The 459,182-nt window shown below is 69.5% G+C and carries 417 protein-coding genes, 7 tRNA genes and 3 pseudogenes (2 of these 427 running past the window's edge); 215 read left to right on the top strand and 212 right to left on the bottom strand.

Features of this window, described 5'->3' with window-relative positions; all coding sequences use genetic code 11:
• Positions 1–1,804, bottom strand: partial view of an ExeM/NucH family extracellular endonuclease gene (locus tag BLT19_RS02595; RefSeq protein ID WP_231917756.1) — the 5' portion only. It extends 866 nt beyond the left edge of the window; 1,804 of the gene's 2,670 nt are visible here — the first part of the coding sequence; it begins with the start codon at positions 1,802–1,804; its stop codon lies off the left edge, out of view.
• A gap of 145 nt (positions 1,805–1,949) precedes the next feature.
• On the opposite strand from BLT19_RS02595, the gene purB reads away from it, so the two are divergent.
• Entirely contained in the window at positions 1,950–3,350 is a 1,401-nt protein-coding gene (gene purB, locus BLT19_RS02590; RefSeq protein ID WP_091485781.1) for an adenylosuccinate lyase, read from the top strand.
• 94 nt (positions 3,351–3,444) lie between these two features.
• Positions 3,445–4,416: an IS481 family transposase gene (locus tag BLT19_RS02585; protein ID WP_091485777.1), complete on the top strand. Its 972-nt coding sequence runs from the start codon at positions 3,445–3,447 to the stop codon at positions 4,414–4,416.
• 446 nt (positions 4,417–4,862) lie between these two features.
• Here BLT19_RS02585 and BLT19_RS02580 read toward each other — a convergent pair whose 3' ends face one another.
• From BLT19_RS02580 to BLT19_RS02560, 5 genes are all read right to left on the bottom strand, one after another.
• Positions 4,863–5,237, bottom strand: coding sequence for an amino acid transporter (locus tag BLT19_RS02580; protein WP_231917754.1), 375 nt, complete (start codon positions 5,235–5,237; stop codon positions 4,863–4,865).
• Entirely contained in the window at positions 5,234–5,959 is a 726-nt protein-coding gene (locus BLT19_RS02575; protein ID WP_091485774.1) for an acyl-CoA synthetase, read from the bottom strand. Before BLT19_RS02575 ends, BLT19_RS02580 begins: the two co-directional genes overlap by 4 nt.
• Before the next feature lie 53 nt (positions 5,960–6,012).
• A complete protein-coding gene (locus BLT19_RS02570) occupies positions 6,013–6,240 on the bottom strand; it encodes a putative acetyltransferase (RefSeq protein ID WP_231917753.1) in 228 nt (75 codons plus the stop codon).
• Positions 6,234–7,715 carry an SDR family NAD(P)-dependent oxidoreductase gene (locus tag BLT19_RS02565; protein ID WP_091485770.1) on the bottom strand — a complete coding sequence of 494 codons (1,482 nt, stop codon included), beginning with the start codon at positions 7,713–7,715 and terminating at the stop codon, positions 6,234–6,236. The genes BLT19_RS02570 and BLT19_RS02565 overlap by 7 nt, the downstream gene beginning before the upstream one ends.
• Before the next feature lie 85 nt (positions 7,716–7,800).
• Positions 7,801–8,196, bottom strand: a complete 396-nt coding sequence (locus BLT19_RS02560) for a TIGR03618 family F420-dependent PPOX class oxidoreductase (RefSeq protein ID WP_091485767.1) — start codon at positions 8,194–8,196, stop codon at positions 7,801–7,803.
• 102 nt (positions 8,197–8,298) lie between these two features.
• Here BLT19_RS02560 and BLT19_RS02555 point away from each other — a divergent pair, with 102 nt between their 5' ends.
• The 5 genes from BLT19_RS02555 (at position 8,299) to BLT19_RS02540 (ending at position 10,972) form a co-directional block, all read left to right on the top strand.
• Positions 8,299–9,378, top strand: a complete 1,080-nt coding sequence (locus tag BLT19_RS02555; RefSeq protein ID WP_172825579.1) for a DNA polymerase IV — start codon at positions 8,299–8,301, stop codon at positions 9,376–9,378.
• A gap of 157 nt (positions 9,379–9,535) precedes the next feature.
• Positions 9,536–9,967 (top strand): hypothetical protein, encoded by a 432-nt coding sequence (locus BLT19_RS02550; protein WP_091485764.1) that lies wholly within the window; start codon positions 9,536–9,538, stop codon positions 9,965–9,967.
• A 77-nt stretch (positions 9,968–10,044) separates the two neighbouring features.
• Positions 10,045–10,203 carry a hypothetical protein gene (locus tag BLT19_RS17745; RefSeq protein WP_172825578.1) on the top strand — a complete coding sequence of 53 codons (159 nt, stop codon included), beginning with the start codon at positions 10,045–10,047 and terminating at the stop codon, positions 10,201–10,203.
• 62 nt (positions 10,204–10,265) lie between these two features.
• A complete protein-coding gene (locus BLT19_RS02545) occupies positions 10,266–10,472 on the top strand; it encodes a hypothetical protein (RefSeq protein ID WP_157681734.1) in 207 nt (68 codons plus the stop codon).
• Between the two features lie 74 nt (positions 10,473–10,546).
• Positions 10,547–10,972, top strand: a complete 426-nt coding sequence (locus BLT19_RS02540) for a DUF1579 family protein (RefSeq protein WP_091485754.1) — start codon at positions 10,547–10,549, stop codon at positions 10,970–10,972.
• A 9-nt stretch (positions 10,973–10,981) separates the two neighbouring features.
• Here BLT19_RS02540 and BLT19_RS02535 read toward each other — a convergent pair whose 3' ends face one another.
• From BLT19_RS02535 to BLT19_RS02520, 4 genes are all read right to left on the bottom strand, one after another.
• On the bottom strand, positions 10,982–11,272 hold the full coding sequence (locus BLT19_RS02535) for a DUF3253 domain-containing protein (protein ID WP_091485751.1): 291 nt from the start codon (positions 11,270–11,272) through the stop codon (positions 10,982–10,984).
• Positions 11,273–11,339: 67 nt separating this feature from the next.
• Complete coding sequence (locus tag BLT19_RS02530) at positions 11,340–12,272, bottom strand: hypothetical protein (RefSeq protein ID WP_091485747.1); 933 nt, start codon at positions 12,270–12,272, stop codon at positions 11,340–11,342.
• Between the two features lie 28 nt (positions 12,273–12,300).
• Entirely contained in the window at positions 12,301–13,659 is a 1,359-nt protein-coding gene (locus tag BLT19_RS02525) for a pyridoxal phosphate-dependent decarboxylase family protein (protein ID WP_091493147.1), read from the bottom strand.
• A 17-nt stretch (positions 13,660–13,676) separates the two neighbouring features.
• Positions 13,677–14,318 carry a TetR/AcrR family transcriptional regulator gene (locus BLT19_RS02520; RefSeq protein ID WP_091485742.1) on the bottom strand — a complete coding sequence of 214 codons (642 nt, stop codon included), beginning with the start codon at positions 14,316–14,318 and terminating at the stop codon, positions 13,677–13,679.
• A 95-nt stretch (positions 14,319–14,413) separates the two neighbouring features.
• Between BLT19_RS02520 and BLT19_RS02515 the strand changes: the two genes are divergently transcribed.
• From BLT19_RS02515 to BLT19_RS18170, 3 genes are read left to right on the top strand one after another with little or no spacing between them, the layout of a single operon-like run.
• Positions 14,414–15,448 carry an agmatine deiminase family protein gene (locus tag BLT19_RS02515; protein WP_091485737.1) on the top strand — a complete coding sequence of 345 codons (1,035 nt, stop codon included), beginning with the start codon at positions 14,414–14,416 and terminating at the stop codon, positions 15,446–15,448.
• Positions 15,445–17,115 carry an amidase gene (locus tag BLT19_RS02510; RefSeq protein WP_091485733.1) on the top strand — a complete coding sequence of 557 codons (1,671 nt, stop codon included), beginning with the start codon at positions 15,445–15,447 and terminating at the stop codon, positions 17,113–17,115. Before BLT19_RS02515 ends, BLT19_RS02510 begins: the two co-directional genes overlap by 4 nt.
• Before the next feature lie 21 nt (positions 17,116–17,136).
• On the top strand, positions 17,137–17,370 hold the full coding sequence (locus tag BLT19_RS18170; RefSeq protein ID WP_331710715.1) for a GNAT family N-acetyltransferase: 234 nt from the start codon (positions 17,137–17,139) through the stop codon (positions 17,368–17,370).
• Here the strand turns inward: BLT19_RS18170 and dnaB are convergent.
• Positions 17,325–18,707 (bottom strand): replicative DNA helicase, encoded by a 1,383-nt coding sequence (gene dnaB / locus BLT19_RS02505; protein WP_091485729.1) that lies wholly within the window; start codon positions 18,705–18,707, stop codon positions 17,325–17,327. The genes BLT19_RS18170 and dnaB overlap by 46 nt on opposite strands.
• 595 nt (positions 18,708–19,302) lie before the next feature.
• Between dnaB and BLT19_RS02500 the strand changes: the two genes are divergently transcribed.
• Together BLT19_RS02500 and BLT19_RS02495 are read left to right on the top strand one after the other, a co-directional pair.
• Positions 19,303–20,301, top strand: a complete 999-nt coding sequence (locus BLT19_RS02500) for a hypothetical protein (protein WP_157681733.1) — start codon at positions 19,303–19,305, stop codon at positions 20,299–20,301.
• Positions 20,302–20,390: 89 nt separating this feature from the next.
• Positions 20,391–21,695: a chaplin family protein gene (locus BLT19_RS02495; RefSeq protein ID WP_091485721.1), complete on the top strand. Its 1,305-nt coding sequence runs from the start codon at positions 20,391–20,393 to the stop codon at positions 21,693–21,695.
• A 149-nt stretch (positions 21,696–21,844) separates the two neighbouring features.
• Here the strand turns inward: BLT19_RS02495 and rplI are convergent, their stop codons facing one another.
• From rplI to BLT19_RS02460, 7 genes are all read right to left on the bottom strand, one after another.
• Complete coding sequence (rplI, locus tag BLT19_RS02490) at positions 21,845–22,297, bottom strand: 50S ribosomal protein L9 (protein ID WP_091485716.1); 453 nt, start codon at positions 22,295–22,297, stop codon at positions 21,845–21,847.
• Positions 22,298–22,305: 8 nt separating this feature from the next.
• Positions 22,306–22,560, bottom strand: coding sequence for a 30S ribosomal protein S18 (rpsR, locus tag BLT19_RS02485; RefSeq protein ID WP_091485712.1), 255 nt, complete (start codon positions 22,558–22,560; stop codon positions 22,306–22,308).
• Positions 22,561–22,586: 26 nt separating this feature from the next.
• A complete protein-coding gene (locus BLT19_RS02480; protein WP_091485707.1) occupies positions 22,587–23,093 on the bottom strand; it encodes a single-stranded DNA-binding protein in 507 nt (168 codons plus the stop codon).
• Between the two features lie 5 nt (positions 23,094–23,098).
• Positions 23,099–23,482: a 30S ribosomal protein S6 gene (gene rpsF / locus BLT19_RS02475; protein WP_091485703.1), complete on the bottom strand. Its 384-nt coding sequence runs from the start codon at positions 23,480–23,482 to the stop codon at positions 23,099–23,101.
• 210 nt (positions 23,483–23,692) lie between these two features.
• Positions 23,693–25,099, bottom strand: a complete 1,407-nt coding sequence (locus BLT19_RS02470) for an MFS transporter (protein ID WP_157681732.1) — start codon at positions 25,097–25,099, stop codon at positions 23,693–23,695.
• A complete protein-coding gene (locus BLT19_RS02465) occupies positions 25,096–28,071 on the bottom strand; it encodes an alpha-mannosidase (protein ID WP_091485696.1) in 2,976 nt (991 codons plus the stop codon). The genes BLT19_RS02470 and BLT19_RS02465 overlap by 4 nt, the downstream gene beginning before the upstream one ends.
• Before the next feature lie 239 nt (positions 28,072–28,310).
• Positions 28,311–29,513 (bottom strand): acyl-CoA dehydrogenase family protein, encoded by a 1,203-nt coding sequence (locus BLT19_RS02460; RefSeq protein WP_091485692.1) that lies wholly within the window; start codon positions 29,511–29,513, stop codon positions 28,311–28,313.
• 73 nt (positions 29,514–29,586) lie between these two features.
• Here BLT19_RS02460 and BLT19_RS02455 point away from each other — a divergent pair, with 73 nt between their 5' ends.
• Entirely contained in the window at positions 29,587–30,822 is a 1,236-nt protein-coding gene (locus tag BLT19_RS02455) for a phage holin family protein (RefSeq protein ID WP_091493145.1), read from the top strand.
• A 322-nt stretch (positions 30,823–31,144) separates the two neighbouring features.
• Here the strand turns inward: BLT19_RS02455 and BLT19_RS02450 are convergent, their stop codons facing one another.
• The 6 genes from BLT19_RS02450 to BLT19_RS02425 form a co-directional block, all read right to left on the bottom strand.
• On the bottom strand, positions 31,145–32,815 hold the full coding sequence (locus BLT19_RS02450; protein WP_091485688.1) for an ABC transporter ATP-binding protein: 1,671 nt from the start codon (positions 32,813–32,815) through the stop codon (positions 31,145–31,147).
• On the bottom strand, positions 32,815–33,837 hold the full coding sequence (locus BLT19_RS02445) for an ABC transporter permease (protein WP_091485683.1): 1,023 nt from the start codon (positions 33,835–33,837) through the stop codon (positions 32,815–32,817). Before BLT19_RS02445 ends, BLT19_RS02450 begins: the two co-directional genes overlap by 1 nt.
• A gap of 1 nt (position 33,838) precedes the next feature.
• A complete protein-coding gene (locus tag BLT19_RS02440) occupies positions 33,839–34,927 on the bottom strand; it encodes an ABC transporter permease (protein ID WP_091485678.1) in 1,089 nt (362 codons plus the stop codon).
• A 106-nt stretch (positions 34,928–35,033) separates the two neighbouring features.
• Positions 35,034–36,668, bottom strand: coding sequence for an ABC transporter substrate-binding protein (locus BLT19_RS02435; RefSeq protein ID WP_091485674.1), 1,635 nt, complete (start codon positions 36,666–36,668; stop codon positions 35,034–35,036).
• 163 nt (positions 36,669–36,831) lie between these two features.
• Entirely contained in the window at positions 36,832–37,467 is a 636-nt protein-coding gene (locus BLT19_RS02430) for a TMEM175 family protein (RefSeq protein WP_091485670.1), read from the bottom strand.
• A 120-nt stretch (positions 37,468–37,587) separates the two neighbouring features.
• The gene (locus BLT19_RS02425) at positions 37,588–37,929 is read right to left on the bottom strand and encodes a winged helix-turn-helix transcriptional regulator (protein ID WP_091485667.1); all 342 of its coding nucleotides are present in this window, start codon (positions 37,927–37,929) and stop codon (positions 37,588–37,590) included.
• Between the two features lie 77 nt (positions 37,930–38,006).
• Here BLT19_RS02425 and BLT19_RS02420 point away from each other — a divergent pair, with 77 nt between their 5' ends.
• On the top strand, positions 38,007–38,666 hold the full coding sequence (locus BLT19_RS02420; RefSeq protein WP_091485664.1) for an FMN-dependent NADH-azoreductase: 660 nt from the start codon (positions 38,007–38,009) through the stop codon (positions 38,664–38,666).
• A gap of 16 nt (positions 38,667–38,682) precedes the next feature.
• Here the strand turns inward: BLT19_RS02420 and BLT19_RS02415 are convergent, their stop codons facing one another.
• Together BLT19_RS02415 and BLT19_RS02410 are read right to left on the bottom strand one after the other, a co-directional pair.
• A complete protein-coding gene (locus BLT19_RS02415; protein WP_091485660.1) occupies positions 38,683–40,110 on the bottom strand; it encodes a CCA tRNA nucleotidyltransferase in 1,428 nt (475 codons plus the stop codon).
• Between the two features lie 37 nt (positions 40,111–40,147).
• Positions 40,148–41,644 carry a DUF7059 domain-containing protein gene (locus BLT19_RS02410; protein ID WP_407939839.1) on the bottom strand — a complete coding sequence of 499 codons (1,497 nt, stop codon included), beginning with the start codon at positions 41,642–41,644 and terminating at the stop codon, positions 40,148–40,150.
• Positions 41,645–41,795: 151 nt separating this feature from the next.
• Between BLT19_RS02410 and BLT19_RS02405 the strand changes: the two genes are divergently transcribed.
• The 5 genes from BLT19_RS02405 to BLT19_RS02385 all read left to right on the top strand — a co-directional run bounded on the left by BLT19_RS02405 (position 41,796) and on the right by BLT19_RS02385 (position 47,759).
• Positions 41,796–44,030 carry a DUF6049 family protein gene (locus BLT19_RS02405; RefSeq protein WP_231917751.1) on the top strand — a complete coding sequence of 745 codons (2,235 nt, stop codon included), beginning with the start codon at positions 41,796–41,798 and terminating at the stop codon, positions 44,028–44,030.
• Complete coding sequence (gene murJ / locus BLT19_RS02400; protein ID WP_091485654.1) at positions 44,027–45,640, top strand: murein biosynthesis integral membrane protein MurJ; 1,614 nt, start codon at positions 44,027–44,029, stop codon at positions 45,638–45,640. The genes BLT19_RS02405 and murJ overlap by 4 nt, the downstream gene beginning before the upstream one ends.
• Before the next feature lie 86 nt (positions 45,641–45,726).
• Positions 45,727–46,749: a thioredoxin-disulfide reductase gene (gene trxB / locus BLT19_RS02395; RefSeq protein ID WP_091485651.1), complete on the top strand. Its 1,023-nt coding sequence runs from the start codon at positions 45,727–45,729 to the stop codon at positions 46,747–46,749.
• 69 nt (positions 46,750–46,818) lie between these two features.
• Positions 46,819–47,142: a thioredoxin gene (trxA, locus tag BLT19_RS02390; protein WP_091485648.1), complete on the top strand. Its 324-nt coding sequence runs from the start codon at positions 46,819–46,821 to the stop codon at positions 47,140–47,142.
• Positions 47,143–47,339: 197 nt separating this feature from the next.
• Complete coding sequence (locus tag BLT19_RS02385) at positions 47,340–47,759, top strand: YciI family protein (protein ID WP_091485646.1); 420 nt, start codon at positions 47,340–47,342, stop codon at positions 47,757–47,759.
• A 2-nt stretch (positions 47,760–47,761) separates the two neighbouring features.
• Here the strand turns inward: BLT19_RS02385 and BLT19_RS02380 are convergent, their stop codons facing one another.
• Positions 47,762–48,109, bottom strand: coding sequence for a tryptophan synthase subunit alpha (locus tag BLT19_RS02380; protein ID WP_091485644.1), 348 nt, complete (start codon positions 48,107–48,109; stop codon positions 47,762–47,764).
• Between the two features lie 67 nt (positions 48,110–48,176).
• Between BLT19_RS02380 and BLT19_RS02375 the strand changes: the two genes are divergently transcribed.
• A complete protein-coding gene (locus tag BLT19_RS02375) occupies positions 48,177–49,451 on the top strand; it encodes an RNA polymerase sigma factor (protein ID WP_091493140.1) in 1,275 nt (424 codons plus the stop codon).
• Here BLT19_RS02375 and BLT19_RS02370 read toward each other — a convergent pair.
• The 9 genes from BLT19_RS02370 to rpmH form a co-directional block, all read right to left on the bottom strand.
• Entirely contained in the window at positions 49,439–50,419 is a 981-nt protein-coding gene (locus tag BLT19_RS02370; RefSeq protein WP_091485642.1) for a ParB/RepB/Spo0J family partition protein, read from the bottom strand. The genes BLT19_RS02375 and BLT19_RS02370 overlap by 13 nt on opposite strands.
• Positions 50,419–51,396, bottom strand: coding sequence for a ParA family protein (locus BLT19_RS02365; protein WP_172825577.1), 978 nt, complete (start codon positions 51,394–51,396; stop codon positions 50,419–50,421). The genes BLT19_RS02370 and BLT19_RS02365 overlap by 1 nt, the downstream gene beginning before the upstream one ends.
• Before the next feature lie 652 nt (positions 51,397–52,048).
• Entirely contained in the window at positions 52,049–52,300 is a 252-nt protein-coding gene (locus tag BLT19_RS18220; RefSeq protein WP_197673014.1) for a GIY-YIG nuclease family protein, read from the bottom strand.
• A gap of 299 nt (positions 52,301–52,599) precedes the next feature.
• Positions 52,600–53,232, bottom strand: a complete 633-nt coding sequence (gene rsmG / locus BLT19_RS02355; protein ID WP_091485637.1) for a 16S rRNA (guanine(527)-N(7))-methyltransferase RsmG — start codon at positions 53,230–53,232, stop codon at positions 52,600–52,602.
• Between the two features lie 35 nt (positions 53,233–53,267).
• On the bottom strand, positions 53,268–53,789 hold the full coding sequence (locus BLT19_RS02350) for a Jag family protein (RefSeq protein ID WP_091485634.1): 522 nt from the start codon (positions 53,787–53,789) through the stop codon (positions 53,268–53,270).
• Between the two features lie 46 nt (positions 53,790–53,835).
• Entirely contained in the window at positions 53,836–54,939 is a 1,104-nt protein-coding gene (gene yidC / locus BLT19_RS02345; protein ID WP_091485632.1) for a membrane protein insertase YidC, read from the bottom strand.
• Between the two features lie 3 nt (positions 54,940–54,942).
• Complete coding sequence (gene yidD / locus BLT19_RS02340) at positions 54,943–55,305, bottom strand: membrane protein insertion efficiency factor YidD (protein ID WP_231917750.1); 363 nt, start codon at positions 55,303–55,305, stop codon at positions 54,943–54,945.
• A complete protein-coding gene (gene rnpA / locus BLT19_RS02335; RefSeq protein ID WP_091485627.1) occupies positions 55,302–55,640 on the bottom strand; it encodes a ribonuclease P protein component in 339 nt (112 codons plus the stop codon). Before rnpA ends, yidD begins: the two co-directional genes overlap by 4 nt.
• A 9-nt stretch (positions 55,641–55,649) precedes the next feature.
• Positions 55,650–55,787: a 50S ribosomal protein L34 gene (gene rpmH / locus BLT19_RS02330; RefSeq protein ID WP_045278552.1), complete on the bottom strand. Its 138-nt coding sequence runs from the start codon at positions 55,785–55,787 to the stop codon at positions 55,650–55,652.
• Between the two features lie 338 nt (positions 55,788–56,125).
• Between rpmH and dnaA the strand changes: the two genes are divergently transcribed.
• From dnaA to BLT19_RS02280, 10 genes are all read left to right on the top strand, one after another.
• Positions 56,126–57,571: a chromosomal replication initiator protein DnaA gene (dnaA, locus tag BLT19_RS02325; protein WP_091485624.1), complete on the top strand. Its 1,446-nt coding sequence runs from the start codon at positions 56,126–56,128 to the stop codon at positions 57,569–57,571.
• Between the two features lie 450 nt (positions 57,572–58,021).
• Positions 58,022–59,173 carry a DNA polymerase III subunit beta gene (dnaN, locus tag BLT19_RS02320; RefSeq protein WP_091485621.1) on the top strand — a complete coding sequence of 384 codons (1,152 nt, stop codon included), beginning with the start codon at positions 58,022–58,024 and terminating at the stop codon, positions 59,171–59,173.
• 38 nt (positions 59,174–59,211) lie between these two features.
• Complete coding sequence (recF, locus tag BLT19_RS02315) at positions 59,212–60,369, top strand: DNA replication/repair protein RecF (protein ID WP_091485618.1); 1,158 nt, start codon at positions 59,212–59,214, stop codon at positions 60,367–60,369.
• Positions 60,362–60,871: a DUF721 domain-containing protein gene (locus tag BLT19_RS02310; protein ID WP_091485616.1), complete on the top strand. Its 510-nt coding sequence runs from the start codon at positions 60,362–60,364 to the stop codon at positions 60,869–60,871. The genes recF and BLT19_RS02310 overlap by 8 nt, the downstream gene beginning before the upstream one ends.
• Before the next feature lie 122 nt (positions 60,872–60,993).
• A complete protein-coding gene (gene gyrB / locus BLT19_RS02305) occupies positions 60,994–63,033 on the top strand; it encodes a DNA topoisomerase (ATP-hydrolyzing) subunit B (protein ID WP_091493137.1) in 2,040 nt (679 codons plus the stop codon).
• 52 nt (positions 63,034–63,085) lie between these two features.
• On the top strand, positions 63,086–65,698 hold the full coding sequence (gene gyrA / locus BLT19_RS02300; RefSeq protein WP_091485614.1) for a DNA gyrase subunit A: 2,613 nt from the start codon (positions 63,086–63,088) through the stop codon (positions 65,696–65,698).
• Positions 65,695–66,099, top strand: a complete 405-nt coding sequence (locus tag BLT19_RS02295) for a DUF3566 domain-containing protein (protein ID WP_091485611.1) — start codon at positions 65,695–65,697, stop codon at positions 66,097–66,099. Before gyrA ends, BLT19_RS02295 begins: the two co-directional genes overlap by 4 nt.
• 89 nt (positions 66,100–66,188) lie before the next feature.
• A tRNA-Ile gene (locus BLT19_RS02290) sits at positions 66,189–66,262 on the top strand.
• Between the two features lie 14 nt (positions 66,263–66,276).
• Positions 66,277–66,349, top strand: a tRNA-Ala gene (locus tag BLT19_RS02285).
• 135 nt (positions 66,350–66,484) lie between these two features.
• Positions 66,485–66,910: an NUDIX hydrolase gene (locus tag BLT19_RS02280; protein ID WP_091485608.1), complete on the top strand. Its 426-nt coding sequence runs from the start codon at positions 66,485–66,487 to the stop codon at positions 66,908–66,910.
• 4 nt (positions 66,911–66,914) lie between these two features.
• Here the strand turns inward: BLT19_RS02280 and BLT19_RS02275 are convergent.
• Together BLT19_RS02275 and BLT19_RS02270 are read right to left on the bottom strand one after the other, a co-directional pair.
• A pseudogene (locus tag BLT19_RS02275) lies at positions 66,915–67,390 on the bottom strand (aminoacyl-tRNA deacylase).
• Between the two features lie 2 nt (positions 67,391–67,392).
• A complete protein-coding gene (locus tag BLT19_RS02270; protein ID WP_091485606.1) occupies positions 67,393–67,977 on the bottom strand; it encodes a DNA helicase in 585 nt (194 codons plus the stop codon).
• Positions 67,978–68,072: 95 nt separating this feature from the next.
• Between BLT19_RS02270 and BLT19_RS02265 the strand changes: the two genes are divergently transcribed.
• Positions 68,073–68,645 (top strand): peptidylprolyl isomerase, encoded by a 573-nt coding sequence (locus tag BLT19_RS02265; protein WP_091493135.1) that lies wholly within the window; start codon positions 68,073–68,075, stop codon positions 68,643–68,645.
• A 24-nt stretch (positions 68,646–68,669) separates the two neighbouring features.
• Positions 68,670–69,548, top strand: a complete 879-nt coding sequence (locus tag BLT19_RS02260; RefSeq protein WP_091485603.1) for a rhomboid family intramembrane serine protease — start codon at positions 68,670–68,672, stop codon at positions 69,546–69,548.
• Positions 69,549–69,686: 138 nt separating this feature from the next.
• Here the strand turns inward: BLT19_RS02260 and BLT19_RS02255 are convergent, their stop codons facing one another.
• Positions 69,687–69,926, bottom strand: a complete 240-nt coding sequence (locus BLT19_RS02255; RefSeq protein ID WP_091493132.1) for a cell division protein CrgA — start codon at positions 69,924–69,926, stop codon at positions 69,687–69,689.
• 79 nt (positions 69,927–70,005) lie between these two features.
• On the opposite strand from BLT19_RS02255, the gene BLT19_RS02250 reads away from it, so the two are divergent.
• From BLT19_RS02250 to BLT19_RS02245, 3 genes are read left to right on the top strand one after another with little or no spacing between them, the layout of a single operon-like run.
• Positions 70,006–70,791: a class E sortase gene (locus BLT19_RS02250; protein WP_091485601.1), complete on the top strand. Its 786-nt coding sequence runs from the start codon at positions 70,006–70,008 to the stop codon at positions 70,789–70,791.
• Entirely contained in the window at positions 70,791–70,946 is a 156-nt protein-coding gene (locus BLT19_RS17740) for a hypothetical protein (RefSeq protein ID WP_172825576.1), read from the top strand. The genes BLT19_RS02250 and BLT19_RS17740 overlap by 1 nt, the downstream gene beginning before the upstream one ends.
• A gap of 4 nt (positions 70,947–70,950) precedes the next feature.
• Complete coding sequence (locus tag BLT19_RS02245) at positions 70,951–71,595, top strand: glutamine amidotransferase-related protein (RefSeq protein WP_091485599.1); 645 nt, start codon at positions 70,951–70,953, stop codon at positions 71,593–71,595.
• Between the two features lie 4 nt (positions 71,596–71,599).
• Here the strand turns inward: BLT19_RS02245 and pknB are convergent, their stop codons facing one another.
• The 7 genes from pknB to BLT19_RS02210 all read right to left on the bottom strand — a co-directional run bounded on the left by pknB (position 71,600) and on the right by BLT19_RS02210 (position 80,490).
• Positions 71,600–73,300 (bottom strand): Stk1 family PASTA domain-containing Ser/Thr kinase, encoded by a 1,701-nt coding sequence (pknB, locus tag BLT19_RS02240; protein ID WP_091493129.1) that lies wholly within the window; start codon positions 73,298–73,300, stop codon positions 71,600–71,602.
• Between the two features lie 61 nt (positions 73,301–73,361).
• Positions 73,362–75,086: a serine/threonine-protein kinase gene (locus BLT19_RS02235; protein ID WP_091485596.1), complete on the bottom strand. Its 1,725-nt coding sequence runs from the start codon at positions 75,084–75,086 to the stop codon at positions 73,362–73,364.
• Entirely contained in the window at positions 75,083–76,540 is a 1,458-nt protein-coding gene (locus tag BLT19_RS02230) for a peptidoglycan D,D-transpeptidase FtsI family protein (protein ID WP_091485594.1), read from the bottom strand. Before BLT19_RS02230 ends, BLT19_RS02235 begins: the two co-directional genes overlap by 4 nt.
• 3 nt (positions 76,541–76,543) lie before the next feature.
• A complete protein-coding gene (locus BLT19_RS02225) occupies positions 76,544–77,956 on the bottom strand; it encodes an FtsW/RodA/SpoVE family cell cycle protein (protein ID WP_091485591.1) in 1,413 nt (470 codons plus the stop codon).
• Positions 77,953–79,191, bottom strand: coding sequence for a PP2C family protein-serine/threonine phosphatase (locus tag BLT19_RS02220; protein ID WP_091485589.1), 1,239 nt, complete (start codon positions 79,189–79,191; stop codon positions 77,953–77,955). Before BLT19_RS02220 ends, BLT19_RS02225 begins: the two co-directional genes overlap by 4 nt.
• 13 nt (positions 79,192–79,204) lie before the next feature.
• Complete coding sequence (locus tag BLT19_RS02215; RefSeq protein ID WP_091485586.1) at positions 79,205–79,756, bottom strand: FHA domain-containing protein FhaB/FipA; 552 nt, start codon at positions 79,754–79,756, stop codon at positions 79,205–79,207.
• A complete protein-coding gene (locus tag BLT19_RS02210; RefSeq protein WP_091485584.1) occupies positions 79,753–80,490 on the bottom strand; it encodes an FhaA domain-containing protein in 738 nt (245 codons plus the stop codon). The genes BLT19_RS02215 and BLT19_RS02210 overlap by 4 nt, the downstream gene beginning before the upstream one ends.
• A gap of 177 nt (positions 80,491–80,667) precedes the next feature.
• Between BLT19_RS02210 and BLT19_RS02205 the strand changes: the two genes are divergently transcribed.
• Positions 80,668–80,754: transfer RNA gene (locus tag BLT19_RS02205), tRNA-Leu, on the top strand.
• Positions 80,755–80,808: 54 nt separating this feature from the next.
• Here BLT19_RS02205 and BLT19_RS02200 read toward each other — a convergent pair.
• Positions 80,809–81,294: a GNAT family N-acetyltransferase gene (locus tag BLT19_RS02200; protein WP_091493126.1), complete on the bottom strand. Its 486-nt coding sequence runs from the start codon at positions 81,292–81,294 to the stop codon at positions 80,809–80,811.
• A 4-nt stretch (positions 81,295–81,298) separates the two neighbouring features.
• Positions 81,299–81,937 carry a GntR family transcriptional regulator gene (locus BLT19_RS02195; RefSeq protein ID WP_091485581.1) on the bottom strand — a complete coding sequence of 213 codons (639 nt, stop codon included), beginning with the start codon at positions 81,935–81,937 and terminating at the stop codon, positions 81,299–81,301.
• 298 nt (positions 81,938–82,235) lie between these two features.
• Between BLT19_RS02195 and BLT19_RS02190 the strand changes: the two genes are divergently transcribed.
• A complete protein-coding gene (locus tag BLT19_RS02190) occupies positions 82,236–82,442 on the top strand; it encodes a cold-shock protein (RefSeq protein WP_091485579.1) in 207 nt (68 codons plus the stop codon).
• A 63-nt stretch (positions 82,443–82,505) separates the two neighbouring features.
• Here the strand turns inward: BLT19_RS02190 and BLT19_RS02185 are convergent, their stop codons facing one another.
• From BLT19_RS02185 to BLT19_RS02165, 5 genes are read right to left on the bottom strand one after another with little or no spacing between them, the layout of a single operon-like run.
• Complete coding sequence (locus BLT19_RS02185; protein WP_091485576.1) at positions 82,506–84,578, bottom strand: bifunctional lysylphosphatidylglycerol flippase/synthetase MprF; 2,073 nt, start codon at positions 84,576–84,578, stop codon at positions 82,506–82,508.
• Between the two features lie 50 nt (positions 84,579–84,628).
• A complete protein-coding gene (locus BLT19_RS02180) occupies positions 84,629–85,894 on the bottom strand; it encodes a coiled-coil domain-containing protein (protein ID WP_091485573.1) in 1,266 nt (421 codons plus the stop codon).
• Positions 85,887–86,570 carry an HAD hydrolase-like protein gene (locus BLT19_RS02175; protein ID WP_091485570.1) on the bottom strand — a complete coding sequence of 228 codons (684 nt, stop codon included), beginning with the start codon at positions 86,568–86,570 and terminating at the stop codon, positions 85,887–85,889. Before BLT19_RS02175 ends, BLT19_RS02180 begins: the two co-directional genes overlap by 8 nt.
• A gap of 20 nt (positions 86,571–86,590) precedes the next feature.
• On the bottom strand, positions 86,591–87,286 hold the full coding sequence (gene nucS, locus BLT19_RS02170) for an endonuclease NucS (RefSeq protein WP_091485567.1): 696 nt from the start codon (positions 87,284–87,286) through the stop codon (positions 86,591–86,593).
• A 32-nt stretch (positions 87,287–87,318) separates the two neighbouring features.
• The gene (locus BLT19_RS02165; RefSeq protein WP_091485565.1) at positions 87,319–88,557 is read right to left on the bottom strand and encodes an MFS transporter; all 1,239 of its coding nucleotides are present in this window, start codon (positions 88,555–88,557) and stop codon (positions 87,319–87,321) included.
• A gap of 62 nt (positions 88,558–88,619) precedes the next feature.
• Between BLT19_RS02165 and BLT19_RS02160 the strand changes: the two genes are divergently transcribed.
• From BLT19_RS02160 to mnhG, 7 genes are all read left to right on the top strand, one after another.
• Positions 88,620–89,678: a LacI family DNA-binding transcriptional regulator gene (locus BLT19_RS02160; RefSeq protein WP_091485563.1), complete on the top strand. Its 1,059-nt coding sequence runs from the start codon at positions 88,620–88,622 to the stop codon at positions 89,676–89,678.
• A gap of 100 nt (positions 89,679–89,778) precedes the next feature.
• Positions 89,779–92,736: a Na+/H+ antiporter subunit A gene (locus BLT19_RS02155; protein ID WP_091485560.1), complete on the top strand. Its 2,958-nt coding sequence runs from the start codon at positions 89,779–89,781 to the stop codon at positions 92,734–92,736.
• A complete protein-coding gene (locus BLT19_RS02150) occupies positions 92,733–93,302 on the top strand; it encodes a Na(+)/H(+) antiporter subunit C (protein ID WP_091485557.1) in 570 nt (189 codons plus the stop codon). Before BLT19_RS02155 ends, BLT19_RS02150 begins: the two co-directional genes overlap by 4 nt.
• The gene (locus tag BLT19_RS02145) at positions 93,299–94,861 is read left to right on the top strand and encodes a Na+/H+ antiporter subunit D (protein ID WP_091485555.1); all 1,563 of its coding nucleotides are present in this window, start codon (positions 93,299–93,301) and stop codon (positions 94,859–94,861) included. The genes BLT19_RS02150 and BLT19_RS02145 overlap by 4 nt, the downstream gene beginning before the upstream one ends.
• The gene (locus tag BLT19_RS02140; protein WP_091485552.1) at positions 94,858–95,544 is read left to right on the top strand and encodes a Na+/H+ antiporter subunit E; all 687 of its coding nucleotides are present in this window, start codon (positions 94,858–94,860) and stop codon (positions 95,542–95,544) included. Before BLT19_RS02145 ends, BLT19_RS02140 begins: the two co-directional genes overlap by 4 nt.
• Positions 95,541–95,810: a monovalent cation/H+ antiporter complex subunit F gene (locus BLT19_RS02135; protein ID WP_091485549.1), complete on the top strand. Its 270-nt coding sequence runs from the start codon at positions 95,541–95,543 to the stop codon at positions 95,808–95,810. Before BLT19_RS02140 ends, BLT19_RS02135 begins: the two co-directional genes overlap by 4 nt.
• Positions 95,811–95,812: 2 nt before the next feature.
• On the top strand, positions 95,813–96,169 hold the full coding sequence (mnhG, locus tag BLT19_RS02130) for a monovalent cation/H(+) antiporter subunit G (protein WP_091485546.1): 357 nt from the start codon (positions 95,813–95,815) through the stop codon (positions 96,167–96,169).
• Between the two features lie 10 nt (positions 96,170–96,179).
• Here mnhG and BLT19_RS02125 read toward each other — a convergent pair whose 3' ends face one another.
• From BLT19_RS02125 to BLT19_RS02095, 7 genes are all read right to left on the bottom strand, one after another.
• A complete protein-coding gene (locus tag BLT19_RS02125) occupies positions 96,180–96,968 on the bottom strand; it encodes an aggregation-promoting factor C-terminal-like domain-containing protein (RefSeq protein ID WP_231917749.1) in 789 nt (262 codons plus the stop codon).
• A gap of 195 nt (positions 96,969–97,163) precedes the next feature.
• On the bottom strand, positions 97,164–99,815 hold the full coding sequence (locus tag BLT19_RS02120; RefSeq protein ID WP_172825575.1) for a penicillin acylase family protein: 2,652 nt from the start codon (positions 99,813–99,815) through the stop codon (positions 97,164–97,166).
• Between the two features lie 120 nt (positions 99,816–99,935).
• Complete coding sequence (locus tag BLT19_RS02115; RefSeq protein ID WP_091485543.1) at positions 99,936–101,831, bottom strand: YhgE/Pip domain-containing protein; 1,896 nt, start codon at positions 101,829–101,831, stop codon at positions 99,936–99,938.
• Positions 101,828–102,685, bottom strand: a complete 858-nt coding sequence (locus tag BLT19_RS02110) for a P-loop NTPase family protein (protein WP_197673012.1) — start codon at positions 102,683–102,685, stop codon at positions 101,828–101,830. Before BLT19_RS02110 ends, BLT19_RS02115 begins: the two co-directional genes overlap by 4 nt.
• On the bottom strand, positions 102,682–103,311 hold the full coding sequence (locus tag BLT19_RS02105) for a TetR/AcrR family transcriptional regulator (protein WP_091485540.1): 630 nt from the start codon (positions 103,309–103,311) through the stop codon (positions 102,682–102,684). Before BLT19_RS02105 ends, BLT19_RS02110 begins: the two co-directional genes overlap by 4 nt.
• A gap of 48 nt (positions 103,312–103,359) precedes the next feature.
• Positions 103,360–104,802, bottom strand: coding sequence for an argininosuccinate synthase (argG, locus tag BLT19_RS02100; protein ID WP_091493119.1), 1,443 nt, complete (start codon positions 104,800–104,802; stop codon positions 103,360–103,362).
• Positions 104,803–104,812: 10 nt separating this feature from the next.
• Positions 104,813–105,568, bottom strand: a complete 756-nt coding sequence (locus tag BLT19_RS02095) for a Pr6Pr family membrane protein (protein WP_231917748.1) — start codon at positions 105,566–105,568, stop codon at positions 104,813–104,815.
• Positions 105,569–105,663: 95 nt separating this feature from the next.
• On the opposite strand from BLT19_RS02095, the gene BLT19_RS02090 reads away from it, so the two are divergent.
• Together BLT19_RS02090 and BLT19_RS02085 are read left to right on the top strand one after the other, a co-directional pair.
• The gene (locus BLT19_RS02090) at positions 105,664–106,950 is read left to right on the top strand and encodes an adenylosuccinate synthase (RefSeq protein ID WP_091485537.1); all 1,287 of its coding nucleotides are present in this window, start codon (positions 105,664–105,666) and stop codon (positions 106,948–106,950) included.
• A 13-nt stretch (positions 106,951–106,963) separates the two neighbouring features.
• On the top strand, positions 106,964–108,208 hold the full coding sequence (locus tag BLT19_RS02085) for a lactonase family protein (protein ID WP_091485534.1): 1,245 nt from the start codon (positions 106,964–106,966) through the stop codon (positions 108,206–108,208).
• Here BLT19_RS02085 and BLT19_RS02080 read toward each other — a convergent pair.
• Entirely contained in the window at positions 108,205–109,368 is a 1,164-nt protein-coding gene (locus tag BLT19_RS02080) for an AI-2E family transporter (RefSeq protein WP_091485532.1), read from the bottom strand. The two genes, BLT19_RS02085 and BLT19_RS02080, sit on opposite strands and share 4 nt — an antisense overlap.
• 116 nt (positions 109,369–109,484) lie before the next feature.
• Here BLT19_RS02080 and BLT19_RS02075 point away from each other — a divergent pair, with 116 nt between their 5' ends.
• Both BLT19_RS02075 and BLT19_RS02070 read left to right on the top strand, forming a co-directional pair.
• Positions 109,485–109,808 carry a chorismate mutase gene (locus tag BLT19_RS02075; RefSeq protein WP_091485529.1) on the top strand — a complete coding sequence of 108 codons (324 nt, stop codon included), beginning with the start codon at positions 109,485–109,487 and terminating at the stop codon, positions 109,806–109,808.
• Positions 109,808–110,896, top strand: coding sequence for an ATP-binding protein (locus BLT19_RS02070; RefSeq protein WP_091485527.1), 1,089 nt, complete (start codon positions 109,808–109,810; stop codon positions 110,894–110,896). The genes BLT19_RS02075 and BLT19_RS02070 overlap by 1 nt, the downstream gene beginning before the upstream one ends.
• Positions 110,897–110,916: 20 nt before the next feature.
• Here the strand turns inward: BLT19_RS02070 and BLT19_RS02065 are convergent, their stop codons facing one another.
• The 9 genes from BLT19_RS02065 to BLT19_RS02030 all read right to left on the bottom strand — a co-directional run bounded on the left by BLT19_RS02065 (position 110,917) and on the right by BLT19_RS02030 (position 119,233).
• Positions 110,917–111,651, bottom strand: coding sequence for a hypothetical protein (locus tag BLT19_RS02065; protein WP_091485524.1), 735 nt, complete (start codon positions 111,649–111,651; stop codon positions 110,917–110,919).
• A complete protein-coding gene (locus tag BLT19_RS02060) occupies positions 111,648–112,574 on the bottom strand; it encodes an ABC transporter ATP-binding protein (protein WP_091485522.1) in 927 nt (308 codons plus the stop codon). The genes BLT19_RS02065 and BLT19_RS02060 overlap by 4 nt, the downstream gene beginning before the upstream one ends.
• Positions 112,571–112,957 (bottom strand): GntR family transcriptional regulator, encoded by a 387-nt coding sequence (locus BLT19_RS02055; RefSeq protein ID WP_091485519.1) that lies wholly within the window; start codon positions 112,955–112,957, stop codon positions 112,571–112,573. The genes BLT19_RS02060 and BLT19_RS02055 overlap by 4 nt, the downstream gene beginning before the upstream one ends.
• Before the next feature lie 164 nt (positions 112,958–113,121).
• The gene (locus BLT19_RS02050) at positions 113,122–113,982 is read right to left on the bottom strand and encodes a hypothetical protein (RefSeq protein ID WP_091485516.1); all 861 of its coding nucleotides are present in this window, start codon (positions 113,980–113,982) and stop codon (positions 113,122–113,124) included.
• 61 nt (positions 113,983–114,043) lie between these two features.
• Positions 114,044–114,826, bottom strand: coding sequence for a hypothetical protein (locus BLT19_RS02045; protein ID WP_091485513.1), 783 nt, complete (start codon positions 114,824–114,826; stop codon positions 114,044–114,046).
• A gap of 70 nt (positions 114,827–114,896) precedes the next feature.
• Positions 114,897–115,031 carry a hypothetical protein gene (locus BLT19_RS18080; protein WP_269457419.1) on the bottom strand — a complete coding sequence of 45 codons (135 nt, stop codon included), beginning with the start codon at positions 115,029–115,031 and terminating at the stop codon, positions 114,897–114,899.
• Positions 115,032–115,040: 9 nt separating this feature from the next.
• Positions 115,041–117,395 carry a phosphoribosylformylglycinamidine synthase subunit PurL gene (gene purL, locus BLT19_RS02040; RefSeq protein ID WP_091485510.1) on the bottom strand — a complete coding sequence of 785 codons (2,355 nt, stop codon included), beginning with the start codon at positions 117,393–117,395 and terminating at the stop codon, positions 115,041–115,043.
• A 54-nt stretch (positions 117,396–117,449) separates the two neighbouring features.
• Positions 117,450–117,908, bottom strand: coding sequence for a Fe-S cluster assembly sulfur transfer protein SufU (gene sufU, locus BLT19_RS02035; RefSeq protein ID WP_091485507.1), 459 nt, complete (start codon positions 117,906–117,908; stop codon positions 117,450–117,452).
• Positions 117,905–119,233, bottom strand: coding sequence for an aminotransferase class V-fold PLP-dependent enzyme (locus tag BLT19_RS02030; protein ID WP_407939809.1), 1,329 nt, complete (start codon positions 119,231–119,233; stop codon positions 117,905–117,907). The genes sufU and BLT19_RS02030 overlap by 4 nt, the downstream gene beginning before the upstream one ends.
• Positions 119,234–119,314: 81 nt before the next feature.
• On the opposite strand from BLT19_RS02030, the gene BLT19_RS02025 reads away from it, so the two are divergent.
• The gene (locus BLT19_RS02025) at positions 119,315–120,220 is read left to right on the top strand and encodes a TerC family protein (RefSeq protein ID WP_091485505.1); all 906 of its coding nucleotides are present in this window, start codon (positions 119,315–119,317) and stop codon (positions 120,218–120,220) included.
• A 32-nt stretch (positions 120,221–120,252) separates the two neighbouring features.
• Positions 120,253–120,807, top strand: a complete 555-nt coding sequence (locus tag BLT19_RS02020; RefSeq protein WP_157681731.1) for a hypothetical protein — start codon at positions 120,253–120,255, stop codon at positions 120,805–120,807.
• An 11-nt stretch (positions 120,808–120,818) separates the two neighbouring features.
• Here the strand turns inward: BLT19_RS02020 and BLT19_RS02015 are convergent, their stop codons facing one another.
• The 6 genes from BLT19_RS02015 to BLT19_RS01990 are packed head-to-tail and all read right to left on the bottom strand — an operon-like array spanning position 120,819 to position 125,348.
• On the bottom strand, positions 120,819–121,559 hold the full coding sequence (locus tag BLT19_RS02015; RefSeq protein ID WP_172825574.1) for an urease accessory protein UreD: 741 nt from the start codon (positions 121,557–121,559) through the stop codon (positions 120,819–120,821).
• A complete protein-coding gene (gene ureG, locus BLT19_RS02010; protein ID WP_091485501.1) occupies positions 121,556–122,314 on the bottom strand; it encodes an urease accessory protein UreG in 759 nt (252 codons plus the stop codon). The genes BLT19_RS02015 and ureG overlap by 4 nt, the downstream gene beginning before the upstream one ends.
• A complete protein-coding gene (locus tag BLT19_RS02005) occupies positions 122,307–122,972 on the bottom strand; it encodes an urease accessory protein UreF (RefSeq protein ID WP_091485499.1) in 666 nt (221 codons plus the stop codon). The genes ureG and BLT19_RS02005 overlap by 8 nt, the downstream gene beginning before the upstream one ends.
• Entirely contained in the window at positions 122,972–124,675 is a 1,704-nt protein-coding gene (locus tag BLT19_RS02000) for an urease subunit alpha (RefSeq protein WP_091485496.1), read from the bottom strand. Before BLT19_RS02000 ends, BLT19_RS02005 begins: the two co-directional genes overlap by 1 nt.
• Entirely contained in the window at positions 124,656–125,030 is a 375-nt protein-coding gene (gene ureB, locus BLT19_RS01995; protein ID WP_091485494.1) for an urease subunit beta, read from the bottom strand. The genes BLT19_RS02000 and ureB overlap by 20 nt, the downstream gene beginning before the upstream one ends.
• Positions 125,031–125,045: 15 nt before the next feature.
• Positions 125,046–125,348 carry an urease subunit gamma gene (locus BLT19_RS01990; RefSeq protein WP_091485491.1) on the bottom strand — a complete coding sequence of 101 codons (303 nt, stop codon included), beginning with the start codon at positions 125,346–125,348 and terminating at the stop codon, positions 125,046–125,048.
• Positions 125,349–125,780: 432 nt separating this feature from the next.
• Between BLT19_RS01990 and urtA the strand changes: the two genes are divergently transcribed.
• The 8 genes from urtA (at position 125,781) to BLT19_RS01950 (ending at position 133,600) form a co-directional block, all read left to right on the top strand.
• Positions 125,781–127,088 carry an urea ABC transporter substrate-binding protein gene (gene urtA, locus BLT19_RS01985; protein ID WP_091485489.1) on the top strand — a complete coding sequence of 436 codons (1,308 nt, stop codon included), beginning with the start codon at positions 125,781–125,783 and terminating at the stop codon, positions 127,086–127,088.
• Between the two features lie 98 nt (positions 127,089–127,186).
• A complete protein-coding gene (gene urtB, locus BLT19_RS01980; protein WP_091485487.1) occupies positions 127,187–128,071 on the top strand; it encodes an urea ABC transporter permease subunit UrtB in 885 nt (294 codons plus the stop codon).
• The gene (urtC, locus tag BLT19_RS01975) at positions 128,068–129,189 is read left to right on the top strand and encodes an urea ABC transporter permease subunit UrtC (protein ID WP_091485485.1); all 1,122 of its coding nucleotides are present in this window, start codon (positions 128,068–128,070) and stop codon (positions 129,187–129,189) included. Before urtB ends, urtC begins: the two co-directional genes overlap by 4 nt.
• Positions 129,186–129,950 carry an urea ABC transporter ATP-binding protein UrtD gene (urtD, locus tag BLT19_RS01970; RefSeq protein ID WP_091485482.1) on the top strand — a complete coding sequence of 255 codons (765 nt, stop codon included), beginning with the start codon at positions 129,186–129,188 and terminating at the stop codon, positions 129,948–129,950. The genes urtC and urtD overlap by 4 nt, the downstream gene beginning before the upstream one ends.
• Before the next feature lies 1 nt (position 129,951).
• Complete coding sequence (locus tag BLT19_RS01965) at positions 129,952–130,638, top strand: ATP-binding cassette domain-containing protein (RefSeq protein WP_091485480.1); 687 nt, start codon at positions 129,952–129,954, stop codon at positions 130,636–130,638.
• Between the two features lie 87 nt (positions 130,639–130,725).
• A complete protein-coding gene (locus BLT19_RS01960) occupies positions 130,726–132,435 on the top strand; it encodes a purine-cytosine permease family protein (protein WP_231917747.1) in 1,710 nt (569 codons plus the stop codon).
• The gene (locus BLT19_RS01955; RefSeq protein ID WP_091485477.1) at positions 132,435–133,004 is read left to right on the top strand and encodes a TetR family transcriptional regulator; all 570 of its coding nucleotides are present in this window, start codon (positions 132,435–132,437) and stop codon (positions 133,002–133,004) included. The genes BLT19_RS01960 and BLT19_RS01955 overlap by 1 nt, the downstream gene beginning before the upstream one ends.
• Complete coding sequence (locus BLT19_RS01950) at positions 133,001–133,600, top strand: TetR/AcrR family transcriptional regulator (RefSeq protein ID WP_091485475.1); 600 nt, start codon at positions 133,001–133,003, stop codon at positions 133,598–133,600. The genes BLT19_RS01955 and BLT19_RS01950 overlap by 4 nt, the downstream gene beginning before the upstream one ends.
• 13 nt (positions 133,601–133,613) lie before the next feature.
• On the opposite strand, the gene BLT19_RS01945 is transcribed toward BLT19_RS01950, so the two are convergent.
• The 9 genes from BLT19_RS01945 to BLT19_RS01915 form a co-directional block, all read right to left on the bottom strand.
• Entirely contained in the window at positions 133,614–134,288 is a 675-nt protein-coding gene (locus BLT19_RS01945) for a response regulator (RefSeq protein ID WP_091485473.1), read from the bottom strand.
• On the bottom strand, positions 134,285–136,780 hold the full coding sequence (locus BLT19_RS01940) for a DUF4118 domain-containing protein (protein WP_091485470.1): 2,496 nt from the start codon (positions 136,778–136,780) through the stop codon (positions 134,285–134,287). Before BLT19_RS01940 ends, BLT19_RS01945 begins: the two co-directional genes overlap by 4 nt.
• A 32-nt stretch (positions 136,781–136,812) precedes the next feature.
• Complete coding sequence (kdpC, locus tag BLT19_RS01935) at positions 136,813–137,424, bottom strand: potassium-transporting ATPase subunit KdpC (RefSeq protein ID WP_091485468.1); 612 nt, start codon at positions 137,422–137,424, stop codon at positions 136,813–136,815.
• 36 nt (positions 137,425–137,460) lie between these two features.
• Positions 137,461–139,635: a potassium-transporting ATPase subunit KdpB gene (kdpB, locus tag BLT19_RS01930; protein WP_091485466.1), complete on the bottom strand. Its 2,175-nt coding sequence runs from the start codon at positions 139,633–139,635 to the stop codon at positions 137,461–137,463.
• A gap of 2 nt (positions 139,636–139,637) precedes the next feature.
• Complete coding sequence (kdpA, locus tag BLT19_RS01925) at positions 139,638–141,320, bottom strand: potassium-transporting ATPase subunit KdpA (RefSeq protein WP_091485464.1); 1,683 nt, start codon at positions 141,318–141,320, stop codon at positions 139,638–139,640.
• Entirely contained in the window at positions 141,320–141,406 is an 87-nt protein-coding gene (locus tag BLT19_RS17485; RefSeq protein ID WP_231917920.1) for a potassium-transporting ATPase subunit F, read from the bottom strand. Before BLT19_RS17485 ends, kdpA begins: the two co-directional genes overlap by 1 nt.
• Positions 141,406–141,567, bottom strand: a complete 162-nt coding sequence (locus BLT19_RS17480; protein WP_157681729.1) for a hypothetical protein — start codon at positions 141,565–141,567, stop codon at positions 141,406–141,408. Before BLT19_RS17480 ends, BLT19_RS17485 begins: the two co-directional genes overlap by 1 nt.
• Before the next feature lie 124 nt (positions 141,568–141,691).
• The gene (locus BLT19_RS01920) at positions 141,692–142,552 is read right to left on the bottom strand and encodes an esterase/lipase family protein (RefSeq protein WP_091485462.1); all 861 of its coding nucleotides are present in this window, start codon (positions 142,550–142,552) and stop codon (positions 141,692–141,694) included.
• A gap of 9 nt (positions 142,553–142,561) precedes the next feature.
• Positions 142,562–144,733, bottom strand: a complete 2,172-nt coding sequence (locus BLT19_RS01915; protein ID WP_091485459.1) for an APC family permease — start codon at positions 144,731–144,733, stop codon at positions 142,562–142,564.
• 64 nt (positions 144,734–144,797) lie between these two features.
• On the opposite strand from BLT19_RS01915, the gene BLT19_RS01910 reads away from it, so the two are divergent.
• Both BLT19_RS01910 and BLT19_RS01905 read left to right on the top strand, forming a co-directional pair.
• A complete protein-coding gene (locus BLT19_RS01910; protein WP_091485457.1) occupies positions 144,798–145,871 on the top strand; it encodes a VanZ family protein in 1,074 nt (357 codons plus the stop codon).
• Entirely contained in the window at positions 145,868–146,539 is a 672-nt protein-coding gene (locus BLT19_RS01905) for a hypothetical protein (protein ID WP_197673010.1), read from the top strand. The genes BLT19_RS01910 and BLT19_RS01905 overlap by 4 nt, the downstream gene beginning before the upstream one ends.
• Before the next feature lie 182 nt (positions 146,540–146,721).
• Here BLT19_RS01905 and BLT19_RS01900 read toward each other — a convergent pair whose 3' ends face one another.
• The 3 genes from BLT19_RS01900 to BLT19_RS01890 all read right to left on the bottom strand — a co-directional run bounded on the left by BLT19_RS01900 (position 146,722) and on the right by BLT19_RS01890 (position 150,879).
• On the bottom strand, positions 146,722–147,948 hold the full coding sequence (locus tag BLT19_RS01900) for an amidohydrolase (RefSeq protein ID WP_091485454.1): 1,227 nt from the start codon (positions 147,946–147,948) through the stop codon (positions 146,722–146,724).
• Positions 147,949–148,072: 124 nt separating this feature from the next.
• Positions 148,073–149,869, bottom strand: coding sequence for a glycoside hydrolase family 2 protein (locus tag BLT19_RS01895; protein WP_091485451.1), 1,797 nt, complete (start codon positions 149,867–149,869; stop codon positions 148,073–148,075).
• Entirely contained in the window at positions 149,866–150,879 is a 1,014-nt protein-coding gene (locus BLT19_RS01890; protein ID WP_231917746.1) for a LacI family DNA-binding transcriptional regulator, read from the bottom strand. Before BLT19_RS01890 ends, BLT19_RS01895 begins: the two co-directional genes overlap by 4 nt.
• A 149-nt stretch (positions 150,880–151,028) precedes the next feature.
• Between BLT19_RS01890 and BLT19_RS01885 the strand changes: the two genes are divergently transcribed.
• The 4 genes from BLT19_RS01885 to BLT19_RS01870 are packed head-to-tail and all read left to right on the top strand — an operon-like array spanning position 151,029 to position 155,503.
• Positions 151,029–152,360: an ABC transporter substrate-binding protein gene (locus tag BLT19_RS01885; protein WP_091485449.1), complete on the top strand. Its 1,332-nt coding sequence runs from the start codon at positions 151,029–151,031 to the stop codon at positions 152,358–152,360.
• 58 nt (positions 152,361–152,418) lie between these two features.
• Positions 152,419–153,357 (top strand): carbohydrate ABC transporter permease, encoded by a 939-nt coding sequence (locus tag BLT19_RS01880; protein ID WP_091485447.1) that lies wholly within the window; start codon positions 152,419–152,421, stop codon positions 153,355–153,357.
• A complete protein-coding gene (locus tag BLT19_RS01875) occupies positions 153,357–154,250 on the top strand; it encodes a carbohydrate ABC transporter permease (RefSeq protein ID WP_091493108.1) in 894 nt (297 codons plus the stop codon). The genes BLT19_RS01880 and BLT19_RS01875 overlap by 1 nt, the downstream gene beginning before the upstream one ends.
• A gap of 38 nt (positions 154,251–154,288) precedes the next feature.
• Entirely contained in the window at positions 154,289–155,503 is a 1,215-nt protein-coding gene (locus tag BLT19_RS01870) for a family 1 glycosylhydrolase (protein WP_091485443.1), read from the top strand.
• A 103-nt stretch (positions 155,504–155,606) separates the two neighbouring features.
• Here the strand turns inward: BLT19_RS01870 and BLT19_RS01865 are convergent, their stop codons facing one another.
• Positions 155,607–156,620, bottom strand: coding sequence for a LacI family DNA-binding transcriptional regulator (locus BLT19_RS01865; protein ID WP_091493106.1), 1,014 nt, complete (start codon positions 156,618–156,620; stop codon positions 155,607–155,609).
• A 14-nt stretch (positions 156,621–156,634) separates the two neighbouring features.
• Positions 156,635–158,329: a glycoside hydrolase family 13 protein gene (locus BLT19_RS01860; protein ID WP_091485440.1), complete on the bottom strand. Its 1,695-nt coding sequence runs from the start codon at positions 158,327–158,329 to the stop codon at positions 156,635–156,637.
• A gap of 71 nt (positions 158,330–158,400) precedes the next feature.
• Here BLT19_RS01860 and BLT19_RS01855 point away from each other — a divergent pair, with 71 nt between their 5' ends.
• The 3 genes from BLT19_RS01855 (at position 158,401) to BLT19_RS01845 (ending at position 161,746) form a co-directional block, all read left to right on the top strand.
• On the top strand, positions 158,401–158,919 hold the full coding sequence (locus BLT19_RS01855; RefSeq protein ID WP_091485436.1) for an adenine phosphoribosyltransferase: 519 nt from the start codon (positions 158,401–158,403) through the stop codon (positions 158,917–158,919).
• A 207-nt stretch (positions 158,920–159,126) separates the two neighbouring features.
• Positions 159,127–160,680: a nucleobase:cation symporter-2 family protein gene (locus BLT19_RS01850; RefSeq protein ID WP_091485434.1), complete on the top strand. Its 1,554-nt coding sequence runs from the start codon at positions 159,127–159,129 to the stop codon at positions 160,678–160,680.
• 94 nt (positions 160,681–160,774) lie between these two features.
• Entirely contained in the window at positions 160,775–161,746 is a 972-nt protein-coding gene (locus tag BLT19_RS01845) for an IS481 family transposase (protein WP_091485230.1), read from the top strand.
• On the opposite strand, the gene pucL is transcribed toward BLT19_RS01845, so the two are convergent.
• From pucL to uraD, 3 genes are read right to left on the bottom strand one after another with little or no spacing between them, the layout of a single operon-like run.
• On the bottom strand, positions 161,743–162,660 hold the full coding sequence (gene pucL / locus BLT19_RS01840) for a factor-independent urate hydroxylase (RefSeq protein WP_091485431.1): 918 nt from the start codon (positions 162,658–162,660) through the stop codon (positions 161,743–161,745). The genes BLT19_RS01845 and pucL overlap by 4 nt on opposite strands.
• A gap of 2 nt (positions 162,661–162,662) precedes the next feature.
• Complete coding sequence (gene uraH / locus BLT19_RS01835) at positions 162,663–162,998, bottom strand: hydroxyisourate hydrolase (protein ID WP_091485429.1); 336 nt, start codon at positions 162,996–162,998, stop codon at positions 162,663–162,665.
• Positions 162,995–163,510, bottom strand: a complete 516-nt coding sequence (uraD, locus tag BLT19_RS01830; RefSeq protein ID WP_091485426.1) for a 2-oxo-4-hydroxy-4-carboxy-5-ureidoimidazoline decarboxylase — start codon at positions 163,508–163,510, stop codon at positions 162,995–162,997. Before uraD ends, uraH begins: the two co-directional genes overlap by 4 nt.
• Before the next feature lie 264 nt (positions 163,511–163,774).
• On the opposite strand from uraD, the gene allB reads away from it, so the two are divergent.
• The 10 genes from allB to BLT19_RS01780 all read left to right on the top strand — a co-directional run bounded on the left by allB (position 163,775) and on the right by BLT19_RS01780 (position 175,274).
• Positions 163,775–165,148 (top strand): allantoinase AllB, encoded by a 1,374-nt coding sequence (gene allB / locus BLT19_RS01825; protein WP_231917745.1) that lies wholly within the window; start codon positions 163,775–163,777, stop codon positions 165,146–165,148.
• 84 nt (positions 165,149–165,232) lie between these two features.
• A complete protein-coding gene (locus BLT19_RS01820) occupies positions 165,233–166,330 on the top strand; it encodes an acetamidase/formamidase family protein (RefSeq protein WP_091493104.1) in 1,098 nt (365 codons plus the stop codon).
• A 109-nt stretch (positions 166,331–166,439) separates the two neighbouring features.
• Positions 166,440–168,062: an AtzH-like domain-containing protein gene (locus BLT19_RS01815; protein ID WP_091485420.1), complete on the top strand. Its 1,623-nt coding sequence runs from the start codon at positions 166,440–166,442 to the stop codon at positions 168,060–168,062.
• A 178-nt stretch (positions 168,063–168,240) separates the two neighbouring features.
• Positions 168,241–169,434 (top strand): pyridoxal-phosphate-dependent aminotransferase family protein, encoded by a 1,194-nt coding sequence (locus BLT19_RS01810; protein WP_091493101.1) that lies wholly within the window; start codon positions 168,241–168,243, stop codon positions 169,432–169,434.
• A 5-nt stretch (positions 169,435–169,439) separates the two neighbouring features.
• Complete coding sequence (locus BLT19_RS01805) at positions 169,440–170,735, top strand: allantoate amidohydrolase (protein ID WP_091485417.1); 1,296 nt, start codon at positions 169,440–169,442, stop codon at positions 170,733–170,735.
• A gap of 243 nt (positions 170,736–170,978) precedes the next feature.
• On the top strand, positions 170,979–172,061 hold the full coding sequence (locus BLT19_RS01800) for an ABC transporter substrate-binding protein (RefSeq protein WP_091485415.1): 1,083 nt from the start codon (positions 170,979–170,981) through the stop codon (positions 172,059–172,061).
• Positions 172,062–172,087: 26 nt separating this feature from the next.
• Positions 172,088–172,942 (top strand): ABC transporter ATP-binding protein, encoded by an 855-nt coding sequence (locus tag BLT19_RS01795; RefSeq protein WP_091485412.1) that lies wholly within the window; start codon positions 172,088–172,090, stop codon positions 172,940–172,942.
• Positions 172,932–173,768 (top strand): ABC transporter permease, encoded by an 837-nt coding sequence (locus BLT19_RS01790; RefSeq protein WP_091485410.1) that lies wholly within the window; start codon positions 172,932–172,934, stop codon positions 173,766–173,768. The genes BLT19_RS01795 and BLT19_RS01790 overlap by 11 nt, the downstream gene beginning before the upstream one ends.
• The gene (locus BLT19_RS01785) at positions 173,765–174,652 is read left to right on the top strand and encodes an ABC transporter permease (protein WP_231917744.1); all 888 of its coding nucleotides are present in this window, start codon (positions 173,765–173,767) and stop codon (positions 174,650–174,652) included. Before BLT19_RS01790 ends, BLT19_RS01785 begins: the two co-directional genes overlap by 4 nt.
• Before the next feature lie 7 nt (positions 174,653–174,659).
• The gene (locus BLT19_RS01780; protein ID WP_231917743.1) at positions 174,660–175,274 is read left to right on the top strand and encodes a helix-turn-helix domain-containing protein; all 615 of its coding nucleotides are present in this window, start codon (positions 174,660–174,662) and stop codon (positions 175,272–175,274) included.
• A gap of 246 nt (positions 175,275–175,520) precedes the next feature.
• Here BLT19_RS01780 and BLT19_RS01775 read toward each other — a convergent pair whose 3' ends face one another.
• The 6 genes from BLT19_RS01775 to BLT19_RS01750 are packed head-to-tail and all read right to left on the bottom strand — an operon-like array spanning position 175,521 to position 182,675.
• Positions 175,521–176,117 (bottom strand): nucleoside deaminase, encoded by a 597-nt coding sequence (locus BLT19_RS01775; protein WP_197673008.1) that lies wholly within the window; start codon positions 176,115–176,117, stop codon positions 175,521–175,523.
• Between the two features lie 3 nt (positions 176,118–176,120).
• Positions 176,121–178,919 carry a molybdopterin-dependent oxidoreductase gene (locus BLT19_RS01770; protein WP_091485408.1) on the bottom strand — a complete coding sequence of 933 codons (2,799 nt, stop codon included), beginning with the start codon at positions 178,917–178,919 and terminating at the stop codon, positions 176,121–176,123.
• Positions 178,916–179,740 (bottom strand): FAD binding domain-containing protein, encoded by an 825-nt coding sequence (locus BLT19_RS01765; protein ID WP_091485405.1) that lies wholly within the window; start codon positions 179,738–179,740, stop codon positions 178,916–178,918. The genes BLT19_RS01770 and BLT19_RS01765 overlap by 4 nt, the downstream gene beginning before the upstream one ends.
• Before the next feature lie 15 nt (positions 179,741–179,755).
• Positions 179,756–181,114 carry an 8-oxoguanine deaminase gene (locus BLT19_RS01760; protein WP_091485402.1) on the bottom strand — a complete coding sequence of 453 codons (1,359 nt, stop codon included), beginning with the start codon at positions 181,112–181,114 and terminating at the stop codon, positions 179,756–179,758.
• Positions 181,111–181,593, bottom strand: a complete 483-nt coding sequence (locus BLT19_RS01755; RefSeq protein ID WP_197673006.1) for a nucleoside deaminase — start codon at positions 181,591–181,593, stop codon at positions 181,111–181,113. The genes BLT19_RS01760 and BLT19_RS01755 overlap by 4 nt, the downstream gene beginning before the upstream one ends.
• Positions 181,593–182,675 (bottom strand): XdhC family protein, encoded by a 1,083-nt coding sequence (locus tag BLT19_RS01750; RefSeq protein ID WP_091485396.1) that lies wholly within the window; start codon positions 182,673–182,675, stop codon positions 181,593–181,595. The genes BLT19_RS01755 and BLT19_RS01750 overlap by 1 nt, the downstream gene beginning before the upstream one ends.
• Before the next feature lie 44 nt (positions 182,676–182,719).
• Between BLT19_RS01750 and BLT19_RS01745 the strand changes: the two genes are divergently transcribed.
• Together BLT19_RS01745 and BLT19_RS01735 are read left to right on the top strand one after the other, a co-directional pair.
• Positions 182,720–183,313: a nucleotidyltransferase family protein gene (locus BLT19_RS01745; protein WP_231917742.1), complete on the top strand. Its 594-nt coding sequence runs from the start codon at positions 182,720–182,722 to the stop codon at positions 183,311–183,313.
• A 35-nt stretch (positions 183,314–183,348) separates the two neighbouring features.
• On the top strand, positions 183,349–183,792 hold the full coding sequence (locus BLT19_RS01735) for a hypothetical protein (protein ID WP_231917741.1): 444 nt from the start codon (positions 183,349–183,351) through the stop codon (positions 183,790–183,792).
• A gap of 11 nt (positions 183,793–183,803) precedes the next feature.
• On the opposite strand, the gene BLT19_RS01730 is transcribed toward BLT19_RS01735, so the two are convergent.
• Positions 183,804–184,736 carry a 2-hydroxyacid dehydrogenase gene (locus BLT19_RS01730; protein ID WP_231917740.1) on the bottom strand — a complete coding sequence of 311 codons (933 nt, stop codon included), beginning with the start codon at positions 184,734–184,736 and terminating at the stop codon, positions 183,804–183,806.
• A gap of 87 nt (positions 184,737–184,823) precedes the next feature.
• On the opposite strand from BLT19_RS01730, the gene BLT19_RS01725 reads away from it, so the two are divergent.
• On the top strand, positions 184,824–185,255 hold the full coding sequence (locus BLT19_RS01725) for a DUF1761 domain-containing protein (protein WP_091485392.1): 432 nt from the start codon (positions 184,824–184,826) through the stop codon (positions 185,253–185,255).
• A 19-nt stretch (positions 185,256–185,274) separates the two neighbouring features.
• On the opposite strand, the gene purQ is transcribed toward BLT19_RS01725, so the two are convergent.
• Together purQ and purS are read right to left on the bottom strand one after the other, a co-directional pair.
• Positions 185,275–185,982, bottom strand: coding sequence for a phosphoribosylformylglycinamidine synthase subunit PurQ (gene purQ / locus BLT19_RS01720; protein ID WP_091485389.1), 708 nt, complete (start codon positions 185,980–185,982; stop codon positions 185,275–185,277).
• Positions 185,979–186,227 carry a phosphoribosylformylglycinamidine synthase subunit PurS gene (gene purS, locus BLT19_RS01715; RefSeq protein ID WP_091485386.1) on the bottom strand — a complete coding sequence of 83 codons (249 nt, stop codon included), beginning with the start codon at positions 186,225–186,227 and terminating at the stop codon, positions 185,979–185,981. Before purS ends, purQ begins: the two co-directional genes overlap by 4 nt.
• Before the next feature lie 221 nt (positions 186,228–186,448).
• On the opposite strand from purS, the gene BLT19_RS01710 reads away from it, so the two are divergent.
• The 5 genes from BLT19_RS01710 (at position 186,449) to BLT19_RS01690 (ending at position 192,332) form a co-directional block, all read left to right on the top strand.
• Positions 186,449–187,726, top strand: a complete 1,278-nt coding sequence (locus BLT19_RS01710; protein WP_091485383.1) for an ABC transporter substrate-binding protein — start codon at positions 186,449–186,451, stop codon at positions 187,724–187,726.
• A gap of 201 nt (positions 187,727–187,927) precedes the next feature.
• Positions 187,928–188,884 carry a carbohydrate ABC transporter permease gene (locus BLT19_RS01705; RefSeq protein ID WP_091485381.1) on the top strand — a complete coding sequence of 319 codons (957 nt, stop codon included), beginning with the start codon at positions 187,928–187,930 and terminating at the stop codon, positions 188,882–188,884.
• Complete coding sequence (locus BLT19_RS01700; protein WP_091485378.1) at positions 188,881–189,798, top strand: carbohydrate ABC transporter permease; 918 nt, start codon at positions 188,881–188,883, stop codon at positions 189,796–189,798. Before BLT19_RS01705 ends, BLT19_RS01700 begins: the two co-directional genes overlap by 4 nt.
• 1 nt (position 189,799) lies before the next feature.
• Positions 189,800–191,290 (top strand): GH1 family beta-glucosidase, encoded by a 1,491-nt coding sequence (locus tag BLT19_RS01695; protein WP_091485376.1) that lies wholly within the window; start codon positions 189,800–189,802, stop codon positions 191,288–191,290.
• Between the two features lie 16 nt (positions 191,291–191,306).
• Positions 191,307–192,332: a LacI family DNA-binding transcriptional regulator gene (locus tag BLT19_RS01690; protein ID WP_091485373.1), complete on the top strand. Its 1,026-nt coding sequence runs from the start codon at positions 191,307–191,309 to the stop codon at positions 192,330–192,332.
• On the opposite strand, the gene BLT19_RS01685 is transcribed toward BLT19_RS01690, so the two are convergent.
• Positions 192,329–193,207 (bottom strand): VOC family protein, encoded by an 879-nt coding sequence (locus BLT19_RS01685; protein ID WP_091485371.1) that lies wholly within the window; start codon positions 193,205–193,207, stop codon positions 192,329–192,331. The two genes, BLT19_RS01690 and BLT19_RS01685, sit on opposite strands and share 4 nt — an antisense overlap.
• 107 nt (positions 193,208–193,314) lie before the next feature.
• Between BLT19_RS01685 and BLT19_RS01680 the strand changes: the two genes are divergently transcribed.
• Entirely contained in the window at positions 193,315–194,091 is a 777-nt protein-coding gene (locus tag BLT19_RS01680) for an alpha/beta fold hydrolase (RefSeq protein WP_091485369.1), read from the top strand.
• 16 nt (positions 194,092–194,107) lie between these two features.
• Here the strand turns inward: BLT19_RS01680 and BLT19_RS01675 are convergent, their stop codons facing one another.
• Genes BLT19_RS01675 through BLT19_RS01665 form a run of 3 tightly spaced genes read right to left on the bottom strand, consistent with a single transcriptional unit; the run spans position 194,108 to position 196,739 of the window.
• Positions 194,108–195,427, bottom strand: coding sequence for a uracil-xanthine permease family protein (locus tag BLT19_RS01675; protein WP_091485366.1), 1,320 nt, complete (start codon positions 195,425–195,427; stop codon positions 194,108–194,110).
• Positions 195,428–195,443: 16 nt separating this feature from the next.
• Positions 195,444–196,364 carry a phosphoribosylaminoimidazolesuccinocarboxamide synthase gene (locus BLT19_RS01670; RefSeq protein WP_091485363.1) on the bottom strand — a complete coding sequence of 307 codons (921 nt, stop codon included), beginning with the start codon at positions 196,362–196,364 and terminating at the stop codon, positions 195,444–195,446.
• A 36-nt stretch (positions 196,365–196,400) separates the two neighbouring features.
• Positions 196,401–196,739, bottom strand: a complete 339-nt coding sequence (locus tag BLT19_RS01665) for a TfoX/Sxy family protein (protein ID WP_091485361.1) — start codon at positions 196,737–196,739, stop codon at positions 196,401–196,403.
• A 261-nt stretch (positions 196,740–197,000) separates the two neighbouring features.
• Between BLT19_RS01665 and BLT19_RS01660 the strand changes: the two genes are divergently transcribed.
• From BLT19_RS01660 to BLT19_RS01650, 3 genes are all read left to right on the top strand, one after another.
• On the top strand, positions 197,001–197,618 hold the full coding sequence (locus BLT19_RS01660; protein WP_091485358.1) for a PadR family transcriptional regulator: 618 nt from the start codon (positions 197,001–197,003) through the stop codon (positions 197,616–197,618).
• A gap of 59 nt (positions 197,619–197,677) precedes the next feature.
• On the top strand, positions 197,678–199,159 hold the full coding sequence (locus BLT19_RS01655) for an MFS transporter (RefSeq protein WP_269457433.1): 1,482 nt from the start codon (positions 197,678–197,680) through the stop codon (positions 199,157–199,159).
• Between the two features lie 70 nt (positions 199,160–199,229).
• Entirely contained in the window at positions 199,230–199,745 is a 516-nt protein-coding gene (locus BLT19_RS01650) for a hypothetical protein (RefSeq protein WP_091485356.1), read from the top strand.
• A 10-nt stretch (positions 199,746–199,755) separates the two neighbouring features.
• Here the strand turns inward: BLT19_RS01650 and BLT19_RS01645 are convergent, their stop codons facing one another.
• Entirely contained in the window at positions 199,756–200,748 is a 993-nt protein-coding gene (locus BLT19_RS01645) for an alpha/beta fold hydrolase (RefSeq protein ID WP_091485354.1), read from the bottom strand.
• 61 nt (positions 200,749–200,809) lie between these two features.
• Positions 200,810–202,081 carry a phosphoribosylamine--glycine ligase gene (purD, locus tag BLT19_RS01640; protein WP_091485352.1) on the bottom strand — a complete coding sequence of 424 codons (1,272 nt, stop codon included), beginning with the start codon at positions 202,079–202,081 and terminating at the stop codon, positions 200,810–200,812.
• A gap of 105 nt (positions 202,082–202,186) precedes the next feature.
• Here purD and BLT19_RS01635 point away from each other — a divergent pair, with 105 nt between their 5' ends.
• From BLT19_RS01635 to BLT19_RS01625, 3 genes are all read left to right on the top strand, one after another.
• Positions 202,187–202,672 carry a hypothetical protein gene (locus tag BLT19_RS01635; protein ID WP_091485349.1) on the top strand — a complete coding sequence of 162 codons (486 nt, stop codon included), beginning with the start codon at positions 202,187–202,189 and terminating at the stop codon, positions 202,670–202,672.
• A 9-nt stretch (positions 202,673–202,681) separates the two neighbouring features.
• Positions 202,682–203,050 (top strand): sterol carrier family protein, encoded by a 369-nt coding sequence (locus tag BLT19_RS01630; RefSeq protein WP_091485348.1) that lies wholly within the window; start codon positions 202,682–202,684, stop codon positions 203,048–203,050.
• A gap of 150 nt (positions 203,051–203,200) precedes the next feature.
• Positions 203,201–203,566 carry a potassium transporter Trk gene (locus BLT19_RS01625; RefSeq protein WP_231917739.1) on the top strand — a complete coding sequence of 122 codons (366 nt, stop codon included), beginning with the start codon at positions 203,201–203,203 and terminating at the stop codon, positions 203,564–203,566.
• Between the two features lie 11 nt (positions 203,567–203,577).
• Here BLT19_RS01625 and BLT19_RS01620 read toward each other — a convergent pair whose 3' ends face one another.
• Positions 203,578–204,204, bottom strand: coding sequence for a zinc-binding alcohol dehydrogenase (locus BLT19_RS01620; protein WP_091485346.1), 627 nt, complete (start codon positions 204,202–204,204; stop codon positions 203,578–203,580).
• A 94-nt stretch (positions 204,205–204,298) separates the two neighbouring features.
• Here BLT19_RS01620 and purM point away from each other — a divergent pair, with 94 nt between their 5' ends.
• The 4 genes from purM (at position 204,299) to BLT19_RS01600 (ending at position 209,396) form a co-directional block, all read left to right on the top strand.
• A complete protein-coding gene (gene purM / locus BLT19_RS01615) occupies positions 204,299–205,465 on the top strand; it encodes a phosphoribosylformylglycinamidine cyclo-ligase (RefSeq protein WP_407939808.1) in 1,167 nt (388 codons plus the stop codon).
• Position 205,466: 1 nt separating this feature from the next.
• A complete protein-coding gene (gene purF / locus BLT19_RS01610) occupies positions 205,467–206,927 on the top strand; it encodes an amidophosphoribosyltransferase (protein ID WP_091485341.1) in 1,461 nt (486 codons plus the stop codon).
• Positions 206,924–208,066 carry a GDSL-type esterase/lipase family protein gene (locus BLT19_RS01605; protein WP_197673004.1) on the top strand — a complete coding sequence of 381 codons (1,143 nt, stop codon included), beginning with the start codon at positions 206,924–206,926 and terminating at the stop codon, positions 208,064–208,066. The genes purF and BLT19_RS01605 overlap by 4 nt, the downstream gene beginning before the upstream one ends.
• Positions 208,067–208,166: 100 nt before the next feature.
• Entirely contained in the window at positions 208,167–209,396 is a 1,230-nt protein-coding gene (locus BLT19_RS01600; protein ID WP_091485336.1) for an MFS transporter, read from the top strand.
• Positions 209,397–209,432: 36 nt separating this feature from the next.
• On the opposite strand, the gene BLT19_RS01595 is transcribed toward BLT19_RS01600, so the two are convergent.
• Positions 209,433–209,612, bottom strand: coding sequence for a DUF3073 family protein (locus BLT19_RS01595; RefSeq protein ID WP_091485334.1), 180 nt, complete (start codon positions 209,610–209,612; stop codon positions 209,433–209,435).
• Between the two features lie 197 nt (positions 209,613–209,809).
• On the opposite strand from BLT19_RS01595, the gene BLT19_RS01590 reads away from it, so the two are divergent.
• A complete protein-coding gene (locus tag BLT19_RS01590) occupies positions 209,810–210,346 on the top strand; it encodes a universal stress protein (protein WP_231917917.1) in 537 nt (178 codons plus the stop codon).
• 87 nt (positions 210,347–210,433) lie between these two features.
• Here the strand turns inward: BLT19_RS01590 and BLT19_RS01585 are convergent, their stop codons facing one another.
• Together BLT19_RS01585 and BLT19_RS01580 are read right to left on the bottom strand one after the other, a co-directional pair.
• Entirely contained in the window at positions 210,434–211,042 is a 609-nt protein-coding gene (locus tag BLT19_RS01585) for a PadR family transcriptional regulator (RefSeq protein ID WP_091485330.1), read from the bottom strand.
• Positions 211,042–211,965 carry a DUF4097 family beta strand repeat-containing protein gene (locus BLT19_RS01580; RefSeq protein WP_091485328.1) on the bottom strand — a complete coding sequence of 308 codons (924 nt, stop codon included), beginning with the start codon at positions 211,963–211,965 and terminating at the stop codon, positions 211,042–211,044. The genes BLT19_RS01585 and BLT19_RS01580 overlap by 1 nt, the downstream gene beginning before the upstream one ends.
• Positions 211,966–212,144: 179 nt before the next feature.
• Here BLT19_RS01580 and BLT19_RS01575 point away from each other — a divergent pair, with 179 nt between their 5' ends.
• Positions 212,145–212,918: a MerR family transcriptional regulator gene (locus BLT19_RS01575; RefSeq protein WP_091485325.1), complete on the top strand. Its 774-nt coding sequence runs from the start codon at positions 212,145–212,147 to the stop codon at positions 212,916–212,918.
• Positions 212,919–212,975: 57 nt separating this feature from the next.
• Here the strand turns inward: BLT19_RS01575 and BLT19_RS01570 are convergent, their stop codons facing one another.
• Positions 212,976–214,211 (bottom strand): ROK family protein, encoded by a 1,236-nt coding sequence (locus tag BLT19_RS01570; protein WP_091485323.1) that lies wholly within the window; start codon positions 214,209–214,211, stop codon positions 212,976–212,978.
• Between the two features lie 122 nt (positions 214,212–214,333).
• On the opposite strand from BLT19_RS01570, the gene BLT19_RS01565 reads away from it, so the two are divergent.
• From BLT19_RS01565 to BLT19_RS01550, 4 genes are read left to right on the top strand one after another with little or no spacing between them, the layout of a single operon-like run.
• Positions 214,334–215,602 carry an ABC transporter substrate-binding protein gene (locus BLT19_RS01565; RefSeq protein ID WP_407939807.1) on the top strand — a complete coding sequence of 423 codons (1,269 nt, stop codon included), beginning with the start codon at positions 214,334–214,336 and terminating at the stop codon, positions 215,600–215,602.
• 49 nt (positions 215,603–215,651) lie between these two features.
• On the top strand, positions 215,652–216,587 hold the full coding sequence (locus BLT19_RS01560; RefSeq protein WP_091485319.1) for a carbohydrate ABC transporter permease: 936 nt from the start codon (positions 215,652–215,654) through the stop codon (positions 216,585–216,587).
• On the top strand, positions 216,587–217,504 hold the full coding sequence (locus BLT19_RS01555; RefSeq protein WP_091485316.1) for a carbohydrate ABC transporter permease: 918 nt from the start codon (positions 216,587–216,589) through the stop codon (positions 217,502–217,504). Before BLT19_RS01560 ends, BLT19_RS01555 begins: the two co-directional genes overlap by 1 nt.
• On the top strand, positions 217,504–219,177 hold the full coding sequence (locus BLT19_RS01550) for a glycoside hydrolase family 13 protein (RefSeq protein ID WP_091485314.1): 1,674 nt from the start codon (positions 217,504–217,506) through the stop codon (positions 219,175–219,177). Before BLT19_RS01555 ends, BLT19_RS01550 begins: the two co-directional genes overlap by 1 nt.
• Positions 219,178–219,272: 95 nt before the next feature.
• Here the strand turns inward: BLT19_RS01550 and BLT19_RS17735 are convergent, their stop codons facing one another.
• A complete protein-coding gene (locus BLT19_RS17735; protein ID WP_172825572.1) occupies positions 219,273–219,437 on the bottom strand; it encodes a hypothetical protein in 165 nt (54 codons plus the stop codon).
• 241 nt (positions 219,438–219,678) lie between these two features.
• Between BLT19_RS17735 and BLT19_RS01545 the strand changes: the two genes are divergently transcribed.
• The 4 genes from BLT19_RS01545 to BLT19_RS01530 all read left to right on the top strand — a co-directional run bounded on the left by BLT19_RS01545 (position 219,679) and on the right by BLT19_RS01530 (position 224,964).
• On the top strand, positions 219,679–220,641 hold the full coding sequence (locus tag BLT19_RS01545) for a DNA topoisomerase IB (protein ID WP_091485308.1): 963 nt from the start codon (positions 219,679–219,681) through the stop codon (positions 220,639–220,641).
• Between the two features lie 29 nt (positions 220,642–220,670).
• On the top strand, positions 220,671–221,111 hold the full coding sequence (locus tag BLT19_RS01540) for a fluoride efflux transporter FluC (RefSeq protein ID WP_231917738.1): 441 nt from the start codon (positions 220,671–220,673) through the stop codon (positions 221,109–221,111).
• Complete coding sequence (locus tag BLT19_RS01535; protein ID WP_091485306.1) at positions 221,108–221,500, top strand: fluoride efflux transporter FluC; 393 nt, start codon at positions 221,108–221,110, stop codon at positions 221,498–221,500. The genes BLT19_RS01540 and BLT19_RS01535 overlap by 4 nt, the downstream gene beginning before the upstream one ends.
• 152 nt (positions 221,501–221,652) lie before the next feature.
• Positions 221,653–224,964: an efflux RND transporter permease subunit gene (locus BLT19_RS01530; RefSeq protein WP_091485303.1), complete on the top strand. Its 3,312-nt coding sequence runs from the start codon at positions 221,653–221,655 to the stop codon at positions 224,962–224,964.
• Positions 224,965–224,989: 25 nt separating this feature from the next.
• Here the strand turns inward: BLT19_RS01530 and BLT19_RS01525 are convergent, their stop codons facing one another.
• Positions 224,990–225,328: an antibiotic biosynthesis monooxygenase gene (locus BLT19_RS01525; protein ID WP_231917737.1), complete on the bottom strand. Its 339-nt coding sequence runs from the start codon at positions 225,326–225,328 to the stop codon at positions 224,990–224,992.
• Complete coding sequence (locus BLT19_RS01520; protein WP_091485301.1) at positions 225,315–226,271, bottom strand: DUF998 domain-containing protein; 957 nt, start codon at positions 226,269–226,271, stop codon at positions 225,315–225,317. Before BLT19_RS01520 ends, BLT19_RS01525 begins: the two co-directional genes overlap by 14 nt.
• A 402-nt stretch (positions 226,272–226,673) precedes the next feature.
• On the opposite strand from BLT19_RS01520, the gene BLT19_RS01515 reads away from it, so the two are divergent.
• Positions 226,674–228,767 (top strand): DEAD/DEAH box helicase, encoded by a 2,094-nt coding sequence (locus BLT19_RS01515; RefSeq protein WP_091485298.1) that lies wholly within the window; start codon positions 226,674–226,676, stop codon positions 228,765–228,767.
• A 62-nt stretch (positions 228,768–228,829) separates the two neighbouring features.
• On the opposite strand, the gene BLT19_RS01510 is transcribed toward BLT19_RS01515, so the two are convergent.
• On the bottom strand, positions 228,830–229,648 hold the full coding sequence (locus BLT19_RS01510; RefSeq protein WP_091485296.1) for a VOC family protein: 819 nt from the start codon (positions 229,646–229,648) through the stop codon (positions 228,830–228,832).
• Between the two features lie 158 nt (positions 229,649–229,806).
• On the bottom strand, positions 229,807–231,909 hold the full coding sequence (locus BLT19_RS01505; protein ID WP_091485294.1) for an intein-containing Rv2578c family radical SAM protein: 2,103 nt from the start codon (positions 231,907–231,909) through the stop codon (positions 229,807–229,809).
• 118 nt (positions 231,910–232,027) lie between these two features.
• Between BLT19_RS01505 and BLT19_RS01500 the strand changes: the two genes are divergently transcribed.
• Together BLT19_RS01500 and BLT19_RS01495 are read left to right on the top strand one after the other, a co-directional pair.
• The gene (locus BLT19_RS01500; RefSeq protein WP_157681728.1) at positions 232,028–233,191 is read left to right on the top strand and encodes a M15 family metallopeptidase; all 1,164 of its coding nucleotides are present in this window, start codon (positions 232,028–232,030) and stop codon (positions 233,189–233,191) included.
• Positions 233,192–233,320: 129 nt separating this feature from the next.
• Complete coding sequence (locus BLT19_RS01495; RefSeq protein WP_091485289.1) at positions 233,321–234,484, top strand: acyl-CoA dehydrogenase family protein; 1,164 nt, start codon at positions 233,321–233,323, stop codon at positions 234,482–234,484.
• A 107-nt stretch (positions 234,485–234,591) separates the two neighbouring features.
• Here the strand turns inward: BLT19_RS01495 and BLT19_RS01490 are convergent, their stop codons facing one another.
• The 5 genes from BLT19_RS01490 to BLT19_RS01470 all read right to left on the bottom strand — a co-directional run bounded on the left by BLT19_RS01490 (position 234,592) and on the right by BLT19_RS01470 (position 239,350).
• The gene (locus BLT19_RS01490; protein ID WP_091485287.1) at positions 234,592–235,167 is read right to left on the bottom strand and encodes an ECF transporter S component; all 576 of its coding nucleotides are present in this window, start codon (positions 235,165–235,167) and stop codon (positions 234,592–234,594) included.
• The gene (locus BLT19_RS01485; protein ID WP_091485285.1) at positions 235,164–236,066 is read right to left on the bottom strand and encodes a siderophore-interacting protein; all 903 of its coding nucleotides are present in this window, start codon (positions 236,064–236,066) and stop codon (positions 235,164–235,166) included. The genes BLT19_RS01490 and BLT19_RS01485 overlap by 4 nt, the downstream gene beginning before the upstream one ends.
• 41 nt (positions 236,067–236,107) lie before the next feature.
• Positions 236,108–236,956: an energy-coupling factor transporter transmembrane component T gene (locus BLT19_RS01480; protein ID WP_407939806.1), complete on the bottom strand. Its 849-nt coding sequence runs from the start codon at positions 236,954–236,956 to the stop codon at positions 236,108–236,110.
• Positions 236,953–238,734 carry an ABC transporter ATP-binding protein gene (locus tag BLT19_RS01475; RefSeq protein WP_091485283.1) on the bottom strand — a complete coding sequence of 594 codons (1,782 nt, stop codon included), beginning with the start codon at positions 238,732–238,734 and terminating at the stop codon, positions 236,953–236,955. The genes BLT19_RS01480 and BLT19_RS01475 overlap by 4 nt, the downstream gene beginning before the upstream one ends.
• A gap of 70 nt (positions 238,735–238,804) precedes the next feature.
• Positions 238,805–239,350 carry an ECF transporter S component gene (locus BLT19_RS01470; protein WP_407939805.1) on the bottom strand — a complete coding sequence of 182 codons (546 nt, stop codon included), beginning with the start codon at positions 239,348–239,350 and terminating at the stop codon, positions 238,805–238,807.
• A 150-nt stretch (positions 239,351–239,500) separates the two neighbouring features.
• Between BLT19_RS01470 and BLT19_RS01465 the strand changes: the two genes are divergently transcribed.
• Positions 239,501–243,085, top strand: a complete 3,585-nt coding sequence (locus BLT19_RS01465; protein ID WP_091485278.1) for a S8 family serine peptidase — start codon at positions 239,501–239,503, stop codon at positions 243,083–243,085.
• A 75-nt stretch (positions 243,086–243,160) separates the two neighbouring features.
• Here BLT19_RS01465 and BLT19_RS01460 read toward each other — a convergent pair whose 3' ends face one another.
• A complete protein-coding gene (locus tag BLT19_RS01460) occupies positions 243,161–244,171 on the bottom strand; it encodes a pirin family protein (RefSeq protein ID WP_407939804.1) in 1,011 nt (336 codons plus the stop codon).
• Complete coding sequence (locus tag BLT19_RS01455; protein ID WP_091493072.1) at positions 244,168–244,509, bottom strand: GNAT family N-acetyltransferase; 342 nt, start codon at positions 244,507–244,509, stop codon at positions 244,168–244,170. Before BLT19_RS01455 ends, BLT19_RS01460 begins: the two co-directional genes overlap by 4 nt.
• 72 nt (positions 244,510–244,581) lie before the next feature.
• On the opposite strand from BLT19_RS01455, the gene BLT19_RS01450 reads away from it, so the two are divergent.
• The 3 genes from BLT19_RS01450 (at position 244,582) to BLT19_RS01440 (ending at position 251,092) form a co-directional block, all read left to right on the top strand.
• Entirely contained in the window at positions 244,582–247,200 is a 2,619-nt protein-coding gene (locus BLT19_RS01450; protein ID WP_091485276.1) for a DEAD/DEAH box helicase, read from the top strand.
• A gap of 139 nt (positions 247,201–247,339) precedes the next feature.
• Positions 247,340–249,259, top strand: coding sequence for a DNA helicase RecQ (recQ, locus tag BLT19_RS01445; RefSeq protein ID WP_231917914.1), 1,920 nt, complete (start codon positions 247,340–247,342; stop codon positions 249,257–249,259).
• 48 nt (positions 249,260–249,307) lie between these two features.
• Positions 249,308–251,092, top strand: a complete 1,785-nt coding sequence (locus tag BLT19_RS01440) for a glycoside hydrolase family 3 protein (protein ID WP_091485271.1) — start codon at positions 249,308–249,310, stop codon at positions 251,090–251,092.
• A gap of 2 nt (positions 251,093–251,094) precedes the next feature.
• On the opposite strand, the gene BLT19_RS01435 is transcribed toward BLT19_RS01440, so the two are convergent.
• Entirely contained in the window at positions 251,095–252,363 is a 1,269-nt protein-coding gene (locus BLT19_RS01435) for a GNAT family N-acetyltransferase (protein ID WP_157681727.1), read from the bottom strand.
• 173 nt (positions 252,364–252,536) lie between these two features.
• Here BLT19_RS01435 and BLT19_RS01430 point away from each other — a divergent pair, with 173 nt between their 5' ends.
• Positions 252,537–254,645 (top strand): acyl-CoA dehydrogenase family protein, encoded by a 2,109-nt coding sequence (locus BLT19_RS01430; RefSeq protein ID WP_091485266.1) that lies wholly within the window; start codon positions 252,537–252,539, stop codon positions 254,643–254,645.
• A gap of 184 nt (positions 254,646–254,829) precedes the next feature.
• Positions 254,830–255,402, top strand: a complete 573-nt coding sequence (locus BLT19_RS01425) for a DNA-3-methyladenine glycosylase I (RefSeq protein WP_091485263.1) — start codon at positions 254,830–254,832, stop codon at positions 255,400–255,402.
• Between the two features lie 22 nt (positions 255,403–255,424).
• Here the strand turns inward: BLT19_RS01425 and BLT19_RS01420 are convergent, their stop codons facing one another.
• Positions 255,425–256,630 (bottom strand): serine hydrolase domain-containing protein, encoded by a 1,206-nt coding sequence (locus BLT19_RS01420; protein WP_157681726.1) that lies wholly within the window; start codon positions 256,628–256,630, stop codon positions 255,425–255,427.
• 88 nt (positions 256,631–256,718) lie between these two features.
• Between BLT19_RS01420 and BLT19_RS01415 the strand changes: the two genes are divergently transcribed.
• The 13 genes from BLT19_RS01415 (at position 256,719) to BLT19_RS01355 (ending at position 280,070) form a co-directional block, all read left to right on the top strand.
• Positions 256,719–257,297, top strand: a complete 579-nt coding sequence (locus tag BLT19_RS01415) for a TetR/AcrR family transcriptional regulator (protein WP_091485257.1) — start codon at positions 256,719–256,721, stop codon at positions 257,295–257,297.
• Between the two features lie 10 nt (positions 257,298–257,307).
• The gene (locus tag BLT19_RS01410; protein ID WP_231917736.1) at positions 257,308–259,560 is read left to right on the top strand and encodes an LLM class flavin-dependent oxidoreductase; all 2,253 of its coding nucleotides are present in this window, start codon (positions 257,308–257,310) and stop codon (positions 259,558–259,560) included.
• 43 nt (positions 259,561–259,603) lie between these two features.
• The gene (locus BLT19_RS01405) at positions 259,604–261,964 is read left to right on the top strand and encodes an ATP-binding cassette domain-containing protein (protein ID WP_091485251.1); all 2,361 of its coding nucleotides are present in this window, start codon (positions 259,604–259,606) and stop codon (positions 261,962–261,964) included.
• 128 nt (positions 261,965–262,092) lie between these two features.
• Complete coding sequence (locus BLT19_RS01400; RefSeq protein ID WP_091485249.1) at positions 262,093–268,182, top strand: Ig-like domain-containing protein; 6,090 nt, start codon at positions 262,093–262,095, stop codon at positions 268,180–268,182.
• A 52-nt stretch (positions 268,183–268,234) separates the two neighbouring features.
• Positions 268,235–269,206 carry an AAA family ATPase gene (locus BLT19_RS01395; protein ID WP_091485247.1) on the top strand — a complete coding sequence of 324 codons (972 nt, stop codon included), beginning with the start codon at positions 268,235–268,237 and terminating at the stop codon, positions 269,204–269,206.
• On the top strand, positions 269,206–270,459 hold the full coding sequence (locus tag BLT19_RS01390) for a DUF58 domain-containing protein (RefSeq protein WP_091485244.1): 1,254 nt from the start codon (positions 269,206–269,208) through the stop codon (positions 270,457–270,459). The genes BLT19_RS01395 and BLT19_RS01390 overlap by 1 nt, the downstream gene beginning before the upstream one ends.
• On the top strand, positions 270,456–272,771 hold the full coding sequence (locus BLT19_RS01385) for a transglutaminase-like domain-containing protein (RefSeq protein WP_091485241.1): 2,316 nt from the start codon (positions 270,456–270,458) through the stop codon (positions 272,769–272,771). Before BLT19_RS01390 ends, BLT19_RS01385 begins: the two co-directional genes overlap by 4 nt.
• Positions 272,768–273,115, top strand: a complete 348-nt coding sequence (locus BLT19_RS01380; RefSeq protein ID WP_091485239.1) for an FHA domain-containing protein — start codon at positions 272,768–272,770, stop codon at positions 273,113–273,115. The genes BLT19_RS01385 and BLT19_RS01380 overlap by 4 nt, the downstream gene beginning before the upstream one ends.
• Positions 273,112–273,963, top strand: a complete 852-nt coding sequence (locus tag BLT19_RS01375) for a PP2C family protein-serine/threonine phosphatase (RefSeq protein ID WP_091485237.1) — start codon at positions 273,112–273,114, stop codon at positions 273,961–273,963. Before BLT19_RS01380 ends, BLT19_RS01375 begins: the two co-directional genes overlap by 4 nt.
• A complete protein-coding gene (locus BLT19_RS01370) occupies positions 273,963–275,297 on the top strand; it encodes an FHA domain-containing protein (protein ID WP_091485235.1) in 1,335 nt (444 codons plus the stop codon). Before BLT19_RS01375 ends, BLT19_RS01370 begins: the two co-directional genes overlap by 1 nt.
• Positions 275,298–275,314: 17 nt before the next feature.
• Positions 275,315–276,973 (top strand): serine/threonine-protein kinase, encoded by a 1,659-nt coding sequence (locus tag BLT19_RS01365; protein WP_172825571.1) that lies wholly within the window; start codon positions 275,315–275,317, stop codon positions 276,971–276,973.
• The gene (locus tag BLT19_RS01360) at positions 276,961–277,713 is read left to right on the top strand and encodes an FHA domain-containing protein (protein WP_407939803.1); all 753 of its coding nucleotides are present in this window, start codon (positions 276,961–276,963) and stop codon (positions 277,711–277,713) included. The genes BLT19_RS01365 and BLT19_RS01360 overlap by 13 nt, the downstream gene beginning before the upstream one ends.
• A complete protein-coding gene (locus BLT19_RS01355; RefSeq protein WP_231917735.1) occupies positions 277,710–280,070 on the top strand; it encodes an acyltransferase family protein in 2,361 nt (786 codons plus the stop codon). Before BLT19_RS01360 ends, BLT19_RS01355 begins: the two co-directional genes overlap by 4 nt.
• Here BLT19_RS01355 and BLT19_RS01350 read toward each other — a convergent pair.
• The 4 genes from BLT19_RS01350 to BLT19_RS01335 all read right to left on the bottom strand — a co-directional run bounded on the left by BLT19_RS01350 (position 280,067) and on the right by BLT19_RS01335 (position 284,363).
• Entirely contained in the window at positions 280,067–281,038 is a 972-nt protein-coding gene (locus tag BLT19_RS01350; RefSeq protein WP_091485230.1) for an IS481 family transposase, read from the bottom strand. The genes BLT19_RS01355 and BLT19_RS01350 overlap by 4 nt on opposite strands.
• A gap of 101 nt (positions 281,039–281,139) precedes the next feature.
• Positions 281,140–281,568: a recombinase family protein gene (locus BLT19_RS01345; RefSeq protein ID WP_091485228.1), complete on the bottom strand. Its 429-nt coding sequence runs from the start codon at positions 281,566–281,568 to the stop codon at positions 281,140–281,142.
• A gap of 23 nt (positions 281,569–281,591) precedes the next feature.
• Entirely contained in the window at positions 281,592–283,346 is a 1,755-nt protein-coding gene (locus BLT19_RS01340; RefSeq protein WP_091485225.1) for a cation:proton antiporter, read from the bottom strand.
• A 3-nt stretch (positions 283,347–283,349) separates the two neighbouring features.
• Positions 283,350–284,363: a malate dehydrogenase gene (locus BLT19_RS01335; RefSeq protein ID WP_091485222.1), complete on the bottom strand. Its 1,014-nt coding sequence runs from the start codon at positions 284,361–284,363 to the stop codon at positions 283,350–283,352.
• On the opposite strand from BLT19_RS01335, the gene ypfJ reads away from it, so the two are divergent.
• Together ypfJ and pip are read left to right on the top strand one after the other, a co-directional pair.
• On the top strand, positions 284,362–285,309 hold the full coding sequence (gene ypfJ / locus BLT19_RS01330; protein WP_091485220.1) for a KPN_02809 family neutral zinc metallopeptidase: 948 nt from the start codon (positions 284,362–284,364) through the stop codon (positions 285,307–285,309). The genes BLT19_RS01335 and ypfJ overlap by 2 nt on opposite strands.
• Positions 285,306–286,298, top strand: coding sequence for a prolyl aminopeptidase (pip, locus tag BLT19_RS01325; RefSeq protein WP_269457417.1), 993 nt, complete (start codon positions 285,306–285,308; stop codon positions 286,296–286,298). The genes ypfJ and pip overlap by 4 nt, the downstream gene beginning before the upstream one ends.
• Positions 286,299–286,305: 7 nt before the next feature.
• Here the strand turns inward: pip and BLT19_RS01320 are convergent, their stop codons facing one another.
• The 7 genes from BLT19_RS01320 to BLT19_RS01290 all read right to left on the bottom strand — a co-directional run bounded on the left by BLT19_RS01320 (position 286,306) and on the right by BLT19_RS01290 (position 294,753).
• The gene (locus tag BLT19_RS01320) at positions 286,306–288,006 is read right to left on the bottom strand and encodes a GMC family oxidoreductase (protein ID WP_091485217.1); all 1,701 of its coding nucleotides are present in this window, start codon (positions 288,004–288,006) and stop codon (positions 286,306–286,308) included.
• The gene (locus BLT19_RS01315) at positions 288,003–289,778 is read right to left on the bottom strand and encodes an aldehyde dehydrogenase family protein (protein ID WP_091485215.1); all 1,776 of its coding nucleotides are present in this window, start codon (positions 289,776–289,778) and stop codon (positions 288,003–288,005) included. The genes BLT19_RS01320 and BLT19_RS01315 overlap by 4 nt, the downstream gene beginning before the upstream one ends.
• Positions 289,779–289,844: 66 nt before the next feature.
• Positions 289,845–291,245, bottom strand: a complete 1,401-nt coding sequence (locus tag BLT19_RS01310) for an MFS transporter (RefSeq protein WP_231917912.1) — start codon at positions 291,243–291,245, stop codon at positions 289,845–289,847.
• Positions 291,246–291,361: 116 nt separating this feature from the next.
• Complete coding sequence (locus BLT19_RS01305) at positions 291,362–292,621, bottom strand: kynureninase (RefSeq protein WP_091485211.1); 1,260 nt, start codon at positions 292,619–292,621, stop codon at positions 291,362–291,364.
• Positions 292,611–293,594: an amidohydrolase family protein gene (locus BLT19_RS01300; protein ID WP_091485209.1), complete on the bottom strand. Its 984-nt coding sequence runs from the start codon at positions 293,592–293,594 to the stop codon at positions 292,611–292,613. Before BLT19_RS01300 ends, BLT19_RS01305 begins: the two co-directional genes overlap by 11 nt.
• Positions 293,591–294,451 (bottom strand): tryptophan 2,3-dioxygenase, encoded by an 861-nt coding sequence (gene kynA, locus BLT19_RS01295; RefSeq protein ID WP_091485207.1) that lies wholly within the window; start codon positions 294,449–294,451, stop codon positions 293,591–293,593. Before kynA ends, BLT19_RS01300 begins: the two co-directional genes overlap by 4 nt.
• 32 nt (positions 294,452–294,483) lie before the next feature.
• Positions 294,484–294,753, bottom strand: coding sequence for a glutaredoxin family protein (locus BLT19_RS01290; RefSeq protein WP_091485205.1), 270 nt, complete (start codon positions 294,751–294,753; stop codon positions 294,484–294,486).
• A 59-nt stretch (positions 294,754–294,812) separates the two neighbouring features.
• On the opposite strand from BLT19_RS01290, the gene BLT19_RS01285 reads away from it, so the two are divergent.
• Positions 294,813–295,973 carry a glycosyltransferase gene (locus BLT19_RS01285; RefSeq protein WP_091485202.1) on the top strand — a complete coding sequence of 387 codons (1,161 nt, stop codon included), beginning with the start codon at positions 294,813–294,815 and terminating at the stop codon, positions 295,971–295,973.
• Positions 295,974–295,993: 20 nt separating this feature from the next.
• On the opposite strand, the gene BLT19_RS01280 is transcribed toward BLT19_RS01285, so the two are convergent.
• Together BLT19_RS01280 and BLT19_RS01275 are read right to left on the bottom strand one after the other, a co-directional pair.
• Entirely contained in the window at positions 295,994–297,175 is a 1,182-nt protein-coding gene (locus tag BLT19_RS01280; protein WP_231917733.1) for a polysaccharide deacetylase family protein, read from the bottom strand.
• A gap of 99 nt (positions 297,176–297,274) precedes the next feature.
• Positions 297,275–298,927, bottom strand: a complete 1,653-nt coding sequence (locus BLT19_RS01275; protein ID WP_091485200.1) for a molybdopterin-dependent oxidoreductase — start codon at positions 298,925–298,927, stop codon at positions 297,275–297,277.
• Between the two features lie 126 nt (positions 298,928–299,053).
• Here BLT19_RS01275 and BLT19_RS01270 point away from each other — a divergent pair, with 126 nt between their 5' ends.
• Positions 299,054–299,566: a glycine cleavage system protein R gene (locus BLT19_RS01270; protein ID WP_091493058.1), complete on the top strand. Its 513-nt coding sequence runs from the start codon at positions 299,054–299,056 to the stop codon at positions 299,564–299,566.
• 14 nt (positions 299,567–299,580) lie between these two features.
• Here BLT19_RS01270 and BLT19_RS01265 read toward each other — a convergent pair whose 3' ends face one another.
• Both BLT19_RS01265 and BLT19_RS01260 read right to left on the bottom strand, forming a co-directional pair.
• Positions 299,581–300,303 (bottom strand): DUF1345 domain-containing protein, encoded by a 723-nt coding sequence (locus BLT19_RS01265; protein WP_091485197.1) that lies wholly within the window; start codon positions 300,301–300,303, stop codon positions 299,581–299,583.
• Positions 300,304–300,356: 53 nt separating this feature from the next.
• Positions 300,357–300,974 (bottom strand): TetR/AcrR family transcriptional regulator, encoded by a 618-nt coding sequence (locus tag BLT19_RS01260; RefSeq protein ID WP_091485194.1) that lies wholly within the window; start codon positions 300,972–300,974, stop codon positions 300,357–300,359.
• Between the two features lie 97 nt (positions 300,975–301,071).
• Between BLT19_RS01260 and BLT19_RS01255 the strand changes: the two genes are divergently transcribed.
• Both BLT19_RS01255 and treS read left to right on the top strand, forming a co-directional pair.
• On the top strand, positions 301,072–302,571 hold the full coding sequence (locus BLT19_RS01255; RefSeq protein ID WP_091485192.1) for an MFS transporter: 1,500 nt from the start codon (positions 301,072–301,074) through the stop codon (positions 302,569–302,571).
• Between the two features lie 115 nt (positions 302,572–302,686).
• Positions 302,687–305,044 carry a maltose alpha-D-glucosyltransferase gene (gene treS, locus BLT19_RS01250; RefSeq protein WP_091485189.1) on the top strand — a complete coding sequence of 786 codons (2,358 nt, stop codon included), beginning with the start codon at positions 302,687–302,689 and terminating at the stop codon, positions 305,042–305,044.
• A 55-nt stretch (positions 305,045–305,099) separates the two neighbouring features.
• Here treS and BLT19_RS01245 read toward each other — a convergent pair.
• The 3 genes from BLT19_RS01245 to BLT19_RS01235 all read right to left on the bottom strand — a co-directional run bounded on the left by BLT19_RS01245 (position 305,100) and on the right by BLT19_RS01235 (position 305,435).
• Positions 305,100–305,172 (bottom strand) — tRNA-Phe (locus BLT19_RS01245).
• Positions 305,173–305,259: 87 nt separating this feature from the next.
• Positions 305,260–305,333: transfer RNA gene (locus BLT19_RS01240), tRNA-Asp, on the bottom strand.
• Between the two features lie 29 nt (positions 305,334–305,362).
• Positions 305,363–305,435: transfer RNA gene (locus tag BLT19_RS01235), tRNA-Glu, on the bottom strand.
• Positions 305,436–306,327: 892 nt separating this feature from the next.
• Between BLT19_RS01235 and BLT19_RS01230 the strand changes: the two genes are divergently transcribed.
• Entirely contained in the window at positions 306,328–307,713 is a 1,386-nt protein-coding gene (locus BLT19_RS01230; protein WP_407939802.1) for a M23 family metallopeptidase, read from the top strand.
• Between the two features lie 60 nt (positions 307,714–307,773).
• On the opposite strand, the gene ppa is transcribed toward BLT19_RS01230, so the two are convergent.
• A complete protein-coding gene (gene ppa, locus BLT19_RS01225) occupies positions 307,774–308,304 on the bottom strand; it encodes an inorganic diphosphatase (RefSeq protein WP_091485183.1) in 531 nt (176 codons plus the stop codon).
• Between the two features lie 175 nt (positions 308,305–308,479).
• Here ppa and tilS point away from each other — a divergent pair, with 175 nt between their 5' ends.
• The 13 genes from tilS to lysS all read left to right on the top strand — a co-directional run bounded on the left by tilS (position 308,480) and on the right by lysS (position 320,723).
• On the top strand, positions 308,480–309,496 hold the full coding sequence (gene tilS, locus BLT19_RS01220) for a tRNA lysidine(34) synthetase TilS (protein ID WP_231917732.1): 1,017 nt from the start codon (positions 308,480–308,482) through the stop codon (positions 309,494–309,496).
• Between the two features lie 9 nt (positions 309,497–309,505).
• Complete coding sequence (locus BLT19_RS01215; protein ID WP_091485178.1) at positions 309,506–310,264, top strand: ParA family protein; 759 nt, start codon at positions 309,506–309,508, stop codon at positions 310,262–310,264.
• A gap of 51 nt (positions 310,265–310,315) precedes the next feature.
• Positions 310,316–310,867 (top strand): hypoxanthine phosphoribosyltransferase, encoded by a 552-nt coding sequence (gene hpt / locus BLT19_RS01210; RefSeq protein ID WP_091485175.1) that lies wholly within the window; start codon positions 310,316–310,318, stop codon positions 310,865–310,867.
• Positions 310,868–310,932: 65 nt separating this feature from the next.
• A complete protein-coding gene (ftsH, locus tag BLT19_RS01205) occupies positions 310,933–312,939 on the top strand; it encodes an ATP-dependent zinc metalloprotease FtsH (RefSeq protein WP_091485174.1) in 2,007 nt (668 codons plus the stop codon).
• A 9-nt stretch (positions 312,940–312,948) separates the two neighbouring features.
• Positions 312,949–313,551, top strand: coding sequence for a GTP cyclohydrolase I (folE, locus tag BLT19_RS01200; protein WP_091485173.1), 603 nt, complete (start codon positions 312,949–312,951; stop codon positions 313,549–313,551).
• 3 nt (positions 313,552–313,554) lie between these two features.
• Positions 313,555–314,367 carry a dihydropteroate synthase gene (gene folP, locus BLT19_RS01195; RefSeq protein ID WP_091485171.1) on the top strand — a complete coding sequence of 271 codons (813 nt, stop codon included), beginning with the start codon at positions 313,555–313,557 and terminating at the stop codon, positions 314,365–314,367.
• A gap of 8 nt (positions 314,368–314,375) precedes the next feature.
• Positions 314,376–314,756, top strand: a complete 381-nt coding sequence (gene folB / locus BLT19_RS01190; RefSeq protein WP_091485168.1) for a dihydroneopterin aldolase — start codon at positions 314,376–314,378, stop codon at positions 314,754–314,756.
• The gene (folK, locus tag BLT19_RS01185; protein ID WP_091485165.1) at positions 314,753–315,319 is read left to right on the top strand and encodes a 2-amino-4-hydroxy-6-hydroxymethyldihydropteridine diphosphokinase; all 567 of its coding nucleotides are present in this window, start codon (positions 314,753–314,755) and stop codon (positions 315,317–315,319) included. Before folB ends, folK begins: the two co-directional genes overlap by 4 nt.
• Positions 315,316–315,798 (top strand): DUF3180 domain-containing protein, encoded by a 483-nt coding sequence (locus BLT19_RS01180; protein ID WP_091485163.1) that lies wholly within the window; start codon positions 315,316–315,318, stop codon positions 315,796–315,798. Before folK ends, BLT19_RS01180 begins: the two co-directional genes overlap by 4 nt.
• Entirely contained in the window at positions 315,752–316,354 is a 603-nt protein-coding gene (locus tag BLT19_RS01175; protein WP_091485160.1) for a PH domain-containing protein, read from the top strand. Before BLT19_RS01180 ends, BLT19_RS01175 begins: the two co-directional genes overlap by 47 nt.
• A complete protein-coding gene (locus BLT19_RS01170) occupies positions 316,351–318,009 on the top strand; it encodes a PH domain-containing protein (RefSeq protein ID WP_231917731.1) in 1,659 nt (552 codons plus the stop codon). Before BLT19_RS01175 ends, BLT19_RS01170 begins: the two co-directional genes overlap by 4 nt.
• Positions 318,006–318,731, top strand: a complete 726-nt coding sequence (locus BLT19_RS01165; RefSeq protein ID WP_091485158.1) for a Rossmann-like and DUF2520 domain-containing protein — start codon at positions 318,006–318,008, stop codon at positions 318,729–318,731. The genes BLT19_RS01170 and BLT19_RS01165 overlap by 4 nt, the downstream gene beginning before the upstream one ends.
• Before the next feature lie 345 nt (positions 318,732–319,076).
• Positions 319,077–320,723 carry a lysine--tRNA ligase gene (lysS, locus tag BLT19_RS01160; RefSeq protein ID WP_091485156.1) on the top strand — a complete coding sequence of 549 codons (1,647 nt, stop codon included), beginning with the start codon at positions 319,077–319,079 and terminating at the stop codon, positions 320,721–320,723.
• 42 nt (positions 320,724–320,765) lie between these two features.
• Here lysS and BLT19_RS01155 read toward each other — a convergent pair whose 3' ends face one another.
• Complete coding sequence (locus BLT19_RS01155) at positions 320,766–321,929, bottom strand: DUF4192 family protein (RefSeq protein ID WP_091485153.1); 1,164 nt, start codon at positions 321,927–321,929, stop codon at positions 320,766–320,768.
• A 166-nt stretch (positions 321,930–322,095) separates the two neighbouring features.
• Here BLT19_RS01155 and BLT19_RS01150 point away from each other — a divergent pair, with 166 nt between their 5' ends.
• The 4 genes from BLT19_RS01150 (at position 322,096) to BLT19_RS01135 (ending at position 326,058) form a co-directional block, all read left to right on the top strand.
• Positions 322,096–322,284: a hypothetical protein gene (locus BLT19_RS01150; RefSeq protein WP_091485150.1), complete on the top strand. Its 189-nt coding sequence runs from the start codon at positions 322,096–322,098 to the stop codon at positions 322,282–322,284.
• A gap of 50 nt (positions 322,285–322,334) precedes the next feature.
• Positions 322,335–323,798 carry a cardiolipin synthase gene (cls, locus tag BLT19_RS01145; RefSeq protein WP_091485147.1) on the top strand — a complete coding sequence of 488 codons (1,464 nt, stop codon included), beginning with the start codon at positions 322,335–322,337 and terminating at the stop codon, positions 323,796–323,798.
• Positions 323,799–323,991: 193 nt separating this feature from the next.
• Positions 323,992–324,720: a hypothetical protein gene (locus BLT19_RS01140; RefSeq protein ID WP_091493053.1), complete on the top strand. Its 729-nt coding sequence runs from the start codon at positions 323,992–323,994 to the stop codon at positions 324,718–324,720.
• 210 nt (positions 324,721–324,930) lie between these two features.
• On the top strand, positions 324,931–326,058 hold the full coding sequence (locus BLT19_RS01135) for a hypothetical protein (protein ID WP_157681725.1): 1,128 nt from the start codon (positions 324,931–324,933) through the stop codon (positions 326,056–326,058).
• Between the two features lie 289 nt (positions 326,059–326,347).
• Here BLT19_RS01135 and BLT19_RS01130 read toward each other — a convergent pair whose 3' ends face one another.
• Both BLT19_RS01130 and BLT19_RS01125 read right to left on the bottom strand, forming a co-directional pair.
• Positions 326,348–326,584: a helix-turn-helix domain-containing protein gene (locus BLT19_RS01130; protein ID WP_091485143.1), complete on the bottom strand. Its 237-nt coding sequence runs from the start codon at positions 326,582–326,584 to the stop codon at positions 326,348–326,350.
• Positions 326,581–327,189: a hypothetical protein gene (locus BLT19_RS01125; protein ID WP_091485140.1), complete on the bottom strand. Its 609-nt coding sequence runs from the start codon at positions 327,187–327,189 to the stop codon at positions 326,581–326,583. The genes BLT19_RS01130 and BLT19_RS01125 overlap by 4 nt, the downstream gene beginning before the upstream one ends.
• A gap of 211 nt (positions 327,190–327,400) precedes the next feature.
• Here BLT19_RS01125 and BLT19_RS01120 point away from each other — a divergent pair, with 211 nt between their 5' ends.
• Together BLT19_RS01120 and BLT19_RS01115 are read left to right on the top strand one after the other, a co-directional pair.
• The gene (locus BLT19_RS01120; RefSeq protein ID WP_091493051.1) at positions 327,401–329,926 is read left to right on the top strand and encodes an ATP-dependent Clp protease ATP-binding subunit; all 2,526 of its coding nucleotides are present in this window, start codon (positions 327,401–327,403) and stop codon (positions 329,924–329,926) included.
• Between the two features lie 198 nt (positions 329,927–330,124).
• Positions 330,125–330,628 (top strand): amino-acid N-acetyltransferase, encoded by a 504-nt coding sequence (locus BLT19_RS01115; protein ID WP_091485138.1) that lies wholly within the window; start codon positions 330,125–330,127, stop codon positions 330,626–330,628.
• Positions 330,629–330,719: 91 nt separating this feature from the next.
• Here the strand turns inward: BLT19_RS01115 and BLT19_RS01110 are convergent, their stop codons facing one another.
• The 6 genes from BLT19_RS01110 to paaA form a co-directional block, all read right to left on the bottom strand.
• On the bottom strand, positions 330,720–331,490 hold the full coding sequence (locus BLT19_RS01110; protein WP_091485135.1) for an enoyl-CoA hydratase/isomerase family protein: 771 nt from the start codon (positions 331,488–331,490) through the stop codon (positions 330,720–330,722).
• Positions 331,491–331,499: 9 nt separating this feature from the next.
• Positions 331,500–332,600, bottom strand: a complete 1,101-nt coding sequence (gene paaE / locus BLT19_RS01105) for a 1,2-phenylacetyl-CoA epoxidase subunit PaaE (RefSeq protein WP_091485133.1) — start codon at positions 332,598–332,600, stop codon at positions 331,500–331,502.
• Positions 332,600–333,118, bottom strand: coding sequence for a 1,2-phenylacetyl-CoA epoxidase subunit PaaD (gene paaD / locus BLT19_RS01100; RefSeq protein WP_091493049.1), 519 nt, complete (start codon positions 333,116–333,118; stop codon positions 332,600–332,602). Before paaD ends, paaE begins: the two co-directional genes overlap by 1 nt.
• Positions 333,118–333,945, bottom strand: a complete 828-nt coding sequence (gene paaC, locus BLT19_RS01095) for a 1,2-phenylacetyl-CoA epoxidase subunit PaaC (protein ID WP_231917730.1) — start codon at positions 333,943–333,945, stop codon at positions 333,118–333,120. The genes paaD and paaC overlap by 1 nt, the downstream gene beginning before the upstream one ends.
• A gap of 95 nt (positions 333,946–334,040) precedes the next feature.
• Positions 334,041–334,325: a 1,2-phenylacetyl-CoA epoxidase subunit PaaB gene (gene paaB / locus BLT19_RS01090; RefSeq protein ID WP_091493044.1), complete on the bottom strand. Its 285-nt coding sequence runs from the start codon at positions 334,323–334,325 to the stop codon at positions 334,041–334,043.
• Positions 334,325–335,269, bottom strand: a complete 945-nt coding sequence (paaA, locus tag BLT19_RS01085; RefSeq protein ID WP_197673072.1) for a 1,2-phenylacetyl-CoA epoxidase subunit PaaA — start codon at positions 335,267–335,269, stop codon at positions 334,325–334,327. Before paaA ends, paaB begins: the two co-directional genes overlap by 1 nt.
• Before the next feature lie 148 nt (positions 335,270–335,417).
• On the opposite strand from paaA, the gene BLT19_RS01080 reads away from it, so the two are divergent.
• Positions 335,418–335,744, top strand: a complete 327-nt coding sequence (locus tag BLT19_RS01080; protein ID WP_331710700.1) for a hotdog fold thioesterase — start codon at positions 335,418–335,420, stop codon at positions 335,742–335,744.
• Here the strand turns inward: BLT19_RS01080 and paaZ are convergent.
• Complete coding sequence (paaZ, locus tag BLT19_RS01075) at positions 335,741–337,825, bottom strand: phenylacetic acid degradation bifunctional protein PaaZ (RefSeq protein WP_231917729.1); 2,085 nt, start codon at positions 337,823–337,825, stop codon at positions 335,741–335,743. The two genes, BLT19_RS01080 and paaZ, sit on opposite strands and share 4 nt — an antisense overlap.
• A gap of 76 nt (positions 337,826–337,901) precedes the next feature.
• On the opposite strand from paaZ, the gene BLT19_RS01070 reads away from it, so the two are divergent.
• Entirely contained in the window at positions 337,902–338,516 is a 615-nt protein-coding gene (locus BLT19_RS01070) for a TetR/AcrR family transcriptional regulator (protein ID WP_091485123.1), read from the top strand.
• Positions 338,517–338,590: 74 nt separating this feature from the next.
• Positions 338,591–339,292: a hypothetical protein gene (locus BLT19_RS01065; RefSeq protein WP_091485120.1), complete on the top strand. Its 702-nt coding sequence runs from the start codon at positions 338,591–338,593 to the stop codon at positions 339,290–339,292.
• Positions 339,293–339,356: 64 nt separating this feature from the next.
• On the opposite strand, the gene BLT19_RS01060 is transcribed toward BLT19_RS01065, so the two are convergent.
• Positions 339,357–340,934 (bottom strand): amino acid permease, encoded by a 1,578-nt coding sequence (locus BLT19_RS01060; RefSeq protein WP_091485118.1) that lies wholly within the window; start codon positions 340,932–340,934, stop codon positions 339,357–339,359.
• Between the two features lie 175 nt (positions 340,935–341,109).
• Between BLT19_RS01060 and BLT19_RS01055 the strand changes: the two genes are divergently transcribed.
• The 6 genes from BLT19_RS01055 to BLT19_RS01030 all read left to right on the top strand — a co-directional run bounded on the left by BLT19_RS01055 (position 341,110) and on the right by BLT19_RS01030 (position 346,970).
• On the top strand, positions 341,110–342,465 hold the full coding sequence (locus tag BLT19_RS01055) for a glutamine synthetase family protein (RefSeq protein WP_091485115.1): 1,356 nt from the start codon (positions 341,110–341,112) through the stop codon (positions 342,463–342,465).
• A gap of 58 nt (positions 342,466–342,523) precedes the next feature.
• The gene (locus BLT19_RS01050; protein ID WP_172825664.1) at positions 342,524–343,249 is read left to right on the top strand and encodes a gamma-glutamyl-gamma-aminobutyrate hydrolase family protein; all 726 of its coding nucleotides are present in this window, start codon (positions 342,524–342,526) and stop codon (positions 343,247–343,249) included.
• Entirely contained in the window at positions 343,246–344,607 is a 1,362-nt protein-coding gene (locus BLT19_RS01045) for an aldehyde dehydrogenase family protein (RefSeq protein ID WP_091485110.1), read from the top strand. The genes BLT19_RS01050 and BLT19_RS01045 overlap by 4 nt, the downstream gene beginning before the upstream one ends.
• Positions 344,608–344,809: 202 nt before the next feature.
• On the top strand, positions 344,810–345,583 hold the full coding sequence (locus tag BLT19_RS01040) for a 3-oxoacyl-ACP reductase (RefSeq protein ID WP_091485108.1): 774 nt from the start codon (positions 344,810–344,812) through the stop codon (positions 345,581–345,583).
• A gap of 176 nt (positions 345,584–345,759) precedes the next feature.
• The gene (locus tag BLT19_RS01035; RefSeq protein WP_091485106.1) at positions 345,760–346,476 is read left to right on the top strand and encodes a FadR/GntR family transcriptional regulator; all 717 of its coding nucleotides are present in this window, start codon (positions 345,760–345,762) and stop codon (positions 346,474–346,476) included.
• Positions 346,477–346,544: 68 nt separating this feature from the next.
• Positions 346,545–346,970 carry a dehydrogenase gene (locus BLT19_RS01030; protein ID WP_091485104.1) on the top strand — a complete coding sequence of 142 codons (426 nt, stop codon included), beginning with the start codon at positions 346,545–346,547 and terminating at the stop codon, positions 346,968–346,970.
• A 20-nt stretch (positions 346,971–346,990) separates the two neighbouring features.
• Here BLT19_RS01030 and radA read toward each other — a convergent pair whose 3' ends face one another.
• The 3 genes from radA to BLT19_RS01015 all read right to left on the bottom strand — a co-directional run bounded on the left by radA (position 346,991) and on the right by BLT19_RS01015 (position 350,817).
• Positions 346,991–348,358 (bottom strand): DNA repair protein RadA, encoded by a 1,368-nt coding sequence (gene radA, locus BLT19_RS01025; RefSeq protein WP_091485101.1) that lies wholly within the window; start codon positions 348,356–348,358, stop codon positions 346,991–346,993.
• Positions 348,359–348,434: 76 nt separating this feature from the next.
• Positions 348,435–349,385 carry an L-lactate dehydrogenase gene (locus tag BLT19_RS01020; RefSeq protein WP_091485098.1) on the bottom strand — a complete coding sequence of 317 codons (951 nt, stop codon included), beginning with the start codon at positions 349,383–349,385 and terminating at the stop codon, positions 348,435–348,437.
• Between the two features lie 25 nt (positions 349,386–349,410).
• Positions 349,411–350,817, bottom strand: a complete 1,407-nt coding sequence (locus BLT19_RS01015) for an MFS transporter (protein WP_091485096.1) — start codon at positions 350,815–350,817, stop codon at positions 349,411–349,413.
• Between the two features lie 71 nt (positions 350,818–350,888).
• On the opposite strand from BLT19_RS01015, the gene BLT19_RS01010 reads away from it, so the two are divergent.
• From BLT19_RS01010 to BLT19_RS01000, 3 genes are all read left to right on the top strand, one after another.
• Positions 350,889–351,782, top strand: a complete 894-nt coding sequence (locus BLT19_RS01010; RefSeq protein WP_231917728.1) for an LLM class F420-dependent oxidoreductase — start codon at positions 350,889–350,891, stop codon at positions 351,780–351,782.
• A 97-nt stretch (positions 351,783–351,879) separates the two neighbouring features.
• Entirely contained in the window at positions 351,880–353,562 is a 1,683-nt protein-coding gene (locus BLT19_RS01005) for an FAD-dependent oxidoreductase (protein WP_157681724.1), read from the top strand.
• A gap of 75 nt (positions 353,563–353,637) precedes the next feature.
• A tRNA-Ser gene (locus BLT19_RS01000) sits at positions 353,638–353,728 on the top strand.
• A 116-nt stretch (positions 353,729–353,844) separates the two neighbouring features.
• Here BLT19_RS01000 and BLT19_RS00995 read toward each other — a convergent pair.
• The 9 genes from BLT19_RS00995 to BLT19_RS00955 form a co-directional block, all read right to left on the bottom strand.
• Positions 353,845–355,002, bottom strand: a complete 1,158-nt coding sequence (locus BLT19_RS00995; protein ID WP_091493040.1) for an IS481 family transposase — start codon at positions 355,000–355,002, stop codon at positions 353,845–353,847.
• 248 nt (positions 355,003–355,250) lie between these two features.
• Positions 355,251–356,687, bottom strand: a complete 1,437-nt coding sequence (locus BLT19_RS00990; protein ID WP_157681722.1) for a cryptochrome/photolyase family protein — start codon at positions 356,685–356,687, stop codon at positions 355,251–355,253.
• On the bottom strand, positions 356,684–356,911 hold the full coding sequence (locus BLT19_RS18215; RefSeq protein ID WP_091493037.1) for a DUF2256 domain-containing protein: 228 nt from the start codon (positions 356,909–356,911) through the stop codon (positions 356,684–356,686). Before BLT19_RS18215 ends, BLT19_RS00990 begins: the two co-directional genes overlap by 4 nt.
• 29 nt (positions 356,912–356,940) lie before the next feature.
• Entirely contained in the window at positions 356,941–358,203 is a 1,263-nt protein-coding gene (locus BLT19_RS00980; RefSeq protein WP_091485087.1) for a M23 family metallopeptidase, read from the bottom strand.
• 130 nt (positions 358,204–358,333) lie between these two features.
• Positions 358,334–359,254 (bottom strand): carbohydrate ABC transporter permease, encoded by a 921-nt coding sequence (locus BLT19_RS00975; protein ID WP_231917727.1) that lies wholly within the window; start codon positions 359,252–359,254, stop codon positions 358,334–358,336.
• Positions 359,247–360,203 carry a carbohydrate ABC transporter permease gene (locus tag BLT19_RS00970; protein WP_231917726.1) on the bottom strand — a complete coding sequence of 319 codons (957 nt, stop codon included), beginning with the start codon at positions 360,201–360,203 and terminating at the stop codon, positions 359,247–359,249. Before BLT19_RS00970 ends, BLT19_RS00975 begins: the two co-directional genes overlap by 8 nt.
• The gene (locus BLT19_RS00965; RefSeq protein WP_091485085.1) at positions 360,200–361,474 is read right to left on the bottom strand and encodes an ABC transporter substrate-binding protein; all 1,275 of its coding nucleotides are present in this window, start codon (positions 361,472–361,474) and stop codon (positions 360,200–360,202) included. Before BLT19_RS00965 ends, BLT19_RS00970 begins: the two co-directional genes overlap by 4 nt.
• A gap of 53 nt (positions 361,475–361,527) precedes the next feature.
• Positions 361,528–362,751 (bottom strand): Gfo/Idh/MocA family protein, encoded by a 1,224-nt coding sequence (locus BLT19_RS00960; RefSeq protein WP_091485082.1) that lies wholly within the window; start codon positions 362,749–362,751, stop codon positions 361,528–361,530.
• Between the two features lie 129 nt (positions 362,752–362,880).
• Positions 362,881–363,663: a DeoR/GlpR family DNA-binding transcription regulator gene (locus BLT19_RS00955; protein WP_091485079.1), complete on the bottom strand. Its 783-nt coding sequence runs from the start codon at positions 363,661–363,663 to the stop codon at positions 362,881–362,883.
• 238 nt (positions 363,664–363,901) lie between these two features.
• On the opposite strand from BLT19_RS00955, the gene BLT19_RS00950 reads away from it, so the two are divergent.
• From BLT19_RS00950 to BLT19_RS00925, 6 genes are read left to right on the top strand one after another with little or no spacing between them, the layout of a single operon-like run.
• Entirely contained in the window at positions 363,902–364,702 is an 801-nt protein-coding gene (locus tag BLT19_RS00950; RefSeq protein ID WP_091485076.1) for an SIS domain-containing protein, read from the top strand.
• Between the two features lie 3 nt (positions 364,703–364,705).
• The gene (locus BLT19_RS00945) at positions 364,706–365,620 is read left to right on the top strand and encodes an ROK family protein (RefSeq protein WP_091485073.1); all 915 of its coding nucleotides are present in this window, start codon (positions 364,706–364,708) and stop codon (positions 365,618–365,620) included.
• Positions 365,621–365,640: 20 nt separating this feature from the next.
• A complete protein-coding gene (nagA, locus tag BLT19_RS00940; RefSeq protein ID WP_091485070.1) occupies positions 365,641–366,768 on the top strand; it encodes an N-acetylglucosamine-6-phosphate deacetylase in 1,128 nt (375 codons plus the stop codon).
• Positions 366,769–366,772: 4 nt separating this feature from the next.
• Positions 366,773–367,681 carry a 1-phosphofructokinase family hexose kinase gene (locus BLT19_RS00935; protein ID WP_091485067.1) on the top strand — a complete coding sequence of 303 codons (909 nt, stop codon included), beginning with the start codon at positions 366,773–366,775 and terminating at the stop codon, positions 367,679–367,681.
• Positions 367,678–368,541: a class II fructose-bisphosphate aldolase gene (locus tag BLT19_RS00930; protein ID WP_091485065.1), complete on the top strand. Its 864-nt coding sequence runs from the start codon at positions 367,678–367,680 to the stop codon at positions 368,539–368,541. Before BLT19_RS00935 ends, BLT19_RS00930 begins: the two co-directional genes overlap by 4 nt.
• Positions 368,538–369,689 (top strand): hypothetical protein, encoded by a 1,152-nt coding sequence (locus tag BLT19_RS00925; protein ID WP_091485064.1) that lies wholly within the window; start codon positions 368,538–368,540, stop codon positions 369,687–369,689. Before BLT19_RS00930 ends, BLT19_RS00925 begins: the two co-directional genes overlap by 4 nt.
• Here the strand turns inward: BLT19_RS00925 and BLT19_RS00920 are convergent.
• Positions 369,673–370,926 (bottom strand): MFS transporter, encoded by a 1,254-nt coding sequence (locus BLT19_RS00920; protein WP_091485063.1) that lies wholly within the window; start codon positions 370,924–370,926, stop codon positions 369,673–369,675. The genes BLT19_RS00925 and BLT19_RS00920 overlap by 17 nt on opposite strands.
• A 151-nt stretch (positions 370,927–371,077) precedes the next feature.
• Between BLT19_RS00920 and BLT19_RS00915 the strand changes: the two genes are divergently transcribed.
• The 7 genes from BLT19_RS00915 to BLT19_RS18070 all read left to right on the top strand — a co-directional run bounded on the left by BLT19_RS00915 (position 371,078) and on the right by BLT19_RS18070 (position 378,890).
• A complete protein-coding gene (locus BLT19_RS00915) occupies positions 371,078–372,226 on the top strand; it encodes an L-talarate/galactarate dehydratase (protein WP_231917725.1) in 1,149 nt (382 codons plus the stop codon).
• Entirely contained in the window at positions 372,223–372,903 is a 681-nt protein-coding gene (locus BLT19_RS00910) for a FadR/GntR family transcriptional regulator (RefSeq protein ID WP_172825570.1), read from the top strand. Before BLT19_RS00915 ends, BLT19_RS00910 begins: the two co-directional genes overlap by 4 nt.
• Positions 372,904–373,021: 118 nt before the next feature.
• Positions 373,022–374,074, top strand: coding sequence for a serine hydrolase domain-containing protein (locus tag BLT19_RS00905; RefSeq protein ID WP_157681721.1), 1,053 nt, complete (start codon positions 373,022–373,024; stop codon positions 374,072–374,074).
• A 70-nt stretch (positions 374,075–374,144) separates the two neighbouring features.
• A complete protein-coding gene (locus BLT19_RS00900) occupies positions 374,145–375,359 on the top strand; it encodes a hypothetical protein (RefSeq protein ID WP_157681720.1) in 1,215 nt (404 codons plus the stop codon).
• Between the two features lie 95 nt (positions 375,360–375,454).
• Entirely contained in the window at positions 375,455–375,652 is a 198-nt protein-coding gene (locus tag BLT19_RS00895) for a hypothetical protein (protein ID WP_091485058.1), read from the top strand.
• 86 nt (positions 375,653–375,738) lie between these two features.
• Positions 375,739–378,666, top strand: coding sequence for a helix-turn-helix transcriptional regulator (locus BLT19_RS18075; RefSeq protein ID WP_172825569.1), 2,928 nt, complete (start codon positions 375,739–375,741; stop codon positions 378,664–378,666).
• A 95-nt stretch (positions 378,667–378,761) separates the two neighbouring features.
• The gene (locus BLT19_RS18070) at positions 378,762–378,890 is read left to right on the top strand and encodes a hypothetical protein (RefSeq protein WP_269457416.1); all 129 of its coding nucleotides are present in this window, start codon (positions 378,762–378,764) and stop codon (positions 378,888–378,890) included.
• A 135-nt stretch (positions 378,891–379,025) separates the two neighbouring features.
• On the opposite strand, the gene BLT19_RS00885 is transcribed toward BLT19_RS18070, so the two are convergent.
• Both BLT19_RS00885 and BLT19_RS00880 read right to left on the bottom strand, forming a co-directional pair.
• On the bottom strand, positions 379,026–379,583 hold the full coding sequence (locus BLT19_RS00885) for a VanZ family protein (protein ID WP_091485056.1): 558 nt from the start codon (positions 379,581–379,583) through the stop codon (positions 379,026–379,028).
• Positions 379,580–380,242, bottom strand: a complete 663-nt coding sequence (locus BLT19_RS00880) for a M15 family metallopeptidase (protein ID WP_197672999.1) — start codon at positions 380,240–380,242, stop codon at positions 379,580–379,582. Before BLT19_RS00880 ends, BLT19_RS00885 begins: the two co-directional genes overlap by 4 nt.
• A gap of 86 nt (positions 380,243–380,328) precedes the next feature.
• Between BLT19_RS00880 and BLT19_RS00875 the strand changes: the two genes are divergently transcribed.
• Together BLT19_RS00875 and BLT19_RS00870 are read left to right on the top strand one after the other, a co-directional pair.
• Positions 380,329–381,021: a response regulator transcription factor gene (locus tag BLT19_RS00875; protein ID WP_091485055.1), complete on the top strand. Its 693-nt coding sequence runs from the start codon at positions 380,329–380,331 to the stop codon at positions 381,019–381,021.
• The gene (locus tag BLT19_RS00870; RefSeq protein ID WP_091485054.1) at positions 381,018–382,130 is read left to right on the top strand and encodes a sensor histidine kinase; all 1,113 of its coding nucleotides are present in this window, start codon (positions 381,018–381,020) and stop codon (positions 382,128–382,130) included. Before BLT19_RS00875 ends, BLT19_RS00870 begins: the two co-directional genes overlap by 4 nt.
• Here BLT19_RS00870 and BLT19_RS00865 read toward each other — a convergent pair.
• The 5 genes from BLT19_RS00865 to BLT19_RS00845 form a co-directional block, all read right to left on the bottom strand.
• On the bottom strand, positions 382,076–382,867 hold the full coding sequence (locus BLT19_RS00865; RefSeq protein WP_091485053.1) for a class I SAM-dependent methyltransferase: 792 nt from the start codon (positions 382,865–382,867) through the stop codon (positions 382,076–382,078). The two genes, BLT19_RS00870 and BLT19_RS00865, sit on opposite strands and share 55 nt — an antisense overlap.
• A gap of 10 nt (positions 382,868–382,877) precedes the next feature.
• Positions 382,878–383,486, bottom strand: a complete 609-nt coding sequence (locus BLT19_RS00860) for a dihydrofolate reductase family protein (RefSeq protein ID WP_091485052.1) — start codon at positions 383,484–383,486, stop codon at positions 382,878–382,880.
• Positions 383,487–383,585: 99 nt separating this feature from the next.
• Entirely contained in the window at positions 383,586–384,512 is a 927-nt protein-coding gene (locus tag BLT19_RS00855) for an SDR family oxidoreductase (protein WP_091493028.1), read from the bottom strand.
• A gap of 94 nt (positions 384,513–384,606) precedes the next feature.
• The gene (locus tag BLT19_RS00850) at positions 384,607–385,440 is read right to left on the bottom strand and encodes a helix-turn-helix transcriptional regulator (RefSeq protein ID WP_091485051.1); all 834 of its coding nucleotides are present in this window, start codon (positions 385,438–385,440) and stop codon (positions 384,607–384,609) included.
• Positions 385,441–385,544: 104 nt separating this feature from the next.
• Positions 385,545–386,222 (bottom strand): PhzF family phenazine biosynthesis protein, encoded by a 678-nt coding sequence (locus BLT19_RS00845; RefSeq protein ID WP_091485050.1) that lies wholly within the window; start codon positions 386,220–386,222, stop codon positions 385,545–385,547.
• Between the two features lie 147 nt (positions 386,223–386,369).
• On the opposite strand from BLT19_RS00845, the gene BLT19_RS00840 reads away from it, so the two are divergent.
• Both BLT19_RS00840 and BLT19_RS00835 read left to right on the top strand, forming a co-directional pair.
• Positions 386,370–386,909, top strand: coding sequence for a YaeQ family protein (locus tag BLT19_RS00840; protein WP_091485049.1), 540 nt, complete (start codon positions 386,370–386,372; stop codon positions 386,907–386,909).
• Between the two features lie 72 nt (positions 386,910–386,981).
• On the top strand, positions 386,982–387,968 hold the full coding sequence (locus tag BLT19_RS00835; RefSeq protein ID WP_091485048.1) for an aldo/keto reductase: 987 nt from the start codon (positions 386,982–386,984) through the stop codon (positions 387,966–387,968).
• Between the two features lie 15 nt (positions 387,969–387,983).
• Here BLT19_RS00835 and helR read toward each other — a convergent pair whose 3' ends face one another.
• Positions 387,984–390,140: an RNA polymerase recycling motor ATPase HelR gene (gene helR / locus BLT19_RS00830; protein ID WP_091485047.1), complete on the bottom strand. Its 2,157-nt coding sequence runs from the start codon at positions 390,138–390,140 to the stop codon at positions 387,984–387,986.
• Between helR and BLT19_RS17905 the strand changes: the two are divergent.
• The 4 genes and pseudogenes from BLT19_RS17905 (at position 390,054) to BLT19_RS00810 (ending at position 393,597) form a co-directional block, all read left to right on the top strand.
• Positions 390,054–391,142, top strand: a pseudogene (locus BLT19_RS17905) (alpha/beta hydrolase). The gene helR and the pseudogene BLT19_RS17905 sit on opposite strands and share 87 nt — an antisense overlap.
• A 9-nt stretch (positions 391,143–391,151) precedes the next feature.
• Complete coding sequence (locus BLT19_RS00820; protein ID WP_231917724.1) at positions 391,152–391,931, top strand: siderophore-interacting protein; 780 nt, start codon at positions 391,152–391,154, stop codon at positions 391,929–391,931.
• A 72-nt stretch (positions 391,932–392,003) separates the two neighbouring features.
• Positions 392,004–392,741, top strand: a complete 738-nt coding sequence (locus BLT19_RS00815; protein ID WP_091485046.1) for a histidine phosphatase family protein — start codon at positions 392,004–392,006, stop codon at positions 392,739–392,741.
• Positions 392,725–393,597, top strand: coding sequence for an NAD(P)H-hydrate dehydratase (locus tag BLT19_RS00810; RefSeq protein ID WP_091485045.1), 873 nt, complete (start codon positions 392,725–392,727; stop codon positions 393,595–393,597). The genes BLT19_RS00815 and BLT19_RS00810 overlap by 17 nt, the downstream gene beginning before the upstream one ends.
• Here the strand turns inward: BLT19_RS00810 and BLT19_RS00805 are convergent.
• The 4 genes from BLT19_RS00805 to nhaA all read right to left on the bottom strand — a co-directional run bounded on the left by BLT19_RS00805 (position 393,594) and on the right by nhaA (position 399,149).
• On the bottom strand, positions 393,594–394,574 hold the full coding sequence (locus BLT19_RS00805; RefSeq protein WP_091485044.1) for an LLM class flavin-dependent oxidoreductase: 981 nt from the start codon (positions 394,572–394,574) through the stop codon (positions 393,594–393,596). The two genes, BLT19_RS00810 and BLT19_RS00805, sit on opposite strands and share 4 nt — an antisense overlap.
• A gap of 26 nt (positions 394,575–394,600) precedes the next feature.
• Positions 394,601–395,377 (bottom strand): LLM class flavin-dependent oxidoreductase, encoded by a 777-nt coding sequence (locus tag BLT19_RS00800; protein ID WP_091485043.1) that lies wholly within the window; start codon positions 395,375–395,377, stop codon positions 394,601–394,603.
• Positions 395,378–395,585: 208 nt separating this feature from the next.
• A complete protein-coding gene (locus tag BLT19_RS00795; protein ID WP_091485042.1) occupies positions 395,586–397,220 on the bottom strand; it encodes an FAD-dependent oxidoreductase in 1,635 nt (544 codons plus the stop codon).
• A gap of 9 nt (positions 397,221–397,229) precedes the next feature.
• Entirely contained in the window at positions 397,230–399,149 is a 1,920-nt protein-coding gene (gene nhaA / locus BLT19_RS00790; RefSeq protein ID WP_091485041.1) for a Na+/H+ antiporter NhaA, read from the bottom strand.
• A 158-nt stretch (positions 399,150–399,307) separates the two neighbouring features.
• Between nhaA and msrB the strand changes: the two genes are divergently transcribed.
• Positions 399,308–399,805 (top strand): peptide-methionine (R)-S-oxide reductase MsrB, encoded by a 498-nt coding sequence (gene msrB / locus BLT19_RS00785; RefSeq protein ID WP_091485040.1) that lies wholly within the window; start codon positions 399,308–399,310, stop codon positions 399,803–399,805.
• A complete protein-coding gene (msrA, locus tag BLT19_RS00780; RefSeq protein WP_091485039.1) occupies positions 399,802–400,362 on the top strand; it encodes a peptide-methionine (S)-S-oxide reductase MsrA in 561 nt (186 codons plus the stop codon). The genes msrB and msrA overlap by 4 nt, the downstream gene beginning before the upstream one ends.
• Before the next feature lie 132 nt (positions 400,363–400,494).
• Here the strand turns inward: msrA and BLT19_RS00775 are convergent, their stop codons facing one another.
• From BLT19_RS00775 to BLT19_RS00745, 7 genes are all read right to left on the bottom strand, one after another.
• On the bottom strand, positions 400,495–402,207 hold the full coding sequence (locus BLT19_RS00775) for a long-chain-fatty-acid--CoA ligase (protein ID WP_091485038.1): 1,713 nt from the start codon (positions 402,205–402,207) through the stop codon (positions 400,495–400,497).
• Between the two features lie 89 nt (positions 402,208–402,296).
• Complete coding sequence (locus tag BLT19_RS00770) at positions 402,297–402,860, bottom strand: GIY-YIG nuclease family protein (RefSeq protein ID WP_091485037.1); 564 nt, start codon at positions 402,858–402,860, stop codon at positions 402,297–402,299.
• Positions 402,861–402,955: 95 nt separating this feature from the next.
• Positions 402,956–404,278 (bottom strand): LLM class flavin-dependent oxidoreductase, encoded by a 1,323-nt coding sequence (locus BLT19_RS00765; protein WP_091485036.1) that lies wholly within the window; start codon positions 404,276–404,278, stop codon positions 402,956–402,958.
• Positions 404,275–405,615, bottom strand: a complete 1,341-nt coding sequence (locus BLT19_RS00760) for an O-acetylhomoserine aminocarboxypropyltransferase/cysteine synthase family protein (protein ID WP_091485033.1) — start codon at positions 405,613–405,615, stop codon at positions 404,275–404,277. Before BLT19_RS00760 ends, BLT19_RS00765 begins: the two co-directional genes overlap by 4 nt.
• 130 nt (positions 405,616–405,745) lie before the next feature.
• The gene (locus BLT19_RS00755) at positions 405,746–406,339 is read right to left on the bottom strand and encodes a flavin reductase family protein (RefSeq protein ID WP_091485030.1); all 594 of its coding nucleotides are present in this window, start codon (positions 406,337–406,339) and stop codon (positions 405,746–405,748) included.
• A 72-nt stretch (positions 406,340–406,411) separates the two neighbouring features.
• The gene (locus BLT19_RS00750; protein WP_231917723.1) at positions 406,412–407,401 is read right to left on the bottom strand and encodes a cation diffusion facilitator family transporter; all 990 of its coding nucleotides are present in this window, start codon (positions 407,399–407,401) and stop codon (positions 406,412–406,414) included.
• Positions 407,398–407,874 carry a transporter substrate-binding domain-containing protein gene (locus tag BLT19_RS00745; protein ID WP_091485027.1) on the bottom strand — a complete coding sequence of 159 codons (477 nt, stop codon included), beginning with the start codon at positions 407,872–407,874 and terminating at the stop codon, positions 407,398–407,400. Before BLT19_RS00745 ends, BLT19_RS00750 begins: the two co-directional genes overlap by 4 nt.
• A 107-nt stretch (positions 407,875–407,981) precedes the next feature.
• Between BLT19_RS00745 and BLT19_RS00740 the strand changes: the two genes are divergently transcribed.
• Positions 407,982–408,644, top strand: coding sequence for a M23 family metallopeptidase (locus BLT19_RS00740; protein ID WP_091485025.1), 663 nt, complete (start codon positions 407,982–407,984; stop codon positions 408,642–408,644).
• Between the two features lie 3 nt (positions 408,645–408,647).
• Here BLT19_RS00740 and coaBC read toward each other — a convergent pair whose 3' ends face one another.
• Complete coding sequence (coaBC, locus tag BLT19_RS00735; RefSeq protein WP_091493019.1) at positions 408,648–409,862, bottom strand: bifunctional phosphopantothenoylcysteine decarboxylase/phosphopantothenate--cysteine ligase CoaBC; 1,215 nt, start codon at positions 409,860–409,862, stop codon at positions 408,648–408,650.
• Between the two features lie 35 nt (positions 409,863–409,897).
• Between coaBC and BLT19_RS00730 the strand changes: the two genes are divergently transcribed.
• From BLT19_RS00730 to BLT19_RS00715, 4 genes are all read left to right on the top strand, one after another.
• Entirely contained in the window at positions 409,898–410,632 is a 735-nt protein-coding gene (locus tag BLT19_RS00730) for an NRDE family protein (protein WP_091485023.1), read from the top strand.
• Between the two features lie 113 nt (positions 410,633–410,745).
• Positions 410,746–411,753 carry a PLP-dependent cysteine synthase family protein gene (locus tag BLT19_RS00725; protein ID WP_091485020.1) on the top strand — a complete coding sequence of 336 codons (1,008 nt, stop codon included), beginning with the start codon at positions 410,746–410,748 and terminating at the stop codon, positions 411,751–411,753.
• The gene (locus BLT19_RS00720; RefSeq protein WP_091485018.1) at positions 411,750–412,910 is read left to right on the top strand and encodes a cystathionine gamma-synthase; all 1,161 of its coding nucleotides are present in this window, start codon (positions 411,750–411,752) and stop codon (positions 412,908–412,910) included. The genes BLT19_RS00725 and BLT19_RS00720 overlap by 4 nt, the downstream gene beginning before the upstream one ends.
• 77 nt (positions 412,911–412,987) lie before the next feature.
• Positions 412,988–414,160: an MFS transporter gene (locus BLT19_RS00715; protein ID WP_091485016.1), complete on the top strand. Its 1,173-nt coding sequence runs from the start codon at positions 412,988–412,990 to the stop codon at positions 414,158–414,160.
• Between the two features lie 2 nt (positions 414,161–414,162).
• On the opposite strand, the gene BLT19_RS00710 is transcribed toward BLT19_RS00715, so the two are convergent.
• Positions 414,163–415,230 carry an SDR family NAD(P)-dependent oxidoreductase gene (locus tag BLT19_RS00710; protein ID WP_091485014.1) on the bottom strand — a complete coding sequence of 356 codons (1,068 nt, stop codon included), beginning with the start codon at positions 415,228–415,230 and terminating at the stop codon, positions 414,163–414,165.
• Positions 415,231–415,278: 48 nt separating this feature from the next.
• On the opposite strand from BLT19_RS00710, the gene BLT19_RS00705 reads away from it, so the two are divergent.
• Together BLT19_RS00705 and BLT19_RS00700 are read left to right on the top strand one after the other, a co-directional pair.
• Entirely contained in the window at positions 415,279–415,848 is a 570-nt protein-coding gene (locus BLT19_RS00705) for a TetR/AcrR family transcriptional regulator (RefSeq protein WP_091485012.1), read from the top strand.
• A 55-nt stretch (positions 415,849–415,903) separates the two neighbouring features.
• Positions 415,904–416,236, top strand: a complete 333-nt coding sequence (locus BLT19_RS00700) for a DUF7882 family protein (protein WP_091485009.1) — start codon at positions 415,904–415,906, stop codon at positions 416,234–416,236.
• A 179-nt stretch (positions 416,237–416,415) separates the two neighbouring features.
• Here BLT19_RS00700 and BLT19_RS00695 read toward each other — a convergent pair.
• A pseudogene (locus BLT19_RS00695) lies at positions 416,416–416,703 on the bottom strand (DUF7882 family protein); the annotation flags it as partial.
• An 82-nt stretch (positions 416,704–416,785) separates the two neighbouring features.
• Positions 416,786–417,421: an NADPH-dependent F420 reductase gene (locus tag BLT19_RS00690; protein ID WP_091485007.1), complete on the bottom strand. Its 636-nt coding sequence runs from the start codon at positions 417,419–417,421 to the stop codon at positions 416,786–416,788.
• 147 nt (positions 417,422–417,568) lie between these two features.
• On the opposite strand from BLT19_RS00690, the gene BLT19_RS00685 reads away from it, so the two are divergent.
• Complete coding sequence (locus BLT19_RS00685) at positions 417,569–418,264, top strand: ThuA domain-containing protein (protein ID WP_091493016.1); 696 nt, start codon at positions 417,569–417,571, stop codon at positions 418,262–418,264.
• On the top strand, positions 418,261–419,355 hold the full coding sequence (locus BLT19_RS00680) for a Gfo/Idh/MocA family protein (RefSeq protein ID WP_091485005.1): 1,095 nt from the start codon (positions 418,261–418,263) through the stop codon (positions 419,353–419,355). The genes BLT19_RS00685 and BLT19_RS00680 overlap by 4 nt, the downstream gene beginning before the upstream one ends.
• An 18-nt stretch (positions 419,356–419,373) precedes the next feature.
• On the opposite strand, the gene BLT19_RS00675 is transcribed toward BLT19_RS00680, so the two are convergent.
• From BLT19_RS00675 to BLT19_RS00660, 4 genes are read right to left on the bottom strand one after another with little or no spacing between them, the layout of a single operon-like run.
• Positions 419,374–421,758: a beta-xylosidase/alpha-l-arabinosidase gene (locus BLT19_RS00675; protein ID WP_456237926.1), complete on the bottom strand. Its 2,385-nt coding sequence runs from the start codon at positions 421,756–421,758 to the stop codon at positions 419,374–419,376.
• Between the two features lie 46 nt (positions 421,759–421,804).
• Positions 421,805–422,686 carry a carbohydrate ABC transporter permease gene (locus tag BLT19_RS00670; RefSeq protein ID WP_172825568.1) on the bottom strand — a complete coding sequence of 294 codons (882 nt, stop codon included), beginning with the start codon at positions 422,684–422,686 and terminating at the stop codon, positions 421,805–421,807.
• Positions 422,686–423,699 (bottom strand): carbohydrate ABC transporter permease, encoded by a 1,014-nt coding sequence (locus tag BLT19_RS00665; protein ID WP_091484999.1) that lies wholly within the window; start codon positions 423,697–423,699, stop codon positions 422,686–422,688. The genes BLT19_RS00670 and BLT19_RS00665 overlap by 1 nt, the downstream gene beginning before the upstream one ends.
• A gap of 11 nt (positions 423,700–423,710) precedes the next feature.
• Positions 423,711–424,994, bottom strand: a complete 1,284-nt coding sequence (locus BLT19_RS00660) for an extracellular solute-binding protein (RefSeq protein WP_091484996.1) — start codon at positions 424,992–424,994, stop codon at positions 423,711–423,713.
• A gap of 178 nt (positions 424,995–425,172) precedes the next feature.
• Here BLT19_RS00660 and BLT19_RS00655 point away from each other — a divergent pair, with 178 nt between their 5' ends.
• Positions 425,173–426,171, top strand: a complete 999-nt coding sequence (locus BLT19_RS00655) for a LacI family DNA-binding transcriptional regulator (protein WP_091484993.1) — start codon at positions 425,173–425,175, stop codon at positions 426,169–426,171.
• A 49-nt stretch (positions 426,172–426,220) separates the two neighbouring features.
• Here the strand turns inward: BLT19_RS00655 and BLT19_RS00650 are convergent, their stop codons facing one another.
• Entirely contained in the window at positions 426,221–427,393 is a 1,173-nt protein-coding gene (locus tag BLT19_RS00650; RefSeq protein ID WP_091484991.1) for an ROK family protein, read from the bottom strand.
• A gap of 80 nt (positions 427,394–427,473) precedes the next feature.
• Between BLT19_RS00650 and xylA the strand changes: the two genes are divergently transcribed.
• The 7 genes from xylA to BLT19_RS00615 all read left to right on the top strand — a co-directional run bounded on the left by xylA (position 427,474) and on the right by BLT19_RS00615 (position 434,695).
• Positions 427,474–428,676 carry a xylose isomerase gene (gene xylA, locus BLT19_RS00645; RefSeq protein ID WP_091484989.1) on the top strand — a complete coding sequence of 401 codons (1,203 nt, stop codon included), beginning with the start codon at positions 427,474–427,476 and terminating at the stop codon, positions 428,674–428,676.
• 99 nt (positions 428,677–428,775) lie between these two features.
• The gene (locus tag BLT19_RS00640; RefSeq protein ID WP_091484987.1) at positions 428,776–430,080 is read left to right on the top strand and encodes an FGGY family carbohydrate kinase; all 1,305 of its coding nucleotides are present in this window, start codon (positions 428,776–428,778) and stop codon (positions 430,078–430,080) included.
• 160 nt (positions 430,081–430,240) lie between these two features.
• Complete coding sequence (locus BLT19_RS00635; protein ID WP_231917909.1) at positions 430,241–430,879, top strand: GTP pyrophosphokinase; 639 nt, start codon at positions 430,241–430,243, stop codon at positions 430,877–430,879.
• 36 nt (positions 430,880–430,915) lie between these two features.
• Positions 430,916–431,776 (top strand): transposase, encoded by an 861-nt coding sequence (locus tag BLT19_RS00630; protein ID WP_231917722.1) that lies wholly within the window; start codon positions 430,916–430,918, stop codon positions 431,774–431,776.
• A gap of 7 nt (positions 431,777–431,783) precedes the next feature.
• Complete coding sequence (locus tag BLT19_RS00625) at positions 431,784–432,977, top strand: alpha/beta fold hydrolase (RefSeq protein ID WP_231917721.1); 1,194 nt, start codon at positions 431,784–431,786, stop codon at positions 432,975–432,977.
• A gap of 33 nt (positions 432,978–433,010) precedes the next feature.
• Positions 433,011–434,210, top strand: a complete 1,200-nt coding sequence (locus BLT19_RS00620; protein WP_091484979.1) for a cation:proton antiporter — start codon at positions 433,011–433,013, stop codon at positions 434,208–434,210.
• Positions 434,207–434,695, top strand: a complete 489-nt coding sequence (locus BLT19_RS00615; RefSeq protein WP_091484977.1) for a glutaminase — start codon at positions 434,207–434,209, stop codon at positions 434,693–434,695. Before BLT19_RS00620 ends, BLT19_RS00615 begins: the two co-directional genes overlap by 4 nt.
• Before the next feature lies 1 nt (position 434,696).
• Here BLT19_RS00615 and BLT19_RS00610 read toward each other — a convergent pair whose 3' ends face one another.
• The gene (locus BLT19_RS00610) at positions 434,697–435,461 is read right to left on the bottom strand and encodes a glutamine amidotransferase-related protein (protein ID WP_091484975.1); all 765 of its coding nucleotides are present in this window, start codon (positions 435,459–435,461) and stop codon (positions 434,697–434,699) included.
• A gap of 89 nt (positions 435,462–435,550) precedes the next feature.
• Here BLT19_RS00610 and BLT19_RS00605 point away from each other — a divergent pair, with 89 nt between their 5' ends.
• The 4 genes from BLT19_RS00605 to BLT19_RS00590 all read left to right on the top strand — a co-directional run bounded on the left by BLT19_RS00605 (position 435,551) and on the right by BLT19_RS00590 (position 440,828).
• Positions 435,551–436,168 carry an RNA polymerase sigma factor gene (locus BLT19_RS00605; protein WP_172825567.1) on the top strand — a complete coding sequence of 206 codons (618 nt, stop codon included), beginning with the start codon at positions 435,551–435,553 and terminating at the stop codon, positions 436,166–436,168.
• On the top strand, positions 436,158–436,628 hold the full coding sequence (locus BLT19_RS00600) for a hypothetical protein (protein WP_091484971.1): 471 nt from the start codon (positions 436,158–436,160) through the stop codon (positions 436,626–436,628). The genes BLT19_RS00605 and BLT19_RS00600 overlap by 11 nt, the downstream gene beginning before the upstream one ends.
• A 66-nt stretch (positions 436,629–436,694) precedes the next feature.
• Positions 436,695–438,317, top strand: a complete 1,623-nt coding sequence (locus BLT19_RS00595; RefSeq protein ID WP_091484969.1) for a S8 family peptidase — start codon at positions 436,695–436,697, stop codon at positions 438,315–438,317.
• Between the two features lie 30 nt (positions 438,318–438,347).
• Positions 438,348–440,828: a CHAT domain-containing protein gene (locus BLT19_RS00590; protein WP_231917720.1), complete on the top strand. Its 2,481-nt coding sequence runs from the start codon at positions 438,348–438,350 to the stop codon at positions 440,826–440,828.
• A 196-nt stretch (positions 440,829–441,024) separates the two neighbouring features.
• Here the strand turns inward: BLT19_RS00590 and BLT19_RS17475 are convergent, their stop codons facing one another.
• Complete coding sequence (locus BLT19_RS17475; RefSeq protein WP_157681719.1) at positions 441,025–441,198, bottom strand: hypothetical protein; 174 nt, start codon at positions 441,196–441,198, stop codon at positions 441,025–441,027.
• 74 nt (positions 441,199–441,272) lie between these two features.
• Here BLT19_RS17475 and arr point away from each other — a divergent pair, with 74 nt between their 5' ends.
• Positions 441,273–441,683, top strand: a complete 411-nt coding sequence (gene arr / locus BLT19_RS00585; protein WP_091484966.1) for an NAD(+)--rifampin ADP-ribosyltransferase — start codon at positions 441,273–441,275, stop codon at positions 441,681–441,683.
• A 3-nt stretch (positions 441,684–441,686) separates the two neighbouring features.
• Here the strand turns inward: arr and BLT19_RS00580 are convergent, their stop codons facing one another.
• Complete coding sequence (locus BLT19_RS00580; RefSeq protein WP_231917719.1) at positions 441,687–442,478, bottom strand: LysR family substrate-binding domain-containing protein; 792 nt, start codon at positions 442,476–442,478, stop codon at positions 441,687–441,689.
• Here BLT19_RS00580 and BLT19_RS00575 point away from each other — a divergent pair.
• Complete coding sequence (locus tag BLT19_RS00575) at positions 442,477–442,875, top strand: DUF1304 domain-containing protein (RefSeq protein WP_172825566.1); 399 nt, start codon at positions 442,477–442,479, stop codon at positions 442,873–442,875. The two genes, BLT19_RS00580 and BLT19_RS00575, sit on opposite strands and share 2 nt — an antisense overlap.
• Before the next feature lie 12 nt (positions 442,876–442,887).
• Here BLT19_RS00575 and BLT19_RS00570 read toward each other — a convergent pair whose 3' ends face one another.
• The 7 genes from BLT19_RS00570 to BLT19_RS00540 all read right to left on the bottom strand — a co-directional run bounded on the left by BLT19_RS00570 (position 442,888) and on the right by BLT19_RS00540 (position 452,511).
• A complete protein-coding gene (locus BLT19_RS00570) occupies positions 442,888–443,397 on the bottom strand; it encodes a thermonuclease family protein (protein WP_091484962.1) in 510 nt (169 codons plus the stop codon).
• 111 nt (positions 443,398–443,508) lie between these two features.
• On the bottom strand, positions 443,509–443,916 hold the full coding sequence (locus BLT19_RS00565; RefSeq protein ID WP_091493002.1) for an LbetaH domain-containing protein: 408 nt from the start codon (positions 443,914–443,916) through the stop codon (positions 443,509–443,511).
• A 157-nt stretch (positions 443,917–444,073) separates the two neighbouring features.
• Complete coding sequence (locus BLT19_RS00560) at positions 444,074–444,862, bottom strand: DNA-formamidopyrimidine glycosylase family protein (protein ID WP_091493000.1); 789 nt, start codon at positions 444,860–444,862, stop codon at positions 444,074–444,076.
• Positions 444,855–449,588 carry an ATP-dependent helicase gene (locus tag BLT19_RS00555; RefSeq protein ID WP_091484959.1) on the bottom strand — a complete coding sequence of 1,578 codons (4,734 nt, stop codon included), beginning with the start codon at positions 449,586–449,588 and terminating at the stop codon, positions 444,855–444,857. Before BLT19_RS00555 ends, BLT19_RS00560 begins: the two co-directional genes overlap by 8 nt.
• A gap of 68 nt (positions 449,589–449,656) precedes the next feature.
• Complete coding sequence (locus tag BLT19_RS00550) at positions 449,657–449,839, bottom strand: PspC domain-containing protein (RefSeq protein WP_091484956.1); 183 nt, start codon at positions 449,837–449,839, stop codon at positions 449,657–449,659.
• Between the two features lie 93 nt (positions 449,840–449,932).
• Entirely contained in the window at positions 449,933–451,624 is a 1,692-nt protein-coding gene (locus tag BLT19_RS00545) for an ABC-F family ATP-binding cassette domain-containing protein (RefSeq protein ID WP_091484954.1), read from the bottom strand.
• 200 nt (positions 451,625–451,824) lie between these two features.
• Positions 451,825–452,511 carry an alpha/beta hydrolase gene (locus BLT19_RS00540; protein WP_091484951.1) on the bottom strand — a complete coding sequence of 229 codons (687 nt, stop codon included), beginning with the start codon at positions 452,509–452,511 and terminating at the stop codon, positions 451,825–451,827.
• A gap of 48 nt (positions 452,512–452,559) precedes the next feature.
• Here BLT19_RS00540 and BLT19_RS00535 point away from each other — a divergent pair, with 48 nt between their 5' ends.
• Complete coding sequence (locus BLT19_RS00535; RefSeq protein WP_091484949.1) at positions 452,560–453,225, top strand: NUDIX hydrolase family protein; 666 nt, start codon at positions 452,560–452,562, stop codon at positions 453,223–453,225.
• Between the two features lie 6 nt (positions 453,226–453,231).
• On the opposite strand, the gene BLT19_RS00530 is transcribed toward BLT19_RS00535, so the two are convergent.
• Positions 453,232–454,350, bottom strand: coding sequence for a threonine aldolase family protein (locus BLT19_RS00530; RefSeq protein ID WP_091492997.1), 1,119 nt, complete (start codon positions 454,348–454,350; stop codon positions 453,232–453,234).
• A gap of 152 nt (positions 454,351–454,502) precedes the next feature.
• On the opposite strand from BLT19_RS00530, the gene BLT19_RS00525 reads away from it, so the two are divergent.
• A complete protein-coding gene (locus BLT19_RS00525) occupies positions 454,503–455,885 on the top strand; it encodes an FAD-binding oxidoreductase (protein ID WP_091484947.1) in 1,383 nt (460 codons plus the stop codon).
• A gap of 5 nt (positions 455,886–455,890) precedes the next feature.
• Here BLT19_RS00525 and BLT19_RS00520 read toward each other — a convergent pair whose 3' ends face one another.
• Genes BLT19_RS00520 through BLT19_RS00510 form a run of 3 tightly spaced genes read right to left on the bottom strand, consistent with a single transcriptional unit; the run spans position 455,891 to position 458,968 of the window.
• Positions 455,891–456,700 (bottom strand): alpha/beta fold hydrolase, encoded by an 810-nt coding sequence (locus BLT19_RS00520; protein ID WP_091484944.1) that lies wholly within the window; start codon positions 456,698–456,700, stop codon positions 455,891–455,893.
• Positions 456,701–456,747: 47 nt separating this feature from the next.
• Positions 456,748–457,554 carry an SDR family NAD(P)-dependent oxidoreductase gene (locus BLT19_RS00515; protein WP_091484942.1) on the bottom strand — a complete coding sequence of 269 codons (807 nt, stop codon included), beginning with the start codon at positions 457,552–457,554 and terminating at the stop codon, positions 456,748–456,750.
• Complete coding sequence (locus BLT19_RS00510; RefSeq protein ID WP_172825565.1) at positions 457,547–458,968, bottom strand: DUF6421 family protein; 1,422 nt, start codon at positions 458,966–458,968, stop codon at positions 457,547–457,549. The genes BLT19_RS00515 and BLT19_RS00510 overlap by 8 nt, the downstream gene beginning before the upstream one ends.
• Before the next feature lie 72 nt (positions 458,969–459,040).
• Here BLT19_RS00510 and BLT19_RS00505 point away from each other — a divergent pair, with 72 nt between their 5' ends.
• Positions 459,041–459,182, top strand: the 5' end (the start) of a protein-coding gene (locus BLT19_RS00505) for an Lrp/AsnC family transcriptional regulator (RefSeq protein ID WP_091484940.1). The gene runs 308 nt beyond the window's last position; the window shows 142 of its 450 coding nt (coding positions 1–142); the start codon lies at positions 459,041–459,043; its stop codon lies off the right edge, out of view.

The raw sequence follows: 459,182 nt of genomic DNA, 5'->3' as shown, positions 1-459,182 counted from the left end.
CGGCATCCGTGAAGGACTGCGTCAGACCCGGACGGTTGAAATCGTCCAGCCAGCGGGCGTCCTTGGACTGATCCATCAGCTGGAACGCACCGGCCGGGGTGACCGACGCCGGCTTGTACAGGAGCGCGGTGGTGATCACGTCGGTGCCGATCACACCGGTCTCGACGTAGTCGTACACGTCCGCACCGAGGCGCGTGTTCAGCGCAGTGGTGAGGGCGGCCACCGCGGTGCCGTTGTTCTCGATCTCGATCAGGCCGAAGACGTCGGCGTCGATCTCGGTCAGCGCGGTGACGATCTTCTCCTCCTGGCGCTGGAACTCCTCCGGGTCGTTCGCACCGCGCGCGTCGGGCCCGGTCAGCGTCGTGAAGTAGTTGAGCACGTTGAAGCTGGCGACCTTCAGGTCGCCGTCCACCTCAGGCGCCGGAGTGCGCGGGTTGCCGACCGCGACCTCCGCACCCTGCGTGGGCTGGATCGCCCAGGTGTCGAATCGGTAGTCGAGCACCCCCGTGGTGCCGGTGACCAGGTCGCCGCTGCGGAAGGTGTTCTCCAGCGTGAACGTCGAGCCGTCCGGGTGGATCGCCGGGTCGGGATTCTGGGCGCTGCGCCCGTCGTCGACAGTGATCGTCTCGGCGGCGTTCTTGGCCGCCAGGGCGATCGCTTCGGGCGAGCCGGCGTCGTGAAGACCCGTCGGCTGGTACTGGCGTCCCGCCGTGAGCGTGATCGTGCCGTACCGCGCGAAGTCGAAGGTCTCACCGATGCTCAGCTGCTGCGGCAGCGTCACGTACATGCCCTCGAGCGCCTCGTACTGCTCGGGCGCGATCGGGAGGGTCACCGGTGTGGCCTCGGGGAGTTCGGTTCCGCTCGCGCAGACCTCGACCCCGGTGGGCGTGAGCTGGGTCATGCCGAACGCCTCGCCGACGGTTCCGGCGACACTGACCTGATCGCCGGCGGACACGTCGGTGCCGCCCGGCGCGGAGACGAAGACGGCATCGGATGTCGCGGGGTCGCCGTCGCCGTCATCCTGCACGTAGTAGCCGTCGAAGCCGCCCGTCTGGAAGTCGCCCACGACGGTTCCCTCGACGAGGACCGAGGCGCCAGGCACCGGAGTGGTGGCGCCGGATCCCTGCACGGAGCCGATGGAGACCGGTTCGACATCGCAGTCGGCCTCCGCGGGCGGATCCACCGGCGGGTCGACCGGTGGCTCGAGCGCGCAGACGGCAGCGTGCGCTCCCAGACCGTCGATCGTGTCGACGGCGAACCCGTCCCACTGCGCGGCCACGTCGAACGCGTCGGCGCCGTTCGGGTCGCCGATGCAGACATCGACCTTCCGGCGCACGGTGTTGTCCTGCGTCGAGGTGAGCCCGGTGCCCCACTCGGTTCCGGGGTCCACTCCGAGCTGGCCGAACACGTCGACGGGCGAGCCGGCCTTGGTGAGCACGAGCGTGTCGTCGCCGTTGAACCACGATCCCGCGCTGGTCTGGTCGGCTGCGGCCAGGATCGCCTCGTTGGCGGAGGCCAGCGCGAGCACGTGCACGTCGCCGGCGGCGACCGTGCCGGTGAGGGCGACCGTCGTGCCTGCCGCCGCGTTGCCGTTGAAGTACATCACGACCGAGTACTGGGCGGCGGCGAGGTCGACCGGCGCGGTGGTCGGGTTGTAGATCTCGATCGCCTTGTTGTTCGAGGACCCCTCGATCACCTCGCTGAACAGCAGGTCGCCCTCGGCGGCCGAGGCAGCGGGGGCGGTGAGGCCCGCCAGGAGCAGAGCGGCGGCGGCGAGAGCCGAGACAGCGGTGAGACGGCGCACAGAGGACTCCGATTTCGTGGGGATTCGGACGATCCTGGCCAGGCTATGCGGATCCTGTGACATGGATAACCCCCGCAAGATGAGGGCTTGGTGAGAGACGGGTGAACGGTTCCATCGGGCCGAGAGGGTGCCCCCGGTAGCATTGATGCCCGTGACCTCCGTGCCCCCGCAGCCCTTTCCCGCGCAGCCGCTGAGCCCGCTCGACGGGCGCTACGCCGCCGCCGTCGGCGCGCTCGCCGAGTATCTGTCAGAGGCGGGGCTCAACCGCGCGCGCGTCGAAGTGGAGGTCGAGTGGCTGATCACCCTCACCGACCGGTCGCTGTTCGGCACGTCCCCGCTGTCCGAGGCGGATCAGGAGCGCCTGCGCGCCCTGTACCGCGACTTCGGGCAGGACGAGATCGATTGGCTCTCCGCCAAGGAGGCCGTGACCCGTCATGATGTGAAGGCCGTCGAGTACCTCGTGCGCGATCGCCTCTCGGCGCTCGGACTCGATGCGATCGCCGAGCTCACGCACTTCGCGTGCACGAGCGAGGACATCAATTCCGCCTCGTACGCCCTGACCGTGCAGCGCGCGGTCACCCGCGTGTGGCTGCCCAAGCTGCGAACCGTGATCTCGACGCTGCGCACGATGGCGGATGAGCTCCGGGATGCTGCGATGCTGGCGCGCACCCACGGTCAGCCGGCCACGCCGACGACGATGGGCAAGGAGCTCGCCGTCTTCGCGTACCGCCTGGAGCGCGTGGCGGCCCAGGTCGAGGCATCCGATTTCCTGGCGAAGTTCTCCGGCGCCACCGGCACCTGGTCGGCGCACCTCGCCGCCGATCCGGACGTGGACTGGCCCGCCCTCACGCGCGCGTTCATCGAGGGTCTGGGGATCGGCTTCAATCCGCTGACCACCCAGATCGAGTCGCACGACTGGCAGGTGGAGCTGTACGACCGGATCCGTCACGCCGGCGGCATCCTGCACAACCTCGCCACCGACATCTGGACCTACATCTCGCTCGGCTATTTCTCGCAGATCCCTGTCGCCGGGGCGACCGGGTCATCGACGATGCCGCACAAGATCAATCCCATCCGGTTCGAGAATGCCGAGGCGAACCTCGAGCTGTCCGGCGCACTGCTGGGTTCGCTGTCGCAGACGCTGGTGACCTCGCGCCTGCAGCGCGATCTGACCGACTCCACCACGCAGCGCAACATCGGCGTCGCGCTCGGGCACTCGCTGCTCGCCCTGGACAACCTCACCCGCGGTCTCGGCGAGATCTCGCTGGCGCAGCCGGTGCTCGATGCCGACCTCGACGCGAACTGGGAGGTGCTGGCCGAAGCCATCCAGACCGTCGTGCGCGCCGAGATCGCGGCCGGTCGTTCGCAGATCACCGACCCTTACGCCCTGCTGAAGGATCTCACCCGCGGCCGCCGCGTCGGCGCCCCCGAGCTGGCCGACTTCGTCAACGGCCTGGATATCGGCGATGCCGCGAAGGCGCGCCTGCTGGCCCTGACGCCTGCGACGTACATCGGGCTCGCCGCGCAGCTGGTCGACGAGGCCTAGGTGTACTGACCCGGATCGTTGTTGACGTAGGAGAGACCTCCGGGGTCGAGTTGGAGCTGTCTAGTTCTTCAGCTCGAACGCACGGAGGTCTCTCTTGTCTCACGCTAATGCCCGGCTGACTCCGGCCGGCAGGTTGATCATGGTCCAGCGGATCCAGTCGGGGCGGCCGGTCGCGCATGTCGCCGCGGAGATGGGCGTCTCCCGTACGGCCGCGTGGCGGTGGTGGCGGCGTTTCCGGGACGCCGGCGTGGCCGGGTTGCAGGATCGCTCCAGCGTCGCCCACGCTCATCCGCGGCGGACGGGGTCGTGTCAGGAGACGCGGGTGCGGATCATGCGGGAACTGACCCGCCGCGGCCCGGTCTTCATCGGTGCGCGGCTCGGGATGCACGCGTCCGTGGTCGGGCGGGTGCTGCGCCGCCATCAGGTTCCGCTGCTGCGGGACCTTGACCCGGTCACCGGCACGGTGATCAAAGCCTCACGACGGTCCGCGAACCGGTACGAACATGCTCATCCGGGCTCGCTGATCCATGTTGATGTGAAGAAGCTCGGCCGAATCCCGGACGGCGGTGGATGGCGTGCCCACGGCCGCAGCGAGAAGGTCCGCGGCCGCGGGATCGGCTACGACTACGTGCACGCCGCGATCGATGACCACTCCCGTCTCGCGTACCTCGAGATCCACGCAGACGAACGCGGGACGACGTGCGCGGGCTTCCTGGAACGAGCGATCGCGTTCTACGCCTCGCTCGGCGTCACCGTCGAACGAGTCATCACCGACAACGCGTTCGCGTACCGGAAATCGGTCGCCTTCAGAGACGTGTTCACCGCTCACGGCATCAAACAGAAGTTCATCCGCCCGCACTGCCCCTGGACAAACGGCAAAGTCGAGCGACTGAACCGCACCCTCGCAACCGAATGGGCATACTCCCAACCCTGGAACTCAAACGCCGACCGCGCTGCGGCCTTGCCAGCCTGGCTCGACCACTACAACCTAGACAGAGCCCACCTCGGCATCGGAGGCAAAACGCCCATCGACCGAATCAACAACGGTCGAGGCCAGTACACCTAGGGCGCCGGCTCCTCCGGGGCGGATGCCGCGGCATCCGTACCGTCGCCCCGGCGCAGGACCCTCGCCCCCGCTCCGGCGCGCCAGTTTCCTGCATCCGCGCCTCATTCCTGCATCCGCGCCTCATTCCCGCACCCGCGCCTCATTCCTGCATCCGCGCCTCATTCCCGCACCCGCCGACCCCGCGCGCGCCTGTTTCCTGCATCCGCGCCCGAAGTCTGTGGCGCGGATGCAGGAAACTGCCGCGTGAGTAGGCGGCCGCGTCGGCGGGGCTGCCGCGTGAGTGGGGCTCGCGCGTCAGCGGGGGCTCGCGCGTCAGCGGGGCTACCGCGTGAGTGGGCTCGCGCGTGAGTGGGGCTCGCGCGTCAGTGCAGCTGCCGCGTCAGCAGGGCTCGCGCAGCTCCTGGTCGAGAACCTCTCGCGCGCCGGCTTCGCCAGGTCGCCTGCCGTCAGTGCACAGTGGGGCCGGATGCCGCGGCATCCGGATCATCCGGCTTCGGCGCTGCGATCGATCCGGCCGCGGGCGCCTCCGGCGCAGGCTTCTCCGGAGGCAGAAGCACGGGACGATCGATCTGCTTCTGCACCTGCGCGGGGTCGACCGCGAGCAGCAGCAGCGCCACCACCACCAGCACCACGATGAACGTGACGCCCGCGACGATGAGCGCGAGCGTGAGCGCCTTGGGCTGCTGAGCGGCATCGCGCTGCTGGAAGAAGCCCATCGAGATGAGGGTGACGACACCGGCGAACAGCGCGGCCCCGAAGGCCATGCCCAGCAGCTGGACGGGCTTCATGAGGTCGCGGCGGGTGGGCTTGTCGTCGGTCACGAGGTGCTGCCTTCTTCGTTCACGGCGGTCGTTCCGGCGGCGGCGGTCGCGGTCGCACCGGCGTCCGCGGGCTTGCGCGGCGAGAACCCGGCGATCGCCAGGAAGACGGCGACGATGGCGGCATAGCCGCCGAACACGCCGACGCCGATGATGATGCCGGTCAGCGTGAACGTCTGGTCGACCTGGTCGATGGAGTAGTCCAGGGCCGGGAAGGCCGGGATGAAGATCAGGGCGATGCCGAGGATCACCGTGAGCACCCCGATCACCAGCGCGTCGCGGCTCTCCGACCGCGGCCCCTGCCCGGCGAGCGGGCGCGCGTCGGCGACCCCGGGGACGATCTCGCGGCGCGCGGCCGGGGTGCGGGTTCCCCGCCATCCGACGACCGCTTCGAGCACACCGCTCACCAGCGCCCACGCTCCGACGATCACGAAGAAGCCTGCGACGGTGCGCAGCGGCGCGAGCCCGCCGGCCATTCCCGCCAGGACGCTGATGATGCCGAGGGCCAGCGCGGGCCAGCGCCGGCCGGACGGGTACACGAGCCAGGCCGACACGAGGAAGATCAGGCCGGTCGCGATCGCGAAGCCGCTGAAGACCGAGAGGCCGACCTCGGCCGAATGATCGGACGAGAACGTGATCATGACGGCGGCGAGCGCTGCGAAGGCGGCGCGCGCGAGCTGCACGTGGCGCACCTCGAAGGTGCGGGCTGCGGGGGTTGGAGTCACGACGGTTCCTGAAGCGGAGGGCCTCCCGAGAGCACGGGAAGGATGCCTCCAGTCTACGTCGCGGCCTGACGGGGCCGCGGCGGCGGAGGAGGAGGCACTTCCTTGGCCGCGAGCACGTCGGCGACGGCGATCGTCTCGACCCCGCGTTTGCCGTCGACGACGAGCGTCGCGGAGTCGGCACTGAGGAGCATCCCGAGCGCGTCCGTGGCCTGACCGCTGGGCAGCAGATAGCGCACGACCACCCGCCGACCGGGAGGCGGCAGCGTGATGCGTCTCACCACGAGCCGGCGGCGTAGTCCTTGAGGAACACGCCGTAGACGTCTTCGCCGGCCTCCCCGCGCACGATCGGGTCGTAGACGCGCGCGGCGCCGTCGACGAGGTCGAGGGGCGCGTGGAAGCCCTCCTCGGCGAGGCGCACCTTGGTCGGGTGCGGGCGCTCGTCGGTGATCCAGCCGGTGTCGACGCTCGTCATGAGGATCCCGTCGGTCTCGAACATCTCCTTGGCGCTGGTGCGCGTGAGCATGTTGACCGCCGCCTTGGCCATGTTGGTGTGCGGATGCCCCGGCCCCTTGTATCCGCGACCGAACACGCCCTCCATCGCGCTGACGTTCACCACGTACTTGCGCGGCGCCGAGCTCGCGGCCATCGCGGGGCGCAGCGCCGAGATGAGGATGAACGGAGCGGTCGTGTTGGCCAGCTGCACCTCGAGCATCTCGAGCGGATCGACCTCGCCGACCCGCTGCGTCCAGGAATTCACGTGATCGAGGTCGGGCACGAGGCCGCCGGCGTCGATCGCGGTGCCCGCCGCCAGGCGTTCCAGAGAGCTCGACCCGGCGGCCATCGCCTGCTCGGTGAGCTCGTCGGCGCGCGAGGCCGCGGCGGCGAGGATGGGGTGCGCGGTCACGGAGCGCTCGAGTGCTTGCGGATGCTGGTCGTTGGTGTGCCCGAAGGTGACAAGCTCCGGCATCCGTCCGGTGCCGGGCAGTGGCGCGAGCTCCGCGTCGACGAGCGGCTGGTAGGCACCCGGCGAGCGGCGCACGGTCTGGGTGGCGTTGTTGATCAGGATGTCCAGAGCGCCGGCTGCGGCGACATCCTCGGCCAGGCCGATCACCTGGGCGGGGTCGCGCAGGTCGATGCCGACCACCTTCAGCCGGTCGATCCACTCCGCCGAGTCGGGCAGGCTCGTGAACCGGCGGACCGCGTCGCGGGGGAAGCGCGTGGTGATGGTCGTGTGCGCGCCGTCCCGAAGCAGTCGCAGCGCGATGTACATGCCGATCTTCGCGCGGCCGCCGGTGAGCAGTGCGCGCTTGCCGGACAGGTCGGTGCGGGCATCCCGCTTCCGGTGGCTCATCGCGGCGCAGTCGGGACAGAGTTGATGGTAGAACGCGTCGACCACCGTGTACGGCTGCTTGCAGATGTAGCAGGCGCGGGGCTTCAGCAGCGTCCCCGCCGTGGGCGCAGTGGTGGCGGTGCTGATCGGGATGCCGCGGGTCTCGTCGTCGATGCGATCCGGCGCGCCGGTGGCGGTCGCCGCGACGACGCTCCGGTCGGCTTCGGCGATGGCATCGCGGATCTCGCGGCGGCGGACCTTCTTGACGGCCTTGAACATGGCGGCTGTCGCGCGGCGCACGGCGACGTAGTCGGGGTGATCCTCATCCATCGCCGACATACCGGCGAGGACCCGGAGGGTGACCTCGAGCTCGGTGGGGTCGATGCCGTTCGCGGGTTCGCTGGCGTCGGAGGTCTCGGAGGGCACAGGGAATTCTACGTCTTCGCGCCTGAGCGTTCCGAGACGACGCAGATGGCGGCTGGTAGCGTCCGTGACGGCGATCCGCGTCGTCTCACCGCGCGACGAGGTCGGCCGAGCCCATCACGCGCTCCGGCTCCAGACGGATGACCACGCGCTTCGGGTTCACGCGCGGCGGCCGGTACCGCCGGGCGTACAGCGTCTCGGCGAGCGCGACGGCGTCCGGCTCGCGCTCGATGCTCGCGCGCCCGGCGATGCTGAGCCACTGCGCACCGCCCACCTGCGCGACCGTCGCCCGCGCGTCGCGCTCCACGTTGCGCACCTTCTGGGTGCCGTCGCTCGTGATGATCCGGACCACTCCGTCGTGCAGCGTGAATCCCACGGCCACCGCATGGATCAGTCCCGATCTGGCCATCGTCGACAGCGTCGCGAGGTGGGAGTCGGCCAGGAACCCCAAGCCGGTGTCCGTCACGCGATCGAGCGGGTTCATTCGAGGCCCTTTCCGGATGCCGCGGCACGGCGCGACACTCCGATCACCGTAGCCGCAGAATCCGCCCTGGCCCGAGTCGGTGCTCGGCCGCACACTGGAGGCATGAGCGACGAGTCCCGGCCGTGGGTGCTGCACGTCGACATGGACCAGTTCATCGCCGCCGTCGAGGTGCTGCGGCATCCGGAGCTTGCGGGCGTGCCGCTCATCGTCGGCGGTCGCGGCGATCCGACCGAACGTGCCGTCGTCTCCACGGCTTCCTACGAGGCGCGCGGATTCGGCGTCGGGTCGGGCATGCCGCTGCGCATCGCGGCGCGCAAGGCGCCGACCGCGGTGATCCTGCCGGTCGACGGGCCCGCGTACACCGCCGCGTCCGAGCAGGTCATGGCCACCCTGCGCGACCAGCCGGGAGCGGTCGTGCAGGTGCTGGGCTGGGACGAGGCGTTCGTCGGGGTGTCGACCGATGATCCCGAGGCGTATGCGCGCCGCACCCGGGAGGCGGTGCTCGAGCGCACCGCGCTGCACTGCAGCGTCGGGATCGGCGACACCCTGGTGCGGGCGAAGATCGCCACCGGGTTCGGGAAGCCCAGGGGGATGTTCCGGCTGACCGCGGAGAACTGGTTCGAGGTCATGGGCGAGCGACCCACCGCCGAGCTCTGGGGTGTCGGCAGCAAGATCTCGAAGCGACTGGCCGGTCTCGGCATCCGCACGGTCGCCGAGCTGGCCGTCGCCGACGAGTCGGCCATGGTCGCCGAGTTCGGGCCTCGAATGGGTCTCTGGTACGCCCAGCTCGGCCGCGGCGAGGGCGCCTCGATCGTCGATGACACGCCCTGGGTGGCGCGCGGGCATGCTCGGGAGACGACCTTCCAGCAGGATCTGACCACTCCCGAGCAGATCGACTCCGCCATCCGCGAGCTGGTGTCGCAGGTGCTGAAGGACGTCGCCGCGGAGGGCCGACCGGTCGTGGGTCTGGGACTCAAGGTCCGCTACGCCCCCTTCTTCACCAAGACGTTCACGAAGAAGATCCCCTCGACGTACGACCGCGACATCGTTCTGGGGAAGACGTTCGAGCTCGTGGCGAAGATGGAACCCGATCGCCCGATCCGGCTGCTCGGCGTGCGTGCCGAGATGGCCATGCCCGATGATGCCCGAGGAGGGCACACGCCGACCCGAAGCGGCTGGTGACCGAAGCGACGCACCGGCCGAGCGACGCACGGCCCGAGCGACGCACCGCCCCATCAGCGCATCGATCAGGATCGGAGAAGCGGATGCCTCGCCCCGATGCCTAACCTGGCTTCAACGTCGCCGCAGACGGCGGCCGGAACAGTCGAAGGAGAACATCATGGCCAAGGCCGACGGACTTACCCAGGAGGAGCGCGACGCCGTCAAGGAGCGCGCGAAGGAACTGCGCGAGCAGGAGAAGGCCGGCAAGAATCGTGAGGCCGGCGAGAAGGCGGTCCGTGACGCGATCGCCAAGCTCACCGACGAGGACCAGGTCCTCGCGAACGGCTTCTACGACATCGTCGCCGACGTCGCGCCCGACCTGGTCCCCAAGACCTACTACGGCATGCCCGGCTTCGCCAACGCCGACGGCAAGATCCTCGTGTTCATGCAGCCGGCGTCCAAGTTCAAGACCCGCTACTCCACGATCGGATTCGAGCAGCCTGCGGCGCTGGATGACGGCGACATGTGGGCGACCGCCTTCGCGCTGATCGCGCTGACGCCGCAGACCAAGAAGAAGCTGGCCGACCTGGTCAAGACAGCGGTCTCGTGACGGGTCGGGGCTGACGCGCAGCGGCATCCGGTGTCAAGCGGTGGCATGAGCAGCGCCGACTCGGGCACAGTGGGAGCATGACCGCACTCGCAGTGATCCTGCTCATCATCGGTGTCGTGCTTCTGCTGTTCGGAATCTTCGTCGAGGCGGCGAAGTTCCTCCTGTGGATCGGCATCGTCATCATCGTCATCGCCGTGATCGCCTGGCTGATCCGGTACATCCGCAGGAGTGCATAGACCCCGGAGCTGGACTTCTACAGGCGACTGGCGACCGGGTGGCGCCTGGTGGCACCTTCCTGATGGTCGCCCATCTCCACGAGGCCGCGCCCGGTGCCGGTCACGCGCATCCTGCCGAGGCATCCGTCACCGGCGCCGACATCATCGCCACGTTCGAGGTGACCCAGTGGCGGATCGACACCGCGACCGAGGGCTCGCGCGAGGTGATGACAGCGCACGGGACGCGGGCACTGCGCGACGCCGTGGTGCGCGCGACCCGGTTGCGCTGATCCGGCGGAAGTGCTGCGCGGATCTCCGTCAAGCCGGTTGCCGTCGAGGATCCCCGCTGTCCAGCCTGGGTTTCATGACAGATGAGCAGAAGGCACTCGCGGTGTTCCTCGGTGACTGGTCCGCGGAGGGCACCGCATACGGAAACGACGGTGGGGGCGGGGAGGGATCGCCGTGGCGCAGCATCCACTCGGCACGCTGGCACTCCGGGAACTTCTTCGTCGTGCAGGACGAGCGAGCCAACGGCCCGTTCGACACGTTGAGCTTCCTGGGGTGGGACCCGGATCGAGGCACGTACTTCTCGTGGAGCGTGGAGAACCACGGATTCGCCCGGGAATACCTCGTCGAGCGCGATGGCGACGTCTGGACGTTCACCGGCGATCAGGAGCGCGCGACGATCACGTTCTCCGACCAAGGACGGACCCAGACGCACCACTGGGAGTTCCGCCCTGACGGGCAGTGGGCGCCGCTGTGCGATCGGGTCGCGACCCGAGTCGACTGACGGATGCCGTCACCGACGACGACGGATGCGGATCGGCCCTCGGGCGGTGGAGGGGTCCACGACCTCTCCGCCCTGCGTGATGTCGACTTCCTCGGCGGCGACGAGCCGGCGCGCGGCCCGGCGTGCCGGTTCCATGAGATCGCGCCATTCGTCGCCGCCGATCGCGCGCGCCGCGTCGGACGGGCAGATCGTGGATGCCGCGGCACGACGCCCGAGCAGCTCGAGGATCGTCGCCTCGAGCCGGCGGTCGGTCTCGGTGAGATCGCCGGCCGTCGTCGGCTCATCGGCTCCGGCATCCATGTCTTCAGTCTCCTCCTGGAAACGACCACGATGGTCGTGCGCGCCAACACCTGGCGGCGCGTCGGCGTCAGTGCTGCTCGGCCGGACGCGCCCGCCGCATCGCCCAGCGCGCCGCGCCGACGACGACAGCCACGACGATCGCCACGACCAGCGGCGGCAGCACGAGCTCAGGCATGGTCAAGGCCATGCGGGTGACCTCGAGACCGTACGAGAGCATCGAGGGGAGGTCGTTTGCGAGGACGCGCGAGCCGACGGCGTTGCCCAACCCCGTCGTCACGCCCGGGACGAGCCACAGCAACGCCAGCGCGCCGACGGCGGCGACCGCACGGCCGGCCGAGGCGATGCCCCACCAGCCGATGGCGAATCCGATCAGGACGGCGGGGGCCCATCGCACGACCTCGAGCAGCGGGAGGAGCGGTGAACCTGCCGATCCCAGCGCCGCGCTGAGTCCGGCGAGCCAGAACGAGAAGGCCAGCGCCCCACCTGCCGCGCCGATGATCGCGCCCGCCGGAGGGGTTGCGGCCAGCAGGGCCAGCACCGCGGCCCCGAGCAGAGTGGTCACCACGATCCCGCTCAGCAGCGCCGCGTAGTACAGATCGGCACGCCAGTCTTCCCGCAGCCCGGTCGAGGCGACCGCGGCGGTCTGCCCGATCGCCACGACCTGCACGAACAGCACGCCGCCGAGCGCGAGGAGTATCGGTCGACGGGGCAGCCGCGCGCGCAGGAGGCGGAGCGTGAGACCGGCAGCAGCGGCGCCGGTGACCAGCAGACCGACCACGAGCGAGATCGCATACTGACTGAACGGCAGCAGGGCGATCGGCATCGCCGCCGGCGGCGTGTCCACCCACACGTTCTGCAACGGCAGTCGCGCCCCGGTGATCCACCACGGCAGCATCCCGATCACGGCGCCCGCTGCCCCGATGACGGCGGGCACCCAGAACGGCAGCGCCTTCAGGGTTTCGCGGTCATCGCCGATCGAGCGCTGCGTCGCCTGTGTCACCGCGCCAGCCTACCCAGCGCGGTGATGGTCACCGGAGCGTGTCCAGGATGCCGCTGAGCACGGCGAACGTCGTCAGCGGGTTGATGATCGCGAAACGCAGCACCGGCTCACCCCGGTGCGAACTCGGGACGACGAAGCCGATCTGGTCGTCCAGGAGGCGGTCCGACCACGCCTGGTAGTCGGTCATCGTCCATCCCTCCCGACGGAAGACGACGACCGACAGCTGCGGATCGCGGACGAGCGAGAGGCCGTCGCGCCGCTCGATCTCGTCGGCGATGTCGCGGGCGAGGACGATGCCGTGGTCGATGCTCGCGCGGTACTGGTCGGTCCCGTGGGTCGCGAGCGAGAACCAGAGCGGCAGGCCGCGTGAGCGGCGCGTGAGCTGCACCGCGAGGTCCGATGGATTCCAGTCGGGTCGCTCGGTCAGGGTGTCGAGGTACTCGGCGTGCTGGGTATGCGCCGCGCGCCCCTGCGCCGGGTCGCGGTACAGCAGCGCGCACGCGTCGAACGGCGCGAAGAGCCATTTGTGCGGGTCGACGATCACCGAGTCGGCGAGCTCCACCCCGGCGAAGGTCGGTCGCATCCGCTCCACGAGCATCGCCGCCAGGCCGTATGCGCCGTCCACGTGCAGCCAGACGCCGCGCGATTTCGTGACGGATGCCACGGAGGCGATGTCATCGACGATGCCGAAGTTCGTCGTGCCGCCCGTGACGACGACGGCGAAGACCGCGTCTGCGTGTTCATCGAGGGCGGATGCGACGGCGTCGCCGTGCAGCCGCCCGTCGGCGCCCGTCGGCACGGGCACGACCTCGACGTCCATGACGTTGGCCGCCGAGACGATCGACGAGTGCGCCTCGGAGCTGCAGACGACTTTGAACCGCGGCGGGTCGGCGAGGCCGTTCTCGGCGTTGCGAAGGCGCGCGGCGCTTCGGGCGGCGACGAGCGCCGACAGGTTTCCGATCGTGCCGCCCTGCACGAAGACGCCGCCGGCGCCCTCGGGCAGACCGAACTCGCGGGCGAGCCAGTGCAGCACTTCGTTCTCGGCGAAGACGGCGCCGGCACCCTCCAGCCATGACCCGCCGTAGATCGCCGACGCCGACACGACGAGGTCGAAGGCGATCGCAGCCTTGCTCGGTGCGCTGGGGATGAATGACACGTAGCCGGGATGATCGATCGAGAGGCACGTGGGCGCGAGGACATCGGCGAACAGGGCGGTCGCTCGCTGCGCACCGATACCGTGGGCGGTGATCGAGCCGGCAGCGGTCTCGGCCAGCTGGTCGGGCGTGACGGGCTTGTCGAGCGGGACGTTCTCGTAGAGCGCGCGGGTTCTCGCGTAGGCGAGGACACCGTCGACAGTGTCGCGGGTCTCATCGGTGATCGCATGCATCGCGTCGGCGTGAATCGTCACGGTGTCTCCTTGTTCGACGTTCGGGGATCGAGGGTGCCGCGGCGGATGCCGAGCATCCCCTCGACAGCGCGCAACAGCAGCGCCGAGCGATCGGAGGCGCCGCCCCACCGCACGAGGGACTGCGCGTTGATGCCGTCGATCATGCCGAGCAGCTGCCACGCGGCATCGGCGGGGTCCTCCACGTGGATGTCTCCGGCCGCGACCCCTTCGGCGAGGAGGGTCTGCAGCGCGCGCTGCCAGTCGTCCATCGCGTCGCGGGCCGCGGCGGCGAGCGGCTCGTTGCGCCTGCCGAGCGCGAAGGCTTCGACCCAGACGAGCGTCACGTCATCGCGCGATCCGTCCAGAAGGCTGCCGAGCATCACCGCGAGACGCGCGACGGCGGTGCCCGCGGCGACGAGGCCCACCAGGTCGTCCAGCTCGGCGGCGACGATCTCCGAGAACGTCGTCGCGACGAGGTGGTCCATCGTCGGGACGTAGTGCGCCACGAGCGCGGGAGTCACCCCGGCGCGAGCGGCGACGGCTCGAAGGGTGAGCGCCGAGAGCCCCTCGCTGAGCGCGAGCTCGTGAGCGGCAGCGGAGATCAGGATCCGGCGCTGGGCGGGCGAACGCCGGGGCGCACGCGTCTGGGTCGTTGACATCGGCTGTCCTCCCTCGCTACTCTCCAGTATTGATCACTTGATCAATATCACGTCGGACGATCATCGCACAAGATCGCCGCGACCGAGGAGAACCGATGACCTGGCGAATGCCCGCCGAGACGGCGCCGCACGATCGCACGTGGATGGCGTTCCCGCGACCCGGGATCACGCTCGGCGAGACCGCCGCCGACGCGGCGGAGTGCTACGCCGCCTGGACGGCTGTCGCCCTCGCCGTGGCCGACTTCGAACCCGTCACGATGGTCGTGGATCCGGTCGAGATCGATCGCGCGCGCCGCATGCTCGGCTCTGCCGTCGAGCTGATCGAAGCGCCGCTCGACGAATTCTGGATGCGCGACTTCGGCCCGACGTTCGTCCTCGACGACGACCGGCCGGGCGTGCTCGGCGCAGTCGACTGGATCTTCAACGGCTGGGGAGCACCGGCGTGGTCGGAGTGGCGACGCTCGGCCGAGATCGCCCGGTTCGTGACCGCCGAGGTCGGCGCCGATCTCGTGAGCTCGGTGCTGGTCAACGAGGGCGGCGGCATCCACGTCGACGGGGAGGGGACGGTCCTCGCGACCGAGACGGTCCAGCTCGACTCCCGCCGCAATCCCTACGCCGACAAGGCTCGCGTCGAGGCGGAGTTCCACCGCACGATCGGCGCGACCAAGACCGTCTGGCTGCCGCGCGGGCTCACCCGCGACTACGACGAGTTCGGGACGAACGGACACGTCGACATCGTCGCGACGATCCCCGCGCCGGGTCGTCTTCTCATGCACGCGCAGAACGACCCCGGGCATCCCGATCACGACGTGACGCGCGCATTGCGCGCACACCTGGAGCAGGAGACGGATGCCGCGGGCCGCTCGTTCGAGATCGTCGACCTTCCCGCGCCCGAGACGCTCCGCGACACCGAGGGGTTCGTCGACTGGAGCTACGTCAACCACCTCGTCGTCAACGGCGGAGTGATCGCCTGCGGCTTCGGCGACGAGCGAGCGGATGCCGCGGCCAGGCGGATCCTGGAGGAGACGTATCCCGGCCGACGGGCGGTCACGGTCGATTCGCGGGCGATCTTCGCGCGCGGCGGCGGGATCCACTGCATCACGCAGCAGCAGCCCTCGGTGACGACGTGATCGACGTCGTCGAGGCATCCATCGCCGATCTGCGCGCAGCCCTCGAATCCGGTGACACGACCGCCGTCGACCTCGTGCGCGCCCACCTCGCTCGGATCGACGCGCACGACGGCGAGCTGCACGCCGTGGTCGTGCGCAATCCCGACGCGGTCGCCGAGGCCGAGGCATCCGATTCCCGCCGTGCGCGCGGCGAGACGCTCGGCCCGCTGGACGGCATCCCGTATACGGCGAAGGACTCCTACCTCGTCCGGGGCCTCACCGCCGCGGCGGGCAGCCCTGCCTTCGCGAACCTCGTCGCACAGCGCGATGCGTTCACGATCGAGCGCCTGCGCGGCGGTGGGGCGATCTGCCTCGGATTGACGAACATGCCGCCGATGGCCAACGGCGGCATGCAGCGCGGGGTCTACGGCCGCGCCGAGAGCCCGTACAACCCGGCGTACCTGACGGCTCCGTTCGGATCCGGCTCGTCCAACGGCTCGGGGACCGCGACCGCGGCGAGCTTCGCGGCGTTCGGACTGGGTGAGGAGACCTGGTCGAGTGGGCGGGGTCCGGCATCCCACAATGGGCTGTGCGCCTACACGCCGTCACGCGGGGTGATCTCGACCAGGGGCAACTGGCCGCTCGTGCCGACCATGGATGTCGTCGTGCCGCACACCCGCACGATGGCCGACCTCCTCGAAGTCCTCGACGTCCTCGTCGCCGACGACACCGAGGCCCGCGGCGATTTCTGGCGGGTGCAGCCGTGGGTCGAGATCCCGCGTGCGTCGAGCGTCCGCCCCGCGTCCTACCGCGAGCTCCGTGGAACGCTCGCCGGCGCACGGATCGGCATCCCGCGCATGTACATCAACGCCGACGACGCTCCCGACGGCGTGGGCATCGGAGGCCCGACCGGTCGCCGCATCCAGACCCGCTCTTCGATCATCGCCCTGTGGGAGGCGGCGCGCCGCGATCTCGAGGCCGCCGGCGCGACGGTCGTCGAGGTCGACTTCCCCGTCGTGACGAACTACGAGGGCGACCGCCCCGGCGCGCCGACGATCGCCACGCGCGGTCTGGTGGGGCCGGAGTACCTGCGACGCGAGATCGTCGACCTGTCCGCCTGGGCCTGGGAGGACTTCCTGGCCGCCAACGGCGATCCCGGCCTCACGACCCTCGCCGAGGTCGACGGGGCGACGATCTTCCCGCAGCCTGATGGCGCGCTGCCCGATCGTTATACGGGCTTCGATGATGACATCGCCGAGTATCCCGAATGGGTCCGGGCACACCCCGGTGTGGGTCCGGCCGACATGCCCGAGCTCCCCGGCGGACTCCGCGGCCTGGAAGAGACCCGGCGCGCAGACCTCGAGGCGTGGATGGACGACCTCGGTCTCGACGCGGTCGCCTTCCCGGCCGTCGCCGACATCGGGCCGGCCGACATGGACGTGAACGAGTCCTCCGCCGATCTCGGCTGGCGCAACGGCGTCTGGGTCGCCAACGGCAACCTCGCGATCCGCCACCTCGGCATCCCGACGGTGACCGTGCCGATGGGCACGATGTCGGATATCGGCATGCCGGTCGGCCTCACCCTCGCCGGTCGCGCCTACGACGACACCGCGCTGCTGAGGCTCGCCGAGGCGTTCGAGGCGACGCGCATTCGTCGGGTGCCGCCGCCGCGCACCCCGACGCTCTGAAGCACCGCGGAATCGGGCACGATCTGCGCAGTCCTGTCGTGGGCGGCGTCGCTGGGCTACACGCGAGTGTGGGCGAGTATCCGGGACTGGAACGCGGCATCACGTCGCGTCGCCGCGAAGCTTGGTTTCGTCGAGACGTCGAGAGTGGAGCCGGATGCTGCGCACGGACACCGCCTCTTCTTTGTGAAGGAGCTCGAGCCCGCTGGCAACTACCCGAACTCCCCGGGCGCCATGTCAGTGAACCGCGAGAAGTGACCCTGGAAGGCGACGGTCACCGTCGCGGTCGGGCCGTTGCGGTGCTTGGCGACGATCAGGTCGGCCTCACCCGCGCGCGGGTTCTCCTTCTCATACGCCGCCTCGCGGTGCAGCAGGATCACCATGTCGGCGTCCTGCTCGAGGGAGCCGGACTCGCGGAGGTCGGAGATGGCGGGCTTCTTGTCGGCACGCTGCTCCGGACCACGGTTCAGCTGCGACAGCGCGATGACCGGTACCTGGAGCTCTTTGGCGAGCAGCTTCAGGGCTCGGGAGAACTCGCTGACCTCCTGCTGGCGCGACTCGACGCGCTTTCCGCTGGTCATGAGCTGGAGGTAGTCGATGACGACCATCTTCAGGCCCTCGCGCTGCTTGAGACGCCGGCACTTCGCGCGGATCTCGACGAGCGTCATGTTGGGACTGTCGTCGATATAGAGCGGAGCATCGTTGATGCGGCCGCGGACCGACGCGATCGTCGTCCAGTCGCGGGAATCGAGCGTGCCCTTGCGCATCGCCTGCAGGGGGACGGCGGCTTCGGCGCTCATCAGTCGCATCGCGATCTCGCTGCGCCCCATCTCGAGCGAGAAGAAGATCGTGGGCTGGTTGTTCTTGATCGCCGCCGACCGGGCGAAGTCCAGGGCGAGTGTCGACTTACCGAGCGCGGGTCGCGCGGCGATGATGATCAGCTGTCCGCCGTGGAGGCCGTTGGTGAGCTGATCGAGTTCGGCGAAGCCGGTGGGCACGCCGGTCATCTGGCCGTCGCGACCGCGGGCGGCTTCGATCTCCTCGACGGCGGCATCGACCGCGATCGTCAGCGGCACGTAGTCGTCGGCGCTCTCGTGGCCGGCTACCCCGTAGATCTCGGCCTGCGCGTTGTTGACGAGGTCGAGCGCATCGCCCTGGCCGGAGTAGCCCATCTGCACGATGCGCGTGCCGGCCTCCACCAGGCGTCGCAGCAGTGCGCGCTCGGCGACGATCGACGCGTAGTAGCCGGCGTTGGCTGCGGTGGGAACGATCGAGGTCAGCGAGTGCAGGTAGTCAGCGCCACCGGCCCGCTGCAACTCACCCGTCTTGATCAGCTCGTCGGTGACCGCGACGACATCTGTCGGCTCGCCGTGCGAGTAGAGGCTCAGGCACGCATCGAAGATCAGCTCGTGCTTGGGGACGTAGAAGTCGGCGCCGCGCAGCGTCTCGATGACATCGGCGACCGCATCCTTCGACAGCAGCATGCCGCCCAGCGCGCTCTGCTCGGCGAGCAGGTCATGCGGCGGCGTTCGTTCACTGCCGCGCGGCTCGCGGGGTCCGCCGAGACGCTCGTCGGAGATGTCGGCGATCGACATTCGTATGATCCTCCACGTCGTCGGGTTCAGCGTGAGCGGCCGAGCAGAGAAGGAGATGCGCGCACGACGAACTCCGCTCGAGCGGGACGAGAACGGATGCCGCAGCATCCGCCCCGTTCATGCTCACAGCAGAGCACGAACGTCCGACAACGTCGTCTGCAAACGCGCTGATCGTGGTTCCCCTGGGCCGCACCCCACGCTAGGCACCGGTCTTCACCGCCGCAACACGCGTTGTGGATAACTCTGTGGAGAGTCTGCGCGAAACGCCGGGAAGCCTGTGTACAACGCCTGTGGAGAACCGCGGTACCACAGATGGGAGGCTAGCCGTTTCTTCCCGCTGATCAGGGATTCGACGTTGCACAGTCTGTGGACTGGGATGTGTTTGAAGTACCCGTTGAAGGTTGCGGTGTCGGCGCCGAGTTGTGCACAGTTCCGGGGATAACGCAAACCGGCTCGACCCCGCGGCACGGGCGTTCGATGCATCTGCATGAACGATGGACAGCTGCGCGATTCAGGAGTACTTTGAGGGCTCCAGGCACCCCGACACTCGTTCGCTCGAACAAGTGACGTCATTCGATACGCATCGGAGGTGAACGTGGACTCCTCATACCGGCCCCTCTCTCGGGCCGCGCAGCTCGCCATCGGCGGCGTGATGATCGCGTTCGCCTGGCTCCTGCTGAGCGTGGTCTTCGGACTCGGGGCAGGGCATGCACACGCCGAGGACGCGGATCAAGACGGGGGTGTCCTCTCATCGCTGACCGGCGCCGTCGGCGGGACGGTCGGGACAGTGGTCGATGTCGCAGGCGACACCGCGACCACCGTCGTTCCCGTCGTGCAGCCCGTCGTCGAGACCGTCACCACGGTCGTCCCGCCCGCGGCACCCGTTCTGGAGGCGGTTGCGGACACCACAGCGGCCGTCATCGAACCGGTGCAGGAGGTCGCCTCATCCGGCGTTGTGACGGAGGTCGTCACCCCGGTCGTCGACCTGGTGAGTTCGGTCCCCGTGGTCGGCGGCGTGGTCACCGCGCTCGGCGTCGATGACGCGGCCACCTCCGTGGCCGGCACTGTCGACGACGCGGCCTCAGGCCTGACCGGAACTGTCGGCAGCACCGTCCCTGCGGTGATCGTTCCGGCGTCGTCCAACCCTGGCGGTGGCGGCGGCCACGCACCCGGCACGGTCGACGGTGACGCGGCTCCCGCTGTCGGCGGGAGCGCGAGCGCGGACGCTCCGGTCGCAGGCGGCCTCGTCACGGCGCCGACGACGACGCACGCGCCGCGAGCCGCGTTCGATGCGACCGCGGGCCTGCGCGCACTGCTTCTGACAGGCGCTGCCGCCGCGGCATCGGCGGACGCCGCCGTCGCTGACGCGCTCCTCACAGCGGACAGCGGGGCCGGCGGCCTTCTGCAGCTTCTCCGCTCGGTTCTGCCGGCGGACTCCGTCTTCGCGGGATCCGGTGGTGCGGGTCCCGGCGCATGGGTGCTCGTCGCCCTCGTCCTTGTGGTCGCACACCGTGCCTGGGTGCGACGCAACGGGCTCGAGAACGACGCGCCGCCCGCAGCGCCGACATTCGCCACAGACGTCTCTCCTGACTGATCGGGGTACGGCCGCGCCCAGCGCGGCATGCATACCCGCGCGCCTTCGCGCGCACATCCGATCAACCACGTTCAAGGAGAACGATCATCATGAAGACATTCCTCAAGCGCGCCCTGTGGGGCACGCTCATCGCCGGCGGCGTCACGCTCCTCGGCGCGACAGCCGCCAACGCGGCTGACACGACGGGGGAGGACGGGCTGCTCAGCGGCAATCAGGCCCTCATCAGCCTCGACGCTCCGGTGTCGATCGTCGGCAACGCCGTCTCGCTCATCGGAGACTCGGCGGCTGTCAGCGCACCGGCGCCGGCGACTGCGGCAACCGGCCCGGTCACGGAAACGGCGCCGGCCGCCACGACAAGTGGCGAGGAGGGGATCGGCTCGGGCAATCAAGCGCTCGTCGACGTGAACCTTCCGGTCACGGTCGCGGGCAACGCGGTGTCGGTCATCGGAGACTCGGCGGCTGTCAGTGCACCGGCCCCGGCTCCGGTTCCGGCCGATCAGCCCGCCGAGACATCCGCATGGACGACCGGTGAAGACGGCATCCTGTCGGGCAATCAGGGCATCATCTCGGTGGATGTCCCGGTCGCCGTCACGGGCAACGCGGTGTCGGTCATCGGCGACTCGACCGCGGTCTCGGCGGCAGCTGCTTCGGCGGCGCCCGTCACGACCGGAGGAACCACCGACGCCACCACCAACGGCGAAGACGGCATCCTCAGCGGCAACCAGCTGATCGCCGACATCGTCGCCCCGATCACCATCAGCGGCAACGCCGTCTCCGGTATCGGAGACAGCACCGCCGTCTGGGCAGCCCCGGCATCCCCGGCACCCACCGGAGGAACCACCAACGCCATCACCAGCGGCGAAGACGGCATCCTCAGCGGCAACCAGCTGAACGCCGACATCGTCGCCCCGATCACCATCAGCGGCAACGCGGTCTCCGGTATCGGAGGCAGCACCGCCGTCTGGGCAGCGCCGGCATCCCCGGCACCCACCGGAGGAACCACCGACGCGACCACCACTGGCGAAGACGGCATCCTCAGCGGCAACCAGCTGATCCCGTCGATCTGGCTGCCGATCACGATCGGAGGCAACGCGGTCTCGGTGGTCGGAGACAGCACGGCGGTCACGATTCCGGCGACGCCGGGCACACCCGGTACCCCCGGCACGCCCGGCACCCCCGGCACCCCGGGCACCCCCGGCACGCCTGGCACACCCGGAACACCCGGCACACCCGGCACCCCGGGCAGCAACGGCGTGACCGCCCTCGCGGCATCCGTTAGCGCTGCTCCCATGCTCGCCGCAACAGGGGGGATGAGCGCCTTCGGGCCGCTCCTGGCAGCACTCGTGCTGCTCGGAGCCGGTATGACGCTCGTCTTGCGGCGCCGCGCCGCGTGAGGTGACAGGCGAGCCGTCCATGCCTGGAACGGCTCGCCCGCTCACCCCGCGGTCGGCAGAAAAGCGGATGCCGCGGACCCGCCTCCCTCGGGGGGAGGATGGGTTCGCGGCATCCGTCATGCCCTGCGCAAGCGCGGACCGACGAGCGACTACTTCGCAGCGACCACCTGAAGGGTGATCACAGCGGTGAGGTCATCGCGGAGGCGGATCGTCGCCTCGTGCTCGCCGACCGACTTGATCGGGGAGGTGATGTGGATCTTGCGCTTGTCCAGGTCGCCCAGGCCGGCGGCCTTGACGGCCTCGGCCACGTGCTCGGTCTTGACGGAGCCGAACAGGCGACCCTCGTTGCCGGCCTTGACGGCGAGCTTGACCTTGTTGGACTCGAGCGCGTCCTTGAGCGCCACGGCCTCTTCGTGGTCGTGGATCGCACGCGACTCACGGGCCGCGCGAATCGACGCGACCTGCTTCTCGCCACCGCGCGACCACGCCACGGCGAAGCCCTGGGGGATGAGGTAGTTGCGGGCGTACCCGTCCTTGACCTCGATGACGTCACCGGCGCTACCGAGCCCGGCGACCTCGTTCGTGAGAATCAGCTTCGACATATCGGTTCCTACCTGCCGGCGCCGGCGTAGGGCAGAAGCGCCATCTCGCGCGCGTTCTTGATGGCGCGTGCGATGAGGCGCTGCTCCTGCACGGAGACACCGGTGATACGACGGGCGCGGATCTTCCCGCGCTCCGAGATGAACTTGCGGAGCGTCGCGACGTCCTTGTAATCGATGAGACCGACGCGGGTCGGCTTCGCCGGAGCGGTGGGCTTGCCACCCTTCCGCGGCTTGCGGCGGTCGCCGCTTGACTTTCCAGCCATGTTGAATTCCTTAAGAGTTGTTCTGTCTAAAACGGGGTGTCGTCGCCGTAAGCGCCGGGGGCAGCCCACGAGTCGCCGCCGCCTGCTGCCGGAGCAGCGGGCGTGCCGGGGGTCGACCACGGCTCATCGGCGACCTGGCCGCGGGACTGTCCGCCGCCGCTGCCGCCGCCGGCCGCACGCGTCACCTGAGCGGTGGCGTAGCGCAGCGAGGGGCCGATCTCGTCGACCTCGAGCTCGATGGAAGTGCGCTTCTCGCCTTCCTTCGTCTCGTAGGAGCGCTGCTTCAGGCGCCCGGTCGCAACGACGCGGGAGCCCTTGGTCAGCGATCCGGCGACGTGCTCGGCGAACTCGCGCCAGACGCTCGCGCGGAGGAACAGCGCTTCGCCGTCCTTCCACTCGCTCGTGGCACGGTCGAAGTTGCGCGGCGTCGACGCGATCGTGAAGTTCGCGACGGGGAGTCCGTTCTGCGTGTACCGCAGTTCGGGATCAGCCGTGAGGTTTCCCACGACGGTGATGATCGTCTCGCCGGCCATCGTCGTTACGCGTCCTGCTTGACGGGCTTCGCGGGGCGGGCTGCCTTGCGGGCGGCCTTCTCGTCGGCACGCTGCTTCTCGGAGGCGATCATCGCGATCGCGTCCTCGGCGCGGAGCACCTTGGTGCGCATGACCTGCTCGCTGAGGCCGAGCTGGCGGTCGAGCTCCTGCGTCGCGGCGCTGGTGGCCGTGAACGCGACGACGGCGTAGACGCCCTCGTTCTTCTTCTGGATCTCGTACGCGAGACGGCGACGGCCCCAAATGTCGATGTTGTCGATCGAGCCACCGTCGGTCGTGATGACCTTCAGGAACTTGTCGAGGGTCGCGGGGACCTGTCGCTCATCGATCTCGGGGTTCAGAATGACCATGAGTTCGTACTGGTGCGTCACTAACCCACCTCCTTCGGACTAGAACGGCCGCCGAGCATCTCTCGACAGCAGGAGGGTGTGTGCACGTGTCCCGGACTTCCGCGCACTGGGGCGCTGCCGGACAACCTCGACAGTCTAGCGGATGCCGCCCGCGCAGCCGAACTCGTGATGTCTGCCCTCACCCCTTCATCTCGGCATTCGGGGCGCGTTCTGCCCTCTGGGGCGTGAAAATCACGCCCCAACGGACGAGTTGCGCCCCGAATCGCGGTTCTCGACGCGCCCCGACACCGGACCGCCGAGGCGGTAGAACAGGAACGGCACCGCCGAGAGCACGCAGCTGACCGCCGGGACCAGGGTGATCGCGATGAAGACGGTGTTCTGCATCTCGGGCGTGACCACGACGCCTGCCTCGTAGCCGGCGAGGACGATGAACACGCCGAACACGAGCACTGCCAGGGCGCTCATGACCTTCGAGACGAACGTGAGCGTCGAGAACGAGATGCCGTCGTTGCGCACGCCCGTGCGCTGCTCGATGTCATCGACCGCGTCGGCGATCATCGTCGTCTGGACGACCACGAAGATGCCCAGGGTGAGGCCGGTGAGGAAGATGAAGACCATCATCAGGACGATGCTCTGGAAGCCGACGAGGTACATCAGCACGGAGAAGACCGCGCCCGCCAGCGAGCTCCACAGGATCAGAGACTTCCCGGTCATCACCCGCAGGATCACCGGTGTGAGGAACGACGAGAGCACCATGCCGACGATGATCGCTGCGCCGATCAGCGTGAAGTACGCCTCGTTGCCGTAGGCGATCACCACGAAGACGGCACCGCCCGCCTGCACGATGTACCGGCCGAAGCCGAGCACCGACCCGAGCAGCACCATCAGCAGGGGAGTGTTCTGGAACAGCGTGGTGAACAGCTGCCGGAACGTCAGCCGCTCACGATCACCGCGCGCCTTCTCGCGTGTGTTGAAGAAGGCGAGCAGGAACATGGCCATTCCCAGGACGGATGCCGCGGCCACCGCGAGCGTCCAGCCGGTCGCCGTCGTCTCGGACGAGAAGCTCAGCGCGAGGGCCAGCCACGGCATCCCCAGTGTGGCCAGTCCGAGAGCGATCGCACCGAAGGACCGGACGTGCGAGATCACGCCGGTGCGCTCGCGCGAATCAGGGAACGCCGAGCCGATGAGCCCCCAGAAGGGGACGTCGCAGACCGTGTACGAGAAGCCCCAGAGGAAGTAGCAGACGCCGAAGAACAGCAGCCTGCCGCCTTCGGAGATGTCCGGGATCGCGAAGAGCAGGGTCGACAGGACCGCGACCGGCAATGCCGAGAACAGGATGTACGGCCGCATCTTGCCCCAGCGCGACCGGGTCATGTCGACGATGCTGCCCATGACCGGGTCGCTGATCGCGTCGGCGAGCTTCGCGACCGTGATGATCGCGGTGACGACCACCGTGCCCTCGACGCTGATGTGCGCGTACTGCAGCAAGTACACCAGGATGAACGTCGTCACCGTGGTCAGGACGATGTTCTGGCCGAACCCGGCCACGACGATGGACGTGCGCTGCGCGCGGGGACTCAGGACCCGACCGGTCGGTGTGGTGATCGCGCCGGACTCGATGGTGCCTGGCTGCGTCACGTTCGGATTTCCAGCCTGATCGTCTTGATCTCGAACGGCCCGAATTCCAGGCCGTCGAGATCGAGCGCGCCATCGCCGATCGGCGTTTCGAGAAGATCCGTCTCGATCGCCCTCGCGTACGGCAGCGTCGTGCGCAGGGCGGTCGTCGTCGGCTTGCCGAGGCTCTCGAACAGCCGGAGGATCACCCCGTTCCCGTCCTCGGCGGGCTTGATCGTCTCGACGAGCACGGCGTCGCCGTCCACCGCCACCGCGCTCTCGAATGCCGCGGCTGCGCCGACCAGGAGGGGGTCGTTGAGGCGGTATCCCGCGGCGATCACGCTCGGGAGATCATTCGGTTCGAAGGGCAGGAACGCGTAGGTGAACTCGTGCGTGCCGCGATCGGCGGTCTTGTCTGGGAAGGTCGGCGAGCGCAGCAGATTGAGGCTGATCAGGCCGTTCTTGGCGCGATGCCCGTACTTCCCGTCGTTGAGCAGCGCGAAGCCGCCACTGTCGTCCTGGACGCAGATCCACTTGTGCGCGCACACTTCGAACTGCGCCTTTTCGACCGAGTCTCGCTCCGTCGTCGGGCGGCCGATGTGACCGAACTGGATCTCGCACAGGGCCGCGGGACCGTACCGCGACGGAAGGAATTCGGCCCGCAGCATCCGGTGCTTCTCCCGCCAGTCCACGACCGTCTCGAACCGGACGAGCGCGCTGTCGGCCTCGAGCACGACGCGCTGGTGCACGGTCACCTTCGGAGCGCGGTACACCTGGTAGCGCACGACACGCGGTCCCTCGATCGCGGTGCGCACCTCGCTCGGCACAAGGGTGACCGACGGCAGGTCCCGGTAGTTCCGGTCGATGTCCCACGCGTCGAACGGGAACTGGAACGGATCGCGGAACACGACCAGGCGGCCCAGCCCCTGCCCGGCGTGCTCGCGGCCGTCAGCGTCGATGCACGACGCGATCTCGCCGGTCGGCGCGAACCGCAGCGTGAGCAGCCTGTTGGTCATGCTGTCGGCCGTGTGCGACAGGTCCGGCATGGCCGGCGCGGGGTGGAGGGCGGATGCCGCGTACGGACCGACCTCAACATGCATCCACTCGCCCCCGACCTTCACGAACTCCCGGCGGGCGACGGGTGCGAGATTCAGCGCAGTCATCGACCCGTTGCCGTTCGCCCCCGCGCTCGTCGACGGGTCGCCTCCGCCCGGGAGCCGCCCGAGGAGGTCCGCGATGTGGACATCGAGCTCCGCATCGACCTCGCGGTACGCCTCCACGGCTTCGGCGTTGACGCGCGCGATCGACGAGCCCGGGATGATGTCGTGGAACTGGTTCAGCAGGACCGTCTTCCAATGCGCATCGAGCGCGTGGGCGTCAGCGCCGCCGGTGAGCACGGCGAGCGCCTCGGCGTTGTGGAGCTTGCGCTCCAGCATCCGGTTGTACTTCTTGATCGCTCCCTGGGTCGTGTACGTGCCCTGATGCGTCTCGAGGTACAGCTCGCCGACGTGAGTGTGCGCGATCTCGCGCTGCTCGAGCGCGCGGAAGAAGCTGTCGGCGGTGGCGTACTGCACCTTCGGCAGTCCGCGCAGATCCTGCTCGCGGCGGGTGACCTCGAGGTGCACCTCGCCCGGTCCGCCGCCGCCGTCGCCCGCCCCGTAGACCAGCAGCGCGGTGTCGAGATCGCGCTCTGGATACTGCCGGATGCCGCGGAGCAGACCGTCGGCGGCGCCCCGGCTGTTGTAGTCGCCCTCGGGCGGCATGTGCACGAGGACCGTCGACCCATCGATGCCCTGCCAGTGGAACGTCCGATGCGGGAACACGTTCACCTTGTTCCAGGCGAGCTTGATGGTCTGGAACCAGTCCATGCCGCTCTTGCGCAGGATCTGCGGCAGGTTGCCGTTGTACCCGAAGGTGTCCGGCAGCCAGCACAGGCGCATGTCCTCCCGGGCGATCCCGAACTCCTGCTCGAGAAACCGCCGGCCGTGCAGCGCCTGGCGCACGAGCGACTCGCCGCTCGGGAGGTTGGTGTCCGGCTCGATCCAGAAGGCGCCCTGCAGCTCCATGCGACCGGCGGCCACAGCATCCTTCATCCGCTCGAACAGCGCCGGATGCTCCTGCTTCATCCACTGCATCTGCTGCGGCTGGCTGGTGCCGTACAGGTAGTCGTCGGTGCGGTCGATGGTGTTCAGCGCGCGGGCGTAGGTGCGCGCCGCCTTGCGTCGCGTCTCGCGCAGCGGCCAGAGCCAGGCCATGTCGAGGTGCCCGTGCCCGATCGCGCTGTAGACGAAGGAGTCGGTGCTGGGCAGGGCGAGCGCGGCGGCCAGTGCGTCGCGTGCGATCCGCGGCTCGCCGCGGCGGAACATCGCATACGCCGCGTGCAGGTCGCGGGTGAGCCGGGCCGCCAGCACCGTGTCGTCGGTCGCGTCGGCGAGCACCGCCAGGGTCAGGTAGTCGTAGTAGAGGCCGAAGACGTCCTCGTCGCGGCGGGCGACGTGCGCGCCGTGGAACATCGGCTTCCCCACGTCGTAGAGCAGCCAGCCGTTGTACGCGACGTCGGCGTAGAATTCGACGCGCCCGTTCTCGTCCGGCTCGACCAGGACCTGACGGTATTTCCCCCCGGCGTGCGGCAGGTCGCCCTGGATCCAGACCGTGCTGACCGAGTCGAGCACGTCGCCGGCGGCCGAGTACAGGAGTCCCTCGGAGCGGATGCCGAGCATGACGACCTCATCGGCGGCGAGACGCGGCGCCGGGATGCTGCCGGTGATCCGCAGCCAGGCGCAGTCGAAGGTCTCGCCCCATGCGGTCCCCGGCCCGAGGGGGCGGAACGCGGCGGGATCGATCTCGGCGAAGGGGATCGGCTCGTCGGAGGTGAGGATCTCGGCCCGCAGCTGCGTAAGCGGTGTGTAGATCGCGTCGCGGATGCGCAGGATGCGCCGGTACTCGGCGGGCTGTCGCCCAGCATAGCCGAGCAGTTCCGCGACCAGACCGGGCATGCGGTCATCCCTTCCGCCGGGCACCGCCGTGGTGATATCGGCGCGATCGAGGCTACACGTGAGCCCGGTCGCCGGCGGAACGGGCGCCGGCTGCGGCGTTCGCAGTGCAGAACTCAGGAGAAACGCCGCGACGCCGGGGGCGAGCGCCCCGGACCGTCGGTCTCTCCTGAGTTCTGCGCAGCCGGGCCGATCGTTGAGGGGTAGACCAGCGGGCCAGCGGAACCGAGGCCCCGCCGTCGTCAGCGGAACGCCGGTATCCCGGTCAGGTGCTGGCCCAGGATCAGCGTGTGCACCTCATCGGTCCCCTCGTACGTGCGCACCGACTCGAGGTTCGCGGCGTGCCGGATCGGCGAGTGCTCCAGTAGCACCCCGTTGCCGCCCAGGATCGTGCGCGCTTCCCGGGCGATCGCGATCGCCTCGCGCACATTGCTCAGCTTGCCGAGCGAGATCTGTACGGGGTCGAGGGTTCCGGCATCCTTCCTGCGTCCGAGGTGCAGCGCGAGGAGCGCTCCCTTCTGCAGCTCGACCACCATGTCGACGAGCTTCTGCTGGGTCAGCTGGAACGCGGCGATCGGCCGACCAAACTGCTCGCGAGCGAGCGAGTATCGCAGGGCCGCCTCGTAACTGTCACGGGCGGCGCCCATCACGCCCCAGACGATGCCGTAGCGGGCCTCGGTGAGCGCTGAGAACGGCCCGCGCAGCCCTCGCGCGTCCGGAAGGAGCGCGGATGCCGGCAGCCGAACTGCATCGAAGTGCAGCTCGGTCTGGATCGACGCGCGCATCGAGCCTTTCCGCTCGAGCTGTTTCACGTGGAACCCGGGCGCATCGGTGGGGACGAGGAAGCCGCGCACACCGTCATCGGTCTGCGCCCAGACGACCGTGAGCTGCGCGATCGAGGCGAGGCCGATCCAGCGTTTGCTCCCGGTGAGGATCCAGTCCTCGCCGTTCCGGCGCGCATACGTCCGCATGGCGGACGGATCGGATCCCGCGCCCGGCTCGGTGAGCCCGAAGCTGCCGATCACCTCACCACGAGCCATCCGGGGCAGCCACTCCTGCCTCTGCTCGTCGCTGCCCCAGCGATGGATGGAGCCCATCGCCAGCGAGCCCTGCACGGAGACGAAGGTGCGGATGCCGGAATCGCCGGCCTCCAGCTCGAGCGCGGCCAGCCCGTACTCGACGGACGATCGGCTCGGGCATCCGTAACCGTCGAGGTTCATCCCGAGCACACCGAGGGCGCCGAGCTTCGGCGCAAGCTCTGCCGGGAAATGGCCGCGATCGAACCAGTCGCCGATACCGGGCCGGATCTCTGCATCGACGAACGCACGCACGCGGGTCCGCGTCGCCCGCTCTTCATCGCTCAGCAGCTCATCGATGCCGAGGACATCGGACGCAGCGCGCAGCGCGTCGATGTCATCGGGGTCGCGTCTCGCATCGCTCGTCATGCTGACCTCCTCGTCGCCTTCTCCCATCCTGCCGCGCGCGGGTGGTCGCGTGCTGCCGGGTAGCGTGGCAGCCATGCAGAGCGACGCGCGGCCCGTGTCCTTCGACGCCCGGCCACTGGTGGAGCCGGTCGATCGGACCGCGGTGCGCGAGTTCGCCCGGCGCATGCGGGACTCCGGCGCGGTCAGGTCCGCGTTCAGCGCTGGGTCGAGCATCGTCGCGGTGATCATCGGCGCGGTCGTGTTCGTGATGTTCGGCTCGGTGTTCCTGACGATGGCCGCGTCGCTGTTCTCGGCGTTCCTCTCGATCGGCAGCGACTCCGCCGCAGCGCCGTGGCTCCTCGGCCTCGGCGCGTTCCTGCCCGTCGTGATCGTCGGCGGTGTCCTGGCCCTGATCATCGTCGCGATCGTCCGCGGAACCGCCGGCGCGAACGAGCGCCGCTACCGGCTGGATCGCTTCGCCGCGGCGAACGGGATGACGTACATGCCCAGTCTTCAGGCACCCACACTGCCGGGCATGATCTTCGGCGTCGGCGGTTCACGCGCGTCCAGTGATCTCGTGCGGGGCCGGCAGCCGCGGTTCGTCGAATTCGGGAACTACCGGTACACGACCGGCTCGGGGAAGAACCGCACGACCCATAAATGGGGATACGTCGCGATCAAGCTCGACGTCCCGCTGCCGCACATCGTGCTCGATGCCACGAGCAACAACGGCCTGTTCGGAGCATCCAACCTCCCGGCGAGCTTCGACAAGGATCAGCGGCTGCGTCTCGAAGGCGACTTCGATCAGCACTTCTCGCTGTACTGCCCGGCCGGCTACGAGCGCGATGCGCTGTACCTGTTCACGCCCGACATCATGGCGCGGTTCATCGACAGTGCCGCAGCACTCGATGTCGAGATCGTCGATGACTGGCTCTTCTTCTACGGCAAGCGCGACTTCTCCACGGTGGACCCCGCGACGTGGGCGTGGCTCTTTTCTGCGGTCGCCGCGACGCTGGACAAGCTCGCCCAGTGGTCGAGATGGCGCGATGAGCGTCTGCGGACGGATGCCGCGGCCACGACGCCCTCGCTCGGTTCGGCCGGCGACGACACGACCGCCGCCGGAATCGGCGATCCGATCGGCTCATCACCGGGCGATCCGCTGCCGTTCGCGGCGCCCGCGGGCCTGTTGACTCCGCCGCCCGGCGTCGCGGTTCCGGGCCGGCGCCTCACCCGGCGGTTCTCGTGGGTGACGGTCGTCGTGGTGGTGGGATTCCTGCTGTTCTGGCTGCTGGGCCCGTCCGGGCTGTTCGGCGCGCTGCTGTTCCGCTGACGCGCCCGAGCCGAAGCGGGCCGCCGTCCGGGCCTCAGCGTTTCATGTGCCTCAGATTGCGGTCTCAGCGATGTCGTCCTCGCAACCCGAGGCAACTGAACCCGACGCCACCGCGTTCAGTTGCCTCAGATCGCGGTCTGCCCTACGGAGCGGTCGCAGTCCGAGGCAAGCGAACCTCCGACTCCCACCGGCACCTCTCAGTTGCCGAGATCGGTTCAGTTGCTCAGTTGCCGAGATCGGTTCAGTTGCCCCAGATCGCGGTCTGCCCTACGGAGCGCCCGCAGTCCGAGGCAACCGAACCGGTCGCCACGAGCTGACGCGCTCAGCCCTCGCGCGTCGCGTCCCAGATCGCGCGCCGCGCGGCCTGCTCGACCGGATCCGGCACCGGAAGCGACGCGATCAGGCGCTTGGTGTAGGCATCCTGCGGGTTGCCCAGAACCTCGGCGGTCGTTCCCTCCTCAGCGATCTCGCCCTTGTGCAGCACCACGATGCTGTGCGCGAGCAGGTCGACGACGGCCAGGTCGTGCGTGATGAACAGGGTCGCGAAGCCGAACCGTTCCTGCAGCTCGCGGAACAGCTCCAGCACGCGCGCCTGCACCGACACGTCCAGCGCGCTGGTCGGCTCGTCGGCGATCAGCAGCTTCGGGTCGAGCGCGAGCGCGCGGGCCAGCGAGGCCCGCTGGCGCTGCCCACCCGAGAGCTCGTGCGGATACCGATCGCCGAAGGCCTTCGGCAGCTGCACAGCTTCGAGGAGCTCGTCGACCTTTCCGCGCGCGGCCCCGGCATCCCGCACGCCGGCGTGCACGATGAGCGGCTCGGCGACGTTCTGCGCGATCGTCAGAAGCGGGTTGAAGCTGGTCGCAGGGTCCTGGAAGACGAATCCGAGCTGACTGCGCTTGGGTTTGAACTCGCGCTCCTTGACGCCGCGCATCTCGGTGCCCAGCACCTGGAGCGAGCCTCCGGCGACGGGGGTGAGTCCGGCGATGGCGCGGCCGATCGTCGTCTTGCCCGACCCGCTCTCGCCGACGAGACCGAGCACTTCGCCCGGCGAGATCGAGAAGCTGACGCGGTCGACCGCCCGGAAGGCGGCGCGGCGGAATCGGCCGGCGTATTCGATGACGAGCTCGTCTGCCACGACCACCGGCTGCGCGCCGACGGAGGCCGCGGGCAGCTGACGGTCGGTGATCTCGAGGCGCGGAACGGCCGCCAGGAGCTTCTTGGTGTATTCGTGCTGCGGCCGGGCGAACAGGTCCGGCGCGGTCGCCGTCTCGACGATCGCGCCGTCGAGCATGACCGCGACCCGGTCGGCGAGGTCGGCGACGACACCCATGTTGTGGGTGATGAGCACGATCGCGGTGCCGTCCTCGTCGCGGAGGCGCCGGAGCAGCTCGAGGATCTCGGCCTGCACCGTCACATCCAGCGCGGTCGTCGGCTCGTCGGCGATGATCACCGTCGGATCGAGGGCGAGCGCGGTCGCGATCACGATGCGCTGCTTCTGGCCGCCGGAGAACTGGTGCGGGTAGTCGTCGACGCGCTGCTCCGGCTCGGGGATCCCGACGCGGCGGAGCATGTCGATCGCGTGGGCGCGCGCTTCGGACTTCGTGTACTTCCCATGGGCTCGCAAGCCCTCGGCCAGCTGCCAGCCCACCGTGAAGACCGGGTTCAAGGCCGTCGAGGGCTCCTGGAAGATCATCGCGGCCTTCGTGCCGCGGATCCGGCGCAGCTCCTTCTGGCCGAGCCCCACGACGTTCGTGCCGTCGAGGACGACCGCGCCACCCATCCGTGCCGTCTCCGGAAGGAGTCCGAGGATCGTGCGGGCGGTGACCGTCTTTCCCGAGCCAGACTCGCCGACGATGGCCAGCACCTCGCCCCGGCGCACATCCAGCGTGACGCCGCGCACGGCGTGGACGTCGCCGCCGTCGGTCGCGAAGGAGACGTCGAGATCGCGGATGTCGACCGCGAGCGGATCGGATGCTGCGGGCACGGCGACCATCACTCCACCTCTCCCATGAATTCACGTGTGATCGGCTGACTCGCCGCCACGGCATCCGCGGGGGTCTGCTTGCCGGCACGGCGCCGCGCACGCAGGCGCGGATCGGCGAGATCGTTGAGGCCCTCGCCGATGAGGGTGACGCCGAGGATCGCGAGCACGATCGCGACGCCCGGAGGGATCGCCGTCCACCAGATGCCGGCCGAAACATCGCCGATCGAGTTCTTGAGGTCGAAGCCCCATTCGGCAGCCGCCGTCGGCTCGATGCCGAAGCCGAGGAACCCGAGCGCCGCCAGTGTCGCGATCGCCTCGGATGCGTTCAGCGTCACGATCAGCGGGAGCGACCGGGTCGCATTGCGCAGCACGTGGACGAACATGATGCGCGGCGTCGAGGCGCCGATCACCTTCGCGGACTCGACGAACGCCTCCGCCTTCACACGGATGACCTCCGAGCGGACCACCCGGAAGTACTGGGGGATGAACACGACGGTGATCGAGATCGCGGCAGCCAGGATGCCGGGCCAGAGGCCCGACTGCCCGCCGCTGATGGCGATGGCGGCGACGATTGCCAGCAGCAGGGTCGGGAAGGCGTAGATCGCATCGGCGATGACGACGAGCACGCGGTCGAGCCAGCCGCCGAGGTAGCCCGAGACGAGGCCGAGGAAGATGCCGATGAACACCGACAGCAGCAGAGCGACGACGATCGCGAGCAGCGCGGTCTGCGCGCCCCAGATCGTCCGCGAGAGCACGTCGTAGCCGCCGACGGTCGTGCCGAGCAGATGCTCGGCGCTCGGCGGCTGCTGCGCACCGAACGGGCCATCCGGTCCGCGCAGCTGCGCGAAGCCGTACGGTGCGAGCCAGGGCGCGAAGATCGCGAGGATCAGGAAGATCGCGGCCAGCACGAGTCCGGCGATGAGCATGCCGCGCTGCAGGCCGACGCTCTGACGCAGCTGGTGGACGACGGGCAGACGGTCCAGGATGCCTGGCTTGACCGCCCTGGAACGGGGTGCATTCGAGCGCGCCATGTCAGTACCTCACCCTCGGGTCGAGGAAGGCCGCGATGACATCGACGACGAAGTTCGTGAGGGCCACGAGGATCGCGATCAGCGCCACGATGCCCTGCACCGCCACGAAGTCGCGCGCGGCGAGGTATTTCGTCAGCTGGAAGCCGAGGCCCTGCCATTCGAAGGTCGTCTCGGTGAGCACCGCACCGCCCAAGAGCAGCGCGATCTGCAGGCCGATGACGGTGATGATCGGGATGAGGGCGGGCTTGTAGGCGTGTTTGCGCACCAGCCGGTACTCGCTGATGCCCCTTGACCGAGCAGCATCGACATACGGCATGTTGAAGGTGCTGATCACGTTGGTGCGCACCAGGCGCAGGAAGATCCCGGCCGTCAGCAGGCCGAGGACCATGGCCGGCAGCACTGCGTGCGAAAGCACGTCCTGCACGTAGGCCGGGTTGCCGGAGGCGATCGCGTCGATCAGGTAGAAGCCGGTGTTGCCCTCCCGGCTGAGCGCGATCTCGGTGCGCACGTCGGCGCGCCCGCTCACGGGGAACCAGCCGAGCCAGACCGAGAAGACGAGCTTCGCGAGCAGCCCCGCGAAGAACACCGGGGTCGCATAGAAGAGGATCGCGCTGACGCGGAGTGCCGCGTCAGGCGCGTGGTCTCGCTTGGCCGCCGCGATCATGCCGAGCGGGATGCCGACGATGAAGGCGATCAGCAGGGCGTAGACGACGAGCTCGAGAGTGGCGGTGCCGTAGGTCACGAGCACGTCGGTGACGAGACGGTTGTCCGTGATCGTCGTACCGAAGTTGCCGGTGAAGACCTGACCGAGGTACTCGAAGTACTGCACGATGACCGGCCGGTCGTAGCCGGCCTCGTGGATCCGCTCCTGCAGCTGGTCGGCCGGCAAGCGCCCGCCGAGTGCAGCGGTGATCGGGTCGCCGGTGAGGCGGATCAGGAAGAAGACGAGCGTGACCAGGATCAGCACGGTCGGGATGATCAGCAGCGCCCGCACCAGGAGGTACCGGCCGAGGGTGCCTCCCGATCTCGGTCTGCGCCGTGCCAGGAACGGTGGCGGCTCTTCGACCGCTGCGACCTCGCTCGTCGTCATGGATGGAGCCTATCTGTGGGGATCAGGGTGCCCGAGGGCGGAAGGCGATGGGGCGACCCGGCAGGCGGGCCGCCCCATCGATCCTCGGCGTCGTATCGAGCGAGCGCTACTTGGTGAGCGGCGCGAAGCGGAACTTGAACGACGCGTCGAGGATGACCCCGTCGACGCCGGTTCCGGCCACAGCGACCTGTGCGCCCTGCAGGAGCGGCACCGTGGAGAGCAGCTCGCCGACCCGCGCCTGGATGTCCTCGATCTCCTGGGTACGCGCTGCCGGGTCGGTCTCCACGGCCTGCTGGAGGATGAGGTCCTCCGTCTGCTGGTCGCTGAAGTGGTTGCCCAGGAAGTTGTCCGTCAGGAAGAACGGGGTCAGGTAGTTGTCGGCATCCGAGTAGTCCGGGAACCAGCCGAGCTGGTACGCGGGGTACACGTCCGCGGTGCGGTCCTTCGAGTACTGGACCCACTCGGTCGACTTGAGGTCGACGGTGAACAGGCCGCTCTCCTCGAGCTGCGACTTGACCAGTGCGTACTCGTCACCCGACGAGGGTCCGTAGTGGTCGGGGCTGTACTGCAGGCTCAGCGCGACCGGCGTGGTGACGCCGGCGGCCTCGAGGGTTGCCTTGGCCTTGTCGGCATCCGGGCCGCCGTTGCCATCGCCGTAGAGCTCCTTGAGCACCTGGGTGGCGCCGTTGAACCCGTCCGGAACGAACGAGTACAGCGGCGTGTACGTGCCCTTGTAGACCTGCTCCGAGATCGCGTCGCGGTCGACGAGGTCGGCGACCGCCTGGCGGACGGCCAGCGCTTTGGCCGGGTCGGCCTCCGCGGTGGTGGCGCCGTACGGCTGCGTGTCGAAGTTGAAGACGATGTAGCGGATCTCGCCGCCGGGGCCGTCGATGACCTGCACGTCGTCGTTCGTCGACAGGTCGGCGACGTCGGTCGAGGAGAGGCTCCGGTACGCCACGTCGATGTCGCCCTCCTGCACGGCGAGCTTGAGGTTGGACGACTCGGCGAAGTAGCTGAGGATGACGCCGCTGTTCACGGGCGCGTCCAGGAGACCCTGGTAATTCTCGTTGGGCGTGAACTCGACGGTCTTGTTGAAGTCGTACGAGGTGATCGCGTACGGGCCGCCGAAGGCGTTCGCGTCGACGATGTCCTGGTCGGGCGTGATCGCGTCGGCCGAGAACACCTCGTCGTCGACGATCGCGCCGGGGAAGCTGGTCAGGATGAACGGGAACACCTGGTCGTTCTCCGCCTTCAGCTTGAAGACGACGGTGGTGTCGTCGGGCGCCTCGACGCTGTCGAGGTTGTACAGCAGGCTCGATGCGCCGTTCGGGTCGGCGATGGCGAGGTTGCGGTCGAACGAGAACTTGACGTCGGCCGAGGTCAGGTCGTTGCCGTTGGCCCACTTCAGACCCTCGGGCAGCGTGACCGTGTACTCGGTGGGCGAGGTGAACTCGGCCGTTTCGGCCAGGTCGGGCACGACCTCGGTCTCGTTGTAGTTCGTGTTGACCAGGTAGGGGAAGACCTGGGTCTGGACGGCGAGCGAGCCGTTGTCGTAGGAGCCGGCCGGGTCGAGCGTCGTGACCTTATCGGTCGTTCCGACGATCAGCGGATCGCCGGAAGCGGCGTCGTCCGTGGCTGTGCCGCCGCCGCCACCGGCGCAGCCGGCGAGGAGGAGTGCGGTGGCGCCGAAGGCGCCCAGAGCGAGACCGAGACGGCCGCGCCCGCTGGAGTGCAGTGACATAGTGCTACCTCTGCTGTGAAGGGGTCGGCCGCACCGGGAATGCGCAGCCCTCCCGCTATCTAAGACCTCGGTGTGTCGATCGGCAATCGAGTGAACGATTCGTAACGGAACTGAGACACGCAGGCAACAGGCGCGCCAGCGCGCGATGCGGACTGCGGCGGGCTCACGTGCGGATACCCAGGCGCCGCGCGACAACGGAATCGATCGGGCCGGTCAGCAGCAGCAGGAACATGGCCCAGTAGCCCACGGCGGGCAGGGCGATGGCGATGACGAGCGCCAGCGCGAACAGGACCGACATCGTCACCGCCGCGACCATTCCGTTGCGCTGGGTCTCGATGGGAATCGCGTGCAGCTCGGGATGCCGGCGGAGGTACACCCGCGTTCCCACCGCCACCAGGCTCGTCGCCAGCAGGCTGCCGATGTAGAGCAGCTTCTGAACGGGATCGTCCGTCATCTGCCCGAGCAGGGCGGTCGCCACCGGCAGCCACACGATCGTGAGCATCCACGCGACGGTGAGCCACAGGAGCGCGATCGTGACGTTCTCGACACGATCGAACAGTCGATGGTGGTTGATCCAGAAGTTCGCGATGAGGACGAAGCTCAGCGCGAAGCTGAACAGCTGCGGGCCTTCGCCCACCAGCCACGACCCGGAGTCCAGGCCGCGGCTCGCCGCGTCCTGGATGCTGTCCAGGAGCGGCAGGATCAGCAGGGTCATCGCGATCGCGACGACCGCGTCGGTGAACGCCTTCAGGCGCTCGCCGGCCATCAGTCGGTGCCCGCTCGAAGCCGAATCGCTCATGATGCCATCCTGGCCGAGAGGGGAAGGTCCGGCGGACCGACCGAGCTCGGCGTGTCAGGCGGCGGGTCCGACACGAAGTGGCAGGGGAGGAATGCCGCGGCCGGGCCGCGAGGTCCTCTTTCAGGCGCGGTGCGGGGCGGTGAGGTTCTCACTCGCCCACGCGCCGAGCTCCTGCAGCACCGGGACCAGGCTCGCCCCGCGCGAGGTGAGCGCGTAGCTGACGGAGACCGGCGGACCGGGGTCGACCGCGCGTGCGATCAGCTCGGCTTCGGCCAGCTCGGAGAGACGGTCGCTCAGTACGGCGTCGCTGATTCCGGTGACGGCCCGACGGAGGGCGGCGAAGGTGAGCGGGCCGGCGCCGAGGGTGTCGACGATCATCCCGTTCCACCGCTTGCCCAGGATCGAGAACGCCAGCGTGACCGCGGCGTCGCACGCCGGACGATCGAGCTCTTCAGCGTTCATCCCTTCAGATTAGCGTGCTAGCGTGTGGGGAGTCGCTTTTCTTTTCATAGTGACTATCCAGAATTGAAGGAGTCGAAATGTCCCTGTTCCGCCTGGATGCCAGCATCCTGCCCGCCACGTCGTCCAGCCGTGCACTCGGCGACCTCGTCGAAGCCGAGTGGCTCAGCGCGCACCCCGACTCGACCGTCACCCGTCGGGATCTGGCCGCCGACCCGGTGCCGGCGACCGCCTGGCAGGATGCCGTCACCGCCGGCTTCACGCCGCCCGAGAACCTCACCGAGGGCCAGCTCGCAGCCACCGCACTGGCGCGCACCTTCGCGGACGAGCTCGTCGCCGCGGACGCCCTGCTGTTCACCGTGCCGCTCTACAACTACGGCGTCTCCCAGCACTTCAAGACCTGGTTCGACCTCGTCTACACCGATCCGCGCACCAGCCCCACCGGCACCGCGCTGCAGGGCAAGCCGGCGACGCTGGTGACCGTGCTCGGCGGCAACTACGCGCCCGGAACGCCCAAGGAGGGCTGGGACCACTCGACCGGCTGGCTCACACGTGCACTGCAGGATGTCTGGGGCCTGGACCTGCGGGTCGTCACGCGTCCGTTCACCCTCGTGGGTGTGAACCCCGCGCTGGATGCCTTCACGGACGCGGCCGCCGAGCTCAAGGCGGACGCCGAGGTGGCCGCCGTGCGCTCGGGTCGCGAGCTCGCCGAGCTCCGCGGCGCCGGCACCGCCGCCTGACCTCGCGGACCGGCGCTCAGCCCTGCGCGGCCCACCACTCGCGGAGGCGCCGCTCGGCTTCGGCCTCGTCGAGCATCCCCTCGTCCAGGCGCAGGTCGAGCAGGTGGCGATACGCCTTCCCGACGTCCGGCCCCGGACGGATGCCGAGGATCTCCTGGATCCGGTTGCCGTCCAGGGCCGGCCGCATGGCGTCCAGCTGCTCCTGCTCGGCCAACTCGCCGATGCGCCGCTCGATGTCGTCGTAGGCCCCGGCCAGCCGCGCCGCCTTGCGGCGATTGCGGGTCGTCACATCGGCGCGGGTCAGGATGTGCAGGCGCTCCAGCTCCGCCCCGGCGTCGCGGACGTACCGGCGGACCGCCGAGTCGGTCCACGCCCCTTCCGCGTAGCCGAAGAAGCGCAGGTGCAGCTCGATGAGCTGCGTCACCGAGGTGATCGTGTCCGTGTCGAAGCGCAATGCCTGCAGGCGCTTGCGCGCCAGCCTGGCGCCCTTGATGTCGTGGTGGTGGAACGTCACCCCGCCCCCCGGCTCGAGTCGCCGGGTCGCCGGCTTCCCGATGTCGTGCAGCATCGCCGCCAGGCGCAGCGGCACGTCGGGTGCGGCGTCCGGGTTCCGCGCCTTCTCCAGTTCGATAGCCTGCGTCAACACCGTGAGCGAGTGCTCGTAGACGTCCTTGTGATGGTGGTGCTCGTCGACCTCGAGCCGCAGTGCAGGGATCTCCGGCAGGAAGAGCTCCATCAGGCCGGTCTCGACCAGGAGCCGGATGCCTGGAACCGGGTCATCGGTCTGCAGCAGGCGCACCAGTTCCGACCGGATGCGCTCCGGGCTCACGATCGACAGCGTCTCGCGCAACCCGGTCATCGCGGCGACGGTCGCAGGGTCGACCTCGAACGAGAGCTGCGATGCGAAGCGGGCCGCCCGGAGCATCCGGAGCGGATCATCGCCGAAGCTGACGCGCGGGTCGCCGGGTGTGCGCAACCGCCGCGCGAGGAGGTCCTCCACGCCGCCGGTCGGATCGACCAGCGTCCGCCCGGGCACCCGAAGCGCCATCGCGTTGACGCTGAAATCGCGTCGGGCGAGGTCGCCCTCCAGCGTGTCGCCGAATTCCACCGTCGGCTTGCGGGTCACCCCGTCGTAGCTGTCGGCACGGTAGGTCGTGATCTCCACCTGCTCACCGCGCACGCGCGCCGCGATGGTGCCGAACTCGCGGCCGACGTCCCACTGGGCCGAGCTGATCGGCTTGACCACCCGCAGGATGTCATCGGCGCGGGCGTCGGTCGTGAAGTCCAGGTCATTGGTCCGGGCGCCGATCAGCGCATCGCGCACCGGTCCGCCCACGATCGCCAGCTCGAAACCCGCCGCCTCGAACGCACCGGCAAGGGCCGAGACCACCGGCGATTCGACGAGTGCTCCGAGGCGCGCGACACCGTCGGCCATATTGAGCATCCCTCGATCGTACCGAGCGCCCCTCACCCGAGCCGGGTCAGTCGGCGAAACGCAGGAACCCCGTGAAGACGAGCTCACGCACCGCCGGCAGCAGCCCGGTGCGCAGATCTCCGGCGTCGGCCTCCAGCAGTGACGCGATGGCGTCGATGAGGACGCCGACCGCGAGGTCGCCATCGCACGCCCCCACGAGCGCGGCCGTGGCCGGATCGGCCGGGAGCGTCCGGGCAAGGCCTCCACCCTGACGCAGCTCGATCACGCTCGGCGCCTCCGCGCCGGGCAGATGATGGCGGGCCTCGGTGACATCGGCGGCGACGAGGAGGACCGCAGCCGCGAGGTCGTCGTCGTCCAGACCTGACAGCCGGTCGAAGGCGGCGAGCGCCTCGGCCAGGTGCGCACCGAGCGGGACGGTCGGATCCAGCGGCTGGGCGGCCTGCTCGTAGCGGGCGAGGGTGGGCGCGCCGTCGATCGGCCGACGCAGCAGCACGTACCCGAACCCGATCGCGTCGACGCCGCGCGCGGCGAAGTCGTCGAGCCATGCGCCGATCAGACGCTCATGGTCGGGCGTGCCCGGAAGCGTCGCGCCGTCGCGCACCCACAGTTCGGCGTAGGCCAGCGGGTCGATGGTCTCGCGTTCGATCACCCAGGCATCAAGCGGCACAGGCGAGGCATCGACCCACTCCCGGAAGCGGTCGAGTCCCGGCATCCCGTCCCGGCTCTCCCAGTTGCCCAGGATCTGCGCGGTCCCACCGGGCTGGAGGTGCTCACCGACGCCGGTCACGAACGCCTCGACCAGCGCGTCGCCCACCAGTCCGCCGTCGCGGTACTCGTAGACGGGCACCCCTGGTGTGCGCGGGGTGATCACGAACGGCGGATTCGACACGATCCGGTCGAACTGCTCTCCCCGAACCGGATCGAAGAGGCTCCCGGCACGGGTATCGATGGCATCGATGTCGTTCAGCAGCGCATTCATGCGGGTGAAGCGCAGGGCGCGTTCCGAGATGTCGGTCGCGACCACCGCGTCGGCATAGCGCCGCGCGCGCAGCGCCTGGATCCCGCAGCCCGCACCCAGATCGAGCACCCGCGTCGCCGGTGTCGGCAGCTGGAGTCCGGCGAGGGTGAGCGAGGCTCCGCCGACGCCGAGGACGTGATCCTCCGGGAGCGGGCCGTCAACGGCCGCCTCGTCGAGGTCGCTCGCGACCCACCACTGACCGGCGCCCTCCGGCGACCGGGCGTCATCGACGAACGACTGCGGTCGCACGATGGCCCGCGGGCGGACGAGTCCCGCGCCGTCCTGCGGATCGTGCACGATCAGCCCGAGCCGTTCCAGTCCCGCGAGGCCGGTCCGCGGCACGGCGGCTGCGAGCGCATCGGCGGGTTCCGGCATCCCGAGGACGAACAGCCGACCGAGCACCGCGAGCGGATCGGTGCGCCCGCCCAGCCGCCGCAGCGCCGGGCCGCGCAGACCGCGGCCGATGCCGTCGTCGGCGGCGGCACCCCAGGCCGCGCGCAGCTCGTCCGAGCCGAAGCCCGCCATACCGAGATCAGCGGCCAGCGCGCGGCAGAGGGAGGGATTGGGTTCGGGGAGCACCCGTCCATTCAACCGCCTCAACCGTGCGCATCGCGGGTCGCGGGCTGTCACGCGGGGACCTCGGAGGTGCGGACCGTAGAATCGCACCTGATTCTCCATGACCCTCACCGCCCCGCCACCGGGAACGCGCGTCGCGAGCCGCGGCATCCGAGCGCGTTCCTTCGCATCGGTGGGCGCCTGGCTGCTGGGGGTGCTGCTCGTCGTCGGCCTGTCCCTCACCGCCGGTCCCGCGCAGGCGTTCGCTCCAGCTCCGAGTGCCGCGACGCCCACGCCGGAGACGCCCGAGGCTTCCGACGTGCTCTCCGGAGTCGCCGCGTTCACGTTGTCGCCCGTCGGCCGAGGCACCGTCCGCCCCGGTGAGGGCCTTGCCGCGTCGGTCACCCTGCAGAACGGGACGGATGCCGCGACCCCGGCGCTCTCGGTCACGCTGTCGCTCGGGACGACGGCGCTCCCGGACCGCACGGCGCTCAGCACGTGGCTCGACGGTCAGACCACGGGGGTGGCCGTCTCGCCCGTCGGCGCGACCACCCTCCCCGCGGTGGAATCCGGGGGTGAGCAGACCACGGGCATCGTCGTCGCAGCGGAGGACCCTGCGCTTACCGCACGTGCCCCGGGCGTGTATCCGCTGGTCGCGAGCTACGAGGGTCCGGACGGGGTCGTGCAGTCCACGAGCGTCATGATCGTCCCGAACGACGGCGCACCGGCGGTCGGCATCGGCGTCGTCGTCCCGATCACGGCGGGGCCGATCGCCGAGGCGCTCCTGTCCGCGCCCGAGCTGGCCGTGCTGACGGCTCCCGACGGCTCGCTGACCCGGCAGCTGGATGCGGTCGAGGGAACCGACGCCATCCTCGCGGTCGACCCCGCGATCGTCGCGGCCATCCGCGTGCTCGGCACTGCGGCTCCGGCGGCCGCGACCGCCTGGCTGGAACGGCTCGATGCGCTGGCGAACTCGCGCTTCGCCCTGCAGTTCGGGGATGCCGACGTCCTCACCCAGCTGGAGGCCGGCGCCTCCGGCCCCCTGGCCCCCACGTCGTTCCAGTACGCGATGCGCCCTGCCGACTTCAGACCGGCGAACGGGACGCCCTCGGCTGCGCCGGTGGCCACCGCGACGCCTGATGCCACGCCGATCCCCACCCCGACCCCGACCGAACCCGTCGACCCGACCGTGCCCGTGTATCCGACGACGGCCGAGCTCGTCGAGGTCGAGAGCGCCCGCGCCGGCGTCTTCTGGCCGGCGGGCGGCACGGCGAGCCCTTCCGCGGTCGCCGCGCTCGGCGCGATCACGGCCGACGATCACGCGTCGCTGACGCTGCTCGCCTCCACCTCGACGACGAACGGCGCGGCCGGCGGCACCGTGGCGGCGCACGCGAACGCCGCAGGCGCCGACGCCCTCGTCTACGACGCCGCGGTCTCCAGCCGGCTGCGGGCCGCCTCGCTCACCGACGACTCCTCCCTCCGCGGCGCCTCCCTCACCGCCGCGACCGCCTATCTCGCGTTCGCCGTCGCCCAGACCGGCGGATCACCGGTCCTGGTCACCGTCGATCGTGCCGAGGACCGCTCCACCGTCGCCCTGCGCACCGCGATCGCCTCGGCCCTGCAGGCCCCTGGCTTCTCCCCGCTCGCCCTGGGCGGACTGATCGGCGCCGCTCCGATCGATGTCACGGTGACGGATGCCGCAGGCGACCCCGCGCGCGCGGCCGAGGCATCCGCCCTCTTCGACGATGAAGCGGCGATCGAGCGGTTCGCGACGATCCTCGATGACCCGACCCTGCTGACCGGCCCCGAGCGCGCCGAAGTCCTCCAGCTGCTCGGCGTGGCGTGGCTGCCGGATCCGGTGGCGTGGAACACCGCCGTCGCCTCGCATCGCGCGTCGACTGCGGGCACGTTGGACAGCGTCGGCATCTTGCCGCCCAGCGACGTCAACCTCTTCAGCGCCGATGCGCCGCTGCCGATCTGGGTGCGCAACGACCTGCCGTATCCGGTCACCGTCGTCCTCTACGCCACTCCGGACGACCTGCGCCTGACCGTGCAGGAGGAGACGACGGTCGCCGCGGGTGCGCAGAGCAATACGCGCGTGCAGGTGCCGGTGCAGACACGCGTCGGCAGCGGCGATGTGACCGTGGACCTCCAGCTGCGCAGTCGCACGCTGGAATCGATCGGCGCCGCCCAGACCGTCGCGGTCAGTGTGCGCGCCGAATGGGAGGGCATCGGCATCACCGTGCTGGCGATCCTCGTCGGCGGGTTCCTGATCCTGGGCGTGGTCCGCACCGTGCTGCGCGTGCGCTCACGACGGCGGTCAGCCGCCGATGCGCCGGGGAAGGACGCCCCGTGAGCGGGATCGGGCGGGCGAGCGTCCTCATCGGAGCAGGCACCATCGTCTCCCGGTTGACCGGGTTCCTGCGCACCGTGGTCCTGGTGTGGGCGGTCGGGGCGACCACCGACGCCGGCAACGCCTTCGCCATCGCCAACCAGCTGCCCAACAACATCTACACGATCATCTCGACCGGCCTCCTCAGCGCCGTCGTCGTCCCCCAGATCGTCAAGGCGGCCGCTCACGACGACGGCGGTCGCGCGTTCGTGTCCAAGCTGTTCACCCTCGGGACGGTGGTCCTGCTGGCTGCCACCGCCATCGCGACGGTCGCGGCCCCGTGGCTGGTGCAGCTGTACGCACCCGCGTACAGCGCCGAGCAGCAGGCGCTGGCGACCGCATTCGCCTATTGGTGCCTGCCGCAGATCGTCTTCTACGGCCTGTTCGCCCTCGTCGGCGAGTCGCTGAACGCTCGTCGCGTCTACGGGCCGTACACCTGGGCGCCGATCGTCAACAACGTGGTCTCCATCGTCGGCTTCCTCGCCTTCATCTGGATCTTCGGCGCCGGCGGCGCCGCCACCGAGTGGACCCCCGAGATGATCGCGCTCCTGGCCGGGACGGCGACGCTCGCCATCGTGGTGCAGACCGGCATCCTGTTCCTGTTCTGGCGACGCACCGGCCTGCACGTACACGCGGACTTCCGCTGGCGCGGCGTGGGACTGGGTCAGATCGGCCGTCTCGCGGGCTGGACCTTCCTCATGGTCGTCGCCGGGCAGATCGCCGGAATCGTGCAGTCGCAGGTGCTGTCGGAGATCCCCGAGGGCGACCCGGGCTTCTTCGTGACGCAGAACGCGTGGCTGCTGTTCATGCTCCCCTACTCGATCATCGTGCTCTCGATCGGCACCCCGTACTTCACCCAGCTGAGCGAGCACGCCCGCGCGGGCCGGGACGACGACGTGCGCGCAGACGTCGGGCGCAGCATCCGCACCCTCGGACTCTTCGTCGTGGCCGCGACCGCCGCGCTGGGTGCCGCGGCGATGCCGGCGTCGCGGATCTTCACCGACACCACCGAGGAGGCGGTCGCGGCCGGCATCGTCCTTCTGTGCTTCCTGGTCGGGCTGGTCCCGCTCGCCGTGCTCTTCGTCATCCAGCGCACCTTCTACGCGTACGACAACACCCGTACGCCCTTCTTCTTCACGCTCCTGCAGTGCGCGCTGGTCGCCGTGACGGCCGTCGCGGCGTGGTGGGCGGTCCGCGCCGACTGGCTCGGGTTGTCGCAGCTGGCCGCAGCCGTCGCCCTCGGTCAGTCGATCGCCAGCATCGTGCAGGTCGTGGTGGCGACGTGGCTGCTGCAGCGCAGGCTCGGCGGCCTCAGCATCGGATCGTGGATGCTGGCCCTGGCCCGCTTCGCCCTCGCGGCGATTCCGGCGGCCGGGGCGGGGTGGCTGATGTTCCAGCTGCTGGGCGGTGTCGGAGGGTGGACCGTCTCGGACAAGCTGCTCGGCGCCCTCGGTGCGGCGGTCATCGGCACCGTCTCCCTCGTCGTCTACGCCGCCGTCCTGGCGCTGCTGAGGGCACCCGAACTGGAGGCGGCGATCTCACTCACCCGCCGACTGCTCCCAGGTCGTCGCTGAGCATCGACGCCGTGGTTCGCGGCCGTGGAATGCCCCGCGGCTACCATGTGTTGAAGCATCAGCAACCATTTCAAAGGGGGCGCAGCGTGCGCAACGTCATCATCATCGGCTCGGGTCCTGCCGGTTACACGGCCGCGATCTACGCGGCACGGGCCAACCTCGAGCCGCTCGTGATCGCCAGTTCGGTCGAGGCCGGCGGCGAGCTCATGAACACCACCGATGTGGAGAACTACCCGGGCTTCCCCGAGGGCGTTCAGGGGCCGGACCTGATGACGAAGATGCAGGAGCAGGCCGAGCGCTTCGGCGCCGAGGTGCTCTACGACGACGTCATCGATCTGGATCTCACCGGTTCGACCAAGACCGTGACGCTCGGCAGCGGCAAGGTCCACCAGGCGTCGTCGGTGATCTTCGCGACGGGTTCGGCCTATCGCAAGCTCGGCGTCCCCGGTGAGGAGCGTCTTTCCGGTCACGGTGTCTCGTGGTGTGCGACGTGCGACGGCTTCTTCTTCCGTGAGCGCACGATCGCCGTGGTCGGTGGCGGCGACTCCGCGATGGAGGAGGCGACGTTCCTCACGCGCTTCGCCAGCAAGGTCTACGTCATCCACCGCAAGGACTCGCTGCGCGCGTCCAAGATCATGCAGGAGCGCGCCTTCACCAACGAGAAGATCGAGTTCGTCTGGAACAGCGAAGTCGAGGACATCCTCGGCGGGGATGCCGTCACCGGCGTCCGCCTTCGCAACACCGTCGATGGCTCGACCTCGGAGCTCGCCCTGGACGGCCTGTTCGTGGCGATCGGCAACGACCCGCGCACCCACCTCGTGCACGGCAAGCTCTCCCTCACCCCGGAGGGCACGATCTGGGTCGACGGACGCTCCTCGCGGACCTCTGAGGCGGGCGTGTTCGCTGCCGGTGACGTGATCGATCCGACGTATCGCCAGGCCATCACTGCCGCGGGCAGTGGGACGGTCGCCGCGCTGGATGCCGAGCACTTCCTGGCCGCCCTGGAGCAGGCCGGCGGCGACGCGCAGACAGCCGAGGACATCGAGGTCGCCACCGAGACGCCCGACCCCGAGACCGACGAAGCCGAGACGGTCGCCGCGGTCGCCTGAGACCCCCAGGAACATTCCGCGGTGCCGCCGCGTTGCAACAGACGACAGACCTAAGAAGGAGAAACCGCCATGACTGCCAAGTCGACGACGTCCGCCACATTCGAGCAGGACGTTCTGCAGGCCGAAGGTCCCGTTCTCGTCGATTTCTGGGCGGAGTGGTGCGGCCCCTGTCGCATGGTCGCTCCCGTGCTCGACGAGATCCAGGCCGACAACCCCGACAAGATCACCGTCCTCAAGCTGAACGTGGACGAGAACCCGGATCTTGCGATGAAGTACCAGATCACGTCCATCCCGGCGATGAAGGTCTTCAACAAGGGCCAGGTCGAGACCACGATCATCGGCGCCAAGCCGAAGTACGCGATCGAGAAGGACCTCGCGGCCTACCTCGCATAAGCCGTTCGCGGAAAGCCCCGCCGACCTTTTCCCAGGTCGGCGGGGCTTTCTCGGTGCTGTGCGGCCGTGGCATCCATTCTCCCGGAAAGAATTCTGCGGCAGGATGTCGATCTGGGCAGATGTCGTTCGACGTCGTAGATGAGGCAGGCGATCGAGCCGCTCCGAGCCACCGCTCGTCACACAGAAGGAGCACCCCGATGCGTTACATGATGATCATGCAGGTCCAGCCAGAAGCCGCCGCCCGTTCCGCACAGGAACTGGACATGGAGCAGGTCGTCGCGGTGATGGGCGCGTACAACGAAGAGCTGCAGAAGGCGGGCGTCTTCCTCTCGGCCGAGGGTCTGTCCGATGCGAGCGAGGGCTTCCGCGTCGACTTCACATCCGCCCCGCCGGTCGTCACCGACGGCCCGTACACCGAGGCACGCGAGATCTTCACCGGGTACTGGATCCTCGAGGTCGCCAGCCGTGAAGAGGCCGAACTCTGGGCGACCAAGTGCCCGCTCGGTCCCGGCGTCGCGCTCGAGGTGCGCCGCGTGCAGGAGTTCTCGGACATCGACCTGCCCGAAGACAACGACTGGCTCCAGAAGGCGCAGGAGTGGCGCGCCGGGCAGCAGTGAGCTCAGGTTGCGTCGGCTCGCACCACCGCATCCCAGCGGCGGTGCGAGCCTTCGTCGCCGATCAGGCGCCAGACGGCCTTGGTGAGCGGCGGGTATTCCAGCGCGATCTGGCGCAGGACGCGGTAGTGGCGGGCGGCGTTGGGCCGAGCGCCGCCGTTGTCGGTGATGTTGTCGGCGCGCAGCATGAAGACGACCAGCTCATCGACGCTCGGCAGGTCTTCCATGAAGTCCCAGGGGTCTTCGCCGGCGCGGAGGCGCTCGTCCACCAGCACCGACAGCTCGTCGGCCGCTTCGGCCCGCAGCAGCTCGAGACTCGCTCGGCGACGGAGGGAATCTTCGTGCTTCGCCATTCATCCAGCGTACGACGACCCTGCGGCACTCGTGCCCGGTCACGCTCTCGGCGAATACGCTGAGCCGGTGACCGAAGAGCATGCGCGCCGGGCTGTGGAGGCCGTCTGGCGAAGCGAATCGGGCCGCATCGTGGCCGCACTGACCCGTCAGACCGGTGACTTCGGGTGGGCGGAGGATCTCGCGCAGGACGCGCTGCTGGAGGCGCTGGCCGCCTGGCCGACCGCCGGAATCCCCGACAATCCCGGCGCCTGGCTGATGTCGGTGGCCAAGCGGCGCGCGATCGACGGCTGGCGGCGCCGGGAACGCCTCGCGGCTCGCGAAGCAGTGCTCGGAAGCGATGCGATCCTCTTCGAGCGGGAGGACGCCGTGCCGTCTCTCGGCGACCCCGATCGCATCGACGACGACGTGCTGCGACTGGTCTTCATCGCCTGCCACCCCGTCATCACCGCTCAGGCCCGCCTCGCGCTGACCCTGCGGACGGTCGCCGGCCTCACCACGGAGCAGATCGGGCGGATGCTCCTGATGACCGTTCCCGCGGTCCAGCAGCGCATCGTCCGCGCCAAGCGCACGCTTGCCGAAGCGGACGTGCCGTTCGAGGTCCCCGATCGCGCGGAGCGGCCGGGACGGCTCGCAAGTGTGCTGCAGGTGATCTATCTGCTGTTCACGGAGGGATACGCCGCCGGCGGTGGCGATGCTCCGATCCGGCCGGATGTGGCGCGTGAAGCCGTCCGACTCGCCCGACAGCTCAGCGCGCTCATGCCGGACGAGCCCGAGGTCTTCTCGCTCATCGCGCTGATGGAGTTCCAGTCCTCGCGCTTCGCGGCGCGCATCGACGCCGAGGGCCTGCCGGTGACCCTCGGCGACCAGGATCGACGGCGCTGGGACCGATCTGCCATCACCCGCGGCGAGCAGGCACTGGCAACCGCGACCGGATTCGATCGTGGCCTGGGGTATTACGGCCTGCAGGCCGCGGTCGCGCAGTGCTATGCCACCGCTCCCGCTGCAGCCGACACGGACTGGAGCCTCATCGTGCGGCTCTACGATGCGCTGGACGCCCTGACACCGTCACCGGTGATCCGCCTCAATCGGGCGGTCGCGGTCTCGATGATCGACGGACCGGAGGCAGCGCTGCCTGACGTCGAGTCGCTGCGAAGCGAGCTGGTGGAGTTCCGTCCCTTCCACGCCGTGCTGGGCGAACTCCTGGAGCGGGTTTGCCGGACGGATGCCGCGGTGACGGCATACCGCACCGCGGCCGAACTGCCCGGCAACGACGCCGAAGCCACCGTCCTCCGACGTCGTGCGGCGGCGCTGAACAGCGCCCTTCCGGCTCAGGAGTTGTAGCCGGTGTCGCCAAGCTCCTCCAGGATGCGATTCAGATCCTGAATGCTGGCGAAATCAATGCTGATCTGGCCTTTTCTGGCACCGAGCGCGATCTTCACCCGGGTGTTCAAACGGTCTCCCAGGCGGTCTGCGAGCTCGTCGAGGTGTGCCCGTCGTGCTCCGGCTTGAGGCTTCGAGGGGCGCAGTCGGCCAGCATCCGTCGTCTTGGCCGCTGCTTCCGCTGCGCGGACCGAGAGGTCCTCGTTGACGATCTTGTCCGCCAGGCGCTGCATCGCACCTGCGTCATCCAGAGACAGGATGGCGCGGGCGTGCCCTGCGCTGAGCACACCGGCAGCGACGCGCTGCTGAACCGGCAGCGGCAGCTTGAGGAGACGGATCGTGTTGCTGATCTGCGGCCGTGACCGGCCGATGCGGGTGGCAAGCTCCTCCTGCGTGATGCCGAAGTCGGCGAGGAGCTGCTGGTAGGCCGACGCTTCCTCCAGTGGGTTGAGCTCGGATCGGTGCAGGTTCTCCAGGAGCGCGTCACGCAGCAGGTGCTCGTCGGCGGTGTCGCGGACGACAGCCGGGATCGTCTCGAGCCCGGCCTCACGAGCCGCGCGGGTACGGCGCTCGCCCATGATGAGTTCATAGGTGCCATCCCCCACGTCACGTACGACGACGGGCTGCAGCACCCCGAACTCGCGAACGCTGTGCACCAGCTCGGCGAGGTCGTCCTCGTCGAAGATCGTCCGCGGCTGCCGCGGGTTCGGAACGATCACGTGCGGATCGACGTGGATCAGCCGCGCGCCGGGCACCTCGACGAGGTCTGGTGCCGGCTCGTCGGCGATGACCGCCTCATCGGGCGCGGCCGTGGGGGTTCTCTCGAGGGACGCGCCGGGGAAGAACACATCGACAGGACGCGCTTCGGTCTGCTCGCTCGTTGGGATGAGGGCGCCGATGCCTCGACCCAGGCCTGTTCGCTTGGCCATCAGGAGGCTCCTTCGTTCTCGGGCGCCGATGCGCCGCCGGATGTCTGGGGTGCAGCATCCGCCGCATCGCGTTGGATGATCTCCACGGCCGCCTCGCGGTACGCGACGGCACCTGCGGACGCGCCGTCGTAGGCGATCACCGTCTGACCGAAGCTCGGCGCCTCGGACACTCGTACGGATCGCGGGATCACGGTGCGCAGCACCTCGTTCGGAAAGTGTTCGCGCACCTCCTCGGCGACCTGCTGGGCCAGACGGGTCCGGCCGTCGTACATCGTGAGCAGGATCGTCGACAGGCGGAGACCTGGATTCAGGTGCTTCTGGATCATCCGGACCGTTCCGAGCAGCTGGCTCAGGCCCTCCAGCGCGTAGTACTCGCACTGAATCGGGATCAGCAGCTCGTTCGCGGCGGCGAAGGCGTTGATCGTCAGCAGTCCGAGTGAGGGCGGGCAATCGATCAGCACGAAGTCGAGGCGCTCGGTCAGCGAGCTCAGGTACTCGTCGAGCGCGGTCCGCAGTCGGTGCTCGCGCGCCACTTGGGAGACGAGCTCGATCTCGGCACCGGCGAGGTGGATCGTGCTGGGCGCACACAGCAGATTCGGCGACTCGGGGCTGGTTTGGACGATGTCGGCGATCGGGAAGTCATCGATCAGCACGTCGTAGATGCTCGGGATGTCTGCGGTATGCGGCACACCGAGAGCGGTGGAGGCGTTTCCTTGCGGATCCAGGTCGATCACCAGCACCCGCGCCCCCACCGAGGCGAGGGATGCCGCGATGTTGACGGTCGTCGTGGTCTTCCCGACGCCGCCCTTCTGGTTGGAGACGGTGATGACACGAGTGCGGCCGGAAAGTTCGACAGTCACGGCCTCGAGCGAGCGACGGCGGGCCGTGAGATCGGCGAGTTCGCGTGCGAGTGGGGTGTCGTCAAGCGAGAAGGGTGCCGCGGGTGCGGGGTTCTCGGGCTGTTTCACGTGAAACACACTCCCTTTGGCGCACCGATGGACATCGCTCTCCACTCTACCTGCGACCCTCCCCTCCCCCTTCCGCGCGCCGCCGGCATAGCCGGACCACCGCTGGTCGAGGAGCGCCGGCGCGTACTCGATCGCCGGACGACGCTGGTCGAGTAGCGCGCCAGCGGCGCATCGGCACGTCTATGTTTCACGTGAAACAGTGTCGGATGACCTCGCTACGGCGCTGGCGCGCCTACTCGATCACCGGAAGCGCTGACGAGCGGTAGCCGAACCAGTCCCGCGGTAGCGATTCCGCGTCACCGCTGGTCGACAAGCGCGCCAGCGGCGCATCGAAACGCCCAAGTGTTTCACGTGAAACGGTCCTGATCAGATCTCGATACGGCTCGTGCGCCTACTCGATCACGGAAGCGCTGATCGAGTAGCGCGCCAGGGCGTATCGCGACCAGTGTGTTTCACGTGAAACGGGCACAGCTTGTCGATACAGTGCTATCGCGCCTACTCGAACACCGAAGCGCAGGCGGGCGGTGCCAAACCCAGTGCGGCGGTCAGCAATTCCGAACCCCCGCTGGTCGAGTAGCGCGCTCGCGCGTATCGAGACCACACCCAGCAGCGACGTGGAGCTCACGAGGTTCATCGCGATGCCCCCAGTTCGAACTCTTGCTCAACTCGGGCAGCCGTTCAGGTTGCGCGTGCACGAAAGCGAGTCGCTTCGCGCGACTTCATCCCTGCACATGCTTCTCACGCGCGAACGCCTCGCCAATTCGCGCGTACTCCTCCAAGTACAGCAACCGCACCGGGCGGCGAGTCTCGGTGTACTCGACGCCTTCCCCATGTCGTGCTGCTCGACGCGACCATCGAGGTTCCAGGTGCTGCCGACGTACGTCGAGTGGTTACTGCATTCGAAGATGTACATGAAGGGCGTGCGCTCAGAGTGTCGGCGCCGGCAGACAGGTTGGGTCGTTAGCGGTGACCCGGAGGATGGAAGCCACACCCAGGCCGGCTGTGCAGGAGTCGGTGGGCGGCTCGGGCGAGACGCGAGAAATCGATCGCGGATGTTTCACGTGGAACATCAGCCCGGGCGGATCGCGATACGGCGCTGACGCGCTGAGTCGATCAACGGTGGATCGAGGCGGGCGGATCTCGATACGGCGCTGGCGCACCTACTCGATCGGCGAGGGGTCCGCGCTCGATCGGCGAGGGGGTGGGGCTCGATCAGCGGGGAGCGCGCACCGTCGCACGCACCACGCGCGTGGGTTCGGCCAGATACTCGGCGCCCACGACCTCGACCCGCACGTCACTCAAACGGAACTTGCGAATCTGCTTCTCCGCCTCCTCGATCTCGGCTCCGGCATTCGCACCCTTCATGAGTATGAGTTCGCCGCCGTCGCGCACCAGGGGAGCAGTCAACGGGATCAGCGTGCGCAGCGCACTGACAGCGCGTGCGGTCACCGCATCCAGCGTCGGGCCGCCGCGCCAATCCTCACCGCGGGCGCGAACCACCTCGGTATTCGACAACCCGAGCTCCTGCACCTGCTCGTTCAACCACGCGATGCGGCGCTCCATCGGCTCGATCAGGATCCACTCGACGTCGGGACGCGCGATGGCCAGGACCAGCCCCGGCAGACCCGCACCCGTGCCGATGTCACCCACGCGCCCATTGAACAACGGCGCGATGACGGCGCTGTTGAGAATGTGTCGCGTCCACAGCCGCGGCGGTTCGAGGGGACCGATCAGACCGCGCGCTTCGCCGTGCTGCCCGAGCGCCTCGGCGAACCGCCGTGCCACCGCGATGCGATCGCCGAAGATCGCTGCAGCGACAGCGGGTTCCCGCTCTACGTCGATCATCGATGTTTCACGTGAAACGTGACTGTTCGCCGACGTCAGCCGCGGCTGATGACCGTGTGGCGGTCGGCGCCTTCGCCGTATGACTCCGAAACGAAGCCGCGGTCGGCGACGATGTCGTGAACCAGCTTGCGCTCGTAGCTCGACATCGCAGGAAGCGACGCCTGCGAGGCACCCTCTTCGATGCGGGCGACTGCGCGATCGACCAGGGTCTCCAGTTCACGCTGGCGCGTGTTGCGCGACCCGGCGACGTCGAGGATCAGCCGGGAAAAGCGACCGGTGCGGTTCTGCACCGCGATCCGCGTCAATTCCTGCAGCGCCTGCACGGTCTCGGGCGCAGCGAGAAGGGACAATGAGGTCGATTCCTCCGACTCGAGCGACACGTATGCACGTCCGGATCGGACGTCCAGCGCTAGGTCGCCGTCGATGTCGGTGATGTCCAGCAGCTCTTCGAGGAAATCCGCTGCGACGTCACCCTCCTGCTCGAGCTGCTCGACCGTGGCGTCGGTGCGCTCGGGGTGGACGTCCGTCACGGCAGAGGCGTCAGGCGTAGTGGTCATCGGAGTCCTCGGTATCGATTGGGAGGGGGAGGGGGGACGAGAAGAGTCAGGACGTGCTCGGCGCAGAATCCGCCGAACCGCTCCTCGGCGAGGCGTCCTTCGGTCCTGCCGCGCCTCCGGGCGCACCGGCAGGCTTCTGGCCCTGCTTCTTCGCGCGCTGCTTGCCAACGGGCTGTTGGCGCTTCGGTGTCGCGGCCTTCGCACGCTCCGCCTCTTCGTACAGACGCTGCTGCTCGGCCTGGTACTTCTCGATCGGAATGATCTTGCCGGACGAGTCGATGGCCTTGCCCTTGCGGGCGAGGCGCTCCTCGCGCGTCTTCGCCGCCTCTGAACCGGGCGTGGGCATGTTGCGGATCACCATGAACTGCTGACCCATCGTCCACAGGTTGCTGGTGAACCAGTAGATGACGACGCCGAGTGGGAAGAAGACACCCGAGAAGACGAACGCGAAGGGAAGGACGTAGAGCATGATCTTCTGCATCTGGTACGCCTGGCCGGTCTTGGCCTCGGGCGACAGGTTCTTCGAGATGATCTGGAGCTGCGTCAGGAACTGCGATGCGATCATGAGGACGACCAGCACCAGCAGGATGCCGACGGTCACCTGCCATCCCGGCGCCTGCGCCTCCCACGCGCCGATGAGCGTGTCATGCAGCGACGCGACCCCGAACAGCTTGGCGTTGTAGAACTCCTCGGTCAGCTCCGGACTCATCGGCCCGACGCCGCCGATGCCGGCCTTCGCGTGCTTGCTCACGTCATTGAGCACGCTGAAGAGCGCGAAGAACACCGGCATCTGCACCAGGAGCGGCAAGCAGCCGGAGACCGGCGACGTGCCGTTCTTCTTGTACAGGCCCATCGTCTCGCGGCTCATCGCCTCACGAGAGAGCTGGTCCTTCTTGCCCTTGTACTTCTCCTGGATTTTCCGCAGTTCAGGGGCTATTTCCATCATCTTGCGCTGGCTCTTGATCTGCTTGACGAACAGCGGGATCAGCGCAGAGCGCACGACGAGCACCAGACCCACGATCGCCAGCACCCAGGTGATGCCTGCGGCCGCCGGAAGCCCGACGAAGGTGAAGAGTGCGTGCCACGCCACCAGCACAAGCTCGACGGCCCACTTGAGGGGCCACAGGATGATTCCGATCAGATCCGGCACGGATCAGTCCTTTCCAAGGGGGACGGGTACGACGAAGCCCCGCGGGGTCAGCTCGTACCGGAAGTCTTTGTGCGGAGGCACATCGTCGATGCCACCCCTCGCCCACGGATGGCAGCGGGCGATCCGGGCCGCCGCCAGAGCGGAGCCTTTCACTGCACCGTGCTGCTGCACAGCGCCCACGGCGTAAGCCGAGCACGAGGGGTAGTACTTGCAGACGTCCCCATATGTATGAGAGATCGTCGCACGGTAACCATGGAGCAAGCTCAACGCGGCGTTGCGCGGAACCAGCGGAAGGAAGCGGGCGAGATCGGATGCCGCCAGCCGGCCGTCCCCGGTGGCCGACACCGGGAGTGTCGAGGCGCTCATGCGGCCCTCCGGGCCAGGCATCGGGTGACTTCGGCACGCAGATCCGAGAACGCGGCGTCTGCGGCACCGGGCAGCGCGCGGATCACAACCTCTGTTCCCGGTCGGACGCTCGGCAGCGCCTCAAGGCAGACAGCCTTCAGCCTTCGCCGGATGGTGTTGCGAACCACGGCTGAGCCGACCTGCTTGCTCACGATGAAGCCGAACCTCGTCGCACGATCATCCGCGGATGCCGGCAGCACGTACGTGACGGTGTTCACGCTGGCGCAGCGACTGCCCCTGCGGACGACGGCCTTGTACTCCGCCCCGCGGGTGAGTCGGTTCGGCCTGGCGAGCACCGCGCGAAATCAGGCCGACAGCTCGGTGCGGCCCTTGGCGCGGCGAGCCGCCAGGATGCCGCGACCGGCGCGCGTGCGCATGCGGGCGCGGAAGCCGTGCTTCTTGGCGCGACGGCGGTTGTTGGGCTGGAACGTACGCTTGGTCATGAGATCACTTCCGGATCAGGAGTCACGGTGCTGGTTCGAAATCGAGGTTTCGATATCGACGGATGCTCGACCGAGACGAAAGGGTAGCGGGACTGCCACGAGGGCATAAGTCAACCGATTTAGGCTACGTCCAAACGCCGGAGAACTCAAACCGGCACAGGTCGCCGATCATTATGCCCAACAGATTCCCAGACACGTGGCAATGACACGCGCGGCGGTCCTACAGTGGAGTTTGCTCCCACGACGCCCGCGAACTAGCGTGGCTCGGGCAGTTATCCACAGGCCCGGCGTGTCCACTCCGTGAGAGCCCGCGGCGTACCGATTCTCCCGGGGGGGCCATGTCACCGCACGACAATCCGGATGTTCCCATCTGGGCCTCCGTGCTGGTCGAACTCGGCCACGATGACCGGGTCACACCACAGCTGCAGGGATTTCTGAGTCTCGCGGTACCGCAGGGAGTCATGGGCGGCACGCTCTACCTCGACGTGCCCAACGACCTGACGGCGGCACAGATCAACAAGCGGATGCGTGCCTCGATCATGGAGGCGCTCGCCCGCGTCGGCGACGATGACGTCTCGAGCTTCCGTGTCGTGGTGAACCCCGAACTCATCGAGCACCAGCAGAGCTCCGCGGTGCAGGCGGCCGCGGCATCCGCTCCGGAGATCTCGCAGCCGTTCAATCCGCGCCCGAAACTGGACGAGCAGCCCGACATCACTTCGGCCGCTTCTCGCAACGACACCCGCCTGAACCCGAAGTACACCTTCGACAACTTCGTCATCGGGCAGTCGAACCGATTCGCCCACGCGGCGGCGGTCGCCGTCGCCGAAGCGCCGGCGAAGGCCTACAACCCGCTGTTCATCTACGGCGACTCAGGGCTGGGCAAGACGCACCTGCTTCACGCGATCGGCGACTACGCACTGAGTCTGTACACCGGCATCCGCGTCCGCTACGTCTCCAGCGAAGAGTTCACGAACGACTTCATCAACTCGATCGCCAACAACCGCGGATCCGCCTTCCAGGCTCGATACCGCGACGTCGACATCCTCCTCATCGACGACATCCAGTTCCTGCAGGGTCGTGCCGAGACCCAGGAGGCGTTCTTCCATACGTTCAACACGCTGCACGATCACGACAAGCAGGTCGTCATCACCAGCGATGTGCCGCCGAAGCACCTGACGGGCTTCGAAGACCGCATGCGCAGCCGATTCGAGTGGGGCCTGATCACCGACGTGCAGGCTCCCGACCTGGAGACCCGCATCGCGATCCTCCGCAAGAAGGCGCAGAGCGAGCGGCTGCAGATTCCCGACGAGGTACTCGAGTACATCGCCACCGTCGTCTCCTCGAACATCCGCGAACTCGAGGGCGCGCTGATCCGGGTCTCCGCCTTCGCCAGCCTCAATCGCTCGACGCTCGATATGTCGCTGGCCCAGACGGTGCTGCGCGACATCATCGATCAGGACGACGCCAACGTCATCTCGCCGACCGACATCATCACCGCGACCGCGCAGTACTTCAAGCTGTCGGTCGACGATCTCTACGGATCGAGCCGTTCGCAGGCCGTGGCCACCGCGCGGCAGATCGCGATGTATCTGTGCCGGGAGCGCACGAGTCTCTCGCTGCCGAAGATCGGGCAGCTGTTCGGCAATCGAGACCACACCACGGTCATGTACGCCTACAAGAAGATCTCCGAGTTGATGAAGGAGCGTCGCTCCATCTACAACCAGGTCTCCGAGATCACCACCCAGCTCGGCCGCACGGCGCAGCTCGGCCGCAGCGGCCGCTGACCCCGCGTCGCCGACGATGCGTCCGAACGCATGGACGCCGGACGAAATATGCCGCAAGTCATCCTTGACAGGCACGCGTCGTCGCGCCAATATCACGTTCTGCACAGTGTGGAAAACCTGTGGATAACTCCGCCAGCCTGCGGAAACGGTGTGGGCGATCGGCTCGGCCCTGTGGAGGAAGACGGCGCTCGAATCCGATGCCACGGCCTCAGGCGAATGACACTGCCCAGCCCGTCCACATCTTCCACGCGTGTAGTTCCCATGTCCCCGCACGCATCCCGCCGTTTGTCCACAGTTTCCACAGCGGTTAAGAAGATGACACTTAACTCTCTTGATGAATCCGGTTCGATCACCTCGACGGTGCGGGCCGGTCTGCGACCGCGGCCTTGGGGAGTGCCACGTGCTGGGCACTAGCATGGGAGAGCCCAACAGGATGTCGAGGGAGCGCCAGTGAAGTTCCACGTGAATCGCGATGTATTCAGCGAAGCCGTGTCGTTCGTCGTCAAGCTCCTTCCGCAGCGCAATCCACAGCCGATTCTGGCCGGTGTGCTCATCGAGGCATCCGAGAGCGGCCTCTCGCTCGCGGCCTTCGACTACGAAGCATCCGCTCGCACGACCATCGACGCGACGGTCGACGAGCCGGGCACGATCCTGGTCCATGGACGCCTGCTCTCCGAGATCGCCAGCCGGCTGCCGAATGCCCCGATCCAGATCGAGGTCGACGAGGACGGCGGGATCGTGCTCACCTGCGGTTCGGCGCGGTTCACCCTGTCATCGATGCCGGTGCAGGAGTACCCGGCGATCCCCGAGGTCACCGGGGACACCGGGCTCGTACCTGCCGAGGATTTCGCGACCGCCATCGCGCAGGTCGCCTTCGCCGCCTCGCGCGACGATGTCACTCCGGTGCTCACCGGCGTGCAGCTCGAGGTGTCGGGCACGCAGCTGAGCTTGGTCGCCACCGACCGCTACCGTGTCGCGCTCCGCGAGATCCCGTGGGACGGCGGTGCCGCGGCATCCGATGAGGCCACCACGGCTCTCGTCCCTGCCCGGACGCTCACGGAGGTCGGCAAGACCTTCGCGCACGGATCCGACATCTCGATCGCCTTCTCCGGCTCGGGCGACCGCGAGATCATCGCCTTCACCGCCGGCAACAAGACCGTCACGTCGCTGCTGATCAAGGGCAACTTCCCGCCCGTGCGCCGGCTGTTCCCCGAGACGACCGACCACTATGCGGTCGTCAACACCGCTGAACTGGCCGAGGCCGTACGCCGCGTCTCGCTCGTCTTGGACCGTTCCGCGCCGTTGCGCTTCACCTTCACCACCGACAGCGTGTCGATGGACGCGTCCGGAACCGAACAGGCGCGCGCGTCCGAGTCCGTCGATTCGCACCTGCTCGGCCAGGACGTGACGCTCGGCCTGAACCCGCAGTACCTCCTCGAATCGCTCGGCGCGGTCAAGAGCGAGTTCGTGCGGATCACGTTCACCTCGAGTGACAACGCGAACAAGCTGAGCCCGGTGCTCATCACCCCGCAGACCTCGGTCGATAAGGACGGCGCCGAAACCTTCAAGTACCTGCTGCAGCCGAACCTGCTGCTGAGGTAGCAGCGGCGGGTGTCGAGCGCCCCAAGTAGGGTTGCCCAGTGATCGTGGAGCAGCTGGGCCTCGTCGACTTCCGCAATTATGCGGTCGCCGACGTGTCGCTGGGTCCCGGCCCGAACGTGTTCGTCGGCCGCAACGGTCAGGGCAAGACGAATCTTGCCGAGGCGATCGGGTTCCTCGCCACACTCGGCTCTCATCGGGTCTCCGCCGATGCGCCGATGGTGCGTGACGGCGCGGACGCCGCGATCATCCGCGCGCGACTGGCGCACGGCGAGCGCACGGTGCTCTTGGAAGCGCAGATCAATCGCGCTGGAGCCAATAAGGCGCGCATCAACGGTGCCGCCGTCAAGACGAGTGAGCTGCCGCGGTACGCGCAGGTCGTGCTCTTCGCCCCCGAGGATCTGCAGATCGTGCGGGGGGATCCCTCGTCGCGACGGCGTTTCGCCGATCAGCTGCTCGTCCAGCGTGCGCCGCGGCTGGCAGGTGTGCTCGGCGACTACGACCGGGTCCTGAAGCAGCGCACCGCGCTGTTGAAGTCCGCCCGGGCGCGGGGACTTCGCGGCGAGAGCCTGACGACGCTGGATGTCTGGGACGACAAGCTGGTCGCGCTGGGCTCGGAACTGATCCGGGCCCGCCTGGCGCTCGCGGCAGACCTGCAGGGTCCACTCGCCGAGGCGTACACCGCCATCGCGGGCGCGGACCACCGACCGCAGCTCGAGTGGGCCCTGTCGATCGCGGGAGGTGACCCCGAAGAGGACGCTGCCGGCGGAGCGGGAACCGCACAGGACACGGCGATCGAGGAGCTCTTCCGATCCGCGCTGCAGGATCGGCGGTCGGCCGAGCTGGAGCGCGGTCTCACCCTGGTGGGTCCGCACCGCGATGATCTGGTCCTGCGCGTGCGCGGCCTGCCGGTGAAGGGCTACGCCTCGCACGGCGAATCCTGGTCGGTGGCGCTCGCGCTGCGGCTGGCATCCGCGCAGCTTCTGCGCGCCGAATCCCGCCTGGGGGATCCGGTGCTGATCCTGGACGACGTGTTCGCCGAGCTCGACGCCGATCGCCGTGCGCGGCTGGCGGGGCTCGCCGGAGGCTATGAGCAGGTCATCGTGACCGCTGCCGTCGAAGAGGATGTCCCTGCGGACTTGCGCGCACGGGTCGTCCGGGTCGATGCCGGTCGCATCCTGGAGGCGACGGATGCCTGATCCCGGCGCGCCGCAGACACCAGACGAGATCCTGCCCGAGACGGTCGCGACCTACCTCCGGCTGCGCGGCCTCGAGCCGTCCGCGCGGACCTACCGCAAGCGCCGACGGCGGTATGAGGACGACGAGAACGCACCGTTCACGCCGGGCCGTGATCCGAAAGGCGTCGGGGACGTGCTGGCCGACCTCACGCGCGAGGCGGGCTGGGACTCGCAGCTCGCACGTGAAGACGTGGTGCGGACCTGGGCGGAAGTGGCCGGCGCCGACACCGCCCAGCACACCCAGCCGGTGGCATTCACCGAGGGCACACTGACGGTTCAGGCGGACTCCACGGCGTGGGCGAAACAGCTGCAGCTGATGCGGTCGCAGATCCTCTCCGAGATCGTGCGACGGTACCCGGAAGCCGGTGTCGAAGGCATCCGCTTCATCGGGCCAGACGTCCCCTCCTGGAAATGGGGTCCCAGAGCCATTCCAGGGCGTGGTCCGCGCGATACCTACGGCTGAGATACCTCCCGGCCTATCCGAGGGACATTCAGGCCGCCACAGGGGCGTACATGACGGCACGGAGGCCCGTTCCTTGGTAGACTGAGGTGGCCCCGAATGATGATGTGGAGCGCGCCGAGAACATGACGTCAGAGAACCCCGAAAACCTGCCCGAGCAGACCGATCAGCCAGAACAAGAACGGACTCACGCGGCATACGGGGCCGACGAGATCCAGGTCCTCGAGGGCCTGGAAGCGGTTCGCAAGCGTCCCGGCATGTACATCGGGTCCACCGGTCCCCGCGGCCTGCACCACCTCGTGCAGGAGATCGTCGACAACTCCGTCGACGAGGCCCTCGCCGGGTACTGCGACACGATCCTCGTCACGATCCTTCCCGATGGCGGGGTCCGCTGCGTGGACAACGGTCGCGGCATCCCCGTGGACATCCACAAGGCGGAAGGCAAGTCGACCGTCGAGGTCGTGCTGACCGTGCTGCACGCGGGTGGCAAGTTCGGTGGCGGCGGCTACGCGGTCTCAGGTGGTCTGCACGGCGTCGGCTCCTCGGTGGTGAACGCACTCTCGACACGGCTCGAGGTCGAGGTGCACCGCCAGGGATACGTCTGGCGGCAGTCCTATCGTGACGGCGGGGTTCCGCAGGCCCCGCTGGAGCGTGCCGAGGAGAGCTCGAAGACGGGCACGACCATCACCTTCTGGCCCGACGCATCCATCTTCGAGACCGTCGACTTCGACTACGACACCCTGCGCAACCGCTTCCAGCAGATGGCGTTCCTGAACAAGGGCCTTCGGATCGACCTCGTCGACGAACGGCCTGGAGCGGCCTACGAAGAAGAGGTGCAGCCGGGCGAGGTCGTCCTGCAGCAGCCGAACGACAGCTTCCTCTACGAACGAGGACTCGTCGACTACGTCGAATACCTGAACCGGGTCCGCAAGGCCGACCACGTCAACGAGGAGATCATCGACTTCGAATCCGAGGACACCGATCGCAAGATCGCCCTGGAAGTGGCGATGCAGTGGACGACGAGCTACACCGAGAACGTCTTCACCTACGCCAACACGATCAACACCCACGAGGGCGGAACGCACGAGGAGGGATTCCGTGCGGCGCTGACCACGCTGGTCAACAAGTACGCCCGCGCCAACAACCTGCTCAAGGAGAAGGACGAGAACCTCTCCGGCGACGACGTGCGCGAAGGTCTCACCGCGGTCATCTCCGTCAAGCTCTCCGAGCCGCAGTTCGAGGGTCAGACCAAGACCAAGCTCGGCAACACAGAGGCGAAGGCCTTCGTGCAGAAGGTGGTCGGCGACCGCCTGGGCGACTGGCTGGATCGGAACCCCGCGCAGGCCAAGAACATCATCCGAAAGGCGATCGATGCGGCGACCGCGCGATTGGCCGCCCGCAAAGCGCGTGAGACCGCGCGACGTAAGAGCGTGTTCGAGAGCGCGGCCATGCCCGACAAGCTCAAGGACTGCACGAGCAAAGACCCCTCGATCAGCGAGATCTTCCTCGTCGAGGGTGACTCGGCCGGCGGTTCGGCCGTGCAGGGTCGAGACCCGCACACCCAGGCGATCCTGGCGCTGCGCGGAAAGATCCTGAACGTCGAGCGCGCGCGTCTGGATCGGGCCCTCGGCAACAAGGAAGTGCAGGCGATGATCCAGGCCTTCGGCACCGGGATCGGCGAAGAGTTCGACATCGACAAGGCCAGGTATCACAAGATCGTCCTGATGGCCGACGCCGACGTCGACGGCCAGCACATCACGACGCTCCTGCTCACGCTGCTGTTCCGCTATATGCGAGGACTCATCGAGGCCGGCTTCGTCTACCTCGCCCAGCCGCCGCTGTTCCGGCTCAAGTGGTCCAACGCACCGCACGAGTACGTCTACAGCGACCGGGAGCGCGACGCGCTGCTGGTGGAGGGCGTCGCCCAGGGCAAGCGGATCCCGAAGGACAACGGCATCCAGCGCTACAAGGGTCTGGGCGAGATGAACGACAAGGAACTGTGGGAGACGACGATGGACCCGGAGACGCGGACGCTGCGTCAGGTCACCATCGACGACGCGGCCGCCGCCGATGAGATCTTCACGATCCTGATGGGCGAGGACGTCGAATCGCGTCGCGGCTTCATCCAACGCAACGCCAAGGACGTCCGTTTCCTCGACATCTGATCTTCGGATCGACTGATCACGACCCTTCGACAGGCTCAGGGACCAAAAGACAATGACTGACGACACTCCGACAGGCCCGGCAACCGGCCCGGTCGTGCCCGAGCACAACCACGGCCGCATCGACCAGATCGACCTGCAGGCCGAGATGCAGCGCAGCTACCTCGACTACGCGATGAGCGTGATCATCGGCCGCGCGCTGCCGCGCGTCGAAGACGGGCTCAAGCCGGTGCATCGCCGTGTGATCTACGCGATGTACGACGGCGGATTCCGACCGGACAAGTCGTTCTCCAAGTGCGCACGCGTCGTGGGCGAGGTCATGGGGCACTATCACCCGCACGGTGATGCGCCGATCTACGACGCCCTGGTCCGTCTGGTCCAGCCGTGGTCGCTGCGGTATCCGCTCGCGCAAGGTCAGGGCAACTTCGGCTCCCCGGGCAACCAGGGGGCCGCTGCCCCCCGGTACACCGAGACCAAGATGGCCCAGCTCGCGCTCGAGATGGTGCGCGACATCGAGGAAGACACCGTCGACTTCCAGGACAACTACGACGGTCAGACCCAGGAGCCGGTCGTCCTCCCCGCGCGCTTCCCGAACCTGCTGGTGAACGGCTCGGTGGGCATCGCGGTCGGCATGGCCACCAACATCCCGCCGCACAACCTCCGCGAGGTGTCTGCCGGCGCGCTCTGGGCCCTCGACAACCCGGACGCCACGCGCGAGGAGCTGCTCGAGGCGCTGATGGAGCGAATCCCCGGCCCGGACTTCCCCACCCACGCGCAGATCCTCGGCACGCGCGGCATCAAGGATGCCTACCGAACGGGTCGAGGCTCGATCACGATGCGCGCCGTCGTCAACGTGGAGGAGATCCAGGGCCGCACCTGCCTGGTGATCACCGAGCTGCCGTATCAGGTCAACCCGGACAACGTCGCGGTCAAGATCAGCGACCTCGCCCGCGAAGGCAAGATCACCGGCATCGCCGACATCCGCGACGAATCGTCCGGTCGGACCGGCCAGCGCCTCGTCATCGTGCTCAAGCGCGATGCCGTCGCCAAGGTCGTGCTCAACAACCTCTACAAGCACACGCAGCTGCAGGAGAACTTCGGCGCGAACATGCTCGCCATCGTCGACGGCGTGCCCCGCACGCTTCCGCTCGATGGATTCATCACGCACTGGATCGACCACCAGATCGAGGTGATCATCCGGCGTACGCGGTTCCGGCTCGCGAAGGCCGAGAAGCGCATGCACATCCTGCGCGGCTACCTCAAGGCGCTCGACGCGCTCGACGAGGTCATCGCCCTGATCCGCCGGTCCCCGACCGCGGACGAAGCGCGCGAGGGACTCAAGGCGCTGCTGGACATCGACGACGATCAGGCGATCGCGATCCTGGATCTCCAGCTGCGCCGCCTGGCCGCGCTCGAGCGGCAGAAGATCCTGGAGGAGGCCGACGAGCTCGAAGCGCGGATCGCCGACTTCAAGGAGATCCTGGCCGACCCGACGCGTCAGCGCACCATCATCCGCGATGAGCTGACCTCCATCGTGGAGCGGTTCGGAGACGACCGTCGCACCCAGATCCTCGCCGGCTTCGACGGCGACATGTCGGTGGAAGACCTCATCCCCGAAGAGGAGATGGTGATCACCGTCACCCGTGACGGCTACATCAAGCGCACACGCAGCGACAACTACCGGCAGCAGCACCGCGGCGGAAAGGGCGTCAAAGGCGCCCAATTGCGCGCCGACGACGTCGTCGAGCACTTCTTCGTGACCACGACGCACCACTGGCTGCTCTTCTTCACCACGAAGGGGCGTGTCTACCGGTCCAAGGCGTACGAAGTACCGGAGGCGGGACGGGATGCCAAGGGTCAGCACGTCGCCAATCTCCTGGCGCTGCAGCCCGACGAGGAGATCGCGCAGATCCTGGACATCCGCGACTACTCGGTCGCCACCCACCTGGTGCTGGCCACTCGCGGCGGATTGGTGAAGAAGACCCACCTCACCGAGTACGACACGAACCGCCAGGGCGGCGTCATCGCCATCAAGCTCCGCGGCGCGGACACCGATCAGGGCGACGAGGTCGTCAGCGCCCTCCTCGTCAACGAGGGCGATGACATCCTGCTGGTCAGCCGACGGGGCATGTCGCTGCGCTTCACCGCATCGGATGACTCGCTGCGCCCGATGGGCCGCTCCACCGAGGGTGTGAAGGGGATGTCGTTCCGCGAGGGTGACAGTCTGCTGTCGGCCTCGGTCGCCCACGACGAGGGCTACGTGTTCATCGTCACCGAGAACGGCTACGCCAAGCGCACCGAGATCAGTCAGTATCGCGGCCAGAGCCGCGGTGGTCTCGGCATCAAAGTGGCCCGTCTGAACGACGATCGCGGGGTTCTCGCCGGCGGTCTGATCGTCGCCGAGGACGACGAGGTCTTGGTGGTTCTTGCCAGCGGCAAGGTGGTACGCTCTGCCGTGGCCGAGGTCCCGGCCAAGGGTCGTGACACCATGGGTGTCGTGTTCGCCCGCACCGACGACGATGATCGCATCATCGCGATCGCGCGCAATTCGGAACGGGGCCTTGCCGAGATAATCGAGGCCGTCGACATCGAGTCGGCAGACGTCGAGTCCGTGACCGACACTCCCGAGGCCTCCCCCGAGTCCCCCGAAGAAGGTACTGACGCATGAGTACGGTAGCCGACAAGCTCGCCAAGAAATCCAGCCATAAGACCTCCGCGAAGCAGGTTCGCCTCCGTCTGGTCTACGTCGACTTCTGGTCGGCCGTGAAGCTCTCGTTCCTGGCCGCGGTCGCGGTCGCGATCGTCACGGTCGTGAGCTTCTTCCTGGTGTTCCTGGTTGTGCAGACCACCGGTCTCATCACCAAGGTGGACGAATTCTTCCAGAGCTTCTCCGACGGCGGCGTCTCCATCGAGGCGTTCGTCGGTCTCCCGCAGGTCATGGCCTTCGCCGCGGTCGTGGCGATTCTGAACCTGATCGTGATCACGGTGCTCGGCGCCGTCATGGCCGGCATCTACAACCTGGCCGTCAAGGTCACCGGTGGTCTGCTGGTCGGTTTCACCAGCAACTAGACGGTGGTGCAGCATCCCTCCGTCGATTTCGGGAATGCCCGCGATTCGGGTAAAGTCTTGGAGGTTGACGACGCTCGCGTCGTCGCAGCGGGGCTATAGCTCAGGCGGTTAGAGCGCTTCACTGATAATGAAGAGGTCCCAGGTTCAAGTCCTGGTAGCCCCACATCCCATTCCCCGGGGGCCTTAACTCAGTTGGTAGAGTGCCTGCTTTGCAAGCAGGATGTCAGGAGTTCGATTCTCCTAGGCTCCACATCCCGAATTCCGAGGAATTCGCTGCACTCGTCCGTCTCTCCACAGTGGTCTTCGGTACCACCTGGTGCGGGTCGGCTGTACACCGCCGCTCCGGCGAGCGGGGGCGAACCGTGCGACTGGCTAGAGTCGAGGAATGGATACGCGGGTCGCGGCCTACGCCGTCATCGTCGATGCGGACGACCGCGTGCTGCTCGCCCATTGGAACGAGGGACGCCGCGCTGCCTGGACGCTCCCCGGCGGAGGGCTGGAGGCGGGTGAGGACCCCGAACACGCGGCTCGACGCGAGGTGCACGAGGAAACCGGGTATCGGGTCGTCCTCGAGGGTCTGCTCGGCATCCACTCGAGGGTGATCCCAGCCGGCCGGCGCCTCGCGGTCGATGCGACAGAGCCCCTGCACGCGCTGCGGATCGTCTACCGCGCGCGGGTGACCGGAGGACGACTGCGCAACGAGACGGACGGATCGACCGACCGAGCCGAGTGGTTCCCGCGCTCGAGCCTGCGCACACTGCAGCGCGTGAAGCTCGTCGACATCGCCCTGAAGATGGCCGACGACGCCTGAGGGATCAGCCGGCCGGCTGCGAGATGTCGGCGACCGTCGCACCGTAGGCCTCGATGAGCGCATCGGCATCGACGAAGAGGCTGAAGCCGTGCACGCCGGCGCCCATCGCGATGCGCTGTCAACGATCGACTCGTCGGCGTACACCGGCCAGTCGTGGGTGCTGCCGATCGGCACGATCGTGCCTCGTTCGTATCCCGTCGCGGCGAAAGCCCGTTCGGGATCGGGCAGCTGGAGCTTGTTGACACCCACGATCGCCCGGAGCTTCGGCCACGAGATCGATCGATCACCGGGTATCAGCGCGAACAGATATGTGTCATCGCTGCGTTTGACCACCAGCGTCTTCACTATCCCGGCGGCGGGGATGCCCAGGAGGTCGGCTGCCTCCGCCAGGCTCCCGGCCGCGGGACGCTCGCGGATCTCGACGGGAAGCGCACGCGCCGAGGCCGCCTCGCGGACGCGAGACGTCGGGTCGCCCTCCAGGGTCACTCGTCGGGTGCGCGCAGCGGGTCGTCCGCGACCCAGAGCTCGTCGTCGGCTCGCAGCGTCTGCCATGCGGCATACGCGACGCCGACCGCGGCGACCACGCCCAGGATGATCGCGATGACACCGCCGGCGCCGATGCTCTTCTTCGCGGGCTCCAGCACCGAAAGGCGCGATGCCAGCTGCTTGGTCGCCTGCTTGCCGTACTTGTCGGCCTTCTTGGCGTAGGTGGCCGCGTCCGGCAGCGCGAAGCCGCGACCGGATGCCAGACGCGAACGCGTGTCGTTCGCGGCATCCCACACGGACAACGCGGAACCGACGACAGCACCCGCCGTGGGAACCACCTTGTCGCTCAGCACCTGCTTGGAGAACTGCACGCCCTTGTCGAGGTAGGGCGCGACATAGCTGCCGTAGCCGTCCTTCACGCCGGGTACGACCTGCTCACGGCCGAAGTGGCCGAGCTGACGACCCGCCTCGCGGGCGACGTTCGCGGCCTCGCTGACGAGCACCTGCTGCGACTCCCACAGGCTGTTCGCCTGATCCTGAAGCTTGCGGAGTTCCTTCTTGCGCTTGCGGTTGAGGCTCACGATGCCCTCCCTATCGCTGGGGATGTAGATTCCCCATCTTGCCAGACGCGTCCGACCGCGGAAGCCTTTCACCGAACTCTGAGAGAATGGTTGACATGCCTCAGCACACTTCGGTAGCGACACTGCACACCAACCACGGCGACATCGTCGTCAACCTCTTCGGAGATCACGCGCCGCGGACGGTGCAGAACTTCATCGGCCTCTCGGACGGCAGCGGATCGTGGACCGACCCGGCCACCGGCAAGCCGGGCGATGGACCGCTGTACAAGGACGTCGTGTTCCACCGCATCATCTCGGGCTTCATGATCCAGGGCGGCGACCCGCTCGGTCAGGGCACCGGCGGTCCGGGCTACAACTTCAACGACGAGATCAACGGCGAACTCACCTTCACCGCCCCCTACAAGCTGGCCATGGCGAATGCCGGCCTGCGCCGCAACGCGATCACGGGGCAGGCCGAGGGCACCAACGGCTCGCAGTTCTTCATCACCGTCCCCGGTCAGGGCGGCCGCGGCCCGGAGTGGCTGCAGGGCAAGCACACGATCTTCGGCGAGGTCGCCGATGACGCCTCGAAGGCCGTCGTCGATGCGATCAGCGCCGTGCCGACCGCCGCCGGCGACCGGCCGCTGGAGCCTGTGGTCCTGGAGTCCGTCGACATCGTCACGGTCTGAGACGCCGGACGCCCGCATCGTCCCGTGACCTCGCCCGAGTTCCAGCGCAACAGCGACAACTTCTGCTACCGGCATCCGGACCGGCAGAGCTTCGTGCTGTGTCAGCGCTGCCTGCGGACGATCTGCCCGGAGTGCCAGACGCCGGCCGCCGTCGGCGTCATCTGCCCCGAGTGCCTCGCCGACCAGAAGAAGACGCAGACGCCCGCCCAGAAGAAGGCGCAGCGGCGGTGGTCGCGGCCTCGCGCGGTGGCGATGTCCGACTCGCGCCCGCTGGTGACCTACGCGATCATCGGGATCACCATGCTGGTGTATGTGGTCGGGCTGATTCCGGGTGTCGGGTCCGTCGTTCAGGACAACCTGGCATTCTGGGCGCCGCTGCTGTATCCGGAGGCGACCGGAGCACTGCAGCCGTGGCGCCTCCTGACGGCCGCGGTCGTGCACTCGAGCTTCGTGCACGTCGCCCTGAACATGCTGGCGCTCTGGATGATCGGGCGCAGCCTCGAACCGCTGCTCGGACGATGGCGCTTCCTGGTTCTGTACGTGCTGGGCGCGCTCGGCGGCTCGGTGGCGGTGGCGCTGCTGTCCTTCGCGACACCGGTCGTCGGAGCATCCGGCGCCATCTTCGGACTGTTCGGCGCGCTGATCGTGATCGGGCGTCACATCGGGGCGAACATCACCGGCATCGCCGTCGTCCTGACGATCAACCTGGTGATCGGGTTCGTCCCCGGCTTCAACGTGTCCTGGCAGGCGCACGTCGGCGGTCTGGTGGTCGGCGCACTGGTCGGCTTGATCTACGCGCGGACGCGTTCGGTCCGCCGCCGTGCGCTGCAGATCTGGTTGCTCGTGGCTGTCGCGGTCGGGCTCGGCGCTCTGCTGCTCGTCCCGCCGCTGATCTATCTCTGATCAGGTTATGCACAGGGCTGTCCACAGGTGGGGACAAATGACACCGGTGTAATTCCACACCTGTTAACAACCCTGTTCACAACTTCCGGCAACGACGAAGCCCCGGTCGCGACCGGGGCTTTCGTCGTGAAGAGGAGGCTATCGCCAGCGGGTCGTCATCAGGAACCCGACGAACGCGATGCCGAATCCGATGACGAGGTTCCAGGCGTCGATGCCGGGAATCGGGTACTGCATGCCGCTGAGGTAGAACACCAGCACCCAGACCAGACCCACCAGCATGAGGCCGATCATGATGGGCTTGAACCACACCGGGTTGGGAGCCGCTTCGCCTTCGCTGCGCTCGATCAGCGAGTCATCTTCTTTGCCGGGTCGTGCCATGACCGCCATCTTACCCTTCGCCCTTGCGCCGGCCAGCACTGGCGGCAGCAGCACAGCCGCCGCGAACTAGAATCCAACCGTGACCGACGCGCCGACCGAAGCGGAACCCACGCGCCGCACGCGGACGCCGCGTCGGCCGCGGCGACGGGTGTCCGTGGTCGGCGTCATCGGCGAGATCCTGATCACGGTCGGCGTCGTGACGCTGCTGTACGTCGTCTGGCAGCTGTGGGTCGGCGACATCATCTACGGCGTCGAGCGCAACGCCGTGGCGCAGGAGCTGTCCGAGCAGTGGGAGCAGGAGTACGTCGCCGCCAACCCCGAGATCACCCCAACACCGGAGCCGACCGCGACCGCGGAACCGATCATCCTTCCGGAGGCGGCCGACGCGCAGGTGTTCGGAAACCTGTACATCCCACGGTTCGGCGCCGACTACACACGACAGATCGCCGGTGGCGTGACCCGGGCCAACACGTTGGATCCCATCGGCGTCGGGCATTATCCGGGAACCAAGATGCCCGGCGAGGTGGGCAACTTCGCCGTGGCGGCGCACCGCACCACGTACAGCGCTCCGTTCAACCGGCTCGCCGAGCTGCACGTGAACGACGCCATCATCATCGAGACACCGGAGGGCTGGTACACGTATCGATTCCGCACGCTCGAGTACGTGACGCCCAGTGAGGTGGAGGTGCTGCTGCCGGTTCCGCAGGCGCCGGACACGCCGGCCGGCGAGCGCTACATCACGATGACCAGTTGCAGTCCGATGTTCTCGATGACCGAGCGCATCGTCGCGTACGGCGTCTTCGAGTCCTTCACGCCTCGTGGCTCCGGCCCGCCGGCGTCGCTGACGGATGGAGTGGACGCCTGATGTACGGTGCACTGTGGCGCGTGCTGCCCGGCCCCTGGTGGGTGCGCGTGCTGATCCTGCTGGTGCTGGTCGCGGCCGTGCTCTACGGTCTCGTCTTCTCTGCGTTCCCCTGGATCAGCTCCATCGTCAATCCCCAGGAAGTCACGGTCCAGTGACGCCGTGATCCTCGTCGTCGACAATCACGACAGTTTCGTCCACACCCTCGTCGGGTACCTGCACGAGCTCGGTGCCGACTCCGACCTCGTCGAGGCGGATGCGATCGATCCGGCCTCCGCGGAATCCTCGATCGCCGGCTACCGCGGCGTGCTGATCTCACCGGGGCCCGGAGCGCCGGCCGCCGCGGGCGCCTCGATCGCAGTCGTCCATGCCGCCGCCTCCGCCGGCGTGCCCCTCCTGGGCGTCTGCCTCGGCCATCAGGCGATCGCAGAGGCGTTCGGGGCGACCGTTGAGCACGCGCCCGAGCTCATGCACGGGATGACCTCGGCCGTTCGTCACGACGGCTCGGCGCTCTACGAGGGCATCCGCAGCCCGTTCACCGCCACCAGGTACCACTCCCTCGCGATCGTTCCGGGGACCGTTCCTCCTGAGCTGTTGGTCACCAGCCGCACCGACGGCGGCGTGATCATGGGGATCGCGCATCGCGATGCGCCGATCCAGGGCGTGCAGTTCCACCCCGAGGCGGTGCTCACCGAGGGCGGGTACCGCCTCCTCGGGAACTGGTTGGAAGGCGTCGGAGTGGCGGATGCCGCGGCGCGGGGCGCGGCGTTGCGGCCTACCCTTCGCCGAGCCCAGGGACCGCTCTAGCGGGTCAGGGACCGGTGCAGTAGGTCAGCACGACCTCGGAGTGCACCGGTGCTTCGCCCGGCGCGATCGACTGCGTCCGCACCACGGGCGGGTCGACGGCCGTGCAGGTCGCGTCCTCCTGCGTCACCACGGTCAGTTGCGACTGGGCGCCCTCGAGCTCGCGCGTGGCGGCATCGAGCGTGTAGCCGGTGACGTCGACGATCACGACCCGGCCGGTCGCGACGACGAGGTTCACCGACGTGCCCACCGGGACAGCCGATCCCGCCGCCTGATCGGCGGAGATGACCGTGCCGGCGCTCAGGCCCGCATCGTTGCGCTGCGTCACCGACCCCAGAGCGAGGCCGACCTGCGCGAGTGCGGCGGATGCAGCATCCTGACTCAAGCCGTTCAGCGTGGGAACGGTCGCCGTCTCCTGTCCCGTCGACACGTAGACGCGGATCTCCTGCTGCGGACTGACGGATGCTCCGGCCTCGGGGTCGGTGCGGATCACGTTCCCGGTCGCGACGTCGACGCTGGCCTCGTCCAGGCGGAACGCGATCAGATCGTCATCGCCGAGCTCGGTGGCGGCGCGCTCGTACGTCATTCCTGACACGTCTGGGACGATCCGGGCATTGGAGGGGACTTCGCCGGACGGACGGATCTGCAGCACCCAGAAGAGCACCGAGATCAACAGCACCGCCAGGATCGCGACGCCGGCCCAGATCCAGGCGACCGGTGGCCCGGCCTGCGTGCGCTTCATCGTGGTGTCGGTGCTGAGCTGCCGCAGGGACCGCGCGGTCTCGGCGGCCTGGCGCGGGTTGGGCCCGTACAGCTCGCTGGTCAGTGCGCCGACCGCGCGCTTGGAGGGGACCTTGCCGTCGATCGTTGCGTCCAGCGCCTCGCGGAAGGCCGCGGCATCCTGGTAGCGCTGGAAGGGGTCTTTCGCCAGGGCGCGCAGGGCGACCGTGTCGAGGGAACGCGGCACCGTCTCGTTGATCTCCGACGGCGGCAGGGGCGCTTCGCTGACGTGCTGGTACGCGACGGCCACCGGCGATTCGCCGCGGAACGGCGGACGACCCGCGAGCAGTTCATACAGCACGACCCCGGTGGAGTAGACGTCTGCCCGCGCGTCGACCGGCTCCCCCTTGGCCTGCTCCGGGGAGAAGTATGCGGCGGTGCCGATGATCGCGGTGGTCTCGGCGACGGTCGACGAGGAATCCGAGACGGCGCGGGCGATGCCGAAGTCCATCACCTTCACCTGGCCGGCGTCGGTGATCATGACGTTGCCCGGCTTGATGTCGCGGTGCACGACCCCCGCGCGGTGCGAGTACTCGAGTGCCTCGAGGATGCCGTCGATGTAGCGCACGGCGTCGGCGACGGGCACCGGCCCGGCCGAGATCACGTCCTTCAGCAGCGCACCGCGGACGAGTTCCATGACGATGTACGGAACCGGCCGCGGTGTGCCCTCGGGGCCGATCTCGGTGTCCTCGCCGGCGTCGTAGACGCGGACGATGGTCGGGTGCGCCATGCGGGAGGCTGCCTGCGCCTCGAGCCGGAAGCGCGTGCGGAACGAATTGTCGTTCGCGAGATCGCGGTTCAGGAGTTTGATCGCCACCTGGCGGCCCAGCGTCAGGTCGTAGCCTCGGTAGACGGTGGCCATGCCACCGCGACCGATGAGCTCTTCGACGCGGTAGCGCCCCGAAAGCACGCGCGGCTCTGCTGTCACGGTCACTCCCTGGGGTGGAACAGAGTCAGCCTAACCTAGCGAGGCGCGAGCCCCCGCCGGGTCAGCCTTCGTCGTCGCTGTCGGCCGTCGGAGCGGGAGTCGCGGCGGTGATCGTCGCCGTCGCCTCTCCGGACGGGTCTGTCGTGCGCTGTCCGGCCGATCCACCGCTGCAGGTGACCGTGTAGGTCACCAGAACCGAGCCGGTGGCATTCACAGGGACCGTGACGGGCGCATTGCGCACGTCCGGGGTGAACGCCGATGTCGACTGGCCGTTGGCGAACGTGCCGTTCGTGGCGGTGAAGTTGTAGGAGCTCACCGAACCAGTCCCGGAGGGGCACGTGAACGCGGGCCAGGTGACCGTGAGCGAGCCGCCCGGGGTCACGGAGGTGGGGTTGGCGGTCGGTGCGGTCGGGACGCCGAGCGGGACTTCGCCGCCGTAGTACGTCAGCTCGATGGTCGTTCCGACATCGACGCGGCCGGTCGGGTTGACCGAATACACCTGGCCGACCTGATCGGCGGTGCCCGCGGCATTGCCTTCGACGCAGTTGGCGACCAGCTGCGCGGCCTCGACCTTGCCGCGGGCCTCGTCGCAGCTGATGCCCGTGAGCCCGAGCGCACCGACGTCCACCCGGGTCTCCGTCGGCGACGGGGCCGGCGTCGTCTTGGTGGGCTGCGGCGCCGGCGCCGTCGTCGACGTCGTCGGCGCGGGAGCCGGATCCTGGTTCGAGAAGAACGCGAACAGCGTCCCGCCCAGCACCAGCAGCAGCAGCACGATGAGGGCGATCAGCGGCCACGTCCACGGGCTGCGCTTCTTCTTCGGCTCTTCGATCTCATCCACCGGCCCTGCGGAGGGCAGCATCTGCGTGGCCGCGGCGGTCTGACCGGCAGGGGTCAGCAGCTGCGTCATGTCGTCACCGGTGGCGGCTCCGGCCGCGATCGCGGGGACGGCCGCGGCTGCGGCGGCGACGTCGCCCTGGCGCAGCGCGGTCGCGGCGCGTGCGACCGCGGCGGCGGAGGCCGGACGGTCCTCGGGCTTCTTGGCGATCATCGCCATGACCAGGTTCTGCACCGGAACGGCAACGGTCGGCGGCAGCGGCGGAGCCTGATCGTTGATCTGCGCCATCGCGATGGCGACCTGCGACTCTCCGGTGAAGGGGCGCTTGCCCGCCAGGCATTCGTACGCGACGATGCCCAGCGAGTAGGTGTCGGTGGCCGCGGATGCGGGGTGCCCGGACGCCTGCTCGGGCGAGAGGTACTGGACCGTGCCCATCACCTGGCCGGTCGCAGTCAGCGGCACCTGGTCGGCGATGCGGGCGATGCCGAAGTCGGTGATCTTGACGCGCCCGTCGGGCGTGATCAGGAGGTTTCCGGGCTTGATGTCGCGGTGCACGAGTCCGGCGGCGTGGGCTGCCTGCAGCGCCGCGGACGTCTGGGCGACGATGTCGAGCGTCTTGTCGGTGGAGAGGGAGCCGTCGCGCTCGATGATCGTCGACAGCGCTTCGCCGGGCACGAGTTCCATGACCAGGAAGGCGCTCCCGGCCTCCTCGCCGTAGTCGAAGACGCTGGCGATGCCTTCGTGGTTGACGAGGGCGGCGTGGCGGGCCTCGGCGCGGAAGCGCTCGAGGAAGCCGGGGTCGCCCATGTATTCGTCTTTGAGGATCTTGATGGCGACGGTCCGGCCGATGACGTGGTCGGTGGCCTCCCACACCTCGCCCATGCCGCCGATGGCGATCCGCGAGTCCAGCTCGTAGCGGCCGCCGAAGGTCACTCCCTGCGTCGGTCTCATTTGCCCAGCACCGCCTCCATGACCTTCTTCGCGATGGGCGCCGCAATCGTGTTGCCGCTGCCCGACTGACCCTGACCGCCGCCGTCCTCGACGACGACCGCCACCGCCACTTCAGGATTCACTGCGGGTGCGAACCCGGTGAACCACAGTGTGTACGGCTGGTCATCTCCGTTCTCTGCCGTGCCGGTCTTCCCACCCACCTCGACCCCGTCCATTCTTGCACCCGAGGCTGCACCGTCACTGACATTGGCGACCATCATGCTCACCAGCTCCGCGGCGATGTCCGCGTCCAGTGCGCGGCCGTACTCGGTGTCCTCGAAGGTCTGCTGCACCGACAGGTCGGGCGCGATCACCTGATCCACCATCCGGGGATTCATCACCATGCCGCCGTTGGCGATGCCCGCCGAGACCATCGCCATCTGCAGCGGCGTGGCCGTGACCCGGCCCTGGCCGAAGCCGGAGAGCGCGGTCTGCGGGTCATCCAGGCCGCGCGGGTAGCTGGAGGCCGTGGAGACCAGCGGCATCGTGAACGCGCTGTTGAAGCCGTACTTCTCCGCCTCCTGGCGGATCACGTCGTCCCCGAGCTGCACGGCCAGTTCCGCGAACGGGATGTTGCAGCTCAGCCGCAGCGCATCGGCGATCGTGACGGTGTCGCCGCCGCCGCAGGCCCCGCCGCTGGCGTTGTAGACGACGTTCGTCGACTGCGGCAGCTGGTACACGGCGGGGTTCGGGAGGCTCGACAAGGGCGTGTAGTCGCCCGAGGCGAGCGCCGCCGAGGCGACGACGAGCTTGAAGGTCGAACCGGGCGGGTTCAGGTCGCCGGCGATCGCACGGTTGAACAGTGGATGCGTCGGATCGGCGTCCAGCAGGTCGTAGGCGGAATTGACCGCATCGGTGTCGTGCGAGGCGAGCGCGTTCGTGTCGTAGCTCGGGCTCGTGACCATCGCCAGGATGCGACCGGTCGCCGGCTCGATCGCGATCACCGCGCCCTGCAGGTCACCGAGCGCGTCGTAGGCCGCCCGCTGGATGTCGGCGTCAAGGGTGAGCTCCACGTTCGATCCACGCGGCGGCTGCCCGGTCAGGATCCGCTCGACGCGAGTCAGGAACTGCGAGCCCGCCGTGCCGCTGAGAGCCTGGTTCATGGCCTGCTCGATGCCGGTGGACGAACCCAGCGCCGGATTGATGTACCCGGTCACCGGCGCCCACATGTCCGCATCGACGTAGATGCGCTGCCAGCTGAAGACGTCGTCGGAGGGGATCGAGCTCGCGATCGCAGCGCCGCTGGCGATGATCGACCCGCGCTGGACCTCGTAGGAGTCGTACAGCGCGCGCGTGTTGCGGGAGTTCGAGGCGAGGCTCTCCGCCTGCACGACCTGGATCACGCTCGTCGAGGCGAACAGCGCGACGAACATGAGCAGCATCAGGATGCTGAGGCGTCTGAGTTCTTTGGTCATGGGCTAGCCGATCACCACCCGAGGACGGCTGCGGACGGCATCCGAGATTCTCAGCAGCAGCGCGACGATCAGCCAGTTGGCGACCAGCGATGAACCGCCGGCGGCGAGGAAGGGGGTCGTCAGTCCGGTGAGGGGGATGATCCTGGTCACGCCGCCGACCATGATGAACACCTGCAGCGCGATCGTGAAGGAGAGCCCGGTCGCCAGCAGCTTGCCGAAGTCGTCCTGGCCGGCCAGTCCGATGCGGATGCCGCGGCTGGTGAAGACCATGTAGAGGCAGAGGATCGCGAAGACGCCGATCAGGCCGAGCTCCTCGCCGAGGCTGGCGAGGATGTAGTCGCTCTGCGACAGCGGCGTGATGTACGGCCGGCCCTGGCCGAGGCCGGTGCCCACGAGCCCGCCCTGGGCCAGGCCGAAGATGCCCTGCACGAGCTGATAGCTGCCGCCCGCGCGATCGATGACCTCCGGGTTGAAGGCGTCGAGCCAGTTCGAGAACCTGCCGCCGACGTAGGGCAGCACCCTGGAGGCCAGGAACGCGCCCGCGGCCGCGAGCACGACGCCGATGATGACCCAGCTGGTCTTGCCCGTCGCGACGTAGAGCATCGCGACGAACATGCCGAAGATCAACAGCCCGGTGCCGAGGTCGCGCTGCAGCACGATGATGCCGAGCGAGATGAGCCAGATCACCAGCAGCGGACCGAGCTCGCGCGCGCGGGGCCACGTCATCCCGAGGAAGCGGGTCCCGACCGCGGTCAGGCTTTCCCGGGTGCGCACCAGGTAGCCGGCGAAGAAGATGGCCAGGGAGATCTTGGCCAGCTCTCCCGGCTGGAACGAGAAGAAGCCCAGCGACACCCAGACGTCTGCGTTGGCGTCGGTGCCGAGACCGGGGATGATCGGCAGGATCAGCAGCACGATGCCGGCGAGCCCGAAGATGTAGGTGTAGCGGAACAGCACGCGGTAGTTTCGCAGCAGGATCACGATCGCGATGGCCCCGACGATGGCGATCGCCGCCCAGGCGAGCTGCTTGGTCGAATAGGCGTCCCAGCCGCCCAGCTCGACGGCGATGTCGATGCGGTAGATCATCGCGATGCCGAGACCGGTCAGGATCGTGGCGATCGGCAGGACGAATGGATCCGCGTCCCGCGCGAAGAGGCGCAGCACGATGTGCATCGCCAGCACCAGCACGATCAGCGCGCCGCAGTAGAAGAGGAATGCCGCGTCGATCGCGCCCATCGTGCCCAGCTGGACGAGGGCGATCGCCGAGCCGTTGACCAGGAACGCGAAGATCAGCAGGAAAAGCTCGCGGTTGCGCTGGGTCTGCGGAACGCGGATGCGCCGCAGCGCCCGCAGCACCGCCGTATCGGTCGAGGGCGAGTCCTGTCCGGACGGCTTCGTGGTGTTCGGCGCCGCGGTCATCCGTTCGCCTCCGCCGCATCACGCAGGCGCACGACGATCGCCTCGGCGTCCGCGAGTGAGCGCGCCGAGATCGTCCGCTCCACCGTCGCCCTGCTGAAGGAGGGCAGATCGGCCAGGAGGATCTCGGTGTCCTCGTGCGGAGTGGACAGCGAGATCGGCCCGATGTTCTGCTGGATGCCCTGGAAGATCACGACGGTGTCGTCGTCGGCGCCCACGAAGTAGCGCGTCTGCGTCCAGCTGTAGGCGGCGAACAGCAGTGCGGCGATGAGCGCCAGCACCACCACCAGACCCACGATCCAGCCGATCCGGCGCCGCTTGGCCCGACGCCGGTCCTCCTCGATGAGCTCTTCGAGGAACTCGGCCGCCGGCTCGAAATGCGTCGGCTCGTTCGCCGCCTGACGGTTCGGGTGCAGCCATCCGCTGCGCCCGGAGCGCGCCGCCGGCACCTCGATGCCGGTCGGGTTGGACGCCGAGCCCACGATCGTGGGTGTTCCAGAGAAGAGCGGATGCTGCCCTCCGACGTCCACCAGGACGATGGTGACGTTGTCCGGGGCGCCGCCGTCCAACGCCTGCTTCAGAAGGATGTCGGCGGTGCGTCCTGGGGCCAATCCGAGCCCGAGCGCCTTCGCGGTGTGCGGATCATCGACCACGCCCGACAGTCCGTCGGAGCACAGCAGCCACCGGTCGCCGTCCTGCGTCGGCATGATGAAGGTGTCCAGCTCGGGGTTGGGATCCATGTCGCCGAGCACGCGCATGAGCACCGAGCGCCGCGGGTGGTACCGCGCCTCCTCCGGTGTGATGCGGCCGGAATCGACGAGCCGCTGGACGAACGTGTGATCGGTCGTGATCTGGGTGAGCGCACCGTCGCGGTACAGGTAGATACGGGAGTCGCCGATGTGCGCGATCACGGCGTAGTCGTCGACCATCACCATCGCGCTCACGGTGGTGCCCATTCCGGCCAGCTCCGGCTTGACGTGCACCGTGTCGATCAGCTCGGTCGCGGCATCCGCGATCGCCGCCTGAAGCTCCCGCTCGGCAGCCGAGGTCGAATCGAACGGGTGATCCAGGCGCTCCAGGCGCATGATCGCCAGGCTCGAGGCGACATCGCCGCCGGCGTGCCCGCCCATGCCGTCGGCCACCGCGAACAGGTTCGAGCCGGCGTAGCCGGAATCCTGATTGTTGGAGCGCACCTTCCCGGTATGGGAGATGGCGGTGCTCGAGCCCTGGAAGACCATGAGGGAGGAGATGCTACTTCCGCAGCTCGAAGGTCGTGGCGCCGACCTTGATCGGGGCGCCGGTGACGACCGGGACGGGCGCGCTCACGCGGACGCCGTTGTGCCAGGTGCCGTTCGTGGAATCCAGATCCTGGATCATCCACTGCTCTCCCCACAGCACCAGGCGGGCGTGGTGGCTGGAGGTGTAGTCGTCGCGGATGACGAGCCCCGACTCGCTGGAGCGTCCGATCGTCAGGGGTTCGGTGCCCAGCGGCAGCTCGAGACCGGCCTTCGGGCCGCTGGTGATCACGATGCGCGACACCGCATCCGTCGTCGCGGGGCCGCCGGTGGCGGCGGATGGCCGCGCGGCGGTCGGGGTGACGGGCGCGGTGGCGGAGGCGCGCGGGCCAGCGGCGGCCGACGCCCCGGCCGAGCCGAGGGCCGCCGGTGCGGGGCCGGCGTCGGGCATGCGTCGCACCTTGACGCCGAACAGATCGGCGCGCAGGGAGTAGACGACCGCGAAGACGAAGAACCACAGCAGCACGAGGAACCCGATGCGCAGCAGCAGAAGGGTCAGTTCGCTCACCGGAGCGGACCCCCGTCCCGCAGATCGTAGGCGCGCGTGGCGTCAGCGGGCAGCTGCGGCTTCGGCGGTGCCGCCTGCGCCACGACCCGGAAGACGATGTCGGTGCGGCCGATCGTCACGGTGGAATCCGGCGCGAGCGCGGCCTCGGTGACCTTCCGGCCGTTCAGGAGCGTGCCATTGGTGGACTGCAGATCCCGGACCATCGCTCGCTCGCCGTCCCAGAGGATCTCGACGTGCTTGCGGCTCGTGCCGGCGTCGGAGATCGTGATGTCGGCGTCGCTGCCGCGGCCGATGACCGTGCGGGACTTCAGGAGCGGATGCCGCTTGCCCTCCACATCGACGACGCCGCGCCAGGCGACCCGGCCTTCGGCGGTCGCCGAGTCCACCCGGAGCGTGCCGGTGGAGAGTTGGTCGTCGCGCTCGAGCGCGATCGAGACGGGTCCGGCGAAGCTGTAGCCCTGCGACTTGGCGTGCTTGTGCACGAGGGTGTCGAGCTCTTCGCCCAGCGTGGTGCCCAGCGTGCGCATGCGCTCGTCATCGGCGGGCGAGAGCCGCACGGTGAAGGAGTTCGGAACCAGGATGCGGTCGCGCGTGACGACGACGGCCTTCTTGTCGAGCTCGCTGCGCAGAGCGGAGGCGATCTCGACGGGCTGGATACCGCTGCGGAAGGTCTTCGCGAACGCGCTGTTGACGGCGCGCTCGAGACCCTTCTCGAAGCTGTCAAGTAGTCCCACGCGACTCCTTAGGCAGGGCAGACCGGTTCGTACATGTTAGTTGCACAGTCTGTGTTGACCATGGACGCCCTCCATCATGGCGGTACGGCCTGTGGATGCTCGGATTCGAGGCGCGGGAAACTGCGTGATATCCTCGGGAAGTTGAGTTGCACAGGGCCTCCGGGCGCACCGCATCTCGCGCGAGTGGCGGAATAGGCAGACGCGCTGGCTTCAGGTGCCAGTGTCCGAAAGGACGTGGGGGTTCAACTCCCCCCTCGCGCACCAAAGGAAATGGGTCCCGATCGGGGCCCATTTCCGCGTCCGCCCCGAATCCTGCGCCTACTCGAGCATCGGGACGAGGGTCATCACGATCTCCTCGACCTCGCGGCCCACGCCGGGGGCGAAATCGACATCGCGCGAAACCTCGGTGAACCCCACTTTGGCGAGCACGGCACGGGATGCCGCGTTGTGCGTTGCCACGCGTGCGAACAGCGGTCGCTCGGCCTCGCGCGCGATCAGCAGCCGCAGCGCCTCGGTCGCGATACCCCGGCCCCAGGCATGCTTGGCGATCCAGTAGCTCACCTCGCGGTCGCCCTCGACGGTGAACGCGGCGATGGTGCCGGCGAAGCCGCCGTTCTCGGTGACGACGAGGCAGGCCACATCCGGCGCTGAGCGCTGCCGCGCGATCCACGCCTCGAACGCATCCCGGTCGTCGGGGTCGCTGGCCGTGAACGCCGCCGCCTGAACGGCGTCGCGGTCGCGCATCATCTCGAAGACGGCATCGAGGTCGTCATCCTCGAGCGGGTGCAGATCGATGTGGGCCACGGCGTCAGTCGATCCCATGCAGATCGCGGATCACGCTTTCGGCGAGCCTGCCGTCGCGTGCGGCGACGGCATCCCGGAATGCGGTGTAGCCCTCGGTCCGATCGATCGGGCATCCGACGAACGGCTGCCAGCCGTCCAGATTCCGGCGGAAGGCCAGTTCGGCCTCGTCCATGACGCGGATGAACACGACGTTGCGCGTGGCATGGGTGATGTGCTCGAAGAAGCGCGCGCTCGCGGCCAGGATGCCGGCGTGGTCATCAGCCCGGGAGGCGTCGAGGATGGCATCCGCGTACTGCACCGCCAGAGCAAGATCCTCGTCGCTGCACCGACGTGTCGCGATGCGCACTGCGTTGGCCATGAAATGGACGACGAACTCGTGGGTGTCGTGGTGGAGCCGCTCGTCGGGATCGGAGACCCGTGTGTACCGGTTCGGCGAGACCTCGACCAGCCCGGCGCGCTCCAGGCGCTGCAGTGCTTCGCGGACGGGTGTGCGGGAGACCCCGAGCCGCCCGGCCAGCTCCCGATCGCGGAGGCGCTCCCCGGGTGGAAGGCGTCCGTCGAGGATCGCCTCGCCGAGCACCGTGTAGACCTCGTCGCCCAGGACGGTTCCGCGCGGCGCGAGCGGAGCGAATTCGGTGGTCATGATCGGGTCCAGTGTACGTCCACCGATTCAGCCGCATACAGGCGAATCCACGCTCGTGGGAGGACTGATATATCGGTAGAGTGTGTGGTGTCACGCCTCGCGTGGCCTATCCGGGGGGATCCGTCGACGCCCGGGCTTCGAGTGCATTCGCTCAGCCCGGGCGGACGATGGCAGCACGGGCCGATCGCAACATTTGTGTCACCATTCTCGACACGTCCTGTTCCCTTTTCACGCAGTTTCGATAGCGTGATCGTGACTTGACGTACAGTGCGTCGAGCACCCCAAAGAACGGCATTACATGAGTACCCAGGGCACGGTCAAGTGGTTCAACGCGGAGAAGGGCTTCGGCTTCATCGCTCCTGATGACGGCGGCGCCGACGTCTTCGCGCACTACACCGCGATCCAGTCGGGCGGCTACCGCTCGCTTGAAGAGAACCAGCGCGTCGAATTCGAAGTCGCCCAGGGGCCCAAGGGCCTGCAGGCGGAGAACATTCGTCCGGTCTGAGGACCGACCGCGTGGCGCCCCGCGCCACGCCTGAGGGGCGATCGCGCCGGAGTTCCGACGGACTCAGTCTCGGTCGCCCCTCACCAATTCCATGCCCGCGCCCGCGAACTGGCGCAGCGTGGCATCCGGCAGGAACGCCCGCGTGAGCCCGGCGCCGATGCGGGTCAGATCGGTCTCGTCGCGGAACAGCAGGTACATGGTCTCGTAGCGCGGGTGGAACTTCTCCTTGAACTTGTGCAGCGAGCCGAAGCCGTAGACCGGCTCGAGGGTGCTGGCGAGCCACTCCGAGAGGCTCTTGATGGCTCCGGCGTCCGGCGGATAGTCGTGCGCGAGCGGCGCCCCGGAGAGGGAGAGCACCTGAGCACCCTCCTCGGAGAAGAACTTCGCGGACGAGCCGATGAGGAACTCCATCACCGGCCCGAAGCCGCCGTCCCGGCGCCGCATCAGATCCAGCGTCCACCCGTGCACCGCACCGTTCGGCCCGTAGACCGGCAGCCACGACAGGAATCCGTCGACGTCGCCGTTGGCCGCGATCGCCAGCGCGACGCGCACTTCGGGATCCTTCGCCTCGTCCAGGGTGCCCAGTGTGAAGCCCATCTCGGGCAGTCCCTTGTCGCCGACCCACATCTCGGAGATCGCGCGCAGCTGCTGCTGGATGCCCCACGTCTCATCGACCAGGCGTGACATCCGGAAGGTCACCTCTTCGCGCGCCGCCCGGTTGATGGCCGTGCGCACCGCTCCCCACGCCTTGCCGGTGAACTCGAGCCCGGGCAGATCGACGATCGTGTCATCGGCCACCACGATGCTGCGCCAGGACGCCGGCACTGCGGCCTTCGTCGCGTCGCTGGAGCTGAAGAAGCAGGGGACGAGACCGGCGCGCTCGGCCATCGTGATGAACTCGCGCACGGATCGGTCACGGGTGGACTCAGGGCCGAGTGGATCGGCGAGCACGATGGCGACGCCGGCGCGTCGCTGGTAGGCGACGATTCCGTTCGAGGTGCGTGCATAGCTGTTGCCGCCCCAGGTCGTCATCCACGAGAGCGTCCCGCCGCCGGATTGCCGCAGCGCCTGCTTCACGTCCTCCACCGAGGGCTCAGGGGGCGCACCGACGGTCGCCTTGCGATGGGCCCGGAACGCGCCGCGCACCCACACGAGGTAGACCAGGAGCATGAGCCACAGGGCGGACTGGGCGATGGCGACATTCAGGTCGCCGAGCGTCGAATCCAGCGAATCGGCGCCGAAGGCCAGCGCGAACACGATGATCAGCACGCCGCTGAGGACGTTTAAGGAAGCCAGGATGATGCTGATCACCCACGACCAACGCCGGCCGCGCCGCAGTCCGTTGGCGACGAGGAGGACGACCGCGACGTCCAGCGCGAGGTCGGTCCACGCCCCGCCGACCGCTTCGGTGTGCCCGAACGGCCCGTCCGTGGGAACCAGGAAGGTCAGGATCTCGATCGCGAGGAGGGCGAGGATCAAGGTGAAGGCGATCAGGCGCTGTTCGCGCAGCGTGGTTCGCTGAACCCGCAGCGACCGGTCGACCAAGAGCACGAGGACGACCGACATCGCATGCTCGAGGTCGGCGAGCGAGCCCCAGAAGAACAGCGCGACGAACACTCCGCCGAGGAGGATCACCCAGGCCCGCACGCGCCAGGGCGCAGCCAGCAGACCGGCGGCGGCGGCGATGCAGGCGAACGTGCCTCCGGAGGCCCCGACATCCAGGACGAGCGCCTGCTCCTGCGCCCACGGCCAGGGCAGGAGTGCGCTCACCCAGAGGAAGAGGGCGCTGGCGAAGATCGCGAACAGCTGCCCGACCCAGAAGTAGGCGAGCGCGACCAGCGATCCCCGCCGGAACTCCAGGTAGGCCATGCCGATGAAGGTGCTGATCGTGAGGATGTAGACCCAGGGCTGATTGATGAAGAACGTGCCCGTGAAGGGCGTCCACCAGCGGCCTTCGGACAGCGCGGGCAGGCCGTACGCCACCGAGTCGAACAGGGTGGAATCCTCGAACGGGCTCCACAGGCCGGCGGAGGCGACGCCGACGACGAGGATCACGGCGATGAAGATCAGTGTCGCCGGAATGCGCATTGCGACGCGGAGGACTGCGGGGCGCGGCTTGGTCGCGACGTCGGTCATGCCTTCACGATAGCGGCGCGAGCCCGCGGATCCGGCGGCACCGCGGGGGATCAGGCGCGTCCGAGCCGATCGAAATCCGCGAGCGCCTTCGCATCCTCCGCGTCGCGCATCGCGCGGCGCGCTGCGTCGAGTGCTTCGACGGGATCGGGTGCCTGGCGGGCCGATGCGAGTTCGCGATGCGCTGAGGCGAGCCGGGAGCGGGCGTCGGCTCCGGCGCGGGTCTGGAGGACGGATGCCTCGGCGTGGCCGATCGCGTTCCGGGCGGCCGCGAGTGTTCCGGGAAGCGCGGTGCGTGCCCCGCGGATGCGCTGCTGCGCCGTGCGGGCATCGCCGAGGGCCAGGTCGAGGCGACCTCGCAGGCGGGCGATCCCGTCGATGGTCCGAGCGGGCCGGCGCGCGGCATCCGTCTCCAGCGAATCCAGCTCCGCATCGATCGCACGCAGCTCAGCTCCGAGCCGATCCGCGTCTCCCGGCTCGAGCTGCTCCCGGATCGTGGCAGCCTGACGAAGCGCGGCGCGGGCGGCGGCGAACTCGCCCGGCACCGCCTGCGCTGCCTGCAGTGCGAGTCGGTGAGCCTCTTCGAGGACGCGGCCGTCCGCCTCGGCGCGCCGCAGGGCCCGTTCGGCGGCGGCGAGGTCCGGCAGCGCGCTGCGCGAGGGGTCGGCGGCCGCGCTCGCCGCGGTGGAGAGGTGTCGCTCGGCCTGTTCGGCATCCTCGACCGCGTCGCGAGCGGCGCGGGCGGCTTCGGCCCATTCCTCCTCGGCGAACTGCGAGGACAGCTGCGCGACGAGGGCGGCCGGATCCCCCATCGACGCGCGAAGGGTGCGCAGCCGCTCCTCGGCCGCGGCGACCTGCTGCGCTGCTGACACGTTCGCCTGCACCCAGCCGGAGTGCTCCGTCCGCGCCGCGGCGATGGAGGCCAGCGCGTCGGCAGCCCGCCGGGAGATGCGCGCCGAGACGCGCTTGATCTCGTCGGGGGAGGCATCGGACCCCGAGATCGCCCGGTACTCCTCGAAGGACGTGTCGCGCACATGCTGCGAGGTCAGGCGCGCCCGGCGCAGCGACGTCGGCGCGCCGCCGCCGTAGAGCGCTCCGGACAGTCCGACCTCGAGGTCGAGCTCGTCGACGGCGTCGTCGAGGCGCACGAGCGTCGCGCCTGCCCCGGCGCGTTGGGCTTCGGCGGCTGCCCGCGCACGCGGCGAGCGACGCGCGCGGCGCAGCGACCAGACCAGTGCGACCACTGCGATGGCCGCCACCCCGAAGACCACCAGCGCGGGGACCACCCACGCCAGCACGTCACCGTTCGTCTCAGGCATCGGTGTCCGGGATCAGTACGAGGTCGCGGAGCTCCTCGACGGTGTCGACCGCCGCCTGGGCGCCTTCGGACTCGTGCGGCCAGCTGAATCCCCAGCGGACGAAGATGGCGGGGACGCCGTTGGCAGCCGCCCCGTCGACATCGTGGCGGCGGTCCCCGATCAGCACCGGACGGCTGATGTCCACGCCGGCGGCGGACAGGCGTCGAAGCGCCTCGGCGACGATGTCGGCCTTCGCTCCGAGCGTGCGCTCGTCCGGGGTCGCCCCGACGATCGTGGCGAAATCAGGCGTCAGACCGAAATGGTCCATCAGCGCCTGCACCTGCACCTCGGGCTTCGAGCTGGCGGTCGCCTGCGGCACCCCGGCGGTGTGGATCTCGGCGATCAGCTCGGCGACGTGGTCGTACACCCGTGCGCCTGTCGTGTAGCCGTCGGCCTTGCCGAGCACGCGGTAGTAGGCCACCGCCTCGGTCGCCTGATCGGGAGTCATGCCCCCGGTCACCTGGAACGAGTCGAACATGGGCGGCCCGATCCAGTGGACGAGCTCCGCGCGGGTCGGGGCCGGACGGCCGAAGTGCTCGAGCGTGATGGTCAGGCGCCGCAGGATCCCGTCCGACGCGTCGATGATCGTCCCGTCGACGTCCCACAGGATGCATGTCCACGGTGATCGATTCCCCATGGGCACAACGCTACCTGTGCCTAGAACAACCTCGGAGCGCCGGACTGCACGCCCTTCATGCCGTCGTAGTCCAGCGTCACGCAGCGGATTCCGCGGTCCGCCGCGAGGACCCGCGCCTGCGGCTTGATCTCCTGCGCGGCGAACACGCCGGTCACCGGGGCGAGGTGGGGATCGCGACCGAGCAGCTCGAGGTAGCGCGTCAGCTGCTCCACCCCGTCGATGTCGCCGCGGCGTTTGACCTCCACGGCGATCGTCCCACCCGCAGGGTCCCGCAGCAGCAGATCGACCGGGCCGATCGCGGTCGGGAACTCCCGGCGCACCAGGGTGAGGTGCTCGCCGATCACCTCGACCTGTTCGGCGAGCAGCCGCTGCAGGTCGGCCTCGACACCGTCCTTGATGAGACCGGGGTCCACGCCGAGTTCATGCGCGGAGTCGTGGAGCACCTCGTGGATGTGCACCAGCAGGGCATCCCCGCTCTTGGCGTGCGTGACCCGCCACTGCTGGGTGACGCCGTCGGCGATGGCATCCGCGTCGGGGACTTCGACCGACAGCGTGCACGGGGGGCTCATCCAGTTCAGCGGCTTGTACGACCCGCCGTCCGAGTGCACCAGCAGGCTGCCGTCGCCCTTGTGGACCAGCAGGCGCGTCGCCAGCGGCAGGTGCGCGTTGAGGCGACCGGTGTAATCCACCGAGCAGCGGGCAATGACGAGGCGCACCCGACGAGCCTAACCGTCCGTCCGGGTGGGGATCAGTGTCCGTGCGAGTGGCCGGCGCCGACGGTGGACCCGGCGATCGGCTTGGCGGCGGGGGAGGCGATGCCGGATGCCACGATCAGCGCGACCAGGATGTACAGCGTGTTCAGCAGGCCGATGTGCTCGCTGATCAGGCCCAGCAGCGGCGGACCCGCGAGGAACGCGATATAGCCGATCGTCGCGGTGGCGCTCACGCGGGCCGCTGCGCGGGCGGGGTCATCGGCGGCGGCGGACATGCCCAGCGGGAAGCCGAGCGAGACGCCTGCGCCCCACAGCGCCGCGCCGACGAAGACCAGCGGCAGCGACGGCGCGAGGATGAACAGCAGCAGGCCGATCGTGGCGGTCACCGCCAGGACGCGCAGCGTGGCCACGCGCCCGAAGCGATCCACGAGGGGGCCGCCGAACATGCGCACCACGGTCATGCTGACCGAGAAGACGGCCAGGCCCGCGGCCCCGAGTGCGGGATCGGCACCGTGGCCCTCCACGACCCCGAGCGCGAGCCAGTCGTTGGCGCCGCCTTCGGCGAAGGCCATCCCGAGCATGATCACGCCGAGCGCGTAGGTGCGCGGTTCGCGCCAGGCCGACAGCGTGATGCTCAGACGCTCGCGCCACCCGAGCTTCTCGCCCGTCTCCGCCGGAACCACCTCGTCCTCGGTGGCCGGCACGTTGGCGACGCTGACGAACGCGATGACGACGATGAGCGCGGCCATCACGCTGAGGTGGACCAGCACGCCGGCGCCGATCGCGATCGCCAGGACGCCCAGACCCGCACCGAGCACGGTGCCGAAGCTGAAGAACGCGTGGAACAGCGGCAGGATCGTCTTGCCCGAATGCTTCTCGATGGCGGCGCCTTCGACGTTCATCATGACATCGACGGCGCCGTTGCCGAATCCCCACAGCAGCAGCCCCACCGTCACGACGATCGGCGAGGCGAACACCTCCGCCCCGATGCCGATGACGGCGACGCCGAGACCGAAGAGGATCATCGCGCCGAGCATCCCGCGCCGTGCGCCGAAACGGGCGAGGATGACCGAGCTGACCGTGACGCCCAGGATCGAGGCGATCCCGCCGGCCAGGAGCATCAGACCAAGCTGAGCGTTGTCGACCCCGATCTCGTCCTTGATGTCCGGGACGCGCGCGGCCCAGGTCGCGATCGACAGGCCGCTGGCCAGGAAGATCGCGAAGATCGCCGTCCGCCACCGCACGTACTGGGATCGGGTCATCGTCGAGTCCATGACGACAAGCGTACCGAATCGATTCGACGCGCGGAAACGGGCCGGGTACGATCAGTCGCATCATGAGTGCCCGCAGAGCAACGATCACCGACGTCGCCCGGCAGGCGGGCGTCTCGCCGTCCACGGCGTCCGTCGTGTTCAGCGGCAAGACACCGGTCTCCGACGCGACGCGCCTTCGGGTGCTCGAGGCTGCCGCCGAACTGGGGTACACCGGACCCGATCCCCGGGCGGCGTCGCTGCGGCGTGGCCGATCGGGCATCGTCGGAGTGGTGTTCGAAGAACATCTGGGAACGGTGTTCCTGGACCCGGTGAAGACGCGGATGATGGACGGCCTCGCAGACGGGGTCGCCTCCCTGGGCGCGGGCCTGCTGCTCCTGCGCGACGACGTCTCGCAGGGCGCCGGACCGCACGGAGCGCAGCCCACGCTCACCACGGCTCCACTGGATGCGGCTGTCCTCGTCGGGTGCAGCGGCATGCTCAGAGAGTCGCTGGCGGTGGTCCGCTCCCGCGGGATTCCCGTCGTGGTCATCGAGGGCGACGCCGGAGACGGGGTTCCGCGCATCGAGCTGGACAACCGCGAGGCCCAACGCCAAGCCGCCAGCCACCTGAGGAGCCTGGGCCACGACCGGGTCGCGATCGTCACCCTGCCGCTGCGGACGGGGCGCGGTCGCGGCCGGCTCGAAGACGGCGAATCGATCACGATCGACGTCACCCGCGAGAGATTGGCCGGAGCGCGGGATGTGTATCCGGATGCCGCGGTGTTCGCGTCCGCCGGGAGCTTCATCGACGAGGGGCTGGCCGCCGGCCGTGCACTGTTCTCCGTCGACGGACCCCGCCCGACCGCAGTCCTCGCGCAGAGCGACCTGCTGGCAGCCGGGGTGATCCGCGCCGCGGAGGAGGCGGGTCTCCGGGTGCCGGAGGATGTCAGCGTCACCGGGTTCGACGGGATCGTGGTGGACGGGCTCGCCCCGTACGAGCTGACCACCCTCGTCCAGCCGGCCGCCGACAAGGGGCGCGCCGCGGGCATGGCCGTCGCGGCGATGCTGGCCGGCGAGGACGCGGCATCCATCCGCTTCACCTGCGTGTTCCGCGAGGGGAACACGACCGCGGTCGCTCCCTGACGGGGAGCAGCTTCCAGGCTCCCCGTAGAATGGGAGTCGACCCCGATCGCCCGTGCCCCGCTCCTGAGCCGTCCGGCCGACGACAACGAGGAGGCCGCCCATGCTGGTGATTCTCGCTGCGTTCGCCATCCTGCCGATGCTGCTGCCCTGGCTCGTCGGGCGCATCGGCGAACGAGCGTTCTACGTCGCCGCGCTGCTGCCGATCGCCGCCTTCGTACAGGCCGCGATCCAGACGCCGGCCGTGCTGGCCGGGAACATTCCCTTCGAGGCATTCAACTGGATCCCACCGCTCGGCATCGAGCTGTCGATGCGGATGACCACGCTGTCGTGGGTGATGACGCTGATCGTCACCGGCGTCGGCGCGCTCGTGATGGTCTACTGCCGCTGGTACTTCCGGGGCAAGACCGAGGGCCTGGCGCAGTTCTCCGCCGTCCTGCTCGCGTTCGCGGGCGCCATGTACGGACTCGTGCTCACCGACGACCTGGTCGTGCTGATCATGTTCTGGGAGATCACGAGCGTCCTGTCCTACCTCCTCATCGGGTACTACAACCGCCGCTCCGCCAGCCGCCGCGCCGCGCTCCAGGCGCTGCTGGTCACCAGCCTCGGTGGGCTCGTCATGCTGATCGGCGTGGTGCTGATGGTCGTGCAGACCGGCACCTCCAGCATCTCCGCGATCCTCGCTGCGGCGCCCACCGGCGCGGTCGTGGACGCGGCGCTGGTGCTGATCCTGGTCGGCGCGCTCAGCAAGTCCGCGATCTTCCCGTTCCACTTCTGGCTCCCCGGTGCGATGGCCGCACCCACGCCGGTCAGCGCCTACCTGCACGCCGCGGCGATGGTCAAGGCGGGCATCTACCTGATCGCCCTGTTCGCGCCGGTGTTCGCGGGGGCGGGACCATGGCGTCCGATCGTCGTCGGGCTCGGCGTGTTCACGATGCTGCTCGGCGGCATCCAGGCGCTGCGGGAGAGCGACCTCAAGCGCATCCTCGCGTTCGGCACCGTGAGCCAGCTCGGCTTCCTGACGATCGTGCTCGGCTATGGAACGCGGGATGCCGCGCTCGCAGGCCTCGCCCTTCTGATCAGCCACGCCCTGTTCAAGTCGGCGCTGTTCCTGGTCGTCGGCGTCATCGACCGCCAGCTGTCCACCCGCGACATCGATGAGCTCAGCGGTGTCGGGCGGCAGGCGCCGGTGATGGCGACCTTCACCACGATCGCCATCGCTTCGATGGTCGGCATCATCCCGGCGATCGGGTTCGTCGCCAAGGAAGGCATCCTCACGGCGTTCCTGCACGAAGCGGCCGGAGGGGCGGCCTGGGGCATCGTCGGGCTCATCGGGATCATCCTGGGGTCGATCCTGACGGCCGCGTACGGCATCCGCTTCCTCTGGGGGGCGTTCTGGACGAAGAAGGATGCCGAAGGCGCCGCGCTGCCGGCTACCGCGTGGCCCGATCCGCCGATCGGCTTCCTGGCTTCGCCGGTGCTGCTGGCATCGCTGACGATCATCGCCGGGCTCGCGGCGCCGCTGCTGGATGTCGTCCTCAGTCCCTACGCCGACCTCGCGCCGCTGTCGACTCCGGGGGTCGCGGCGCCCGAGCATCCGGCCCATCTCCTCCTCTGGCACGGCTTCGAGCCGGCGCTGTGGATCTCGCTGGCCACGATCGTCGTCGGCGCCGGCCTGTTCTGGCTCACCGCGCTGGCTCCCTCGGCGAAGGCGTGGACGAAGCGGATCACCCCGTTCACGTCGGCAGACGTGTACAACGCGTCACTGCGCGGCATCGCCCGCGTGTCGGTCGTGGTCACCGGGCTCACCCAGCGCGGATCACTACCGGTGTACGTCGGCACGATCTTCGTCGTCTTCGTCGCCGCCGAAGGCACCGCGCTCCTGGCCGGCACCGAATGGCGCGCGCAGCTGGACGCGTATCAGACGCCGATGCAGCTGGTGGTCGCACCCATCATGATCGCCGCCGGGCTCGTCGCGGTGCGGGCGCGGAAGCGCTACAGCGGGGTCGTGCTCGTCTCGGTGACGGGACTGGGCATGGTGCTGCTGTTCGCCACGAGCGGCGCGCCGGATCTCGCGCTCACCCAGATCCTCGTCGAGACGGTCACGCTCGTGGCGTTCGCCCTCGTGCTGCGGCGCATCCCGTCCCGGATGGGCGAGCACAACGCGTCGGTCTGGCCCGTCGCGCGGGCGGTGCTGGCCGCAGCGGTCGGTGCGACCATGGCGCTGGTGGCGCTGGTGGCCACCGCTGCGCGAACCGCGACGCCGATCTCGGATGCGTTCCCCACGCTCGCCTACGAGCTCGGGCACGGCAGGAACGTGGTCAACGTCGCACTGGTCGACCTCCGCGGGTGGGACACGATGGGCGAGCTGTCGGTGCTGATCCTGGCGGCGACCGGCGTGGCCTCGCTGGTGTTCGTCACCCATCGCGCCGACACGCTCTCCATGTCCACGGCGCCGTTGCCGCCGGCGGCCTCCCGTACCCGGCGTCCGCTCGTGGAGACCTCGGAGGGGGTGCGCCCGCGCGGCGAGGCGACCGGCACCCAGCGCATGGCGTGGCTCGTGGGCGGTCAGCGCGTGCGACCGGAGAACCGGTCGATCATGCTCGAGGTGATCGTGCGGATCCTGTTCCACTCGATCATCATCGTCTCGCTGTACCTGCTGTTCGCCGGCCACAATCTGCCCGGCGGCGGGTTCGCGGGCGGACTGGTGGCGGGCATGGCGCTGGTGATGCGATACGTCGCCGGCGGACGCTACGAGCTGGGCGCGGCGGCCCCGACCGACGCCGGGCGTCTGCTCGGAGCGGGCATGACCCTCGCCGTCGCCTGTGCCGTGGTGCCGCTGCTGTTCGGACTCTCACCGCTGACCAGTTCGTTCTGGGAGTGGGAGATCCCGGGCATCGGCCACGTCGAGTTCGTCACCTCGACCCTGTTCGACATCGGTGTGTACCTCGTCGTCATCGGACTCGTGCTGGACGTGCTGCGCAGCCTCGGCGCGGAGGTCGACCGCCAGGCGCTCGAACTGCGCGAGACCAGTCCCGAGAGCGGGGTGCGCGCGTCATGAACGTCTCCCTCGTGCTGATCGTCGTGATGGCGGTGCTCTTCGCCTGCGGTGTGTATGCGATGCTCGAGCGCAGCCTCACGCGCGTGCTCATCGGCTTCCTGCTCCTGGGAAACGCGACCAACCTGCTGCTGCTGATCGTCATGGGCCAGCCCGGCGTGGCTCCCTTCTTCGGATCGGCTTCACCGGATGAGATGTCGGATCCGCTCCCTCAGGCGCTCACCCTCACCGCGATCGTCATCACCTTCGCGATCTCGGCGTTCCTGCTGGCCCTGATCTACCGGTCCTGGCAGCTGGGTCAGGCCGACACGGTCGAGGACGACGCCGAGGACATCGCGCTTCGCGACCGCAGTGTCGAGACAGAAGACACCCTCGACGACGAGGCCGAGCTGATCGGCGACGACTCCACGACCGACTTCGTCGGCCTCGACACCGCACCGATCACGGTGCTCGGCAGCCGGGACTTCGCCTGGCTGCGCGACGACGCTCCCACCGATCGCCCGGACCGCGGACGCGGATCCGGCCCCGGCACGCGTGCCGACGAGCCGAAGCGAGGTGAGGACGAATGAACTTCAGCGCCCTCGTCCCCCTCCTCGTGACCCTGCCGCTCCTGGGTGCGGCCATCGCACTGATCGCCGGGCGGCACCGCCGAACGCAGATCGCTGTGTCGATCGCGACCCTGACCATCGTGCTCGCGATCGCCGCCGTGCTGCTGGTGGTCGTGGATGCGGGCGATGCACCGATCGCGGTCTCGGTCGGCGGCTGGCCGATCCCGTTCGGGATCGTGCTGTACGTCGACCGGCTGGCGGCCCTGCTGGTCGTCGTCTCGAGCGTCGTCCTGCTGGCCGTGCTGTTCTTCTCGGTCGGGCAGGGCGCCGCCGACAACGATGATGACACGCCGGTGTCGATATTCCACCCGTCGTACCTGATCCTTGCTGCGGGCATCTTCACCGCGTTCATCGCCGGTGATCTGTTCAATCTCTACGTCGGATTCGAGATCCTGCTCGTGGCCTCCTACGTGCTGATCACGCTCGGCGGCACGGAGTCGCGCATCCGAAGCGGTGTGGTCTACATCGTCGTATCGCTCGTGTCCTCGATCCTGTTCCTGGCGGCGATCGCAGTCATCTACGGCGCACTCGGTACCGTGAACATGGTGCAGATCTCGGAGCGCATGGTCGAGCTGCCGCAGCAGACCCAGACCGTGCTCCACGTGCTGCTCCTCCTGGCCTTCAGCATCAAGGCGGCCGTCTTCCCGCTCTCGTTCTGGCTGCCGGACTCGTACCCGACCGCGCCGGCACCGGTGACCGCCGTCTTCGCCGGCCTGCTGACCAAGGTCGGCGTCTACGCCATGATCCGCACCGAGACGGAGCTCTTCCGCGACAACGACGTGAACACGCTGCTGCTGGTGGTCGCCCTCGCGACGATGATCGTCGGGGTCCTGGGTGCGCTCGCCCAGGCCGAGCTCAAACGAATACTCTCGTTCACCCTGGTCAGTCACGTGGGCTACATGGTGTTCGGTCTGGCGATCGCCACACCGGCGGCGATCGGCGCGACCATCTACTACATGGTCCATCACATCGTCGTGCAGACCACCCTGTTCCTGGCCGTCGGTCTCATCGAGCGTCGTGCCGGCAGCACGTCGATCCTGCGCGTCAAGGGACTCATGCGGGCCGCCCCGGTGATCGCGGTGCTCTACTTCATCCCCGCCGTCAACCTCGGGGGGCTGCCGCCGTTCTCGGGATTCATCGGCAAGTACGCCCTGTTCGACGCGGCGGCCGAGGTCGGTACGCCGCTGATGATGGTGCTGATCGTGGCCGGCATCGTGACGTCGCTGCTCACGCTCTATGCGCTGATGCGGGCGTGGAACCTCGCCTTCTGGCGCGAGGAGGACGACTCGGCGGAAACGGAGGCGCGCATCTCGTACCTGGGTGCGTCGCCGGCGGCCGCCGTGGAGACCGAGCGCCGCGTCATCCCGCGCATCATGACCGCGGCGACCGCGGGGATGGTCGCGGTGACCGTCGCCCTGACGATCTTCGCCGGGCCGCTGTACGACGTGTGCGCCCGCATCGGCGCCGCGCTCCTGGAACCGGTCAGCATCTCGCAGCTCGAGGACGAGGCGGGACGATGACCGCGCCGATCCACCACACCTCCCGCGCCGATCACAGCGCCGCCAGCACCGCGGGCCGCCCGGCACGCCAGCCCGGAGACGGCGCGGGTGCCGCCAAGCGAGGCGTGCTCGCGCAGGTCTGGCGTCAGCTGCCGTTCTTCGTCTGGCTCATCGCCCTGTGGATGCTGCTGTGGGGTCAGTTCACCGTGCTGGCCTTCATCACCGGCCTCATCGCTGCGATCGCCGTCACCCGCGTGTTCCGACTGCCGCCGGTCGAGCTCTCCGGCCGGGTGAACCTCTGGTACGGGCTGGTCTTCGTCCTGGAGTTCATCGCGTCGCTGGTCAAGGGATCCTTGATCGTCGCGTGGCAGGTGCTGGATTTCCGGCGTCAGCCCGGCACCGCGATCATCGCCGTTCCCCTTCGCACGGACGACGACCTGATCATGACGCACACCGCCGTGACAGCGTCCCTCATCCCGGGGTCGCTCATCGTCGATGCCGATCGCGACCGGCGGATCCTCTACCTGCACGTGATCGGCGTGCGCGACGCGGCGGACATCGAGAAGCAGCGTGAGAGCGTGCTGCACTGGGAGCAGCGCATCGTGATGGCGGTGGGCTCGCGCGCCCAGATGGCACTGTATCGCCCGACTCGCTCCGCGTCGTCGGAGACACCGCAGCCGTCGCGGAAGGGAGGGACATCATGAGCATCCTGCTCGTCGTGATCTACGTGGTCTTCGCGATCGCCGCGCTCCTGACGCTGTGGCGCATCGTCAAAGGACCCTCGATCCTGGATCGGGCCGTCGCATCCGATGTCCTGCTCACGCTCGTGATGTGCGTGCTGGGTGCCGAGATGGCCATCAATCACCACACCCGCACGCTGCCGGTGCTGCTGATCATCGCGGCCGTCGGCGTGTTCGGATCGATCTCGATCGCGCGGTTCGTCGCGCGGAAGGACAACGTGGACCAGTGAACATGGACGAGATCCTGGATGTCGCGGCGCTGATCCTCATCCTGATCGGAGCGCTCCTGTGCCTGACGGCGGCGATCGGGCTGCTGCGCTTCCGCGACGTCCCGACCCGGCTGCACGCGGCGACCAAGCCGCAGGTGCTCGGCCTGATCCTGATCTGCCTGGCGATCGCGCTCTCGCTGCGGTCGTGGCCGGTCGTCGCCTTCCTCGTGCCGGTGGTGCTCTTCCAGCTCGCGACGGCGCCCCTTTCCGCCCACATGGTGGGACGGCAGGCCTACCGCAACGGGACCATCGACGAGCGGTCGCTCCTGGTGGACGAGCTCGCCGACTCGAAGCGGACTCCGCCGGCGGCCGGCGGCTGATCCTGCAGGATCAGTACCAGTTGACCGACTGGGAGTGGCCCCACGCCGAGCACGGTGTGCCGTAGACGGCGGAGATGTAGTCCAGTCCCCAGGCGATCTGGGTGGTGGCGTTGGTCTCCCAGTCCGAGCCGAAGGACGCCATCTTCGAGCCGGGGAGCGCCTGGGGGATGCCGGTGGCGCCGCCGCCCTCGTTGTAGGCCTGGTAGTCCCAGCCGGACTCCTTCTGCCAGAGCGAATCCAGGCAGGAGAACTGGTCGTCGCCCCACCCGTACTGCGATGCGGCGAGGCTGCGCGCCGTGGCACGGGCACCGTCGGGCGTGTTGGCCTGGGCGAGCGCCTCGGCGGCGGCTGCCTGTGCGGCCGCTTCCGCCGCTGCGGCATCCGCGGCCGCCTGCGCCGCCGCAGCGGCGTTGTACGCCGTCAGGGAGGCTGACACCTCGACGGATGCAGCCTTCATCTGCGTCGTGAGCGCGCGCACGGATCGGGTGGACAGCGACGAGGAGTCGCTGAGCTCGTCGATCGCGGAGGCGAGGTGGGCGGTGTCGACCTTGCCGGCCGCGTTGCGCTCCACAGCGAGGGCGACCGTGACCTGGAACGCGGCGTCCTGGTCGATCGGGCGCTCCGCTGTCGGGGCGACCGTCGGGCTGAGCGCGGCGGGTGCAGGGGTAACGGCCATCGCGCTCGCGGCGCCGGCCGAGATGCCGCCGGCGGTCAGGATCGCTGCGGCGACGACGACGGGCAGGAGGGACTTCTTCGCTCGGTTCGCGGCACGCGCGCGGCTGAAAGTGCGAAAGCGCACAGGACTCCAATGATCGGTCTTCCCTGCAGAAGCCCACGACGGTGGGGGCAGAGGGCAGACCTGGATCGCGGAGCGATCGGGGAACCCGGGGGCAGGCTGAGGGTGCCGGAGCCGGACCTTCGGGAGGTCGGACCAACCCGTACACGGTAGGCGGCGAGTCTGGACGAGTTCTCCGAGAACCCTGTCCGTTGCGTGTCAGCGGGCGGGCATGAGGGTCAGCGTGTCGGTGGTCGCCGCCGCCACGGCGCTCTCACTGAACGCCCACGGCGTCAGGCGCACGTGCTGCCACGCCTCGGTCTGATCGATGTAGTTCGGATGGTACGCGTGGCCGCTCGTTCCGGTGAGGTGGTTCCAGCCCGAGGCGTCGAAGTCCGACAGGTCGACGACCATTCTCATCGAGGGCACCGTCACCGTCTGGAAGCCGCTGCCGATGGTCCATCCGGTCGCGTTGGCCACCGATGAGCCGCCGCCCACTGCGTACGGACCGCGATTGAACAGCATCTCGATCGCGGGGATGCCCGAGGAGCCGAAGGTGCCGCTGCGCAGTTCGAGTGCGTGCAGCGCACCCCAGTTCCAGCGCGCCGGATCATCGCCCTGCGCAGTCACGATCCGGTCATAGGCGGCGCGGGCTGCGTGGACGAGCATCTGCTCCTGCCCGTCCACATCCAGCGCGTCGTTCGTCCACCAGGGCGAGCCAGGATCATCGAGCAGGCGATCGACGACCAGGAACAGCCGTCCCTGATCCGCCACAGGGGCGGGGTGCGCGCGACCGTTCACGAACAGGTCCGTCACGAGCTGGTCCCAGAGCACGTTGGCGTAGGCCGCGGCATCCGAGTCCGCATCGTTCTGCGCGTCCCACGATCGCAGCAGATCCAGCGCCGCGTCGGGACCGCGCTCGCCGACCGAGATGTCGGCGTATGCGGAGGCCAGGCGCTTGCCGAAGAAGAACTCGTTGTCGGCCTGGATGTCGCGCATGTCCTCGGCGGTCAGCGGGCCGCCGGCTGCCGCGCGCTGGAGGAGATCGGTGATCCGGGCCGCGCGCCAACCGCAATCCCAGTCTCGGGTGAAGGCGTAGGGGTAGTCCTCGTCGACGATAGCGTTGTTGGCAGTCACGATGTAGCCCGCAGGCGGGTTGTAGACGACGGGCAATTCCTCAAACGGGACATACCCCTGCCAGTCGTACGCCGGATCCCAGCCGGGCTGCGGCATCGAACCGTCGCCGGCGCCGCGGACAGGCAGCTTCCCCGGTGACTGGTAGCCGATGTTCCCGTCGACGTCGGCGTAGATCAGGTTCTGCGCGGGCACGTCGAACTGCTCGGCAGCGGCGCGGAATCCCTCGAAATCCTGGGCGAGGTTGAGAGCGAAGATGGATGCCGCTGTCGGGCCGGGCTCCAACGCGGTCCACTCGAGGCTGACGGCAGACTCACCCGCCGGGGCATCGGCGGGCGCGGTGATGGCGCCGTCGGTTCCGACGTACGGATCCGCCGCGATCGCGTCGAACTCGGGCGTGAGTCCCGACACGATCGGTCCGTGGACGGTGGAGCGGATGTCGAGCTCGACGTCGTCGCCACCCGCGACGCGGATCGTTTCGGAGCGCCGCTCGAGTGGCACGAGGGCCCCATCACGCCAGTAGGAGTTCCCGTCGACCTTCTCGATGTACAGGTCGGTGACGTCGGTGGTCAGGTTCGTGAACCCCCACGCGATGCGGTCGTTGTGGCCGATGACGATTCCCGGGACGCCGGAGAAGCTGAAGCCCGACAGATCGAACCCGCAGTCCGCGTTCTTGACGCGGCACTTCAGACCCACCTGGTGCCAGACGCTGGGCATCGCGGCGCCGAGGTGAGGATCGTTGGCGAGCAGCGGCATGCCGGTCTCGGTGAGGTCGCCCGAGACCACCCAGGAATTGGAACCGATGCCCTCGCCGGCGCCGCCGATCAGTTCGCTGACCGCCTCGATCACGCTGTCGGCCCGGCGCGACGTGACGGTTGCGGATGCGGGCAGCTCATCGGCGCTCGATGCGTCGGCGCTCGAAGCGACGGCGGCCCGCGCGACGGGCGGGACGGAATCGGCCGGTGTGATCGACGGAACGATCACCGGGTTCTGATCGAACGGGTAGCCCGGGTACAGCTCGTCGATCTGCTCGGGGTCGAAGTCGGGGGCGATCAGCGCGCGGTCGGTCTCATCCTCGATGTTCGTCCGGAGGTCCCATGCCATGGCTTTCAGCCACGCGACCGAGTCGACCGCTGTCCACGGCTCGATCTCGTAGTCCGCGTTCTGGAGGCCGAGCACCGCGTACTCCAGCGACACGTCCGCCCCGCGGTGCTCGGAGAGGTAGGCGTTGACGCCGTGTGCGTAGGCGTCGTAATACGACCGCACCGTCGGATCGAGCGCATCCACCTCCTCAGCAGCGACCTCGTGCCAGCCGAGGGTGCGCAGGAACATGTCTGTGGGCACCTGCGACTCGCCGAACAGCTCGGCCAATCGGCCGCTGGTCACGTGGCGACGGAAGTCCATCTCCCAGAAGCGGTCCTGCGCGTGGACGTAGCCCTCGGCGAAGAAGAGATCGTCCGTCGTCGATGCGGTGATGGTGGGGATGCCCAGCGCATCGCGCTGGACGGTGACGTCGTCCCCCAGGCCCTCGACGCCGATCGAGCCGGACAGCTGCGGGAACGAGCGCTGGATCGTCCAGACGACGAAGCCGGCGGCGATCAGGGCGATCACGACGATGGCGGCCACGAGGCTGAACGCACTGATCCCGATGATCCGACCGACGGAGCGCCGCCGGGGTGGCGCAGCCGACCCGGCGGCGTGTGGCGTGAGGAGGGGTCCCGTACGGGGCTTCGACATTGAAGTTCTCTCGGTGTCACGGTGTCGGACCCGGTCCCGGTGGTCGTGGTCCTCGAGGCCGCGATTCGGGTCGCGGCGTCGGAAGGCATCGTAACCCGCCGCGGGCCATCCCCGAAGAGATCAGCCGATCAGGCTGGGCTGCAGGTCGCGCAGCGTGCGCCGGTGCGTCATCCGGGTCACCCCGAGCGCCGTCAGCGCCAGGGCGCCGCCCAGCCACACCAGCAGCACTGTGATGTCGGCCCACACCCGGCCGAGGTCGCCGCCGTACATGAGCTGGCGCATCGCATCCACGACGTAGCCCATCGGCAGGGCGTGATGCAGGACAGCGAGCGGAGCCGGCAGGGTCTGCCACGGGAAGGTGCCGCCGGCGGTCACGAGCTGCAGGACCATCAGCACCAGACCGAGGAACTGCCCGACGGAGCCGAACCACACGTTCAGCGCCAGGATGATCGCCGCGTAGGTGAAGGACGCGAGCACCATGATCCCGAGCGTGGCGAGCGGATGCGCGAAGCCGAAGCCGAGCGCGACGGCGAGGATGCCGAACAGCGCGGCCATCTGCACCGCGCCGAGGAGGGCGGGGGTCAGCCAGCCGGCCACGGTCACGCGGATGGGCGAGTGGAGGGCGGTCACGGCGCGCCGCGAGATCGGCTTGACGATCAGGAAGAGCGCGTAGATCCCGATCCAGCCGGCGAGGGCTGCGAAGAAGGGTGCCAGGCCGGCGCCGTAGTTCGACGCCTTCGTGACGGCGCTGGTTTCGACATCGACGGGGTCGGACAGGGTCGCCGCCTGACGCTCGCGAGTGGGCTGATCTGTGTCGGGGAGCTGCGCCACGCCGGAGGCGAGTCCGCTCTGCAGTGTCTGGGCGCCGCCGGCCAGCCGGCCGATGCCGCCGTCGAGTTGTGCGGCACCGTCGCTCAGCTGCGCGGCACCTTCCGCGGCGGTTACCGCACCATCGGAGAGCGCGGCGGCACCGTCGGCGGCGGTGCGGGCGCCATCGGCGAGCTGCGCGCTGCCGGCGGCGACCTGGCCCGCGCCGGCGTTGAGGCGATCGACATCGCCGACCGCAGTCTGCACGCGCTGGTCGACCTCGGTCAGCTTCGCGCCCACCGGGTCCAGTTCGGCCAGGATCGCCGCGACCTCCTCAGGCGGAAGGCCCGCTGCGACCAGACGCGCTTCGATGTCCGCGCGCGCTTGCGGGAGGAGGCCGATGGCATCGGCGGATGCCGCGCCGACACGGTCGGCGACTGCGGCCAGCTGCGCCGTGCCGTCGGCGACCTGTCCCGCTCCGTCGCGGAGGGCGACCAGGTTGTCCGCGATCTGCGCCGTGCCGTCGGCGAGCTGCGCCGCGCCGGTCTGGAGCTGCGCGGTGCCGCTGGCCAGCTCCGCGGAACCGCTCGCCAGCTGCGCGCTGCCGCTCTGGGCCGTCGCCAGACCGTCCACCAGCTGCTGGGCGCCGCCGGCGGCCTCGGCCAGGTCGACCCGGATCGTCGCGAGCGCGTCCAGCAGCGTCAGTCCGCCTTCGCGGACGATCTTCTCGGCCACCGTGGCGCGGATCCGCTCGACGGCTTGCGTGCCGATCGTGCCGGCGAGGTAGTTGTTCGCGTCATTGGTGCGCAGCAGGATCTGCGCGGTGCGCGGCTGATCGGTCGTGATCGACGCGATCGATTCCGAGAAGTCCGCCGAGATCTCCACGGCGAAGTCGTAGTCGCCGGAGTCCAGACCGGCCGTGGCCGACTCGTCGTCCACGACGTGCCACTGGAAGCTCGCGTCCGAGACGAGCTCGTCGGCGACCTCGTGTCCGACGTTGCGGGCGGTGCCGTTGATCGTCGCGCCGTCGTCGTCGACCACGAGGGCCACCGGGATGTCGGCCAGCTTCGCGTACGGGTCCTGGTTGGCCCAGAGGTACAGTCCGCCGTAGAGCACGGGTACGGCGATCAGCGCGATCAGCGCGATGACGGCCATGCGCGTCGAGGTCAGGCGCCGGAATTCGGCGGCGATCATCTGCGGAACCTTCATGCGCGGGTCGCCTCGTCCTCGTCGGTCGGCGGAGTCCCGGCATCCGCTTCACCAGCGTCGGTCTCACGGCCGTCCTCGGATCCGAGCGTCGGAGAATTATCCGAATGTCGGACGATTTCGCCGGAATCCTCCGACGAAAGCGGGATCGTCCGACGTTCGGATGCCTCGGGGGCAGGGTCCGCGTCGGCGGCGGGTGCTTCGTCGGCGGGAACGGGGCGCTCCGCCTCGGCGGCGAGCACCTGCTCCTCGCCGGCGGCTGGCGACTCGGCGTGGGCGAGCAGGGCCGCCGAGGCGCGCCCGGCGATCACCAGGACCGCGAGTCCGCGGCCGGCGAAGTCCTCGGCGATCGACCACCACGCGGCGGGCTCCCCGCCGTGCCGGTCGGGCGAGGTGAGGACGAGCCCCGCGACGCCGGCCCGCAGCGCGGCGAGTTCGCACAGGATCCGGATCCGCTCCTCGGGCTCCACATTGCCGATCGGCGTGCCGGCGATCTCGGCTATGCCGAGATCCTCGAGCCAGCGCCGCGCGGCGATCGGATGCGACGCGAGGCCGGCGAACATGAGCTCCTCGGCAACGACGCCGGCGACCGAGACGTTCGGCTCGGGTTCGGAGACGTCGGGCGCATCGACCAGCGCGGTCGCCAGGCGAAGCGCCGAGGCATCCGTCCTTCCGTCGATGGTGACACTGCCGGCGTCGGGGCGCAGGCGGCCCGACGCGATCAGGCCGAGCACGGTCGGGCGCTGCTCGGTCTCCGCGGCGACCAGCACGACACGGCCGGACTCGAAGGTCAGGCTCGTCTCGGGCAGGGCGTGCATCCGCCGGCCTTTGGCGACCTCGCGCAGTTCCACCTTCACGATGCGTCTCCGATCAGTTCGGGATGCTGCGCGAGCAGCGCCACCGATTCGCGCCAGGACAGGCCCGCGATGCTCATCACTGCCTTCACCGCGAGGGCCTGCGCGTCGGGGGATCCCGCGTCGACCCGGGTGATCGCGCCCCGCGCGGCTTCCTCGATGAGCCGGGCGAGGGTGGGGGCGGCGATGTCGGTGCGCAGTTCGTCGCGCTCCTGCCCGGAGCGCACGATCTCCACCACGCGGCGTCGCAGCGGCGCGAGCGCTGCGGCGGTGTCGTCGATGTGGGCGTCATCGAGCGCGATCGCCGCGGCCACCTGCACGTGTGCGGCGTCGCTCCACAGGCGAGCGGCGAGCTGCGCCAGGGCGAGCCGCGCGTCCTCGGTCTCGATCTGCGCGGCGATGTCGTTGAAGCGCTGGGCACCCGAGGCGACGAGCTCGCGGATGATCGAATCGCGGTCCTCGAAGTGTCCGTAGAGCGCGCGGCGCGACAGGCCGGCGTCCTGCGCGATCACCCCGACCGAGGCCTGTGGATCGTGCGCCAGCGCGCGACGAGCCGCATCGAGAATGCTCTGCCTGTTCTGCTGGGCGTCACGGCGCCGCGGGCGCGCGGAGAGGTCGGTGTCGGTCACCCGATCACACTAACTAACTTGCACATAACTGTGCAAGTTAATGTCCGGTCAGTCGGTTCCAGCGTCGAACATGGCCGAATCGGATGCCGCTTCGATGGCGTCCTCGAGGGCTTCGACCGCGGCATCCGATTCGGTCGCGGACTCGGTGATCTCGTCCGCTTCGCCCGCCGTGACCCGCCCGACGAGGTCGCCGGTCGCGCCGCCGATCAGGCCCAGGCCGGCGTACTGCTCGAGTCTCGAGCGCGAGTCGGCTATGTCGAGGTTTCGCATCGTCAGCTGGCCGATGCGGTCGACGGGTCCGAAGGCGGCGTCGCCCACGCGCTCCATCGACAGTTTCTCGGGTGCGTAGGAGAAGTTCGGCCCCGTGGAATCGAGGATCGAGTAGTCCTCGCCGCGGCGCAGCCGCAGCGTCACCGAGCCGTCGATCGTCGTGCCGACCCACTTCTGGATCGACTCGCGGAGCATCAGCGACTGCGGCTCGAGCCAGCGGCCCTCGTACATCAGTCGGCCGAGGCGGCGACCCTGCTCGTGGTACGTGGCGAGAGTGTCTTCGTTCAGGATGCCGTTGACCAGGCGCTCGTATGCGATGAACAGCAACGCCATGCCCGGGGCCTCGTAGATGCCGCGCGACTTGGCCTCGATGATGCGATTCTCGATCTGGTCGCTCATGCCGAGGCCGTGCCGGCCGCCGATGCGGTTGGCCTCCAGGACCAGCGCGACCGGATCGGAGAACTCCACGCCGTTGAGCGCGACGGGGCGACCGGCATCGAAGGTGATCGTGACGTCTTCGGTCTCGATCTGCACCGTCGGGTCCCAGAAGCGCACCCCCATGATCGGCTCGACGGTCTCCAGCGAGACGTTCAGATGCTCCAGGGTCTTCGCCTCGTGCGTGGCCCCCCAGATGTTGGCGTCGGTCGAGTACGCCTTCTCGGCGGAGTCGCGGTACGGGAAGCCGTGTTCCACCAGCCACTGGCTCATCTCGGCGCGCCCGCCCAGCTCGGTGACGAAGTCGGCGTCCAGCCACGGCTTGTAGATGCGCAGGCGCGGGTTGGCGAGCAGTCCGTAGCGGTAGAACCGCTCGATGTCGTTGCCCTTATAGGTGGACCCGTCGCCCCAGATGTCGACGCCGTCCTCTTTCATGGCGCGCACCAGCAGCGTTCCGGTGACGGCGCGGCCGAGGGGCGTGGTGTTGAAGTAGGTGCGTCCGCCGGAGCGGATGTGGAAGGCGCCGCAGGCCAGTGCGCCGAAACCCTCCTCCACGAGTGCGCGCTTGGCATCGACGATGCGGGCGATCTCGGCGCCGTACTCGAGCGCGCGGTCGGGGATCGCGTCGATGTCGTCCTCGTCGGGCTGACCGAGGTCACCGGTGTAGGTGCAGGGGATGGCGCCCTTGTCGCGCATCCAGGCGACGGCGACCGACGTGTCCAGACCCCCCGAGAAGGCGATGCCGACGCGCTCGCCGACGGGCAGTGACTGGAGAACCTTCGACATGCCCTCGAGTCTATCGAGCGGCGCGCGGCCGCTCTGCGGATGAGGCGGCCGCGGCATCCCGATCGGAGCGACGAGCGCCGCGCCGGCGTCCGATCCAGATCACGAAGAAGGCGATGCCCACGATGACCGCAGCGATTCCGACGACGTAGCCGAGCACACCGAAATAGCCGAGGTCGAAGTTGTTCGGGTTCAGGAACGGGTACGGGTACCAGAAGGGGTCGCCCGAGACCGGGTTGGTCACCAGCGGGCCGCGGACGAGGGTGTACAGCACCCAGACGATCGGGAACGCGATGACGATCAGCACGTTCCGCCACGGGAGCCGGCGGCGCAGCGGGCCGACGAACAGGTCGACCAGCAGGAAGATCGGCCCGACGACGTGCAGCGTCTCGTTCGACCACGGCACCGGCTCGGCGCCCTGGGGCAGCTCGATGCCACGCAACAGCAGGTTGTAGACGACCCCGGTCACGATCATGTACGTCGTGACCGACGCGAGCGTGATCGCGAGTCCCCGCGATTCGCTGCGGAACTGCCTCCCGCGGCGGAAGTACCAGATCGCCGCCCAAAGGAGCACACCCACGGAGCCGACGTTGGAGAGGATCGTGAAGAAGCTGAAGAAGTTCGCAACGACCGTGCCGACGTCCTGACCGTTCTCGGCGGTCCGGGTGACAGAGGCGACCAGCTGGGTGATGACCGCCGCCAGGATCGCGACGGCCATCAGCAGACGGAGGATCGACCACGTGCGGGCCCATGCGGGTGAGGTGAGCATGGCGCCACCATATCGGCGTCCGGCGCCCCCTCTCGATAGGATGGGCGGTAGCTGTGCGATTAGCGTGGCATGGCCGACAAGCGGGGGAGCAGCCCATGCCAGGCATCGTGATCGTCGGAGTCCAGTGGGGCGACGAAGGCAAGGGCAAAGCCACCGACCTGCTCGGTGAGCGCACCGACTGGGTCGTCAAGTTCAACGGCGGCAACAACGCCGGTCACACGGTCGTGATCGGCGACGAGAAGTACGCGCTGCACCTGCTGCCCTCCGGCATCCTCTCTCCCGGCGTCACTCCGGTGATCGGCAACGGCGTGGTGGTCGACCTGGAAGTGCTGTTCGCCGAGATCGAGGCGCTGAACGCGCGCGGCGTCGACACATCGCGCCTCAAGGTCAGCGCCAACGCGCACATCATCACCCAGTACCACCGCACGCTCGACAAGGTCACCGAGCGCTTCCTCGGCAAGCGCATGATCGGCACGACCGGCCGCGGGATCGGCCCCGCGTACGCCGACAAGATCAATCGCGTCGGCATCCGCATGCAGGACCTGTTCGACGAGAACATCCTGCGCCAGAAGGTCGAGGGCGCGCTCGACCAGAAGAACCACCTGCTCGTGAAGGTCTTCAACCGCCGGGCGATCACGGTCGACGAGGTCGTCGACGACCTCCTGTCATACGCCGAGCGCCTGCGCGGCATCGTGTGCGACACCGCACTGCTCCTGGACAACGCGCTCGCCGCCGGTGACGTCGTCGTCTTCGAGGGCGGTCAGGCCACGATGCTCGACATCGATCACGGCACCTACCCGTTCGTGACCTCGTCATCGGCGACCGCCGGCGGCGCGGCCACCGGGTCCGGTGTCGGTCCGAACCGGCTCGATCGCATCGTCGGCATCGTGAAGGCCTATACGACACGCGTCGGCTCCGGTCCCTTCCCGACCGAGCTGTTCGACGCCCAGGGCGAGTGGCTGCGCTCCCGCGGCTTCGAGTTCGGCACGACCACCGGACGCCCCCGTCGCGTCGGATGGTACGACGCGCCCATCACGCGCTATGCCACGAGGATCAACGGCATCACCGACCTTGTGCTGACCAAGCTCGACATCCTCACCGGACTCGACGAGATCCCGGTCTGCGTCGCCTACGACGTCGACGGCGTGCGGTTCGACGAGGTCCCGGTGAACCAGAGCGACTTCCACCACGCGACGCCGATCCTGGAGTACCTGCCGGGGTGGTCGCAGGACATCTCGGGCGCGCGCACCTTTGACGAGCTGCCGATCGAGGCCCAGGACTACGTGCTGCACCTCGAGGAGCTGAGCGGCACCCGCATCTCGGTGATCGGCGTCGGAGCGGCGCGCGACGCCGTGATCGTGCGTCACGACCTCGTCGACTGACGACCGTCACTCCGTGAAGCTCTGGACCGGCGGGTACACCGCCCGCTCCGACGGCAACGCCACCGGCATCGGCGTCCTGCTGGCGGGCGATCCGGACGACGGCTCGGCGGGCGGGCAGCTCGCCTTCGCCGGCGACGCGGTCGTCACCGACGGATCACCGTCGTGGGTCAGCATCCATCCCGCACTCGAGGTTGTCTACGCGGCGATGGAGGATGCCGGCACGGTGCGCGCGTTCCAGCGCACCGGTGAATCGTCGTTCGCACCGCTGGGCGGCCCGGTCGAAGCCGGCTCGGCGGTCTGCCACGTCGCCGTGGCGCCGGACGGCGGGTCACTGGTGGCCAGCTGCTGGAACGACGGGCGGGTGGTGCGGATGAGGCTGGATGCCGCGGGCATGCCGTCCGCGCCGGTGATCGCCGCGGCGGCGGTGGATCCGTATGGACCGGATGCCGCCCCCAGCGATCTTCTGGGCGCGGTCGATCTGCGCCCCCGTGCCGACACCCGCGGAGCCGGCGAGTTCAGCGGCGCCGCCGATCTCGCCGACGCGGCGCGGGCCCTGCGCGCCGCGGCGGGCGCGGAGTTCGCGCACCTCATTCCGGAGCACGAGGTGCCGGTCTCCGGCGAGGAGGACTCGGACGAGCCGGCGCTCGAGGATGCGGCATCCCGCGTCTCCCGCGCGCATCAGGCGATCTTCCTCCCGGATGACCTCGTCGCGACCACCGACATGGGCCTGGACCTGGTGCGGTTCTGGCGGGCGACTGCGGACGGGCTGCGGGCCGTGCAGCAGGTGGCGCTCCCGCGGGGGAGTGGACCGAGGCACATGGTCTGGCACCCGAGCGGGCACCTGTACGTCGTCGCCGAACTCAGCTGCGAGGTGTTCGCGCTGGCCGCGGAGGCGTCCGGCGCATGGCGGATCGTGACCGCGGCTGTGCTCGGTGCGCAGACGCTGGCCGGTGACACCGCCGCCGAGCTGTCGATGTCCCGCGACGGGGCATTCCTCTACGCGGGCGTGCGCGGCAGCAACACGATCTCCACGCTGCGGGTGCGCGGCGCCGGGGATGCGCTGAGTCCGGTCGCACTCGTGGATGCCGAGGTCGATTGGCCGCGCCACCATCTCGTGGTGCGCGACACGATCCTGATCGCCGGGCAGCACTCCGACGACGTCGTCTCACTGACCCTCGACCAGCGCACCGGGGTGCCATCGCGCGTGCGGCACCGGATCGACGTGCCGTCGCCGACGTGTCTGGCGGCGGCGCGCTAGATCTTCGCGTCCTGCTTCGGCAGGAACACCTGTTTGATGATCAGCAGGATCGACGCGGTCACCGGCACCCCGATCAGCGCGCCGAGGAGGCCGAGCAGCGTGCCGCCGATCAGGGCGCCGATCACCACCAGCGAGCCGGGGATCGAGATCGCCTTGCTCATCACGCGCGGGGTGATGACGTACGCCTCGATCTGGATGTAGATGAGGTAGCAGATCGCGAAGATCAGCGCGGCCACCGGACTCGTGAACAGGGCGAGGATCGATGCGGTGATCCAGTACAGCACCGGACCCACGAGCGGGATGATCGTGATGCAGAACGCGAGCACCCCCATCAGCAGCGGGAAGGGCAGCCCGAGGAACAGGTGCAGGAGGAACGCGACGATCGAGTTGAAGAACGCCAGGATCACCATGCCCATGAGGTACCCGCCGATGGAGTCGGTGATCTGGTTGGTCATGTCGCGGACCTTCGGGCGGTTGCGCGCCGGCGCGAACTGGACCATGGACTCCTTGATCGCCGGAAGCGACGCGACGAAGTAGAGCGTCAGGACGATGATGATCAGTCCGCCGGAAAGGGCGGTCGCGATGCCGGCGCCCACCTTGAGGATGCCGCCGGAGATCGCGGCGATGTTGGACGGATTCGTCAGGAACGACTGGATGTCGTTGATGAGCGTCGTCAGACCCTCGCCGAAGAACCCTTCCAGCCAGTGATAGAAGTCGGAGCTCTCGAAGTTCGTGATGGTCGCGGGGATGCCGGAAAAGAACTCGCCGAGCTGGTCGATGAGGGTCGGGACGACGAGCCAGAGCAGTCCGACGGCGAGCACGCCGAAGATGAAGAAGACGATGACGATCGCCCAGACGCGCTTGACGTGATGCCGCTCGAACCACTTCAGCACCGGGTCCAGGCCGAGGGAGGCGAACATCGCCAGCGCGATGTAGATGATCACCGTGGCGATGTTGGTCAGCGCGATGCCGAGGAGGATCGCAGCCAGGCCACCGAGGGTGAGGAGGAACCCCACGCCGAACGGGCTGTCCAGTCGTGCCCATAGCGGGCGTCCGCCCTTGTCGGCCGGAACGGTCGCGTCGGCGAGTATCTCACCGGTATCGGTGCCGCTGGCGGGGTCAGCCGCGAGGGGCTCGGGCGAAGGGGTGCCGTCGGTCATGGGTGACACTCTAGGGCCGGGGGCCGCGCGTGTCCGTCACCCGTCGGGTATGAATGACGGCATCCTCTCCGCGCGCGCGATGCCCGGCCGGTATCGTCGGGGAGCGAGGGGGATACATGACCGATCACACGAGCGCAGCCGGCTCCGCCGACGATGAGGCGCGGGCCACACTCCTGCGTCTGCGCGGAACCATCGACAACATCGACGCGGCGCTGGTCTTCATGCTCGCGGAGCGCTTCCGCGCCACCAAGCAGGTCGGTCTGCTCAAAGCGGAGCACGGGATGCCGGCATCCGACCCCGCCCGCGAGGAGCAGCAGATCGCCCGCCTGCGCACGCTCGCCCTCGAGGCCGAGCTCGACCCCGAGTTCGCGCAGAAGTGGTTCGCGTTCGTGGTGGCCGAAGTCATCCGCCACCACGTCGCCGCCGCGGAGGAGAGCTGATGGGCACGCACCTGACCATCGGGCGGCTGGTGGAGTCCGAGGAGTACTCGCCGGCCCGGCTGGTCGCCGCCCGCATGAACCGGCACACGTTCTGGTGCGGGCAGAGCGGCTCGGGCAAGACCTACGCCCTGGGCGTCGCGCTCGAGCAGCTGCTGCTGCACACCCGGCTCCCGCTGGTGATCCTCGATCCGAACTCGGACTTCGTGCGGCTCGGGGAGATCCGCGACGACGCCCCCGCGGCGGAGGCCGCCGAGCTCGCGCAGCGCGACATCCGCGTGCGCAGCGCATCCCCCGGCGTCGGCGAACCGCTGCACGCGCGCTTCCTCGAGCTGCCGCTGCGCTCGCGGGCGGCGATCCTCCAGATCGATCCGCTCCTGGACGCCGATGACTACAACGCGATGCTCCGGGTCGAGGGCGATGTCAGCATGATCCCCGACCACGACCTCGTCTCCTTCCTGCGCGCCCACCCGGACAAGATCCGCCATCAGCTGGCCCAGCGCCTGGAGAACCTCGGCGTGCCGCAGTGGAAGCTGTGGGCGTGGGGTCAGCGCAGCGTGACCGACGACATCGACGAACAGCCCGACGCGACGGTGGTCGACCTCGGCGGCTTCCCGACGCCGACCGAGTCGCGCGCCGCGGCACTCGCGGTCCTCGATCACCTCTGGGAGAACCGCGAGCAGCGCATCGGGCGGCTGATCGTGATCGACGAGGCACACAACCTCTGCACGCCGGATCCGGTCTCGCCGGTGCAGCGCCTGCTCACCGAGCGCATCGTGCAGATCGCCGCGGAGGGCCGTAAGTACGGGCTGTGGCTGCTGCTGTCGACCCAGCGCCCGTCGAAGGTGCACCCGAACGCGCTGTCGCAGTGCGACAACCTGGCGCTGATGCGGATGAGCTCGCCGCGCGACATCGACGAGCTGGCCGGCGTCTTCGGCTACGCGCCGGAGTCGCTGCTGGAGCGCTCGACCTCGTTCCCGCAGGGTCAGGCCCTGTTCGCCGGCGGCTTCGTGGACCAGCCGAGCCTGGTGCAGATGGGTGCGCGGCTCACGCACGAGGGCGGCGTCGACGTTCCGGTTCCGCTGCGCTGACGGCAGCGGAACCGGCGGTCTCAGGGGATCGCGCGTCGCAGCGTGAGGAAGGCGATCCCGGCCAGGACCGCACCCAGCAGCCCGCCCCAGAGTGAGAGCCCGACGACCCCGACGCTGCCGAACCAGCCGAAGACCGCGGCCCAGGCATCCATTCGCCCGACCAGCCACAGGCCCGCCACGAGCAGCACTCCGATGCCGACCAGCACGATCGTCAGCGCCACAGCCCCGAACCGCTTGTAGATCGTCGCGGCCCAGAACCCGATCACGAAGAACAGCATCGCCGCCACGAAGTTCAGCAGGAACGCGCCGCCCGGGCCCGCTTCCCAGATCCAGGGGAGGCCGAAGAAGTATCCGTTCATCCCCCAGCCGTCAGTGGCCATCTCGATCAGGCCGCCGATCACGGAGATCCCGGCGAGGATCGCAGAGGTGAGGGCGGCGGTCAGGAGGGTTCCGAGGTAGAACTCGCGCCGTGTGACGCTCATCGCCTGCGAGAACGGGAAGGTGAGCGTGAGCGCCTGGATGCCCACCACCATGAAGTACCAGAGCGGCGCCTGCCCGCCGCCGCCGTACTTCGGGCCGTCGATGCCGGCATTCTGCAGGATCGCGTAGATCGCGAGCGTCAGCGCGAACGCGCCGCCGAGGATGATCAGCGGGATCCAGATGTAGGTCTGCCGGTTGATCAGCTGCATGCGGACGACGCCGAGCGTGCGGTTCGGGACGCGTGCGCGGTCGCGGGTGACATCGAGGGTGGTCATCGCAGTGCTCCTTCGTCGATGGCGGATGCTTCGCCTGCGGCGCCGATCGATTCGGCGGCGTGCTGGGTGGTGCGCACGATGAGCTGCTGGAGCGAGACCGGCGCGACATCCAGGCCGGAGGCGGTGAGGCGCTCGCGGTCGGCCGCGGTGAGCGCGCCGAGGACGGTGACGGATGCCACGTGTCCGAGCGTCTCGCGATGGATGACTTCGCGGCCGGCGACGAAGGCGTCGACGACGGCGGCGTCGCCCACGATGTTCGCAGCGCGGTCACGGACGGCATCGGTGTCCTCGTCCATGATGATCCGGCCGCGGTCGATCACGAGGACCTTCTCGATGAGGTTGGAGACCTCGTCGATCAGGTGACTGGACAGGATGATCGTGCGCGGGTGCTCGGTGTAGTCCTCGAGCAGCCGGTCGTAGAAGATCTGGCGGGCCACGGCGTCCAGGCCGAGGTACGGCTCGTCGAAGAAGGTGATCTCGGCCCGCGAGGCGAGGCCGATGACGACCCCGACCGCGGAGAGCTGGCCCCGGGAGAGCTTCTTGATGCGGCGCTTCATCGGCAGCTGGAAGTCGTCGATCAGCCGCTCGGCCAGCTGCTGGTCCCAGTGCGGGAAGAACAGCCGCGCGGTGGCGAACGCGTGCTTGGGCAGCGCGTCGTCGGGGTACTTCTGACTCTCGCGCACGAAGCACAGTCGCTGCAGGACCTTCGTGTTCTCGTACGGGTTCTGGCCGAAGACGCGCACCTCGCCGCGGGTGGCGAAATTCTGCGCGGTGAGGATCGACATCACCGTCGTCTTGCCGGCGCCGTTGCGCCCCAGCAGCCCGTAGATCGTGTCGGCTTCGATGCGGAACGAGACGTCATCGACTGCGACCGTGTCGCGGTAGCGCTTCGTGAGGCCCTTGACCTCGATCACGTCGGTCATCGTGAGGTTCCTTCCGTGGTGTCTGCGGTGTGCGCGCGATCGAGGATCAGAGCGCTCAGGTCTTCCGGACCGAGGCCGAGCTTGCGCGCCTCGATGAGCAGCGGTTCGACGTACGCGGTGGCGAAGGCGGTGCGACGCTCCTCCAGCAGCAGTTCGCGGGCGCCCGGCGCGACGAACATGCCGATACCCCGGCGCTTGTAGAGCACTCCCTTGTCGACGAGCATGTTCACTCCCTTGGCGGCGGTGGCCGGATTGATGCGGAAGAACGCGGCGAGCTCGTTCGTCGACGGCGCCTGGCTCTCTTCGGCCAGGCTCCGATCGATGATCGAGTCCTCGACCCCCTCTGCGATCTGCAGGAAGAGGGCTCTGCCTTCTTCGATCACGTGACGCCTCCGCTTTGTCGGTTCCTTACTTGACTAAGTAACCACGGAACCACATGCACGTCAAGGCCTCGATCCAGATCAGGTGATCGGGCGGAGACAGGAGCTTTCCGCCGAAATCCTCCTGCCCCGGCAAGATCACCTGATCTCGTGCGGTGCGGCGGGTCTCAGGAGTGGGGTTTGGGCCGGATGACGCGACCCGGAGCCGTATCGGAGCTGCGGGCCGGGACCGGCCACGGCTGGCGCTGCGCTGCGGGAGGTGTGGCGTTCGTCGCCGGGGCACCCGGCGCCTCGCCCGTTGTCAGCTCGAGGGCGACTCTGCCCTCGAGCACCTCGATCGCGTCATCGGAGAGCAGGATCAGCCCGTCCAGCTCCTCGCGCACGCGGCGGTAGGCGACCTGGCGCTCGGCGGGCGTCGCGGCCTGATCGATGGCGATCGAGAGGAGCTGCTTCGCGGTGTCCAGCCGCTTGCGCTCGGCATCGCTGAAGGATGTGTCGCGGATGCGCCTGGCATCGCGTTCGGCGACGTCGAAGGCCACCTCGAAATCGGTGACGGCGTCGCGGTACTCGGCGAGCTGGTCCTTCGTGATCCGCGCTTTGACGGATGCGGGGCGCAAACCGTCCGCGACCTTCTTGGCGCGCAGGAAGGCAGCGGTCAACGGCTGGCGCCCGTCGCTCATGGCCGGGAAGGCGATGAGCTTCGCGACATCGAGTTCGTACTCGAGCCAGCGCGCGGTGACCGCGTCGTGCGCGGCGAAGAGGCGCTCCAGCTGGGTCGGTGCCGCGCCCGACGCCTCCGTGGAATCGGCAGTGTTCGCGGAGGACGCACGACCGGCGATCGCGACCGGTCCCGCAACGCCGCCCCGCGCTGCGGCCTTCAGTTCGGCTTTCGCGTGGATGACTTCGAGCCGCCGCTTGTGGCGCAGGCGCGCACCGCGCTCCCACGCCCGGCCGACGCCGGCGAGCACCCCGAAGAGGGGGAAGGCGAGCCACCAGAAGTTGCCCGCGAACTGCCAGAACTGCTCCACACTGTCATGCTAACCGTCGCCCGACGGCACCCGCTCGGCTCGAAGCAGGCTGCCAGGCGACTCAGGCCTGCGGGCGGTTCGGCAGCCAGCTGGGGATCGGCCACGTGGCGCCGCGTGGGGGAGCAGCCGGCCGAGGCGCTGCGCCCGCCTGCCGCTCCGCCTCGTCGAACGCGATCCTCAGTGCGCGCACCGCATCGCGGTACTCGACGAACCGCTGCGGCGGGACCTTCTCGCGAGCCGATGCCGGTCGCAGCGTGCTCGCCACGCGCTGGGCGCGCAGGAACGCCAGGGTGGCCGGGTTGCCGGAGTCGCTCAGCTGCGGGTGGTCGAACGCCGTCATCGGATCGGTCTCGTAGCGCATCCAGCGCGCGAGGACGGCGTCATGCTCCCCGAACAGCTTCTCCAGCGGGAGCGGGTCGGTCGCGGAGGCCGCGTGATAGGTCGCACTGATCGCCTTGACGCGCGTGCGGGTCGCACGCAGGGCGAAGGCCGCAGACTTCTCGCGGCGCTTGGCCTCGAGCAGACGCCGCTTCGCATCGCTGGTCTCCGGGCTCACGACGATGCCGGCGGCGTTGAGCACACCGTCGAGGAAGGATGAGCCGAACCCGGGCGCGCCGGAGTCGGCGTGCGCCGCAAGGACCTCGGCTTGCGCTTCGCTGACCTTGGCCCGGGCGGCGATCAGGGCCCGATAGGCCGTCGCCTCCTCGTGACGGGCGGCGTCGAGTTCGAGCCGTCGCGCACGACGGCCCTTCATGGTGAGTCCGGCATAGGCTGCGGTTCCGGCGCCGGCGGCAGCCGGAGCCACCCACCACCAGCCCTCGACGAAAAGGAGGAACGGCTCCACGAACCCATGCTAATCGCCGTGGGGCTCAGCCGCCCGGGCGGTCAGCGAACCGACAGCTGGGCGGCATCGGTCATCCGAAGAGCAGTGCCAGCACGGTCGCGCCGCCGCCGACGAGGATCAGCGCGACGATGACGACCCACGCGATGACCTTGACCCGCTTCTGGCGCGTCTGGTTGTAATCCGCGTACTCGTCGTCCGGTGCCATGCGGTCAGTTTAGGCGCTCGGCTCGACGACCGTTGCGCCGAAGGCGGCGGGGAGGGTTGCGGTGGACAGCCCCCGCAGCTCGCCGAGCGGCACGGTGAAGACGTCCTGGATCTCGAGCGCAGGCTCCCCGCCGTCGCCGGGGATGTCGGTGACGCCGATCCGCAGCACGGGGTAGCCGCGCCCATCGCAGAGGCCGCGGAACTTCACGTCGTCCTCGCGGGGAACGCTCACGAGCACGCGCCCGGTGGATTCCGAGAAGAGGGCGGATGCGGCATCCACCCCGTCCCGCTCCATGATCTCGCGCAGCCACACCCGGGCGCCGATGCCGAAGCGCATCACGCCTTCGGCCAGCGCCTGGGCGAGGCCGCCGGAGGACAGGTCGTGTGCGCTGGAGACCAGCGACTGCTGGGAGGCGGCGTGCAGCAGCTCGGCGAGCCGCTTCTCGGCTGCGAGGTCGACCGCCGGCGGGCGTCCGCCGAGGTGCCCGTGCACGGTGCCGGCCCAGGCCGACCCGCTGAGCTCGGTGGAGGTGACGCCGAGCAGGTAGATGTTCTCGCCGGGATCCTGCCAGCCGCTCGGAATGCGACGGGCGACGTCGTCGATGATGCCGAGGACGCCCACCACCGGAGTCGGGAAGATCGGCTGATCGCCGGTCTGGTTGTAGAAGCTGACGTTGCCGCCGGTGACGGGGATCCCGAGCTCGAGGCATCCGTCCGCCAGCCCCGCGACGGCCTGGGAGAACTGCCACATGACCTCGGGGTTCTCCGGGCTGCCGAAGTTCAGGCAGTCGGTGACGGCGGTGGGGGCCGCGCCGGTGACGGCGACGTTGCGGTACGCCTCGGCCAGCGCGAGCTTGGCGCCCTCGTAGGGGTCGAGCTGGCAGAAGCGGCCGTTGCAGTCGGTGGCGATCGCGAAGCCGAGGCCGGAGGCCTCGTCGACCCGGATCATGCCGGCGTCGTCGGGGAAGCTCAGCGCCGTGTTCCCCAGCACGAAGTAGTCGTACTGGTTGGTCACCCACGACGTGTCGGCGAGGTTGGGGCTGGAGACGAGCTGGACGAACTGGGTGCGCAGGGTGTCGGGATCATCGGTCCGCGCGAGCGCAGTGGCCGAGTCGTCGCGGAGCGCGTCGATCCAGGTCGGGTAGGCGACCGGGCGCTCGTAGACCGGTCCGTCGACGGCGACCGTGGACGGGTCGACGTTGACGATCTCCTCGCCGTGCCAGTCGATGACCAGGCGCCCGTCGCCGGTGACCTCGCCGAGGACGCTGGTCTCGACGTCCCACTTGGCGACCACGGCGAGAAAGGCCTCGAGCTTCTCGGGCGCCACGATCGCCATCATCCGCTCCTGGCTCTCGCTCATCAGGATCTCTTCGGGCGTGAGGGTCGGGTCGCGCAGCAGCACGCTGTCCAGAGCGACCTTCATGCCGCTGCCGCCGTTGGCGGCCAGCTCGCTGGTCGCGCAGGAGATGCCGGCGGCGCCGAGATCCTGGATCGCCTCGACCAGGTCGTCGCGGTAGAGCTCGAGGCAGCACTCGATGAGCACCTTCTCGGCGAACGGGTCGCCGACCTGTACGGCGGGGCGCTTGGTCGGACCGGTGGAATCGAACGAGTCGGAAGCGAGGATGGATGCTCCGCCGATGCCATCGCCGCCCGTGCGGGCGCCGAACAGGACGACCTTGTTGCCGGCGCCGCTGGCATTGGCGAGCTTGATGTCCTCGTGGCGCATCACTCCGACCGCGAGCGCGTTGACGAGCGGGTTGCCCTGGTAGACCGCGTCGAAGACGGTCTCGCCGCCGATGTTTGGCAGCCCGAGGCAGTTGCCGTAGAAGGAGATCCCGCTGACGACACCGTGCACGACGCGCGCGGTGTCGGGGTTGTCGATCGCCCCGAAGCGCAGCTGGTCCATGACGGCGACCGGCCGGGCGCCCATCGAGATGATGTCGCGGACGATGCCGCCCACGCCGGTCGCGGCTCCCTGGAACGGCTCGATGTAGCTCGGGTGGTTGTGCGATTCGACCTTGAAGGTGACCGCCCAGCCCTCGCCGATGTCCACGACGCCGGCGTTCTGGCCCATGCCCACCATGAGGCGGGTCTTCATGTCGTCAGAGACCTTCTCGCCGAACTGGCGGAGGTAGATCTTGCTCGACTTGTAGGAGCAGTGCTCCGACCACATCACCGAGTACATCGCCAGCTCGCCGCTGGTGGGGCGGCGGCCGAGGATCTCGCGGATCCGCGCGTACTCGTCGGCCTTGAGTCCGAGGGCGCCGTACGGCTGCTCCTTCTCGGGGGTCGCGATCGCGTTGTCGACCGTATCCGCTGCGGGGCGGGGCGCTGCGGCGGGGACGGTTTCGGTGGGGGTGGTCACGCGGCTGAGCTCCAGGATTCGAGGGACGCCGGACCGCCCCAGTCTAGTTGGCGGCTACGCGCCGGCGCGGGCGAGGGCGTCCTCGAAGGCGACCCACGCGAGCATCGCGCACTTCACCCGCGCGGTGTACTTCGAGACCCCGCTCAGGGCCTCCGCGTCGCCGTACGTCTCCTCGTCGAGCGCGATGGTGCCGCGCGAGCGGAGCGCCGTGCGGAAGCCGTCGACGAGAGCGGATGCCTCGCCCGGCGGCATCCGGCCTTCGCCGTCATCGATCAGCACGGCCAGCATCGAGGCGGACGCCTGCGAGATCGAGCAGCCGGAGCCGTCCCACGTGACGTCGCGGACGGTGCCCTCGCCCGTCAGACGCACGCGAAGCGTGATCTCGTCGCCGCAGATCGGGTTGCGCTGATGGGAGGTCGCCGTGGGCGCCTCCTCGTCCGCGAGCCCTTTGCCGTGCGGGCGCTTGGAGTGCTCGAGGATGAGCTCCTGGTACAGCGATTCGAGGCCGCTCACTCGGTCGCCCCGAAGAACGCGCGCACGCCGGAGAGTGCGTCCAGGAAGAGGTCGACCTCGTCGTTCGTGGTGTACAGGGCGGTCGAGGCGCGCACGGACGCGGTGAGCCCGAACCGGCGGTGCAGGGGGGCGGCGCAGTGGTGTCCGACCCGCACCGCGATGCCGCGGGAGTCCAGCAGCTGGCCCACGTCGTGCGCGTGGACGCCTGCGACGTCGAACGCCGCGAGGCCGACCCGGTCGACGGTCGGCGCCCCTGAGCGTGTCGCAGGGTCGCCCAGCACGCGGACCCCCTCGATCTGTCGCAGCCCCTCGCGCAGCCGGCGCTCGAGCATCCGCTCATGGGCGTGGACGGCATCCATTCCCACCGCGTCGAGGTAGCGGACCGCGGCCGCCAGCGCGATCGCCTGCGAGACCGGCTGGGTCCCCGCCTCGAACCGCTGCGGCGGAGGCAGGTATTCGGCCGAGTCCAGCGAGACGGTCGTGATCATCGAGCCGCCGGTGAGGAACGGCGGCAGGGCCTCGAGCACCTCGCGTCTGCCGTACAGCCCGCCGATGCCATACGGACCGAGCATCTTGTGACCGGAGAACACCGCGATGTCGACGCCGAGCCCCGGCAGGTCCAGCGGGAGGTGCGGCGCCGACTGGCAGGCATCGAGCAAGGTGATCGCGCCGGCGGAGCGGGCGAGCGCGACGAGCTCCACCACCGGGTTCACGATGCCGAGGACGTTCGAGACGTGCGTGAAAGCCACGATGCGGGTGCGATCCGAGATGACGGATGCCGCGGCATCCAGATCGATCGTCCCGTCCTCGCGCACGGGAATATGCCGCAGGACCGCACCCGTGCGCGCGGCGAGCTCCTGCCAGGGGATCAGATTCGCGTGGTGCTCGATCTCGGTCACCACGATCTCGTCGCCCGGCGCGAGCGCGAATCGCGCGCTCGCCGGTGCGCCGCGCCCGAGGGTTGCGTTGCCGATCGCGTACGCCACCAGGTTCAGACCGGCGGTCGCCCCGCTCGTCCACACCAGCTGCTCGGGCTGAGCCCCGACGAAACCGGCGACGGTGGCGCGGGCGTCTTCGAACAGCTCCGTCGCCTCTGCGGCGAGGGTGTGCGCGCCGCGATGGACGGCGGCGTTCTCGCGGGTGAGGAAGGACACCTCGGCATCGATCACCTGACGCGGCTTCTGGCTGGTCGCGGCGGAGTCGAGGTACACGAGCGGCTGGCCGCCCACCGAGCGACTCAGGATCGGGAAATCCTCGCGAACAGCGAGGGGATCCAGCGCGCGTGGTGCGGCATCCAGGATGGGCGAACGGGTCGGAGAGGGCACTCCTCAAGGCTACGCCGGGGGCCTGGGAGCCGGGCGGTCAAGCCGTCGGGAGCGGGGAAGCGGCCCGCCTACGATGGGAGCGTGGACTTCTCCTTCGCCTTCACGCCGGACCTGATCGCGGTGTTCCTGACGCTGTTCGTGCTCGAGATCGTCCTCGGGGTCGACAATGTCATCTTCATCTCGATCCTCGCCAGCAAGCTCCCGAAGGAGCAGCAGGCCCGCGCGCGCAACCTCGGGCTGACGCTCGCGATGCTGATCCGTGTCGTGCTGGTGTTCTTCGCCGGGTGGATCATCACGTTGAAAGAGGACGTGATCGTCCTGTGGGGGATGGGCTTCTCCTGGAAGGACTTCATCCTCATCGCGGGCGGACTGTTCCTGGTCTACAAGGCCGTCACCGAGATCCACCACAAACTCGAGGGCGCCGAGGAGGAGCACGGCGCGGGCGGCAAGGTCGCGCAGGTCACGTTCGCCTCCGTCCTCACGCAGATCCTGCTGCTGGACATCGTCTTCTCGCTCGATTCCGTCATCACCGCGGTGGGGATGACCGAGAACCTCCTCGTGATCATCACGGTGGTGGTCCTCTCGTTCGGCATCATGCTGTTCGCCTCGCGCTTCATCTTCGCCTTCGTCAACAAGCACCCGACCGTGAAGATGCTCGCGCTGTCGTTCCTTCTGCTGATCGGTGTGTTCCTGGTCGCCGAGGGCTTCGGCGTGCACATCGACAAGGCGCTCATCTACGCTCCGATGGCCTTCGCGATCCTCGTCGAGGCGCTGAACCTGATCTACGCGTCGCGGAAGGCAAAGCGCGAGCAGCGCGCGTCGCACGCGGTGCAGCTGCGCCCCCAGTACCCCGGCGTGGATGAGTCGATCGCCGTCTCTGCGGCCCTGACGAAGGGGCCGGATGCCGGCGCCGTCGGCCTGTCCCGCAAGCCGGTCGCCGGGGCCGAAACGCCCCGCGACGACGACGAGCGCGCGGGCCTCGGCTGAGGCGAGCAGGACCGGCCCGATAGCGTGTGGGCATGCTGAACCTCGAGTACGCCCGCGACCTCGTGATGACCGGGGCCCTGTTCGGCGTCGTCACCTTCGTCTGGGCCGGCTGGGGCCAGGAGCGTCCGCCGAAGGGCGTGATCTGGCGCGTGCTGCTGGTGCTCCTGCAGGTCGGCGGGCTCGTGCTGGCCGGGTTCGGCATCGCCGGCGCGATCCGCCACTGGGACACCCCGACGACGCTCGCATCGGGCAGCCCCGCCCTGACCGGATACATCGTCGTGTTCTGGCTCGAGGTCGCCGCGATCATCGCTCTCACGATCTTCTACGTCCGGACCGACCGCACCTTCCTCGTCGCGCCGACGGTGCTGATCATCGTCGGCGTGCACTTCGTGCCGCTGGCCTTCGTGTTCGGTCAGCCCCTGATCATGGTCGCGGCGATCCTCATCACGGCCGTCGGGATCGTGGTCCTGTTCCTGCCGCGCGAGGTGGCCGCGCCGAGTTTCTGGTGCGGCATCCTCTCCGGTCCGGTCTTCCTGGGGATCGGCACGTGGGCGCTCGTCGCGGGGCTGGGCGCGCTCGGCTCCTGACTCGCACTCCGTCAGCGCACGCTGACGCGACCGCGGTCCGGTGACACCGCGGCGGACGCAGGCTCGAGCGCGACGGACCACTGCCTCCAGGTGGGATCGAGATCGGACTCGTGGCTCTGGCCGCCGAGATGACGGGCGATTGCTCCGGGCTGGTCGAGCACGAGATGCCCCGGCGCGGCCGGCGGGCGGAAGCCGACGGCGATCACTGAGTCGACCACGCGTGCATCGCCGAGCACGCCGGGCTCGGGCACGACCCCGTCGACCTCGAGGGTCTCGCACAGCACCGGGCCGCCTGCATCGGCCACATCGAAGGACGAGCGGAGATGGCCGCCGGTCTCGGCATACCTGCCGAGCACGAGCGTCTCGCGGACCAGCGCCCGTGCCTGCGGCTGGAGGAAGATCGTCGTGCGTCGTCGCACGTCCGCCCCCGCGGCCAGGACGAACGGCAGACCGTGCCAGCGCAGCACGCCCCCGGCGCCCACATCGATGTCCACGATCCATTCGGACGGCACGCCGCGGGTCGGATACGCGACGGTGCCTCCGACGTCTTCGAGATCGAGGGTGCAGCAGTCGCCGACCTCCACGCGGATGTGCACCCGGTCGCCGCCGAGCAGCAGCATTCCTGCGGCGGTCAGCGCCACCCGCGCACGACGCTCAGCGCGATCGATCAGCCGGGGTGCCAGCGCGCCGACGACCAGGTCGACGTGGGCGCGGGGATCCCCCGCGGTCACGGCGATCCGGGTCGTGCTCATCCGTGCTCGTGCTCGTGCTCATGCGTGTGCTCGTGCTCGTGCTCGTGCAGGAAGCCGCCTCCGGGGTGCTCCTCGTCGGCATGGAAGTGCGGCGCCATCGGGCCCGGATCCTGCGGGACGTGCGATCCGTTGCGATGACCGGCCAGGACCTCGAGAACCCACGATCGCAGCGCCGCCACCGATACGGCATCGGTGCGCGAGAGCGCCAGCACCGCCCGGCCGTCGCGGGCCGCCTCGGCATCGGCGACCATCCGCGGCACGTCGACGCCGACATACGGGGCCAGATCGGTCTTGTTGACCACCAGCAGGTCGGCGCGTCCGATGCCCGGGCCGCCCTTGCGGGCGACGTCTCCGCCGCCGGCGACGTCGAGGACGAAGATCTGGGCGTCCACCAGGGCGGGCGAGAAGGTGGCCGTCAGATTGTCGCCGCCCGACTCGATCAGGACGACATCCAGCGGCGCGAAGTCCCGCTCGAGGTCTTCGGCGGCGAGCAGATTCATCGTGATGTCGTCCCGGATGGCGGTGTGCGGGCACGCGCCGGTCTCGACCGCGCGGATGCGCTCGGGTTCCAGGACGCCGGCCGAGCGCAGGAAGCGGGCATCCTCGTCGGTGTAGATGTCGTTGGTGATCACGCCGAGCCGCAGGTCGTCGGCGAGCGATCGGCACACCGTCGCGATCAGCGACGACTTCCCGGTGCCGACGGGGCCGGCGACGCCGAGACGCAGCGCGCGGGTGGGGGGAAGGGAGTCAGGCACGGAAGAGCCTCCTGGTGGTCACGGCGTGGTCCTGCGACCATGCCTCGGCTTGCGGCGCGCCGGCCGCGGGGATGTGGGCGTGTTCGGTGATCGCGGCGAGCCGGGACACGTGCGGCTCCATCGACGCGCAGGCCTCCAGGACCCGACGAACACCACCGGCCGGGTCGCCGGGCTCGAGTTTGAGCAGCGCGGCGACCGCGCACGCCATGTCGTCGTAGATCGTCAGGCGGACGAGCGTTTCGGCATCGAGCCCGGTGTGCGCGGCGATCGCGCCGAGCACCAGCGGACGCGGCGGCGAGGCGCCCGTCTCGCCGAAGGACGAGGTGGCCTCCGGCCAGACGGCAGCCGCCAGCCGCAGGAGACCCCGCCCGAGATCCCGCGACGCGTCACGGATCGCCCCGCTGGGCGTGCGGGCGCTCCACGCCCGTTCGATCCGCGTCATCGGCCGGCAGTCCAGCGCGGCGTGCCGGGCGACGACGGCGGTCGCGGCATCCACCATCGTCGTCGTGCGGGCGCGGGCCGCCAGGAACAGCCCGATCTGGTCGACCGGGAGGCCGCCCAGCAGCGCCGGCTCCACCCCGGAGGACTGCGCGTGCCCCCCGCTGGGGAGCCGGGCATCCGCCAGGAGGAGGCTGATCGTCTGCGCTGCCGGCTGCATCAGAAGAGGTTGTAGAGCTGAGCGAGAGGGAGGGATGCCGCGGGTGCCGGCTCCACTGGATCGCCGTCGATCGAGATCTCGAACGTATCGGGGCGGATCGCGATCTGCGGCAGGACGTCGTTGTTCTTCATCTGCGCCTTGCCGATCGCGCGGGTCGGACCGACCGCCGCGAGGCGGCGACGCAGGCCGAGGTGCTCGGCCAGACCCGCATCGAGCGCGGCCGGCGAGACGTAGGTCACGGCGAGGTCGGCGCCGATGGCGTCACCGAATGCGGGGCGTTGCAGCACCGGCTGCGGAGTCGGAATGGAGGCATTCGGGTCGCCGAGGCTCGCCCAGGCGATCATTCCGCCCTTGACGACCACCGCGGGCCGCACGCCGAAGAACTTCGGCTCCCAGATCGCGAGATCGGCGAGCCGGCCCACCTCGACCGAGCCGACGTCGTAGGCGATGCCGTGGGCCACGGCCGGGTTGATCGTGTACTTGGCCACATAGCGGCGCGCGCGCTCGTTGTCGGCCGGCATGCCGCCGCCGAGCGGACCCCGTCGGTGCTTCATGACGTGGGCGACCTGCCAGGTGCGCGTGATCACCTCCCCGATACGGCCCATCGCCTGCGCGTCCGAGGAGGTCACCGAGAGAGCGCCCATATCGTGGAGGATGTCCTCCGCCGCGATCGTGGTGCCGCGGATGCGCGACTCGGCGAACGCGAGATCCTCGGGCACCGCCGGGTTGAGGTGGTGGCAGACCATGAGCATGTCCAGGTGCTCGGCGACCGTGTTCACGGTGTGCGGCAGCGTGGGGTTCGTCGAGCCGGGGATGACGTTCGGATGGCCGGCCAGGGTCAGGATGTCAGGCGCGTGCCCGCCGCCGGCGCCCTCGACGTGGAAGGCGTGGATCGAGCGGCCGGCGATCGCGCCGAGGGTGGATTCCACGAAGCCGGCCTCGTTCAGCGAGTCGGAGTGCAGGGCGACCTGCAGGCCCCAGTCCTCGGCCGCGCGCAGCGCCGCGTCGATCGCCGCGGGCGTGGAACCCCAGTCCTCGTGCACCTTGTAGCCCGCCGCGCCAGCGAGCGCCTGCTCCTTGAGGGCGGCGGCCGAGACCGTGTTTCCTTTGCCGAGGAGCAGGACGTTCATCGGGACGGCGTCCAGCGCCCGATGCATCTGCGTCAGATGCCACGCTCCAGGGGTGACGGTGGTCGCCTTCGACCCCTCGGAGGGTCCCGTTCCACCGCCGACCACCGTGGTGATGCCGGTCGCGAGCGCCTCGTGCAGCTGCGACGGGGAGAGCAGGTGCACGTGCGAGTCGATCGCCCCGGCCGTCACGATCCTGCCTTCGCCGGCGATCACGTCCGTCGAAGGACCGATCGACATGCCCTCGGTGATGCCGTCGCTGACATCGGGATTCCCCGCGTGGCCGATGCCGACGATGCGTCCGTCGCGGATGCCGATGTCGGCTCGCACGATCCCCCACCAGTCCAGGATGATCGCATTGGTGATGACCGTGTCCAGAGCGCCCGCGGCGCGGGTCGTCGTGCCCTGCGCCATGGACTCCCGGATCGACTTGCCGCCGCCGAAGACCGCCTCCTCGCCCCCGACCGTCAGGTCCTGCTCGATCTCGATGTACAGGTCGGCGTCGCCGAGTCGCACCTGATCGCCCGCAGTCGGGCCGTAGATCGCGGCGTATCGCTCACGACTGATCGAGACCATCGGGAGCCTCCTTCGGATCGAGTCCGGCCTGCGCATCCGTCTTGATCTGGATGCCGGGAATCCTCCGCCGCCCGCGGAACGCGACGGCATCCAGCCGCCGGGATGCCCCCGGCTCGAATCGCTGCGAGGTTCCGGAGGGGATGTCCAGACGGAAGCCGCGAGCCAGCACGCGGTCGAAATCCAGCGCCGTGTTGGCATCGGGCAGGTGCAGATGGGAGCCGATCTGGACCGGCCGGTCGCCCGTGTTCAGGATCACCAGCGTGATGCGCTCGTCGGCGCGCCGGTCGCCGTTCAGCTCGATGTCACCGGGGCGGATCCGGTACGCGCCTGGGCCGCCGGTTGCGGGGGATGCCACGGGTCTCCTTCGTCGTCAGTCGATCGGGTGGTGGACGGTCACGAGCTTGCGGCCGTCCGGGAAGGTCGCCTCGACCTGCACGTCGGCGAGCATCTCGGGGACCCCGGGCATCACCTGATCCCTGCGAAGGACGTGCCGACCGGCTTCCATCAGCTCGGCGACGCCGCGTCCTTCGCGAGCGCCCTCGATGACCCAGCAGGTCAGGAGCGCCACCGTCTCCGGATGATTGAGCGCGATTCCGCGCGCCAGCCGGTCGCGGGCGATCATGCCCGCGACGGCGAGCATCAGCTTCTCGGTCTCCGCGGGGGTGAAGTGCATGTCAGGAGTGTGCCAGATTCACTTCGAACCGGATCGGCTGCCCGACCCTTCTTTCCGCGAGAACACGGGAGAATGCGCGAGAAATCAACGATCTGCCGGAGAACTGTTTACACGCTCGGAATAATCGAGAAATGTCAAAGTAATGACACGGGTGTCATAGTGACATCACCGACTCACCATGGTCGGCCCGCTCGTCCGCAGCATCGGCACTTCCGCTCCACGCACTGTCCCGAACGGTCAGCGCTTTGCATCCCCGCCCCACTCTGCAGCTCGTCCTGATCCGCCGATCAGCCCGCCCCGCCTTCCTCCGGCATGCCCTCCACCGGTGTGTCCGTGCATCGCCGCGGGGCGACGGCGGTATCCGGCGCGCCCGCAGATCGCAGCATCCATCCCGAGAAGCACCACCCTGCACCACACAGAAACGGAGATCCCATGACAACCACACGGACCCGAAGGGCACGCATCCTGGTGGCCCTTCCCGCCCTCGCGGCGGTGACGGCCCTCGTGCTCGCCGGTTGCGGCGTCCGCGCCGGCGACGCCGCGGCACCGACCGAATCGGGTGCGGCAGCATCCGAGAGCTGCATCGACACGACGGGCGACACGATCAAGCTCGGCTTCCTCAACTCGCTCACCGGTGGCATGGCGATCTCGGAGAAGACGGTCTCCAACGTGCTGCACATGGCCGCGGACGAGATCAACGCCGACGGCGGCATCCTCGGCAAGCAGATCGAGTACGTCCAGGAGGACGGCGCCACCGACTGGCCGACCTTCGCGGAGAAGACGGAGAAGCTGCTCACCCAGGACTGCGTCGCCGCGATCTTCGGCGGGTGGACCTCGTCCTCGCGCAAGGCCGTCAAGCCGGTCGTCGAGGAGCACAACGGACTGTTCTTCTACCCGGTCCAGTACGAGGGCCTGGAAGCGTCGCCCAACATCTACTACACGGGTGCGACCACGAACCAGCAGATCCTCCCGGCGATGGACTACCTCGCGTCCCAGGGCGTCAAGACGCTGTTCCTGGCAGGCTCGGATTACGTCTTCCCGCGCACCGCGAACGCGATCATCAAGCTCTACGCGGCTGAGCTCGGAATCGAGATCGTCGGCGAGGAGTACGTCCCCCTCGACAAGGACGACTGGACGACGCAGGTCTCCAAGATCGTCGCGGCCGACCCCGACTTCGTCTTCAACACCATCAACGGCTCGTCCAACGTCGGCTTCATCAAGGCCTACTACGACGCCGGGCTCACCCCGGAGACCACGCCAATCATCTCGGTGTCGATCGCCGAGGAGGAGGCACCGTCGATGGGTCACGAGGTCACCGGCAACTATGCGTCCTGGAACTACTTCCAGTCGATCGAGTCCGAGGCGAACGCGAAGTTCATCGCAGACTGGCAGGCCTACCCGGGCAGCAGCGGGGTGACCTCCGACCCGATGGAAGCCGCGTACATCTCGCTCTACCTGTACAAGGAGCTCGTGGAGGCTGCTGGATCCTTCGAGGTGGACGACGTGAACGCCGCAGCGAAGGCCGGCGGCATCAGCTTCGACGCACCGGAGGGCACCGTGACTCTGGACGGCGACAACCACCACATCTCCAAGGAGGGGCACATCGGCCAGATCAACGCCGACAACCAGTTCGACATCGTGTGGTCCTCGGACGGCCCGATTGCTCCGGACCCCTTCCTCGAGGGCTACGACTGGTTCCCGGCCGACGTGCGCGACGCGCTCGTGGCCTCCGCAGGCTGATCCACCCGCTGGAGCGTGGGGTTCCGGGCCGGAGACGGCTCGGAACCTCGCGCCCCAGCATCCCCACCTTCCCGTCCCCGCAGAAAGGGCGACAGCACGTGGATGCACTCATACCGCCGCTCCTGAACGGCACCGCGCTGGGCGCCCTGCTGCTGCTTGCAGCGCTCGGACTCACACTCACCTTCGGTCAGATGGGGGTGATCAACATGGCGCACGGCGAGTTCATCATGGCCGGCGCCTTCATCGCCTACGTCACCCAGCTGGTCGTCAGCTCGAGCAACATCTCGATCCTGCTGGCACTGCCCCTCGCCTTCCTGGGCGCCGGGCTGCTCGGCCTCCTCCTGGAGGTGGGCATCATCCAATGGATGTACCGGCGGCCGCTGGACACCCTCCTGGTCACCGTCGGTGTGGCGCTGGTCCTGCAGCAGATCGCGCTGCAGATCTTCCCCGCCCAGGGCGTCCCGGTGGAGGCGCCGGGGTGGCTGGACGGCCAGATCGGGATCTTCGGCTACGCGTGGCCGCTGCGCCAGGTCTTCACGATCGTGCTCGCCGCGCTGTGCCTTGCGGCGCTCGCCGCGTGGCTCAAGTACTCGTCCTTCGGACGCCGGATTCGCGCAACCGTCCAGAACCGCGACCTCGCCGAGACCAGCGGCATCCGCACCCGCGACATCGACCGCATCACGTTCTTCGTCGGCTCGGGCCTGGCCGGCGTCGCCGGCGTCGCCGCATCCCTGATCGGCGGCACGAATTCGCAGATGGGGACGCAGTACATCATCCCGGCCTTCCTCGTGGTCGTCGCCGGAGGCGTCGGTCAGATCAAGGGCACGGTGATCGCCGCCTGGGCCCTCGGCATCGCGCTGTCGTTCTTCGCCGACTGGACGACCGGAAGCATGGCGCAGGTCCTCGCCTTCGTGCTCCTGGTGGTGTTCCTGCAGTTCCGTCCACAGGGCCTGTTCACGGTCCGCACCCGGGGGTTGACATGACCAGAATCAGACCGTGGCTTCCGCTCATCGGCATCGCGGTGTTCGCCGTGCTGCTCCTGGTCGTGGCGCCCGCCGTGCTCTCGATGCACTGGATCAACAACCTCGGCAAGTACTGCTGCTGGGCCATCGCGGCGGTCGGTATCGGCCTGGCATGGGGCCGGGGCGGCATGCTGGTCCTCGGCCAGGGCGTCTTCTTCGGGCTCGGCGCCTACGCCATGGCGATGCACCTCACGCTGGAGAGCACCCCGGTCGGGAGCCTTCCCGTCTTCATGATCCTGTACGACCCCTCCGCGTCGCTTCCGCCGTTCTGGGAGCCGTTCCGCAGTGACGCGTTCACGCTGGGCGCGATCATCCTGCTTCCGGTGATCGTCGCCGGAATCCTCGGCTACGCACTCTTCAAGCGCCGGATCAAGGGCGCGTACTTCGCGATCCTGTCCCAGGCGCTCGCGGTGGCGCTCGCCGTCCTGATCAGCTCGACGATCCGCGAGACGGGAGGAGACACGGGCCTCAGCGACTTCAAGTACTTCTTCGGGTTCGTCCTGAACGACGACGCGAACAAGGTCATGGTGTTCATGATCGCCGCCGGCCTGCTCATCGTCTGCCTGCTCGTGGTGTGGCAGCTCAACCGGAGCCGCTTCGGCGAGCTCCTGATCGCCACGCGCGACGCCGAGGAGCGCGTCCGGTTCCTCGGATACGACCCCGCCAACATCAAGCTGGTCGCGTATGTGGTGGCCGCGGTGATGGCCAGCATCGCCGGCGCGATGTTCGTGCCGATCGTCGGCATCATCACCCCGGCCGAGATCGGCGCCTCGGCGTCGATCCTCATGATCGCCGGCGTCGCCCTGGGCGGCCGCGCGTCGCTGTTCGGACCTGCGCTGGGAGCGATGGCGATCGGCTGGGGGCAGTCCAGTCTCGGCTCGAGCTGGCCGGACGGCTGGATCTACATCCTGGGTCTGGTCTTCATCCTGGTGACGCTGTTCCTGCCGATGGGCCTCTCGTCGCTCTTCGGCAGGGCGAAGGGCCTGGTGTGGCGCTCGCGCGACACGCCTCCCGCCGCCCTCGCGGACCCGGCTGCCGTGCTCGAACCCGACATCGAAATCGAAGAGGTGAAGAAGTGACCGCCGACAACGGATCGCTCGTCGTCAAAGATCTCCGCGTCTCCTTCGACGGATTCGTCGCCGTCGACGGTGTCTCCTTCGACGCCCACCCCGGCGAGGTGCGATTCCTGATCGGCCCCAACGGCGCCGGCAAGACGACCTGCATCGACGCCATCACCGGCCTGTCCAAGGGCACGGGCTCGGTGATGCTGGGCGACCAGGAACTGCTGGGCAAGTCGACCCAGAAGATCGTCCGCCTCGGCGTGGGCCGCACGTTCCAGACCGCGAGCGTGTTCGAGCAGCTCAGCGTCCTGCAGAACCTGGACATCGCGGCGGGACTGCACCGCTCGTCGCTCGCGCTGCTGCGCGCCCGACGCGGCGTCGACCCGGCCATCGAGGTGGCCCTGGAGGAGACAGGTCTCAGCGCGGAACGCGAAACCCCGGCGGGGATCCTCTCCCACGGACAGAAGCAGTGGCTGGAGATCGGCATGATGCTCGTCCAGGACCCGCGTGCGCTCCTGCTGGACGAGCCCGTCGCCGGAATGAGCCAGGACGAGCGGACCGCCACCGGTGAGCTGCTGCAGCGGATCGCCCAGCGCCGCATCGTGCTGGTCGTGGAGCACGACATGGACTTCATGCGCCGCTACGCGTCCCGCGTCACGGTGCTCCACCAGGGGAAACTGCTCTCGGAGGGGACGGTGGCCGCGGTCCAGGCCGACCCGCGGGTCCAGGAGGTCTACCTCGGCACCGCCGGGGCCGTCGCACACGGTGAGGGAGCCTGAGATGCTCGAACTGAACGAAATCGAGGCCGGCTATGGACGCACGCTCGTCCTGCACGGCGTGACCCTGCCGCGGTCGGACAACGTGGTCGCCGTGCTCGGCCACAACGGTGCCGGGAAGTCCACGCTGCTGCGGGTCGCGATCGGGCTGATCAAGCCGCGCAGCGGGCAGGTGATCTTCGACGGGGCCGATGTCACGTCCCTGGCTCCGAACAAGCGCGTCGCCCGCGGCATGGCGTATGTGCCGCAGGGTCAGCAGTCCTTCCCGCAGCTGACGACGATGGAGAACCTGCAGCTGGTGGCCGACGGTCGCAAGCGCGGCAAGGCCCTCATCGGCGAGCAGCTGGCGCGATTCCCCGCCCTGGAGAAGTTCGCGACCCGCAAGGCCGGACTCCTCTCCGGCGGTCAGCGCCAGCAGCTGGCCATCGCCCGTGCCCTGATCACGGAGCCGAAGCTGCTCATCCTCGACGAGCCGACCGAAGGCATCCAGCCGACGATCGTCGCCGAGATCGAGCAGACCATCATGCAGCTGGCCGCCGAGGGGCTTTCGGTGCTCCTCGTCGAGCAGCACATCGGGTTCGCCCTGGAGGCGGCGGACAAGTACCTCGTGCTGGCGAGCGGGTTCGCCTCCAGCACCGGGGAGGGCGGGGCATCCGCCGCCGAAGGCGTCCGCGCGGCGATGGCGATCTGAGCTCGAGAGGAACCACGCGGGGCTGCCCGCAACGCGGCCGAAACACCGAGACGTCAGACTGTCGGCACACGGGAGGTGCTGGCGAGGGTGGCGAGAGCGGATGGGGCGCGTGCGGCTGCGGAGGACAGCCTCGAAGACTATGCCTTCCGCTACGTTCCGCGCAGCTTCCGGCGTTGGAGTGCTGCGTCCGTCGGCGTGACCGCGCTCGGGTCGATCGCCTTCCTCGCCGACTTCTCCATCGGGGCGAGCATCGGCCTGGAGCACGGCACGACCAACGCCGTGCTGGGCATCCTGCTCGCCTCGGTGACGATCTTCCTCGTCGGCTACCCGATCGCGTACTACGCGGCCCGCTACAACCTGGATCTCGACCTGATCGCGCGCGGCTCCGGCTTCGGCTATCACGGCTCCGCGATCACGACGGTGATCTTCGCGGTGTTCACCTGCATCTTCTTCGCGCTCGAGGGCGCGATCATGGCGCAGGGGCTGCACGTCGCGGTCGGCATCCCGCTGCCGATCGGCTACATCATCTCCACCGTCGTGGTGATCCCCATCGTGCGGTACGGCCTGCGGGCGCTGGAAAGACTGCAGTTCTGGACGACCCCGCTGTGGCTGGCCCTCGCCCTCCTGCCACTCCTGTGGGTGATCGCATCCGATCCGGCCGCGGTGCAGGCCTTCGTCTCGTTCCCCGGCAACGCCGACGGCGAGGTGAGGTTCGGCGCGATCGTCTCCAGCGCCGCAGTCTGCTTCGCGCTGACGCCGCAGTTGGCCGAGCAGATCGACTACATCCGGGCGATGCCGCCCCGGACGCGGTCGAACACGAGGTCGTGGTGGACGTCGCTGGTGTTCGCCGGACCAGGCTGGGTGCTCTTCAGCGGCATCAAGCAGGTGATCGGCCTCTTCCTCGCCGTCTACGTGATCGCGAAAGTGGGGGCGGGCTTGGGCGGCCACGCCACCGAACCGGTGTGGCAGTTCATCACCCTGTACACCTCACTGATGCCGGAGTGGCTCGCGGTCGCGCTCGCGCTCGTGCTGATCCTGGTCGCCCAGGTCAAGATCAACGTCACCAACGCCTACTCCGGCTCGCTCGCGTGGTCCAACGTCTACACCCGCATCACCAGGACCTACCCCGGCCGATCCGTCTTCATGTACTTCAACCTCGCCATCGCGCTCTCGCTGATGCTGCTGGACGTGTTCAGCCTCATCAACATCGTGCTCAGCCTCTACGCGAATGTCGTGATGGCGTGGCTGGTGACCATCTCGGCCGACATCGCGATCAACAAGTACGTGCTGCGGATCTCGCCCCGCTACCCGGAATTCCGCCGCGGGATGCTTTACGACTGGAATCCGGTCGGTCTGGTGTCGGTGGTGCTCGCTTCCGCGCTCTCGCTGGCGGCGTTCGGCGGAGCCTTCGGTGAGGACCTGCGCCCGTTCTCCGTGCTGATCGCGATCTGCGTCGCCGTCGTCGTGACGCCGCTGATGGCGTTGGCCACCCGCGGCCGCTTCTATCTGCGCCGCCGGCGGGACGGGATCGACTCGCCGCTGCTGGATTCCGACGGGAACCCGTCCGGAGAGCGACTGCGATGCCACGTCACGGGGTACACCTTCGAGCGGCCGGATATGCTGGCCTCGGCTGAACGCGGGCCGATGGGGGAAGTGCAGTTCGTATCGTCTTTGGCGCTCGCGCTGGATGACTCGGACCGCTACGTCCTCCCACCCGATCCGCCCCGCGGACCGGGTGCAGAGCCGGCGCGGCGCGACACAGGCCCACGACGCGGAGCGCAGGAGAGCAGGACGTGATGGACGAAGCGGCGGACACGCCCACGGCGATCCTCGCCGCCGCCGCCGAGCTGCTCCGCCAGACCCCGTTCGACGACATCACGTACCGCGCGCTGGGACTGGCCGTTGGCGTCTCCGAGCGCACCGTCTACCGGCAGTACCCGACCAGGTCGCATCTGCTGGAGTCGCTGGCCCGGTGGACTGAAGAGCGCGAGTTCCCGCTGGATCCCTTCGTCACCATGCCCCAGTTCTCCGCCGCCGTGCGCCGCCGGTTCTCGCAGTTCGACGCGTCCCCGGCATCGGCCTTCGTCTGCGCGCGGGCGGCGACGGTCTCACCGACGGTCGAGAGCGAACCCGGCTTCGTCACGCGGGCGATCGAGGCGATGCTCGCCACCGAGGCGCCCACGCTGAACGGCCGCGACCTGCGCAGGCTCACCGCCACGCTCCTGGCGTTCTCATCTGCGCAGTTCTGGGCCCGGATGCGCAGCTCGTTCGATCTGGACGCGTCCGAGACCGCCGACGTCTTCGACCGCACGGTCCGCTCCGCCGTCGCCGGTGTCGGTCCGACCCGGCTGGACATGCGGGCATGACGGATGCCTCTGCCGCCGACCCGGTCGAAGACGGCGCGCTGAACCGTACGCAGGAGGCCGTCGTCGCCGCCTACGTCGCGCTGATCGAGGAGCTGGGCACTGACGACGTCTCGTTCCGGCTCATCGCCCGTCGCGCCGGCGTGGGCGAGCGCACGGTCTTCCGCAGTTACGGCACACGCGTCGACCTGCTCCTGGCGACCGCGGCCTGGTCGGAGCGCACGATCTTCGCCCGCACGCCGTCGCGCTCGATCTTCGACGTGCCGCTCGCGGTGCGCGAGGCGATGGACCGATACGCGCAGCGCCCCGAACTCGCATTCGTGGTGGCCGAGACGACGATGCGGGGTGTTGCGGGCGCTGCGCCGTCGCCCCGACGCGACGCGCTCGAGACGCTCCTGCGCGAGCAGGTCCCGTCGGCCGAGGAGCAGGAGCGGCGCTCGATCGTGGCCGCCCTGTCGCATGTGGATTCGGCGTCGATGTGGGTCTCGCTGACCCGGGAGCTCGGCATGGACCGTCGCGACGCGATGGATGCCGCGGGCTGGGCGGCCGAGGCGATCCTCGACCCGCTCCGCGATCGCGTCGAGGCCGGCAGCTCCTAGCGCGTCGAGCGGGTCAGTCCAGGACGAGCCGGTACCCCATGCCCGACTCGGTCAGCAGATGGCGCGGGTTCGCAGGGTCGACCTCGAGCTTCTTGCGCAGCTGCGACATGTACAGCCGCAGGTAGCCCGAATCGCTCACCTGCTCGCTCGCCCAGATCTCCTTGAGGAGTGACTGCCGGGTGACCAGGGCGCCTGGGTTTCGCGCCAGAAACTCCAGCATCCGCCACTCGGTCGGGGTCAGGTGCACGCGCTCACCCGCACGGGTGACCGACTTGGCCGACAGGTCGATCGCGATGTCGCCGAACGTGACCGAGGCGTCGCCGACGGACGCTCCGGATCGCCGGGACAGCGCGCGCAGCCGCGCCAGCAGCTCGTCGATCTGGAACGGCTTGGTGACGTAGTCGTCGGCCCCGGCATCCAGCGCGTCCACCTTGTCGGCCGAGCCGGTGCGGCCCGACACGACGAGGATCGGCGCGCTCGTCCAGCCGCGAAGAGCGTGGATGACCTGGATGCCGTCCAGGTGCGGCATGCCCAGGTCGAGCAGCACGATGTCCGGATGCTCCTTCGCGGCCAGCGTGATCGCGGCGGCGCCGTCGGGCGCGGCGACCACGTCGTAACCGTGCGCGGCCAGCGTGATGCGCAGGGCGCGGACCAGCTGCGGGTCGTCGTCCGCGATCAGCACCTTCATGCGGGAGTCCGGGTGGGCGCGACCGGAAGGGCGATCACCATCGTCAGGCCTCCTCCGGGTGTGTCCTCGGGCGTGAGCGTACCGCCCATCCCTTCGGTGAAGCCCTTCGAGAGCGCGAGGCCGAGGCCGAGGCCGATCGTGTTGTCGGTGTCGCCGAGGCGTTGGAACGGAGCGAAGATGTCGCCTTGGCGCTCGGCGGGCACACCGACCCCGTGGTCGATGACGCGCAGCTCGGCGGTGCCGGCCAGGCGGCTGGTGGTGACGCGCACGCGCGAGGATTCCGGGGCGTGGCGGTGCGCATTGGCGAGCACGTTGACCAGGACGCGCTGCAGCAGCACGGCGTCGGCGGAGAGGGGCGGCAGATCGGGGTCGAGGGCGAGGTCGATCTCATCAGGGCCGAGGCCGAGCTCGTCCAGCGCCGCCAGGATCACGTCGGCGGCGTCGACGGGCCGCAGCGAGACGGCCAGCACCCCGGCCTGGACGCGGCTGACGTCCAGGAGGTCGGTCACGAGACTCGACAGCGTGGCGAGGCTCTCGTCGGCGGTGGCCAGCAGCTCGGCGCGGTCGGCGTCCGAGAGCGCACCGCCGGCGGCCCGCAGCCCCCCGACGGCGGCGACCGCCGCCGCGAGCGGTCGGCGCAGGTCGTGGCTGACGGCGGACAGCAGCGCCGAGCGCACCTGATCGGTCTCGGCGAGCACACCCGCCGAGCGCGCCGTCTCGGTCAGATCGGTGCGCTCGAGCGTCGCGCCCAGTTGGGCGACGATGACATCCAGGAGGCGGCGTTCGGAGGCATCCAGCTCCCCGCCGTGCAGTTCGAGGACGGCGCGATCGCCGATCGCCACCCGTGTGGCGCGTCCGTCGGCGACGGGCTCGCCGTCGGTGGCGAGCACCTCGCCGTCGGCATCCAGGAGGCGCACGCCGGCCAGGGCGAAGGCCTCGCGGGTGCGGCTGATCAGCGCGGGCACCGCGCTCTCGCCGCGCAGGACGCTGCCCGAGACGGTGGCCAGCAGCTCGGACTCCGCCGCCGCCCGACGGGCGATGCGCGTACGGCGGGCGGCCTGGTCGACGATCCAGCTGACGAGGATCGCGATCACGACGTAGAGCACGAGCGCGAGGGCGTGCGCGGGATCGGAGATCGTCACCGTGTACAGGGGATCGACGAAGAGGAAATCCAGTGTGATGCCCGACAGCACCGCGGCGAACAGGGCCGGCCAGATGCCGCCGATCAGGGCGACGATGACCACCAGCAGCTGGTAGGCCAGGACGTCGGCGGTGATCGTGTCGTCTCTGCTGACGAGCACGAGCAGCCACGACAGGAGCGGCCCGCCGACCAGCGCGACGGCGAAGCCGAGGATGCGGCGCTGGATGCTCAGTGCCCCGCCGGTCAAGCGGGGCAGGGCGAACCGCCCGCCCGCCGCCGCGTGGGTGACCATGTGGACGTCGATGTCGCCCGACTCGCGGATGACCGTGGCGCCGATGCCCGGTCCGCTCAGCGCTGCGGCGAGCCGCCCGCGACGACTCACCCCGATCACGAGCTGGCTCGCGTTCACCGATCGCGCGAAGTCGACGAGGGTGCGCGGCACATCGTCGCCCACCACCTGGTGGTAGGTGCCGCCGAGCGATTCGACGAGCGCGCGCTGCGCCGCCAGGGCGCCCGGCGCCTCGGTGCGCAGGCCGTCCTGGCTGGAGATGTGGACGGCCAGCAGCTCGCCGCCGGCGGCGCGCGCGGCGATCCGTGCGCCGCGCCGGATCAGCGTCTCACCCTCCGGACCACCGGTGAGGGCGATCACGATCCGCTCGCGCGCGTTCCACGTGCCGTCGATGCCGTGCTCGGCGCGGTAGCTCTTCAGCGCGGTGTCCACCTCGTCGGCCAGCCACAGGAGGGCGAGTTCGCGCAGCGCAGTGAGGTTGCCGAGGCGGAAGTAGTTCGAGAGGGCGGCGTCGATGCGCTCCGCGGGATACACCGACCCGGCCGAGAGCCGATCGCGCAGCGACTGCGGCGCGAGATCGACGACCTCGATCTGGTCGGCCGAGCGGATCACCGCGTCGGGGACCGTCTCGCGCTGCGCAACCCCGGTGATCTTCTCGACGACGTCGTTCAGCGACGCGATGTGCTGGATGTTCAGGGTCGAGACGACGTCGATGCCGGCATCCAGCAGTGCCTCCACGTCCTGCCACCGCTTGTCGTGGCGCGAGCCGGGCGCGTTCGTATGGGCGAGCTCGTCGACGAGGGCGAGGGACGGATGCCGGGCGAGCACGGCCTCGAGATCCATCTCGCCCAGCTCGACTCCGCGGTGCTCGAGCAGCCGCCGGGGGATGATCTCGAGCCCGGCGAGCTGCGCCTGGGTCGCCGCTCGGCCGTGGGTCTCGACGACCGCCACCGCCACGTCGCGGCCGTCCTCCTGCAGCCGTCGCCCCTCCTGGAGCATCTCGAACGTCTTCCCGACGCCGGGGGCTGCGCCCAGCAGCACCCGCAGGCGGCCCCGTCTCATGCGCTTCACCCTACGACCTCGACTGCGACGACTCAGCGGGACAGCGCGTCGAGGGCGAGGTTCAGCTCGAGGACGTTCACGCGCGGCTCGCCCAGGAAGCCGAGGTCGCGCGGCTGGATGTGCGACTCGACGAGGTCGCGCACGGTCGCCTCGTCGAGTCCCCGGGTCCGGGCGACCCGGTCCGCCTGCAGGAGCGCGGAGGCGGGGCTGATGTGCGGGTCCAGTCCCGAGGCCGACGCGGTGACGGCGTCGGCGGGGATATCGGAGATCGCGACATCCTCGAACGCGGCGGTGGATGCCCGCCGCTCCCCGATCGCGGCGACGAGGTCGGCGTTCTCGGGTCCGAGGTTGCTGCCGCTGGACGCACCGCCGTCGTACCCGTCGCCGGCGGCCGACGGCCGCGACTGGAAGTACTCCGGAAGCGGGTCGCCCGCGGCATCCGTCCAGCTCTGCCCGATCAGCGCGGAGCCGACGGCGTCGCCGCGCTCGTCCTGGACCGGGGAGCCGTTGGCCTGCCAGGGCAGCGCGAGCTGACCGATGCCGGTGATGACGGCGGTGTAGCCGATGCCGAGCACGAGCGTGAACAGGACCATGGCGCGCAGTGCGACGCCGGCGGTGCGCAGCGTGGTGCGGGTGGTGGACATGGGGAGACTCCTTCGAGAGGGTGTGGGATGCCGGGCTCAGAAGCCCGGGAGGAGGCTCACGACGAGGTCGATGAGCTTGATGCCGACGAACGGGGCGATCACGCCGCCGAGGCCGTAGATCAGCAGGTTGCGGCTGAGGATGCGCGAGGCGCTCGCCGGACGGTATTTCACACCGCGGAGGGCGAGCGGGATCAGCACGATGATCACGAGGGCATTGAAGATGATGGCGCTCGTGACGGCGGATGCCGGTGAGCTCAGCTGCATGATGTTCAGGGCGGCAAGTCCCGGGAAGACGCCCATGAACATCGCCGGAATGATCGCGAAGTACTTCGCGATGTCGTTGGCCAGCGAGAAGGTCGTCAGCGCTCCGCGGGTGATCAGCAGCTGCTTGCCGATCCGCACGATGTCGATCAGCTTGGTCGGATCCGAGTCGAGGTCGACCATGTTGCCGGCCTCCTTCGCCGCCGAGGTGCCGGTGTTCATCGCGACGCCGACGTCGGCCTGCGCGAGTGCCGGGGCGTCGTTCGTGCCGTCGCCGGTCATCGCGACGAGGTTCCCGCCCTCCTGCTCGCGACGGATCAGGGCCAGCTTGTCCTCCGGCGTCGCCTCGGCGAGGAAGTCGTCCACGCCCGCCTCGGCGGCGATCGCCTTGGCGGTGAGGGGGTTGTCTCCGGTGATCATGACCGTCCGGATGCCCATGCTGCGCAGTTCGGCGAAGCGCTCCCGCAGGCCGTCCTTGACGATGTCCTTGAGGTGGATGACGCCCAGCACCGCACCGGTCGGCGAATCCGACCCCGTCGCCGGGCGGAGGGTCGCGACGACCAGCGGCGTTCCGCCGGACTGCGCGATGGCGTCGGTCTCGGAGTCGAGATGCGCGCGGAGGGATGCCGGAACCGGCGCACCGCTCTGCTCGAGCCACGCCAGCACGGCCGACCCGGCGCCCTTCCGAAGCTGCGTCCCGTCGGCGTCGTCCAGCCCCGACATGCGCGTCTGCGCGGTGAACGGCACCACGACGCCATCCTCGGGGGATGCGATGCGGATGCCGCGGGCAACAGCCAAGGCGACCACCGACGTGCCCTCGGGGGTCGGGTCGGACAGGGACGAGGTCGCCGCTGCGAGTGCCAGTTCGTCGTCGCCGACGCCGGGCATGGCGACGAAATCGGTCGCGCGGCGGTTGCCGTAGGTGATCGTGCCGGTCTTGTCCAGGAGCAGCGTGGTGACATCCCCCGCCGCCTCGACCGCGCGGCCGGACATCGCGAGCACGTTGCGCTGCACGAGCCGGTCCATCCCGGCGATGCCGATCGCCGACAGCAGTGCCCCGATCGTCGTCGGGATGAGGCAGACCAGCAGCGCGACCAGCACCGGGATGCTCACCGGGCTGGCGGCGTAGGACGCGATCGGATTCAGCGTCAGGACCACGACGACGAAGACGATCGACAGGCTCGCGAGCAGGATGTTCAGCGCGATCTCGTTGGGGGTCTTCTGCCGTGCGGCGCCTTCGACCAGCGCGATCATCCGGTCGACGAACGTCTCGCCGGGCTTGGAGGTGATCTGCACGACGATGCGATCCGAGAGCACGCGGGTACCGCCGGTCACCGCGCTGCGATCACCCCCGGACTCTCGCACGACGGGTGCGGACTCGCCGGTGATCGCCGACTCGTCGACGGTCGCGATGCCCCACACGATGTCGCCGTCGCCGGGGATCAGCTCGCCGGCCGTGACCACGACGACATCACCCAGCGAGAGCTCGGCCGATGAGACGGCCACGGTCTCCGCGCGTTCCGCCGCAGCATCCGTCGCCGGGTCGTAGTCCGGGACGAGAGTGGCGGTCGTCGAGGTCCGGGTCTTGCGCAGGCTCGCGGCCTGCGCCTTCCCACGGCCCTCGGCGACGGCCTCGGCGAGGTTCGCGAACAGCACCGTGAGCCAGAGCCATGCCGCGATGCCCCAGGTGAATCCGACCGGGACGGCGGTGCCGCCGGAGGACTCGGGGCCGCCCAGGAACGGCTCGGCGATCGCGATGAGCGTCGTGAGGGCGGCGCCCACCCAGACCAGGAACATGACCGGGTTGCGCCACAGCGCCGCGGGGTTCAGGCGCCGGAGGGCGCCGGGGAGTGCGGCGAGCACCTGCGCGCCGCTGAGGGCCCGGGGCCTGCCCGACCCTTCGGCGAGCTCAGGGGCCGTGCGGTCGGGGGCGAGCGTGGAGGTGGACATGATCAGACGAGCCCTTCCGCCAGGGGACCCAGCGTCAGTACGGGGAAATAGGTGAGTGCGGTGAGGATGAGCGTCACGCCGACCAGCAGCCCGACGAACTGCGGGCGGTAGGTGGGCAGCGTGCCGGCGGTCGAGGGGACCCGATCCTGCGCGGCGAGGGACCCGGCCAGGGCCAGGGCGAGCACGATCGGGATGAAGCGTCCGAAGAGCATCGCCACGCCGAGCGCGGTGTTCAGCCACGGCGTGTTCGCGGTGAGGCCGGCGAACGCCGAGCCGTTGTTGTTGGCGGCGGACGTGAAGGCGTAGAGCACTTCGCTCAAGCCGTGGACGCCGGGGTTCCAGATCGAGACCGACTCGACGTCGCTGCGGACCCCGGGGATCGCGAAGCTCAGCGCTGTCCCGAGGAGCACGAGCACTGGTGTGACGAGGATGTACAGGCTCGCAAGCTTGATCTCGCGCGGCCCGACGCGCTTGCCTAGGTATTCCGGCGTGCGGCCGATGAGGAGTCCGCCGACGAACACCGCGATGACGGCGAGCACCAGCATCCCGTACAGTCCCGTCCCGGTGCCGCCGGGGGCCACCTCGCCGAGCATCATGTTCAGCATCGGGAACATGCCGCCCAGCGCGGTGTAACTGTCGTGCATCGAGTTGACGGCGCCGGTCGAGGTGAGCGTGGAGGCACCGCCGAACAGCGTCGAGCCGAGGATGCCGTCGCGGACCTCCTTGCCCTCCATCGCTCCGCCCGCCAGCTGCGGCGCGGCGCCCCAGCCCTGCGACTCGACCCACGACAGCAGGGCGATCGAGGTGACCGCCAGCGTCGCCATGACGGCGAGGATTGCGGAGCCCTGACGGTTGTCGCCGATCATCCGGCCGAAGGCGCGGGGCATGGCCACCGGGATCGCCAGCATCAGGACGATCTGGAGCAGGTTCGTCCATCCGCTGGGGTTCTCGAACGGATGCGCCGAGTTGGCGTTGAAGAAGCCGCCGCCGTTGGTGCCGAGCATCTTGATCGCCTCCTGCGAGGCCACCGGTCCGCCAGGGATCGACTGGCTGCCGCCGGAGATGGTGGACACGTCGGTGAAGCCGTTGACGTTCTGGATGACGCCGCCGGCGATCAGGGCGATCGCGCCGACCACCGCGAGCGGCAGGAGCAGGCGGAAGGACCCGCGCACGAGGTCGACCCAGAAGTTGCCGATCGTGCCGGAGCGCCGGTAGGCGAAGCCGCGGACCAGCGCGATCGCCACGGCGATGCCGACCGCCGCGGAGACGAAGTTCTGCACGGCGAGACCCGTCAGCTGCACGGAATAGCCCAGGGTCAGCTCCGGCGAGTACGACTGCCAGTTCGTGTTCGTGACGAACGAGACCGCCGTGTTGAACGACAGCCCTTCCGGAACGGCCGGCAGCCCGAGCGAGTACGGGAGCACCGCCTGGAGGCGCTGGAGGGCGTAGACGAACAGGACGCCGAGGAGCGAGAAGAGCAGGACGCCGCGCGCGTACGCCTGCCAGGACTGCTCGGATCTCGGGTCGACGCCGATCAGCCGGTAGGTGCCCCGCTCAAGGGCGAGGTCCTTGGCGGAGGTGTAGATGCGCGCGATGTAGTCGCCGAGCGGGCGGTACAGCAGCGCGAGGATCAGGACGAGCGTGGCGGCCTGGAGCACGCCGAACAGCACGGTGGCGCCGTCCATCAGAACCATTCCGGGCGGACGAGGGCCACGACGAGGTAGCCGATCGCGGCGAGGGCGAGGACGGCGGCGAGGATCGCGAAGAACATCACAGTCGCTCCACCCCCTTCGCGAGAAGGCCGACGATCGCGAAGAGCGCGACCGTCAGGGCGACGTAGAGAAGGTCGAGCACGTGGACTCCTGCTGCGAGGTGCGGGCTCCGGACGAACGCGCCCGGAACGTGCCGGAACAGGCACGGAGACGACTTCACACCCCGTTCAGCACGCGACCGCGGGTCCTCACGGTTCCCATACGGCCTGAGACCCGATGCTCACGAGATCTCAGCGGCGTGCGCTCGTGGCGCGTCGGGGTGGCGCTCCGCGCGACGGTACGGCTCAGCGCGGGCTGAGCGGACCGGGATCGCTGAGCAGCCGCACCCCGTCGATCACGGCGGCGTGGGTCTTCGGGTCGCCGAGGACCCGGAAGTGCCCGTTCCCCGGCACGAGCACGTTCGTCGCGCCCTCCAGCGCGCTGCCGCCGGGGATGTGCGGATCGAAGCGCCCGAAGATCGAGACGATGCGTCCGTTGATGCTCTCCTCGCGGCCGAGCGAGACGATCGTCTCGTCGTCGGGGCGGAAGGCGCGGATGCTGGGCACGAGGAACAGGCCGGCCAGGCGCGACCCGTGGAACGGCGTGCACACCGCGACGAGTCCGAGCAGGCCGAGGGGGCGGGGGGCGTCGGTCGCGGCATCCGTCCTCTCGTCGGGCGCCGGTGCGCTCGCTGCGGCCTCCGCGGCATCGCCGCCCGCCGCCGCCTCCACCGCCGCCGCGTTCGCCGCGCCGGACGCGACGAGCAGGTGCTTGCCGATCAAGCCGCCCTTGCTGTGGGCGACGAGCACCCGGCCCGCGTCGGGCGCGCCCCGCCGGGAGAGCGCGCGACCGAGGCGCTCGGAGGTCGCCACGACTGCGCGGCGGTTCGTGCCGAGCCCGTGCACGACCCGCACCCGGTGACCCGCCTCGTTCAGCGCGTCGCCGAGCGGCCGGAGGAACGTCCAGTGCTCGTACACCCCGGGCAGGAGCACGATCTCGGGGAGGTCGACGTCACCGCGGCGCCATGCGGCCGGCGTCGGCCGGTGGCCGCCGACCCCCCATGGCGGACGCAGGAATGCCGCCTGCCGCCATCCCGCGTACAGGTAGTCGGCGAGCCACCAGCGCGCGCGCTGGAGCACCGACAGCCGCTCCTGCGCTTGCGCCATGCGCGCAGTCTATGAGGCCGGCGGCACCTTCTCGGCGGGCGCGGCCGGTGCGGGCGGGGCGGCGCCGGCCGCCGCCTGCTCTGGTGGACCGCCGGGTCGCGAGACCCGGTGGTGGTGCGCTGGCGAACCGGCCGGCAGGCCCGAGCGCTCCTGGCCGGGCAGCGGCCGCGAGCGACGACCGTAGATGAGCTCAGACGAATCCAGCAGCCAGGGCACGAGCGTGATCGAGACGCCGTGGATCAGCATCAGCTGGTTCGCGATGCGCCGTGCGCGCCGGTTGTGCAGGATCGACTCCCACCAGTGGCCCACGATGTACTGCGGCAGGTAGACGGTCACCACCGACGAGCCGTGCTTCTTGCGGTACTCCTTGATGAACTGGGCGACCGGGCTCGCGAACGCGCGATACGGCGACTCGACGATCACGAGCTGCATCGGGATGCGGTGCTCGGCCCACTGCTTCTGCAGGAGGTCGGATTCCTCGGCGCTGACGGCGATGTGGATCGCGAGCGCGTTCTCGTGCTTGGCGGCCAGGGCGTATTCGACCGCCTTGAGCACCGGCTTCTGCAGTCGCCCGACGAGCACGAGCGCGACGTCGCCGGCCGCTCCGAAGTGCGTGGAGTCGTCGATCTGGATCTCGTGCTCGACGTCGCGGTAGTACCGCTTCACGCCGATCATCAGGGTCGCCAGGATCGGGATGGCGATGAAGACCAGCCACGCGCCGTGCGTGAACTTGGTCACCGTCACGATGATCAGGACGAAGACGGTCATGCCCGCACCGAGCGAATTGATGATGAGGCCGGTCACGGCCGAGCGCCGCTCGATCGCGGCGGACTGCTGACTGGCGGCATCCGGCGGCAGCTCCTTCAGGGTGCGCAGCGCCCGCCGCCAATGCCGGACCATCCCGATCTGGCCGATCGAGAACGACACGAACACACCGATGATGTACAGCTGGATCAGGGTCGTCAGGTTCGCCTGGTAGATCACCAGGACCCCCATCGCGATGATGCCGAGCACGATCATGCCGTTGGAGAAGACGAGCCGGTCGCCGCGGGTGTTCAGCGCCTTCGGCGCGTAGCCGTCCCGCGCCAGCACCGAGCCGAGCAGGGGGAAGCCGTTGAACGCCGTGTTCGCGGCCAGCAGCAGCACGCACGCGGTGACGGCCTGGATGACGTAGAAGGGGATCGACCCCATCCCGAACGTCGCCGCTGCGACCTGGGCCATCAGGCTCGGCTGCGGGTTGTCGCAGTCGAAGCCGATCAGGTTGCAGGGGTTCTCGGCGTAGTGGACGCCCGAGACCAGGGCGAGGATCGTGAGGCCGGAGAACAGCAGGATGGCGATGCCGCCCATCAGCGTCAGCGTCGTCTGCGCGTTGCGGATCTTCGGCTTGCGGAACGCCGGCACGCCGTTGGAGACGGCCTCGACGCCGGTCAGGGCGGAGCATCCGCTCGAGAACGCGCGCAGCACCAGCAGGATCACGGCGGCCTGGGTGAGGCTCTCGGCCTGGACGCCGAACTCCGCGCTCGAGGCGACCGGCGGATCGCCGAGCAGGGTGCGCGTGAGGCCGACCACGATCATGAGCGCGACCGAGCCGATGAACAGGTAGGTGGGCAGGGCGAAGACGAGGGATGCCTCGCGGACGCCCCGCAGGTTGACGATGACGATCAGGATGACGAAGCCGACCGCGAGTTCGACGCGGCCCGGGTTCAGCTCGGGGATCGCCGAGATGATGTTGTCGACGCCGGATGCCACGGACACGGCGACCGTGAGGACGTAGTCGACCAGCAGGGCCGAGGCCACGACCACTCCGGGCACTTCGCCCAGGTTCTTCGAGGCGACCTCGTAGTCGCCACCGCCGGACGGGTAGGCCCTGATGAGCTGCCGGTAGCTGACCACGACGACGATAAGCAGCACCACGACCGCGACGGCCACCCACGGACTGAACGCGAGGAACGCGAGCCCGCCGGTGAGCAGGATCATCAGCAGTTCCTGCGGTGCGTACGCCACCGAGCTGAGCGCATCGGAGGCGAAGATCGGCAGCGCCATCTTCTTCGGGAGGAGTTGATCGTCGAGCTTCTCGGAGGTCAGCGGGTCGCCGATGAGGAGCCGCTTGGCGATGGGCGAGTCGGGTACGACGTCTGCGCCGCCCGTGTCGCCGCTGTCTGTAGTCACGGCGGGCGACACTACGCCTGTCCTCGCCCCCGTGCAATGCGACGGGCCGTGCTCGTGAGCTCGCTAGGATTCCTCCGTGTCGGATCAGGTGTCCCTGGGGGTCTTCGCGATCGCGATCGGGCTGATCCTCGGTGCGCTGGGGTTCGTCCCGTACGTGGCGATCAGCTATCGCCGCCACGGCCGCTTGACTGCTCGGCGGCTGGTGCTGGCGTTCGCGCTGCTGGTGTACTTCCTCGCCATCTGGACCTACACCCTGCTCCCGCTTCCCGACCCCGATGCGGTCCGCTGCACGACGGCGCAGCTCGATGTCGGCGTGCTGCCCCGTGATCTGGCGGCGGCGTTCGGCAGCGGGCATCCGCTCACCCATCCGGCGTTCCTGCAGATCGCGCTGAACGTCCTGCTCTTCCTCCCCCTCGGCTTCTTCGTGCGCCTGATCTGGCGCCGCGGGTGGATCACGGCGGTGCTCGCCGGCTTCGCGCTGTCGCTGCTCGTCGAGACGACCCAGCTGACCGGCGTCTGGGGGATCTACCCGTGCGCGTACCGCCTCTTCGACGTCGAGGATCTGATCACCAACACCCTCGGGGCGCTGCTGGGCAGCATCCTGTCCCTGGCGATCCCCCCTCGGCTGCGCGACCGGAACGACCCGGATCCGGATGCTGCGCTGCCGACGCCCGTGACGGCAGCGCGGCGCCTCGTGGCGATGACCTGCGACTTCCTCTCGGTGGTGCTGACCGGGCTCGCCGTCGGCGTGCTGCTCGCGATCATCGACGTCGTGTTCAGTGCAGGCACGGTCACCACGGTCGAGGCGTCCTGGTACGACCTGGTCGGGAACCTGGTGCCGTTCGTGGTCACCCTTGTGTACATGATGACGGCGGGTCGCACGATCGGCCATGCCGCCGCGCAGCTGCGCTACACCGGATCCCGCCTGCCGGCGTTCTGGTCGCGGCTGCTGCGGTTCCTCGGCGGGATCGGCGGCTTCCAGCTGATCGGCCTTCTGCCGGAGCCCTGGTCGATCGCGCAGCCGGTGTTCCTCCTCCTCTCGCTCGTGCTGGTGTTCACGACGAAGGATCACCGCGGCCTGCCGGGGATCGTCTCCGGCCAGCGGCTCGTGGATTCCCGCGTCCCCGCGGGTGATACCGTGCCCGCATGACCGATGCCGCCGTTCCTGCGCCCGGCGCGGGAGGTGCGCCCGGCGCGGGGGATGCGTCCGGCGGGGGCGCGTCCGCGCGGGCGAAGGCGCGGCGCGACGTGCCGGTCGGTGTCGTCATGATCGGCATCTCGATCGCCGCGTGGTGGCCGGCATTCACCCTGGGTGCGTGGGGTGAGCTGTTCTTCGATCAGATCCTGACGCTGTGGGCGGCCTCGACCGCCGCGTTCGTGTTCGTCCTCGTCGAGCGGAGGCCGGTCGGCCCGCGCCTCGTGCGCGCGTTCCTGCTGCTGATGCCGACTCTGTGGCTGGCCCTCAACTTCGCCGTCGACGACGACACGCAGGATCTGGCGACCGCGATCGTCGACCTCGTCGCGATCGTCGCGGTGCTCATCGGGCTGCTGTTCACCGTGTTCGTGCTGGTGCGGATCATGTGGCCGGATCTCGGTTCGGAGATACCGCGGCGAACCCGCTGGCTCGTCGTGCTCGTCGTCGCCGGGATCACGGTCGCGTCGTTCCTGCTCGGAGTCAACAACGCCCGCTTCATGACCTGCCAGGACTTCGAGATCAGCGGCAACTCGCGGCCGCCGACGTGCCGGAACGCGCCGTCGGACGCCGCTGCGGCACCGGAGGCGGGAGCGGCGGCGCTCAGCCGACACGAGATCAGGTGATCCGACCGGAACAGGACGAATCCCACGATATCGTCCTGTTCTCGTCGAATCGCCTGATCCGGCGAGGTGCGACGGGGCTGAGGCGACGGTGGACGCGAGTCCGGTGACGGCCGGCCGGCTCAGGCGACGGCCGACGCGTCTCCGGTGACATGCGACGGGCGTCACACGACGGACGCCGGGGCTCAGGCCGCGGGCGTCCCCAAGAACTCGCGCGCTGCGACGACGAGCGCGTCGATCCCGTTGTTCAGCGTCGGCTGGAGCACCGGGGCGAAGAACGGCGAGTGATTCGTCGGGATGTCCCGCTCGACGGTGCCCGCCGCGACGGCGTCCGCGTACTTCTGCGGATCCACTCCGCCCCAGAACCAGAAGACCAGCGGCGCGCCGGAGTCGCGGGCGAACCACGACACGTCCTCGCTGCCGGTGAACATGCCTGGGTCGATGACCGTTCCGCCGCCGAACGCCGCATCGAAGGCTGCGGTGAGCTGGGCCGTCGCGTCCACGTCGTTGATGGTGGGCGGGAGGGTGTGGTCGGTGACGATGGTGGGCGGCTCTTCGGCTCCGGATGCCTGTGCCTCGGCGCGCACGATCCGCTCGACCTTCGCCAGGACGCGCTCGCGCGCCGCGTCGTCGGGATAGCGAAGACTCAGCTCGAGCTTCGCCTCGGCGGGGATGATGTTGTTCTTCAGGCCCGCGTGGATCGACCCGACCGTGACCACCGCGACATCGCGCGGGTCGACCTCGCGCGAGACCACGGTCTGAAGCCGCATCACGGTCGCCGCCGCCATCACGATGGGGTCGATCGTGGAGTGCGGGCGGGAGCCATGCCCGCCGCGGCCGAAGAGGGTCACGGTGAGCCCGTCGGAGGCGGCCATCTGCGTGCCGGAGCGCACACCGATGGTCCCGGCGGGCAGCGGAGTGACGTGCTGGCCGAGCACGATGTCCGGTTTCGGGAAGCGCTCCAGCACGCCGTCGGCGATCATCGCCTGCGAGCCGGCCCCGTACTCCTCGGCGGGCTGGAAGACGGCGACGACGGTCCCCGACCACTCGTCCTTCGTGGCGACCAGGCGCTCGAGCGCGCCCAGCAGCGCGGTCACGTGCATGTCGTGGCCGCAGGCGTGCATGACGGGCACGTCGTTGCCGTTCGGGTCGGTGCCGCGCGCGGTGCTGGCGTACTCGAGGCCGGTCTGCTCCGGTACCGGCAGGGCGTCCATGTCGGCGCGCAGCCAGATGGTCGGGCCGTCGCCGTTGCGCAGCAGCGCGGCGATGCCCGTCTTTCCGACGCCCTCCTCGAACTCGATGCCGAGTTCCTGCAGCTTCGCGGCGATGACGCCCGCCGTGCGGGTCTCCTGGAACGACAGCTCAGGATGCCGGTGCAGGTCGATGTAGATCGCTTCGAGGTCGAGGGTCATGACTTCGAGCCTATCCGGCGACCTCTCGCACCGCCCCTGGTCCGTCGCGCAGCCGTTTCCGGACGAGACACGCCGCGTGGACGCCGGGCATGGCGGCGCGTCCCGTCCGGAAACGGCCGGCGCGTCAGGGCGACGGTTCGCCGCGCACCGCGGCGCGGATCGCGGCCACCTCGACCTTGGGGGTGCGGTCCTCGTACAGCAGGCCGTTGGTCTCCTGTCCGGTGTCGGTCAGCTGCGTGTAGCAGAACCCGCTCAGCGGCGCCGCGGCATCCACAGCGCGGATCAGCGCGCACACGCGCTCGCCGAACTCCTCCGGGTTCTCGGCCGTCGAATAGCCCCAGTCCGTGCCGTTGCGCGCACGAAGGCTCACCCCGCCGAATTCGGTGAGCATCACGGGCTTCGAGGAGCGGTCTCCGTCCACCGAGATCCGCCTCCCGGCGGGGCCGAACCCGGCGATCATCGCGTCGAGGGCAGCAGCATCCGCGTAGCGCCGCGTGATGACGGTCGGGTCGGCCTCGTAGTCGTGGATGGTCCAGATGTCCGAGCGCGTGTGCTCCCATCCGTCATTCGAGATGACCGGGCGGGTGCCGTCCAGCGCACGCGTGAGATCGGCGACCGACCGGCTGAGCGCGCGTTGCCGCTCGTCGTGCGCGATGTGCTGAACCCCCCAGCTCTCGTTCAGCGGCACCCAGACGATGACGGACGGGTGCGAGATGTCGCGGGCGACCAGCGATGTCCATTCGGAGAGGAGATTGGATGCCGCACGCCGGTCGAACGCGTAGGCGCTGGCCGTCTCCGCCCACACCATGAGCCCCAGCCGGTCGGCCCAGTAGAGGAATCGCGGATCCTCGGCCTTCTGATGCACGCGGGCTGTGTTGAAGCCCAGGTCGCGGATGAGTTCGACCTCGCGGCGCAGGGCTCCGGCGCCGGGCGCAGCCAGATGCGACTCCGGCCAGTAGTTCTGCGCGAGGACCGCCCGCACCTTCACCGGACGGTCGTTGAGCAGGAATGCCGAGCCGGATGCCGCGACACTGCGGATCCCGAGGTAGCTGGCGACGGCATCGGTGCCGCGCCGGGTCTGCACCCGCACCGTCGCATCGATCAGGGTCGGGTGCTCAGGGCTCCACAGCAGCTCCTCGTGCTGCTGCCCGTTGGTCTGGCGGGGAAGGCGCATCCGAACCGTCTCGAATCGTGACAGCACGCGGGTGCGGGTCTCGCTGAGCAGCTCCCCGTCGTGGGTGAGTTCGACGCTCAGCCATGTGTCGTCATCGAGCGCGCCCGTCAGCTCCACCTCGAGTTCGACCCCCGCGGTGGGGATGTCGCTCGACCAGGTGAGCGACGTGATCGCCGTCTCGGGGACCGCCTCGAGCCAGACCGGCTGCCAGATCCCCGTCGTGCGGGAGTACCAGATCGCATGCGGCTGATCGCGCCAATCCTGTTTTCCGCGCAGGATCGAGACGTCCTCGGGATCATCGACGGCGTGCACCACGATCTCGTTCGACGCGCCGGGACGCAGCGCATGGGTGATGTCGGCGGTGAACGGTGACTGCCCGCCGCGATGCATGGCGACGGTGATGCCGTTGACCCAGACCGTTGCCTCCCAGTCGACGGCGCCGAAGTGCAGGAGGACGCGGCCGCCGGCATCCGTCCACCCTGCCGCCTCCAGCTCGGTCGGGCCGAACGCGCGGCGGTACCAGACCGAGTGCAGCATCCCCTGCTCGCCGAGCCCGGAGGCTGCCGATTCCGGAGGGAAGGGCACGACGATCGTGCGGTCGAAATCCACGGCGGAGGGGCGGGAACCGGGCGCCCCGATCGCGAAGTCCCAGGTGCCGGTGAGGTCGGCCCAGTGCGAACGGACGATCTGCGGCCGCGGGTACGAGCCGTCCTGGGTGGAGGCGATCGGAAGCGGTTCGGCGGTCACGTGTCTTCTCCAGTGGTGCTGGCTCGCGCGGCGATGACGAAGGGGATCGAATGGATGCCGCGGGCCGGCGGATCGGCCGTGAGCAGGTCGATCGCGGTGCGGGCAAGCGCGAGGGTGTCCGGAGCGACCGAACTGAGCGCGGGCGTGCTGTACCCGGCCTCCTCGATGTTGTCGAAGCCGATCACGGCGACCTGCCCGGGCACGCTCACCCCGCGTGCGCCGAGCACGTGCAGGGCGCCGAGTGCGAGCAGGTCGTTGAAGGCGAAGACCGCGTCGAACGGGGTCCCGCCATCCAGAAGCGCCTCGGCGGCCTGGGCCCCGTCGCCGCGGTAGTACGTGTCGACCGTCGCGACCAGGGCCGGATCGAACGGAATGCCGGCGGACTCCAGGGCCTGCCGGTAACCGGACAGCCGCAGCACCGACGTCTCGTTCGGGCCGGACTGCTGCGCGCCGATCGCCGCGATGCGCCGTCGGCCGAGCCCGATGAGGTGCTCCACGGCGGCGCGTGCGGCGGCGGTGTTGTCCACCGCGACGTGGGGCATCTCCGTCTCGCCGACGTGCTCGCCGAGCAGGATCAGGGGGGTGGTGTCGGTGCGAAGCTCGAAGTCGGCGGCGGTCAGGGCGAGCGGGCTCAGGATCAGGCCGTCCATCACCGGGATGTCGATGCCCTCGGCGATGCGTCGCTCGGCATCCTCCCGGCCGTCCGTCTGGTTGATCAGCACGGTGATCGACCGCTCCTGCGCCGCGCGGACGAGGTCGGATGCCAGCTCGGCGAAGTACGGCTGGCTGAGGTCCGGCAATGCGACGGCGATCATGCCGCTTCGTCCGTTCCGCAGATTGCGCGCGGCGACATTCGGCCGGTAGCCGAGTTCGTCGATGGCCGCCTTGACCCGTCCTCTGAGATCGTCGGTGACCCAACCGGTGCCGTTGACGACGTTGGACACGGTCTTCGCGGACACGCCGACGCGCTCGGCGACATCCTTCAGAGTCGTCCTGCCCACTGTGGTCATCTCCATCGATACTGTGCGTGTGCGACTCACAGTGGCATACCGGAGCCGTTCGTTCAACGATTACCACAAGGGTCTTGTTCAACGATTACCGGTTCAGGTATAACAGATGGCAACCCGTTCGTTCAACGTTGAACTAGGAAGGAAGATCGATGAAGACACAGCACTCGCTTCGCCAGCGCCGCTCACGTGGAATCCGGATCGCCACCGTGGGAGCCGGAGTCCTGGCGCTCGCGCTGAGCGGCTGCGCCGGCCAGGGAAACGGCGGAGGCGACGACAACAGCGGCGCCGATGCCGACGGCAAGGTTTCACTCACCTTCTGGAACGGGTTCACCGGTCCGGACGGGCCCGCGCTCGAGAAGGTCATCGAGGATTTCAACGCCTCGCAGGACGAGGTCTCGGTGAAGGCCGAGATCATGCCCTGGGACACGCTGTACCAGAAGGTGCTCACCGCGGTGGCCGGCAACGACGGACCGGACATCATCGCGATGTCCGCCGCCCGCATGCCGCAGTTCGCCGAGCAGGGCATGTTCATGCCGGTCGATGACTATTACGACGATGCGGCCAATGATTCGGACGCCCTGGCGGAGGCCGCGATCAGCGCCTCGGTCTACGACGGCACCAACTACGGCGTCCCGGTGAACTACACGCCCATGATGATGTACTACAACAAGGACCTCTTCGAAGCGGCGGGCCTGGACCCCGAGGCGCCGCCGACCACGTGGGACGAATTCGCCGCGATGGTGCCCAAGCTCACCGTCGACGAGAACGGCGACGGCAAGCCCGAGCAGTACGCGACCGCCCTCGGCGACCACGAGACGGTGCCGGTGTTCCCCGCGCTGCTCTGGGGGACCGGTGGCGCTGTGGTCTCCGATGACGGCTCGACGTCGATGCTCGGCGATGCCGGGAGCCTCGATGCGCTGAACTTCTGGGTCGACCTCGTCAAGAACCAGAAGGCATCGCCGATCGGCTTGTCCGGAGCAGATGCCGACAAGCTCTTCCTCACCGGCAAGGCCGCGACCGAGATCGTCGGGCCGTGGATGACGACCGGGTTCGACGACGCCGGACTGAACTACGGCATCGTGCCGCCGCCGGGGGGCCCGGACAGCGACGCCGTCCTCGCCGACGTGGTCTCGATGGGGCTGCCGGCCGGAACCGACGAGGCGACCAAGGAGGCCGCGTACAAGTTCTTCGCCTACTGGAACTCGCAGGAGGGTCAGATCACGTGGGCGGACGGCTCGGGCTTCCCCCCGAACCGCGCCGACGTCGCGGACCAGATCACCGCCAGTCCGTACCCCGCGATCTTCGGCGCCGCCGATGTGAGCGACCGTGCGAAGATCCTGCTGGCCGGCGTCGCCGCCGGCGGCACGATCACCGAGACCATCTTCTGGCCCTCCCTCCAGAAGGCGCTCAACGGCGACGGGACGGTCGATTCGATCTTCCCGGCGGCGTCCGAGCAGGTCCAGGCAGAGCTCGACAAGTGACGGACCGCGTGGGCCGGGGCGCTGCCGCTCCGGCCCACGCGATCGAAGGAGATCCCCGATGACGGTCACCGAACTGGCGCCCGCCACTTCGCTCGTGTCCACCAGGCGCCGGCGCGGCCGCGGGCCGGCGTCCCGCCGGCAGCTCACGGCCTGGCTGTTCCTCTCGCCGGCCCTACTGGTGCTGGGCGCGTTCACCCTCTACCCGATGATCCAGGCCGTCTACCTGTCGCTGACGGACTACAACCTCATCGCGGCCGCCGAGTGGGTGGGCTTGGACAACTACGTCGAGCTGGTGAACGACCCCGCGTTCTGGAACGCGTTCTGGAACACCGTGCTCTACGCGGTGGTCGTGGCGCCGGTCACCGTGATCCTTGCGCTGCTGTTCGCGGTGATGCTCAACCAGGCCTTCGTCGGCCGCACCTTCGTGCGCACCGCGATCTTCCTGCCCTTCATCGTGTCGCTCGGCATCATCGCGATCGCCTGGACCTTCCTGCTGGATCCGAACATCGGACTCCTGTCGTACTGGCTGAGTCAGATCGGGATCGTCACCGAGCAGGGCTGGCTGAGCGACCCGCGCTTCGCGATGCCGGCGGTGATGATGGTCGGCGTCTGGAAGTTCGTCGGCTTCTACATGGTCATCTACCTCGCCGGACTCCAGTCGATACCCACCGAGCTCTACGAAGCGGCGAAGATCGACGGCGCCGGTCCGTGGCAGCGCTTCCGGCGGGTCACGCTGCCCCTCCTGTCCAACCAGACGCTGCTCGTCTCGGTCCTGGCACTCATCGCCACCCTGCAGGCGTTCGATCAGATCTATGTGATGACCCGCGGCGGCCCCTACTTCAAGACGGAGACCCTCGTCATGCTGATCTACCGGGAAGGATTCCAGGAGTTGCGCTTCGGCTATGCGTCCGCGATCTCGTTCGTCCTGTTGATCTTCGTCTTCGTGCTGTCGATGGTCCAATACGGGTGGCTCCGGCGCCGGGCGGTGACGTACTGATGACCGTCTTGGATTCGACCCTCGCGCCGGAGACCGGCATCCGCGATTCCGGCGTCCGCGACCGCCGGCAGCTCAACCTGTACCGGGCCTCGAAGTGGGTGCTCTCGATCGTCGCGATCCTGATCGCGCTCCTGATGCTGCTTCCGATCATCTGGCTGACCTTCACGGCGTTCAAGCCGGAGGCGGACATCGTCACGTACCCGCCGACGCTGTGGCCGCGCGAATTCACGCTGCAGCACTTCGCCGAGGTCTGGGAGCGGATCCCGTTCGCGCGGCTCTATGTCAACACGATCATCTTCGCCGGCGGGGTGACGATCATCTCGCTGTTCCTGGATTCGATGGCGGCGTACGCGCTCGCGCGCATCCCGTTCCGCGGCCGCGGCGTCGTGATGGTGCTGATCCTGATCCTGCTCATGCTGCCGTTCCAGGTCACGCTGATCCCGCTCTACGACATGCTCAACGGGTTCGGGCTCACCAACACCCTGCCGGGGATGATCATCCCGCGGATGACGAACGCCTTCGGGATCTTCTTCCTCACGCAGTTCTTCCTCTCGCTGCCGCGCGATCTCGAGGAGGCGGCGCGCGTGGACGGGGCATCCGAATGGCGCATCTACCGGCAGGTGGTGATGCCGCTGGCCAAGCCCGCACTGCTGACGCTGGGGCTGTTCCACTTCCAGTACAACTGGAACGACCTGCTCTGGCCGCTCGTGATGTCATCGAGCATCGAGTCATCGACGCTCCCGGCCGGCCTGGCGCTGTTCATGGGACAGCACGTGGTCGAGTACGGGCTGCTCATGGCCGGGTCGCTGCTCGCCCTGCTGCCCGTCGTGGTCTTCTTCCTGCTCATCCAGCGCAGCTTCGTCGCGGGCATCGCCACGACGGGGCTGAAATGACGACGGATGCTGCGGCGTCCGCACCCCGAAAGGACTCCATGACCCGTTGGTTCGAACACGACCGGCTCCGCTACGGCGTCGGGATCGAGGACACCTTCATCCCGCAGATCCGGCCGGGACACCGCCGGCTCGACGAGTACGAACTGACCCAGCACTATTCGCACTGGCGGGAGGACCTCGATCTGGTCGCGGAGTCCGGTGCCGAGTTCGTGCGGTGGGGCGTGCCCTGGTACCTCGTCGAGCCAGAGCCGGGCCTGTTCGACTGGTCGTGGACGGATCAGGTCGCCGAGCACATGCGATCGCTCGGGCTGCGCTGCATCGTGGACCTCATGCACTACGGGACCCCGACCTGGCTGGACAATGCGTTCCTGAACTCCCAGTACCCCGAGCGGATCGCCTCGTACGCCTGCGCGGTGGCGGAGCGGTACCGCGGCGTCTGGGACGATTTCACGCCACTGAACGAGCCGATCGTCAACGCCGAGTGGTGCGGCGAGATGGGCAACTGGCCGCCGTACCTCGAGGGCACAGACGGATTCCTCACGCTGGTGCGCGTGCTGGCGAAGGGCATGGTGCGCACGCAGCAGGAGATCTCCGCGGTCAATCCGGATGCGGTCTTCGTGCACGTCGATGCCGGATTCCGGTACGAGGGCGAGACGACGCCGCTGTCGCGGGCGATCCTCGAGGAGCGCCGGTTCCTGGCGCTGGATCTGATCACCGGGCGCGTCGATGACGCACACCCGCTGCGCGACTGGCTGGGGGAGCACGGCTACACCGACGAGGACCTCGTCTGGTTCGCCGCGAACGCGGTGCAGCCGGACGTGCTCGGGGTGAACTACTACCCGACGTTCACGACCATCCGGATGGACGAGAAGGGCGGAAAGTCCCCCGTCGTGGCGGGGACGGCAGGGCTGCGCGACCTGGTGCAGCTCTACAGCGCGCGGTACGGCCTCCCGATCATCATCACCGAGACCTCGTTGGTGGGTTCGCCGGAGGAGAAGATCGCGTGGCTGCGCGAGTCCGAGGGCGAGATCCTCGCCCTGCGGAGCGAGGGCGTCCCCGTGGTCGGGTACACGTGGTTCCCGTTCCTGGATCTCGTCGACTGGCTGTACCGCTTCGACGAGAAGCCGGCGGATGCGTGGATGCTCGACTTCGGCCTCGTCAACCTCGTCCGAGGCGGCGACCAGCAATTGGCGCGCCGCAAGAACGCCGCGTTCGAGGAGTACCAGGCGATCGCGCGCCGGCACCGCCGCTGACCGCAGCGGCACCCGCGGCTGCCCCAGCCGTTTCCGGACGAGACACGCCGCGTCGACGCCGGGCGTGGCGGCGAGTCTCGTCCGGAAACGGGGGAGTGTGCGGTCAGAGACGTGCCGTCGAGCCCCGGACGATCAGCTCGAACGGCAGGGGGAGCGCCCCGTCGCGTGGGGGTGCGGCATCCGACTCCTCGATCTCGTCCAGGATCGCGTCAGCCGCGCGCGCCCCCTGAGCCGCCGGGAACTGGTCCACCGTGGTGAGCCGGAAGAACTCCCCGAGCTCGTGACCGTCGACCCCGATGATCGACAGGTCCTCGGGGACGCGGAACCCGAGCTCGCGCGCGGCCAGCATCGCGCCGATCGCCATCTCGTCGGACGCGGCGAAGATCGCCGTCGGGTGGAGGTCCGAGCGGGCGAGCAGTGCCTTCGCGGCGCGGGAACCGCCTTCGATGGTGAAGTCGGCGGGCTCGAAGAGCTCTGCGCGCGGCGGGATCCCGGCATCCGTCAACGCCTGCTCGAAGCCCTGACGGCGACGCGTGGGGATGTGGTAGTCGATGTCGAACTCAGGGCTCGCGCCGATGCGCGCGATCTCACGATGACCGAGGTCGACGAGGTGCGCGGTGGCCAGCCGCGCCACCGTGACGTCGTCGACGGTCAGCGTGGTCAGCAGGGGATTCGGGCCGCCGATCGCGATGACCGGCAGCCCGAGCTCGCCGAGACGGCCGATCTCGTCGTCGTCGAGGGCGATCGAGATCGCGAGCACGCCGTCCACACGGCCGCGACGCAGGAACGTGTCGAAGACGCGGCGGCGCTGGTCGCGGTCGGCGCTCAGGTTGTACAGCGTGATGTCGTACCCGCGACCCATCAGCGCCGCCGCCGTTCCGCTGAGCACCGCCCCGAAGAACCAGCGGTCCACGAACGGGACGAGCACCCCGATGTTGCGGGTGCGGCCCGACGCCAGGCTCGACGCCGTCGAGGACACGACGTAGCCGAGCTGCGCAGCGGCAGTCTCCACCCGCGCCCGGGTCGCGGCCGACACCGATCCTCGGCCGCTCAGCGCACGCGACACCGTCGCCGTCGAGACGCCGGCCAGGCGTGCGACTTCGTCGATGCCGACCACGTGGAGCTCCCGGGTCAGGCGTCGCCGGCCGGGGACGCGATCCACACGGCGGTGTCGACCGGCAGCGACGCTCCGGTGAACGGTTCGCTTCGCGCCAGGATCTCTCCGGCGGGGAGGACGACCGGGGTGGTGCCGAGATTCGCGACGACCGTGACATTCCCGTTGCGGAATGCGATGACGTCGGGGTCGAAGCCGGGCAGCCACGCCACCGCGCCCGCGCCGAGTCCGCCCGCACGACGCGCCGCGATCAGCGTGCGGTACAGGCTGAGCGTCGAGTCGGGATCGTGCTCCTGCGCGTCGCGGGCGAGGTCGCTCCACTCGGTGGGCTGGGGCAGCCACGACTGCCCGGTCGGGCTGAATCCGTACGAGGCGCCGTCGGAGGTCCACGGGATCGGCACCCGGCACCCGTCGCGACCGTAGCGCTCGCCGTGCGAGCGGAACCACGTCGGATCCTGACGGGCGTCGTCCGGGATGTCGATGACCTCGGGCAGGCCGAGTTCCTCGCCCTGGTACAGGTAGGCCGACCCGGGGAGCGCGAGCATGAGGGTCGTCGCCGCGCGGGCGCGACGAAGACCCAGTGCCGGGATCGGCTTGCCGGCCGAGTCGGGGCCGATGCCGTATCCCTGCGGATTCTCGGCGGTCAGCGCGAGACGCGAGGCGTGCCGGACGACGTCGTGGTTGGAGAGCACCCACGTGCTCGGGGCGCCGACGGCGGGGAACGCGCGCAGCGACTCGACGATCACGGTGCGCAGGGCCGCCGCATCCCATTCGGTCTGCAGGTAGGGGAAGTTGAACGCCTGGTGCATCTCGTCGGGTCGCACCCACAGCGCCGTCTTGTCGGCGGTGGGCAGCCATGCCTCGGCGGCCAGCGCGCGGTCGCCGTCGTACGCGTCCAGCACCTCGTGCCAGTCGCGGTAGATATCGTGGACACCGGGCTGACCCCAGTAGGGCACGTCGTCCTCTTCGCCGCCCATCGAGGCGGCGTCCGCTGGCGGGGTGTAGTCCGGAAGGCCCGCGGCCTTGATCAGGCCGTGCGCGACATCGACGCGGAAGCCGTCGACGCCCCGGTCGAGCCAGAAGCGCAGGATGCGCCGGAACTCCTCGTGCACCTCTTCGTTCGACCAGTCGAAGTCGGGCTGCGACGTGTCGAACAGGTGCAGGTACCACTGACCGGGAGTGCCGTCCGCCTCGGTGACGCGCGTCCAGGCGGGCCCGCCGAACACCGATTCCCAGTTGTTCGGGGCGATCTCGCCGTGCCGGCCCTTGCCGTCGCGGAACAGGTAGCGGGCCCGCTCCCGGCTGCCGGGGGCCGCGGCGAGCGCCTGGCGGAACCACTCGTGCTCGGTCGAGGAGTGGTTGGGGACGAGGTCGACGATGATCCGGATGCCGCGGCTGTGCGCCTCGGCGAGCATGTCGTCGAAATCGGCGAGCGTGCCGAACAGCGGGTCGACATCGCAGTAGTCGGCGACGTCGTACCCGGCGTCGTGCTGCGGCGACCGCTGGAACGGGCTCAGCCACAGCGCGTCGACGCCGAGTTCGGCCAGATCGTCGAGGTGGGCCGTGACGCCGGGCAGGTCGCCGATGCCGTCGCCGGACTCGTCGGCGAACGAGCGGGGGTAGATCTGGTAGATCACGGCGGTGCGCCACCACTCCGCTCCGGGGCGCGAGGGCAGGGCATCGGACAAGACAGCGAGGTCGAGCGAAGTCATGCATCCAGGCTAGTGCAAGCGCTTGCATCCGGCGTTCGGATGGGCGCGGCGGCGCGGGCTAGGGTTGGCGCGTGCCCTCCGCAGCCCTCGACCGCGCCGAATCCCTCATCCGAACGATCGCGGACTACCCGGAACCGGGGATCCTGTTCCGGGACATCACGCCGCTCCTGGCCGACGCTGCCGCGCTGCGCGCCGTGATCGAGGCGCTGATCGAGCCCTTCTCCGGGCAGTTCGACGTGGTGGCCGGCATCGAGGCGCGCGGCTTCCTGCTGGCCGGCGCGGTCGCGACCGTCGCGGAGGTGGGTCTGGTGCCGATCCGCAAGGCGGGGAAGCTGCCCCGGCCCGCGGCATCCGTCTCCTTCACGCTCGAATACGCGCAGGCGACCATCGAGGCGCACGACGACATCGAGCCGGGCACGCGCGTCCTGCTCGTCGATGACGTGCTGGCCACCGGCGGCACGCTGGTCGCGGCGCACGAGCTGTTCGAGGTGCTCGACGGCCACGTGATCGGGACCGCCGTGCTGATGGAGCTGACCACTCTCGGCGGACGCGAGCGGGTCGGCGACGTGCACGCGGTGTTCACGGCCTGACAGCGGAGCGGGCCAGGACCGCTCCACTGTCGCGAGACGGCGTTCGCTGACGCGGCGAGGACGGTTTGCGACAGGGGAGCAGTCCGGTGTGGGGTGGAGGGTCGGTTCTCGGGAGGGCGCGTTGCGGGCGCGTAACGCCGCGTAAACACTGCCGAACGCCTGGCCCGAAACCCTGGCGAGTGCTCCGCCGGAACCATAGTGTGCCGCATGACGGCCACAGACCTCAACGACCGCAAGGCAGCGAAAGCCGCCAAGGCGGCCAAGCGCACGACGAACTCGGTCGACGGCATCCCGCCGCTGGCCCGCCTCGCGCCGCTCGGACTGCAGCATGTCCTGGCGATGTACGCGGGCGCTGTCGCGGTCCCGCTGATCGTCGGCGGCGCACTCGGCTACTCCGCCGGCGACCTCGCGTTCCTCATCAGCGCCGACCTGTTCGTGGCCGGCATCGCGACGATCATCCAGTCGGTCGGCTTCTGGCGCTTCGGCGTGCGGCTGCCGCTGATGCAGGGCGTCACCTTCGCCGCGGTCGGTCCGATGATCGCGATCGGGCAGAGCGAGGGCATCCAGGCAGTCTTCGGCGCAACGATCGCCTGCGGCCTGTTCATGATCCTCGTCGCACCGTTCTTCTCCCAGCTGCTGCGGTTCTTCCCGCCGATCGTGACCGGCACGGTGATCCTCATCATCGGTCTGTCGCTGATGCGGGTCGCTGCCGGGTGGATCGTCGACAACAACCCGGACGGCGCTGCCCCGATCAACGTCGCCTTCGCCTTCGGCACGCTGCTGCTGATCATCCTCATCGAGCGTTTCGCCCCTGCTCCGCTCCAGCGGGTCTCGATCCTTCTGGGACTCGTGCTGGGCACGATCGTCGCCCTGTTCGTGCCGGGAATGGTCGATTGGTCCAGCGTGGGGGATGCCGCATGGTTCGCGTTCGTGACGCCGTTCCACTTCGGTCTGCCGACGTTCCAGGTCGCCTCGATCGTCTCGATGCTGATCGTGGGTCTGGTCATCATGACCGAGACCACCGGCGACATGATCGCCGTCGGTGAGATCGTCGAGAAGCCCGTCACCCGCCGCCAGCTGGCCGATGGCCTGCGCGCCGACGGCCTCGGCACCGTCATCGGCGGCGTCTTCAACACGTTCCCGTACACGGCGTTCGCGCAGAACGTCGGACTGGTCTCGCTCACCGGCGTGCGGTCGCGGTTCGTCGCCACGGCCGCCGGCGTGATCCTGGTCGTCCTCGGCCTCATCCCGAAGGTGTCGGCGATCGTCGAGGGCGTCCCCAGCGCCGTGCTCGGAGGGGCGGGGATCGCGCTGTTCGGCATGGTCGCGGCATCCGGAATCCGCACCCTCACGAAGGTGAGGTTCAACAACAAGAACGTGCTGATCGTGGCGGTCTCGATCGGCGTCGCCCTGCTGCCGACGGTGACCCCGACGATCTACGACCAGTTCCCGCAGTGGTTCACGCTGATCTTCGACTCGGGCATCAGCGCCGGTGCCATCACCGCGATCCTGCTGAACCTGCTGCTGAACTCCGAGCAGATGCGCGAAGCGCGTCTCGGCGACCCGGCGATCGGCTCATCGGACGCTGTGCGTGGACCGGCCGCCGCGGCCCTCGTGCATCCCGACGCCGAGGGCACCGGGCTCATCCCGACGCAGGTCCTCTCGGACGAGCTCGCCGCCGAGCAGACCGGCGACGGGCTTCCGGCGGATGTGTCGGCGATCCGGCTCGAGGACGAGGACGAGGCCGACCCGGAGCGCTAGGTGTACTGACCCGGATCGTTGTTGACGTAGGAGAGACCTCCGGGGTCGAGTTGGAGCTGTCTAGTTCTTCAGCTCGAACGCACGGAGGTCTCTCTTGTCTCACGCTAATGCCCGGCTGACTCCGGCCGGCAGGTTGATCATGGTCCAGCGGATCCAGTCGGGGCGGCCGGTCGCGCATGTCGCCGCGGAGATGGGCGTCTCCCGTACGGCCGCGTGGCGGTGGTGGCGGCGTTTCCGGGACGCCGGCGTGGCCGGGTTGCAGGATCGCTCCAGCGTCGCCCACGCTCATCCGCGGCGGACGGGGTCGTGTCAGGAGACGCGGGTGCGGATCATGCGGGAACTGACCCGCCGCGGCCCGGTCTTCATCGGTGCGCGGCTCGGGATGCACGCGTCCGTGGTCGGGCGGGTGCTGCGCCGCCATCAGGTTCCGCTGCTGCGGGACCTTGACCCGGTCACCGGCACGGTGATCAAAGCCTCACGACGGTCCGCGAACCGGTACGAACATGCTCATCCGGGCTCGCTGATCCATGTTGATGTGAAGAAGCTCGGCCGAATCCCGGACGGCGGTGGATGGCGTGCCCACGGCCGCAGCGAGAAGGTCCGCGGCCGCGGGATCGGCTACGACTACGTGCACGCCGCGATCGATGACCACTCCCGTCTCGCGTACCTCGAGATCCACGCAGACGAACGCGGGACGACGTGCGCGGGCTTCCTGGAACGAGCGATCGCGTTCTACGCCTCGCTCGGCGTCACCGTCGAACGAGTCATCACCGACAACGCGTTCGCGTACCGGAAATCGGTCGCCTTCAGAGACGTGTTCACCGCTCACGGCATCAAACAGAAGTTCATCCGCCCGCACTGCCCCTGGACAAACGGCAAAGTCGAGCGACTGAACCGCACCCTCGCAACCGAATGGGCATACTCCCAACCCTGGAACTCAAACGCCGACCGCGCTGCGGCCTTGCCAGCCTGGCTCGACCACTACAACCTAGACAGAGCCCACCTCGGCATCGGAGGCAAAACGCCCATCGACCGAATCAACAACGGTCGAGGCCAGTACAGCTAGACGAACGCCGGGAGGTCCAGCCAGGCATCCGGAGCGGCCGGCGCACCGTCGCGGGTGATCGTCCCCTCGATGAGACCGTAGGGCCGGTCGGCGGCGTAGAACACCTCGCCAGGGTTGTCGAGCCCGAACGGCGACAGGTCGTAGACGAAGTGGTGCTTGTTCGGCATCGCGAAGCGGACCTCGGCGATCTCGGGCCGCGCCTGGATGGCGGCCCTGCCCATCTCGAAGAGGGTCTGCTGGAGTGCCAGGGAGTGCACCGTCGCGAAGGTCGACAGCAGCACGGCAGTGACCTCTTCGTACAGGCCGTTGAAGTCGATGCCGGCTTCGACCGCCTCCGGCGCGAAACGCCAGCGCCCGGTCACCGACGTCGCCATCACGCGGTCGTCGGTCTCGACGAGCGTCGTGTAGCCGTCGCGCGGGAAGCCGGAGAACTCGCTCCCCGTCGTCTTGAGCACGACGAGGTCACGAACGCCGCCGGTCACGTGCGTGGCGCCGTTCACGACCTGCACGGCTGCCAGGCGGGTCCCCGGGCCGCTGCGCACGAACGAGTGGTCGTGCGGTGCGCCGTCGGCGAGGATGCGCTCCCACGCGTACTGCTCCGCCTGCCACAGGCCGCCTTCGATCCAGTCGAACCCGCCGACGAAGTGCGTCGCCAGGAGCAGCAGGAACTCCTCGGGGGAGGTGATGCCGTGCTCTTTGGCGAACGCGAAGATCGTGTTCTTCTGGGTGTCCGTCGCCACGACCAGCGCGTTGTCGCCCGTCAGGTACGAATCGATCAGCGCCCTGCCCCGCAGCTGCGACGTCACGTTGAGATCGATGATCTCGTGGCGGGCGGTGTCGCGGATCACGCGCACGACGCGGTTCTCTGCCTTGCCGTACTTGTTGGCGCCGAGGCTGACGGAAACGTCGCTCATGACTAGCTCCCTCTGTAGGTCGAATACGCGAACGGGCTGAGCAGCAGGGGCACGTGCAGGTGCCGGGCCGCGTCTTCGACGGTGAAGGTGACGGTGACGAGCGGGTAGAAGGTGGGAACGCCGCGGTCGGCGAAGTACGCGCCGGTGCCGAAGGTGAGGGCATACACGCCGGGTTCCAGTTCGTCCGGTCCGAGCCCGAGCCGGCCGTCGGCGTCCGTGAAGCCCTGCGCGATGCCCTCCGTCCCGCCTCCGGGGAGGTGGCGTGCGAGGGAGACGACGATGTTCTGCGCGGGGGTGCCCGTCGACGCGTCCAGGATATGGGTGGTGAGGTGGGTCATGCGCGGGCTCCTTCGCTCACGGTGACGGTCGACCGCAGCCGCAGCAGTGCGATCTGGGCGAGTTGCACGGTGGCCTCGGAGGCCTCGACGGCTGGGGTGTTCCCGAGCCGGCGCTCGAGGTCGGCGAGGATCTCCTCCGGCGAGCGGCCGGCGGCTCTGATCAGGAAGACACGCCCGAAGCGCTTCTCGTACGCGACGTTCCCGTCAGCGATCGCCGTGGTGACGGCATCCGTCGCCGAGGACATGGCGGACTGCTCCGTGCGTGATGCCGCGGCCTCCGCGCCCTCGCCCGCAGCGCGCTGCCCGATCCGCGGGTGGTGCGCCAGCGCGGCGTCGAGGTCGTCGGTGCTCCAGGCGCGCGCCAGTGCCTCGGCATCCTCGGCCAGGTCGTCGACCGACGCGTACGGGCGCCCGGCGACGACTGCATCGACCCACGCGGGGATCGCAGCCCAGACCGACACGACGGAGGCGGCATCCGCGGCATCCAGCCTGTTGAACTCGTCCAGCTCCATCCGCACACGGTAGCGCGCGTGCGTTTCACGACGGTTACGTCGACCTTCCCGTCCCGCTTCTCCGGGGATCGGGGCGTACTCCTGCTCCCGGGGCGCGATTCGTACGCCCCAACCGCGGAATCGCGCCCCGAACCCGGGGAGGCCGAACCCCGGAGAGGGTGGATGCGACGGCGTGGCGGGATCCGTAACCCGTTCGAAACCGACCGGGCCTGCGCCGGAGACGTGCATGGGTGAATGTAGATGGAGGCAACAGAGGAGAACGCCGTGGCATCGAACGACGGACCGAGGGTCATCCGCGCATCGCGCGCCTGGGTGGATGGGGCGTTCCGGCCCGCGGCCGTGGTGATCGAGGACACGCGGATCGTCGATGTCATCGACGTGCGCGACAAGGTCGCCAGATCACGTCAGACGCTCGTGCCCGACGATGCCGTGCTGCTTCCCGGCCTCGTCGACTCGCACGTGCACGTCAACGAGCCGGGCCGTACGGAGTGGGAGGGCTTCCGCTCGGCGACCCTCGCCGCCGCGGCCGGCGGGGTCACGACGATCGTCGACATGCCGCTGAACTCCCTCCCGCCCACCACGACGGCGCGGGCGCTCGAGATCAAGCGGGCCGCGGCATCCCCCTCCGCGTTCATCGACGTCGGGTTCTGGGGCGGTGCCGTCCCCGACAACCTCGGGTCGCTGGCCCCGCTGCACGAGGCCGGCGTCTACGGCTTCAAGTGCTTCCTCTCGCCCTCCGGAGTCGAGGAGTTCCCGCACCTGGATCGCGCGCAGCTCGGCGCCGCGATGGAGGAGATCGCCGCGCTCGGATCGCGGATCATCGTGCACGCCGAAGACCCTGCGCTGCTGCACGAGCACACCACGCTGGGTCGCAGCTACGACGCCTTCCTGGCCTCCCGGCCGCCGGAGAGCGAGGCATCCGCCATCGACGCCGTCATCGACGCCGCGCGGCGGACCGGCGCGCGCGCACACATCCTGCACCTCAGCGACGCGCACTCGCTGCCGGCGATCCGGGCCGCGAAGGCCGCGGGCATCGCGCTGACGGTCGAGACGTGCCCGCACTACCTGACGATCATCGCCGAGGACATCCCCGACGGTGCCGGCGAATTCAAGTGCTGCCCGCCGATCCGCGACTCGGCCAACCGCGATCTGCTCTGGGAGGGCATCACCGACGGCACGATCGACGCGATCGTCAGCGATCACTCGCCCAGCACCGTCGATCTGAAGCGCTCCGGAGACGGTGACTTCGGTCTGGCCTGGGGCGGCATCGCGGGCCTGCAGATCGGACTCTCGGCGGTGTGGACCGAGGCGCGCAGTCGCGGGATCGCGCTGGAGCGCATCCTCCCGCTGTTCACGACCGGCCCGGCGGAGGTTGCCGGCATCATGGGGGCGGGGGTGATCGAGCCGGGAGCGCCGGCGCACCTGACCGTCTTCGGGCTCGAGGATCCGCTGCCCGTCGACGCGCGTGCCCTCCTGCACAGGAACCCGATCACGGCCTACGACTCGCGGGTGCTGACCGGCAAGGTGCGCCGGACCTGGCTGCACGGCAGGTCGATCTTCAACGCCACCGAGGGCGGTCCGGGTGAGGCGCCGCGATTCCGGGATGCTCCGCGCGGTCGGCTGCTGTCGGCCAGGTGAGCGCGGCCGGTCGACGGTGTCTCAGCGCAGCGGGTGAGCCGGATCCGTCACGCGGGCGAAACGCGGATGCAGTTCAATGAGGGGATGCCGACCGCGATCGAGATCCTGCAACCGGGCACCGGTCCGCTCCCGGGCGATCATTACCTGCCCGCCACACCCGAGACGGTGCTGTGGGGACGCCTGCCCTGTGCAGCGGATGCCGCAGTCCTGACGATCTCGCCGGGGCAGACGGTCACGATCGACACGGTGAGTCACGAGGGGGTCCTCGAGGACCAGGGCAAGGACCCGCTCGCCTTCTTCACGGGGCACGGCGTGGACGCGGCATCCGTCCTCCATGACGCCATCGAGATCGCGGCCACCCTCTCGCGCGACCCCGCCGCCGACGGACCGCACGTGGTGACCGGCCCGATCTTCGTCGAGGGCGCGCAGCCGGGCGACCTGCTGCGCATCACCGTCGTCGTGCTCGCCCCGCGCGTGCCGTACGGGGTCATCTCGAACCGTCACGGCAAGGGGGCGCTCGTCGGCGAGCTGCCGCGCGGGTCAGGGAACGTCAGCGTGTTCACGCCGGTGCAGGTTCGCGAGCCGGGCCCGGTCGGCGTGCTGCCGGTGGTCGAAGGCGGCGAGGGAGTCGTCGCATTCCCGCTCGCGCCGTTCCTGGGCACCATGGGAGTCGCGGTGGCCGGTTCCGAGCGCCCGCACTCGGTGCCGCCGGGCGCGCACGGCGGCAACATCGACATCAACCTGCTCGTCGAGGGGACCGTCCTGTACCTGCCGGTGCAGGTCGAGGGCGCCCTGGCGTACGTGGGCGATCCGCACTTCGCGCAGGGCGACGGCGAGGTCGCACTGACGGCCCTGGAGGCGTCGCTGCGCGCGACCCTCCGCTTCGATGTGGTGCCCCGCGCCGAGGCGCTCGCCGAGTTCGGCGAGGTGCTCGGGCCGCTCGTGCGCACGGACCGGTACCTCGTTCCGACGGGGCTCGATCCGGACCTCGACGAGGCGATGCGCAAATGCGTGCGGGCTGCGCTGGCGCTGATCCAGGCGCGCTGGGGGCTCGACGAGCACCTGGCCTACGCCTACCTGAGCGCCGCGACGGACTTCGACATCTCGCAGGTCGTCGACATCGTCTGCGGTGTGCACGCCCGCATCCGCGAGTCCGACTTCGCGGAGGTCGACCGTGGCTGATGCGGGCGCGACGAGTGCAGGTGATTCGGCCGGCGCAGGAGAATCCGCGCCGGATCGTCCTGTCCCGGCGGGATCACCTGATCCGGTGACGGCGGAGCGTGGGGGACGGATGCCTGGGCCCGACGCCTCATGGCCGTCGGCCGCCGGCGACGCGTCCGCCGGCATCCCCACCGACCTGCGCGCGGCGTTCGACGCGTACGAGCGGGCGATCATGGAGAACGACCTCGATGCGCTGGACGCGTTCTTCGTGCGCTCCGACGAGACGATGCGCGGCGACGGCGCAGGCCTCCTCGTAGGGCACGACGCGATCAGCGCCTTCCGCGGTCTTCGCGGGGGAGTGCCGCCCCGCACGATCGAGCGCGTCGAATACCGACCGCTCGCGGACGACGTCGCGCTGCTCGTCTCGGTCTCGCGGTTCGCGGGCGGCGGGACCGGGCTGCAGACCCAGATCTGGCGGCTCGTCGACGGCGACTGGCTCATCACGGCCGCCCACGTCACGCCGCGCGCGCAGGCGCTGGACCGCTCGGTGTGGCGCACCGTCGGTGATCCGCTCTGGCAGGGTGCGTGGGAGGGGGCGCTGACGGGACTCACCGTGGCCGTGAAGGATCTCTTCGCGATCAAGGGATACCGCATCGGTGCGGGGAACCCGACGTTCCTGGACGCCGGGCGCGCGGAGACCACCACTGCCGCCGCTGTGACCGACCTGCTGCGCGGCGGCGCGTCGCTGCGCGGCATCGCCCGCACCGACGAGTTCGCCTACAGCATCGCCGGTGACAACGCGCACTACGGGACCCCGCCCAACGGCGCCGTGCCGGGAGCCCTGCCCGGCGGTTCGTCGAGCGGTCCGGCGTCGGCCGTCGCGACCGGTCAGGCCGAGATCGGCCTGGCGACGGACACGGCGGGATCGGTGCGCGTGCCCGCGTCCTACCAGGGGCTCTGGGGGCTGCGCACCACGCACGGGCTGGTGCCGCGGCAGGGCCTGCTGCCCCTCGCGCAGTCCTTCGACACGATCGGCTGGCTCACCCGCGACGGTGACACCCTGCAACGCGTCGTCGATTGGTGCCTGAGCTACGACGGGTCGGAATCGACCGAGAGCGTCCTGGGCGAATCGGATCAGGACCTGCCGTGGCGGTTCGTGGTTCCCGCGGAGGTGCTGGCGGCGGCCGAGCCCGGCACCCGTGCCGCGTTCGACGCCTTCCTCGAAACGCTCGCGGCGACCTCCGGCGCGCCAGAGGTCGAGTCGGTCTCGATCGGCGCGCTGGACGAGTTCTTCGTCCCGTTCCGCACGGTGCAGGGCGCCGAGGCGTGGCGCAACAACGGCGCGTGGGTCCAGCAGCACCCCGGCGCACTCGGCGCGGCGGTGGCCGAGCGCTTCCGGATCGCGTCGGAGGTCACCGCCGAAGACGAGGCCGCAGCGCGTCGCGCGCTCGTCCCGCCGGCCGACCGCATCCGCTCGCTCGCGGTCGACGCGGTGCTCCTCATGCCGACCGTGCCCGGTCCGGCCCCGATGCGCACCTCGGCGGGCGAGCGGGTGAACGAGGTGCGGATGGCGACGCTGCGGATGACCACGCCGGCGGCGATCTCCGGGCTGCCGTCGCTCTCCGTGCCGCTGCTGACGGTGCCGTCGCAGCTCGCGCCGCACGCGCCGGTGGGTGTCTGCCTCACTTCGCGCGCCGGTACCGACATCGCCCTCGTGCGCCTCGCGCGCCGGCTCGCCGAGGCCGTGCGGTGACCGCCGTGATCGCGAGTGCACGGCTTCGTCCCCGATTCGCGTGCTTTTCGCGCTCGCAGCCCGTGCACTCGGCGCGAAGCCATGCACTCGACGATTCCCGACGCACCGATTCCCGAAGAACTGAGGTACACCCGTGACCGCGATCCCCGGCCCGATCGACCCGCCGACCCGCCTGCTGATGGGACCGGGCCCGATCTCCGCGTACCCCAGCGTGCTGCGTGCCATGTCCGCGCCCCTGGTCGGCCAGTACGACCCGTTCATGACGGCCACCATGACCGAGACGCAGGAGCTGTACCGCGGCGTCTGGTCCACGGCGAATGATGCGACGCTGCTGATCGACGGCACGTCCCGCGCCGGCATCGAGGCGGCGATGATCTCGCTGATCCGGCCGGGTGACCGCGTGCTGGTGCCGGTGTTCGGGCGCTTCGGACACCTCCTCGCCGAGATCGCCGAACGGGCGCTGGCCGAGGTGCACACGATCGAAGTGCCGTGGGGACAGGTCTTCCCCACCTCCGTTCTCGAAGACGCGATCGTGCGCGTCCGGCCCGCCCTGCTCGCGCTCGTCCAGGGCGACACGTCGACCACGATGCTCCAGCCGCTGGAGGACATCGGCGAGATCTGCGCGAGGCACGGCGTACTGTTCTACACCGACGCGACGGCCTCGCTCGGCGGGAACGCGTTCGAGGCGGACGCATGGGGGCTGGATGCCGCGACCGCCGGACTCCAGAAATGCCTGGGCGGTCCGTCGGGGTCGGCGCCGATCACCCTCTCCGAGCGCGCCGTCGAGATCATCCGCTCGCGCGCGAAGGTCGAGGCAGGCATCCGCGAGCCAGGAGACGTCGACGCCCCCGACTTCGTCCGGTCCAACTACTTCGACCTGGGGATGATCCTGGACTACTGGGGACCGCGCCGCCTCAACCACCACACCGAGGCCACATCGATGCTCTACGGGGCGCGCGAGTGCGCCCGCGTCCTGCTGCTGGAGGGCCGGGACGCCGTGATCGAGCGCCACCGCATCAACGGTGAGGCCATGCTGGCGGGCGTCCGGGGCCTCGGCCTGGTCGTCTTCGGCGACGTCGCGCACAAGATGTCCAACGTCGTCGCCGTCGAGATCCCGGAGGGTGTGCCGGGCGACGTCGCGCGGGCGGCGATGCTGAACGACTTCGGCATCGAGATCGGCACCTCGTTCGGCCCCCTGCACGGGCGCGTCTGGCGCATCGGCACCATGGGCTACAACGCGCGCACGGACGCCGTGCTGCAGACCCTCGCTGCACTCGAGACCGTGCTGCGGCGGTTCGGCGCCGCCGTGCCGGTGGCGGGCGGCGTCGAGGCCGCGCTGAGCGCGTACGGTTCCGCGTCGGACGGCGACTGACCGGTATGCGCACCCGCCTGATCTCGTTCGCCCCCGATCTGTTCCAGACGGCGGCGCGACGGGTGATGGCGCGCTGCGACGAGCTCGCCAGGGTGAGCGCGACGCAGGGGCAGATCGAGCGCGTGTACCTCTCGGCCGAGCACGCCCGCGTGAACCGGCTCGCCGCCGAGTGGATGCGCGAGGTCGGGATGCGCACGAGGCAGGATGCCGCGGGCAACCAGATCGGCCGGCTCGACGACTCGGCAGGCTCGGGGACCGCTCACCCGCCGGAGCGCCCTGCGCTCATGCTCGGCTCCCACCTGGACACCGTGCCGGATGCCGGGCGCTACGACGGGATCGTCGGCGTGCTCATGGCCCTCGAGGTGGTGCGACTGCTGCGGGAGCAGCCTCTCCCCTTCGCGCTGGAGGTGGTCGCCTTCTCCGACGAGGAGGGCACCCGCTTCGGCAAGGCGCTGCTGGGCTCATCGGCGGTCGCCGGCCTCTGGGACGACGCCTGGTGGTCGTTGACCGATGCCGACGGCATCACCCTCCGGCAGGCGTTCCTGGAGTTCGGCCTCGACCCGGGCCGGATCGGCGAAGCATCCCGCCGACCGGACGAGCTGGTCGGCTACCTCGAGGCACACATCGAGCAGGGGCCCGAGCTCGATGCGCGCGGCGAATCGCTGGCCGTCGTCTCGTCCATCGCCAGCGCTCGCCGGTTCCAGCTCGTGGTCGAGGGTGAGGCCCGGCACGCCGGCGGCACGCCCTACGACATGCGCCGCGACGCCCTGCTCGGCGCGAGCGAGGCCGCGCTCGCGGTGGAGCGCATCTGCCGCGCCGAGCATCACATCATCGGCACCGTCGGGCAGTTCGAGGCGTACCCGGGCGCGGTGAACATCGTGCCGGGCGAGGCCCACTTCAGCCTCGATCTCCGTGGGGAGTTCGACGGCTCACGCGATCGCGTCTGGGATCTGATCTCGGGCGAGCTCGACGAGATCATGCGGCGCCGGCGCCTGCGCTGGAGCGCGCGGGAGGTGCACAACGCGGCCGCGGTGATGTGCGCGCCGCTGCTGCGGGATGTCGTGCGCGAGGGGATCCTCGCCACCCTGAAGGGTGGCGCCGACGAACCGGCGACCATCTTCAGCCGGGCGGGACACGATGCGATGGCGATCGGGTCGATCACCGATGTCGGGATGCTGTTCCTGCGCAATCCCGACGGCATCAGCCATCACCCCGATGAGCTCGTCAGCGCGGGTGATGTCGCCCTCGGCATCCGCGCTCTGGCGGAATCCGTACTCCACCTGGCCGCCGAGCCCCGCTGACCCAGTCCCGCCGACGGGACTGCTCCCCTGTCGCCGACCGGCCGTCCTCGCGGGCCCGAAGGGCGGTCGGCGACGGCGGAGCGGTCCCGGGTGGGCGCTCTCGAGGGTTAACGCCCTCGAAACACCGGGCCAGTGTTCGTGAAATCTACATCCCATACCGTCGGGACCGTCGCATCACGCCGAGTCCCTGGGCGCGCGTACATCCACACCCGAATGCACCACCCGCCTCTGGAGACACAGCACATGACTTCACGTCCTGCCCGGCGCGCGACCCGCGCCATCACCGCCCTCGCCGGGTTCACCGTCGCCGCGCTGGCATTCGCCGGCTGCGCGTCCGGCTCCGGCTCCTCGCCCTCCTCCGCCCCCTCGGACGGCGACTCCGCCGGATACGGCGACCTGTCCGTCCAGCTCAGCTGGATCAAGAACGAGGAGTTCTCCGGCGAGTTCTTCGCCGACTCGGAGGGCTACTACACCGAGGCCGGCTTCGACTCCGTGACCCTCACCCCCGGTCCGTCCACCGGTGCCGCCGAGCTCATCTCCGGAAGCGCCGACGTCGCCCTGTCCGACGCCGTCTCGATCGGCTCGGTCGTGGCCTCTGAGGGTGCCCCGCTGAAGATCATCGGCACCACCTTCCAGAAGAACCCGTTCACGGTGCTCTCCCTCAAGGGCGGCGGAGACATCGCCACCCCCGAAGACCTGATCGGCAAGAAGATCGGCGTCCAGGACTCGAACACCGCCCTGTTCAAGGCGCTGCTGGCTGCGAACGACATCGACGAGTCCGAGCTGACCATCGTCCCCGTGCAGTACGACCCGGCCCCGCTCATCAACGGCGAGGTCGACGGCTTCATCGCCTACCTGACCAACGAGGCGATCACCGTCGCCGCATCGGGTGTCGAGACCACGAACCTCCCCTTCGCCGACAACGGCCTGCCTTTCGTCGCCGAGACCGTCACGGTCACCGACGACGCGATCGCGAACGACCGCGAGAAGCTGAAGGCGTTCCTGGTCGCCGAGATCAAGGGCTGGACCGATGCGGTAGGCGACCCCGAGGCCGGCGCGAAGCTCGCCTACGAGAACTACGGCAAGGACCTCGACCTGAACCCGGAGAACTCGATCGCCGGCGCGAAGGCCCAGGCCGAGCTGCTGGTCGTCTCGGACGAGACCGTCGAGAACGGGCTGTTCACCATCTCCGAGGACCTCCAGGCCTCGACCATCAAGAGCCTCGCCGGCGCGGGCATCACGCTCGAGGCATCCGACCTCTTCGACCTCTCGCTCCTGGAAGAGGTCTACGAGGAGAACCCCGACCTGGTCGCCTACGCGGGCTGACCGGAACCGAAGTCAGGAGCAGGATCATGACGCAGCCCACTCTCGCGACGGGCGCCGTTCAGATCGACGCTGCCGAAGGCGGTGCCCAGGGTCAGACCCTGGGCACCGGCCTGCAGATCTCGGGACTGAATAAGGTCTTCACGACGGGACGCAAGAGCGTCGTGGCCCTGAAGGACGCCGATCTGCACACGGAGCAGGGGTCGTTCCTGGCCCTTCTCGGTCCGTCCGGATGCGGCAAGTCGACGATCCTGCGCATCCTCGCCGGTCTCGAACCGGCCACGAGCGGCACGACGCGCGTGGACGGCAAGAGCCCGAAGGAGCTCCGGAAGGACAACAAGCTCGGCATCGCCTTCCAGGATTCCGCGCTGCTGCCGTGGCGGAGCGTGCTCACCAACATCCGCCTCCCCTTCGAGATCGCCGGGAAGTCGGTCGACAAGGAGTACGTCAACGAGATGATCTCGCTGGTCGGGCTCAAAGGCTTCGAGAAGGCGAAGCCGGCGCAGCTGTCCGGCGGCATGCGTCAGCGCGTCTCGATCGCCCGATCGCTGATCCTCAAGCCCGATGTGCTGCTCTTCGACGAGCCGTTCGGGGCGCTCGATGACATGACGCGTCAGAAGCTGAACCTCGAGCTCCTGCGCATCTGGACCGAGAAGCCCGCGACCACCCTGCTGGTCACGCATGGCATCTCGGAGGCCATCTTCCTCTCTGACTACGTGGCCGTGATGAGTCCGCGCCCCGGGCGCATCAAGGAGGTCATGAAGATCGACCTCCCGCGTCCGCGCACGCCCGAGATGATGCGCACGCCGGAGTTCCACGCGTACGTCGACCAGGCATCCGAGCTGCTCTTCGGCGAGGGCGGCGCCGCGGCTGATGACCACTAGCTCACCGGCCTCGCCCCAGAAGGGCCGCGCGATCCACTGGGAGAGCATCAAGCTCCCCGCCTGGCTGACCGGCGTGATCGGCGGCGTCGCGATCATCATCCTGTGGTGGATGATCGCAGTGCTGTTCGTCACCTCGACGGGCGCGCATCCGATCCCCACTCCGCTGGAAGTCGTGCAGAGCTACGTCACCAGCGGCTGGGAGTACTACTGGCGAAACTTCTCGGTCACCCTCGTCGAGGCCGGTATCGGCTACCTCTGGGGGAACGGGATCGCCCTGGTGCTCGCGGCGCTCGTGCTGGTGGTGCCGCGGCTGGAGGGCGTCGCCACGCAGCTCGCGATCATCACGTACTGCATCCCCATCGTCGCGGTCGGCATGCTCGCGATCGTCGTCATCCCCCCGCCCGGTGTCGGTGAGCCCAGCGGAACCGCGATCCTGCTCGCCGCCCTGTCGGTGTTCTTCACGACCGTCGTCGGTGCCCTCCTCGGCCTCAAGTCGGCTGACCGGTCGAGTCTCGACCTGATCACCGTCTACGGCGGGAACAGCTTCACCCAGCTGGTGAAGGTCCGCCTGATCGCTGCGCTGCCGGCGATCCTGAACGCACTCCAGATCGCCGTCCCCGCAGCATTCCTCGGCGCGGTGCTGGGCGAATTCTTCGGCAAGATCGAGGTCGGCGTGGGTATCGCGATGATCCTCGCGCAGCAGAACTCCAACGCGCCGCTCGTGTGGGCGCTGGCCCTGGCCAGCGGTGCCGTCGCACTCGCCGGCTTCGCCCTGCTGGGCCTGCTCGCGCGGGCCATCGCGCCGTGGTCGAAGGGGAAGGCATGATGACGACACTCACCGCCGCGAACGAGATGCAGCTGGCCGCGCCCGCGGCACTCGACCTCAGCCGCGACGTCCGCCGTGCTGCGACGCGTGGCGTGCTCAAGGCGCTCGGCTGGAGCGTCCTCACCTTCCTGCTGACGCTGGTGGCCGCGGTCGGTCTGTGGGTCGGGGTCATCTGGGTCTTCCAGATCTCGCCGTTGATCGCCAAAGGCCCGATCGACGTCTGGAACTACTTCTTCACGGTTCCCGCGGCCGCCGCCAACCAGGCGCTCATTCTGGGCAACCTCGCCGTCACCCTCGGCCACGCGGCCATCGGCTTCATCGCCGGGCTCGTCGCCGCGATCCTCGGTGCCGCGCTGTTCCAGCTGAGCAAGGGCGCCGAGCACGCGCTGATGCCGGTCGCGATGCTGCTGCGCTCGGTCCCGCTCATCGCGATGGCACCGGTCATCATCATGATCTTCGGGCGCGACCTGTGGACAGTGGCGGTCATCGGCGGCATCGTGGTGCTCTTCCCCGCTCTCGTGAACATCTCGTTCGGCCTGAAGTCGGCCTCGACGCAGATGAACGACCTCGTCGACGTGTACGGCGGCGGCTCGATGACCAAGCTGCGCAAGATCGCGATGCCCTCCTCTCTGCCGGCCTTCTTCGCCGCCGTGCGCATCTCGGTGCCCGGCGCCATCACCGGCGCGCTGCTGGCCGAGTGGCTCGCGGTCGGCGGCGGCATCGGCGGCTCGATCGGCGGCTTCATCCCCCAGGCGCAGTTCACCGCGCTGTGGGCGTCGGTGGTCGCGGTCACCGCGGTCTCGCTGATCCTCTACAACATCATCCAGATCGTCGAAGACGTCGTCCTCGCGCGCATGGGGATGCACCCGCAGAAGGGCGTCTGAGCAGACCGTGTCGACGTCGGTGGCCGTGGCGAGGGCGGCGACGGGGGAGGATGCCGCCGACCGGCGTCTCGGATCCCATATCCGCCGCCTCCGGCAGGCACGCGGGTTGACGCTCGTGAAGCTCGCGGAGGCGACCGACCTGTCGCATCCGTTCCTCAGCCAGGTGGAGCGCGGTCTGGCCCAGCCGAGTCTGGCCTCCCTGCGACGAATCGCGCTCGCGCTGCGCACGAGTCCGATCGAGCTGATCGCGGCTGCCGAGCTGCCGGCATCCGCCGCTCCCCCCGTGGAAGTGCATCGCGGCGACGACGGAGCCATCTCCGCGGATTTCGCCGTCGGCACCGCGCGGATGCTCGCCCACGGCGGCCGGCCGTTCCACCCGATGGAGTACGAGGGCTGCAACTCGCTGGCCGGCGAGTACTTCGTCCACGACGAGGACGAGTTCGTGTACGTGCTCGGCGGCGCAGTGCACGTGGAGCTGGACGGCCGGGTATCGACGCTCGCGCCCGGGGAGTCCGCGTACTACGCCGGTGGCGTCGCGCACCGCTGGTGGTCGGCGGACTGCGAGACGTTCCGGCTGCTCATCGTGAAGCAGCAGCCGCGCCTGACGGCGTCGCTGCGCTGACCGGCGCGCCCCGCGCGGCTCGGGCCGCGCAACGGGCGATCCGCCGCCATGTGTTCATTTGCCTCGGATCGCGCTCCGTCCGCGGCGGGCGCCGCGTTCTGAGGCGAATGAAGTTCGGCTCTTACGGTTCGTTCGCCTCGGAACGTGGTCCTCCGACGCGCTCGGCAGCGTCCGACGGCAAACGAAACTCCGCGTGCCGCGGCGTGGCGCTGTTCCAGCGAAGGGGCGTCCGCTCCTTGACGCGGCTCAGCCGCTCGAGACCGAGCCTCGCGCGTTGTAGACGACCGCGTCGCTCGACCCGTACGCGCGATACACCGCGACGGCGTCCTCGCGCCCGACGCCGCTGACCACGTGGATGCCGCGCGCCTCGAACTGCTCCGCCCAGTCGCCGACGACCGGACCCTCGTCGAAGCCGGTGAGCTCCTCCAGCAGCGGGCCCTCGCCGGCGACCACCAGGCGCCGCACGCCGCTCCACATCGTCGCGCCGTAGCACTGCACGCACGGTCGCCAGTTGACGATCAGCGACAGGCTCGCCTCGCCCGCGCCGAGATCCCAGCGGCCGAGGGCGGTCTGTGCGAGGCTCAGCGCCACGACCTCGGCGTGCGCTGCGGTGAGTCCGGAACTCAGGACGACGTTGACGCCGACCGACACGAGCGCCCCCGTCGCGTCGTCCACGACGATCGCCGCGAACGGCCCGCCGTTCCCGGCCCGCCAGTTGCGGTCGGCGAGGTCGTTGACCAGTCGCATCCGCTCCTCATCGGTGCGCAGGCGCTCCGGAAGCGCGTCGAGATCGTCGAGAAGCCACGACGGAAGCGTCGCGGAGAACGAGGTGGCCAGCTGCACGGGTCAGCCCTTCCGGTCGGGGGACAAGGTCTGCGCGAGCCGCCACACACGGTCGCGGGAGAAGGGCTGCTCGTAGGGGCGGGTGCCCAGCGCGCGCGCGATCGCGTTGCCGATCGCCGGCGCGACGGGGTTGTACGGCGACTCGCTCATCGATTTCGCCCCGAAGGGCCCGAGGTCGTCGCTCGTCTCGGCGAAGTACACCTCGGTCTCGGGGATGTCGGCGAACTTCGGCACCCGGTACTGCCGGAACATCGGGTTGACGATGCGTCCGTCGTCGTCGACCAGCACCTCTTCGTACAGGGCGCTGCCGATGCCCTGCGCGACCCCGCCCTCGACCTGACCGCGGCACTGGGCCGGATTCATCACGAATCCGGCATCGGCCGATTGCACGGACTGCAGGATGCGCACCGTACCCGTGGCCGGCTCGACGGCCACCCGGACGGCGTGCACGTTGAAGGCGATCGAGCGCTGCTCGCCGTATTCGGACCCGTCGGCGAAGAGCCCCTCGTCGCTCCGCCACTCCGGCGGCGCCGACGCGATCAGCTCGGCGAACCCGATGACGCGATCACCGACGCGCACGCCGTCGGGTTCGAGAGCGGGTTCGGCGGTCGCATCCGCCCCCGCTCCTGCGATGCCGGACGCGAGCGTGAGCAGTCGGTCCCGGAGGGAGAGGGATGCCGCGTGCAGGGCCTTCCCCGCGACGGTGATGCCCGCCGACGCGAACGCGCCGGTGTCGTAGCGCGCGCCGTCGGTGTCGGAGCTGCGCAGCCGCACGCGATCGAGCGTCGTCGACAGGTCGGTGGCGACGATCTGGGTATGCACGGTCGTGGTGCCGTTGCCGAACTCTGTGGTGCCGACTCCGGCGACGTACTCGCCGGCCGGGGTCACGGTCACTGTCGTCTCGGAGACGTGCCCGAAGGGCGCCATCGTGGCGATCATGGCGGCGGCCATGCCCTCGCCCACGAGCCAGCCGTCCGGCGCGGCGACGCCGTTGCCGCGGGCGAGCGCCTGCTCGGCGAGATCGAGGCACTGATCCAGACCGTAGCTGCCCCAGACGATGTCGTGCTCCGGGTCGCCGTAGTTGCCGACGAGGGGATCGCCGTCGCGCACCGCGTTGATGCGCCGCAGCTCGAACGGGTCCATTCCCAGCGCGAGGGCGAGCTCGTCCATCGCGGACTCGACGCCGAGGATCACCTGGCCCAGGCCGTAGCCGCGGAATGCCCCGCTGGGGATCGCGTTCGTGTAGACCGCCTCCGCGTCCACACGCTTCGCCGGTGCGCGGTAGAGGCTGATCGATTCGGCGCAGCCGTGGAACAGGACACCCCGCGAGTGGTTGCCGTACGCACCCGCGTCGCTCAGGACGTCGACCTTCATGGCGGTCAGCACGCCGTGCGCGGTCGCCCCCAGCGAGACGGCGACCCGCATCGGATGCCGCACCGCGGTGCGGGTGAACTCCTCGGTGCGACTCAGCTCGTACGACACCGGTCGGCCGGTCCGCAGCACGGCCAGCGCCACGAGGTCTTCGGCGAAGATCTCCTGCTTCCCCCCGAAGCCGCCGCCGACCCTGGCCGTGAACACGCGGACCCGGTCGGCATCGAGGTCGAACAGCGCGGCCAGCGCGTCGCGCGCCAGGAACGGCACCTGCGAACTCGTCCGGATGACGAGGCGCCCGTCCTCATCCAGCCACCCGATCGCGCCGTGCGTCTCCAGCTGGGCGTGCGAGACACGGCTCGTGCGCCATTCGCCGCTGACAGTGACGGCGCTGTCCGCCAGCGCCTGATCGGCGTCGCCGTACCCGGCGTGGATCGCGGCGATCACATTGCGCCCGGCGTCATCGACGCGGTCGTTCGGCGTGCGGTCGGGGTGCAGCAGCGGTGCGCCGGGCGTGCGCGCCTGCTCGGGGTCGAACACCGCCGGAAGCAGGTCGTAGTCGACCTCGATCAGGCGCAGCGCCGCGTCAGCCGCCTCGGCGGTCTCGGCGAGGACCGCAGCGACCCGCTGGCCGACGTGCCGGACGACATCGTCGAGCACGCGCGTGTCGTCGGGGTCGTCGGTCGGGTGCTCGTGGCGGGCGCTCGACCAGAGGCGATCGGGGGCGTCTCGATGCGTGAGGACGGCGACGACGCCCGGCGCCGCGAGCGCGGCGGCGGTGTCGATGGAGCGGATCCGCGCGTGGGCGTGCGGTGATCCCAGTACCCGCAGCACGAGGGTGCCTGCGGGCGCCTCGGCGTCGAACGTGTAGGGCTCGAGCCCCTGCACGACCCGCCGCGCTGCGGGCGGGGTGGCCGAGGCGCCGACCCGATCGGCGGGCAGCGGTCCTCGAGCCTCCCGTTCGCCGTCCGGGTTCCGAGGGCCGGTCTCTCGCACCGGGCCCAGAACGGCCTCCGTGATCGCGGCGCGGATGGGCCGGTAGCCCGTGCACCGGCAGACGCTGCCCTTCATGCGACGGTCGAGATCGGGCAGGTCCGCCGCGGTGAGGGTCGAGGCGGTCACCGCCATCCCGGCGGTGCAGAACCCGCACTGGAAGCCGAAATGATCAACGAGCGCCTGCTGCACGGGATGCAGGTCGTCGCCGGGAGCCAGGCCCGACGCCGTGGTGACGGTCGTGCCGGCGACGCGCATCGCGGGGATCAGACAGGAGTGGACCGGATCACCGTCCAGCAGCACTGCGCACGCCCCGCAGTCACCCGCGTCGCAGCCCTTCTTGACGTCGTGGTGCCCGTGTTCACGCAGCAGCGTGCGCAGGCTCTGACCCGCGCGCGGGTCGGCTTCGATGCCCTCGCCGTTGACCTCGAGCCTCATGCGACCCGCTCCAGTTCTCGACGGAGCTGTTCGGCCAGCTCCGAGCTGACACCCCGACGCCAGTCGGCGGCACCCTGCGGATCGGTGTAGAAATCGGATGCCGCGGCGACAGCCGCCGCGAGCTCGTCCGCGCCGGGGATCGCGGGAAATCGCATCACGTGCGGGGTGAGGGTGGCCGCGGTCACTCCGAACACCGTCGATCCGTCGCCGTCGAGGCGACCAGTGACCACGGCACCGGATCTGCCGTATTCGGCCAGGGCGATCTTGTGCAGCAGCGCCCGCGACCGAAGCGCATGCGCGGGAAGCTCGATCGAGCGGAGGAGCTCGCCCCGCCGCAGGATGTTGGTCCCGTCTCCGGTGGGGAAGTCCGCCACTGAGACCCGCAACTCGGTGCCGTCGGGCCGCCAGAGGACCGCCACGCCGTCCAGCCCCGCGCACAGCGACACCATCGATCCGGCGGCGTACGTGCGACAGAGGTTCCCGCCGACGGTCGCGGTGTTCCAGATCTTGAATGAGGCCAGCAGCGCGTTCGCGGCGACGGGGAAGAGGGATGCCGCTGCCCAGTCGGCCGGCCGGGCCGAGGCGTCCGCGCCGAACCGCACCAGTTCCGCGATGGTGCAGGTGGCGCCGATGCGCAACCCTTCGTCGGAGACCTCCAGCGACGGCCAGTCCATCGTCGTCAGATCGACGAACCCCGTCGTCTCGGGTTGCGGCTCGCTCATCAGCCAGGTGCCGCCGGCGAGGAACGCCTCGCCCTCGGCGAGGGCGAGGTCGTCGCGCGTATGCGCGCGTCGGAATGAAGTGACGGTGGTGATGTCCATGCGTGATGCTCCGAGCTATGCCCGCTCGGCGAGCTGCTTCGACGCGGCTGCGACCTGCTCGGCGAGCACCGGCTCCTCGGCTGTCACCAGGGTCGACTCCTCCACGACGAGTCGCCCGTTCACGAAGAGCCGCGCCAACGGCGGCATCGCGCCGAGGCCCAACGCTGCGACCGGGTCGAGGATCCCCGCGTGCTCGACGGTGTCGACTCGCCACACCGCGACATCCGCGAGCTTTCCGGGTTCGAGCGAGCCGATCTCGTCCTGCCGGCCGAGGACGCGTGCGCCGTTCATCGTCGCGATCCGCAATCCGGTGCGCACCGAGAAGGAGTCGGATCCGGTCTTGAGCCTGCCCATCAGCACAGCCTCGCGGATCTCGATGCCGAGCTGGCCGGACTCGTTCGAGGCCGCTCCGTCGACCCCGAGCCCGACCGGCACCCCGGCGCGCAGCAGGTCGCGGACCGGCGCGATGCCGGCTGCCAGTCGCGCGTTCGACGAGGGACAGTGCGCAATACCCGTGCCGGTTTCGGCATATCTTCCGATGGCCGTCTCGTCGAGGTGGACGCAGTGCGCCATCCAGACGTCCGAGCCCAGCCAGCCGAGGTCTTCGAGGTACGCCGTGGGCGTCTTGCCGAAGCGCTCCAGGCAGTATGCGTCCTCCTCGACCGTCTCCGACGCATGCGTGTGCAGTCGGACGCCGAGCGAACGCGCCAGCAGCGCCGACTCGCGCAGCAGCTCGGCCGTCACCGAGAACGGGGAGCAGGGTGCCAGAGCCACCCGCGCCATCGACGAGAAGGACGGGTCGTGGTACTGCTCGACGGCCTCGACTGATGCGCGCAGGATCGTGTCGGTGCTCTCGACCGCGAAGTCCGGCGGCAGCCCGCCCTGCGAGGCGCCGAGGTCCATGGAACCGCGCGTGGCGTGCAGGCGGACGCCGATGCGCTCGGACGCCTCGACGATCGCGCCGACGATGTCGCCGGAGTCCTTCGGGAAGACGTAGTGGTGGTCGGCGACCGTGGTGCACCCCGACCGTGCGAGCACCGCCATCGCCCCTGCGGCGCCGATCCCGGTGAGACCCGCGTCGATCCGCGACCACAGCGGGTACAGCGCGGTGAGCCAGTCGAAGAGGATCGCGTCCTGCGCGTAGCCGCGCGTGAGCCATTGGTACAGATGGTGGTGTGTGTTGATCAGGCCCGGAGTGACCAGGCATCCGCGACCGTCGACGATCGCGGCATCCGCCCGCCACTCCTCGGGTGCCGAGCCGGATCCGACGGCTGCGATGGTCTCGCCGTCGAGGACGACGAAGCCGATCGGATGCTCAGTGTCGGCGGCATCGACGGTGACGACGTGTGCGCCCTCGATGATGATCCGCGTCACGGCGTCGCCTCGGCAGTCCAGAAGCCACGGTGCACCGCGACCGCTTCCGGCAGGTCGACCGGACCGATGACCTCCACCGCCCGGCCACCGCGGGCGAAGACCTCGCGACTGGGGAGGGCGAGGGTCGGGATGCCCTCCTGCGTGCCGACCATGCGGATCAGCTCGTCCTCGCCGAGGGCGTACACGACGCGACCGATGCCCGACCAGTAGATGGCGCCCGCGCACATCGCGCACGGCTCGGTGCTGGTGTACAGCGTGGCGGTGCTCAGCTGTTGCGCGGTCAGCGCGGCGGCGGCGAGTCGGACGAGGTTCGTCTCAGCGTGACCGGTGGGGTCCCCGTGTGTGACGACCGAGTTCAGACCCTCGACCACGGTGCCGTCTGCTGTCACGACGATCGCGCCGAAGGGATGGTCGCCACGCTCGCGCGCCTGTCGGGCGAGCGCGATCGCGCGGAGGAGGTGAGTGTCCTGGTCGGTCATCAGCGGATCTCCGGGAGAAGGGATGGATCGATCGAGCATGAGGCCGAGGGCGCCTCGCGGTGCACCGGACCGTGCAGATCACGCAGAGGCAGGCCGGTGCCGCGGTGGCGCGCCGCGAGGATCTCGGCGACGATCGCGATCGCGGTCTCCTCGGGGGTCGAGCCCTGGAGGTCGAGCCCCAGCGGCGAGTGCAGGCGCGCCAGCGCGTCGTCATCCGTACCGGTCTGGCGCAGCAGCGCGGCGCGGCGCGCGACCGTGGCGCGGGATCCCATCGCGCCGACGAAGCCGACGGGCAGGCGCAGCGCGAGCCGCAGCGTGGGGATGTCGATGCGCTCGTCGTGGGTGAGCACGCAGATCGCCGTCCGTTCGTCGAACTCGTCGGTGTCCAGGCACGACAGGTGCCGATGCGGCAGATCGGCGACGAGACGGTCGGCATCCGGGAAGCGCTCCGTTGTCACGAGCAGCGGCCACGGATCGCACACCGTCACGGCGAATCCGGCCGCGGAGGCGACACGGCACAATGCGGATGCATGCTCGCCCGCCCCGGCGATGATCAGCCGCGCCCGTGGCGCGAAGGCGAGCATCAGCACGCCGGTCTCGTCGGCGTATGCCGCCGCCAGCATGCTGCGCAGGTCGTCGACGGCCGCCGGCGTCTGCAGCTCCGATTCGCCGAGCAGCCGCCCGATGCGCGGCCCCGTGCACTCGACGCCGATCCGCGCGGAGCGGTCCTGCGCAGCACGCTGCAGCGCCGCTATCGCGATGTCGTCGGACGGCTCGACGCGGTAGACGACGACGTCGATCGACCCGCCGCATGCCAGACCGGCAGCGTGCGCCGTCTCGTCGGTGAAGCCGAACCGGGCGACGCGGCCTTCGCCGTCGGCGAGCACGGCATGTGCCAGCAGCACCGCATCGCCCTCGACGCACCCGCCCGAGATCGAGCCGATGACGCGACCGCCGGCCGTCACCGCCATGGAGGCGCCGACGCCCAGGGGCGCGCTGCGCGGGACATTCGTGATGGAGACCACCGCCACGGGTTCCCCGGTGCGCAGCACCGCGATCAGCTCAGGCGCGAGATCCAGCATGCCGACACGCTATCCCGGCCGTGTTTCCTGCGCGCTACGCTTTCGTGACTGTGCCCGAACCGAAGCCGGATGTCTCGCTCACGATCTGCGGTCTCGTGCTCGCCGCCGGGGCCGGCACCCGCTTCGGCGGCCCGAAGGCCCTGGCCAGTAACCTCGAAGGCACGCCGTGGCTCGAGCTGGCCGTGCGGATGCTGCAGGATGCCGGCTGCGCATCGGTCGTGGTGGCACTCGGCGCCGGTGCCGACGCGGCTGCGCAACGGGTGCCGCCGGCTGCGACGATCATCGTCGTGCCGGACTGGTCGGTCGGCCTGTCCGCGTCGCTGCGAGCCGGACTGGATGCTGCGGCCGGCGCCGCTGCGGACGCGGTGCTCGTCACTCCGGTCGATACGCCGGAGGCACCGGCCAGCGCCGCCCGGCGTGTGATCGATGCGGCCTCGCCCGCCGGTCGTGCAGGGTTGGCTCGCGCAGCGTACGAGGGCGTGCCGGGGCATCCGGTCTTCATCGGCGCCGACCACTTCGCCTCGGTCGCCGCGACGCTCGTCGGCGATCACGGAGCCGGCCCGTACCTGCGCGACCAGGACGCGGTGCAGGTCGAGTGCGGCGACCTCTGGTCCGGCGCCGACGTGGACCATCGCTGAGCGGGATTCACCGATCGTGCAGGGCCGCGGTCAGTTTGCCCATCGCCGACGCCGCACTCTCGCTCACCGTCGGACCCACTGCCGCCAAGCTGGCCAGGAGTGCGGCGATCTCGGACAGGTCGAAGGACACCGGCTCGATCCGACCGACCCGGTGCAGTGCTGCGCCGCCCGCGCTGCTCGATCGAGACACCGAGGCTGTCGCCCGCCTGTATGCGGTTCCCGCGCTGATCCTGTTCCCCGGGCAGACGATCGCGGTGACCGACGCAGCGCAGACCGAGCAGTTCTTCGGCTCGGCGTGGGCGCAGTACGAGGGCATCACCGACACCCGCGTCGAGCTGCGGGTGCCCGCAGAGACGTCCGGCAGTGTGTGGGCGGACGTGACCTGGCACCGCGACGATGCCACGAGCGAGCGGCTGATGTACCAGCTCGTCAACACCGACGACGGCTGGCGGATCGCCGTCCTGACGCCGCTGGGCTGAGCGGGCGGCGGTCAGCCGCCGATCACGACGTTCACGGGCGGCTCGCCGGCGACCGCACGCTCGATCTGCGTCCGCACGAGCTTCGCGACGCGAGGGCGCATCGCGCTGGACGCGCCACCGACGTGGGGGGCGATCAGCACTCCGGGAAGCCTCCAGAGCGGGTGGTCCGCGGGCAGCGGCTCGGGGTCGGTGACATCCAGCGCCGCCCGGATCCGCCCACGCCGTACGTGGTCCACCAGCGCATCGGTGTCGATGAGCGGGCCTCGGCCGACGTTGACGACCAGGGCTCCGTCGGGGAGTGCCGACAGTGCGTCATCGTCGAGCAGATGCCTGGTGGCCTCGCCGCCGGGCAGGCTCGCGATCACGATGTCGGTCTCAGGCAGGAGCTCGAGGAGTTCGTCGACGCCGTGCACCGGCATCCCATCCTCGTCTCGTGCGCGGGAGGCCACGGCGGTGAGCCGCACCTCGAACGGCAGCAACCGTGCGGCGATCGCCTTGCCGACGCCGCCGTAGCCGAGCACCAGCACGCGGCGGTCAGCGAGACTGTCGGCGAAATCGGGCGCCCACTTGCCTTCGTCCTGCGCGCGGACGTACGCCGGCAGATGCCGCTGGGCCGCGAGCGTGAGGGCGAGGGCCAGCTCGGACGTGGAGGTCTCGTGGACGCTCGACGCATTCGCGAACACCATGCCCTCGGGCAGCAGATCGCCGACGCCCTCGTAGCCGATCGACTGACCCTGGACGAAGCCCACCTCGATCCCGTCGAGCATCGAGAGCACTCTGCCCATCGTCATGTACGGCGGCACCACGATGTCGATGCGTTCCCGAGGGGCGGGACTGTCCATCGCCCACACGATCACCTCGACGCCGTCCGGGACGGGAGCGATGTCGGCAGCGAGCTGCTCGGTCGGGACGGTCACGGTCAGATTCGGGATGCCGGAGGTCACCCGTCCACGCTACCGGCGCGCTGGGCTCCGCCGCGCGGACCGCGGCGATACCCTTCCCACAGCGCATCGTGCGCAGAGGAGGCTCCCATGGTTCCCGAGATCAACTACTGGGCGGTGCTCCTGGCGACGGCCTCGAGCATGCTCGTCGGCTCGATCTGGTACGCGAGGCGGGTGTTCGGCACCCGCTGGTCCAGGCTCGCGAACGTCGACATGGACCGGCCCGCCGCCAGCGCGACCATCGCGATCCTGGTGACCGTGCTGGTCAGCTTCGTGACGGCGTGGGTGCTGGCCGGCTCCACGGCGATCGCCTGGCACTTCTACGGCGGCGGCTACCTGTGGACGGCGATCGTCACGGCGGTGGCCCTCTGGGCGGGTTTCACCGCCGCGCGGTTCATCACGCACGACGCATTCGAAGGTCGCCCCTCGTCGCTGACGGTGCTGAACATCGCGCACGAGCTGGTGACGGTGCTGATCATGGCGATCATCATCGGGGTGTGGCCGCCCGCGGGGACGGTCTAGTCTTCGCCGACCGATTCGGTCAGGCCGCGGCGCCCACCACGGCGGCGATGGCCGAGGTGAAGAACGGCAGGCCGTCGATCCCGGAGCGCATCGCGAGGGCGGTATCGGGTCCGAAGCCGGGCTCGACGGCGTGCTCCGGATGCGGCATGAGGCCGACAACGTTGCCGAGCTCGTTCGTGAGCCCCGCGATGTCGCGCAGCGATCCGTTCGGGTTGACGCCCAGGTAGCGGAACGCGACCAGCCCCTCGCCTTCCAGCCGGTCCAGCTCCGATTCCGCGGCGATGTACCCGCCGTCCGCGTTCTTCAGCGGGATCACGATCTCATCGCCCGCAGTGAACTCCGAGGTCCACGCTGTCGACGCGTTCTCCACCCGCAGCTTCTGGTCGCGGCGGATGAACTGCTGATGCGCATTGCGGATCAGCCCGCCGGGCAGCAGCTGCGCTTCGACCAGCATCTGGAAGCCGTTGCAGATGCCGAGCACAGGCATGCCCTGGGCCGCGGCATCCTTCACCTCGCTCATGATCGGAGCCAGGGCCGCGATCGCGCCCGCTCGCAGGTAGTCGCCGTAGCTGAAGCCTCCAGGGAGCACGAGCGCGTCCACTCCCTCGAGATCGTGGGAACCGTGCCACAGCGCCACCGGCTCGCCTCCGGCGACCCGGATCGCGCGCTGCGCGTCGCGATCATCGAGCGAACCGGGGAAGGTGATGACCCCGATCCGCGCGGTCATTCGACGACCTCGATGCCCACGACGTCCTCGATCACCGAGTTCGAGAGGATGTCGTCAGCGATCTCCCGGGCCTTGGCGAGCACGTCCTCGCCGACCTCGCCCTCGACGGTGAGCTCGAAGCGCTTGCCGATCCGCACCGAGGTGAACGCATCGACGCCGAGCCGCGCGAGGGCGCCGGAGACGGCCTTGCCCTGCGGGTCGAGCAGTTCGGCTTTGGGCATGACGTCGACGACGATGGTGGGCATCGGAATCCTCCAGGCGGGCGTGTCCTCCCAGTCTACGGCGCCCCGGCGAGGCGGCCGTGATGCAACCGTGACCGCGATATGGGAGCGCTCCCTTGACTTCGTGGGAGCGATCCCATAGCGTCTCTTCCGCCGATGGGAACGCTCCCACGGCGCACCACGGGGCGGGCACCGCTCACCCCTCGATCACCTGGAATCAACCCTGACAACACAAAGGAGTGACAGTGAACTCACGTGCCTTCCGTAGGGGCGCCGTGGCTGTGGCCGCATTCTCCGCGACCGCCATCGTGCTCGCCGGCTGCGCCGGCGGTTCCGGCGGCGCGGACTCGTCCGCGAACCCGGACGAGCCCATCACGCTCACGCTCGCCACGTTCAACGACTTCGGCTACGACGATGAACTCCTCCAGGAGTACATGGACGAGAACCCGAACATCAAGATCGTCCACAACAAGGCGGCCATCTCGCAGGACGCCCGCACGAACTACTTCGCCAAGCTCGGCAAGGAAGGCCTCGCAGACATCGAGGCCGTCGAGGTCGACTGGTTCACCGAGGCGATGCAGTACTCCGACCTGCTGGCCGAGGTGCCCGACAGCGCCAAGGGCCGTTGGCTGGACTGGAAGGAAGCCGCAGCGACCGACCCCGAGGGCCGTCTCGTCGGCTTCGGCACCGACATCGGACCCCAGGCGCTGTGCTACCGCGCCGACCTCTTCGAAGCCGCGGGCCTGCCGACCGACCCCGATGAGGTCGCCGCGCTGTTCGACGGCGACTGGAGCAACTACTTCGACGTCGCCGACAAGTACAAGGCAGCAACGGGCAAGCCGATGATCGACTCCGCGCACTCGGTGTTCCAGGGCATGGTCAACCAGATCGAGTTCCCCTACGACGAGCCCGACGGCACCGTCGTCGCGACCGACAACCCGGAGCTCGAAGACGCCTACAACCAGGTCGTCGAGCGCGCCATCCCGAACTCGGCCTACGCCGCCCAGTGGAGCGATGACTGGAACGCCTCGATGGCCAACGGCGAGTTCGCCTCGATGCTGTGCCCCGCCTGGATGCTCGGCATCATCGAGGGCAACGCACCCGACGTGAGCGGCTGGCAGGTCGCCAACGCGTTCCCCAACGGCGGTGGCAACTGGGGCGGCTCGTACCTGACCGTTCCGGCCAACGGCAAGAACGTCGAGGCGGCACTCGCCCTGGCCGACTGGCTGACCTCCGCGGCGACGCAGGAGAAGACCTTCGTGAACGCGGGCCAGTACCCCAGCGTGATCGAGGCGCAGGAGTCGGCGGCCATCACCGATTCGACGAACGCCTACTTCAACGACGCGCCGACCGGCTCGATCTTCGGAGAGCGCGCGGCGGCAGTGACGGTCAACACCTACAAGAGCGTCGACTTCATCAAGTACAACCAGGCGCTGCAGGATGCCATCACGCGCGTCTTCGACGGGCTCGAGGACCAGAAGACGGCGTGGAACACCTACGTCGCCGAGGTCGAGGCATTCTAAGGATCCGGCAGTTCTGATCCTCTGATCGGAGCGGGGGTCGCGTCTCGCCGCGCGACCTCCGCTCACCCCCTGATTCGCATCCCCTCTTCTCACGGCCGATACGGAGCTCACGTGACTGCGCTAAATTCCCGCGACACCCGCACAAGCCGGCCGGCGACGCCGGAGCCCCCTGCAGACGGCGAGCGCGTCCCTCGGCACATCATGTCCTTCAGCAGCAGGCTGAGCCGCTGGGACCTGAAGGTCTCGCCCTACCTGTACATCTCGCCGTTCTTCATCCTGTTCGTGATCGTCGGACTCTTCCCGATCGCGTACACGGCCGTCATCTCGTTCCAGGAATGGGATCTGGTGCGCAACACCGGAACCTTCGTCGGGCTCGACCAGTACATCTGGATCCTGACCCAGGAGCAGTTCTGGGTGGCGCTGCGCAACACCTTCAGCATCTTCATCCTCTCCTCGGTGCCCCAGCTGGTCCTCGCGATCTTCATCGCCGCGATGCTGGACCGCAACATCCGTGCGAAGACCTTCTGGCGCATGAGCGTGCTCCTGCCGTTCGTCATGGCCCCGGTGGCGGTCGCGCTGATCTTCAGCAACCTCTTCGGCGACAACCACGGCCTGGTGAACACGTTCCTCACGAACATCGGGCTGCCCGCGATCGGCTGGCACAAGGATCCGTTCTGGAGCCACATCGCGATCGCGACGATGGTCAACTTCCGCTGGACCGGCTACAACGCCCTCATCCTCCTGGCCGCCATGCAGGCGGTGCCCCGCGAGTACTACGAGGCAGCGACGGTGGACGGCGCGAACGCGTTCCGTCAGTTCTGGAGCATCACGCTCCCGTCGCTTCGGGCAACGCTCATCTTCGTCATCATCACCTCGACGATCGGCGGTCTGCAGATCTTCGACGAGCCGCGCATGTACGACCAGAACGGCAACGGCGGCGCCGACCAGCAGTGGCTGACGATCACCCTGTACCTCTACAAGATCGGCTGGGGCGAGTTCAACTTCGGCCGCGCCGCCGCCCTCGCCTGGATCCTGTTCCTGATCATCCTGGCCATCGGTCTGATCAACCTCACCATCACCCGGCGACTCGTCCGCGACGACGGCGGCCGCGGTGTCGTCCGGAAACGCCGCTCCGCCCGGAAGGGAGCCCAGCTGTGAGCGCCATCAGCACCCCGCCTCTGGCGATCGTCGAGGAGAACCTCCCCAACGACGCACGCCGCCGGCGCAACGCCCGCACCACCCGCATCCGCGGAACGCGTCCCGGATTCTGGGTCTACCTCGGGCTGGCGGTCATCGTCATCTCGGCGATCTTCCCCTACTACTGGTCGTTCCTGATCGGGTCGGGCGATGCGTCGACCCTCAACGACGCGAACATGTCCTGGATCCCCGGCGGCAACTTCATCGCCAACGCGATCACCGTCATCAACAACCCGGCGGTCAACTTCTGGCCGGCACTGTGGAACTCCATCTTCAGCTCGACGGTGATCGCGGCATCCGTCGTCGTCTTCTCGACGCTCGCCGGCTGGGCATTCGCGAAGCTGCGCTTCCGGGGATCGAAGGGGCTGCTCGTCTTCGTGGTCGCCACCCTCGCCGTGCCCACGCAGCTCGGCGTCGTGCCGCTGTACATCCTCTTCGCCGACCTCGGCTGGACCGGTCAGATCGGCGCGATCATCGTGCCCGCGCTGACCAGCGCCTTCGGCGTGTTCTGGATGACGCAGTACCTCAGCCAGACCGTGCCCGACGAGCTGATCGAAGCGGCGCGCGTGGACGGGGCATCCATGCTCCGCACCTTCTGGACGGTCGGCGTGGTCGCCGCCCGCCCGGCCGCGGCCATGCTGTTCCTGTTCACCTTCGTCGGCGCGTGGAACCAGTTCTTCTGGCCGTTCATCGTGCTGGATCGACAGAGCCCGACCCTGCCGGTCGCCCTCTCGCTCCTGCAGTCCAACTACTTCGTGGACTACTCGATCGTGCTCGCCGGCGTCCTGCTGGCGACGATCCCGCTCCTGATCCTGTTCGCCTTCGCCGGCAAGCAGCTCGTCAGCGGCATCATGGCCGGAGCGGTGAAGGGCTGAGATGACCATCGACATCCGAGAGGCCGCATCCGTCGTGCCCGCGAAGCAGACTCGACCGTTCCCCTCGAACTTCCTCTTCGGGGCGGCCACCGCCGCGTACCAGATCGAGGGGGCGGCGGCGGAGGGCGGTCGCCGTGACTCGATCTGGGACGCCTTCAGCCGGGTACCCGGCGCCGTGATCAACGCCGACAACGGCGATGTGGCCTGCGACCACTACCACCGCTACCGCGACGACGTCGCGCTCATGAAGCGGATGGGACTGGAGACCTACCGGTTCTCCACATCCTGGTCCCGCATCCGCCCGGACGGCGGTGTGGTCAACGCCGAAGGCGTCGACTTCTATCAGCGCCTGGTCGACGAGCTGCTCGACGCCGGGATCATGCCGTGGCTGACCCTCTACCACTGGGATCTTCCGCAGGCACTCCAGGATCGCGGAGGCTGGACGAACCGAGACACCTCCGACCGGTTCACCGAGTACGCGCTGGATGTCCACGATGCCCTGGGCGACCGGGTGAACGTCTGGACGACGTTGAACGAGCCGTGGTGCTCGTCGTTCCTGAGCTACACCGCCGGCCTGCACGCACCCGGGCACTACAGCAGAGGCGAGGGGATGCTGGCGGCGCACCACCTGCTCCTCGGCCACGGTCAGACCGTGCGCGAGCTCCGCGCCCGTGACGAATCCCTGAACCTCGGGATCACCTTGAACCTCACGGTGGCCGACCCCGTGGACGCCGGCGTCCCGGCCGACCTCGATGCGGCCCGCCGCATCGACGGGCAGTTCAACCGGTGGTTCCTCGACCCGATTTTTCAAGCCGCGTACCCGCAGGACATCTTCGACGAGATCGCCGACGATGCGCTGCGCGCGGCGATCCGTCCCGGCGACCTGGAGACGATCGCCACGCCCATCGACACGCTCGGGGTGAACTACTACCACGGCGAGTACGTCGGAGGCACGCCTCCGGCAGTGCCGCCGATCGGCGGGGAAGCCCCCACCGACCGTCGCGGCGAATCGCCGTTCCCCTCCTCGGAAGGCATCTTCTGGCACGAGCGGGGTCTTCCGCGCACGCCCATGCAGTGGGAGGTGCAGCCCGAGGGCCTCTCCCGACTGCTGAAGCGGGTGTGGACCGAGTACGCCCAGCCGGCGGGCACCTCGCTCTTCGTGACGGAGAACGGTGCGGCCTACGACGACGAGCCCGTCGTGGAGGGCGGCGTCGTCCGCGTCCACGATGAGGACCGTGTCGATTTCGTCCGCGCCCATCTGGGTGCGATCCTCGATGCAGTGGATGCCGGCGTCGACGTGCGGGGATACTTCTACTGGTCGCTCCTGGACAACTTCGAGTGGGCATGGGGGTATGAGAAGCGATTCGGCATCGTCCGCGTCGACTACGACACGCAGGAGCGCTCCATCAAAGACAGCGGTCTGGAGTACTCCCGCATCATCGCGGCCCGCGCCCTGGACGCACCCCCGGCACCCGACCAGTCGCAGACGTAGCATCCGAAGGGGAACGATGCACACGGGGATCACCACCGCAGCGCTCCCGGCGCACGTGACGATCGAGGAGGTCGCCTCGGCAGCCGGGGTCTCGCGCTCCACGGTCTCGCGCGTGGTGAACGGCTCGACTGCGGTCAGCCCCTCCGCGCTGGAGGCGGTCCGGCGTGCGATCGCCGAGCTGAACTACGTCCCCAACCGCGCGGCGCGATCCCTGGCGAGCCGGCAGACCCACGCGCTTGCCCTCGTCGTCCCCGAGGACACGACCCGCTTCTTCGGAGACCCGTTCTTCGCGGCGATCGTGTCGGGCATCAACTCGCGACTGGGGCGTTCCGACTACGTGCTGAACCTCTTCATCGCCAGCGACGACCCCGGCGACAAGACGACGGCGTATCTGCGCAGCGGCAGCGTCGACGGCGCCTTCATCGTCTCGCACCACACCAGCGACACCTTCATCGACCGGATCGCCGCCGCCGTCCCCGTCGTCTACGGCGGTCGGCCGGTGCAGGAGCGCGAGAGCGCCTATTACGTCGACGTCGACAACGTACGGGGCGGCCGGGAGGCGACCGACTACCTGGTGCAGCGGGGTTTCACGCGCATCGCGACGATCAGCGGGCCGGTGACGATGCCGGCCGGCATCGACCGGCTCGACGGCTATCGGGCGGCGCTGGCGGGGGCGGGGCTCGAGGAGGTGGCCGTCGAGGACGGCAACTTCACGGCGGACGGCGGCTCGGCGGCGATGAGCCGCATCCTCGAGAGCGGCGTGGAATTCGACGCCCTGTTCATCGCGAGCGATCTCATGGCGCGCGGCGCGCTGGCAGTCCTGGGCCGCGCCGGCATCCGCGTTCCGGAGGACATCGCGATCGTCGGCTTCGACGATTCTCCGGTTGCGACCTCGGTCACGCCGAAATTGACCACCATGCGCCAGCCGTCGCTCGCGCAGGGCGAGCAGATGGCCAGCGTCCTGCTGGACCTGCTCGCCGGTCGCAGCCCGCAGCACGTCACGATGCTCGACACCGAGCTGATCGTGCGGGACTCGGTCTAGGCGACGCTCGCGTTCAGCACATTCGCCCACGGGTCGTCGAAGCTCAGCGAGCGCCCGTCGTCGCGCACCTGGAAGCCGCGATCGCGGAGTCGCTCGCCCAACGCCCCGAGCACGTCGGCATCCGGGAGTGCGAGGTCGACGCGACCCAGGCCGAGCGCAGGCATCCGAGGACCTGCGCCGCGGGAGTTCCAGACGTTCATCGCCATGTGGTGGTGATAGCCGCCAGCGCTCACGAACACAGCCTGGTCTCCGAGGCCCGCCGTCTCGTCGAAGCCGAGTGCATCGACGTAGAACGCACGGGCGGTGCGGACATCACCCACGGAGAGGTGGACATGCCCGATGGATGCCGCTTCCGCGCCGGTCGATCCATCCGCCGCCTCCTCGGTGAGGTGCTCGCGGAGGAACTCGTTGGGGTCCAGGTACAGGGTGCCCATCTCGATCCGGCCGTGCACCCACGACCAGTCGCTGCGAACCCGGTCCCAGTACAGCTCGATGCCGTTGCCCTCGGGGTCGGTGAAGTAGAACGCCTGGCTGACGAGATGATCGGCGGAGCCGGTGAAGGTGCCCGGTGCGGTGCGGGCGACCGAGTACAGCGCGGCGGCCAGTGCCGCCTGCGTCTCGAACAGGATCGCGGTGTGGAACAGGCCGGCTGAGCCGGGCGTCGCGTGGCGCAGCGCCGGCTCATGGCGAAGGATCACGATCGCCCTGCCGGCGCGCCCCAGGGTGACAGTGTCGGCCGCAGCATCCACGACCTGGAGCGTCACGACGTCGCGGTAGTAGCGCGTCATCTCATCGAGGTCGCCGACCAGAAGCGTGACCGCCCCCATCGCCGTCGCTGCGGCGAGCTTGTCGGCGGCCGGGAGCACTTCATTCATGTGAATGAGCAACCCGCGGCATCCGACCGGTATTCCGTGCTGACCGACCGGGAAGCGTGCGGCGCCGCGGCCTTGCGGGTGTCCGGGGCCCGTGCTTTCGTAGCGGCATGGACACGGTGAACTCCACAGACGGAACCTCGATCGCCTACAGCGCTCAGGGCGACGGCCCGGTGATCGTGATCGTGAACGGAGCGCTCTCGCGTGCAGTCGATGCCGATCCGCTCGCGGCTGCGCTCGCGGACGCCGGCTTTCGCGCGGTGACGTGGGATCGACGCGCGCGCGGCGACAGCGAGGATGCCCGTGGGTCGACCCCGGAGCGGGAGGTCGAAGACCTCGCCGCCGTGATCGAGACGGTCGGCGGGGCTGCCGGGGTGCTCGGCCACTCGTCGGGAGCAGTGCTCGCGCTGTACGCGGCGTCGGCCGGGGTGCCGGTCGGCGCGCTGTTCCTGTCCGAACCGCCCTTGCGATTCGGAGCGGACGAGCCGGCAGACGACCTCGCCGAGCGACTGCAGAAGCTGGTCGACGACGGCGAACTCGAAGAGGCCATCACGACGTTCCAGCTCGAGAACATCGGCCTGCCGCAGGAGATGGTCGACCAGTTCCGCTCCAGCGAGCAGTTCGCGGCCGTGGTGCCCCTGGCCCAGTCGACCGTCTACGACACGACGCTGGTGCGCCAGGTCTCCACGCCGCCGCCGTCGATGCTGAGCGTCGGCTCGCCTGTCACCATCCTGCGCGGCGAGCAGACCTTCCCGATGCTGATCACCGGCTCCGACCGGCTCGCCGACGAGATCGAGGGGGCAGAGCTCGTCATCGTTCCCGAATCGGTGATGCATCGTCCGGATCCGGCGGCGACGGCCGCCGTCGTCCGCGATCGGCTGCGCTGACCCGGCGCGCCTCGACTCAGTGCGGGTCGCCGCCGAGCTGACCCACCGCGGGAATCGGACCCCCGTCGTCCGCGCCCGATCCGCGCCACCGGGCGATCGCGTTGCCCAGGTGGTAGATCACCAGCGCGGCCGCGGCGGCCAGGACGATCGCACCGAGCTGGAACTCGCCCCACTGCATCGTGAAGCCGGCGATCGCCATGACCAGGGCCACGGCTCCGGTGTACTGATTGACCGGCCGGGAGAAGTCGACGCGATTGTCGACCCAGATCTTGATGCCGATGATCCCGATCAGCCCGTACAGCGCCGTCGTCACCCCGCCGAGCACGCCGGGCGGGATGGAGTTGAAGACCGCGCCCACCTTCGGCGAGAGCGAGAGCAGGATCGCGAAGGACCCGGCCACCCAGTACGCGGCCGTCGAATACACCCTCGTCGCCGCCATCACGCCGATGTTCTCGCCGTAGGTCGTCGTCCCCGAGCCGCCGTAGGCTCCGGCGAGCGTGGTGGCCAGGCCGTCCGCGATCAGCGCGCGGCCGGTGTGACGGTTGATCGAGGCATCCGTCATCGTCGCCACGCCCCGCACGTGACCGACGTTCTCGGCGATCAGCACCAGGACCACCGGCAGGAACATCGCGATGACGTTCCAGGTTCCCGGTGCCGCGAAGTTCGCGAGGTGGAACTCGGGCAGCCCGATCCAGGGCGCATCGGCGACGGCGGAGTAGTCGATCTCGCCGCTGATGACGGCGACGAGGTATCCGACGACGACGCCGAGGAAGATCGAGATCCGCCCGAGGAACCCGCGGAACAGCACGCTGAAGAGGATGACCGAGCACAGCGTGATCGTTGCGGTGAGCGGCTGCTGCTGGAAGTTCGTCCATGCGACGGGAGCGAGGTTGAAGCCGATCAGCGCGACGATCGCCCCGGCCACCACGGGTGGCATGAGCCGGTCGATCCAGGCGATGCCGGCGAACTGCACGACGAAGCCGATGATCGCGAGCATCACACCAACCGCGACGATGCCGGCCAGCGCCGACCCCATGCCCTGACTGGCCGTGGCGGCGGTCACCGGGGCGATGAACGCGAACGAGGATCCGAGGTAGCTCGGCAGCTTGTTGCGGGTGACGATCAGGAACAGCAGCGTGCCGATGCCCGAGAACAGGAGCGTCGTCGAGACCGGGAAGCCGGTCAGCACCGGCACGAGGAAGGTCGCCCCGAACATCGCGACGACGTGCTGGGCGCCGATCGCGACGGTGGCGCCCCAGTTCAGGCGCTCATCGGGACGCACGACGTCGCCGGGGGCGACCGTCCTGCCGTTGCCGTGCAGTTTCCAGATGGGCATGGCCCCTCCTTCTCTCTCAGCCGGAGAGGCGTTCGAGCAGCTCGCGGTACCGGTCCGCAGTGCGCTCGACGATCTCGGCGGGCAGCTGCGGCGCAACGCCGGTCTTATCCCAGTTCGCGGCGAGCCAGTCGCGCACGATCTGCTTGTCGAAGCTCGCCATTCGCTCGGCCGGTGTCGTGCCGGTCTCATATCCGGCCGCGTCCCAGTAGCGCGACGAGTCGCTCGTGAGCACTTCATCGGCCAGCGTCAACACCCCGGTCTCGTCGCGGCCGAACTCGAACTTCGTGTCGGCGAGGATCAGCCCGCGGGCCTCGGCGGTGCGCGCGGCGCGCTCGTAGATCTCCAGGGAGAGATCTCGCAGCTCTTCGGCGGTCGGCTCACCGACGATCTGGATCGTCTGCTCGAATGAGATGTTCTCGTCGTGCTCGCCCAGCGGCGCTTTGTAGGCGGGCGTGAAGATCGGCGCCGGCAGGCGGTCGCCGTTGGCCAGTCCGGAAGGGAGTCGGATGCCGCAGACCGTGCCGCGCTCCGTGTACTCGGCCCACCCCGAGCCGGTCAGATATCCGCGCACGACGCACTCGATGGGCTGCATGTCGAGGCTGCGGACGAGCATCGCGCGGCCGGTCACTTCGGCGGGGATCGCCGAGCGATCCTCGTCGCCGAGCGTGTGATCGGAGACGAGGTGGTTGGGGATCGACCGGCCGCCGTCCGCACCGGCGAGTGAGTCGAACCACCACAGGCTCAGCGTCGTCAGCAGCACACCCTTGTCGGGGATCCCCGGCTCGAGCACGACGTCGAAGGCGCTGACGCGGTCGCTGGCCACCACCAGCATCCGATTCGCCCGCTCATCCGCCGGCGAGTCGGAAGGCACGTACAGATCGCGCACCTTGCCCGAGTAGACGTGGCGCCAGCCGGGCAGAGCGAGGGGAGAGGTCACCCGCCCATTATCGCGGAGCGCTCTGCGCAGCGCCGATCACGGGGTGATCTCGTCCACGTAGGCGAAGGCTTCGGCGATCAGCGAAGCCCAGCTCTCATGCTCCCCGCGGTCGACCGTCAGCCACTCGCGCATCTCGCGCTCGCGCATCACCATCCGCTGCGCGGTTCCGGCAGCGACGATCTCGTCGGCGCGCGACTCGGGCACCTTGACCACGAGCCCGCCGCGGTAGCCGACGAACGCGAAGATCTTGCCGCGGATGCGCAACCCCTCGCTGCCGAACATCGGGCCGATGTCGACATCGGGCTTCGTCAGATACTCGGCCGCGATCGGATCGAAGATCGCGTGCGCCCGCGCTGCTCCCTCTTCGTCCTTCATGTCGTCAAGGTAGCGGGGCGGCGGGTCGCCGGGAAGGCCTTGACCTTCGACGGACCGGTGTCGACGCGGCCCCTGTCGGTCGGCTCGCCGACGACGTGCCAGGGACCGTGTGTTCGCAAGTCAGGCAAATCCGGCGTCCTCAGGCACTACAGCCTGAGAACTCGCCGTTTCTCCTGATTTCGTGACCGTCACCGAGCCAGAGGACCGCCCTAGGGTATAGTCCATGTGGACTAATCCATATCGACCACGCAAGGATCCGCCGTGAAAGACGCCGTCGACCGCCTCACCCCGCTGGGGCTGATGGTGCTCGCGCTGCTGCGCGAGGGCGAGATGCATCCCTACGAGATGATCCGCCTCATGCGCATCCGTCGGGATGACCGCATGGTCACCATCACCAACGGAACGCTGTACCACACGGTCGGCCGCCTGGAACGGGCCGGTCTTGTCGCCGAGGTCGGTGTGGACCGCGACGGCAATCGCCCCGAGCGCACGACCTACGCAGTCACGGATGCCGGGACCCGAGCCGTCAGCGACTGGGTCCGCCGCGAGCTGGTGCGCGTCGACCGCCCGGCCGAGTTCCGGATCGCGCTCGCCGAGGCGCACAACCTGGACCGCACCGAGGTCGTCGATCTCCTGCGCACGCGTCGGGAGGATCTTGCCGCGCAGTGCACGCAGCACGAGGACGGGCTGCGCGGAGCGCTCGAGAAGGGTGTCCCCGAGCAGTACCTGCTGGAGCTGGACCGCGAGCGCACGCTGCTGCGCAGCGACCTCGCGTGGCTGGACCACACCATCGACCGCATCATCGGCGACGCGCTCCCCTGGGGCGCCCACGAGCCGACCGAACGCTATCTGGAACAGAGAAAGCTGGCACGACAGTGACCGAACAGACCACCCGGGCGCAGGCATCCGCCGAGCGCAAGGCCGTCCCGGACAACGACATCCCCGAACGCAACCCGTGGCCGGCGCTGTGGGCGCTGGTCATCGGGTTCTTCATGATCCTGGTGGACACCACGATCGTCTCGGTCGCGAACCCCGCGATCAAACAAGCCCTGGACCCGTCGACCAACAACCTCGACAACGTCGTGTGGGTGACCTCGGCGTACCTTCTCGCGTACGCCGTGCCGCTGCTGGTGACGGGCCGCCTCGGTGACCGGTTCGGGCCGAAGCGGATCTACCTCATCGGGCTGGTGATCTTCACGCTCGCCTCCCTCGCCTGCGGTCTGTCCGGCACGCTCGAGATGCTGATCATCGCCCGGGCGGTCCAGGGCATCGGTGCAGCGCTGATGACGCCCCAGACCATGGCCGTCATCACCCGCACCTTCCCGCCGAACCGGCGCGGTGCGGCGATGGGACTGTGGGGAGCGACGGCCGGTGTCGCCACGCTCGTCGGCCCGCTCGCCGGCGGCCTGCTCGTGGACGCGTTCGGCTGGCAGTGGATCTTCTTCATCAACATCCCCGTCGGCATCGCGGCGTTCGTGCTGGCCTGGATCTTCGTGCCGAACCTGGCGACCCACCCGCACCGCTTCGACGTCATCGGCGTGGTCCTCAGCGGCGTCGGCCTGTTCCTGATCGTCTTCGGACTCCAGGAGGGCGAGCACTACGACTGGGCCGCATGGGTGTGGGGCATGATCGTGGCCGGCATCGTCGTGATGGGCATCTTCATCTGGACGCAGGCGCGCACCAAGAGCGAGCCGCTGGTCCCCCTGGACCTGTTCAAGGACCGCAATTTCGGCGTCTCGAACTTCGCCATCGCCGCCGTGGGCTTCACCGTGACGAGCATGTCGCTGCCGCTGATGTTCTTCATCCAGCTGGCGCGGGGCCTCACGCCCACGCAGTCCGCGCTGCTGCTGATCCCGATGGCGGTCCTCTCCGGCGTGCTCGCGCCGTTCGCCGGGAAGCTGCTCGATCGCACCGATCCGCGCTTCCTGCTGGTGCCCGGCCTGCTCATGGTCGGCGGATCCCTGCTCTGGTACGCGTCGCTGATGAACGTCGACACCCCGATCTGGATGTTCCTGCTCCCGTCGGCCCTGATGGGCATCGGCAATGCCGGCATGTGGGGACCGCTGGCGACCACCGCGACCCGCAACTTGCCGATGCACCAGGCGGGCGCCGGCTCGGGCATCTACAACACCACCCGCACGGTCGGCTCCGTCATCGGCTCGGCGGCCATCGCGGCCTTCATGCAGAACCGCCTCGAGGCGAACCTGCCGGGCGCGGCGGATGCGGCCGGCAGCTTCGGCGGCGGCACCCTTCCGCCGTTCGTGGTCGACGGCTTCTCGCAGGCCATGGCGCAGTCGATCCTGCTCCCGGCCGGGGTCATGATCATCGGCGTGATCGCCGTGCTGTTCCTGCGTCGACCGGTCACCACCGCGGCCACCGCCGACTGGAAGGCCGCGCAGACGGAGATCCCCGCACGCTGATCGAGTAGCAGACCCGAGCAGGATTGCAAGGGGATGGAGCGGATGCCGCGGGCCTTCGTAGCCTGAATCGATGGACACCCGCACTCGTGCACGGACCATCCTTCCTGCCGCAGCGATCTCGCTCGCGCTGCTGGCCTCCGGCTGCAGCGCGGGCGGAGGCGCTCAGCCCGCGGCATCCGATCCTTCCCCGACGCGCACGGCACCGCCCACGCAGACTGCGTCGCCCTCGAACGCCCCGTCCGCCGATGACGCATTCACCTACCCCGATGAGGACGATCCGACCCAGGTCGCGATCTACCGGAAGTACGAGGGATCGAATCCATCCGGCGAGATCATCGCCGGCCCCGCCGCGCTCACTGCCGACCGCGCTTTCACGATCGAGGCGCAGTGCGAGGGCGATGGCTTCTCGTTCGAGGTGATGACGGCCGACGGGCAGCAGCGGCTACTCGTCGAGGGCGACGTCGACTGCGACGATCCGCCCGCGGGCGAGTTCACCTATCAGCTTCCCTACTCCGGCGTCGTCCAGGTGAACATCGGCGACGCCGAAGGCGTCGGTCGCGCGTGGGTTCGCGTGGTCCAGCCCTGACCAACGCGGGTCAGTCCGCCGCGACGTCCACGCCGCGGCGCACGCGGTCGACCACGTCGATGATCGCATCTGCCACGAGTGCCGGCCGCTGGTAGTGCACGTTGTGGCCGCTGTCGGTCTCGGTGATGTGCACGGCCCCGGCCACGCGGGAGGCGAGGTACGCCTGGCTGTCGTGCTGTGCGGCATCGGTGACGAATCCGAAGTCGTCCGGGATCTCCTGCCCGATCGCCCCCGCGGCCTTCAACGCCGGGATCGAGGGCCCGATCGGCTCGTCCGCGGAGATCACCACGAGGGGCATCTGCGCCATCGCGGGCGCGGCTTTCAGCTGCGCGAAGCTCGTGTCCGCATCGATCCACTCCAGGGCCGGATACTCCAGGATCGACGCATCGATGTCGCCGCGGAGCAACGGCTTCTGCAGCGCCCACTGATCGGCGGTCATGGCGTCGCGAAGCCCCTCGGACAGGGCGTCGACGAGCACCATCCCCGATACGCGATCGGGATGCTCTGCCGCGTACAGCCGCGCGACCAGCCCGCCGGCGGAGTGCGCGGCCAGGACGAGCGGCGGGGTGATCCCGGCGGCATCCAGGAGCGCGCTGAGGTCGTCGGCCATGCGCTGCGCGCCGGCAGGCTGCGCGACCGGATCGCTGCGACTCGGCGCATCGCCGACGGGGGTCCCAGGGCGGTCGTACGCGCACACGCGCGTGTCGTCGGCGACGAGCGACCAGACCGACGGCGACGAGACGCCGTCGGCGACGATCTTCCAGTCGTCCGCCGAGGCGCGCTGACCGGAGATCAGCACGACGGTGGGCGAGCCGCTCCCGGCGCACTCGAGGTACATCTTCCGGTCGTCGCCGACGTCGAAGGTGCCCGAGATGGGCGCATCGGCGGAGGCCGCCGGACTCGGCTCAGCCGCGTCCGGGTTCGTCTGGGCAGCGCATCCCGCGAGGATGAGTCCGCTCGCGATCAGGCCGGTCCATCGCCAGAACGCCCTCGCACGCCGCATCGCCACCTCCCGGAGCAAAAATACGCCCGGGTGCCGCTGCGCGTCGAGACCCGACGGGTCCTCAGTCCTCGACGACCCGCAGCGCGATGTCCGTCCGGTACTGACCGCCCTCGAGCCCGATCTCCGCGATTCCCCGGTACGTGCGCTCGCGCGCCTCGGCGAACGTCGTCCCCAGGCCCACGACACCCAGCACCCTGCCTCCGGTCGCCACCAGCGCCCCGCCCCGGTCGGCGGTCGCGGCGTGCGCCAGGTGGACGCCCTCCACGCCGGCCGCGGCATCCGTCCCGGTCACCGTCCGCCCGGTCACGGGCGCCTCCGGGTAGCCCTCGCTGGCCAGCACGACCGTCACGGCGACGGCGTCCGCGAACGCCGGGCGCGGGTGGTCTTCGAGGGTTCCGGATGCTGCGGCCAGCAGCAGCTCGGAGAGCGGATCGATCAGGCGGGGGAGCACCACCTGCGTTTCGGGATCGCCGAAGCGCGCGTTGAACTCGATGACCTTGATGCCGTCGGGGGTGAGGATCAGGCCGGCGTAGAGCAGCCCGATGAACGGCGTGCCTTCGGCGTCGAGGCGGCGGATGACGGGCTCGGCGACCTCGGTCGTGACGTGATGGACGAAGGTGTCCTCGTCGCCGAACAGATCCGACAGCCAGGGGAGCGGTGAGTACGCGCCCATCCCGCCGGTGTTGGGGCCGGCGTCGCCGTCGGACAGTCGCTTGTAGTCCTGCGCGGGGCTCAGGGGCAGTACGCGGTCGCCGTCGCTGAGGAAGAAGAGCGACACCTCCGGCCCCTCGAGGAACTCCTCGATCAGCACGGCGCCGACCGGGAGATACGCGGCCGCGTGCGCGAGGGCGGCGGCGCGGTCATCCGTCACGAGCACGCCCTTGCCGGCCGCCAGGCCGTCGGCTTTGACCACGTGAGGCGCACCGAGGTCGTCCAGCGCGGCCTCGACCTCGGCCAGGGTGGCGGCGCGCACCGCGCGGCCGGTCGGCACGCCCGCGGCATCCATGATCCGCTTCGCGAAGGTCTTGGATCCTTCGAGCTGCGCAGCGGCCCTGCCGGGTCCGAAGGCGGGGATGCCGCGTTTGCGGAGGGAATCGGCGACACCGGCGACGAGGGGGGCCTCGGGTCCGATCACCACGAGGTCGATCGCGTGCTCGTCGGCGAAGACCGTGACCGCCGCGGGGTCGTTCGCATCGAGCGCGACGACCTCCGCGTCGCGGGCGATCCCCGCGTTGCCCGGTGCGGCGAAGATGTCGTGGGTCGCGGCTTCGGATCGAAGCGCGAGGATGATGGCGTGCTCGCGCGCGCCAGAGCCGAGGACCAGGATTCTCACCCGGTCAGCCTACCCGCGGCCCTCCGAGCACCATGGGCCGCACAGGTCCGGCGACCGGTGGGACAGACCCGCCCCGACGGGTGCCGACGGTGGGACAATCGATCCATGGATGCCGAGCACGGCGCCCCCGAACCTCCTCGAGTCGACGGCGAACGCGTCGTGGACTCCCAGGTCCTGCCCGTCGTGATCCGATCGACTCCCCGGTACGGCCGGTTCCTCTGGACCGGCGTGGTCGTCGGGCTGCTGGTGGCGGTCGTCCTGACGTACTCGGCGAGCCTGACCGAGCAGCCCGGCGGGCCCATGTCGACGGGGGCCTCCGGCATCCTGTGGGTGTTCGCGGTCTACGCCGCCGTCTGCGTCGCGGCGGCGCTGCTGCTGATGGGGCTCCTGGTGATGGTGCTCGCGCGGCACAGTTCGCACCGCGTGCGATCCGCACGGGCCGAGCACGAGACGACGCTGGTCGATGACCTCAGGCATCCCGTCACCGACGACATCCCCCGCTGGGTGCTCGATGCTGAGGATCTGGCGCCCGGCACCCGGCGCGCCGATCCGGACGGCGGCGCACCGATGGGGTCGCGGCCGCGCGCGTAGCCTGGAGCGATGCCCAGCAGGATTCCGACGGACGCCGGCCGCGCGGCGCTTTCGGCGGTGCGGGCCGCCGGCGCCAGCGCGCAGAAGCCGCCCCGCACCGACCTCGCGACCGCGGTCCGCTACCTCCTGCAGCTCCTGGTGGAGAAGGCGCCGGGCGGGTCGGTCGAGGTTCGCGTGCCGCCGTTCGGCGCCGTGCAGGTGATCGACGGTCCTCGGCACACGCGGGGAACCCCGCCGAACGTGGTCGAGACAGACCCGGCGACCTGGATCGCACTGGCGCTCGGAGAAGAGCGATGGGCGGATGCCGCGGCATCCGGTCGCATCCTCGCCTCGGGCATCCGAGCCGACCTCAGCGACCTGCTTCCGCTGCGTCCGTGACGCCAGGTGTGCGCCGTCGCTCGGATCGCCGGATGATCAGCGCGGCGATCCTGCCGGTGCTGAGCATGATGCGACTGCTGCCGTGGCAGCGGCGTCTTCTCTGACGGCCGCTCGTGCGCCCTCCCGACCTGCCGGTGAGACAATGGAGGCATGGCCGATCAGGCGCGAACCCCCGATGAGCCGGATGCCGCGGCATCCGTCCCCCGCATCGACGACCGCCGCGAAACCGTCCGCGTCCGGCGCGCGCCGAAGTTCTCGGTCTTCCTCCTCGTGGGCGCCGCGGTGGGCATCGTGGTCGCGCTGATCCTGACCTACACGTTCGGCGGATCGCTGGATGAGAGCCCGAACACCGGCCTCGTGTACTCGCGGGGACAGGTGTTCGGCTTCCTGGCGCTCATCTGCGTGACCGCGGGTGTCGCACTCGGCGGCATCGTGGCGCTGATCCTCGACCGCTCCTCGTCGCGCCGGACGCGTGAGATCGCCGTCGACCACGAATCGGTCGAACTCGACGACTGAGCCAGGCCGCCTCAGGCGAGCTCGGCGATGATCGGGTGGATCGCCGCATCGAACGCGACGACGTCGCCGCGCAGGCCGTCGGTGACCGCGATCGTGAGGGATCCGATCCACCAGACGCCGCGCTGGGTCAGCGGCAGCACCTGCACGTTGAGTTCGAACGAATGCGCCCGACGGCCGACCTGCCGCTCGTGCTCCGCGATCGCGCTGGCGTACGCGCGATACGAGACGCCGGGTTTCGCCGCCGCGTCCTTGGCATAGCGACTGTGCGCGGACTGCGAATAGGCGATCGCCTCCGCGGCATGGGGGATGATCGCGGCCTGCAGCACGTCGGAGCCCTCGGCCGGCAGCGCCACGAGCGTCTCGAAGCCGTCGACCAGCTCCAACGGCACCGGAGACGGGTGCGCCTGCGGCTCCACGGTCATCGCCCAGTACTCACGCCACTGGCGCTCCAGCAGCGCCTGCGCCTCCTCGGTGCGCTCGTTCGAGCGGGAGTCGTTCGGCCGGGGCGGGATGCCGCGCAGGTGCGGCAGTTCGTCGGGCGAGCGGATCCCCAGCACCTGCCGCAGATACAGCGCGAGCAGCACCGGCTGGCTCGCGTCCTCGCGAATCAGCCACTCCGGAGCCCCTGCGCCGCCCATGCCGCAATTGTACGGCGGGGCACCCCTGCCCGAGCCGGCCCGGAGGCCCCGACATCCGGCATCCGCCCAGTATCGCCGCCGGTAGGCTGAAGGGGTGGCCTCACCCTCCCGCGACGCCCCTTCCCCCGGGGCCAGTGCCGTGAACCCCTATACCGAAGCCGGAGTCGACACCGCAGCCGGTGATCTCGCGGTCGAGCTGATGAAATCAGCCGTGCGCAAGACGCACGGCCCTGAGGTCCTCGGCGGCGTCGGCGGCTTCGCCGGCCTGTTCGACGCATCCGCACTGCGCGCCTACGCGCACCCGCTGCTGGCGACCAGCACCGACGGGGTCGGCACCAAGGTCGCCATCGCCCAGGCGATCGACAAGCACGACACGATCGGGCTCGACCTGGTCGGCATGGTGGTCGATGACATCGTGGTCGTGGGCGCGAAGCCGCTGTTCATGACCGACTACATCGCCTGCGGCAAGGTGTTCCCGGAGCGCATCGCCGACATCGTGGCCGGTATCGCACGCGGCTGCGCCGAGACCGGCACAGCGCTGGTCGGCGGCGAGACGGCCGAGCATCCGGGCCTGCTGGGCATCAACGACTACGACGTGGCCGGCGCCGCGACCGGCGTCGTCGAGGGCGACCGGATCCTCGGTGCCGATCGCGTCCGCGAGGGCGATGTCGTCCTTGCCCTGGCCTCGAGCGGTCTGCACAGCAACGGCTACTCCCTGGTGCGCCACATCGTGGCCGGCGCCGGTATCTCCTACGGCGACCGCGCCCCCGACCTCGGCGCCCACGGCACCACGTGGGGCGAGGCGCTCCTCGAGCCGACGCGTCTGTACACCGCACCGCTGCTGCGCCTGATCACCGAGATCGGCGACGGCGTGCACGCGCTGAGCCATGTCACGGGCGGGGGCATCGCCGCCAATCTCGCACGCGTCCTGCCGCAGCGCACGTGGGTCGAGGTCGACCGGTCCACGTGGTCGCCGTCTTCAGTGTTCCGCGTCCTCGCGGACCTCGGGGGCCTCGAGCTGCCGGCGACCGAGGGCACCTGGAACCTCGGCATCGGCTTCGTGGCGGTCGTGGCCGCCGAGAACGCGGATGCCGCGGCATCCGCCCTCTCGAACGAAGGCATCGCGACCTGGCAGGTGGGCGTGGTCCGCGCCGGCGCTCGGCCCGATGATGCGCACGGCGTGTTCGAGCAGGGCGCCAAGGGCGTCGACGGCGGCGCCGTGCGTCTGGTCGGCGCCTTCGCGGACGCCGGGGCGGCCTGAGATGTGCGGCATCGTCGGCATGGTCGGCCGGGGCAACGTCAACCAGGAGATCTACGATTCCCTGTTGCTGCTGCAGCACCGGGGCCAGGACTCCACGGGGATCGCGACGGCCGAGCCGAACGGCATCTTCCACATCGCCAAGGCCCGTGGTCAGGTGCGCGAGGCGTTCCGCACCCGTGACATGCGGGCGCTGCTGGGCAACATCGGCCTCGGACATGTGCGCTACGCGACGAAGGGGACGGCGGGCAATGAGGAGGAGGCGCAGCCGTTCTACGTGAATGCGCCGTACGGCATCGTCCTCGTCCACAACGGCAACCTCACCAACACCCGCGAGCTCACCGACGAGCTGTTCCACAAGGACCGCCGGCACCTCAACACCAGCTCCGACACGGAGCTGCTGGTGAACGTGCTGGCCAACGAGCTGCAGGCATCCATCTCGGGTCCCCGCCTCGACCCCGAGCAGATCTTCGACGCCGTCGGCCGTGTGCACGATCGCGTGGAGGGCTCGTACGCGACGATCGCGCTGATCGCCGGTTACGGGCTGCTCGCCTTCCGCGACCCCTTCGGCATCCGCCCACTGATCCTGGGCACCCGCAAGAACGACGACGGCTCGTACGAGTGGGTCGTCGCGAGCGAGTCGCTCGTGCTCGAGAACGGCGAGTTCGAGGTCGTCCGTGACGTCATGCCGGGCGAGACCGTGTTCATCGATCTGGACGGTCACCTGCACACCCGCCAGTACGCCGGGACGGCGCAGCTGGTCCCCTGCTCGTTCGAGTACGTCTACCTCGCCCGCCCCGACTCGGTCATGAACGGCATCTCGGTCTACGAGGCGCGGCTGCGCATGGGCGACCGTCTGGCCGACACCATCGCGAAGTACACGCCCCAGGGCGCGATCGATGTGGTCATGCCCATCCCCGATTCGTCGCGGCCGGCCGCCATGCAGGTCGCCCGCAAGCTCGGTATCGAGTACCGCGAGGGCTTCTACAAGAACCGCTACGTCGGCCGGACGTTCATCATGCCCGGCCAGGCGGCGCGCAAGCGCAGCGTGCGCCAGAAGCTCAACGCGATGTCCAGCGAGTTCAAGGGCAAGAACGTCCTGCTGATCGACGACTCGATCGTGCGCGGCACGACGAGCAAGGAGATCATCCAGATGGCGCGGGATGCCGGGGCCAAGAGCGTCACGTTCGCCTCGGCCGCCCCGCCCGTGCGGTACCCCCACGTCTACGGGATCAACATGCCCTCCCGCCACGAGCTCGTCGCGCACGGGCGGACGATCCCCGAAATCGCACAGGAGCTCGGCGCCGACTACATGGTCTACCAGGAGGTGGAGGATCTGAAGGCGGCGATCCTCGAGGGCTCCGACGTCGACGACCTGGACATGAGCTGCTTCGACGGCCGGTACGTCACCGGCACCGTGAGTGAGGAATACCTCGCCTGGGTCGAAGGAACCCAGGAGTCTTGAGCTTCCCCGCGGAGCTGCTGCGCGGGGCGCAGGAAATCGAACAGACGCCTCGAGGCCTTCGCCCGCACCGACTGCCCGCCGCGATCCGCGAGCGCTTCCCGGAGCCGCAGCTGCTGATGGTCGAGCAGCAGCCCTCCGGTGTCCGCATCGCCACGCGCACCGCGGCGCGCAGCATCGAGCTGGTCGTGCACACCACGCGTGTCGCATTCCGCGGGGTCGACCGGCCGCGCGGGTTCGTCGATGTCACCGTGGACCGCGCGCGGTTCGCGAGCGTCGAGCTCGCCGCCGGCGACGCGACGATCATCGACCCGGCCACGGGTCAGGCCGAGAACGTGGTCGGGGAGCCCGATGTGATCCGCATCGAGCGGCTGCCGGCGGGCGACAATCTCGTCGAGCTCTGGCTGCCGCACAACGAGTCCGTCGAGCTCGTCGATCTGCGCGCCGATGCTCCGCTCGCCCCCGACACCGCTCCGCGTCGCCTGTGGGTGCACCACGGCAGTTCGATCTCGCACGGTTCCAACGCGAGCTCGCCCACCCGGATCTGGCCCGTGATCGCTGCGCATCGAGGCGATGTCGAACTGCGCAGCCTCGGCCTGGGCGGCAGTGCCATGGTCGATCCGTTCGTCGCCCGCCTGATCGCCGGGAATCCAGCCGACCTGATCAGCGTCAAGCTCGGCATCAACGTCATAAACGCCGACGCGATGCGCCTGCGCGCCTTCGTCCCCGCGGTGCACGGGTTCCTCGACACGATCCGCGACGGGCATCCGGACACCCCACTGGTGCTCATCTCGCCCATCTTCTGCGCGATCCACGAGGACACACCCGGTCCCGGCGCCATCGACCCGGCGGCCTTCGCCGAGGGGCGCATGAGCTATCTCGCGACCGGTCGCAGCGACGACCAGCAGCAGGGGCGCCTCACCCTCCGCGTCCTCCGCGACGCGCTCGCGTCGCTAGTCGAGCGACGGGCATCCGACCCGAACCTGCACTATCTGGACGGGTTGCGCCTGTACGGGCAGGACGACGCCACCAGGCATCCGCTGCCCGACGCCCTGCACCCCGACACCGACACCCACCGGCTCATCGGGGAGCGGTTCGCGGAGTTCGCGTTCGCCGGATCCGGACCCTTCGCCGCCCGCTGAGGCCCCGCCGCCTCGAGTTGACCCGATCGGCCCCCAAAACGGCGGCTGAAGGGGCCATTCGGGTCAACTGAGGCAGCGGGAGCGGCCCTAGGCTGGTCCGATGCGCTCCGAACCGGCACGACCTCTCTGGCGCGGGCGGACGCTGGCCGTGATCGGCATCATCGCCTTCGCATTCTCGTTGCGCAGCGCCGTCGCGTCCCTCTCACCGCTGATCGATCACATCAGTGACGACTTCGCCATGCCGGCGGCCCTCATCGGTCTCATCGGGACCGCGCCGCCGGTCTGCTACGCCGTGTTCGGCATCCTGACTCCGCTCTTCGAACGTCGGCTGGGGCTGGAGCGGCTCACGGTTCTCGCGATCGCCATCGTCGCCGTGGGCACCGTGCTGCGCGGGTTCTCGGCCGACGCCGTCGCTCTCCTGCTGGCGACGGCGCTGATCTTCGCGGCCGTCGGCGTCGGCAACATCCTGCTGCCGCCGCTCGTGCGCAAGTACTTCCCCGATCGCATCGGGCTGATGACGACGCTGTACTCCACCACGATGGCCGTCGCGACGCTCACGCCGCCCCTGCTGGCGGTTCCGGTGGCGGATGCCGCGGACTGGCGAATCTCGCTGGGGATGTGGGCGGTCTTCGCCGCGGTGGCCCTGATCCCGTGGATCGCGATGCTGGTGCGCCAGCGCGCGGCGACCCCTGACGAGGGGATCGAGCCGCCCAACCCGCGGGTGTTCGGTCGCATGTGGCGGCTGCCCCTCGCGTGGGCGCTGGCGATCGGGTTCATGGTGGCCGGCACGCTCGCCTACACGTCGTTCGCGTGGCTGCCGCAGATCCTCGTCGACATCGCGGGGGTGACGCCCGCCGCGGCGGGCGCGCTCCTGGCGCTGTTCGCGGGCATGGGTCTGCCGGCCTCGCTCCTGGTGCCGCTGCTGGTCACGCGCTACCGGGCGACCGCCGTGCTGTTCGGCGTCGCCGTGACGACAGGTTTCGTCGGCATCGGCGGCCTGCTCCTGGCGCCGCAGGCCGCGCCGGTGCTGTGGGTGGGCCTTCTCGGCCTCGCGCCGCTGCTCTTCCCGCTCACCCTGGTGCTGCTCGGCCTGCGCGCGAGGACCCACGAGGGTTCGGTCGCGCTCAGCGGGTTCGTGCAGAGCATCGGCTACGGGATCGTCGCGCTCTTCCCGATTGGGATCGGCCTCCTGCATGACGCCACCGGCTCATGGACCGCGCCGCTGCTGGTGCTGGCGGTCGTCGTCGCTGCAGCGATCCCGGCGGGCATCGTCGTGGCGCGACCGATCACGATCGAGGACCAGTACGAACGGCGCCACGGCGCCTGGTGATCTCCGGCCCAGCCGCGTCGGTGAGAGTTGGGAAGGCTACGCCTTCTCGCCCTCGTACTCGTCGGTGTACTGATCGGCCCACTTGTCGACGTACTCGGGCTCGCCACCCTCGGGGTGGAGCTCGCGCTCCAACGCCGAATAGTTGACGCTGTACGTGTCGTACTTCAGTTCTCGGGCGATCTTGGTGTGCTTCGCCTTTTGACGGCCACGACCCATGCGAGACCCCCTCATTTCTGAGTCGCGGGCAGTGCGTGTTTCTTCCGCCGCTGCAACCCGGGCATTCACGAAACCGGCTTCAGGCCGGTAAGAGTAGCATTCAGGATAACACGGAGGCCCGGGCCGCTCGCCGCCCCGGCACGTATGAAGACGGTATGAAGGAGCGTCCACCGGTGGATGAGACACCCGACCACGGCATCCTCCCGGACGGGACCACTGCGCCTGGCGCCACGCCGGAAGCCGGGCTTCAGGGAGCAGTCATCGTCGGTGTCGTTCCCGGCCTCTCGACGCGCGTCCTGAAGGAGGCGACACGCTACGCCCAGCTGCTGAACGCGCCGCTGTTGGTCGTCCACGTCGACGTCACCCGCTTCGTCACCTACGAGGACCCCGACGGCTATGTGCACACCACGCCGCTGGACGTCGAAGCCTCAGCCGGTCAGACGGATCTGCGGGCCGTCACGGCCGAGGCATCCCGATTCCTGGACGGACACGACCTCGACTGGCGCGTGCGACAACTCGTCGGCGACCCGGCCATGGCGATGAAGCACCTGGCCGAGAGCATCGATGCCCGACTGATCGTCGTCGGCACCCGCAAGCGCGGGCTCGGCGAGTCGATCCGCGAATTCTTCACCGGCTCGGTCGCTGCGCGTCTGGCGCACCGCCAGCCCCGGCCGATCCTGATCGTGCCGCTCGGCGAGCCGGTGCCGGATGACGAGGAGATCTGGCCGTCCTGACGCACCCGCGCGCGTGAAACGCCTCGGACCACCGCCTCGCACGAGGTGCGGGCGGCGATCCGAGGCGAATGACGTCGGCGGCGCGGCTCAGCCGCGCAGGGACCGGGTGATCTCGCGTGCGATGGAATCCAGCGATGAGACGAGGTCGTCCACGACGGATGCCGCGAGCTCGCCGCCCCTCGCGACATGCGTGCGCACGTCGCTGCGGATCCGCGCACGGAACTCGTTCACGGCGGCGTCGGCGCGGTGCAGCTGCTCCCGGCTCGCCGATCGCGGATCCTCCGCACGGGGTTCCTGAGTCGCCTGCGCGCGCTCGTCCCGTGTTGCGGCGGCCAGATCGGCCCGCAGGCTCTTCATCGCATCGCGGACGCTGCCGCGAACCTCCTGCGCGATGAGGCGGACCGAGTCGGTGAGCCCCGCTTCGATGCCTTCCAGGTCACCGGCGCGTGAGGCGACCTCGGCGTGTCCGGCCTCGGTGATCTCGTACACGGTCTTGCGACCGTCGACCGACTTGGTCACGAGTCCCTCCTCCTCGAGCTTGGCCAGGCGCGGATAGATCGTCCCGGCGCTTGGGGTATAAGTTCCGCCGGTGCGGTCCGACAGCGCCTGCATGATGTCGTACCCGTGACGCGGACCCTCGTCGAGCAGGCTCAGCAGGTACAGCCGCAGATCGCCGTGCGAGAAGACGGGTGTCATCACCACTCCTCTTCGGGCGCGCCGGCGAAGCCGGCCGATCCGGGGTCGCTCTGCTCGGACGCCGCCGGCGCCGCGTACTCGTTCGCCGTCACCGGGGCCGGCGCAGCCACGGCACGCCGCAGCACGGTGACGTCACCGGACACCGAGTTGGCACGCACATCCACGAAGGATCCGCTCAGTTCGCCGACCGAGCCGGCGAAGTTGGTGGTGGGCCCGGTTCCCTTACCGGAACGCACGGTGCCGTCGATCTGGACGCGACCGCTGACGCTGCGGACGACGTAGTTCGCCGGGAAGCCTTCGTCCAGGCGGATCGTCGCGTTGCCGCTGACCGTGTTCAGGCTGACCTGGTGCGTGTCTCCGCCGGAGTCGACGAGCATCGCGCCGGACACCGTGTCGATCGTCGCCTTGCGCAGCGTGCCCGTCGCCGCGACATCGCCAGACACGCTGTTGGCGCTGAGGGCGCCGACCATGTCGCGGATCTGCACGTCGCCGGAGACGGCGTTGACGCTCGCGTCGCCGGTGAGACCATCGACGATGATGTCGCCGGAGACGGTGTTGAGGCGGGCGTCGTGGCGGAGGCCGGACACCAGCGCGCTTGCACTCACGACGCCGAGCTCGAGGGCGACCTCACGGGGGACCGCGACGCTGATCTCGGCCTTCGGGCCGCCGGCGCCGAAGTTGCGGAACACCTCGAGGAAGTTGTCCCAGCGCAACTGCGGGTGGTCGATCTCCAGCAGGTCGCCGGTCACCTCGATGCGGAGGTCCTTGATGGTGACGCCGTGCACCTCGATGCGGGCGCCTGGCTCGTCGTGGCCGATGACGTCGATCTGTCCGCCGACGAGTCCGACCTTGAGCTTGCGCACCGTCTCGATGTCGATGACGCGCGTTTCGCCCGGGTGGATGATCCACTTCTCGAGGGTCATGGTGTGCTCCAAATGTCCATTCCGATGGGTATGCAACGCGTTATATCGCGTTCCACCAGAGTAACACGATATATCGTGAGTTCGCCATCATCTTCCCATCAGGATGCTTGACCTTGACGCAGCGGCAACATTTAGCGTTGTCGTCATCACGCCCGATCCGAAGGAAAGGAGCCAAACGGATGGACGAATGGTCGATCCAGCAGATCGCGAGGATCGCCGGTACCACCAGTCGCACACTGCGGCACTACGGCGACATCGGGCTGCTCACGGCCTCGCGGACCGGGCTCAACGGCTACCGCTACTACGACCGCGCTGCCCTGATCCGGCTGCAGCAGATCCTGCTGCTGCGCGATCTCGGACTCGGACTCCCGCAGATCGCCGAGGTGCTCGATCGCGAGGCATCCCAGGAAGACGCCCTGACCGGTCACCTCGCGTGGCTGCGGCAGGAACAGGACCGGCTGGCACGTCAGATCGTGTCGGTCGAATCGACCATCAGAGCATTGAAAGGAGGTGAACGAATCATGGCATCAGATATGTTCGACGGCTTCGACCACACCCGCTACAAGGACGAGGTGGAACAGCGCTGGGGCGCTCAGACGTACGCCGACGGCGACCGCTGGTGGCGCGGCATGAGCGCCGACGAGAAGGCCGCGTTCCACCAGCGCGTCGCTGATCTGTCCCGCGACTGGAGCGCGGCCGCCGAGTCCGGCATCGCGCCGGACAGTGCGGCGGCATCGGTGCTGGCGAAGCGTCACGTGGAGTGGCTGACCGCCATTCCCGGCACTCCCGCCACAGCACCCGGCGGCGACGTCCGGGCCTACGTCATCGGCCTCGGCGAGATGTACGTCGCCCATGAGCGCTTCGGCGCGGACTACGCGACCAGCGCGGGCGGGACGGCGGGTGCGGAGTTCGTCCGCGACGCGCTTCGTGCGTATGCGGAGGCGAACCTGTAGGCCGACGCAGGAGGAGCGGATGCCGCGGCCCGACGAGACATCGGCCGCGGCATCCGACTATCCGGCCCCGGCTCGTGCCCGAGCGCGCCGTGGCAGGTCGAGTATGCCCGCACGGGCGATCTCAACCGCGCCGGCGACGGCGCCGATCGAGACGACGTCGGCGCCCAAAGGCGATGCGAGAAGCTCCGGCGACGGCAGGTCCAGTTCGTCCGGCACGGCTCGCGCGGCCGCCCGCAGCACCGGCTCGATGCCCGCGGCGACGGCGCCGGAGACGATCACGCGCGTCGGATCGAACAGGCTCCCGAAGACTCCGGTGATCACGGCGAGCATCTCGCCCACGCGCTCGGCGATGCGCAGCGCGTCGCTGTCGCCGGACGCCGCGAGCTCCAGCACGTGGCGCCCGTCGAGCTCGGCAGCGGCGAGGAGGGCGAGCGGACGGTCGGGGGCGATCATGCCGCCGGCCACGTCCTCGCGCGCCCACTGCGCGGCGCGATAGCCCAGTCCCCACGCGCCCGCGACGCCTGTCACGTGATCGAAGGCGACCATCTCGGCCACGCCCCCGTGCGCGCCGCGCAGCAGCCGGCCGTCGACGACGACGCCGGCACCGAGTCGCTCGCCGGCCAGCAGGACCACGTAGTCGCGGCATCCGACCGCTGCTCCCACTGAACCCTCCGCCACGGCCGCGAGCGACGCGTCGTTCTCCACGCGCACGAGCGGGATCGTCCGCTCGAACGCCTCGACGAATCCGGGGTTCATGCGCTGCCAGAACCGATCGCGATGCTGGGGAGACATCCCCGACGCATCGACGGGGGCGGGGACCCCGACGCAGAGCGCGATCGCCTCGTCGCGCGTCGCGCCCGCCGCGGCGAGCGTCGCATCGAGGGCGGATGCCGCCGCCGCACGGCGCGGGGCCGCCTCGTCGTGCTCGGGATCGAGATCGACGGACGTGCGAGCCAGCGTGTTCCCGCGGAGGTCGGCGACGGTGGTGATCAGATGCGCCCGCCCGGCGTCGATGCCGACGACGACTCCCGCGTCGGCGCGGAATTCGAATCGGCGCGACGGCCGGCCCTTCCGGTAGTCGCCGCCCGCTCGGGCGTTCGGCAGTTCGCGCAGCAAGCCGCGGTCGCCGAGCTCTTCGATGACATCGATCGTCGTGGACCGCGTCAGGCCCGCCTTCGCCATGGCATCGGTGGCGGTGAACTCCGCCGTCGTCCACGCGTGGTCCAGCACCGCACCCAGGTTCGCCCGGCGCAATGCCGAACGCGGTGCGCCGGACGAAATCGCATCGGACAAGGCATTGACCTTTCAGGCTCTCCTCGTCATTATGGTTGCACCTAATTGATTCGAGGGATAAATCTACTCCTCGAAACAACGTCTCGACCCAATGACGGGTCGATGGAGAAGGGAACACCGTCGTGCCTGGACCAGTTCGAAATCCGTTGCGCCGTGCCGCTGCGGCCGCCCTCGCCGTCACCCTGCTCGGATCGGGCCTGGCAGCCTGCTCCGGCGGCGGAGGACCGGAGGACGTCCGGTTCTACCTCAGCAAGCCGGAGGCGATCCCGTACTTCCGCGACCTCATCAAGGAGTACAACGCCTCGCAGGACGACGTGCGCGTCACGCTGGACACGTCTTCGAATCTGCAGGCGGGCTTCCTGCGCGGGAACCCACCGGACCTCGGTCTTCTCAACTACAACATGGAGATGGCGCGGTTCATGGAGCGCGGCGCGCTCAGCGATTTGAGCGACATGCCGGAGGCGGAGCGGATCCTCCCGGAAGTCCAGGAACTCGTCGACCAGTACGCCACCTATCCGGGACGCACGAGCGTGCTGCCGTACTCGGTGCAGGCGGCCTCCGTCATCTACAACAAGCAGATCTTCGAGGAGAACGGCGTCGAGGTCCCCGAGACCTGGGACGAGTTGATCGACGTGTGCGAGACCCTGAAGGCCAACGGCGTCACCCCCTTCTACGCGACCTTCAAAGATCCCTGGACGGTCGCTCAGGGCTGGTTCGACTACACGGTCGGCGGAGCAGTCGACGTCGCCCCGTTCTTCGCCGAGATGGCGGACGAGGGAACCGAGGTCGGCGCCGATTCGACGGTGTCATTCCAGAAGGACTTCATCGAGCCGATCGATCAGATGACCGAGCTCACAGCCAACTACACGAATCCCGACGCCGACAGCCGCGGCTACGGCGACGGGAACCTCGCGTTCGCACAGGGCGAGGCGGCGATGTATCTGCAGGGGCCGTGGGCCTTCGGCGAGATCGACAAGACGGATCCGGACCTCGACCTGGGAACCTTCCCGCTCCCGATGACAGATGACCCGGACGACCTCGAGGTCCGCGTGAACCTCGACCTCGCGGCGTGGATCCCCGAGGCATCCCGGCACAAGGAGGGCGCGCGCGCGTTCCTGAGCTACCTGTTCCAGAAGGACGTGATGGACGCATACAACGCGGCCTTCCTCGGTTACGGCACCACGACGGACTCCGCCGCAGTGACCGACCCGCGGATCATCGGCATGAAGGAGTACTACGACGAGGCGAAGTTCTACCAAGGCCCGTCGAAGTCGATCCCGCTGACGATCCCCACCGAGAACTACATGCAGGGGATCGTCACGGGCTCGGATCCGGAACGCACCCTGCAGGTGATGGACGCCGACTGGGCGCGCCTCGCGCTGCGCCAGTAACGCGACGACGAGAACAGACGACGAGATTAAGGGAAGGGAAGCGATACGAATGGCAACGACGACAGCGACGCTCACCGCCGCACCGAGAACCGGGAAACGCGCCGCCGCGGTTCCCATCCCCCGGGTCAAGCGGAAGGTGGAGGGGATCTACTACCTCTTCCTTCTGCCGAGCCTGATCCTGTTCACGCTCGCGATCACGCTGCCCGCGGTGATCGGGATCTTCTTCAGCTTCACGAACTCCATCGGCTTCGGTGACTGGGAGTTCATCGGGTTCATCAATTACATCGCCGCGTTCAGCGACCCGGCGATCCTGCAGAGCTACCTGTTCACGTTCGGCTTCGCCGCCGTCACCGTCCTGGTGGTCAACGCGATCGCCTTCCTCCTTGCGGTGGGGCTGACCTCCCGCATCCGCTTCAAGACGGCGCTGCGGACGATCTTCGTCATCCCGATGGTGATCTCGGGAATCGTGATCGCGTTCGTATTCAACTTCCTGTTCTCCAACTCCGTCCCCGCCCTCGGGCAGAGCCTTGGCGTCGGCTGGCTGAGTGAGAGCATCCTGGCCAACCCCGACCTGGCGTGGGTGGCCATCGTGATCGTCACCGCCTGGCAGGCGATCCCCGGCACCCTGCTGATCTACATCGCCGGCCTGCTCTCGATCCCCGGCGATGTGTACGAGGCGGCGGACATCGACGGCGCCGGCAAGTTCGCCCAGCTCACACGCATCACCCTGCCGCTGGTCGCCGGCTACGTCGTGATCAACGTGATCCTCGGCTTCAAGGGCTTCCTCAACGCCTACGACATCATCGTTGGCCTCACCGGCGGCGGTCCCGGCACGGCGACCCGCAGTATCGCGATGACGATCGTCACCGGCTTCACGGGCGGCGACTACGCGTACCAGATGGCCAACGCAACCATCTTCTTCCTCATCACCGTCGTCATCGCGCTCCTCCAACTCGGTCTCACTCGCGGAAGGAACGTGCTCTGATGTCGGTACAGCCCGCACTCGTCGTCGAAACCATCGAGGCGACCGAGGTCATCGAGGGGGCCCCCGCCCGCCAGAAGCCGGCAGGGCGATTCCGGATGGAACGCGTCAACTGGCCCGGCACGATCATCCTGATCCTGTGCGCGGTCACCGTGCTCATCCCGCTCTACGTCACGCTCACCACGGCGTTCAAGACGCAGGGTCAAGCCGTGGACGGCAACGCGTTCTCGCTGCCGGCGCCGTTCAGCATCGACGGTTTCGTCACCGCCTGGGGTCTGACGAACTTCCCGCTCGCCTTCACGATCACTGCGTTCGTGACCGGCTTCACCGTCGCCGGCACGATCCTGCTCGCATCGATCGCATCGTTCGCGATCGCCCGCAACTGGGACAAGCGGCTGTTCCGCTGGTCGTTCTACTACCTGCTGATGGCGATGTTCATCCCGTTCCCGGTGCTGGCCCTGCCGCAGATCCAGCTCACCGGCCTCGCCGGGCTCGACAACCCGGTCGGCGTCACGATCCTGCACATCATGTTCCAGCTCAGCTTCAGCGTGCTGCTGTTCACCGCCTTCCTGCGCTCGATCCCGCTGGAACTGGAGGAGAGCGCGCGCATCGACGGTGCGAGCACGTGGCAGGCGTTTTGGCAGCTGATCTTCCCCTTGCTCGCACCGATGAGCGCGACGGTGGGCATCTTCGCCTTCCTCGCCTCGTGGAACGACTTCATGATGCCGTCGCTGATCATCTCCGACCCCGGTCAGCAGACGCTTCCCGTGGTGCAGGCGATCTTCCAGACGCAGTTCAGCAACAACTACAACGTGTCCTTCGCGTCGTACCTCATGGCGATGGCCCCGGCCATCATCGTCTACCTGTTCACGCAGCGCTGGGTCATGGAGGGCGTGACCCAGGGCGCGGTGAAGGGCTGATGTCCGGCACCGTGACCGACGAGGTCTGGTGGCGCCAGGCCGTCGTCTACCAGGTCTATCCGCGCAGCTTCGCCGACGCAGACGGCGACGGGATCGGCGACATCCCCGGCATCACGTCGCGGGTGCCATACCTGGCCGGACTCGGCATCGATGCCGTCTGGCTCAGCCCGTTCTACCCGTCCGCGCTCGCCGACGGCGGGTACGACGTCGCCGACTACCGCGACGTGGATCCGCGGCTGGGCACGCTGGCCGATTTCGACGCGCTGCTGGCCGCGCTGCACGCACGAGGCATCCGTGTCGTCATCGACATCGTGCCCAACCACACCTCGGATCAGCATGAGTGGTTCCAGGAGGCGCTGGCAACGGGACGGGACTCACCCGAACGGCGACGATACATCTTCCGAGACGGCAGGGGAGCGGAGGGGCACGAGCCCCCGACCGACTGGGTGTCGGCGTTCGGAGGATCCGCATGGGAGCGGGTGGCTGACGGCCAGTGGTATCTCCACAACTTCGCGGTGGAGCAGCCCGACCTGGACTGGAGCAACGACGAGGTCCGTCAGGATTTCGTACGCACGCTTCGGTTCTGGGCTGATCGCGGCGTCGACGGTTTCCGCATCGACGTCGCGCACATGCTCACGAAGGACCTCACCGAGCCGTTACCCTCCCAAGCCGAACTCGATGCGCTGCCGCGAGACGGATTGCACCCTTTGATCGACCGCGACGACGTGCACGACGTGTACGCGCAATGGCGGAAGGTGTTCGACTCCTACGACCCGCCGCGCACCGCCGTGGCCGAGGCGTGGGTGGAGCGCTCGCGCATCCCGCTGTACGCGTCTGCGGACAGCCTGGGTCAGGCGTTCAACTTCGATCTGCTCGAGGCGGATTTCGACGCCGCGCAGTTCCGGCGCATCGTCGCCGCGAACCTCGACCTGGCGAGTCGATCGGGATCATCGACGACGTGGGTGCTCTCCAACCACGACGTCGTGCGATACGCGACGCGCTACGGGCTGCCTCACCCGCAGCGCGGCGCGGACGGGCGGCCCGCGCTCAAGCACGGGACCGAGTGGCTGCTGTCGGGGGGCACGCAGCCCGCGCTGGATCGTGATGGCGGCCTCCGCCGCGCGCGGGCCGCCATCCTCTTCGTGCTCGGGCTGCCGGGCTCGGCGTACCTCTATCAGGGCGAGGAGCTCGGCCTCCATGAGGTCGCCGAGATCGATGACGCCGAGCGCCAGGATCCGACGTTCTTCCGCAGCCCTGGGATCGACAAGGGGCGGGACGGATGCCGCGTGCCGCTGCCCTGGACTCGCGAGGGCGACTCGTTCGGGTTCGGGCGCGATCACGCCCATCTGCCGCAGCCGGCCTGGTTCGGCGCGTCGTCGGTGGAGGCCGAGGAGGAGGATCCGGAATCGACCCTCACGCTCTACCGGAAAGCCCTCGCGCTACGTCGGGAGCTGCAGAGCGACGAGTCGCTGGAATGGCGCGACACCGGGCGCGCGGATGTGCTCGCATTCGTCCGGCCGAACGGGTGGGGAGTCGTGACGAACTTCGGCAGCGCTGCCTTCGACGCGGCCGGAATCCTGCAGGGCACGCCTGCCTTGTCCAGCACACCGGTGACCGGACGCGTGGTCCCGGGCGAGTGCACGGTGTGGGTGCGGCCGAGCGCGGGTGTGTAGGCGAACATGCGGATGCCGCGGCCCGACGAGTGTCGGGGCCGCGGCATCCGTGCTCCGGGGGGAGCGGATGGCCCGCTGCACGGGCCGGGGTGGGATCAGGTGCGCCGGCTGCCGCTGATGACGCGGAAGAGGAACACGATGAGGGCGATCACTCCGACGATCAGGGCGACCCACAGCAGCCAGCTCAGCGCCGAGTTCAGGCCGCCGAAGATCGCAAGAATGACGGCGATGACGATGATGATGATCAACGCGATGTTCATAGAGGGTTCTCCTTCTGTTGCCGGGGATGCGAGGTTGTGGCAACGACCCGGATGCCTCATGGCACGCATACGAGAATGCACCACCTGCGAGTTTGCAGGGAGGGGGTTGACGATCCTGGATTTCCGGTGATACCCGTGCGGAGGCGGAACAGCAAGGTCCGTACCGGCCTGCATCGCGCGGTGTCAAGCCCTCAGGTGGTCGCGATGACGACTCTTACCCTCGATCGACGGGCGGGGTGACATGGCGAGATTGGTGCGTGTGGTGCCGGGCGAGGATGCCGGGTACCGGCGTGTCCGCGCAGGCAACGGGTTCCGCTACGTGGACGCGGACGGCTCGGCGGCGCCGGCTGAAGACCGGGAGCGCATCCGCGACCTCGTGATCCCGCCTGCCTGGGACGACGTGTGGATCGCCGTCCAACCGCTCGCGCATATCCAGGCGGTCGGAGTCGATGACGCAGGGCGGCGTCAGTACCTGTATCACCCGCGATGGCGTGAACGACGTGATCGCCGCAAGTTCGCGCGGGCGCTGGACCTGGCCGCTGCGCTTCCTCGCGCCCGTGGGCGCGTCACCAGCGCGCTGCACCGCGAGGGCCTGGACCGCGAGAAGGTGCTCGCCGTCTCGTTCCGCCTGCTCGATGAGGCGGCACCGCGCATCGGCTCGGCCCGTTACCTCGCCCAGCACGGCAGCCGTGGCCTCACGACGCTGCAGCGCCGCAACGCCGTCGTCACCGGATCGATGATCACCCTGTCCTTCCCCGGCAAGAGCGGCAAACGAGCGCTCATCGAGATCGAGGACGACGACCTCGCCGTCGTGCTGGAGGAGCTCACCGGCGGCCGGCCGCGCTCGGCCCTGCTTTCGTACCGCAGGGGGAGCAGACGCGTCCCCCTCACACCGGCTGACGTGAACTCGCACGTGCGCTCGCTCACCGGCGGCGCGTTCACGGCGAAGGACTTCCGGACACTGCGCGGCACGATCGTCGCCGCCGAGACGCTTGCCCGCATCGGAACGGTCGACTCGCAGCGCGACCGCAAGCGCGCCGAGGCGCTCGCGGTCCGCGCCACTTCGGAGACGCTCGGGAACACGCCGGCGGTCGCCCGTTCGAGCTACATCGACCCTGCAGTGTTCACGGCATACGAGAAGGGCCGGCTTCTCGCGCTCGGCGTCTCGCCCGAAGCGGCGATCCAGCGGCTGCTTGTCGGATAGCCGGCGAGCGCGGCGCTAGAGTGTGGGCCGTGCCGACACGTCCCGCGTTCCGTCCGGCGATCCTGGGCGCCGTGGTGCTCGGCGGGATGCTCGGCGTCGCGCTTCGCGAGATCCTGCTGCTGCCGTTCACGGCGCTGTCGGACCAGTCGACGCTCGCACGTCCGCTCGCGACGATGGCGGTCAACGTGGTGGGCTCGTTCGCGCTCGGCGCCGTCGCGGGACGCCTCGGCACGCGGCATCCGCTCGGTCGCGCATTCCTCGGCACCGGCATCCTCGGCGGGTTCACCACCTACAGCGCCTTCGCCGTGCAATCGGTGACCGTCTTCAGCGCCGCACCTCTCGTGGGCATCTTCCTGGCCGTCCTGTCCGTGCTGCTCGGTCTGGCGGCTGCGGCGCTGGGCGTCCGGTTGACCCTCCGGCCCTTCGGCGGCCCGGATGAGACGCCTGCCGGGTCGGGGGTCACCACGTGAACGGCTGGGTGCTGCTGGCCGCCGCGGTCGCGGGAGGGGTGGGCGCGGGCCTGCGCTATCTCGTTGACGCCCTCGTCACCGCGACCGTCTTCACCGGACCCGGGAAGCCGACTCGATTCCCGGTCGGGATCCTCGTGGTGAACGCGACCGGATCACTGCTGCTGGGCGTCGTCACCGGCTTGGGGGCGGACGTGCTCGGCACCGACGCCGCGTGGATCCTCGCGGTCGGCCTCCTCGGCGGCTACACGACCTTCAGCACCGTCTCCCTGGATTCGGTGCTGCTCGCCCGCGCCGGGCAGTCCCGCCGCGGATGGGCCAACGCGGTCGCCACGCTGATCGTCTGCGTGATCGCCGCCGCGATCGGGCTCACCGTGGGCGGCATCTTCTGACCTGACCGCGCGGATTCGCGGCCAACGTCGAGAGAGCCGCGTGGAATACTGGAACTTCGATACAGTCCCGTATCCGCCGCGCGCCTCGCTTCGCGGCATCCGCTCGATGTTCACCGCATCGGGCACCACAGCACCCCACCGCGAAGGCCCCCGTGTCGAATCTCGCCGTCCTGAGCCTCAAGAACCGCGCGCTCATCGCCCTCATCACGATCGTCGCCGCAGTCTTCGGCGGATTGGCGCTGACGAGCCTGAAGCAGGAGCTGATCCCATCGATCGAGTTCCCGCAGCTCGTCGTGGTCTCCTCCTACCCGGGTGCCTCGCCCGAAGTGGTCAGCAACGACGTGTCGGTGCCGATCGAGACCGCGATCCAGGGGGTTCCCGGGCTGGAATCGACGTCGGCGACCAGCACGACGAACGCCTCGATCATCCAGGCGTCGTTCACCTATGGAACCAACCTCGCGACCGCCGAGCAGAAGATCAACCAGGCGATCAACCGAATCAAGACCCAGCTGCCGGACGGCGTCGAGCCGAACGTCATCTCAGCCAGCATCGACGACTTCCCGGTCATCCAGCTGGCCGTCACCGGGTACGACGACGAGCAGACGATCCAGGCGCAGCTGGAGGCATCCATCATCCCCGATCTGGAGGATGTGGACGGCGTGAACGCGGCCCAGATCGTCGGGGGCGTCGGCCAGCGCATCACCATCACCCCCGACGCGGGCGCCCTCGCGGAGTCCGGCTACAGTCAGCAGTCGATCCGCGATGCGCTGGATCAGAACGGCGTGCTGTTCCCGGGCGGCCAGATCACGGAAGACGGCCAGACCCTCACCGTCCAGACCGGCACGAAGATCACCTCGGTCGACGAGCTGGCGGCGCTGCCACTCGTCCCTTCCGATGCCGCGCAGTTCCAGGCCGGTCCGCGGACCATCGCCGATGTCGCCGCCGTCGAGGAGAACCAGGATCCGGTCACGACCATCTCGCGGGTGGACGGCGAGCCAGCGCTGACCATCGCGGTGACGAAGCTGCCATCGGCCAACACGGTGGACGTGTCCAAGGGCGTCCTGGCGGTGCTGCCCGACCTGGAGAAGAGCCTCGACGGCGCGCAGTTCACGGTGGTCTTCGACCAGGCGCCGTACATCCAGCAGTCCATCGAGGCGCTCGCCCAGGAGGGCCTGCTGGGCCTCTTCTTCGCGGTCCTGGTGATCCTCGTGTTCCTGTTGTCGGTGCGCGCGACGCTCGTGACGGCGATCTCGATCCCCACCAGCGTCCTGATCACCTTCATCGGGATCCAGGCGTTCGGGTACTCCCTGAACATCCTCACGCTGGGCGCCCTCACGATCGCGATCGGGCGCGTCGTCGATGACTCCATCGTGGTCATCGAGAACATCAAGAGGCACTACGTCGGCGATGCCGAGAAGCTCCCCTCGATCCTCCGCGCCGTGAAGGAGGTCGCCGCGGCGGTCACTGCCTCGACGATCACCACGGTGGCGGTGTTCCTGCCGATCGCCTTCGTCGGCGATGTGACCGGCGAGCTGTTCCGCCCGTTCGCGCTGACCGTCACCATCGCGATGACGGCATCGCTGTTCGTCGCGCTCACGATCGTCCCGGTGCTCGCGTACTGGTTCCTTCGTCCGGGCAAGCCGATCCTCGACGCCGACGGGCGCGAGGTCGACCCGGAGGCGCCGGAAGCGCCGCCGAGCCGCCTGCAGAAGTCCTACCTGCCGATCCTCCGCTGGACGCTGAAGCACTCGTGGGTGACCCTGCTGATCGCGGTGCTGGTGCTCGGCGGCACCGTGGCCGTCGCGCCGTTCATGAAGACCAACTTCCTCGGCGACTCGGGCCAGAACACGTTCACCATGACCCAGGACATCGGTGCCGCACCGAGCCTCGACGCCGAGGACGCCGCCTCCGCCGAGGTCGAGGGCATCCTGATGGGCATCGACGGCATCGAGACCGTGCAGGTCTCCATCGGCTCCAGCGGATCCGCCCTTCGCGACGCGTTCAGCGGTGGCGGAAGCGGCATCACCTACTCGATCACGACGGACCCGGACGCCGACCAGGTCGCGCTGCGCGAGGAGGTGCAGTCCGCGGTCGCCGATCTCGACGACGCCGGAACGTTCACCGTCGCCGGCGGCGGTGGCGGATTCGGCTCCAGCGACATCGAGATCGATGTCACCGCCCCGGACTCCTCGACGCTGACGGAGGCGACGGACGCCGTGGTCGACGCGGTCACCGGAGCCGACGGCGTCGGCCAGGTCTCGAGCAACCTGTCGGCCTCGCTGCCGTACATCGCCGTGACCGTCGATGCCGACAAAGCCGCATCGCTGGGCCTGTCGGAGGTCGCGGTCGGTGCGCTCGTCTCCAACACGATGCAGCCGCAGCAGATCGGCACCGTCGAGATCGACGACACCTCGCTGACCGTGTACCTCGCGGCATCCCAGACGCCTGCCACCCTCCAAGAGCTGCAGCAGCTCACCGTTCCGTCGGCGACCGGACCCGTCCAGCTCCAGGAGATCGCAACGGTCGAGCAGAGCGAGGGACCCACCTCGATCACGACGCAGGGCGGCCAGCGCACGGCGACGGTGACCGTGACCCCGTCGACGGATGACCTGACCACGGCATCCGCCTCCGTGAACACGGCGCTCGCCGACGCCGACCTGCCCGAGTCCGCCTCCGCAGACCTCGGCGGCGTGGTCTCGCAGCAGTCGGACGCCTTCACCCAGCTGGGTCTTGCCCTGCTCGCGGCGATCCTCATCGTGTACATCGTGATGGTGGCGACGTTCAAGTCGCTGCGTCAGCCGCTGCTGCTGCTGATCTCGGTGCCGTTCGCGGCCACCGGTGCGATCCTGCTGCAGATCGTGACCGGCGTGCCGCTGGGTGTCGCATCGCTGATCGGCGTCCTGATGCTCATCGGCATCGTCGTGACGAACGCGATCGTGCTCGTCGACCTGGTGAACCAGTACCGGGTGAAGGGACTCTCGGCCCACGACGCCACCGTCGCCGGTGGATCGCGCCGTCTGCGACCGATCCTGATGACCGCCCTGGCGACGATCTTCGCGCTGACGCCGATGGCGCTGGGCATCACCGGTCACGGCGGTTTCATCTCCCAGCCGCTCGCGATCGTCGTGATCGGCGGCCTCATCTCGTCGACGATCCTGACGCTGCTGGTCCTGCCGACCCTCTACAACCTCGTCGAGGGTGCGAAGGAGCGGCGGGCCGCGCGGCGAGGAGCGGATGCCGGTACGCGAGGCGCCCTGGAGCCCGCGCTCGCCGGGGTCGGCGCAGCGGGCGAGCACGCGCTGACGCGTCGCGAACTGCGCGAGCGCGAGGTGGTTGCTGCGGAGCCTGAGCTGCCGGTCGCTCAGCCTGAGCCCGCGGCCGATGAGCCCGCGGGCGATGAGCCCGTCGAAGCGCCTGAGCCGGCCCCCGACCCCGAGCGCCCCGGCGACACGACGCGCGACTGATCGCAGCATCCGAGAATCGGCGTGCTCAGCCCGTCCGCTGCAACGGCGCGTCGAACCACCCCTCGATGCCGGTGCGTCGCTCCACGCGGACTTCGCTCGCGAAGGTGCGACCCGAGTCCAGCCACCAGCGGCGCTGCGGTGACTCCTCCCACGCTTCGAGCGTCGGGATGTCGCGGAAGCGGTACAGCATGTACCAGAGGTCGCTGTTCTCGCCCGCGCGGACCCAGCCGGAGCCGAGGAACCCGTCGAACGAGGTCGCCATATCGGTGCCGGCCTGCATCCAGGCGGTGGCCTCGACGGTGCGGGCCGGTTCGATCCGACGCTCGATCGCGACGGTGATCGGGTGTGCCTCAGGTGCCGGCATGGTGGTGATCCGAATCGGACGCCGCGGCGAAGCTCCGATTCGGCGAACGGCGGGAGCGGGTGCGCAGCCGTGCGGGATGATGCGTGCGCGCGAGTGCACCTGTCAACGGCATCCCGCTGACCGTCGCACCGACGTTCGCGTAGCCGGAGTGGGCCGAGACCGTGCGCAGCGCCTGCGGCGGTGACGAGTGCAGACCGACGTGCCGGCGCACGCGCACGTGTCGGCGAGGACGGGTGTGCGCGACGCTCGCCTGGGCGACGGACGGCGCGGGGCGGCCGATGTTGCGCGCCAGCATCAGGAACCACAGGAACATCAGGCTGAAGACGATGAGTTCGAAGGCGGCGAGATTGAGGAACCCCGCGACGAACGCGGGGATGGTCACAGTAAGGGAGAGACCGACGCGTCGGGTGGTCTTCGCGACGCTCGGATGCATCCCCTTGAGCACCCACCGGCGCGAACCGAGGATGACCACGAAGGCGAGGAGGGCCCCCTGGGGTCCGCGGTCGTGCATGAATTCGTTGACGTTCATGGGGAAGATCCCGACGATCGACAGGTGCACGCCGATCACACCGACAAGAACCGGGACGAAGGTCGCCGCCCGGCGGTTGGCGAGCACGGCACTGCCGGCGTGACGCGCCATCTCCACGCGCAAGCGGGTCGCGAAGTAGACGACCAGCGCGCCGGAGACGACGATGGTCGCGTTGAACATGTACCCCGAGAACACAGCGAAGGTGCCCAGCCGGCTGAAGTGCAGCTGCCACCACATGGGGTCGGGTGTGGTGATGATGGCGATGAGGATGCCGAGGGCGATGAACCCCGACGTGGTGTAGCCCGCCTGGGCTGCGGTCAGGTGGCGGGGACGCGCGAGCGGCACTCGCAGGGTGCGCGTCAGCACCTGTTGCAGGGGGACGGATCGGTCGTCGGGTACGGCGAGGAGGGTCACGGGCAGGCCTTCTTTGTCGTCAACAGAGACAGCACGATCGTCCTGCAAGATCCCCAGGCCGCCGGCCTCTACCCTCCCTAGACACCGGTGCTGCTGCATACAGTGTTGCATCCTCTGGTGAGGCGTACTCACAGAGTCGCAGAACTCGTATCCGCTAGAGTTGGTGCGTCGGTTCTGGACACCGCGTTTCGCGGATGGGTTTGTGAGTCCAAAGGGCCGATGGTGGGAGCGAATCCGCTCCGGCGACCATCACGTTGAATGGCCCCCCGGCCGACGCTCGTCCGGGCAACTCCGTGCCGCATGTTGCGGCGAAGCGAGTGCGATCACGACAGTACGACTGTCTCGATGCGTGCTGCGCGCGAGTGCTGTTCTCAGTTGAGACAACCCAGAAGGACATCCATCATGCCCAAGAACAAGAAGCCCGCCGGCGGACGACCGGCGAAGAACTTCGAACCGCGATACGGCGAGAAGAAGGCGCACAAGCCCGGCAGCAAGAGCCCGGGTCATCGCGGCTACCGCCCGACGGAGGAGACGACGACCGGCGCGCCCAAGACGCGGTGGACCGCGACCCAGCGTGCGGGCCGCGACGAAGCCCGCGGCATCCGCTCGCACTCCGAGCGTCCTGCGCGCTCGTTCGATGACCGCCCCGCGCGTCGCGAGTACACCAACGACCGCCCCGCGCGTTCGTACGACGATCGTCCTGTCCGGCGCGAGTTCGGAGGCGACCGTCCCACGCGTTCGTACAGCAACGACCGGCCGCAGCGTTCGAGCGATGAGCGTCCGGCTCGTCGTGAGTACAACAGCGACCGACCTGCGCGCCGCGAGTACGGCAATGACCGCCCGCAGCGTTCGAATGATGAGCGTCCGGCTCGTCGTGAGTACAACAGCGTCCGGCCCGCGCGCCGCGAGTACGGCAATGACCGCCCGCAGCGTTCGAATGATGAGCGTCCGGCTCGTCGTGAGTACACGAACGACCGTCCCGCGCGCCGCGAGTACGGCAATGACCGCCCGCAGCGTTCGAATGATGAGCGTCCGGCTCGTCGTGAGTACACGAACGACCGTCCCGCGCGCCGCGAGTACGGCAATGACCGCCCGCAGCGTTCGAACGATGAGCGTCCGGCTCGTCGTGAGTACACGAACGACCGCCCAGCGCGCCGCGACGACCGGGATCGCCGCCCCGCGGCATCCGGTGCCGCCGCCGGCCACGCGGCCGGCCGCTCCAACTGGAACGAGAAGGCCGCTCCTGCGCGCAGCGCCGCACACGAGCAGCACGTGGACGTCGTCCACGAACGCCTGCAGGCCGACGCCATCCAGGCCACCGATGTCGATGGCGTGAGCTTCGGCGACCTCGGGCTGGGCGAGAACATCGTCCGCACGCTCGCCGACCTCGGCGCGGCTGCCCCGTTCGCGATCCAGGCCGCGACGATCCCCGAGATCATCGCAGGCCGCGACGTGCTCGCCCGTGGCCGCACCGGCTCGGGCAAGACGATCGCGTTCGGCGCACCCCTGGTCGAGAACGTGCTGAAGGCCGGCGCCGGCAAGAAGCGCGAGTTCGGCCGCAAGCCGAAGGCGCTCATCCTCGCCCCCACGCGCGAGCTCGCCCTGCAGATCGATCGCACGATCCAGCCGATCGCGCGCAGCGTCGGCCTGTTCACCACGCAGATCTACGGTGGCGTGCCCCAGGCCCGCCAGGTGGGCGCGCTGAAGAAGGGCGTCGACATCATCATCGGCACGCCCGGCCGGATCCAGGACCTCATCAACCAGCGCAAGCTGGACCTGAGCGAGGTCATGGTCGCGGTCATCGACGAGGCCGACCACATGTGCGAGCTCGGCTTCCTCGAGCCGGTGCAGGAGATCCTCCGCGAGACGGCCGACGGATCCCAGAAGCTGCTCTTCTCGGCGACGCTCGACCGCGAGGTCTCGTCGCTGGTGGACGAGTTCCTCGTCGAGCCGGCCGTCCACGAGGTCGCCGGTGAGGACCAGGCCTCCAGCACGATCGATCACCAGATCCTGGTGATCGAGCACCGCGACAAGGCCGAAATCCTCGACCAGCTCGTCGACCGCGAAGGCAAGACCCTCGTGTTCGCCCGCACCCGGGCCTACGCCGAGATGCTCGCCGAGCAGTTCGCCGACATCGGCATCCCGGCGGTCTCGCTGCACGGCGATCTCAACCAGGCTCGTCGCACCCGCAACCTGGAGCGCCTCACCTCGGGCCGGGTCAACGTGCTCGTCGCGACGGATGTCGCCGCCCGCGGCATCCATGTCGACGACATCGACCTGGTGATCCAGGCCGACGCGCCCGACGAGTACAAGACCTACCTGCACCGCTCTGGCCGAACCGGCCGCGCGGGCAAGACCGGTCGCGTCGTCACGCTGATCACGCGTCAGCGCCAGCGCAAGATGACCGAGATGCTCGAGCGCGCCGAGATCGAGGCGCCGTACGTGAACGTGCGCCCCGGCGACGACATGATCAACGCGGTGCGCCGCGGTCACTGACCGTCGCACCGTGCTGAACGCAGCGGCTCCGATCCTCGGATCGGGGCCGCTGCGTCGTTCCCTCAGTCCGGCATCACCAGCTGACTGACGACGAACCGTGCCCCCTGCGGGTCGACGATCACCGCCTCGCGGGTCCACTCCGTCTCCGCCGTCGACTCCACCGTCGCGCCGAGATCCTCGGCGGATGCTGCAGTCGCATCGCGATCCGCGACGGTGAAGCGGATGAGCCAGGATGCCGCGGCATCCGGCTTCTCGGTCAGCCCGCAGATCACGTCCTCGAATCCTTCGGGAGCGAACTGCTGGCGCTCGTAGATGTCGGGATCCACGGTCTCCGACAGGTGCTTGCCGTATCCCGGCAGACGGATCATGCCCGCGCCGAGCTGCGGATCCACCCGCCAGCCGAAGATCTCTCCGTAGAAGGCGAGGGCTGCGTCGGGGTCGGGTGTCTGCAGGTCGCTGAAGTTCCACGCGCCGGGCTCGTTCACGATCTGCGCACCCGGGTTGGTTCCGGCCTGCCAGAGCCGGAACACCGCACCCTGCGGGTCGGCGCAGGTCGCGCTCGCGCCGGGCTCGCCGTGTGACGGGGCGACGAGGATCGTGCCGCCCGCGCTCCGGATCAGCGTGCAGGTCGCATCGATGTCGTCGCACGCGACGTAGCTGACCCATCCGGCGCCCGAATCGACCTGCTCCAGCCCGCCGACGTCCTTCCCTTGGAGTCGCGCGATCGCGTAGGCCGAACCCGGCGGGCCGGCGTCGATGAAGTCCCAGCCGAAGAGGGCGCTGTAGAACTCCCGCCCTGTGCGCGCATCGCTCTGCTCGACATCGATCCAGCAGGGCACACCGTGCGGGTAGCCCCGCTTCTCATTCGTTGCGTCACTCATGGTTCGTCCTCCATTCGACGATCGGTTCCACGCTGACACGATGGCGGATGCCGCGGACAGGGCTTGACCGCAAGCCCGAAGCATCCTCCCCCCTCACTTGACCCGATCGGCCCCTTCCCGGCGCCCGGAAGGGGCCGATTGGGTCAAGTGGGCGGCCCTTAGAACAGGCGCGACTCCTCCGCGGCGCGTCCGCGTGAGGTGGTGATGATCGCCGCCCGGGCAGCGAGGCCTGGAGTTCGACTGCCCCGCGGGTGCTCGTCCTCGTCATGGCCGTCGAGTCCGTGCACACGCAGCAGCGGCCGGACCCGCTTGGCGAGCCAGGTGCGGTACGCCTTCGGCGCGGTCGTCGACGCGCCGGGGTAGAGGCCCAGATACGACGACACGAGTTCCGGATGCTCGCGCTGGATCCACGACAGGAACCACTGCTTCGCGCCCGGCCGAAGGTGCAATGCGCCATAGACGACGCGGGTGGCACCGGACGCTTTGATCCGCGTCAGCGCGGAGTCCAGCGCGGCGATCGAGTCGGTCAGATGCGGGATCACCGGCATCAGGAACACTGTGACCGAGAAGCCGGCGTCCGTCGCGGCGCGGACCGTCTCGAGCCGGGCGGTCGCCAACGGGGTTCCCGGCTCGATCAGCTGCTGCAGCTCGTCGTGGAAGACCGCGATCGACATCGCGAGCGAGACCCGGACGGATGCCGCGGCTTCCCGCAGCAGCGGAATGTCGCGGCGCAGCAGTGTGCCCTTCGTGAGGATCGAGAAGGGCGTCCCGGTTTCGGTGAGCGCCGAGATGATCCCGGGCATCAGCTTGTACCTGCCCTCGGCGCGTTGATACGGGTCGGTGTTGGTGCCGAGCATGACGGGTTCGCGCGTCCAGCTGCCGCGCCGCAGCTCTTTGCCCAGCACCTCGGCGACGTTGATCTTGACCACGATCTGGGAGTCGAAATCGTGGCCGGCGTCCAGCTCGAGGTACTCGTGCGTGCCGCGGGCGAAGCAGTTGTGGCTGATGACACCGTTGGCGATGAAGTCGCCCGTGCCCGTCGTGATGTCGACCATGTCGGTCTCGACACCGAGGTCTTCGATGCTGACGATACGAAGGTCGGCGACCGTCTTGACCGCGACGTCTTCGATCTGAAGTCTGCGGGAGATCGCCGGGTCGGTGAGGTGGAAGAAGCGCTGCCGAGCGGGGAGCCCTCCGGTCACGCGCACGGTGATGACCCCGTTGGGCCGAGTGGGCTCGCGCACGAAGGTCACTCCGTGGTTCCGGAGCGCCTGCTCGGTGGTCTCGATCATGTCGCGGTCTTCGTTGACGATCCTGACGACCCCGCGGGAGCACGATCCCTCGGCATCGAAGATGCCGGCCAGGAATCCGGCCTGCCAGTCCCGGAGGGACGCCGCCGGCGTCCTGATCAATTCTTCGATCCGGGTGACATCGGCGCTCTTCGCCGTATGGATGGCCATCATGGCCCGGCGCGTCGCTGTTGCCCGAGTGAACGGCCGGGTGTTGGTGACGACCCCTTCATCCGACAGGAACTGCCGAGTTCGAACGAGCGCCTCGCCGTCTGCGAGGGCGAGACGGAATCTGTGGATCTCTCGCGTCCGTCGAGTGTCGGCATAGGTGGCGTGAAAGCTCATCCCATCTCCGCGGATCATCCCCGCCAGATATCCGCGCCGATAGTCGGCGGGCAGGGGATCGGTCCGCCGCACGAGATCGCCAGCGAGACCGAAGCCCATCAGCCGGTTGTTGGTCGTGAGGTACGGACGCTGATCCGTGCCGGTCATCGCGCCGGTGATGTGCTTCCACCCTCGATCGGTGAGGAACCGGTGATCGCCGCTGCCGACGATTTCGGTTCCATCGGCCAACGTCACTCGGTATGCGCGCTTGCGAGTGCCCCACTTGGCCCGGACGGTCGTCTTGACGTAGCGCCGGTAGTCGCCACGCAACTCGGTGCCGATGATCTCATCGCCGACGCTCAAGTCGCCGATCGGTCGTTGGCGACCGTTCGCCATCAGCACGAGGGTGTCGGGAGTGAGGCAGTAGGCACACGCATGAGTGCAGCCCCGATACGGATTCACCGTCCAGTCGAACGGCATCGCCGATGTTCCCGGTACGTGGTTCAGGGCGCTCTTGCACATCACCTCGTGGAATGTGACCCCGGCGAACTCGGGAGTGGTCACCGATCGCACGAGACCGTTCAGGCGCTCCATGCCGGGCAGAGCCGCGGCATCCGCCACCCCCAACTGCTGACCCTGCCATCGCATGCCTCAATGGGAACAGAACTACGAAACTCTGTCAAGCCGATACCGAACAGATTGCCGAATGAGGATCGTGCGCCTCGCCTGCCTCGACCGATCGGCATCCAGCAGGGAGAATAGTGGGGTGACGGCACCCGGACCGCACAGCTCCCCAAATTCTCGCCGCGCCGCACGATCGCAGCGCGAACGAGCGGTCGAGCGCGCCCCGGGGGCCGACGGCGAGACCGACACCGTCGACACGCGGCCGCTCCCGGTCGTCGAATCCCCGCCATTGCGGCGCGAAGCGAGGACGCCGCCTCCGACGCCCGCCCGCCACGCTCGTGCCCGACGCGCGGCCCGCGTCGGCGCGGTCTTCGCCCTCGCTGCAGCCGGGTCGCTCGTGATGGGCTCTGCCGCCGCCGTGACCGCCGCGATGAGCGGGCCGGTCGTCTCCGACACCGCCGGTGCGGTGATCCAGACCTCTGAGAAGGTCGACGCGTCGATCGCGGCAGAGACTCCCGTGCCGCTTCCGGCCCCCGCAGCCTCCATCCCCGCACCCACCGTCGAAGCAGCCCCGGCAACTGTCGACATCTGCGCGATCCCCGCCGTCACCGATGCGATCGCGGCGGGCGACGACGCCGGGGCGATCGCGGCCGCCGGCGGCGCCGAGCCGTTCCGCACGGCGGTCGCCGCCGGCATCGCACCGTGCGTACCGCTGGACGATCCTGCGCACGTCTGGGTCGTCATCAACAAGACACGCCCGTTCGCACCGATCGACTACAGCCCCACACCGCTGGCCATGCCGCAGGGCGTGCGCAGCGTGGAGGGCGGGTCGATGCGGACGGATGCCGCGGACGCGATGACCGCCCTGGTCGGCGCGGCCGCGCAGGCCGGCGTGGGTGAGATCGCCCTCGAGAGCGGCTACCGCTCGTACGAGACGCAGCAGACGACGTACGGCAACAACGTCGGCAATGAGGGGGCCGAACAGGCCGACCTCTCGAGCGCCCGCCCCGGCTTCAGCGAGCACCAGTCCGGCCTCGCCGCGGACGTCGTGGGCTGCGGCGAGGGCTGCGGCACGCTCGACGACCTGGCGGCGACGCCTCAGGGTCAGTGGATCGCGGCGCACGCGTGGGAGTACGGCTGGGTCACCAGGTACGTCGACGGTGCCACAGCGGTGTCCGGCTATGTCGCCGAGCCATGGCATCTGCGTTACATCGGACCCGAACTCGCCCGCGCCTATCACGACGGCGGATGGACCACCCTCGAGCAGTTCTTCGGACTGCCCGCGGCTCCCGACTACCTGGGGTGAGGCATCCTCCAAAGGCGGAACCCAGTTCCTCGCATCGTGGAATGCAATCCCACCGCCGCTGAGGATGCGCCCCCTGCGGTGCCCTAGAATCGCTGCGGCCAACGAAGTCACAGAAGGGCAGGGGCGCACATGGAGCGCGACATCTACGACGAGGATCACGAGGCGTTCCGCGAGGTCGTCAAGGAGTTCGTCAAGCGGCATGCCACGAACGAGGCGCGCGCGAAGTGGGACGCCGACGGAGAGATCGATCGGGCGACCATGCTGGCCGCAGGCGAGTCGGGCCTGATCGGCCTCTCGGTCCCCGAGGAGTTCGGCGGCGCCGGCATGCTGCAGGACTACCGCTTCCGCACGATCGTCAACGAAGAGGTCATCGGCGCGGGCGCCGGATCACTGGCCGGCGCCTTCGGCATCCAGGATGACCTCGCCGTCCCGTACATCGTGCACATGGGCACCCAGGAGCAGAAGGAGAAGTGGCTGCCCCGCATGGCCACCGGCGAGATCCTCGGCGCGCTCGCGATGACCGAGCCGGGCGCGGGCAGCGACCTGCGTGGCATCAAGACGACCGCGAGGAAGGTCGATGGCGGATACATCGTCAACGGCGCGAAGACGTTCATCTCCAGCGGCAAGACCGCCGACATCGTCGTCACCTTCGTCAAGACGGGTGAGGGCAACAAGGCCGACGCCTTCAGCCTGCTGATCCTCGAGAACGGCATGGAGGGCTTCGACCACGGCAAGAAGCTGCAGAAGATGGGCTCGCACGGGCACGACACCGCCGAACTCTCGTTCAGCGATGTCTTCGTCCCCGAGGAGAACCTCATCAGCGGCAGAGAGGGCCAGGGCTTCATCCAGCTGATGATGAACCTGCCGCTGGAGCGCCTCTCGATCGGCATCGCCGCGGGCGCCGCATCCCAGGCCGCCTATGCCTGGACCGTGGAGTACACCAAGAGCCGCGAGGCGTTCGGCGAGCGGATCATCGACTTCCAGAACACGCGGTTCAAGCTGGCCGATGTCGCGACCACCGTCGATGTCATGTGGGCGTATCTGGACCGAGCGCTCCTGGCGTACAAGGACGGCAAGCTGTCGGCCGTCGAAGCCGCGAAGGTGAAGTTCTGGACCACCGAGCGCGAGTGGGAGATCCTCGACACGTGCGTGCAGCTGCACGGCGGCTACGGCTACATCACCGAGTACCCGATCGCCAACGCGTTCCTGGACGCCCGCGTGCACCGGATCTACGGCGGCACGAACGAGATCATGCGCGACATCGTCAGCCGCGAGATCGCCGGCAAGAAGTAGGACGGACGCGCCCGGCGTACACGAACTCCTCCTGCGCTCGCCGGGCGCGACGGTCCGGCCCCGGAAATCCGCGGATCGATGCCATCTCGCGCGAGAGCGAGAAGGAGTTATGACACGGTCGGCGTCTCCGACCCGGTCGGCGTCGCGACCCCCAGGGCCTTCGGCTTGCGTCGCGCCAGCCGCGCGACCCCGGCGTGCGCCAGCCGGTCGGCGATCAGGATGCCGAGCCCGGTCCCGATCACGCAGCTGGCCAGGGTCAGCGCGAAGAAGCCGATCTGCGACCACACCGGCATCGCCCACAGATTGAACGATGCCGCCGCGAGGATCGGATAGACGACGCCGACCACCACCGCGCCGGCGTAGTGCTGCCAGACGCTCCAGAACCGGTAGATCACGATCAGGAACGGAAGCTCGGCGAAGAACGCCCACCACAGGTTCGTGAACAGGTACGGGAAGACCACGAGCCCGGACAGCAGTCCGACCAGCAGCCCGGCAAGTGGCCGCTGCAGCAGACGCAGCGCGACCACCGCAGGAACCAGCCACAGTCCGGCCAGGGCGACCGAGATGAACGGGACCGTGGCGAACAGCAGCGTCGAGAGCCCGGTCGCCCCCCACAGGAGTATCCCGCCGGCGACGCCGATCGCCGCACACGTCAGCAGGTAGGCCGTCGACACGCGGCTCATGCCGATGCCTCCACGTTCGACGCGATCTGCGACTTCGGGGTGGGCGAGGCGGCCCCCACCCGCCAGTACCCGCAGAAGCTCACGAGATCCTTGTCGAGTCCGCGCTCGGACACGAGATGCCGGCGCGCCCCGGTCGGCAGACTCTGCTCTCCGACGATGTAGGCGTGGAAGGGGGATGCCGGAAGCGCGGCGTCCGGCATCGCCGCCAGCGCGGCCAGCGCGAGGGAGCCGGGCTTGTCGTCGTGGTGGGTGTCGCCCGCCGAGCGCACGATCCACTGCACCTCGATCCCGGACGGCCGGGCGAACTCGAGGGCATCCTCCTGCGCGGGAACCTCGATGATCACCAGGCCCGTCGCGGAGGCGGGCAGGCTCGCGCAGATCGACGCGATCGCCGGCAGCCCGGTCTCGTCGGCGATCAGGAGGACCTGCTCCGTGCCGCGCTCGGGATTGAAGGCGAGGCCCTCGTCGATGATCACGACGCTCTCGCCCGGCGCGCAGGTCTCCGCCCATCGCGACGCCGGCCCCGCGGTGCCATCGGCCGCAGACCCGTGCAAGACGAAGTCGACGTCGAGCTCGGCGGCGCGTCCGTCCGCCGCCGGCCGGAACTCGCGCACCGAGTAGTTGCGCATGACGGGTCGCATCCCGTCGGGGATCCGCAGGTATTTCAAGTACCCGAACAGCTTGTGCGCCTTGGCGGGAAGCCGCTCGAGCCCGGCGTCGCCGCCGAGCGGGAGGAAGATGCGGAACCACTGGTCGTAGCCCATCGGATCGAACCGCTCGATCTCACCGCCCCCGAGCGTGACTCGCATCCAATGCTGCGAGAGGCGCTGCGTGCGCAGCACCGTCAGGTGGATGAGGCGCTGAGTGGCGGGCTTGACGAGACGGCTGGCCTGGGCCATGAGAGCTCCGATCGAGGGGTGGACGAGGCGGGATGCGTCGGTCAGCCGAGTCCCCACGGGAACAGCGCGACGAAGATGACGGCGGATGCTGCCAGGAACAGCACCGCAAAGACGACGTCCCGCGCGCGGAACGGAACGAGGTGCCGCTCGGTGCGGTCGGGGTAGGCGCCGAACGCTCGGGCGTCCATCGAGAGGGCGACCCGCTCGGCGTGCCGGATCGCTCCGGCCAGCAGCGGCACGATGTACCCGGTCCACCGCGCCGCCGTTGCGAAGGGGCCGCGGCCGCCGTGCGCGCCGCGCACGCGATGCGCCTGCCGGATCACCTCGAGCTCGTGCCCGAACCGCGGCACGAAGCGGAACGCGGCCAGCGCCGTGTAGCCGATCCGGTACGGCACGCGCAGCTGCTGGACCGTCGAGCGCACGATGTCGGGGCCGGTCGTGCTGAGCCCCGCCGGCAGGGCGAGGGCGATGATGGCCACGATCCGGAACGCGCTGGCGAAGCCGATCTCGAGCGCGCCGCGGTAGAGCGTCCATGCGCCGAGTTGTGCGACGACGGGCGTCGAATCGACCTGCGCCGCGTCGGTCCAGAGCGAGAACCCGACACCGAGGAGCAGGATGCCCAGCGGCACCGCGAGCAGCAGGATCGCGGCGAGCCGTCGGGTGAAGTTCACCCCGACCAGCAGCACAGCGTAGGAGAGCGCGAGGAAGGCCGACGGCGTCGCGATGTCGCGGACGAAGACGAGCAGGACCATCGCCGGAACCGGCGCCAGCAGCTTGACGAGGGGATTGAGACCGTACAGGAAGCGCAGCGGCGGAGCGGGCACGCGATCGGCGTACGGGTCCACTGCCGACCCCGGGATCTCGGCGGCGACCGCCGGCTCGGCGCTCACGCGACCCACCCCGCCGCCCCCGGCAGGTCGGCCAGCCGGGTGATGCCTTCGAGGGACGGATGCCGCGGCACGGCGTGCAGGGCGCGGGCGAGCGGCGGCAGGCGCAGCCCGGCACACTCGATCAGGTGTTCGTCGGCGAAGAGCTCCGACGTGGGGCCGGAGGCGATCACGCCCCCCTCGGACAGGACGATCATGCGGTCGGCGTACTCGCTCACCAGTTGCATGTCGTGGGTGACGACGACGATCGTCGTGCCCTCGCGATTCAGGTCGCGAAGGAGCGCGAGCAGCTCGTCGGCGCGCGCGCGGTCCTGACCGAACGTCGGCTCGTCCAGCGCCAGGACTGGTGCGCCGGCGACCAGCGCCGTCCCCACGGAGAGCCGGCGCTTCTGCCCGCCCGAGAGCAGGAACGGGTGGGTGGCCGCCTTCGCCGTCAGACCGAACCGGTCCAGCAGCGTCTCCGTGCGTTCCCGGACCTCATCCTCGGATCGGTGCTGCAGGCGCAGGCCGTGGGCGATCTCGTCGTAGACCGTGTGCGCGATGAACTGATGCTCTGGGTTCTGGAACACGAAGCCGACGTGCCGGGACATGGTGCGGGCGTCGGCTCGCCCGACATCGATGCCGTCCACGGAGACGCTGCCGCGCGGCGGGGTGATGACGCCGCCGATGGCCTGGATCAGCGTCGTCTTGCCTGCGCCGTTCGCGCCGACCACGGCGACGAACTCGCCGCGACGCACGTCGAGGTCGATGTCGTGCAGCACCGGGGTTCGCCGGCGATGCACCGTGAGGCCGCGGACCGAGATGATCGGGGGGTTCGTGTCGTCTGGCTCCGCTCGCGCGGAGACCGGACGCGCCGCACCGACGGAATGCGCCGCGACCGGCGGCAGACCGTCCAGCGCAGCACGCAGTTCGCCCGGCGTCAGCGGCAGCGGGTCGAACGCATAGCCCGCTTCCCGCAGTCGCAAGGCGGCCAGTGTCGAGGTGGGCAGCCACACGCCCATCGTGTGCAATTCGTCGGCGCGAGCACGAAGCACCTGATCGACCGTTCCGTCCGCCGCGAGTCGCCCGTCCTGGTCGAGCACCACCACCCGATCGACGAGTCCGACCGCTGCGTCGAGATTGTGTTCGACGAGGAGGATGGCCCGGTCACCGTCGGCGACCAGGTCTGCCAGCGCCGCGTAGACGTCCTCGATGCCCTGCGGGTCGAGGTTCGCGGTGGGTTCGTCGAGCACCAGCAGGGGCGAGCCCATCGCGAGGGCGCACGCGATCGCGAGCCGTTGTCGACCGCCGCCGGACAGCCGATCGGGATTCTCGGCGCGTCGGTCCCAGAGCCCGACGCGGCGCAGCGCGGACTCCGCGCGCGCGAGGACGTCGGCGAGCGGCATCCGCAGGTTCTCGGGTCCGAAGGCCACCTCATCCAGCAGCGTGCCGGTCACCAGCTGCGCGTCCGGGTCCTGGAAGACCATCGCCACCCGTGTGCTGAGTTGGGCGACGGTCGTGTCGGATGCCGCGCGCCTGCCCACCTCGATGGTCCCGGCGACCTCGGCGGGTACGGCCTGGGGAATGAGTCCGTTCAGGGCGAGCGTCAGCGTGGACTTGCCGGATCCGCTCGGGCCCAGCAGCAGCACGACCTCACCCGGGGAGACATCGAAGGAGACGGATGCCGGGGTTGCGGCGTCCTCCCCCTCGTGCGTGATCGCGAGGTCGCGGACACGCAGCAGCGGCTGGACGGTGCGGGCCGCCGCGAGCGCGGCGGACACGTCACGCTCTGATGCGGTCACGGGATCATCTCGGAGGAGGGACTGAGTCTCCCCTAACTTAGCCCACCCTTACCGAGCGGCCGGAAGCGTGTCAGCGAGCGGATCGGCGTGGAACACCCGCGCGACGCAGCCCCGCGCCGATGGCCAGGCCCACAGCGGTCCAGGCAACCGGGCCGAGCACCGACAGCACGAGGTAGCTGATCTGCAGCCACACCGGGAACCGGGCCAGGTCCGCGGCGAAGAAGACGACGACGGCCACCAGCACGCCGATGATCCCGCCGGAGATGAAGAATCGCCACGGCCCCCACACGCGGTAGCGGGTGAGTGCCGCCACGCCCTCCTGGATGGCGCCGAACAGGAGCGCGGTGCCGATGAACCTCGGCGCCCACGTCGGGTTGAACGCGCTGGCCACGAGGGCCGCGAACAGGTGCGTGATGATCGCCACGAACGGGCGGCGGAGGGCTTCCTGGGCGATGATGCCCGGCAGCACGTGCGACCCGAGCAGCAGGCCGTACAGCGGTGCGAAAGAAAGGAGCACCACCGGGGTGAGCCACCCGGCGATCCCGCCGACGATGCCGGTTGCCACGCCGATCGCCGCACAGGTGAGCAGAACGCTCGTCGGCAGGCGTGATGACATGGCCACCTGCCAAGCGTAACGTTTGCTCTCTCATCTGATTCTCACACAGGGAGGGTCGCTGTGAGTGGCCTGAGAGTTACGTTGGCATTGGCTGCGCGCCGACGATGCCGCGCGGTCTCCTCTCACACTCACCTCCCCGGGAGTCCACACATGGGTCGATATTCCGTGCGAGCAGCAGCGGTCGTCACACTCGCCGCTCTGTTCACCGGCTCTGCAACATCCGCCAGCTTCGGCGCGACGCCCGCAGGGGAGGTGACACCCCCGACCCCCATCGATTCGCCTACCGGCTCGTACATCGTGCTCCTCGAAGAAGAGCCCGCGGCGGCCTATGACGGCGGCGAAGCCGGCCTCGCGCCGACCAAGCCAGAGGCCGGCCAGAAGCTCGATACGCAGTCCAGCAAGGTGCAGGAGTATGCGTCGTTCCTCGAGGATCGGCAGCAGGAGGTCGCGGCCGCCGCCGGCGTCGAGACCCAGGCGACGTACCAGATCACCCTCAACGGCTTCAGTGCCGCGATGTCGCCAGAAGAGGCCGCGAAGGTCGCCGGCAGCGACGGCGTCAAGGGCGTCTACCCCGACGAGATCCGTCACCCCGACGCCGTGCCGTCCACCCAGTTCCTGGGCCTGGAGGGCGAGGGAGGCGTGTGGTCGGAGCTCGGCGGAATCAGCGAGGCGGGCAAGGGCGTCGTCGTCGGCGTCGTGGACACCGGCATCGCCCCGGAGAACCCGTCCTTCGCCGGTGAGCCTCTCGGCACCGATCCGGGGACGGGTGAGCCGTATCTCGACGGCAACAACGTCGTCTTCGACAAGGCCGACGGCAACCAGTTCATCAGCGCCCGCGTGAGCGGTGAGGACTGGAGCGACGACGCGTACTCGACCAAGCTGATCGGCGCGCAGTACTTCTCCAGCGGTGCCGCCGCGGCCGGTTTCGACTTCGGTCCCGACTACCTGTCGCCGCGTGACGGCGACGGACACGGCTCGCACACCGCGAGCACCGCGGCCGGTGAGAACGGCGTCGCGGCGAGTGTGTCCGGAACGGACTTCGGTCTCATCTCCGGGGTCGCTCCCGCCGCCAAGGTCGCCGCGTACAAGGCCTGCTTCGTCGGTCCCGACCCGCTGGTCACCACCGACGACATCTGCGCGCTGAGCGATCTGCTCGCCGCCATCGACGCCGCCGTGAACGACGGCGTCGACGTCATCAACTACTCCATCGGCGGTGGCGCGGCCACCACGACGTGGGCACCGGACGACCAGGTGTTCTTCAACGCCGCCCTCGCGGGCGTCTTCGTCTCGGTGAGCGCCGGCAACGACGGACCCGACTCCGCCACGGCCGATCACGCGTCACCCTGGTACACGACGGTCGCGGCATCCACGATCCCCACCTACGAAGGCACGGTCCAATGGAACGGGCAGCAGGCCGCAGGCGCCACCGTCTCGGTGCCGTTCGGTGAGACGGTCACCGGCGAGGTGATCTACGCGGGGGATGCCGCGGCGGCGGACGCCAGCGTGGCCGACGCGAGCCTCTGCTTCCTGGATTCCCTGGACCCCGCGAAGGTCGGCGGCAAGATCGTCGTCTGCGACCGGGGCACGAACGCCCGCGTCGAGAAGTCCGAAGCCGTCGCAGCAGCCGGCGGTATCGGCATGGTGCTGGTCAATGTCGTTCCGGGTTCGCTGGACAACGACTTCCACTTGGTGCCGACCGTCCACATCGACGCGCAGTACCGTGACGCGATCATCGCGTGGGCCCGTACCGCCGGTGCCACGGTGTCGCTGGTCAGCGGCAACACCACCGGCGTCGTCACGCCGACCCCGGTGATCGCGGGCTTCTCCAGCCGCGGCCCGATGCTCGCCGACGGCAGCGACATCCTGAAGCCGGACGTCACGGCGCCCGGTGTCGCGATCCTCGCGGCCGCGCACAACGGTCCGGCCGAGGAGCCGACGTGGGAGTTCCTCTCGGGCACCTCGATGTCCTCCCCGCACGTGGCAGGTCTGGGGGCGCTGTACCTCGGCGACAACCCGCTGGCTACGCCGGATGAGGTCAAGTCCGCGCTGATGACCACCGCGTACGACACGGTCAACAGCGACGGCTCCACCAACACCGATCCGTTCGAACAGGGTGCCGGCCACGTCGACCCGACGAAGTACCTCGACGCGGGGCTTCTTTACCTCAACGGGCCCCGCGACTGGGCGGGCTTCGTGGAGGGCCTTGGCCTTGCCGACTTCAACGGCATCGAGCCCGAGGACTACATCGACGGCAGCGACCTGAACCTCGCCTCCATCGCGATCGGCACGCTGTCCAAGCAGCAGTCGGTCACCCGCACGGTGACCGCCACCACAGGCGGCACCTACACGGCCGACGCGTCCATCCCGGGCGTCGACGTCACCGTCGAGCCGTCGTCGTTCACGGTCGCAGCCGGCGAGGAGGCCACCTTCACGGTGACCTTCAACAACAGCTCGGCTCCGGTCGAGCAGTGGGCGACGGGCTTGCTCACCTGGACCGGCGACAACGGGATCACGGTGCGCTCGCCACTGGCCGTCCAGCCGGCGACGGCGGATGCTCCGGCCAACGTCACCGGCCAGGGCATCACCGGCAGCACGCCGGTGACGATCGAATCCGGCATCACGGGTGATCTCGCGCTCAACCTGACCGGACTCGCGCCGGTGACGCTGCTGACCGACCCGGACAACCCGGTCGCCGGGCATTCCGGCAATGAGCAGTCCGGCGACGAGAACGGAGACGTGACCTGGTTCGTCGACGTGCCCGAGGGTGCGACGCTGGCCCAGTTCATCCTGGACTCGTCGGACGATGCCGGGAGCGACCTCGACCTCACGGTGTACCGGGTCGTGAGCCGTGAGGACACGTCGTACTACCAGCGCTGGGCGTCGGCGACGGCATCCGCGGACGAGCAGGTGACGATCCCGGACCCCACGGCAGGCGTGTACCTGATCGTCGCGAACATGTATTCGACGCCGAACCCGATGACCTGGGACATGACCGCAGCCGTGGTCAGCCCCGGCGGAGAGGGCTCGTTCACCGCGACCCCGAACCCGCTGTCGGTGGTCAAGGGAGCCACGGCGGAGTACACCCTGTCATGGACCGGCCTGCAGCCCGACACCGAGTACCTCGGCGTCGTGCAGTACGGCGACTCCTCCGTCCGTACGCTGCTGACGGTCGACGCGGGTCCGGCGGCGCCGGTGGCCACCACCGCACCGACGGTGAGCGGCACCCCCAAGCTGGGCAGGACGCTGACCGCTGAGCCGGGGACGTGGGATCCGGCAGACGTGCAGCTCGCCTACCAGTGGCTGCGAAACGGCGAGCCGATCGACGGTGCGACCGCGACGACGTACAAGGTGGTCCGGGCCGATGTCGGAACGGCGCTGTCGGTGCGGGTCACGGCGACCCAGACCGGCAACATCAACCCCGGTGTGGCGGTGTCCGGCGAGGTGTTCGTCAAGACGGCCTCGAGCACCAAGGTCACGATGAACCGCTACGTCGGCACGTCATCGCAGGACTACACGGTGACCGTCGCGGTCTCGGCCGCCGGTGAGACGCCCGCGACCGGCACGGTCGAGGTGTGGGTGGACGCGAAGAAGTACACCGGCACACTCGCCGACGGCGCGGTGACGTTCGCACTGCCGAAGCAGTCGCGAGGCGTCCACGTGGTGGTCGCGAACTACACCGGCAGCGACACCCGCGAGGGCTCGACGGGAATCTCCGGATTCCTCGTCACCCGATAACGGGAATGCAACGGAAGGGCGCCCGGGCTTCGGCCCGGGCGCCCTTCCGTTGCCTCGGCCACAGCCGAGGCGAGATCAGATGTGCCGGCGGCGACGGGTGAGACGGACGCCGGGCAGTGGCGGTGCCGGGATGCGCTCGTCGCCGTGGTCGATGACATGGCCGAACCGCGCAGCGCTGCCCTCCCAGGCATCCCTCGCCTCGACGATCTCCTCGTGCGTTCGCCCCACGAAGTTCCACCACATGACGATCTCGTCCTCGAACGGCTCGCCGCCGAGCAGGAACACGACGGCGTCCTCCTCGGTGGCCACCTCGACCTCGGTCCGCCCGATGCCGAGGTAGAGCAGGTGTCGGCGGTCCAGATCGGTCGCTTCCGATTCGTCGGGGCCGGTCGTCACCGCGACGACCCCTCCCACGCCCACGAGTGCGTACTCCCAGTCCTCGCGCAGCGGCAGACGGATGCGGGAGCCGGCCGGCATGCGAATCTCGGCTCCCACGATCGGCGTGTAGGCGCTGGCGGGAGAGATGACCCCGGCGAGCTCACCGAGGACGACCGTGGCCTCGGCACGCGGCGATTCGTCGACCGGGTCGGACAGCGCGATGACCGGCAGCTGATCGTGCCGCTCGAAGGCGGGCACCCCGTGGCGTCGCGATTCGGGAAGTGCCACCCACAGCTGCAGCGCATCCAGCGGGACGGCTTCATCGCCCAAGGAGTACTCGGAGTGCGAGATCCCCGCGCCGCTGGTCATCAGGTTCAGCGCGCCGCGGGTCACGACGACGTCGCTGCCGACCGAATCGCGGTGCCGGACGTCGCCGACGAACGGCCAGGTGACCGTCTGCAGGCCGATGTGCGGGTGCGGCTCCACGCGCATGCGCGTCTCCTGCGGACCGAACCGGTCCAGGAAGCACCACGCGCCCACCAGCGGGAGGTCGCGCTGCGGGAGCGCACGGTGCACCTCCATCCCGCGGACTCCACCCAGCGGAACCTCGCGGAACTCCAGCAGCAGCGCCCGCGGTCCGTCGCACGCCTCCGGCGCCTCGGTGTCCGGCGGCGCGGCCAGCGCCGCTGGGGAGTCCAGCCTGGTCACGCCCGCGGTCCTCCGGGCCAGTCGATCACCGCGCCGGCGACCTCGTTCCGGCTGAGGTACTTCTTCACGAAGGGGCACAGCGGCACGATCGTCTCACCGCGCGCGGTGACGTCGGCGAGCGCCTCGCCCACGAGCGTCCCGCCCAGACCCTGGCCGCCGAACGCCGGATCCACCTCGGTGTGCGGAAAGACGGCACGCCGCTGCGCGTCGATCTCGAACTCCGTGAAGCCGCCCAGCTGGTCGCCCACCCAGATCTCGTACCGCGACTTCTCGTCGTTGCGGACGACCCTCTTCTCGCTCTGCTGCGACGTCGTCTCGGTCGTGGAATCGTTGCTCATCAGCATCCCTTCGTCCCTGCATTCAACGTAGGCGGGCACCTCGCATTCCACCAGGCCTGGCAGACTCGGACGATGCCCGCGTCACTGCTCGAGCGCGCCCCGCTCGGGGCCGACCCCGATGCGGTGTACGAGGGCTTCGTGGAGTGGGCCGCCGACCAGGGGCTGCGGCTGTATCCGGCCCAGGACGAGGCGGCCATCGAGATCGTCTCCGGCGCCAACGTGATCCTGTCCACGCCGACCGGCACGGGCAAGTCGCTCGTCGCGATCGCCGCCCACGCCGCGTGCCTTGCCCGCGGCGGCCGTTCCTACTACACGGCGCCCATCAAAGCCCTCGTGAGCGAGAAGTTCTTCGCGCTGGTGGACATCTTCGGTGCAGCCAACGTCGGCATGGTCACCGGTGACTCGTCGGTCAACGCCGACGCCCCGATCATCTGCTGCACCGCCGAGATCCTCGCCAACCTCGCCCTGCGCCAAGGCGCCGATGCGAACGTCGACCAGGTCGTGATGGACGAGTTCCACTACTACGGCGATCCCGATCGCGGGTGGGCGTGGCAGGTCCCGTTGCTGCTCCTGCCGCGTGCCCAGTTCGTGCTGATGTCGGCGACCCTCGGGGACGTGACGGACATCGCCGCCGACCTCTCACGGCGCACCGGCCGCGAGACGGCGCGCATCACGGGCGTCGAGCGGCCGGTTCCGCTGCATTTCTCCTACGCGCGGACGCCGGTGCACGAGACTGTCGAAGAGCTGCTGACGTCGGGCCGGGCGCCGGTCTACGTCGTGCACTTCTCTCAGGCGGCGGCGATGGAGCGTGCGCAGGCGCTCTCGTCGGTGAAGGTCGTCTCCCGCGAGCAGCGCGACGCGATCGCCGAGGCGATCGGCGGGTTCCGGTTCACGACCGCATTCGGCCGCACCCTGTCGCGGTATGTCCGTGCCGGCATCGGCGTGCACCACGCGGGCATGCTGCCCCGGTATCGGCGGCTCGTCGAGACCCTCGCCCAGCGCGGCCTGCTGCGTGTGATCTGCGGCACCGACACCCTCGGCGTCGGCATCAACGTGCCCATCCGGACGGTGCTGATCACCGCGCTCACCAAATACGACGGACAGCGGATGCGCCAGCTCAGCGCCCGCGAGTTCCATCAGATCGCGGGGCGGGCGGGGCGCGCGGGGTACGACACCGCCGGCACGGTCGTGGTGATGGCGCCCGAGCACGAGATCGAGAACACCGTCTCGGTGGCCAAAGCGGGCGATGACCCCAAGAAGCTCAAGAAGATCGTCCGCAAGAAGGCTCCTCAGGGCTTCGTCAACTGGGGCGAGGCGTCCTTCGAGCGCCTCGTCGCCGCCGAGCCCGAGCCGCTCGAGCCGCACCTGCAGCTGAGCGCCGCGATGCTCATCAACGTGATCGCCCGCGGCGGCGACGTGTTCGCCAACGTGCGTTCGCTGGTCTTCGACAACCACGAATCCCGCGCCCGGCGGTACGAGCTCGCTCGACGCGCGATCGCGATCTTCCGGACGCTCGTGGCCGCCGAGGTCGTCACGGTGTCGCCCCCGGACGCCTCCGCCGTCGCGAACCGCCCTTCCGGCGTCGCGGAAGGCCGCCTGGCGACAGGGGAGCAGTCCTTCGACGGGCCGCGCATCCGCCTCACGGTCGACCTGCAGCCGAATTTCGCGCTGAACCAGCCGCTGTCCCCGTTCGCGCTCGCCGCCATCGGGCTTCTCGATCCCGAGGTGGAGACCCGGCACGGCGGCGCGGCGGCCGACGCGCCAGGCAGCGCGGGTTCCGGTCACTACGCGCTCGACGTGGTGAGCGTCATCGAGTCGACCCTCGACGACCCGCGGCCGGTGCTCAGCCAGCAGCAGTTCCTGGCGCGGGGCGAAGCGGTCGCGGCGATGAAGCGCGAGGGCATCGAATACGACGAGCGCATGGAGCTGCTCGAAGCGGTCACCTATCCCAAGCCACTGGATGAACTGCTCGCCCAGTCCTACGAGGTGTTCGCCTCGAGCCAGCCGTGGATCCGCGACTTCGAGCTGTCGCCGAAATCGGTGGTGCGCGACATGTTCGAGCGTGCACTCTCGTTCGCCGAGTTCATCTCCACCTACACGCTGGCCCGAAGCGAGGGGCTCGTCCTGCGCTACCTCAGCGACGCCTATCGGGCGATCCGCCAGACCGTGCCCTCCGAGGCGCGCACGCCCGAGCTGCTGGACATCATCGAGTGGCTCGGCGAACTGGTGCGTCAGGTCGATTCGAGCCTCGTCGACGAGTGGGAGAGCCTCATCAATCCGGTGCTCGACCCGACTGCGCCGGTCGTCCCGCCCGCACCTGCGTCGGTGCTCACCAATCGCCGGGCGTTCCTGGTGCTCGTGCGCAACGAGCTGTTCCGGCGCGTCAGACTGGCGGCGCTGCAGCGCGACGACGAGCTGAACGAGCTGGACCCCGACGTGGACTGGTCGGCGGCCCTGGACGCGTACTTCGACGAGCACGACGAGATGCTCACCGGCGGGCCGGCCCGTTCGCCGCGGCTCGTCGCGGTGGATGAGACGGATGCCGCGGCATCCGGTCTCTGGCGGGTCGAGCAGACGATCGATGACCCGGCGCAGGATCACGACTGGCGCATCCGCGGCGAGGTCGACCTCGCCGCCTCCGAAGCGGAGGGCGCCGCGATCGTGCGGATCACCGAGGTGGTCCGGCTCTGAGCGCGCACGGGCGAACGTGTCGGTCGCGCGGGCTACCCTTGGGTCGGTGAGCATCCCGACCGGCGACCCGTATGCGGATGTCGTCTGGGACGACGCCGACGCTCCTCCCGACGAGTGGGAGCCACCCGCCGAGGGATGGATGCCGCCTCCCGATGACGCCGCCTTCGCCGGGGCGCCCGGGGCTCCCGCATCCGCTCGACGATCCGATCCGCCCGCCGTTCCCCGGGCCACCCCCTCCCGCTACGCCACACCTGCCGAGGCGTTGCACACGGTCTTCGGCTACGACGCGTTCCGGGGCAATCAGGCTGCGGCGATCGATCAGCTCGTTGCCGGCGGCGACGCCGTCGTGCTCATGCCCACCGGCGGCGGCAAGAGCCTGATCTACCAGATCCCGGCGCTCGTGCGGCCCGGCACGGGCCTGGTCGTCAGCCCGCTGATCGCGCTCATGCACGATCAGGTCGACGCGCTGACGGCCAACGGCGTGCGCGCCGCCTATCTGAACTCGACCCAGGCGCCTGCCGAGCGCGCCGCCGTCGAACGCGCATACCTGTCGGGTGAGCTCGACCTGATCTACGTCGCACCGGAGCGCCTGTCCAGCCCGGCGACCCGCGGGCTGCTCCAGCGTGGAACGCTCAGCGTGATCGCGATCGACGAAGCGCACTGCGTGTCGCAGTGGGGCCATGACTTCCGGCCCGACTACCTCCTACTGGGCGATCTCGGTGAGCAGTTCCCCGGCGTCCCGCGCGTCGCGCTGACCGCCACCGCCACAGCGGCGACCCACCGCGAGATCACCGAGCGGCTGAAGCTGCCCGCCGCCGAGCACTTCGTCGCGAGCTTCGACCGCCCGAACATCCAGTACCGGATCGAGCCGAAGGTCGAGCCTCGCAAGCAGCTGCTGGCGTTCATCCGGTCGCAGCCGGAGCGCTCGGCGGGCATCGTCTACGCGCTCAGCCGGAAGAGCGTCGAGCAGACCGCCGAATATCTGCGGACCCAGGGCATCGACGCGCTGCCGTATCACGCCGGCCTCGAGGCGGGCATGCGCGCGCGGCATCAGGCACGCTTCCTGCGTGAAGACGGCGTCGTGATGGTCGCCACGATCGCGTTCGGCATGGGCATCGACAAACCCGACGTGCGTTTCGTCGCCCACATCGACCTGCCCAAATCCGTCGAGGGGTACTACCAGGAGACCGGCCGCGCCGGCCGCGACGGCGAGCCGTCGGTCGCATGGATGGCGTACGGCCTCGGCGACGTCGTCCAGCAGCGCCGCATGATCGACCAGTCACCGGGCGATCGCACGTACAAGCTGCGACTCGGGCAGCATCTGGACGCCATGCTGGCGCTCTGCGAGACGGTCGGATGCCGGCGCCAGAACCTGCTCGGATACTTCGGGCAGGACTCGGGTCCGTGCGGCAACTGCGACACGTGCCTGGAAGCACCCGAGACCTGGGACGGGCTCGTGCCGTCCCAGAAGCTCCTCTCCACCATCGTCAGACTCCAGCGCGAGCGCGGCCAGGCGTTCGGCGCCGGCCACCTGGTCGACATCCTGCGCGGTGCGTCGACCGACCGCATCCGAGAGCAGGGGCACGATCGCCTCACCACGTACGGGCTCGGCGCCGATCTGTCCGACCAGGATTGGCGCAGCGTCATCCGGCAGCTGCTGGCCCGCGGCATCCTCGTGCCGCAGGGTGAGTACGCCACCCTCGCCCTCGGTGAGCCGGCGGGAGCCGTGCTGCGCGGCGAGGCCCCAGTGCCCCTCCGGCGCGATGTGCTCGGGCGCGGTGGCGCGAGCGCGGGCGGCAGCCGTGCCCGCAAAACCGCCTCGGATGCGGTGGATGCATCGAACCGTCCGGTCTTCGAGGCGCTGCGGGAATGGCGCGCCGGCGTCGCGAAGGAGCAGGGGATGCCCGCGTACATCGTGTTCGGCGACGCGACCCTGCGCGCCCTCGCGGAGCACCGGCCGGCGTCACTGGCCGATCTGGACGGCATCACCGGCATCGGCGCGAAGAAGCGCGAGGCCTACGGTGCCGCGGTGCTCGCGGTCGTGGCCGCCGCGTACTGACGATCGATTCGTTGAAAACCTAGCGGCCACTAGGTTTATGATGGCGGCATGAGCAATGACGCCGCTGATCCCCGACCCTGGTTCGACTCCGCCCGCTCCGCCGAGGAGCGCATCGAGCTCCTGCTGGCCGAGATGACGCTGGAGGAGAAGGCCGGCCAGCTCTTCCACGCGATGATCACCGCGGGTCCAGGCGGAACGCTTGCCGATGCGGAGCCCGCGTTCGGCCTGCCCTCCAACGACGCCTTCATCGGCGACCTGCACATGACGCACTTCAACCTCTTCGGCGCGCAGGATGCGGCATCCGACATCGCCCGCTGGCACAACGCGCTGCAGGAGCGCGCACGGCGGACGCGGCTCGGGATCCCGGTGACGATCTCGTCCGATCCCCGCAACCACTTCAGCGACAACCCTGGGGCGGCGATCCTCTCCGGCCCGTTCTCGAAATGGCCGGAGACGCTCGGTCTCGCCGCCATCCGCGATGCGGATCTGGTCCGCCGCTTCGCCGACGTCGCGCGTCAGGAGTACACCGCGGTGGGCATCCGAGTGGCGCTGCACCCGCAGGTCGACCTCGCGACCGAGTCGCGCTGGGCGCGCCAGCTGCAGACCTTCGGCGAGGACGCCGAACTGACCGCCGAGCTGGGCGCGGCCTACATCCGGGGATTCCAGGGCGAGCACCTCGGCGCCGCGTCGGTGGCCACGATGACCAAGCACTTCCCCGGAGGCGGACCGCAGAAGGACGGCGAGGACCCGCACTTCGACTACGGCCGCGAACAGGTCTACCCGGGCGGGCAGTTCGACCTGCACCTCGTCCCCTTCGAAGCGGCGTTCGCCGCCGGCACGAGCCAGATCATGCCGTACTACGGCATGCCGGTGGGCACCGAGCACGATGAGGTCGGGTTCGCCTTCAACAAGTCGGTGATCACCGGGCTGCTGCGCGAGCACTACGGCTTCGACGGCATCGTCTGCGCCGACTGGGGTGTGATCAACGACCGGCCGATCATGGGCCACCCGTATCCCGCCCGCGCGTGGGGGCTCGAGCACCTCTCGCCGCACGAGCGCCTCGTCGCCGCGCTCGACGCCGGCGTGGACCAGTTCGGCGGGGAGTTCTGCCCCGACCTGGTCGTCGATGTGGTCCGCGACGGCCGGGTGTCGCAGGAGCGCATCGACGTCTCCGTCCGACGGCTGCTCCGCGAGAAGATCACCCTCGGCCTCTTCGACGACCCGTTCGTCGACGTCGACGCCGCGGACGCCATCGTCGGCAGCGAGCCGTTCCGCGCGGCGGGCGAGGCTGCGCAGCGCGCATCGATCACGGTGCTCACCAATCAGCCGGGGGCCTCGGGCGCCCCGACGCTTCCACTCCCTCCCGGACTCAGCATGTACGTCGAGGGTATCGATTCGGCCGTGGCCGGCGCCTACGGCACCGTCGTGACCTCGCCCGCCGACGCCGACGTCGCGATCCTGCGCCTGCACGCTCCCTACGAGCTGCGCGGCACTCCCTTCGAAGACCACTTCCACGCCGGGTCGCTCGACTTCCCGAGCGACGTGCTCGCGCACGTCGACGAGATCGCGGCGCAGGTGCCCACGATCGTCGACGTGTTCCTGGACCGCCCGGCCATCCTCGAGCCGATCGTCCACTCGACAGCCGCCGTCGTCGCGAACTGGGGCGCGAGCCCGGGGGCTCTGCTGGACGTCCTGACCGGCGTCGCCCCGGCGCAGGGCAGACTGCCGTTCGATGTGCCGCGCAGCATGGCCGCGGCACAGGCATCCCGCCCCGACGTTCCCTTCGACACCGAGAACCCGCTGTTCAGCTTCGGGCACGGCCTCACGCTGTAGCGCTATCCCCTCGGCGGGAAGGTCCGCACCCGCTCCACGCGCAGCACGTGCGGCAATGCGGCGATGTCGCGCACGCCGCCCGCCGAGGGCAGCTCGTACACATCGAGCATGAGCTGCACGGGGTAGTCGATGCGCTGCGCGACCGTCTTGACCCAGCGATGATCGATGAAGAAGCGGATGCCGTCCGCCGACCACTCGACGGCATAGTCGTGGAACTCGGTGAGATCGCCCTCCACGCGCACCTTCTCGAAGTCCTCGTGCAGCCGCGGATCGTGCTGCGGCTTGAGACCCACCCCCACCCAGCCGCCGGACTCGTCCAGGTCGGCGCCGAAGATCTCCGCGATGCAGATCTCACCCGACTGCTCGGGCTCCTCCTCGAAGCCGATCGGCCACAGCGCCACCATGGCGGCGGGGTGACGCACCGCCGCCATCCGGACCTCGATGACGCCGAAGCGCGGCAGCAGCAGCCGGCGTTCCGGCTGCGCCTCGCGGACCACCAGTCCCTCGCGGAACCGGTGCTGACCGCGACCTGAGCCGACCGGCCCGGACAGCTGCCCGGTCTGCAGGTGCGAGACCCGGACGCCGCCGTCGAACTCGGGTGACCAGGCCGGCGTGGTCTCCTCGATGCGCAGTTCCAGTCCGGCCGGACCCAGCTCGTACCGTGCCGCAGTGCGCTCCCGCGATGACCAGTGCGGCAGGTAGTGGGGCCACCATGAAGTCTCATCGAGGACGCCGCCGTCGAATCGCTCGTCGAAGTCGGCCACGCGCCCGTCCAGGTCCAGCGGCGAGAGGTCGAGCACCCACGTGTGGAAGGTGAGCTCGCCACCGCGCCAGGGCATCGTGCCTCCACCCCGCCGGCTGAAGCCGGCCGTGCGGCAGAGCGCATTGGAGGCGCCGTTCTCGGCGCCGGGGTACGCGACCAGCAGGTCGCGGTCGCCGGTCGCGGCGATACGCCGGATGACCTCGCGCAGCGCGGCCTTCGCAACTCCTCGGCCCTGCCACTCCGGGTAGACGTGCCAGCCGGTCTCGTACGCCGGCACCCCGTCGTGGTCGACCTGCCACCAGCCGATGCCGCCCGCCGACTGCCCGTCCGCGTCTATGCGGAACATGTGCGCCTCACCGCTCGCGTTCAGCCGGAGGTAGCGCTCCTGGCGCTCGACGAGCTGCTGGGCGGACTCCGGGCCGCCGAGGAAGGCCGTCATCTCGGGGGTGTTGGCCCGCTCGAGCTCGGGCAGGTCACCGGGTCCCCACGCCACGAGGCTCACATCCATGTCGGCTCCTTCCGCGCCGCCATTGTCGCCGCGCTGTCGGGACCGCACAATCGCCTCGTCCGACGCGGTCCAATGGTGTTGGATGAATCGTCCAACGGACTTCGATGCTGCTTGTGGAAGTCCTACCGTGGGAGGGAACCTCTTCCCCCTTCCATCCCGTCGAAGGATGCAGCATGGCCGACGCCGCCGTCCGTTCCACCAAGCCCGCCACCAGCAAGCGCACGCCGGCCGGCGGCGCTCCCACCGCAGCGCACACTGCGGCCGAGGCATCCGAACCCCGTATCGACGTCGATCAGGTCACCGACCTGCTCCTGGGCACCTGGGCGGACACCCGGCGCGAAGCGCGCGAGATGATCAAGGACCCCGCATTCTGGCGGGTCGACGGCCAGAGCATGGCGGAGCACCGCGAGCGCGTGCTCAGCCAGCTGCACCTTCTGGTCGACCAGGGCGGCGTGCACCGCGCCTTCCCGAAGGCGTACGGCGGCGCCGAGGACAACGGCGCGAACATCGCCGGTTTCGTCGAACTCGTCGCGGCCGACCCGAGCCTGCAGATCAAGGCCGGCGTGCAGTGGGGACTCTTCGGGTCGGCGGTGCTGCAGCTGGGCACCAAGGAGCACCACGACAAGTGGCTTCCCGGCATCATGAGTCTTGAGATCCCCGGCGCCTTCGCGATGACCGAAACCGGTCACGGATCCGATGTCGCGGCCGTCGGCACCACCGCCACCTACGACCCCGAGACCGAGGAGTTCGTGATCCACACGCCGTTCCGGGCGGCGTGGAAGGACTACCTCGGCAACGCCGCGCTGCACGGCGTCGCGGCGACCGTGTTCGCACAGCTGATCACGAACGGCGTGAACCACGGCGTGCACTGCTTCTACGTGCCGCTGCGCGATGAGCACGGCCTGTTCCTCCCCGGCATCGGCGGCGAGGACGACGGGCTCAAGGGCGGCCTGAACGGCATCGACAACGGCCGGCTGCACTTCGACCAGGTGCGCGTTCCGCGCACCAACCTCCTGAACAAGTACGGCGACGTCGCCGCCGACGGCACGTACTCCAGCAAGATCTCGAGCCCGGGGCGCCGATTCTTCACGATGCTCGGCACCCTGGTCCAGGGCCGGGTCTCGCTGGACGGCTCTGCCTCGTGGGCATCGGCGCTCGGTCTGGACATCGCGATCACGTACGCGAACCAGCGTCGACAGTTCGACTCCGGCGCGGGGACCGACGAGGTGGTGCTGCTCGATTACGGCAAGCATCAGCGCCGGCTGCTGCCACGCCTGGCGACCACGTACGCGTCGATCTTCGCGCACGACGAGTTCCTGCAGAAGTTCGACGCCGTCTTCAGCGGCAAGGCCGACACCGACGGCGACCGCGAAGATCTCGAGACTCTCGCCGCCGCACTCAAGCCGCTGTCGACGTGGCACGCGCTGGACACGCTCCAGGAGGCGCGCGAGGCATGCGGCGGGTCGGGGTTCCTCGCCGAGAACCGCCTCGTCGGCCTCCGCGCCGACCTGGACATCTACGCGACGTTCGAGGGCGACAACAACGTGCTGCTGCAGCTGGTCGGCAAGCGACTGCTCAGCGACTTCGCGAAGCAGTTCAAGGGGGCGGATGCCGCGACCCTGGCGAAGTTCGCCGTGGGTCAGACCGCGGGCCGGGTGTTCCACGGCGCGGGTCTTCGCCAGCTCGGCCAGACCGTGAGCGATTTCGGTTCCACCGCCCGCGCCGTCGAGCGGGGCCTCCGCGCCGACCAGCAGCACGAGCTGCTCGCCGGCCGTGTGCAGCAGATGGTCACCGACGTCGCGGGACGCCTGCGTCCGGCATCCAAACTGTCCCCGACCGAGGCGGCGGCGATCTTCAACGCCAACCAGTCCGAGTTGATCGAAGCGGCGCGTGCACACGCCGAGCTGCTGCAGTGGGAGGCGTTCACCGACGCCGTCGACCGGATCGAGCACGAGGGCACGAAGCGCGTGCTGACGTGGCTGCGCGACCTGTTCGGCCTCGGACTCATCGAGAAGCACCTCGCGTGGTACCTGATCAACGGTCGGCTGTCCGCGCAGCGGGCGGGCGCGGTCTCGTCGTACATCGACCGGCTGTGCCTGCGGCTGCGTCCGCACGCGCAGGACCTCGTGGACGCGTTCGGGTACGAGCCCGAGCACGTGCGCGCCTCGATCGCGTCGGGCGCCGAGCAGCAGCGCCAGGACGAGGCCCGGGAGTACTACCGCGCCTTGACGGAGTCGGGGAACGCTCCGATCTCGGAGAAGCTCGCGAACAAGCAGAAGTAGCGCGCAGGCGCCAGACCCGCGACTTGCGCCGAGACCCAGGTGTTACGCCGAAACCCGGGGCTTGCGCCGAGACCCGGGTGTCCGCGCCCGGGTCTCGGCGCGATGCCCCGGTCTCGACGTCGGGGCCCCCTCTCGGCGCGTTCCCCAGGGTCTCGGCGTCGGGGGCGCGCCGTAGGGTGGGGCCGTGACCGATGTGCGGGTGGGCGAGGACGACGTCGCGCGATGCGCATGGGTGGGCGATGACGCCGAGTACCGGCGCTATCACGACGAGGAGTGGGGCGTCCCGCTCCACGGCGACCGGCCGCTGTTCGAGAAGATGAGCCTTGAGGGCTTCCAGGCCGGCCTCTCGTGGATCACGATCCTGCGCAAGCGCCCGCACTTCCGCGAGGTGTTCGCCGGGTTCGAGCCCGCGGCGATCGCGGCGTTCGACGAGACCGACGTCGAGCGGCTGATGCAGGACGCCGGGATCATCCGCAACCGCGCGAAGATCGACGCGACGATCTCCAACGCGCGGCTCATGCTCGACCTTCAGCCCGGCGAGCTGGATGCGTTCCTGTGGGGGTTCGCCCCGGCATCCGCTTCCCCCCGCCCACGTACGTTCTCGGACGTCCCGGCGACGACTCCCGAGTCGGTGGCGATGAGCAAGGCGCTGCGCAAGCGCGGGTTCCGCTTCGTCGGCCCGACCACGATGTACGCGCTGATGCAGTCGGCGGGCATGGTCGATGACCATGTGGTGGGATGCTGGCGCGCACACTGACCGGCCGTCTACCTCGCGACGGCTATTGCACCAGGGAGTGCTCCGGCGTGACGACCGCCGTGAACTGACGGAAGATATCGGTCGCTGTGGGCGCGGACTGATCGCCGTCCTGACTCGTCGTCGTGTAGACCACCATCGTCCAACCCTCCTCGGGGAACGTCCCCCCGGCCCCGAAGTAGCCGGACAGGCCCGGATTGAGGAACATCCAGCCGTCCAGCTGGAGGAATCCCATCGCCCAGTACTGCTGGTCGGTGAACCGACCGAGTCCGGCCGTGCTCGGGGCGAACTGCAGGTCGTGCAGTTCCGGGCTCAGGAGCGTTCCTTCGCCCAGTGCGTCCAGGAAGACCGCCACGTCCGCTTGATCGGCGCCCACGCCGCCCGCCGTGTAGGTCCACGTCGGGCTCCAGTTCGTGACGTCCTCCCAGACCCCCCGCTCGTCGCTGTAGCCGTGCAGCACGGGCGAGGGCCAATCGGCGTCGAAGGCCGCGGTCGAATCGTCCATCCCGAGCGCGTCGAACACACCTTCTCGGAGCAGCTCGCCGACTGGACGCCCGGAGACCTCCTCCACCACCTGCTGCAGGATGAGCGTGTTGGTGTCGGAGAACAGCCAGTCCGTACCGGGTGTGAACACCGGACCGCCTGCGACGCCGATGTCGACGAGATCCTGGATCGGCCACTGCTGGAACGGATCCGCCCACAGGCGATCGAGGAACGCCGGGATCTCGGTGTAGTGCGGGTAGCCGCTCGTGTTGTGCAGCAGCATGTCGATCGTGACCTGCTCGGAGGCGGGCAGGTCAGGGAACCAGTCCGAGAGCGGGTCATCGAGCGACAGCCGGCCGGCCTGCACCTGTTGGAGCACCACGGTGGTGAACATCGGCGTGGAGAGGTTGCCGAGCAGGTGGTGCATGTCGGGGGTCGCCGGCACACCGGTCATCGATTCTCCGAGCGCGCCGATCAGCACCGGATCACCGTTGTGCCACACGCCCGCGATCGTCGCCTTCAGCTGCGCGTCGGTGAACTGCGTGTGCAGGATGCGACTGAGATCATCGGCCAAGGGGTCATCGGCGAGGCACAGGTCATCGCGCGGGTTCGTACCGGCCGGGCACTCGGAGCCGGCCACGGGAACCGGCGTCGCGCTCGTGCCTGTCGTCGGCGACGGAGCGGGTCCGGCGGTGCAGCCGGCGAGGATGCCCGCCATCGCCAGGACGATCACAGACGCACGCTTCATGGGGGAACTGTAGCGCCCGACCCGCTTCACCTCGCCGTCAGATCGTCGAAAACGGATAACTCATCCGTTTTCGGCGTAGACTGACGTCATGACTCTCCGGGCCGACGCCGCGCGCAGTCGCGAGCGGATCCTCGCGGCGGCGCGCAGCCACGACGTGCGGGCGCTTCGGCTCAACGATGTCGCCCGCGACGCCGGCGTGGGCATCGGAACGGTCTACCGGCACTTCCCGACCGTGCACGCCCTCATCGAGGCGCTGAGCATCGACTCGCTCGGCCGCCTGCAGGACGCCTCTGAGGCGGCGGCGCGCAACCCCGATCCGCTGAGCGCGCTTCATGGCTTCCTCCGCGCGGCGCTGCTGCTGCAACTCGAAGATGCGGGCCTTGAGGCGGTTCTGATCGACCTCGCACGCACGGATCCCGTCGTGCACAGCGAGTGCGCGGCCGCCCGCGCCGAGGTCTTCGCCGGCTACACCGCCGTCCTGACGCGCGCGCAGCGCGCCGGCGTCGTCCGTGAAGACGTCTCGCCGGCCCAGCTGCAGCGTCTCGTCTGCGGCGTGGAGCACGCCGTGCGTCTCGGCGCGCCCGATGACCGCAGCATCCTGCTCGACATCCTCCTGGCGGGCATCGGCCCCCGAACGCAACAGATCCCGGCCGTCGCGGCCTGCTGAAAGGACCACCGTGGACTACGGACACCGACTCGAGTTCGGCGCATTTCTCACTCCGGCGGCTGCGAACCCCGAAGCCCCCGTGCTGCTCTCGCAAGTTGCGGAGGCATCGGGTCTCGATCTCGTCACCTTCCAGGACCACCCGTACCAGCCGGCGTTCCTCGACACCTGGACGCTCATGAGCTTCGTGGCCGCGCGCACCGAGCGCATCCGCATCGCGCCGAACGTGCTCAACATCCCGCTGCGCCCGCCGGCGGTCATCGCGCGTGCCGCGGCGAGCCTCGACCTGCTCTCCGGGGGGCGATTCGAGCTCGGCCTCGGCGCCGGCGGATTCTGGGACGCGATCGAGGCGATGGGCGGCACCCGCCTCACGCCCGGTCAGGCGGTGACCGCCCTCGGCGAGGCGATCGATGTGATCCGGGAGCTCTGGGACACCGAGGAGCGTCGCGGGGTCTTCACCGACGGGACATACCACCGCGTCCACGGCGCCAAGCGCGGGCCTCGACCGGCCCATTCGATCCCGATCCTGATCGGCGCCTACAAGCCGCGGATGCTGGCTCTGACCGGTCGGCAGGGCGACGGCTGGCTGCCCTCCCTCGGTTACATGCAGCCGGGCGACCTCGGCCGCGGCAACGCCGCCATCGACGAGGCAGCGGCCTCCGCCGGACGCGACCCGCGGGAGATCCGCCGGCTGCTGAACATCGGTGTGCTGGCCGCCGATCCGCGAGAGTTCGCCGAGCGGATCGCGCAGCTGGCGATCGAAGACGGCATCTCCACCTTCATCCTCGCCGGCGACGACCCGCGCCTGCTCCGGGCGTACGGGGAAGAGGTGGCGCCCGCGGCCCGCGAGCTCGTGGAGCGCGAGCGCGCCGCGAACGGCACCGCGGAGGTCTCGGCACGCTCCGCCGCCGCACTCTCAGCCCGCCGGGAGGGCATCGCCTACGACGACGTCCCCGCCGGCCTCGTCGCCATCGAGCCGGGCGACTTCGGCTATGCCGACGTGCGCGCCACGTACATGCGCGGCGGGCGGCCAGGCATCGTGCTGCAGCCCGATTCGCCGCAGCAGGTCGCCGACGCGGTGGCCTTCGCGCGCAGGCATCCGACCCTCCCCCTCTCCGTCCGCAGCGGCGGACACGGCATCAGCGGACGCAGCACCAACGACGGCGGCATCGTGATCGATCTGCGGCACCTGAACGCCATCGAGGTGCTCGACGAGGCGCGCCGGCTCGTGCGCATCGGGCCGGGCGCGCGCTGGATGGAGGTCGCTGCGGCGCTCGGAGAGCACGGGTGGGCGCTCAGCTCCGGAGACTACGGCGGTGTCGGGGTCGGCGGCCTCGCGACAGCCGGCGGCATCGGATTCCTGGCCCGCGAGCACGGCCTGACCATCGACCACCTGCGCGCCGCGCAGATCGTGCTGGCCGACGGCTCGATCGTGCGGACCGACGCGCAGACCCGGCCAGACCTGTTCTGGGCCATCCGCGGTGCGGGATCCAACATCGGCATCGTCACCTCGTTCGAGTTCGAGGTCGACGAGATCGGCGAGGTCGGCTGGGCGACACTGGCGCTCCAGGTCGAGGACACCGCGGAGTTCCTCGAGGGATACGGCCGCATCGTCGAAGCATCTCCGCGTGATCTCACCGCGTTCCTGCTGATGGGCGGACGCCGGCCGGGCCAGCCGCAGGTCGCCCAGCTGTTCGCGTTGGTCGATTCCGACGACCCGGACACGATCATCGCGCGGCTGCAGCCGTTCGCCGAGCTGGGACCGATCGTGCAGCAGTCCGTGCAGCTGACGACGTACGCACAGGTCATGGCGAACGCCGACCTCGGACCCCAGCACGGCTCCGGCGAGCCGTATTCGCGCTCGGCGCTGGTCGCGCACATCACGCCCGGCTTCGCCGAGGCGGCGGAGCGGATGCTGGAGGCCGGCGACTCCTCCTTCTTCCAGTTGCGCTCGGTCGGCGGCGCCGTCGCCGACATCCCGGAAGGGGCCACCGCCTACGCGCACCGCTCGGCGAACTTCTCGGTCGTGGCGCTCGGCTCTCGGGGGCGGCTCGACGCCTCCTGGGAGGCGCTGGCCGAGCACACTCGGGGGATGTACCTGAGCTTCGACAGCACGCTGCGCCCGGAGCGCATCGACGAGGCGTTCCCGCCGGCCACGCTTGCCCGGCTGCGTGCGATCAAGGCCGAGGTGGATCCTCACGCGATCTTCGTCGACAACTTCGCGGTCGGCACGGAGCAGGATCGAGGAAGCAGGCTGTCCGCATAAGCGGCAAGACTGAGGGCTAGTCTGATTCGCCGGAGGAACCGACATGCCCGAAGCCGCCCATATCGCCGATTCGCACGAGGTCATCCGTGTCGTCGGCGCCCGCGAGAACAACCTCAAGAACGTCAGCGTCGAGATCCCGAAAAGGCGGCTGACCGTCTTCACCGGAGTGAGCGGGTCCGGCAAGTCCTCGCTCGTGTTCGGCACGATCGCCAGCGAATCGCAGCGGCTCATCAACGAGACGTATCCGACCTTCGTCCAGCAGTTCATGGGCCAGCTCAACCGCCCCGAGGTCGACGCGCTCGAGAACGTCAGCCCCGCGATCATCGTCGATCAGGAGCGCATGGGGGCCAACTCGCGCTCGACCGTCGGGACGGCAACCGACGCGCAGGCGATGCTGCGCATCCTCTTCAGCCGACTCGGCCAGCCGCACGTCGGCTCGCCGCAGGCGTTCTCCTTCAACATCCCGTCGGTCACCGGCGCCGGCGCGGTCACCTTCGAGAAGGGCGGCAAGAAGGTCAAGGAGCGCCGGTCGTTCGAGATCACCGGCGGCATGTGCCCGCGCTGCGAAGGGCTGGGCGAAGCGAGCGACATCGACCTCGCCGAGATCTTCGACCGCTCCAAGTCGCTGGCCGAGGGGGCCATCACCGTCCCGGGGTACAACGTCGACGGCTGGATGGTGAAGGGCTTCACCGAGTCGGGCTTCGTCGATGCGAACAAGCCGATCGCGGACTACACCGAGCAGGAGCTGCAGGACTTCCTCTACAAGGAGCCCACGAAGGTCAAGATCTCGAACATCAACATGACCTACGAGGGACTCATCCCCAAGCTGACGAAGTCGATGCTCCAGAAGGATCGCGATTCGCTGCAGCCGCACATCCGGGCGTTCGTCGATCGGGCGGTCAAGTTCACCGCATGCCCCGAGTGCAACGGCACGCGCCTGAACGAAGGCGCGCGCTCATCGAAGATCCAGGGCATCAACATCGCGGATGCCGCGGCGATGCAGATCACCGACCTCGCGGCGTGGCTGGCGACGGTGGGCGATCCGGAGGTCGCCCCGCTGATGATCGGTCTGCGGGCCACGATCGACTCCTTCGTCGACATCGGGCTCGGCTACCTCTCGCTCGATCGGTCCTCCGGAACGCTGTCCGGCGGCGAAGCGCAGCGCACGAAGATGATCCGCCACCTGGGCTCCGCCCTGACGGACATGAGCTACGTCTTCGACGAGCCGACCGCAGGGCTGCACCCGCACGACATCCAGCGGATGAACGCGCTCCTGAAGCTCCTCCGCGACAAGGGCAACACGGTGCTGGTCGTCGAGCACAAGCCCGAGGTGATCGAGATCGCCGATCACATCGTCGATCTCGGTCCTGGTGCGGGTCGCTCCGGCGGCGAGATCCAGTACACCGGTGACGTCGCGGGACTCCGCGCCTCCGGCACCATCACCGGTCGCCACCTCGACGACCGGGCGCGCCTGAAGGACGCGACGCGTGCGGCGACGGGTCACCTCGAGATCCGCGGCGCCACCCAGCACAACCTCAAGCAGGTCGACGTCGACATCCCGCTCGGCATCCTGACGGTCGTCACCGGCGTCGCCGGCTCGGGCAAGTCATCGCTCATCCACGGCAACGTGCCCGCGTTCGACGATGTGGTCGTGGTCGATCAGGCGCCCATCAAGGGGAACCGGCGAAGCAGCCCGGCCACCTACACCGGCATCCTCGACACGATCCGCGCGGCATTCGCGAAGGCCAACGGCGTGAAGCCGGCCCTGTTCAGCGCCAACTCGGAGGGCGCATGCCCGGCCTGCCGGGGCCTCGGCGTCATCATCACGACGCTCGGGTTCACCCAGACCGTCGAGACGCTGTGCGAGCTGTGCAACGGATCGGGCTTCAGCGACGAGGTGCTGGAGTACGAATTGGAGGGCAGGAACATCGCCGAGGTGCTCGCGATGTCGGCATCCGAATCGGCGGAGTTCTTCGCTCCGTTCAAGGCGATGAAGCCCGCCCACACCATCCTGGTGCGCATGATCGACGTCGGCCTGGGCTACATCACCCTCGGGCAGGCGCTGAACACCCTTTCCGGCGGCGAACGACAGCGACTGAAGCTGGCGATCAGCATGGCCAAGAAGGGTGCGATCTATGTGCTGGACGAACCCACGACCGGTCTGCACCTGGCCGATGTCGAGAACATGCTCGGGATGCTGGACCGCCTCGTCGAAGCGGGCAACAGCGTCATCGTGATCGAGCACCACCAGGCGGTGATGGCGCACGCGGACTGGATCATCGACCTCGGCCCGGGGGCCGGCCACGACGGGGGGCTGATCGTCTTCGAAGGAACCCCGTCCGACCTCGTCGCCTCCGGCCAGACCCTGACCGCGACGCACCTGAAGGCGTACGTCGGCGGCTGAGCCGCGGCGGGAGCCTTCTTCCGGCGGCCGCCCGGACATGGGTATTGCTCCCCATCACGCTCGTTAGGACTGCCGTTTTGGCCAAGGTAGGCTGTCCGAACGCCCGCGCGGGGAGGCCGGAGATTGTCATGAAGTCGTTCCAATGGCTTCGAGCGCACCCACGAGCCGTCGCATCCACGAGCGCCGTGACCGTGGCCGCGGTGACCCTGACGACGATGGCCTTCGTCTACCAGGGATTCCCCACCACCGAAGTCGATCTGCACGACGGCGGCGTCTGGGTGACCAAGCAGTCCAGCCTGCTCGTCGGGCACTTCAACCACGAGTCGCAGGTCCTCGACGGCGGACTCCGCACCACCAGTGACAGCTTCGACATCCTGCAGTCCGGCTCGTCGGTCTTCGTCGTGGACAACACCGACGGCTCCCTGACCGCAGTCGATCCGGCCATGGTGGCGCTGACCGATTCGGCCGAGATCCCCGCGGGCGCCGACGTCGCGCTCGGCGGCTCCACCGTCGCGATCCTCGATCCGAGCTCCGGTGACCTGTGGGTGACCGCGGCGGACGAGGTCGGCTCGTTCGAGGTGCAGGGCACCGACCCGATCTCCTCGCTCGGCGAGGGCGCCGATGTCACGGTGGGCGTGGACGGCACGGTCTACGCGGTCTCTGCCGAGGACAAGCAGCTCGTCACGGTCCGGCTGGAGGCCGGGCAGGCAACCGACCCCCAGACCCGATCGCTCGACGATCTCGAGGGCAAGGGCGAGGTGAACGTCACGGCCGTCGGTTCCACGGCCGTGGTGCTGGACGCGGACGCGGGCATCGTCCTCACCTCGGACGGCCGCACGCTCGAGGTCCCCGGCGGCGATGCCGCGGTGCTGCAGCAGCCGTCGACCGTCTCGGATGCGGTGAGCATCGCCACGTCCGACGCGCTCGTACGCGTGCCCTTGGACGGGTCCGAGATCTCCGAGATCGCCGCCGGCGCCTCGGGCGACGCCGCGGCTCCGGTGTTCCTCAAGGGGTGCACGTACGCCGCGTGGTCCGGATCGGCGAAGTTCGTCCGCGACTGCATCGGCGACGCGGATGACCTCGAGAGCGACATCGACGGCGTCGATGCGGAGACGGTGCTGCAGTTCCGAGTGAACCGTGACGTCGTGGTGCTCAACGACATCATCGGCGGCGCGGCCTGGATGGCCAGCGACAGCATGCAGCGCGTGGACAACTGGAACGAGATCACGCCGCCGGAGGGCGACGCCGAAGAGGACGAGCAGACGACCGAGGAGACGGTCGAGACGACGCTCCCGGAGCGCACCGACGTCAACAGCCCGCCGATCGCCACCGATGACGAGTTCGGCGTCCGGCCCGGCCGGACCACCGTGCTGCCCGTGCTCGACAACGACAGCGATGCCGATGGCGACGTGCTCACAGCATCCCTCCCCGACGGCGATCCGTCGCTGGGCGTCGTACAGCCCATTAACAACGGCGCGGCCCTCCAGATCGCGCTGCCCGAGGATGCCTCGGGCAGCGACTCGTTCGTCTATGAGATCGACGACGGCCGCGAGGGGACCGCGACGGCGACCGTGCGGTTGAACGTGCACGACTGGGACACGAACGCCGGGCCGACGCAGAAGCGCATCACGACGGTGACCGTGGAAGCCGGCGGCACCGTCTCGTACAACGTGCTGCCGGACTGGATCGACCCGGACGGCGACGACATCTTCCTCGGTTCCGTGGCGCCGGCCGAGGGCGACGAGGCCGACTTCACCTCGGACGGCCGTATCACCTACCGGGCGATCGGCATCACGCAGGGACGCAAGGACGTCCCGATCATCGTCTCGGACGGCGACAAGGTGACCGAGGGCATCGTCCGCTTCGATGTGCGCCCGGTCGGCTCGACCGTTCCGGTCACCAACGCCGACCACTACGTGGTGCGCGCCGGGCAGACCGTCACGGTCGCCCCGCTCGCCAATGACACCAGCTCCAGCAGCGAGCCCCTGCGGCTCACGCGTGTGGACGAGGTCGAAGGCGCCACCGTCGTCCCGGACTTCGCGAACAAGACGTTCTCGTTCTCGTCCGAGATCCCCGCCGTCTACTACGTGCAGTACCTGGTCTCTGCGGGGGCGAACGCCGTCCCGGGAATCGTGCGCATCGACGTCCAGGCGGAGAGCGACACTACGCTGCCGCCGGTCGCCGTCCGTGATGTCGCGCTGCTGCCCAGCGGTGGCGAGGTGCTCGTGAACGTCCTGACCAACGACAGCGATCCGGCCGGCGGCATCCTCGTCGTCCAGTCCGTCACGCTGCCGCCGAACTCGGGCATCGCGGTCGCGGTCCTCAATCACGAGACCCTCCGCATCAGCGATCAGGCGGCGCTGGGCGAGCAGGTGCGCATCACGTACCGGATCTCCAACGGCACCGACACCGCCGAGGGCGAGGTCATCGTCATCCCGGTGCCGGCACCGCCGAAGCTGCGCCCGCCGGTCGCCAACGACGACCAGGTCGTCGTCCGCGCCGGCGACATCGTCACGATCCCGGTGCTGGAGAACGACTACCACCCGAACGGCGACACGATCCACGTGGCTCCCGACCTCATCCCGCCGCTGGTGGATCCGGAGGACGGCGACCTGTTCGTCTCGCAGGACACCCTGCGCTTCCGCGCCGGGACCGAGCCCGGGACCGTCTACGCGACGTACGAGGCCGTGGACAGCACCGGTCAGCGAGACGCCGGCTACGTCACGATCCAGGTGCTGCCGGTCAACGCCGACACCAACTCCGCACCGCGCCCGCGCGACCTGACCGCGCGGGTCCTGGCGGGCCAGCGCGTCCAGATCGCCGTGCCGCTGGACGGAATCGACCAGGACGGCGATTCGGTCGAGCTGCTCGGGCTCGCCTCAGCGCCGGCCAAGGGACGCATCCTCGAGACCGGCCCCAACTTCCTCGTCTACGAGGCGTTCCAGGACTCGTCGGGGCTCGACGTCTTCACCTACCGCGTGCGCGACAACCTCGGCAAGGAGGCGACCGCGCCCATCCGGCTCGGCATCGCTCCACCCGAGTCGACCAACCAGGCCCCGTATGCGGTGAAGGACTCCGTCATCATGCGGCCCGGTCGAACCGTCGCGGTGTCCGTGCTGCTGAACGACTCCGATCCCGACGGCGATCGCATCTCCCTCGTGAGCGACGGCCTCGTCGTGCCGGACGTCGCGGGACTCTCGGCGAAGGTGCAGAGCGGCCGGGTGGTCGTCACCTCGCCGGACGAGCCGACGCAGACCTCGGTGCAGTACACGATCGTCGACGACCGCGGCGCCGAGGCGAGCGCGGTCCTGCAGATCACCGTCGACGAGGACGTGCCGCTGCTCGGCCCGATCGCCCGTGACGACCGGGTGCGGGCGGAGGACGTCGAGGAGGACACCGTCGACGTCGAAGTCCTCGCCAACGACGAGGACCCCGACGGCACCGCGAGCGCTCTCGAGGTCCAGGTCACCGCCGGCGTCGCGCGCGTCCTGCCCGACGGGAAGCTGCGGGTCACGCTGGGCGAGGCGGCGCAGCTGATCACCTATACGGTCACCGATCGCGACGCGCTCGTGGCGTCCGCCTTCGTCCACGTGCCTTCGCTGGGCTCACTGCCGCCGACGCTCAACGCGAGCGCGAAGCCGATCCAGGTCGCCAGCGGCGAGACCGTCGAGATCCCGCTGTCCACGTACGTCCGCGCCTCCGGCGGCAAGAAGGTCGTGATCACCGAAGCGGCCAAGGTCGCCGCCGTCCACTCCGACGGCGCGGCGCTGGTCAAGGACCAGGGCACTCTCGTCTACACCTCCTCCGCCGGATACTTCGGCCAGGACGCGATCACGTTCGAGGTGACCGACGGCACGGGCCCCGACGACCCCGAAGGTCGCAAAGCCGTCCTGACGCTGCCGATCACGGTGCTCACGCCCGAGAACCAGCCGCCCACCTTCACCGCCGGACAGATCGATGTCGCCCCGGGAGAGGACCCGGCATCACTGGATCTGGGCGCCCTGACGGCCGATCCTGACCCCGAAGACCTGCCGAAGATGCGGTACGGCCTCGTCGGCGGCGCGCCGGCCGGGCTGTCGGCGAACATCGACGGCAAGCGACTCACCGTCAGCGCGGCCTCGAACACGGCGAAGGGGACGACGGCGACCCTCGCGATCCGCATCGACGACGGCACGACCCCGCCCATCGAGGGTTCCGTCACGGTGCGGGTGACCGCGTCGACCCGCGCGATGCCCACCGCGAACGACGACACCGTGGCAGAGGCGCCGCAGGGCAAGCCGGTCAGCGTGCCGGTGCTCGCGAACGACTTCAACCCGTTCCCGGAGACCGCGCTGAAGGTCACCACCGCCATCACGGAGACCGGCCAGGGCGAGGTCGACGTCGTCGGCGACCAGGTGCGAGTGACCCCCGCCTCGACGTTCTTCGGCACCATGGTGGTGCGCTACCGCATCCAGGACGCGACCGGCGACGTCGACCGCGAGGCCGAAGGCCGCATCCGGCTCACGGTCCAGGGCAAGCCCGATGCCCCCGGCACGCCGATCGTCTCCAGCGTCCAGGACCGAACGGTCGTCCTGTCCTGGACGCCGCCGGCCGACAACGGGGCTGCGATCGAGAAGTACACCGTTCGTTCGCTCGCCGGCGGCTACACAAAGACCTGCGCCTCCACGACGTGCACCCTGGACGGGCTGACCAACAACGTCGAGTACAGCTTCGTCGTGACGGCCACGAACCGGGTGAACGAATCCGACCCGTCGCCGGCGTCGCAGACCGCGCGACCGGACGCCCGCCCCGACACTCCGCAGCCGCCGACGCTGGTCTTCGGCGACCGCAGTCTGCAGGTCTCGTGGGTCACCCCGACCACCCCGGGTTCGCCGGTGGAGACCTTCAGCCTGGAGATCTCTCCGGCCCCACCGTCTGGCGTGGCGCAGAAGACCGGCGTCACCGGCAACTCGCTGGTGTGGGAGGGCTTGGAGAACGGCGCGTCGTACCAGGTGCGGGTACGCGCGCACAACCGCGCGCCGGAACCGTCCACGTGGAGCGTGTGGTCGGCGAACATGGTTCCCGCGGCCCCGCCGGCAGCGCCCGCGGCCCCGTCGACGGCGCGACTGGACCCGGTGGGCTCGCAGGCGCAGATGCAGGTCAATTGGACCCCGCCCGCCAACAACGGCGATTCCATCTCGGGGTACGAACTGAACGTCCTGCGCGGGGGATCCTCGGTGCGGACGGTGTCCGTCCCGGCAGGCCAGACCTCGCAGGCGCTCGCGATCGATGCGTCGACCTCCGACTACACCTTCACCGTCCGGGCCCAGAACAAGGCCGGGTGGGGCGCCGTCTCGGCGCCGTCGGCACCGCGGCGCGCCTTCCTCCCTCCGGGAGCTCCGGGAACGCCGTCGGCCACGCCGGGGAACAACCAGGTGTCGGTGACCTACGGCGCGGCTGAAGGCAACGGCGCGAACGCCGGCGAGATCCGCTACCAGTACCAGGTCGGAGCAGGCGGCTGGCGCGACGATTGGGTCAGCGGCGGCGGCACGACCACGTCGGGTGTGATCGGCAACGGGCAGGTCGACAACAACGGGACCTACTCGATCTCGGTGCGCGCCGTGACGGCGCTCGACGGCGTCACCTATGAGGGCCCAGCATCCGCCGGCTCACCCGGCGTCGCGCCCTTCGGACCCGTGAACACCCCCGGAGCGTCGGCGACCAACAACGGCACGAGTGTCACCGTCGGGTGGTCGGCGCCCGGACTCAACGGGCGCCCGATCACGCGCCTGGAGATCAACATCAACGGCGGAGGCTGGGAGAACGTCGGTGCCTCCGGCGGATCGCGGGTGGTCGGCAATGGCTATCAACAGACGTGGAGCATCCAGGTCCGTGCGATCGACTCAGAGAACCAGACGTCGCAGGTAGCCTCCGCGTCGGCGCGGACCAACGATCCGCCGCCGGTCACCGCACGCGCCGGTAAGGGCGCCTCCGGCAGCTGGCCCGGCCAGTGCGATACGCCCAGCTGCGCCTACATGACGCTGACGGTCGAGAACTTCCCGGCCGGCAACTACATGGTCCGCTGCGCGGACGACAACGGCGGCGTGTTCGGCGGACGCCGGTACGACCTCAGCGGCAACATGACCGTGCAGATGGGCTGCTTCTACGGCAACCCTGGGCGCCAGGCATGGCTCATCATCGAAGGCTGGGGCGAATCGCAGCGAATCACCTGGTACTGACCGGGCCGTCGCGCGATCGACGAGAAAGACCACCCAAGGAGAGACGACACACATGACGATGACCCCCGAACAGGCAGCCTGGTTCCAGGGCACCTTCGCGCGCCTCGTCGACAACGTCGACCAGGCGCTGATCGGCAAACCCGAGGTCGTCAGCCTCGTGCTGGCCGCGATGCTCGCCGAGGGACACGTGCTGCTGGAGGATGCCCCGGGAACCGGCAAGACGAGCCTCGCCAAGGCGCTCGCGGCGACGGTCCAGGGCACGAGCAGCCGCATCCAGTTCACGCCAGACCTGCTGCCCTCCGACGTGACCGGCGTGACGATCTACGACCAGGCCGCACACCGCTTCGAGTTCCATCGCGGTCCGGTCTTCGCCTCGATCGTTCTGGCCGACGAGATCAACCGCGCCTCTCCGAAGACCCAGTCCTCGCTCCTGGAGGTCATGGAGGAGTCCCGCGTCACCGTCGACGGCGTCACGCACGAGGTCGGGCGCCCGTTCCTGGTGATCGCGACGCAGAACCCGATCGAGCAGGCGGGGACCTACAAGCTGCCCGAGGCGCAGCTGGACCGCTTCCTCATCAAGACCTCGATCGGCTACCCCGACCTCGCCGTCGCGGAGCGGATCCTCGCTGGCGCCTCCGACCGCAACCCGTCGGCGCGCCTCTCGGCGATCATCACCACCGGGGCGGTGGCCGACATGGCCGATCTCGCCGCCACAGTGTTCGTCGAGCCGTCCGTGCTGCGCTACACCGCCGAGCTGGCCGAGGCCACTCGCACTGATCCGGCGGCGCGCGTCGGCGTCTCGGTCCGCGGGTCGCTCGCGATGATCCGGATGGCCAAGGTGTGGGCGGCCGTGCACGGCCGGCACTTCGTCATCCCCGATGACATCAAGCTGCTCGCGGCGCCGGTCTGGACCCACCGACTGGTCCTGGACCCGGAGGCCGAATTCTCCGGCATCACCCCCGACACGGTCATCTCCCGCGTCCTCGCGGGCGTCGCCGCGCCGCAGGCGAGGTCCGCGGCCTGATGACGACGCACGTGGCGGCGCCTCCTGCCGCTGCTGTGGAGGGCACAGCGGCGGAGCGGGCGGGAGATCTGCTCTCCCGGCTCGGCCGTCGCGCGCGCTCGATCGCCTCGATCGCCCGCCCGATCACCTGGGTGCTCCTGGCAGCCGCACTCGGGCTGTGGCTCGGCGGGCTGATCCTCGGCTGGCGTGAACTGGTCATCGCCGCCGTGGTCATCACCGCGGTCCTCGCCCTCTGCACCCTGTTCCTCATCGGCCGCACGGCCTACGAGGTGACGCTGGATCTGAACCGGACCCGGGTCGTCGTCGGCGAGCGGGCCATCGGCGCGCTGACCCTGGCCAACGGCGGCTCCCGCGCCATCCTTCCGTCCCGCGTCGTCCTGCCGGTCGGCGCAGGGCGAGGCGTGTTCGACGTGGGCCGTCTCGCCGCCGGCGACTCGGTGGAGGAGCTGTTCGCGATTCCGACGCAGAAGCGCGGCATCCTGCAGGTCGGCCCGGTCGCCGTGCTGCGCGGCGATCCGCTCGGGCTGTTCGAGCGCTTCCATCGCCGCGACGCGCCGGTAGACCTCTTCGTTCATCCCCGCACCGTGCTCTTCGACGGGCAGTCGCTGGGGTTCCTTCGCGACCTCGAGGGCCTTCCCGCCACCGATCTGTCTCCGGATGATGTCTCCTTCCATGCCCTGCGCGAGTACCACCCGGGGGATGACCTGCGCCACGTGCACTGGAAGTCGACCGCCCGCACGGGCACGGTGATGGTCCGCCAGTACGAGGAGACGCGTCGATCGCACTTCGTGATCGCCCTGTCGCGTCAGCCCGCCGACTACCGCGAGCCCGAGGAGTTCGAGCTGGCGATCTCGGCGGCCGGATCGCTCGGGCTGCGTGCGCTGCGCGACTCGCAGCGGGTGGAGGTGCGCGTGCAGGGCAGGGCGCTCCCGGCAGGCAGCGGCAAGCAGTTCCTCGATTCGCTGTCGGGTCTGCAGCACTCCTCCCCGCGCGAGGGGAGCATCGTCGAACTCGCGGGCGTCGTCGGCGCGGACCTGGCCCTGGCCAGCGTGGTCGTGCTGGTGTGCGGCAGCCGGACGAGCGCTGAGCAGCTGCGCGTCGCATGCTCGCGGCTGCCGTTCGGCGCCCGGGTGCTGGCTGTGGTCGCCGAAACCGGCGCGACCCCGTCGCTGCGCCGGATCGGCGAGGCCGACGTCGTCACCGTCGGCGCGCTGGATCAGCTCGCCGGAGCACTGCGGAAGGTTCTCGCATGAGCGGTCCCGCGCAGCCGGCAGCACGCCAGGCGCTCCCGGCACGCCGCTGGATCCTCGACCTCACCGCCATCGCGCTGCTGCTGGCCGTTCCCATCGCCGGCTTCTGGCCGACGTTCGACGGACCGGGCTACCTGATCGCGGCGCTCGGCGGCGCGGCCCTCGGCCTGGCGATCGCGTCGGCCGGTGCCCTGTTCCGCTGGGGTGTGCTGCTGATCTCGGGCGTGACCGTGCTCGCGTACTTCGTGTTCGGCGCCGCGCTCGCGCTGCCGCACACCGCTCTGGCCGGGGTCATTCCGACGCTGGACACCCTCGGGCAGCTGGCGCTGGGCGCCGTCACGTCCTGGAAGCAGCTTCTGACCACCGTGGCGCCGGTCGCGGCATCCGATGGCCATCTCGTCGTCCCGATGATCCTCTCGCTCCTTGCCGCGGTGCTCGCCGGGTGCCTCGCCCTGCGGGCGCGGCACGCGGCGTGGGCGCTTCTGCCGGTCGCGGTGTTCCTGGCGATCCAGATCGCCATCGGCACCTCGCAGCCGGCGGCTCCCCTTCTCCAGGGTGTCGTCTTCGCCGTGGTGGCGGTCGCCTGGCTGGCGGTGCGTCAGGCCTGGGCGCCGGCATCCACGGTCGTCTCTCTGGGCGGCGAGCGTTCCGCCACGGGCGCTGCGACATCGCGCCGGCTGACAGCAGGGGGGCTCATCGTCGCCGTCGCCGTGCTCGCCGGGGTCGCCACGAACGCGTTCGCCGCACCGACGGGCCCGCGCTACGTGCTGCGCGACGTCGTGATCCCGCCGTTCGACATCCGCGAGTACCCGAGCCCGTTGCAGGCCTTCCGCGGGTACGTCCGCGACAGCGCGGAGGATCCCCTGTTCACCGTCTCTGGCCTGCCCGAGGACGCGCGGGTGCGCGTGGCGACGATGGACGCCTACAACGGCACCGTGTTCAACGTCTCGGACGAGGGCGCCGACTCGTCGAGTGCCTTCACCCCGGTGCGCAGCAACATGTCCGCCGACGCCGAGGGAGCACCCGTATCGATCCGGTTCGAGGTCGAGGACTACAGCAGCGTGTGGATGCCGGATGCCGGCGCGGTCACCAGCGTCGAGTTCGAAGGCGATCGGGCCGACGACCTGCGCCGCACGACGCACTACAACGAAGCGACTGGAACGGCGGTCGTGACCTCTCGGCTGCAGGCGGGGGACGCGTACACGATCTCGACCGTCATCCCTTCCGTCCCCGATGACGGGCAGCTGGCCGATCAGGCGTTCGCGCCGGTGAAGATGCCGCGCTCCGAAGATGCACCGGAAGGCCTCGCCGACATCGCCTCGAAGGCGGTCGCCGATGCGACGACCCCGGTCGAGCAGGTCCGTGCCCTCCAGACGATGCTCTCGCGCGACGGGTTCTTCAGCCACGGGCTCGAGGGCGAGGCGCTCTCCCGCGCGGGCCACGGCGCGCAGCGCATCGCGACCCTGTTCGGCTCGGAGCAGATGGTCGGCGACGATGAGCAGTACGCGACCTCGATGGCGCTGCTGGCAGGCGAGATCGGCATTCCGGCACGCGTGGTGATGGGCTTCTATCCCGACGAAGGGCAGTCCGGCGACGGCGTGTTCACAGCGACCGGGGACAGCCTCCACGCATGGGTCGAGGTCGCCTTCGAGGACGCCGGCTGGGTGCCGTTCGACCCCACACCGCCCGAGGACCAGCTGCCCAACGAGCAGACGACGAAGCCCCGCGCCGACCCCAAGCCGCAGGTGCTGCAGCCGCCGCCGCCCGAGCAGGAGCCGGTCGACTTGCCGCCGATCGTCCCCGATGACCGGGAATCCGAGGACGAGGAGGATGCCGGTGCGCTGGCGTGGCTCCCGATCATCGGGATCGCCCTGGGTTCGCTGGGCGTGCTGGCGCTCCTGGCTGCGCCGTTCATTCTCATCGCCGCGGTGAAGGCCGCTCGCCGTCGCCGTCGCCGTGATGCGGAGCGGGCCTGGGATCGGATCACCGGAGGGTGGGAGGAGGTCGTCGATCGTGCGACCGACTACGGCACGCCGATCCGTCCCGGCGGGACGCGCAGTGAGGAAGCCCAGCTGCTCAGTGCCGCGTTCGCACAGCCCGCGGTCGGCACCCTCGCGATTCGGGCGGATGCCGAGGTGTTCGGCCCGAGCGAGCCGAGCCCCGACGACGTGGCCGAGTTCTGGAAGCAGGTCGACGAGATCGTCGGCTCGATGGGCACCGGTCGATCGAGGTGGAAGCGTCTGCGCGCCCGGTTCAGCCTCCGCTCCCTGCTGGCGGGGACCCGATTCGCCCGCAACCCGAAGGCGCCCGGATGACGGCGCAGGGTATGCTCGCTCCGAGCGTCGCCGCCGTCCTGACCTGGGACGACGGCACGCGCATCGCCGTCTACGTCCGCACCGTCTTCGGGCGCGATCCGGCCACCGAGCCGGGCACGGTGCGCGTGGTCGTGCGCGATGAGACCCTGTCCCTGTCGAAGACGCATTTCGAGGTCGGGTCGGACGACGCCGGAGTGTTCATCGTCGATCGGTATTCGAAGAACGGCAGCGTGCTCGTGCGCGACGGCATCCGGCACCGGCTGATCGCCGGCGCCCAGACCAGCCTGCGGCCGGGCGACCGCCTCGAGTTCGGAGATCGCAGCGTGATGGTGAGCCTCGCATGAGCCGGCCGCAGCCGCCGATCGTGGTCGCGCACGGCGCAGCGACCGATGCGGGTCTGCGCCGCCGCGTGAACGAAGATTCGTTCCTCGCCGCCGCACCCCTGTTCCTGGTCGCCGACGGGATGGGCGGCCACCAGGCCGGCGAGGTGGCCAGTGCCGCGGTGATCGAGGAGTTCGCGCGCCTCGCCGGACTGCCCGCTCTCACGATCGAAGACGTGCAGCTCTCGCTCCGCCACGCTCGGCGACGGGTGGCCGAGCTGCCGCTCGGCGACGGCGCCGGCGCGGGCACGACGCTGTCCGGAGTGGTGGTGGCCAGCATCGAGGGCGAGGGCTACTGGCTTGCTCTCAACCTGGGTGACTCCCGCACCTATCGCCTGAGCGAGGACGTGCTCGAGCAGATCAGCGTCGACCATTCGGTCGTGCAGGAGCTCATCGACAGCGGCGAGCTCGACGAGGCGTCCGCCGCGATCGACACACGGCGCAACGTCATCACCCGCGCGATCGGCGGCGGGAGCGATGCGCAGGCCGACTACTGGCTGATTCCCGCCGACGAGGGCGATCGCATCCTCATCTGCTCGGACGGGCTCTCCGGCGAGCTCGACCGCGCTGCGATCGAGGCCGTGCTGCGTGCGGAATCGGACCCGCAGGCCGCGGCGACGCGCCTGGTCCACGAGGCGATGCTGCGTGGCGGCCGGGACAACATCACGGCGATCGTCGTCGACGCCCTCCAGGTCCGCGCACGCGACCAGCGCACGCCCGAGCGCGATACGTTGCCAGGAGGGGCGGATGCCGCGACCGACGACATCGACAGCGACACCCGGCCCCGCGTAGCAGCAGGGGGGACGAGCTGATGGCGGGATCGGTGCGGTATTCCCGAGGTGGCGCGGCGGTGATCGTGACCGGGTCTGGGCTCGTCGTGGTCGGCGGCGATGCGCCACCGACGCTGGCGTCCCGAGTCTGGGAGGACGTCTCGGCGGGGCGCGGACTGGCCGGCGTCTTGGAAGGGCTCACCGGCGCCTTCGGCACGTCGCTGGCCGCGATCCCGCCATTCGCGGTCGCGTTGTCCGAGAGCGGTTCGGTCCGCCTGGCCGTCCGCGGCGACATGTCCGTCCGGGTCGTCACCGCGACGGGAACCGAGACGATCAGCGGCGCCGGGGTCACCACCTGGAGTGAGCGGGTGCTCGAGGACGTCTTGTCGGTCCACGTGGATACCGCGGACGGCGACGGCGAACCCGCCGTCCTTCCGATCGCGGACGGCGTGGTGCTGGGTTCGACGGTGGACTGGCACCTCGACGGCGCGCAGCAACAGCGCACCGGGTCCACTCCGGGCGGCGAGACGCGCGCTCCGATCGCGCCGGTCGTGCCCCGCATCTCGGCCGGTGCGCCGCAGCCGGTCCGCGGGCCGCTCCCCGACGACACGCGCGCCCCGTCGGCGGGGCCCGCCGCGCCTGCGCTGCAGGCCGCGCCGGTGGCGCAGTCCGCCGCTGCGGATCCGCAGCCGGCCGCCCCGGAGCAGCCGGTCGCCCCTCCCGGCTTCCTGATCGATTCGATTCCGAGCGCGCTCACCATCCCGGACGGCGACACCCTCCTGCCGGCCGACTCGACGCTCGCCGCCGAGGAGGCTCCTTTCTCATCGGGACCGCAGTCAGGGCTCGACGCGCTGTGGGGGGCGACCGTCGCACGCGCGCCCGAGGTGGCCGGCGATCACGACGGCGAGACGATCTCGGTGGCGGAGGCCCGCGCGCTGCGCGCAGCGCAGGGCGGCGACCCGTCGATCCAGTCGCCCGTCCCCCTCGACTCGGCGCCGCCGTCGCTCGCCCCGCCGCGACCAGCGGCACCGGGGCGTCTGCGCCTGTCGACGGGGCAGGAGCTGCTCCTGGACCGCACGGTCGTCATCGGTCGTCGTCCCCGTTCGACGCGCGTCACCGGGACCGACCTGCCGCATCTGGTCGCCGTGGACAGCCCGCAGCAGGACATTTCACGCAGCCATGTCGAGTTCCGCGTCGAGGGCGACAGCATCGTGGCGACCGACCTGCACACCACGAACGGCACGACCCTGCATCGCGCAGGCGTTGATCCGATGCGCCTGCACCCAGGCGAGCCGACCGTCGTGGTCCCCGGCGACGTCGTCGATCTCGGCGATGCCGTGACGGTGGAGATCGTCGCGACCGAGGGAGTCGGGTGAACGTCAAGCGCGCACCGATGACCCCGCCCGATCTGCGTGGGTTCACCTACCTCGATCTGCTGGGCTCCGGCGGGTTCGCGGACGTGTACCTGTACGAGCAGCTCCTGCCACGCCGGCGCGTCGCGGTGAAGGTGCTCCTCGCCGACCGCATCTCGACCACGTCGGTGGACGAGTTCACCGCGGAGGCGAACGTGATGGCGATGCTCTCCACGCATCCGGCCATCGTCACGATCTACCAGGCCGGCGTCGCCGACGACGGCCGTCCGTACCTGGTGATGGAGTACTGCCCCAAACCGAACCTGCAGGTGCGGTACCGGCGCGAGCGGTTCTCCGTCGCGGAGTCGCTGCGGGTCGGCATCCAGGTGGCCGCCGCCGTCGAGACCGCGCACCGCGCCGGGGTGCTGCACCGCGACATCAAGCCGGCGAACATCCTCGTCACCGAATACAACCGTCCGGCCCTCACCGACTTCGGCATCGCGTCGACGACGAGCGCCGCAGCCGAATCGGCGGGCTTGTCGATCCCGTGGTCGCCACCGGAGTCCTTCGCCGACGAACCGCGCAGCGACCCGCGCTCCGACGTGTGGGCGCTCGGCGCGACGGTGTACTCGCTGCTGGCCGGCCGCTCGCCGTTCGAGCTCGAGGGGCAGCGCAACAATGGCGCCGACCTCATCCAGCGCATCGAGACGATGGCGGTGGCGCCCCTTGACCGACCGGACTCCCCGGCGTCGCTGCAGCACGCGCTCGAGCGCGCCATGTCGAAGTCGTCCGCCGACCGGTACGACAGCGCGCTCGCCTTCGCGCGCGCACTGCAGACCGTGCAGATCGAGCTGTCGCATTCGGTGACGCCGATCGACATCCTCGACGACCATCTCGAAGCCGGGGCACCGGTCGACGAGGACGACGGGCTCACCCGCGTGCGCGGCGTGGTGAGCATCAGTCCCGAGACGGCACCCGCGGCCGGTCAGACGCGTCCGAACGCAGCGACGACGCAGGTGGTGCCGGATGTCGGGCCGAAGGTCGAGCCGACCGAGCCTGACGGCTCCGCGACGGTCCTGCGAGCACAGATCGACGACACCCGTCGCTCGGACTCCGGTGCCGGAGCGCACATCTCCGCACGCTCGAACGCGATAGAGGTCGCCACCGAGGCCGCGGCGACGATCCGGCGCGCGCCGGCGCATGTGCCGCCGGCAGCCGACGATCGCGTTCCGGCCGCGGTTCCCGCGCCTTCCACTGCAGCATCCACCCCCACGCGCCGCCGCACCGCGTTGTGGGCGACGCTGGGTGCGGTCGCTGCGGCCGCCGTCATCGGCGTCGTCCTGGCGATCTCGCTGTCGGGACTCCTGAACTCGGCGACGACCGCTTCGCCGGCGCCGACCGCGGCCGAGACGGCCGAGCCGATGAACCCGATCGCCGGCGGCGTCTCGGCGCCGACCGGCCTCAGCGGCACCGCCACTGCGGAGGGCGTGCTGTTCACGTGGCAGAACCCGAACCCGGCCGACGGCGATCGCTACGCATGGGGTCTGGTCACCCGCGCAGACGAGGAGCCGGCGCTGCAGCAGGTGGATGCCCCGACGGTCACGGTGCCGGCCGATCCCTCCGGTCAGACCTGCATCGAGGTGCTGATCGTGCGCACGAGCGGGCAGTATTCCGACCCCGTCCGCGAGTGCGTCCCGTGACCGCGCCGGGCGGCGCGCCGGATGCGCTGGTCGTCGATTTCGCCGGTGAGGAGTTCGTCGTCGCGCCGGGCGACACCTTCACCGTCGGTCGGGAGGGCGACCTCGCGATCGACGACAATCTGTTCCTGCACCGCCACTTCCTCGTCATCGAGAAGGTGGAGGGCTTGTGGCTGCTCTCCAACGTCGGCAGCCGCCTCTCGGCGACGGTGACCGATTCCGGAGGGCGTGTGCAGGCATGGCTGGCGCCCGGCGCGCGCCTGCCGCTGGTGTTCGCCGCGACCTCGGTGGTCTTCAGCGCCGGCCCGACGACCTACGACCTCACCCTGCGCCTTTCCGCGCCGGCGTTCCGCGAGACGCCGCGCGTGGACGAAGCGGACGGTCAGAGCACGATCGGCGAGATCCCGCTCACCCCGAGTCAGCGACTGATGATCCTCGCGCTCGCCGAGCCCGTGCTTCGCCGTGACGGGACAGGGCGCAGCGAACTGCCGACCTCTGCGCAGGCCGCGGAGCGCCTGGGCTGGACGCTGACGCGCTTCAACCGCAAGCTCGACAACGTCTGCGACAAGCTCGACCGCAGCGGCGTGCCGGGGCTGCGCGGCGGAGTGCGCTCGTTCGCGACGAACCGGCGGGCGCGCCTGGTCGAGCACGCGGTCTCGACGAGGCTGGTCACACGCGAAGACCTCGACCTGCTCGACGAGGAGCAGCCCTCCGGCGACGACGTCGTACACGCCGACCTGTGAGCGCGGCCGCTCCCGCAGGTGCCGGCGCTGCCCGCTCCGTGCCGCGCCGCGACATCCAGGGCCTCCGCGCGATCGCGGTGCTCGCGGTGGTGTCCGCGCACGTCGTGGGCTGGCCGCGCGGCGGATTCGTCGGCGTGGACGTCTTCTTCGTCGTGTCCGGCTTCCTGATCACCGACCTGCTGCTGCGCGAGCTCGCACTCCACGGCCGGATCTCCCTGCGTCGGTTCTACGCGCGCCGTGTTCGGCGCATCCTTCCCGCCGCCCTCCTGGTCCTCGTGGTCGTCACGATGACGGCGTTCGCCGTGTTCAACCGGCCACGCGCCGACCAGACGCTGGGCGACGCGATCGCCGCCGCCCTCCTGGTCTCGAACTGGCGGTTCGCCGCGCAGGGCACCGACTACTTCCACGCCGCCGATGCCGTCTCGCCGCTGCAGCACTTCTGGACGCTGTCGGTCGAAGAGCAGTTCTACGTGGTGTGGCCTGGGCTCATCATGCTGGCCGTTCTCCTCACAGCCGCCATCGTGCGCCGGCGCCGGCGCGTCCGCGCAACGGTGGGGACCATGGCCCTGCTGGTCGCCGGCGCCTCCCTCGGGTGGGCCTTCGTGCAGACGGCGGCGGACCCGACGGTGGCCTACTTCTCCACCGCGACGCGTGCGTGGGAGCTCGCCGCCGGAGCGCTCCTCGCGGTCGCGAGCCCGGTGCTGGTGCGGATGCCGGCGGTGCTCGGTTCGCTGCTCGCGTGGGTCGGGCTCGCCGGGGTGATCGGGGCGTTCCTCGTCATCGATCCCGACACGATGCCCTTCCCGGCTCCGTGGGCGCTGCTGCCTGTGATCGCGACGGCGATGGTGATCGCCGGAGGTCTTCGCATCCACGCGTGGCGGGGGCACCTCTTCCCGCTCACGAATCCGATCAGCGTCTTCGTCGGCGACGTCTCGTATTCGCTGTACCTCTGGCATTTCCCGGTGATCGTCTTCGCCGCGGTGCTGCTGCCGGCCGGCGCGGTCACGACCGGGGTCGTCCTGCTCGTGATCGCCCTGCTGAGCGTCACCACGTACTTCATGCTCGAGCAGCCGATCCACCGCTCGCCGTGGCTGACCGGGACGAGCGAGCCGGCGACCGCCGCAAGTGCCCGGCCGGTCACGACACAGCCCCCCGCCTCGCGAGCCGTTCCCCCCGCTCCGACGCTGTCGACCCGACCCGCCGGCTGGACGCCGGGAACCCGCTACTACCCCGGCTCGCGACCGCCGGCGCAGCGACCGGTCGGCCGGGCAGCGGTGGCGACCGCGGCACCGGATGCCTTTCCGGCGACTCGAACCGCCCCGGCGGCCGCCGAACCGCCGGAGACGATTCCGCCGTGGACCGCATGGCGGGCCCGGTTCGGAACGCAGATCGGGATCTCCGCAGCCGTGCTCGGCGTGGGCGCGGGCGCTGTGCTGCTGGTCCTGCAGCTCACCCTCGCGCCGTTCGCGGGTGTGGGATCCGGACCGGACGCCGCCCCGGATAATCCGGGCACGAGCGATCCGGTCGCCGCCGTGCAGGCGGAGCTGTCCAGCGCGATCACGGCCACATCCTGGCCGCAGCTGGATCCGACCCTCGATCAGGTGCTCGCCCGTTCCTCGAGCGACAACCCGGCGCGCGACTGCTTCGTGCCCGAAGAATCGCCCGACCTCGATCGGTGCACGTGGGGGAGCGCCGACGCACCACGGCACATGTACCTCGTGGGCGACTCCAGTGCCATGGCCTACGCGCCCGCCTTCAAGGCGATCGCCGAGGGCAGCGGCGGCGCGTGGCGGATCACGACGGTGGGCCTGTACGGATGCCGCTTCACCGATGTCCTGGTCGACAACAGCGATCCGTCCGTCGTCGCCGCGTGCCCGCAGCGCAAGCGCGACGTCAGGGAGATGATCGCCGCAAGCCCCGCCGATCTGGTGGTCGTGGCCAATGCCTACACGCTCGGCCACGCAGTCGACGGGCGCGACCTCAGCGCGGGTGATCTGATCTCTGCGACCCAGGCCGAGGTCGGCTCCTACGCCGCGAGCGCGGGTGTCGTGTATCTGTCCCCGCCGCCGCACGGCGCGGATCTGGCGCGCTGCTACTCGCCGGTGACCGCGCCGTCCGCCTGCCTCAGCGCAGTCGAGCCCACGTGGCATGACATGCAGGCGGCCGCTGCGGCCGTAGCGTCGGCGACCGGGGGGTGGGTCGTGGACGCACTGCCGTTCACGTGCGTCCAGGAGGTGTGTCCGGCCTTCGCGGGCACGCTGCCCATCCGCTACGACGCGACCCACCTCACCGTGGCGTACGCAGAGCACATCGCGCCGATCCTGCGGGCCGACCTGCTGGCGCTCGGGCTCTTCTAGCTGTACTGGCCTCGACCGTTGTTGATTCGGTCGATGGGCGTTTTGCCTCCGATGCCGAGGTGGGCTCTGTCTAGGTTGTAGTGGTCGAGCCAGGCTGGCAAGGCCGCAGCGCGGTCGGCGTTTGAGTTCCAGGGTTGGGAGTATGCCCATTCGGTTGCGAGGGTGCGGTTCAGTCGCTCGACTTTGCCGTTTGTCCAGGGGCAGTGCGGGCGGATGAACTTCTGTTTGATGCCGTGAGCGGTGAACACGTCTCTGAAGGCGACCGATTTCCGGTACGCGAACGCGTTGTCGGTGATGACTCGTTCGACGGTGACGCCGAGCGAGGCGTAGAACGCGATCGCTCGTTCCAGGAAGCCCGCGCACGTCGTCCCGCGTTCGTCTGCGTGGATCTCGAGGTACGCGAGACGGGAGTGGTCATCGATCGCGGCGTGCACGTAGTCGTAGCCGATCCCGCGGCCGCGGACCTTCTCGCTGCGGCCGTGGGCACGCCATCCACCGCCGTCCGGGATTCGGCCGAGCTTCTTCACATCAACATGGATCAGCGAGCCCGGATGAGCATGTTCGTACCGGTTCGCGGACCGTCGTGAGGCTTTGATCACCGTGCCGGTGACCGGGTCAAGGTCCCGCAGCAGCGGAACCTGATGGCGGCGCAGCACCCGCCCGACCACGGACGCGTGCATCCCGAGCCGCGCACCGATGAAGACCGGGCCGCGGCGGGTCAGTTCCCGCATGATCCGCACCCGCGTCTCCTGACACGACCCCGTCCGCCGCGGATGAGCGTGGGCGACGCTGGAGCGATCCTGCAACCCGGCCACGCCGGCGTCCCGGAAACGCCGCCACCACCGCCACGCGGCCGTACGGGAGACGCCCATCTCCGCGGCGACATGCGCGACCGGCCGCCCCGACTGGATCCGCTGGACCATGATCAACCTGCCGGCCGGAGTCAGCCGGGCATTAGCGTGAGACAAGAGAGACCTCCGTGCGTTCGAGCTGAAGAACTAGACAGCTCCAACTCGACCCCGGAGGTCTCTCCTACGTCAACAACGATCCGGGTCAGTACATCTAGCGCTCAGCGGCCGGCGTCGAACAGATGCCGGCCGCCGTGGCTGAGCACCTTGACCACGACACCGCGGCGGTGCAGCTCGGCGACCGTCCGGGTCTCCTCGTCGATGTCGCGGCCGAGTGCGTGGACCGTGCTCACGACCAGCACGTCGCCGTTTCGCAGCGTGCCGAACAGGCGGACCAGCCGGGCTTCCCACGACTCGAGGGTCTCCGGCGCGGGATGGCGGAACCCCTCGATCGGCACGCCGAAGCGCGTCAGCTCGTCGCGCTGCTCGGTCACGCTGGGCATGTCCTCGCGCGAGATGACGAGCCCGACGAGACGGGAACCGACGGGACGGGCCAGCCACCAGTCACGGTCGCGCTGCAGCTCGGTGAAGCACTCCGGGCACTCGGCGGCGGCGTGCGGCACGTGGATCGGGCTGGTCAGATCCGTCATGGGTCCATTCTCGCCCACGCGGCTCAGTTCTGATCATCCAGGCGCAGCTCCAGGCTGAGCTGGTCGGCGTCCAGCTCGGCCAGGGCGCGGCGCAGTGCGGCTGTGCTGAAGGCGCCGCCCGATGAGAGCTCGTTCAAACGCACGCGCATCGCCGCGATCGCCACCAGACGCAGCTGCATCCCGTCCTTCGCCATCGTGGTGTTCTCATCGTCGGGCGCCTGCGAGTACCGCTCGACGATCCTCTCCAGGAAGCCGGCCGGGAACGGCTCACCGCTCGTGCGCACCAGCGCGGGGTCCCCCATCGCCGCTGCCGCCGCGGCCCGCAGCTGCGCATCGAGCCGATCCTGCTCCGCCTGACTCGGCCCCGCCGAGCCGGAGTCATCGAGCCCCAGCATCCGCACCACCCACGGCAGGGTCAGGCCCTGGAGCATGAGTCCGCCGACAGCGACGAGGAAGGCGACGAACACCAGCAGCGCCTGCAGGGGCCCCTCCGGCAGGGTCTGTGCGGCGGCGAGCGTCACCACCCCGCGCATCCCCGCCCAGACGATGACCGTGCCGTGCTTCCACCCCAGCGGCGAGGCCTGGTAGTAGTCCAGGTCGGCGAGGGCCGTGCTGACCCGGCGCCGCATCATCGTGACGCGTCGCTCGACCTGGTCCGGCGACGGCGGCCGCCCGACCTTGCCGGGCGGCGTCGGCCGGTCAGCCCCGCTCGGGTAGGTCGTGCCCGCGGCGACCTGATCGATGCGGTCGTTGAAGCTCTCCAATCGGGACCGGTCCATGCGCCGGGCGCTGCGACTCTGCACGGCGATGAGCACCGAGACGTACGCGGCGCGCACCAGCAGGATGATCGCCAGCGCACTGGCGGCCAGCCACCCCGCGTGCCAGAGGCCTTCATGGTCCTCGACGTTGGCTCGGACGATCTCCTTCAGCTCCAGCCCCATCAGGAGGAACACCGCGCCCTCGAGGATCAGCTCGACGGTCCGCCAGTTCAGTTCGTCCGACATGCGCTGCTCAGGGGTGAACCAGCGCACCGCGCCCTGACCGGTGACGATCCCGGCGACCACGGCCGCGACCAGGCCCGACCCGCCGAGTTCCTCGGTCGGCAGGTACGCGACGAACGGCACGACGAAGCTGATGGCGGTGTTGGCCGCCGAATGCGACACCCACGTGCGCACGCGGAGTGCGATCAGACCGACGGCCGCCCCGATGACCAGTGCGATCAGCACGCCCCAGACGAAGGACCACACCGCCGCGCCCACCGACACGCTGCCGATCGCGATGGCCGCGATCGCGGTGCGCAGGAGCACCAGGGCGGTCGCATCGTTGAGCAGGCTTTCGCCGTCGAGCATCGTGATCACGCGCGGTGAGATCCCCAGGCGCTTGGCGATCGAGGTGGCCACGGCGTCGGTGGGCGAGAGGATCGCGCCGAGCGCGACTGCGAGGGGGAGATCGATCCCGGGGATCACGAGCACGAAGAACGCCGCCAGCGCCGCCGTGCTCAGGAGCACGAGGACGATCGACAGCCCGGCGATCGGCCGGAAGTCGCGGCGGAACTCGATCGCCGGGAGGGAGACGGCCGCCGAGTACAGGAGCGGCGGGAGCACGCCGACCAGGATGATCTCCGGGTCGACCTCGAACGCCGGGATGAACGGCAGGAAGCTCACGGCGATGCCGATCGCGACCAGCGCGAGCGGACCCGCGATGCCCAGTCGCGGCGCGAGGGCCGAGACGAGCGCGACGACGACGACGCCGACGACGGCGACGAGCAGGAACTCCATCGCCTATCCCAGCCCGAGCGCGCGCACCGCGTCGCGCTCGGCGACGAGCTCGGCCACGGACGAGTCCATCCGGGCGCGCGAGCGCTCGCTGATCGCGAGCCCCTCGATCACGCGGTAGCCGCTGCCCTCGGAGCGCACCGGGAACGAGCAGACCAGGCCTTCGGGGACTCCGTACTCGCCGGTGGAGACGACCGCCGCCGACGTCCAGGCCGTGCCGGCCTGCTCGTCGCGGACGTGCTCGATCGCCGCGTTGGCGGCCGAGGCGACCGACGACGAACCGCGGACCTCGATGATCTCCGCCCCTCGCTTCGCGACGCGCGGAATGAACGACTCGTCCAGCCACGCCTCGGCGGCGGCGAGTCCGCCCAGCCGCGCCGACAGCGCCTCGATGACCGGCTCGCCGCGGACCACGGCGTGCGAGACGTCGGGGAACTGCGTGGCGGAGTGATTGCCCCAGATCGCCAGCCGGTCGATGTCATCGGGCGCGGCATCCAGCGCATCGGTCAGCTGTCCGACCGCACGGTTGTGATCCAGGCGGGTCAGGGCCGTGAACCGGTCGGCGGGGACGTCGGGTGCGGAGTCCGCGGCCAGAAGCGCGTTCGTGTTGGCGGGGTTTCCCACCACGACGACGCGGATGTCCTCAGCTGCCGCGGCCCCGATCGCCGCGCCCTGCGGGCCGAAGATGCCGGCGTTGGCCGCAAGCAGGTCGGCGCGCTCCATTCCAGGTCCTCGGGGGCGAGCGCCGACCAGCATCGCGATGTTGCAGCCCTCGAAGGCGGTGAGCGGGTCATCGGTGATCTCGATGTGACGCAGGAGCGGGAACGCGCAGTCCTGCAGCTCCAGCGCGGCGCCCTCGGCAGCCCGCAGGCCCTGCGGGATCTCCAGCAGCCGCAGGCGCACCGGCCGGTCTGCACCGAGCATGTCGCCGGCCGCGATGCGGAACAGCAGCGCGTAGCCGATCTGACCGCCCGCACCCGTGATCGTGATCGTCGTGGCGGATGTGTCGGAAGCGGCCATGCTGGAAGCCTATTGCCCGCCATTGGCCGCCGATATCCCGTCCCGGGAGCGGTGGCCACGGTACCGTGAGCCCATGACTTTCAACGACAACGCGAGCGTCGGCGGGAACTCCGCTCGTCGGCGCGGTGCCGGAGTCGCGGTCGCCGGTGGCGGCATCGCGGGGCTGGGTGCGATCGCGGTCCTGCTGTTCCAGCTGTTCACCGGAACCGACATCTCGGGGCTGGTCGGCGGAGGCGGCGTGCCGAATCAGCCGGGAACCGAATCCGAGATCGCCGGGTGCGAGACCGGCGCCGATGCGAACGCCAATGACGACTGCCGCCTCGCCGCGGCATCCCTGAATCTGGATCAGTTCTGGGGCGAGCAGGTCGAGGGGTACCGCGCACCGCAGCTGATCATCGTCGACGGGTCGACCTCCACGCAGTGCGGCACGGCCTCGAATCAGACCGGCCCGTTCTACTGCCCGCCCGAGGAGTCGGTCTACGTCGACCCGACGTTCTTCGCGATCCTGCGGCAGCAGTTCGATGCGACCGCCGGCCCCCTCGCCCAGCTGTACGTCCTGGCGCACGAGTACGGCCATCACATCCAGCAGATCACCGGCATCATGCAGCAGAACCCGAACAACGGCACCGGACCGGACAGCAACGGCGTGCGCACCGAGCTGCAGGCGGACTGCTTCGCCGGCGCCTGGGTCGCGGGGATGACGCAGCAGGTCGACGAGAACGGCGTGCCGTTCATGCAGGCACCGACACCGCAGCAGATCAGCGATGCGCTCAACGCCGCGGCATCCGTCGGCGACGACCACATCCAGCAGGAATCCGGCGGTCAGGTCAATCCGGAGAGCTGGACGCACGGTTCGAGCCAGCAGCGGCAGCGCTGGTTCGACGCCGGACTCGAGGGCGGCGTCGGCGCGTGCGACACCTTCGCCGTATCGGGGAGAGAGCTGTGAAAGACCCGGACTCGAAGAAGAAGCGCACGCGCGATCCGCTCTACCCGCCGATCGAGCCGTACGAGACGGGCATGCTGCTGGTCGGCGACGGTCACCGCGTGTACTGGGAGCAGAGCGGGAACCCCGAAGGCAAGCCGGTGGTGTTCCTGCACGGCGGCCCGGGTGCGGGGACCTCGGCCTGGCACCGGCGGTTCTTCGATCCGGAGCGCTACCGGATCGTGCTGTTCGATCAGCGCGGCTGCGGCCGCAGCACGCCGCACGCCAGTGACCCCGAGGCCGACCTGCGCTACAACACCACCTGGCACCTCGTCGCCGACATCGAACTGCTCCGGCGCAACCTCGGCATCGAGCAATGGCAGGTCTTCGGAGGCTCCTGGGGGAGCGCGCTGGCCCTCGCCTATGCCCAGACCCACCGTGAGTCGGTGACCGAACTGGTGCTGCGCGGCATCTTCACGCTGCGGCGCCACGAGCTGGAGTGGTTCTACGAGGGCGGGGCGGCCTCGATCTTCCCCGACCTCTGGGAGGAGTTCATCGCACCGATCCCGGTACTGGAGCGGACCCATCTGATCGAGGCATACCACCGCCGGCTCTCCGACCCGGACCCGGAGGTGCACATCCCGGCCGCGACGGCGTGGTCGCGATGGGAGGCCTCGACCCTCACCCTCCGGCCGGACCCGGATCTGGTCGCCGGCATGACGGAGCCGGCTCCCGCGACGGCGTTCGCTCGCATCGAGAACCACTTCTTCCTGCATGAGGGCTGGTTCGACGAGCAGCAGCTGATCGACCGCGCGCCGTGCTTGCGCGACATCCCCGCCGTGATCGTGCAGGGCCGCTACGACGTGTGCACGCCGATCATGACGGCGTGGGATCTGCACCGGGCGTGGCCCGAGGCCGAGCTCGTCGTCGTCGACGACGCCGGCCACTCGGCCAGCGAGCCGGGGATCGCCGCCGCGCTCGTGGCCGCGACGGATCGCTTCGCCCGGGACTGAGTCGCCGTCAGCGCCCGCGGATGAGATCAGCGGCGACTTCGCCGATGACGATCGCGGGCGCGTTCGTATGACCTCGGATGAGGGCGGGCATGACGGATGCGTCGGCCACGCGCAACCCGTCCACCCCGCGCACCCGGAGTTCCGGGTCGACGACGGAAGCAGCATCCGTCCCCATCCGCGCGGTGCCGACCGGATGGTAGAGGGTGTGCGAGTACCGGCGCATCGACACCTCCGCACGCTGCACCGGCGTCATCTGCTCGCCGCCCTCGGGTTGCACCCAGCCGCTCGTGGTGACCGCTCGCAGAGCGTCGGTGTCGATGAGCCGCTCGCAGGCGGCGAGGCCCTCCCGCAGCGTCGCGGCGTCGAGCCCGTCAGCGTCGGACAGGTAGCGCGGGTCGATGACGGCCTTCTCCAGCGGGTCGGCCGAGGCGAGCCGGATGGTGCCGCGGCTGCGCGGACGCAACAGGATCGCACCGACCGTGAGTCCTTCAGACGGCAGCGGCACGAGACCCTCGCCGACGTAGGGCGCCGAGGCGAAGATGATCTCGATGTCCGGAAGATCCTCGGCCATGCCGGTGCGATCGGCCACCGGCGTGCGGACGAATCCATACGCCTCGGCGACATTGGAGGTCAACATGCCGCGACGCGCGCCGAGGTAGCGAGCCAACTGCACGGGCTTGTCCGATCCGAACAGCGTCCCGCCGCGAGCGGCGGGGGCCAGGCCCGCCACGAGGTGGTCCTGCAGGTTCTGGCCGACGCCTGGGCTGTCCACCAGCACCGGAATGCCGTGCTCGGCGAGGTGCTCGGCGGGTCCGATGCCGGAGAGCATCAGCAGCTGCGGCGTGTTGATCGCACCGCCGGCGAGGATCACCTCCCGGCGCGCGAGGGCGTGGCGCGTGACGCCGCGGACGTCCACGTACACCCCGGTCGCCCGTGGCGTCGAACCGTCGGTCCCAGAGCCTGCTACACCCGCGTCTGCGGCCGCCCCGTCTGTCCCCGAGCCCGTCGAGCGGTCGAACGTCACCCGCCGCACGTGCGCGCCGGTCACCACGCGCAGGTTCGGGCGGCGCATCGCAGGACGCAGGTACGCGTCCGCCGTCGAGGCCCGCGCTCCGCGGTGCTGCGAGACCATCGTCTGCGAGAACCCCTGACCCGAGGCGAGGTTCGCCGGGGTGACCGGGTGTCCGGCCTCGCGGGCGGCGTCGAGGAACGCGGCGGTGTGCGGCCGGGGGTCGCGCTGCCGCTCGACTGACTGCGGTCCGGCGGTGCCCTGCGTCTCGTCGGCGGGCGTCTCGGTGCGCTCGATCCTGACGAAGTATGGCAGGAGCGAGGCCCACGACCAGCGGGGACCGGCCGCCTGCGCCCATCCGTCGTAGTCGGCGGCGAATCCGCGCACCCACATCATCGCGTTCAGCGACGACGAACCGCCCAGCGTCCTGCCGCGCGGCCAGAACACGGTGCGGTCCTCCAGCGCCGGCTGCGGCACGGTGTCGTAGTTCCAGTCGTAGGTCCCGCGGAACAGCTTGGAGAACGCTGCGGGGACGTGCAGCTCGAGCGCCGTGTCGGGCGGTCCCGCTTCCAGGAGCAGCACCGAGGTCTGCGGGTCTTCACTCAGACGGGCGGCGAGGGCGGCGCCGGCCGAGCCCGCGCCGACGATGATGTAGTCCGCGACGAGGTCGTGCGGTGCGCGATCGCGCCGCACCCTCATGCGCGGTACGCCTGGACGAGCGTGCCGGCCAGCCGCGCGAGGTTGCCGTCCATGCGATAGCGCGTGAAGCCCTCGCTCACCGTCGCGCCGGTCCGCGAGCTCACGAACCACGGAGGCTTGGGGAGGACACTGAATCGCCCCCGTCGCCCGAGTGCTCCGGCCGAGCGCGGGAACGGCCGGAACGGCCCCCGCGTCACGGACCGCTCGACGCGGTCCAGCAGCAGCGCGTTGTGGACCACCCCGATACCGCTCTCGACGTCATCCAGCGTTCCGCCGGGAAAGCCGCCCCAGGTGAGGGTCGGGGTCAGGAATGCGAAGGCGGTCCAGGAGTTGACGGCGATGTCGCCGTAGCGCAGCGCCGCGATGGCATCCTCGAACCGGTCGCCCAGCGCTGTCTGGGTCTCGGGGTCGATGAGCACGTTGGCGCCGAGCGTGCCGGTCAGCTTCTCGTTCGCGTGCCGGACCGCCGCATCGAGGAACTCCTGGCCGTTCCCAGGCAGGCTCACGACGCCGAGGACCGGCGCGAAGTACTCCGTCGTCTCGAGGTCGGTGGCGTCCTGACCAGTGTCGATCTCGACGAGCAGTCGGCTGCCGTCGCCGTGGCGCGACGCGGACGGATAGCTGGATGCCGCGGCATCCAGCTTCTGCGCGCTCCGCGGATACCAGACCGGCCGAGCGGGCGCGGCGTCGTATGCCGCGTCGAGGGCGGCCAGGAAGGCTGCGCGCTGCGGCCAGTCGGAGCCGAGAATCACCACCTGACCGGCGATGCAGTTGTGCCCGCTGTTCTGCAGCCGCATCGTCACGACGTGTTCAGCGTGATAGCGCAGGTCGGCCTCGGTCCAGGTGCCGGGGACGACGATGATCGGCGAGACGCCGCCCAGTTCGGCGGTGATCGGCTTCGTGAGGTGAGGGTGATGTTCGCGCTTGCGCCGGGCGGTCGCTTCCGCTTGGGGGCCGGTCGAAGGACCCCACACGATCGCATCGAACGTGGGAGCGGCTCCGGTGATGTGCACGTGCGCGATGTCGGGATGCGCGGTCAGATAGCCGCCGGCCTCGCCGCCGCCCTGCACGATGCGCAGGAACCCCGGTTCGATCAGCGGCGCGAGCGCGCGCTCATAGACGGCGACCAGCGAATCCTGGGTCGGATTGACCTTCAGGATCACCACGCGATTGTGCGCCAGCAGTTCGTACAGCACGTCAAGGACCGGGATCGAGGTCACATTGCCGGCGCCGAGGACCAGTCCGACCCCGCCGGGTTCGGTCGGCTCGAGCTGGGCGAGGCCGGCGGTGCGGCGCGCTTCGTGCACGGTCACGCCCGGTTCGAACCACACCTCGCCGGTGTAGCCGGACAGCAGCAGTCCGTCCATGGCGTGCAGCGGGAAGGTGTGCGCGCGAAGACGTCCGCCGGGCGCGGCATCCGTGCGCACTCCGTCGAGCGGGCTGATGCCGCAGGCCAGCGCACGCAGGCTGTCGCGGTACGCGTCGAGGGCGACGAGCGCGGCGTAGGGGCCGGACAGCCACTCTTCACCCCGCAGGGGATGCCCGGGCTCGAGACCCTTGGAAAGCGCGGCGGTGTCGGCCCATTCCTCAGCGTGGGCCGACACGGTCGCGTGCAGTCGCTCCAGGAGGCGCGCTCGCTGGTCGAGGGTGAGATGCGTCCATGTCAGGGCGCCCGTCACGAGATCGGCGATCGCCGAGTCGAGGGCTTCCCGCACGTGCTCGCTCAGCTCGTCGGCGACGGCGGGGGTGGGTGAGGGGACGACAGAGGTCACGACGCTCTCCTTCGGGCTCGCGGCGGGGGCACCGCGCTCACAGCATACGTCCGGTGGAACCGGGTCTCACCGGTCCGGTGACTCGATATCGTCGCGGCGAAGCCGGTAGCGGGCGAGCGTCAGCAGGCTCAGCCCGATCAGGATCGAAGGCACGAGGCTGAAGCTGAGCACGATGCCCGTCAGCGCGGCGGGCGGCTGGGTGACCGTCTCGGCAGCGGTCGAGGACACGTAGCCGGTGATCGCCAGGACGATCGCGAGGATCGTGGCCCCCAGCGCGAAGCCGGTCGTCTCGCCGGCCGTCCACACCCCGCCGAATGCTCCGGCCCGCCCGCGCCCGTTGGTCACCGCATCGGCGGCGATGACGTCGGGGAGCATGGCCATCGGCAGCGACTGCATGCCCGCGTACGCGATGCCGGCGACGGCGACCGCGCCGTAGATCCAGGTGCCAGGCGACCACAGCGCTCCGATCGTGCTGAGGGCGGCCACGGCGAACACGACGCTCGCGATCCCGAAGGCGCGCTCCTTGCCGAACCGCCGGGCGGCCCACCCCCACGCGGGAGCGGCGATCAGCGCGGGTGCGATCAGGGCCACGAACAGCAGTGTCACGGCGTCCTCGGAGCGCATGACCCACGTCGCCAGGTACTGCGCACCGGCGAGCATCAGCCCGGTCGCCAGCGCCTGCATGACGAAGGTGGCCAGGAGCGCGCGGAAGGGCTGGCTGCGCCGAAGCGTCGCGCCCGCCGCGCGGAAGGTCGCGCCGATACCGCCTTCCTCCACGTCGCCGGCGGTGTCGACATCGTGCGCGATGCGCCCGCTGAGGCTCTCCTGCACGAGCTCGGCCTCGTCGGCGACGGTGGCTCCGGCATCGGCTGCGGCATCGCGCGTTCGCCGGCCTGAGCGAGCCGCGGCGCCCGTCGCGATCAGCATGCCGACCCCGATCACGACTCCTGAGACGACGCCCATCAGGAGGTAGCCGGTGGTGGGGTTTCCGGTGAGACCGCGCAGGATGGGTCCGCCCGCGCCGAAAAGCAGGATCGAGAAGGTCAGCACCACCACGCGCCAGGTCAGCAGCCGCGTGCGCGCGTCGTAGCTGTCGGTGAGCTCAGCGGGCAGGGCGATGTAGGGCACCTGGAACAGGCTGAACGCCGTCGCCGTGAGCAGGAACGCGATCAGGACCCAGATCGCACCCCCCACCGGCCCGAGCGCAGGCGGAACGGCGAAGGTGACCGCGAACAGGACCGGCAGGCTCAGGCTCCCGAGGAGCATCAGGCGACGGCGAGTGCCGCGGCGGGCGAGGTCGCGATCGGTGAGCGAGCCGATGACCGGGTCGATCACGACGTCCCAGACCTTGGCCGCCGTGACGATCACCCCGGCCAGGATCGCGGTCACGCCCAGGCTGTCGGTCAGGTAGTAGGTCAGGACCAGACCCGGCAGGGTCGCGAAGCCGCCGGTGCCGAGGGAGCCCATCGCATAGCGTGCGATCGTGCCGCGTGTCAGGGTCGGCGGAGCGTCGCCGAGCGCGGTGGGCGGGACGGGTGCCGGGCGGCCGGGCGTCGCACCGGCGTCGGGAGCGTCGGTGCTCATCAGCCGGCGGACTCGGCGACGAGGGCGTCGCGGACGGCGAGGAGGCCGTCCAGCGTCTCCGCGAACCCGGTCGACAACGGCGACAGCCCGATGCGCAGCCCGTCGGGGAATCGGAAGTCCGGGATCACGTCTTCCGCCCACAGCCGTGCGGTCACCGCCCGCATCGACGGATGCGACAGCGTCACATGCCCCCCGCGCCGCTCGGCATCGCGCGGCGAGGCGACGCCCACCCCGAGCGGGGCGAGGATCGCGTCCGAGATCCGCAGGGCGTACTCGGTCAGCGCGACCGACTTCCGCCGGATCGCCCAGATGCCTGCTCGCTCGATCATCGCCAGGGTGTCCTGCATCGCCAGCATCCCGACGATCGGCGGGGTGCCCGACAGGAACCGACGCATCCCCTTCGCCGGCTGATACCGCGGTCCCATCGCGAAGACGTCGGCCGCGCCCATCCACCCCTGGATCGGCTGTGCGAGCCTGTCCTGCAGGTGTGCGGCCACGTAGGCGAACGCTGGGGAGCCCGGACCGCCGTTGAGGTACTTGTACGTGCACCCGATGGCGACATCGAAGCCTTGGGCGTCGGCGTGCACCGGGACCGAGCCCGCGGAGTGGCACAGGTCCCAGACGATCAGGGCGCCCGCGTCGTGGGCGATGCGCGTCAGTTCGGCGGCATCCGCGAGGTATCCCGACCGATACGCGACGTGGCTGAGCAGCACGACCGCCGTCTCGGGCCCCACTGCGTCGCGCAGCGCGGCTCCGATGACCCCGGCATCCGCGTCCACCTCCACCCAGCGCACCACGCCCCCGCGCTCGGCCGCGATGCCCTCGACGAGGTAGCGGTCGGTGGGGAAGTTGTCGCGGTCGACCACGATCTCCACCCGTGCGGAGTCGGCATCGTGCTGCGCGTCGAACGCGGCGCGCACGAGCTTGTACAGCAGCACTGTCGTCGAATCGCCGATCACCGTCTGCCCGGGCGCCGCGCCGATCGCGATACGGCCGATCGCGTCGCCGATCTCGAACGGCAGCTGCATCCAGGATTCGTCCCACCCGCGGATCAGCCGGCCGCCCCACTCGTCCGTCGCGAACCGGGCGAGCCGTTCGACGCTCGCGCGCGGCGGCCGGCCCAGCGAGTTCCCGTCGAAGTAGGCCAGAGGAGTCTCGCTTCCGACGAATTCAGCGCGAAAGGTGCGAAGCTGGTCGGCCGCGTCCAGGTCGGATGCTTCGGCCCGCAGCCCCTCGATCGTTCCCGCGTCAGTGGTCATCGGATGTCAGCTCCTCGGTGGGCACGACCGTGGCCCTGGCCAGCCACGCGGGGACGTCTTCGTCGGTGCGGGGCGGTTCGCCGGGCACGAACGTCGCGACCGCGGCGGTGCGCGTCCGCAACGGCCACGGATCGGCCATCGCCTCGATCAGGTCGGCGCCGACGAGGCCAGCGGACTGCAGGGCGGCGACCTCGCGTGCGTTCACGCCGACGGGAAGCTCGCCGTTGCCGAGATCGGTGCCGTAGAGCACGGCGCCGCCGAACGCGGCGAAGGCGGCCAGATTCGCGGTCGCGTGGCCCAGTGCGCGGGGATCGTTCCGGTGGATGTCCAGCGTCGAGATCCACCACTGCCCTGCGGTGGCCGCGCGCTCGATCAGATCCGCATCGAGCCGCTCGCTGAACGGCGTGTGGGCGAGCACGTCGACGCCGCCCTCGATCGCGCGCCGCGCCATGCCGGCGCCTTGGACGTGCGCGGCAACCGGCATGCCGTGGCCGCGCGCGGTCTCGATGATCGCGGCCAGGGTCGCGTCGTCGGGGACCGTGCCGGCGTCGGCGTTGAGGGCCACCTTGATCACCGAGGCGCCGAACGACGCCTGCTCGTCGACCGCCGTCGCCGCCCCGCCGGGCACGCCGGGATGCACGGAGGCGTCGGTCACCTCGCGGACGATCGATGCCGGCGCCCACGTGCGACCGGACGGGTAGCCGCCTCGCGCTGTCAGGAACGCCCCGGCGTATGCCACATGCGGCATGCCATCCCGCGGTCGTCGGGCGAGGGCGACGGGATCGCCGCCGAGATCGACGACGGCGGCGATGCCGTGCTCGCCCAGCACGGTCTCGTCGACCAGGTGCAGGTGCACGTGGTGGTCGATGAGCGGCGGCAGGGAGACCCCGCTCTGACCGGTGAGGGAGCGGTGGCAGAGGCCTGCATCCGGTCCCAGCAGGTTGCGCAGCGCCCACGGGTCGTGTGCGCTCATTCCCCGATCTCCGTCCGGACGGCGAACAGCTCGGGGAAGAAGGTCAGTTCGAGCGCCCGCTGCAGGAACGAGGCGCCGCTGGATCCTCCGGTCCCCGTCTTGAACCCGATGATGCGCTCGACGGTCTTGAGGTGCCGAAAGCGCCACAGCTGGAAGTTGTCTTCCAGGTCGACGAGCTCCTCGCACGTCTCGTACGCGGCCCAGTGCTGCTGCGGATCGCTGTAGATCGAAGCGAAGATCGGCACCAGCTCCGGGACGAACGTCCACGCCGCGGTGACATCGCGCTCGAGGACGTGCTGCGGAACGGAATAGCCGGAGCGGGCCAGCATCCGCAGGAACTCGTCGTAGAGGCTCGGCGATTCCAGCGCAGCTCGCACCAGCCGCTCCGCCGCGGGATCCGCCGAGAACACCCGCACCATCCCTGCGTTCTTGTTGCCGAGCGTGAACTCCACGGCGCGGTACTGCGCCGACTGGAACCCGCTCGCGTTGCCCAGCACGCCGCGGAACTGGGCGTATTCGGCGGGGGTGAGGGTCGCCAGCACCGACCACTGCTCGGTCAGGGTGCGCTGGATGTGCTTGACGCGCGCGATGCATTTGAGCGCGAGGGGCAGTTGGTCCTGTCGCAGGTATGCGCATGCCGCCGACAGCTCGTGCAGCACGAGCTTCAGCCACAGCTCCGTGGTCTGATGCTGGATGATGAACAGCAGTTCATCGTGGTGCTCGGGAGAACTGAGCGGATGCTGCGCCGCGAGCAGCGTCGACAGCTCGAGGTAGCCCCCGTAGCTCATGCGGTCCGAGAAGTCGGTGACGACCGAGTCCTCGATCGCGCGGGTATTGCCTTCGACGCCCTCGCTCACGGTGCCAGCCTAGTGAGCGACTCTGCGACGGGTCAGATCAGGGCGAGCTCGCGCAGCTTCGCCTCGACGTCGGCGTTGGACGGCTCGACATGGTGCGAAGAGTCCGGGTACACGACCACCGGGATGTTCGTGCGCCCCGAGATCTCGCGCGCGACATCGGCCGCAGCCGGGTCGGCGACGAGGTCGATGTACTCGAACTCGATGCCGAGCTGATCGAGCTGGCGTTTGGTGCGTACGCAGTCGCGGCACCAGTCAGCGCCGAAGACCGTGATCGACGAGGGGGAAAGGGCCGGTGAAGTCATAGCAACAGCCTAGGTTCCGCTTCGCTGGGCAAGCGCTGATCGTGCGAGCATTGAGCCTGATGCACCTGTCGATCATCGTTCCGACGTACAACGAGGCTCCCAACGTGGCGGAGCTCGTTCGTCGTGTCACCGAGACGCTGCGGACCCCGGCCATGCAGGGCGTCGACGCGGAGATCATCTTCGTGGACGACAGCACGGACGCCACCCCCGACGCGATCGTCGCGGTGGCGGCATCCGCGTCGCTCCCGGTCCGCCTCATCCACCGCGACAAGCGCACCGGCGGCCTCGGCGGAGCCGTCATGGAGGGCTTCGAGGCCGCGCATGCGGACGCCTGTCTCGTGATGGACGGCGACCTGCAGCATCCGCCCGAGAAGATCCCCGAGCTGTACGCGAGGTTCCAGCGAGGGGATGTCGATCTGGTGGTCGCATCGCGATACGCCGGCGACGGGACGTCGAAGGGGCTCGCCGACGGCACGCGCGTGCTCGTCTCGAAGGCCTCGACCGCGCTGACGAAGGCGATGTTCCCGATCCGCCTCAAGGACGTCTCCGACCCGATGACCGGGTTCTTCCTCGTGGATCGGCGAGCGGTCGAGCCCGGAACCCTTCAGCCGCGCGGATTCAAGATCCTGTTGGAGATCCTCGCCCGCAAGAGCATGCGCGTCGCCGAGGTGCCGTTCGACTTCGCCGATCGGCACGCCGGGGAGTCGAAGGCGTCCGTAAGGCAGGGCCTGCACTTCCTGACGCAGCTCACCGCGCTGCGCTTCGGCAAGATGTCGCTGTTCGCCGTGATCGGCGGGCTCGGGGCGATCGCCAACGTCGTCATCGTGTGGGCGCTGACCCACGTCGGCGTGAACTACGTGGTCGCGGCCGTGGTGGCATCCGAAGTGACGATCATCGGCAACTTCCTGCTGATCGAGCGGTTCGTCTTCCAGGACATGCGCGGCCAGGCATCCGGCGTCTGGTCGCGGTTCGCCAAGTCGTTCACGTTCAACAACGCCGAACTGCTGGTGCGCATCCCGGTCGTCGCGCTGCTGGTGAGCACCGGTCACATCACCGCCGTGCTGGCAACGGCGATCACGTTGGCGGTCGCGTTCGTGCTGCGGTTCGTCTTCCACTCGCTGGTGGTCTACGCGCCGCGCAAGGCCGGGGTGGCACCGAGCCGCGCCCGCCATCTCGTCGAGGAGCTCGACGCGCAGGCGATGTCCCCGGGTGAGCTCTAGGGTCCGCTCGGCGGGCGGTCTCAGCCGATCAGCCCGATGATGTCGTCGACGCTCATCCCGTAGTTCACGCGGACCACGGGCAGGGCGAGCTTGTCCGTGCCGATGTGCACGTACCCCTGCTCGATCGTGCGGCCCATCTCGAATCCGGCCTCGGCGACACCCTGCTTCGTGGTGTCGTTGTAGTGCCCGAAGGGGTAGGCGACGACCTCCTTCACACCCAGGACGGCAGCGGATGCCTCCAGGTCGGCCGCGATCTCGTCGGCGGTCCAATTGACCATGCGGCCGTTGCCGTTCGCGCCGGCCTGATGCATGTCGTGGGTGTGCGAGCGGCGCAGCACGTAGGCGCTCGGGGCGGGGTCCTGCCGGTACGCGGTGATCATGAACGAGGTCGACAGCAGCTGGTACTTGTCGATCACGGGCACCGCGAGGTCGAACCAGGTCTGGTCGGCATCGTCGTCGGTGATGATCACCGAGTGGTTGGGCAGGAACAGCCGGCCGTCGATGAACGCCGCCAGCTCGTCCCACGTCGGCAGGTAGAACCCGCCGGTGGCGATGTGGTTCATGTGCGCGTCGAAGTCGCCGATGTAGGCGTAGTTGCCGCGCAGCCAGCCGTCCTCGCCCTCGGGTCGGGTGGTGAACTGGTGGTACATCATGATCGGGATCTGCGCGTCTTCTGCGGCATTGTCCTCGGGGCTCTTCCACGAGCCGTGAAGGGTGATCTGCCGGTCGGTGCAGGCGACGAGCTCGGATCCGTTCACCCGCGCGGGGACGGCGTAGGCCGCGGCATCCTCCGGCGTGGCGTACCACCCCGCGAAGACGGCGCCGTCCTTCGCGGGGATCGGCAGCCCGGTGTAGAGCACGCCCTGGGTCTGCAGCTGCGGCGCATCGGCGATCCCGTCGCCGGAGAAGCTGACGGCGCACGCGTTCGGGTCGCTCGTGGTCGCGAGCAGCTGCTGGCCGGCCGTCATCGGTGTCGGAGTGGGGGTCGGGGTGGCGCTCTGACTCGGCGCGGGCGGCGGCTGCGTCGGGCCGGGGGCGGCGGTGTTGTTCGCTCGGCCGAGGTTCGCCACGACGACCGCGACCGCCACGACGATGCCGGCGATCAGCACCAGCGATGCGACGAAGGCGAACAGGCGCCGGCGGCGGCGCACGCGAGCAGACGTGCGGTGCGCACGCGCTCCGCTGCGTGAGTAGTCGGTCACAGCCCTGTCATCCCCCGGAAAAGCCCCGGCCGCAGCGATGAATATCTGCGCCCACCCCACATGGTAGGGGCTGGCCGGGGAAAACCGGGACAGGCGGCGTCAGGAGCTGACGCTGATGAGAGTGCGCTGCCACCCGCTGGAGCCGTCGGGCGCGATCGGCGCGCGCTCCTCGATCTGCAGGTCGCCGTTCTTGTTCACCGCGCGGACCGCGACGTAGTGGGTGCCGGGCGTCGCATCCCAGTCGAGATACCACTGCACCCAGGTGTCGTCGTTGACCGGTGTCGACAGCGTCGCGCTCTGCCAGCCGCCGTCATCGACGTTGACCTCGACGCGGTCGATGCCCACGGTCTGCGCCCATGCGACGCCCGCGATCGGGGTGCGTCCGGCGGGCACCGGCGTGCCCGAGCGGGGGGTGTCGATGCGCGAAGAGAACTTGATCGGCGCTTCGGCGCTGTACCCGCGGGGGGTCCAGTAAGCCTCATCGGCGGCGAAGGTGGTGACCTTCAGCTCGGTGATCCACTTGGTGGCCGAGACGTAGCCGTAGAGCCCGGGAACGACCATGCGCACGGGGAAGCCGTGTTCCAGCGGCAGTGGCTCGCCGTTCATGGCGACGGCGAGGATGGCGTCCAGACCGTCATCGGTCAGCGACTCCAGCGGCGTGCCGGCGGTGAATCCGTCGATGCTCCGCGAGAGCACCATGTCGGCACCCGCCTTCGGGCGCGCCCTCTTGAGGACTTCGCGCACCGGAACGCCCAGCCACTTCGCCGTACCCAGCAGGGGTCCGCCGACCTCGTTCGAGACGCACGTCAGGGTGATGGAGTACTCGTCCAGGCCCATCCCGACCAGATCGTCGAAGCTCAGCTCGACCTTCTCCTCGACCATTCCGTCGACCACCAGGCGCCAGGTGCTCGGGTCGATCGAGGGGACGGTCAGAGCAGTGTCGACGCGGTAGAAGTCCGCGTTGGGGGTGAACAGCGGCGAGATGCCCGCGATGTCGAGCTCTGCGCCGGCGGGCACCGTCACGGTCGTTGCCGGCGCCGGGATCTTCAGCGCCTTGCGGACGGCGGCGATCGACGAGCCCGTCGCGGTGATGACGGCGCGCGCACCGACGCCGACCAGCACGGCGGATGCTCCCGCGATGGCGGTCAGCCGGATGAACATGCGCCGGTCGACCGACGTCGCGGATCCCTTCGGGTGCACGGTCGGGTTCTCGGCCGGCAGCGCAGGGTTCCCCGCCTGCACGGTCCGATCGCCGGTCGGTGACGGATCGGAGGCAGCACCGATCGACTCCGCGGCCCAGGCGCGCAGGCGCCGGACGAGGAGAGCCAGGATCAGGCATCCGGCCACCGTCCCCGCGATGGCGGGAATGGGGGAGAGGAAGGTCGCGGCCGCACGGGTGACGACCGCGGCGACCGAGAGACCGCCGGCGACCACCAGCGCGACGACGCCGAGATGCGGCTTCAGATACTGCACGATGCCGGCGAGCGCGGATGCGATCAGGACCGCGAGTCCGAGCCCCGCGAGCAGGGCGATCTTGTCGTACTCGCCGAACGTGGCGATCGCGAATTCCTTGAACGGCTGCGGCACGATGTCGATGACGAATCCGCCGACGGCCAGGATCGGGCTGCCGTCACGGGCCAGCAGCAGCGCGAACAGCTCTGCGACGGCGAGGAAGACCGCGGCTCCGACGATTCCGGCCAGGGCGGCCCACGCGAGGAACCAGACCCGCGCGCGACGCTTCGTATTCGCCATGATCCGGCCTCCGATCGCAGGAGGATCGCGTGCCGATCTCCACCGGTTGTTCGCCGCGGAGCCCCGTTCGGATTGCGGCCCGGGCGGACCGAGCGGCGGGAGGAGCCGATGGGTACCATGAGCCTCATGGCGACACTGGTGCTGACCGTCGTGGGAGATGACCGTTCCGGCCTGGTCGCGGCGGTCGCCGATGTCGTGGGCTCCAACGGCGGCAACTGGGAGCGCAGCCAGCTCGCCGAACTCGCCGGCGCCTTCGCCGGGATCATCGAGGTGTCCGTCCCCGACGTCCGGGTCGACGAGCTGCGAGCGGCGCTGTCCGATCTGGACGGTCTGCTCACGATCACCGCGCACCCCGGTTCGACGGGAGCGGATGCCGCGTCTCCGCGTTCGTTCGCCTTCACGGTGCTGGGCAACGACCGGCCCGGGATCGTCCGCGAGATCACCTCGACCCTCACGGCGCACGGAGTGAGCATCGACCGGATGTCCACCGAGACGCGGGATGCCGCGATGTCGGGCGGGCGGCTCTTCGAGGCGACGATCGCCGCGAAGGCCCCGGCATCCGTCGACGTCGACGCCGCGCAGGCGGCGCTGGAGGAGCTCGCCGCCGAGATCCAGGTGGACGTGACGCTGAGCGTCTGATCGGTCGGCGCCGATCAGCGGCCGAGGAACAGCACGCTGATCAGCATCGCGATGATCACCGTGTTGAAGGCGAACGAGACGAGCGTGTGCCCCGTGACCAGCCGCCGAGCGCCGGGGGTCTCGAGGGAGACGTCGGAGGTGGAGAACGTCGTCTGCACCTGCACCGCAAGGTAGACGTAGTCGCTGAAAAGGCGGTCGTGACCTTTCCCGGGAAAGGCGAAGCCGCCGAGGGCGACATCGAAGCGGGCATAGTGCACCGCGTACGCCACGATCGTGACGGCCCACGAAGCCGCGACGACGAGGATGCTGAAGATCACCGTCATCGGCTCGGCGAGCAGACCCGGCCACAGCGTGAAGACCAGCACCGCGGCGATCGCGATCATCGACCACTGGACGGCGATCGTGGGTCCGGTTCCGGAGATGATGGCGCCGATGCGGCCGAAGCGGCCCTCGGGATTGGTCGCCAGAAGGACGGTGCGCAGCCGCTGCGGGTCGAGGCGCCCGAACTGGCTGAGCGTGTGCACGAGGTACACGAATGACGAACCCGCGGAGAACGCGAACGTGCACGTGACGAAGCCCTGCGGAGGGAACTCGTGGCGCACCGCGACGATGATGACGGCGCTGATGAGCGCCCAGACCACGCCCAGCACGCACGCGAGGCCGAGTCGCGCCACGTCGAACGCCAGTCGCGGCACGCGTGTCGCGACCGGCTCGCCGTCGCCCGCCGCCGCCGTCATCCCTTCACCCTGCCAGGCGAGCTGTCGGACGCGCCAGCGCCGGCATCCGCCCGCTACGGGCGCAGTCCTGCGGCGGGCAGGATGATCCGATCGATCGTGTCGATCATGAACTCCCGGTCGGCGGGCTGCTGCAGCATGAGCACGCGGTACGACACCATCGAGGGTCCGATCGTGCAGAGGCGCTCGATGTCGCTGTCGGCGGGGATCTCGCCGCGATCGATCGCCCGCTGGAAGATGATGCGGTTCGCACCCGCACGCGGTTCGACGAGCGCCTCACGGGCGGCGACGGCCAGCTCGGGGTCGCGCGCGATCATCGAGACGATCCCCGCCATGACCTTGAGCTTGCGTTCGCTCTCGCGGATCGTCGGCGACTTCACCATCGCGATCAGATCGCCGCGCAGGGTTCCGGTGTCCGGCGGCGCCGTGAGGTCCACGTCCTTCGATTTCATGCAGGCCACGGCGTCCAGCACCAGCTCCGGCTTGGAGGCCCAACGTCGGTACACGGTCGCCTTCCCCGCTTTGGCGCGGGCAGCCACCATGTCGATCGTCATGCCGTCGTATCCGGTCTCGGCCAGTACGTCGAGGGTCGCATCCAGGATCTCTCCGTCACGGGTGTGGTCGCGCTTGCGGCCGAGGCGGGGCTTCTCGTCGACGTCGTCGATCTGCGTCATCGCAGCTGTTCCTTCCCGTCCGATCCGACGTTACCAGCGGGTAAATTCCTGAACCCGGTAGATCCGGAACTCCACAGTACCGTATAGAGTTCCTCCCATGTCTTCTTCTTCTCCGGCAACCGCGACCGATTCGCGTCGCTGGCTGACCCTCGTCGTCGTCGGGCTCGCGCAGCTCATGGTGGTGCTCGACGGCACCGTCGTGAACATCGCCCTTCCGTCCGCTCAGGCCGATCTCGGATTCACCGACGGTCAGCGCCAGTGGATCATCACGGCGTACTCGCTCGCCTTCGGCAGCCTGCTGCTGCTGGGCGGGCGGCTGTCCGACCTCCTCGGGCGCAGACGCACCTTCATCATCGGACTGATCGGCTTCGCGGTCGCCTCCGCGCTGGGCGGCGCGGCGGGCACGTTCGAGCTGCTCGTGGCCGCACGCGCGCTGCAGGGCGCCTTCGGTGCGCTGCTGGCGCCCACGGCGCTCGCCGTGCTGACGACCACCTTCACCATCCCGAAGGAGCGCGCCCGCGCCTTCGGCGTCTTCGGCGCGATCGCCGGCGCGGGCGGCGCGGTCGGTCTGATCCTCGGCGGCGTGCTGACCGAGGCGCTGAACTGGCGCTGGAACCTGTACATCAACGTCTTCATCGCGGCCGTGGCGCTGGTCGGAGCCCTCCTGTACGTCCCGCTGATGCACCGCACGGGCCCACGGCCGAAGCTCGACGTGCCCGGCACGATCCTGGTCTCCGGCGCGCTGTTCGGTCTCGTGTTCGGATTCTCCAACGCCGAGACCGACGGCTGGGACTCGCCGATGACGTGGGGGATGCTGGCCGGCGCCGTGATCCTGCTGGTCGCCTTCGTCCTCTGGCAGCTGCGGGCGAAGCATCCGCTCCTGCCGCTGTCGATCGTGCTCGACCGCAATCGCGGCGCTGCCTACCTCTCGGTGATGATCGCGGGCGCCGGGATGTTCGGGATATTCCTGTTCGTCACCTACTATCTGCAGCTGACGCTGGGATACTCGCCGATCCAGACCGGCCTGTCCTTCCTGCCGATGATCGGGATGCTGGTGCTGGCCGCCCAACTGGGCACGAACATCTTCGTGCCGAGGTTCGGTCCCAAGGTGCTCGTTCCGACGGGCATGGCGTTGGGTGTGATCGGGATGATCTGGCTGACGTTCCTGGACGCCTCGAGCGTCTACGTCTCGAACGTCATGCCGCCGCTGATGGTGATCGGCTTCGCGATGGGCACGATCATGCCCGCCTCGATGCAGACCGCGACGCTCGGCGTCGACCGGCACTTCGCCGGGGTCGCCTCTGCGATGGTCAACACCAGCCAGCAGGTCGGCGGATCGATCGGCACGTCGCTGTTGAACACCCTCGCCGCCACCGCGATGGCCGACTATCTCGCCGCCCACATCCCGGTGACCGAGGCCGTCGCCACGGATGCGGCGATCGCCAGCTACAGCACCGCGTACTGGTGGGGAGCCGGGTTCTTCGCCGTCGGAGCGATCATCTCGGCGCTGCTGTTCCGCCGGCGCGGTCACGGCCTCTCGCTCTCGCACGGTGCGCCGAGCGGGAAAACCGTCGCCGAGCCGGTGATCGCGCATTAGCCGGGCACCGCGCCCGCGGCATCCACTCCACCCGATGTCGCTGTCAAGGTCTTCCGGACCGCGCGGCGGCTCCGTAGCCTGAGCGGGTGCCCATCGCCGAATCGGAACTCCTGTCATGACCGAACCCACCTCCGAGAGCCCCGCGATCGACGCGCTCGAGACGAGCGACGTCGTGGAGACCGTCGAGGCGGTCGAGCCTGCGGAACCGGCCGAGCCGGTGCCCAGCGAGATCAGTTACGACGAGCAGCGCTACCCGGCACGCCCGCGCAGACTGCGCCCGCGCGACCAGCTGCGCGGTGGCAGCCTCCGGCGCAACACGGCCGACCCGCGGACGGCGATCGGCACCAACCCCTCGTATGTGGAGTGGCTGGTCCGCCAGTCGATGCTCAAGGACGCCGATGTGCTGAGCCGGACCCTGTCCGGTCAGCCGTCGATGTGGCGGAACCCGTACGCGCGGCCGGATGCCCGCAAGGCGATCGAGACCAGCGACGTCTGGTTCACGGCATACCCGATCTCGTTCATCACACGGCCCGGCGAGTCGTTCCTGCAGGCGCTGGGCAGCGAGGCGCTGTGGGACGCGTTCCAGAACATCGGCATCAGCGGCATCCACACCGGCCCGGTCAAGCAGGCCGGCGGCATCTCGGGCTGGCAGCACACCGCCAGCGTCGACGGCCATTTCGACCGGATCAGCACGCAGATCGACCCTGAGTTCGGTGACGAGGCCGCCTTCCGGCAGCTGTGCGACGTGGCCGACAGCCACGGCGGCAGCGTGATCGATGACATCGTGCCCGGGCACACCGGCAAGGGCGCCGACTTCCGGCTGGCCGAGATGGCGTACAAGGACTATCCCGGTGCGTACCACATGGTCGAGATCCCGCCGGAGGACTGGCACCTCCTCCCCGAGGTGCCAGAGGGCCGCGATGCGGTCAACCTCGACCCCGAGACCGAGCGCGTGCTCAGCGAGCACGGATTCATCATCGGCGAGCTGCAGCGCGTCATCTTCTACACGCCGGGCGTGAAGGAGACCAACTGGAGCGTGACCCCCGTGGTCGTCGGCACCGACGGCGTCGAGCGCCGCTGGGTGTACCTGCACTACTTCAAGGAGGGCCAGCCTTCGATCAACTGGCTCGATCCGACTTTCGCCGGCATGCGCCTGGTGATCGGCGACGCGCTGCACTCCCTCGGCGATCTGGGCACCAGCGCGCTGCGCCTGGATGCCAACGGGTTCCTCGGCGTGGAGAAGAGCGCGGAGGGTTTGCCGGCGTGGTCGGAGGGGCATCCGCTCTCCCACGCTGCGAACCACATCATCGCCGGCATGGTGCGCAAGGTTGGCGGATTCACGTTCCAGGAGCTGAATCTCGCGATCGAGGACATCCGCGACACCGGCGCCGTCGGCGCCGACCTCTCCTACGACTTCGTCACCCGGCCCGGTTATCACCACGCCCTGGCGACGGGGCAGACCGAGTTCCTCCGCCTGGCGATGACCACCGCGCTGGAGACCGGCGTCGAGCCGGTGCAGCTGGTGCACGGGCTGCAGAACCACGACGAGCTCACCTACGAGCTCGTGCACTGGGCGACCGCGCACCGCGCCGACCTGTACCCGTTCCGCGGTGAGGAGATCACCGGTGCGGAACTGGCCGAGATCATCCGTGCCGAGCTCACCGAGAAGCTCACGGTCGAGGCCGACTACAACCTCGTCTTCACCCAGAACGGCATCGCCTGCACGACCGCATCGCTGATCGCCGCGACCCAGGGCAGGGCGACGCTGGCCGACATCACCGAGGCCGACGTTCCCGGCATCCAGGCCGCCCACCTCCTGCTGGCGAAGTACAATGCCTGGCAGCCCGGGGTCTTCGCGCTTTCCGGGTGGGACCTGACCGGAACGCTCACGCTTCCGCGCGACGAGGTCCGCGCGCTGATCGCCTCAGGCGACACGCGGTGGGTCGAGCGCGGGGCGCACGATCTGCTGGACGCGAACCCGGGGGCGGAACGCTCCAGCGCCGGCATCCCGCGCGCACGTTCGCTCTACGGGTCGCTGCCGGCTCAGCTCGAGCGCAGCGACTCGTTCCTGGCCGGTCTTCGGGAGGTCATCTCGGTGCGCCGCGAGCACGAGATCGCCACGGCGACGCAGGTCGACATCCCCGCGGTCGGACACCCGAGCATGCTCGTCATGGTGCACCGTCTGGACGGCGGCGACGCGCGACGCGAGGACGCACCACTGCAGATCACCGCGCTAAACTTCCTCGGAGAGCCGGTGGAGGGCACCGTCCGTTCGGAGTCGCTCGTCCCACGCAGCAGGGTGATCGACGCGGCGACCGGCGAGACGCTGGCGCACGTCGACGACCTCAACAGCTTCGGGCTGCGTCTGCCGGCCTACGGGGGACTGTTCCTGATCCTCGAGGCGCCGGATCCCGCCGAACTCGCACACCCGCTGACGGCCGCGATCTCGATCGTGCGTCCCGAGCTGGACTGAGCCGGCCGGGCAGAGGAAAAGGCCCTCCTCCAGTAGAAGCCTGAAGAAGGGCCAGTGGCTCCGACGGGCGTCGATCCCGTGACCTCACGATTTTCAGTCGTGCGCTCTACCAACTGAGCTACAGAGCCACGCGGCATCCGTTTCCCGATGAATCGGGACCTCACGCCGCGTCCTAAACGAAAGGCCCTCTCCAAGAAAGGGCCCGTCGCTCAGAGCGACCCTGACGGGACTTGAACCCGCGACCTCCGCCGTGACAGGGCGGCACGCTAACCAACTGCGCTACAGGGCCATGCATATTCAGTTGTGAGTGTCGAGAAGTGACCCCAACGGGATTCGAACCCGTGCTACCGCCGTGAAAGGGCGGCGTCCTAGGCCACTAAACGATGGGGCCGAGTGAACCCGAAAGTTCACGCTTGCCGACGCTCAAGCATACGCAATCCACTGCGGATCCGCCAATCGGCGCAGGGCGGGCGCGTGAGCGCGGTCGTGAGCGCGGCCGTAGCGACGATCGCGCGGCACCCGAGCGCAGCGCCGGAACGCGGGTTCGGCCGCCGCGCACGATCTTGCTTGCCTCGGATCGCGGTCTCGCGCTGGCGCGCAGCGCGATGTGAGGCAAGTGAACGTGCAAGGTCTCGGTTCAGTTGCCTCGGGATGCGCGGTCGGATGCTGCGGGCCGACAGGCCGAGGCAAACAAAGGTGCCCAGGTGGGCGGACCGATCGGCGCAGGGCTGGCGCGCAGCGCGATGTGAGGCAAGTGAACGTGCAAGGTCTCGGTTCAGTTGCCTCGGGATGCGCGGTCGGATGCTGCGGGCCGACAGGCCGAGGCAAACAAAGGTGCCGGGGTGGGCGGACCGATCGGCGCAGGGCTGGCGCGCAGCGCGATGTGAGGCAAGTGAACGTGCAAGGTCTCGGTTCAGTTGCCTCGGGATGCGCGGTCGGATGCTGCGGGCCGACAGGCCGAGGCAAACAAAGGTGCCGGGGTGGGCGGACCGATCGGCGCAGGGCGCGCGCGCAGCGCGATGTGACGCAAGGTCTCGGTTCAGTTGCCTCGGGATGCGCGGTCGGATGCTGCGGGCCGACAACCCGAGGCAAACGAAAGGTACTCGAGTGCGCGGACCGATCGGCGCAGGGCGGGCGCGTCTGCGAGGCGATCACCGGGCGACAGGGTGCAATGAACAGGTGCGCGTCCCGCCCAGAAGGGCCAGGATGAAAACGCACAAACCGTTGCGCGTGTGACTCGAGTTGCTAGTGTGATGGAAGTTGACTTCGCCGATGGAGGAACCGTGGACTCCGAGCAAGCCCCCGACGAGTGCGGCTGCGCGCCGACTCCTCGCGAGCAGCGCGCGCTCTGGCCCTCGCTGAGCCGTCGCGGCGCCCTCGGCGTCGGGGTGCTCGGTGTCATCGGGCTCGCGGCGATCGGCGGACCGATGCTCCCCGCCGCCTTCGCGGCCGACTACCCGTCGTGGGACGACGTGGAGGCGGCCAAGGCGAACGAGTCGGCCAAGGCCGCCGAGGTCTCCAAGATCCAGGGGCTCATCCAGAGCCTGAACGACGAGGTCGCCCGCACCAAAGAGGCGGCGAAAGTCGCCTCGGATGCGTTCTACGAGGCCCAGCAGGCGTTCTTCGCAGCATCCCGTCGCGCCGACACGCTCCAGTCGCAGGCCGACGAGCAGGCCGCACTCGCGGTCGACTCGGCGAACAAGGCTGGGCGCCTCGCCGCCCAGCTGTACCGCAACGGCGGCGATGACACCTCGATGGAGCTGTTCTTCGCCGGCTCCGCCGCCACCACCGACGACCTCCTCGCGCGCCTCGGCACGATGGACAAGCTCTTCGAGCGCAACAAGGCGGTCTACGCGAGCGCGGTCACGGCGCGCGACTCGGCGCAGAGCCTCAGCGATCAGGCCGTCCTCGCACGCAACGAGCGCGACCGCCTGCAGCAGGAGGCCGAGCAGAAGATGGCCGCCGCCCAGGAGGCCGCCAACGCCGCACAGGTCGCCCTCGATGCGCAGACCGCCAACCTCGCGACGCTGCAGGCGCAGCTGGCATTGCTGCAGGACACCACGGCCAAGACCGTCGCCGACTACCAGGCCGGCGTCGAGGCCGCACGCATCGCCGAAGAGCAGCGCAAGGCTGCCGAGCGCGCGCTCGCGGACCAGCGCGCCGCCGAAGCAGCTGCTGCAGCTGCCGCCGCAGGTGGCGGGGGCGGCGGTGGTGGTGGCGGGGGCGGCGGTGGCGGCGGATCCGTCGGCGGCTCAGGCTGGGCGCGACCCGGTTCCGGCGGAGTCTCGTCGGGCTACGGTCCCCGCTACGTGCAGTGCGGCAACGGCTACTGCTCCAGCGGATACCACGAAGGCACCGACCTCGGCCAGGCCTGCTGGTCGGGCATCTACGCCGCACAGGCCGGCACCGTCGTCTACGCCGGCGAGAACGGCGGCTACGGCAACTACATCAAGATCGACCACGGCGGCGGCATCGCCACCGGCTACGCGCACATCTCCTACGGCGGGTTCTACGTCGGCTGGGGGCAGTGGGTCAACGCCGGTCAGCTGATCGCAGGCACTGGCCAGACCGGCAACTCCTTCGGCTGCCACCTGCACTTCGAGGTCTATGTCAACGGACGCACCGTCGACCCGTACTACTTCATGGCCGACCGCGGCGTCTGGCTCTGATCCGCTGAACCCATGAGAAGGGCGGATGCCGCAGCATCCGCCCCTCGCATCGCTTCCCGCTCAGACGGTCTTGGGCGCGACGCCCTCACCCTGGGTCTTGGTCTCGCCCTCGTGCTCGGCGAAGCGGACGATCGATTCGGCGAGCAGTCGCTCGGCCTCGGCCTTGTCGCCCCACTGGTCGACCTTGACCCACTTGTTGGGCTCGAGGTCCTTGTAGTGCTCGAAGAAGTGCTCGATCTCCTTCTTGGTGTACTCCGGGATGTCCTCGAGGTCCTGGATGTGGCTCCAGCGGGGGTCCTTGGTCAGGACCGCGACGAGCTTGTCGTCTCCGCCGGCCTCGTCCTTCATCTTCAGCACGCCCACCGGGCGGACGCTGACCATGACGCCCGGGAAGAGCGTGACATCGAGCAGGACCAGCACGTCCAGCGGGTCGCCGTCCTCGCCGAGCGTGTTCTCGAAGAACCCGTAATCGGCGGGGTAGCCCATCGGCGTGAACAGCACGCGGTCGAGGAAGACGCGACCCGTGCCGTGGTCGACCTCGTACTTGACGCGGCTGCCGCGCGGGATCTCGATGACGGCGTCGTGTGCCATGCGTGTGCTCCTAGAAAGAGGGTGTGGGATGCCGCGAACCAGCCTACTGGGCGGGTGTGGGTGTCATAACTCCGCCTGCGCTGTGCCTGCCGCCGCCGCGTTCGGCGGATCGGCGGTCGTTCGATCAGCGCCCAGGAGGAGTTATGACACAGGTGGCCGCCTGTACCGTGGGGCCGTGGACACCCGACCGAGCCTGGATCCCACCGTCGCCGAGGTCCGCCTCGCCGTGCGCCGCGCGCTGAGCCCGCTTCCGGCGGGTTCAAGCGTCATCGTCGGGCTGTCCGGCGGCGCCGATTCCCTCGCGCTGGCCGCCGCCGTGGCGTTCGAGGCCCCGAAACTCGGGCTGCACGCGGTCGCCGTCACTGTGGACCACGGCCTGCAGGACGGATCGGATGCCGTGGCGCGGAGCGCCGCTCGAGCCGCGACCGATCTCGGACTCGAGGCGCGGGTCGTGCGGGTCGATGTCGCCGTGGACGGCGGCCCCGAGGCGGCTGCCCGGCAGGCCCGCTACGTCGCGCTCCGGCACGCCGCCCGCGAGGCCGGTGCCGTCGCGATCTTCGTCGCCCACACCCTCGACGATCAGGCCGAGACGGTGCTGCTGGGCCTGGCGCGCGGCTCCGGCGCCGCGAGCCTGCAGGGCATGGCACCGGAGACCGACGCTGAGGGCGTCTTGCTGCTGCGTCCGCTGCTCGAGGTGCGGCGGGCGACGACGCGAGCCGCCTGCGCCGCCCAAGGACTCGATGTCTGGGACGACCCGCACAACCGCGATCCGCGGTTCGCCCGCGCGCGGGTGCGCGAACACGTGCTGCCGGTGCTCGAGGACGAACTCGGCCCCGGCATCGCCGAGGCGCTGGCGCGCACCGCCGCTCAGCTGCGCGAGGACGCGGAGGCCTTCGACGAGATGATCGAGGAGACCATCGAGGATCTCGTCGAGCACGCCGAAGCCGGCATCTCCGTGTCGGTGCCCGCCCTTGCAGCCAATCCTGCCGCCCTGCGGCACCGGATCATCCGCCACGTCGTCGAGGCGGAGTTCGGTGCGAGCCTCACGCGCTCGCAGACGCTCGAGGTCGCCCGTCTCGCGACCGACTGGTCGGGACAGGGGCCGATCGACCTGCCGGGATGCCGCGCACGCCGCGAAGCGGGTCGGATCGCGTTCACCGCGCGTGCGGCGACGGATCACCCGCCTGCGTAGGGTGAGGCCATGAAGGTCATCGCGGTGTACAGCGTCAAAGGCGGCGTGGGCAAGTCGACGACCGCCGTCAACCTGGCGTGGGAGGCAGCGAGCAAGCACCGCGTGCTGCTCTGGGACCTCGACCCGCAGGGCTCGGCAACCTTCCTCCTCGATGTGAAGCCGAAGCTGCGCGGCGGCGCCGAGGCGCTCCTGCAGGGTCGGTCGAAGATCGCCGATGCGGTCCGGGCGACCGGGGTGCCGGGGCTGGATGTGCTGCCAGGCGACGAGAGCTACCGCGACCTCGAGCTCGTGCTCGACCAGGCCAAGCACTCCGAGGGGCGCATCGACAGGGCGCTCGGTTCGCTTTCGGGCGACTACGACGTGATCGTGCTGGACTGCCCGCCGGGTTCATCGCTGCTCGCCCAGAACGTCATCCGCGCGGCCGACGTGGTCGTGCTGCCCCTGGTCCCCTCGCCGCTGTCGGCGCGTTCGCTTGAGCAGGTGCGCGACATCGTCAGGGCCGAGAAGCATCCGCCCGCGGTCCTCGCGTTCCTCTCGATGGTCGATCGTCGCAAGACCGCCCATCGCGCGGCGATCGAGAACCTCGCCGCCGTCGAGCCCGAGGTGATCGACGTGGCCGTGCCGCACAGCGTGGTCGTCGAGCGGATGGGCTACGAGCGCGTGCCCGTGGGCGCTTCGGCGCCCTCGAGCGAGGCAGCTCGTGCGTACGCGACGCTCTGGAAGGCGGTGTGGTCGCAGGTCTCCCCGGCCAAGGCCGGAAAGTCCTGAGCGGCGAATCGCCCGCGTGGGCACGGCCGTCGCGAGCCTAGACTTCTCAGCATGCGCGCCGCCGAGATCCAGAGCGATCTGACCACCGTCCTCGTGACCGAGGAGGAGATCCTCGCCAAGCTCGAGGAGATCGCCGCGCAGGTCGCCGTCGACTATGCCGGCAAGGACCTGCTTCTGGTCGGGGTCCTCAAGGGCGCCGTGATGGTGATGGCGGACTTTTCGCGGGCGCTTCCGAGCAGTGTGCCGATGGACTGGATGGCCGTCTCCTCGTACGGGGCCGGCACGAAGTCCAGCGGCGTGGTCCAGATCCGCAAGGACCTCGACACCGACCTGCACGACAAGCATGTGCTGATCGTCGAGGACATCATCGACTCCGGACTCACCCTCAGCTGGCTGCTGGAGAATTTCGCGTCGCGCGGTGCGCTCTCGATCGAGGTGTTCGCACTGCTTCGCAAGCCGGATGCCGCGAAGGTGCAGGTCGACTGCAGATACGTCGGGTTCGACATCCCGAACGAATTCGTGGTCGGCTACGGCCTGGACTACGCCGACGAGTACCGCAATCTGCGCGACGTCGCAGTGCTGGCGCCGCACGTCTACAGCTGACGGCTGTACGCCGTCGGCGAATGCACAGTCTGCCCATAGGCGCCGCGTTATAGCCTGAACGCACCATGGACTTCAAGAAGATCACTCGGAACCCGCTCTTCTATGTGCTGTTGATCGGTATCTTCCTGATCGTCGGGTTCTCACTCATCTCAAGCCTCGGCGGCGCCAAGCAGATCTCCACGCAGGAGGGGCTGAAGCTGCTCGACGGCGGAACCGTGACCGAGGTCCTCAACACCGACGGCGACCAGCGCGTCGACATGAAGCTGTCCAAGCCCTACGAAGGCGCGTCCGACGTGCAGTTCTACTACGTCGGTGCCCGTGCCAGCGAGGTCGTCGACGCGATCAACGCGGCCGACCCCGCCGACGGGTTCAACGACGCCGTTCCGCGCCCGAGCTGGTTCGACGGTTTCATCTCGCTGATGCTCCCGCTGCTGCTCCTCGGAGTCCTGTTCTGGTTCCTGCTCTCCTCCGCGCAGGGCGGGGGCAGCAAGGTCATGCAGTTCGGCAAGTCCCGCGCGAAACTCGTGAGCAAGGAGAGCCCGACCGTCACATTCGACGACGTCGCCGGCTCCGATGAGGCGATCGAAGAGATGCAGGAGATCAAGGACTTCCTGAAGGACCCGGCGCGCTTCCAGGCCGTCGGCGCCCGCATCCCGAAGGGCGTGCTGCTGTACGGCCCTCCCGGAACCGGAAAGACCCTGCTCGCCCGCGCCGTCGCCGGCGAGGCGGGAGTGCCCTTCTACTCGATCTCAGGTTCGGACTTCGTCGAGATGTTCGTCGGCGTCGGCGCGAGCCGCGTACGCGACCTGTTCAACCAGGCGAAGGAATCCAGCCCCGCGATCATCTTCATCGACGAGATCGACGCCGTCGGCCGCCACCGCGGCGCCGGCATGGGCGGCGGTCACGACGAGCGCGAGCAGACGCTGAACCAGATGCTCGTCGAGATGGACGGCTTCGACCCGAAGGTCAACGTCATCGTCATCGCGGCGACCAACCGCCCCGACATCCTCGACCCGGCGCTGCTTCGTCCCGGTCGCTTCGATCGTCAGATCGGCGTGGACGCGCCCGACCTCAAGGGCCGCAAGCGCATCCTCGAGGTCCACGGTCGCGGCAAGCCGCTCGCGGACGGCGTCGACCTCGAGGTCGTCGCGCGAAAGACGCCCGGCTTCACCGGTGCCGACCTCGCGAACGTGTTGAACGAGGCCGCCCTGCTGACCGCACGCTCGAACGCGCAGCTCATCGACAACCGAGCCCTCGACGAGGCCATCGACCGCGTGATCGCCGGCCCCCAGCGCCGGACGCGTGTGATGCGCGACAAGGAGAAGCTGATCACCGCGTACCACGAGGGCGGACACGCACTCGCGGCGGCGGCGATGAACAACACCGACCCCGTCACGAAGGTGACGATCCTGCCGCGCGGCAAGGCGCTGGGCTACACGATGGTGCTGCCGCTGGATGACAAGTACTCGATCACCCGCAACGAGCTCCAGGACCAGCTGACCTACGCCATGGGCGGACGCGTCGCCGAGGAGATCGTCTTTCACGACCCGACCACCGGTGCGAGCAACGACATCGAGAAGGCCACCGGCATCGCCCGCAAGATGGTCACCGAGTACGGCATGACCAACGAGGTCGGTCCGGTCAAGCTCGGCTCCGCCAGCGGCGAGGTCTTCATGGGCCGCGACATGGGTCACGGCCGCGAGTTCAGCGAGAAGATCGCCGAGCGCATCGACGTCGAGGTGCGCGCGCTCATCGAGCAGGCGCACAACGAGGCCTACCAGGTCATCAACGACAACCGCGAAGTGCTGGACCGCCTGGCTCTGGAGCTCCTCGAGAAGGAGACGCTGGACCACCTCGAGCTGGCCGAGATCTTCAAGGACGTCAAGCGCCTGCCGCCGCGCCCCCAGTGGCTCTCCAGCAACGAGCGTCCGGTCTCGCACCAGCCGCCCGTCGAGGTGCCGAAGCGTCGCGCCGAGGCGGGCCTTGCGGCCTCGGTCGAAGCAGAGCAGACCGCAGCCGAGAAGGCGCCCAAGCGTCGGCCCACCGGGCAGGCGCGACCCGCGACCGCGTAGGCTCGGGGCGTGCCCGTCGACCGTGATCGCGTCGCCGCGCTCGTGCGCGAGCTGCTGGCGGCGATCGGGGAGGATCCCGAACGCCCGGGACTGAAGCTCACGCCGCAGCGCGTCGCGGACGCCTACGCCGAGTTCTTCTCGGGTGTGGGGACGGATGCCGCTGCCCCGCTCGCCCACACCATCTCGGTCTCCCGCGGGCCGGCGCCGGATACCCTGCCCTCCGGGGCGGTGATGCTGCGCGACATCCGCTTCCGCTCCGTCTGCGAGCACCACCTGCTGCCTTTCCGCGGTCACGCGCACATCGCCTATCTGCCAGGCGAGCAGGTCGTCGGCCTCGGCGCGCTGCCGAAGGTCGTCGACATCCTGGCGGCGCGTCCGCAGGTGCAGGAGCGCCTCGGGGAGCAGATCGCCGACACGATCGCGGGCTCGCTCGACACCCGCGGCGTGCTGGTCGTGCTGGAAGCCAGCCACGAGTGCGTCACCATGCGCGGTGACCAGCAATCCGAGGCCTCGACCGTCACCATCGCGGCGCGCGGCGAGCTGGCCGAACCCGCCGCTCGCGCGGAGCTGATCGCGCTGCTGGGCGCATCGCGGACGCTGGGGAACGGCTGAGTCATGCGTACGCAGATCATGGGGATCCTCAACGTGACCCCCGACTCATTCAGTGACGGCGGTCGCTATCAGGCCACCGACGCGGCGATCGAGCGGGGGCTGCTGCTGCGGTCGCAGGGCGCGATGCTGATCGACGTGGGCGGTGAATCCACGCGGCCGGGTGCCGAGCGCGTCGCGCCCGCCCTCGAGCAGGAGCGCGTGCTCCCGGTCGTCCGCAGACTCGCCGAGGCAGAGGTGCTGGTCAGCGTCGACACGATGAACGCCTCCACCGCGCTGGCCGCCGTGGAGGCGGGCGCCCGCGTCGTGAACGACGTGTCGGGCGGCCTGGCCGACCCCGACCTGCTGGGGGCGATGGCGGCGACCGAGGCCGACATCGTGCTCGGGCACTGGCGCGGCCACTCCGCGCAGATGTACGCGCGCGCCGACTACGACGACGTCGTGCGCGAGGTGGTGACCGAGCTCGCGCTGCGGGTGGATGCCGCCGCGGCCGCCGGCATCGCACCGTCGCGCGTCATCCTCGATCCGGGTATCGGCTTCGGCAAGAAGGGCGATCAGAATTGGGCGGTGCTGCGCGCGCTGTCCAGGATCGTCGGCCTCGGCCATCGCGTGCTGGTCGGCACGAGTCGCAAGGGGTTCCTCGCCGACGCGCTGCAGGATGTCCAGGACGACGGCGCACCGGCATCCGAATCCCGTCGCGATCTGGCGACGGCCGTCACCAGCGTCCTCAGCGCCCAAGCGGGCGCCTGGGCGGTCCGGGTGCACGACGTGCCCGCGACGCGCGATGCGCTCGTGATCGCTGCACGGTGGGAAGGCTGAGGGACGCCATGGATGAGATCACCCTGACCGGACTCCGCGTTTTCGGGCGCCACGGCGTGTTCGAGCACGAGCGTCACCACGGCCAGATCTTCGTCGTGGATGCGACCCTCTCCGTCAGCACCGCGGCCGCAGCACGCAGCGACGACGTCGCCGACACCGTCCATTACGGAGAGGTCGCCGAGCGCATCGCCGCCATCGTCGGGGGTGAGCCGGTCAACCTGATCGAGACGCTCGCGCAGCGCATCGCCGATGAGCTGCTGACCGACCAGCCGGTGCACACGGTGGCCGTCACGGTGCACAAGCCCGATGCGCCGATCGATCTGCCGTTCACCGATGTGGCGGTCACGATCCGTCGCTCGCGGGACGCGGAAGAGGAGCCCTCATCATGAGCCGTCGACTCGCACACGGGGCGGACGGGGCTCCCGCTCCCGAGACCCGCGCCTCCGTCCGGGCGGTCATCGCGCTCGGCGCGAACCTCGGCGATCGCGCGGCGACGCTCGGGCACGCGGTCGCCGACCTCGGCCGCCTGCCGCTGACCGATGACGTCCTGGCATCAGCGGCAATCGAGACGATCGCGATGAAGCCCGATGGGCCGGATGCCGCGGCCCCGGCCTACCTCAACGCGGTGGCGATCGTCACCACGCGGCTGGCGCCGACGGTGCTGCTGGCGTACCTGCACGCGATCGAGGCACGTTACCGACGCGAACGCGCCGCGGTCCGCTCGGCCTCGGATCCGGGGTGGGAGGATCGCACGCTGGATCTCGACCTCATCGTCTACGGCGACGTGCGCAGCGACGATCCCGCGCTGCTGCTGCCGCATCCCCGGGCCGGCGAGCGCGACTTCGTGCTGATCCCCTGGCTCTCGATCGATCCCGACGCCGAGCTTGCGGGCGCCGGCCGGATCGACGAGCTGCTCGCGGCGCTCCAGCGCGATGACGGGGAGTCCGCGTGAGACGCACGGGTCCCGGTATCCTGCTCCTGGCCGCAGCGATCGGCATCGCCGGAGGCTTCCTTCTCGACCAAGCCCTGACCGCGGGCGGACGCGCGACGTTCAATCCCACGATCACGCTGCCGATCTTCCTCGCGCTGCTCGGCGCGATCGTGGTCGCGCTCGCCCTGCCGATCCGTCGCGCCACGCGCGGGAAGATCGCCCCGGTCAACCCCTTCTGGGCGCTTCGGGTCGCCATCCTGTCGAAGGCCTCGAGCATCGTCGGCGCCGTCGTCGGCGGGTTCGGCGGAGGGCTCACGATCTTCCTGCTGACCCGACCGGTGTCGCCGTCGATAGGCTCGTTGGGACCCATCATCGCGACGGTGGTCTGCGGCGCAGCGCTGGTGGCCGCGGGACTCTACGCCGAACACCTCTGCACGATCCGGAAGGACGACGATGACGAACAGCCCGGACCCGCAGGGCCTGGAGCCGTCGGCACGTGATGCGGCTCCGCTGACATCGAGCCCGGACGTGCTCGATCGCGACACGTACGACGCGATCCTCGAGCCTCGGTCGGCGAATCGGCTGCCGCTGGGCGACGGAACGTGGCACCAGCTGGCCAAGCAGTACGTGTGGGTCCAGCTGATCTCGACGGGTGCCGCGTTCCTGCTGGGGCTCGCGGCCGCCCTGGTCGTTTCGCTGGTGTGGCACCAGTGGTGGGTGTGGATCCCCGGCGGCATCTTCCTGGTGATGATGGCGTGGACGCTGATCATCACTCCGCGGCAGGCCCGCGCATACGGGTACCAGCTGCGCCACGACGATCTCGTCTTCCGCCGCGGCATCCTGTGGCAGCGCGTGGTGGCGGTCCCCTACGGCCGCATGCAGCTGGTCGACATCACCCACGGGCCGCTGGACCGCGGATTCGGCATCGCGCAGCTCAAGCTCGTCACCGCTGCCGCATCGACCGGTGTCGTCATCCCCGGGCTGACGCAGCAGGCGGCCGAGAACCTCCGCGACACACTCGTGGATGTCTCCGAGACCCGCCGGACGGGACTGTGACCGACGCGGCAGCGGTCCCTCCCGACACCACTCCGCCTGGTCTGCTTCCGGGAGCCCGGTCACCGCTCAGCGACGGGGAGTGGCACCGCCTCCACCCGCTCACCCCGTTGCTGCGCGGCGGGCTCTTCCTCCTCGTGATCGTCGGCATCGTCGTGGCGAACCTCCGGGACCGGCTCGTCTACCTGTTCCTGCCGTGGCTGGACGACGAGTACGAAGTCGAGATCGACCAGCTGGAAAACGGCGACCCGATCAACTGGATCGTCGCCAACAACCTGTACGTCGTCGCGCTCCTGGCCGTCCTCGGTGTCCTGCTGCTGCTGATCGGGGTCTTCTACCTCTCGTGGCGGTTCCACACGTTCCGCATCACCGGCGACGACGTCGAGGTGCGAAGCGGTGTGCTCTTCCGCACCCACCGACGGGCGCCGCTGGACCGGGTGCAGGGCGTCAACCTCACCCGGCCGATGGTCGCCCGCCTGCTCGGGATGGCCAAGCTCGAGGTCGTCGGCGCGGGACTGGACTCCAACGTCAAGCTCGAATACCTCTCCACGCTCAACGCCGAGCAGGTGCGGGCCGACATCCTGAGACTGGCTTCGGGCCGAAGGCTCGACGACGCAGCGCGAGCGGATGCCGCGCGGCACGGCACCTCGCGTGTCTCGGCAGCCGCATCCGTCGTCAGCGCCGGCATCAACGGGCTGATCACGGGCGCCGAGGAGCCGGTGGATGAGCCCGAGTCGGTCGTGCACATCCCCGTCGGGCGGCTCGTGGCATCCCGGCTCCTGAGCGGATCGACGGTGGCGCTGCTCGCGATCATCGCCTTCATCGTGTGGGGCGCGATCGCAGGCACCCCGTGGGTCCTGTTCAGTCTCGTTCCCGCTGTGATCGGGTTCGGCACGTACTGGGTGCGCACCATCACCCGCGCCCTGCGCTACTCGATCGCGCCGACGCCGAGCGGGGTGCGGATCACCTTCGGACTCTTCACGACGGTGACCGAGATCCTTCCGCCGGGTCGCGTGCACGCGGTCCAGGTGACGCAGTCGATCCTGTGGCGACCGTTCGGCTGGTGGGAGATCACCGTCAACCGGCTGTCGGGTCGAGGCCTGGCAGACGCCAACGCCGATCAGTTCACGACGGTGCTGCCGGTCGGCACGCGCACCGACGTCGAGCGCGTCCTCCGGCTGCTCCTGCCCGATCTGCCCGAGAACGAGTGGCCGATGGTGTTCGAGCAGGGGCTGCTCGGACCGGCGGCAGAAGACATCTACACGAACACGCCACGACGCGCCTGGCTGTTTCGTCCCCTGTCTTGGAAGCGCAACGGGTTCCTCCTCGCCCCTGACGTGCTGTTCCTGCGGCGCGGGGCGATCTGGCGTTCGCTCGCGATCTTCCCGATGGCGCGCATGCAGAGCATCGGGATCCACCAGGGCCCTGTCGACCGGCGGCTCGCCGTGGCCGGGATCCGCGCGCACACGATCACAGGTCGCGTGTCCGGGAGCATCGGCATCCTGGATCGCGACGCGGCGCTGGACCTGTTCGAGCATGTCGAAGCGGCCGTGGTGACGGCGACGGCGGGCGATCGGAGTCATCGGTGGGCGGGCGAGGTCGCTCCGGTCCCCGAGCCTGTCGAGGGGCCGGCCGAGCAGTCGGAGCCCACCCCATGAGGCGCGACGGACGCCTGGGCATCGGCATCATCGGCGCCGGCCGCGTCGGTCCCGTCGTTGGCGCGGCGCTGGGCGGTGCCGGTCACGCGATCGTCGGCATCACGAGCGGCTCCGATGACGAGCGCGTGGCGGCTGTCCTGCCGGGCGTTCCCGTGCTCGATGTGCTCGAGGTGATCCGGCGCAGCGAGCTCGTGATCATCGCGGTGCCGCACGACGAGCTCGCCGGCCTCGTGAGCGGACTCGCCGATCTGGGCGCATGGCAGGTCGGCCAGCTCCTGCTGCACACCGATGCCGCGTACGGCACGGACGTGCTGGCCCCGGCAGCGTCGCGCGGGGCGATCCCGCTGGCGGTGCATCCGGCCCTCGCGTTCACGGGCACGTCCATGGACCTGCGCTCGCTGGCCCACTCGTATGCCGCCGTGACCGCGCCGGCTCCGGTGCTGCCGATCGCGCAGGCGCTCGCCGTCGAACTCGGCTGCGAGCCGGTGGTCGTCGCCGAGGCCGACCGTCCCGCCTACGCCGAAGCGCTGGAGATCGCCACAGCGTTCTCGCAGTCGATCGTGCGGCAGTCGACGTCGCTGCTCGCGGAGGCCGGCGTGCCCAACCCGGGGCGCTTCCTCTCGTCGCTGATCCATTCCACCGTCGATCACGCGCTCTCCGAGGCCGGCCCGATGGGCCCCATCGACCCGCTCGACGGATTGATCGACCCGCTCGACGGATGAGGCGCGGGCCGCGGCTCGGGGGTGCGCGCGCCCGGCCGGGCTCGGCTGCGGGGGTGGGGGGTGTGCGCGCCCGGCCCGGCTGCTTGCGCTGCTTTTTCCTGATCGCGCGGCGGCCCCGGTGGCCCGCGCTACAGTTTCCTGCTCGCGCGGCACCGATTTGCGCCGCGCGAGCAGGAAACAGCCGCGCGGGGGTACGGGCCCGGGGCCGAGCCAGAATCGCAGCGCGCGTGGAGTACCGCAGCGCGTACGCGCGCGCAGAACCGCAGCGCGTGCGCGGCCCGCCGCGCAGAGGGGCGTCCAGGCGTGCGCCGATAGACTTGCCGGGACTTCCGAGGAGCCCGACCGATGAGCAATACCCCCGCGCCCGCCGACGCGACCGAGCCCGCCGACGCGACCGCGCCCGCCGACGCGACCGCGCCCGCCGACGCGACCGAGTCCGCCGACGCGACCGAGTCCGCCGACGAGGACGCTCTCCGCGCTGAGCTTGCAGAAGTGTCCGAGCAGAAGGCCGTACGTCTTGCCAAGCGCGAGCGGCTGATCGCGGAGCGGACGGATGCCGCGGGCGGCGCCTACCCCGTCGGGGTGCCGGTCACCGACTCGATTCCGCGCGTGCGCGAGCGTTTCGGCGAGCTCGAAGCGGGCGCGGAGACCGGTGTCGTCGTCGGCGTCGCCGGACGCGTGGTCTCCAGCCGTAACACGGGCAAGCTGTGCTTCGCCACCCTGCAGGCGGGCGACGGCAGCCGCATCCAGGCCATGGTGTCGCTGGCCTCGGTCGGCGAGGAGTCGCTGCAGGACTGGAAGGACCTGGTCGACCTCGGCGATCACGTGTTCGTGAGCGGCGAGGTCATCTCCAGCCGCCGCGGTGAGCTGTCGATTCTGGCCTCGGACTGGGCGATCGCGGCCAAGGCGATCCTGCCCCTGCCGAACCTGCACAACGAACTGAGCGAAGAGAACCGGGTGCGCAGCCGCTACCTCGACCTCATCGTGCGCGAGCAGGCGCGCGACACCGTCCGCGCGCGCGCCAAGGTGAACGCATCCCTTCGGCAGACGTTCGCCGATCGCGGATACATCGAGGTTGAGACGCCGATGCTCCAGGTGCAGCACGGCGGCGCGTCGGCCCGCCCGTTCGTGACCCGCTCCAACGCGTTCGACACCGAGCTCTACCTGCGCATCGCCCCGGAGCTGTTCCTCAAGCGCGCGGTCGTCGGCGGCCTCGACCGGGTGTTCGAGATCAACCGCAACTTCCGCAACGAGGGCGCTGACTCCACGCACAGCCCCGAGTTCGCGATGCTCGAGTCCTACGAGGCCTACTCCGACTATCACGGGATCGCCGACCTGACCCAGGAGCTCGTGCAGAACGCGGCGATCGCGGTCACCGGGTCGACCACGGTCACGTGGGCCGACGGCACCGAGTTCGACCTCGGGGGTGAGTGGGACCGCATTTCGATGTACGACTCGCTCAACGAGGCGGTCGGGACCTGGTGGACCGAGGCGGAACCGCTTACGCCCATCTCACCCGACACCTCGGTCGAGGAGCTGCGCGCGCTGGCTGCGCTCGCCGACATCGACGACCCGCCGCAGCCGACCCACGGCAAGTACGTCGAGGAGCTGTGGGAGTACTTCGTCAAGGGCGACCTCACCCGGCCGACGTTCGTCATGGACTTCCCGCTCGACACCAGCCCGCTGGTGCGCGAGCACCGTTCCATCCCGGGCGTCGTGGAGAAGTGGGACCTCTACGTGCGTGGGTTCGAGCTGGCCACGGGATACTCCGAGCTCGTGGATCCGGTCATCCAGCGCGAGCGGTTCACCGAGCAGGCGAAGCTCGCCGCACGGGGCGATGTCGAGGCGATGCGGGTCGACGAGGAGTTCCTCCGGGCGCTCGAGCACGGGATGCCGCCGTCGGGCGGTCTCGGCATGGGGATCGACCGGCTGCTGATGGCGATCACGGGTCTCGGCATCCGCGAGACGATTCTGTTCCCGCTCGTGAAGTAGCGCCGCTCGACGGGCCATCGACCCCCGCTGCAGTGAGATCGGTCACCGCGGCCGGAACGCCCAGTCGGGCAGGTGCCCGGCATGCACGAACGAGCGCACGATCTCAGCGAGCCCGTGCTCCGGCTCGATCTCGCAGGCGGCGACGACGTACCGCTCGGCGTGCGTCGAGCGGCCCAGCGCCCACGCCAGCCATCCGCAGGTCGCGAGCGGACCCGCCCGCAGGGACCGCGGCGCGGCAGCGGCGATCCGTCGGGAGAGGGCGAGCGCAGCTTCGAGCCGGTCGGGATCCGGCCGCTCGCCCTCTCCCCACATCCGCATGGCCAGATGGGTCGGATACTCCTCGCCCGACTCCCATCGCAGCTGCGCGTCGAGGGCCTCATCGCCCGAGGCCAGCCCGCCGCACCACTGCACGAGCGCGATGTCGCGCAGCGCGGGCCGGGAGAGGCACCACAGGAGCGCCGCCGCGTCGAAGGGCGAGAGGTGCGCGGCATCCCACCCCATCGCGCTCTCGAACAGCGTGGGCAGGTCGTCGAGCGCGCAGACCGCGGCGAGCGCCTGCGGGTCGACCCTGCGGTCATCGGCGGTTGCCTCGTCGCCGGTGTGCTCCGTCGCGGCGGATTCGGCGTCGACGGCGGGTCCGCAGACCAGCTCCACGGCGTCCTGCAGCGAACGCAGGGCGCGAGCCGTTCGCGCGCTCTCCTCGGGATCGACCTCGGGCAGCTCCGCGCCCGCCGCCTGGTCGCCCGCAGCGATGTTCAGGTGCGACGCGCCCTCGGGCTCGTCCTGCAGCTCCTCGAGGGGCCGCCCGAACTGCGGGCAGAGCGGGTCGAACTGCGATCCCCAGGCGTCCGCGCCGACGCACAGGACGTCGTTCACATGGATTCCGCAGTCCTCCGCGCGGCGCTGGAGGGCTTCGGAGAGGCTGCGATGCGGCATCCCTCCCTCCGCGAACCCGGCATCGGTGTACGTGATGATGGCGAGGCCGTTCGCGTCCGGCAGCCGGCACACCATACCCAGCAGTGTGGCCGCGATGCGGTCGATCTCATCGAATTCGGATGCCGCGGGCAGGTCGATCCGCATCGCGCCGAGGCTGCGCGAACCGTCGAAGGGGACCATCACGACGCTCTGCGTCGGCCGATAGCCCAGCATGCGCGGGATGAGGGAGAGGAACTGCGCCGCGCCGGCGGCTTTGATGATCGTCGTCATGCACCGACGATGCCTGCCCGACCGTCGCGCCGGAGACTGCCTCCTCTGTCTGGGGATATCCGCGCGAGATGCGGCACCTGTGGAGGGATCGGCGAACCCGCAGGCGTGGGGAGGAACGTTCCCACCACCGGCCGAAACCGCATCCTCGGGCGCGTATTCTTGAGGCATGGACGAGTACTGGGTCGCGGTCTTCTGGTCGCTGCTGCCCACGATCGTCGTCAGCGGTCTGTTCTTCTTCATCCTGCGCAGCATCCTGCGATCGGATCGCACCGAGCGTCGCGTGTACGCGCGCATCGAAGCGGAGGAGCGCGCCAAGCGCGGACTTCCTCCGGTGCCGGCGGCTCCGGAGCGCTGAGGGCATCCCCACTAGGGTGGGGAGGACGCTCAGCCCCGGGGAGGCCAGGAATGACGATCACCTTCGACCCTTCCTGGTGGGTCATCCTGGTGTTCCTCACCGACCTGGTGATCCGCGTCACCGCGATCATCGTCGTGCCGCGCAACCGCCGTCCTACGGCCGCGATGGCCTGGCTGCTGGCCATCTACTTCATCCCATTCATCGGCGTCTTCCTGTTCCTGCTCATCGGGACCCCGCGGCTGCCCCGCAAGCGCCGCCGCAAGCAGGAACGGATCAACGCGTACATCCACGACACGAGCGAGTCGCTGGACTTCGGCACCCTGCGCCCGCACGCACCCGAGTGGTTCACGTCGCTGGTGACGCTCAACCGCAACCTGGGTGCAATGCCGCTCGCCGGCGACAACGAGGCGCACCTGACGTCGGATTATCAGCAGAGCCTCGACTCCATGGCGACCTCGATCCGCGCGGCCGAGCGGTACGTGCACGTCGAGTTCTACATCCTGCAGAGCGACGCATCCACCGACAACTTCTTCCGGGCGATGGAGGAGGTCGCCGCGCGCGGAGTCACGGTGCGCGTGCTGCTGGACCACTGGGCGAACCGTGGCAAGCCGTTCTACAAGAAGACCCTCAGGCGCCTTGACGCGATGGGCGCGGAATGGCATCTGATGCTGCCGGTGCAGCCGTTCAAGGGGAAGTACCAGCGCCCCGATCTGCGCAATCACCGCAAGCTCCTCGTCGTGGACGGACGCGTCGCGTTCACCGGATCGCAGAACGTCACCGACTCGACCTACAACCTCAAGAAGAACATCAAACGCGGTCTGCACTGGGTGGATCTGATGGCCCGCTTCGAGGGGCCGGTCGTGGCATCCGTCAACGCCGTCTTCCTCAGCGACTGGTACAGCGAGACGGACGAGGTGCTCACGGACGAGATCGATCTCTTCGACGTGAAGACCGGACCGGGCGACTTGGACTGCCAGATCATCCCCTCCGGACCGGGGTTCGAGTTCGAGAACAATCTCAAGCTGTTCGCCGGGCTCCTCTACGCCGCGCAGCGCAAGATCATCATCGTCAGCCCGTACTTCGTCCCGGATGAGGCGCTGCTCCTGGCGATCACGACCGCGTGCCAGCGCGGCATCCACGTCGAACTGTTCGTCTCGGAAGAGGGCGACCAGGCGATGGTCTACCACGCGCAGCGCAGCTACTACGAGGCGCTGCTGCGCGCGGGCGTGCACATCTGGATGTACCGGCGCCCGTACATCCTGCACAGCAAGTCGATGACGATCGACGACGAGGTCGCCATCATCGGCTCCAGCAACATGGACATGCGCTCGTTCGGTCTGAACATGGAGATCTCGATGCTCGTTCGCGGCGAGGAGTTCGTCAGCGAGATGCGCGAGGTCGAGGCATCCTATCGAGCCCTCAGCCGGCAGCTCACGCTCGAGGAGTGGGAGAAGCAGCCGCTTCGCTCGACCGTGCTGGACAACCTGGCGCGTCTGACGTCTGCGTTGCAGTAGGACGGTGCGGATGCCGCGGGTCGCGCGATCTGCGCGCTTTCCGGGGACCCTTCTCGCATTGTGATCGGGGCGTTACCGATCTCTCCGTCATCGCTCAGCGGTGCGCGCCATGATGGTTCTGTCGATGCGGTTTCCGCGCATCCGGCGCACCACCCTCGCCCCCTGCACACCGCATTCGGAAGGCCGCACGCTCATGGATCGTCGCACCCCCTCACTCCTGGCCGGTCTCGGCGTCGCCCTTCTCCTCGGCGGAGCCCTCGCCGGCTGCGCATCCTCGTCCGGCGGGACGGCGGCGACGCCCGGCGCATCGGAGTCGAGCACCGACGCGGAGATCACCGCGGCCTGGCTCGATGACGGACGCCTGATCGGCCTCGTGACCCAGGGCAGCTCGACCTGTGTGCCCGCGGCCGAGGACGCGCAGCTCGAGGCGGACGGCTCGCTCTCGGTGACGCTCGTCGAGCCCGAGGAGACCACCCCCTGCACGCGGGACCTGGTGCCTCGGGTGACGCTGGTGGACGCGCCGGAGGGCGTCGATCCTTCGAAGGACCTCGCCATCACCGTGGGCGGCGACAACTTCGCCGGCACCGCCGAGCTGGACGGCGTCGACGGGCTCGCCGGAGGCGGCACCACCGACTACCTGCCCAGCGCCGGATGGACCGACGAGGACGGCGAGTTCGTCCTGCTCACGTGGGGTTCTTCCTCGTGCGCACCGGTGATCCAGGATGTCGCGGCGACCGGCCCCGCTGAGGTCACCGTGACCTTCGTGACGCCGCCCGCCGACCAGGTCTGCACGATGGACATGGCCCCGCGCGCTGCCGTCGCCGTCGTCGACGGGCTGGAGGAGGACAGCGACGTGTCGCTGATCCTCGCCGGCAGCGCCGAGTTCGACAGCGTGCGGGTGCCGATCTACGGCTCGAACTAGCAGCGCGCGGTGCGCGCATCTGCGCGCCGGCACGTGTGACCCTCGCCGCGGGCCGGGTTGCGGCATCCGTCGCTCATTTGCCTCGGATGGCTGTCTGATCGCTGCCCGTAGCGAAGTCTGAGGCAACTGAACTTCATCCACGGCCGTTCATTTGCCCCGGTTCGCGGCCCGCCGGAGCGGTGCCGCGCATTCTGAGGCAAGTCAACGCCGATGCCCTCGGCACTGCTGAGGCTGTGGAGAACACGATCGTTCACAGAAGCGGATGCTGCGGCGCGCGCTGACTGTCCACCGTGCCACGTTCGTCGGATGAAACCCAGTCCCCTTCCCGCACCGTTGACGATGCCGTTCCTTGCGGCGCAAGCGCGCCTGCTCGGTGTGTCCCCGTCGCGCTTGCGCGCGTCGGATCTCCGCTCCCCGTACCACGGCACGCGCGCGGGCGAGATGCCTGCGATTGAGACGATGGAGGATTCCGTGCGACGGCGCGCCCTCGAATACTCACCGGCGATGCGATCCGCGGAGTTCTTCTGCCTGGTCGCCGCGGCAGTGCTGTGGGGCGCACCCTTGCCGTTCTACGCCTTCCAGGTGCCGTCGAATGAGGACGGGTTCACCGAGCGTCCGGTCGACGTCGGCGTCATCCTGCCCGCACGCGCAGCGCGCGGTCGCGGGGTTCGCGGCCGCTCGATCCGCGCTGGATGGGGAAGTGTGCGCACCGACCCCGCCACGGGGCTGCGTCTCACGAGTCCCGCGACCACCTGGGCGATGATGGGCCCGATCCTGGGTCGGGATGATCTCGTCGCGCTCGGCGACGGCTTCGTGCGGGAGCCGATGCGGTCCGACGACCCACCCGCACTCGCGACGATCGGCGAGCTGACCGCGGCCGTGGACGTGGGACGGCGGCCCGGCGTTCGGGCGCTACGGGAGGCTCTCCCGCTGATTCGCACACGCTCCCGGTCGCGGAAAGAGACGCAGACGCGGCTTGTGCTGACAGACGCGCGACTCCCGGAGCCGGAGCTCAACTTCCCGGTTCTCGTCGGCGGGTCGATCGTCGCGTTGATCGACCTCGCATTTCCCGAGCTGCTGCTGGGCTTCGAGTATGAGGGTGAGCAGCATCTCATCGATCCCGAGCAGTGGGCATCGGACATCAGGAGGTACGAGATGCTGACATCGCTCGGATGGCGCATCATCCGCGTCACGAAGTCGGACCTTCGCGCGCAGCGCGCGAACTTCGTCGCCCGAGCGCGAGCCGCGTATTCTGCGGCCGCAGCGAGCCGCGGCGGTCTCCTCGACCGGTCGTCATCCGCGGTTCGTTTGCCTCAGAACGCGATCAGCAACGCATGAAGACCGCATTGTGAGGCAAACGAATCGCCGGCCCGTGTCGTTGAGTTGCCTCGGATTGCGTGCACACGCCGGCCGAAGTCGCGTTCTGTGGCAAATGAACGATAGCGAAGGCGTCCCGGAACGGCGGCACGCCGGCCGAAGTCGCGTTCTGAGGCAAATGAACGATAGCGAAGGCGTCCCGGAACGGCGACACGCCGGCGCAGGCCCCGGAACGCCGGCACGCTGGGGCGGGACCCGGCGCCGGCGCCGGCACGCTTCCGACGCCGGCGGCCGGCGCTGGAAGCGCGGGCTACCGCAGGTCGGCGCGCACCAGCAGGTCGCCGATCTCGCAGTCCAGCGCCCGGCAGATCGCCGAGAGCGTCGAGTAGCGGATCGCCCGCGCGCGGTCGTTCTTCAGCACCGAGAGGTTCACCACCGAGACCCCGACGATGTTCGCCAGGCGGGTCAGGGTCATGCCGCGCTCCTCCAGCAGCTCGTCGAGGCGGCAGTGCACACCGCTCGGGCCGTCCTCCTCGACGGGGCTCACACCAGCCCCTCGGTGTCGCGCTGCAGGCGTTCGCCGATCTGGAACGCCGACCCGATCGCCGTCAGCACCAGCAGCGCGAAGATCGGAACCCAGTCGGTCTGGAACCGCGTGCCGTCGTAGCCGTAGTCGCTCACCGCCGACAGAGCGCCGTTCACGGTCATGGACGTCAGGATGGAGCCGGCGAACCATCCGACGGCCAGCACCACGACGGCCGTGTAGACCAGGCGCGCAGTGCCGCGCTGGAACGCCTTGCCGCGCGCGAGGCGCAGGCAGAACAGCGATGCGAGCACGATGCCGGCGCACAGCGCGAGTCCGATCACGATCGGCTGCGCCCACAGGGCGAACAGGGTGGCCGCCGCCGGTTCCTGCACGGTCACGGTGGCCTGGTCGACCGCGACGTCGATCGCGCTGCCTCCCGGGCCGATCGGCAGGGGTGCGTTCTCGCCGTCGAACGGCACGAGGACCGGGATGCCGCGCCCCGGCGCGACCTCGATCAGGCGGGCGATCACCTGCCAGATCACCGCGACGACGGCGATCGCGCCGATGCCGACGTAGAGGTACATGCCGGCTCGATCGCTCTTGGAAAGCACTGGTGCATCGGTCATGATCTGCTCCTTATCGATTCTCGTTACCAACGACTATCGATAATAACGATAGACGATATGTGGATGCTGTCAACCCCCGCGCTCCCGTGAACCGGCACCGCCCGCGGCACTATGCCCATGGCGAACACCGGCTTGCGGCATCCATCCCCTCGTTACCCTCGTTACAACGCGTCAAACGCGCGCCGTTGGCCCAGTGCCGGAGGAATGAATGATGTTCGAGAGATTCACGGACCGTGCCCGTCGTGTGGTTGTGCTCGCCCAAGAAGAGGCGAAGATGCTCAACCACAACTACATCGGCACCGAGCACATCCTGCTCGGTCTGATCCACGAGGGCGAGGGGGTCGCCGCCAAGGCACTGGAATCCCTCGGCATCTCGCTCGACGCCGTGCGCGAGCAGGTGCAGGACATCATCGGTCAGGGCCAGCAGCAGCCGACGGGTCACATCCCGTTCACGCCGCGCGCCAAGAAGGTGCTCGAGCTGTCGCTGCGCGAGGCGCTGCAGCTCGGCCACAACTACATCGGCACCGAGCACATCCTGCTCGGCCTCATCCGCGAGGGCGAGGGCGTCGCCGCCCAGGTCCTCGTGAAGCTGGGCGCCGACCTGAACAAGGTACGCCAGCAGGTCATCCAGCTCCTCTCGGGCTACCAGGGCAAGGAGCCGGCCGCCGTCAGCGGTGCGGCGAACGAGTCCGGCCAGGCCGCCCAGGGCGGATCCGCGGTGCTCGACCAGTTCGGCCGCAACCTGACGCAGGCCGCGCGCGACAACAAGCTCGACCCGGTGATCGGGCGCGAGAAGGAGATCGAGCGCGTCATGCAGATCCTGTCGCGCCGCTCCAAGAACAACCCCGTCCTGATCGGCGAGCCCGGCGTCGGCAAGACCGCCGTCGTCGAGGGCCTGGCCCAGGCGATCGTCAAGAACGACGTGCCCGAGACGCTGAAGGACAAGCAGGTCTACTCGCTCGACCTCGGCTCGCTCATCGCCGGTTCCCGCTACCGCGGTGACTTCGAGGAGCGCCTGAAGAAGGTCACGAAGGAGATCCGCACCCGCGGCGACATCATCGTCTTCATCGACGAGATCCACACGCTGGTGGGCGCCGGTGCCGCCGAGGGCGCCATCGACGCGGCATCCATTCTGAAGCCCCTGCTGGCACGCGGTGAGCTGCAGACGATCGGTGCGACCACCCTGGACGAGTACCGCAAGCACTTCGAGAAGGATGCTGCGCTCGAGCGTCGCTTCCAGCCGATCCAGGTCGCCGAGCCGAGCCTGCCCCACGCGATCAACATCCTGAAGGGGCTGCGCGACCGCTACGAGGCGCACCACAAGGTGCAGATCACCGACGGCGCGATCGTGGCCGCCGCGAATCTGGCCGACCGGTACGTGAGCGACCGCTTCCTGCCCGACAAGGCGATCGACCTGATCGACGAGGCCGGCGCCCGCCTGCGCCTGTCGATCCTGTCGAGCCCGCCGGAGCTGCGCGAGTTCGACGACAAGATCGCGAACGTGCGTCAGCAGAAGGAGCAGGCCTCCGAGGACCAGGACTTCGAAAAGGCCGCATCACTGCGCGACGAGGAGAAGTCCCTGCTCGCCGAGCGCCTGCGCCTGGAGAAGCAGTGGAAGTCGGGCGACGTCGCGACCCACGCGGTCGTCGACGAAGGGCTGATCGCGGAGGTGCTCGCGCAGGCCACCGGCATCCCGGTCTTCAAACTGACCGAGGAGGAGTCCTCGCGGCTCGTCTTCATGGAGAAGGCGCTGCACCAGCGCGTCATCGGCCAGGAGGAGGCGATCGCGGCGCTGTCGCGCACGATCCGCCGCCAGCGTGCCGGCCTCAAGGACCCGAAGCGTCCGTCGGGCTCGTTCATCTTCGCCGGACCCACGGGCGTCGGGAAGACCGAGCTGGCCAAGGCGCTCGCGGAGTTCCTCTTCGACGACGAGACCGCACTGATCGCGCTGGACATGTCGGAGTTCGGCGAGAAGCACACCGTGTCGCGGCTGTTCGGCGCCCCTCCGGGATTCGTCGGGTTCGAAGAGGGCGGTCAGCTCACCGAGAAGGTGCGCCGCAAGCCGTTCTCGGTCGTGCTCTTCGACGAGATCGAGAAGGCGCACCCGGACATCTTCAACTCGCTCCTGCAGATCCTCGAAGAGGGTCGCCTGACCGACGGACAGGGCCGGGTCATCGACTTCAAGAACACGGTCATCATCATGACGACCAACCTCGGATCCTCGGCGATCGCCGGCGGGCCCGTCGGGTTCCAGGTCGAAGGCAACGCGGCGACCTCGTACGAGCGGATGAAGGGCAAGGTCGACGAAGAGCTCAAGCGCAACTTCAAGCCCGAGTTCCTCAACCGTGTCGACGATGTCATCGTCTTCCCGCAGCTGAACAAGGACGAGCTGCGCCAGATCGTCGGCCTGTTCACGAAGCGTCTCAGCGAGCGTCTGCTGGACCGCGACATGACGGTGGAGCTGTCGGATTCCGCGAAGGACAAGCTCATCGACATCGGGTTCGACCCGACGCTCGGTGCCCGTCCGCTGCGCCGCGCCATGCAGCGTGAGATCGAAGACCGCCTGTCGGAGAAGATCCTGCACGGCGAGCTCAACCCCGGCGACCACGTGAAGGTCGATGTGCAGGGCGGCGAGTTCGTGTTCGACACGGCTCCGCGCGGCGACAAGGTCGCGGTCGGTGTCGTGGCCGGCGAGATCGCGTCCACGCCGGACCTGGCGATCGCGAGCGGCGACTAGCCCCTCTGGGCAGGCTCGGACACCAAGACGACGGAGGGGCGGATGCTGCGGCATCCGCCTCTCCGTCGTCTCCGGCGCGACCCTGTTCAGAACTCAGGAACAACCGGCCGGACTGGCTGTGTCGACGGCCTCTCCGGCAGTTCTTCCTGACGAGGTGACGGGCACCGGCCACGCGGCGACGGCTCTAGGCTTGAAGACGTGAGCGAGTACCGGGTCAGAGCAGCGCGCAGCGCGGACGTCCGCGGCATCCAATCGCTGCTCGAGCCGTTCGTCCAGCGGCGCATCCTGCTCGGGAAGGACCTGGTGGTCCTGTACGAAGCGGTGCAGCAGTTCGTCGTCGCCGAAGACGAGACCGGCCGGCTCGTCGGGTGCGGTGCGCTCCACGTGATGTGGGAGGACCTCGGCGAGGTGCGCACGCTGATCGTCGCCGATGAGTGGCTCCACCACGGCGTCGGCCGCGCGATCGTCGAGACGCTCGAGACCAACGCCCGCGGGCTCGGCTTGAGCCGCCTGTTCTGCCTGACGTTCGAGGTGGAGTTCTTCACACGCCGCGGCTTCACGCCGATCGGCGAGCAGGTCGTCGATCCGGACGTGTATTCGCAGCTGGTGCGCAGCCCCGACGAGGGCATCGCGGAGTTCCTCGATCTCGCGCACGTGAAGCCGAACACGCTCGGCAACACCCGGATGCTCAAGCAGCTCTGAACTCCGCCCGGACTGCTCCCCTGTCGCGAACCGTCCGTCGTCGCGCCGGGGAGGGACGGTTGGCGACGGGGGAGCAGTCCCGGGGCGCGACTCAGCGGCCCGTGAAGTGCGGCGGGCGCTTGGCCTGGAAGGCGGCGAAGCCCTCGCGGTAGTCGTCGGTGTCGCAGAGCGCGGCCTGGGCGGCGTTCTCGATCTCCACCGAGTCCCACAGGGCCAGGCGCTCGTCGCGGATGCGCGCGATCAGCGCCTTGCTCGCCAGGAACGCCGCGGTCGCGCCGGACGCCGCGCGAGTCGCTGCGTCGACCGTCGCAGCCAGCAGCTCGCCGGGCGGGAACACCTGCGAGAACAGTCCTGACTGCACGGCCTCGGCGCCGGTCATCAGCCGGCCGGTATAGATGAGATCGAGGGTCTTGTGGGCTCCGAGCCGTTCGAGGAACAGCGCGTGTCCGCCGGAGTCGAGCGTCGCACCGAGCGCGGCGAACGGTGAGCCGATCTTCGCGTCCTCGGCGACGTAGACGACATCCGTGGCGATCAGCAGCCCGAGCCCGACGCCGAGGCACGCGCCCTGCGCGGCGGCGAACGTCGGGGCGGGGAAGGCGGCCATGCGCTGCAGGAGCGGGCTGACCAGTCCGCCCAGATAGCCGATCACGTCGTCATCGCGCGGATCGACGGCCGAGATGTCCCGGCCCGCGCAGAACGCGCGACCCTCGCCGCGAAGGACGAGGGCGCGGACGCCGGCGGCCGCCGCTTCGTCGTACGCGGCGCCGAGTTCGGCCAGTGCCGCCTCGTCGAGCGCGTTGCGCTTCTCGGGCGCGCGCAGGACGACGTGCGCGACGTCATCGGCGATGGTGAGCTCGATCACGCGCTACTCCTAGACGTCGTAGTCCACGACGACCCGCTCGGTCGTCGGATGGGACTGACAGGTCAGCACGTAGCCGCGCTCGAGTTCGTCGGGCTCGAGCGCGAAGTTCTGCGTCATGCGCACCGCGCCCTCGACCACCCGCGCGCGGCATGTGCCGCAGACTCCACCCGCGCACGCGAACGGCACATCGCCACGCACGCGCAGCGCGGCATCCAGAATCGGCTCGTTCGCCGCGACCGGCGATCGGGCCGTCGACGAGAGCCCGTCCAGCGTGAAATCGACCGTGTACATCTCGTCGCCCGGCCGAGCCTCCACCGGGCGGCCGCGGTCGACGCGGGGGCCGTCGGCATCCGTCGTGAAGAGCTCGAAGCGGATGCTGCTCGCCGGCACCCCCCGCCGCTCCAGCGTGTCGCGGCACAGCGCGACCAGCTCGAACGGGCCGCAGAGGAACCATTCGGTCACCGAGTCAGGCTGCACCACATGATCGAGGATCGCCTCGAGCTTCTCGGCGTCGATCCGCCCCGACAGGAGCGGCGCGGCGCGCTGCTCGCGGGAGAGCACATGGTGCAGCGCGAGCCGCGCCGGATAGCGGTCCTTCAGGTCGGCCAACTCCTCGAGGAACATCACGTCCTGCGTCGACCGATTCGTGTAGACGAGCGTGAAGCGGGCGGTGGGCGAGGAAGACAGGACGGATGCCGCGACCGACATCATCGGCGTGATCCCCGAACCGGCTGCGATGCCCACGAGGTGCGCGTGCGCGAGATCGGGGAGGTTCGAGGTGAACCCGCCCTCGGGGCTCATCACGTCGATACGGTCGCCGGGCTCGAGGTTCTCGTGCGCCCACACCGAGAACAGGCCGCCGAGGTCGCGCTTGATGCCGACTGCGATCGAGCCGCGCACCGGCGGCCGGCAGATCGAGTAGCTCCGGCGCACCTCGTGACCATCGACCCGCGCGCGCAGCGCGACGTACTGGCCGGGCCGGTAGTCGTACTCGTCCTGCAGCTCGGGCGGCACCGCGAACGTCACTTCGATGCTCTCCGCGGTGAGCGGCCGGACCTCTGCGACCGCCAGTTCATGGAACCGCGCCCGCCGACGGGTGAGTGTCGCCATCACAGCACCTTGAAGAAGTCGAATGGTTCCAGGCACGCGCGGCACTCGTAGAGCGCCTTGCACGAGGTCGAGCCGAACGGGGCGATCTCCCGCGTATCGAGCGACCCGCAGCGCGGACACTTCACCGCGATGCGAAGCCGGATCGGCCCGGATCCGACGCGCGACCGGCCGGTCGGAGGGGCGATGCCGTAGGCGGTGAGCTTGCGCTTGCCGGCATCCGTCATCCAATCCGTCGTCCACGCGGGGGACAGCGTCGTGCGCACCTCCACCGTCTCGTAGCCGGCGCTCGTGAGCGCAAGGACGACGTCGTCGCGCATCGTCTCCAGCGCCGGGCATCCGCTGTAAGTCGGAGTGAGGGTGACGATCACGCGATCGCCGTCGACGGCGACGTCGCGCAGGACGCCGAGATCCTCGATGGTGAGCACCGGCACCTCGGGATCGGTCACGGTGGCGGCGACCGTCCACGCCTCCGCCCGCGAGCGGCGCAGCCCCTGACCCTGCTGGGAGATGGTCGTCATCACCATGTCGCTCCCGGATGCTGCCGGGCGAGCACCTGCATCTGCGCGAGCACATACCCCAGGGTCGAGAAATGGATGCCGCGGCGCCCGCCGCCGGCCGAGACGAAACCACTCGGCAGCTCGACGTCGGCCTCGTCGAGCACCGCGGCGATCACGGCGTCGAACCCGGCGCGAAGTGTCGAGGGGCGCACCGCGATGCCGTCCAGGCGGTCGATCAGCGGCTCGTCGCGGAAGAGCTCGTCGGCGTACGGCCAGACCGCCGAGATCGCGCGGAGCATGCGGCGCCGTGATTCGTCGGTGCCGCCGGCCAGCCGCAGTGTCCACTGGACGGCGTGGTCGCGGTGGTAGTCGACCTCCTTGAGCGATTTCTCCGCGATCGCTGCGAGAGTCGCATCGCTGGACGTACAAAGCGCCGAATACAGCTCGAACATGTAGGTCGAGGCGATGAGCTGGCGGGCGATCGTCTGTGCGAAATCGCCGTTGGGCTGCTCGATGATCCAGGCGCATCGGAAATCGGGCTCATCTCGGAAGTACGCGAGGTCATCCTCGGATCGTCCGTCGGCGGTGCCGGCATACCGGAGCAGCGAGCGCGCGTGACCCAGCAGGTCGAGGGCGATGTTGCCGAGCGCGACGTCCTCCTCGAGTTCGGGCGCGCGGGCGATCCACCAGCCGAGCTGCTGCGAGAGGATCAGGGCGTCATCGCCGAGCCACAGCGCGTACTCGGCGACATCGGGTGTGGCGATCGCGTCGGCGTCACCGGAGAGTTCGGCGGTGAGGGCGACCTCGTCGACGGTGACCGAGCCGTGCGCGCCGGTGTGCTCCGGCATCCCGTCAGCCCCGGATCGGGGCGCGATACGTCCGTTGGGGCGGACATCGTCCGCCCCAACGGACGGGACGCGCCCCAAACCCGAGTTCGTGACGCTCATAGGTGCGGGACCCCCTCCGAGGCCGTGTAGTAGACGGCGTGCCGGTAGTTCTTGCCCGCCGGGCTCTCGAAGAACGCGCCCTTCGCGTCGGGATCGCTCGCCGAGATCGCGTCGGCCGGGACCACCCAGATCGAGGTGCCCTCACCGCGCCGCGTGTACAGATCGCGGGCGTTGCGCACCGCCATGTCGGCATCGGGGGCGTGCAGGGATCCGGCGTGCACGTGGCTGAGGCCTCGATCGGCGCGGACGAAGACCTCCCAGAGGGGCCATGTCTCCGACATCACGCCACCGCCCGAAGGCTCTGCTTGCGCGCGTATTCGGCGGCGGCATCGCGCACCCAGGCCCCGTCCTCGTGCGCTTCGCGTCGGGCGCGCAGGCGCTCGGCGTTCATCGGTCCGCGCCCGGCGAGCACCTCGAAGAACTCGGTCCAGTCGATCTCGCTCGTGTCGTACCGCTGCGCATCTTCGTTCCAGCGCAGGTTCGGGTCCGGAAGCTCGATCCTCAGCGCCGCTGCCTGCGGCACCAGCATCCCGATGAATCTCTGCCGCAGCTCGTCGTTCGAGAACCGCTTGATCTTCCACGCGGTCGACTGCGCGGAGTTCGGCGACTGGTCATCGGGGGGCCCGAACATCATCAGCGATGGCCAGTACCAGCGGTTCACCGCGTCCTGCGCCATCTCCCGCTGCGCGGGCGTCCCCTGCATCAGCGTGAGCAGGATCTCGAACCCCTGTCGTTGGTGGAACGACTCCTCCTTGCAGATGCGCACCATCGCGCGGCCGTAGGGTCCGTACGAGGCGCGGCACAGCGGCACCTGGTTGCAGATCGCGGCGCCGTCGACCAGCCACCCGATCGCGCCCATATCGGCCCACGTCGGCGTCGGGTAGTTGAAGATCGACGAGTACTTCGCCGTGCCGGCGATCAGCTGATCGGTCATCTCATCGCGGGTGATGCCGAGGGTCTGCGCGGCGGAATACAGGTACAGGCCGTGACCGGCTTCGTCCTGCACCTTCGCCATCAGGATCGCCTTGCGCTTCAGGCTCGGCGCGCGGGTGATCCAGTTGCCCTCGGGCTGCATGCCGATGATCTCGGAGTGCGCGTGCTGCGAGATCTGACGGATGAGCGTGCGCCGGTACGCGTCCGGCATCCAGTCACGTGGCTCGACGCGCGAATCCGCGGCGATCAGCGCGTCGAAGCGCGCTTCCTCGACGGAGGGTTCTTGGGTCATCGTCGACTCCGATCCTTTACAGAACGATCGTTTAGTTATTATGGCAGACATGGAGCGCCCGATGAAAGCGATGATGGAACGCGACAGCGCCTCGGCCGCGTTGGGCATGGTCGTCGAGACCGACGAGCCGGGCCGGGCGGTGGTGCGGATGCCGGTGCGAGACGACATGCTGAACGGGTTCGCGATCACCCACGGCGGGCTGGTGTTCGCGCTCGCCGATACGGCGTTCGCCATCGCGTGCAACGAGGATGAGCGCGTGACGGTCGCCCAGGGCGCGGACATCACGTTCCTGGCGTCGACGACCGCCGGGCAGACGTTGACGGCGACGGCGGTGCGCAGGTCGCGGGCAGGTCGCTCCGGTCTGTACGACGTGACCGTGACCGATGAGTCCGGGACCGTCGTGGCGGAGATGCGCGGGCGCTCGCTGGCGACGGACCGGCCGCGTCCGGTGATCGATCGCGCCGACACGCCCTAGGCAGTCGTGAGCGCCTTCTGCACGAGCGTCAGGACGTCGTAGGTCGCCACCGTCTCGTCGTCCTGGTTGCGGATCACGGCGTCCCACCGCACCTCGCCGTACTCGTCGCTCTCACGCGGCGTGATCTGCTTGGCGGTCAGCTGCACCCGGATGCGGTCGCCAGGAGAGACGGGCGTGACGAAGCGCAGGTTCTCCAACCCGTAGTTGGCCAGCACCGGCCCGGGGTCCGGGTCCACGAACAGCCCCGCCGCCCACGACACCAGCAGGTACCCGTGCGCGACACGACCGGGGAAGAACGGGTTGGCCGCGGCAGCCTCTTCGTCCATGTGCGCATAGAAGGTGTCGCCGGTGAAGGATGCGAACGTCTCGATGTCCTGGAGCGAGACCTTGCGCGATGCTGAGGCGAGCTGGTCGCCGATGCGCAGTTCGGCGAGCGACTTCCGGAACGGATGCTGCCCGTCGCCGTTCGCCGTGGCGCCGGCGTGCCACACCCCGGTCAACGCGGTCAGCATGTCGGGGGAGCCCTGCACCGCGGTGCGCTGCATGTGGTGCAGGACCGCGCGGATGCCCCCGAGTTCCTCGCCGCCGCCGGCGCGACCCGGACCGCCGTGGACGAGCGTCGGCAGGGGCGAACCGTGGCCGGTGGAGGACCGTGCGCCATCGCGATCGAGCAGCAGCACCCGGCCGTTCAGTGCGGCGATGCGCGTCAACAGCGTGAGCGCGACCTCGGGGTCGTGGGTCGCGACGCTGGTGACGAGGGATCCACCGCCGCGAGCGACGAGGTCGCCGGCCTCCTCGACGTCGTCGTAGGTCAGCAATGAGGCGACCGGGCCGAACGCCTCGATCTCGTGGACCGCGTCCGCCGAGGCATCCTCGAATCGGATCAGCATCGGCGACAGGAACGCGCCGTCTGGGGCGGGACCCGTGGACCCGTCGGCCCGCGTGACCTCCGGCTCCGCGGTCGACCCGATCACGAGCACTCCGCCCGCGGCCTCGAGCTTCGCCACCTGCGCGAGGACGTCCCTGCGTTGGCCGAGGGAGGCGAGGGGTCCCATCGTGACGCCCCCTGCGCGCGGATCGCCCAGCACGATACGCTCGGCGATCCGGTCCCGCACTGCCGCGATCACCGCGTCGGCGGCTTCCGAGGGGACGATCGCGCGTCGGATCGCGGTGCACTTCTGTCCCGCCTTCGACGTCAGCTCGGTGACGAGCTGTCGGATGTAGGCATCGAACTCCGGCGTGCCGACGACCGCATCCGGGCCCAGGACCGAGGCGTTGATCGAGTCCGTCTCGCTGGTGAAGCGCACGCCGCCGGTCTGCACGCACTCGTGCGCGCGCAGGTGCGCTGCCGTGGATGCGCTGCCGGTGAAGGCGACCAGGTCGCCGAGGCGCAGGTGCTCGAAAAGCGTCGGCACACTCCCGCTCACCAGCTGCAGGGATCCCTCAGGCAGCAGGCCGGACTCGACGAGGATCCGCACGAACGCCTCGGCGAGGTAGCCGGTGGGCGTCGCTGGCTTGACCAGGGTCGGCATGCCGGCCAGGAACGCCGGGGCGAACTTCTCCAGCGAACCCCACACCGGAAAATTGAAGGCGTTGATCTGCACGGCGACACCGGGCAGCCGGGTGTGGATATGCCTCCCGAGGAATGAGCCGTCCTTGGACAGGACTTCGACAGGCCCGTCCAGGTAGACGCGCGAGTTCGGCATCTCGCGCCGCGCTTTGCCCGAGTACGAGAACAGCACCCCGATACCGCCGTCGATGTCGACCCACGAGTCGGCCTTGGTCGCGCCGGAGCGTGCCGACAGCGCGTACAGCTCGTCTTTGCGCTCGGTGAGCACGACCGCGAACTGCTTGAGCAGCATCGCTCGCTCGTGGAACGTGAGCGCGCCGATGCTCGCCTGCCCCGCGGTGCGGCCGTACTCGAGCGCGGCCGCCAGGTCGAGGCCGCTCGTGCTGACCCTCGCCACGAGATCGCCGGTGGTCGCATCGCGCACGTCCGCGGCATCCGCTGCCTCGACCGGTGTCCACCACGATCCCCGCACGAAACTCGGGAGGATGCCGACCGCTGCTCGTTCGTCCACGGGCAATACCTTACCGATCGTTCAGGAAACGCGCGCCCCCGCTCGCGCATCGCGACCGCGATGACACACTGGGAGCGTGACCGACCTTCCCGCGCCCGTCGCCGCGCGACGCGGACGCCCCGGCTACGACCAGAGGCAGATCCTCGAGGTCGCGGTGACGACCTTCATCGAGCACGGCTACGACGCGACCTCCGTCGCGCTGCTGGCCGAGCGGCTCGGTCTGTCGAAGTCGGCGATGTACCACCACTTCACCTCGAAGGAGCAGCTGCTCAGCAGCGCGCTCGATCAGGCGCTCGGCGGGCTGGAGGGGGTGCTCCTCGAACCGGACGCCGTCTCCGGGACGCCGGGGGATCGGCTGGGCTACGTGCTCGACCGCGCGGTGCAGGTCCTGGTCGACCGGTTGCCGTATGTCACCCTGCTGCTGCGAGTGCGCGGCAACAGCGAGGTCGAGCGCAGCGCCCTCGCCCGCCGCCGCGCCTTCGATGAGAAGGTGACCGAGATCGTGAGTGCCGCGCAGCTGGAGGGATCCGTGCGCGCCGACGTCGAGGCATCCCTCGCCACCCGCCTCCTGTTCGGAATGGTCAACTCGATCGTGGAGTGGTACCGCCCGGCGGGTGCGGAGGATCCGGCGCAACTGGCGCGCGATGTGCTGACCGTCGCGCTGGACGGACTCCGCACACGCCGATCGTGAGGAAACGCCCTGAAGCCGTCCGCTGTGGGGCGCGCCGACTCCCGAGCGCGAACGGCCCGGCTTAGCCTGAATGCATGAGCAGTGAACCCCCGCGCCGGCGCCATTCCCCCGCCGTGTACCGTCGGCGGCGCATCGTCCTGATCGTCGGGCTGCTCGCGGTCATCGCCCTGGTGTGGCTGCTGATCGCGCAGCCGTGGCGTGCAGCGGTGACCGGATCGACGCCCGCTCCGACGACGTCGCGGACGAGCGCGCCGGTCTCCGAGCTGCCGGTGCCCGGTTCGACGACACCCGCCGCCGATGGAACAGGAGCGGATGCCGCGGCCGATGCTCCTGAGGCCACACCCACCGCGCAGCAGACGCCGACCGCCACGCCGTGCGTCGCGAAAGACGTCACCGTCGAGCCGATCACCGATTCGGAGACCTACGGATCAGGGCAGAACCCGCAGCTGTCCATTCAGCTGACGAACAACGGCGACGAGGACTGCTCGATCAACGTCGGGACGAGCAGCCAGGTCTTCACGATCAAGAGCGGTGACGACGTCTGGTGGCGCTCGACAGATTGCCAGACGGAACCCAGCGACATGGTCGTGCTGCTGGCGGCCGGGCAGTCCGTCTCGAGCGCGGCGCCCCTCGCGTGGGATCGCACCCGTTCGTCGGTGGACTCCTGCGGGTCGACCGACCGGCAGGTCGCGCCCGGTGGCGGCGCGTCGTACAACCTGAGCGTGGAGATCGGCGGCATCCGCTCGACGCAGGCCGCCCAGCTGCTCCTCTACTAGGCCGACGCAGTGCGGGGCCGGAGCGTCCCCCACACCGCTCCGACCCCGTTCCCCCTGCCGAGCGCTATCTGGTGTCGCCGAACACCTCGGTCTCCATCGCGTCGTACCCTTCGGCCTGCGGGTCGCCGTGGGTTCCGCCGGAGAGGGCGTACTCCTCTTCGGGCGAGAGCACGAGCCGGTGACGGAAGAACAGCGCGAAGCCGATGAGGATCACGACGTAGACGATGCCGATCGCGATGATCGCCGGCAGGAAGGTCGGGTTCAGCAGGAACCCGACGAAGATCAGCGCGGAGATCGCCGCTGCGATCACGGCTCCCGGGATGCCCCACGGGCTGCGGTACGGCCGCGATGCGTTCGGGAACTTCCGGCGCAGGATGATGAACGAGACCATCTGCAGCAGGTAGGCCAGCACCGCGCCCCACACCGCGATGTTCAGCACGATCGCACCGGCGACCGCCCCGGCGCCCTCGTTGACGGCGGCGAGCAGGTCCAGCACGACCAGTGCGACGAACCCGATGACCGCGCCGACCAGCAGCGCGACCCACGGAGTCTGGCGCTTGCCGGTGAGCGAGAGGAACCGCGGGTAGTACCCCGCGCGGGAGAGCGAGTACATGTTGCGGCCGTAGGCGAACATGATGCCCTGCAGGGATGCCAGCAGGCCGACGAGGGCGAGCAGAGCCAGGACCGCGGCGACCTCGTCGCCGACGATCGCGCGGAAGCCGTCCAGCAGCGGCTCGCCCGCCACGCCGGTCGCCTCCGCGCCGATGACGCCGGTGTTCAGGAACAGCACCAGCAGGCCGGTGACGATCAGCGTGCCGCGGGCCCAGAAGCCCGCCTTGGGGATGTCGCGGACGGGGTTGTGCGACTCCTCTGCCGCGAGCGGGAGCTCTTCGATGCCGAGGAAGAACCACATCGCGAACGGCAGGGCGAACAGGATCGGCAGCACGCCGTGCGGCAGGAACTCGGTCTGGCCGGGATCGGGGACGATGTCCCACAGGTTGCCCCACTGGAACGCGCCGGAGGCGACGGCCATCACCGAGAAGACCACGATGATGCCGATCGAGATGATCGAGACGACGATCGCGAACGTGAACGAGATCGACGCGCCCGACGCGTTCAGTAGCACGAAGGCCAGGTACAGCACGACGTACCAGACCCACATCATGTTCGCCCCGCTCGGCGACAGGTCGAATCCGAGCAGTTCGCTCGTGATCGCGTTGGCGTAGGAAGCGGAGAAGTAGACGATCACCGCGGTCGTCGCCACATACTCGATGGTCTCGGCGGCGCCGGTGATGAGGCCGCCCCACGGTCCCATCGCGGACCGTGCGAACGAATACGCGCCGCCGGTGTGCGGCATGGCTGCCGCCATCTCGCCGATCGAGAAGATCATGCCGTAGTACATCGCGACCAGGATCACGAAGGCGATCAGCATGCCACCGAACCCGGCGAAGTCGATGCCGAAGTTCCAGCCGGAGAAGTCGCCCGAGATGACGGCGGCGACGGCGAGGCCCCACAGCCCCCAGACGCCGGCGGAGCGCTTCAGGGTGCGCTTCTCGAAGTAGCCGTCTCCGGCTCGTGTATAGGTCGCTCCCGCGACCTTCGCGGACTCACTTCTCGAGGTGCTGTTGCTCGCTTGAGACATCGATCCTCCGTGCGCTCGGGTGCGGCGCGGGGGCTGCGCCTTGCGCATGATTGTGCTGGCTAAAGGTGGGCTGTGTCTACCTTTGGAGCGAACATTCTCGTTACAGTGGACCGGAGCGCGGGCCGACCGACCCGCGCTCTCGACGCGCTCTGCGCAATGCGAAAGAAGGTGCCGGATGCCGGGAAACCTCAGCGTCTCGGAACTCGAGGTGGCCATCGCGGCCGGCGAGATCGACACCGTCGTGGTGGCGTTCGCCGATGCGCAGGGTCGCCTCGTCGGCAAGCGCGTCTCGGCGCGGCTGTTCCAGGAAGAGGTGCTGCCGCACGGCGCCGAAGCCTGCAACTACCTCCTCTCGGTCGACGTCGACATGAACACGGTCGACGGCTACACGATGTCCAGCTGGGAGAACGGGTACGGCGACATGATGCTCGTCTCGGACCCCTCGACCCTCCGTCGGATCCCGTGGCTTCCGGGCTCCGCCCTCGTGATCGCCGATCTCGCCTGGGAGAGCGGCGAGCGGGTCGCCCAGTCGCCGCGCGCGATCCTGCAGCACCAGCGCGACCGGCTGGCCGAGCGCGACCTGGTCGCCTATTCCGGGACCGAGCTGGAGTTCCTCGTCTTCGATGACACGTACCGGGATGCCTGGGCCAAGGGCTATCGCGACCTGACCCCGTCCACCGACTACAACGTCGATTACGACCTGCTGGCCTCGGGCCGGCTGGAGCCGCTGCTGCGCGACATCCGCCTCTCGATGGACGCAGCCGGCATGTACTGCGAGGGCGTGAAGGGCGAGTGCAACCTCGGCCAGCAGGAGATCGCGTTCCGCTACGCCGAGGTGCTCGAGACCGCCGACCAGCACACCATCTACAAGAGCGGCGCGAAGGCGATCGCCGAGAATCACGGCAAGTCGCTCAGCTTCATGGCGAAGTTCAACGAGCGCGAGGGCAACAGCTGCCACATCCATCTGTCGGTGCGCTCGAAGGACGGCGAGCCGGTGATGGCCGGTGACGGCGCCTACGGGTTCAGCCCCTTCATGGAGCACTGGATCGCCGGCATCCTCACCACGCTGCGCGAATTCACGCTGCTGTATGCGCCCACCATCAACTCGTACAAGCGGTACGCGAAGGGTTCCTTCGCCCCGACCGGCGTCGCCTGGGGCCTGGACAACCGCACGTGCGCGCTCCGGGTGATCGGCCGCGGCCAGTCGCTCCGGCCGGAGAACCGCGTGCCGGGTGGCGACGTGAACCCGTATCTGGCGACCGCGGCGATCATCGCCGGCGGCCTGTACGGCGTGGAGAACGAGCTGCCGATGCCCGAGCCGCTGGCCGGGAACGCGTACTCGTCCGACGTCGAGCACCTCCCGACGACGCTGCGCGAGGCCGCGCGACTCTTCGGCGAGTCGAGCATCGCCCGCGCCGCCTTCGGCGACGAGATGGTCGAGCACTATCTGAACCAGGCGCGGATCGAGGTCGAAGCCTACGACGCCGCCGTCACCGATTGGGAGCGCATCCGTGGTTTCGAACGACTCTGAGGCGTCGACAGGTCCCGTCCCCGAGCTCGTCGAAGGGTCGCACCGCCGGCATCCGGTCATCGGCCTCACGACCTACCTCGAACAGGCCAAGCAGGGTGTGTGGGACGTCCGCGCCGCGTTCCTCCCGCAGCAGTACTTCGACGCGGTGACGGCCTCCGGCGGCATCGCCGTGCTGCTGCCGCCGCAGCCGGCCTCGTCGGATGCCGCATCCGCGGTCCTCGACGGGCTCGACGGGTTGATCCTCACCGGCGGGCTCGACGTGCAGCCCGAGCTGTACGGGGCTCCGCGGCATCCGCTCACCGACCCAGCCCGCCCCGACCGCGACGCGTGGGAGCTCGCGCTGTTCCGCGGAGCGGAAGAGCGACGGATGCCCGTCCTGGCGATCTGCAGGGGTCTGCAGCTGGTGAACGTCGCCCGCGGCGGCACGCTGCATCAGCACCTTCCCGAGGTGCTCGGCACCGAGCGGTATCGCGTCGGCGGCGGTGTCTTCGCCGAGAACACCGTCGCGGTGCAGCCGGGGACGAGCCTTTCCGCGATGCTCGGCGACGGCGACTTCGGCGTGCACAGCTACCACCATCAGGGCGTGGACCAGCTCGGCGATGGCCTGGTCGCGACCGCGCGGACCGATGACGGACTCGTGCAGGCGTTCGAGTCGACCGGTGACGGGTATGTCGTCGGCGTCCAGTGGCACCCCGAAGAGAACTCCGCCGACCGGCGGCTGTTCGCCGGGCTGGTGGCCGAAGCCTCCATCTACGCCGGCGAGCGTTCGGGGGTGAACGCGTGACCTCGTTCACCGTCATCAACCCGGCGACCGGCGCGGCCATCCGCGAGGTCTCCCGCGCGTCGATCGACGAGGTCGACGACGCGATCGCACGGGCGGTGTCGGCGCAGCGGTCGTGGGCCGCGCTCGCCCCGGTCGCCCGGGCCGATGCGCTGCGCTCATTCGCGCGCGTCGTGGAAGCGCACGTCGAGGAGCTCGCACAGCTCGAGGTGCTCAATTCAGGGCATCCGATCGGCTCCGCCCGCTGGGAGGCCTCGCACGTCGCGCAGGTCCTGAACTTCTCCGCGGGCGCGCCCGAGCGGCTCTCGGGGCAGCAGATCCCGGTCGCCGGCGGACTCGACGTGACCTTCCACGAGCCGTACGGCGTCGTCGGGATCATCGTGCCGTGGAACTTCCCGATGACGATCGCATCGTGGGGCTTCGCGCCGGCGCTCGCCGCGGGCAATGCGGTGATCATCAAGCCCGCCGAGCTGACGCCGCTGACCGGCGTCCGGCTCGGGCAGCTGGCAATGGAGGCGGGACTGCCCGATGGGCTGTTCCAGGTCGTGACCGGGTCGGGATCCGTCGTCGGACAACGGTTCGTCTCGCATCCCGACGTCCGCAAAGTCGTCTTCACCGGGTCGACGGCGGTGGGGACGGATGTCGCGGCCGGCTGCGCCCGCGCGCTCAAGCCCGTCACCCTCGAACTCGGCGGCAAGAGCGCCAACGTGATCTTCGACGACGCCGACCTCGAGAAGGCGGCGGCCGCCGCGCCCGGCGCCGTGTTCGACAACGCCGGCCAGGACTGCTGCGCACGCAGCCGGATTCTCGTGCAGCGGTCGGTGTACGACCGGTTCCTCGAGCTGCTCGAGCCCGCCGTCGCCGCGTGGCGGGTGGGCGACCCGGCGAAGGAGGACACCGACATGGGCCCGCTCATCTCGGCCGCGCACCGCGATACGGTCGGGGGGTTCCTCGACGGGGCGAACGTGGCGTTCCGCGGCTCCGCGCCTGACGGGGACGGATTCTGGTTCGCGCCGACCGTCGTGCTCGCCGAGCCCGGCGACCGGATCGCGCAGGAGGAGGTCTTCGGACCCGTCGTCGCGGTGCTGCCGTTCGACGATGAGGCCGACGGCATCCGGCTCGCGAACGACACGATCTACGGCCTGGCCGGCTCGATCTGGACCGAGAACCTCGGTCGGGCAGTCCGCGTCGCGCGGGGCGTCAAGAGCGGCGTGCTGTCGGTCAACTCGCACTCGTCGGTGCGGTACTGGACGCCGTTCGGCGGGATGAAGGCCTCGGGCCTGGGTCGGGAGCTCGGCCCCGACGCCGCCGAGCATTTCACCGAGACGAAGAACGTCTTCTTCGCGACGGACGCGTCGTGACGCGGCATCCGCTCGCCCTTTCCCGCGAGAGTCGCGTCGTGACGCGGCACCCGCTCGACCTCTCCCGCGACGGACGCGTCGTGACGCGGCATCCGCTCGCCCTTCCCCGCGAGACTTCGCAAATGTCACGATCTCAAGCTCGAAAACGGACATCCGCGAAGTCTCGCGCGCTGGACACCCGCACACGCACCGGAGGAATGCCATGGACCTGACACAGCGACTGAAGGACCGGGTGGCGATCATCACCGGCGGCGCCTCGGGCATCGGACTGGCCACCGCTCGCCGCTTCGCGGCCGAGGGTGCGTTCGTCGTGATCGCCGACCTCGATCCGGTCACCGGTGAGACCGCGGCATCCGAGGTGGGCGGCGTCTTCCGCCGGCTCGATGTCGCCGACGAGGCACTCGTCAACGAGGTCTTCGACGGGGTCGCCGCCGAGTTCGGCCGACTGGACATCGCCTTCAACAACGCGGGCATCTCACCGGCCGACGACGACTCGATCGAGACGACCGAGCTTCCGGCCTGGGATCGCGTGCAGGACGTCAACCTCAAGAGCGTCTACCTCTGCTCGCGCGCGGCACTGCGGCACATGGTGCCGGCCGGCCGGGGGTCCATCATCAACACGGCGTCGTTCGTCGCCCTGCTCGGATCGGCGACGTCGCAGATCTCGTACACGGCCTCCAAGGGTGGGGTTCTGGCGATGACCCGCGAGCTCGGCGTCCAGTTCGGGCGCCAGGGGATCCGGGTCAACGCTCTCTGCCCTGGACCGGTCAACACGCCGCTCCTGCAGGAGCTGTTCGCCAAAGACCCCGAGCGCGCGCAGCGCCGGCTGGTGCACGTGCCGATGGGCCGGTTCGCCGAGCCCGACGAACTCGCCGCGGCCGTCGCCTTCCTCGCCTCCGACGACGCGTCGTTCGTCACCGCGACCGCCTTCGTCGTGGACGGCGGCATCACGAACGCCTACGTCACGCCGCTCTGAGACCCGATGCGTGTCATAACTCCTCCTCGCAGCGGCCCTTCAAGGCGGGATTCCCGGCGTGTCGGCCTCGGTGCGCACAGCTCAGGAGGAGTTATGACACGGCACACCGCAAGGACGGGGTTCCAGCCGCGCGCGGCCGCGCCGACTCCCCCCGCTGGCGCGGCGGGAGTCGGCGCGTGACCGAGGCGCCGCTGCACGAGGTCCGCCGGGCGGTCTACCGCCCGGTCCGCGAGGGCAACGCCCTCGAGGACACCGTCGCGCGTCTGGTCCAGACCGTCCGGCTCGGCGTCGTCGCGCCGGGGGAGTCACTGCCGGCCGAGCGCGATCTCGCCGCCCGGTACGCCGTGAGCCGCGACACGGTGCGCGAGGCGATCCGTGAGCTCGCCGACACCGGCTACCTCGTCCGGCGGCGTGGCAGGTACGGCGGCACGTTCGTCGCGGATCCGCTTCCGCAGCCCCCCGAACTCGGGATCGTTCCCGCCGAGGAACTGGAAGACGTCCTCGGTCTCCGGCGCGTCCTTGAAGCCGGCGCCGCTCGCGCGGCCGCCGGCCGAACCCTCGCCCCCGAGGTGCGCGACGACCTGTGGGCGCGACACGAGGCGGCCTCGGCGGCGAGCGAAGCCGAGTACCGCCGGCTCGACACACTGCTGCATCTGACGATCGCCGAGGTGGCCGGCATCCCCTCGCTCGTCGCCCTCGCGGCCGAGAACCGCGCCCGGGTGAACGCGTGGCTGGACACCTTCCCGCTCCTGCCGCGGAACATCGAGCACTCGAACGCGCAGCACGAGCGGATCGTGACGGCGATCCTGGCGGGACGAGCGGATGCTGCGGAGGGGGCGATCCTCGAACACCTCGCCGGCTCGGAGGCGCTCCTGCGCGGCTTCCTGGCCTGACGGGCTCGAGCGCCCGCGCGGCTTCCTGGCCTGACGGGCTCGAGCGCCCGGCCGTTTACGCTGGAGGGATGGCATCGGGCAAGAAGCGGGCGAAGCGCAAGGGCGGCAAGAACTCCGAGCCCCTGGAGTTCCGCAACACCGGGCTCACCGACGCCCTGCAGACCCAGGACATCGCCGCGGTCGCGTTCGCCCTGCGGCACGGCCCGACCGTCGTCCCGCTCGTCGCGCCGGGCGATCGCGACAACCCCCTCGATGTCGGCGAGGTCTGGACCTACCGCGACCCGCGCACCGGCGACGTCGCCCTCCTGCTCTTCAGCGACGCCGCGCACAAGCCCGAGACGCTGCCGCCCGCGGTCGCGCTCCAGTCGCCCACCGCCCTGCGCGCATTCCTCTCGGCGCACGCGGACGAGATCACGACGGTGTTCTTCGACATCGCGGGACCGCATCCGATGCAGTCCACGCCGGCCGACGTGATCGCCGCGCTGGACGCCTGAGAACCGTCGCACCCGAGACGCTAGAACTCCGGAACGTCCTCGCCGGGCCCCGGCCGGGCTCGCGTCTTGACGTCGGTCAGCGCGCCGCTGAGGGTCTGCGACCGGTCGTCGATCAGCTGGTGGTAGCCGAGCCGCGCGGCCTCGCTCCGTCGTTGCGGCGTCTGCGTCACCGGCCGGATCTCACCGGCCAGGCTGAGCTCTCCGATCGCGGCGAAACCCTTCGGCATGGAGAAGTTGCGCACCGATCCAGCGACGGCCAGCGCGATCGCCAGGTCGGCCGCCGGCTCGGTGAACCGCACGCCGCCGACGGTCGACACGTACACGTCGTGGTCGGACGTGACGACCTTGCAGCGCTTCTCGAGCACCGCGAGCACCATCGCCACGCGCGCCGAGTCGACCCCGTTCACGATCCGTCGCGGGTTCGGGGCCTTGGTCGCGATCGTGAGCGCCTGGACCTCGACGGGCATGGCCCGACGGCCCTCCAGCGCGATGGCCACACACGTCCCCGGCTCCTTGCTGCCGTGCCCGAGGAACAGCTGGCTGGGATCGGGCACCTCGGTGATGCCGGAGCCGGTCATGTCGAAGCATCCGACTTCGTCCGTCGGGCCGAAGCGGTTCTTGAGCGCGCGCACGAAGCGCAGCGAGGTCTGCCGGTCGCCTTCGAAGTGGCACACCACGTCGACGAGGTGCTCGAGGATGCGCGGGCCGGCGATCGAGCCGTCCTTCGTGACGTGACCCACGAGGATGACGGGGATGCCGCGGTCCTTCGCGATGCGGATGAGTGTGGATGCCACCTCCCGCACCTGACTCGGATGCCCGGCCATCCCCTCCGAGAGGGACGATGACACGGTCTGCACGGAGTCGACGATGACCAGCTCGGGCTTCACCTGGTCGATGTGCCCGAGGATCGTGGCGAGGTCTGTCTCGGCTGCCAGATACAGCTCGTCATGCAGCGCGCCGGTGCGCTCCGCGCGCAGCCGGACCTGCGCGGTCGACTCCTCGGCGCTGGCATACAGCACGCGGCGCCCGACCTTCGCACTGGATGCCGCGACCTCCAGCAGCAGGGTCGACTTGCCGACGCCGGGCTCGCCGGAGAGCAGGATCGCAGCGCCGGGGACGATGCCGCCGCCGAGCACCCGGTCGAACTCCCCGACGCCGGTGGTGCGGCGCGGTGCATCGGCCGTCGTCAGCTCGGTGATCGGCCGCGCGACCCGGTCGGAGGTCGGCTGCACCGGGGAGATCGCACGCAGGATGCCGGTCTGCTCGGCGGCCTCGACGACGGTGCCCCACTGCTGGCACGCGCCGCAGCGCCCCGCCCACTTCAGGGTCGTCCACCCGCATTCGGTGCACCGGAACGGCGCGGTCGTGCTCGGTCGTCGGGTGGCCATGCGTTCAGGCTAACCGCGACGTGCGACATCAGCCGTGCCGACATCCGGCTCTGCGAGTCCGCGCGCTGACGACGTCTCAGCGCAGCGAGTCGGCGACCTCGCGCAGTGCCGCGGCCGAGCGGTGCAGCAGTTCCAGCTCGTCACCCGAGAAGCTCGTCTCGCGGATCGGGACGGCACCTGCCGCGCTCACGATCGAGGGCACCGACAACGCGACGCCGTCGAGCCCGTGGAAGTCGCGCAACACCGTGCTCACCGGCATCACGGCGTGCTCGTCGCCCAGGATCGCCTCGACGATCCGTGCGCTGGAGAGCCCGATCGCGTAGTTGGTCGCGCCCTTGCCCTGAATCACCTTGTATGCAGCGTCGCGCACGTCGATCGCGATGGAATCCAGTTCGTCCTGCGACATCGGCGGGTGGCCCGGCGTCTCCCAGTCCAGGATCGGCACGGTGCCGATCGTCGCGCGCGACCACAGCGGGAACTCCGTGTCGCCGTGCTCGCCCACGATGTAGGCGTGCACGCTCGAGGTCGACACGCCCGCGCGCTCGCCGAGCTTCCAGCGCAGGCGGGAGGTGTCCAGCACGGTTCCGGAGGCGAAGATGCGCTCGGGCGGCAGCCCGGTCTCCTCCTGCGCGAGGACCGTCAGCACGTCGCAGGGGTTGGTGACGATGACGTAGACGGCGTCAGGGGCGACCTCGAGCAGCTGAGGCAGCATCGTCTTCAGGATGCCCGCGTTCACCCCGGCCAGCTCGATCCGGCTCTGCCCCGGATTCTGCTTCGCGCCTGCGGTGATGACGACGACGTGCGAGCCCTCCACCACGGAGATGTCGCTGCCGCCGATGATGTCGCTCGACCCGGTGAACTGCGTGCCGTGGGCGAGGTCGAGCACCTCGGCTTCGACCTTCGCGGTCGCGATGTCGTACAGCGCGACGTGGCGGGCAGATCCGCGGATCAGCGCCGCGTACGCGGCGCTCGAGCCGACGCTTCCCGCGCCGACGACGGTGAGTTTCGAGTTCTCGATGACAGCCATGGACTCAGTCTGTCAGCCACGCCGATCAGGATGCCGGGGCCGCCGGCGCCTCGGATGTCGCGGCGTCGTCGGGCTGCGGCATCCGGTTGCGAATCCCGAGGAAGGAGACCACACCACCCAGCGCGAGCAGCCCCGCGGTGAAGATCGCCGCACGGTGGAAGCCGGCCAGGTCCAGCGCGCCGCCGAGGATCGCCGCGAGCATCGCGATGACCAGGAGTCCGGCGACACGGGAGACCGCGTTGTTGACCGCGGAGGCGATGCCCGACCGGCTCGTGTCGACCGCGCCGAGGATCGCGGTGGTCAGGGGTGACACGGTCGTCGCCAGGCCGAGTCCGAAGACGATCATGCTCGGCAGGACCTGCAGCCAGTAGTTGAAGTCGTCCTGCACGCTCAGCAGCAGCAGCGCCCCGATTCCCATCACGATCGGCCCGATCGTCATGAACAGCCGCGGACCCCATTTGCCCGCGAGCGCGCCCATCCGCGAGCTCAGCAGCACCATCAGGATCGTCACCGGAATGCTCGCCAGGCCGGCCAGCGTCGCCGGCAGCCCGGCGCCCTGCTGCAGATACACCGCGACGACGAAGCCGTTGAGCGACAGCGCGGCGTAGATGAAGAAGGTGGCGACATTGCCGGTCCAGAAGTTGCGGATCTTGAAGAGGCCCAGCGGCAGGACGGGGTCGTGGACGGTGCGCTGACGGATGATGAACCCCACGAACAGGAGGATGCCGGCGACGAGCGGAATCCAGATGGCGGGCGAGAACCACCCGAAGTTGGGCTGCTCGATCAGCGCGTAGACGGCCGCGCCGAGCCCGAACGTGCACATCGCGCCGCCCAGCCAGTCGATGTGGACGTGTGGCTTGCGGTCGTCGTGGGCGGTGAGGCGTGTCAGCAGCCAGAGGGTGATGGCGATCGGGATCACGTTGATCACGAAGACGTAGCGCCACGACAGGAAGTCGACGAAGAGTCCGCCCAGGACCGGTCCGACCAGCATCGCGGTCGTCGTCAGCGCGGTCCACATGCCGATCGCCTTGCCCTGGCGCGGTCCGCGGATCGTCGAGGTGATCAGTGCGAGCGAACTCGGTACGAGGAACGCGCCCGCGGCGCCTTGCAGCGCGCGACCGATGATGAGGATCAGCGGGGTCGGGGCGAGGGCGATCGCGAGCGATGCGATGCCGAAGCCGATGAGGCCGATGCGCATCACCAGGATGCGCCCGTAGGCGTCGCTGACCGAGCCGGCCAGCAGGATCAGGGCACTGAGGGTGATCAGGTACGCGTCGACCACCCACTGCTGGGTGACCAGGCCGCCGCCGAGCTCCTCGCTGATGGCGGGGAGGGCGACGTTGACGACCGTCCCGTCGAGGAAGGCCACGAAGGAGGCGAGCGCGGCGATCGCCACGACCAGGCGCTGCTGGGGCTCGAGGGTGAGGCTCACTCCGCCAACCTAGTCCTGTGCCGGGCGGCCCGGGCGGGGTCGCGGCGGTCGTAGCCTGAGGGAATGATCGGATGTCGCATCCGATCATTCTCATGGAGGGCATCCGCATGGACTTCGGACTGCACGTCGCCGACTTCACCTGGCGCACCGGACCCACCCAGCTCGGGCCGGCCCTCGCCGCGCACGTCCGCAATGCGGAGGCCGCCGGCATCCAGCGCATCACGGTGATGGACCATTTCTGGCAGCTGCCGGGCATCGGTCCGGAGAGCCACGAGATGCTCGAGGCGTACGCGACGCTCGGGTTCATCGCGGCGCACACTGAGAAGGCATTGCTGCACACGCTCGTGACCGGGGTCATCTACCGTGAGCCGGCGCTGCTCGCGAAGCAGGTCACGACGTTGAACGTCCTCTCCGGCGGCCGTGTCGGGCTCGGCATCGGCGCGGCGTGGAACGAGCAGGAGTCGGCCGGTCTCGGGTTTGTGTTCCCGCCGGTGGCCGAGCGGTTCCGCCAGCTCGAGGAGACGATCCAGATCTGCCTGCAGATGTGGTCGGAGTCCGAGGAGCCGTATGACGGCGCGATCTGGCAGCTCGGGCGCACGCTGAATGCGCCGCAGAGTCTGACGCAGCCGCATCCGTATCTGATGATCGGCGGCAGCGGAGAGAAGAAGACGCTGCGCATGGTCGCCCAGTACGCGGATGCCTGCAACATCGGCTTCTCGCCCGAGTCGGCGCGTAAGCTCGAGGTGCTGCGCGGCCACTGCGCGGACGTCGGCCGTGACTACGACGACATCGAGAAGACCGCCATGATCGGCGTGAATCCCGAGTCGACCGTCGACTCGGTCGCGGCGACCGTCCGCGAGATCGCCGACACGGGCTTCACCGCGACCTACGTCTTCTCGGTCGGCATCGATGAGCCTGAGCGGGTCGTGGACCTGATCGCAGGAGCCGCCGCGCAGGCCCAGTGAGCGCCGCATCGGCGGGCTGAACGCCATGGCGCCCGCTGCGACCGGCGAGTAAAATCCGGTGCTGCGGCGGCCGGTCCTCCGCCGCGCGGTGGGGACGATGGCTCAGTCCGAAACGACGCTGCCGGTGATCCTGGTGGCGGACGAGGTGCAGGCGGCGCCTGCCGGATCGGTCGCGGACGCGCTGCATCGGCGGTACGGCCGCGACTACGACATCGTGCCCGCGGGTTCCGATGTCCGCGATGCGATCGATCGCCTCGCGACCGACGCGCGGACCCTCGCGCTGTTCCTCGCGGCCGACCCGTCGCCGGACGCCGACGGCGAAACGGTGTTCGGTCGTGCGCGGCGGATCTTCCCGGATGCGCGGCGCGGATTGCTGCTCGGCTGGGGAACGTGGGCGGATGCCGCGACCGCCGAGCGCGTGCTCGAGCTGATGTCGCGGTTGCAGATCGACTATTACGTCGTGCGGCCGGGCGGGGCAGCCGACGAGGACTTCCACGCGACGGTCACGGAGTTCCTGCGGGAGTGGCGCGCGGTGGCGGGTGGTCGCCGCGGCGCGATGGTGATCGGCGAGGAGCACGCGCCGCGGACGCATCTCCTCCGGGCAATGCTCACGCACCAGGGAGTGGCGGTGACCGTCGCGGATCCCGCGTCGGCCCTCGCGGTCGGCGTGCTATCGGAAAGCGGGACCGCCTATCGCGGCGTGCCTCTGGTTCGCACCGTGGACGGCCGGATGCTCGTCGACCCCGACGATGCGGAGGTCGCCCGTTCCCAGGGCCTGAGCACCGAGCTGCCGAGCGACACCGTCGACGTCGCGATCGTCGGAGCCGGCCCGGCGGGTCTCGCGGCCGCGGTCTACGCCGCGTCCGAGGGGCTGTCGACACTCGTGCTGGAGGGTTCGGCGCTCGGCGGCCAGGCCGTGTCGAGCTCGCTGATCCGCAACTACCTGGGGTTCCCTCGTGGTGTCAGCGGTGACGATCTGGCCAGTCGCGCGTATCAGCAGGCGTGGGTGTTCGGTGCGGGCTTCGCCCACTCGCGCACCGTCACCGGGCTCGAGATCGGTGACGACTTCGGGCTTGCGGTTGCGCCCGGCGATCTCGTCCGCGCTCGCGCGGTCGTGCTCGCGAGCGGTGTCTCGTATCGCCGATTGCGGGCACCCGGGCTGCGACGTTTCGTCGGGGCATCCGTCTTCTACGGCGCTTCCTCCGTCGAGGCCAAGGCTCAGCAGGGCAGGTCGGTGTGCGTCGTCGGCGGCGGCAATTCGGCCGGGCAGGCCGCGCTGCATCTGGCCAGGTACGCGGCATCGGTCTCGCTCCTCGTGCGGGGAGCGTCCCTGGCGGCGAGCATGTCGGCGTACCTCATCGAGCAGCTGGAGGCGCTCGGGGTGCAGATCGTGCCGGAGACGCGGGTGGTGGATGCCTCGGCCGACGCGCGGGACGAGCGGCTCGCCAGCATCGAGGTCGAGAACACCGCCACTGGTGAGCGGAGATCGTTGGCGTGCGAGGCCCTGTTCATCACGATCGGCGCACGGCCGCACACCGAATGGCTGCCGCCCGAGGTACTGCGCGATCAGTGGGGGTACGTGTTCACGGGGACCTCCGAGGCGGACGAGGACGCACCGGAACCGTGGGCCGGGCGTGCGGTGCCGGGTGCACTGGAGTCCTCCGTACCCGGGCTGTTCGCAGTGGGCGACACGCGTCGCAGTTCGGTCAAGAGGGTCGCCTCGGCGGTCGGGGAGGGATCGGTCGTGATCTCGGCGGTGCACCGATATCTCGGCGGTTGAAGCTCGTGACGGATGCCGGTGTGCGCAGCGCGGGCGAGTTCGCGCGCCCGCGCGGCGTGTCGTAAGCTATTCGACGGTGACGTGTCCGAGCGGCCGAAGGTGCAACTCTCGAAAAGTTGTGTAGGGTAACCCCCTACCGTGGGTTCAAATCCCACCGTCACCGCCAGTGTCCTGAGTCGCGTCATCGTTTACGAACGGTGCGCGGCTCAGGACTTTTTGTTGGGTTCGGTGGGTTGGCGGTGACGTTTGCCTGGTGAGTCGCGTCATCGTTGACGGGGCGGTTCACGGTTTCCGGGGTTGGTAGTCGCGGTTGGGGTCGATGGTGTGTTCGGCGATGATTTCGCCGGTGTTCGCGTTGCTGGTGACGACGTCGCGGTCGTGGATGAGGAGGAGCACGGGGGTGCCGGCGTGGGCTTTGCCGATGCCGAGGTGGCGGAGTTTCCCGGCGTAGCGGAGGGTGACTTTCCCGTCGCGGTCGACTTTGTCGGTGCGGGAGCGCCATTCGGATCGGGCCGGCCCGGTCGGGGTCGCTTTCGGCAGGGCCGTGTAGGCCTGCTCGGGGGTGCGTCGGCCGATCGAACGGTGCGGGCGCTGCGTGTTGTACCAGGTCTGGAACTGGGTCAGCAGGAGTTGCAGGTCGGCGATGGTTGCCGGGTGGGGGCGGGCGGTGAGCCAGCGTTTCAGGGTCTGGTGGAAGCGTTCGATCTTCCCCTGGGTTTGAGGGTGCCCGGGGCGGCCGTTCTTCTGGGTGATGCCGTGGACGGCGAGGAGTTTCTCGAACCCGCCGCGGGCGCCTTTGTGGCGGGCCAGGCGGGTGGTGAACACGAGTCCGTTGTCCGTGAGTGTGGACAGGGGTGGCCCGTATTGGCTGATCAGGTCGGTCATCGCGGTGACAACCATGGGACCGGTGAACGCGGGCGCGGCTCGGATGTCGAGTAGGAGCCGGGAGTGGTCGTCGAGGAAGTCGAGGATCTCGACCCGGGTGCCGTCGGTGAGGTACCAGTGGGTGATGTCGGCTTGCCAGCACTCGTTGGGCAGGTCCGCTTCGAACCGGATGTAGGAGCTGCGGGGGCGTTTGGATGGTGCGGGGATGACGAGCCCCTCGGCGTGGAGGATGCGACGGATCGTCGACGTCGATGGGGCTGGGCGTCCTTCCTGCTCGAGATGCCACGCGATCGTCGCCGGTCCCGCGTCGGCACCGTTCGCGGTCAGCTGGACGCGCAGAGCGATGACCCGTTCGCGGATCGCGGCCGGTGTCGCGCCGGGTCGCGTGCGTGGGGCCCGGGAACGCGGGGCGACCCCGTCGGGGCCGTCGGTGTCGTAACGGGTGACGAGTGCATGGACCCATTGGCGGGTGACGCCGAACCGAGCGGCGGCTTCAGCATGACTGAGGCCCTGCTCGCGAACGGCGCGGACGATGACGAGGTTCTTCGGCTTCACCACCGCATCGTCGGCGCTGCGACGCTGTCAACGATGACGCGACTCACCCGTCAACGATCACCACGAACGTCCCGTCGCCTATGACGCGACTCACCCGTCACCAATCACGACCACCACCAAGCGATCAGGTGTCAACGATGTCGTGAACCCAGACACCACCGTCACCGCCAGCTCAGAAGCCCCGAGATCCCTTGTAAACACTGGGATCGCGGGGCTTCTCTCACGCTCGCCCAGGCCGAGGTGGCGCTTCACTCGCCGCGACGCGTGCGCATCTGCGCCAGAGGGAGCGAGAGCCGCGGGTTTCCCACAAGCTGCTCCTCGTGCCGGTCGAGGAACGCCCAGTAGGCCTCGGTGTATGCCGAGTCTTTCGCCTCCTGCGCTGAGTTCCACCAGGAGCCCATCTTCTGCAGGTAGGCGCCGCCCGAGATGTATGGCTTGGTGCCGACGAGGCCGCCGTCGGCGTATTGGCCCATCCCCATGACGTTCGGGACCATGACCCAGTCGTATGCGTCGACGAAGAGCGAGAGGAACCAGCGATTCACCTCGCCTGGCGCGTAGCCCTGCAGCAGCATCCAATTGCTCAGCACCATCAGCCGCTCGATGTGGTGGGCGTATCCCCATCGGTGCACCCGGTCAAGGACGGTCCGCACCGGTCGCGGTACCTCCGCTGGGACGCCGTCGTTGGTGTACCACCATCCCTCGAGTCGTCTGCTCAGCCCCAACGCGTTGACGTGCTCGAGTTCGGGATGCGCTCGATACATGCCGCGCATGTACTCCCGCCACCCGATCACCTGCCGGATGAACCCCTCCACCGAGGCGAGCGGTGCCTCACCGTGTCGGCTGACGCTGTCGATGACCTCGTCCACGGTGAGCAGGCCGATGTTGAGAAGAGGCGAGATGACGGAGTGGAACAGGACGTGCTCATCCGCCGCCATCGCATCCTCGTAGCGGCCGAACTCGAGCAGACGCTCCTGGACGAAGTGATCCAGCCATGCACGCGCTGATTCCGGTGCCACCGGAAGCCAGAAGTCCGCAGCCCGACCGGGATGGTCGGAGAACCGTCGCTCTACCTCGGCCATCACCTCCCTGGTGATCTGGTCGGGCGCTTCGTGCGGCGCTGCCGGGATGTCGAGGCCGACCTTCGGCAGCGGATGCCGATTGTCCTCATCGAAGTTCCATCGTCTGCCTGCGGGCTTGCCTTTCTCCATCAGGATGCCGGTCCGGCGGCGCTGCCATCGATAGAAGTCCTCCATTCGTGCGCCCGAGTGCTCGAGAAACCAGCGGTCACTCTCGGCTTCGCTCGTGAGGAACAGGTTGTCGGGATAGGTCTTGGAGCGGAGCCCGAGCTGATCGCAGAGCCGGTGCAGCCGTTCGTCGACACCCCGATCGGTCGCACTCATCCACGCCAGGCCGTCGGGATGGTGCTTTTCGACAAGGCGGCCGACGCCGGCTGCGAACGAAAGGTCGTCGTCGAGGCGCACGTGCCGAACGGTTCTGCCTTCCGCCCGCCAGCGCTCCACGCTGTGTCGCGTGGCGGCGAGCAGAAGCACGATCTTGTGCTGGTGGTATGGCAGGCGTCGGAACCGCCCTGGCGATTCCACGATGAAGATCTCGTCGATGTCGGGATCCTCGAGGGCTGGGTGTTCAGCGAACTGTTGCGTAGCCAGGACGAGCGCTGCGTTCACGCCGGGCCCCTCGCGCGGCGAGCCGCCGCTCGACACTTCACGGAGCAGTAGTGCACTGCCTCCCACTGTCCGCGGGACGCCCAGCGCTTGCGGTCCGCGAACGGACGCCCGCAGTGCAGGCATTCCTTGGTCTGAGCAGGCGATCGGGGCACTGTCCTACCCAATCCGCCCCGGGGTCGATGAGGAAGGTGTTGACAGGGGCCGGGCCGCCGGGCAATGCGCATCGGCTCCGCAGGCGGGCTCGGAGACTCTCTCAGTCGGGGAAGCCGATGCCGGAGAGGATGAGGGGGAGTTCGTTCTCCCGCTGCCCCCGGTCCAGGACGAATTCGCTGCCGTCCTCGTTGCCGTTTCCCTGCATGGTGAAGGAGCTGATCTCGAAGGGCAGGTTGGTCGCGGTCAGCGGCGCGGTCCCGTCCATGAGGTGGAAGTGGAGGTGGGACTCGGTGGTGTTGCCGCTGTTCCCGGTGCGGGCGATCTCGTCTCCGAGGCGGACGTGGTCGCCGACCTGCACGGTCACCGAGCCGGGCTTGAGGTGCGCGTAGAACGCGTAGACGCCGTCGGCGATCTTCAGCACGATGTGGTTGCCGCCGTACTCGCTCAGCGGAAGGCCCTCCTGGAGGACGTGCGGCTCGGCGTCGGGGAGGTCATCGACGACGACCGCGACCTCTCCTTCGGCGACGGCGAGAACCGGCTGGTCGTACGTGTAGTAGTTCGCGTTGACGGTGGGGTCGCCGGCGAACGTCGATTGTTCGCCGTTTTCGACGAGAGGCCGGCTGAGGTCGAATCGGGACCAGTCGATCGCATACCGCTCCGCGGCGTTGATCCGTCCCCCGATCGGGATCATCGTCCCGCGGTGCGGGGACAGGCTGCAGCATGCGTTGACTGCGACCCAGTCCGCACCGGTCAATGGTGGCCCGACCACGACCGGGTCTCCTGCGCCGATCCGGGTCGTCGCATGGGCGGTCGCTTCGGTCGGGAAGAGGGTGGCGTAGTTCGCCTGCCCGGAACGCACCTCACCGAACGTCGCGGTGAGCTCATGATCGATCTGGCCGGGAACCGCGTCGCGAGACTCGAAAGTCGTATCCATCAGGACCACGGCGGTCGTTCCCGCCGGGATCTCAGACATCGCTTCGGGAGGGAACGGATAGTCGCCGATCGGCAGGGTGCGCGCGATGACGTCGGCGCTGGTCATCATGGAGATCTCGTCGCCGCCGGCGGAGGAGGTGATGCTGCTGATCGCTGCTGGTCGTGGTGACGAGTTCAAGATCTGCAACTCGTACACCAGGTGGTAGAGCCCATCCGTCCCCCGCACCGGCACGGGATCGCCCGCGACGCTCGAGACGATCAGAGGTGAGAACTCGTCGACAGCCTCCTCTTCCGGCATCTGCAGAGGACTCGGGGCCGACGCGCTCGACGTCGGGTCGTCGCTCAGGTCACTTGCGGTGCAGGAGGAGATGAGCGCGGCAGCCGTGACGGCGGAACACGCGAGCAGCAGACGAAGCCGGCGGGTGATCATGACAGGCAACCTGCCATAGGGTCGGCGCTCCCCTCAAGAGGCGCAAGCGATGTGACCGGCGGCACGGAGTCGAGAGGCGTCACCCCGTGCCTTTGAACGACGATGCGCTCGGATGCTCCCGCGGGGGGCGTTACCCCTTCATCCCGGAGAACGCGAGGCCTTGGACCACTCTCTTCTGCAACACGAGGAACAGGATCAGGACCGGCAGGGTAGCGAGCAGACTCGCCGCCATCAGCACGGAGTAATCGGTGGAGAACTGGCCCTGGAGTGTCGCCAGCCCTACGGACAATGGCATGTCTTTTGCTCGCGTGGCCACCACGAGTGGCCACAGCAGGTCGTTCCACGACCACAGGACAGTGATGATGATCAGCGCGCTGAGACTGGGGCCCACGAGCGGAAGCATCACGCGAAAGAACGTCTGCAAAGGATTCGCCCCGTCCAGCCTGGCGGCCTCCTCCAGCTCATAGGGCAGGCCGACGAAGGCCTGGCGCATGAGGAAGATGCCGAAGGCGCTGAAGAAGCCGGGCAGGGCGACGCCGAACGCGGTGTTCAGCAGACCGAGGTCTTGGATGATCAGGTACTGAGGGATGAGGTAGATCTGCGGCGGGACCATCAGCAACGACAGGACGATCGCGAACACGATGTTCTTGCCCCGGAACGGCATACGTGCGAACGCGTACCCGGCAAGAGTGCAGAGGATGAGCTGGCCCAGTGTGCGCAGGCCCGTGATGAGGATCGACACCCACAGCTGGTTGAAGAACGGAATCTTCTCGAACACCTCTGCGAAGTTGCCGAACTGGAGCTCTCCCGGCCAGAAGGTGGGCGGAACGCTCATCACCTGAGAGTTCGTCGACAGGGACATCAGGACCTGCCAGACGAACGGGAAGACCATGATCAGCCCACCTACCACGAGGAACACGTGGGTGAAAACCGTGCCGGCCCGCGGGGATCGCGACGCGCGAGGCGGGCGCGGCGCAGGGGGCGCGACCACGCCGGTCGGGATGCCGGGCACGCCCGGTGCGCTCGGTGAGAGGATGGTCGACTCAGTCAATGGTCGCCCACCGCTTCTGCAGACGGAATTGCACCGCAGTGACGGCGCCGATGACGACCAGGATCAAGACTGCTATCGCCGCGCCATAGCCTTTGTCGTTCGCCACGAAGGCCTCCGAGTAGAAGAAGTAGATCAAGGTCTGCGTCTGCGCCATCGCAGGATTCGCAGTTCCCATCAGGGCGAAGAGCAGATCGAAGACCTGGAACGCATTGATGGTGGTGATGACCACGACGAAGAAGAGGGTCGGGGCGAGCAGCGGCACCGTCACGGAGAAGAAGATGCGGATGCCACCGGCGCCGTCCAGCTGAGCGGCCTCGTACAGCTCCTGGGGGATAGCAGAGAGGCCAGAGCTGATGATGATCATGTTGAAGCCGATCGAGGTCCACAGCCCCACGATGCCCAGGGCGACCAGTGCGAGCCCCGGGGTCGAGGTCCAGTAGGGCCCGTCGACGCCGACCGTCGCAAGCGCGGCGTTGATGATCCCGAAGTCGCCATTGAACATCAGCCGCCATACGAGGGCGACCGCGACCGGCATCGCCACGTACGGCATGAAGAACAGCACACGGTATAGCTGTGCGAACCGCAGGCCCGGCCGGTTGATGAGGCTGGCGGCGACGACGGCGATCGGGACGCCGAGCAGGACGATGAGCGTATAGCCGACGGTGTTCAGAATCGACGTGACGACGGTGGGGTCACTGAACAGCTTCTCGTAGTTCGCGGTCCCGACCCAGGTCGAGCCTCCGAAGACCCCCCACTCGGTGAAGCTGAAGTAGGCGGTCTGCAGGAGGGGCCAGACGTAGAAGACCGTCAACCCCAGCACAGCCGGCGCCGCGAACACCCAGCCCCACAGCAGCCCGTCGCGGCGGCCTCGGGCAGGACTGCCGCCGCGGCCGCGGCCGGGTGGGCGAGAAACGCCCCCCGGCCGCGACTTCAGCTTCGGTGAGCTCACTCTTCCGCCAGGAGTTCGTTCATCCGCTCGGCCAGTTCCTTGGCGACCTCTTCAGTGGGTCGTTCGCCCGAGAAGGCCTGCGGCAGCAGTTCGTATTCGAGCTCGCGCCACGCTGTCGTGTTGTACGACTCGGGGTCGGGCACCGCGTACTCGGTCGCGTCGAGGAACATCTGCAGTCCGAACGTCGGCTCGGAGTCCACCCAGGCCTGCTGCGTGCCGTTGAAAGCCGGAATCGCCGCGCGCATGTCGGCCGAGATCAGAGCGGCATCCTCTGAGCCGAGGTACGCCTGGAAGGCAGCGGCGGCTGCCTTGTTCTTGCCGTCTGCTGCGATGACGTTGGCCACACCGTGGATCACGGTTGCTGCCTTTTCCTCGACGGGCATAGGCGCGGTCTTCACATCGGCGGCAACGGGTGATGCCGCGATTTCGCTCGCCAGCCAGCTGCCGGCCCAGTAGAACGCCGCCTTGCCGGACGTGAACCACTGGTTCGGGAGGGTGTCTGAGAGCTGCTGGACGGACGGGGACGCCCCGGAGGCGATGAGATCCGTCCAGTACTGCAACCCGGCAATCGTCTTCGGATCGTCATAGCCGGACTTCTTCATGTCGTCCGAGATGACGTACCCGCCGGCCTGGAAGATGGTGTCGTAGTAGCTCTGCTGGCCGGTCAGCTCGGCGACCACGCCGTAGGTGCCCTCGGCCGCGAGGGTGTCGCTGACAGTCTGTGCGGCGACGGCGAAGTCGTCCCATGTCCAGTCGGCGGTGGGCTCGGCCACGCCTGCCTTCGCGAGCAGAGCGGTGTTGTACCAGACGCCGATCGTGTCGAAGTCTTTCGGAACGCCCCACTGAGTTCCGTCCAACGTGTACAGCTCGTTAAGGGCTTCGGGGTAGTTCGACGGGTCCACCTCGCCGCTCTCGACGAGCGCGTCGATCGGCTCGAGGAGCCCGCTCGGTGCGTAGACCTTGGCGTTCGGGCCGTTCATCCAGAAGACGTCTGGCAGCTCCTTGGCCGAGCCCTGCGTCTGCAGCTTCGTCCAGTATTGGCTGAAAGGAGTCACCTCGACGGAAATGCTGACATCGGGATGCTGCTCGGTGAATGCGGCGGCCATCGCCTCCATCGCCGGCTGCTGTCGCTCATCCCAGATCGCGTACGTGAGTTCGCCGCTGAGCTCGCCGTCGGCGGAGTCGTCCGTGCCTGGTGCGGCTCCGGCGCATCCGGTCAGGGCGACGAGCATCGCGGAGCCGAGTGCGGCCGCAGCGAATTTACCTCTCATGACTGTGTCTCCTTGTGTTCAGGTGATTCGGGTCGGGTGGTGCAGGTCGGAACTCAGCGGTCAGCGCTGTGGAGGATCTTGTGCTGTCCGTGTTCGAAGTAGCGCGAGACATCCGGGTCGATGGGCGGAATGTCCTGAGGCGCGGAGCCGTCGCGGAGCGAGTGCGTCGCGGAAACGCCCACCGCGACGGCCTGACGGCCGCCGACGACCGAGGTGACCGGCGCGGCACCCGATGCGACGAACCGGAGGAACTCGTCGACGCAGTCGTGGTCGGCCGAGTCGTGACCGAAACCGGCTCCGGTGAACGCGTACTCGGCGTCGCCCGTCGGGTTGTACCCGGAGCGCTGCTTCCAGACCCTGACGACACCATCGCCGCTGTCGCCGAAATTCTCCGCTCGGCCTTCGGTGCCGATGACGGTGAAGTTGCGCCAGTAGTCGGGAGTGAAGTGACACTGCTGGTAGCTCGCCATCGCCCCGGACTCGAGCCGCATCAGAACCATCGACAGGTCTTCGACGTCGACGACGGGATTCAGGCCGGTCTGCGCGAGCGGCGGCCAGTTGTCGAGTGAGAACCACTCCTTCATCCGCTCCCCCGCCCTGTCCCGTCGGTCGGCGATGCGACCGTAGACGAGAAGGTCGCCCATCCCGACGACGCGATCGGTATACGAGTCAGCGAGCCAGTGCATGAAGTCGATGTCGTGCGCGGCCTTCTGCAGCAGCAGTCCGGTCGATCGGGCGCGGTCGGCATGCCAGTCCTTGAAGTAGTAGTCCCCGCCGTGCCCGACGAAGTGCCGGCACCAGATTCCTCGTACCTCGCCGATCTCGCCGCTGCTGATGACGTCTTTCATCACGCGTGCCATCGGGGTGTGGCGCATATTGTGGCCGACGTAGATCCGCGTGCCGGTTCGCGCTGCGGTGTCCAGGATGGCGTCGGCGTCCACGACGGTGGTCGCGATCGGCTTCTCGAGGTAGATCGGGATGCCCCGTTCGAGCAGGTCGATCGCGATGGCGGCGTGAGTGTCATCGGGCGTGGCGACGATGACAGCGTCGACATCGGCGCTGCTCAGATCGTAGTGGTCGGTCAGAATCGCGACCGACTCGCCGAAGTCGGCGCGAGCATCCCTCCGGCACCGTTCCGAGTGCTCCACGATGCCGATGAGCGACGCCGGCGTCGAAACGTTCTCGGCCCATCGTGCGAGGTCGCGACCCCGAACCCCGTAGCCGATAACGGCTACGCGGAGCGGCGCCTTTTCCTCGGGGATGGGCGAAGCCACCATTTCGTTCTCCCTGCGCTCAATTGACGTTTACTGCACGCTTTACGCCATGTTGAAGCACAAACGAGCACACTGTCAACAATTTTATGCAAAAGTGTGCAAACTTCGCCGTGCTGGGCGATGCGAAGGGCGTCAGGCGCAGATGACGCGTACGCCGGCAGAGCGGAAGCGGTCGACAAGCTCTGATGAAGCCTCGTCATCTGTCACGAGAACGTCGACTGCGTCGATGCCGCAGATCCGCGAGAACGACCGCATTCCGAGCTTCGTGCGGTCGGCGACGACGACGACGGTGCGCGCCCGCTCGACCATGAGGCTGTTGATGATCGACTCATCCTCGTTGTGCCCGGTCAGTCCGTGGACGGGGTCGACCGCGTCCACGCCCACGATCGCGATGTCCACGTGGACCTGTTCCAGAACGTGACGGGCGTATGGGCCGATCAGCTCGTAGGAATGCGGATGCGGCACACCGCCGGTGGAGACGATCTTGATGTTGGTTCGTACGGCGAGCTCGCTCGCGATGTTCAGGGCATTGGTGACGATGGTCAGGCTGCGTCCGTAGAGGTCAGGCTCACCCGCCCGGGCCGCCAGAGCCCGGGCGACCTCGGTCGTCGTGGTGCCGCCGTTGATGCCCACGACAGAACCGTCAGCGACCAACTCTGCCGCCGCGGCGGCGATCCGCTGCTTCTCGGACGCCTGACGCGAGGACTTGTAGCGAAGCGGCAGGTCGTAGGACACGGAATGGGACACCGCCCCGCCCCGGGTTCGGACCACCATCTGCTGCTGGGCGAGCTCGTCCAGATCGCGGCGGATCGTCGCCGCAGAGACGTCCAACGTCTCGGCGAGGGATTCCACCTGAACCGAGCCGTCGGCGGCGATCGTCTCGAGGATGCGCCCCCAGCGGTCTGTGCGGTTCACTCGTATCCCCTCGTGTCCCTTTCAGCATAGAGCGCAAGCTGTGCACGTACGAGGATGTTTTGCCGCCCTGTTTGCACATATCTGCACGGAATATTGACTTTACGCGCAACTTCCTGCATCGTGTGGGTACGTTCTACGAAAGGAACCGATCATCAGTTACGTCGCTGCAGAAATCGCGAGCCAGCCCGACAGCTGGTGGCGCGCGACCGATCTGGCATCACGATTCCGTGATCTTCCCATGCGCGGGGAGCGCGTCGCCGTGATCGGCTGCGGCACCTCCTGGTTCGTCGCTCAGTCCTACGCGTGGCTTCGCGAGAACAGCGGCGCCGGCATCACCGACGCTTTCGCGGCGAGCGAGCATGCGCTGGCGATGCGCGACTACGACGCCGTGCTCGTCATCAGTCGGTCCGGGACGACCACCGAGATCCTCGACCTGGTCGAGTCGCTTCGCTCGAGCAGCCCCCGCGTGATGGCACTGACCGCAGATCGCGATGCAGCGCTGGCTTCCCTGGTTCCCCACGCGGTGACCTTGGACTGGGCGGACGAGCAGTCCGTCGTGCAGACACGATTCGCGACAACCGCGCTCATGGCACTGCGTTCGTCACTGGGCGAAGACGTGTCCGACGTCATCGATGCAGCCCGCGCTGCCGTTGATGAGCCGCTGGACCCGCAGCTTCGGGCATCCGATCAATTCACCTTCATCGGCCGCGGATGGAGCGTCGGCATCGCGAACGAGGCCGCGCTCAAGCTCCGCGAAGCATCGCAGCTGTGGACGGAGTCGTATCCCGCGTTGGAGTACCGCCATGGGCCCATCAGCATCGCGCAGCCCGGCCGCGTCGTCTGGTCGCTCGGCAGCGCGCCCTCGGGTCTGGCCGAGGACGTTGCGAACACTGGTGCGCTGTTCGTCGAAACGCTCAGCGATCCGCTCGTCGATCTTCTGCGCATCCAGCGCCTGGCCGTTGACCTCGCCTCTGATCGTGGGCTCGACCCCGACCACCCCCGCAGCCTGACGCGCGCGGTGACCCTGGCGACTCGCTGACCGATGCTCGAGGCAGTCCTGGCGGTCGACGTCGGCGGTACGCGCATCAAGGCGCACTGGCAGGATCCCGAGGGTCGGCTTCTGAGCGAGTGGGTCATACCGACTCCAGCGCGCGATGACCCATCGGACACCATCGACGCGATCGTCGACCTGGCCATCGATGGCGCCCGTCAGACGCCGGCGGGGATCCGTCCCGTCGCGATCGGTCTCGCCGTTCCAGGACTCGTCGATGAACGGACCGGCCTCGCGATCCACTCCGAGAACCTCGGCTGGCGGGATGTCGACCTCGCCGCGCGCTTTCGCGATCGGACGCAGCTTCCGGTCGCGATCAGTCAGGATGTCCGCGCCGGTGCCCGCGCCGAATCGTACTCCGGGTCGGCCCGAGGCGCCTCGTCGACGCTGTTCGTGCCGATCGGCACCGGGGTCGGCGCGGCGATCGTGCTCGACGGCGTCGTTCGCGCGGGGCCGAACAACCGCGCGGGCGAGATCGGCCACATCCCCGCCGGTGGGAGCACCCAACCGTGCATGTGCGGACGAAGCGGATGCCTGGAGTCGATCGCCTCCGCCTCAGCGATCCGGTCGCGCTACAACGCCCGAATCCGCGACGCCGACGCCCCGGTCGACGGCGCGGCGGAGGTCATCGCGCGCGCAGGGGCGGGCGACCGCGTCGCCGCAGAGGTCTGGGGCGACGCGATCGATGCGCTCGCAGCGTCGTTGAGTGCCGCGGACCAGATTCTCGACCTCGATCTCATCGTGATCGGCGGCGGACTGTCGCTTGCGGGCGAAACGCTGCTCGGGCCGCTTCGTCTGCACCTGGCGCAACGCGGATCGGCCTCCACCGCTGTCGTCGGTGCATTCCACCGCGACCTCGCGGGGGCTGTCGGGGCCGGGCTGCGCGCTTGGGAGCTGGCGAGGTGACCGACCGGCGGAGGGAAGTCATGCTCGGCGATGTCCTGCTCAGCGACGCGCGCATCGTCACGCCGGACGGCGTCATCGACCGCGGATGGCTCGCTGCGACCGAGGGTCGTATCGCCGCTGTGGGCGCCGGGGACGCTCCGCGCGGAGCCGAGTCGCTCGAGGGTGACTGGGTCCTCCCCGGTTTCATCGACCTTCACGTACACGGCGGCGGAGGTGCCGCCTTCACGGAGGGTGCGACCGCCGCGCGCACGGTGGTCGACGCACACCGTTCCGGCGGCACGACATCGATGCTTGCGAGCGTATCGTCCGCCTCCATCGAACGACTCGCCGCCCAATGTCGTGACCTGGTTCCGGTCTGCGAGTCCGGCGACATGGTCGGCATCCACCTCGAAGGGCCCTTCCTGTCAGCCGCGCATCGCGGTGCGCACGATGTCAGGTCGCTCCGCGAGCCCGACCTCGATGCTCTGAACGTGATCCTCGATGCGGCTCAGGGATGGATCCGCACAGTCACGCTTGCGCCCGAGTCGGCGGGCGCCGACGAGATGATCGCCCATCTGGATGACCGCGGGGTGGTGGTCGCCTTCGGTCACACCTCCGCGTCGGTCGAAGAGATGGTCGCCGCGCTGAGCGGTCGCCAGGGGTACATCACCCATCTCTTCAATGGCATGCCACCGATCCACCACCGTGCGCCCGGCGGTGCGGTCGCCGCGCTGATGGACCCGGACTGCGTCGTGGAGATCATCAACGACGGATTCCATGTGCATCCTGACATGGTCCGGTGGGTCTTCTCCCAGGCTCGCGATCGCGTCCTCCTGGTGACGGACGCCATGGCCGCGGCCGGGCTGGGCGACGGCGACTTCGTGTTGCAGGGCTCCACGATCGAAGTGCGCGACGGTCGCGCCTGGTCGCCGGGCGCGCACTCCCTCGCTGGGAGCTCGATCACCATGACCGACGCCGTCCGCCGAGCCGTGCAGATCGGCATCCCCATCACCGAGGCCAGCGCCGCGGCATCGCGGCTGCCCGCCCAGGTGCTGGGGATCGACGGAGACGTCGGCTCGATCCAGATCGGCCGACGCGCGGATCTGGTCGTCCTCGGCGCTGATCTCCTCCTCGAGCGCGTCTACCGCGCGGGCCGACTGGTCGGCTGACACCGTGCTCACGATCACGCTCAACGCTGCGCTGGATGTCACCTACGAGGTCGCCGCACTGCAGCGCGGGGAGAGTCACGTCGTGCAGAAGGCGACCGCGCAGGCCGGTGGCAAAGGCATCAACGTCGCTCGTGTGGTCTGCAGCCTCGGTCGCACCGCGACCATCACCGGGCTGATCGCAGGGACGACGGGCGCCGCGATCCGCGATGACCTTCGTCGCTGCGGACTGTCCGAGGACCTGGTCGACGTCGGCGGCGAGTCACGGCGAACGATGAACGTCGTCGACGCGCACACCTCGACGATCTTCAACGAACGCGGTGACGCGCTCGTGGTCGGTTGGGACGTGGCACAGGAACGGATGCTGCGCCTCGCCCGGTCGCACCGTGTCGTCGTCGCGTCGGGTTCGGTGCCCGCAGGCGTGCCGGTCGATGTGTACGCCCGCATCGTCCGGGCTGTCCACGATGCGGGCGGCGTGGTCATCGTCGACGCGACGGGCGACGCGCTGCTGGAGGCGGCACGCGGGGGCGCGGACATTCTCAAGCCGAACGCGCAGGAACTGCTGGCCGCAACCGGCCGGTCGAACATCGACGACGGGATCGCCGACTTGATCGATCTGGGTGCGGGTGGCATCGCCGCATCGCTCGGCGCCGACGGCATCCGATTCCAGTCTCGCGATCGGGTTCTTCACGCCCGCCCGCACAGCGACGTACACGGCAATCCCACCGGCGCGGGTGATGCCGCTGTCGCTGCACTCGCGATCGGGCTCGAAGAGCAGTGGCCGCTCTACGAGTCGGTGCGGCATGCCGTGGCGCTCTCCGCGGCCGCCGTCGCGCATCCGCTCGCCGGCCACGTTGACCACGACCTCTATTCCCGCTCTCTGCCCGCCGTGACCATCGAGGAGCTGACCGCATGACACTCGTCTCGACGAGATCGCTGCTGACCGAAGCGGCGAATGCCGGCGAGGGGATCGCGGCCTTCAACATCATCACGCTGGAGCAGCTCGAGGCGGTGCTGCATGCCGCCGCCGATGCCGACCGACCGGTCATCGTTCAGGTGAGCGAGAACGCGATCCAGTTCCACCTCGGCGATCCCGCGCCGATCCTGCGCGCCGCGACGGCCGCGATCGGGTCATCTCCTGCACGCGCGTCGCTGCACCTCGACCACTCGATGTCACTCGAACTGTGCAAAGCGGCGGCGCGCGAGGGCGCGTCCTCTGTCATGTTCGACGCGTCACACCTGGACTTCCGCGACAACGTCGCCGCCACGCGCGAAGCCGTGCTGTGGGCAGAAGGCGAAGGCATCCTGCTCGAGGCGGAACTGGGCGCCATCGGGGGCAAGGGCGGGGCGCATGCGCCGGGGATCCGCACTGATCCCGGTGAGGCCCGAACGTTCGTCGAAGACACCGGGGCGCACGCCCTCGCCATCGCGGTCGGCAGTGTCCACGCACAGCAGGAGCGGACCACCCGGCTCGACCGGGATGTGATCGAGGCGGTCCGTGCGCTCGTGGACGTCCCGCTGGTGCTGCACGGTTCATCGGGGGTCCCGGACGACGAGCTGGCCGCCGCGGTGCGCAGCGGCATCACGAAGGTCAACATCGGTACCGCGCTCAACGTGGCCTTCACCGGGAGGCTGCGCGAGCATCTGGTCTCGCACGAGGGACAGTCCGACCCGCGCCCAGGTCTGCTGGCCGCCCGCGAGGCGCTCGCGCAGATCGTCGCGCACCTGCTCGACGTCGTGCGGTCCAGTTCGCAGAGCGTCGGGGCGCGGCGGTGAAGCGGGATTCCGACGCACCACTGTCCGGCCGCGATCTGCGGGGGATCGAGGGTCTGGCCGAACTCGTGCGACCGGATCCCTTCTCCTCGCTCGCGGCCGATCGCATTCCCGGCGCACTGTCCGATGTGCTGGGCGTTCCGGACCTCACCGTGCCGGTCGCCGTGACCGAAGGGGAGACCTGGACTCGTGACGGGGTCGATGGCGTCCACCTCCGCTGGAACGTCGGGTTCGGCCCCGACACCGACGCGTGGCTGCTGCGACCGGCCGGCGACGCGTCGACCCTCCCCGGCGCGCTCGCGATGCACTGCCACAGCGATGTGAAGTTCTACGGCAAGGAGAAGATCGCCGATGGTCCCGGTGAAGTCGCGCCGGCGGTTCGCGTCCTGCGTTCCGAGGCCTACGGAGACCGAGCCTGGACGAATGAGCTGGCCCGCTCGGGGATGGCCGTCCTGGTCCACGATGTCTTCGGCTGGGGGAGCCGCCGGGCATCGGTCGACACGATGCCGCAACGCAGCGAGCGATACGCCCGACTGAGACTGGCCGAGGCCGCCGCCCGAGGCGACGAGCTGGGCGAGTCTGCTGCGTATGAGATCCATGCCGCGCCCCACGAGGACGCGATGGCCAAGACCCTCGGGCTGCTCGGAACGTCGTGGGGTGGGGTCGTCGTCCGGGAGGACCTGCTCGCGATCGACGTGCTTGCGGGCAGGCCCGGTGTCGCGGCCGGAGGCGTCACGGTGCTGGGAATGTCGGGCGGAGGCGCCCGCGCCGCCCTGGCGTCCGCGTTGAGTGACAACGTCCGGGCGGTCGGGATCATGTCGATGATGTCCACCTTCGATGCCATGGTGGACGGCTACGTCCACGAGCACACGTGGATGATGCTGAACCCCCACATCGGACGCGCCGGCGAATGGCCCGACATCGCGGCCGCGCGGGCGCCGCGACCGCTGTTCGTCGGCTACGCCACCGCCGACGACCTGTTCTCGGTCGCGGGCATGCGCGCCGCGGACACGCGCCTGCGCGAGCGCTACCGAGATGCCGGGGCGGAGGGCTCTTATCGCGCGTGCTGGGTGGACGCGCCCCATTCGTTCGGAACCGAGATGCAGGACGCCTTCCTCGCATGGCATCGCGACGTCATCGCGGCCCTCTGAACCCGGCCAGCGCGCTTGCCACGGCGACGCCGACCAGACCCATCGCGACCACGGTTGCCGGGACGAGGCCGCCCGCTTCGATCGCGAAGCCGACGGCAGCGCTCGAGATGCCGACTCCGGCGGCGGATGCCGTGTTGATCCAGGTCAGACCCTGGGTGAGCACGCGTCGCTCGATACTGGCCTCGACGATCTGCGACGAGGTCGCGACCAGTGGAGCGATCGCGATCCCACCGATGAGGACCGCGACCGCGAGGCCGAGCAGCGAAGGCCAGAAGACCGCGAGCACCAGCGCGCTGAGCAGCACCGCGGCGGCTGTCAGCTGCACGGCCTGGGGCCGGAGCCGGCTGGCTGAGGCTCCGTAGACCAGTCCGCTCACCAGGCTCGCGACGCTCGTGGCGGCCAGGACGAAACCGGCGATGGCGGGGATCCCGTTGCCGGTCGCCGTCGCCGTGACGAGGATCGGTGCGGCGCCGAAGAAGCATCCGAGACCGAGGTTGACGCCGACCGCCGCCAGGAACGCGGGTGAGCGCAGGCCGTTGGTCCGGCTGTGTGGTCGGATTTCGCTGCGAGGCGACCGCGCCGCTGGTGACGGGGCGGTCGCGGTCTGCGCCGCGAGCACGAGGCAGCCCACGACGAGCAGCACAGCCGCCACGGCCGAGCCCGCCCAGGGTGCGACCAGTCCGCTCAGCACCGTCACAACCGGTGGACCGATGATGAACACCGCGTCGTTCACCGCTGCCTCGAGCGAGAACGCGACCCGAAGGTCGCTGCGCTCCGGGAGGATGTGCACCCAGCGCGCGCCGGCGAGCGCTCCGGGCTGCGCGACGGTCGCACCGGCGAAGACGGCTGCCGGCACCGACAGGGCGAGGCTCCCACTCGCTGCGGCGAACATCGTGAGGACGATCGCCATCAGGTGCGCGCCCGCGACAGCAGGGAGGATCCGGCCTTGACCGAACCTGTCGATCAGTCTGCCGACCTGTGGTCCCGCGATCGCCTCGGCGGTCGCGAACACACCGGTCACCGCACCCGCGAAGGCGTAGGACCCGGTGAAGCCATGGACCGAGAACAGCATGCCGATCCCGGTCGCCGCCACACCCAGCCGGGCGACGATCGCAGGGACGAAGAACCCGACCGCGCCCGGGAGACGCAATATCCGTCGGTAGGCAGTGAACCCCTGCGGGCCACGGTCGCCGGGCCACGAGGGATCAAGACGGTCATCGTTGCGCGAGCCTGCCATCAGCGGGCGCCTCCACGGAGACCAGCCGCGTCGGCAGACAAGTCGGCCTGAACTTCGACGTGGGCAGCCTGATTCCGCTGTTACACACCAAGGTGCAACTCCCACGGTAGCATTCCCAGCCCCTGATTGGTATGACCCATAAGGTATGAGTATGACCAATCGTCCCATCTCGTCGACCGGCTCTGCAGACGCCGTGGATCAGGTTCGTCTGCGCTCAGTGCGATTGCCCCTCCGCGTCCCCGTGAGCGACGCGAAGGTCTTGAGCGGGCGGCAGCGGCCGATGACGGAAGTCGCGCTGCTGTTCGCCGAGGTGCTTACCACCGACGGCGCCGCCGGAATGGGATTCAGCTACTCCAAGCGAGCCGGCGGCGATGCGCAGTTCGCCCATGCCCACGAGATCGCACCTCTCCTGATCGGGCTCGACGCCAACGACATCCAGCGCAACATGCTCCAGCTCGTCTGGGCGGGCGCCTCCGTGGGTCGCAGCGGCATCGCAACGCAGGCGATCGCCGCGATCGACAACGCGCTGTGGGATTTGAAGGCCAAGCGATCACGGCTGTCGCTCGCCAGATTCATCGGCTCGCACCACGACGCCGTCCGCTGCTACAACACGTCAGGCGGGTTCCTGCACACTCCGATCGGCGCCGTCATCGACAACGCGCTCGCCGCCGTCGAGGGTGGCATCGGAGGAATCAAGGTGAAGGTCGGTCATCCGGACGCGCGCCAGGATCTCGACCGCGTGCGGGCCGTGCGGGATGCGCTCGGCGCGCACGTGCCGCTCATGGTCGATGCGAATCAGCAGTGGGACCGGCCGACCGCGCTCAGAATGGGCCGCGCACTCGAAGAATTCGATCTGGTGTGGATCGAGGAGCCCCTGGATGCCTACGACGTCAGTGGGCACGCCGAGCTCGCGCGCGCCCTGGACACTCCTGTCGCGACGGGGGAGATGCTCACCAGTGTGCGTGAGCACCGGGATTTCATCGACGCCGGAGCGGCCGACATCATCCAGCCGGACGCGCCGCGCGTGGGTGGCACGACCCAGTTCCTCCGCCTGCTCGCGCTGGCTGACGAGGCCGGCGTGGGGGTGGCTCCGCACTTCGCGATGGAGCTTCACATCCACCTCGCCGCCACGCACGCCAGCGAACCGTGGGTCGAGCACTTCGATTGGCTGGAGCCGCTGTTCAACGAGACCGTCGAGGTCACGAACGGCAGAATGATCGTGCCGACAGGGCCCGGAATCGGCCTCACCCTGAGTGAACGCTCTGACGCGTGGACTGTGGCGGACGAGGTGATCCGGTGAGCTTCCACGGGGGTGCTGAGCAGGCCCGGGCCTCGGATCGGGTTGCAGAGGAACTGCTGCTTCTCATCCGACGTGACCGGATCTCGCCAGGTTCACGTCTCGCGCCCGAGACCCGGCTGGCCGTCGAGTTCGGAGTGAGCCGCACGGTCATCCGCGAGGCGATTTCGCGTCTGAGAGCAAGGGGAGTGCTGCGGTCCGAACAGGGGCGCGGCACGTTCGTCCTGACCATTCCGACCCGGGCCGGCGCCGCTTCCTGGCCAGTCGCTGGCACCGATGTCGCCGGGATGCTCGAGTTCCGAGCGTCGCTGGAGTCCGAATCGGCCGCACTGGCGGCTCGTCGGCGGTCGCCCCTCCACGTCCGTCGGCTGACAGCGATACTCGATGGCGCGGACCTGTCGAGTCCGGCCGCCGCTGTCGAGGCGGACTGGGAATTCCACCGAGAGATCGCCCGCACGACCGGCAACGGGTATTTCGTCGCCGCGCTCGAATCGCTCGGTCCCGGCTCGATCATGGTGCCTCCCGCTCGGCTCGGCGAAGACGACGCAGCGCTGGCCCGAGCATGGGAGGAGCATCGCGCCGTGATCAGGGCGATTGCGAACGGAGATGCGATGACCGCCGGCGCGGCGATGCGCGCGCATCTGCACAATTCGATGGACCGAGTGGATGTGCACCCTTGACCGGTGAGCTGCCGTCGATCGCCGCGCGGCGGGCCATGACGCGCGTCGGCCGCCCGTGCTGAATCCCTCCGCGGGGGACCCGAGGCACTTCGAATGGTCGCTGGCGCACACCGACACGATGTTCCCCGTCGAAACGGTCCGCGCGTCCGCGTCGCCGGCGGATCGGAGCGCAGCGGCTCCGGCGCTGCGCCCGCGGTATCGATTCGCCGGAGTGGAGCGGAGCATCGATGATCTCATCGAGCGCACGAACACCACGGCGATCGCCATCCTCCGCGACGGCGAGCTCGTGTATGAGGCCTACCCGGGCGCGTTCGCCGCGCCGGACGTGCGATTGCGCATGTACTCGGTGACGAAGGCCGTGACATCGGTCCTGATGGGTATCGCCCTCGATGAGGGTCTCGTAACCTCCGTCGCAGAGCGCGTGGTGACCTACCTGCCGGAATTCGCGCACACGTCCTTCCACGACGCGACCCTCTTCGATCTGCTCAACATGAGCAGTGGCAGCGCCTTCACGGAGGCGTTCGACGATCCCACGAGCGAGATCCATCGATGGCGAAGATCCGTAGCCGAAGCAGATCCGCGGCAGATGGCTCGGACGTTGCGCACCCAGCATCCGGCCGGCGTGAGCTTCAGCTACTCCTCGGTCGACTCCGCCGTGCTGGGCTGGGTGCTCGAGGCGGCGAGCGGGATGACGTTGGCGCAGCTGAACTCGCAGGTGCTGTGGCAGCCCATGGGTGCAGAGTCGAACGCCTACTACTACACCTCACACCTTCAACCTCGACAGCACTTGGCCGGTTCGGCCTTCTGCGCCACAGTTCGCGATATAGCCCGCTTCGGCGACCTCGTCCGGCGCGGCGGGGTGGCGAACGATCGCCGGATCGTATCGGAGGAGTGGATCGCGCGCTTCCACCGTCCCGAGCGGGATCATCTCCGGCGGGGGCGTTTAGGCCCGCACCTGGAGAACTACGCCTACAGCTACAAATGGTGGAGTTCGCGCCGTGCTCCCGGGGCGATCATGGCTCGCGGCATTCACGGTCAGTACGTCTATGTCAACGACGCGTCCGGTGTGGTGATCGCGCGGGCCGCGTCGTACGCGCGCCCGGAGGACGCCGCGCGGGACGAGGAAACCGAGGTCGCCTTCAACGAGTTCAGTCGCATGCTCGCTGCGTGAGGTGGACTCTCCCGAGGGCGCCGGAGCCGCACGGCACGAGTCCATCTCCGGCCACTTCTATGCTGGCGGGATGGACGTCGTCTGGATCGTGCTCGGTATCGTCATCATCCTGATCGCGATCGTGGACACCTTCATCTCGGTGCTCAACTACAACGAGCGCGGACTGGTCGTCAATCATGTGGCCCGCGCGACCTGGGTGATCGTGCGCACCGTGACGCGCCGCCTCCCGCGCCGGTGGCGGCAGCTGGCACTTCGGCAGGTGACCGGCCTGGTGACGGTGAGCGTGATCCTCACCTGGCTGTCCGGTGTGATCCTCGGATACGCGCTCATCTACTACGGCGCGATGGGGTGGGGCGCGATCGACATCCGCGGCGGCGCGCCCGAGGGCTTCTGGGGCGCGCTCTACATGAGCATCGGCCAGTTCTCGACGGTCGGCGTGGAGGACATCTCGGCGGTGCACCCGGTGATCGACTTCCTGACCGTCCTCGAATCCCTGAGCTCCGTGGTGCTCCTGTCGATGATCGTCGCCTTCCTGCTGAACGTCTTCAGCGGCATCCAGATGCTCCGCTCCCTGTCCGCGGACGTCTCCCGTCCTGGCGAGGGCGATGCCACCCCACTCGCCGCGCTCTACCCCTTCTTCCCGAACGGCGAGCCGTCGGACGTCGAGCGGTACCTCACGAACACGTGGGGCGACATGAACCTGTACGGCGACGTGCTGCGGCAGACCCGCACCACCTACTTCTTCCAGAGCGGCGACGAGCAGTTCTCCGCTCCGTTCGCCCTCGGTTCGATCGGCCAGATCGTCGGCGCGCTGCGGTGGGGTCTCCCGGTCGGCGAGTACCCGGTCTCGCGCCTGCCCGGGCTGTTCCGCCTGGAGGAATCCCTGGCCGCCGCTCGCCGGTGGATCACGACCGAGATGCTGCGCCTGCCTCCGCTCGTTCCGCCGACCCCGGTGTCCTCGGCTGAATTCGCGCGCCAGCTCGGCGCCGTGCGCAGTTCGCCGGACGACGTGCCCGGTGTCGACCCCCTCGTCGCCGAATTCGACCACATGTGCCGGGCGGTCGCCCGGCTCGTCTCCCCGACGCAGGACGATGCTGTGGCGCGAAGCGCCGATCCCGCGGAAGCGTATGAGCGGTATGTCCAGTGGCTCCCGTTTGGCGCGGTCTCCGCACGGTTCGACGCGGCGCTGAGCCGCGACCTGGACTACCAGCCCGAGGACCGTGATCCGACGTCGCTTCCTTTCACCGCCGCCGGCGTCGCCCGATCGCTCCCGATGCCGAGCTGAGTCGACTCCGGCTCGAAGATAGGGCATCCTCCCGATGGGGGTGCGATGCCTTAGCGAGCAGTCTCTCCTCAGGACAGCGGACCTGAGGAGAGATCATGTACGTCAGCGAAGGAACATTCGTCCACCTGCAGCAGGCGGCCGATGAGCAGCTCAACCGCGAGCTCGAGTACCGCCGGATCGCCCAGGAGCGCGAACCGGAGACCGCCGAAGCGCACGGCCACGGACTGCGGAACGTCATCGAGCGCCTGCGCCACACGGAGCAGCCCGCAGCGCCCCGCCTGCTGCACTCCTGATGACCCTCATCGAGCCCGCTCCGGGGGGCTCGCACGCACCACGACCCTCCGACCCATATGTCGGAGGGTCGTGGAACGATGGGCTCATGCGAGCCACGGTCAGCCCTTCGCTCGTCGGCCGGCAGGCCGACTTCGAGGCGCTCGAGGACGCCTATGCCGACATCGTCTCGGGCTCGACCCGGACGCTGCTGATCGGTGGCGAGGCGGGCATCGGCAAGACCCGACTCGTGGCCGAGTTCCTGCAGTCGATGCCGCCCGAGGCGATCGTGCTGCGGGGCCAGTCCGTCGACTTCGATCGCGACGCACCGCCGTATGCGCCGATCCTGGCGGCGCTCCGCTCCCTCGCTCAAGAGGTGGGCGAGGCGGCGCTCTTCGACGCATCGGGACCGGCGCGCGACGCGCTCGCCCTGCTCCTGCCCGAACTGAGCGCCGGTGATCAGTCGAATGCGCCGGTACGCGGTGGTGCCGACCGGCTGTACGACGCCGTTGCCGAAGTCCTCGAGAATGTGGCGGCGGTGCGCCCCGTCGTACTGCTGGTCGAAGACCTCCATTGGATCGACCCGCAGAGCCTCGGCCTGCTGCGCTTTCTGATCAGGGTCGTCGAAGACTCACGTCTGCTGATCCTGCTCACCTTCCGCAGCGACGAGCTCGGTCGCGGGAGCGCGCTGCGGGCGCTGCTGCCCGAACTCGACCGGAACCGGCGGGTCGAGCGACGCGAGCTGGCCCGCCTGGACCGCCGGCAGGTCCGCGAGATGGCGACCGCGATTCTGGACTCGCCTCCCGACGAGGACGAACTCGCGCAGGTGTATGTGCGGACGGAGGGAGTTCCGTTCTTCGTCGAAGAGCTCGTCTGCTGCAGCGGCGTGCGGAGCATCGACAGCTTCCCGGACTCGCTCCGCGACATCCTCCTCGCCCGCTACGAGCAGCTCGGCGAACCGACCCAGCGCATGCTGCGGCTGCTGGCGGCCGGGGGCGTACGGGTCGAGCACGAACTCCTGGTCGAGGTCTGCGACGAATCCGCCGAGGCGATCGACCTCGCCGCAGGGGAGGCGATCGCCGCCAGCGTCCTGGTGGTCGACGGGACCGCCTATGCGTTCCGGCACGCGTTGGTGCGCGAGGCGATCCACGATCAGCTGCTGCCGGGCGAGCGGGTGCGCTTCCATACGCGCTATGCCCAGGCGCTCGCCGTCCCGTCCGGCGGGGGTGGCGCCGACGCCACCGCGATCTCGTACCACTGGATGGCCGCGCACAACGTCCGAGAGGCCTTCATCGCATCCCTCGCCGCCTACCAGCAGGCGAGGTCCTCGTTCGCCTTCGCGACGGCCGCCACGATGGGCGAGCGGGCTCTCGAGCTGTGGGAGCAGGTCTCGGATGCGGTCGAGCTCGCCGGCCGGACGAAGGTGGAACTCCTGGGTGAGATCTCCTACGTGCTGCGCAACGCGGGCGAGAGCGAGCGGGCGATCCTGCTGATCGACGAGGCGATCGCGCTCTCCGACCCCGCCGACGCGGCGGCGTACGCGCTCCTGCTCCGCAACAAGGCGTCGTATCTGGCGAACATCGGCCAGATCGGCTCCATCGATCTGCTGCGTCAGGCGCTCGCCGTGCTGGAAGGGCAGCCGCCCAGCGTGCTGCGTGCGAACGTGCTCGGTGAACTGGCCGCACGTCTCATGCTCATCGCCCGTTTCGATGCGGCGATCGAGATGGCCGACGGCGCATTCGCCGAGGCGAGTGCGGTGGACAACCGTGCGCGGATGTCGGTGGCATCCAACATCCGCGGCTTCTCGCGACTGGCCAGCGGCGACATCGAGGCCGGCATCGCGGATCTCGCGCTCGCTCGCGAATACGCGGTCGGCAACGATTCGGCGCGGCTGCGCTACTGGGTGAACCAGTCGGACGCGTTGAATCTGCTCGGGCGCTACGAGGAGGCGGTTCGCACCGCCGAGGAGGGCGCCGAGCGGGCGAGGCAGCGCGGTGTGGAGCGCACCTCGGGCGCGGTGCTGCTCTCGAACGTCATCAGCCCGCTGTACGCACTGGGACAGACGCAGCGTGCTGACGAGATGCTCGATCGCGCGCTCGAGCTGGATGCCCCCATCGGCTTCAGCGCGCCGCTGCGACGACTGAAGGTGCACGCCGTGCTGTGGTCAGGCGACCGTCCGCTCGCGGAGCGGCTGCTGCGCGGCTGGGACGCGTCGCTGCGGCAGCAGAGCCGGTTGGACACCCAGGCGCAGCTGGGCCTTGCGCTGGTGAGCGGCGAGCTCGCGCTCGCGCGGGGTGACGCGGCGGCGGCGTGGTCTGACGTGCGCGTGCTGATCGAACCGGAACGCCATCCCTTCGCCGCCTACGACCTTCCGCTCGTGGCGCTCGCGGCGCGTGTGCTGGCCGCTGCGCGGGTGACGGGCAGAGCGCTGTCGGATGCGAACGGCGAGCCACGGTCGAGTGGAGCACTCGAAGGCGACGTCCGCATCGCGCTCTCCGCCGCGAGCGTCTGGCCGACAGCACCTGCCTACGCGGCGATCGTGGACGCCGAGCTGGGCGGCCCGCGCGGCACCGGAACGGATCCCGAGCTCTGGCAGATCGCCATCGCCGCGACGGCAGACGCCGTCGCGCCGGCGCAACTGCTGCCGTATGCCCAGTTCCGGCTCGCCGAAGCGCTCGCCAACGCGGGTGATCGCGCGGGCGCGCGCGCTGCGGCGCACGCGGCGCGCGACCGGGCCGAGTCCATCGGCATGGGCCTCATCGTCGACAGCGTGACGGAGCTCGAGCGTCGGGTCGGTGCGGCAACCGCGGATCACCGCGATGCGCCGGCGGATGCCGCATCCCTCGACGCCCTCCTCACCGAGCGCGAGCGGCAGGTGCTCGACCTGGTCGCGCGGGGACTGAGCAACGGGCAGATCGCCGAGCAGCTCTTCATCAGCACGAAGACCGCGAGCGTGCACGTCTCGAACATCCTCCGCAAGACCGGCGCGACGACCCGCACCGAGGCGGCGTACCTGTCGGCTCACGCGTCGCCCTGAGCAGCGCACAGAGGATACGGCAGGTGCCCCATGCATTCCTGCTACCTCAGAGACGAACGTCGGGTTCAACGAAGAACCCGTCATCGGAGGCTGTCATGGCAATCATCCTGCTCATCATCATCGCCGTCGTCGTGCTCGCCGCGGTCGCCGCGACGCTTATCGAGGTCGTCCGCGACGGCTACCACGCGGTGGCGACCCGGCGCGATCTCGTCCGGCTTCCCTGAAATCCGCAGCGGGGCGTCCCCACCGGGCACACTGGGCGTTGACCGCCCGGTCGCACGGACGAAGGGAAGCTGGAATGGAACCGTCGGAGTCGAACGCGCCGCACCTCGCGACATTCCCGCGGGAGGCGCAGGGGATCACCCCGCTGCGAACTTGAGCGGGGCGAGCCCGCCGGGAGCCGGATCCAACGCCGAGAGCGCGAGCGCGAGGACCGCGCCCACCAGACCGATCGCGACGATCACCGCCCAGGCGCCCCGGGCCCGCGGTCCGAACGCGAGGCGGCTCAGTCCGAGCAGCAGCATCCCCAGCACGCCGCCCGCGGTGTTGACGATCACGTCGGTCAGATCCGCTGCCCCGATCGCGAGAACCCACTGCGCGGTCTCGAGCGCGGCGCTGAACAGCGCCACGCTGCCGAGCGTCTTCCACCACGACCAGGACGGCGCGATCAGACCCATCAGGATGCCGAACGGCACGAAGAGAACGAGATTCGCCAGGACCTCCCGAGGCGCGTTCGAGCCGAGACCGTCGGCGGCCACGAACGGGACGAGCTTGAGCGTCCGATCCTCGGCGCCGCCGATGTACGGTGCGTGCAGCTTGAAGAGAACGAGCCACACGAGCAGGGCCAGATACGCGACGAACATTCCCGTCACCAGCACGTGCCGCGGCCGAATGGCGGCATCCCGGTAGACGGTCATCGCTGCGTCCTCGGATCCTCGGTCGGATCGGAGTACGACGCCGGGCAGCCGTCGGTGATCGCCTCGGGTCGCAGCTCGAAATGCCACATCTCGTTCGCGTAGGTCTGGCACAGTCCGTAGGCCGCGCCGTACTGCGACAGCCAGGACTGCGCATCGACCGGCCCGATGTCGATCGCATCGCCCGCCACGTGGGCTGACGTCTCCGCGGTGAGCACCCACCGCGCCGCCTCCGACTCGGAGCCGTACTGCGCGAGCGCATCCTGCAGCAGCTGATCCTGGTACGCCGCCGATCGCCAGCCGCTGTTGACGATGAAGCGGATGCCGTCCGCCGACGCATCATCGGCGGCCGCGCGCACCGCCTTCAGCAGGTCGGCGTGGATATTCGCCACGGCCGGGTACTCGCCATCGAAGACGCCGACCCCGTCCGGCAGGATGCCGTCCGCCTCGGTGAGACCACCCGCACCGCCCGGTACGCCAGGTGACCCTTGGTGGGGCCCGTCGTCGAACGCCGGGGTCACCGTCGAGGAGAACGTCGGCGCCTCTCCCGACGATGCCGCCTGCGAAGCGACGATCCCCGCGATCGCGGCACTGGCCATCAGGACCGTGGCCGCTCCGGTGGCGAGGATCCGGCGTGGGCGTATCCGAGTCGTCTGCGTCATGCACCCACTCCAGGCGAGGCGCTGTTGCCGGAGCGTATGCACAATCGCATACGCCCGCGATATGCCGGCTTCGTAGCATGGAGCCCATGCGTGTGCTGATCGTCGAGGACGAGCCCTTCATGGCGGAGGCGATCCGCGACGGGCTGCGCCTCGAAGCGATCGCCGCCGACATCGCCGGCGACGGCGATACCGCGCGGGAACTGCTGAGCATCAACGCGTATGACATCGCGATCCTCGACCGCGACATCCCCGGTCCTTCAGGCGACGAGATCGCCGAAGACCTTGTCGCCTCGGGCAGCGGCATCCCGATCCTCATGCTGACCGCCGCCGATCGTCTCGACGACAAGGCCTCCGGCTTCGAGCTGGGAGCCGATGACTACCTGACCAAGCCGTTCGAGCTGCGCGAGCTCGTCCTGCGGCTGCGTGCTCTGGACCGACGGCGCGCGCACAGCCGACCGCCCGTGCGCGAGATCGCGGGGCTGCGCCTCGACCCGTTCCGGCGCGAGGTCTTCCGCGACGGGAGGTACGTCGCCCTCACCCGCAAGCAGTTCGCCGTGCTGGAGGTCCTGATCGCCGCCGAAGGCGGCATCGTCAGCGCCGAGCAGCTGCTGGAGCGGGCGTGGGACGAGAACGCCGACCCGTTCACCAACGCGGTGCGCATCACCGTCTCGGCACTTCGGAAGAGACTCGGCGAGCCGTGGGTGATCGCGACCGTGCCGGGCGTCGGCTACCGGATCGCGGCGGACACGGATGCCGCGCCCGCGGCGAGCATCCCATGATCAGAGAGCGCGGGCTCAGCGTCCGGGTCAAGCTCACCCTGAGCTACGCGGGCTTCCTGCTGGTGGCCGGCGGACTCCTGCTCGCCGTGGTGTGGGTGTTCCTGTTGCGCTACGTGCCGTCGGGTCCGATCTCGGGCGACGGACCGTTCATCCCCAACCGCGGAGACCTGGTGCGGGCATTCGTCCCGCCCGCAGCGTGGGCGCTGGTGTTCCTGCTGGTGTTCGGGCTGGTCGGCGGGTGGATCCTGGCGGGCCGGATGCTGGCTCCGCTGGCGCGCATCACCGCCGCGACCCGCAAGGTGGGGGAGGGGTCGCTCTCGCACCGGATCGACCTCGAAGGCCCCGACGACGAGTTCCGCGAACTGGCCGACAGCTTCGACGCGATGCTCGCCCGCCTCGAGGCCCACGTCGCCGAGCAGCAGCGCTTCGCAGCGAACGCCTCGCACGAGTTGCGCACCCCCCTGGCGATCTCGCAGACGCTGCTGGATGTGGCGCGGAGCGACGCCGACCGCGGACCCGACCCGCTGCTGGACCGGCTGTACGCGGTGAACGCGCGGGCCATCGAGCTCACCGAGGCGCTGCTGGTCCTGAGTCGCACCGACCGGCGCGCGTTCGTGCGCGAGGCGGTGGATCTGTCGCTGCTGGCCGAGGAGGCAGCCGAGACCCTTCTGCCGCTCGCCGAAGCGCGACGCGTGGTCATCGAGACCGACGGGGATGTCACGCCGGCGGTCGGATCGCCCGCGCTGCTGCTGCAGCTGACCACGAATCTCCTGCACAACGGGATCGTGCACAACGGTCCGGACGGTGGGGTCGCGACCGTCACGACCGCGATACGCCGCGAGGCGGCCGTGCTGACCGTGGAGAATTCCGGTCCCGTCCTTCCAGCGCCGCTCGTCGCCACGCTGACCGAACCGTTCCAGCGCGGCACCGAGCGCATCCGCGCCGACGACACCGGGGTCGGCCTCGGACTCGCGATCGTGAAGAGCATCACCGACGCGCACGACGGTGCGCTGGATATCGTCGCGCTGCCGGAGGGTGGTCTGCGGGTGACCGTTCAGCTGCCGCGCCGGCCGCGGCCGGCCGCTCGGCGGCCCACCGTCGTGACGTAGCTGTTCTGCCAGCTCCAGAAGTCTTCGTTCTCGAACAGCGCCATCGCGTCGTCCCAGACGCGTGGAGAGATGAAGCCGGATGCCAGGAGGCGGTCGTGCAACTCATGCATGGTCGAGGAGAGGTAGCGCGCGGTGAGCGAGCCGCCGCGGTACAGGATCGTCTCTCCCCAGGCCCGCACGTCTTGCAGGCCGAGTGCGATCATGCGGGCAGCGATGCGACGACCGACGAAATAGTCGATGTCCTCGCTCGCCGCCCATGCCAGCCAGCCCTCCCAGAAGTCACGCAGTTCCGGATTGTCGGTTGCGAGCACCGGATGGAAGTCGGGCTCTTCCAGCACGAGCCATCCGCCCTCCCCCACCGCCTCAGCCAGTCGGCCGAGGACGGCCGTGCGGCCCGGGAGATGGTGCAGCAGAGCCCGCGCGACCACGAGGTCGTACCCGGATCCGAGTTCGTCGCTGGTCACGTCGATCGCCTTCACCTCGACGTTGGGCGCCTCCACTGCCCGGATCAGGTCGGGCGTGAGATCGCTGACGATCACCGAGCCGGTCTCCCCGACCTGTTGGCCCAGCCATCGGGAGACGCTGCCGTTGCCCGCGCCGACTTCGAGACAGCGCCACCCTTGCCCGACGCCGATCTGCCGCAGGCGGAAGAACAGCTGCGGGTCGAGCATCTGCGACATCAGGGCGAGACGGTCGGGTTCGCCGCTCAGATCGTGCGGAAGTGCGTATCGGTCCATCTCATCGCCCTCACTCAGCCGGTCCGATCACGTCGTAGAAGAGGTGCGTGACGCCCGTCCCCACGACGACCCGCTGCTGTTCGAGCTGAACCGGTGATCCGTCGAGCTCATCGAACAGGCGGATGCCGCGACCGAGCAGTACGGGAGTCAGATGGATCCAGAGCTCATCGAGCAGCCCGAGTCGCAGGCACTGCATGGCGATGTCTCCACCGGCCACTCCGACGGGCCTGTCGCCGATCGCCGCGGCCTTGGCCTGGCGGATCGCGCTCTCGACCCCGTCCGTCACGAAGGTGAAGGGGCTCTCGCAATCGCGCCACTCCTCCGGCACCTCATGGGTGACGATGAAGCTCGGGATCCCCATCGGATCCTCGCCGCCCCACGCCTCGGCGTCATCGAAGGTCACCCGCCCGGTGACGTTCGCGCCGAGCTCGAAGGCGGCGCGCACGATCGGGGCGCTGACCTCATCGACGTGGAACGTGAGATCGCTGTGCGGCATCTGCACCGCGACCTCCCCGCCGTCGTACCAGGCGTGCACGTGTTCTGTGGAATGCTCGGGCGTCGCGACGAAACCGTCCAGCGACATCGACATCTCGACGACGACTTTCGACCGATCGCTCATGCGGCCGCTCCCTCCGTGTGCCGACCTCCGTCCACGGTAGAGCGCTCGGCCAGCTGTCGCTACGGGGTCGCCTGCGCTCGATGGATCGCCACACCGCGGCTACGACTGTGCGAATCGTGGGCCGACGAGTCGAGCCGACAGGTCCCACAGCCGTTGCGCATCCTCCATGCTGCGCAACGGCGCCCACAGGTCCTGGCGTACCGGCGGTCCCCCGATGACGCGCTTCGGACCGTAGAATTCGTCGCCGCCGGCGTGCGCGTCGGCTGCGGCCAGCAGGGCGGGCAGCGCCGCGCTGTCCACGGTGCCCGTGATCCCCACGCGCGACATCAGCTGGATCAGGCGTCGTGCGCCGGTCGCCCGTTCGCGGCCCATCGCGGGCTGCGCTGCGAGCAGATTGGTGGGCGAGACTCCCGGGTGCGCCAGGTTGCTGGTCACCCCCCATCCCTCGGTGCGGCTGCGCGCGTCGAGGTCACGGGCGAAGAGTCCGACGGCGATCTTCGACTGGGCGTACGCCTTCATGCCGTCGTACGTGCGTTCCCAGTTCGGGTCGCTCCAGTTGATCCCACCGCTGCGTGCCGCCACGCTGGTCTGGTGCGTGACCCGGGCGCGCCCTGCACGCAGTAGCGGCAGCAGCCCGAGGGTCAGTGTGAAATGGCCCAGGTGGTTGGTGCCGAACTGCAACTCGAAGCCGTCGCGAGTGGCCTGATGGTCCGGCGGCGTCATCACCCCGGCATTGTTGACGAGCAGCTGGATCGGCCGGCCCTCGGCGGCGAGCGCGTCCACGAGGGCGGCAACCGACTCGAGTGACGAAAGGTCGAGTGCGCGGATGGTCACGCGGGCGCCCGGCACCCGGCTGCGGATGAGATCTGCGGATGCCTCGCCCTTGGCGATCGTGCGGACGGGCAGCACCACCTCGGCGCCGGCGGCAGCGAGTCGGGTCGCGATCACCCGCCCGATGCCGTCGCTTGCGCCGGTGACGACGGCGAGGCGGCCGGTCAGGTCGGGGATCTGAAGTTCGGTAGTCATGAGACCACCCTCGCGCCGCCCCGCGGAAGGATGCAGTGCCTCCTCATCCACTGACCCGCGATCCACCCCTCGGGCGCAGGCGTGCGGGGGAGGGTCAGGCCAGCGACTGCGCGCCGATCACCGACAGCAGGCGCAGCTTCTCGTAGCTGGTGCTGCCGGGCTCGGCGGTGTAGACGAGCAGCCGATGCGACTGATCCGGATCGATCAGCGTCTGGCAGTTCAGCTCCAGCTCTCCGACCTCGGGGTGCGTGAAGCGCTTGAGGTCAGGCGGCCGCAGACCGACCTCGTGCAGGTCCCAGAGCCGGCGGAATTCGGAACTCTGTGCGAGCAGCAGCTCGGCGAGCTCCGCGGCGCGCGATCCAGGGCCGCGGAGCGTCACGAGCTCACGCAGGCCGGCCGCGTATACGCGGGAGAGCAGAGCCTGCTCCTCGGGCGGGTACGGCGCACGCGCGGCGGGGTCGCTGAACCACCGGTACCCGATGCTGCGTGCAGGACCCTCGCGATTCGACGCGCTTCCCAGGAGTGCCACCCCGGTGGGCGTCTGCCGCAGTGTCTCCCCGACTTCGCTGACGATCTCGGCGGGCGTGTCCTGGAGTCGGTCGAAGATGCGCAGCAAGCCCGGGCTGACGTGGTCGCTGGAGGATCCGCGTGCCGGCGGGTTGTGCCCGGCCAGGCGGAAGATGTGGTCGCGCTCGCCGACCGTCAGGTGCAGGCCCTGGGCGATCGAGGCCATCATCTGCTCCGAGGGCTGCGGACCGGTCGCCCGCTCCAGCCGTGCGTAGTAGTCCGTGGACATGTGGGAGAGCGCGGCGACCTCTTCGCGGCGCAGGCCGTCCGTGCGCCGCCGCGGGCCGCGTGTGAGCCCGACGTCCTCCGGCTGCAGCGACTCGCGCCGGCGCCGCAGGAACGCCAGTCCTTCGCGATCCATGCCACCGCCCTCCCGCCTGCCAGCGTACGGGTGGGCGCGGGCGCCAGCCATGGCCCGGTGATCCACCCCTGCAGTGGTTCCGGTGGCGCGGCAGAGCGTGTGTCTCAGCGCAGCTCGAGCGTGCGGGCGTCCGACACGTTGCCGCCCACCTCGATCTGCTGGCCGAGATACCGCACGTGCGTGTGCAGCAGCGATCCCTGTCCCTGCACGATCTGCAGGTCGCGACCCAGCTCCGCGCTGAGCCGCACCGCGGCGGCTCCGGTGGCTTCGTCCTCGCGGATTCCCAGATCCGGGGCGAACATGCGCGCCCGCACCCGGTGCTGGTCCTCATCGATCCATGCCCACAGGTAATGCAGCCCCTGCGCGAACGCATCGGGGTCGACGGCGCGCAGCTCGTGGGCCGAATCCAGCTGCTGGAACTCGAAGGCCGGCGTCCACTCCGGCATCGCCGTGACGAATGTGCGTTCGCCGTCGAAACGAACCCGCACGCTTCCCGCGGGGACGTGAATCGCCTTCACCTCGTCGCCGTTGCTGCGCAGCCACGCCGCCAGGCCCACGGTCGGGTGCCCGGCGAAAGGCAGTTCCTGGGTCGGGGTGAAGATCCGGGCGGTCGCGACACCGTCGACGCCGTCGATGAAGATCGTCTCGCTGAAGCCGAGGTCGGCCGCGATCTGCTGCTCCTGCTTGCGTGTCGATGAGGACGCCCAGAGGATGCCGAGCGGATTGCCATGCTGTCCCTTGTCGTCGACGAACACGTCCACGACGTTCGCAAGAATGCTCACGGATCGATTCTTACAGGGCGGCACTGCAGCCGCGAGACGATCACGGGATGTGCCAGAAGCGGGTGCCGAGGCCGCTCGCGCATGTAGCCGCCCCTCCGCGTGCATTGCGGGATCCGTCGTCGACAAGGGGCAGTAGGCTCGGGCGCTATGGCCGCAGGCGCAGTGATGTACACGTTCGCCGTGCAGCTGGCCGACGTCGACCGCGGGATCTACGACGAGCTGAGTCTGCGCGCGGCGCGGCATCCGTCCGAGACCGACGCTTACATGATGACCCGGGTGCTGGCGTACTGCCTCGAGTTCGACGATGGCATCGTCTTCGGCGAGGGGATCTCGGCGACGAACGAGCCGGCCGTCCTGATCCGCGATCTGACCGGTCGCATCACGGCGTGGATCGAGGTGGGTGCCCCTGACGCGGAACGCCTGCACTACGGCAGCAAGCTGGCAGACCGGACCACGGTGTACACGCACCGTGATCCGGCCAAAGTGCTGGCGCCGTGGGTCGGCAAGCGGATCCACCGGTCCGAGTCGATCGTGCTGCACAGCTTCGATCCCGGCTTCGTCGACGGCGCAGTCGCCGCGCTGGAGCGCCGGAACACCATGACGCTCTCGATCACCGAGCGCCAGCTGTACCTCGAACTGAACGGCGTGCACCTCAGCTCGGCGGTCCACGACCACCCGCTGGAGTAGTCGGACACCCGACTGAGAAATCGGTTACCGAAACCGGCCGCCGAGGAGCCCGGTCGTGTGAGCATGGGATGCATGGACTACACGTACCTCGGACGCACCGGAACCTCCGTCTCGCGCATCGTGCTGGGCACGATGAACTTCGGCGACCGCACCACTGAGGAGGATTCGTTCGCGATCCTCGACCGTGCGATCGAGCTGGGCATCAACTTCATCGACACGGCGAACGGCTACGGCGGGTCGGGCGGCAGGGGCGCCACCGAGGAGATCATCGGCCGCTGGTTCGCGGCACGCCCTGGCGTGCGCGATGACGTGGTCCTGGCGACGAAGGTGCACTCGCCGATGGTCGACCCGACGCCCGACGGCGATGTCGTGAACGCTCGCGGCGCGTCGGCGTGGCAGGTGCGGCGAGAGGCGATCGGCTCGCTGCGGCGCCTGCAGACGGACCGCATCGACCTCTACCAGTTCCATCACATCGACCGGCACATCTCGTGGCCAGAGCTGTGGCAGTCGATGGAGACGCTCGTCGCCCGTGGCGAGGTCGTGTACACCGGCAGCTCCAACTTCGCCGCGTGGAACATCGCCCAGGCCAACGAGGTCGCGCAGCAGCGCCACTTCCTGGGGCTCGTGAGCGAGCAGTCGCTCTACAACCTGACGCAGCGATCCATCGAGCTCGAGGTCCTGCCCGCCGCGCAGCACTACGGTCTCGGCATCCTGCCGTGGTCGCCGCTGGCCGGTGGACTCCTCAGCGGCGGGTCGAACGATGCGAAGGCGCGATCGAACACCGAGCGGGTGAGCTCGGCGCGCGCGGAGCGCCAGGAACAGCTGGACGCCTACGACTCCTTCGCGCGAGAGCGCGGCTGGACGCCGTCGGCACTCGGTCTGGCGTGGCTGCTGCACCAGCCGGGCGTGACAGGGCCGATCATCGGGCCCCGCACCGTCGAGCAGCTCGAATCCGCGGTCACCGCGCTGGAGATCCACCTCAGCGAGGACGACCTGCGCAGCCTCGACGAACTGTTCCCCGGCCCGGGCGGACAGGCGCCCGAGGCGTACGCCTGGTAGCTGCGCGCCGCCCGGTCAGGGCGACGTGAGGATGACGAGCTGCTGCGTCGCGCGCGTCATCGAGACGTAGCGATCCACCGCGCCTTCGATGCCGTCGCCGAACGCATCCGGGTCGACCAGCACCACCAGATCGAACTCGAGCCCCTTCGCCGATTCCGGTGTCAGCGAGCGCACGCGCGGCCGGGCGACGAAGGATCGGCTTCCGATCACGCACGCGATCGCGTCCGGGTGCCGGGACTCCCATTCGCCGAGCACCGCGCCGAGTTCGTCGATCGCGCCGCGTCGGACGGGCAGCCCGCTCCCGCGGATCGAGGTGGGGACGTTCGCATCGGGGATCGCCGCCCGGATGACGGGTTCCGCCTCGGCCATGATCTCTTCGGGAGTCCGGTAGTTGACCGTCAACGGGGCCCGCGTGATCCGGTCGAGTCCCGCCGACGTGAGGCGCTCCTCCCACGTCCGCGTGAAGCCGTGCCGGGCCTGGGCGCGGTCGCCGACCACCGTGAAGCTGCGCGTCGGGCATCGCAGCAGCAGCATCTGCCACTGCGCGTCGGTCATCTCCTGCGCTTCGTCGACGACGATGTGGGCGAACGGCCCGGCGAAGCGGGGGGCGCGCACGTCCGGCTCGCCGGCGCCGTCGATCAGCGTGTACTGGAAGTCGTCCCTGCGCAGCATCGACATGACCTGCATCTCGGAGTCATCCGCGGCGATCAGGTGCTCGATGACCTCCGCCATCTCCGCCCGCTCGGCGGCCTGACGCGCCTCCCGCCGGCGTCGGCGCACCGTCGCCTCGGCGTCACCGAGTCGAAGGCGCGCGGCATCCAGCAGCGGCAGGTCCGCGTCCGTCCAGGCGCTGCCCTCGGCGCGCTGCAGCACCCGCACCTCGTCCGGCCCGAGCCAGGGAGCGCAGCGACGCAGGTAGGCGGGCACCGACCACAGCGTGCCGACGACGTAGTCGGCCTCCAGCAGCGGCCACGCCCGGTTGAAGGTGCGCATGAGCCCGTCGTCGGCCAGCAGAGAGCGGCGGAGGGCAGCGAGCGGGACCCCGCCCGCCGTCTGATCCGTCGCGCTGTCGAGGAGGATGTCCAGCAGGGCCTCGAGCACGTCGTCGCGGGCTTCGTTGTGCGGGACGCCGGACTCGGCGGCCTGGAACGCTTCGGTCCACTCCTCGGGTCCGATCTCCAGATCCAGCCACGGGGTCTCGACGCGGAGGCGGACCGTCGGCGGCTCCTCGTAGAGGCCGACCGCCGGTTCGATCGCCGCGATCATGCGCGCGCTCGACTTCAGCCGCACCACCTCCGTATCCGCTTCCGCGACGGCGGCAGCACCCTCCGGCACCAGATCGCGCAGTGTGCACAGCTCCACGCCGTCCTCGCTGAGCCCCGGGAGGATGTCGGAGACGTACGCGAGGTAGGGTTCGTGCGGCCCGACGAACAGCACCCCACCACGACGGCGGTCCACACGCGGGTCGGAGTACAGCAGGTAGGCCGCGCGGTGCAGCGCCACCACGGTCTTTCCCGTGCCGGGTCCGCCGTCCACGACGAGCGTCCCAGGCGACGGCGCCCGGATGATGGCATCCTGATCCGCCTGAATCGTGGAGAGCACATCGCGCATCCGCTCCGAGCGGGTGCTGCCGAGACTGGCCAGGAACGCGGACTGATCATCGAGCGCTGCCGTACCGGCGAGACCTTCGGCGGTGAACACCTCGTCCCAGTAGTCGTGGATGCGCCCGCCGTGCCAGCGATACCGGCGGCGGCTGAGCAGTCCCATCGGATTCGCGTGGGTCGCCCCGAAGAACGGCTCGGCGGCGGGGGATCGCCAGTCGCGGAGGATGCTGGAGTTCGAGGCGTCCGTGAGCCCGATGCGTCCGATGTACACCGGCTCGCGATCATCGGCGAACACCATCTTGCCGAGACACAGATCCAGTCCGAAGCGGCGGAGCGTGCTCAGCCGGGTCGAGAGGCGGCGCACCTCGAGGTCGCGGTCCATCGCCTCCTGGCCGGTGCCGCCCGGCTGAGCGAGCGCTTCGTCGCGGCGCCGGATCACCTCGGCGACGGTCTGGTCCAGGGTCGCGGACAGCAACGCGAAATGCGCTTCGTCGGCGGCGATCAGCGCCGGGTCGGCCTTGGCCGCCACCTGCGGATCGAGGTCGAAGACATGGAGGGGATCGGTCACGACGGACAAGTATGCGCTCGACCCGGGGCCTTGCGGCAAGGCCCCCACCGGGCCCTATCCTGGAAATGCGAGGAGGACGCCGTGGGGGATGTGCCACCGGGCGCCGATGGGGGAATCGGCGCCGTGCGCGAGATGCTCGGCTCGAAGCCGCGCCCGGTCGGCTGGGAGCAGCGCCGCGCGCGGATCGACGAGGTCGGTTCGGCGTGGCCGATCGCGACGGACATCCGGCTCACGGCGGTCGATGTCGACGGCCTCACCGGTGAATGGTCGCTCGCTCCGGATGCCGACGACGGCAGCGCCCTGCTCTTCTTCCACGGTGGCGGGTATGCCTCCGGGTCGATCCTCAGTCACCGCAGCATGGTCACGGAGGCCGGCCGAGCGGCCGGCATCCGCACGCTCGCCGTCGAGTACCGCCGGTCGCCGGAGTATCCGTTCCCGACCGCCGTGGACGACGCGGTCCGCGCGTGGGACTGGTTGCGCGCGAGCGGCCTCGACGCTGATCGCATCGTGCTCGGCGGCGACAGCGCCGGCGGGGGTCTGGTGCTCGCCGTCTGGCAGCGGTTGCGCGATGCCGGCGAGCCCGGGCCGGCCGCCCTGTGGCTCGTATCGCCGTGGACGGATCTGACGCTGTCGGGCGAGAGTCTCGATCTGAAGGACGCGGTCGATCCGCTCCTGCACCGGGCGTACCTGGCGGAGCTCGCCGCCGCGTAAGTCCCACATGCATCGGGTCGTACCGATCCGCTGGTCTCGCCGCTGTTCGCGGACCTCGCGGGCCTGCCGCCGACGCTGATCCAGGTGGGCACCGACGAAACGCTGCTCGACGACGCGGTGCGCCTCGCCCGTGCCGCCGGCCTGGCGGGCGCCGCGGTGACGCTGCAGACCTACCCGCTCATGATCCACGCATTCCCGTTGTGGAATGCGGTGCTGAGCGAAGCGCGCCGGGCGCTCTCGGAGTTCGGCGCCTTCGCCCGATCGCGGCTGGGCGGTCCTTTCGGCGGGTAGCGTGAGGGGGTGGCACTCGCATCCCGCACGTCTCCCCGCGCCCCTCGGCCGTCCATCGACCTCGACGTGATCGCCACCGCGCGACTGAGTCCGCAGCTGATGCGCGTGACGCTCGGCGGCGCAGGGTTCGCGGCGTTCGAGGATCGTCCGGAGACCGACAAGTACGTCAAGATCGCCTTCACCGACCCCGACGGGCACCAGGTCACCCGCACGTACACGGTGCGGTCGGTCGATGCGGACGCGGGCACGATGGACGTCGATTTCGTGGTGCACGGCGATGAGGGGCTCGCCGGCCCCTGGGCGGCATCGGCCGAGCCGGGCGCGACGATCAGCCTGTTCGGGCCGGGCGGCGGGTACGCACCGAACGCCGATGCCGACTGGTACCTGTTCGTCGGCGACCTGTCGGCGCTACCCGCGATCAGCGCGGCGCTGGAAGCACTGCCGGCGGATGCCGCGGGGGTGACGATCCTCGAGGTCGAGTCCGAAGACGCAATCCTCGACCTCCAGGCGCCGGAGGGAATCGAGCAGCGCTGGATCATCGACCCCGCCCACGACACCGACCGGCTGGCGGACGCCGTCCGCCAGCTCGCCTGGCGGGACGGCCGCGTGGACGTCTTCGCACACGGCGAGCGCGAGTCGATGAAGGCGCTGCGCAGGTCGCTGTTCGATGAGCGCGGGCTCGAGCGGGCACAGGTGTCGCTGTCCGGGTACTGGGCGCGCGGTCGCACCGAGGACCGGTTCCAGGCCGAGAAGCGCGAGCCGATCGGTCAGATCTTCCCCACGGCGTAGCCGCCGCCCCAGGCCGGGCGGGTGCTTTGTCAAGCGCTGTCGCGGGGTGCAGGCGGCTCCTAGTCTGAGGCGATGCCGGTAACCGAGATGTGGCTCGTCCGGCACGGTGAGAGCGTCGCGAACGCCGCGGCCACCCGTGCCGAACGCGAAGGCCTCGATGTGATCCCGATCGAGCTGCGCGACGCGGACGTGCCGCTGTCCGAGACCGGGCAGGAGCAGGCCGAAGCGCTCGGCACGTGGCTCGACGCGCATCGCCACGCCATCGACGTCTACTGGGCCTCGCCCTACGTCCGGGCGCGCCAGACGCTCGCACTGGCGCTGGGGGACGAGGCATCCGCCACGACCGTCATCGTGGATGAGCGCCTGCGTGATCGGGAGCTGGGGGTCCTGGACCTCCTCACCCGCCGCGGCGTCGAGCATCTGCAGCCAGGCGAAGGCGAACGGCGGCGTCGCCTCGGCAAGTTCTACCATCGGCCGCCGGGCGGCGAGTCATGGGCTGATGTCGCACTCCGGCTGCGGTCGTTCCTGCGCGATGCCACCGAAGCGGCGCCGGACAGCCCCGCCACGAGCGTGCTGGTCGTCGCGCACGACGCCGTCGTCATGCTGCTGCTGTACCTCCTGCTTCCGTTGGAGGAGGAATCGCTGCTGGAATTCGCGGCGTCCCACACCGTCTTGAACGCCTCGGTGACGCACGTCGTGCGCACCGACGCCGGCTGGGACCTGGCCGAATTCTCCTCGATCGAGCACCTCCAGCGCGAGGGGGCGCCCGTCACCGTCCACCCCGGGAACCCCGATGTCGAACCGGAGTGAACGGGCGGACGCAGCGCTGCTGCGCCGCTGGGGGCTCCCGGATCCGGGCGATTCGAAGAAGACGCGCGGGCGTGTCATGGTCGTCGGCGGCTCCCGCCGGGCTCCGGGTGCGGTCCTGCTGGCGGGTGAAGCGGCACTCCGGGTCGGTGCGGGCCGGCTCGGGCTCGTCGTCCCCGGTTCGATCGATGCGCAGATCGGCATCGCGATCCCCGAGGCTGCGATCTTCGCGCTCCCCGAGCGCGCGACAGCGGCGATCGGCCAGCCTGCGCGCGACGAGCTGGCCGGCGCGGACGCGGTACTCGTCGGGCCCGGCTTCGACGACCCGGAGCAGACCCGAGGGACGGTGCTGGCGGTCGCCGATTGCGGGATCGGATGCCTCGTCCTCGACGCGTTCGCCCTCGGCATCCTGCCCCGGATCCCGCGTGAGCTCCTGCCGGCGACACTGATCCTCAACCCGAACGCCGAGGAGGCCGCGATCCTGCTGGGGCGCGATCTCGCCGATGACCGGACCGAGGATCGCGCCGACGATGTCGCCGAGATCGCCCGGCGCTTCGACGCGATCGTGAACTGCTACGGGACGATCGCCGCCGCGGACGGGACGACATGGCGCATCGATGCCGGCGGACCGGGACTTGCCACCTCGGGGAGCGGCGACGTGCTCGCCGGCGCGATCGCCGGCTTCGCCGCACGGGGAGCGCCACCGGAACAGGCGGCTGTCCGGGGCAGCTGGACCCACGCCCGGGCGGGCGACCGCCTTGCCGATCGGGTCGGGCTGGGCTACCTCGCCCGTGATCTGGTGCGCGAGCTGACGCCAGCGGCGACCGAAACGGCCGGCGGGCCGGGCTCGGACGGCTAGCGCGTCGGCAGCACCGCGGCCAGCCGGTCGAGCTCGCCGAGACGATCGGCGCCGACCGGGGTCAGCACGACGCTAACGGCTCCGGCGCGATGCCGTGCGGCGATGCGGGCGCGCACCTGATCTGCGGTGCCTGCCAGCGACAGCTCGGCGACCCACTCGTCCGGGATCGTCGCGGCGAACTCCTCGCGGCTCGCGCTCGCGGCCCGGTGACGGGCGAAGTCCTCGGCGAACGGCTGGCCCACCAGGTGCGGCGCCCAGTCGGGTTCGCCGAACCAGGCGAGGGCGGGTCGCACCTGCGCGAGCGCAGCAGCCTCGTTCTCGGCGACCACGGCGACGTCGTAGGTCGTGATCTCGGCGCGCGCGCGGGCGGGAGCCTCACTGCGCACGAATGCCAGCGATGCCGCGATGTACTCGGGAGTCGACGGCTCGGCCAGCAGCGCGCCGTCTGAAACCCGGCCGGCCAACGTCAGCGACTTGGGCCCGCGCACGCCGAGGAGGATCGGCGGAGCGGCATCCGGCACCTCCTCCAGCACCACGTCCGCGACGTCGACGTACCGCCCGGCAGCCGGGCCGGGCTCGCCGCGGAGCAGGGTGGCGACGGCTGTCGTGTATTCGCCGAGCAGCGTCAGCGGACTCTTCGGCCATGCACCCGCCGCACGCATGAACGACGGCATGCCGTGACCGATTCCGGCGATGATGCGACCGGGGAAGAGCTGGGCGAGGGTGGCGATCTCCATGGCGCTGAACGCGGCGTTGCGCGCGCCGGCGGGCAGGATGCCGATGCCCACGACGATGCGTTCGGTCGCCGCGAGGACGGCGGACGCCTGGGCGATACCGCCGCGGAAGCCGAGGTCCTCGACGACCCACAGCTCGTCGAAGCCGAGGGCGTCGGCGCGTCGGGCGAACTCGAGCACCTGGGTGGCCGGGAGGTCGCGGGGGAGCATGACGCCGATGCGGCCGGCGGATGGAGCAGACATGCCTCCGATCCTGTCAGAGCCACGGCTCAGCGGAGGAGCCTGGCTTCCTCGACGAAGCGCAGGTGATCCTCGAGCGTCCCGGCCGGAGTGATGGCCCGCAGCACGATCTCATCGGGCCCGGTGCGATAGTCCTCGAGCCGCGCGGCGAGGTCGGATCCCGGGGACAGCACGGTCTGTGCGGCGTCGATCCGCTGCCGGGCGAAGTTCGCCCGGTACGCCGGGTAGCTCGCGTAGCGCGCAGTCTCCTCGTGGAGGCGCGCGGTGGCCCCGGGGTCGAGCGCGGCGCGGATGTACAGCGTCAGATGCGTGCCGGCAGCGATGGCGTGGGCTTCGGATGCCTGGGTGCGCGCGATCTCAGGGGTGAGCCAGCTCAGCAGCGGGCCGTCCGCCTCGGCTGCGGCGAGGTGGCGCATCTTGGGTCCGAGCGCCCCGACGACGACCCGCGCCGCGAGCTGGTCGCGAAGAGCGGATGCCGCGTTCCCGACCAGCCGCAGCGCGCCCTCACGGGTCTGCCCCGCACCGATCCCCAGCACCAGCCGGTCGGCGGGGAGGTCGCGCGCCCGGACGTCACGGGCGATCGATGCCGCGGATCGGCGATCGACCGGGATCACGCCCGTCGCCAGGGTCAGCGTCGTGGTGACGGCCGCGGCGGCGTCGAGGACCGCGAGGGCGTCGGCGCCCGGGGTGTCGTTGACCCACAGCGACGCGAAGCCGGCCGCCTCCACCGCCGGCGCGAGCGCGGCGGCCATCTCAGGTCCGATCGCCGCAGCGACCCCGATCGATACCGCCGCGCGCTCAGTCATCCCTCGAGCATGCCCGATCCGTCGGTGCGACGCGCGTCGGTGAGGTGTCGAGGTGGCAGTTCTTGAGGCATCCCTCACTCTGAAGGCGCACCATCTGCCACCTCCTCGGGTGCCGGCCCGCGCGAGGTGGCAGGTGCTGCTGTCTCAGGATCAGTGAGGGCGCACCATCTGACACCTCGACGCGCGGCAGCAGTTGCGCGGCAGCAGCTCAGAGCACCAGCGCCAGGGCCCGATGCACCGACGCCACCGCGCTCGAGCCCTCGCCGACCGCTGCGGCGACGCGCTTCATCGAGCCGCGACGCACATCACCGGCCGCGAACACGCGCGGGATCGATGTCTCGAACGGGAGCGGCTCGCGGCCGAGACGCTGCCACTGCTCCAGCGACTGCGCAGCGATATCGGTCCCGGTGCGCAGGAACCCGTCGGCATCGCGGTCCAGGCTCGACAGCCACGACGTCGCCGGATCCGCCCCGATGAAGCAGAACAGCCCGCGGGCGTCGACCTCGCCGACCGTGTCGATCCGAACCCGCTCGAGGGCGCTGCCACCTTCGAGACCGACCACGCGCGAGCGCGTGTGCACCTCGACGCGCGGATCTTCCAGCAGACGATCGACGAGGTACGAAGACATCCGGCTGCCGAGGTCATCGCCGCGCACGATCAGCCGCACCGGGCATCCGTTGGCTGCGAGGTACAGCGACGCCTGGCCGGCCGAGTTCGCGCCGCCGACCACGACGACCGGCTGCTCCATGACCTGGCGAAGCTCCAGCTGCGTTGCGGCGTAGTAGATGCCGGCGCGCTCGAAGTCCTCCCAGCGGTCCAGGTCCAGGGTGCGGTACGCGGCGCCGGAGGTGACCACCGCGGTGCGCGCGCGGATGATGCGGCCGTCGCTGAGGGTGAGGTCCAGCTCCGTTCCGTGCGGCTCGAGGCGGACGGCCTCGCAGGGCGCGTAGACCCGCACGCCGAACTTCAGCGCCTGGAGCGACGCCTGGCCGATCAGGTCGCCGCCGCTGACGCCGAACGGGAAGCCCAGGAAATTCTCGATGCGCGACGTCGCGGCCGCCTGACCGCCCGGCGCCACAGCATCCAGCAGCACCGTCGACAGGCCTTCGGATGCCCCATAGATCGCTGCCGCGAGGCCGGCAGGCCCGCCGCCGACCACGACGAGGTCGACGACCTCGTCGGCCTGCGACTGGTAGCTGAGCCCCAGTCGCTCGGCGACGATCCCGGGTGTCGCCCGCAGGATCGGCTCGCCCTGGATGTAGGCGATCGGCAGGTCCTCGACGGTGTAGTCGTGGCCCGGGATCGATGTGGCCGTCTCCGGATCGAACTCGACGGCCTTGTGCACCAGGTCGAGGCGCTCGGCGAACCGGCGCAGGGCGAGCATGTCACTCGAGGAGCGTGTGCCGACGAACTTCAGCGTCATCGCCGCCGGGCCCTTGCGCAGCGACTCGCGTCGCGCCCACAGCGCGTGGAGCACGATGTCCGAGAGCTCGTCGTCCTCGGTCATGAGTCGTCGCAGGTCGGTGCGCGTCACGCGCAGCATCCGTCCGCCCTGCGTGGCCCGCGCGGACAGGAACGCGCCCTGCCCGTTCAGGAGTCCGAGCTCGCCGACGAACGACCGGGGTCCCATGTGCGCGAGCACCTCTTCGCCCATCCAGCGCAGCGCGTCGCGGACGATCTCGACCTCTCCGGTCTCGACGAGGATGAGGTCGTACTCGCGATCGCCGGATCGGAACAGGTAATCGCCCTCCGCCACGGTCACCGGTGTGCCGAACGCGACCAGTCGCGCCCACTGGGCATCGGTGAGGGGAGGTGCCTGAATCGGGTCGAGGTTTGTGCCCACGGCAACAGGCTAGCGAGCGGGAGCCGCGTCGGGGCCGGCCGGGACGGTCGGCATCGTTCCGGTCGCGGGACGCTCACTGGCCTCGAGCGCCCGGATCAGCGACTGCGCGTCGTACGGGCCGGTGTGCCGGCGTCCGTTGATGAACAGCGTCGGCACCGAGGTGATGTTCATCGCCTCGGCGTCGAGCATGTCGTCGCGGACGCGGCCGGTGACCTCGGGCGAGGTGAGATCGCGCTCGAACCGCTCGACGTCCAGACCCAGGTTCCGCGCGAGCCGGACGATGTCCGATGGCCGCTGGTTCTCCTGATCGGCGAACAGTCCGCGCTCGAACTCCCAGAACTTGCCCTGCAGCGACGCGGCCTCGGCCGCCTCGGCGTCGGCGAGCGCGTTCGGGTGGAACGCTGTCAGCGGCGCATGGCGCCAGACGTAGCGGAGCCGGTCGCCGAGCTCCTCCTTGACCTCCTGGATCGAGCCGGAGGCCTTCAGGCAGAACCCGCACTGGAAGTCGCCGTACTCGACGATCGTGAACGGGGCGTCGTCCGAGCCGTACACGTGGTCGCGCTTGGAGTTCACCGGTCGCGCCAGGCTCTGCCCGGTGTCCAGGTCGGGGCGCAGGGCATCCGAGATGCGGAACACGACGGTGGCGATGAGGAACGCGAGGACGGATGCTGCGAGCACGCCGACCCTCGCCTCGTTCTGGGCGTCGGGGTCGTCGATCGCGATGTCGACGATGAACAGCGAGATCGTGAACCCGATGCCGCAGAGGGCTGCCCCCCCGGCGATCCGGTCGAGGGTGAGGCCGGGGCCGAACTCGCCGAGTCGGAAGATCTTCATGACGGCGGCCGCGCCGAAGACGCCGACGAACTTGCCGACGACCAGCCCCACCACGATGCCCCACGTCAGCGGGGAGACGATCGCTGCTCCGAGGATCTCGGGATTGAGCACCACCCCGGCGTTCGCGAGGGCGAACAGGGGCAGGATCACGTAGGCGACATAGGGGGCGTAGGCGGACTGCAGGCGCTCGTTGATCGAGATCGACTCGCGAAGGCTGTTCGCTGCGGCGCGCGCGTACTCGGTGTTCGGCGACTGGCGGAAGGTCCGCGCGAGGTCCAGGGCGTGCTCGACGTCGCGGCGGTCCGGCCGGTATACGGGGACGAGCAGCGCGATGGCGACGCCGGCGAGCGTGGGGTGCACGCCGGAGGCGAGGAAGGCGAGCCACACGATGATCGCCAGCGTCGCGTAGACGAGTCCGCGGCCGCCGCGGAGGTAGCGGGTGAAGTACACGCCGGCGAGTCCGATCGCCGCGACGATCAGCGGCATCGGGTTGAAGTTCTCGGTGTAGACGAGCGCGATGATGCTGAGGGCGCCGATGTCGTCGACCACCGCGAGGGCGAGGAGGAACACGCGGAGGCGGCCGGGAACGCGCGGACCGATCAGCGCGAGCGCGCCCACGAGGAACGCCGTGTCTGTGGAGATCACGACGCCCCAGGCATGCGCCTGGCCGGAATCCTGCGCCACGAGGAAGAAGAGCAGCGCCGGGATCGCAAGGCCCGCGATCGCCGCGGCCACCGGCACGACTGCGCGCGACCAGCTGGTCAGCTCGCCGATCGCGAACTCACGGCGGACCTCGAGGCCGACCGTGAAGAAGAAGATCGCCATCAGCGCGTCGTTGACCACGGCGTGCAGGGTGAAGTCGAGCTGGAGGTCGCCGACCCCGACCGTCAGATGCGTGTCCCAGAACGTCTCGTACGACCCCGTCGCGACGTTCGCCCAGATGATCGCGGCGAGGGTCGCGAGCAGGAGCAGGAGCGCGCCGATGCGGTTGCGCCCCATGTCGCGGATCTTGTCCGCGATCGAGCGATGCGCGCGGGTGCGTGCCTGCGCCTCCTCCGGATCGGGAGATCGCTCGATGACCGTCAGCTGTGTCATAGGTCCGAATTCTCCCACCTGGCGGCGGCGCCGTGGTGCGGGATGCCGAAACCAGAACTCACGGTTCGCTCACAGCTTCACGGGACCAAATGAGGGGCGGCATCCGTTCTCCTCTCTGACGCTGCAGCCAGCCGCGTCCCATAACGAACAGGAGCACCATGTCACAGGATTACCGCGCGACTGCCGACGCCCTCAGTCGCCTCACCCCCGCTCAGTTCCGCGTCACCCAGGACGACGCGACCGAGCCGCCCTTCCGCAACGAGTACTGGAACCACCACGAGGACGGCATCTACGTCGACGTCGTCTCGGGGCAGCCCCTGTTCTCGTCCACGGACAAGTTCGACAGCGGCACCGGATGGCCCAGCTTCACCCGGCCGATCGAGGCCGCCGCCGTGACCGAGAAGGTCGACGGCAAGCTCTGGATGAAGCGCACCGAGGTGCGCTCCGCCGGCGCCGACAGCCACCTGGGGCACGTCTTCGACGATGGACCGAGGGATGCCGGGGGTCTGCGGTACTGCATGAACTCAGCCGCGCTGCGGTTCATCCCCGCGACCGAGCTCGAGGAGCAGGGCTACGGTGAGTACCGCAGGCTCTTCCCGCAGCTCTCGACAGGCTCGGCGACCGATACTGCAACCGACAAGGAGAACGCATCATGACCAGTGGACCCACCGACACCGGAGCCGTCACCCGGACCCCCGGCACCGAGACCGCCGTCCTGGCGGGCGGCTGTTTCTGGGGCATGGAGGACCTGATCCGTCGCCAGCCCGGCGTGCTCGAGACGCGCGTCGGCTACACCGGCGGCTCGAACGACCACGCCACCTACCGCAACCACCCGGGTCATGCCGAGGCTGTGGAGATCGTCTTCGATCCGACGAAGACCTCGTACCGTGACATCCTGGCCTTCTTCTTCCAGATCCACGACCCGTCCACGAAGGACCGGCAGGGCAATGACCGCGGCACCAGCTACCGTTCCGCGATCTTCCCGCTCTCGCCCGAGCAGGAGCAGGTCGCGCGCGACACGATCGCCGATGTGGATGCCTCGGGCCTGTGGCCCGCGAAGGCCGTGACCACGATCGAGCCCGAGGGCCCGTTCTGGCAGGCCGAGGAGGAGCACCAGGACTACCTCATCAAGTACCCGAACGGCTACACGTGCCACTTCCCGCGCGCGGGATGGGTGCTGCCCAAGCGGAACGCCGCCTCGGTCTCCGCGTAGCGTCCGGACCTCACCGGATCAGGTGATCTCGCCTGCACAGGACGATTCAGCGAGAATCGTCCTGCTGCGGCGAGATCACCTGTCTTCGTGCGGGGGTCAGCCCGTGAACGCGGTCGGCGGCCTGCTCGAGGCTCAGCCCGCGGACCGCTCGGCGAACAGCTGATCGCGGACCTGCCGGCGCAGCACCTTGCCGATCAGCGAGCGCGGCAGATCGTCGACCTGAACGATGCGACGGGGCACCTTGTATGCGGTGAGGTGCGTGCGGCAGAAGTCGCGCAGCGCGTCCGCGTCGAAGGTGGCTCCATCGCGCAGCAGCACCGCGGCGGCGACGTCCTCCCCGCCGCTGGAGCGCGGCAGACCGACCACGGCGGCCGCTGCCACGTCGGGGTGCGAGGCCAGCGCCTCTTCGACCTCCGTCGGCGAGACGTTGAAGCCGCCGGTGATGATGAGCTCCTTCAGGCGGTCGACCACCGTGACGAACCCGTCCGGCGATACCGTCACGATATCGCCGGTGCGCAGCCAGCCGTCCTCCAGGAGTGACGCCGCCGTCTCGTCGGGCCTGCCCCAGTAGCCCTGGAACACCTGCGGCCCGCGGATCAGCAGCTCGCCTGCCTCGCCCTCCGGGCGGTCGGCGGTGGGGTCTTCGGGATCGACGACCCGGATCTCGGTGCTCGGGAACGGCACCCCCACCGTGCCGGGGCGACGGCTCGGTCCGATCGGGTTGCCGAGCGCGACCGGCGAGGTCTCCGTCATGCCGTAGCCCTCCACCAGGAGTCCGCCGGTGGCCTCCTCCCACCGGGTGACGGTGGCGACGGGCAGGCTCATCGCCCCTGAGATCGCGAACCGCACGGTCGACACGTCGATCGTTCCCCGTTCGGACGCGCGCGAGAGCTGGTCGTAGATCGGCGGCACCGCCGGCATGAAGGTGGGCGGACTGGTCCGGCTCGCCGCGGTCACAAGGCTCAGGTCGAACTTGGGGAACAGCACCAGCTTGGCGCCGATGCTCATCGCGAAGGTCAGGCACAGCGTCATCCCGTACGCGTGGAACAGCGGGAGCACGGCGTAGAAGGTCTCCTCGCCCTCGTGCAGCCCCGGCACCCACGCGCGGCCCTGCATCGCGTTGGCGCGGAGGTTCCGATGCGTGAGGATCGCGCCCTTCGGCGAGCCGGTGGTGCCGCTCGTGTACTGCAGCAGCGCGGTGTCATCGAGCCCGGGGCGCGGGCGGCGAGGCGAGATGCGCCGGTGCTTTCCGAGCGAGCGCCAGGAGAGCGGATGCCGCGCCTCGGGCGTGCCGGTCAGCTGCGCGCGCGCCGCGCGCGCCTTCGGAACGGGCAGGCGCAGTGCGACCCGCTTGCCGAACGGCAGCGCCTCGGTCAGGTCGACGCTGATGATCGCGTCGAGGGCCAGGTCGGAGGGGAAGTCCGCGACCGTGTCGTAGACCTTGTCCCAGACGATCGCGAAGCGAGCGCCATGATCTTCGAACTGGTGGCGCAGCTCGCGCGCGGTGTAGAGCGGGTTGTGCTCGACGACCACGGCGCCCAGGCGCAGGGCGGCGTAGAACGCCACGACGTGCTGCGGGCAGTTGGGCAGCACAAGCGCGACCCGGTCGCCGAACCCGACACCGAGTCGCCGCAGGCCCTCGGCCGCGCGCTCGATCTGCTCGCCCAGCTCGCGGTAGCTCGTGGTCGCGCCGAAGAACTCCAGCGCCGTGCGACGCCCGTACGCCTCGACGGCCTGATCGATCATGTCCGGGAGCGTCTGCTCGACCTCGCCGATCTCGTCCGGCACGCCGGGCGCGTAGGCGGCCAGCCAGGGCCGTGACTCGTAGGGATTCGATGACGACATGCCCAGCTCCTCGCTGTCGGCGCGGAGTTCCAGCCTAGAGCGGCGGCGCCGTGCTCCCGCTGGCAGGCCGCATCTGGTAGGAGTGCCGGTCAGGTCAGCGTCGCGGCCGCCGCGCGGCTCCGCCATCGGGCGAGCGCCGCCCACGGGTCGGCGGTGCCCCCGCGGAGCGCGTCGACATGCTCGAGGATCCGATCCGAGAGCCGGAACCACTCGGTCCGCTCGTACCGCTCGAGCGCGAACTGCGCGTGACGTCGGCGCTCCAGCATCCGATCCCCCCGCTCGAACGCCAGCACCTCCTCGTGCATGATGGCGGCCAGCCGCTGCCGTGGGTTCGCCGTCGTCCCGATCTTCACGCGGTCGGCGTAGCGCAGGTAGTAGACGATGTCCAGGCGCGGGGGTGCGAGCTCTGCGTCGACGATGTCACCGTGCCGCCACTCGCACTCGGCGCAGAGCCAGCCCGACGGGAAGCGCACGCCCAGCGATGAGCCGCACAGGCGGCAGGGCGCGGGCAGCGCGTCGACGAGGCCGGAGGACCGCGCATTCCAGTCGCCGGCCACGGCGTAGTGCAGTTCGCACAGTGCGAGCGGTGCGGCATCCGCCACCGCACCGCGGCATTCCGCGCTCGCCGCGAGGCAGGACCTGTTGTGGGGCACGCGGCGATCGTACGCACCCCCACCCCCACTTGACCCGATCGGCCCCTTCCCGGCGCGGGGAAGGGGCCGATTGGGTCAAGTGGGGAGGCCTCGGCTCAGAACGCGTCGAGGTTGCCCCGAAGTCCTCCGCCGGCGAACTCGGTGCGCAGGATGCCGCGGCGCCGCAGGATCGGCACGAGCTCGTCCAGCGCCTTGTGCAGCGTCACCGGGTGCAGATCGCCGGAGAAGATGAGGCCGTCGTTGTCGGCGTCGTCTCCGAGCGCCTCGATCACGTCGGCGAGCTCGTCCGCAGTGCCGACGGTGCCGCTGATGCCGTCGCCGATCCGCCCGAGGCGGGCCTTGCCGGCGAGGATCTGGCGGAACGGCACGCCCTCGAACGAGTCGAAGCGGCCCCGCAGACCCTTGATCGTGCCCTGCGAGACGTGCTGGCCGAAGATCTCGGGGTTCAGCGGGCGATCCAGGTCCAGGCTCGTCAGGTCGGTCTCCAGATCGCTCGACCAGGCCTCGGCGACCGCGAGCAGCGCGGCCTCGTCCGGGTCTGCAGAGGCGGCGACGATGCGATCGGCCTCTTCGACCGACGAGGCGACGATGGGCTTGAAGACGAACATGGTCTTGATCGACGACGGATCCCGGCCGTGCTCGACCGCGTCGGCGCGCACCTTCTCGCGATACGCGCGGACCGCGTCGACGTCGAGGTTGGACAGCGCGAGCTGGATCTCGGAGTTCTCTCCGGCGAAGCGGATGCCGCGGGGCGAGCCCCCGGGCGAGGCGACGACCGGCTCGAACGGCAGGGGCTCGGCGTTGAGCGGTCCGTCGAAGGACCAGTACTCGCCGCGGTGCTGGACCGCGCGGATCTTCGAGCCGTCGGCGTAGATCTGCGTCTCGGGGTCGGCGATCAGCGCGCCCTCGTCCCAGCTGCGCCAGAGGAGGCGCAGGGCGTCGAGCCACTCCTGAGCGCGGTCGTAGGCGCGGTCGTGCGGCAGCCGCTCCTGGCCGAAGTGATGCGCCGAACCCACGTCGGTCACGACATTCAGGCCGAGGCGCCCGCTGGACAGGTGCTGCAGCGACGCGAACTGCCGGGCCGCGGTGTACGGATGCCACCCCGCGGGGTTCGCCGTCGGGATCACGCCCAGGTGCTCAGTGGCAGCGAACAGGTAGGGCGCGAGGGTCCACGGGTCGTGCTTCGGCCCGCCGTACGCCTTGCGGACCCGCAGATCGAGGGTCTCCGGGCTGATGCCGACCGACAGCGCGTCCTCGATGAGGACGAAGTCGAACCCGGCCTGCTCGAGCGTGCGCGCACTGTCCTGGTAGAGGCCCGGCTTCTGCCACGGGTAGTTCCACTCGTAGTACGGGCGCGCCCACCCGTGAGGCCCGAAGCCGCGGGAGAGGAACCAGCCGAAATGCTGCTGCTTGGTCATCGGATGCCCGCCCGCTCCAGGAGCTCTGCGGCCGCGACGGCCGACAGCGCCCGGTCGAGGTCCGCGATGAGGTCGTCGACGTCTTCGAGTCCGATCGAGATTCGCAAAAGCCCCGGGCCGATTCCGGCGGCGAGGCGATCCTCCTCCGAGCGGTTCACGTGCGTCGTGGTCCCGGGGTGCAGCACCAGCGAGCGCACGTCGCCGAGGTGGGTCATCCGGGTGAACAGCCGGACGGAGTCCACAAGGGTCCGCGCGGCCGGCAGACCGCCGCGGAGCGTGAAGGAGAACACCGAGCCCTGCCCGAGCGGCAGGTAGCGCTCGGCGAGCGCACGGTGCGGGCTCGAGGCCAGGCCGCTGTAATCGACCGACTCGATCGCCGGGTGTGCTTCGAGCCACTGGGCGATCCGCAGCGCCGACTCCGAGTGGCGCTGGACGCGCAGCGACAGGGTCTCGATGCCCTGCAGGATGAAGAACGCGTTGAACGGGGAGGGGACCGGACCCTGGCGCATCGCGATGACCGACCGCGCGTATGAGAGGAACGCGGCACGGCCGGCGCGCTCGACGAACGTCCGCCCGTCGGCGCGGGGATCCCGTGCGAGGTGCGGGAACCGGTCGGGCTCGGCGCCCCAGTCGAACCGGCCGCCGTCGACGATCACGCCGCCAAGGACCGTGCCGTGCCCGGCGAGGAACTTGCTGGCCGAGTGGATGACGATGTCGGCGCCGTGCTCGAGCGGGCGCAGCAGGTAGGGCGTGGCGAGCGTGTTGTCGATGAGGAGCGGGATGCCGTGGCGCCGGGCGACCGCCGCGACGGCGGCGATGTCGAGCACGTCGTTCTTGGGGTTCGGGATCGACTCGGCGAACAGCGCCCGGGTCTCGGGCCGGATGGCGGCCTCCCACTGCGCGGGGTCGTTGGCGTCGGCGACGAAGGAGGACTCGATCCCGAGGCGCGCGAAGTTGTCGCGGAACAGCTCGCGCGAGCCCTCGTAGATGCTGGCTGCCGAGACGATGTGGTCGCCGGATGCCGCGAGTGCGAGGACTGCGGTGGCCACGGCCGCCTGGCCGCTGCCGAGCAGGAGCGCGCCGGACCCGCCTTCCAGGTCGGCGATGCGCCGCTCGACCGCGGCGTTGGTGGGGTTTCCCACGCGGGTGTAGCTGTAGCCGTCGTCCGGCTGGGCGAACCGGTCGTTCGCCTGCTCGAAGTCATCGAAGACGAAGCCCGCCGTCAGATAGATCGGCGTTGCGCGCGCGTGATGCCGGTCGCCCAGTTCGGCGCCGGCGTGGATCTGACGGGTCGCGAAGCCGAGGGTTTCGCCGGCGGTCTCTTCCGCGGCGCTCATCGGGCGGAGCGCGCCGGAGCGCCGGGTGCGAGGGTGTGCTGTCGTACGGGCATGGAGGGAGACTACGTCGCCCGTGCCCTCAGCGCGCGTCGCCCGTTACGGACGGAAACATGCGCGCCCGCGGGGCCGGTCAGTCCAGGCGCGAGTGCTCGCCCAGCCGGTGCCACGTGCGGTTGTGGTGCACGAGCGCGTTGCCGGTCTGGCCGGGCTCGATGTCACGGCCGATGCTCGCCTGCACGGCGTGCGCGGCGATGACCGTCGAACCACCGGCATCCATCCGGTTGACGATCACGCACCGCACCCACGCGCGCACGCCCAGGTACACCGGCTCGCCCGTCGGCAGCCGGGTCCAGGACGACTCGTCGCCGAAGCGGTCCACGCCGCTGGTGGCGCCGAGCTTCGCCAGGTGCAGGTCATCGGCGTCGAGCAGGTGCACGACGATGCTCTCGGCGTTGGAGATCGTCGGGGTCGCGGAGGACAGCGCCGAGATGGAGAAGATGAGCAGCGGGGGCTCGGCGCTCACGGAGGCGACCGAGGTCGCGGTGAGGGCCACCGGGCCGTCGGGTCCGTACGCGGTGATGACCGCGACGCCCCCAGGGTGGCCGCGGAACAGCGCCTTGAACTCGTCCGCCGACAGCGACGCGCCGAGCCCGCGCACCGGCTCGAGCACCCGGTCGCCGCTCTCGGATCGATCGTCGGCGCCGGCCGCAGGCAGAGAAGTCATACCTCGACCGTACGCGCGATGCGCCGAGTCGGGTGCGAAGCCGTGCCCTCTATGACACTGCATGACGGTGCGTTACGACCGTCCGGCACGGGCGGCCTCGTCCGGCAGCGAGGGCACGACGACGACCACGACGTCCTGCACCTTCCAGTCCATCTCCGTGATCAGCTGTCGCGCCGCCTCGATCTCGTCGACGGCGACACGACGGCGGCGCGGCACCACGAACGCCTCCACGTGGAACACCTGGCCCATGTCGCGCATGCGCACCGCCGCTTCGGCCACCCAGGGCAGAGACTCCAACTCGCGGACGACGTCAGCCAGGAGCGGATGCGGGTGTTTGCCGTCGTACGTCCGCGCGCGTTCGTCCATCAGATCGATGATCGCCGCGCGGGTGTTCTTCACGCCGTCCCAGACGATGCCGATCGAGATGAACAGCGCGGCGGCCCCGTCCAGCCACCACAGGCCCAGCCCGATGCCCAGCACGCCGACGATCGAGGCGACGGTGGTCTGCCAGTCGGCCTTCGCCATGTCGCCGTCGGCGAAGAGGACCTTGTTGTGCAGGACCGGCGCGACCTTGAGCTTGGCCGGTCCGTAGAAGAACGGCCCGATGATCACCAGGAGCATCGTCGCGACCATCAGCCAGCCGAGCCAGATCGTCTGGCCGAAGATCTGCACGGTTCCGATCGTCGGATGATCCTGCGCGACCAGGCCGGTGACCGCTTCGATGGCGAGGTTGCCGCCGATGATCAGGAGGGCGAGGCCGGCTACGAGGTGCCCGATCCCCATCGAGCGGTGCAGGCCGTATGGGAACCGCCGCGACGGCGGCCTGCGGATCAGCAGGAGCGCGATCAGGAACGCGATCTGCGGGACGAGGGAGAGCATGTCTTCGATCCATGCCGTCTTCATCGCCTGCGAGTTGCCCACGACCAGCGCGATCAGGACGATCGTCACCGCGGTGTAGCCGATCGTGATCCACTCGAGCCGGATGGCTCTGCGCAGCGCCACCTGCTGCTCGGGCGGCAGGTCGGTGCGCCCCAGCGTCTTCAGACCCGGTGTCGTGCTCACGAGGAGACCTCCGCATCGAGGTAGGTCTCCAGCGCGCTGAGCAGCGCGTTCTCGCCCAGCGGCACGAGCATCACGATGTCGCGGCCGTCGGAGCCTGCGATCCCCGGATAGCCGCGTGTCATGCCGGCGCGGTCGATCCATGGAGTACCGGAGGTCATCCCGCCGACGGCGATGTCGAGGTCCCCGTCTTCGAGCCCGGTCACGAGATCCTCCTCGCTGCCGAGCGACCATTCGACTTCGGCGCCGATGCTGTCGGCGAACCCGTCCACGAGGTCGACGAGGGGTCCGGCGGGCTGACCGCCGGCATCCGTCACCAGCCGCCCGCTCACCGACGCGCCCGCGTGCAGCGTCGCACCGGTGACCTCCTCGAGCGTGCCGTCGGGGTCGCGGGGGATCGAGGTGCAGGCGGTGAGGCAGGCTGCGACCAGCAGCAGCGCACCGATGCGCACGGCGCTTCTGCGCGCTCGACCCATGACTGCTCCTCCCGACGTGCGGATCGAGGCTATGCCGTGGCGGAACCGGCCGCACGGCCCTTGACACGCCCCTGTTTCGCGGACGCTCGGATGCGCACAATGGGAGGATGCCGGAACCCGCGGTGCTGCTCGAGCTGCCGTTCACCGGGCGATGGCGGGCCGAGATGAGCCCCGCCCGCCGGGTGCCCAGCCACGGCACGGACCTGTTCGGCATCACGTACGCGATCGACTTTGTCGGGGTCGACGAGAGCGGGCGCTCCGCGCCGAACACCTGGCGCTCGCGATTCGCCTCGGAGGCGCCGGAGACCTTCGCCGGATTCGGACGAGCGATCCTCGCGCCGCTTGCCGGCGCCGTCGTCGCGGTGCACGACGGCGAGCCGGACCACGTCGGCCGGCGCTCGCCGCTGACCCTCCTGCCGTATCTGCTCGGCCAGGCGGATCGGGTGCGGCAGGGTGTCGCCGCGATCGCCGGCAATCACGTCGTGATCGCGCCGGCGCCCGGCGGACCGTTCGTCGGACTCGTGCATCTGCGTCGCGGCAGCCTCCGTGTGCGCCTCGGCGACACGGTCGCCGTGGGTGAACCGCTCGCGGCGTGCGGCAACTCCGGCAACAGCACGGAGCCCTGTGTGCACGTGCAGGCCACCGACTCGCTCGACTGGACCACCGCGCGCGGTGTGCCGATCGCGTTCCGTCGATATCGCCGGCTCACCGACGGCGTCATCGTGCAGGACGCGGTTCCCGGCGAGCGGGAGGTCATCGAGGCGATCTGAGATTCAGGGCAGACGGATGCTGCGCACCGCGTCCCACAGGGCGTCGGCGACCTCGCGCTTTGTCCCGGACGCCGAGCCGATCACCTCGTCTGCGGACCCGAGGAACATCAGCTCGTTGTCGGCGGACTCGAAACCCTTCTCCCACCCGACCTCGTTCACTGCGAGGAGGTCGACTCCCTTGCGCCGGCGCTTGCGACGTGCGCGTTCGCGGAGCTTGGCGGCATCCGTCTCGGTCTCCGCGGCGAAGCCGACGATCGTCTGACCGTCCGGTCGCGCCGCCACGAGCCCGGCGAGGATGTCGGTCGTCGCCACGAGCGACAGGGTGAGCTGGCCGCCCGTCTCCTCCTTGGTGAGCTTGCGATCGGATGCCTCGGCCACGCGGTAGTCGGCGACGGCCGCCGCCATCACCACGACGTCCGCCTCGACGGCGTGCGCGGCGACGGCCTTCGCGAGCTGCTCCGCGGTCTCCGCGCGGACCACGTCGATGCCGGGGTGCGCGCTCGCGGGCAGGACCGCGTCGGTCTCGACGTGCGCGGCGATCAGCGTGACGGTCGCGCCGCGATCGGCCGCGGCGAGGGCGACCGCAGCCCCCTGACGACCGCTGGAGCGGTTGCCGATGTAGCGCACCGGGTCGATCGGCTCGCGCGTGCCGCCGGCGGTGACGACCACCCGGACGCCGGCGAGGTCGCGTGCACGGCCGAGCAGGCCGGCGACGAAGGCGTGGATCCGCTCGGGCTCGGTCATCCGGCCCGGTCCGACGTCACCGCCGGTGAGCGGCCCGTCCTCGGGGCCGACGACGTGCACCCCGCGCCCGCGGAGCACCTCGATGTTGTGCGCAGTGGCCGGGTGCCGCCACATCTCCGTGTGCATGGCCGGTGCCACCACGACCGGTGCCGTGGTGGCGAGTAGGCTCGTACCCAGCAGGTCGTCGGCGAGTCCGGCGGCCATCTTCGCGAGGAAGTTCGCCGTCGCGGGCGCCACGACGATCAGATCGGCCGCCTGGCCGAGCGCGACGTGCCGGACTTTCGCGACATCGTCGTGCACAGAGGTGGTGACCGGATTGCGGCTGAGAGCCTCCCAGGTGGGGATGCCCACGAAGCGCAGCGCATCCTCGGTCGGGACCACGTGCACCTCATGACTATCGAGCACGAGAAGGCGCACCAGTTGCACGCTCTTGTAGGCGGCGATCCCGCCCGTCACTCCGACGATGACGTACACGGCTCGATCATCCCACGCCGGCGGAGGAGCCATCGATGTGCACCGTGATCATCCGAGTGCCGGAGCATGCGCCCGAGCCGGTGCGGCTGCTGGCGGTGCGTGACGAAGACCCGGGCAGGGCGTGGAATCGGCTCGGGCCGTGGTGGCCGGATGCCTACCCCGGCGTGATCGGCATCCGTGACGCGCGGGCGGGTGGCGCGTGGCTGGCCGCCGATCCCGCCGTGCGCCGACTCGCCGTGCTGCTCAATCGCGCAGACCTCTCGGACCGTGCGGACGAGCAGGTGCAGACCCGCGGAAGCGTCGCCCTCGAGTCCGTCGCCGGACGCGCCCCGGCCGGCCACCCGCCGATGCGAGGGTTCAACCTCGTGGAGGTCACCGCGCACACCGCACGGGTCGTGTCGTGGGACGGGGTCTCGGTCAGCACGACCGACCTGCCGCCCGGGACGCACATGGTCGCGCACGACGACGTCGACGATGCCGACACCGCACGCATCGCCCAGTGGCTGCCGGAGTTCCGCGAAGCCGCAGAGGCTGCCGGGAGCCAGGAGGGCTGGTGGACGCCGTGGCTTGCTGTCGTCGAGCGCAGCGCGCAGCTGCCCGGCACGGCGGAGGCCGCCATCATCCGTCGACAGAGCTTCGAGGGGATCCCCTCCTACTCGCTGCTGCTCGCGGTCGCGACCGTCGGTGAGGACGGGCTCGATGTGCGCGACGCCCCGCTCGCCGAGCCGGGGCAGTGGCCTCCAGTCGACCTGGCGCCGGATGCCGGGTAGGCTTGCGGGCGTGTTGACCTGTCGTTGTTGTCGCTGATCGGTGCCGCCGGCGCCCCATCTCCGACCCCGGACAGCTTCCCCGCGCGTCGCGCGGCAACACAGAGGATCCCACCGTGCGTTATGCCCGCAGTGTCGCCGAACTCGTCGGCAACACCCCACTCGTCCAGCTGACCCGCGTCACCGACGGCATCGCCGCGACCGTGCTCGCCAAGGTCGAGTACTTCAACCCCGGCGGATCGTCCAAGGACCGCATCGCCCGCAACATCATCGATGCCGCGGAGCGTGACGGCCTGCTGCGGCCCGGCGGCACCATCGTCGAGCCGACCAGCGGCAACACCGGCGTCGGGCTCGCCCTGATCGCTCTGGAGCGCGGGTACCGGATGGTCTTCGTCGTGCCCGACAAGTTCGCCGGCGAGAAGGTCGCGGTGCTCGAGGCCTACGGCGCCGAGGTGGTCGTCACCGACACCGACGTCGAGCCCGACGACCCGCGCTCGTACTACAGCGTCTCGGATCGCCTCGCGCGGGAGATCCCCGGCGCGTTCAAGCCGAACCAGTTCGCGAACCACAATGGTCCGCGCAGCCACTACGAATCGACCGGCCCGGAGATCTGGCGCGACACCGACGGCGGGGTGACGCACTTCGTCGCAGGGATCGGCACCGGCGGCACGATCACCGGGACCGGCCGCTACCTCCGCGAGGTCTCCGACGGCGGCGTCCGGATCGTCGGTGCCGACCCCGACGGATCCATCTACTCCGGCGGACCCGTGCACGGCTACCTCGTCGAAGGCGTCGGAGAGGATTTCTGGCCCGAGACCTACGATCCGTCCGTCGTGGACGAGATCCACCGGGTCGGCGATGCCGAGTCGTTCGCGATGACCCGTCGTCTCGCCCGCGAAGAGGGACTGCTGGTGGGCGGATCCAGCGGCATGGCGGTCGTTGCGGCGCTGCGCACCGCACGCGAGCTTCCGGCCGACGCGGTGGTCGTCGTGCTGCTGCCCGACCACGGCCGCGCCTACCTCAACAAGATCTTCGACGACGACTGGATGCGCGCCAACGGCCAGGACGTGGCAGCACCGGCATCCGATCTTCCCGCCCTTCCCGGTACAGGAGCAGACGCATGAGCGACCAGACCACCCCGCGAGGGTTCGAGACGCGTGCCGTGCACGCCGGGCAGGCTCCTGATCCGACGACGGGCGCCGTGATCCCCCCCGTGCACTTCTCCACGACGTACGCGCAGGACGGCATCGGGGGGCTCCGCGAAGGGTACGAGTACGGCCGCAGCGGCAACCCGACGCGCACCGCGCTCGAATCGCAGCTGGCCGCGATCGAGGGCGGAGCGCACGCGCTGTCCTTCGCCTCGGGTCTGGCCGCCGAGGACGCGCTGCTGCGCGCCGTCCTCAGGCCTGGCGACGAGGTGCTGCTGGGCAGCGACGTCTACGGAGGCACGTACCGGCTGCTGGCCCGCGTACTGGCGCCATGGGGCGTGGGCCTGCGCATCGTCGACATGAGCGACCTGACTGCCGTCGAGGCCGCGCTGAACGAACGACCGGCTCGGATCGTGTGGGTCGAGACGCCGAGCAATCCGCTGCTGCGGATCACCGACATCGCCGGGCTCGCGCGGCTCGGGCATGCCGCGGGCGCGCTCGTGGTGGTCGACAACACCTTCGCCTCGCCCGCACTGCAGCAGCCACTCGCCCTCGGCGCCGACGTCGTCGTGCACTCGACGACCAAGTACCTCGGCGGGCACTCCGATGTGGTCGGCGGCGCGCTGGTCCTGAACGATGACGCGGTCCACGAGCAGGCGAAGTTCCTGCAGTTCGCGGTCGGTGCCGTCTCAGGGCCGCTGGATGCCTGGCTGACCACGCGCGGCATCAAGACGCTCGCGGTGCGCATGCAGCGGCACAGCGAGAACGCCCAGGCGATCGCGGAGTTCCTGGACGCCCATGACAAGGTCGCCCGGGTGTACTACCCGGGCCTGCCGGCGCACCCCGGTCACGAGCTCGCGGCGGTGCAGATGAGCCGGTTCGGTGGGATCGTGTCGGTGGAGCTCGCCGATGCCGCCGCGGCGCGCAAGCTCGCCGAATCCACGCGCCTCTTCACGCTCGCCGAGTCGCTCGGCGGCGTCGAGTCGCTGATGAACTACCCCGACGCGATGACGCACGCGTCCGTGCGGGGCACGGAGCTGGCCGTTCCGGAGCAGCTGGTGCGCCTCTCGGTCGGCATCGAGAGCGTCGCGGATCTGATCGCCGACCTGGACGCGGCGCTCACCGGTCTCTGACGACGGGGGGTCGACTGCGCCCCGAACCGTGAACGTCCGTACCCCCGCGCGGTCGGTACGCTGAGCGCGTGGCACGCATGGGGCACGGCGCCGGATTCTGGGTCGTCGCGACGGTCTTTCTCACGACGATGGCGTACTCCACCGTGCCCACGCCGTTGTATCCGCTGTACCAGCAGCGCGACGGGTTCCCGGTCGGCATGATCACGGTGATCTTCGCTGCGTACGCGGTCGGCGTGATGCTCAGCCTGTATCTCGCCGGGCACGTCAGCGACTGGGTGGGCAGAAGACGGATGCTGGTGATCGCCGTCCTCATCTCCATGCTGTCCGCCGTGATGTTCCTGGCGTGGAGCGAGGTCCCCGGGCTCATCGCCGCGCGCCTGGTGAACGGCGTCAGCATCGGCATCCTCTCGGCGACGGCGACCGCTCACCTCGCCGAGCTGCGCGCCCGGGCGAGGCCCGGCGAGGGATCCGTCATCGCCACGACCGTCTCGGGTGCGGCCAACCTCGGCGGCCTCGCACTCGGACCGCTCATCGGCGGGCTGTTCGCGGAGTTCCTTCCCGCGCCGCTGGTCCTCCCGCACATCGTGTTCCTGGCGCTCCTGGCCGCCGAGGCGCTCGCGCTGCTCAGCGTGCCGGAGACGGTCGCCGCCACGCCGCGGCCCTACCGGCCTCAGCGGCTGTCGGTGCCCGCGGCATCCCGCTCGATCTTCCTCGTCGCCGGCTTCGGGGCGTTCGCGGGGTTCGCCGTCTTCGGCCTGTTCAGCTCGCTCGCACCAACCTTCCTGGTCGGCACCTTCGGCCAGGACGATCACCTGCTCGCCGGCGCGGCGGCGTTCTCCGTGTTCGCGGCGGCCGCCGTCGGCCAGATCGCCCTGGCCTCGGTGCGCCAGCGGACGCAGTTCACGATCGCGATCATCGCGTGCGCGGTCGGCCTCGCCGGTGTCGCCTCGGGCGCGGTGATCCCGCAGTTGACTCTGTTCCTCGGCGGCGGCGTCATCGCGGGCCTCGGCGTGGGCGTGCTGTTCAAGGGCGCGATCGGCACCGCCGTCGCGGTCGCGGCCGCCGGGCGCACCGGCGAGACGCTCGCGCTGCTGTTCCTGATCGCCTACGCGGGCCTGGTCGTCCCGGTGCTCGCGGTCGGCATCGGTCTGACCTTCGCTCCGGCCGTCGGGGTCCTCATCGTCTTCGTGGTGCTGGTGCTGGCAGCGACGGTCTCGGCGGCGGCGATCATGCGCCGCCGGACCGCCTGAGGCTACGCGGCGGACCAGCCGCCGTCGCTGGCCAGAATGATGCCGTTCACGTTGACGCCGTCGCGCGAGAGCAGGAACGTGATGGATGCCGCGAGGGCATCGGCCTCGACCGGGTCGGGCATGATCGCCATGGCGTTCTGAATGCGCTCCGCGCCCAGCGGTGAGCCGAACGAAGCCTCGATGTTGGTGATCGTCGGTCCCGGGGCCACGGCGTTCACGCGGATGCCGCTCGGGCCGTACATGAACGCGCTGCTCTTGGTGAGTCCGGCCACGGCGTGCTTGGACGCGGTGTAGGCGACCCCGGCGGCCGAGCCGCGGAGCGCGGCTTCCGATGCGGTGTTGACGATCGACCCGCCGCCCTGCGCGAGCATCGTGGGGATCACGGCACGCATCAGCTTCATCGTTCCGGTGACGTTGACGCGGAACACCCGCTCCCACACGGCGTCGGACACGTCGCCCACCGGCGTCATGTCGTCCATGATCCCGGCGATGTTGGCCAGGCCGTCGATCGTGCCGCCGGCCGCTTCGAGGATGCGGGCGACGCCCGCGTCGTCGGTGATGTCAGCGGTGAGGGCCACCACCTCGGCATCCGAGTGCGCTCCGGCGAACTCGTCGAGGCGCGCCTGGCTGACGTCGACCGCGATGACGCGACCGCCCTCGCGCGCGATCCGCGACGCGGTGGCGCGCCCGATGCCCGAGCCGGCGCCGGTCACGATCACGGTCTGACCGGTGAAGCGGCCCTGATCGACGCGCTCGGTCCATTCCCGCAGGACGACCGTCGGGGCGGGAGCCGGCGCCGCCGCGTCGGCCGAAGGCGCGGGCGGCACAGGCGCCTCGCCGGCCGGAACATCGCCGGCCGCGGCACGACGCACCAGGTCATCGAGCATCTCCTGCGTGAATGCTCCTCGGCTCATCTTCACGAGGCGCTTGATCGCGAGGCGCTTGATCGGCTTGAAGACCTCGGGCGACTGGCCGCCTTCGGCGAGCATCGCGGTGAGGATGGCGTTTCCCGTCGGATCGTCGAGCCAGGCGGCGATCGATGAATCGGCGGTGAGGGCGGTGGTGCTCATGACGGGTCCTTTCGACCGGACAAGTGTGTCCGGTACTAGGCTACACGGGTGCTGAACGGTGAGGAAGAGCCGAAGCGGCCGAACCGCGGACCCGCGGCCGGTCCCGGCAATCGGCGCGCCCTGATCACCGCTGCCCGTGAGGTGTACGCCATCGACGGCCTGAGCGCGCCCTTCAGCGCGGTCGCCAAGCGGGCCGGTGTCGGCCAGGGGAGCCTCTACCGGCATTTCCCCGATCGCACCGCGCTCGCCGTGGCGGTGTTCGAGGAGAATCTCATCGACCTCGAAGCGGTCACCGCCCCGGCGGAGCGCACGATCGACGATCTGCTGGATCGCGTCGTGGATCAGGCGATGGTCGCCACGGCGTTCATCGAACTGATCACCGCCGATCTGTACGATCCGCGGATCGCCCCGCTGGGCATCCGGTTCCGCAGCGTCGTTGCGACGCTCCTCGAGCGCGAGCAGACCCTCGGCCACGTCGGCGCGCACGTCGACACCGAGGACGTGATGTTGGCGGTGGGGATGCTGGCGACCGCCCTCGCCAGAACCCGCGACGACGAGCGAGCCGACGTGGCGCGACGCGCGCGTGCGCTGCTGCGCGCCGCCTTCGCCCCGCGCTGATCGGCGGATGTCGTCTCCCCCTCCGCAAACACGGGGGGACGACTACGCTCGAAGGATGGGCAGGTTCATCTACGACACAATGGCGAACTCGGTCGACATCGACGATCGCACGCTGGCGCACCTGCGCATCGTGGTGATGAACAAGCTGCGCCGCACCGAAGCATTCATGTTCGACGTCGAGGTCGGCGACGGCAGCGGTCGACGCAGCTTCTGGATGCACCCGTCGGTGCCCATCCAGTTCCACTTCTTCGGCAGCCGTCAGCCCCGCATCAACCGCGCGTGGGTGGAAGACCTCATGCAGGTCGCGAGCGGCCCGAACGGTCTGACGATCACGCCGGAGCCGGCGGAGGATTCAGCGCCGGCGCCGTCGGATCAGCCCGCCGGCTGAACCGGGACCTCTGCCGTCTCGAGCGAGCGCTTCTGCGCTCCCTCGACATCCAGCGGTGCCATCTCCGTGCCGGCGACCGTCAGCTTGTCGATGGAGAGCTCTTCCACCTCGACCTTGCCCACCGCCAGCTCCGACACCCCTTCATCCGAGATCTCGGCGGCGTCGGCATCGAAGTGGCCGGCGATGAGCGTGATGCCGCCCGATGAGTTCGCGGAGTTGGCGAGCTCCTCGATCCACTCACGGCTGAGTTCGGCTGGCTCCGGGTCGTCGAAGACGAACCGCAGCGGAATCGACGGATGCAGCCAGATCGTGCTGCGCCCGCGCGGCTGATCCTCGGGGTGCCGCCACGACACGGTGAACGACTCGCTGCGGCGAAGCTTCGTCGAGATGACGACCTTCAGGTGCGCGAGTGCCCGATCGTCGATGTGGATCGGTGTCGCCGACCCGCCGTAGTAGATGGTGCCCACGCGAAAACGATAAGCCCTCGGCCCGCGAGCGCGGCATCGCTGGGGAAAGACCGCAGGATCTGCGACGCGGTCGCCCGGCCCTTCAGCGCTGGGCGCGGGCCAGGTTCGCCGTCAGCTCGTCCTTGTTCTGGCGGACGACGTAGGCGGGCCGGTCGCGCTCGACCCGCCAGCTGTCGGCGAGCGGACCGACGTTGACCGTGTCGAATCCGAACTCGTCGTACAGGTCGGTGGCCAGCGCGGCCGCGTCCTCGAAATCGCTCGCCGTCGCGAGTGCGCGCCGGTCGGCGGTACCTGCAGGGGTGCCGTCGGTCAGGATGTCACCCGAGGTGATGTGGTTGAACGCCTTGGCGACCTTCGAATCGGGGAGGTGGTCCTGCAGCAACTGGCTCGTCGTCGTCGACTTGTCCTCGAGAGCCGGGATGCGCCCGTCGCGCTCCCAGTAGTAATTGTTCGTATCCAGCACGATCTTGCCGGCCAGCGGGGCGACCGGCACCGCGTCGAGTGCCTTCAGTGGAACGGTCACGATCACGAAGTCGCCCGCGGCCGCAGCATCCGTCGCCGTCGCCGCCGTGGCGCGCTCGCCGAGCGCGCCGACCAGATCGGTCAGGGTCTCAGGACCCCGCGAGTTGCTGATCACGACGTCATAGCCTCGGTCCACGAGACCCCGCGCCAGGGTCGAACCGATGTGTCCTGCTCCGATGATTCCCACTGTTGTCATGCTCGGGCCAACGCGCCGCGGCCCACATCATTCCCTCGTCGCGCCGGACCGGCTTTTCGAAAACCCCCCACGCCGCGGTCTGTGTCGGCCACTCTCGAAGAGAGCGACGACGATGGACGAGTCCTCAACGAAGCAGGGAGCACGCACATGAGCCGCAGCGCACTCGTCGTCCGGGGCGGATGGGAGGGGCACCAGCCGGTGGAGGCCACCGAGCTGTTCCTGCCGTTCCTGCGCGACAGCGGATTCGATGTGCGGGTCGAGTCCTCGAACGAGGTGTACGCCGATGCCGCTGCGATGGCGCAGACAGACCTGATCGTCCAGTCGGTGACGATGTCGGAGATCTCCCGTGAAGCGCTGGACGGATTGCGCACCGCGGTGGAGGCCGGATGCGGACTGGCCGGCTGGCACGGCGGCATCGCCGACTCGTATCGCGGCTCCTCCGACTACCTGCAGCTCGTCGGCGGCCAGTTCGCCACGCACCCGGGCAAGGAGCCGTCGCTGCGCGTCGGCGATTCCACCGACAACTACCTGGGCTACACGATCGAGCTGACCGATCTCGGCCGCACGCACGAGATCACGGCCGGCCTGGAGGATTTCGCCCTGGAGACCGAGCAGTACTGGGTGCTGCACGACGACCTCAACGATGTGCTGGCGACCACCACGCATCCTCCGCAGCCCTATCATCCGTGGCATCGGCCGGTGACCTCTCCCGCTGTCTGGACGCGATCGTGGGGGAGCGGCCGGGTCTTCGTCTGCACGGCCGGGCACAGCGTCGACGTGCTTGCGGACGACAACGTGCGCACGATCATCGAGCGCGGCATGCTCTGGGCGGCCCGCTCGTGACCGGGCGCCGGATCGGCATCGTCGGCCTCGGCGTGATCTCGCGGGCCTACCTCGACACCCTCTCAGGCGCGGCCGGCGTGGAGATCACCGCCGTCGCGGATCTGGATCCCGCGCGCACGGCGGCGGTCGCGGAGACGATCCCCGGGGCGCTCGCGCTCACGCCGTCGGACCTGTACGCCCACGCCGACGTGGACACCGTCCTGAATCTGACCATTCCCGCCGCGCACGAGGAGGTGGCGCTCGCAGCCCTCGCCGGGGGCAAGGACGTCTACGGCGAGAAGCCGCTCGCGGCGACCCTGGACGCCGCGAGCCGCGTCCTCGCTGCCGCAAACACAGCTGGCCGGCGGGTCGGCGGCGCTCCGGACACCGTGCTCGGCACCGGCGTGCAGACGGCTCGGGCCGCGGTGGAGGCCGGGATGATCGGCACCCCCGTCTCGGCGACGGCGACGTGGCTGTCGCGGGGCCATGAGGCATGGCATCCGCACCCCGACTTCTACTACCGCGAGGGCGGTGGACCGCTGCTGGACATGGGCCCGTACTATCTCACGGCGCTTGTGCACCTGCTCGGCCCCGTGACGTGGGTGGCGGGGGCGAGCAGCCGTTCGCGCGAGCGCCGCATCATCGAGTCGGGCCCGCGCGCCGGGGAACACATCCCGGTGGACGTCGACACGCACGTCACCGGGGTGCTGGGTCACCGTGGAGGGGCGATGTCCACGGTCACCTTCAGCTTCGACGCGCCCTCGACCCGTGCCGAGCCGATCGAGGTGCACGGCGTGGAGGGGATGCTGGTGCTGCCCGATCCCAATCACTTCTCCGGCACCGTGCTCCGGCGGAACGCCCGCTCCACGGAGGTGATCGAGCTCCCGGTGAGCGCGGGCTACGAAGCCGCCTCACGCGGCGTCGGTCTCATCGACTTCGTGACCGGCCCTGGCCGGGCCTCGGGCGAGGTCGCACTGCACGTGCTCGAGATCATGACCGCGCTGCTGGAGTCCGCAGGCCGCGGTGCTCGCGTTCCGGTGACATCCACGGCGATCGTTCCCCAGCTCGTTCCCCTCACCCCCCTCGCCGGGTGGCAAGGGCACGGCGCCTGAGACGACTCCGCACCGGTCTCAGGCGACGCGGACGTCCGCGCGGCGCTGGACGGATGCCTGTGCCATCCGCGGCTCGTCGAGCCCGACGATATGCACGTCGCCGCTGACGACGATTCCCGCGACCGTCTCCCGTTCGACGCACGAAGGCCCGACCCAGAGCGTGACCTCGCCGGGTTCGACGATCCGGCGACCGGCCAGACCGGTGAAGGCAAGCCGCTGCGTCGGCACGTCGAAGCGGACGACGACCTCTTCACCCGGTTCGAGACGCACGCGCTCGAACGCGAGCAGCTGCGCGACCGGACGGGTGACGCTGCCGACCTCGTCACGGGCGTACAGCTGTACGAGGTCGGTGCCGGGGCGGTCTCCGGCGTTGCGCACCCGCACCGTCGCGGTGAAGGCCTCGCCCGCGGTCACGGATGCGTCGGCCCGCAGGTCGGTGCGCGCGAACGACGTATAGGTCAAGCCGTGACCGAAGGGCAGCAGGGGGTCTGACCCCGCGCTGGTCACGTCGGATGTGCCGCCGAGCGTCGGATGCAGGTACGAGAACGGCTGCGCCCCCGCAGAGCGCGGCAGGGAGACGGGGAGGTGACCCGAGGGCGCGACCGCGCCGGACAGGACGGCGGCGATCGCCGGCCCGCCCTCCTCGCCGGGGAAGAAGGCCTGGAGCACGGCGGCCGGTCGAGGCGAATCCGGCGCGTCCGCCGCAGTCCTGCGCGGAGCTTGTCCCGCACCGAGGCCGGTCACGGCGCCGCTGCCGGTCGTCCGCTCCGGCAGCGCCCAGCCGATCGCATAGGGGCGTCCGGTGAGCAGGACCAGCACGACCTGAGTTCCCGTCGCACACACGGCTTCGACCAGCTCTCGCTGCACACCGGGGAGTTCGAGAGACTCGACGTCATTGCCCTCGCCGACCGTGCCGCGCCCGAACAGACCCGCGCGGTCGCCCACGACCACGACGGCGACCTCCGAGCTCCGGGCAAGCTGGACCGCGGCCGCGATACCCGAACGATCCTCGCCCTCGACATCGCATCCGACGGCGTGTTCGATCACGGCATCGCCGAACCGCGCAGCGAGCGCCTCGCGGACGGTCGGCAGCGCGATGCCGAGCGGCGAGTCGGGGTGGTGGGCCAGCACGTGGTTGACGAACGAGTAGCAGCCCATCAGGGCCTCCGCGCTGTCGGCGTTCGGGCCGATCACCGCGATGCGGCGTGTGTCGCGGCCGTGCAGCGGCAGCGTGCCGTCGTTGCTCAGCAGCACGAGGGACTCTTCGGCGAGCGTGCGGGCCAGCGCACGATGAACCGGGGAATCGAGGTCGATGTGCGTCGGGGGTGTGTCGAACCGCTCGTCGAGCAGACCGAGCTCCTCCTTCTCCGACAGCACTCGCAGGACCGCACGATCGAGCACCTCGACATCCAGCGCGCCGGAGCGGACCAGATCCGCGAGGTGTTCGAAGGCATCCCCGCTCGGCAGCTCGACGTCGACGCCCGCGGAGATGGCGGCGCGGGCCGCATCGGCGCGATCGGAGGCGACCTGGTGCATCGTCTCCAGGAACGCGACGGCGAAGTAGTCGGAGACGACGACACCGTCGAAGCCCCACTCCTCGCGCAGCACCTCGGTGAGGTATCGCGTCGTCGCGGCGACGGGGACGCCGTCGATCTCGGCGTAGGAGTTCATCACGCTGCGCGCGCCGCCGTCGCGGATCGCCATCTCGAACGGCGGCAGGAGCATGTCGGCGATCTCCCGGGAGCCGGCATGGACCGGCGCGTGGTTGCGGCCACCCTGCGAGGCGGAATACCCGACGAAGTGCTTCAGCGTCGCGTGGACGCCCTGGCTCTGCAGGCCGCGGACGTACGCGGTGCCAAGCACGCCGACCAGATACGGGTCCTCCCCGATGCACTCGTCCACCCGCCCCCAGCGCGGATCGCGGATGACATCCAGGACCGGGGCCAGGCCCTGGTGGATCCCGAGTTCGCGCATCGATCGTCCGATCTCGCTCGCCATCTCCGCCACGAGCGCCGGGTCGAAGGACGCGCCCCAGGCCAGCGGCGTCGGGAACGTCGCCGCCTTCCAGGCCGCCAATCCGGTGAGGCATTCCTCGTGGACGATCGCCGGAATGCCCAGGCGCGTCTGCTCGCGCAGTCGCCGCTGCTCGCCCCAGAGCCATCGGGCCCGCTCCAGCGGCTCGACGGGTCGTGTGCCGTACACCCGCGTGAGGTGGCCGAGGCCGGCGGCCGTGGCCTCCTCGTAGCGTGTCGAGGTCTGCATCTCGCCGGCCATCGGCGCGACGACCTCGTCCCCCTGGTCGACCCAGTAGCCGACCAGCTGTGCGCGTTTCTCCTCGAGCGTCATCCGCCCGAGCAGTTCGCGGACGCGCGCCGATGCGCGCGAGGAGGTCCCTGAATGCACGTTCACTCTTTCTCGGAAGGGCGGATGCCGCGGGCACCCGTCGAGGTCAGCCCTTGACGGCCCCGGTGAGCCCGCCCACGATGCGGCGTTCGAAGATGCTGAAGAACACCAGCGCGGGGATCATGGACAGGGAGGTGAAGGCGAGGACCTTCGCCGTGTCCACCGCGTACTGCGACGCGAACGCCTGCGTACCGAGGGGCAGAGTGAAGGTGGACTCGCTGCTGAGGATGAACAGCGGCAGGATGTAGCCGTTCCAGCTGCCGATGAAGGCCAGGATCCCGACCGTGATGACCGCGGGAACCGACAGGGGCAGCACCATCCGCCAGAAGAACCCGAGCCTGCTGCATCCGTCGATCGACGCGGCCTCCTGGAGTTCGCGCGGGATCGCCGCCAGGAACGGGACCAGGATGATGATCGTCGTCGGCAGCGCGAACGCGATCTGCGGCACGATGACGCCGACCAGGCTGTTGGTGAGGCCGAGGTTGCGCACCAGGATGTACAGGGGCGTGATCGCCACCGTCATCGGGAACATCAGCCCCGCCGTGAACAGCGCGTAGACGGCGCCGCGGCCTCGGAACGAATAGCGCGAGAGCGCATAGGCGGCCATCAGGCCGAGGGCCACCACGAGGATGGTCGTCGCCCCCGCGGCGATCGTGGAGTTCAGCAGCTGCGTCCAGAACGTGCCGCTGGCGAGCACGTCGGTGTAGTTCGACCAGTTCCACTCCGCCGGCAGCCCTGACGGGTCGACGGTGATCTCGGAGTTCGTGCGGAACCCGCCGATGATGATGTAGGCGACCGGTGCCAGCATCAGGGCGATGAGCACCAGTGCGACGAATCCGACCAGGGCGGTGGTGATCCGGCGCTGACCGGGGGCAGCGGTGCGCCGGGCACCCGGGGCGATCAGGGTCGCCGTGGCGGTGGCGGCCATCATGCCTTTCCTCCGGTCAGTGCGCCGGCCGTATCGCGGCGCAGGATGAATCGCTGGTAGAGCAGGGCGACGACGAGGGAGATGACGAACATCACCACGGCCACGGCGCTGCCGTAGCCGAAGCTGCCGGCGTTGCGGCCGTTGGCGACCATGTAGGTCGCCATCGTCGAGGTTCCCGCAGTGGAGGCGACGTACTGCCCCCAGATGATCCAGACGAGGTCGAACAGCTGCAGCGAGCCGATCACCGACAGGAACGCCCAGATCCGGATCGTGGGGCCCATCAGAGGGAGGACGACGTGGCGCTGGATCTGCCAGTACGAAGCGCCGTCGATCGCCGCTGCTTCGGAGAGCTCCTCGGGGATCCCCTGGAGCCCGGCGAGGAAGAGGATCACCGCGAAGCCGATGTACTTCCACGTGATGATGAGCATCAGGGTCCAGATGGCGATGCCCGGATCCGACAGCCAGTCCGTCGTCAGAGCACCCAGGCCGACCCGCTCCAGCAGCCCGTTGACGGCGCCGTTGGTCTGGAGCATGAGACTCCACCCGATGCCGACGACGACCTCGGAGATCACGTACGGGATGAAGATGAGCACGCGGATGAGCGACTGGAACCGCATCTTGCGGTTCAGCAGCAGGGCGAGCACGATCGCGATCGGTCCCTGCAGGACCAGCGACATCACCACGATGAACGCGTTGTGCCCGAGTGCCTCGTGGAAGTCGGGGTCCGTGAGGATCGTGACGTAGTTGCGAACCCCGACGAAGTCGACCGGGGCGCCGAAGCCGGACCAGCTGAAGAAGCCGTAGTACGCGGCGAGCGCGACCGGGAAGATCACGAACGCGACGAAGACGATCAGTGCCGGTCCGAGCAGGATCAGCAGCTCGAGCCGGGTGCCGAATCTCCGCTTGCGGGCCGCGGCCGGTGCGGGGGGCAGCACCGTGGTGCTGCCCCCCGCGTCTCCGGGCATGCCGGGCGCGGGAGTCGCCTGCGGCGACCCGACGCTCACGGTAGCCATCTCGCGATGCCTCAGGACTTCGCGGCGGCGTCGTTGACGGCGTCGACGATGTCCTGCGCGGTTCCCTGTCCGGCGAACATGTCCACCACGGCGACGTTCAGGGCGTTGCCGACGTTCTGTCCGTAGAGCGTGTCCAGCCACAGCACGACGTACGGTGCGTCGTTGTAGGCGGCCAGCACATCCTGCAGCGCCGGCGTCGTGACGACGCTCTGGGCTTCGGTCGAGGCCGGGAGCGTCTGGAACGCCTCGGCGTAGCCCTCCTGATTCGTCTTCTCGACGATGAAGTTCAGGAAGTCCGTGCACTCCTTCGGCGCGTTGACCCAGCACGAGAATCCGTCGACGCCGCCCATCATCGCGCCCGGCTCCCCGTCGCCACCGGCGACCTCGGGGAACGGGAACCACTGCAGGTCTGCCAGCGGCTGCTCGTCGGGGGTCAGCGAGGCGATCACGCCCGGGTCCCAGGCGCCCATGAGCTCCATGGCGGCCTGGTGGTTGGCCAGCAGGCCGGCCGAGGAACCGGCGCCCTGCTGCGCGGCGGTGGTGAGGAATCCTTCGTTGAACGGGTCGGTGTCGATGAACTTCTGGAGGTTCTCACCCGCGGCGAGCCAGCACGGGTCGTCGAACGTGCGCGAGCTTGCGGCTTCGTCGAGCACGTCCTTCGAGCAGGCGCGCAGCGCGAAGTTGTAGTACCAGTGCGCGGCGGGCCACGCGTCCTTGGCCCCGACGGCGATCGGGTCGACCCCGGCGGCCCGAAGCTGCGTGTCGGCCGCTTCGAGGTCGCTGATGCTGGCGGGTGTGCCCGAGACACCGGCATCCGTGAACAGGTCCGACGAGTAGTAGATGCCCGAGGGCAGCACCGAGACCGGCATGCCGTAGCTCTTGCCATCGATCTCGAAGGCCGACAGCGAATTGCCGACGGCGGCCTGCGACTCGGACGAGATCGCATCGGTGATGTCCATCACCTGGCCGGCCTTCACGATGTCGGCGAGCTTGCCGCCGCCACGGGCCATGAAGATGTCCGGCGCGTCACCGGAGTTCAGGGCGGTCTGCAGCTTGCCGTCCATCTCCTCGTTCTGGATGGACTGGATCTCCACGGTCACGCCTGGGTTGGCCTTCTCGAACGCGGCCGCCGTGTCCTCCCAGTAGGCCTTGCCGTCGCCGGTCGTCGAGTTGTGCCAGAACGTCAGGGTGACCGAGCCGTCCCCTGAGTCGCCCGAGCCGCCGCTGCACCCGCTCAGTGCGAGCGCACCCGCGAGCAGTGCCGCCGATGCGGCCATGATCTTCTTGGCGTTCATGTGATTCCGTTCTCCTCTTCGAGTCCACCCCGTCGAACCGGGGTGTCGGATGCAAGTCGGCCCGCCGTCGGGCCACGCCGCCCCTGCGTGAGCGGAAGTGCCAGAAGTGTCGCCCGTCGTCCTCATCGGTGTCAAACGTTTTCGAAAACCTTTTTCAACGGTGCTAGTGTCTGTCGCCATGGGACGCAGAGCGACGATCACCGATGTCGCCGTCGAGGCCGGCGTCTCCGTCGCGACCGTGTCCAAGGCGGTGAACGGGCGCTACGGAGTGGCGCCGGAGACGGTGCAGCACGTCCTCGACGTCGTCGAGCGGCTGGGCTATCAGTCCAGCCTGGGCGCGAGCAGCATGCGCTCCCGCCGCACCGGGGTGATCGGCGTGCTGGTCGCGGGGTTCGAGCCGTTCAGCGCCGAGATCCTCAAGGGCGTGGGCGCGGGTCTGCGCGACACCTCGTTCGACCTGATGGCCTACAGCGGCGCGCACAACGGCAATCAGGAGGGCTGGGAACGACGCTCCCTGAGCAGGCTCAGCGGGACGCTGATGGACGGGGTGATCATGGTGACGCCCACGGTGGTCGGGGTCGTCGCCGATGTCCCGGTCGTGGCCGTCGACCCGCACACGGGTCGTGCCGACCTGCCGTCCGTCGAGGCGGACAGCTTCGGCGGCGCCCAGCTGGCCGTGCGCCATCTCGTGGAACTGGGGCACCGACGGATCGGCTTCATCGCCGGCCGCCCGGACCTGCGGTCCTCGACCTTGCGCGAGGCCGGGTACCGGCAGGCGCTGGCCGACGCGCGGATCGCGTTCGATCCGTCGCTGATCGGATCGGGCCGCTACGACACTGGGTCATCCCGCGAGGCTGCAGAGGCCATGCTCGCCCAGGACCGCCGGCCGACCGCGATCTTCGCGGCCAACGATCTGTCCGCCCTGTCGATCATCGAGACCGCGCGAGAGTTCGGCCTCGACGTGCCGGGGGATCTGTCCGTGATCGGGTTCGACGATGTGCCAGAGGCCTCGAGGGCGACTCCGGGCCTGACGACCGTCCGCCAGCCCATGCAGCGCATCGGAGCGACGGCCGCCGAGATGCTCGTCGCCCTGATGAGCGGGCGGACCCCCGAGTCCACGCACCTGATCCTCCCGACCCGGCTCGTGCCCCGCGGCACCACCGCGCCGCCGCGCTGATCCGCCGACCTGCGCTGCGCTCCCCCGCGTTCGACGTCGGCGCGCCGGGTCAGCGGTCGGGGCCGGTCGGATCGTTCAGCAGCTCAGCGAACGCCGCCTCCGCCGCGCCGATCAGCAGCCGGTCCTCAGCAAGCGAGGCTACCCGGATGTGGAGTCCCTCCATGTTCGCCGACATCGCCTGCGCTCCGACCGCGTCCAGGAGCCCGGCCGCATCGGAGTCGGCGATGGTCGCCAAGAACCCGCCGAGCACCACGAGCGTCGGGTTCAGCACATTGACCGCATTGGCCAGCGCAGTGGAGAGGATGCCGCGCTGCCGCGCGAGCTCCTCGGTGACGGCGGCGTCATCGGAGCCGGCAAGCGCGGCGGCGAGCGTCGGCTCGTCGGCGGAGTCCAGCCCTGCCACCCTCAGCAGGCGCGATCTGCTGACCTCGTCCTCCAGCACCCCGCCGGAGGCCCGGCGGTCCGAGTCGGCGGCGATGCCCGGACGGTTCTGACCGAATTCGCCGGCATAGCCGCCGGCGCCGGCCACCGGCATCCCTCCGACGACGAGTCCGCCGCCGATGCCGCTGGCTCCGCCGTTGAGGTAGACGATGTCGTCGATGCCGCGCCCCGCGCCGAACAGGTGCTCGGCCATGACGCCGAGGCTGGCGTCGTTTCCGACCGACACGGGCAGCCCCGTCGCCGTCGTGAGCAGATCGCGCAGCGGCGCATCGGTCCAATGGAGGTGCGGAGCGTCGCGGACGATGCCGTCGGCGGTGCGCACGAGTCCCGGAACGGCCACCCCGATGCCGACGAGACGGGCCTCGGCGAGCGCGCCCGACCGCCAGTCGGCCAGTCGCTCGGCGACGAGGTCTGCGGTCTCCTCGGGCGTGAGCAGGTGGTCGAGCTCGAGGCGTTCGCGTACCGGGATCCCGCGATCGAGTCCGATCGCCGCGATCGTCAGCGCGTCGACCTCGGGGTTCACGGCGATCGCGAGGACGCGCGGGTCCACGGTCACCACCGGGGAGGGTCGTCCGACCCGACGTGAGGGGTCCGGTGCCTTCTCCAGTGCCAGTCCGGCTCGGGTGAGCTCGCCGACGAGATCGGCGATCGTCGATCGGTTCAGTCCCGTGAGCTCGGTCAGGCGCGCCCGCGACTGGGGTCCGTCCAGATGCAGCATCCGCAGCAGACGGCTGAGATTGCGCTGGCGGATGCCGCGCGCCGCCGTCGTCGGATCGCTCATCCTCCTCACTGTAGGGGCTCGCCTCGCTCCCCGGAATGGTATAGGTTGTCAAACGCAACAATTTCCCGCAAAGGAGCGTCATGCCCACCCAGTCCGGTCCCACCCCCACTCGCGACGACAAGTTCTCCTTCGGCCTCTGGACCGTCGGCTACAACGGAACCGACCCGTTCGGCGGCCCCACCCGGCCCCCGCTGGATGTCGTCCACGCCGTCGAGAAGCTCGCAGAGCTCGGCGCCTACGGCCTCACCTTCCACGACGACGACCTGTTCGCCTTCGGCTCCACGGACGCAGAGCGCCAGAACCAGATCGACCGGCTCAAGGGCGCGCTCGCCGACACCGGCCTCATCATCCCGATGGTCACCACGAACCTCTTCTCGGCACCGGTCTTCAAGGACGGCGGATTCACCTCCAACGACCGCGACGTGCGTCGTTTCGCGCTGCGGAAGGTCTTCCGCCAGCTCGACCTGGGCGCCGAACTGGGCGCGAAGACGTTCGTCATGTGGGGCGGCCGCGAGGGCGCCGAATACGACTCCGCCAAGGACATCCGCCAGGCGCTGGAGCGCTACCGCGAGGCGGTCAACCTCCTCGGCGACTACGTCACCGACAAGGGCTACGACATCCGGTTCGCGATCGAGCCCAAGCCCAATGAGCCGCGCGGCGACATCCTGCTGCCGACGCTCGGTCACGCGATCGCGTTCATCGACTCGCTCGAGCGCCCCGAACTGGTCGGCGTCAACCCCGAGGTCGGCCACGAGCAGATGGCGGGACTGAACTTCAGCGCCGGCATCGCCCAGGCGCTGTACCACGGCAAGCTCTTCCACATCGACCTCAACGGTCAGCGCGGCATCAAGTACGACCAGGACCTCGTGTTCGGTCACGGCGACCTGCACAACGCCTTCGCGCTGGTGGACCTGCTCGAGAACGGCGGCCCCGGCGGAGTCCCCGCCTATGACGGACCGCGACACTTCGACTACAAGCCGTCGCGCACCGAGGACGAGACGGGTGTCTGGGATTCGGCATCCGCCAACATGCGCACGTACCTCCTCCTCAAGGAGCGCGCCGCGGCCTTCCGCGCGGACCCGGAGGTGCAGGAGGCGCTCGAGGCCGCGAAGGTCGCCGAGCTCTCGGTGCCGACGCTGAACGAGGGCGAGTCGTATGACGACTTCCTCGCCGATCGCTCGGCGTACGAGGACTTCGACGCCGATGCGTACCTCGGAGGCAAGGGCTTCGGCTTCGTGCGACTGCAGCAGCTGGCGACCGAGCACCTGCTCGGCGCTCGCTGACAACCGATCGAACCCCGTTCGCGGTCGGAACACGCCGCATCGCCGAGAGCGATGACGGCGTGTTTCATCCGCGAACGGACCTGAGGTGAAGGAGCAGCGATGACGCTGGTGGCAGGGGTCGACTCGTCGACGCAGTCGTGCAAGGTCGTCGTGACCGATGCCGTGACCGGAGCCCTCGTGCGCGAGGGGCGAGCGGTGCACCCGGAGGGCACCGAGGTCGACCCCGCAGCGTGGTTCGAGGCGCTCCAGACTGCGATCGCCGAGGCGGGCGGCCTCGACGACGTCGCGGCCTGGGCCATCGGCGGGCAGCAGCACGGCATGGTCGTCCTCGATGCCGACGGGCGCGTGCTGCGCCCGGCGCTGCTGTGGAACGACACCCGCTCGGCCGGGGCGGCGGCGGAGCTGATCGCCGAGTTCGGCGCCGAGGCGCTCGCGCAGCGCACCGGTCTGGTGCCGGTGGCATCCTTCACGATCACCAAGCTGCGCTGGCTGCGCGACGTCGAACCCGAGCACGCTGCTCAGGTGGCCGCCGTCGCGCTGCCCCACGACTGGCTCACCTGGCGTCTGCGCGGGTTCGGACCCGCCGATGAGTCGACGCGTGGTCCCGTCCTCGAAGAACTCGTGACGGATCGATCGGATGCCTCGGGCACCGGCTACTGGAATCCCGCGGACGACGGCTACGACCGCGATCTGCTGCGCGCCGCGCTCGGACACGACGCGGTCCTGCCGCGGGTGCTCGGCCCGACCGAATGGGTGACCGACGAGGCCGGACGCCGCGTGGGCGGCGGAGCCGGTGACAACGCAGGAGCCGCGCTGGGCCTGGGCGCCGGTCCCGGCGACGTCATCGTGTCGATCGGCACGAGCGGCACCGTCTTCGCCGTCAGCGAGGTGCGCACGATCGACCCCACGGGGACGGTCGCCGGCTTCGCCGACTGCACGGGCCGGTTCCTGCCGCTGGTCGCGACGCTGAACGCCGCGCGCGTGCTCGATGCCGTCGGCCGGATCCTCGGCGTGGACCACGACGAGCTGAGCCGACTCGCGCTGGCGGCCCAGGCCGGCGCCGGCGGGCTCCAGCTCGTGCCGTACTTCGAGGGCGAGCGCACGCCGAACCTGCCCGATGCGACCGCGTCGCTCTCCGGGATGACGCTCGCATCGACCACCCGCGAGAACCTCGCCCGGGCGGCGGTCGAGGGGATGCTGTCGGGCCTTGCGGCAGGGCTCGCGGCACTGCGGGGTCTCGGGGTGCCGCTGGAGCGCGCGCTGCTGGTGGGCGGCGGCGCGCAGTCGGCCGCCGTCCGCGAGGTCGCCCCGCTCGTCCTCGGCGTCCCGGTCGTCGTCCCCGAACCCGGGGAGTACGTCGCCCTCGGCGCCGCGCGCCAGGCGGCTTCCGTCCTCGCCGTCTGACATCGACGGATCTCACAGGGACCTCGTAGTCCGGCCTCGTAGGGTCGGAGCCATGTCGCAGAACCTCGCCGGGCCCCTCGACCAGCCGCTCCGAGACGATTCGCCCGACGACGATCCGCTCGATGACCGGGTGACCTTCTCCACCTCGCAGCTGCGCACGATGCGCGACGAGATGCAGCGCTTCCTGCTGGAGTACCGCTTCGGCATGCAGGAGATCGAGACCAAGGTCGCGATCCTGCGGGAGGAGTTCCAGCACATGCACGACTACAACCCGATCGAGCACGTCTCGAGCCGGGTGAAATCGCCCGACAGCCTCGTCGAGAAGGTGGTCCGCAAGGGCATCGACTCGGACTTCGCCTCCATCCGCGAGCACATCACCGACATCGCCGGGGTTCGCATCACCTGCAGCTTCACCACCGACGCCTACCGGCTCTTCGATCTGCTCACCGCGCAGGACGACATCACGCTCGTCGCGGTCAAGGACTACATCGCCGAGCCCAAGGGCAACGGGTACAAGAGCCTGCACGCGATCCTCGAGGTGCCGGTGTTCCTGTCCACCGGCCGGGTCGACGTGCCGGTCGAGGTCCAGTTCCGCACCATCGCGATGGACTTCTGGGCGAGCCTCGAGCACAAGATCTACTACAAGTACGATCGTCAGGTCCCGGACGGACTGCTGGCGAGCCTCAAGGACGCCGCCGACACCGCCGCCGAACTCGACGAGCGGATGCAGCGCCTGCACCGGGAGCTGCACGGTCCGGGCGCCGCGCCGCACGGCCCTGAACGGATGATCGCGGTCTGACCTGTCTTTCGCGCGCCGGCGCGACACAATGGGTCTGTGGCTTCACGCGGGGACGACGGCGAAGACGAGATCGCGGCGCTCGACGCCGTCGCGGCCGAACTGTACGCGCTGCCGCCCGACGAGTTCACGGCCGCCCGCAACACGCATGCCGCCGGCGCTCCGCGCTCACTCGCCGCGCGGATCAAGGCGCTCCGCAAGCCCACGGCCGCCGCGTGGGCGGTCGATCTCCTCGCCCGCGAGGGGCAGCTGGCGGACGCGCTGGAACTGTCGGCGCAGCTGCGCGAAGCGCAGGACGACCTGGACGCCGCGGAACTCGGCCGCCTCAGCCGGCAGCGCCGGCAGCTCGTCACGGCGCTGGCCGGTCAGGCCGTCGACCTGGCCGCACAGCGCGGCGTGACCATCAGCGGCGCCGCCCGCACCGATGTGGAGAAGACGATCAACGCCGCGGTGATGGATGCCGCGGCCGCCGTCGCCGTGATGACCGCGCGCCTGGTCCGCCCGCTCGAGGCGTCGGGCTTCGACCCCGTCGATCTGACCGACGCGGTCGGCGGAAGCCTGCCCGGCGTGCCCGACTCGCCGCCGCCGAGCCGCGACGACCTCGCTGAGCGACGCGCGCGCAAGGAGGCGGAGCGCGCCCTGCGCGACGCGGAGCGCGCGGCAGGCGAGGCCGACCGCGAGTTGGACAAGCTCGAGGCCCGCCTGACGAAGTCGCGCGAACGCGGCGACCAGCTGCGGGAGCGCATCGACGACCTGCAGCGGGATCTGGCGCGTCTGCAGGCGGACGCGGAGAAGGCCGACCGGGAGACCGATCGGCTCGACCAGGAGCGCGCAGGCGCGGCATCCCGCTCCCGATCCGCCACCGCAGCGGCCGAGAAGGCGCGTCGCTTGGTGGAATGATGCAGGGATGAGGATGCTGCGCCGCCACGGACATCGCTTCGTCGCCGGCTTCCTCGCGCTGACGCTCGCGCTCATCGGCGCGATCGTCGCGGTCGAAGCCGTGCGCATCGCAGGCGACGCGCTCGAGCGCCCCACCGTCGACGCCTTCTACGAGCAGCCGGCCGGAGCCGCCGACGGCGACCCCGGCACGATCGTCAAGCTGGACCCGCTGCTCGGGACGCCGCTGGCGGCTCGCGCCTGGCGGATCATGTACCGGACGACGACCGTGCAGGGCGACCCGGTGGTCTCCACGGGAGTCCTGGTGGTGCCGCTGGCGCCGCCGCCGCCCGGCGGTCGCACGATCGTCTCGTGGGGTCACCCGACCACGGGCGCGGCGAAGGACTGCGCTCCGTCGTACGGCTTCGATCCGTTCACGATGATCGAGGGGCTCCGCGCGCTGCTCGACCGCGGCTACGCGGTCGTGGCCACCGACTACGTCGGCATGGGCACCGATGGACCGGACTCGTATCTGGTCGGCGTCACGGGCGGCAACGCCGTGCTCGACGCGGCCAGGGCGGCCCGCGCGGTCCCCGAGGCGCGGGCCAGCGATCGTCTCATCCTCTGGGGCCACTCGCAGGGCGGCCAGGCCGTGCTCTTCGCCGCCGAGCGAGCGAGCCGGTACGCACCCGAATTCGACCTGCTGGCCGTTGCCGCCGCAGCCCCGGCCGCGAACCTCATCGACCTGATGGGCGCCCACCTCGACGACATCTCCGGAGTGACGATCGGCTCCTACGCCTTCACCGCGTTCTCCGAGGTGTATCCGCAGGCGCAGCTCGACGACATCCTCACCCCCGATGCCCTCGAGATCGTGCCGACGATGAACGAGCTGTGCCTGCTCCCCAACATCGCCGACCTGCATCGCATCGGCCAGCCGCTGGTCGGGAACTTCACCACGAGCGATCCGACCACGACCGAGCCGTGGCAGCAGCTGCTGACCGACAACTCGGCGGGCTCGACCACCTTCGATGCGCCGCTCTTCCTCGCGCAGGGGCTGGATGACACACTCGTCATCCCCGATGACACCGAGAAGTTCGCGGCGCACGAGGCATCCCTCGGAATGGATGTGACCTTCCACCCGATCTCGTTCGCCGACCATGGCTCGATCGCGTACCTGGCGATCCCCGGCCTGCTGGCCTGGCTGGATCGCGTCGCGCCGCGCTGATGCGCACCTCGCTCCGATCGCTATGGTGAACGCGTGGACGACCTCGAACCGACGCTGCTGGTCATCCCCGTGCTCGCGGTGCTGGCCCCGATCCTCGCCAGAGGCCTCGGCCGGTGGGTGCGAGTGCCGATCGTCGTCTTCGAGCTCGTGCTCGGCATCCTCGTGGGACCGTCGCTGCTCGGCTGGGCGCAGCCGTCGGATTTCGTCGCCACCCTCTCGCAGTTCGGCCTCGCGATGCTGTTCTTCGTCGCCGGCTCCGAGATCGAGTTCACCGAGCTGCGCGAGCGCTCCGGGCGCCTGGCGATCGTCGGCTGGCTGATCAGCATCGCGGCCGGCATCGGCATCGTCTGGGCCTTCGCGCCCGGCGAGATCGCGATCCTCATCGGCATCGCGCTGTGCTCGACCGCGCTGGGCACGATCCTGCCGATCCTGCGGGATGCCGGTGAGCTGCAGACGCCCTTCGGCCGTGCGATCGGAGCGATCGGCGCAGTCGGCGAGTTCGGTCCGCTGATCGCCATCTCGCTGTTCCTGGGCAGCAAGGACCCCGGGGTCGAGACGATCATCCTGGCGATCTTCGCCCTGGTCGCGGGCCTCGCGATCTGGCTGGCCATCAAGCTGCCGCGCGGCGCGATGCACCGGACCGTCAACGCATCGCTGCACACCTCGGGTCAGTTCGCGATCCGGGTGGTGCTGCTGATCCTGTCGGCGCTGGTCGCCCTGAGCATCGTCCTGGACCTGGACATGCTGCTGGGCGCCTTCGCGGCCGGAATCGTCTGGCGGCTCATCATGCGCGATGCGGCCGAAGCCGACCGCCATGCCGTCGAGAGCAAGGTGGAAGCGGTCGCCTTCGGGTTCCTCATCCCGATCTTCTTCATCTACACCGGCATCACCTTCGACCTCGAGGCGCTCCTGGACAACCCGCTGCTGCTGGCTCTCGTGCCGCTGGTGGTGGTGGCGCTGCTCGTGATCCGTGGCCTGCCGTCCACGCTCGCCGCCCCGCGCGGATCGACCCGGAAGCAGCGGCTGTCGGTTGCGCTGCTCGGGGCGACCGGGTTGCCGATCATCGTCGCCGTCACCGGGATCGGGGTCGACGAGGGGATCCTCACGACCGCCGATGCCGCCGTCTTCGTGGGGGCAGGCATGCTCTCAGTGCTGGTCTTCCCGCTCGTCGCGATGAGCCTTCGAGGAGAACGCACCGCCGGCGTCCGCGAATTCGAGGACGACCGGGCGTGAGCACCGCCGCCGTCCTGGATGCAGCGCGTGGTCGCCTCGTGGGCGCGCCGCAGGAGGCGATCGGCGAGCTGCTGGCACCCCGGCGGATCCTCGGCATGGCGCGAGCGCCGCGGATCGTGCGGCACGGTCGCGCCTGGCATCTCGGTGTCCTGCTGCTCACCGACGATGCCGTGCTGGGCACCGGTGAGATCCTCCGCGCACGTGAGGCGGCACCTCGCGGGTTCACCGCGGAATCGCAGCGCCGTCGCGCAGAACTGGCCGGGGCCGCGCGCCGCGGCGGCTTCGCCGAAGGCGAGACCGTCCACATCGGCTGGGAGGTGCTGGATGTCGACGCGGTGGACCGCGGCGCGGCATCCGGACCCCTCGCACTGCGCGACGGCGTGCCATCGGTGCGCTGGAGCTCCACCGGCGGTTTGGTGCCGCTCGAGTCGTACCTGGCCGACCGCGTCGACCTGCTGCTGCATCCGCCCGGCGGCGCGACGTGACTCAGGCGGGTCCGAAGGCGCGCGCGAAGCCGCGCAGCAGTCGCACGGGTTCGGTGACGGATGCTGCGAGCACCCGCCCCGCCAGCACGTCGTAGTCCTCGGCGGCGAAGTACCCGTCGTCGCGGTACACGGCCATCCGCTCGGTGAAGGCGCGGGGAGTCGGTTCCGGGTGGAACTGCGTCGCGTACAGCCGCGTGCCCACCCGGTACGCCTGGACGGGACACGCGTCGTTCTCGGCCAGGAGGGTGGCGGTCGGCGGGACGACGCCGGAACCCTCTTTGTGCGCCGTGACGGCCGTGAACCGGCGCGCCAGCGGCCCGAAGAGCGGGTCGGCCTCACCGTCGGCGGTGAGATCGATCGCGACCGGACCGGTGTCTTCGGGGTAGGCGCGGCTGACCTCGCCGCCCAGCATCCGTGAAACGACGCCGATCCCGTAGCACGTGAACAGGGCGGCGACCGGGTCGCCCGCGGCATCCGTCCGATCCGCTTCCAGGACCGCGCCGGCGATCCGCTCGAGGTCGGCTTCGAGCCGGCGCTGCACCGGTGTCTTGCTGGATTCCGGGTCTGTGACGTTGAACGGGCTGCCGCCGACGAGGAACCCGCTGTAACGCTCGAAGGCGTCCGCAGGGAGCGCGTCGCGGACCAGATCGTGCTGGGCGAGCTGGGCCCGATCGAGTCGGGTGGCGGCACGGAAGGACTCGTATTCGGCTGCCGCCGCGCCCTGCTGCGGGCGCACACAGACGTACAGCAGCGGCGCGGTCCCCATGGCTCGAATTCTACGGTGGATCCGTGCGTGCACCGATGTATCACCGAGATCCTTTCGCTCTCCCTCTTGGTGTGGACACAATGGGCGTCATGACGCATGCCGGCGCTGATTCGCCCGTCGACGCCGCCGAACCCACCCGGTGGGAGCGTGCGGCCGAGCTGTTCCTGCGATGGCGGGGCGGTGATCCGCGCGCAATGGACGAGCTCGTCCGGCTGATGACTCCGCTGCTGTGGCACGTCGTGCGCGCGTACGGGCTGGATTCGGCGCTCGCGGAGGACGTCGTGCAGACGACGTGGCTCACCCTGGTGCGCCGGCACGAGACCATCGCGGAGCCGCAAGCGGTCTCGGGATGGCTGACGATGTGCGCGCGCCGAGAAGCCTGGCGGGTGGGCAAGCTGCACCGCAGAGCCGATGCGGTCGAAGCGGAGGACCTCGAGCCGCACCTGCCGACGCAGGAGTCGGCCGAGCAGACGGCGGCGACAGACGACGAGTCGCGTCGGCTCTGGATCTCGGTGCGCCGGCTGGACGAGCGCTGCCAGCGGCTGCTGCGCATCGTCGCGTTCGAGGAGCGTCCGGACTACGCGCGCATCGCGAAGGACCTGGCGATGCCGGTCGGGTCCATCGGCCCGACCCGTCAACGGTGTCTCGGCAAACTCCGCACCCTCCTCGAAGGTGACGGATGGGGAGGAGATTCTCATGGAGACTGAAGATTTCGCCGCGGATGCGGCTCTGTTCGCACGATTGCGCGCGGTGTGGGAGGACGTCGATCCGGTCCCCGTCGATCTGGTCGACCGGATGGTGGCGGCTGTGGCCGTGGAGGACCTCTCCCGCGAGTACGCGCTGCTCACGCTGGTGGAGGGCTCCCACCTGTCGGCCGTGCGCGGCGAGGCCGATACCGCGACCCTCCAGTTCAGCGACGGCACGACCAACGTGCTCGTCCACGTGACCCTGGCCGAGGACGGCTCTCGCCGCGTGGACGGATGGGTGGATGCTCCGGCCCTCGCGATCCGGCTGGCACAGGGTGACCGGGAGTGGTCTGCCGAGCCGGCCGAGCACGGCCGTTTCGCGTTCGAGGGCGTGAAGGCGGGGATCACCCGCCTGCGCATCGTCGTGCGCGACGCCGACGGCGAGCTGAACGACTTCCAGACACCGCAGTTCGAGGTCTGAGAACGGATGCCGCGGCCACCCGGCCCCGCGGCGAGAACGCAAACCCCGCTGAATGAGGAGTGATCGATGACGACCCTGCCCCCTGATGATTCCGTCCGACCTGCCGGTGGCTCGAATTGGCGGGCCCGCTACGACGCGGCCCGCGCCCGCGGCGTGTCGCTGGACCCCAAGAGCGAGCCGGTCGAAGGTGTGCGCGCCTACCCGACCTCGTATGACCCCGACCACCTGCTGGTGACGGTCGGCGCTGACGAACTGTCCCGCGTGCTGGAGCTGCTGCGCCCGGCGGCCGCCGACTTCGGGTGGGGTATCGAGTTGCAGAACCTGGATCGCACGTCCGTGGACCTCGACACTGCCCGGGAACGGTCCCGACGCGGGCGCGAGGAGCTGGACCTGCCCACGATCTATCGGGTGCAGATCTTCCCGTCTCCCAGCGACGACAAGGACGATCAGCCCGTTCCGCCGATCGACGCGTGGCGGCTGCTGCAGCGCGCGCGTGCGCGCAACGGGCGGGACATCGGCGGGGTCGGCCTCGACCACGTGCTGACGGTCGACCCGTTCGGCAAGACGAACCCGTTCGGCAAGACGAACCCGTTCGGCAAGACGAACCCGTTCGGAAAGACCAACGCCCCCGGCACCGAGAGCTACGCCGACCCGGGCAGCGGCGGCAGGCAGGTGGTCGACTACGTCGGTGCCCAGCCGCAGCGCTCGGCCGTGGTGGGCAAGGGCGGTCGGCGGCCCGTCATCGCGATCCTCGACACCGGGTGCGGCACGCACGCCTGGCTGCCCGATGACATCGTCACCCGCAAACCCCAGCTTGAGAACCGGGTGATCGGAGTCCACGACGACGCGACGGACCCGGAGCTGCATGGTGACGTCTCCGGGCCGCACGACGGGATGATCGACGATGCGGCCGGCCACGGGACCTTCATCGCCGGGATCGTGCGACAGGTCTGTCCCGACGCCGACATCGTGTCGGTCCGCGTCGCCGACAGTCAGGGCACGGTCGCAGAAGGCGAGTTCATGCTGGCCGTCCGTTCACTCGTCAAGTGGATGTCCGCCCCGCTCGACCAAGGCGGTCGCAGGATCGATGTGCTGAACATCTCGCTGGGCTACTACCACGAGACTCCCGAGGACGAGCTGTTCGATCGCACGCTCAGCGACCTGCTCCTGGCGGCACGGCGCCGGGGCTGCACGATCGTGTGCTCCGCCGGCAACGACGCGACCGATCGCCCCTCGTTCCCCGCGGCGCTGTGGGCCTGGCCGCACGCCGAGTTCACCGTCGCTGATCCGGACGATGCAGCGCCGCACGTGTCGGTCGGTGCGCTGAACCCGAACCGCACGATGGCCCTGTTCAGCAATCTGGGACCGTGGGTACGGACGTATGCTCCCGGCGCGGCCGTGCTCAGCACGACGCCGCCGTTCAACGGCGGAGTCCAGCCCGGGACGCGCAGCGACGTCGATGGGATACGCCGGGAGACCATCGATCCCGACGACTTCAGCGGAGGGTTCGCCCTCTGGAGCGGTACATCGTTCGCCGCACCCTACGTCGCGGGCCTGCTCGCGCAAGCGCTCGTCGCCCCGCTCGGAGAGGCGAAACTCGACAGTGATGCCGATCGCGTCTCCGCTGCGCGAGCCGCGGAGCGGTCGTTGGTGGGTGACCTGGCCGCTGTCGGACCGCTGAAGGCCTGATCAGCCGCCGATGCGGCCATGATGGGAGTCGTGGCGCGCACCGCGGAGGAACTGCACGGCGCAGCGGTCGACCTCGTCAACAGGGGCAAGGTGGCAGCTGCGCGTCGGATGCTGGCGAGCGCGGCCGAGGCGGCGGTGGACGCAAACCTGCGTGCCCGGATCGCCGGAACGATGGCGTACGCGCTGGCGCGGGTGGGCGAGGTGGCCGAGGCCGAACGGCTCTGCGCAGACGCGTTGCGCACGCCCGGGCTGGACGCGCAGACCTCGGCGATCCTCGCGGGGCAGATGGGTGCGCTGGCCGAGCGCTCCGGTCGGCTCGACGAGGCTGAGCGGTGGCTCGCCCGGGGGATCGACGGCCTCCGGGAAGATCGCCGGGCACAGGCCAACCTCCGGGTCAACCGGAGTCTGATCAACATGCAGCGCCGCCAGCTGAAGGCTGCGGCCGAGGACGCCGCAGCGGCGACGACGACCTTCCACGACCTCGCACTGCCGATCGACGAGGCACAGGCACGGCACAACGAGGGCTACATCGCCCTGCTCTCGGGAGATCTGGTCACCGCGATGCGGCAGATGGGCGCCGCGCGCGACTACCTCGCCACTGTGTCGACCGTCGTGGCGGCCACGTGCGATGTCGATCGCGCCGAGGTCCTGCGCGACGCGGGACTGACCACCGAAGCCGAACGGATCCTCGCCCGCTCGGCAAGCGTCTTCGGTGCGCATCGGATGCCGCAGTCACGTGCCGAGACCGAGTTCAATCTCGCGCGCTCGCTGCTGATGCACGACCCGATGCGCGCTCGGAGGGTCGCGACGGCGGCCGCGCGCCGCTTCCGGGCACTCGGCAACGATGCCTGGGCGGCGCGCGCGGATGCGATTCGGTTCCGCGCGTCGCTGTCGACCGGCGTCGGCGCGTTGGCGGTGCGCAGCACGGGTGCAAGGCGGACACCCTCGGCCGCGGACGTGGAGCCCGTGGCTGCGGAGCTCTTCCGACACGGCTTCCGCAGCGAGGCCGCCGCCTTGCGGATGACCCACGAGATCTGGTCGACCGCGAATGATCCGAGGTCGCCGACCCGCAGCATCCGGGTGCCGTCGACGGCGTCGATGGACGTTCGCCTCCTGTCCTTCCAGGTCCGGGTGGAGCGCGCGGCCGCTGCCCGCAAGGATGCCGAAGCCCGTCGGCAGGCGGCGGCGGGGCTCGACGCGCTCGCGGCCTGGCAGCAGTCCTTCGGAAGCCTCGACCTGCAGACCTCTGTCGGCATGCACGGAACGAGCCTGATCTTCGCAGGCCTCGGCGCGGCGACCCGCAGCGGCCGCCCGGATGTGCTGTTCGAATGGTCGGAACGTGCGCGTCACCTCAGTCTCCAGGTCATGCCGTTGCGGCCGCCGCCCGACCCGACGCTCGCGCGGGAGCTCGCCGAGCTGCGTCAGCTCCGCGCGGCCGATGCCGGTGAGAACTGGCTGTCGAGCCCGCGCGCTGCGAAGCTGCGCGACAGTGCACGCCAGCGGCAGTGGTCGGCCACCGGGTCGGCGGCGATCCAGGAGCGCCTGACGCTGCCGCGATTGCGGACCGCGCTGGACCCGGAGACGGCACTGGTGGCCTTCGTGTACACCGGCATGATCATGACAGCCCTCGTGGTCACATCCGAGGGTGAGACGACCCTCCCGCTTCCTGGATGGCCGCGCGTACAGCAGGCCCTCCCCGGACTCCGGGCCGATCTTGACATGGCCGCCGCAGTCCGAGGCGGTCCGATGGCCGACGTCATCCGACGCAGTCTTGAGGACCGTCTCGCCACGCTCTCGTCCGCGCTGCTGGATTCGACGGTGTCCGTCGCCGGGGTTCGACGCCTGGTCATCACGGCGCCGGGAGTACTCAACGGCATTCCGTGGGCGATGCTTCCAGCCATGCGCGGCCACTCCTTCACGCTGGCCCCGTCCGCGACCCGCTGGGCGAGTCTGCGCGAGGGCGTGCCGACGATGCCCACCTCGGCGGGCTTCGCGGTCGGCCCGCGGGTCGCGCGCGGCGAGGAGGAGATCGCCGAGGCGGCCACCGCGTGGCGTACCACTCGATCGCTGGCGGGAGGAGAGGCGACCGTTGCTGCGGTCACCGGGCTGGGCTCGTCCGTCGACGTGCTCCACGTGGCGGCGCACGGACGCCATGCGGTCGACAATCCGCTGTTCTCAGGCCTCGAGCTGGCCGACGGCGCGCTGTTCGGCTACGACATCGACCTCATGCCCGAGGTGCCGCAGACGGTGGTGCTCTCGGCGTGCGAGGTCGGACGCTCGTCGGTGCGCTGGGGCGAGGAGGCGATCGGCATGACCCGGATCTGGCTGCACGCCGGGACACGCTGCGTGATCGCAGCGCCGGTGGTCGTGGCCGACGACATCGCCTGCGAGCTGCTGGGGGCCATGCATGTCGGTCTCGCCGTGGGCATGGCGCCGGCTGACGCGCTGGCCGCGGCCACGGAACGGACCGGGATCACCGCGCCGTTCCAGGCGCACGGTGCAGGCTTTTGAAGAAGATGCGGATCCGTGTATCAGCGGGCAGGACACCCGCTCCTGATCTATGGAACGGCTCAGGCAGATCGGCTCCGGGGGGCGCCGATCACTGGGGGCACGGGACTCCACTGCGCGCTCGGGACGCGCGGAGACCCGGTAGCGCGTTCCGGGGGATGTCGCAGAGACCCAGGTCGGCGACATCCCCCTTCTCATCTCAGTCGGGATGCCGGCCGTGGTCCTGGACGTCGGGCTCGGCGCGCTCGCGATCGGCGACCTCCTCCTCGGGGCGCGGCGGAATGGTCTCGTCGACTTCCAGCTCGGGGACGCTCGGCTCGTGCGGGCCTGGAACGTGATGCGGGGTGCTCTGCGCGGGATGCTCGTCTGTCACGGGGGTCCTTCTGTCGGGAACATCGACAGCGTAGGCCGATTCCGCCCGCACGCGACGCGAATGAGGCTGACGCCGTGAGCGCAGCGCTGGACGAGGGTCCGTTCTTCCACGGCACGAAGGCCGATCTTCGGGTCGGCGACCTGCTCACCGCGGGCTTCCGGTCGAATTACCGGCCGGAGATCCTCATGAATCACGTCTACTTCACCGCGCTGCCCGGCGGCGCTGCCCTGGCGGCCGAGCTCGCCGCGGGCGAAGGCGAACCCCGTGTCTACCTCGTCGAGCCGACCGGCCAGTTCGAGAACGACCCGAACGTGACCGACAAGAAGTTCCCGGGCAATCCGACGCGGTCCTACCGCAGCGCGGAGCCCTTGCGCGTCCTGGATGAGGTCGAGGACTGGACGCGGCTTCCCCCCGAGGAACTGGCCGCGTGGCGCGATCGGATCGCGGCCCTCCGCGCGGACGAGCGCGGCGAGATCCTCAACTGAACCTCACCGCGACGAGTTCGCGGTCCGTCCTCGCACGATGCCGATGAACGCCTCGACGTCGGGGGTGGTCCGCGCGGTCGGCCAGGCCAGCGCCACGGTCGAGGTCGCAGCACCGCGGAGCGGGCGGTGCGCAGCGTCCTTCCGGGAGTGCAGGCGTGCCAGAGAGAGCGGGACGATGACGATGCCGACGCCGGCGGCCACGGTGGCGATCGCCTCGGCGGTGTCGGCGGGCGGATCGACGCGCGGCGTGAGCGTGCCCGGCAGGTCGATGTCGTAGACCGCGTCGCGCGGCACCAGGAGGACCTCGCCCTCGAGGTCGGCCGGGTCGAGTTCCTCGACGGCGGTCAGGGCGGAATCGGCGGAGCAGACGACGACGGCGATCTCGTCGTAGAGCGCGATGACGCTGAGGCCGTCGGGGTCCAGGGGGACCCGGACGAGCGCGAGATCGACTCCACCGGCGCGCAGGCTCTCCTGCTGACTCGACAGCTCGAGCGGGACGACCTCCACCGGCACGTCGGGGAATCGCTCGCGCCAGGTGTCGATCCACCTGCCGGGGGTCGCACCGGCGACCGTGCCCAGGCGGAGCCGCCTCGGTTCCTCCTGGGCGGGCGGCGGTGCATCGAAGACGACGGGCGCGCCTCTCGGCTTCTTGGAGGTCGACGTCTGCCGGGCCTTCTGCGCACGCTTCTGGCCGGGCTTCGCTGCGCGCCGCGGTGCGGCATCCCGTCGCTGCCCTCGCGAACCGCCGCCTTTCGCCATCCCGCCAGCGTAGCCGGAGGGATATGGTTCGCTCATGGTGGCGATTCTGGCGACGGTCTTCGGGGCGCTGGCAGCGCTCCTGCACGTGTACATCTTCGTGATGGAGAGCGTGCAGTGGACGCAGCCGCGGGTGTGGAAGCGCTTCGGCGTCGCGGACCAGTCGGCCGCCGACACCACCAAGCCGATGGCCTACAACCAGGGCTTCTACAACCTGTTCCTGGCGATCGGGGCGATCCTGGGCATCGTGCTGTTCTGGGCGGGTGGTGCCGGAACCGTCGCAGACGTCACCGGGCGCACGCTTGTGCTCTTCTCGCTCGGCTCCATGCTCGCCGCCTCCCTCGTGCTGATCACCAGCGGTGCACGCTACCTGCGTCCAGCGCTCATCCAGGGCACGTTGCCGCTGATCGGCTTCGTGCTGTTCCTGTTCGCCTGAGCGCACTGACGCTCAACCACAGGCGCCCCATCTGCCTCGGCCGGCGCTCTGCGCGTCCGCCTCGAGAGCGGCGAGCAGGTCGAAGTACCCGACGTTGGGCTGGATGCGGATCGCTTCGGCATCGCCCGCGATCACCAGTTCGGCGTTGACGAAGCGCCCGTCGTCGGTCCACAGATGAAAGAGCCGGCGCTGGTAGTGGTCCCACGTGTCCCGATCGGGCGCGGCCCAGACCGTCGATCCTTCGGGAAGGAGCTCGCCCAGGTGCGCGCGTGCCTCGGCGGCCCAGCACTCCAGCGCCGGCGTGCCCTCCGGGGTGTCGATCCCGATGAGACGGATCCGGATGGGATGCGACGTGGTGACGACCTCGTTGGGCTGCTGCATCTCGGCCTGGATGGTGTCGCCGTCGTAGACGTAGCGCACCGTCAGCGGGAAGGCGCCCGCCGGGCGGTCCGGGACGGCCGGCGCAGCTGACGGGACCGGTGCGGGAGCATCATCTGAGCGCGTGGCGCCGATCCACACCACGCCCGCAATCACGAGCGCGGAAAACGAAGATCGTCCCGGCGATCGCGGCTGCGCGGTTCACCCCTGCACGATAGCGCCGAGCGGCGACGCGCAGAGGTTCCCCTCAGGCTGTCAGGCGGCCAGTCGGAGCCCGCGACGGTCGGTGGCGACGCGTTCGCCGTCGCCGATCGTCTCGTCGTCACCGATGAGCGAACCCACGGCGACACGTGCTCCGGTACCCACGTGCGTACGCACGCCGATCTTCGCCCCGGCGCCGATGGCTGCGCCAGAGCCGATGTGCGCGTGCGGCGCGATGTCGGCCTCGGGGCCGATCACGGCATCCGCCTCGACCCACACGCCGCGACCGACGTGTGCACCGGCGGCGATCTGAACTCCGGGCTCCACGTAGGCGCCCGCCTCGATGATCGCGCTCGGGTGAACCTTCGCGCCGTGCGCGATCAACCCCCGACCGTTCGTGTGCTTGCGATAGCGCAGCAGCTCGCCACGGTCGTTCTCGATATCGACGTAGTTCTTACCCACGGTCCCCTCCTGCGGCACCTGTTATGTGCCGAGTACATCAATAACCGAACTTCCCACCATTTCATTCCCGCGCATCGGTCTTGACGGATGCAGGGTGAAGGGGGTATTCAGCCTTCTCGAAGTATTCGGCGCCGACCGCTCGGGGGATTGCCGGGGTTCATCGCTGGCAGTTCGGGCACCAGAACGTGTTGCGCTCCCTCGTGGCATCGGCGCCCAGTGATCCGGCCCGGATGATCGCCCCGCAGCGTCGGCACGCACGCCCCTCGCGCCCGTACACCCAGGTCGAGCGCCCCGCGCGGGCATCGCCGGTGAAGGTGCGTCCCGACCGGTCGCGGTTGGCCAGCAGCATCCGTGCTCCGACATCGATCGCGGCGGCAGCATCGATCTCGTTCGCGGGTGTCGTGGGGAGGATGCCGCGCACGAACAGGATCTCGTTGACGAACTCGTTGCCGAAGCCGGCGACGTTGCGCTGGTCCAGGAGTGCGACATGGACCGGTCGTTCGTCTGCGCCCAGTCGCCGGGTGGCCTCAGCGGCGTCCCAGTCCGCCGACAGTGGGTCGGGGCCCAGGTGGCCGACGATGGTGTCCTCGTCGACGGTGCGGACCACCTTGATGTCGGCGAGGTCGAACCCGACCGTCTCCCACTCGGTACCGTCGGGCGCCGTCGCGCCGATGACCGCGCGGGCCTTGAACGCCGGAGCCTGCCAGCGCGATCCGCGCCGGTAGACGTGCCAGGCGCCCTCCATCTTGAGGTGCGAGTGCAGCGTGTACCCGTCGATGTGATGCAGCAGATGCTTTCCGCGGGAGACGACATCGTGGACCGTCTCACCGCTCAGGTCGAGCACCGCCGCCTGCGGCACGCGCAGCTCGAACCGGGTGACGACCGCGCCGGCGAGCGCGTCGTTCAGCCGCTTCGCCGTGCGATAGACCGTGTCACCCTCAGGCACGCGCCGCCTCGCGCTCGGCATCTCCGGAGGCCGCGCCGGTCTGGCGGCGCAGCGTCAGCCCGCGAGGCGACTCGACGAATCCGGCGTCGCGCAGGGTGCGACCGACGGCGCTGCCGTAGACGAACGCGCCGTTCACCTGCTCGATCGTGAGCGTGTCGAGCCGACGTGCCCGCGCGGTGGAGGCCAGAGAGCGCGATGCCGCGCCCAGCTGCTCCTCGTCGTCGCTGAAGGCCAGCGCGGACTTGCCGCCCCGCTCGAGGTACAGGGTCAGCGCTCCGTCGACGAGCACGACGAGCCCGCCGGCCTTGCGTCCCGGCCGGTGGGTCACCCCCTCCAGTGCCGGCCACCCGAGTGCCGCGCCGTAGGGATTCGCCGGGTCGGTCGCGGCGAGCGTGACCGCGGTGTTCGGTGCGGGCTCGGGAAGGCCGGCGAACTCGCGCAGGCGGTCGACGGTGGCGGATGCCGCGAACTGCGCGGCCCCGAGCTTCTCGATGACGTAGCCGCGGCGGCAGTGTCCTGCCTCCTCGAAGCCGGCCAGGACCCGGTACGCCTGCGCGAAGCCGCCCGGAAGCCCCTCGGACTGCACCGACCCGCGCGTGACCACGCCGTAGCGGTCCAGCAGCAGGCTGGCCGCGGCCGTGGCGCGCACAGCGGGATCGTCTTCGAGGGCCGGCAGCAGCGACCAGCGGCCGCCGATGGCGGCCGGCCGGGGCGGCGGTGAGGCAGCGGTCGTCCGCGCGATCGACGCGCCGCGGTACATGCGGGCCCGCGGCGTCTTCCGCGTCACCCGGTGCGCCTGCGAGCCGCCGCCCAGCAGCGACCGGATCGGCGCGAACGTGTCGTTCGTGATGCGTCCCGCCCAGGTCAGGTTCCAGAGGGCCTCCACAACCGACTGCTCGTTCGCCGCACCCGTCGTCTGACGCAGCTGCGCAGCGAAGTACGCGCCGCCGCCGCTCAGCGCCTCCAGCAGCTGGGCTTCGAGACTGCCCGGCGCAGTCCCGTCCTCGGGCGGCGGCAGGGTGAACGGAGCCGTGTCGACGGGGTGAAGCGCGACCCACCCGTCCCGCCCGGGCAGCGAACCGTGGCCGGACCAGATCACCTCGCCCGTCGCCGTCAGCTCGTCAAGCATCGCCGGCGTGTAATCGCGGACGCGGCCAGGCAGCACGAGGGACTCCCAGGCGCTGGCCGGAATCGGGACGCCCGCCAGCTGCTCGATCACCGCCGCGACGCCGTCGATGCCTTCGAGTGGACGGGTGACGTGCTGCCAGACCGGAAGGAACCGGGCGAACGCCTCGGGAGGGACCGGCTCCACGCTGCCGCGGATGGCGGCCAGCGAACGCATCCGCAGGCGCCGCAGCACCTCGGTGTCGCACCACTCGGTCTCATCCCGCGTCGCGCCGACACCGGGGGAGACCGGCAGGAAGAAGCCGCTGGAGAGGCGCCCCTGGCTCTCCAGCCGCTGCAGCGTCAGCCGCGCGACGGCGGTGCCGATTCCGTATCGCGTCGCCACGGCGTCCGTCGTGAACGGGCCGTGCGTTCGGGCGAAGCGAGCGACGAGATCGCCGAGGGGGTCAGGCAACGGCTCCAGGAAGGCGTTCGGGATGCCGACCGGCAGCGCCACGCCGAGCGCGTCGCGCAGGCGCCCGGCGTCCTCGATCGCGGCGATCCGCGGGGTGCCCGCGACGGTCACCGGAATCGCCCGCCGAGCCTCGACCAGGCTCGTCAGCGCAGCCGACGCCTCGGTCACCGCGTCCGCGAGGCTGGTCCCGGCGGGGATCTCGAGCCGATCGGCGACTTCGGTCGCATCCACTGGTCCGAGAAGGCGCAGCAGATCGGCGACGCCCTCGACGCCGCGGACGCGCCGCTCCGGATCGAGACGCTGCACCTCGCGCTCGAACTGGGCGATCACATCGGGATCGAGCAGTTCGCGCATCTCGACCTTGCCGAGCAGCTCGGACAGCAGCGCGGGGTCGACCGACAGGGCAGCCGCGCGACGCTCGGCCAGCGGGGAGTCGCCCTCGTACATGAACGCGCCGACATATCCGAACAGGAGGTCGCGGGCGAAGGGCGAGGGCTGCGAGGTCGTCGTCTCGACGAGGCGGATGCTGCGATCGCCGATGCTGCGCACGATCCGCAGCAGCGCCGGCACGTCGTACACGTCCTGCAGCACCTCGCGCAGCGTCTCGAGGATGATCGGGAACGTCGGGTAGCGGCGGGCGACCTCCAGCAGCTGGGCGGAGCGCTGACGCTGCTGCCACAGCGGGCTGCGCCGGTTCGGGTTGAACCGCGGCAGCAGCAGCGCCCGGGCCGCGCACTCGCGGAACCTCGAGGCGAACAGAGCCGAGCCGCCGACCTCCACGGTGACGATCTGGTCGAGCTCGTCCGGATCGAAGACGAACAGCTCGGCACCGGGCGGCTCCGCCGTGGCATCCGGCACCCTCGCGATGATCCCGTCGTCGCTGGCGACGGCGGACCCTTCGACCCCGAGCCGTTCGCGGATACGGGCGTTCACCGCAAGCGCCCAGGGCGCGTGGACCTTCATGCCGTACGGGGAATGGAGGATGACGCGCCAGTCGCCGACCTCGTCGCGGCTGCGCTCCACGGTGAGCGTGCGGTCGGTGGGGAGCGTGCCGGTGGCTTCGCGCTGCTCGGTGAGGTACGCCATCAGGTTGCCGGCCGCGTTCGTGTCGAGTCCGGCGTCGCGCAGTCGCTCCTGCGCCTTGTCCGGCGACGCGGTCGACACCTCTCGGGAGAACTTCCCGAGCGCTTCGCCGAGTTCAGCCGGCCGGCCGATGCCGTCGCCGTGCCAGAACGGGACCTTGCCCGGCTGGCCGAACGCGGGCAGCACGTTCACCCGGTCGTGCGTGATCTCCACGATCCGCCAGCTGGTGGTGCCGAGGGTGAACACGTCGTTGACGCGCGACTCGTAGACCATCTCCTCGTCGAGTTCGCCGACGCGGGCGTTCTGGCTCTCGCCGGCGATGAAGACCCCGAACAGGCCGCGATCCGGGATCGTCCCGCCGCTCGTGACGGCGATGCGCTGCGCGCCCGGGCGCCCGGTCAGCGTGCCCGCGTCGCGATCCCACACGAGCCGAGGACGCAGTTCGGCGAACTCATCGGAGGGGAAGCGTCCGGCCAGCAGGTCGAGCGTCGCCTCGTAAGCGCTGCGCGGCAGGGTGCGGAACGGCGCGCTGCGGCGGACGGTCTCGAACCAGCCCTCGACATCGATCGGACCCAGTGCGCACGCGGCGACCGTCTGCTGGGCGAGGATGTCGAGCGGATTCTGCGGGACGTTGATCGACTCGATCTGTCCTGCCAGCATCCGCTCCGTCACGATCGCGGTGTGCAGCACGTCGCCGCGGTGCTTCGGGAAGAGGGCCGCGCGACTGACCTCGCCGACCTGGTGGCCCGCGCGCCCGATGCGCTGCAGACCACTGGCCGCGCTCGGCGGCGCCTCGACCTGGATCACGAGGTCGACCGCGCCCATGTCGATGCCCAGCTCGAGGCTGCTCGTGGCCACGACGCAGCGCAGGATGCCGGACTTCAGCTCCTCCTCGACCTGCGCGCGCTGCTCCTTGGACACCGAGCCGTGGTGCGCCTTGGCGAGCACCGGATCCGCACCGGAGGAGATACCGGCCTGGGCCATCATGGCCGCGGGGATCTTCGCGTCCGGCAGCTCGAGCCCCATCCGGTCCGAGTAGATCTCGTTGAGCCGGCCCGTCAGCCGTTCGGCCAGGCGCCGGGAATTGGAGAAGACGATCGTGGAGCGGTGCTGCAGGATGCGGTCGACGATCGCCTCTTCGACGTGCGGCCACAGCGACCCGGTGACCTCGCTCGGCTCCGCTCGCTTCGGGGACGACCCGTCGGCGAACCAGTCCTCGTCCACGACCGGCGCGTCGTTCGCGGCGTCCGGAACAGCTTCTCCCGGCGGAGGGGGCGGATTGAGCATGTCGTCGACCGGCACCACGACGGTCAGATCGAACGCTTTGGTGGAGCGGGGCGCGACGATCTCCACCGGAGCCGAGCCGCCGAGGAAGCGTGCCACCTCGTCGATCGGGCGGACCGTCGCGGACAGGCCGATGCGCTGCGCCGGCTGCTCGAGGAGGGCGTCGAGGCGCTCCAGGCTCACCGCGAGATGCGCCCCGCGCTTGGTGGCCGCCACCGCGTGCACTTCGTCGACGATGACGGTGTGGACGCCCTTCAGCGTCTCGCCGGCCTGGCTGGTGAGCATCAGGTAGAGGGACTCGGGAGTGGTGATCAGGATGTCCGGGGGAGCCGACACCAGCTTGCGCCGGTCGCTGGAGGTCGTGTCGCCCGAACGGACGCCCACCGTCACCTCGGGAACGGGCAGGCCCAGGCGGCGGCCGGACTGACCGATCCCGACCAGCGGGGAGCGGAGGTTGCGTTCCACATCGACGCCGAGCGCCTTCAGCGGCGAGATGTACAGGATGCGTGTGGGCGGCGTCTCGGGGGCGACCGCCTTCTTCCGGCGCCCCGACGCGATCGGGGCTGGCGGTGGCGTGGCATCCTTCTCACGGAAGACCCGGTCGATGGCCCAGAGGAACGCGGACAGGGTCTTTCCGGAACCCGTCGGGGCGACCACCAGTGCGTGCTTGCCGTGCGAGATCGCCTCCCACGCCCCGATCTGCGCGGTGGTCGGCTGCGGGAACGCGCCACGGAACCAGTCCTGCGTGGCAGGGCTGAACCGCTCGAGCACGTTGCTCATCTCCCCATCTTCCCCGCTGGCACCGACATGGGGGCGGGCGTTCTCCGAGGGCGAGCGGAGCGGTAGGCTCAGCCCTCCGCCGGGATGAGGATCCACAGCGCGAGGTAGATCCAGAACGACAGCCCGAAGAACACCGCGCCGAGGACCATGACGATCCGCAGTGCGGTGACGCTCGTGTCGTACCGCGCCGCCAGGGCGCTGCAGACCCCGGCGACGAGCCGCTGCCGGCGAGGGCGCTCGAGTCTGCTCATGTGCACATCATGGCTCTCGGGCTGACGCGGCACAATCCTGCCCGCGCGCCACCGATCGACGCAGCGCGGGCAGGAACGTGCCGCGCGGAGCGCTCACAGCTCGGCGAACGTCCCGTCGGCGCCCAGCTCGAGCGTGAGGTCGATGCCCACCCGATCCAGGAAGCCCTGATCGTGGCTCACGATCAGCACGGCTCCCCGGTATGCCGACAGCGCCTCCACCAGCTGCGTCGCAGTGTCGAGGTCGAGGTTGTTCGTCGGCTCGTCCATGACCAGCAGCTGCGGCGGCGGGTCGGCCAGGAGCAGGCGCGCCAGCGCGACACGGAACCGCTCGCCGCCGGACAGGGTCGCGACGGGCCGGTCCACGGCATCCCCCCGGATCAGGAAGCGCGCCAGCCGATTGCGCAGCTCACGGTCGGGGACGGCGGATGCCGCGGCCCGCACGTTCTCGAGCACCGAGGCGCCCTCATCCAGGCCGTCCACGCGCTGCGGCAGGTAGCCGACGCGGTCGGTCAGCAGCTCGGCTGTGACACGACTCCGCCTCGATTCCGCCGCGTTCGCCGCGAGGCCCGTGATATCGGGGTCGTGCAGTGCGCCGCCCTCGAGCGAGGCGGAGTTGTGGCACGCCGCATCGCCGAATCCCGTCCCGACCATCCGCTCCAGCAGCGTCGTCTTGCCGACGCCGTTCGCGCCGACGATCGCGACGCGCTCCGGCCCCTGCACGATCCAGGAATGCTCGTCGTCACCGATGCGCGCGATCCGGCGCCCCGAGGGCACGCCGGGATCCGGCAGGTCGATGCGGATCGTGTCGTCGTCGCGGACGCGGCGCTCGGCGAGGTCCAGCGCCGCACGTGCCGTCGCCTCGCGGTCGGACTTCTCGCCGCGGAGCCGCCCGGCCGACACCTGCGCTTCGCGCTTGCGGGCGTTCGCGATGATCTTCGGCACGCGCTTCTCGACCTCGGCCTTGCGGCCCATCGCCTGACGGTGGGCGATGGTGGTCTCGGCCTCGATCCGCTGCCGCTTCTCGCGCCGAACGCTCTGCGCCGCCGTCCGTTCGGCCTGGCGTGCTGCCTCCTGTTCGGCGTCCAGCCATTCCCGCCACTGCGAGTACGGCCCGCCGAACACGGAGAGCTCGTCGTCGTAGAGCTCGGCGGTGTCATCCATCAGTTCGAGCAGCGACGTGTCATGGCTGACGACGACGAGCGTCCCACGCCAGCCGCGGACCATCTCGCCCAGGCGCGCACGTGCATCGCGGTCGAGGTTGTTCGTCGGTTCGTCCAGGAGCGTCAGCGGCGCACCGCGCAGCCGGATGCCGGCGATCGCCGTCAGCACGGCTTCGCCGCCGGACAACTCGCCCACCGACCGGTCGAGCATCCCCGGTTCGAGGCCGGCCTCGGCCAGCGCGGCGTGGGCGCGCGCCTCGATGTCCCACTCGTTGCCGACGGCATCGAAGTGCCGCGGGTCGACATCGCCCGACTCGATCGTGCGCAGCGCGCCGAGGGTTCCGGCGACCCCGAGCAGCTCGGCGACCGGACGGTCGACCTCCAGCGTGAGGCGTTGCGGGAGGTACGCGACATCGCCGGATCGCGACACCGAGCCGGAGGTCGGCTCGTGCTCACCGGCGATCAGGCGAAGCAGCGTGGACTTGCCCGAGCCGTTGCGCCCGACCAGGCCGGTGCGCCCCGCGCCGAACGATCCGGAGACGCCGGAGAGGGCCGACGTGCCGTCCGGCCAGGTGAAGAAGACGCGATCCAGCACGATCGCGGGTGCAGCAGAGAGAGCAGGCATGAGGCCTCCCGGTTGTCAGGATGCGCTGATACCGGTCGCCGGGCCTCGAGACGTTCGAGGCGGCAGAGCTCAGAGAAAGCGGTGAGCGACGGTCAGCGCGCGGATGCGGGCGCGGAAGCGTCGATCATTCTCACCGGAGGTTCCTCACGTCGGGGACAGAGAACACCACGATAGCGGATGTTGCGGCCGGAAGCATCCGGTTATTGCTCAGGTTCTCCGACCGGCGCATCGTCCGCCTCGAGCGTCTCCAGCTGCTTCTGCAGGAAGACGCGGACGTCCTCCAGCTCGGCCTCCGAGACACTGTGCGTGAGGCCCTGGTAGACCCGGCCGCTCAGCTCCGCGTGCTCCGGGAGCCACTGGGTCGTGTGTTCGACCAGGAAATCCGGGATCACGTCGTCGCGCGCGCCCCGGCCCCAGAAGACCGGCGGGCGCACCTGCGCGAGCTCCGGATCGCGCGGCAGCGCGCCTGGCGTCGCGTAGCCGCTGAGGTTCACGGCGAAAGAGAAGCGCTCCGGCTCGAGCCGCAGCGCCTGGAGCGCCACGGCGCCGCCCTGCGAGAAGCCGAGGAGCCCGGTCGGCGCGTCCGGCGCGTGTTCGTCGAGCCACGCGATGAGTGCGGTTGCGGCATCCGTGACGGAAGAGGGATTCCGGCCGTCCAGCCCCTCGATCGGGTACCAGGAGTATCCCGGCGCCGGGAACGGTGGTGAGAGCGGTGCGCGGACGGCTGTCACGACGAATTCCGGCGGCAGGAAGGGCACCAGGCCGAACAGGTCGCGCTCATCGGCGCCGTACCCGTGCAGGAGCACGAGGAGCGGTCGGCCGGTGCGTTCGGCCAGTTCAGCGGACCACAGGGCGACGGCGGGATCCAGGGGCGCGGGCGTGCTCATTCCCTCATCTTCTCAAGAGGTCCCGTCGGCGGGTGTTATACAAGAGCTATGCCGGTGCGCACACCTGATCCCGACCCGAACGACCGCGACGACGACGAGGGAACCTCCCGCGAGCTGAACCGCGGCGGGCGGTACGACCGATCGGATCGACCGATCGGCGACGGCACATTCGGCTCGCCGACGCCTGGGAGCGCCTCCAATCCCGGCTGGCTCACGGAGATCGAGCTGGCCGAAGCGCGTCGACGCCTGCCGATGCTCTATGTCGAGGCGATCCCGGTGCGCACCGACGGCCTGGGTGCCGTCACCGACGTCGGCATCCTGCTGCGGGCCACTCCGATGGGCGAGATCACCCGCACGATCGTGAGCGGCCGGGTGCGCTACGGCGAGAGCGTGCGCGATGCGCTGTTCCGTCACCTCGAGAACGACCTCGGACCGATGGCCTTCCCGCTGCTGCCGCCCCAGCCGGTGCCGTTCACCGTCGCGGAGTACTTCCCGATGCCCGGGCTCTCGGCCTTCCACGACGACCGCCAGCACGCCGTCTCGCTCGCCTTCGTCGTACCGGTCACCGGGACCTGCGAGCCGCGGCAGGACGCCCTGGAAGTGACGTGGATGCCGCCCGCGGAAGCGGCGTCGGACTCCCTGGCCGCCGAGATGGAGGGTGGCCGCGGCACGCTCATCCGGCTTGCGCTGGCGAGCGTGGGCGCGCTGCGCTGAGGCTCGCTACTCGACCTGGACGTGCGGTGACTGGACACCGCGGCCCGGCTCGGAGCCCGGATGCGCGGTCTCGCGCGCGATCGCGGCGATGAAGGCGTCGATGTCGGCCTCGGTCGTGTCGAACGAGCACATCCAGCGCACTTCGTTCTTCGCGGCATCCCAGTCGTAGAAGCGGAACGATTCGCGCAGGCGGTCCGCGACCCCGTCCGGCAAGGTCGCGAAGACGCCGTTGGACTGGGTCGGCTGGGTGAAGGCGACGCCGGTGATCGATCCGTCGGCGATGCCGGCCTCGACGCCGGATCGCAGACGCTGCGCCATCGCGTTGGAGTGCGAGGCGCTGCGCAGCCACAGGTCGCCCTCCAGCAGCGCGATGAGCTGGGCGGAGACGAAGCGCATCTTGCTGGAGAGCTGCATGTTGAGCTTGCGCAGGAAGGTCAGACCCGCGGATGCCTCGGGGTCCAGCACCACGATCGCCTCGCCGAGCATCGCCCCGTTCTTGGTGCCGCCGAAGCTCAGCACGTCGACGCCGACATCGCGGGTGAACGCGCGCAGCGGCAGGTCGAGTGAGGCCGCCGCGTTCGAGATGCGCGCCCCGTCCATGTGCACGCGCATGCCGAGGGCGTGAGCGTGGTCGGCGATCGCGCGGATCTCGTCCGGCGTGTAGAGGGTTCCGAGCTCCGTGGACTGCGTGATCGAGACGACCAAGGGCTGCGCGCGGTGCTCGTCGCCCCATCCCCACGCCTCCCGGTCGATGAGCTCGGGGGTCAGCTTGCCGTCGTCGGTGGGGACGGTGAGCAGCTTGATGCCGGCCACCCGCTCGGGCGCACCGCCTTCGTCGACGTTGATGTGAGCCGTCGAAGCCGCGATCACCGCGCCCCACCGGGGGAGCATCGACTGCAGCCCGACCACGTTGGCGCCGGTGCCGTTGAAGACCGGGAACGCCTGCACCCCGTCTCCGAAGTGGGAGGCGAATACCTCCTGGAGGTGCTCGGTGTAGGCATCCTCCCCGTAGGCGATCTGGTGTCCGCCGCCTGCCGCGGCGATGGCGGCGAGCACCTCGGGGTGGATGCCGGAGTAGTTGTCGGACGCGAAGCCGCGGACGGCGGTGTCGTGGAGCGTGGTCACGGGTTCCATCCTCGCACCGTGTCATAACTCCTTCTGCGTTCCAGGGCGCCAGCGGCTGGCCCCGCGAAACCCGCGGAGTCGGAGCGACGCGAAATCGGGCCCGACCTCGGCAAGGAGGAGTTGTGACACGCCCGCGTGGCTAAAGTCGGGGAATGCGTGCTGAAACCGACGTCGCCGGAGCGCTGCGCGGCCTCCTCCGCCCCGATCAGGTGCTGGATGGCCCCGCACAGCTCGACGCGTATGCGCACGATGACGCCGAGTGGGCGCCGTACGCCCGCCCGCGCGCCGTCGTCTTCGCCGGAAGCACCGACGATGTCGCCGCCGTCGTCCGCGCGGCTGCCGAGCACGGCATCCCGGTCGTCGCACGCGGCGCCGGCACCGGGCTCTCGGGCGGTGCGAACGCCGTTCCCGGATCGATCGTGATCTCGCTGGAGCGGATGACCCGGCTCATCGAGGTCGATGCCGCAGAGCGCTACGCGGTCGTCGAGGCGGGCATGATCAACGACGAGTTCCGGGTCGCGGTCGCCGCGCACGGCCTCTGGTATCCGCCGGACCCCGCCAGCTACCGGATCTCCACGCTCGGCGGCAACGCCGCCACGAACGCCGGAGGCATCTGCTGCGTCAAGTACGGCGTGACCCGCGACTACGTCCTCGGGATGACGGTCGTCCTCGCCGACGGCGAGATCGTCCGGCTCGGCCGCCGCACCGCCAAGGGCGCGACCGGCTACGACCTGACGGCGCTGATGGTCGGCTCCGAGGGGACCCTCGGCATCATCACCGAACTGACCCTGAAGCTGCTGCCGCTCGGCGGCCGCGAGGAGCGCGCCGTCGTCGGCGCGTTCGGCTCGCTGGAGGGCGCCGGGGCGGCGGTCGCAGCGATCTCCGCGGCCGGGATCATCCCCAGCGCGCTCGAGCTGATCGACGAGATGTGCCTGCGCGCGGTGGACGAGTGGCAGCACCTCGGGCTGCCGCACGGCGCGGCGGCGCTGCTGCTGGCCACGGTCGACGACGTCGGAGCGGTCGGGGCGGCGGCTGCGGCATCCATCGCCTCGCTGATGACCGAAGCGGGCGCGCTGGGCATCGAGCAGGCCGCCGAGCCGGCCGAGGTCGATCGGCTGTTCCTCGCGCGGCGGCTCGCCTACCCGGCGCTGGAGCGACTCGGCCCGGTGCTCACCGAGGACATCTGCGTGCCGCGGACGGCGGTCCCGCGGATGCTCGGACTCATCCGCGAAGTCGCAGCCCGCGACGACGTCGTCATCGCCACGATCGCCCACGCCGGCGACGGCAACCTGCATCCGCTGATCATCGCGCCCGAGGGCGACGAGGCGGCCAAGGCCCGCGCGAAGGTCGCCTTCGACCGCATCGTCGAGGACTGCCGGATGCTGGGCGGCACCGTCACCGGTGAGCACGGCGTCGGGCTTCTGAAGCTGCCGGGCGCGCGCGTCGAGCTCGGCGAGCGGGTGCTCGCGATGCACCGTGACATCAAGGCGGCGCTGGACCCGCGAGACATCCTGAATCCGGGCAAGGCGTTCTGAGGGCGTCAGCGAGCCAGCCAGCGCAGAAGGCCGTCGTTGAACGCCTTGGGCTGCTCGAGGTTGGTGGCGTGGCCGGCCTTCTCGACGACGGCCGAGGAGCCGCTTCGAGCCAGTGATGCCGCTGCTGCGGCGTGCTCGCACGGCCAGAACTCGCTCTCCCGGCCGGCGACGAACAGCACCGGCACGCTCGCGGCGCCGATCGCGGGTCGCCAGTCTCGCTTCGCGTGGTCGTGCAGCAGCTCGAGCTCCGCGGCGGTGAAGCCGGCCTTGGCGGCCTTGAGGTCCAGCGCGCTGAGCAGCCGGGCGATGCGGACGGGACCCTTGGTCCTCAGCGGGTGCCGGCCGGGATCGGGGATGCCGGTCGCGAAGTACGTGTCGGCGTTGGTCGCGTCGTATCCGTAGAAGCCGAACGTCCAATCGTCGGAGTTGAGCATCTTCGGGGTCTGGTCGACGATCACGATGTCGCGGATGCCGTCGGAGCGCCCCGCCGCCACCATCGCCCAGACGGAGTTCCCGCCCATCGACTGGCCGACGACGGTCGCGTCCTGGAGTGAGAGCGCAGCGATCGCGTCGGCGATGTCGGCGCCGTGGCGGTCCATCGTGTGAGCGCCGTCGGGTCCGACCGGCGAGGACCCGTGACCGCGCCGATCGAGGGCGATCACGCGGTAGCCCGCCTTGGCGAGGGCGGTGCTCTGCGGCTTCCACGTGGTCGCGGCAGCCTTGAAGCCGGCGACGAGGACCACCGGACGCCCGGTCGGCACCCCCGCCTCGAGGTAGTGCAGCCGAACGCCGTCGGATGTCGTGATCTCGGGCATCGTCGCCGTCCCTTCGCGCGAGCAGGGCACGTTCGCCCCGACTCAGCCTATGCCGGGGAGAGTTCGACGATCGTGTCGTTGATGGCGTCGGCATCCTCGGCGAAGAGGCGGACGTATCGATCGGCCAGCTGCGCCTCGAGGCCGTCGAGGGCTTTGACGCGGAAGATGACGGATGCCGCACGCAGCGGCTCGCCGCCGTCGCGCGCAGCCTTGGCGAAGCCCTGCGCGACGGCTCTGGCCCACGCTTCGCTCGCCGCCTTGACGGCCGCGTAGTTTGCGCCTCCGGCCAGGGGTCGGGCGACCGCCGTCGATGACACGATGGCCGAGCGCCCTGCCTCCGATGCTCGAAGATCGGCATCGAAGGCGCGGCTGACGCAACGCAGTGCCGTGAGGGACTGCTCGAGGAACCGGTAGTCCTCCTCGGTCTGACCGGCAAGGCCCCCGCCACCGCGCCACCCACCGACCAGGTGCAGGATGCCGTCGATCGACCCGTGCGCATCGTGCACCCGATCGGCGAGCAGCGCGACGTCGCTTTCGTCCGTGAGATCGCACACCTCGGTCACGAGCGCCGGCGCTCCGGCCGCCGTCCCCGGCCCCTGAGCCGCGGTCCTCGGGCCCTGCGCGTCCGGCCCCTGAGCAGGCCGGAGGGTGGCAGCCCAGTGCTCGAGCCGCCCCGCATCACGCCCCACCGCGATCACCCGGGAGCCGGCCGCGATCAGCGCGCGTGCCGCAGCTGCACCCGAGGCGCTGGTCGCCCCCGCGATCAGCACGGTGCGACCGCGCACCGCGCTGGTCGCCCCCGCGATCAGCACGGTGCGACCGCGCACGGTGGCGGTCAGGCCGGCCTCAGGCATCCGTCCCGCGGATCCCGGCGGTCGACTCGATCACGGGCCGCATCTTCTTCTCCAGCGCCTCGAAGAACATCGACAGTGGGAACTCGTCGTCCAGCACCGCGTCGGTGTACCCCTTCGGCAGACCGGCCAGCACGCCATCCGGCAGGCCGCGCGCCCATTGCGACGCCGGGTTCGGGGTCAGCGTGCCGCGGACGAGCTCGTATGCGGCCAGCCAGTGCGCCTTCTTCGGACGGTCGATCGAGCGCCAGTACAGCTCGTCGATCGCGTCGCTGAGCGCGATGACAGCCGCGGGAACCTCGTCCCAGTCGAACGCCAGCGCCGTGTCGGTCCAGTGCAGCACGCCGCGCTGGTGCAGCCAGGCGAACAGCAGCTGTCCGCCGAGCCCGTCGTAGTTGCGCACCCGCGAGCCGGTGATCGCGAAGCGGAAGATGCGGTCGAAGATCACCGCGTACTGCACGAGCACGGCGTGCTCGAGCATCTCGGCCTCGGGAGCATCCAGCGCCCGCCCGTCGGCCAGCCGTCCACGCAGCCGCGCCGTGATCGCCACGCACTCGCGGAACGCCGTCAGATCGCAGCGCAGTTCCTCGAGCGAGTACAGGAAGTACGGCATCCGCTGTTTGATCATGAACGGATCGAACGGCAGATCGCCGCGCATGTGGGTGCGGTCGTGGATGAGATCCCACATCACGAAGGTCTTCTCGGTGAGCTGCTGGTCCTCGAGCATGCGCGCGGCATCCTCGGGCAGATCGAGCTTGGTGATCGCGGATGCCGCGCGCACGACGCGCCGGTACCGCGCCGCCTCGCGGTCCTGGAAGATCGCGCCCCAGGTGAATGTCGGGATCTCGCGCATCGCGACGGTCTCGGGGAACAGCACGGCCGAGTTGGTGTCGTACCCGGGCGTGAAGTCGATCAGGCGCAGCGAGACGAACAGTCTGTTCGTGTACTCGGTCTCCAGCTCGGCGATGAACTCGGGCCAGATGACCTCGACGAGCAGCGCCTCGACGTGCCGGTTGCTCGACCCGTTCTGGGTGTACATCGGGAAGACGACCAGATGCCGGATGCCGTCGATCCGGTGCTCCTGCGGCTGGAAGGCGACGAGCGAATCGAGGAAGTCGGGGACGCCGAAGCCCTCGGCGGCCCAGCGGCGGAAATCGAGGACGGATGCCGCGAGATAGGCGTCGTCGTGGGGGAAGAGCGGCCGGAGATCATCGATGGCCTCGATGATGGCGGCGACGTGCGCAGACGCGGCGCCATGGTGCGCGGCATCCGGAATCGAGCCGTCCGGCACCTGCAGCTGCTGAAGGGCGACCGCGGCGGCCTTCAGCGATCGCCAGGCGGAGGTGTTCTCGGCGTCCTCGACGACCTCGGGTTCGCCGACGATCGCCTGCGCGTTGTGCGTGTGGGTCATGGACATGAGAACCTCCGATCCTGCAGATGACGGAAACATTCCGGCGAACAGCCGGCTTGACCGATATTCTTCCATGTCATGGACGATTCTGTCGACGCGGCGATCCTGGCCGAGGTCTCGCGCGACCCGCGGGCCACCCTCGCACAGCTCGGCGAGCGGGTCGGCCTGGGCGTCTCGGCCGTGCAGGCGCGGCTGCGCCGCCTCGAGAGCAGCGGGGTCA

The organism is Microbacterium pygmaeum (assembly GCF_900100885.1).
Classification (GTDB): domain Bacteria; phylum Actinomycetota; class Actinomycetes; order Actinomycetales; family Microbacteriaceae; genus Microbacterium; species Microbacterium pygmaeum.
This window is presented reverse-complemented; position numbering and strand designations above follow the sequence as displayed.

Coding starts and splice junctions, on each gene's coding strand:
- BLT19_RS01900 (WP_091485454.1), bottom strand. CDS start 147,948: ATGACCCTCGACCTCGAAGCGATCTACATCGACCTGCACCGGCATCCT.
- BLT19_RS02185 (WP_091485576.1), bottom strand. CDS start 84,578: ATGACCGACGTCGCGACCAAGCCGCGCCCCGCAGTCCTCCGCGTCGCA.
- BLT19_RS01600 (WP_091485336.1), top strand. CDS start 208,167: ATGCGCTCCGAACCGGCACGACCTCTCTGGCGCGGGCGGACGCTGGCC.
- BLT19_RS18080 (WP_269457419.1), bottom strand. CDS start 115,031: ATGGCACCGGACGACGAGTACGCGGATTACAACCAGACGCGCCAGAAG.
- BLT19_RS02405 (WP_231917751.1), top strand. CDS start 41,796: ATGACCCTCACCGCCCCGCCACCGGGAACGCGCGTCGCGAGCCGCGGC.
- BLT19_RS01375 (WP_091485237.1), top strand. CDS start 273,112: ATGAGCCGGCCGCAGCCGCCGATCGTGGTCGCGCACGGCGCAGCGACC.
- BLT19_RS02220 (WP_091485589.1), bottom strand. CDS start 79,191: ATGGTCTTCCAGGGCTCGAGCACCGCCATCTCCCATACCGGGAAGGTG.
- BLT19_RS01270 (WP_091493058.1), top strand. CDS start 299,054: ATGGCGACACTGGTGCTGACCGTCGTGGGAGATGACCGTTCCGGCCTG.
- BLT19_RS00690 (WP_091485007.1), bottom strand. CDS start 417,421: ATGACAACAGTGGGAATCATCGGAGCAGGACACATCGGTTCGACCCTG.
- BLT19_RS00835 (WP_091485048.1), top strand. CDS start 386,982: ATGGACTACACGTACCTCGGACGCACCGGAACCTCCGTCTCGCGCATC.
- BLT19_RS01370 (WP_091485235.1), top strand. CDS start 273,963: ATGGCGGGATCGGTGCGGTATTCCCGAGGTGGCGCGGCGGTGATCGTG.
- BLT19_RS01650 (WP_091485356.1), top strand. CDS start 199,230: ATGGACACCCGCACTCGTGCACGGACCATCCTTCCTGCCGCAGCGATC.
- BLT19_RS02160 (WP_091485563.1), top strand. CDS start 88,620: ATGAGTGCCCGCAGAGCAACGATCACCGACGTCGCCCGGCAGGCGGGC.
- BLT19_RS01690 (WP_091485373.1), top strand. CDS start 191,307: ATGCACACGGGGATCACCACCGCAGCGCTCCCGGCGCACGTGACGATC.
- BLT19_RS00950 (WP_091485076.1), top strand. CDS start 363,902: ATGCGCGGGGAGCGCGTCGCCGTGATCGGCTGCGGCACCTCCTGGTTC.
- BLT19_RS00915 (WP_231917725.1), top strand. CDS start 371,078: ATGACCAATCGTCCCATCTCGTCGACCGGCTCTGCAGACGCCGTGGAT.
- BLT19_RS02180 (WP_091485573.1), bottom strand. CDS start 85,894: ATGCCTGAGACGAACGGTGACGTGCTGGCGTGGGTGGTCCCCGCGCTG.
- BLT19_RS00605 (WP_172825567.1), top strand. CDS start 435,551: ATGACGCATGCCGGCGCTGATTCGCCCGTCGACGCCGCCGAACCCACC.
- BLT19_RS01030 (WP_091485104.1), top strand. CDS start 346,545: ATGGCATCGGGCAAGAAGCGGGCGAAGCGCAAGGGCGGCAAGAACTCC.
- BLT19_RS02020 (WP_157681731.1), top strand. CDS start 120,253: ATGCTGAACCTCGAGTACGCCCGCGACCTCGTGATGACCGGGGCCCTG.
- BLT19_RS02380 (WP_091485644.1), bottom strand. CDS start 48,109: ATGGCGAAGCACGAAGATTCCCTCCGTCGCCGAGCGAGTCTCGAGCTG.
- BLT19_RS00700 (WP_091485009.1), top strand. CDS start 415,904: ATGGGCAGGTTCATCTACGACACAATGGCGAACTCGGTCGACATCGAC.
- BLT19_RS01305 (WP_091485211.1), bottom strand. CDS start 292,621: ATGACCACTGACGCGGGAACGATCGAGGGGCTGCGGGCCGAAGCATCC.
- BLT19_RS01585 (WP_091485330.1), bottom strand. CDS start 211,042: ATGACACCCGTCTTCTCGCACGGCGATCTGCGGCTGTACCTGCTGAGC.
- BLT19_RS01135 (WP_157681725.1), top strand. CDS start 324,931: ATGCCCTCGGCACTGCTGAGGCTGTGGAGAACACGATCGTTCACAGAA.
- BLT19_RS00550 (WP_091484956.1), bottom strand. CDS start 449,839: ATGAGCAGACTCGAGCGCCCTCGCCGGCAGCGGCTCGTCGCCGGGGTC.
- BLT19_RS00745 (WP_091485027.1), bottom strand. CDS start 407,874: ATGGGTCGAGCGCGCAGAAGCGCCGTGCGCATCGGTGCGCTGCTGCTG.
- BLT19_RS01140 (WP_091493053.1), top strand. CDS start 323,992: ATGGATCGTCGCACCCCCTCACTCCTGGCCGGTCTCGGCGTCGCCCTT.
- BLT19_RS01450 (WP_091485276.1), top strand. CDS start 244,582: ATGCCCGCGTCACTGCTCGAGCGCGCCCCGCTCGGGGCCGACCCCGAT.
- BLT19_RS01905 (WP_197673010.1), top strand. CDS start 145,868: ATGACCGATGCCGCCGTTCCTGCGCCCGGCGCGGGAGGTGCGCCCGGC.
- BLT19_RS00900 (WP_157681720.1), top strand. CDS start 374,145: ATGGACGTCGTCTGGATCGTGCTCGGTATCGTCATCATCCTGATCGCG.
- BLT19_RS02525 (WP_091493147.1), bottom strand. CDS start 13,659: ATGCATGCGATCACCGATGAGACCCGCGACACTGTCGACGGTGTCCTC.
- BLT19_RS02555 (WP_172825579.1), top strand. CDS start 8,299: ATGAGCGACGAGTCCCGGCCGTGGGTGCTGCACGTCGACATGGACCAG.
- paaB (WP_091493044.1), bottom strand. CDS start 334,325: ATGTCGGAGACATGGCCCCTCTGGGAGGTCTTCGTCCGCGCCGATCGA.
- BLT19_RS17485 (WP_231917920.1), bottom strand. CDS start 141,406: ATGTTCTTCGCGATCCTCGCCGCCGTCCTCGCCCTCGCCGCGATCGGC.
- BLT19_RS00840 (WP_091485049.1), top strand. CDS start 386,370: ATGGCCGCAGGCGCAGTGATGTACACGTTCGCCGTGCAGCTGGCCGAC.
- BLT19_RS02145 (WP_091485555.1), top strand. CDS start 93,299: ATGAACTTCAGCGCCCTCGTCCCCCTCCTCGTGACCCTGCCGCTCCTG.
- BLT19_RS00660 (WP_091484996.1), bottom strand. CDS start 424,994: ATGAACGCCAAGAAGATCATGGCCGCATCGGCGGCACTGCTCGCGGGT.
- BLT19_RS00520 (WP_091484944.1), bottom strand. CDS start 456,700: ATGCCCGAGATCACGACATCCGACGGCGTTCGGCTGCACTACCTCGAG.
- BLT19_RS18070 (WP_269457416.1), top strand. CDS start 378,762: ATGGCAATCATCCTGCTCATCATCATCGCCGTCGTCGTGCTCGCCGCG.
- BLT19_RS00740 (WP_091485025.1), top strand. CDS start 407,982: ATGCCGGAACCCGCGGTGCTGCTCGAGCTGCCGTTCACCGGGCGATGG.
- BLT19_RS00775 (WP_091485038.1), bottom strand. CDS start 402,207: ATGTCGTCATCGAATCCCTACGAGTCACGGCCCTGGCTGGCCGCCTAC.
- BLT19_RS01755 (WP_197673006.1), bottom strand. CDS start 181,593: ATGACCGACCAGGACACTCACCTCCTCCGCGCGATCGCGCTCGCCCGA.
- BLT19_RS00555 (WP_091484959.1), bottom strand. CDS start 449,588: ATGAGCAACGTGCTCGAGCGGTTCAGCCCTGCCACGCAGGACTGGTTC.
- cls (WP_091485147.1), top strand. CDS start 322,335: ATGACGATCACCTTCGACCCTTCCTGGTGGGTCATCCTGGTGTTCCTC.
- BLT19_RS01290 (WP_091485205.1), bottom strand. CDS start 294,753: ATGACTTCACCGGCCCTTTCCCCCTCGTCGATCACGGTCTTCGGCGCT.
- BLT19_RS00540 (WP_091484951.1), bottom strand. CDS start 452,511: ATGAGCACGCCCGCGCCCCTGGATCCCGCCGTCGCCCTGTGGTCCGCT.
- BLT19_RS01150 (WP_091485150.1), top strand. CDS start 322,096: ATGGACGAGTACTGGGTCGCGGTCTTCTGGTCGCTGCTGCCCACGATC.
- BLT19_RS02425 (WP_091485667.1), bottom strand. CDS start 37,929: ATGAACGCTGAAGAGCTCGATCGTCCGGCGTGCGACGCCGCGGTCACG.
- BLT19_RS02080 (WP_091485532.1), bottom strand. CDS start 109,368: ATGACCGACGGCACCCCTTCGCCCGAGCCCCTCGCGGCTGACCCCGCC.
- BLT19_RS01580 (WP_091485328.1), bottom strand. CDS start 211,965: ATGACCCTCGAGAAGTGGATCATCCACCCGGGCGAAACGCGCGTCATC.
- BLT19_RS01545 (WP_091485308.1), top strand. CDS start 219,679: ATGGCGAGATTGGTGCGTGTGGTGCCGGGCGAGGATGCCGGGTACCGG.
- hpt (WP_091485175.1), top strand. CDS start 310,316: ATGCGCGCCGCCGAGATCCAGAGCGATCTGACCACCGTCCTCGTGACC.
- BLT19_RS01125 (WP_091485140.1), bottom strand. CDS start 327,189: ATGACCGATGCACCAGTGCTTTCCAAGAGCGATCGAGCCGGCATGTAC.
- BLT19_RS01880 (WP_091485447.1), top strand. CDS start 152,419: ATGACGGTCACCGAACTGGCGCCCGCCACTTCGCTCGTGTCCACCAGG.
- gyrA (WP_091485614.1), top strand. CDS start 63,086: ATGACTGACGACACTCCGACAGGCCCGGCAACCGGCCCGGTCGTGCCC.
- BLT19_RS02540 (WP_091485754.1), top strand. CDS start 10,547: ATGACAGATGAGCAGAAGGCACTCGCGGTGTTCCTCGGTGACTGGTCC.
- BLT19_RS01770 (WP_091485408.1), bottom strand. CDS start 178,919: ATGAGGCTCGAGGTCAACGGCGAGGGCATCGAAGCCGACCCGCGCGCG.
- BLT19_RS02135 (WP_091485549.1), top strand. CDS start 95,541: ATGAGCATCCTGCTCGTCGTGATCTACGTGGTCTTCGCGATCGCCGCG.
- paaA (WP_197673072.1), bottom strand. CDS start 335,269: ATGACCCAAGAACCCTCCGTCGAGGAAGCGCGCTTCGACGCGCTGATC.
- BLT19_RS01990 (WP_091485491.1), bottom strand. CDS start 125,348: ATGCACTTCACCCCCGCGGAGACCGAGAAGCTGATGCTCGCCGTCGCG.
- BLT19_RS00640 (WP_091484987.1), top strand. CDS start 428,776: ATGACGCTGGTGGCAGGGGTCGACTCGTCGACGCAGTCGTGCAAGGTC.
- BLT19_RS01875 (WP_091493108.1), top strand. CDS start 153,357: ATGACCGTCTTGGATTCGACCCTCGCGCCGGAGACCGGCATCCGCGAT.
- BLT19_RS00510 (WP_172825565.1), bottom strand. CDS start 458,968: ATGTCCATGACCCACACGCACAACGCGCAGGCGATCGTCGGCGAACCC.
- BLT19_RS01415 (WP_091485257.1), top strand. CDS start 256,719: ATGACTCTCCGGGCCGACGCCGCGCGCAGTCGCGAGCGGATCCTCGCG.
- lysS (WP_091485156.1), top strand. CDS start 319,077: ATGAGCAATACCCCCGCGCCCGCCGACGCGACCGAGCCCGCCGACGCG.
- BLT19_RS01525 (WP_231917737.1), bottom strand. CDS start 225,328: ATGCCGGCACCTGAGGCACACCCGATCACCGTCGCGATCGAGCGTCGG.
- BLT19_RS01320 (WP_091485217.1), bottom strand. CDS start 288,006: ATGAGGGTGCGGCGCGATCGCGCACCGCACGACCTCGTCGCGGACTAC.
- BLT19_RS17745 (WP_172825578.1), top strand. CDS start 10,045: ATGACCGCACTCGCAGTGATCCTGCTCATCATCGGTGTCGTGCTTCTG.
- BLT19_RS02420 (WP_091485664.1), top strand. CDS start 38,007: ATGTCCCTGTTCCGCCTGGATGCCAGCATCCTGCCCGCCACGTCGTCC.
- BLT19_RS01255 (WP_091485192.1), top strand. CDS start 301,072: ATGTCTTCTTCTTCTCCGGCAACCGCGACCGATTCGCGTCGCTGGCTG.
- BLT19_RS01675 (WP_091485366.1), bottom strand. CDS start 195,427: ATGCCCATCTGGAAACTGCACGGCAACGGCAGGACGGTCGCCCCCGGC.
- BLT19_RS00945 (WP_091485073.1), top strand. CDS start 364,706: ATGCTCGAGGCAGTCCTGGCGGTCGACGTCGGCGGTACGCGCATCAAG.
- ypfJ (WP_091485220.1), top strand. CDS start 284,362: ATGCTGGAAGCCTATTGCCCGCCATTGGCCGCCGATATCCCGTCCCGG.
- BLT19_RS02000 (WP_091485496.1), bottom strand. CDS start 124,675: ATGGTCTCGATCAGTCGTGAGCGATACGCCGCGATCTACGGCCCGACT.
- BLT19_RS01485 (WP_091485285.1), bottom strand. CDS start 236,066: ATGGCCCAGGCCAGCCGTCTCGTCAAGCCCGCCACTCAGCGCCTCATC.
- BLT19_RS00885 (WP_091485056.1), bottom strand. CDS start 379,583: ATGACCGTCTACCGGGATGCCGCCATTCGGCCGCGGCACGTGCTGGTG.
- nagA (WP_091485070.1), top strand. CDS start 365,641: ATGCTCGGCGATGTCCTGCTCAGCGACGCGCGCATCGTCACGCCGGAC.
- trxA (WP_091485648.1), top strand. CDS start 46,819: ATGACTGCCAAGTCGACGACGTCCGCCACATTCGAGCAGGACGTTCTG.
- BLT19_RS01820 (WP_091493104.1), top strand. CDS start 165,233: ATGCCGACCGCGATCGAGATCCTGCAACCGGGCACCGGTCCGCTCCCG.
- BLT19_RS02230 (WP_091485594.1), bottom strand. CDS start 76,540: ATGACCAAAGAACTCAGACGCCTCAGCATCCTGATGCTGCTCATGTTC.
- msrA (WP_091485039.1), top strand. CDS start 399,802: ATGACCAGTGGACCCACCGACACCGGAGCCGTCACCCGGACCCCCGGC.
- BLT19_RS01620 (WP_091485346.1), bottom strand. CDS start 204,204: ATGGGCGGCGCAGGGGCTCCGGAGTGGCTGATTCGCGAGGACGCGAGC.
- BLT19_RS01665 (WP_091485361.1), bottom strand. CDS start 196,739: ATGAAGGACGAAGAGGGAGCAGCGCGGGCGCACGCGATCTTCGATCCG.
- BLT19_RS02235 (WP_091485596.1), bottom strand. CDS start 75,086: ATGAGACCGACGCAGGGAGTGACCTTCGGCGGCCGCTACGAGCTGGAC.
- BLT19_RS02065 (WP_091485524.1), bottom strand. CDS start 111,651: ATGACCACCCTCGATGTCACCCGCGACCGCGCACGCGTCCCGAACCGC.
- dnaA (WP_091485624.1), top strand. CDS start 56,126: ATGTCACCGCACGACAATCCGGATGTTCCCATCTGGGCCTCCGTGCTG.
- BLT19_RS02435 (WP_091485674.1), bottom strand. CDS start 36,668: ATGTCACTGCACTCCAGCGGGCGCGGCCGTCTCGGTCTCGCTCTGGGC.
- BLT19_RS02090 (WP_091485537.1), top strand. CDS start 105,664: ATGCCAGGCATCGTGATCGTCGGAGTCCAGTGGGGCGACGAAGGCAAG.
- BLT19_RS02265 (WP_091493135.1), top strand. CDS start 68,073: ATGCCTCAGCACACTTCGGTAGCGACACTGCACACCAACCACGGCGAC.
- BLT19_RS00875 (WP_091485055.1), top strand. CDS start 380,329: ATGCGTGTGCTGATCGTCGAGGACGAGCCCTTCATGGCGGAGGCGATC.
- BLT19_RS01345 (WP_091485228.1), bottom strand. CDS start 281,568: ATGACGGATCTGACCAGCCCGATCCACGTGCCGCACGCCGCCGCCGAG.
- BLT19_RS01680 (WP_091485369.1), top strand. CDS start 193,315: ATGGACACGGTGAACTCCACAGACGGAACCTCGATCGCCTACAGCGCT.
- rsmG (WP_091485637.1), bottom strand. CDS start 53,232: ATGATCGACGTAGAGCGGGAACCCGCTGTCGCTGCAGCGATCTTCGGC.
- BLT19_RS01505 (WP_091485294.1), bottom strand. CDS start 231,909: ATGCGATGGCAGGGTCAGCAGTTGGGGGTGGCGGATGCCGCGGCTCTG.
- ppa (WP_091485183.1), bottom strand. CDS start 308,304: ATGGCACACGACGCCGTCATCGAGATCCCGCGCGGCAGCCGCGTCAAG.
- BLT19_RS00760 (WP_091485033.1), bottom strand. CDS start 405,615: ATGAGCGCCGCGGAAGAGACCGCCGGCGAAACCCTCGGCTTCGCGACC.
- pucL (WP_091485431.1), bottom strand. CDS start 162,660: ATGAGCGACGTTTCCGTCAGCCTCGGCGCCAACAAGTACGGCAAGGCA.
- BLT19_RS02560 (WP_091485767.1), bottom strand. CDS start 8,196: ATGAACCCGCTCGATCGCGTGACGGACACCGGCTTGGGGTTCCTGGCC.
- BLT19_RS01440 (WP_091485271.1), top strand. CDS start 249,308: ATGAGCAATGACGCCGCTGATCCCCGACCCTGGTTCGACTCCGCCCGC.
- BLT19_RS02430 (WP_091485670.1), bottom strand. CDS start 37,467: ATGAGCGATTCGGCTTCGAGCGGGCACCGACTGATGGCCGGCGAGCGC.
- BLT19_RS01430 (WP_091485266.1), top strand. CDS start 252,537: ATGGCCGACGCCGCCGTCCGTTCCACCAAGCCCGCCACCAGCAAGCGC.
- BLT19_RS01455 (WP_091493072.1), bottom strand. CDS start 244,509: ATGAGCAACGATTCCACGACCGAGACGACGTCGCAGCAGAGCGAGAAG.
- BLT19_RS01785 (WP_231917744.1), top strand. CDS start 173,765: ATGATGACGACACTCACCGCCGCGAACGAGATGCAGCTGGCCGCGCCC.
- BLT19_RS02075 (WP_091485529.1), top strand. CDS start 109,485: ATGACCGATCACACGAGCGCAGCCGGCTCCGCCGACGATGAGGCGCGG.
- BLT19_RS01420 (WP_157681726.1), bottom strand. CDS start 256,630: ATGAAGCGTGCGTCTGTGATCGTCCTGGCGATGGCGGGCATCCTCGCC.
- BLT19_RS02150 (WP_091485557.1), top strand. CDS start 92,733: ATGAACGTCTCCCTCGTGCTGATCGTCGTGATGGCGGTGCTCTTCGCC.
- BLT19_RS02005 (WP_091485499.1), bottom strand. CDS start 122,972: ATGCAGCCGGCAGCGCAGACGATCAGCCTCCTCCTGGCGGATGCCCGG.
- BLT19_RS01810 (WP_091493101.1), top strand. CDS start 168,241: ATGGGACCGGGCCCGATCTCCGCGTACCCCAGCGTGCTGCGTGCCATG.
- BLT19_RS02120 (WP_172825575.1), bottom strand. CDS start 99,815: ATGTCGAAGCCCCGTACGGGACCCCTCCTCACGCCACACGCCGCCGGG.
- paaC (WP_231917730.1), bottom strand. CDS start 333,945: ATGCCGGAGCACACCGGCGCGCACGGCTCGGTCACCGTCGACGAGGTC.
- nhaA (WP_091485041.1), bottom strand. CDS start 399,149: ATGACACAGCTGACGGTCATCGAGCGATCTCCCGATCCGGAGGAGGCG.
- BLT19_RS01805 (WP_091485417.1), top strand. CDS start 169,440: ATGCGCACCCGCCTGATCTCGTTCGCCCCCGATCTGTTCCAGACGGCG.
- BLT19_RS02255 (WP_091493132.1), bottom strand. CDS start 69,926: ATGGCACGACCCGGCAAAGAAGATGACTCGCTGATCGAGCGCAGCGAA.
- BLT19_RS01790 (WP_091485410.1), top strand. CDS start 172,932: ATGACCACTAGCTCACCGGCCTCGCCCCAGAAGGGCCGCGCGATCCAC.
- BLT19_RS02370 (WP_091485642.1), bottom strand. CDS start 50,419: ATGGCCAAGCGAACAGGCCTGGGTCGAGGCATCGGCGCCCTCATCCCA.
- BLT19_RS01470 (WP_407939805.1), bottom strand. CDS start 239,350: ATGTCATCACGCCTGCCGACGAGCGTTCTGCTCACCTGTGCGGCGATC.
- BLT19_RS02415 (WP_091485660.1), bottom strand. CDS start 40,110: ATGCTCAATATGGCCGACGGTGTCGCGCGCCTCGGAGCACTCGTCGAA.
- kdpA (WP_091485464.1), bottom strand. CDS start 141,320: ATGGACGGCGCCACCGTGCTGTTCGGCGTGCTCCAGGCCGCCACGCTC.
- mnhG (WP_091485546.1), top strand. CDS start 95,813: ATGGACGAGATCCTGGATGTCGCGGCGCTGATCCTCATCCTGATCGGA.
- kdpB (WP_091485466.1), bottom strand. CDS start 139,635: ATGTCCACCTCCACGCTCGCCCCCGACCGCACGGCCCCTGAGCTCGCC.
- BLT19_RS01380 (WP_091485239.1), top strand. CDS start 272,768: ATGACGGCGCAGGGTATGCTCGCTCCGAGCGTCGCCGCCGTCCTGACC.
- msrB (WP_091485040.1), top strand. CDS start 399,308: ATGTCACAGGATTACCGCGCGACTGCCGACGCCCTCAGTCGCCTCACC.
- argG (WP_091493119.1), bottom strand. CDS start 104,802: ATGTCGAAGGTTCTCCAGTCACTGCCCGTCGGCGAGCGCGTCGGCATC.
- BLT19_RS02460 (WP_091485692.1), bottom strand. CDS start 29,513: ATGACGAGCGATGCGAGACGCGACCCCGATGACATCGACGCGCTGCGC.
- BLT19_RS00655 (WP_091484993.1), top strand. CDS start 425,173: ATGGGACGCAGAGCGACGATCACCGATGTCGCCGTCGAGGCCGGCGTC.
- BLT19_RS02165 (WP_091485565.1), bottom strand. CDS start 88,557: ATGGACTCGACGATGACCCGATCCCAGTACGTGCGGTGGCGGACGGCG.
- BLT19_RS02175 (WP_091485570.1), bottom strand. CDS start 86,570: ATGGGGAATCGATCACCGTGGACATGCATCCTGTGGGACGTCGACGGG.
- BLT19_RS01390 (WP_091485244.1), top strand. CDS start 269,206: ATGACGACGCACGTGGCGGCGCCTCCTGCCGCTGCTGTGGAGGGCACA.
- BLT19_RS01165 (WP_091485158.1), top strand. CDS start 318,006: ATGAGGCGCGACGGACGCCTGGGCATCGGCATCATCGGCGCCGGCCGC.
- BLT19_RS01645 (WP_091485354.1), bottom strand. CDS start 200,748: ATGCGGCGTGCGAGGGCGTTCTGGCGATGGACCGGCCTGATCGCGAGC.
- BLT19_RS00960 (WP_091485082.1), bottom strand. CDS start 362,751: ATGGTGGCTTCGCCCATCCCCGAGGAAAAGGCGCCGCTCCGCGTAGCC.
- BLT19_RS00905 (WP_157681721.1), top strand. CDS start 373,022: ATGTTCCCCGTCGAAACGGTCCGCGCGTCCGCGTCGCCGGCGGATCGG.
- BLT19_RS02545 (WP_157681734.1), top strand. CDS start 10,266: ATGGTCGCCCATCTCCACGAGGCCGCGCCCGGTGCCGGTCACGCGCAT.
- BLT19_RS00575 (WP_172825566.1), top strand. CDS start 442,477: ATGGTGGCGATTCTGGCGACGGTCTTCGGGGCGCTGGCAGCGCTCCTG.
- BLT19_RS01010 (WP_231917728.1), top strand. CDS start 350,889: ATGTCGCATCCGATCATTCTCATGGAGGGCATCCGCATGGACTTCGGA.
- paaE (WP_091485133.1), bottom strand. CDS start 332,600: ATGGCGACACTCACCCGTCGGCGGGCGCGGTTCCATGAACTGGCGGTC.
- BLT19_RS01920 (WP_091485462.1), bottom strand. CDS start 142,552: ATGGCGCAAGCGCAGGAGCGGCTGTCGGTGCTCCAGCGCGCGCGCTGG.
- BLT19_RS00730 (WP_091485023.1), top strand. CDS start 409,898: ATGTGCACCGTGATCATCCGAGTGCCGGAGCATGCGCCCGAGCCGGTG.
- BLT19_RS01515 (WP_091485298.1), top strand. CDS start 226,674: ATGCCCAAGAACAAGAAGCCCGCCGGCGGACGACCGGCGAAGAACTTC.
- BLT19_RS00920 (WP_091485063.1), bottom strand. CDS start 370,926: ATGGCAGGCTCGCGCAACGATGACCGTCTTGATCCCTCGTGGCCCGGC.
- rplI (WP_091485716.1), bottom strand. CDS start 22,297: ATGTCGAAGCTGATTCTCACGAACGAGGTCGCCGGGCTCGGTAGCGCC.
- BLT19_RS00635 (WP_231917909.1), top strand. CDS start 430,241: ATGCGCGACGAGATGCAGCGCTTCCTGCTGGAGTACCGCTTCGGCATG.
- BLT19_RS01560 (WP_091485319.1), top strand. CDS start 215,652: ATGGCAACGACGACAGCGACGCTCACCGCCGCACCGAGAACCGGGAAA.
- BLT19_RS00980 (WP_091485087.1), bottom strand. CDS start 358,203: ATGATCACCCGCCGGCTTCGTCTGCTGCTCGCGTGTTCCGCCGTCACG.
- BLT19_RS02195 (WP_091485581.1), bottom strand. CDS start 81,937: ATGACCACCGAATTCGCTCCGCTCGCGCCGCGCGGAACCGTCCTGGGC.
- BLT19_RS00800 (WP_091485043.1), bottom strand. CDS start 395,377: ATGACTGAGCGCGCGGCGGTATCGATCGGGGTCGCTGCGGCGATCGGA.
- purS (WP_091485386.1), bottom strand. CDS start 186,227: ATGCCCACCATCGTCGTCGACGTCATGCCCAAAGCCGAACTGCTCGAC.
- BLT19_RS02440 (WP_091485678.1), bottom strand. CDS start 34,927: ATGACGACGAGCGAGGTCGCAGCGGTCGAAGAGCCGCCACCGTTCCTG.
- BLT19_RS00670 (WP_172825568.1), bottom strand. CDS start 422,686: ATGGCCGCCACCGCCACGGCGACCCTGATCGCCCCGGGTGCCCGGCGC.
- BLT19_RS01850 (WP_091485434.1), top strand. CDS start 159,127: ATGACGGCCACAGACCTCAACGACCGCAAGGCAGCGAAAGCCGCCAAG.
- BLT19_RS00805 (WP_091485044.1), bottom strand. CDS start 394,574: ATGTCTGCTCCATCCGCCGGCCGCATCGGCGTCATGCTCCCCCGCGAC.
- BLT19_RS02140 (WP_091485552.1), top strand. CDS start 94,858: ATGACCGCGCCGATCCACCACACCTCCCGCGCCGATCACAGCGCCGCC.
- BLT19_RS02280 (WP_091485608.1), top strand. CDS start 66,485: ATGGATACGCGGGTCGCGGCCTACGCCGTCATCGTCGATGCGGACGAC.
- BLT19_RS00895 (WP_091485058.1), top strand. CDS start 375,455: ATGTACGTCAGCGAAGGAACATTCGTCCACCTGCAGCAGGCGGCCGAT.
- BLT19_RS00755 (WP_091485030.1), bottom strand. CDS start 406,339: ATGACTTCTCTGCCTGCGGCCGGCGCCGACGATCGATCCGAGAGCGGC.
- BLT19_RS00535 (WP_091484949.1), top strand. CDS start 452,560: ATGCCGGTGCGCACACCTGATCCCGACCCGAACGACCGCGACGACGAC.
- BLT19_RS02445 (WP_091485683.1), bottom strand. CDS start 33,837: ATGGCGCGCTCGAATGCACCCCGTTCCAGGGCGGTCAAGCCAGGCATC.
- BLT19_RS01885 (WP_091485449.1), top strand. CDS start 151,029: ATGAAGACACAGCACTCGCTTCGCCAGCGCCGCTCACGTGGAATCCGG.
- BLT19_RS00880 (WP_197672999.1), bottom strand. CDS start 380,242: ATGACGCAGACGACTCGGATACGCCCACGCCGGATCCTCGCCACCGGA.
- BLT19_RS01800 (WP_091485415.1), top strand. CDS start 170,979: ATGACTTCACGTCCTGCCCGGCGCGCGACCCGCGCCATCACCGCCCTC.
- BLT19_RS00810 (WP_091485045.1), top strand. CDS start 392,725: ATGTCGAACCGGAGTGAACGGGCGGACGCAGCGCTGCTGCGCCGCTGG.
- BLT19_RS01815 (WP_091485420.1), top strand. CDS start 166,440: ATGCCTGGGCCCGACGCCTCATGGCCGTCGGCCGCCGGCGACGCGTCC.
- BLT19_RS02190 (WP_091485579.1), top strand. CDS start 82,236: ATGAGTACCCAGGGCACGGTCAAGTGGTTCAACGCGGAGAAGGGCTTC.
- uraH (WP_091485429.1), bottom strand. CDS start 162,998: ATGACCCACCTCACCACCCATATCCTGGACGCGTCGACGGGCACCCCC.
- BLT19_RS02465 (WP_091485696.1), bottom strand. CDS start 28,071: ATGCCCGGTCTGGTCGCGGAACTGCTCGGCTATGCTGGGCGACAGCCC.
- radA (WP_091485101.1), bottom strand. CDS start 348,358: ATGGCCACCCGACGACCGAGCACGACCGCGCCGTTCCGGTGCACCGAA.
- BLT19_RS01965 (WP_091485480.1), top strand. CDS start 129,952: ATGCTCGAACTGAACGAAATCGAGGCCGGCTATGGACGCACGCTCGTC.
- BLT19_RS02225 (WP_091485591.1), bottom strand. CDS start 77,956: ATGACCGCGGCGCCGAACACCACGAAGCCGTCCGGACAGGACTCGCCC.
- BLT19_RS01340 (WP_091485225.1), bottom strand. CDS start 283,346: ATGGAGTTCCTGCTCGTCGCCGTCGTCGGCGTCGTCGTCGTCGCGCTC.
- BLT19_RS01260 (WP_091485194.1), bottom strand. CDS start 300,974: ATGACGCAGATCGACGACGTCGACGAGAAGCCCCGCCTCGGCCGCAAG.
- BLT19_RS01870 (WP_091485443.1), top strand. CDS start 154,289: ATGACCCGTTGGTTCGAACACGACCGGCTCCGCTACGGCGTCGGGATC.
- BLT19_RS01265 (WP_091485197.1), bottom strand. CDS start 300,303: ATGACGGCGGCGGCGGGCGACGGCGAGCCGGTCGCGACACGCGTGCCG.
- BLT19_RS18215 (WP_091493037.1), bottom strand. CDS start 356,911: ATGCGCATTGCCCGGCGGCCCGGCCCCTGTCAACACCTTCCTCATCGA.
- BLT19_RS02295 (WP_091485611.1), top strand. CDS start 65,695: ATGAGTACGGTAGCCGACAAGCTCGCCAAGAAATCCAGCCATAAGACC.
- purB (WP_091485781.1), top strand. CDS start 1,950: ATGCCCGTGACCTCCGTGCCCCCGCAGCCCTTTCCCGCGCAGCCGCTG.
- BLT19_RS02155 (WP_091485560.1), top strand. CDS start 89,779: ATGCTGGTGATTCTCGCTGCGTTCGCCATCCTGCCGATGCTGCTGCCC.
- BLT19_RS02070 (WP_091485527.1), top strand. CDS start 109,808: ATGGGCACGCACCTGACCATCGGGCGGCTGGTGGAGTCCGAGGAGTAC.
- BLT19_RS01385 (WP_091485241.1), top strand. CDS start 270,456: ATGAGCGGTCCCGCGCAGCCGGCAGCACGCCAGGCGCTCCCGGCACGC.
- BLT19_RS00855 (WP_091493028.1), bottom strand. CDS start 384,512: ATGACTACCGAACTTCAGATCCCCGACCTGACCGGCCGCCTCGCCGTC.
- BLT19_RS01175 (WP_091485160.1), top strand. CDS start 315,752: ATGACGAACAGCCCGGACCCGCAGGGCCTGGAGCCGTCGGCACGTGAT.
- BLT19_RS01400 (WP_091485249.1), top strand. CDS start 262,093: ATGAAGTCGTTCCAATGGCTTCGAGCGCACCCACGAGCCGTCGCATCC.
- BLT19_RS01155 (WP_091485153.1), bottom strand. CDS start 321,929: ATGACGACGATCATCAAAGCCGCCGGCGCGGCGCAGTTCCTCTCCCTC.
- BLT19_RS01435 (WP_157681727.1), bottom strand. CDS start 252,363: ATGGATGTGAGCCTCGTGGCGTGGGGACCCGGTGACCTGCCCGAGCTC.
- BLT19_RS01395 (WP_091485247.1), top strand. CDS start 268,235: ATGACGATGACCCCCGAACAGGCAGCCTGGTTCCAGGGCACCTTCGCG.
- BLT19_RS01705 (WP_091485381.1), top strand. CDS start 187,928: ATGTCCTTCAGCAGCAGGCTGAGCCGCTGGGACCTGAAGGTCTCGCCC.
- BLT19_RS02450 (WP_091485688.1), bottom strand. CDS start 32,815: ATGGTCGCCGTGCCCGCAGCATCCGATCCGCTCGCGGTCGACATCCGC.
- BLT19_RS01890 (WP_231917746.1), bottom strand. CDS start 150,879: ATGACCACAGTGGGCAGGACGACTCTGAAGGATGTCGCCGAGCGCGTC.
- BLT19_RS00650 (WP_091484991.1), bottom strand. CDS start 427,393: ATGAGCGATCCGACGACGGCGGCGCGCGGCATCCGCCAGCGCAATCTC.
- BLT19_RS01945 (WP_091485473.1), bottom strand. CDS start 134,288: ATGAAGGTGCTGATCGCGGACGACGACCCGCAGCTGGTCCGCGCCCTG.
- BLT19_RS00715 (WP_091485016.1), top strand. CDS start 412,988: ATGGGGCACGGCGCCGGATTCTGGGTCGTCGCGACGGTCTTTCTCACG.
- BLT19_RS01005 (WP_157681724.1), top strand. CDS start 351,880: ATGGCTCAGTCCGAAACGACGCTGCCGGTGATCCTGGTGGCGGACGAG.
- BLT19_RS02060 (WP_091485522.1), bottom strand. CDS start 112,574: ATGACCGACGTGATCGAGGTCAAGGGCCTCACGAAGCGCTACCGCGAC.
- uraD (WP_091485426.1), bottom strand. CDS start 163,510: ATGGAGCTGGACGAGTTCAACAGGCTGGATGCCGCGGATGCCGCCTCC.
- BLT19_RS01625 (WP_231917739.1), top strand. CDS start 203,201: ATGGCCGATCAGGCGCGAACCCCCGATGAGCCGGATGCCGCGGCATCC.
- BLT19_RS01725 (WP_091485392.1), top strand. CDS start 184,824: ATGGTTCCCGAGATCAACTACTGGGCGGTGCTCCTGGCGACGGCCTCG.
- BLT19_RS01795 (WP_091485412.1), top strand. CDS start 172,088: ATGACGCAGCCCACTCTCGCGACGGGCGCCGTTCAGATCGACGCTGCC.
- BLT19_RS02115 (WP_091485543.1), bottom strand. CDS start 101,831: ATGAAGGTTCCGCAGATGATCGCCGCCGAATTCCGGCGCCTGACCTCG.
- BLT19_RS00710 (WP_091485014.1), bottom strand. CDS start 415,230: ATGAGCACCACCGCCCTCACCGCCGATTCATCGATCGCCGCCTGGCTC.
- BLT19_RS02350 (WP_091485634.1), bottom strand. CDS start 53,789: ATGACCACTACGCCTGACGCCTCTGCCGTGACGGACGTCCACCCCGAG.
- BLT19_RS01550 (WP_091485314.1), top strand. CDS start 217,504: ATGTCCGGCACCGTGACCGACGAGGTCTGGTGGCGCCAGGCCGTCGTC.
- BLT19_RS01630 (WP_091485348.1), top strand. CDS start 202,682: ATGCCCAGCAGGATTCCGACGGACGCCGGCCGCGCGGCGCTTTCGGCG.
- BLT19_RS01405 (WP_091485251.1), top strand. CDS start 259,604: ATGCCCGAAGCCGCCCATATCGCCGATTCGCACGAGGTCATCCGTGTC.
- BLT19_RS00850 (WP_091485051.1), bottom strand. CDS start 385,440: ATGGATCGCGAAGGACTGGCGTTCCTGCGGCGCCGGCGCGAGTCGCTG.
- BLT19_RS02515 (WP_091485737.1), top strand. CDS start 14,414: ATGACCTGGCGAATGCCCGCCGAGACGGCGCCGCACGATCGCACGTGG.
- BLT19_RS00765 (WP_091485036.1), bottom strand. CDS start 404,278: ATGACCAAGCAGCAGCATTTCGGCTGGTTCCTCTCCCGCGGCTTCGGG.
- BLT19_RS01065 (WP_091485120.1), top strand. CDS start 338,591: ATGAGCAGTGAACCCCCGCGCCGGCGCCATTCCCCCGCCGTGTACCGT.
- purF (WP_091485341.1), top strand. CDS start 205,467: ATGTGCGGCATCGTCGGCATGGTCGGCCGGGGCAACGTCAACCAGGAG.
- rpmH (WP_045278552.1), bottom strand. CDS start 55,787: ATGACCAAGCGTACGTTCCAGCCCAACAACCGCCGTCGCGCCAAGAAG.
- BLT19_RS18220 (WP_197673014.1), bottom strand. CDS start 52,300: ATGTACATCTTCGAATGCAGTAACCACTCGACGTACGTCGGCAGCACC.
- BLT19_RS01950 (WP_091485475.1), top strand. CDS start 133,001: ATGACGGATGCCTCTGCCGCCGACCCGGTCGAAGACGGCGCGCTGAAC.
- BLT19_RS02310 (WP_091485616.1), top strand. CDS start 60,362: ATGCCTGATCCCGGCGCGCCGCAGACACCAGACGAGATCCTGCCCGAG.
- folK (WP_091485165.1), top strand. CDS start 314,753: ATGAGCCGTCGACTCGCACACGGGGCGGACGGGGCTCCCGCTCCCGAG.
- BLT19_RS01335 (WP_091485222.1), bottom strand. CDS start 284,363: ATGGCCGCTTCCGACACATCCGCCACGACGATCACGATCACGGGTGCG.
- BLT19_RS02455 (WP_091493145.1), top strand. CDS start 29,587: ATGCAGAGCGACGCGCGGCCCGTGTCCTTCGACGCCCGGCCACTGGTG.
- BLT19_RS01365 (WP_172825571.1), top strand. CDS start 275,315: ATGACCCCGCCCGATCTGCGTGGGTTCACCTACCTCGATCTGCTGGGC.
- BLT19_RS01575 (WP_091485325.1), top strand. CDS start 212,145: ATGGACGAATGGTCGATCCAGCAGATCGCGAGGATCGCCGGTACCACC.
- BLT19_RS00610 (WP_091484975.1), bottom strand. CDS start 435,461: ATGGGGACCGCGCCGCTGCTGTACGTCTGTGTGCGCCCGCAGCAGGGC.
- BLT19_RS00865 (WP_091485053.1), bottom strand. CDS start 382,867: ATGGACCGATACGCACTTCCGCACGATCTGAGCGGCGAACCCGACCGT.
- BLT19_RS02385 (WP_091485646.1), top strand. CDS start 47,340: ATGCGTTACATGATGATCATGCAGGTCCAGCCAGAAGCCGCCGCCCGT.
- BLT19_RS00515 (WP_091484942.1), bottom strand. CDS start 457,554: ATGCCTGAGGCCGGCCTGACCGCCACCGTGCGCGGTCGCACCGTGCTG.
- BLT19_RS01055 (WP_091485115.1), top strand. CDS start 341,110: ATGCCGGGAAACCTCAGCGTCTCGGAACTCGAGGTGGCCATCGCGGCC.
- BLT19_RS17740 (WP_172825576.1), top strand. CDS start 70,791: ATGTACGGTGCACTGTGGCGCGTGCTGCCCGGCCCCTGGTGGGTGCGC.
- BLT19_RS01490 (WP_091485287.1), bottom strand. CDS start 235,167: ATGAGCCGCGTGTCGACGGCCTACCTGCTGACGTGTGCGGCGATCGGC.
- ftsH (WP_091485174.1), top strand. CDS start 310,933: ATGGACTTCAAGAAGATCACTCGGAACCCGCTCTTCTATGTGCTGTTG.
- BLT19_RS00625 (WP_231917721.1), top strand. CDS start 431,784: ATGAGGATGCTGCGCCGCCACGGACATCGCTTCGTCGCCGGCTTCCTC.
- BLT19_RS01495 (WP_091485289.1), top strand. CDS start 233,321: ATGGAGCGCGACATCTACGACGAGGATCACGAGGCGTTCCGCGAGGTC.
- BLT19_RS00930 (WP_091485065.1), top strand. CDS start 367,678: ATGACACTCGTCTCGACGAGATCGCTGCTGACCGAAGCGGCGAATGCC.
- BLT19_RS01595 (WP_091485334.1), bottom strand. CDS start 209,612: ATGGGTCGTGGCCGTCAAAAGGCGAAGCACACCAAGATCGCCCGAGAA.
- paaD (WP_091493049.1), bottom strand. CDS start 333,118: ATGACGACCATCTCCCAGCAGGGTCAGGGGCTGCGCCGCTCGCGGGCG.
- BLT19_RS02015 (WP_172825574.1), bottom strand. CDS start 121,559: ATGAGCACGACCCGGATCGCCGTGACCGCGGGGGATCCCCGCGCCCAC.
- BLT19_RS01695 (WP_091485376.1), top strand. CDS start 189,800: ATGACCATCGACATCCGAGAGGCCGCATCCGTCGTGCCCGCGAAGCAG.
- BLT19_RS02520 (WP_091485742.1), bottom strand. CDS start 14,318: ATGTCAACGACCCAGACGCGTGCGCCCCGGCGTTCGCCCGCCCAGCGC.
- BLT19_RS01080 (WP_331710700.1), top strand. CDS start 335,418: ATGCCGGTGCGAGACGACATGCTGAACGGGTTCGCGATCACCCACGGC.
- xylA (WP_091484989.1), top strand. CDS start 427,474: ATGCCCACCCAGTCCGGTCCCACCCCCACTCGCGACGACAAGTTCTCC.
- BLT19_RS00860 (WP_091485052.1), bottom strand. CDS start 383,486: ATGAGCGATCGGTCGAAAGTCGTCGTCGAGATGTCGATGTCGCTGGAC.
- yidD (WP_231917750.1), bottom strand. CDS start 55,305: ATGAGCGCCTCGACACTCCCGGTGTCGGCCACCGGGGACGGCCGGCTG.
- BLT19_RS00720 (WP_091485018.1), top strand. CDS start 411,750: ATGAGCGACCAGACCACCCCGCGAGGGTTCGAGACGCGTGCCGTGCAC.
- BLT19_RS02410 (WP_407939839.1), bottom strand. CDS start 41,644: ATGGCGGGCTTCGGCTCGGACGAGCTGCGCGCGGCCTGGGGTGCCGCC.
- BLT19_RS00525 (WP_091484947.1), top strand. CDS start 454,503: ATGCGTGCTGAAACCGACGTCGCCGGAGCGCTGCGCGGCCTCCTCCGC.
- kdpC (WP_091485468.1), bottom strand. CDS start 137,424: ATGTCCACCACCCGCACCACGCTGCGCACCGCCGGCGTCGCACTGCGC.
- BLT19_RS01635 (WP_091485349.1), top strand. CDS start 202,187: ATGGATGCCGAGCACGGCGCCCCCGAACCTCCTCGAGTCGACGGCGAA.
- urtA (WP_091485489.1), top strand. CDS start 125,781: ATGACAACCACACGGACCCGAAGGGCACGCATCCTGGTGGCCCTTCCC.
- BLT19_RS01215 (WP_091485178.1), top strand. CDS start 309,506: ATGAAGGTCATCGCGGTGTACAGCGTCAAAGGCGGCGTGGGCAAGTCG.
- BLT19_RS01310 (WP_231917912.1), bottom strand. CDS start 291,245: ATGGGCTCCCTCGGCACCGGCGGCTTCGCGACCCTGCCGGGTCTGGTC.
- BLT19_RS00595 (WP_091484969.1), top strand. CDS start 436,695: ATGACGACCCTGCCCCCTGATGATTCCGTCCGACCTGCCGGTGGCTCG.
- BLT19_RS01465 (WP_091485278.1), top strand. CDS start 239,501: ATGGGTCGATATTCCGTGCGAGCAGCAGCGGTCGTCACACTCGCCGCT.
- BLT19_RS02495 (WP_091485721.1), top strand. CDS start 20,391: ATGAAGACATTCCTCAAGCGCGCCCTGTGGGGCACGCTCATCGCCGGC.
- BLT19_RS00815 (WP_091485046.1), top strand. CDS start 392,004: ATGCCGGTAACCGAGATGTGGCTCGTCCGGCACGGTGAGAGCGTCGCG.
- BLT19_RS01060 (WP_091485118.1), bottom strand. CDS start 340,934: ATGTCTCAAGCGAGCAACAGCACCTCGAGAAGTGAGTCCGCGAAGGTC.
- BLT19_RS00580 (WP_231917719.1), bottom strand. CDS start 442,478: ATGAGCGAACCATATCCCTCCGGCTACGCTGGCGGGATGGCGAAAGGC.
- BLT19_RS02480 (WP_091485707.1), bottom strand. CDS start 23,093: ATGGCCGGCGAGACGATCATCACCGTCGTGGGAAACCTCACGGCTGAT.
- BLT19_RS00545 (WP_091484954.1), bottom strand. CDS start 451,624: ATGCCTGCTCTCTCTGCTGCACCCGCGATCGTGCTGGATCGCGTCTTC.
- rpsR (WP_091485712.1), bottom strand. CDS start 22,560: ATGGCTGGAAAGTCAAGCGGCGACCGCCGCAAGCCGCGGAAGGGTGGC.
- BLT19_RS17735 (WP_172825572.1), bottom strand. CDS start 219,437: ATGAACATCGCGTTGATCATCATCATCGTCATCGCCGTCATTCTTGCG.
- BLT19_RS01750 (WP_091485396.1), bottom strand. CDS start 182,675: ATGCTGGATCTCGCGCCTGAGCTGATCGCGGTGCTGCGCACCGGGGAA.
- BLT19_RS01020 (WP_091485098.1), bottom strand. CDS start 349,385: ATGGCTGTCATCGAGAACTCGAAACTCACCGTCGTCGGCGCGGGAAGC.
- BLT19_RS00665 (WP_091484999.1), bottom strand. CDS start 423,699: ATGGCTACCGTGAGCGTCGGGTCGCCGCAGGCGACTCCCGCGCCCGGC.
- BLT19_RS18075 (WP_172825569.1), top strand. CDS start 375,739: ATGCGAGCCACGGTCAGCCCTTCGCTCGTCGGCCGGCAGGCCGACTTC.
- BLT19_RS01285 (WP_091485202.1), top strand. CDS start 294,813: ATGCACCTGTCGATCATCGTTCCGACGTACAACGAGGCTCCCAACGTG.
- BLT19_RS01120 (WP_091493051.1), top strand. CDS start 327,401: ATGTTCGAGAGATTCACGGACCGTGCCCGTCGTGTGGTTGTGCTCGCC.
- BLT19_RS02535 (WP_091485751.1), bottom strand. CDS start 11,272: ATGGATGCCGGAGCCGATGAGCCGACGACGGCCGGCGATCTCACCGAG.
- purQ (WP_091485389.1), bottom strand. CDS start 185,982: ATGACCGCGCGGATCGGGGTCATCACCTTCCCCGGTTCGCTCGATGAT.
- BLT19_RS01955 (WP_091485477.1), top strand. CDS start 132,435: ATGGACGAAGCGGCGGACACGCCCACGGCGATCCTCGCCGCCGCCGCC.
- BLT19_RS01040 (WP_091485108.1), top strand. CDS start 344,810: ATGGACCTGACACAGCGACTGAAGGACCGGGTGGCGATCATCACCGGC.
- BLT19_RS01300 (WP_091485209.1), bottom strand. CDS start 293,594: ATGAGCGCACACGACCCGTGGGCGCTGCGCAACCTGCTGGGACCGGAT.
- BLT19_RS00685 (WP_091493016.1), top strand. CDS start 417,569: ATGAGCCGCAGCGCACTCGTCGTCCGGGGCGGATGGGAGGGGCACCAG.
- dnaB (WP_091485729.1), bottom strand. CDS start 18,707: ATGTCGATCGCCGACATCTCCGACGAGCGTCTCGGCGGACCCCGCGAG.
- BLT19_RS01275 (WP_091485200.1), bottom strand. CDS start 298,927: ATGGCGAATACGAAGCGTCGCGCGCGGGTCTGGTTCCTCGCGTGGGCC.
- BLT19_RS01860 (WP_091485440.1), bottom strand. CDS start 158,329: ATGACTTCGCTCGACCTCGCTGTCTTGTCCGATGCCCTGCCCTCGCGC.
- urtC (WP_091485485.1), top strand. CDS start 128,068: ATGACCAGAATCAGACCGTGGCTTCCGCTCATCGGCATCGCGGTGTTC.
- folB (WP_091485168.1), top strand. CDS start 314,376: ATGGATGAGATCACCCTGACCGGACTCCGCGTTTTCGGGCGCCACGGC.
- treS (WP_091485189.1), top strand. CDS start 302,687: ATGACCGAACCCACCTCCGAGAGCCCCGCGATCGACGCGCTCGAGACG.
- BLT19_RS00870 (WP_091485054.1), top strand. CDS start 381,018: ATGATCAGAGAGCGCGGGCTCAGCGTCCGGGTCAAGCTCACCCTGAGC.
- BLT19_RS00600 (WP_091484971.1), top strand. CDS start 436,158: ATGGAGACTGAAGATTTCGCCGCGGATGCGGCTCTGTTCGCACGATTG.
- BLT19_RS02095 (WP_231917748.1), bottom strand. CDS start 105,568: ATGCTCACCTCACCCGCATGGGCCCGCACGTGGTCGATCCTCCGTCTG.
- BLT19_RS01685 (WP_091485371.1), bottom strand. CDS start 193,207: ATGAATGAAGTGCTCCCGGCCGCCGACAAGCTCGCCGCAGCGACGGCG.
- BLT19_RS00965 (WP_091485085.1), bottom strand. CDS start 361,474: ATGAGAGGTAAATTCGCTGCGGCCGCACTCGGCTCCGCGATGCTCGTC.
- BLT19_RS01765 (WP_091485405.1), bottom strand. CDS start 179,740: ATGGACATCACCACCGTCACTTCATTCCGACGCGCGCATACGCGCGAC.
- recQ (WP_231917914.1), top strand. CDS start 247,340: ATGCCGCCTCCCGATGACGCCGCCTTCGCCGGGGCGCCCGGGGCTCCC.
- gyrB (WP_091493137.1), top strand. CDS start 60,994: ATGACGTCAGAGAACCCCGAAAACCTGCCCGAGCAGACCGATCAGCCA.
- folP (WP_091485171.1), top strand. CDS start 313,555: ATGCGTACGCAGATCATGGGGATCCTCAACGTGACCCCCGACTCATTC.
- BLT19_RS02550 (WP_091485764.1), top strand. CDS start 9,536: ATGGCCAAGGCCGACGGACTTACCCAGGAGGAGCGCGACGCCGTCAAG.
- BLT19_RS01555 (WP_091485316.1), top strand. CDS start 216,587: ATGTCGGTACAGCCCGCACTCGTCGTCGAAACCATCGAGGCGACCGAG.
- BLT19_RS01510 (WP_091485296.1), bottom strand. CDS start 229,648: ATGAGTGACGCAACGAATGAGAAGCGGGGCTACCCGCACGGTGTGCCC.
- BLT19_RS01940 (WP_091485470.1), bottom strand. CDS start 136,780: ATGAGACGGGGCCGCCTGCGGGTGCTGCTGGGCGCAGCCCCCGGCGTC.